Origin of the sequence: Pseudomonas sp. SWI36 (genome assembly GCF_002948105.1) — a bacterium.
Taxonomy (GTDB): domain Bacteria; phylum Pseudomonadota; class Gammaproteobacteria; order Pseudomonadales; family Pseudomonadaceae; genus Aquipseudomonas; species Aquipseudomonas alloputida.
Map to the genome: position 1 here is coordinate 4680157 of NZ_CP026675.1, position 461373 is coordinate 5141529.

General features: G+C 61.3%; 412 protein-coding genes, 1 tRNA gene and 10 pseudogenes (2 of these 423 cut by a window edge). 222 read left to right on the plus strand and 201 right to left on the minus strand.

Annotation, left to right across the window (positions count from 1 at the left end; translation table 11 throughout):
- The 7 genes from rplT to C4Q27_RS22410 form a co-directional block, all read left to right on the plus strand.
- Positions 1–308, plus strand: the 3' portion of a protein-coding gene (rplT, locus tag C4Q27_RS22380) for a 50S ribosomal protein L20 (protein ID WP_003250671.1). Its footprint begins 49 nt before the window's first position; the window shows 308 of its 357 coding nt (coding positions 50–357); its start codon lies beyond the left edge, outside the window; the stop codon is at positions 306–308.
- A 109-nt stretch (positions 309–417) separates the two neighbouring features.
- Complete coding sequence (pheS, locus tag C4Q27_RS22385; protein ID WP_003250674.1) at positions 418–1434, plus strand: phenylalanine--tRNA ligase subunit alpha; 1017 nt, start codon at positions 418–420, stop codon at positions 1432–1434.
- Positions 1435–1465: 31 nt separating this feature from the next.
- Positions 1466–3847, plus strand: coding sequence for a phenylalanine--tRNA ligase subunit beta (gene pheT / locus C4Q27_RS22390; protein ID WP_064491386.1), 2382 nt, complete (start codon positions 1466–1468; stop codon positions 3845–3847).
- Positions 3848–3851: 4 nt separating this feature from the next.
- Complete coding sequence (gene ihfA / locus C4Q27_RS22395) at positions 3852–4154, plus strand: integration host factor subunit alpha (RefSeq protein WP_003250679.1); 303 nt, start codon at positions 3852–3854, stop codon at positions 4152–4154.
- Positions 4135–4491, plus strand: a complete 357-nt coding sequence (locus C4Q27_RS22400) for a MerR family transcriptional regulator (protein WP_003250681.1) — start codon at positions 4135–4137, stop codon at positions 4489–4491. The genes ihfA and C4Q27_RS22400 overlap by 20 nt, the downstream gene beginning before the upstream one ends.
- Positions 4492–4605: 114 nt before the next feature.
- Positions 4606–4682, plus strand: a tRNA-Pro gene (locus C4Q27_RS22405).
- A 1268-nt stretch (positions 4683–5950) separates the two neighbouring features.
- On the plus strand, positions 5951–7027 hold the full coding sequence (locus C4Q27_RS22410) for a putative phage abortive infection protein (RefSeq protein WP_103469204.1): 1077 nt from the start codon (positions 5951–5953) through the stop codon (positions 7025–7027).
- 329 nt (positions 7028–7356) lie between these two features.
- Here C4Q27_RS22410 and C4Q27_RS22415 read toward each other — a convergent pair whose 3' ends face one another.
- From C4Q27_RS22415 to mobH, 3 genes are all read right to left on the minus strand, one after another.
- Positions 7357–8322, minus strand: a complete 966-nt coding sequence (locus C4Q27_RS22415; protein ID WP_103469203.1) for a GTP pyrophosphokinase family protein — start codon at positions 8320–8322, stop codon at positions 7357–7359.
- Positions 8322–9467, minus strand: a complete 1146-nt coding sequence (locus C4Q27_RS22420; protein WP_146050474.1) for a nucleoid-associated protein — start codon at positions 9465–9467, stop codon at positions 8322–8324. Before C4Q27_RS22420 ends, C4Q27_RS22415 begins: the two co-directional genes overlap by 1 nt.
- Positions 9468–9814: 347 nt before the next feature.
- On the minus strand, positions 9815–11530 hold the full coding sequence (gene mobH / locus C4Q27_RS22425) for a MobH family relaxase (protein WP_103469201.1): 1716 nt from the start codon (positions 11528–11530) through the stop codon (positions 9815–9817).
- Between the two features lie 223 nt (positions 11531–11753).
- Between mobH and C4Q27_RS22430 the strand changes: the two genes are divergently transcribed.
- The 3 genes from C4Q27_RS22430 (at position 11754) to ltrA (ending at position 14364) form a co-directional block, all read left to right on the plus strand.
- On the plus strand, positions 11754–11948 hold the full coding sequence (locus C4Q27_RS22430; protein WP_103469200.1) for a hypothetical protein: 195 nt from the start codon (positions 11754–11756) through the stop codon (positions 11946–11948).
- A 124-nt stretch (positions 11949–12072) separates the two neighbouring features.
- Positions 12073–12438 carry a histone-like nucleoid-structuring protein, MvaT/MvaU family gene (locus C4Q27_RS22435; protein WP_103469199.1) on the plus strand — a complete coding sequence of 122 codons (366 nt, stop codon included), beginning with the start codon at positions 12073–12075 and terminating at the stop codon, positions 12436–12438.
- A 504-nt stretch (positions 12439–12942) separates the two neighbouring features.
- Entirely contained in the window at positions 12943–14364 is a 1422-nt protein-coding gene (ltrA, locus tag C4Q27_RS22440; protein ID WP_104887394.1) for a group II intron reverse transcriptase/maturase, read from the plus strand.
- Between the two features lie 81 nt (positions 14365–14445).
- On the opposite strand, the gene C4Q27_RS22445 is transcribed toward ltrA, so the two are convergent.
- From C4Q27_RS22445 to C4Q27_RS22455, 3 genes are all read right to left on the minus strand, one after another.
- Positions 14446–15384 carry an ArdC family protein gene (locus C4Q27_RS22445; RefSeq protein ID WP_103469198.1) on the minus strand — a complete coding sequence of 313 codons (939 nt, stop codon included), beginning with the start codon at positions 15382–15384 and terminating at the stop codon, positions 14446–14448.
- Between the two features lie 86 nt (positions 15385–15470).
- Positions 15471–15794: a hypothetical protein gene (locus C4Q27_RS22450; RefSeq protein WP_232099723.1), complete on the minus strand. Its 324-nt coding sequence runs from the start codon at positions 15792–15794 to the stop codon at positions 15471–15473.
- Between the two features lie 298 nt (positions 15795–16092).
- The gene (locus C4Q27_RS22455) at positions 16093–16458 is read right to left on the minus strand and encodes a DUF3085 domain-containing protein (RefSeq protein WP_019099029.1); all 366 of its coding nucleotides are present in this window, start codon (positions 16456–16458) and stop codon (positions 16093–16095) included.
- A gap of 465 nt (positions 16459–16923) precedes the next feature.
- On the opposite strand from C4Q27_RS22455, the gene C4Q27_RS22460 reads away from it, so the two are divergent.
- Positions 16924–17280, plus strand: coding sequence for a GNAT family N-acetyltransferase (locus C4Q27_RS22460; protein WP_103469197.1), 357 nt, complete (start codon positions 16924–16926; stop codon positions 17278–17280).
- Positions 17281–17284: 4 nt separating this feature from the next.
- Here the strand turns inward: C4Q27_RS22460 and C4Q27_RS22465 are convergent, their stop codons facing one another.
- Genes C4Q27_RS22465 through C4Q27_RS22480 form a run of 4 tightly spaced genes read right to left on the minus strand, consistent with a single transcriptional unit; the run spans position 17285 to position 21467 of the window.
- Positions 17285–18823 carry a conjugal transfer protein TraG N-terminal domain-containing protein gene (locus C4Q27_RS22465; protein ID WP_103469196.1) on the minus strand — a complete coding sequence of 513 codons (1539 nt, stop codon included), beginning with the start codon at positions 18821–18823 and terminating at the stop codon, positions 17285–17287.
- 9 nt (positions 18824–18832) lie between these two features.
- A complete protein-coding gene (locus C4Q27_RS22470; protein ID WP_103469195.1) occupies positions 18833–19138 on the minus strand; it encodes a hypothetical protein in 306 nt (101 codons plus the stop codon).
- Positions 19135–20490: an integrating conjugative element protein gene (locus C4Q27_RS22475; protein ID WP_103469194.1), complete on the minus strand. Its 1356-nt coding sequence runs from the start codon at positions 20488–20490 to the stop codon at positions 19135–19137. The genes C4Q27_RS22470 and C4Q27_RS22475 overlap by 4 nt, the downstream gene beginning before the upstream one ends.
- Complete coding sequence (locus C4Q27_RS22480; RefSeq protein ID WP_103469193.1) at positions 20490–21467, minus strand: TIGR03756 family integrating conjugative element protein; 978 nt, start codon at positions 21465–21467, stop codon at positions 20490–20492. The genes C4Q27_RS22475 and C4Q27_RS22480 overlap by 1 nt, the downstream gene beginning before the upstream one ends.
- Here C4Q27_RS22480 and C4Q27_RS29850 point away from each other — a divergent pair.
- Entirely contained in the window at positions 21466–21594 is a 129-nt protein-coding gene (locus C4Q27_RS29850; RefSeq protein ID WP_256127447.1) for a hypothetical protein, read from the plus strand. The two genes, C4Q27_RS22480 and C4Q27_RS29850, sit on opposite strands and share 2 nt — an antisense overlap.
- 94 nt (positions 21595–21688) lie before the next feature.
- Here C4Q27_RS29850 and C4Q27_RS22485 read toward each other — a convergent pair whose 3' ends face one another.
- From C4Q27_RS22485 to C4Q27_RS22525, 9 genes are read right to left on the minus strand one after another with little or no spacing between them, the layout of a single operon-like run.
- The gene (locus C4Q27_RS22485; protein ID WP_103469192.1) at positions 21689–24430 is read right to left on the minus strand and encodes a conjugative transfer ATPase; all 2742 of its coding nucleotides are present in this window, start codon (positions 24428–24430) and stop codon (positions 21689–21691) included.
- Complete coding sequence (locus C4Q27_RS22490) at positions 24430–24849, minus strand: TIGR03751 family conjugal transfer lipoprotein (protein ID WP_103469191.1); 420 nt, start codon at positions 24847–24849, stop codon at positions 24430–24432. Before C4Q27_RS22490 ends, C4Q27_RS22485 begins: the two co-directional genes overlap by 1 nt.
- Entirely contained in the window at positions 24812–26320 is a 1509-nt protein-coding gene (locus C4Q27_RS22495) for a TIGR03752 family integrating conjugative element protein (RefSeq protein ID WP_103469190.1), read from the minus strand. The genes C4Q27_RS22490 and C4Q27_RS22495 overlap by 38 nt, the downstream gene beginning before the upstream one ends.
- Complete coding sequence (locus C4Q27_RS22500; protein WP_103469189.1) at positions 26310–27116, minus strand: TIGR03749 family integrating conjugative element protein; 807 nt, start codon at positions 27114–27116, stop codon at positions 26310–26312. Before C4Q27_RS22500 ends, C4Q27_RS22495 begins: the two co-directional genes overlap by 11 nt.
- Complete coding sequence (locus C4Q27_RS22505; protein WP_103469188.1) at positions 27113–27754, minus strand: PFL_4703 family integrating conjugative element protein; 642 nt, start codon at positions 27752–27754, stop codon at positions 27113–27115. Before C4Q27_RS22505 ends, C4Q27_RS22500 begins: the two co-directional genes overlap by 4 nt.
- Positions 27751–28152 carry a TIGR03750 family conjugal transfer protein gene (locus tag C4Q27_RS22510; RefSeq protein WP_103469187.1) on the minus strand — a complete coding sequence of 134 codons (402 nt, stop codon included), beginning with the start codon at positions 28150–28152 and terminating at the stop codon, positions 27751–27753. The genes C4Q27_RS22505 and C4Q27_RS22510 overlap by 4 nt, the downstream gene beginning before the upstream one ends.
- Positions 28153–28159: 7 nt before the next feature.
- Entirely contained in the window at positions 28160–28537 is a 378-nt protein-coding gene (locus C4Q27_RS22515) for a TIGR03745 family integrating conjugative element membrane protein (protein ID WP_103469186.1), read from the minus strand.
- Positions 28538–28552: 15 nt separating this feature from the next.
- Positions 28553–28792 (minus strand): TIGR03758 family integrating conjugative element protein, encoded by a 240-nt coding sequence (locus C4Q27_RS22520; protein ID WP_024717928.1) that lies wholly within the window; start codon positions 28790–28792, stop codon positions 28553–28555.
- Entirely contained in the window at positions 28779–29114 is a 336-nt protein-coding gene (locus tag C4Q27_RS22525; protein WP_103469185.1) for an RAQPRD family integrative conjugative element protein, read from the minus strand. The genes C4Q27_RS22520 and C4Q27_RS22525 overlap by 14 nt, the downstream gene beginning before the upstream one ends.
- A 347-nt stretch (positions 29115–29461) precedes the next feature.
- On the opposite strand from C4Q27_RS22525, the gene C4Q27_RS22530 reads away from it, so the two are divergent.
- On the plus strand, positions 29462–29971 hold the full coding sequence (locus tag C4Q27_RS22530) for a TIR domain-containing protein (protein ID WP_103469184.1): 510 nt from the start codon (positions 29462–29464) through the stop codon (positions 29969–29971).
- Between the two features lie 70 nt (positions 29972–30041).
- On the opposite strand, the gene C4Q27_RS22535 is transcribed toward C4Q27_RS22530, so the two are convergent.
- The 15 genes from C4Q27_RS22535 to C4Q27_RS22605 form a co-directional block, all read right to left on the minus strand.
- Positions 30042–30965: a macro domain-containing protein gene (locus C4Q27_RS22535; protein ID WP_247726823.1), complete on the minus strand. Its 924-nt coding sequence runs from the start codon at positions 30963–30965 to the stop codon at positions 30042–30044.
- Positions 30947–32068 (minus strand): DUF3800 domain-containing protein, encoded by a 1122-nt coding sequence (locus C4Q27_RS22540; protein WP_103469182.1) that lies wholly within the window; start codon positions 32066–32068, stop codon positions 30947–30949. Before C4Q27_RS22540 ends, C4Q27_RS22535 begins: the two co-directional genes overlap by 19 nt.
- A gap of 229 nt (positions 32069–32297) precedes the next feature.
- Positions 32298–33026: a TIGR03747 family integrating conjugative element membrane protein gene (locus tag C4Q27_RS22545; protein ID WP_103469181.1), complete on the minus strand. Its 729-nt coding sequence runs from the start codon at positions 33024–33026 to the stop codon at positions 32298–32300.
- A 38-nt stretch (positions 33027–33064) separates the two neighbouring features.
- Complete coding sequence (traD, locus tag C4Q27_RS22550; RefSeq protein WP_103469180.1) at positions 33065–35188, minus strand: type IV conjugative transfer system coupling protein TraD; 2124 nt, start codon at positions 35186–35188, stop codon at positions 33065–33067.
- Positions 35189–35197: 9 nt separating this feature from the next.
- Positions 35198–35617 carry an integrating conjugative element protein gene (locus C4Q27_RS22555; RefSeq protein ID WP_103469179.1) on the minus strand — a complete coding sequence of 140 codons (420 nt, stop codon included), beginning with the start codon at positions 35615–35617 and terminating at the stop codon, positions 35198–35200.
- Positions 35614–36168: a transglycosylase gene (locus tag C4Q27_RS22560; RefSeq protein WP_103469178.1), complete on the minus strand. Its 555-nt coding sequence runs from the start codon at positions 36166–36168 to the stop codon at positions 35614–35616. The genes C4Q27_RS22555 and C4Q27_RS22560 overlap by 4 nt, the downstream gene beginning before the upstream one ends.
- Positions 36150–36869, minus strand: coding sequence for a TIGR03759 family integrating conjugative element protein (locus C4Q27_RS22565; protein WP_103469479.1), 720 nt, complete (start codon positions 36867–36869; stop codon positions 36150–36152). Before C4Q27_RS22565 ends, C4Q27_RS22560 begins: the two co-directional genes overlap by 19 nt.
- A 10-nt stretch (positions 36870–36879) precedes the next feature.
- On the minus strand, positions 36880–37551 hold the full coding sequence (locus tag C4Q27_RS22570; RefSeq protein ID WP_103469177.1) for a hypothetical protein: 672 nt from the start codon (positions 37549–37551) through the stop codon (positions 36880–36882).
- Positions 37548–38057, minus strand: coding sequence for a PilL N-terminal domain-containing protein (locus tag C4Q27_RS22575; protein ID WP_177410016.1), 510 nt, complete (start codon positions 38055–38057; stop codon positions 37548–37550). The genes C4Q27_RS22570 and C4Q27_RS22575 overlap by 4 nt, the downstream gene beginning before the upstream one ends.
- 130 nt (positions 38058–38187) lie before the next feature.
- Complete coding sequence (locus C4Q27_RS22580; RefSeq protein WP_103469176.1) at positions 38188–38904, minus strand: hypothetical protein; 717 nt, start codon at positions 38902–38904, stop codon at positions 38188–38190.
- A 65-nt stretch (positions 38905–38969) separates the two neighbouring features.
- Positions 38970–39464, minus strand: coding sequence for a JAB domain-containing protein (locus tag C4Q27_RS22585; protein ID WP_103469175.1), 495 nt, complete (start codon positions 39462–39464; stop codon positions 38970–38972).
- Positions 39465–39530: 66 nt separating this feature from the next.
- A complete protein-coding gene (locus tag C4Q27_RS22590; RefSeq protein WP_103469477.1) occupies positions 39531–39788 on the minus strand; it encodes a hypothetical protein in 258 nt (85 codons plus the stop codon).
- A 67-nt stretch (positions 39789–39855) separates the two neighbouring features.
- A complete protein-coding gene (locus C4Q27_RS22595; RefSeq protein WP_103469174.1) occupies positions 39856–40395 on the minus strand; it encodes an STY4534 family ICE replication protein in 540 nt (179 codons plus the stop codon).
- A 742-nt stretch (positions 40396–41137) separates the two neighbouring features.
- Entirely contained in the window at positions 41138–43105 is a 1968-nt protein-coding gene (locus C4Q27_RS22600) for a DNA topoisomerase III (protein WP_103469173.1), read from the minus strand.
- Positions 43106–43202: 97 nt separating this feature from the next.
- Positions 43203–43547: a helix-turn-helix domain-containing protein gene (locus C4Q27_RS22605; RefSeq protein WP_102689183.1), complete on the minus strand. Its 345-nt coding sequence runs from the start codon at positions 43545–43547 to the stop codon at positions 43203–43205.
- A 141-nt stretch (positions 43548–43688) separates the two neighbouring features.
- Between C4Q27_RS22605 and C4Q27_RS22610 the strand changes: the two genes are divergently transcribed.
- Positions 43689–43916: a hypothetical protein gene (locus tag C4Q27_RS22610; protein ID WP_103469172.1), complete on the plus strand. Its 228-nt coding sequence runs from the start codon at positions 43689–43691 to the stop codon at positions 43914–43916.
- A 93-nt stretch (positions 43917–44009) separates the two neighbouring features.
- Here C4Q27_RS22610 and C4Q27_RS22615 read toward each other — a convergent pair whose 3' ends face one another.
- The 11 genes from C4Q27_RS22615 to C4Q27_RS22670 form a co-directional block, all read right to left on the minus strand.
- The gene (locus C4Q27_RS22615) at positions 44010–44438 is read right to left on the minus strand and encodes a single-stranded DNA-binding protein (RefSeq protein ID WP_103469171.1); all 429 of its coding nucleotides are present in this window, start codon (positions 44436–44438) and stop codon (positions 44010–44012) included.
- A gap of 5 nt (positions 44439–44443) precedes the next feature.
- Positions 44444–44938 carry a DUF3158 family protein gene (locus C4Q27_RS22620; RefSeq protein WP_103469170.1) on the minus strand — a complete coding sequence of 165 codons (495 nt, stop codon included), beginning with the start codon at positions 44936–44938 and terminating at the stop codon, positions 44444–44446.
- Positions 44935–45690: a PFL_4669 family integrating conjugative element protein gene (locus C4Q27_RS22625; protein ID WP_103469169.1), complete on the minus strand. Its 756-nt coding sequence runs from the start codon at positions 45688–45690 to the stop codon at positions 44935–44937. The genes C4Q27_RS22620 and C4Q27_RS22625 overlap by 4 nt, the downstream gene beginning before the upstream one ends.
- 151 nt (positions 45691–45841) lie before the next feature.
- The gene (locus C4Q27_RS22630) at positions 45842–47059 is read right to left on the minus strand and encodes an STY4528 family pathogenicity island replication protein (protein ID WP_103469168.1); all 1218 of its coding nucleotides are present in this window, start codon (positions 47057–47059) and stop codon (positions 45842–45844) included.
- Complete coding sequence (locus tag C4Q27_RS22635) at positions 47053–47604, minus strand: DUF2857 domain-containing protein (RefSeq protein ID WP_103469167.1); 552 nt, start codon at positions 47602–47604, stop codon at positions 47053–47055. Before C4Q27_RS22635 ends, C4Q27_RS22630 begins: the two co-directional genes overlap by 7 nt.
- 16 nt (positions 47605–47620) lie before the next feature.
- Entirely contained in the window at positions 47621–49159 is a 1539-nt protein-coding gene (locus C4Q27_RS22640; RefSeq protein WP_103469166.1) for a ParB family protein, read from the minus strand.
- A 14-nt stretch (positions 49160–49173) separates the two neighbouring features.
- Positions 49174–50052 carry a ParA family protein gene (locus tag C4Q27_RS22645; protein ID WP_103469165.1) on the minus strand — a complete coding sequence of 293 codons (879 nt, stop codon included), beginning with the start codon at positions 50050–50052 and terminating at the stop codon, positions 49174–49176.
- 2 nt (positions 50053–50054) lie between these two features.
- Positions 50055–50270, minus strand: coding sequence for an AlpA family transcriptional regulator (locus C4Q27_RS22650; protein WP_103469164.1), 216 nt, complete (start codon positions 50268–50270; stop codon positions 50055–50057).
- A gap of 113 nt (positions 50271–50383) precedes the next feature.
- Complete coding sequence (locus C4Q27_RS22655) at positions 50384–51121, minus strand: hypothetical protein (protein ID WP_103469163.1); 738 nt, start codon at positions 51119–51121, stop codon at positions 50384–50386.
- A gap of 815 nt (positions 51122–51936) precedes the next feature.
- A complete protein-coding gene (scpB, locus tag C4Q27_RS22665) occupies positions 51937–52737 on the minus strand; it encodes a methylmalonyl-CoA decarboxylase (protein WP_103469162.1) in 801 nt (266 codons plus the stop codon).
- Between the two features lie 35 nt (positions 52738–52772).
- Positions 52773–53960 carry a CaiB/BaiF CoA-transferase family protein gene (locus C4Q27_RS22670; RefSeq protein ID WP_103469161.1) on the minus strand — a complete coding sequence of 396 codons (1188 nt, stop codon included), beginning with the start codon at positions 53958–53960 and terminating at the stop codon, positions 52773–52775.
- A gap of 267 nt (positions 53961–54227) precedes the next feature.
- On the opposite strand from C4Q27_RS22670, the gene C4Q27_RS22675 reads away from it, so the two are divergent.
- From C4Q27_RS22675 to C4Q27_RS22695, 5 genes and pseudogenes are all read left to right on the plus strand, one after another.
- Complete coding sequence (locus tag C4Q27_RS22675; protein ID WP_103469160.1) at positions 54228–55139, plus strand: LysR family transcriptional regulator; 912 nt, start codon at positions 54228–54230, stop codon at positions 55137–55139.
- Between the two features lie 318 nt (positions 55140–55457).
- Complete coding sequence (locus C4Q27_RS22680) at positions 55458–56528, plus strand: carbon-nitrogen hydrolase family protein (RefSeq protein ID WP_103469159.1); 1071 nt, start codon at positions 55458–55460, stop codon at positions 56526–56528.
- Between the two features lie 80 nt (positions 56529–56608).
- Positions 56609–56899 carry a hypothetical protein gene (locus C4Q27_RS22685; RefSeq protein WP_103469158.1) on the plus strand — a complete coding sequence of 97 codons (291 nt, stop codon included), beginning with the start codon at positions 56609–56611 and terminating at the stop codon, positions 56897–56899.
- Complete coding sequence (locus C4Q27_RS22690; RefSeq protein WP_103469157.1) at positions 56889–58454, plus strand: cation acetate symporter; 1566 nt, start codon at positions 56889–56891, stop codon at positions 58452–58454. The genes C4Q27_RS22685 and C4Q27_RS22690 overlap by 11 nt, the downstream gene beginning before the upstream one ends.
- A gap of 445 nt (positions 58455–58899) precedes the next feature.
- Positions 58900–59184: pseudogene (locus C4Q27_RS22695) on the plus strand (OprD family outer membrane porin); the annotation flags it as partial.
- 64 nt (positions 59185–59248) lie between these two features.
- Here the strand turns inward: C4Q27_RS22695 and C4Q27_RS29855 are convergent.
- Positions 59249–59467: an SMP-30/gluconolactonase/LRE family protein gene (locus C4Q27_RS29855; RefSeq protein WP_256599756.1), complete on the minus strand. Its 219-nt coding sequence runs from the start codon at positions 59465–59467 to the stop codon at positions 59249–59251.
- On the minus strand, positions 59398–60813 hold the full coding sequence (locus C4Q27_RS22700; protein WP_256599758.1) for an IclR family transcriptional regulator C-terminal domain-containing protein: 1416 nt from the start codon (positions 60811–60813) through the stop codon (positions 59398–59400). Before C4Q27_RS22700 ends, C4Q27_RS29855 begins: the two co-directional genes overlap by 70 nt.
- A 175-nt stretch (positions 60814–60988) precedes the next feature.
- On the opposite strand from C4Q27_RS22700, the gene C4Q27_RS22705 reads away from it, so the two are divergent.
- From C4Q27_RS22705 to C4Q27_RS22750, 10 genes are all read left to right on the plus strand, one after another.
- Positions 60989–61798 (plus strand): ribonuclease activity regulator RraA, encoded by an 810-nt coding sequence (locus C4Q27_RS22705; protein ID WP_103469154.1) that lies wholly within the window; start codon positions 60989–60991, stop codon positions 61796–61798.
- A gap of 3 nt (positions 61799–61801) precedes the next feature.
- Positions 61802–62248 (plus strand): nuclear transport factor 2 family protein, encoded by a 447-nt coding sequence (locus C4Q27_RS22710; RefSeq protein ID WP_103469153.1) that lies wholly within the window; start codon positions 61802–61804, stop codon positions 62246–62248.
- 111 nt (positions 62249–62359) lie between these two features.
- Positions 62360–63766 (plus strand): aldehyde dehydrogenase (NADP(+)), encoded by a 1407-nt coding sequence (locus tag C4Q27_RS22715; protein ID WP_103469152.1) that lies wholly within the window; start codon positions 62360–62362, stop codon positions 63764–63766.
- A 13-nt stretch (positions 63767–63779) separates the two neighbouring features.
- Positions 63780–64073, plus strand: coding sequence for a Dabb family protein (locus C4Q27_RS22720; protein WP_103469151.1), 294 nt, complete (start codon positions 63780–63782; stop codon positions 64071–64073).
- Between the two features lie 86 nt (positions 64074–64159).
- On the plus strand, positions 64160–65449 hold the full coding sequence (locus C4Q27_RS22725; protein ID WP_103469150.1) for an MFS transporter: 1290 nt from the start codon (positions 64160–64162) through the stop codon (positions 65447–65449).
- Between the two features lie 34 nt (positions 65450–65483).
- Entirely contained in the window at positions 65484–66293 is an 810-nt protein-coding gene (locus tag C4Q27_RS22730) for an NAD(P)-dependent oxidoreductase (protein WP_103469149.1), read from the plus strand.
- Positions 66290–67378: a mandelate racemase/muconate lactonizing enzyme family protein gene (locus C4Q27_RS22735; RefSeq protein WP_103469148.1), complete on the plus strand. Its 1089-nt coding sequence runs from the start codon at positions 66290–66292 to the stop codon at positions 67376–67378. The genes C4Q27_RS22730 and C4Q27_RS22735 overlap by 4 nt, the downstream gene beginning before the upstream one ends.
- Before the next feature lie 81 nt (positions 67379–67459).
- Positions 67460–68329, plus strand: a complete 870-nt coding sequence (locus C4Q27_RS22740; RefSeq protein ID WP_103469147.1) for an aldose 1-epimerase — start codon at positions 67460–67462, stop codon at positions 68327–68329.
- 39 nt (positions 68330–68368) lie between these two features.
- Positions 68369–69649: an OprD family porin gene (locus C4Q27_RS22745; protein ID WP_103469146.1), complete on the plus strand. Its 1281-nt coding sequence runs from the start codon at positions 68369–68371 to the stop codon at positions 69647–69649.
- Positions 69650–69924: 275 nt separating this feature from the next.
- Complete coding sequence (locus C4Q27_RS22750; RefSeq protein WP_256600119.1) at positions 69925–70593, plus strand: alpha/beta hydrolase fold domain-containing protein; 669 nt, start codon at positions 69925–69927, stop codon at positions 70591–70593.
- A 12-nt stretch (positions 70594–70605) separates the two neighbouring features.
- On the opposite strand, the gene C4Q27_RS22755 is transcribed toward C4Q27_RS22750, so the two are convergent.
- Entirely contained in the window at positions 70606–71643 is a 1038-nt protein-coding gene (locus tag C4Q27_RS22755) for a LacI family DNA-binding transcriptional regulator (RefSeq protein ID WP_103469145.1), read from the minus strand.
- A 281-nt stretch (positions 71644–71924) separates the two neighbouring features.
- Between C4Q27_RS22755 and C4Q27_RS22760 the strand changes: the two genes are divergently transcribed.
- From C4Q27_RS22760 to C4Q27_RS22775, 4 genes are all read left to right on the plus strand, one after another.
- Positions 71925–73310, plus strand: a complete 1386-nt coding sequence (locus C4Q27_RS22760) for an MFS transporter (protein WP_103469144.1) — start codon at positions 71925–71927, stop codon at positions 73308–73310.
- Positions 73311–73326: 16 nt separating this feature from the next.
- Positions 73327–74514 (plus strand): mandelate racemase/muconate lactonizing enzyme family protein, encoded by a 1188-nt coding sequence (locus C4Q27_RS22765; RefSeq protein ID WP_103469143.1) that lies wholly within the window; start codon positions 73327–73329, stop codon positions 74512–74514.
- Positions 74515–74579: 65 nt separating this feature from the next.
- Positions 74580–76112, plus strand: coding sequence for a UxaA family hydrolase (locus tag C4Q27_RS22770; RefSeq protein WP_103469142.1), 1533 nt, complete (start codon positions 74580–74582; stop codon positions 76110–76112).
- Positions 76113–76265: 153 nt separating this feature from the next.
- Positions 76266–77510 (plus strand): OprD family porin, encoded by a 1245-nt coding sequence (locus tag C4Q27_RS22775; RefSeq protein ID WP_103469141.1) that lies wholly within the window; start codon positions 76266–76268, stop codon positions 77508–77510.
- Between the two features lie 88 nt (positions 77511–77598).
- Here the strand turns inward: C4Q27_RS22775 and C4Q27_RS22780 are convergent, their stop codons facing one another.
- The 3 genes from C4Q27_RS22780 to C4Q27_RS22790 all read right to left on the minus strand — a co-directional run bounded on the left by C4Q27_RS22780 (position 77599) and on the right by C4Q27_RS22790 (position 81484).
- Positions 77599–78906, minus strand: coding sequence for a c-type cytochrome (locus C4Q27_RS22780; RefSeq protein WP_103469140.1), 1308 nt, complete (start codon positions 78904–78906; stop codon positions 77599–77601).
- An 11-nt stretch (positions 78907–78917) separates the two neighbouring features.
- Entirely contained in the window at positions 78918–80693 is a 1776-nt protein-coding gene (locus tag C4Q27_RS22785) for a GMC family oxidoreductase (protein WP_103469139.1), read from the minus strand.
- A gap of 86 nt (positions 80694–80779) precedes the next feature.
- Positions 80780–81484, minus strand: a complete 705-nt coding sequence (locus C4Q27_RS22790) for a gluconate 2-dehydrogenase subunit 3 family protein (protein ID WP_103469138.1) — start codon at positions 81482–81484, stop codon at positions 80780–80782.
- A gap of 206 nt (positions 81485–81690) precedes the next feature.
- On the opposite strand from C4Q27_RS22790, the gene C4Q27_RS22795 reads away from it, so the two are divergent.
- The 8 genes from C4Q27_RS22795 to C4Q27_RS22830 all read left to right on the plus strand — a co-directional run bounded on the left by C4Q27_RS22795 (position 81691) and on the right by C4Q27_RS22830 (position 89133).
- Positions 81691–82734, plus strand: a complete 1044-nt coding sequence (locus C4Q27_RS22795; RefSeq protein ID WP_103469137.1) for a LacI family DNA-binding transcriptional regulator — start codon at positions 81691–81693, stop codon at positions 82732–82734.
- Positions 82735–82861: 127 nt separating this feature from the next.
- Entirely contained in the window at positions 82862–84064 is a 1203-nt protein-coding gene (locus tag C4Q27_RS22800; protein ID WP_103469136.1) for a mandelate racemase/muconate lactonizing enzyme family protein, read from the plus strand.
- 61 nt (positions 84065–84125) lie between these two features.
- Entirely contained in the window at positions 84126–85514 is a 1389-nt protein-coding gene (locus C4Q27_RS22805; protein ID WP_103469135.1) for an MFS transporter, read from the plus strand.
- A gap of 26 nt (positions 85515–85540) precedes the next feature.
- On the plus strand, positions 85541–86728 hold the full coding sequence (locus tag C4Q27_RS22810; protein WP_103469134.1) for an L-dopachrome tautomerase-related protein: 1188 nt from the start codon (positions 85541–85543) through the stop codon (positions 86726–86728).
- Between the two features lie 128 nt (positions 86729–86856).
- Positions 86857–87342 carry a heme-binding protein gene (locus tag C4Q27_RS22815; protein ID WP_232099724.1) on the plus strand — a complete coding sequence of 162 codons (486 nt, stop codon included), beginning with the start codon at positions 86857–86859 and terminating at the stop codon, positions 87340–87342.
- A gap of 64 nt (positions 87343–87406) precedes the next feature.
- Entirely contained in the window at positions 87407–87919 is a 513-nt protein-coding gene (locus C4Q27_RS22820; RefSeq protein ID WP_103469132.1) for a heme-binding protein, read from the plus strand.
- Between the two features lie 12 nt (positions 87920–87931).
- Positions 87932–88834 (plus strand): DoxX family protein, encoded by a 903-nt coding sequence (locus tag C4Q27_RS22825; RefSeq protein WP_103469131.1) that lies wholly within the window; start codon positions 87932–87934, stop codon positions 88832–88834.
- Between the two features lie 74 nt (positions 88835–88908).
- Complete coding sequence (locus C4Q27_RS22830; RefSeq protein ID WP_197862837.1) at positions 88909–89133, plus strand: helix-turn-helix domain-containing protein; 225 nt, start codon at positions 88909–88911, stop codon at positions 89131–89133.
- Between the two features lie 142 nt (positions 89134–89275).
- Here the strand turns inward: C4Q27_RS22830 and C4Q27_RS22835 are convergent.
- From C4Q27_RS22835 to C4Q27_RS22850, 4 genes and pseudogenes are all read right to left on the minus strand, one after another.
- Positions 89276–89767 (minus strand): annotated as a pseudogene (locus C4Q27_RS22835) (flavin reductase family protein); the annotation flags it as partial.
- 94 nt (positions 89768–89861) lie between these two features.
- The gene (locus tag C4Q27_RS22840) at positions 89862–90278 is read right to left on the minus strand and encodes an ester cyclase (protein WP_177410017.1); all 417 of its coding nucleotides are present in this window, start codon (positions 90276–90278) and stop codon (positions 89862–89864) included.
- Between the two features lie 23 nt (positions 90279–90301).
- Positions 90302–91183: a phytanoyl-CoA dioxygenase family protein gene (locus C4Q27_RS22845; protein WP_103469129.1), complete on the minus strand. Its 882-nt coding sequence runs from the start codon at positions 91181–91183 to the stop codon at positions 90302–90304.
- Between the two features lie 36 nt (positions 91184–91219).
- The gene (locus tag C4Q27_RS22850; RefSeq protein ID WP_103469128.1) at positions 91220–92647 is read right to left on the minus strand and encodes an APC family permease; all 1428 of its coding nucleotides are present in this window, start codon (positions 92645–92647) and stop codon (positions 91220–91222) included.
- A 292-nt stretch (positions 92648–92939) separates the two neighbouring features.
- Between C4Q27_RS22850 and C4Q27_RS22855 the strand changes: the two genes are divergently transcribed.
- Positions 92940–93995, plus strand: coding sequence for an AraC family transcriptional regulator (locus C4Q27_RS22855; RefSeq protein ID WP_103469127.1), 1056 nt, complete (start codon positions 92940–92942; stop codon positions 93993–93995).
- An 11-nt stretch (positions 93996–94006) separates the two neighbouring features.
- Here C4Q27_RS22855 and C4Q27_RS22860 read toward each other — a convergent pair whose 3' ends face one another.
- Genes C4Q27_RS22860 through C4Q27_RS22870 form a run of 3 tightly spaced genes read right to left on the minus strand, consistent with a single transcriptional unit; the run spans position 94007 to position 96863 of the window.
- Positions 94007–95779 (minus strand): FUSC family protein, encoded by a 1773-nt coding sequence (locus C4Q27_RS22860; RefSeq protein ID WP_103469126.1) that lies wholly within the window; start codon positions 95777–95779, stop codon positions 94007–94009.
- The gene (locus tag C4Q27_RS22865) at positions 95776–96657 is read right to left on the minus strand and encodes an HlyD family secretion protein (RefSeq protein ID WP_103469125.1); all 882 of its coding nucleotides are present in this window, start codon (positions 96655–96657) and stop codon (positions 95776–95778) included. The genes C4Q27_RS22860 and C4Q27_RS22865 overlap by 4 nt, the downstream gene beginning before the upstream one ends.
- Positions 96654–96863, minus strand: a complete 210-nt coding sequence (locus C4Q27_RS22870; RefSeq protein ID WP_103469124.1) for a DUF1656 domain-containing protein — start codon at positions 96861–96863, stop codon at positions 96654–96656. Before C4Q27_RS22870 ends, C4Q27_RS22865 begins: the two co-directional genes overlap by 4 nt.
- A 95-nt stretch (positions 96864–96958) precedes the next feature.
- On the opposite strand from C4Q27_RS22870, the gene C4Q27_RS22875 reads away from it, so the two are divergent.
- Positions 96959–97732: an IclR family transcriptional regulator gene (locus C4Q27_RS22875; protein WP_103469123.1), complete on the plus strand. Its 774-nt coding sequence runs from the start codon at positions 96959–96961 to the stop codon at positions 97730–97732.
- A gap of 109 nt (positions 97733–97841) precedes the next feature.
- Here the strand turns inward: C4Q27_RS22875 and C4Q27_RS22880 are convergent, their stop codons facing one another.
- Positions 97842–98174 carry a heme-binding protein gene (locus C4Q27_RS22880; RefSeq protein WP_103469122.1) on the minus strand — a complete coding sequence of 111 codons (333 nt, stop codon included), beginning with the start codon at positions 98172–98174 and terminating at the stop codon, positions 97842–97844.
- Between the two features lie 102 nt (positions 98175–98276).
- Here C4Q27_RS22880 and C4Q27_RS22885 point away from each other — a divergent pair, with 102 nt between their 5' ends.
- The 5 genes from C4Q27_RS22885 (at position 98277) to C4Q27_RS22905 (ending at position 104818) form a co-directional block, all read left to right on the plus strand.
- On the plus strand, positions 98277–99305 hold the full coding sequence (locus C4Q27_RS22885) for a LacI family DNA-binding transcriptional regulator (protein WP_103469121.1): 1029 nt from the start codon (positions 98277–98279) through the stop codon (positions 99303–99305).
- 241 nt (positions 99306–99546) lie between these two features.
- A complete protein-coding gene (locus C4Q27_RS22890) occupies positions 99547–100269 on the plus strand; it encodes a gluconate 2-dehydrogenase subunit 3 family protein (RefSeq protein ID WP_103469120.1) in 723 nt (240 codons plus the stop codon).
- A 17-nt stretch (positions 100270–100286) separates the two neighbouring features.
- Complete coding sequence (locus C4Q27_RS22895; RefSeq protein WP_103469119.1) at positions 100287–102053, plus strand: GMC family oxidoreductase; 1767 nt, start codon at positions 100287–100289, stop codon at positions 102051–102053.
- Between the two features lie 8 nt (positions 102054–102061).
- Positions 102062–103381 carry a cytochrome c gene (locus C4Q27_RS22900; protein WP_103469118.1) on the plus strand — a complete coding sequence of 440 codons (1320 nt, stop codon included), beginning with the start codon at positions 102062–102064 and terminating at the stop codon, positions 103379–103381.
- 111 nt (positions 103382–103492) lie between these two features.
- Positions 103493–104818, plus strand: coding sequence for a carbohydrate porin (locus tag C4Q27_RS22905; RefSeq protein WP_232099759.1), 1326 nt, complete (start codon positions 103493–103495; stop codon positions 104816–104818).
- A gap of 295 nt (positions 104819–105113) precedes the next feature.
- Here C4Q27_RS22905 and C4Q27_RS22910 read toward each other — a convergent pair.
- The 3 genes and pseudogenes from C4Q27_RS22910 to C4Q27_RS22920 form a co-directional block, all read right to left on the minus strand.
- A pseudogene (locus C4Q27_RS22910) lies at positions 105114–106574 on the minus strand (IS66 family transposase); the annotation flags it as partial.
- A gap of 57 nt (positions 106575–106631) precedes the next feature.
- The gene (gene tnpB / locus C4Q27_RS22915; RefSeq protein ID WP_146050472.1) at positions 106632–106964 is read right to left on the minus strand and encodes an IS66 family insertion sequence element accessory protein TnpB; all 333 of its coding nucleotides are present in this window, start codon (positions 106962–106964) and stop codon (positions 106632–106634) included.
- Positions 106961–107281: a transposase gene (locus tag C4Q27_RS22920; RefSeq protein WP_103469116.1), complete on the minus strand. Its 321-nt coding sequence runs from the start codon at positions 107279–107281 to the stop codon at positions 106961–106963. The genes tnpB and C4Q27_RS22920 overlap by 4 nt, the downstream gene beginning before the upstream one ends.
- A 344-nt stretch (positions 107282–107625) precedes the next feature.
- Between C4Q27_RS22920 and C4Q27_RS22925 the strand changes: the two genes are divergently transcribed.
- From C4Q27_RS22925 to C4Q27_RS22935, 3 genes are all read left to right on the plus strand, one after another.
- The gene (locus C4Q27_RS22925; RefSeq protein ID WP_103469115.1) at positions 107626–108528 is read left to right on the plus strand and encodes a type 1 glutamine amidotransferase; all 903 of its coding nucleotides are present in this window, start codon (positions 107626–107628) and stop codon (positions 108526–108528) included.
- Between the two features lie 94 nt (positions 108529–108622).
- Complete coding sequence (locus tag C4Q27_RS22930; protein ID WP_103469114.1) at positions 108623–110005, plus strand: aldehyde dehydrogenase family protein; 1383 nt, start codon at positions 108623–108625, stop codon at positions 110003–110005.
- A complete protein-coding gene (locus tag C4Q27_RS22935) occupies positions 110002–110778 on the plus strand; it encodes an N-formylglutamate amidohydrolase (protein ID WP_103469113.1) in 777 nt (258 codons plus the stop codon). The genes C4Q27_RS22930 and C4Q27_RS22935 overlap by 4 nt, the downstream gene beginning before the upstream one ends.
- Before the next feature lie 84 nt (positions 110779–110862).
- On the opposite strand, the gene C4Q27_RS22940 is transcribed toward C4Q27_RS22935, so the two are convergent.
- Both C4Q27_RS22940 and C4Q27_RS22945 read right to left on the minus strand, forming a co-directional pair.
- Complete coding sequence (locus C4Q27_RS22940) at positions 110863–111408, minus strand: helix-turn-helix domain-containing protein (RefSeq protein ID WP_104887395.1); 546 nt, start codon at positions 111406–111408, stop codon at positions 110863–110865.
- A 328-nt stretch (positions 111409–111736) separates the two neighbouring features.
- Complete coding sequence (locus C4Q27_RS22945) at positions 111737–112489, minus strand: SDR family NAD(P)-dependent oxidoreductase (protein ID WP_103469473.1); 753 nt, start codon at positions 112487–112489, stop codon at positions 111737–111739.
- A 359-nt stretch (positions 112490–112848) separates the two neighbouring features.
- On the opposite strand from C4Q27_RS22945, the gene C4Q27_RS22950 reads away from it, so the two are divergent.
- The 9 genes from C4Q27_RS22950 to C4Q27_RS22990 all read left to right on the plus strand — a co-directional run bounded on the left by C4Q27_RS22950 (position 112849) and on the right by C4Q27_RS22990 (position 121482).
- Complete coding sequence (locus C4Q27_RS22950) at positions 112849–113832, plus strand: NAD(P)/FAD-dependent oxidoreductase (RefSeq protein WP_103469111.1); 984 nt, start codon at positions 112849–112851, stop codon at positions 113830–113832.
- Positions 113833–114153, plus strand: a complete 321-nt coding sequence (locus tag C4Q27_RS30090; protein WP_103469110.1) for a ferredoxin family protein — start codon at positions 113833–113835, stop codon at positions 114151–114153.
- A 62-nt stretch (positions 114154–114215) separates the two neighbouring features.
- Positions 114216–115595 carry a glutamine synthetase family protein gene (locus C4Q27_RS22960; protein WP_103469109.1) on the plus strand — a complete coding sequence of 460 codons (1380 nt, stop codon included), beginning with the start codon at positions 114216–114218 and terminating at the stop codon, positions 115593–115595.
- Positions 115596–115657: 62 nt separating this feature from the next.
- Positions 115658–116818, plus strand: a complete 1161-nt coding sequence (locus tag C4Q27_RS22965; protein ID WP_103469108.1) for a cytochrome P450 — start codon at positions 115658–115660, stop codon at positions 116816–116818.
- Positions 116819–116831: 13 nt separating this feature from the next.
- A complete protein-coding gene (locus tag C4Q27_RS22970) occupies positions 116832–117026 on the plus strand; it encodes a ferredoxin (protein WP_103469107.1) in 195 nt (64 codons plus the stop codon).
- A gap of 147 nt (positions 117027–117173) precedes the next feature.
- Positions 117174–117911 (plus strand): gamma-glutamyl-gamma-aminobutyrate hydrolase family protein, encoded by a 738-nt coding sequence (locus C4Q27_RS22975; RefSeq protein WP_158664648.1) that lies wholly within the window; start codon positions 117174–117176, stop codon positions 117909–117911.
- 69 nt (positions 117912–117980) lie between these two features.
- The gene (locus C4Q27_RS22980; protein ID WP_103469105.1) at positions 117981–119432 is read left to right on the plus strand and encodes an APC family permease; all 1452 of its coding nucleotides are present in this window, start codon (positions 117981–117983) and stop codon (positions 119430–119432) included.
- Positions 119433–119501: 69 nt separating this feature from the next.
- The gene (locus C4Q27_RS22985) at positions 119502–121016 is read left to right on the plus strand and encodes an aldehyde dehydrogenase (RefSeq protein ID WP_104887397.1); all 1515 of its coding nucleotides are present in this window, start codon (positions 119502–119504) and stop codon (positions 121014–121016) included.
- A gap of 10 nt (positions 121017–121026) precedes the next feature.
- Positions 121027–121482, plus strand: coding sequence for an Lrp/AsnC family transcriptional regulator (locus C4Q27_RS22990; protein WP_103469103.1), 456 nt, complete (start codon positions 121027–121029; stop codon positions 121480–121482).
- Positions 121483–123494: 2012 nt separating this feature from the next.
- Here the strand turns inward: C4Q27_RS22990 and C4Q27_RS23000 are convergent.
- The 3 genes from C4Q27_RS23000 to C4Q27_RS23010 all read right to left on the minus strand — a co-directional run bounded on the left by C4Q27_RS23000 (position 123495) and on the right by C4Q27_RS23010 (position 126950).
- Positions 123495–124730, minus strand: a complete 1236-nt coding sequence (locus tag C4Q27_RS23000) for an OprD family outer membrane porin (RefSeq protein ID WP_232099755.1) — start codon at positions 124728–124730, stop codon at positions 123495–123497.
- Positions 124731–124989: 259 nt separating this feature from the next.
- On the minus strand, positions 124990–125670 hold the full coding sequence (locus C4Q27_RS23005; RefSeq protein ID WP_103469100.1) for a type 1 glutamine amidotransferase: 681 nt from the start codon (positions 125668–125670) through the stop codon (positions 124990–124992).
- Entirely contained in the window at positions 125652–126950 is a 1299-nt protein-coding gene (locus C4Q27_RS23010) for an MFS transporter (RefSeq protein ID WP_103469099.1), read from the minus strand. Before C4Q27_RS23010 ends, C4Q27_RS23005 begins: the two co-directional genes overlap by 19 nt.
- A gap of 76 nt (positions 126951–127026) precedes the next feature.
- Here C4Q27_RS23010 and C4Q27_RS23015 point away from each other — a divergent pair, with 76 nt between their 5' ends.
- The 7 genes from C4Q27_RS23015 (at position 127027) to C4Q27_RS23045 (ending at position 132601) form a co-directional block, all read left to right on the plus strand.
- Positions 127027–128043 carry an IS30 family transposase gene (locus C4Q27_RS23015; RefSeq protein ID WP_008435491.1) on the plus strand — a complete coding sequence of 339 codons (1017 nt, stop codon included), beginning with the start codon at positions 127027–127029 and terminating at the stop codon, positions 128041–128043.
- A gap of 43 nt (positions 128044–128086) precedes the next feature.
- The gene (locus C4Q27_RS30095; protein ID WP_104882137.1) at positions 128087–128212 is read left to right on the plus strand and encodes a Rid family hydrolase; all 126 of its coding nucleotides are present in this window, start codon (positions 128087–128089) and stop codon (positions 128210–128212) included.
- Between the two features lie 55 nt (positions 128213–128267).
- The gene (locus C4Q27_RS23025; protein ID WP_104882138.1) at positions 128268–129563 is read left to right on the plus strand and encodes an FAD-binding oxidoreductase; all 1296 of its coding nucleotides are present in this window, start codon (positions 128268–128270) and stop codon (positions 129561–129563) included.
- Between the two features lie 58 nt (positions 129564–129621).
- The gene (locus C4Q27_RS23030) at positions 129622–130029 is read left to right on the plus strand and encodes a RidA family protein (protein ID WP_218277891.1); all 408 of its coding nucleotides are present in this window, start codon (positions 129622–129624) and stop codon (positions 130027–130029) included.
- An 18-nt stretch (positions 130030–130047) separates the two neighbouring features.
- Positions 130048–130374: a pyridoxal-phosphate dependent enzyme gene (locus C4Q27_RS29860; protein ID WP_256600136.1), complete on the plus strand. Its 327-nt coding sequence runs from the start codon at positions 130048–130050 to the stop codon at positions 130372–130374.
- Complete coding sequence (locus C4Q27_RS23040) at positions 130284–131312, plus strand: IS30 family transposase (protein ID WP_039615380.1); 1029 nt, start codon at positions 130284–130286, stop codon at positions 131310–131312. Before C4Q27_RS29860 ends, C4Q27_RS23040 begins: the two co-directional genes overlap by 91 nt.
- A gap of 389 nt (positions 131313–131701) precedes the next feature.
- Positions 131702–132601, plus strand: coding sequence for a LysR substrate-binding domain-containing protein (locus C4Q27_RS23045; RefSeq protein ID WP_103469098.1), 900 nt, complete (start codon positions 131702–131704; stop codon positions 132599–132601).
- A 520-nt stretch (positions 132602–133121) separates the two neighbouring features.
- Here the strand turns inward: C4Q27_RS23045 and C4Q27_RS29865 are convergent.
- From C4Q27_RS29865 to C4Q27_RS23065, 5 genes and pseudogenes are all read right to left on the minus strand, one after another.
- A complete protein-coding gene (locus C4Q27_RS29865) occupies positions 133122–134084 on the minus strand; it encodes a tyrosine-type recombinase/integrase (RefSeq protein WP_371919377.1) in 963 nt (320 codons plus the stop codon).
- Positions 133988–134317, minus strand: coding sequence for an Arm DNA-binding domain-containing protein (locus C4Q27_RS29870; protein WP_232099756.1), 330 nt, complete (start codon positions 134315–134317; stop codon positions 133988–133990). Before C4Q27_RS29870 ends, C4Q27_RS29865 begins: the two co-directional genes overlap by 97 nt.
- 369 nt (positions 134318–134686) lie before the next feature.
- Positions 134687–134878: pseudogene (locus tag C4Q27_RS29875) on the minus strand (integrase); the annotation flags it as partial.
- A gap of 51 nt (positions 134879–134929) precedes the next feature.
- A complete protein-coding gene (locus C4Q27_RS23060; protein ID WP_103469097.1) occupies positions 134930–136324 on the minus strand; it encodes a site-specific integrase in 1395 nt (464 codons plus the stop codon).
- Positions 136325–136845: 521 nt separating this feature from the next.
- The gene (locus tag C4Q27_RS23065; RefSeq protein WP_104887398.1) at positions 136846–137772 is read right to left on the minus strand and encodes a LysR family transcriptional regulator; all 927 of its coding nucleotides are present in this window, start codon (positions 137770–137772) and stop codon (positions 136846–136848) included.
- A 113-nt stretch (positions 137773–137885) separates the two neighbouring features.
- On the opposite strand from C4Q27_RS23065, the gene C4Q27_RS23070 reads away from it, so the two are divergent.
- Positions 137886–138617, plus strand: coding sequence for an SDR family NAD(P)-dependent oxidoreductase (locus C4Q27_RS23070; RefSeq protein ID WP_014591532.1), 732 nt, complete (start codon positions 137886–137888; stop codon positions 138615–138617).
- Between the two features lie 69 nt (positions 138618–138686).
- Positions 138687–138896, plus strand: a complete 210-nt coding sequence (locus tag C4Q27_RS23075; RefSeq protein ID WP_014753565.1) for a 4-oxalocrotonate tautomerase family protein — start codon at positions 138687–138689, stop codon at positions 138894–138896.
- A gap of 157 nt (positions 138897–139053) precedes the next feature.
- Here C4Q27_RS23075 and C4Q27_RS23080 read toward each other — a convergent pair whose 3' ends face one another.
- Positions 139054–140091, minus strand: coding sequence for a sensor domain-containing diguanylate cyclase (locus C4Q27_RS23080; protein WP_064490814.1), 1038 nt, complete (start codon positions 140089–140091; stop codon positions 139054–139056).
- 371 nt (positions 140092–140462) lie between these two features.
- Here C4Q27_RS23080 and C4Q27_RS23090 point away from each other — a divergent pair, with 371 nt between their 5' ends.
- Both C4Q27_RS23090 and C4Q27_RS23095 read left to right on the plus strand, forming a co-directional pair.
- The gene (locus C4Q27_RS23090; RefSeq protein WP_064490813.1) at positions 140463–140948 is read left to right on the plus strand and encodes a DUF2165 domain-containing protein; all 486 of its coding nucleotides are present in this window, start codon (positions 140463–140465) and stop codon (positions 140946–140948) included.
- Positions 140949–140993: 45 nt separating this feature from the next.
- Positions 140994–141710 (plus strand): SDR family oxidoreductase, encoded by a 717-nt coding sequence (locus tag C4Q27_RS23095; RefSeq protein WP_104887399.1) that lies wholly within the window; start codon positions 140994–140996, stop codon positions 141708–141710.
- 171 nt (positions 141711–141881) lie between these two features.
- Here C4Q27_RS23095 and C4Q27_RS23100 read toward each other — a convergent pair whose 3' ends face one another.
- From C4Q27_RS23100 to C4Q27_RS23110, 3 genes are all read right to left on the minus strand, one after another.
- Positions 141882–142145: a DUF3077 domain-containing protein gene (locus C4Q27_RS23100; protein WP_003250694.1), complete on the minus strand. Its 264-nt coding sequence runs from the start codon at positions 142143–142145 to the stop codon at positions 141882–141884.
- Between the two features lie 151 nt (positions 142146–142296).
- On the minus strand, positions 142297–142539 hold the full coding sequence (locus C4Q27_RS23105) for a hypothetical protein (protein WP_014860884.1): 243 nt from the start codon (positions 142537–142539) through the stop codon (positions 142297–142299).
- 474 nt (positions 142540–143013) lie between these two features.
- A complete protein-coding gene (locus C4Q27_RS23110) occupies positions 143014–143232 on the minus strand; it encodes a hypothetical protein (protein ID WP_014591528.1) in 219 nt (72 codons plus the stop codon).
- Between the two features lie 176 nt (positions 143233–143408).
- Here C4Q27_RS23110 and C4Q27_RS23115 point away from each other — a divergent pair, with 176 nt between their 5' ends.
- The 5 genes from C4Q27_RS23115 (at position 143409) to glsB (ending at position 146866) form a co-directional block, all read left to right on the plus strand.
- Complete coding sequence (locus tag C4Q27_RS23115) at positions 143409–144125, plus strand: hypothetical protein (protein ID WP_014591527.1); 717 nt, start codon at positions 143409–143411, stop codon at positions 144123–144125.
- A 149-nt stretch (positions 144126–144274) separates the two neighbouring features.
- The gene (locus tag C4Q27_RS23120; protein ID WP_081273128.1) at positions 144275–144688 is read left to right on the plus strand and encodes a thiol-disulfide oxidoreductase DCC family protein; all 414 of its coding nucleotides are present in this window, start codon (positions 144275–144277) and stop codon (positions 144686–144688) included.
- On the plus strand, positions 144673–145233 hold the full coding sequence (gene folE / locus C4Q27_RS23125) for a GTP cyclohydrolase I FolE (RefSeq protein WP_003250704.1): 561 nt from the start codon (positions 144673–144675) through the stop codon (positions 145231–145233). Before C4Q27_RS23120 ends, folE begins: the two co-directional genes overlap by 16 nt.
- A gap of 35 nt (positions 145234–145268) precedes the next feature.
- Positions 145269–145727, plus strand: coding sequence for a DUF3429 domain-containing protein (locus C4Q27_RS23130; protein WP_104887400.1), 459 nt, complete (start codon positions 145269–145271; stop codon positions 145725–145727).
- Between the two features lie 230 nt (positions 145728–145957).
- Positions 145958–146866 (plus strand): glutaminase B, encoded by a 909-nt coding sequence (gene glsB / locus C4Q27_RS23135; RefSeq protein ID WP_104887401.1) that lies wholly within the window; start codon positions 145958–145960, stop codon positions 146864–146866.
- A 40-nt stretch (positions 146867–146906) separates the two neighbouring features.
- Here the strand turns inward: glsB and C4Q27_RS23140 are convergent, their stop codons facing one another.
- A complete protein-coding gene (locus tag C4Q27_RS23140; RefSeq protein ID WP_104887402.1) occupies positions 146907–149318 on the minus strand; it encodes a TonB-dependent receptor in 2412 nt (803 codons plus the stop codon).
- A 254-nt stretch (positions 149319–149572) separates the two neighbouring features.
- Here C4Q27_RS23140 and C4Q27_RS23145 point away from each other — a divergent pair, with 254 nt between their 5' ends.
- Positions 149573–150229: an HD domain-containing protein gene (locus tag C4Q27_RS23145; RefSeq protein ID WP_104887403.1), complete on the plus strand. Its 657-nt coding sequence runs from the start codon at positions 149573–149575 to the stop codon at positions 150227–150229.
- A gap of 28 nt (positions 150230–150257) precedes the next feature.
- Here the strand turns inward: C4Q27_RS23145 and C4Q27_RS23150 are convergent, their stop codons facing one another.
- Positions 150258–151421, minus strand: coding sequence for an AAA family ATPase (locus C4Q27_RS23150; RefSeq protein ID WP_104887404.1), 1164 nt, complete (start codon positions 151419–151421; stop codon positions 150258–150260).
- A 146-nt stretch (positions 151422–151567) separates the two neighbouring features.
- On the opposite strand from C4Q27_RS23150, the gene C4Q27_RS23155 reads away from it, so the two are divergent.
- On the plus strand, positions 151568–152041 hold the full coding sequence (locus C4Q27_RS23155) for an anti-virulence regulator CigR family protein (protein WP_029380671.1): 474 nt from the start codon (positions 151568–151570) through the stop codon (positions 152039–152041).
- Positions 152042–152122: 81 nt separating this feature from the next.
- Here the strand turns inward: C4Q27_RS23155 and C4Q27_RS23160 are convergent, their stop codons facing one another.
- From C4Q27_RS23160 to C4Q27_RS23170, 3 genes are all read right to left on the minus strand, one after another.
- Positions 152123–152887: a hypothetical protein gene (locus C4Q27_RS23160; protein ID WP_064490806.1), complete on the minus strand. Its 765-nt coding sequence runs from the start codon at positions 152885–152887 to the stop codon at positions 152123–152125.
- Positions 152888–152951: 64 nt separating this feature from the next.
- Complete coding sequence (locus tag C4Q27_RS23165) at positions 152952–154229, minus strand: bifunctional O-acetylhomoserine aminocarboxypropyltransferase/cysteine synthase (protein ID WP_064490805.1); 1278 nt, start codon at positions 154227–154229, stop codon at positions 152952–152954.
- An 82-nt stretch (positions 154230–154311) separates the two neighbouring features.
- A complete protein-coding gene (locus tag C4Q27_RS23170) occupies positions 154312–155307 on the minus strand; it encodes a 5'-nucleotidase (protein WP_064490804.1) in 996 nt (331 codons plus the stop codon).
- A 142-nt stretch (positions 155308–155449) separates the two neighbouring features.
- Here C4Q27_RS23170 and C4Q27_RS23175 point away from each other — a divergent pair, with 142 nt between their 5' ends.
- Positions 155450–155935 carry a hypothetical protein gene (locus tag C4Q27_RS23175; protein WP_064490803.1) on the plus strand — a complete coding sequence of 162 codons (486 nt, stop codon included), beginning with the start codon at positions 155450–155452 and terminating at the stop codon, positions 155933–155935.
- Positions 155936–155942: 7 nt separating this feature from the next.
- Here the strand turns inward: C4Q27_RS23175 and C4Q27_RS23180 are convergent, their stop codons facing one another.
- Both C4Q27_RS23180 and C4Q27_RS23185 read right to left on the minus strand, forming a co-directional pair.
- Positions 155943–156938, minus strand: a complete 996-nt coding sequence (locus tag C4Q27_RS23180; RefSeq protein ID WP_064490802.1) for a D-2-hydroxyacid dehydrogenase family protein — start codon at positions 156936–156938, stop codon at positions 155943–155945.
- Positions 156939–157098: 160 nt separating this feature from the next.
- Complete coding sequence (locus C4Q27_RS23185; RefSeq protein WP_060489578.1) at positions 157099–157998, minus strand: LysR substrate-binding domain-containing protein; 900 nt, start codon at positions 157996–157998, stop codon at positions 157099–157101.
- A 94-nt stretch (positions 157999–158092) separates the two neighbouring features.
- On the opposite strand from C4Q27_RS23185, the gene C4Q27_RS23190 reads away from it, so the two are divergent.
- Entirely contained in the window at positions 158093–159268 is a 1176-nt protein-coding gene (locus C4Q27_RS23190; protein WP_104887405.1) for an MFS transporter, read from the plus strand.
- Between the two features lie 53 nt (positions 159269–159321).
- Here C4Q27_RS23190 and C4Q27_RS23195 read toward each other — a convergent pair whose 3' ends face one another.
- Positions 159322–159945, minus strand: a complete 624-nt coding sequence (locus tag C4Q27_RS23195; protein ID WP_010953466.1) for a glutathione S-transferase family protein — start codon at positions 159943–159945, stop codon at positions 159322–159324.
- Positions 159946–160143: 198 nt separating this feature from the next.
- On the opposite strand from C4Q27_RS23195, the gene C4Q27_RS23200 reads away from it, so the two are divergent.
- The 4 genes from C4Q27_RS23200 (at position 160144) to C4Q27_RS23215 (ending at position 163245) form a co-directional block, all read left to right on the plus strand.
- Positions 160144–160446: a DUF3077 domain-containing protein gene (locus C4Q27_RS23200; RefSeq protein ID WP_104887406.1), complete on the plus strand. Its 303-nt coding sequence runs from the start codon at positions 160144–160146 to the stop codon at positions 160444–160446.
- Positions 160447–160525: 79 nt separating this feature from the next.
- Entirely contained in the window at positions 160526–161248 is a 723-nt protein-coding gene (locus C4Q27_RS23205; protein ID WP_064490798.1) for a hypothetical protein, read from the plus strand.
- Positions 161249–161374: 126 nt separating this feature from the next.
- Entirely contained in the window at positions 161375–162301 is a 927-nt protein-coding gene (locus C4Q27_RS23210; protein WP_020189917.1) for a LysR family transcriptional regulator, read from the plus strand.
- A 167-nt stretch (positions 162302–162468) separates the two neighbouring features.
- Positions 162469–163245, plus strand: coding sequence for an SDR family oxidoreductase (locus tag C4Q27_RS23215; protein WP_010953470.1), 777 nt, complete (start codon positions 162469–162471; stop codon positions 163243–163245).
- 11 nt (positions 163246–163256) lie between these two features.
- Here C4Q27_RS23215 and C4Q27_RS23220 read toward each other — a convergent pair whose 3' ends face one another.
- Positions 163257–163811, minus strand: a complete 555-nt coding sequence (locus C4Q27_RS23220) for a WYL domain-containing protein (protein WP_041167176.1) — start codon at positions 163809–163811, stop codon at positions 163257–163259.
- Between the two features lie 211 nt (positions 163812–164022).
- Positions 164023–164931, minus strand: coding sequence for a LysR family transcriptional regulator (locus C4Q27_RS23225; protein ID WP_014591500.1), 909 nt, complete (start codon positions 164929–164931; stop codon positions 164023–164025).
- Positions 164932–165204: 273 nt separating this feature from the next.
- On the opposite strand from C4Q27_RS23225, the gene C4Q27_RS23230 reads away from it, so the two are divergent.
- Genes C4Q27_RS23230 through C4Q27_RS23240 form a run of 3 tightly spaced genes read left to right on the plus strand, consistent with a single transcriptional unit; the run spans position 165205 to position 168799 of the window.
- The gene (locus C4Q27_RS23230) at positions 165205–166509 is read left to right on the plus strand and encodes an MFS transporter (protein WP_064490797.1); all 1305 of its coding nucleotides are present in this window, start codon (positions 165205–165207) and stop codon (positions 166507–166509) included.
- A gap of 26 nt (positions 166510–166535) precedes the next feature.
- On the plus strand, positions 166536–167777 hold the full coding sequence (locus tag C4Q27_RS23235) for a Zn-dependent hydrolase (protein WP_064490796.1): 1242 nt from the start codon (positions 166536–166538) through the stop codon (positions 167775–167777).
- Positions 167777–168799, plus strand: coding sequence for a histone deacetylase family protein (locus tag C4Q27_RS23240; RefSeq protein WP_064490795.1), 1023 nt, complete (start codon positions 167777–167779; stop codon positions 168797–168799). The genes C4Q27_RS23235 and C4Q27_RS23240 overlap by 1 nt, the downstream gene beginning before the upstream one ends.
- Positions 168800–168915: 116 nt before the next feature.
- Here the strand turns inward: C4Q27_RS23240 and C4Q27_RS23245 are convergent, their stop codons facing one another.
- Positions 168916–170340: a PLP-dependent aminotransferase family protein gene (locus C4Q27_RS23245; protein ID WP_064490794.1), complete on the minus strand. Its 1425-nt coding sequence runs from the start codon at positions 170338–170340 to the stop codon at positions 168916–168918.
- A 324-nt stretch (positions 170341–170664) separates the two neighbouring features.
- Here C4Q27_RS23245 and C4Q27_RS23250 point away from each other — a divergent pair, with 324 nt between their 5' ends.
- The gene (locus C4Q27_RS23250) at positions 170665–172077 is read left to right on the plus strand and encodes an amino acid permease (RefSeq protein WP_004575400.1); all 1413 of its coding nucleotides are present in this window, start codon (positions 170665–170667) and stop codon (positions 172075–172077) included.
- Between the two features lie 3 nt (positions 172078–172080).
- Here the strand turns inward: C4Q27_RS23250 and C4Q27_RS23255 are convergent, their stop codons facing one another.
- Positions 172081–172260, minus strand: coding sequence for a hypothetical protein (locus C4Q27_RS23255; protein WP_004575401.1), 180 nt, complete (start codon positions 172258–172260; stop codon positions 172081–172083).
- Between the two features lie 114 nt (positions 172261–172374).
- Between C4Q27_RS23255 and tam the strand changes: the two genes are divergently transcribed.
- Positions 172375–173151 (plus strand): trans-aconitate 2-methyltransferase, encoded by a 777-nt coding sequence (tam, locus tag C4Q27_RS23260; protein WP_019438830.1) that lies wholly within the window; start codon positions 172375–172377, stop codon positions 173149–173151.
- On the opposite strand, the gene C4Q27_RS23265 is transcribed toward tam, so the two are convergent.
- Together C4Q27_RS23265 and C4Q27_RS23270 are read right to left on the minus strand one after the other, a co-directional pair.
- Complete coding sequence (locus tag C4Q27_RS23265) at positions 173141–173512, minus strand: DUF2784 domain-containing protein (protein ID WP_064490793.1); 372 nt, start codon at positions 173510–173512, stop codon at positions 173141–173143. The genes tam and C4Q27_RS23265 overlap by 11 nt on opposite strands.
- 157 nt (positions 173513–173669) lie before the next feature.
- A complete protein-coding gene (locus tag C4Q27_RS23270; RefSeq protein WP_064490792.1) occupies positions 173670–174539 on the minus strand; it encodes a LysR substrate-binding domain-containing protein in 870 nt (289 codons plus the stop codon).
- Between the two features lie 243 nt (positions 174540–174782).
- Between C4Q27_RS23270 and C4Q27_RS23275 the strand changes: the two genes are divergently transcribed.
- The 5 genes from C4Q27_RS23275 (at position 174783) to C4Q27_RS23295 (ending at position 180960) form a co-directional block, all read left to right on the plus strand.
- Positions 174783–176099 (plus strand): MFS transporter, encoded by a 1317-nt coding sequence (locus C4Q27_RS23275; RefSeq protein ID WP_064490791.1) that lies wholly within the window; start codon positions 174783–174785, stop codon positions 176097–176099.
- A 14-nt stretch (positions 176100–176113) separates the two neighbouring features.
- Positions 176114–177505: an FAD-dependent oxidoreductase gene (locus tag C4Q27_RS23280; protein WP_104887407.1), complete on the plus strand. Its 1392-nt coding sequence runs from the start codon at positions 176114–176116 to the stop codon at positions 177503–177505.
- A 97-nt stretch (positions 177506–177602) separates the two neighbouring features.
- Entirely contained in the window at positions 177603–178316 is a 714-nt protein-coding gene (locus tag C4Q27_RS23285; RefSeq protein WP_004575404.1) for a YebC/PmpR family DNA-binding transcriptional regulator, read from the plus strand.
- 137 nt (positions 178317–178453) lie between these two features.
- The gene (locus C4Q27_RS23290) at positions 178454–179398 is read left to right on the plus strand and encodes a LysR family transcriptional regulator (protein WP_014860856.1); all 945 of its coding nucleotides are present in this window, start codon (positions 178454–178456) and stop codon (positions 179396–179398) included.
- A 149-nt stretch (positions 179399–179547) separates the two neighbouring features.
- Positions 179548–180960 (plus strand): DOPA decarboxylase, encoded by a 1413-nt coding sequence (locus C4Q27_RS23295; RefSeq protein WP_064490789.1) that lies wholly within the window; start codon positions 179548–179550, stop codon positions 180958–180960.
- A 113-nt stretch (positions 180961–181073) separates the two neighbouring features.
- On the opposite strand, the gene C4Q27_RS23300 is transcribed toward C4Q27_RS23295, so the two are convergent.
- Entirely contained in the window at positions 181074–182447 is a 1374-nt protein-coding gene (locus C4Q27_RS23300) for an MFS transporter (RefSeq protein WP_014860854.1), read from the minus strand.
- 289 nt (positions 182448–182736) lie between these two features.
- On the opposite strand from C4Q27_RS23300, the gene quiC reads away from it, so the two are divergent.
- A complete protein-coding gene (gene quiC / locus C4Q27_RS23305; protein WP_003250790.1) occupies positions 182737–184644 on the plus strand; it encodes a 3-dehydroshikimate dehydratase QuiC in 1908 nt (635 codons plus the stop codon).
- A gap of 68 nt (positions 184645–184712) precedes the next feature.
- Here the strand turns inward: quiC and C4Q27_RS23310 are convergent, their stop codons facing one another.
- Genes C4Q27_RS23310 through C4Q27_RS23320 form a run of 3 tightly spaced genes read right to left on the minus strand, consistent with a single transcriptional unit; the run spans position 184713 to position 187626 of the window.
- Positions 184713–185381, minus strand: a complete 669-nt coding sequence (locus tag C4Q27_RS23310; RefSeq protein ID WP_064490788.1) for a bifunctional 2-polyprenyl-6-hydroxyphenol methylase/3-demethylubiquinol 3-O-methyltransferase UbiG — start codon at positions 185379–185381, stop codon at positions 184713–184715.
- 11 nt (positions 185382–185392) lie between these two features.
- On the minus strand, positions 185393–186745 hold the full coding sequence (chrA, locus tag C4Q27_RS23315; protein WP_064490787.1) for a chromate efflux transporter: 1353 nt from the start codon (positions 186743–186745) through the stop codon (positions 185393–185395).
- A 17-nt stretch (positions 186746–186762) separates the two neighbouring features.
- Positions 186763–187626 carry a sensor domain-containing diguanylate cyclase gene (locus C4Q27_RS23320; RefSeq protein WP_104887408.1) on the minus strand — a complete coding sequence of 288 codons (864 nt, stop codon included), beginning with the start codon at positions 187624–187626 and terminating at the stop codon, positions 186763–186765.
- Here C4Q27_RS23320 and C4Q27_RS23325 point away from each other — a divergent pair.
- Entirely contained in the window at positions 187625–187858 is a 234-nt protein-coding gene (locus tag C4Q27_RS23325; RefSeq protein WP_064490785.1) for a hypothetical protein, read from the plus strand. The genes C4Q27_RS23320 and C4Q27_RS23325 overlap by 2 nt on opposite strands.
- Positions 187859–187922: 64 nt before the next feature.
- On the plus strand, positions 187923–190319 hold the full coding sequence (locus C4Q27_RS23330) for a hypothetical protein (RefSeq protein WP_064490784.1): 2397 nt from the start codon (positions 187923–187925) through the stop codon (positions 190317–190319).
- Positions 190320–190512: 193 nt separating this feature from the next.
- Here the strand turns inward: C4Q27_RS23330 and C4Q27_RS23335 are convergent, their stop codons facing one another.
- From C4Q27_RS23335 to C4Q27_RS23345, 3 genes are read right to left on the minus strand one after another with little or no spacing between them, the layout of a single operon-like run.
- The gene (locus C4Q27_RS23335; protein ID WP_064490783.1) at positions 190513–191841 is read right to left on the minus strand and encodes a TolC family outer membrane protein; all 1329 of its coding nucleotides are present in this window, start codon (positions 191839–191841) and stop codon (positions 190513–190515) included.
- 1 nt (position 191842) lies between these two features.
- Positions 191843–193183, minus strand: a complete 1341-nt coding sequence (locus C4Q27_RS23340; protein WP_010953486.1) for an HlyD family type I secretion periplasmic adaptor subunit — start codon at positions 193181–193183, stop codon at positions 191843–191845.
- A 6-nt stretch (positions 193184–193189) separates the two neighbouring features.
- Complete coding sequence (locus C4Q27_RS23345; protein ID WP_104887409.1) at positions 193190–194926, minus strand: type I secretion system permease/ATPase; 1737 nt, start codon at positions 194924–194926, stop codon at positions 193190–193192.
- A 545-nt stretch (positions 194927–195471) separates the two neighbouring features.
- Between C4Q27_RS23345 and C4Q27_RS23350 the strand changes: the two are divergent.
- Positions 195472–206297: pseudogene (locus C4Q27_RS23350) on the plus strand (peroxidase family protein).
- A 161-nt stretch (positions 206298–206458) separates the two neighbouring features.
- The gene (locus tag C4Q27_RS23355; RefSeq protein ID WP_064490781.1) at positions 206459–206944 is read left to right on the plus strand and encodes an isochorismatase family protein; all 486 of its coding nucleotides are present in this window, start codon (positions 206459–206461) and stop codon (positions 206942–206944) included.
- 26 nt (positions 206945–206970) lie between these two features.
- Here C4Q27_RS23355 and C4Q27_RS23360 read toward each other — a convergent pair whose 3' ends face one another.
- On the minus strand, positions 206971–209742 hold the full coding sequence (locus tag C4Q27_RS23360; protein WP_064490780.1) for an amino acid adenylation domain-containing protein: 2772 nt from the start codon (positions 209740–209742) through the stop codon (positions 206971–206973).
- Positions 209743–209956: 214 nt separating this feature from the next.
- Positions 209957–210655: a pirin family protein gene (locus tag C4Q27_RS23365; protein ID WP_010953491.1), complete on the minus strand. Its 699-nt coding sequence runs from the start codon at positions 210653–210655 to the stop codon at positions 209957–209959.
- A 185-nt stretch (positions 210656–210840) separates the two neighbouring features.
- Here C4Q27_RS23365 and C4Q27_RS23370 point away from each other — a divergent pair, with 185 nt between their 5' ends.
- Complete coding sequence (locus C4Q27_RS23370) at positions 210841–213345, plus strand: UvrD-helicase domain-containing protein (RefSeq protein ID WP_104887410.1); 2505 nt, start codon at positions 210841–210843, stop codon at positions 213343–213345.
- Positions 213346–213351: 6 nt separating this feature from the next.
- Here C4Q27_RS23370 and C4Q27_RS23375 read toward each other — a convergent pair whose 3' ends face one another.
- A complete protein-coding gene (locus C4Q27_RS23375) occupies positions 213352–218241 on the minus strand; it encodes an NEL-type E3 ubiquitin ligase domain-containing protein (RefSeq protein WP_371919360.1) in 4890 nt (1629 codons plus the stop codon).
- A 182-nt stretch (positions 218242–218423) separates the two neighbouring features.
- Here C4Q27_RS23375 and C4Q27_RS23380 point away from each other — a divergent pair, with 182 nt between their 5' ends.
- The 3 genes from C4Q27_RS23380 to C4Q27_RS23390 all read left to right on the plus strand — a co-directional run bounded on the left by C4Q27_RS23380 (position 218424) and on the right by C4Q27_RS23390 (position 221783).
- A complete protein-coding gene (locus tag C4Q27_RS23380) occupies positions 218424–219350 on the plus strand; it encodes an alpha/beta fold hydrolase (RefSeq protein ID WP_010953494.1) in 927 nt (308 codons plus the stop codon).
- Between the two features lie 75 nt (positions 219351–219425).
- Positions 219426–219845, plus strand: a complete 420-nt coding sequence (locus C4Q27_RS23385) for a VOC family protein (RefSeq protein WP_003250810.1) — start codon at positions 219426–219428, stop codon at positions 219843–219845.
- Between the two features lie 261 nt (positions 219846–220106).
- The gene (locus C4Q27_RS23390; RefSeq protein WP_020193582.1) at positions 220107–221783 is read left to right on the plus strand and encodes an MFS transporter; all 1677 of its coding nucleotides are present in this window, start codon (positions 220107–220109) and stop codon (positions 221781–221783) included.
- Positions 221784–222021: 238 nt separating this feature from the next.
- Here the strand turns inward: C4Q27_RS23390 and C4Q27_RS23400 are convergent, their stop codons facing one another.
- Positions 222022–222591: a hypothetical protein gene (locus tag C4Q27_RS23400; RefSeq protein ID WP_104887412.1), complete on the minus strand. Its 570-nt coding sequence runs from the start codon at positions 222589–222591 to the stop codon at positions 222022–222024.
- Positions 222592–222632: 41 nt separating this feature from the next.
- Complete coding sequence (locus C4Q27_RS23405; RefSeq protein ID WP_003250815.1) at positions 222633–223019, minus strand: VOC family protein; 387 nt, start codon at positions 223017–223019, stop codon at positions 222633–222635.
- 277 nt (positions 223020–223296) lie between these two features.
- Here C4Q27_RS23405 and C4Q27_RS23410 point away from each other — a divergent pair, with 277 nt between their 5' ends.
- Entirely contained in the window at positions 223297–224208 is a 912-nt protein-coding gene (locus C4Q27_RS23410) for a LysR family transcriptional regulator (RefSeq protein ID WP_104887413.1), read from the plus strand.
- Positions 224209–224253: 45 nt separating this feature from the next.
- Here the strand turns inward: C4Q27_RS23410 and C4Q27_RS23415 are convergent, their stop codons facing one another.
- A complete protein-coding gene (locus C4Q27_RS23415; RefSeq protein WP_020190925.1) occupies positions 224254–224727 on the minus strand; it encodes a YMGG-like glycine zipper-containing protein in 474 nt (157 codons plus the stop codon).
- Between the two features lie 150 nt (positions 224728–224877).
- Here C4Q27_RS23415 and C4Q27_RS23420 point away from each other — a divergent pair, with 150 nt between their 5' ends.
- The 4 genes from C4Q27_RS23420 to C4Q27_RS23435 are packed head-to-tail and all read left to right on the plus strand — an operon-like array spanning position 224878 to position 228282.
- Positions 224878–225474: a paraquat-inducible protein A gene (locus C4Q27_RS23420; protein WP_064493531.1), complete on the plus strand. Its 597-nt coding sequence runs from the start codon at positions 224878–224880 to the stop codon at positions 225472–225474.
- Positions 225471–226100, plus strand: coding sequence for a paraquat-inducible protein A (locus tag C4Q27_RS23425; protein ID WP_064493530.1), 630 nt, complete (start codon positions 225471–225473; stop codon positions 226098–226100). The genes C4Q27_RS23420 and C4Q27_RS23425 overlap by 4 nt, the downstream gene beginning before the upstream one ends.
- Entirely contained in the window at positions 226100–227740 is a 1641-nt protein-coding gene (locus C4Q27_RS23430) for an intermembrane transport protein PqiB (protein WP_104887414.1), read from the plus strand. Before C4Q27_RS23425 ends, C4Q27_RS23430 begins: the two co-directional genes overlap by 1 nt.
- Before the next feature lie 11 nt (positions 227741–227751).
- Entirely contained in the window at positions 227752–228282 is a 531-nt protein-coding gene (locus tag C4Q27_RS23435) for a membrane integrity-associated transporter subunit PqiC (RefSeq protein ID WP_104887415.1), read from the plus strand.
- Between the two features lie 12 nt (positions 228283–228294).
- Here C4Q27_RS23435 and C4Q27_RS23440 read toward each other — a convergent pair whose 3' ends face one another.
- Positions 228295–230049: a phosphoethanolamine transferase CptA gene (locus tag C4Q27_RS23440; protein ID WP_104887416.1), complete on the minus strand. Its 1755-nt coding sequence runs from the start codon at positions 230047–230049 to the stop codon at positions 228295–228297.
- A 211-nt stretch (positions 230050–230260) separates the two neighbouring features.
- Between C4Q27_RS23440 and C4Q27_RS23445 the strand changes: the two genes are divergently transcribed.
- Positions 230261–230416: a DUF2986 domain-containing protein gene (locus C4Q27_RS23445; RefSeq protein WP_064493526.1), complete on the plus strand. Its 156-nt coding sequence runs from the start codon at positions 230261–230263 to the stop codon at positions 230414–230416.
- A 28-nt stretch (positions 230417–230444) separates the two neighbouring features.
- Here the strand turns inward: C4Q27_RS23445 and C4Q27_RS23450 are convergent, their stop codons facing one another.
- On the minus strand, positions 230445–230819 hold the full coding sequence (locus C4Q27_RS23450) for a hypothetical protein (protein WP_104887417.1): 375 nt from the start codon (positions 230817–230819) through the stop codon (positions 230445–230447).
- A gap of 201 nt (positions 230820–231020) precedes the next feature.
- Entirely contained in the window at positions 231021–231611 is a 591-nt protein-coding gene (locus tag C4Q27_RS23455) for a biliverdin-producing heme oxygenase (RefSeq protein ID WP_104887418.1), read from the minus strand.
- A 162-nt stretch (positions 231612–231773) separates the two neighbouring features.
- Here C4Q27_RS23455 and C4Q27_RS23460 point away from each other — a divergent pair, with 162 nt between their 5' ends.
- The gene (locus tag C4Q27_RS23460; protein ID WP_004575420.1) at positions 231774–232265 is read left to right on the plus strand and encodes a GNAT family N-acetyltransferase; all 492 of its coding nucleotides are present in this window, start codon (positions 231774–231776) and stop codon (positions 232263–232265) included.
- Between the two features lie 113 nt (positions 232266–232378).
- Here C4Q27_RS23460 and C4Q27_RS23465 read toward each other — a convergent pair whose 3' ends face one another.
- From C4Q27_RS23465 to C4Q27_RS23475, 3 genes are all read right to left on the minus strand, one after another.
- Positions 232379–233752 carry an 8-oxoguanine deaminase gene (locus C4Q27_RS23465; protein WP_064493523.1) on the minus strand — a complete coding sequence of 458 codons (1374 nt, stop codon included), beginning with the start codon at positions 233750–233752 and terminating at the stop codon, positions 232379–232381.
- A gap of 160 nt (positions 233753–233912) precedes the next feature.
- Positions 233913–235493, minus strand: a complete 1581-nt coding sequence (locus C4Q27_RS23470) for an aldehyde dehydrogenase (NADP(+)) (RefSeq protein ID WP_104887419.1) — start codon at positions 235491–235493, stop codon at positions 233913–233915.
- Positions 235494–235646: 153 nt separating this feature from the next.
- Positions 235647–237029, minus strand: coding sequence for an APC family permease (locus tag C4Q27_RS23475; RefSeq protein WP_104887420.1), 1383 nt, complete (start codon positions 237027–237029; stop codon positions 235647–235649).
- A gap of 282 nt (positions 237030–237311) precedes the next feature.
- On the opposite strand from C4Q27_RS23475, the gene C4Q27_RS23480 reads away from it, so the two are divergent.
- The 3 genes from C4Q27_RS23480 to C4Q27_RS23490 all read left to right on the plus strand — a co-directional run bounded on the left by C4Q27_RS23480 (position 237312) and on the right by C4Q27_RS23490 (position 241268).
- A complete protein-coding gene (locus tag C4Q27_RS23480; RefSeq protein ID WP_010953510.1) occupies positions 237312–238154 on the plus strand; it encodes a helix-turn-helix transcriptional regulator in 843 nt (280 codons plus the stop codon).
- 42 nt (positions 238155–238196) lie between these two features.
- Complete coding sequence (locus C4Q27_RS23485; protein ID WP_003250846.1) at positions 238197–239579, plus strand: aspartate aminotransferase family protein; 1383 nt, start codon at positions 238197–238199, stop codon at positions 239577–239579.
- A 195-nt stretch (positions 239580–239774) separates the two neighbouring features.
- Positions 239775–241268, plus strand: a complete 1494-nt coding sequence (locus tag C4Q27_RS23490) for an aldehyde dehydrogenase (RefSeq protein ID WP_104887421.1) — start codon at positions 239775–239777, stop codon at positions 241266–241268.
- Positions 241269–241408: 140 nt separating this feature from the next.
- On the opposite strand, the gene C4Q27_RS23495 is transcribed toward C4Q27_RS23490, so the two are convergent.
- The 7 genes from C4Q27_RS23495 to C4Q27_RS23525 form a co-directional block, all read right to left on the minus strand.
- Positions 241409–243646 (minus strand): TonB-dependent siderophore receptor, encoded by a 2238-nt coding sequence (locus C4Q27_RS23495; RefSeq protein ID WP_104887422.1) that lies wholly within the window; start codon positions 243644–243646, stop codon positions 241409–241411.
- Between the two features lie 117 nt (positions 243647–243763).
- Positions 243764–244753 carry a siderophore ABC transporter substrate-binding protein gene (locus C4Q27_RS23500; RefSeq protein ID WP_064491493.1) on the minus strand — a complete coding sequence of 330 codons (990 nt, stop codon included), beginning with the start codon at positions 244751–244753 and terminating at the stop codon, positions 243764–243766.
- Positions 244750–245526: an ABC transporter ATP-binding protein gene (locus tag C4Q27_RS23505; protein WP_064491494.1), complete on the minus strand. Its 777-nt coding sequence runs from the start codon at positions 245524–245526 to the stop codon at positions 244750–244752. Before C4Q27_RS23505 ends, C4Q27_RS23500 begins: the two co-directional genes overlap by 4 nt.
- Positions 245523–246464 carry an iron chelate uptake ABC transporter family permease subunit gene (locus C4Q27_RS23510; RefSeq protein WP_019438991.1) on the minus strand — a complete coding sequence of 314 codons (942 nt, stop codon included), beginning with the start codon at positions 246462–246464 and terminating at the stop codon, positions 245523–245525. The genes C4Q27_RS23505 and C4Q27_RS23510 overlap by 4 nt, the downstream gene beginning before the upstream one ends.
- On the minus strand, positions 246461–247402 hold the full coding sequence (locus tag C4Q27_RS23515; RefSeq protein ID WP_064491495.1) for an ABC transporter permease: 942 nt from the start codon (positions 247400–247402) through the stop codon (positions 246461–246463). The genes C4Q27_RS23510 and C4Q27_RS23515 overlap by 4 nt, the downstream gene beginning before the upstream one ends.
- Positions 247402–249159 carry an ABC transporter ATP-binding protein gene (locus C4Q27_RS23520; protein ID WP_104887423.1) on the minus strand — a complete coding sequence of 586 codons (1758 nt, stop codon included), beginning with the start codon at positions 249157–249159 and terminating at the stop codon, positions 247402–247404. Before C4Q27_RS23520 ends, C4Q27_RS23515 begins: the two co-directional genes overlap by 1 nt.
- Positions 249153–250946 carry an ABC transporter ATP-binding protein gene (locus tag C4Q27_RS23525; protein ID WP_104887424.1) on the minus strand — a complete coding sequence of 598 codons (1794 nt, stop codon included), beginning with the start codon at positions 250944–250946 and terminating at the stop codon, positions 249153–249155. Before C4Q27_RS23525 ends, C4Q27_RS23520 begins: the two co-directional genes overlap by 7 nt.
- A gap of 109 nt (positions 250947–251055) precedes the next feature.
- Between C4Q27_RS23525 and C4Q27_RS23530 the strand changes: the two genes are divergently transcribed.
- Positions 251056–251667, plus strand: coding sequence for a TetR/AcrR family transcriptional regulator (locus tag C4Q27_RS23530; protein ID WP_064491497.1), 612 nt, complete (start codon positions 251056–251058; stop codon positions 251665–251667).
- A gap of 205 nt (positions 251668–251872) precedes the next feature.
- Complete coding sequence (locus C4Q27_RS23535) at positions 251873–254779, plus strand: HD domain-containing phosphohydrolase (RefSeq protein WP_104887425.1); 2907 nt, start codon at positions 251873–251875, stop codon at positions 254777–254779.
- Positions 254780–254887: 108 nt separating this feature from the next.
- Here C4Q27_RS23535 and C4Q27_RS23540 read toward each other — a convergent pair whose 3' ends face one another.
- The gene (locus tag C4Q27_RS23540) at positions 254888–256600 is read right to left on the minus strand and encodes an FAD-dependent oxidoreductase (RefSeq protein ID WP_064491499.1); all 1713 of its coding nucleotides are present in this window, start codon (positions 256598–256600) and stop codon (positions 254888–254890) included.
- Between the two features lie 193 nt (positions 256601–256793).
- On the opposite strand from C4Q27_RS23540, the gene C4Q27_RS23545 reads away from it, so the two are divergent.
- The 3 genes from C4Q27_RS23545 (at position 256794) to C4Q27_RS23555 (ending at position 259606) form a co-directional block, all read left to right on the plus strand.
- Positions 256794–257570, plus strand: a complete 777-nt coding sequence (locus C4Q27_RS23545; protein ID WP_020190769.1) for an IclR family transcriptional regulator — start codon at positions 256794–256796, stop codon at positions 257568–257570.
- A 138-nt stretch (positions 257571–257708) separates the two neighbouring features.
- Positions 257709–258761 (plus strand): Gfo/Idh/MocA family protein, encoded by a 1053-nt coding sequence (locus C4Q27_RS23550; RefSeq protein ID WP_064491500.1) that lies wholly within the window; start codon positions 257709–257711, stop codon positions 258759–258761.
- Between the two features lie 29 nt (positions 258762–258790).
- Positions 258791–259606 (plus strand): sugar phosphate isomerase/epimerase, encoded by an 816-nt coding sequence (locus C4Q27_RS23555; RefSeq protein WP_020190771.1) that lies wholly within the window; start codon positions 258791–258793, stop codon positions 259604–259606.
- Between the two features lie 148 nt (positions 259607–259754).
- Here the strand turns inward: C4Q27_RS23555 and C4Q27_RS23560 are convergent, their stop codons facing one another.
- From C4Q27_RS23560 to C4Q27_RS23580, 5 genes are all read right to left on the minus strand, one after another.
- A complete protein-coding gene (locus C4Q27_RS23560) occupies positions 259755–261080 on the minus strand; it encodes an MFS transporter (RefSeq protein ID WP_012052802.1) in 1326 nt (441 codons plus the stop codon).
- Positions 261081–261321: 241 nt separating this feature from the next.
- Positions 261322–263010, minus strand: a complete 1689-nt coding sequence (locus C4Q27_RS23565; protein WP_104887426.1) for an FAD-dependent oxidoreductase — start codon at positions 263008–263010, stop codon at positions 261322–261324.
- Between the two features lie 41 nt (positions 263011–263051).
- A complete protein-coding gene (locus tag C4Q27_RS23570) occupies positions 263052–263372 on the minus strand; it encodes an NIPSNAP family protein (RefSeq protein WP_003250862.1) in 321 nt (106 codons plus the stop codon).
- Positions 263357–265090, minus strand: coding sequence for an FAD-dependent oxidoreductase (locus tag C4Q27_RS23575; RefSeq protein WP_104887427.1), 1734 nt, complete (start codon positions 265088–265090; stop codon positions 263357–263359). Before C4Q27_RS23575 ends, C4Q27_RS23570 begins: the two co-directional genes overlap by 16 nt.
- A 4-nt stretch (positions 265091–265094) precedes the next feature.
- Positions 265095–265904 (minus strand): shikimate dehydrogenase, encoded by an 810-nt coding sequence (locus C4Q27_RS23580; RefSeq protein ID WP_104887428.1) that lies wholly within the window; start codon positions 265902–265904, stop codon positions 265095–265097.
- Positions 265905–266060: 156 nt separating this feature from the next.
- On the opposite strand from C4Q27_RS23580, the gene C4Q27_RS23585 reads away from it, so the two are divergent.
- Entirely contained in the window at positions 266061–266831 is a 771-nt protein-coding gene (locus tag C4Q27_RS23585; RefSeq protein WP_104887429.1) for an IclR family transcriptional regulator, read from the plus strand.
- 150 nt (positions 266832–266981) lie between these two features.
- Here C4Q27_RS23585 and C4Q27_RS23590 read toward each other — a convergent pair whose 3' ends face one another.
- The 15 genes and pseudogenes from C4Q27_RS23590 to tssB form a co-directional block, all read right to left on the minus strand.
- Complete coding sequence (locus tag C4Q27_RS23590) at positions 266982–267239, minus strand: PAAR domain-containing protein (RefSeq protein ID WP_064491505.1); 258 nt, start codon at positions 267237–267239, stop codon at positions 266982–266984.
- The gene (locus C4Q27_RS23595) at positions 267236–268129 is read right to left on the minus strand and encodes a DUF6708 domain-containing protein (RefSeq protein WP_104887430.1); all 894 of its coding nucleotides are present in this window, start codon (positions 268127–268129) and stop codon (positions 267236–267238) included. The genes C4Q27_RS23590 and C4Q27_RS23595 overlap by 4 nt, the downstream gene beginning before the upstream one ends.
- A pseudogene (locus tag C4Q27_RS23600) lies at positions 268129–271123 on the minus strand (T6SS effector BTH_I2691 family protein). Before C4Q27_RS23600 ends, C4Q27_RS23595 begins: the two are co-directional and overlap by 1 nt.
- Positions 271116–272039: a DUF4123 domain-containing protein gene (locus tag C4Q27_RS23605; RefSeq protein WP_104887431.1), complete on the minus strand. Its 924-nt coding sequence runs from the start codon at positions 272037–272039 to the stop codon at positions 271116–271118. Before C4Q27_RS23605 ends, C4Q27_RS23600 begins: the two are co-directional and overlap by 8 nt.
- Positions 272036–274204 carry a type VI secretion system Vgr family protein gene (locus C4Q27_RS23610; RefSeq protein WP_064491554.1) on the minus strand — a complete coding sequence of 723 codons (2169 nt, stop codon included), beginning with the start codon at positions 274202–274204 and terminating at the stop codon, positions 272036–272038. The genes C4Q27_RS23605 and C4Q27_RS23610 overlap by 4 nt, the downstream gene beginning before the upstream one ends.
- A 74-nt stretch (positions 274205–274278) precedes the next feature.
- On the minus strand, positions 274279–274794 hold the full coding sequence (locus tag C4Q27_RS23615; protein WP_064491555.1) for an Hcp family type VI secretion system effector: 516 nt from the start codon (positions 274792–274794) through the stop codon (positions 274279–274281).
- Between the two features lie 131 nt (positions 274795–274925).
- On the minus strand, positions 274926–275795 hold the full coding sequence (icmH, locus tag C4Q27_RS23620; protein WP_064491556.1) for a type IVB secretion system protein IcmH/DotU: 870 nt from the start codon (positions 275793–275795) through the stop codon (positions 274926–274928).
- Between the two features lies 1 nt (position 275796).
- Positions 275797–277134 (minus strand): type VI secretion system baseplate subunit TssK, encoded by a 1338-nt coding sequence (gene tssK / locus C4Q27_RS23625; RefSeq protein ID WP_020191637.1) that lies wholly within the window; start codon positions 277132–277134, stop codon positions 275797–275799.
- A gap of 55 nt (positions 277135–277189) precedes the next feature.
- Complete coding sequence (gene tssJ, locus C4Q27_RS23630; RefSeq protein ID WP_064491557.1) at positions 277190–277987, minus strand: type VI secretion system lipoprotein TssJ; 798 nt, start codon at positions 277985–277987, stop codon at positions 277190–277192.
- A complete protein-coding gene (locus tag C4Q27_RS23635; protein ID WP_064491558.1) occupies positions 277984–278553 on the minus strand; it encodes an FHA domain-containing protein in 570 nt (189 codons plus the stop codon). Before C4Q27_RS23635 ends, tssJ begins: the two co-directional genes overlap by 4 nt.
- Complete coding sequence (gene tssG, locus C4Q27_RS23640) at positions 278550–279566, minus strand: type VI secretion system baseplate subunit TssG (RefSeq protein ID WP_104887432.1); 1017 nt, start codon at positions 279564–279566, stop codon at positions 278550–278552. Before tssG ends, C4Q27_RS23635 begins: the two co-directional genes overlap by 4 nt.
- Positions 279530–281296 (minus strand): type VI secretion system baseplate subunit TssF, encoded by a 1767-nt coding sequence (gene tssF, locus C4Q27_RS23645; RefSeq protein ID WP_064491560.1) that lies wholly within the window; start codon positions 281294–281296, stop codon positions 279530–279532. The genes tssG and tssF overlap by 37 nt, the downstream gene beginning before the upstream one ends.
- Before the next feature lie 3 nt (positions 281297–281299).
- A complete protein-coding gene (gene tssE / locus C4Q27_RS23650) occupies positions 281300–281710 on the minus strand; it encodes a type VI secretion system baseplate subunit TssE (RefSeq protein ID WP_064491561.1) in 411 nt (136 codons plus the stop codon).
- Positions 281707–283197, minus strand: coding sequence for a type VI secretion system contractile sheath large subunit (gene tssC, locus C4Q27_RS23655; RefSeq protein ID WP_064491562.1), 1491 nt, complete (start codon positions 283195–283197; stop codon positions 281707–281709). The genes tssE and tssC overlap by 4 nt, the downstream gene beginning before the upstream one ends.
- 17 nt (positions 283198–283214) lie before the next feature.
- On the minus strand, positions 283215–283718 hold the full coding sequence (tssB, locus tag C4Q27_RS23660) for a type VI secretion system contractile sheath small subunit (RefSeq protein WP_064491563.1): 504 nt from the start codon (positions 283716–283718) through the stop codon (positions 283215–283217).
- Positions 283719–284044: 326 nt separating this feature from the next.
- Here tssB and vasI point away from each other — a divergent pair, with 326 nt between their 5' ends.
- From vasI to tssM, 3 genes are read left to right on the plus strand one after another with little or no spacing between them, the layout of a single operon-like run.
- A complete protein-coding gene (gene vasI, locus C4Q27_RS23665) occupies positions 284045–284695 on the plus strand; it encodes a type VI secretion system-associated protein VasI (RefSeq protein WP_177410018.1) in 651 nt (216 codons plus the stop codon).
- Positions 284683–286146, plus strand: coding sequence for a type VI secretion system protein TssA (tssA, locus tag C4Q27_RS23670; protein WP_104887433.1), 1464 nt, complete (start codon positions 284683–284685; stop codon positions 286144–286146). Before vasI ends, tssA begins: the two co-directional genes overlap by 13 nt.
- Positions 286143–289763 (plus strand): type VI secretion system membrane subunit TssM, encoded by a 3621-nt coding sequence (tssM, locus tag C4Q27_RS23675; protein WP_064491565.1) that lies wholly within the window; start codon positions 286143–286145, stop codon positions 289761–289763. Before tssA ends, tssM begins: the two co-directional genes overlap by 4 nt.
- Before the next feature lie 76 nt (positions 289764–289839).
- Here tssM and C4Q27_RS23680 read toward each other — a convergent pair whose 3' ends face one another.
- Positions 289840–291693, minus strand: coding sequence for an ABC transporter ATP-binding protein (locus tag C4Q27_RS23680; RefSeq protein ID WP_064491566.1), 1854 nt, complete (start codon positions 291691–291693; stop codon positions 289840–289842).
- Between C4Q27_RS23680 and C4Q27_RS29465 the strand changes: the two genes are divergently transcribed.
- The 11 genes from C4Q27_RS29465 to dapA all read left to right on the plus strand — a co-directional run bounded on the left by C4Q27_RS29465 (position 291692) and on the right by dapA (position 306909).
- Positions 291692–291847, plus strand: a complete 156-nt coding sequence (locus tag C4Q27_RS29465) for a hypothetical protein (RefSeq protein WP_177410019.1) — start codon at positions 291692–291694, stop codon at positions 291845–291847. The two genes, C4Q27_RS23680 and C4Q27_RS29465, sit on opposite strands and share 2 nt — an antisense overlap.
- A gap of 148 nt (positions 291848–291995) precedes the next feature.
- Positions 291996–293486, plus strand: a complete 1491-nt coding sequence (locus C4Q27_RS23685) for a BcsE family c-di-GMP-binding protein (protein ID WP_064491567.1) — start codon at positions 291996–291998, stop codon at positions 293484–293486.
- On the plus strand, positions 293483–293668 hold the full coding sequence (gene bcsF, locus C4Q27_RS23690) for a cellulose biosynthesis protein BcsF (RefSeq protein ID WP_010953551.1): 186 nt from the start codon (positions 293483–293485) through the stop codon (positions 293666–293668). The genes C4Q27_RS23685 and bcsF overlap by 4 nt, the downstream gene beginning before the upstream one ends.
- A complete protein-coding gene (gene bcsG, locus C4Q27_RS23695; RefSeq protein ID WP_104887434.1) occupies positions 293661–295274 on the plus strand; it encodes a cellulose biosynthesis protein BcsG in 1614 nt (537 codons plus the stop codon). Before bcsF ends, bcsG begins: the two co-directional genes overlap by 8 nt.
- Entirely contained in the window at positions 295271–295489 is a 219-nt protein-coding gene (gene bcsR, locus C4Q27_RS23700; RefSeq protein ID WP_020192942.1) for a cellulose biosynthesis protein BcsR, read from the plus strand. The genes bcsG and bcsR overlap by 4 nt, the downstream gene beginning before the upstream one ends.
- Entirely contained in the window at positions 295486–296193 is a 708-nt protein-coding gene (bcsQ, locus tag C4Q27_RS23705) for a cellulose biosynthesis protein BcsQ (protein ID WP_064491569.1), read from the plus strand. Before bcsR ends, bcsQ begins: the two co-directional genes overlap by 4 nt.
- The gene (bcsA, locus tag C4Q27_RS23710) at positions 296190–298799 is read left to right on the plus strand and encodes a UDP-forming cellulose synthase catalytic subunit (protein WP_104887435.1); all 2610 of its coding nucleotides are present in this window, start codon (positions 296190–296192) and stop codon (positions 298797–298799) included. The genes bcsQ and bcsA overlap by 4 nt, the downstream gene beginning before the upstream one ends.
- Complete coding sequence (gene bcsB, locus C4Q27_RS23715; protein WP_104887436.1) at positions 298796–301084, plus strand: cellulose biosynthesis cyclic di-GMP-binding regulatory protein BcsB; 2289 nt, start codon at positions 298796–298798, stop codon at positions 301082–301084. The genes bcsA and bcsB overlap by 4 nt, the downstream gene beginning before the upstream one ends.
- Positions 301084–302199 (plus strand): cellulose synthase complex periplasmic endoglucanase BcsZ, encoded by a 1116-nt coding sequence (gene bcsZ, locus C4Q27_RS23720; RefSeq protein WP_064491572.1) that lies wholly within the window; start codon positions 301084–301086, stop codon positions 302197–302199. The genes bcsB and bcsZ overlap by 1 nt, the downstream gene beginning before the upstream one ends.
- Positions 302187–305705, plus strand: a complete 3519-nt coding sequence (gene bcsC / locus C4Q27_RS23725) for a cellulose synthase complex outer membrane protein BcsC (RefSeq protein WP_104887437.1) — start codon at positions 302187–302189, stop codon at positions 305703–305705. The genes bcsZ and bcsC overlap by 13 nt, the downstream gene beginning before the upstream one ends.
- A gap of 337 nt (positions 305706–306042) precedes the next feature.
- Positions 306043–306909, plus strand: coding sequence for a 4-hydroxy-tetrahydrodipicolinate synthase (gene dapA / locus C4Q27_RS23730; RefSeq protein WP_104887438.1), 867 nt, complete (start codon positions 306043–306045; stop codon positions 306907–306909).
- A 153-nt stretch (positions 306910–307062) separates the two neighbouring features.
- Here dapA and C4Q27_RS23735 read toward each other — a convergent pair whose 3' ends face one another.
- Together C4Q27_RS23735 and C4Q27_RS23740 are read right to left on the minus strand one after the other, a co-directional pair.
- The gene (locus C4Q27_RS23735; protein ID WP_104887439.1) at positions 307063–307521 is read right to left on the minus strand and encodes a GNAT family N-acetyltransferase; all 459 of its coding nucleotides are present in this window, start codon (positions 307519–307521) and stop codon (positions 307063–307065) included.
- A 72-nt stretch (positions 307522–307593) separates the two neighbouring features.
- Entirely contained in the window at positions 307594–309360 is a 1767-nt protein-coding gene (locus C4Q27_RS23740) for an NAD(P)H dependent flavin oxidoreductase family protein (protein WP_064491579.1), read from the minus strand.
- Here C4Q27_RS23740 and C4Q27_RS23745 point away from each other — a divergent pair, their 5' ends adjacent.
- From C4Q27_RS23745 to C4Q27_RS23760, 4 genes are all read left to right on the plus strand, one after another.
- The gene (locus C4Q27_RS23745; RefSeq protein WP_064491580.1) at positions 309361–310851 is read left to right on the plus strand and encodes a PLP-dependent aminotransferase family protein; all 1491 of its coding nucleotides are present in this window, start codon (positions 309361–309363) and stop codon (positions 310849–310851) included. It abuts the gene before it with no gap.
- 248 nt (positions 310852–311099) lie between these two features.
- Entirely contained in the window at positions 311100–312725 is a 1626-nt protein-coding gene (locus C4Q27_RS23750) for a methyl-accepting chemotaxis protein (protein WP_020192192.1), read from the plus strand.
- Positions 312726–313466: 741 nt separating this feature from the next.
- Positions 313467–316181: a magnesium-translocating P-type ATPase gene (gene mgtA / locus C4Q27_RS23755; RefSeq protein ID WP_104887440.1), complete on the plus strand. Its 2715-nt coding sequence runs from the start codon at positions 313467–313469 to the stop codon at positions 316179–316181.
- 21 nt (positions 316182–316202) lie between these two features.
- On the plus strand, positions 316203–316580 hold the full coding sequence (locus C4Q27_RS23760) for a DUF2493 domain-containing protein (protein WP_104887441.1): 378 nt from the start codon (positions 316203–316205) through the stop codon (positions 316578–316580).
- A gap of 106 nt (positions 316581–316686) precedes the next feature.
- On the opposite strand, the gene C4Q27_RS23765 is transcribed toward C4Q27_RS23760, so the two are convergent.
- Both C4Q27_RS23765 and C4Q27_RS23770 read right to left on the minus strand, forming a co-directional pair.
- Positions 316687–317913: an MFS transporter gene (locus tag C4Q27_RS23765; RefSeq protein WP_104887442.1), complete on the minus strand. Its 1227-nt coding sequence runs from the start codon at positions 317911–317913 to the stop codon at positions 316687–316689.
- Between the two features lie 291 nt (positions 317914–318204).
- Positions 318205–318759 carry a GNAT family N-acetyltransferase gene (locus C4Q27_RS23770; RefSeq protein WP_064491583.1) on the minus strand — a complete coding sequence of 185 codons (555 nt, stop codon included), beginning with the start codon at positions 318757–318759 and terminating at the stop codon, positions 318205–318207.
- 151 nt (positions 318760–318910) lie between these two features.
- On the opposite strand from C4Q27_RS23770, the gene C4Q27_RS23775 reads away from it, so the two are divergent.
- Positions 318911–319765: an AraC family transcriptional regulator gene (locus tag C4Q27_RS23775; protein ID WP_064491594.1), complete on the plus strand. Its 855-nt coding sequence runs from the start codon at positions 318911–318913 to the stop codon at positions 319763–319765.
- Between the two features lie 59 nt (positions 319766–319824).
- On the opposite strand, the gene C4Q27_RS23780 is transcribed toward C4Q27_RS23775, so the two are convergent.
- Entirely contained in the window at positions 319825–320700 is an 876-nt protein-coding gene (locus C4Q27_RS23780; RefSeq protein WP_064491595.1) for a universal stress protein, read from the minus strand.
- A 288-nt stretch (positions 320701–320988) separates the two neighbouring features.
- Positions 320989–321930, minus strand: coding sequence for a LysR family transcriptional regulator (locus C4Q27_RS23785; protein WP_010953569.1), 942 nt, complete (start codon positions 321928–321930; stop codon positions 320989–320991).
- 142 nt (positions 321931–322072) lie between these two features.
- On the opposite strand from C4Q27_RS23785, the gene C4Q27_RS23790 reads away from it, so the two are divergent.
- The 3 genes from C4Q27_RS23790 to C4Q27_RS23800 all read left to right on the plus strand — a co-directional run bounded on the left by C4Q27_RS23790 (position 322073) and on the right by C4Q27_RS23800 (position 325527).
- Positions 322073–323215, plus strand: a complete 1143-nt coding sequence (locus C4Q27_RS23790; RefSeq protein ID WP_104887443.1) for an iron-containing alcohol dehydrogenase — start codon at positions 322073–322075, stop codon at positions 323213–323215.
- A gap of 44 nt (positions 323216–323259) precedes the next feature.
- On the plus strand, positions 323260–324603 hold the full coding sequence (locus tag C4Q27_RS23795; RefSeq protein ID WP_019751141.1) for an MFS transporter: 1344 nt from the start codon (positions 323260–323262) through the stop codon (positions 324601–324603).
- A gap of 138 nt (positions 324604–324741) precedes the next feature.
- The gene (locus C4Q27_RS23800) at positions 324742–325527 is read left to right on the plus strand and encodes a 2-keto-4-pentenoate hydratase (RefSeq protein WP_104887444.1); all 786 of its coding nucleotides are present in this window, start codon (positions 324742–324744) and stop codon (positions 325525–325527) included.
- Here C4Q27_RS23800 and C4Q27_RS23805 read toward each other — a convergent pair.
- Positions 325517–326335, minus strand: a complete 819-nt coding sequence (locus C4Q27_RS23805) for a helix-turn-helix domain-containing protein (RefSeq protein WP_104887445.1) — start codon at positions 326333–326335, stop codon at positions 325517–325519. The genes C4Q27_RS23800 and C4Q27_RS23805 overlap by 11 nt on opposite strands.
- 106 nt (positions 326336–326441) lie before the next feature.
- Between C4Q27_RS23805 and C4Q27_RS23810 the strand changes: the two genes are divergently transcribed.
- From C4Q27_RS23810 to C4Q27_RS23870, 12 genes are all read left to right on the plus strand, one after another.
- Positions 326442–326756: a DUF2834 domain-containing protein gene (locus C4Q27_RS23810; protein WP_104887446.1), complete on the plus strand. Its 315-nt coding sequence runs from the start codon at positions 326442–326444 to the stop codon at positions 326754–326756.
- Positions 326753–327178, plus strand: a complete 426-nt coding sequence (locus C4Q27_RS23815) for an MAPEG family protein (protein ID WP_104887447.1) — start codon at positions 326753–326755, stop codon at positions 327176–327178. Before C4Q27_RS23810 ends, C4Q27_RS23815 begins: the two co-directional genes overlap by 4 nt.
- A 71-nt stretch (positions 327179–327249) precedes the next feature.
- On the plus strand, positions 327250–327483 hold the full coding sequence (locus C4Q27_RS23820) for a hypothetical protein (RefSeq protein ID WP_054889537.1): 234 nt from the start codon (positions 327250–327252) through the stop codon (positions 327481–327483).
- Positions 327484–327700: 217 nt separating this feature from the next.
- On the plus strand, positions 327701–328732 hold the full coding sequence (gene pstS / locus C4Q27_RS23825) for a phosphate ABC transporter substrate-binding protein PstS (protein ID WP_014591398.1): 1032 nt from the start codon (positions 327701–327703) through the stop codon (positions 328730–328732).
- A 70-nt stretch (positions 328733–328802) separates the two neighbouring features.
- Complete coding sequence (pstC, locus tag C4Q27_RS23830) at positions 328803–329771, plus strand: phosphate ABC transporter permease subunit PstC (protein ID WP_004574212.1); 969 nt, start codon at positions 328803–328805, stop codon at positions 329769–329771.
- Positions 329768–330661 carry a phosphate ABC transporter permease PstA gene (gene pstA / locus C4Q27_RS23835; RefSeq protein ID WP_104887448.1) on the plus strand — a complete coding sequence of 298 codons (894 nt, stop codon included), beginning with the start codon at positions 329768–329770 and terminating at the stop codon, positions 330659–330661. The genes pstC and pstA overlap by 4 nt, the downstream gene beginning before the upstream one ends.
- A gap of 50 nt (positions 330662–330711) precedes the next feature.
- The gene (gene pstB, locus C4Q27_RS23840; protein ID WP_003254117.1) at positions 330712–331497 is read left to right on the plus strand and encodes a phosphate ABC transporter ATP-binding protein PstB; all 786 of its coding nucleotides are present in this window, start codon (positions 330712–330714) and stop codon (positions 331495–331497) included.
- 94 nt (positions 331498–331591) lie between these two features.
- Positions 331592–332290 (plus strand): hypothetical protein, encoded by a 699-nt coding sequence (locus C4Q27_RS23845; protein ID WP_064491591.1) that lies wholly within the window; start codon positions 331592–331594, stop codon positions 332288–332290.
- Positions 332290–332889, plus strand: coding sequence for a hypothetical protein (locus C4Q27_RS23850; RefSeq protein ID WP_064491592.1), 600 nt, complete (start codon positions 332290–332292; stop codon positions 332887–332889). The genes C4Q27_RS23845 and C4Q27_RS23850 overlap by 1 nt, the downstream gene beginning before the upstream one ends.
- A gap of 345 nt (positions 332890–333234) precedes the next feature.
- Complete coding sequence (locus tag C4Q27_RS23860) at positions 333235–334422, plus strand: porin (protein WP_010953581.1); 1188 nt, start codon at positions 333235–333237, stop codon at positions 334420–334422.
- 140 nt (positions 334423–334562) lie between these two features.
- A complete protein-coding gene (gene nosP, locus C4Q27_RS23865; RefSeq protein WP_014591394.1) occupies positions 334563–335726 on the plus strand; it encodes a nitric oxide-sensing protein NosP in 1164 nt (387 codons plus the stop codon).
- Positions 335695–337593 carry a NahK/ErcS family hybrid sensor histidine kinase/response regulator gene (locus C4Q27_RS23870; RefSeq protein ID WP_014860443.1) on the plus strand — a complete coding sequence of 633 codons (1899 nt, stop codon included), beginning with the start codon at positions 335695–335697 and terminating at the stop codon, positions 337591–337593. Before nosP ends, C4Q27_RS23870 begins: the two co-directional genes overlap by 32 nt.
- A 45-nt stretch (positions 337594–337638) precedes the next feature.
- Here C4Q27_RS23870 and C4Q27_RS23875 read toward each other — a convergent pair whose 3' ends face one another.
- From C4Q27_RS23875 to C4Q27_RS23900, 6 genes are all read right to left on the minus strand, one after another.
- Positions 337639–338304 carry a response regulator transcription factor gene (locus C4Q27_RS23875; RefSeq protein WP_003254108.1) on the minus strand — a complete coding sequence of 222 codons (666 nt, stop codon included), beginning with the start codon at positions 338302–338304 and terminating at the stop codon, positions 337639–337641.
- A 54-nt stretch (positions 338305–338358) separates the two neighbouring features.
- On the minus strand, positions 338359–338919 hold the full coding sequence (locus C4Q27_RS23880; protein WP_064490934.1) for a PQQ-dependent catabolism-associated CXXCW motif protein: 561 nt from the start codon (positions 338917–338919) through the stop codon (positions 338359–338361).
- Positions 338920–339230: 311 nt separating this feature from the next.
- On the minus strand, positions 339231–340022 hold the full coding sequence (locus tag C4Q27_RS23885; protein WP_010953586.1) for an ABC transporter permease: 792 nt from the start codon (positions 340020–340022) through the stop codon (positions 339231–339233).
- Positions 340019–340759: an ABC transporter ATP-binding protein gene (locus C4Q27_RS23890; RefSeq protein ID WP_003254104.1), complete on the minus strand. Its 741-nt coding sequence runs from the start codon at positions 340757–340759 to the stop codon at positions 340019–340021. The genes C4Q27_RS23885 and C4Q27_RS23890 overlap by 4 nt, the downstream gene beginning before the upstream one ends.
- Entirely contained in the window at positions 340756–341664 is a 909-nt protein-coding gene (locus C4Q27_RS23895; protein WP_371919378.1) for a YVTN family beta-propeller repeat protein, read from the minus strand. The genes C4Q27_RS23890 and C4Q27_RS23895 overlap by 4 nt, the downstream gene beginning before the upstream one ends.
- Before the next feature lie 111 nt (positions 341665–341775).
- Positions 341776–342969: an ABC transporter substrate-binding protein gene (locus tag C4Q27_RS23900; protein ID WP_014860446.1), complete on the minus strand. Its 1194-nt coding sequence runs from the start codon at positions 342967–342969 to the stop codon at positions 341776–341778.
- 150 nt (positions 342970–343119) lie between these two features.
- Here C4Q27_RS23900 and C4Q27_RS23905 point away from each other — a divergent pair.
- Positions 343120–344393 (plus strand): annotated as a pseudogene (locus C4Q27_RS23905) (histidine kinase).
- Positions 344393–345031 carry a response regulator transcription factor gene (locus C4Q27_RS23910; protein ID WP_003254098.1) on the plus strand — a complete coding sequence of 213 codons (639 nt, stop codon included), beginning with the start codon at positions 344393–344395 and terminating at the stop codon, positions 345029–345031. The pseudogene C4Q27_RS23905 and the gene C4Q27_RS23910 overlap by 1 nt, the downstream one beginning before the upstream one ends.
- Positions 345032–345389: 358 nt before the next feature.
- On the opposite strand, the gene C4Q27_RS23915 is transcribed toward C4Q27_RS23910, so the two are convergent.
- Both C4Q27_RS23915 and exaA read right to left on the minus strand, forming a co-directional pair.
- Complete coding sequence (locus C4Q27_RS23915) at positions 345390–346049, minus strand: pentapeptide repeat-containing protein (RefSeq protein ID WP_064490938.1); 660 nt, start codon at positions 346047–346049, stop codon at positions 345390–345392.
- Positions 346050–346115: 66 nt separating this feature from the next.
- Positions 346116–348011 carry a quinoprotein ethanol dehydrogenase gene (gene exaA, locus C4Q27_RS23920; RefSeq protein WP_033726729.1) on the minus strand — a complete coding sequence of 632 codons (1896 nt, stop codon included), beginning with the start codon at positions 348009–348011 and terminating at the stop codon, positions 346116–346118.
- A 254-nt stretch (positions 348012–348265) separates the two neighbouring features.
- Between exaA and pedF the strand changes: the two genes are divergently transcribed.
- The 11 genes from pedF (at position 348266) to C4Q27_RS23975 (ending at position 359657) form a co-directional block, all read left to right on the plus strand.
- The gene (gene pedF, locus C4Q27_RS23925) at positions 348266–348727 is read left to right on the plus strand and encodes a cytochrome c-550 PedF (protein ID WP_014860448.1); all 462 of its coding nucleotides are present in this window, start codon (positions 348266–348268) and stop codon (positions 348725–348727) included.
- A gap of 5 nt (positions 348728–348732) precedes the next feature.
- Entirely contained in the window at positions 348733–349608 is an 876-nt protein-coding gene (locus C4Q27_RS23930; RefSeq protein ID WP_012052781.1) for an ABC transporter substrate-binding protein, read from the plus strand.
- A gap of 8 nt (positions 349609–349616) precedes the next feature.
- Complete coding sequence (locus C4Q27_RS23935; protein ID WP_104887450.1) at positions 349617–350378, plus strand: quinoprotein dehydrogenase-associated SoxYZ-like carrier; 762 nt, start codon at positions 349617–349619, stop codon at positions 350376–350378.
- Between the two features lie 38 nt (positions 350379–350416).
- Entirely contained in the window at positions 350417–351340 is a 924-nt protein-coding gene (locus tag C4Q27_RS23940; RefSeq protein WP_104887879.1) for a quinoprotein relay system zinc metallohydrolase 1, read from the plus strand.
- Between the two features lie 171 nt (positions 351341–351511).
- Positions 351512–353299 (plus strand): PQQ-dependent alcohol dehydrogenase PedH, encoded by a 1788-nt coding sequence (gene pedH / locus C4Q27_RS23945; RefSeq protein ID WP_019436699.1) that lies wholly within the window; start codon positions 351512–351514, stop codon positions 353297–353299.
- 163 nt (positions 353300–353462) lie between these two features.
- Positions 353463–354983 carry an aldehyde dehydrogenase family protein gene (locus C4Q27_RS23950; protein WP_003254088.1) on the plus strand — a complete coding sequence of 507 codons (1521 nt, stop codon included), beginning with the start codon at positions 353463–353465 and terminating at the stop codon, positions 354981–354983.
- Positions 354984–355213: 230 nt separating this feature from the next.
- Entirely contained in the window at positions 355214–355285 is a 72-nt protein-coding gene (pqqA, locus tag C4Q27_RS23955) for a pyrroloquinoline quinone precursor peptide PqqA (RefSeq protein ID WP_003243383.1), read from the plus strand.
- A gap of 51 nt (positions 355286–355336) precedes the next feature.
- Entirely contained in the window at positions 355337–355609 is a 273-nt protein-coding gene (gene pqqD, locus C4Q27_RS23960; protein WP_064490943.1) for a pyrroloquinoline quinone biosynthesis peptide chaperone PqqD, read from the plus strand.
- An 89-nt stretch (positions 355610–355698) separates the two neighbouring features.
- Positions 355699–356862 (plus strand): alcohol dehydrogenase-like regulatory protein ErcA, encoded by a 1164-nt coding sequence (gene ercA / locus C4Q27_RS23965; protein ID WP_004576476.1) that lies wholly within the window; start codon positions 355699–355701, stop codon positions 356860–356862.
- Positions 356846–358516 (plus strand): NahK/ErcS family hybrid sensor histidine kinase/response regulator, encoded by a 1671-nt coding sequence (locus C4Q27_RS23970; protein WP_104887451.1) that lies wholly within the window; start codon positions 356846–356848, stop codon positions 358514–358516. The genes ercA and C4Q27_RS23970 overlap by 17 nt, the downstream gene beginning before the upstream one ends.
- 526 nt (positions 358517–359042) lie before the next feature.
- Complete coding sequence (locus C4Q27_RS23975) at positions 359043–359657, plus strand: hypothetical protein (protein WP_104887452.1); 615 nt, start codon at positions 359043–359045, stop codon at positions 359655–359657.
- 43 nt (positions 359658–359700) lie between these two features.
- Here C4Q27_RS23975 and C4Q27_RS23980 read toward each other — a convergent pair whose 3' ends face one another.
- The 11 genes from C4Q27_RS23980 to C4Q27_RS24030 all read right to left on the minus strand — a co-directional run bounded on the left by C4Q27_RS23980 (position 359701) and on the right by C4Q27_RS24030 (position 372533).
- Positions 359701–361050 carry a D-serine ammonia-lyase gene (locus C4Q27_RS23980; protein WP_104887453.1) on the minus strand — a complete coding sequence of 450 codons (1350 nt, stop codon included), beginning with the start codon at positions 361048–361050 and terminating at the stop codon, positions 359701–359703.
- Positions 361051–361298: 248 nt separating this feature from the next.
- On the minus strand, positions 361299–362021 hold the full coding sequence (locus C4Q27_RS23985; RefSeq protein WP_014756324.1) for a proteasome-type protease: 723 nt from the start codon (positions 362019–362021) through the stop codon (positions 361299–361301).
- 73 nt (positions 362022–362094) lie between these two features.
- Entirely contained in the window at positions 362095–362874 is a 780-nt protein-coding gene (locus C4Q27_RS23990; RefSeq protein WP_020189941.1) for a transglutaminase family protein, read from the minus strand.
- Positions 362871–363821: an alpha-E domain-containing protein gene (locus tag C4Q27_RS23995; RefSeq protein ID WP_003254074.1), complete on the minus strand. Its 951-nt coding sequence runs from the start codon at positions 363819–363821 to the stop codon at positions 362871–362873. Before C4Q27_RS23995 ends, C4Q27_RS23990 begins: the two co-directional genes overlap by 4 nt.
- Before the next feature lie 3 nt (positions 363822–363824).
- The gene (locus C4Q27_RS24000) at positions 363825–365234 is read right to left on the minus strand and encodes a circularly permuted type 2 ATP-grasp protein (RefSeq protein WP_064490946.1); all 1410 of its coding nucleotides are present in this window, start codon (positions 365232–365234) and stop codon (positions 363825–363827) included.
- A gap of 432 nt (positions 365235–365666) precedes the next feature.
- Complete coding sequence (locus tag C4Q27_RS24005; RefSeq protein WP_003254071.1) at positions 365667–366038, minus strand: RidA family protein; 372 nt, start codon at positions 366036–366038, stop codon at positions 365667–365669.
- 27 nt (positions 366039–366065) lie between these two features.
- A complete protein-coding gene (locus C4Q27_RS24010; RefSeq protein ID WP_019751161.1) occupies positions 366066–366761 on the minus strand; it encodes a DUF3726 domain-containing protein in 696 nt (231 codons plus the stop codon).
- A gap of 2 nt (positions 366762–366763) precedes the next feature.
- Entirely contained in the window at positions 366764–368458 is a 1695-nt protein-coding gene (locus tag C4Q27_RS24015; protein ID WP_064490948.1) for a hypothetical protein, read from the minus strand.
- Between the two features lie 26 nt (positions 368459–368484).
- Entirely contained in the window at positions 368485–370035 is a 1551-nt protein-coding gene (locus C4Q27_RS24020) for a BCCT family transporter (RefSeq protein ID WP_104887454.1), read from the minus strand.
- Between the two features lie 55 nt (positions 370036–370090).
- Entirely contained in the window at positions 370091–371077 is a 987-nt protein-coding gene (locus C4Q27_RS24025) for a dipeptidase (protein ID WP_003254063.1), read from the minus strand.
- Positions 371078–371090: 13 nt separating this feature from the next.
- Positions 371091–372533: an aldehyde dehydrogenase family protein gene (locus C4Q27_RS24030; protein WP_010953610.1), complete on the minus strand. Its 1443-nt coding sequence runs from the start codon at positions 372531–372533 to the stop codon at positions 371091–371093.
- A gap of 95 nt (positions 372534–372628) precedes the next feature.
- Between C4Q27_RS24030 and C4Q27_RS24035 the strand changes: the two genes are divergently transcribed.
- Entirely contained in the window at positions 372629–373516 is an 888-nt protein-coding gene (locus tag C4Q27_RS24035; protein ID WP_064490950.1) for a LysR family transcriptional regulator, read from the plus strand.
- Between the two features lie 66 nt (positions 373517–373582).
- Here the strand turns inward: C4Q27_RS24035 and C4Q27_RS24040 are convergent, their stop codons facing one another.
- From C4Q27_RS24040 to C4Q27_RS24055, 4 genes are all read right to left on the minus strand, one after another.
- Positions 373583–374512 (minus strand): LysR family transcriptional regulator, encoded by a 930-nt coding sequence (locus C4Q27_RS24040; RefSeq protein WP_020191787.1) that lies wholly within the window; start codon positions 374510–374512, stop codon positions 373583–373585.
- A gap of 98 nt (positions 374513–374610) precedes the next feature.
- The gene (locus C4Q27_RS24045) at positions 374611–375120 is read right to left on the minus strand and encodes a flavin reductase family protein (RefSeq protein ID WP_021782251.1); all 510 of its coding nucleotides are present in this window, start codon (positions 375118–375120) and stop codon (positions 374611–374613) included.
- 25 nt (positions 375121–375145) lie between these two features.
- On the minus strand, positions 375146–376180 hold the full coding sequence (locus C4Q27_RS24050) for a methionine synthase (protein ID WP_064490951.1): 1035 nt from the start codon (positions 376178–376180) through the stop codon (positions 375146–375148).
- A 26-nt stretch (positions 376181–376206) separates the two neighbouring features.
- Complete coding sequence (locus C4Q27_RS24055) at positions 376207–377190, minus strand: DUF1852 domain-containing protein (protein WP_064490952.1); 984 nt, start codon at positions 377188–377190, stop codon at positions 376207–376209.
- Between the two features lie 230 nt (positions 377191–377420).
- Here C4Q27_RS24055 and C4Q27_RS24060 point away from each other — a divergent pair, with 230 nt between their 5' ends.
- Positions 377421–377921: a peroxiredoxin gene (locus C4Q27_RS24060; RefSeq protein ID WP_010953616.1), complete on the plus strand. Its 501-nt coding sequence runs from the start codon at positions 377421–377423 to the stop codon at positions 377919–377921.
- Between the two features lie 86 nt (positions 377922–378007).
- Complete coding sequence (locus C4Q27_RS24065; RefSeq protein WP_010953617.1) at positions 378008–378946, plus strand: LysR family transcriptional regulator; 939 nt, start codon at positions 378008–378010, stop codon at positions 378944–378946.
- On the opposite strand, the gene C4Q27_RS24070 is transcribed toward C4Q27_RS24065, so the two are convergent.
- A complete protein-coding gene (locus C4Q27_RS24070) occupies positions 378923–380053 on the minus strand; it encodes a porin (RefSeq protein ID WP_104887455.1) in 1131 nt (376 codons plus the stop codon). The genes C4Q27_RS24065 and C4Q27_RS24070 overlap by 24 nt on opposite strands.
- A 373-nt stretch (positions 380054–380426) precedes the next feature.
- Between C4Q27_RS24070 and C4Q27_RS24075 the strand changes: the two genes are divergently transcribed.
- Together C4Q27_RS24075 and C4Q27_RS24080 are read left to right on the plus strand one after the other, a co-directional pair.
- Positions 380427–381728: an MFS transporter gene (locus C4Q27_RS24075; protein ID WP_064490954.1), complete on the plus strand. Its 1302-nt coding sequence runs from the start codon at positions 380427–380429 to the stop codon at positions 381726–381728.
- A 1-nt stretch (position 381729) separates the two neighbouring features.
- The gene (locus C4Q27_RS24080) at positions 381730–382914 is read left to right on the plus strand and encodes a M20 aminoacylase family protein (protein ID WP_104887456.1); all 1185 of its coding nucleotides are present in this window, start codon (positions 381730–381732) and stop codon (positions 382912–382914) included.
- Positions 382915–383085: 171 nt separating this feature from the next.
- Here the strand turns inward: C4Q27_RS24080 and C4Q27_RS24090 are convergent, their stop codons facing one another.
- Complete coding sequence (locus tag C4Q27_RS24090) at positions 383086–383637, minus strand: GNAT family N-acetyltransferase (protein ID WP_064490956.1); 552 nt, start codon at positions 383635–383637, stop codon at positions 383086–383088.
- A 102-nt stretch (positions 383638–383739) separates the two neighbouring features.
- Between C4Q27_RS24090 and C4Q27_RS24095 the strand changes: the two genes are divergently transcribed.
- From C4Q27_RS24095 to C4Q27_RS24140, 10 genes are all read left to right on the plus strand, one after another.
- Positions 383740–384075: a hypothetical protein gene (locus tag C4Q27_RS24095; protein ID WP_232968615.1), complete on the plus strand. Its 336-nt coding sequence runs from the start codon at positions 383740–383742 to the stop codon at positions 384073–384075.
- Positions 384076–384141: 66 nt separating this feature from the next.
- Positions 384142–384384: a hypothetical protein gene (locus tag C4Q27_RS24100; RefSeq protein ID WP_003254042.1), complete on the plus strand. Its 243-nt coding sequence runs from the start codon at positions 384142–384144 to the stop codon at positions 384382–384384.
- Positions 384381–385178, plus strand: coding sequence for an exodeoxyribonuclease III (gene xth, locus C4Q27_RS24105; RefSeq protein ID WP_104887459.1), 798 nt, complete (start codon positions 384381–384383; stop codon positions 385176–385178). Before C4Q27_RS24100 ends, xth begins: the two co-directional genes overlap by 4 nt.
- 117 nt (positions 385179–385295) lie before the next feature.
- Positions 385296–385976 carry a thermostable hemolysin gene (locus C4Q27_RS24110; RefSeq protein ID WP_010953624.1) on the plus strand — a complete coding sequence of 227 codons (681 nt, stop codon included), beginning with the start codon at positions 385296–385298 and terminating at the stop codon, positions 385974–385976.
- Entirely contained in the window at positions 385966–387435 is a 1470-nt protein-coding gene (locus C4Q27_RS24115) for an AMP-binding protein (protein ID WP_104887460.1), read from the plus strand. Before C4Q27_RS24110 ends, C4Q27_RS24115 begins: the two co-directional genes overlap by 11 nt.
- An 8-nt stretch (positions 387436–387443) precedes the next feature.
- The gene (locus tag C4Q27_RS24120) at positions 387444–388124 is read left to right on the plus strand and encodes a TenA family transcriptional regulator (RefSeq protein ID WP_104887461.1); all 681 of its coding nucleotides are present in this window, start codon (positions 387444–387446) and stop codon (positions 388122–388124) included.
- Positions 388111–388917, plus strand: coding sequence for an SDR family oxidoreductase (locus tag C4Q27_RS24125; RefSeq protein WP_064493334.1), 807 nt, complete (start codon positions 388111–388113; stop codon positions 388915–388917). Before C4Q27_RS24120 ends, C4Q27_RS24125 begins: the two co-directional genes overlap by 14 nt.
- Positions 388914–389555: a hypothetical protein gene (locus C4Q27_RS24130; protein ID WP_064493333.1), complete on the plus strand. Its 642-nt coding sequence runs from the start codon at positions 388914–388916 to the stop codon at positions 389553–389555. The genes C4Q27_RS24125 and C4Q27_RS24130 overlap by 4 nt, the downstream gene beginning before the upstream one ends.
- A 2-nt stretch (positions 389556–389557) precedes the next feature.
- The gene (locus C4Q27_RS24135; protein WP_010953629.1) at positions 389558–390220 is read left to right on the plus strand and encodes a response regulator; all 663 of its coding nucleotides are present in this window, start codon (positions 389558–389560) and stop codon (positions 390218–390220) included.
- Entirely contained in the window at positions 390217–391581 is a 1365-nt protein-coding gene (locus C4Q27_RS24140) for a HAMP domain-containing sensor histidine kinase (RefSeq protein ID WP_010953630.1), read from the plus strand. The genes C4Q27_RS24135 and C4Q27_RS24140 overlap by 4 nt, the downstream gene beginning before the upstream one ends.
- A 12-nt stretch (positions 391582–391593) precedes the next feature.
- Here the strand turns inward: C4Q27_RS24140 and arsH are convergent, their stop codons facing one another.
- From arsH to C4Q27_RS24160, 4 genes are read right to left on the minus strand one after another with little or no spacing between them, the layout of a single operon-like run.
- Entirely contained in the window at positions 391594–392295 is a 702-nt protein-coding gene (arsH, locus tag C4Q27_RS24145; protein WP_104887462.1) for an arsenical resistance protein ArsH, read from the minus strand.
- Positions 392296–392308: 13 nt separating this feature from the next.
- Positions 392309–392779 carry an arsenate reductase ArsC gene (locus C4Q27_RS24150; protein WP_070383850.1) on the minus strand — a complete coding sequence of 157 codons (471 nt, stop codon included), beginning with the start codon at positions 392777–392779 and terminating at the stop codon, positions 392309–392311.
- 27 nt (positions 392780–392806) lie between these two features.
- A complete protein-coding gene (locus tag C4Q27_RS24155; RefSeq protein WP_064493331.1) occupies positions 392807–394090 on the minus strand; it encodes an arsenic transporter in 1284 nt (427 codons plus the stop codon).
- Between the two features lie 21 nt (positions 394091–394111).
- Positions 394112–394459, minus strand: a complete 348-nt coding sequence (locus C4Q27_RS24160) for a metalloregulator ArsR/SmtB family transcription factor (RefSeq protein ID WP_010953634.1) — start codon at positions 394457–394459, stop codon at positions 394112–394114.
- A gap of 213 nt (positions 394460–394672) precedes the next feature.
- On the opposite strand from C4Q27_RS24160, the gene C4Q27_RS29335 reads away from it, so the two are divergent.
- A complete protein-coding gene (locus tag C4Q27_RS29335; protein WP_017147688.1) occupies positions 394673–394846 on the plus strand; it encodes a hypothetical protein in 174 nt (57 codons plus the stop codon).
- A gap of 119 nt (positions 394847–394965) precedes the next feature.
- On the opposite strand, the gene C4Q27_RS24170 is transcribed toward C4Q27_RS29335, so the two are convergent.
- Together C4Q27_RS24170 and C4Q27_RS24175 are read right to left on the minus strand one after the other, a co-directional pair.
- Entirely contained in the window at positions 394966–395973 is a 1008-nt protein-coding gene (locus C4Q27_RS24170; protein WP_104887463.1) for a zinc-binding alcohol dehydrogenase family protein, read from the minus strand.
- Positions 395974–396124: 151 nt separating this feature from the next.
- Positions 396125–396922 (minus strand): SDR family oxidoreductase, encoded by a 798-nt coding sequence (locus C4Q27_RS24175; protein ID WP_064493329.1) that lies wholly within the window; start codon positions 396920–396922, stop codon positions 396125–396127.
- A 109-nt stretch (positions 396923–397031) separates the two neighbouring features.
- On the opposite strand from C4Q27_RS24175, the gene C4Q27_RS24180 reads away from it, so the two are divergent.
- A complete protein-coding gene (locus tag C4Q27_RS24180; RefSeq protein WP_064493328.1) occupies positions 397032–397973 on the plus strand; it encodes a GlxA family transcriptional regulator in 942 nt (313 codons plus the stop codon).
- A gap of 10 nt (positions 397974–397983) precedes the next feature.
- Here C4Q27_RS24180 and C4Q27_RS30100 read toward each other — a convergent pair.
- The 3 genes and pseudogenes from C4Q27_RS30100 to C4Q27_RS24195 form a co-directional block, all read right to left on the minus strand.
- Positions 397984–398223, minus strand: a pseudogene (locus C4Q27_RS30100) (hypothetical protein); the annotation flags it as partial.
- Positions 398224–398298: 75 nt separating this feature from the next.
- The gene (locus tag C4Q27_RS24190; RefSeq protein WP_010953638.1) at positions 398299–398763 is read right to left on the minus strand and encodes a hemerythrin domain-containing protein; all 465 of its coding nucleotides are present in this window, start codon (positions 398761–398763) and stop codon (positions 398299–398301) included.
- A 168-nt stretch (positions 398764–398931) separates the two neighbouring features.
- The gene (locus C4Q27_RS24195) at positions 398932–399789 is read right to left on the minus strand and encodes a glucose 1-dehydrogenase (protein WP_010953639.1); all 858 of its coding nucleotides are present in this window, start codon (positions 399787–399789) and stop codon (positions 398932–398934) included.
- Between the two features lie 194 nt (positions 399790–399983).
- Between C4Q27_RS24195 and C4Q27_RS24200 the strand changes: the two genes are divergently transcribed.
- Entirely contained in the window at positions 399984–400508 is a 525-nt protein-coding gene (locus C4Q27_RS24200) for a hypothetical protein (RefSeq protein ID WP_010953640.1), read from the plus strand.
- Between the two features lie 56 nt (positions 400509–400564).
- On the opposite strand, the gene C4Q27_RS24205 is transcribed toward C4Q27_RS24200, so the two are convergent.
- The 4 genes from C4Q27_RS24205 to C4Q27_RS24220 form a co-directional block, all read right to left on the minus strand.
- Entirely contained in the window at positions 400565–401104 is a 540-nt protein-coding gene (locus tag C4Q27_RS24205) for a type 1 glutamine amidotransferase domain-containing protein (protein WP_104887464.1), read from the minus strand.
- A 92-nt stretch (positions 401105–401196) separates the two neighbouring features.
- A complete protein-coding gene (locus C4Q27_RS24210; protein ID WP_003254014.1) occupies positions 401197–401889 on the minus strand; it encodes a DUF421 domain-containing protein in 693 nt (230 codons plus the stop codon).
- 95 nt (positions 401890–401984) lie between these two features.
- A complete protein-coding gene (locus C4Q27_RS24215; RefSeq protein WP_064493327.1) occupies positions 401985–402755 on the minus strand; it encodes an SDR family NAD(P)-dependent oxidoreductase in 771 nt (256 codons plus the stop codon).
- A 78-nt stretch (positions 402756–402833) separates the two neighbouring features.
- Positions 402834–403325: a DUF1543 domain-containing protein gene (locus tag C4Q27_RS24220; RefSeq protein WP_104887465.1), complete on the minus strand. Its 492-nt coding sequence runs from the start codon at positions 403323–403325 to the stop codon at positions 402834–402836.
- 160 nt (positions 403326–403485) lie between these two features.
- Between C4Q27_RS24220 and C4Q27_RS24225 the strand changes: the two genes are divergently transcribed.
- The 5 genes from C4Q27_RS24225 to C4Q27_RS24245 are packed head-to-tail and all read left to right on the plus strand — an operon-like array spanning position 403486 to position 406577.
- On the plus strand, positions 403486–404022 hold the full coding sequence (locus C4Q27_RS24225) for a chalcone isomerase family protein (protein WP_003254011.1): 537 nt from the start codon (positions 403486–403488) through the stop codon (positions 404020–404022).
- A 2-nt stretch (positions 404023–404024) separates the two neighbouring features.
- Positions 404025–404561 carry a DUF3833 domain-containing protein gene (locus C4Q27_RS24230; RefSeq protein WP_104887466.1) on the plus strand — a complete coding sequence of 179 codons (537 nt, stop codon included), beginning with the start codon at positions 404025–404027 and terminating at the stop codon, positions 404559–404561.
- Entirely contained in the window at positions 404558–404863 is a 306-nt protein-coding gene (locus C4Q27_RS24235) for a DUF6482 family protein (RefSeq protein ID WP_003254009.1), read from the plus strand. Before C4Q27_RS24230 ends, C4Q27_RS24235 begins: the two co-directional genes overlap by 4 nt.
- Positions 404864–404871: 8 nt before the next feature.
- Positions 404872–406398: a cryptochrome/photolyase family protein gene (locus C4Q27_RS24240; protein WP_104887467.1), complete on the plus strand. Its 1527-nt coding sequence runs from the start codon at positions 404872–404874 to the stop codon at positions 406396–406398.
- The gene (locus C4Q27_RS24245; RefSeq protein WP_080574912.1) at positions 406395–406577 is read left to right on the plus strand and encodes a DUF2256 domain-containing protein; all 183 of its coding nucleotides are present in this window, start codon (positions 406395–406397) and stop codon (positions 406575–406577) included. Before C4Q27_RS24240 ends, C4Q27_RS24245 begins: the two co-directional genes overlap by 4 nt.
- Here the strand turns inward: C4Q27_RS24245 and C4Q27_RS24250 are convergent.
- The 7 genes from C4Q27_RS24250 to C4Q27_RS24280 all read right to left on the minus strand — a co-directional run bounded on the left by C4Q27_RS24250 (position 406515) and on the right by C4Q27_RS24280 (position 412021).
- Complete coding sequence (locus C4Q27_RS24250) at positions 406515–407003, minus strand: DUF2878 domain-containing protein (protein WP_104887468.1); 489 nt, start codon at positions 407001–407003, stop codon at positions 406515–406517. The two genes, C4Q27_RS24245 and C4Q27_RS24250, sit on opposite strands and share 63 nt — an antisense overlap.
- A complete protein-coding gene (locus C4Q27_RS24255; protein WP_104887469.1) occupies positions 407003–408265 on the minus strand; it encodes a cyclopropane-fatty-acyl-phospholipid synthase family protein in 1263 nt (420 codons plus the stop codon). Before C4Q27_RS24255 ends, C4Q27_RS24250 begins: the two co-directional genes overlap by 1 nt.
- Positions 408240–409049 (minus strand): DUF1365 domain-containing protein, encoded by an 810-nt coding sequence (locus tag C4Q27_RS24260; RefSeq protein WP_010953649.1) that lies wholly within the window; start codon positions 409047–409049, stop codon positions 408240–408242. The genes C4Q27_RS24255 and C4Q27_RS24260 overlap by 26 nt, the downstream gene beginning before the upstream one ends.
- Positions 409046–410293, minus strand: a complete 1248-nt coding sequence (locus tag C4Q27_RS24265; RefSeq protein ID WP_104887470.1) for an NAD(P)/FAD-dependent oxidoreductase — start codon at positions 410291–410293, stop codon at positions 409046–409048. The genes C4Q27_RS24260 and C4Q27_RS24265 overlap by 4 nt, the downstream gene beginning before the upstream one ends.
- Before the next feature lie 6 nt (positions 410294–410299).
- Positions 410300–411052, minus strand: coding sequence for an SDR family oxidoreductase (locus tag C4Q27_RS24270; protein ID WP_104887471.1), 753 nt, complete (start codon positions 411050–411052; stop codon positions 410300–410302).
- On the minus strand, positions 411049–411471 hold the full coding sequence (locus C4Q27_RS24275) for a nuclear transport factor 2 family protein (protein ID WP_064493319.1): 423 nt from the start codon (positions 411469–411471) through the stop codon (positions 411049–411051). The genes C4Q27_RS24270 and C4Q27_RS24275 overlap by 4 nt, the downstream gene beginning before the upstream one ends.
- Positions 411472–411574: 103 nt before the next feature.
- Positions 411575–412021, minus strand: a complete 447-nt coding sequence (locus C4Q27_RS24280; RefSeq protein ID WP_064493318.1) for a PAS domain-containing protein — start codon at positions 412019–412021, stop codon at positions 411575–411577.
- Positions 412022–412174: 153 nt separating this feature from the next.
- Between C4Q27_RS24280 and C4Q27_RS24285 the strand changes: the two genes are divergently transcribed.
- The gene (locus C4Q27_RS24285; protein ID WP_104887472.1) at positions 412175–413062 is read left to right on the plus strand and encodes a MerR family transcriptional regulator; all 888 of its coding nucleotides are present in this window, start codon (positions 412175–412177) and stop codon (positions 413060–413062) included.
- 165 nt (positions 413063–413227) lie between these two features.
- On the opposite strand, the gene C4Q27_RS24290 is transcribed toward C4Q27_RS24285, so the two are convergent.
- The 5 genes from C4Q27_RS24290 to C4Q27_RS24310 form a co-directional block, all read right to left on the minus strand.
- The gene (locus C4Q27_RS24290; protein WP_104887473.1) at positions 413228–414865 is read right to left on the minus strand and encodes a mechanosensitive ion channel family protein; all 1638 of its coding nucleotides are present in this window, start codon (positions 414863–414865) and stop codon (positions 413228–413230) included.
- A gap of 67 nt (positions 414866–414932) precedes the next feature.
- A complete protein-coding gene (locus tag C4Q27_RS24295) occupies positions 414933–415292 on the minus strand; it encodes a cupin domain-containing protein (RefSeq protein WP_003253997.1) in 360 nt (119 codons plus the stop codon).
- Positions 415289–415882, minus strand: a complete 594-nt coding sequence (locus C4Q27_RS24300; RefSeq protein ID WP_232968616.1) for a GNAT family N-acetyltransferase — start codon at positions 415880–415882, stop codon at positions 415289–415291. Before C4Q27_RS24300 ends, C4Q27_RS24295 begins: the two co-directional genes overlap by 4 nt.
- A gap of 196 nt (positions 415883–416078) precedes the next feature.
- Complete coding sequence (locus tag C4Q27_RS24305) at positions 416079–417038, minus strand: ribose-phosphate pyrophosphokinase (RefSeq protein ID WP_104887475.1); 960 nt, start codon at positions 417036–417038, stop codon at positions 416079–416081.
- Between the two features lie 95 nt (positions 417039–417133).
- Complete coding sequence (locus C4Q27_RS24310; RefSeq protein WP_064493314.1) at positions 417134–418123, minus strand: universal stress protein; 990 nt, start codon at positions 418121–418123, stop codon at positions 417134–417136.
- A gap of 243 nt (positions 418124–418366) precedes the next feature.
- Here C4Q27_RS24310 and C4Q27_RS24315 point away from each other — a divergent pair, with 243 nt between their 5' ends.
- The 16 genes from C4Q27_RS24315 (at position 418367) to C4Q27_RS24390 (ending at position 436270) form a co-directional block, all read left to right on the plus strand.
- Positions 418367–419776 (plus strand): LLM class flavin-dependent oxidoreductase, encoded by a 1410-nt coding sequence (locus C4Q27_RS24315; RefSeq protein ID WP_064493313.1) that lies wholly within the window; start codon positions 418367–418369, stop codon positions 419774–419776.
- 20 nt (positions 419777–419796) lie between these two features.
- Entirely contained in the window at positions 419797–420768 is a 972-nt protein-coding gene (locus C4Q27_RS24320; protein ID WP_064493312.1) for an AMP-binding protein, read from the plus strand.
- On the plus strand, positions 420765–421535 hold the full coding sequence (locus C4Q27_RS24325) for an ABC transporter ATP-binding protein (RefSeq protein WP_003253991.1): 771 nt from the start codon (positions 420765–420767) through the stop codon (positions 421533–421535). Before C4Q27_RS24320 ends, C4Q27_RS24325 begins: the two co-directional genes overlap by 4 nt.
- Positions 421532–422413, plus strand: a complete 882-nt coding sequence (locus C4Q27_RS24330) for a branched-chain amino acid ABC transporter permease (RefSeq protein ID WP_003253990.1) — start codon at positions 421532–421534, stop codon at positions 422411–422413. Before C4Q27_RS24325 ends, C4Q27_RS24330 begins: the two co-directional genes overlap by 4 nt.
- 4 nt (positions 422414–422417) lie before the next feature.
- Positions 422418–423482, plus strand: a complete 1065-nt coding sequence (locus C4Q27_RS24335; protein WP_003253989.1) for a branched-chain amino acid ABC transporter permease — start codon at positions 422418–422420, stop codon at positions 423480–423482.
- Positions 423483–423560: 78 nt separating this feature from the next.
- Complete coding sequence (locus tag C4Q27_RS24340; protein WP_060538311.1) at positions 423561–424901, plus strand: ABC transporter substrate-binding protein; 1341 nt, start codon at positions 423561–423563, stop codon at positions 424899–424901.
- Between the two features lie 58 nt (positions 424902–424959).
- Positions 424960–426294: an ABC transporter substrate-binding protein gene (locus tag C4Q27_RS24345; RefSeq protein ID WP_104887476.1), complete on the plus strand. Its 1335-nt coding sequence runs from the start codon at positions 424960–424962 to the stop codon at positions 426292–426294.
- Positions 426295–426410: 116 nt separating this feature from the next.
- On the plus strand, positions 426411–427187 hold the full coding sequence (locus C4Q27_RS24350) for an ABC transporter ATP-binding protein (RefSeq protein ID WP_064493309.1): 777 nt from the start codon (positions 426411–426413) through the stop codon (positions 427185–427187).
- A 282-nt stretch (positions 427188–427469) separates the two neighbouring features.
- Positions 427470–428819, plus strand: coding sequence for an OprD family porin (locus C4Q27_RS24355; RefSeq protein ID WP_064493308.1), 1350 nt, complete (start codon positions 427470–427472; stop codon positions 428817–428819).
- A 345-nt stretch (positions 428820–429164) separates the two neighbouring features.
- Entirely contained in the window at positions 429165–430397 is a 1233-nt protein-coding gene (locus C4Q27_RS24360) for an SfnB family sulfur acquisition oxidoreductase (RefSeq protein WP_104887477.1), read from the plus strand.
- Between the two features lie 9 nt (positions 430398–430406).
- Complete coding sequence (locus C4Q27_RS24365) at positions 430407–430793, plus strand: hypothetical protein (RefSeq protein WP_003253982.1); 387 nt, start codon at positions 430407–430409, stop codon at positions 430791–430793.
- The gene (locus tag C4Q27_RS24370) at positions 430790–431761 is read left to right on the plus strand and encodes a sugar ABC transporter substrate-binding protein (RefSeq protein ID WP_003253981.1); all 972 of its coding nucleotides are present in this window, start codon (positions 430790–430792) and stop codon (positions 431759–431761) included. Before C4Q27_RS24365 ends, C4Q27_RS24370 begins: the two co-directional genes overlap by 4 nt.
- Complete coding sequence (locus C4Q27_RS24375) at positions 431758–432786, plus strand: sugar ABC transporter substrate-binding protein (RefSeq protein ID WP_104887478.1); 1029 nt, start codon at positions 431758–431760, stop codon at positions 432784–432786. Before C4Q27_RS24370 ends, C4Q27_RS24375 begins: the two co-directional genes overlap by 4 nt.
- The gene (locus tag C4Q27_RS24380) at positions 432783–434321 is read left to right on the plus strand and encodes a sugar ABC transporter ATP-binding protein (protein WP_003253979.1); all 1539 of its coding nucleotides are present in this window, start codon (positions 432783–432785) and stop codon (positions 434319–434321) included. The genes C4Q27_RS24375 and C4Q27_RS24380 overlap by 4 nt, the downstream gene beginning before the upstream one ends.
- Positions 434305–435282 (plus strand): ABC transporter permease, encoded by a 978-nt coding sequence (locus tag C4Q27_RS24385; RefSeq protein WP_104887479.1) that lies wholly within the window; start codon positions 434305–434307, stop codon positions 435280–435282. Before C4Q27_RS24380 ends, C4Q27_RS24385 begins: the two co-directional genes overlap by 17 nt.
- 1 nt (position 435283) lies before the next feature.
- Entirely contained in the window at positions 435284–436270 is a 987-nt protein-coding gene (locus tag C4Q27_RS24390) for an ABC transporter permease (protein WP_003253977.1), read from the plus strand.
- 66 nt (positions 436271–436336) lie between these two features.
- Here the strand turns inward: C4Q27_RS24390 and C4Q27_RS24395 are convergent, their stop codons facing one another.
- Positions 436337–437575, minus strand: a complete 1239-nt coding sequence (locus tag C4Q27_RS24395) for an acyl-CoA dehydrogenase family protein (RefSeq protein WP_104887480.1) — start codon at positions 437573–437575, stop codon at positions 436337–436339.
- 338 nt (positions 437576–437913) lie between these two features.
- On the opposite strand from C4Q27_RS24395, the gene msuE reads away from it, so the two are divergent.
- From msuE to C4Q27_RS24430, 7 genes are all read left to right on the plus strand, one after another.
- Complete coding sequence (msuE, locus tag C4Q27_RS24400; protein ID WP_004576525.1) at positions 437914–438474, plus strand: FMN reductase; 561 nt, start codon at positions 437914–437916, stop codon at positions 438472–438474.
- Between the two features lie 26 nt (positions 438475–438500).
- The gene (sfnG, locus tag C4Q27_RS24405) at positions 438501–439592 is read left to right on the plus strand and encodes a dimethylsulfone monooxygenase SfnG (protein ID WP_020191470.1); all 1092 of its coding nucleotides are present in this window, start codon (positions 438501–438503) and stop codon (positions 439590–439592) included.
- An 11-nt stretch (positions 439593–439603) separates the two neighbouring features.
- A complete protein-coding gene (locus tag C4Q27_RS24410; RefSeq protein ID WP_104887481.1) occupies positions 439604–440734 on the plus strand; it encodes an AMP-binding protein in 1131 nt (376 codons plus the stop codon).
- Positions 440735–440743: 9 nt separating this feature from the next.
- Positions 440744–441577, plus strand: coding sequence for an ABC transporter ATP-binding protein (locus C4Q27_RS24415; RefSeq protein ID WP_064493304.1), 834 nt, complete (start codon positions 440744–440746; stop codon positions 441575–441577).
- A complete protein-coding gene (locus C4Q27_RS24420; RefSeq protein ID WP_012052698.1) occupies positions 441553–442434 on the plus strand; it encodes a branched-chain amino acid ABC transporter permease in 882 nt (293 codons plus the stop codon). Before C4Q27_RS24415 ends, C4Q27_RS24420 begins: the two co-directional genes overlap by 25 nt.
- Positions 442435–442446: 12 nt before the next feature.
- On the plus strand, positions 442447–443514 hold the full coding sequence (locus tag C4Q27_RS24425; protein ID WP_003253970.1) for a branched-chain amino acid ABC transporter permease: 1068 nt from the start codon (positions 442447–442449) through the stop codon (positions 443512–443514).
- A 67-nt stretch (positions 443515–443581) separates the two neighbouring features.
- Positions 443582–444907: an ABC transporter substrate-binding protein gene (locus tag C4Q27_RS24430; protein ID WP_012052696.1), complete on the plus strand. Its 1326-nt coding sequence runs from the start codon at positions 443582–443584 to the stop codon at positions 444905–444907.
- Positions 444908–445118: 211 nt separating this feature from the next.
- Here C4Q27_RS24430 and C4Q27_RS24435 read toward each other — a convergent pair whose 3' ends face one another.
- The 3 genes from C4Q27_RS24435 to C4Q27_RS29470 are packed head-to-tail and all read right to left on the minus strand — an operon-like array spanning position 445119 to position 447637.
- Positions 445119–446222: a sigma-54-dependent Fis family transcriptional regulator gene (locus tag C4Q27_RS24435; protein WP_003253968.1), complete on the minus strand. Its 1104-nt coding sequence runs from the start codon at positions 446220–446222 to the stop codon at positions 445119–445121.
- 8 nt (positions 446223–446230) lie between these two features.
- Entirely contained in the window at positions 446231–447418 is a 1188-nt protein-coding gene (locus C4Q27_RS24440; protein ID WP_004576530.1) for an acyl-CoA dehydrogenase family protein, read from the minus strand.
- Positions 447419–447463: 45 nt separating this feature from the next.
- Positions 447464–447637, minus strand: a complete 174-nt coding sequence (locus C4Q27_RS29470) for a hypothetical protein (RefSeq protein ID WP_177410020.1) — start codon at positions 447635–447637, stop codon at positions 447464–447466.
- Between the two features lie 450 nt (positions 447638–448087).
- Between C4Q27_RS29470 and C4Q27_RS24445 the strand changes: the two are divergent.
- The 4 genes and pseudogenes from C4Q27_RS24445 (at position 448088) to C4Q27_RS29475 (ending at position 452160) form a co-directional block, all read left to right on the plus strand.
- Positions 448088–450087 (plus strand): annotated as a pseudogene (locus C4Q27_RS24445) (ATP-binding cassette domain-containing protein).
- A gap of 8 nt (positions 450088–450095) precedes the next feature.
- Entirely contained in the window at positions 450096–451142 is a 1047-nt protein-coding gene (locus C4Q27_RS24450) for a glycine betaine ABC transporter substrate-binding protein (protein WP_104887482.1), read from the plus strand.
- On the plus strand, positions 451139–452062 hold the full coding sequence (locus C4Q27_RS24455) for a homocysteine S-methyltransferase family protein (RefSeq protein ID WP_020193690.1): 924 nt from the start codon (positions 451139–451141) through the stop codon (positions 452060–452062). Before C4Q27_RS24450 ends, C4Q27_RS24455 begins: the two co-directional genes overlap by 4 nt.
- On the plus strand, positions 452059–452160 hold the full coding sequence (locus C4Q27_RS29475) for a peptide-methionine (S)-S-oxide reductase (RefSeq protein WP_177410021.1): 102 nt from the start codon (positions 452059–452061) through the stop codon (positions 452158–452160). Before C4Q27_RS24455 ends, C4Q27_RS29475 begins: the two co-directional genes overlap by 4 nt.
- A gap of 247 nt (positions 452161–452407) precedes the next feature.
- Here C4Q27_RS29475 and C4Q27_RS24460 read toward each other — a convergent pair whose 3' ends face one another.
- Entirely contained in the window at positions 452408–453391 is a 984-nt protein-coding gene (locus C4Q27_RS24460; protein ID WP_064493299.1) for an MDR family oxidoreductase, read from the minus strand.
- Between the two features lie 47 nt (positions 453392–453438).
- On the minus strand, positions 453439–453978 hold the full coding sequence (locus C4Q27_RS24465; protein WP_104887483.1) for a TetR/AcrR family transcriptional regulator: 540 nt from the start codon (positions 453976–453978) through the stop codon (positions 453439–453441).
- 173 nt (positions 453979–454151) lie between these two features.
- Between C4Q27_RS24465 and gcvA the strand changes: the two are divergent.
- From gcvA to C4Q27_RS24490, 5 genes and pseudogenes are all read left to right on the plus strand, one after another.
- Positions 454152–455080: pseudogene (gcvA, locus tag C4Q27_RS24470) on the plus strand (transcriptional regulator GcvA).
- A 205-nt stretch (positions 455081–455285) separates the two neighbouring features.
- Complete coding sequence (locus C4Q27_RS24475; RefSeq protein WP_064493296.1) at positions 455286–457784, plus strand: CoA transferase; 2499 nt, start codon at positions 455286–455288, stop codon at positions 457782–457784.
- A 126-nt stretch (positions 457785–457910) separates the two neighbouring features.
- A complete protein-coding gene (locus C4Q27_RS24480) occupies positions 457911–459068 on the plus strand; it encodes an iron-containing alcohol dehydrogenase (protein WP_020191699.1) in 1158 nt (385 codons plus the stop codon).
- A 45-nt stretch (positions 459069–459113) separates the two neighbouring features.
- On the plus strand, positions 459114–460610 hold the full coding sequence (locus C4Q27_RS24485; RefSeq protein ID WP_064493295.1) for a CoA-acylating methylmalonate-semialdehyde dehydrogenase: 1497 nt from the start codon (positions 459114–459116) through the stop codon (positions 460608–460610).
- Positions 460611–460924: 314 nt separating this feature from the next.
- Positions 460925–461373, plus strand: the start of a protein-coding gene (locus C4Q27_RS24490) for a BCCT family transporter (protein WP_064493294.1). The gene runs 1189 nt beyond the window's last position; only the first 449 of its 1638 coding nucleotides appear in the window; the start codon lies at positions 460925–460927; its stop codon lies beyond the right edge, outside the window.

Consider the following 461373-nt stretch of genomic DNA (forward strand, 5'->3'; position numbering starts at 1 on the left):
TTCTGAAACTGGCTAAAGGTTACTACGGTGCACGTTCGCGCGTATTCCGTGTAGCCAAGCAAGCGGTCATCAAGGCAGGCCAATACGCCTACCGCGACCGTCGCCAGAAGAAGCGTCAGTTCCGCGCACTGTGGATCGCTCGTATCAACGCCGGTGCCCGCACCAACGGTCTGTCCTACAGCCGTCTGATTGCTGGCCTGAAAAAGGCTTCGATCGAAATCGACCGTAAGGTTCTGGCTGATCTGGCAGTGAACGAAAAAGCGGCGTTTGCTGCGATTGTCGAGAAAGCTAAAGCCGTTCTGGCTTAAGTACCCGCGACAATCACCCGGCGGTGCTAGCGCTGCCGGGCATTGAACGTCATCGATAGGGGAAGAGCCTTCAAAGCTCTTCCCCTATTTTCGTATCTGGAGTCTGTACATGGAAAACCTGGATGCGCTGGTCTCCCAAGCCCTAGAGGCCGTGGAGCGCGCTGAAGACATCAACGCCCTGGAACAGATCCGGGTTAATTATCTCGGCAAGAAGGGCGAGCTGACCCAGGTGATGAAGACCCTGGGCAACCTGCCAGCCGAAGAGCGGCCGAAAGTCGGCGCGCTGATCAACGACGCCAAAGAGCGCGTCACCGTTGTGCTCAATGCCCGCAAGGCTGCCTTTGAAGAAGCCGAGCTCAGCGCTCGCCTGGCTGCCGAATGCATTGACGTCACCCTGCCAGGCCGCGGCCAGGCCACCGGTGGCCTGCACCCGATCACCCGTACACTCGAGCGCATCGAGCAGTTCTTCACCCACATTGGCTACGGCATTGCCGAAGGCCCAGAAGTGGAAGACGACTACCACAACTTCGAAGCGCTCAACATCCCCGGCCACCACCCGGCGCGGGCGATGCACGATACCTTCTACTTCAATGCCAACATGCTGCTGCGTACCCACACCTCGCCGGTGCAGGTGCGGACCATGGAGTCCACCCAGCCGCCCATCCGCATTGTGTGCCCGGGCCGCGTATACCGCTGCGACTCGGATATCACCCACTCGCCGATGTTCCACCAGGTCGAAGGCCTGCTGATCGATCGCGATATCAACTTCGCCGACCTCAAGGGCACCATCGAAGAATTCCTGCGCGTATTCTTCGAGAAAGAACTGGCGGTCCGTTTCCGCCCATCGTTCTTCCCCTTCACCGAGCCGTCTGCAGAAGTCGACATCCAGTGCGTGATGTGTTCCGGCAACGGCTGCCGCGTGTGCAAGCAAACCGGCTGGCTGGAAGTGATGGGCTGCGGCATGGTGCACCCGAATGTGTTGCGCATGTCCGGCATCGACCCAGAAGAGTTCCAGGGCTTCGCCTTCGGCATGGGTGCCGAGCGCCTGGCCATGCTGCGCTATGGCGTCAACGATTTGCGTCTGTTCTTCGACAACGACCTGCGGTTCCTAGCCCAATTCCGCTAGGCCCAATCGACGCAACTTTCAGGAGAACAGCATGAAATTCAGTGAACAGTGGCTGCGCGGTTGGGTCAACCCGCAAGTCTCCCGTGACGAACTGGTCGCCCGCCTGTCCATGGCCGGCCTCGAAGTTGACAGCGTTACCCCCGCTGCCGGCCAGTTCAGCGGCATCGTCGTGGGCGAAATTCTCGCCACCGAACAACACCCGGACGCCGACAAGCTGCGCGTGTGCCAGGTAAGCAGCGGTCAGGAAACCTTCCAGGTTGTGTGCGGCGCCCCTAACGCCCGCCCAGGCATCAAGATCCCGTTCGCCATGATCGGTGCCGAACTGCCAGGCGACTTCAAGATCAAGAAGGCCAAGCTGCGCGGTGTCGAGTCCTTCGGCATGCTGTGCTCGGCTGCCGAACTGCAGATCAGCGAAGAAAACGACGGCCTGCTGGAACTGGCTGCCGACGCTCCGGTTGGCGAAGACATTCGCACGTACCTGAGCCTGGATGATGCCAGCATCGAAATCGGCCTGACCCCGAACCGCGGCGACTGCCTGTCCATCGCCGGCCTGGCCCGCGACGTCAGCGCCCTGTACGACACCCCGGTCACCCGCCCGGTGGTGCCAGCCGTAGCGGCCACCCATGACGAAGTGCGCCCGGTCGAAGTCAGCGCCCCGGCTGCCTGCCCGCGCTACCTGGGCCGCGTTATCCGTAACGTCGACCTGAGCAAGCCAACCCCACTGTGGATGGTGGAGCGCCTGCGCCGCAGCGACGTTCGCAGCATCGACGCCGCCGTCGACATCACCAACTACGTGATGCTCGAACTCGGCCAGCCGATGCACGCCTTCGACCTGGCAGAAATCAACGGCGGCATCCGCGTGCGCATGGCCGAAGAGGGCGAAAAGCTCGTCCTGCTCGACGGCCAGGAAGTTGCCCTGCGTGCCGACACCCTGGTCATCGCCGACCACACCCGCGCCTTGGCCATCGCCGGCGTCATGGGGGGCGAGCACAGCGGTGTGAACACCGAAAAAACCCGCGACCTGTTCCTGGAAAGCGCCTTCTTCGAGCCGATTTCCGTCGCCGGTAAAGCCCGTTCCTACGGCCTGCACACCGATGCATCGCACCGCTACGAGCGCGGCGTCGACTCGCAACTGGCCCGCGAAGCCATGGAGCGCGCCACCCAGTTGCTGCTGGACATCGTTGGCGGCGAAGCCGGCCCGGTGGTCGAAGCGGTCAGCGAACAGCACCTGCCACAAGTAGCCCCGGTCACCCTGCGCGCCGAACGCATCACCCAGATGCTTGGCATGGAAATGGACCCAGCCCAGGTCGAGCAGTTGCTCAACGCCCTCGAGCTGACCACGACCAAGAGCGGGGAAGGGCAGTGGACCGTCAGCGTACCAAGCCACCGCTTCGACATCAGCCTGGAAGTGGACCTGATCGAAGAGCTGGCCCGCCTGTACGGCTACAACAACCTGCCGGTACGCTACCCGCAAGCCCGCCTGGCCCCACAGGGCAAGCCGGAAACCCGCGGTGACCTGCCGACCCTGCGCCGCCTGCTGGTTGCCCGCGGCTACCAGGAAGCCATCACCTACAGCTTCATCGACCCGAAACTGTTCGAACTGTTCAGCCCGGGCGTAGAGCCGCTGCTGCTGGCCAACCCCATCTCCAGCGACATGGCCGCCATGCGCGCCTCGCTGTGGCCGGGCCTGGTCAAGGCACTGCAGCACAACCTGAACCGCCAGCAAGACCGCGTGCGCCTGTTCGAAAGCGGCCTGCGCTTTGTCGGCCAACTGGGTGACCTGCAGCAGCAGCCAATGATTGCCGGCGTCATCACCGGCAGCCGCCTGCCAGAAGGCTGGGCCAACGGCCGCGACGGCGTCGACTTCTTCGACGTCAAAGCCGACGTGGAAGCCCTGCTGGGTTACTCCGGCGCCCTGAGCGACTTCACCTTCAGCGCCGGCAAACACCCAGCCCTGCACCCAGGCCAGACCGCTGCCATCGAGCGTGACGGCAAGCTGGTCGGCTACCTCGGCGCCATCCACCCGGAGCTGGCCAAAGCCCTGGGCCTGGACCGCCCGGTGTTCCTGTTCGAGCTGGTGCTGGGCGACGTGGTCGAAGGCCGCCTGCCGAAATTCAGCGAACTGTCCAAGTTCCCGGAAACCCGTCGTGACCTGGCTTTGATCGCAGGACGTGATGTAGCTTCTAGCGCGGTGCTTGAATTAATTCGTGACAATGCAGGCGAATGGCTCACAGACCTCAGGCTGTTTGATGTGTACCAAGGTAAAGGCATTGATCCTGATAGAAAAAGCCTTGCCGTCGGCTTGACCTGGCAGCATCCATCGCGCACTCTTAACGACGATGAGGTGAACACTACCCTGCAAAACATCCTCACCTCGCTCGAACAAAGGTTGAACACCACGTTAAGGAAATAACGGCATGGGTGCTCTGACGAAAGCTGAGATGGCCGAAAGGCTGTACGAGGAGCTGGGGCTTAACAAGCGTGAGGCCAAGGAGCTGGTCGAGCTGTTTTTCGAAGAAATTCGGCACGCACTTGAAGAGAACGAGCAGGTCAAGCTGTCCGGTTTCGGCAACTTCGACCTTCGCGACAAACGCCAGCGGCCGGGCCGTAACCCCAAGACAGGGGAAGAGATCCCGATCACCGCACGGCGCGTCGTCACCTTTCGTCCAGGGCAGAAGTTGAAGGCCCGGGTTGAGGCCTATGCTGGAACCAAGCCATAACGACGAACTGCCCCCCATACCGGGCAAACGCTACTTCACCATTGGTGAAGTGAGCGAGTTGTGTGCCGTAAAGCCACACGTGCTGCGGTATTGGGAGCAGGAGTTCGACCAGCTAAACCCTGTGAAGCGGCGAGGGAACCGGCGGTATTACCAGCGGCAGGACGTGCTGATGATCCGCCAGATTCGAGCGCTGCTGTATGACCAGGGGTTCACCATTGGCGGGGCGCGGTTGAGGCTCTCCAGTGATGAGGCTAAAGATGAATCCAGCCAGTACAAGCAGCTGATTCGGCAGATGATTGTTGAGTTGGAGGATGTGTTGGTGGTTTTGAAGAAGTAAGCTGGGTTTCTGATGAGTGGAAAATTTTTTGAGAAAAAGCTTTCATTTATCAGAGGGTTAGGGTACATTTCTCAACGTTCTCGGCAAGATTGAGAACATGCTTCAAAGCCCAGTCGGGGCGTAGCGCAGCCCGGTAGCGCACTTGCATGGGGTGCAAGGGGTCGAGTGTTCGAATCACTCCGTCCCGACCAAATAACTCCAAAAAATCCAGTCACTTAGCGGTGACTGGATTTTTTTATGAGCATCAGAAATTTCACTGATCGGAAAAATACCCCTACTTATCCCCCACCCGAGAAATCGCCTGCGTTTCTCTGCGGAGGTCATTATCGGCCAGTCGAGCAGATAGGCGGACTGATTGTGATAAGTGCCGCGGAAGCGGCTTTTGTATAATTTTTCGGGTGGAGTGTTCCCGGATATGTGGTCGAATCTCTACGCTTCCGCCACTAATCCTCATTAAAGCCCTGATTTTTCAGGGTTTTTTTGTGCCTGGTCGTTTTTGGTCCCCCATTTGGTCCCCCATTTTCAGGTCGGCTTTCTATGGTGCTGTGCGGATAGTGGTGCACATGCTGACCCAAAGCCCCGGCTGGTATGCTGGGCTGTGCTTGAGAGATTTGAGTATTTCTCTTGCTTAGCTTACTAGTCAGTCATGTTTGGTTTCGCAGAAAAATCACGCAGCACTAGAAACCAGAAGAGGATGCGTGAGCGCTGGGCGTTGCTAGCTCGTTCTGAATCGATGCCTCGCTTTCATCAGACTTGAAAGGCATTACCCCGCGTAGGCCACGCCGCATGCGGTTTTGAATGCAGATCCGCCCGAAATGGTTCGGTTCCTGACAGCCAAACACGCATACTCAAAAGGTTGCGCTCACCATCGGTGCTCACGCGGCTATTTTGACCTCGACCGTAGTTATGTGTCGGCCTTCCGCGCCTTGGCGTAGGGCGAGCCGATCAACGGTAAGGCCAAACACCCTGAATTGGATAATCAAAATGCACGACACGCTCAGCGGTCTCGCTGAAGTGGCGCAAACCATGAGTTGCACAGTAAGTCATGATCGAGTGATAAAGCGTGCACCTAGAAGCTTGGGAGCAGGTCACCTGAATTCCGAGATCTGCTGTTTAGTGACACGCAAATTTTCTACAAGAGAGTCTATCGAGTCAAATTGACTTCATTCTTGACTTTCATTCATGCACGAATCCATCGTGCACAACGGCTGCGAGTCTTCGATTAAGTACTGTTGCGCTCGCATCGGTTAACTATAACATGATGGCCACTTGATATCTGTGGCTGGTTCGTCCATGCTCGCTTCCTTGCTTGCGGGTTGCCAAAAAAAGGCTCTGGCTATGTATGGTGCGAAGGTGTCACGGAGATGTTTTTGATTGCTGTTGAGCATGCTCTGCATGGAAGTTATCGGGTCTGAAACGCATTTTATATCTTAATCGCGGCAGTTGGGGCTGTACCAGTATGGGCTTTAACAAAAAAGAAGAACGGAAAGATCTTCATTCGGGGAATCTAGAGGATCTTTGGGAAGTACTTTCAAATTTTGAGCTTCAGCGGATCAAGATGTACTGGCTATCAAAGATAGCTTTGGTGCGGGATAATGGAGTCTATCTGCTTGCGCTGATAGCCGTAGTTCCTATTCTATTCGTGACTGGCGCCGTAATCGTGCACTTTCAGTATGGCATAGATCTTCCTTGGTTTGACGTTAAAAATGCCGGTACTGCAGCGCATTGGGGGCAGATCGGAGATTTTGTTGGTGGAGTGCTCAATCCATTATTAAGTTTTGCAGCGCTAGTAGCGGTTATATATAGCCTAAGAGTTCAAAGTAAAGAATTGGCTCTTGCAAGAGACGATGCTAAGGAAAATCATAGAATCCAAGTTCAGCAAAGCCAGATATTCGAAAGGCAAAATTTTGAGTCGGTTTTCTTCAGGCTGTTGGATGTTCACTCTAGGCTGGTTAATGACTTGCAAGTAAGTGTGAGTGAGTACGGTGTGGATGGCAGGGAGGCAAGCAATATTTATCATGGTGTATTGGCTTTTGATAAGCTTGCGGAAATGTATTTTCCACAGCCATATTCAGGATTGACAGTCGCTCGCTACGAACAGCGGTTTGATACTAATAGTGCGAATATGCAAAAGTACTATAGTAGTAGGCTTGCTCATTATTGCAGAAATCTCTATCAGATAATGAAGCATGTAGATGGTTTTGGGATGGATGCATTGCGAGTTTCAAAGCCAAGCTCTAGGGCAAATTTAAGGGCGTGGATTGATAATTATATCTCTCAAAGGAAATATGCGAACATGCTTCGAGCTCAATTGAGCCCGAGCGAATTGCGAGTGATTTTCTTAAATTGCTTATCTGTCCAGGGTCACGGCCTTAAGTATTATGTAGAGCGCTTTTCTTTACTTAAGCACATGGATCTTGAAGTGTTTGGAGATCACTCGGAGGTTCCTTTTAATCTGTACAATGAAATGGCATATGCAGGCTATGAAAAGATTGATGGCTTTAAGCTCAGGGCGCATTTAAGTACGAAGCGGTAGATGCTGCGTTCGGGCTAATAATTAGAGCTAAGTGGGGCGTGCAGTATATGCTATTGATGCTTGCGTTAAGTTAGGCTGGTCCCTTTTGTTCATGCAGCATTAAGGTCTTCGGCTTTTCTCACGCCTCCCTCGCATCTGTGCTTGTGGACAAGTCTTGAGTTAAATTGAGTGCAAGGCTTGAACCTTTGGGTGGCGTCTTGTTATGTGAAGTGTATTGAATCATTATTTTAGGGTTGTGGTGTTAAATGATGTATTTCTGATTGCTTAGAAGTCGAAACATGACTGCTTTGTGGGTGGTGTTGTCATTTTAGGCCTGATCTGCAAAATCCCTAGTTGTGGTACTTTTTGCCTAGATCGCTATAAATTATCTCGAGAGATTCTTCGGATTCAGCATATGGCCAAAGTTCTTTGAGTGCTAAAGGCTGCTCGACGGCCAAGAGGTAGGCGAGAATTGATACCGGCTGAGACCAAAAAATATTAGAGTCTAAGCGAGATTTTATCCTTTCTGTTATGTATGCTCTATCACCTAGCAAATGGCGGACATTATCCAGTGTGTCCTCGTTGATGACGTCGGATAAATTATCAAGGACCAACATATTGAACTTTTGATCCTTAAATTTTGAAGTGGTTATTGTTGAGTCGTAAATATCCGTTAGCTCTTCGAGAAGGCTACCTCGGATTTTAGATTCTGACTCAAGTATGTTCATGGTTTCACAGAATAAGTGGTCCGCCGTTTCAATCAATGCTGCGCTGCTTGAAACAAATCTTACCGCACGAGTAGGGGCTTTCCAAGAGCTTTTATAAATACTATCATGAACAACTTCTGCATAGGCATGCTGCATCAGTGTTCGGATTTGCAATTCGCAGCAAGTTGTTTTAGATATTTTAGATCCTCCCAGCTCTAAGTCTGTTTTTGGACGAATCTCAAAGTGATGTGATTGATATCCAAATTTGTCTGGCGCCTCTTCATATTCTTTTGAAGTGTCTCTTGATTTTTGAATTTCCCATCCGGATGTTGCGGTTATTGCCTGGCAGAGTATTTCTACATCGGCTGATAATAAGCAGACTGCTCGGACTCCGACTAGGTCGGTCATTTCTTGTAGCGGGTTGGTATAAGACTTTCGCGCAAGTTTCCCTATTGCGGAATCTATATCCTTCACTCGTAGTGATAATATTTGTAACTTTATGTCATGATCTTTTGAGATTCGTTTTATACTTTTTTTAACGAGCTCTCCCCAAGCTTTGAGGCCGGGTTGAGCAGCTGAAAGATGTTCTTTAAACTGCTCAATTTTCATTACTCTTGGCTCTCCACGGCGCCCTTAATTCTGACGTTAGTGTAGCCGTTCTCTTGGCCCAGTGTTTGAACATGATCTCGGAAATCTAAATCTGCGGGTACTTGGATTTTTACTCCTGTACTAAAATCGACACGACGAGGCCGCCGCAGCTTGGACTTGATGTAGGCAAGATCTTTGACCATGGCTGTTTCTGGAAGGCCTTTGGCAGTCATCACCGCGATATACTCGGGTTTTATCTCGACTGGCATATGCTCTGCAGCGAATGTAGAAACAGACATTGTGCCCTTATTGCTTCTGAGCTCAGATCGCAAGGCCTCAATCAACTCAACTCTTTCTGGCTGTGGTAAGGGTAGTGTGTTGATATAGGTCTTGGTTTCTTCATAGAACTTCCGGGTCTGATATTTTGATGATTTCAAAATATTCATGCCTAGGAACGCGTTGTAAAAATAAGCAGCAGCTGCTTTTGTTTCTGTGCTGGTAAGTAAATGGTCAAAAAGGAAAAACTTATAGTTATCTAGTTTGTACAGGCTCCCAATTGGAGGTTCGTAGGATACTTCTACGCTGACACCAATTTTATAGAGGCGCTGAGTCTGTGAAAGTAGCATCTTTTTAATTAGTGTGAGGCTCACTGATCCATTTTTTTCAACAATATTGAAGCCCTTGTCCGTTTCTGCTTTGATTGCTGCGAGGAATGGGTGTTGGTGCTTTCCGACTTTACCAGTGAGCACAATTAATACGCCGCCGGGCCATTTGGGATTTGTCTGTGCCTCTGCGAGGTCGGCTGCGATGACTTTTGAAATCTCTACAAATCTTGCTTCGTTCGCTCGAATTGCTTCAGCCGATTTTTGCATGAACGACGAAGAATCAATTTTATCAGCATTTATCTCAATTCCGTGAGAGTTGCTGCCTAATGCATCAGTGATTCGTACTTGAAGAAGATCTTTGGAGTCGACGTCTAGCTGGATCAGCTCTTCGGAAAGCTGTGGAGGAACGAGTACGCCATCTTTGGTTCTGGCGAAGATTGTATGCGCGATCATCCTTTCTATTGAAAGCGCCTCAAAAATGAATTTTTCCATGATATCCCAAGTGTTGGCTAATTTTTCTTTTGGTCTTGAGCGAAAACTAACTGGGCTCAAGTCGGCCACCCCATCGCCAGTGCTTGGGTGTGGTAACCGGCTATTAATATAGTGTGCTTTCAATCAGGAGGCAATAAGTAAGTCGGTCTCGTTGTCGAAAAGTTTACGCTGCCCATCTTGCGAGCCAAGTCGTGGATAAGGTGCACCGTTGGTAGGGATGTGTTGTTAGGTAATAGTAACGGCTCGTACGTCTGCTGATTTTTGCAACGATTGTGGTTTGGTTTGTGGTTGGGCGTATGTGGCGCGCGCTTGGTGCATTTGGAAATGCATGATTAGTTTTTCTCGTGATTTGTCACTCACTTCTGCGATGCTGAGTTTGGTTTTTGAGGTGTTGTTTTTAATTGGCGTGTTATTTTTTAGGCTGACGATAATATCAAGTGCGGATTATTATTTGGGATTGCACTTGCAATGCTTATGCCGTTCTGAAGCAGATAGCCATTGAGTGATCCGGATTTGCGTCGACCTTTTACCACACAGGTCCAGATGTTTTGGCCGTTCGGCTGTCTTTTATGAACTTCCAACTTCTCAAACTGGCGTTGGACCCAGCGCCAGATATCACTCTCGGTATCTCTACCGACCAATTCTGGATGCTCGGCCGCATATCGTTGGAAAATACCTGGCGAAACCAGAAAAAATGTGTCGTTGACTGTGTGAATCTTGGCCCTGCTGTCGTTGATCACTAAGCGATGACTGTGAACCCCTTGGCGCAGCCACTCAAGAAAGGCCAGCCCCACCGCATTCTCTGGTGGAGCAGTGGCGGATCGCGTCTTTTCAGCGCCTGATCCACTCTCGTGTTCGCCCGGTACTTGCAACATTTCTATTAGATCGTCGAGGTAGTCGAATTTCTGATCTCGCAGCACGGCAACGGGTTGATTAACTTTTGGTGCCGCTGGATGCCGATCCGGAGATAGTTCGTTTGTTTCACCGGTCGTTAGGGAACCGTCGATTAACGGCTCAACCTTGCCGCTGAAGCAGTCTGGCCGGGGCTCATCGGCCCAAATCAGGCCCGGCCGCAGGCGAAGAAAGGTAAAACGATACTGCCAGTCCCCGTCTGTGACTGCGGCGCTCCACACCGCTTTCCCTTCACCTGTCGCATCCACCAATCCATGTGATTGCAGCTCATCGAACAAGGCGATATTGGAGGAGGGAATACCGTCCACCGATTGAGCCAGCAGGTAGGCACGCAGTTTGTCGGTCGCGGTTTTGCTGACCAGCCACAGATGATCCGCGGTGAGCCAGCCGGCAGCCCCAGGCTGGTTGAGCTTGAACTCGTTTTTGACCAGGTGGCGTAGCCCCATCAGCAGGTGATGCTGCAGCGAATGTTTAGGTGCCTGCAGTGCTTTGGTGGGGTTGGCGCCGATGTTCTGTGCCGTGGATACCCGGTCGGCTTGCAGGACCAGCTCTCCGAGGGTGCCGGCGTGCTCGTAGTGGTCGGCCAGCAAGGAGAGCAATTGTTTCCACAGTTCAGGGTAACTGCTGAGCCAGTCAAGTAGCGCGGGCGTCAAGATCTGCGTATACAGCAGCCCGGCGGCGGCACCGTGTAGCTGGTAGTCCCGGTCGGTATTGTAACGGAAGCGGTAAGGCTGGTTCATGGGGCCGTGCCAGGGGTGCCAGCGTTCACCATTCTGGTACTCCACCTGGACATCGACGGCAATTTTACCAACGTCATGCAGCAGGGCGCCGTAGGCAATGGCGGCGCTCCAGGCATCAGCCTGCGCAGCTTGGTCTTCCGGTGCGGCACCACTGGGGAGTAAGTAGGACTGGCGTAACTTCAGGCTGCACGCCACCAGTTCCAAACCGTGGTCGAGCATGCCACCTGGATAGGCATGGTGATGGCTCTCACTGGCCGGTAGTTGCTGTACATAGGTGGCGTAGCGATGAATCGGTTCGAGGTAGAGTTGTTCGAACTGTAGCGGGGAGAGGGCCGTGTATTGCCAGATGCGCTCGAGTAGCCTTTTCCGGTGGCTGGCAGCAAGCAGTGATTCCGCCGTTAGAGGTTGATGAAAGCCCACGACGGCGGGGGTGGTTTCTTCGGGAAGGCCTTTTTGCGGTTTGAACCACCAGCATCTCATCGCAGTACCTGCCTTGCGTTCAAAAGGTCCTTTTGCCTTTTCGGATAAGTCTCTTACCCTTGCGCCCCCTTCCATTGACACCATTACCCTTTACCGCCTTTGCCTTTTTCGCGAGTGCGATAATCCGAAGTGTGGCGCATCGGATTAGCCGGTCGATCGGCATAGCCGACCCTTTCGAGTGGGGGTAGACTGACCGGCATCATTTTTCTGAGCTGGGGCGCTGATGACGCTGAGTGATGCTGTATTGATCGTGTTGCTGGCGGACCGAATTCATGGCACAGATGCTGCCATTCGGTCTGCCGCCAAGCGCTGTGCGAAAAAGTTGCCGCGCAGCCAGCGCGACATCTTGTTCAAGATTGGCAGCAGCGGGGCGCCTCGCGAAGTGGTGGCGCATCTCTGTCAGAACTTGGCTGACTGATCTGTCACAGAGTTTTGCAATTAATGCGCATTAAATGACTCTTAGATTGGGAATTAATACTCGGATATTGAGTGTGTCTCAGTTATTATGCATTCACATGTCTCATACCTAGGAAAGATCTCTCATGTCCAAACTTGCTGAATTCAAAGCACTGGAAGCGCAGCTGGCCGCGCAACTTCAACAGCTGGATGCGATGAAAAACGATTCCGGCCTGAAGCAGGAGATCGAGTTTGAACAGAAGCTGAAAGCCTTGCTGGAAGAGTACGGCATGAGCCTGCGCCAGGTGATCACCATTCTGGACCCGTCCAAGGGCGTGAGCGTGGGTGCCGCAAGCGTGTCGAGCGGAGCTCAGCGCAAGCCGCGTGAAGTTAAGCGCTACAAGAACCCGCACAGTGGCGAGGTCGTGGAAACCAAGGGTGGCAATCACAAGATCCTCAAGCAGTGGAAGCAGGAACACGGCTCGGATACCGTTGAGAGCTGGCTGCAGTAATCGACTGCGCATTTGCAGCGGCCGATCCACGGCGCTGCAGGCAAAACAAAGGCCCCAAATCGGGGCCTTTTTGCTGGGTGCGCCAGGCATGGCGCGTTGCGCGTAGCGCAACCCGCTTGGTTGTGGTGGCCAAAGCGGGTGACTTGGAGGTGAAAGTCCTCTACACACCCGGCAAGGGGAAGTGTTAGCCGGAGGCAAGGGTGTCGTGGGTGACCGCGAATCTGAAGGAAGCCCGAGGCAAACTGCTGGCCTGACGAACAGGAAGCGGATAGAGGCGGCACAGCGGGGTGAGGCGGCCCAAATCGTCAAAGCCCAATACTTGCACGGGGCGCTGTGACGTAAATCCGACAGGCATAAGCAGGAAGGTCGCGCGAATTACCCTGGGAGATCTGCACGTTTGCCGATGTGCTACCGAGCGTCGAGAGGCGACGGGATGAACGTGCAGAAGTCAGCCGAAGCCGTAGTAAGTGGCGGATAACCGCGCCACCAAGGGCCGAACAGGTTATGCCGCTAGTAGGCGTCACTGTCTCGTTGGTAGCCGTAATGCAGAAATTTCCTACAACGGAATCTGTCACTCCGAATCCCGGCCAGAAGCCGAGGGTGATGCCTGACAGTGCAAAGGTGCCGGCGGCGTCAGCGACGTGGACGAACGCGGAGCCGGACACGCTGATGGAGCGGGTGCTTGCACCGGCCAACCTCAGGCGTGCGTATCAACGCGTGGTTAGCAACAAGGGGGCTCCGGGTGCCGATGGCATGACGGTCGCTGACTTGGCGGGCTACGTGAAACAGTATTGGCCAACCCTCAAGGCCAGGTTGCTGGCCGGTGAATACCATCCCCAAGCAGTGCGAGCGGTTGAAATTCCCAAGCCGCAGGGCGGCACACGGCAACTGGGAATCCCCACCGTCGTGGATCGCCTGATCCAGCAAGCATTACAGCAACAACTCACGCTACTCTTCGATCCGCTGTTTTCGGACTACAGCTACGGTTTTCGTCCGGGCAAAAGCGCTCACCAAGCCGTTGAAATGGCCCGCTCCCATGTGGCGGCGGGGCATCGCTGGTGCGTGGAGCTTGATCTGGAAAAGTTCTTTGATCGGGTCAACCACGACATCCTGATGGCCTGCTTGCAGCGTCGCGTCGAAGACAAGCGAGTGCTTAGGCTCATCCGCCGCTACCTTGAAGCTGGGGCCATGTCGGGCGGTATCGTCAGCCAACGGCAAGAGGGGACACCGCAAGGCGGCCCACTCTCGCCGTTGCTGTCGAATATCCTTCTGGATGAGCTCGACCGCGAATTGGAACGGCGGGGTCATCGCTTCGTGCGCTACGCCGATGATGCGAACATTTATGTGCGCAGTCCTCGGGCGGGCGAGCGGGTGTTGGCCAGTATCGAGCGCTTCCTGTGCCATCGTTTGAAACTGACGGTGAACCGGAAGAAGAGCCAAGTAGCAGGGGCTTGGAAGTGTGACTACTTGGGTTACGGGATGAGCAGGCACCAGCAACCAAGGCTGCGCGTGGCAACAATGAGCCTGGGGCGCATACGCGACCGACTCAGAATACTGCTGCGCAGTGTAAGGGCTCGCAAAGTGGCGACCGTCATCGAGCGAATCAATCCTGTCCTGCGAGGCTGGGCTGGCTACTTCAAGCTCAGCCAGAGCAAACGCCCACTTGAGAAATTGGATGGTTGGGTCAGGCATAAACTTCGCTGCGTCATCTGGCGTCAATGGAAACGGCCCTCAACGAGGGCGCGCAACCTGATGCGCCTGGGCCTGAGCGAAGAACGTGCCTGTAAATCGGCCTTTAATGGCCGAGGCCCGTGGTGGAACTCGGGAGCATCTCATGTGAATCAGGCGCTACCGAAGAGGCTATGGGATAGGTTCGGACTGGTCTCGATACTGGATACGATAAACCGGCTTAGCCGTATAACCTGAACCGCCGTGTACGGAACCGTACGCACGGTGGTGTGAGAGGACGGCGGCTGTGAAGCCGCCTCCTACTCGATTTAAGGGAAATTACGCCGTGAGTCGCTGAGTCGCTTCTATGGCGTGGTCGGACTGCAGTGCCAATAGGTATTCCGAGGCCTCACGGGCTTGGCCACTGGCGCGGAAGATCGCGCGCTTGTCTTCCTTGAGGATCTTCAGCCAGGAGGCCAGGTACTCCTCGTGGCGCAATTCTCCCTGGGTGGCGGTCAGTGCGCAGAGAAACGCTGCGCCCATTTCCGCGACCAACTCCTCGAAGGCATAGGCTGCGGAGCCGAACGCGTGCCCGCCGGTGATGCCGTCGCGGTTCAGGCGCGATCGATGACCCGACCAGTGAGTCAGCTCATGCAGGGCCGTCGCGTAGTAGCTGCCGACGTCTTCGAACTGGGCCTTGGTGGGCAGCTGGATGCGATCGCGTAGCGGCTGATAGAACGCGCTATCTCCATAGCAATGCTCGATCTGCGCGCCGCTGGCTAGCAGCAGCTGCTCGGCCGGGGCATGGTCGATGAAGGCGGGCGGCTCGGTGAGCTCATCAAGGACTGGCTGCTCGTCAGGCATGCCTTCGGTCTGCTCGATGTTGAACAGGCAGTGCGTGCGCAAGAGGGCGAACTGCACCATTTTGATATTGCCCTGGTCATCGCGAACGACCTGGCCGTCTTCGTCGTGCGCCTCCTTGCTCATCGGTTTGTACAGCACCGCGAGGGTGGATTGCTCGCCCTTGCGCACATGGCCACCAGCTTTGCGTGCCTGGTTGAAGGTCAGCCAGCGATCCTGGGTGAAACCTCGCAGGCGCGCCTCGGCCCACAGCAGTGGAATGTTGATGCCGGCGTAGGGCCGTCGGGTGATGGCGTTGATGGGAAAAGGGGAGTCAGCACTTGAACCGGTGGTGGTCCAGGGTTTGATCCAGGGGATCACGCCTTGGCTCAAGGCGCTGACGATCTTGTTGGTGACATCCAGGTAGATATCGGACATGGCGTTCTCCGGGCGTGTAGGGGGAACGCTGCCCAGCCGGGAAGGGTTCCCGGTGGGGTAGTGAGGCAGTAGCGGTGTTGACAGGGTCAGAGGGCGGCGATATCGACTACGATTTCGCCGGGCAGCCTGATGAGCAGAAAAACCGGGCCGCAGTGTGGCGTGATGCGAGCCAGTTGAAGCTGCGGCAAGTGAGCAGATACCGAAGTGCCGTTGCGCCGCGAGTAGTCGAGTTGCAGCTCAATGGGGCAGTGTGAGGTACGCGGTACCGAGTTCAGTACTCTGTTGAGCAGGTCTGCCAAGCGCATGGCTGACTGTCCAATCGGTTCCTCGCCTGTGGCAGGTGCAATGAACTGCTGCCAGACACCTGGGCTCAGTACCACCGCATCGGAAAAGCGCTTCATCCTGGACATTGGGACCTCCGCGTAGCTGATCCCGCGACACCTCATGTGAGGTTCGTGCGTGGACTTGCTCAATCTGAACAAGGCATTGAGCAGGGGGCGTCCATCTATTAAACCGCGCTTGGACGTGAGGTCAATCTCCGATCTACACCTCATATGGAGGGCTCTATCCAGGGAGTTCCAGCGAAGACTTCCGTCCTTGGACTCCTGACAAACGGCGATCTTCAACCGACTGAAAAAGGATGCGAGAGGCGCCCAGAGAGGCCGGTTAAGGTGCCGCTCTGGGAACGCGTGGAGCTCGCTTCTGCGTTCAAGACTTGCCTGCGGGGTCAACCTCGGCGGCCAGGTACAGGTGGGTGGACGTGGCCTCCACCACCAGCGATCCTGCGGTACCGCGAAGGCTGGCGAGGACAGGATCATCAATGTCGAAGTACTCGGCAAAATCGTCGCCGCCGAATTCATCGCGGGCGCGATTCCACCAGGTGTCGAAGTCGTCGACGTTGGGGTTGCAGCCAGTGGCATAGGCCACGCGTTTGCGGCCACCGCCATCCGGCTTGCTTTCGCCAATCTCGGACATGAGGTAAACACCGTGGTCCTTGACCAGTATCAATCTGCAACCATTGATACCGGCCTCGGCCAGCACGGCGTGAAGTTCAGTGCCTGTGAAACGCAGCATGATGAGATCCTCCAGAGGGTGCGGAGGAACGCCATCCCGTGTGGGAGAGTTCCCAGCACTGGAATGGATGTGAGTAGGGTGCAACGAAAACGCAGGTTCAGTGAACCCGGGGGAGTAGAAAGCGTTCATCACCGGGGAACGGTGACCATGCGAGCTGCCGAACGCGTATCGCATTTTGGGGTAACCATCACATGTGTGACGTAGCCTCCAAGGTTATGGCTACCTGGGGTGCTGGAAAACCAGCGATTGCACACTTGATTTACCAAGCGAACCGGCACTGCGTCAACGGTGCTTTTCGGCGAAGGCAATGTTCCCTATCCATTGAGCGCCACCGGCGATAATCCGCGTTGTCTAAGTGATCAACGGTCATGGAATTCAGCGACAGAGGAGTAAGCTAAAGCTTGGATCCAAATTAGCGGTAGCGGCTGGACCGCGTGCGCGGTTATAGGTAAGGGAGGCAATCAAATGTCGACTCAAGCATCCTCGGCTTCTGGCAGCACCGGTATCGGCAAGCATCTTATTCGCGCTGCGGTTGGTGCTGGTCGAGTGGTGAACAGATTCGAATCCACGGTTTTGAACTCCCGCGTTTTGGCCGCCGTGCCGTTCAAATATCGCAAAATTGGCTTTCAGGTAGTTAAGTTGATCCTGATGCTCGTCGTTGCTTCAGTTGCGATATCTCTCGCGCTCGGGATGCTTGCTTTATGGACCATTGCCGCGCTGCCAATCAGTACTGAGAGAGAGCCCCGGATCCATGAAATGAGCCACCCTCGACATCATCTTAGATTCCCAGAAATGTACGACGATAACGGGGCCCCCAGGTGATTGGTTACTTGAGTCTGCGGGCACCGGACATGATCTGTGAAGATCCCTTTTCTGCTTGTACCTGAGCACCTTCTGATCCCCGGGTGAGGAGCGTTTGCATACCGCTGCCCACGTTGTATCCCGCCCAACTCATGACGCCGAGGAAAAACATCGGCAGCACTACGAACATTGCACCCATCACGTACTCGATCACCTGCGCGGTAACTGTCCCGTCCATGAGGCCTGCTGTCGGCAATGACAACAGCGCCTGGTCTGTGACCGATACCTGGTTGTACAGAGTTTCCAGCATGCTCGAGTCGATCCAGCGCGCGAGCTCCCACCAGAACGTCAGCATGTGCAGCGTGAACAGTGCGAACGTGATCGTCATGAGCGCCTTGAGCTGGTAAGTGCTGATCAGCAGCACCAGCGGCAGACTGATGATCGTGCCCATGATCAGAAAGGCCTGGACCATCGGCAATGCCGCGCGCAGCGCATTCATCGCCGGGAAATTACTAAATGAGCCGAGGGCCAGGCCGGTGTTGGTGGCCAGGTTGTTCAGCCCTTGCGTCAGCGAACCGCCACGGGCGCTGCTGCCGTAGTCCTGGAACACTTGCCCAGGCGCCATGCTCAAAGACTGCTGCCGTGGACTCACCAGCTCGCGTAAGGTGGCGTCTTCGACTTCTGTAGAAGTGTGCCCCGTCAGCCAGCCCCGCAGCTGCGAGAGCAGCGATGGATCAACCTCGGCCACCAAGCGATCGCGCAGTCCGATTGTGCCGTCGCTCCACCACTGTTTGCAGGTGGGGTAGCCGGCGCCGCTGTCGAGTTTGGGCAGGGAGGTGTCTCGGGTCTCGTCGTACGGCCAATCGGCCCTGGGCATTCGCGAGCGATCAATATCGTAGTAGCCCGGTGTGTTGAGCAGGTAGGTCGAGCCTATCCAGGACGCATCGTAGCTTTGCGACTCGTCCAGCTCGGGCCGATTGGTGAACAGCCGCGAGCGCGAAAAGCCGTAGCAGTCTCGGGTGAAGTCGGCGACTTCCTGCAGCAGTACCTGGTCGTTGATCCGCGAGCTGTCGATCTCCATGCGCATCGCCCGGATGTCGGGTGCGCAGGGAATCGACGCGGTCGCTGCGGCGGTAATGCCTTTGCTCATGGCATGCACGAGGAACCACCACACCGGCACGTTTGCTGACTTCTCGCCGATGGTATTGAAGGTCGTGCCCCAGGCCGTGTCGGCAGGCCTGGCCATGGACACCCCACAGCGCTGGCTCGCGGCATCGTCGAAAGTCACGGATGAAAGGCTCAACGGGAAGAACGGCATACAGCCGAACAGAATGACCACGTAGCTCATCCACAGCCGGTTCTCTACGCGAGGGATCGACAGCAGGCCCTTATTGCCCTCGTCGGCACCCTGTTGGCGAGCTGATAGCCATTCCTGGAGGATGATCGCACCGAAAGGGGCGGCGAACAGCCCGGTGTCCGCCAAGGTGTTCCAGATGCCGTTGTTGATGATCCAGGCCAGCAGCGACAGGTAGTACTCAAGGTAGCTGTTGGTGCTCATGTTCATGGCTGCACCTCACACGCGAGACAGCTCGACCAGGATGATCGAACTGAAGCCGATCAACCCCAGACGCTTTAGCCGTTGCTGGTCCACAGGCGTAGCTCGCATACGCAACGCTGCGGCCCAACCGGTGAATATCAGGGTGTACAGCAGGGCGCGCCACCACGCGAAGTAGGCGGCAGTTGCCCGCGTTGGTGCGAGCCCATCCAGTTGGGCAGCGGGCAGTTGTAGTGCCATCCAGGCAATCAGCAACATGATCAGCATGGTGCCGAGGATCAGCAGCACTTGGGCGATCATGGACCTCACAGAAATCGGCATCATGGCGTGCTCCTTTCCTGGTCAGCCCGACGCAGTCGGTCCGGCTCCGGATCGCGCTGATCAATACTGCGCGAGGCGTCGGCGCCGCCGGCGTGGCGATCAAGGACCAGGCTGGCGGTATTGGTGGCCAGCGACTGGCGTACCTGCAGCTCGGTTTGCAGCAGGCGGATCTCCCGTTCCAGGGTTTCGACGTTGCTGTTGAGGGCGGTGGTGGCGGGCTGCGCCGATGCCACGTTCGGTTCGTGGCTGCCGGCGAACAGCGTGCGCTGTAGCAGCATCGCCTTGTAGATCACGCTGGACAGCGCGGTCTCACTGGCCAGGCGCCGGGCCAGCAAGTTCTGGTCGGGGTCATCGCGCAGCCCCTCGATGACGCCGCGAGAGACCTGCAACAAGGGGCTGGAGACCTTGCTGAGGTTCTCTGGGGTAGGCTGGTCGGCACCCGAGACCATGTGCTGCAGGCCTTCCAGGTGTTTCGTGTAGGTTTCCTGGATCAGCGGCGACAGGCCCGTACCGGCGGTTACACGCAGCGTCTCGCAGTCATCGCAGGTTTCCACCTCGGTTTCACCGAGCACCCGTGTCGCCCATTCCGAGGCCTCCTCGGGGCTCGACCAGGCTTGGCAGATGGCGCCATTCTGGCAGCCCGAACCGACGGCCGAGGTGTCCTCGACGGATCGGTTGTGCAGCAGGTTGTAGCCGGCCTTTACCACATCCGAAGTCACCCGGATGGGTTGCTGTCCGTTACCTCCGGCTTTCTGCCCACCGACCCAGCTGACGCCGTTGTTGCCGTTGTTCGACTCGGTATCCTTTACCGCCATTACGGCATCGCCGCCGGACTGCTCAAGGTTGTGCTGCATCTCCTGGTTCTGGGCCAGCGCACCCCATCCGGCCTGGTCGACCTTGTCGGCCATTTTTGCCGCCATCGCTTGGCAGGTGAGCTTGGAACGATCGAAGTCGATGCGTCCCTGCAGCACGCCATTACTCAGCAGCTCATACAGCCCAGGGTTGGCGCGCTGGATGATCATCGCCGGCAGCGACATCACCGCTTGTGTGGCGTTCTGGATGACGTTGCCCATGATCTGCTGGAAGCCCTGGGTGGTACCATTGAGCTGGTTCTGCAGGGTGTTCGAGAGGTTCATGTTTCCGCACATCATGTTGGCCCGCCAGGACATGCCGACGCCGAGGCCGTTTGGACGGTAAAGCGAGGAGGGCGCTCCTGCCGCGGAGCCGCCGCCGATGGTGTACATCACGCGGTCATCCAGGACCTGGGCTTGGTCACCGAGGTGGTAGCCGTTCTCTGCGGCATGGCCTGCGGCAGACACAAGGAAGCACACCAACCCGAGCGCGAGGTTTTTCATCACTGGCCTCCATCAAAGTCGATGCTGAACAGAAACGTCTGACCCATACGCTGGCAGCAGCGGTAGGGCCGCCACAGCGACCAGGCATAGGCGCCGTCGGCGCTCTGGATCGTTGGGCTGGGGAAGATGACGCAGGTGTTCTGGATCACCGGAACCAGCAACTGCCAGCGGTGGTTGTCGACGTTGTTCTCCATCACCGGCTGCGGCGGCCAATAGCCGGGAGCCGGTATCGGCTGCAGCGGAAGATAAACGTGCGGCTGGCCGACGCGGGTGATGAAGTCGCTGGCGCGCTGGGCCATCACGGCAGCCGCCTTGAAATCATCAGGTTGCACCAGAAAACCGTGGCGCGGATACACGCTGCCCCACATGTCTCCGAGTGCCTGGTTGCCGATCTCGCGCATCCCCGGGACCAGTGCCTGTGGGTAGACGGACTCGGGGATCGCCTGGCGCCACGCCAACGGGTCGAGCGTGCTGAGGTAGTAGGGCGCAAACGGCACGGCTCCGCTTGGGCAGGCATATCCGAATGTATGCGCGAGAGCTGTGAGGGCTGCCCCGCCGGGATGGCCAATGCCGTCGACATTCTTGAACCTGGGCAGGTTATCGCGCTGCGGCGAAGGCGTGATCAGGTTGCCACCCCCTTGCGACGCCGGCGTCGGCATCGACAGCGCGGACATCTCGCTCCAGGGATTGGCGCCCGTGTCGGCATAGCTCGATATCACCAACTCGGGAATGAAGTGACGGATCTTCGGTGAGGTGCGCACCGTGCAGCCGAAGGGTGTGCATAGCAGCCAGTAGCAGATTCCGACGACTCGGTACTCCAGGCACTGCAGCGACCCGACGGAGGCGATGATGGTAGGCGTGGTCAATGCCAGGCACTGCTCGGCGGCGACCAGCAGAGCTGCCGCGGTGAAGGCTCGGCCACGGCGAGCCGTTCTGGGTTTAGGCGCTTTGCTTCGGGTGAAGGCGGTGACGTTCATGGGAAACGCTCGGCAGGTGGCAGCGGTGTGCATCCGTGCGCCAAGTTTCAGCATCCCGGATCCGGTGCTGGAGGAGGGCGGACAAACCGAGTCCGGGGTGATCGGTTTCGTCGGGCGCTCGATTTAGCGGCGCGAGATGAGCAAAATGGCGAAGGAGTACAAATGTGCTCTTTTCTAATTTTTACTAAGCAGAAGGGCTCGGATAGCCCTGACGGTGTCGTTCACGAGATGCCGCGCAGGCGATCAATCTCCGCCGCGACCTGCAGGGCGGCTTCCAGCTCGGACTGCTGGTGCTCTTCCATCAATCGCCAGCGCTGAGCTTTTTCCTCGGGCTCGGTCATGGCCAAGGCGAGGTATAGGCTCGGTGGTACCGCGCGGAACAGCGTCTCTAGGTTCTTCGACAGGACGACGCCCTCGGTGTACTTGCCCGAGGCCTTGCTTGCGGAGAGCAGCAGCGCTTTCTGCGCCGGCGTGAGTTTCTTGAAGCGGGCTATTTCCTCAATTTCCGCTGGCGGCATGTTTAAGCAGATCCACCATTCGATCATGTTGAGCATGGTCTGCGCCGCGTCGGGCAAGTCGGCCATGTTCTGCGTTGCCAGCCAGAACCAGGCACCGAGCTTGCGCCACATCTTCGTGCCCTTGACCACGAAGGGTGCCAGCAGCGGATTCTTGGTAATTATGTGGCCTTCGTCGGTGACCATGATGATCGGTCGTCCCAGGTACTGATCGCGCTCAGCGATGTTGTTTACCGTGTTCATCAGGCTGATGTAGCTGATCGACATCTGCGCCTCGTAACCCTCACGGGCGTACGTGGCGAGGTCGACGATCGTCACGTCGCTCTCCGGCCAAGGTGTGCCGGGCCGGTCGAACAAGGCACCTTCGAAACCCTGGCAGAACAGGTCGATCGACTCGGCCATCTCCTGCGCTCGCTCGCGGCGTTTGTCGGGCAGATGGGTGTCGCTGGCGACCTTACGCAGGGCATCGCGGACATGGCGGGTCAGCACCTGCTGCTCAGTCGTCGCGCAATGTCGGGCGGCGTCGAGGATGCACTCGCGGATCAGACTGCGGTCTGCTCGGGTCAGGCGCGCCTCTTCCTTGGCTTCGCCGCCGGTGATCATCAGCCGCGCGGTAATCTCCAGCTCGCCCAACACATCGCGCTGCTCGTCACTGTCCGGCGCGGCCTCATCCAGATCTTCAGTCGACAGGCTGGCGACCTGGTCTGGATGTTCAATTAGGCGCCGGGCATGGGCGAACGGCGCCAGGCTCACATCGCTGCCCGGTTTGAGCTGAACCTTGTTGATGGACAGCCCGAGGGTGGCGAAATAGTCACCCTGTAGACCAAAGGAGTTGCCCGCCTCGACGATAAACAAACGTGGCCGGTACACGGCCATGACCTGCATGAGGATTGAGACCAAGGTGGCCGACTTGCCGGCGCCGGTCGGGCCGAACAACAGCAGGTGGCCATTCATCGAGCGGTCGAAGCGTGACAGCGGATCGAACGACAGCGGCGCACCGCCACGGTTGAAAAAGGTGATGCCCGGGTTGCCGGTACCGATGCAGCGACCCCAGAGCGGCAGCAGGTTGGCGACGTGCTGGGCAAACAGCAGTCGGGTGTACCAGTTACGTGTGTCCCGCGCCGGGTTGTAGGCCATCGGCAACCAGCGTAGGTAGCTGTTGCACGCGGCCACTTCATCGCCCTCGCGCACCGGCTGCAGGCCGGCACCTAGCAGCACGTTGGCAGCCTGGACCGAACGCTGGCGCAGCTGCTGTTCATTGGCGCCGCGCAAGTACAGCGCCAACGTGCCGCGGTACAGCTTGTGCTGGCGACCAATCAGCGCGCGGGCCTCTTCCACGTCCTGGCGTGTCTGGGTCGAGGCGAGGTTCTCGCCGATGGCTTTGCGCGCCAGACGATTGAGCTGCTCCTCGAGCACATCCTGGGGTGTGATCACCAAGGTCAGGCTCATCACCGCCTGCTCGGGCAACTGATCGAACAAGGCGTTCAACGCTTCGCCCTTGCGTGTTTCACCGGTCAGCTGGCCGATATGCGGTGGCCTGCGTAGCTTGTCGACCACCATCACGGCGTGGGGCTGTTGATCGAAGTACCACAGACCCTGCTCGCTATCGGAGCGCGGCTCTTGAAAGAACAGCCGCTCGGCGAAATCGTGGTCGAACGGCAGCGGCAGCTCCTCGCCGTCATCCCCTTCCGGATAAGGCACACGTCGATAGAACGCGGCAGGCGTTTCTTCGGTGAGGGCAGGGGCCGGGTTGAACCAGGGCAACAACCAGGCGTAGAAGTCGCGCCCGGTCAACCGTCGAGGGCTGACCCCGCAGGCCTGCAGCGAGGCCACCAAGCGGTCGCAGGTGCGGCTCAACAGCTGAACCGGGTTCTGCCCATCCTCGTCAGCCTGCTCCCCGAGCCAGCGATAGACCACCAGGCGAATACGCCGATTGCTGCCGCGCCACGGCAGGTGAGACACCACATGGTCGTCGAACAGCCCGCCCGGTTTGCCGACGGCGTCGAGGTGACGCTGCATCGACGCGAGGAAAGCCTCGGTGAACGGCGTACCTCGCGCGCGCGGCGCGATGTAGCGCTCCAGGCGTTCAAGGTACGGGGCAAAATCACTGTCGTCCTGGCAGAAGAACTGCACCACCCAAGGCGCCTGATCGAGCTCGTCGAAGCTGTCCTGCAGCGCATCTTCCAGGGCGTCGCGTGCCGCCATTAGCCACTCGGGCTCGCGGCCCTCGGTGCCGATTGGTTGCAGCTCGAACACGGCCCCCACGGAACGGTTGTCATCGAGCAAAAAGCACTGCTCATCTTCGAGGTATTCGACCCAGGGCAGGTGGTCGGCGAAGCTGGGGTTGTGCGCGTACTGGGCGGCCTCATCGGCCAGCGTGGCGCGCCGACGCTGCGCCTCGCGCCAAGGCCTCCAGCGTAGCGGGTCGCGACTCGCGTCATCGGCCATCACAGATCGTCCAGGCGCTCGCCGGGCAGCGCGTACTCGACCTTCTCGTACAACGGGAATACGGTCGAGTAGCCAGGCACCGGTGCCTGTTGGGTACCGGCCAGGTGCGGGTAGACGTACATGACCAGGTCTGGGTTAGGCAGACGCGGAAACTGGGCACGGATTTCGTTGGCCGCAGTGCGCGTATAGGCGCTCTGGTCGTTCATCAGGCGCTCGGGATCCAGCACCGGGCGACGCAGTTCGCCCCGCGCCTCCAGCAGCTGTTGCTGAGTACCGACCGAGCCACCGCCGTTCCAGATATCAAGCATGGTGTGATCGCCATGGGGCAGCATTTCCTCTTTGCTGGTGGAGCAACCGGCCAAGTGCAGGCCGAGCAGCAGGCTAATCCAGATCCAGTACCGAAACGGATGGGCTTTCATGGTTCACTCTCCGGCCTTTTGGTTCGTAATCGATGCTGATTTCGTGGTCCAGGTGCAGAGCCACCTTGGCCCCAGGGGGCACGTAGATGGCGGCGAAGGCTTCGCCGTAGAGCTTGTTGATCCACTCACGGATGTCGCCAATGCCACCGCTGATCACCGAGTTCAGCGCGCTGTTGCCGCTGTTCTGGCTCAAACCCAGGCTGCCGCTGGCCGAATTAATGAAGGAGGTGTTGGTTTGCTCGCTGCCCAAGGCCGCGGCGAAGCCGGCGCCGGCCGCAGTGATCAGACTCTGGCTGCCCAGGTACTGCTGGGCGTTGGAGCGGCGCTCACCGGAAATGCAGGGGATGCCGTAGGGGTCGGAAATGTAGCCCAGGCCGCCGCGGATCTTCTCGGTGTCAGAGGTCTGGGTGCTGCTGCGATTGCGGCTGACGACCTTCTGCGGCTGCGGCACCGTGCGAACGGTGCCGTCGCCGAAGACAAAGGTGATCGACTCGACCTGACCACGCACGCAGGACAGCGTCCAGTCACCCGCAGCGGTGCCGCTCATTACCGCGCCGACCACGTCCGGCAGGTCGATGCCGTTGGCAGTGAGGTTGTCTGGCCCCACCAGCACCTTGAACGGATAGGGATCGTTCACTGTGCCGTCCACCGGCACCCGGCCAATCAGCGCGGTCATGGCGATCGAGCCCATCAGCGTCGAATTCTCGGGGATGGTGTAGACGGGGCGGGCACCTTCGGTACGGTCCTGGGCGTTCTCCAGGTCACGTTCGCCTTTGGCGACGGCACGCAAGCGATCCTGGCCACGGTCGATGGCGTTGTCGTCCAGACCGTGCAGATCCTTGAACTTCGAGGTCAACGACGACAGCGGTCCCTCGGCTTTGCCGGTGTTCTCTTGGCCGGCGCGGGAATTCGATGGTTCGATCCACTGCACCGCATCTGCCGGTGCCTGAGGGCCTGCAAACTGCTGCTCGTCGCCTGGCTCAAGACCGAAGCCCGCAGGAACATCCGACTTTACGGCGGGCTTACCGGTGAGCTGATCCTTGAGCCTGGAGAGTAGCCCCTGGGTCTCGCGGTGCTGTTGCTCGGCCTTCTGCCGTGCATCGTTGGCCTGCTGGCGCTGTTCGGTAACCTGTTGGGTGACACTGCTCAGCGTGCTCTGGATGCGCGTATCGATATTGCCTTCGCGCGTGCGCAGCCGGTTGTTCTCGGTCTGCAGGGCATCGTTGCCTTTCTTCAACATCTGCATTTCGCTGCGCATCGCTTTTACCTGGCCGATCAGCGTGGCCACGGTGTCGCGTGGGGTGTCGCCGGCGATGCCCAAGGCTTTGGCCTGTTCCGCGCTGAGCGTGGCATTCTCCGGATCGTGAGTGGGCTGGCCATCCGGCGCGGTCACCCAGGACTTGATGATGATCAGCACGATGCCCAGCAGGACCGCAGGCACAAACCATTTCAGCAGGCCGTTAGCTTTCATGATCGGCAGCCTCCGGTTTTGGCGGGGGCAACAGCAGCGCGTGCTTCAGGTCGCCGCCGCGGGTGACGAGGTATGCCACGGTGGTGTCTTCAGGCGTACCGGTGAGACCTAGGTCCGCATGCTGGAAGGTTGCGGCGTACAGCGTGGCCTGTAGGTGACGCGGGTCCAGCGCGACCTTGCCAGGACCGCGGTTCACGATCTTTACCGCCGTCACCCAGTAGTCGCCCAGCCGCCAGGCCGCGAGTGCCTTGATCGAAACCCGCTCGGTGGGCAGCAACGAACTGAAAGCAACGGCGTCGCTTAGCGGCACCCGTCGCACACCGGGCAGTGGTGCCACGGTACGCAGGGGCGCATAGAGGTTCTGCGCCGCATAGCGGGTGAGCACCACAGGTACCGGCGTAGCTGCCGGTGCCGCCTCCTTCGCAGCTTCCACGCCCGGTACCGAAGCCTGGCCCACGATCCTGACCGGCTCCAGTGCCTCGCTGCCCTCGAGCGCCTCGATGTCGATCAGGATGATGTCACCTGACTTCACCGACTGCAGTTGCAGCCGGGTAGGGGGAAGGGTTTCAGCGGCGCGCAGATAGACCGTGCCGCCGACGGACTGCACGCGCAGCTTGCCAGCGATCGCACTGGGCAGCCCGACACGCACATCCTCATCCAGCATCAAGACCCGCTCCTGGCCCACCGTAAGCGGTACGGCCAGCGGCAGGCGGTCCCAGTATTTGACCTCGATCGCACCGACTGCAGAACACCAACCTGCGGCAACCGCCAGAATCATGATCAAGACACGCATCATCCCGCACCTCCAGGCAGCGTCAGTTTCTGCGGTGTGCCTTCGTAGCAGTCCAGGGCCAGGCCCCACTTGTTGTGCTCGGGGTCGACGTCGAAGCGCACCACACGCAGCGGGTAGCGCACGACGACGCGTTTCACCGGCTCGGCGGCGTAGTACTCGTCGGCATTGAGGTCGAGTTTGACCAGCCAGCTGTGCTTATCCAGCTGCTTCACGCGCAAGTCGGGATCGTCGCTGTAGCCGCGGCCCAGCACCTCGTACACCCCGCGCACCCGGCCGCGCAGTTCGCCGGCGGCCTTGCGGTACTCGAAGTCACCGTCGAAGAAGGTCTTGCACGCCGGTGTCAGGTAGGGCTGCAGAGCAAAGATGGCACGGTGGTAGTCGACCTCACCGTCGGTTGGCCAGCGGTTGAGTTGGCCGAAGATGTACAGAGCGAAGCCGTAGATGTTTTCCGGGGGTACATCCCACCACTTGCGCGTACTGCCGGAGCGCAGATCGGGCGGCACATGAATGGTCAGCTCGGAGGGTGCGGACTGCCAGCCGTACCACAGCCCGCAGCACAGCAGTGCCAGGATCGATACGGCCAGACGCAGGCTGAAGATATGCGCCTGCTGCGCGTCGACTTTGTTGCGGAAGCGGCTCATTCAACAGCCCTCACATGTCGACGTGTACGGCGGACGGTCCAGGGCCCCGAATGCAGGATCAGCTGATGAGTGCCGATGCCCCAGTGCACTGCCAAGTGCCACTGTAGACGCCGGTACAACCAGGTTTCCGGCCGGGCGCGCTTGGCTCGGCGCATCAGCTTGCCGCCGCCCAGCAACACCAAAGCCATGCAAATGAACATGCAGGTGGGGAGGGTAGCGATGGAGGCGGTGGCCACCGCCAGCGGCGCACCGAGAATCACACCTAGCCCTGCGCCGACGATCAGCGCGACCCACATCTCGTCGTTGGTGAGCCCGCGAAGAACGGCCGGGTCATGGTTGAGGCGCTCCGGGAGGAAGGTCAGCGTTCCGTCAGGCAGAGTGGCTGGGGAGTCGGACATGATGACCTCACAGGATCGTCGCAGCTTTGGTGAGGAACCACAGGATCACCACCACTAGCAGCGCGCCGACGCCGACCACCGCGCCGAGATCCTTCCAAGTCTTACGCTGGTTCTGCACGTCGGCGTAGACGGTGAGCGAATGCCAAGCCACGCCGAGGAAGGCGAGAGTGGCTATCAACAGGCCGAGCAGAATGCCGCCGTCGTAGGCGTAGTTCTTGATGGTGTCGATCAGACCCGAACCTTCGCCGCGAGAGGGCGCTTCCATGGTCGGTAGGTCAGCCCAGGCCAGCGTCGAGCTCAGCAGCACTAGGCTACCGAACAGGACTTGCGGACAGGATTTCCGGAACAGAGCGAGCGGGCGATGGCAACGACGGTAGAGGTTCATAGCAAGGACTCCTGATTACGACAACATGAAAAACATCAGCACGATCAGGGCGAGGACCAGGCGCAGCGTGCTGCCACCGAGCGCACCGAAATTGAGGTTGCCGGCTGCCCACCCGCGGTAGCCGGTCCACAGGGCCCAGCTACACCAGAGCAATGCGAGCACGAGCACAGATGAGCGCCACAGCACCGAGCTGAGCTGCGGGGTGAACCCGGCAACGGCAGAGAACGCGTTTAATTGGGCGTCAGTCATGCTCATCGGAAGGACTCGAGTTAGCCGCTTCAGCCCGGTAGTCACCAGTGAACTCGACCAGATCGGCAGGCTGCGCGCGGGAGGGCGACAGGTAGTTGTGGATTCCTTGACGCATACGCTCGAGGTCCGCAGCGAACCTCGGATAATCGAAGCGATAACGGGGCCCTGCAGCATCGACAGATCTGCTGCTTGCGCTCTTGGCCAATAGCTCGATGGCGGTGATCTGCCGCTGCACCAAGCCCAGACTTGAGCGCTCGCGTACGTCTTGAGCCGCAGCAGAGAGCGTTACAAAACACGCAAGGAGCAATGTGTAGGGAATAGGAGTCATGATTAAATCCAGCCGGGTAACTGGCTTTTACCTTGAAGGCGCAGGCGGGTTATTGCATGACCAAAAGGGATTTTCGGTCATTCACATTCGAGGAGCAGGGGTGGATGCAGGGGGGGGGCGGTTTGCCCTTACGCAGGTTGACTACAGCAGCTAAAGCTCCAGGTATGTTGGGTTGCACATGAATCGGTGCTTGCGTTTGTCGGCTGCTCCGACTGTTCGAGTGACCTTGGTCGTTGTGTTCCTCCTCCAGTCACACTGGGTAATAGATTCGGTTTGGAAAGTAAAGCTTTCGTCAGAAAAGTATGATATTAAAATGCCTTTACGTTGCAGATTAACACGGAGGGTTTATGGCGTATCGAAATAAAACTTACGTCGCTTTCGCAAGCGAAGACATTAACTTGTATCGGCTCATGGAAGCATGGCGCGAGAATGATAAGATAGACTTCGATTTTTTTGATGCTCACGATCTATTCATTTCGAGGGATACAAGTCAGCGGGAAACGATTAAGCGAAATCTTCGCCAGCGTATGAAAAATGCAAAGCAGGTTGTCTTGATTGGCAGTCCAGATGCCAAGAGGAAAGGCGGGGATGGATATTCGTTTTTGGCTCACGAGCTTGAGCTAATTGTGGAGTTTGACTTGCCCGTTGTGGTGGCGAATAAAGGCGGCAGTCGCGAAATTCAACGAGCGTTAATACCGACTCCCCTGCTGAATGCGGACTACTATACAATGTCAGTTTCGCTGCAGCCAGCTATAATAAAGTTTGCGCTGGATGAGTATGTCCCAGCGTTCGCCCAGAAGGTGAGAAAAGGTCCGCATTATTATCCGGCGGATATTTATAAGAAGCTTGGTATCTAGCGGGCAGGTGGAAAGTTATCGCTCCGGCAGAGGTTTTAATCTGCCGGATCTTAATTAATCTTGTGTTAGGTTACAAACCGTTCCTGGCGGACTTTATGTCAAGTAAATTAATTTGACTAATTTTGTCTTTGTGAATTATTATGTTGAGCTTTGCTGGGTGCTTGAAGCGCATCTCGCTTATTCTAAAAGTCCAGAGCATGATCTTTAGTAGTTCTTCGTCGCTTATATTTCGATGTTCTTTAATGCGCGTGATGCCCGATCCGAATATTGGTGTTGAAACGCTTTGCTGTGCGTACACTCTATTGACGTTGTCCCAGAATTTTATCAAAAACCCTAGGTACTCAGGCATCGTTAAATAGGCTTGGTTGCGGTCGTTGAATTTTGAGAAGGCTGCAAGAAGAAAATCCTCGTACACACATATAGTGCCTATGTCGTATCTCTGTTTCTTTCCAGTTGCCCTAGTTTCGTTTAACTCTAAGATTTCACACTCGTCGAATCGATAGGCGGTCAGATGATTTTCAAGGTCTACTAATGCTTTTGGTAAGTGCCTGTCTATGAATATTCCGTTTAAAGAGCTGTGAGAGATTATTTCGTCGTCAACTTGTGTATCAAAGTACTCGTTAAAGGCGATCGCTTTAAGGCCGGGTTGCTTGAATATGTCGCCTACTTTTACGATGACTGTTGTGCTTTCTATCTTTAGTTCTACTTCGGTTAGGTTGTTAGATGTCCACCAAAAGTAAATATAAATTAAAATCAAGAATGCCACACAGGCGATCCCCGCTGTGACCTTTCCAGTTTCAGGTATGGTTACGAAAATTAGTAGTAATGACAGCGCTGTGCCGGTCGCGGCGAGCGCGCCCCAGAATCTCTTGATTATCCGCTGATCAAAAAAGCCTATTTGACTCATCCTGATGCTCCTAGCGTCGCAGGCGGTTATTAGTTTATGGGTGAAGTCAGAATGAGATCCAGTCACGATTAGGAAAAGCGAACGCACTCGCTCAAACCCTCTAAGGTTTCACTTCTTGTGTCGACGCCAAATGCTTCAAGAAATTTCCTCGCGAAAATATCCTTGGGGCCTTCTTTTCCCTCCTCTTTATTCATTATTCTAGAGATGGAGCTAACAAATAAGTCGGAAATTTGCATGAGTGGAGATATGCTGGAGTCTTCCGCCTCAACTATGTCAACATACACGTTTCCTTGGAAGATGTTGCTGGCAGCATTTTTCAATTGTAATTCTATTTCCATTAGCGCAAGTTTGTCTTTTGACGCTTCTTCTGCATCCTTTCTAAATTGCAGGTTTCGTGGGAGAATGGCTCGGCCAGATTTGTTTTCTTCGGTAATTCCTTGGATTACCATATGGTAAAATAGCTTATTGAGCGTGTCGTCGACATTGTAAAGGCCGCTACGATTTACTCCGAGGCCTTTGAATGAGATTGAGGAGGAGTTCTGTACGATAGAGCCAAGCAGCGCCTCGTAGGCTTCGAGATTCCCCTTGTTGATTTCTTTAAAATGCATTTCGCCTTTGAATCCTATCTCTGCCTTCTTCCTGTTAATGGCGGCAGTGATCTTCATGGTTTCGTAGCTTCTTAAAATCCAAAGGCTACCGACTAATAGGTACTTTCCGGTTTTTCCGCTCTCATCGGCATAGATGCAATATACTGGGTGCGAAGGTCGGACCTCAAGAGCACGCTGCTTTTCTTCCTCTTCCAGCTTCCCTCTGTATTTTCTAACTTCAGGTGATGCAATGAATAGACCCAGTATGTTTTGTACCACCGCTCTGGCGCGTGCTATAGAGTGCAATCTCTGCAGTTTGGGGTAATTTTCAAATGAAATATCACCCCCGCTATAGAGGTCGGTTTGGAAAGTCTTCCAATAAATGATTTGGCACTTGATGTCAGAGTCTCGGGCCTGAGGATAGTGATTAAGAATCCACGCAACTCTATCGGTCACACGCGTCGGGCTGTTACTGGCGATTGCAGAAAGTACCCGAATTTTTTCGGACTCTTTGTCGCGATTTTTTCTTTCTGACGCAATTAGAAGCGCTTCCTGCTCCGCACCTTCCTCTTCTTCTTGTGAAATGACAGCAATGTCGTTCATGTGAAGTCCCTTTACTAATCGAGCGTTGGCGATATGCCAGCATTGCCCGAGAGTGGTTGTGTAGTCAACTCTCAAGAGGTGGTGCTGGTCGCGCGTAGATAACCTGCGATCAATGATAGGGAGCCGTGGTTGTGCCGTCGGTGTGGCTACTGCTTGTTTTGCCTCAACCGTGTACGTTCTAAGGCGTTGATTTTAAATAACATATTTCGGCATTCGCCGAGGTGGGCAGTCAAAGGTATTTTTTGAATGTAGTAGCAGTGATGGCCACCATGATGCCAAGTAAAATGGCGCATGGCAGCAGCACCCAGATGGGATTCACCGACCAGGGCAAGGATAAGTAGATCACCCAGGGGCTGACCACCAGCGGCAGTAGTGTCCGCTTTGCTCGGTGGTAGACGAAACTGCTTTCGCGGCCTGCTCCGAACTTACGCAGGTCGCGACGCATCAAGCCATCGATCGCGCCGGTGATCACCGCGAGCAAGAACAGTGGGGTGGCCAAAGTGAGTACGGCCAGCCGCACTGCGAAAGTGAAGGTCGTGAACAGGGCTGCGAGCAGGTAGTCCTGCATCACAACGTAGACTTGCGCGAACTGCCCCTGCATTGAAGGTTCCTGACTGAGCAGTTTCAGCTGGGTATCAGATGTCGCCCATCCAGACCGCACTACGATCCAGTCGTTCAGGTGTTCGAGTACCTTGACGGTCGCTTGCGCCGGCTCTTGCACGAGCAATGACTTCTTGAAGTGATCGCTGAGCCAGCCTAGCTCGCTCAGCCACATGGCATGGCTATGGTGCCAGCCCTGCTCGGACCAGAACCACAGCATGCCCACGAATTCCAGCACAATGGAGAAGATCAGCGAAGCGAACAGCAGGCCGAGTAGCCGCAGACACAGTTCGAGCATGCCGAAGATGAGTCCCGGACTTCGTTGTGGAGGCGGTGGGCTGTCTGGGGCAGTCGGCATATGGGCTCCACAGTACTCGGTTGCTCACGGCGCGCAGATTAGGAGTGCCTGCGCCCTTGTGGAGGCATCTCGGGATCAAAATCGACCGTCGGCGCACCGCCAGCGCTGCTCCACCAACTCCCCGCATTGGCGTTGTAGGACTCGCGCATGCGCGCGGCCAGGGCCTGCAGATCCGCCGGCATCGCATCGTCGCTAGCCGACTTCGGTAGCGGCATGCGCACCTTCCACAGCTGTCCTCCCTCCTGGAACGAGAACATCTGGCCCTTGGGCAAGGCGATGATGTGCGCGGGTTCAATCAGTGGTACCGAAGTGGTGGTGACCCGATCCTGCGAGGAGGAGGTGAAGTCGGTGCGGGCGTCCGGATCGGCGGTGTCCGTCGCGCCGGAGACCAGGGTGCGGGTCTGCACGTTGACCTTGGGCAGTTGTTTGGTCAGCAGTTCTGCGGTCGCGGTTTCCCGCACGCGAAGCATCTGCAGGGTGTTGAAGTTGCCGATGACCTGGCCGGCCTTGGCCCGGTTGCCGATCCGTGCCTCGATGTCGCTCAAGGTCTGGGTGTAGGCGGTGACCTGGATACCGGCGCCACCACCCTTGTTGATCAGCGGAATGAACTCGTCGCCCATCAACTCGTTGAACTCGTCGGCATGCAGATTGATCGGCACCTTGTCCGCAGCGCTGGAGGAGCCTGGCAGGCCATGATCGATGCCATGCTTGTAGATGTGGCCAGCTACGGAGACCAGGTCGGCAAACATCGAGTTGCCGACGGCAGCGGCAACTTCAGCATCGGACAGCGCGTCCAGGCCGACGTAGACGATGCCGCGTTTGCGGATGACCTGCAGCCAGTCGAAGATCGGCCTCGGATCGTCGAGGTCGGTGTAGTTGGGGGCGAGCAACTGTGCGGTCTTGCCGCTGGTGAGTTTTTCCAGCAGCGGCAGCAGCGAAGCCACGATCTTGTCGAAGTAGGTGCGGTCGTAGCGCACGGCCGAGCGCAGGCCGTCCATTACAGGATCGAAAATGCGCTTGGCAGTCAGGTATTGCTCGATCGCCACCACGCGCTTTTCCCGGCCAATCATATGCCGTGGGATGTTCTTCTCGTTCAGGCGGCCTTCGATCTGCACGATCGCTTCCCAGGCCTGAGGATCATGGCGGGCGAAGAAATGCTGAGCGTACTCGATGAACAGCGCATCGATGTTCACCACGTGCCGCTGGATCTGCAGGTAGTCAGGGCGGCGGCCGAGCTCGATCAGCGCCCGGGCGATGATGTTGACGAAGCGCCAGGCAAACTCGCGAAACGCCGCCGAGTTGCCTTCACCGCTGAGCTGGCCAGCGATGCGGGTGGCGACTTCCGAAATGCGGCCAAAACGACCGATGGCGTTGTAGCGGGCGGAGATCTCCGGCCAGCCCAGGTGGAACACATAGAACTCACGCTCGCGGCCGGCGCGCCGCGCCTCCACGTACATGCGCTTGAGCAAGTCGGCATCGCCCTTGGGGTCGAAGACGATCACCACCTCCTGGCTGGTTCGATGGATGTCCTGGGTGATGTACACCTCGGCCAGGCGCGTCTTGCCGACCCGGGTGGTGCCAAGTACCAGGGTATGCCCGACGCGTTCGCCCAGCGGTAGGCTGGCTTCTTGCTCCTTCGGCTCGACGCCATGCAGCAGTGGCGAGCCACCCACCGGTGGCAGTGGCCGCACCGGGTTCAATGGGCTGTCCCAGGCGGTCAGGCGGGGCAGCAGCGACAACCCGGGTGGAGCCTTCTCCAGCAAGTGCTCCATCCGCCGTGCCCACTGGTGGGCCGCCGATTGATTGACATAGCGGGCCAGCGCCGGGTCCTGCGCCTCGAGCAGACGCTGGGTGTGCAGGCGGGTCCAGCGAAAGCCGCGGCCCATGAACAGGCGCTTGCCGCTCACCGGAATCTGGCGACTGGTCAGCGAATAGCGCGGCAGGCGGCGGATGTTGCGTCGATAGCGCAGGACGATCCGTGCCTCATTCAGCCGCTTCAGGCCGAATGCAGTGTAGGCCAGTGCCATGCCGGCCCCCACCTCGGGCGACAGGGCTACCGCCCAAGGTGAGTGCAGACATAGGGCGCCAGCACCCGCGCAGATACCCACGGTGTATAGCTCCACCGCAGGACGCAGCAGAGACTCCATCGCATGTTCGCCCATGATGCACCCTCACTGTTCCAGGCCGGTGGGCGTGATCAGCACCGGGTAGTGCTGCAGCTCTAGGCGTTCGGCGATGTCGTCACCACTCACCGGCCAGATGTTCAGTCCCGGGGCTGCCGCCTGGATACGTCGCAGCGCCTGGGCGTCGGTAACTTCAACGGCTAGACCGCTGGCGCCCAGCTTCTGCAGCGTCTGCGCATGCTGGGCCAACCATTCCAGAGAAGCGGCGTCGTGCCCGACCAGGAACAGCGGCGTGAACCCTGGCAGGCTCAATGCCCTTGGCGACACGGCACCGGGTGAAAGGCGTGTACTGTGTATGGGCAGGGTCCAGGTCAACGCGCGGGGATCGGGCAGTTGGCTGGGGGCCGCGAGCGCGCCAACCGTCCACCACAGGCAGGTAAACAGCGTTATCCAGCACCGATGGGTCATGGCTGCGGCCCTCTCGGATAGGACACGACTGCCTGCACACGCTGCCAGTGCTGGCTGAACTGTCGGCGGTAGCGCGCTGCAGGTTTACCGCCGGCAGGGCGGTGATAGCGGCCCGCCGCCACGACCCAGTCACCGCTGTCGGCGTAGTGGGCGCGCAGCAGATCTGCCGTCACGGCCAGGTTGGCGCGTGGATCGAGGGCCTCGCAGGCACTGTGGTAGCGGTCCGGGTGGTAGCCGAGGTTGGTCTGCCCGAGCCCGACATCGATGCGCTTCGGATCGTGACGGACCAGCGCTTGTTTGAGTGCGGCACACGCCTCATCACGGCGGGCGAAGCGCAGCGATGTGCCGGCGACATTCAGGGTCCAAGGCCAGGGCATTAGGTGACCCCGCAGCGGCGTACCGCTCTCTTGCAGGGCGATGGCGAACAGCACGGAGGCGGGGATGCCGGCGCGCGCGGCTGCCAGTTGATACGCAGGCGGCGGCAGCGCTCCCGCTTGAACGGCCGCGGCACCGGTCAAGGCCAGCGCTAGGATCACTCGATACGCTGCCATTTTCCGTCCACCTGCTGGAAGCGCGCCGGCAAGGGGCGGCTGGCACCCAGGGCGAACCAGCGGCCGCGGTCATGGTTGAGGGTGACCTGGCCACTGCTGACCTGGGCGGGGGTAATGCCCGCGCCACGTGCCCACTGGCGCAGACGCCCGTCGTCACCTTGGCTGCCGACCAGGTACACATCGAGGTGCGTACCGCCACGCAGCCATTGCTGGGTGCTGGAGACGCAGGGCGGGCAGCGTTCCTCCACAAACACGGCAAAGCGGCCAGCAGGCGTAGCCGCTGGATCATCGGCCATGCCCTGTACGGGCAGCATCCCAGGTAACAGGCGTGCCCAGGCGGCGGTGTAGGCCTTCTGGTAGGCCAGCTCGCGCTCGGCACGTTTGGCTTCGAGACGGACCTGCAACTCGGCGTAGCGCTGCCTTTCCTGGTCAGAGTCGGCCTCTACGCCGAGGGTGGTGAGCGGATCGAGTTGCGGCGACCAGTAGTGGCGGGGCCCAGCCTGCAGGCGCTCGAACTTGGCCCACTCATCATCGGTTAGCCCCCAGGCCTTGGCCCGAGCCGTATCGGATACCTGCCGATCCAGCAGCGTTTGTTCGCTGAACTGCGGGGCTGAGTCGACCAGTTTTGGCGCGCTCAACGCCAGTTCTGCGAATAGGCAGCCGGGAAGCAGGATGAACGAGAGAATGGAGAGCCGAGTCATACGCACCTCTTCACGGCAGTGGCAGCGTGCGGTCGCCATGCCCAGGAATGTGGAATACCACCTGGTCCGCACGGATCGCACGCAACTGCCAGCTGTTAAAGCTGTCTCCCGGTTGCAGCAGGTGCACGGTTGTCAGCGAATGGGCGCCGACCGGCAGGGCAGCCACGAACCTGACGTCACCTCGGGTCTCGATACCCAGCAAGGTGAAGGGCGGTGTCAGCGCCTTGGCCTTGGCTTTTTCACCGATGGAGGCCTGTGGCTGCGTGCTGGCGGCCGCAGACACAGAAGGGCGGGCCGACAGTCTCTCTAACGTCGCCTCTGCCGCGGCCAGCCGTTGTTCCAGCGCTGTCATATCGGTGCTGCTTGAACCTGGCGGTGCCGCCTGGAGCGTCTTGAGCGAGGCGGCCAGCTCATCCTGCTGCTGGCCGAGGGCGACCTGCGCCGTGGTGTGTCGACTTTGCGCCTCGCCCAGCGCCACGACCTGCGGCTGTAGCGTCGTGAGCTTGTCGGCCAAAGCATCGATATCGCGGCGCAGGGCTGGCGTTGGATCCGCCGGGGCATTGCGGGCCGCAGCTTGAAGCTCGGCCAACTGTTGGTGATGGTTGTACGTTTCGGCGGCGAGCACCGCGGCGCCCAGGCACAGGGCACCGACCACCAGCGCCTGAAAATGGAGGACCTTCATGGCGCAATCTCCAGTGTGGAGAATGGAGGTGCAGGCGACGGCACGCGCAGGGCGTAGCACACGCTCCGCTCGACCGGATCGATCTCGAGTCGCCAGGCCGGGCCGCCGATGATGGTCAGGGCGTCCAGCAGCGAGATCGGTCCGAGCTGATGCTGTACCGCGGGCAGAGGGCGACGGAACAAGCGATCCACCGCTGGGCTGTCGGCACACAGCGCGTAGCCCGAGCGGTGCAGCACGTGACGTAGGGCTTCACCGACGGTGGCATGCAGGGCTGGCGAGATCTGCACGTTGACCAATTGATACAGCGGCTGGCGCTGCTCCACCGTGGGACGCGTGGTGACCAGGGTGTAACGGTCCTGGCGGACCCAGGCCGGAAGCTGGGTTTTCGGCTTGGGCGATGTCGCCGGCAAAGCGGGTGGTGCTGCGGGTGCAGGAGCCGGAGGTGGGGTGCTGCAGCCAGCCAGGGCGATCATCAGACCGAGGGTGGGAAGTAGGGATGTGTGCATGACCGAGTCTCGACAAATGTTGCCGATACCATGGCGAAGGCGCGAGGCGAGTCCCCACTGGAAAACCGAATCTGTCGAGCTAGTTTTTCTGTCAGCCACCACAAAAAAGGCGCCCGGGAGGGCGCCTTGGTCATTCTTCGGTGAATAGCGGTAGCTCCGAGAGCGGTGCCGCGTCAGGGTCAAAGATCAGCAGGCGGATGTCCGCCTGGCCTGCTAGTAGGAGCAGCTTGAGTAACACTGGGGGAACACGGTCAGCGAGCATCCGCCCACTGACCTCGTCGGCGCTGCAGGGGCTGCCCCGGGCTTCAGCTTCTGTTGCCCAAGGCGTCGAATAGAGTTTGCAGCCGACGGCATGGCTGGCGTTGAGTTCGAAGCACTCGAAGAAGCCCGCCGGTGAATTGCACCAAGCGCGCACCTGCAGGTACTCGAAGTCGTCTGCGGGCAGGTGGGCGCTGCTGATTTCCCAACTGCGGCTGTAGTGCCCGGTGGCAAAGGACAGTTGCTCTATCAGGTTACGCGCGGCTTCCACGTTGCCGAGGTCGCCGATATGCATCGAGCGTCCGAGCTGATTGCCCATGATCTGGTAGAGCACTGTGTTCACCAGGCCATCGGCCGGGCAGCGCATGCGCAGAAACTCGGGTACGCACACACCGTCGGTGATCACCGCGACGTCGTCATCGAACAGGCACGGCTGCAGGTTGATGGCTTCATTGGGCAGCTCGTTCTGAGCCGGGTGCAGTGCGCGGTAGCACGGTGGGCAATCGTTGGCATAGCTGATCTGCAGGACACGCTCGTAGCGCAGGTCTTGGAAGCCGCGAAGAAACGGATTGGGCAGGGAAGGGTGCATGGTGGTTCTCCGAAAGCGCCGAGGTCACCCCGAACGGGCGGTGACCTCAAGGGCAAGGTGGGCTGTCAGATCCAGCCGTATTCGGCCAACGAAAGCGGAGTGCCTTCGCCGACGATGATGTGGTCCAGGACGCATACCTCAACCAGGGCCAAAGCCTCAGTCAGGCGGGTGGTGAGCACCCGATCGGCGCCGCTCGGTTCCGAGCAGCCGGAGGGGTGGTTGTGGCTGAAGATCACGGCGGCGGCATTGTGTTCGAGTGCCTTGATCACCACCTGGCGGGGATACACGGAGGCACCGTCTATGCTGCCGGTGAAGAGGATGTCGAAGCTCAGCACACGGTGGCGCGAGTCGAGGCAGAGCAGGGCAAACACTTCGTGGTGGTAAGGGGCGAGTTGCAGTTTCAAGTAGGCTGCGGCATCGGCGGGAGTTATCAGCACCTCGCCGCGCTGGAAGTGACGTTGGTCCAGCAGCTGCAGGGCCTCGGTGATCAGCGCATCCTCACGGGCGCGTTGAGCCAGTACGGGATCGAGCGGCTCGACGAGGTTCAAGGTGGTGTTCATGGGCAATTCCTCGTGGCTGATGGAGCGCCCCCTTGGGGCTTGCCCCAGGCTGGTTTAGGTGTGTGATCAAAGGCGCGTGAAGCGATTCCGAGTGCCGTGCAGGGGGCTTTGGCAGACTTCGCACGGTTGCGTGGAAAAGGCCTCGATACCGGCGCCGGTATGCGGATCGAAATCGGCGCTCAGGGGCAGCAGGGCCTGCAGTTGTAAGCGCAAGTGAGCGATGCGGTGTTCGACTTCAGCCTCGCTGTAGTACAGCGACAGCGCACTGAAGTCGTCGTAGGCGACCGCCTGCAGGCAGTCTTCACAGAGCCAGAAGCTTTCCATGGCGACCTCCGACATGAAGGTACAACAGGCGCTCATAAGAGCGCCTGCTGCGGGCGGCCAACCTGCCTTAGGCAGACTGACGTGCGGCAGTGGATTTACGTGCAACGGGTGGGGTTGGCTGGCCTTGGTCAGCGTCACCCTCGCTGCTCGCTGTTTCCGATTCTGCTGCTTCAGCAGCCTCAGGGGCGGCGGCAGCGTCGGTCCGAGCCGGCGCACGGTAGCTGAACTGACCGTCGACCTTGATCCACTCGATGAAGATCAGTCGGCCTTTGAGGCTGGCGCCGGGTTGCCCCTTGCGTTCGCCTTTCTCGTACATGAACGGATCGACCCAGAGGTCACCGATGCGAAACGCGATAAGGACCTTGCGTTCGGCTTGGACGTCTTCCAGGTGTTCACGGATCAGCCGGTCGGCTTCACCGCTGGCGACCTTGCAGTCGAAGCGTGTGTACTCGACGTCGTCCGAGGCACCGTGCAGGGCAGCGATGTCACAGGCCATGAACGCTTGGCCGCGGCGAACCGGGACTTCGCGGACACGGTTCAGGTAACCGATGCCTTGGGTGTGCAGGTTGAAGTAGGTGGTGGGGGCGTTATTGCTTGCAGTAGTCATGATGAAGCTCCTGTTCAGCAGAAACGCGGACATCCACCGGCCCTGGCGGCTGGTGAGTTCCGCAAGGGGAGGTGCAAACACATGGTCGGTTGAGAAGGCGCTCATCACCGATGGGGCGGTGACCGTGCGAGCTGCCGAGCGCGAGTCGCACTTTTGGGGAGAACCACCCGAAGCGGGCGTAGCCTTGAAGGTCCTGGCTACCTGGGTGCTGTCAACGACAGCGAGGTACAGGTCATCTATAAGACGCTGCAAAAGGCCCGTCAACCGTGGTTTTCAGGCGGTCTGGGCGGGCGGAGTCGGGTGGCTTTCGGTGGATTCTCGGCGACGAAAAAATAGCCCGACGGTCATCAGGCTAGGAGGAGTTGGACCACCCTTGACCCGGCGATGTGGCACCGAAGTCCGTCGCAGAACTCCACTGCCGATCCACCTGGATCAACCGACCCTTGTCGTGGCCTGGGTCGGAATCAACTGGCACGCATCCGCGCACAAAAGGTGCCCAGTGTTTCGCCGGCGGGCACCGGAGCTGAGCATCGTCGCCGAAGCGGATGACCCCTAAGGCTTGGTACAAGCCGCACGGGTCATCCACCTGGGGGACTTGGAACGCTGAGAAGTCATCCGCAGATGTGCTGAAGTGTGGCTCCGAACTCTAGGAGTCTGACCGAGCTGCCCGGAGCGAATCGGTCTAGGTCGCCAAGCGGCGAGGGGCCAGATCACTACACCAGCGCTGTGGTGTGCCGTCAAGTCATGTGTTTTTCGCCCGCTTGGTCTTGGCCAAAGCTTTAGTGCCCTTGCACTCGGGGTAGCGGATGCACGACCAGAAGCTGCCGGTGCGACCTTTGCGCTGGCGCATGGCGCTGCGGCAAACCGGGCAGAACGGCCCCTTGCTGGGGGGCGGGCGCAGGGTGAGCGTGGCGTTACTGCGCACCAGTCGAGTCAGCCATTCTGCCTGCTTGGCGAGAAAGGTCTCGACGCTCAGCTGGCCCGATTCGATGCGGTCCAGCGCCTGCTCCCACAGCGCGGTCATGACCGGGTCGGCTACTTCTGGCGGCACCGCTTCGATCAAGGTATGCGCCGCGGCGGAGGCAGCCAGGCTGCGTTTCTTCTTGGTCAGGTAACCGTGATCGATCAGGCCCTGGATGATGGCCGCGCGGGTGGCCTCGGTACCGAGCCCGCAGCTCTCCTTGAGCTTCTGCTTGAGGCGCGGCTCGGCCACCTGGCTGGCGATAGTTTTCATGGCTTTGATCAGGGTGCCTTCGGTGTAGGCCTTGGGTGGCAGCGTGCGCTGTGCGTTGAGCGTGGCGTCGACCAGCGCCACCGTCGTGGATTCACGCAACGTCGGCAACCGCTGCACCGGTTCGGCCGGCTCGTTGCCGTCGGCCTCGTTGATCATCGCCTTCCAGCCGCGAGCCAGGATCTGCTTGCCGCGCGCCACCAGTTGGTCTGCCTGGCTGTGTAACTGCGCCTGGGTTTTCAGGTACTCGTGCTCGGGCATGAACTGCGCGAGATAGCGGGCGCGAATTAGCGTGTACACCGCCAGCTCGCGCTCGGAGAGCTGCGTTAGGTTGAGGGTGACGGCGGTGGGAATGATGCCATGGTGCGCGGTGACCTTGCTGCTGTTCCAGGCGCGGGAGCGGCGACAAGGGTCGACCTCCTTGAGGACTGCCCCCAGCGAAGGCGCGGCGGCGGCCAAGGCGTGGAGCACGCGCGGCACCTCATCGAGCATGCTCTCCGGCAAGTAGCCGCAGTCGCTACGCGGATAGGTCGTCGCCTTGTGTGTTTCATACAGGGCCTGGGCAGTGGCCAAGGTCTCCTGTGCACCGAGTCCGAGCTTGGCCGAGCAGATTTCCTGCAGTGTGCCCAGGTCAAACGGCAGCGGCGGGCCTTCGCGCACGCGCTCGACTTCGACACTGTCGATCTGCGCGCTGTCGGCTTGAGTGAGGCGCCTGAGCGCCTGCTGCGCAGCGTTTTCGTCGATGCAGCGTCCAACCGCATCGCTGACGGCGGCGGTGGGCTGCCAGCGCGCTTGAAAACGGATGCCGTCCTGCTCCAGGTGTGCATCGACGGTCCAGAACGGTTGCGGCACAAAGCTCGCGATCGCCCGGTCGCGCTCGACCACCAGGCGCAGGGTGGGCGTCTGCACGCGTCCCACCGGCAGCAGACCATCGAAACCGGCGCGGCGGCCGAGCAGGGTGAACAGCCGACTCAGGTTGATGCCGACCAGCCAGTCCGCACGGGAGCGGGCGAGGGCACAGTGGTACAGCGGCAAGGTCTGCTCTCCCGGACGCAATGCGCTCAGGGCTCGGCGGATCGACGACTCATCCAGCGCGGATAGCCATAGGCGCAGAATCGGCCCCTGGTACTGGCAGCGTTCGAGAATCTCCCGGGCGATCATCTCGCCTTCGCGGTCGGCATCGGTCGCGATCACTACTTCGCTGCAGGTGCGCAGCAGCTGGATGATGACTTTGAGCTGGCCAGCAACCTTGGGCTTGGGCACCAGTTGCCAGCGGCTGGGAATAATCGGCAGGTCATCCAGCGACCAGCGCTTGTAGTCGCCGTAGGCTTCAGGCGGCGCGGTTTCCAGCAGATGACCGACGCACCAGGTGACGGTGAGGTTTTGACCCTTCAGGCAACCATCACCGCGGCGGCAGGCCTGCAGCACTCGGGCGATGTCGCGGGCTTGGGATGGTTTCTCGCAGATGAACAGGCGCATACGCGGGCCCTCTCGGTGGGTACCGACAGGGTGAGGGTGTAATCGCGGAGCGCTAGGGTAAATCCGAAGGTGCCGAGCTCATATCGGCGGAGGGGCATTACTTGCGTTGCGCAAGGTGGCTCGCCAGCGCTTTCAGAGACTCCAAGGCGAATTGCTTATCCGCATCATCGAGCTCCTTGATGATCGAGTTGATCTGCACGCCCAGGTCCTGCGGCCGAGGGCTGATCGCGAGCAGCAGCTCATCGGCGGGGCAGCCGTATAAGTCGGCCAACTGCAGCAGCTTGGAAACTGAGAGCTCAACGAAGCCACGCTCCAGGCGCGACACCGCTTCGCCAGAAATCTGCAGATGCTCGCCGACCTGTGTCTGGGTCAAGTGCCGGGCACGACGATACTTCGCCAACTGGCGACCAATGTGATGTGGGCTAGGCTCTTTCACGGGCAATGGGGGCGCTCTCCAATTCGACCCATATGGTCGAACAGCACCCCAAAGATATGAACGGCTCAAAAGGTTGACTAACAACCCTGTGGGGCGTATCACCGAAAAAAGCTGGATGACCCGACCGTCACCACGGAGGCAACAAACTTGCACGGATCCCACCAGAGTGAGGCAGATGCGCTAGCGATCAAGGCCTATGAGCTGTTTATGGCCACCCATCTGGAACCGGACAAGGAGCAGGCTCGCGCCCGGCTGATTGCTTGGCTTCAGGAGAGTCCGCTGCACTGGCGGGCGTTCCTTGCCCTGGACCAGTATTTGGCGGAAGTGAAGCAAATGCTGGAACATGAGCGGCATAGGAGTGCCAGGCGAGAATGAAACATCGGCAGCAGCCGGTGTTGCCCGCTGAGCTGACTGTATGGCTCCAGCGATGTCGCGCTGCGGGCGCCAATTCCACTGAGTGCCACGCACTTATCCGGACTTGCGTGGCGCTTTCTTGCCACCCCCCTTGCGTGAAGTGCTGGCGTTATCGTTGGCTTTCTCGCGCATGGTGACCGAGGCCAGGCGGTGCGGCAGAATACCGATGCGCCGGGCCTCCACCTTGAACGTCACGCGGGCGTTGTCCTCGCTGTCCTCCCATTCCTCCTTGACCGTGCGCCCTTCAACCAAAACGCGCATGCCTTTCTGGTACAGCGTGGCCCAGTGCTCGGCGTCGCGGTTCCAGAGCTCGACGGGCGCCCAGTAGCCGCCGCGATCCTCGTAGCCGCCTTCGCGCGGTACCGGGTTGTCGAAGTAGACATTCAGCCGCAGCAGGCGCCGCGGCTCATCCGGATTGGTGTTGAACTCCTGATACTCCGGCACGCTGCCGATGTTGCCTTCACCAACAAACAAAGTACTCATGCGGGTTACTCCTCGGTGGGGGAACGGGTTAGGGCGAGCTCGGCGGCCTCGAGCTTGCTGGCGCCAGTGATGGCCTGGCGATACAGCGACTGCAGGCTGCTCATCTGCAGGTTCAGCACCACGCGGTTGGTCTCTAGCTGATACAGCGCCTGCCGCAGTTCAGGGTGTAGCCGCGGCTGAACCAGCGTCTCCTGCCACACCTGCACGCCCATGCGCAGAAAATCCGGGCTGCGCCAGCGCAAGAATTCAGTGCCCGTCGCGCTGTGCTGGACGACCAAACGCAGATCCAGAAACGAGAAGGGTGGTTGGGCCATGATCGCCAACATTACCGCCATCAACTCGGCGACTTGGGTGCGCAGGCGCAGGATCGTCTCGGCGAACTGCTGCAGCTCCCCCTTACCCTTAAAAGGCTTTAAAAGGCCTTTTAGGGAGGCACCTTGTGCAAACTCGCGATAGGCATCGGCTGACAAACGCCGGGCAATGGCTTCGGCCAGGGTCATGCCTCACCCCCGTCGTTCGCGGTGTCCGCTGTAGGCTGCTCCTCGGCTTCCGGCGGATTCGGGCCTTCGATTTCGGAATGCGCGTTGTTACGGGCGATCGGTGGGGCGAATTGTGAGCGGCGTGTCCCTTCAAGAATGTCCTGCGGCAGGGTGCCGAACTTGTCGATGGCTTCGCGGGCGCGGGCGTTGTTGGCGGCCATGTCGTCGCGGCTCACCCCGGCCAGGCGGTAGCGCTGCGCCAGGCCGAACAGGCTGCGCAGCAGATGTGCGCCGCCATCGATCCAGGACTCCATGTCGCCCCGGCCGATCAGCGCTGTGTGGTGGGCGAGCAGTACCCGCCGGACCAGGGTGTCGTAGTCGGTGAGCAGGTAGATCGCGAGAAAGCCCAGCTGGCTGCCGATGAACAGCGGCAGGGTGACTGGGTGGATGTTGAGGTTGTCACCGACGTCGACTTGCGTGGGCAGGGCCCGTTCCACGCGGCTCATTTGCTGCGTCAGCGTGGCCATGTCCAACCTGGCCTGCAGCAGCTTTTCCTCCAGCTGCAGCATGAACCAGTCGGCGTATGGATCGCCCTGGCTGCTGGCGTGCTTGAGCAGGTTGGTGACGCTGATGTAACCGGGCATGCCCAGAATCGGGTGTACCCCGTCGCGGCCGCTGCGCCCCTGCCACAGGCGTGCCGCATGGTGGGTGTGCAGGGTGAGGGTGATGCTGCTGCGCAGGGAACCCAGGTTGAGTTGGTAGTGATCGACCATCGCCAGTACCTCGCCGTCGGAATGACGCCGACGATGGACCGATCCTTGGCTGGCGATGCGGATCTACCTGAAGGTGGATTGCTCGCATTTTCCCGAGAGTGGATCCCCCTGGAACCGATGGCATCGACATTAGATCCACCGAGTTCCAGCCCTATGTAGCCGCAGTGATCCCTCGGCAGCGTTGTTTCAGTTCCTCCAGGCAGGAGAGGGCAAGTGGCGACGCGGTGCGCTGACCGCGGCGCTTGGATCGCTCGCGGGGCGGTTGCTCCGACGCAGGCTTGGTTGTGCGTGAGGGAGGGGTCGAGGATTTCTCTTCCTCGGTACGCGCGGCCCACAGGGTGAACTCGCCCTGGCAGGCGCGCTTGATCAAGCCCATCAGGTAGGCGACGGGTTTTCGGATCTCACCGCGGGCGCAGCGCACCGCCGCTTCATTGATCACCGCTTGTTGCTGTTCCGGCTCGAGCTGACGCATCGCCTGGGAGGCCATGCGCCGCTCGTTCGGGTTCAGCGGTAAATCTTCGGGCCATCGCGCACGACCAAACTCCACCTGCCCCAGTACCGTACTTTTTTTGCTTTGGTCTTTCTGTACTGTACGGCCAGCGTCGGTATTCCGAACCACAGGCAAATCCGGTGCATTGCCGCAGGGTTCGGGATCTGTTGCGCCAGCCGGAGAATTCCGAACGAGGTCGAGTGCGCCAGGTTCGGAATCCTTTGCATCTGATTCATCGCTCATCAGCGGCAGTGTTTGCTGGTGGACCGGCGGCAGCGAGCCGAGCCTGTCCTTGTCGAGCTGGGACAGCTGGGGGTCGGCCTGGATCTCGGCGATCACATGCTGCGCCACGTCTCGGACGCCTTTGGTGGCATGGGAGAGGTTCTGTCGTAGCAACGCCGCGTAGCCGCTGTCCAGCTCCAACTGTTCGGCTGCGGTCAACGGATCGCCGTGCAGCACATAGACGCAACCGCGCAGGCAGCCGTTGGCATCGCGTGAGCGTTCCACCAGACTGAGCCAGCGAGTGGTGCGCAAAACGTTGAGTGCGCGGGCGATGGTTTCGCGTGAGGCCTGAGCGCCGCAAGGACTGGTGGCCAGGTAGGGCTGCAGGTCCTGATAGCGTGGCGTCTTGACCTTACGTTCGGTGATCAGCCAGCGCAGGACCTGCCAGGTATTACGTTCCAGTGGCGTCAGCCGGCGGTCCAGCAGCAAGGTCTGCGGCAGCGGGTTGTTGTCGCCGTAGTAGATCGTCCGCACCGCGGGCTCCTCGGTGGGGACAGCCAGTTTGCCGTTCGCCGCGTACCACTCATTTCGGCGCCGAAGGGCGTCGTAGCATTGACGCACCACGTCCTGCCAGTCGACCTCGTAAAAGCTCAGCATGGTGTGCCTCCGTACAGTTCGATCTGTTGCCAGACCAGGGTCAGGCTGATGTGTTGTTCCTCGGCCAGCATCATCATGGTGTCCAGCGGATCGTTGTCCGGATCCTCCGTGCGCAACTGGCTCCAGCGATTCCACACGGCATGCTCCTGCACTTCACTGAGCTGGACTGGCCGACCGCGGTGCGTCTCGATCTTCAGCACACGGCGGCGCAACGCGGTCTCCGAATGGTCCAGTCCGAAGCAGCGGTACATGATGTTTGAGCTCGCGCCCAACTTGAGCGCCCGGTTGATCAACCGCTCGTTCTGTTCGTCGCGTTCGGCCTGGACGATCAGGCGTCGCAACACGGTGATGTCGACCTTCACTTCGACCCAGGCGATTGACGAGTGCGCCAGGTGGGACAAGGTAGTTGGCGGCAGCGACTGCAGCACCTCAATGTCTTCATCGGCCAGACCTAGGGCCTTGCAGCGCTGTAGGCGGCCATGGCGCAGCTCATGCAGCACCTGGTTCAACATGGCATGGTTCAATAGATTGAAAGTCTTGCTCATGAGGTGGCTCCTCACGTTATCGAGTGGACGACAGCGTCAGTTCGATCAACTGTCGGGCGTGGCGGATCAGCGTGAACAGCTGCTCCAGCTGAGCATCAGGAAGTCGTTCAAGGCCCACCGTCAGGGCTGGGCGGTCGGTGAAGGGCAGGTCGTAGACGCCGATCAGCAGCTGACCAAACAGTGCTGCCGGCAACTGCTGACGTTCCTTCCAGGCCACGTCGTCCTGCAGGCGCAGCAGGGCCGAGAGCAGCAGCTGGATACCGGTGTGCCGCGAGCTGAGTCGCTCGCCATGACCCGGTGAAAGGGTGAAGCCCAGGCCGTCCAAGAGGGGGCTGACCATGTCGCCGGCGTCTGCGTAAGCGGCAAGGTCGGCAGCGAGGGCGGCGCATCTCGCGCGCAAGTCGCTGATATCGTCCAGTGGCTCGGGGCGTGAGGGTGCCGTGTCAACCGGGCTCGGAGTATCCTCGAGCTCTTCCAAGGGCTTGTCTTGCAACGGTTCGTCACCCAGCGCCTGGCGTATTTCGGGTAAGCGTGGAGCTTGCCGTGGCAGGAGCGTTCCACCAGCTTGTTTGGGCTCGGGATTGGACACCGCGGTCGACGTATCCGATGGACGTTCTGGTGTCAACGAGGGGACCGGAGGCTCGCCAGCTTGATTTTTTGGAGGGACCTGAGTGCTGTCCGCTGGAGGCAGTGAGGGACGTTGCCCCTGATGTAGTTCTAGTGCCAGCAGACGAGGTGTCTGCTCCAGGCTCACTGCCATCCTGGCAATCAATTCGTCCTGCAGCTCACTCAAATCGAGCTCGGGCTTTTCACCGTCGAATGCTGACAGCGCTTCAAACCACAGCAGCGGGAACTGCTCGGGGCTGCCGAAGTACTGGTTCCAGATCGACTCTGTCCGCCGTCGCAAGCTGATGAGGCGCCCGATGGCAGGTTTGCCCAGGCCCGCATACAGTTTCTGCGGGATGACGGGGAGCAGGTGCTCGAGCGCGTCGAACATGCGACTGATGTGTGACTGCGAGATGGGATAGCCACCCTCACTCAAGCGCGTCGCGAGCTCACGCTGGGTGAGGTGGGTATCGCCGAGCTGAAACATGTCCTGGAGCTTCGCTACCGCGAGAGCCCGCTCGATAAACGTCAACTGGCCGTGCAGGTCACTCTCGGCCAGGTGCCCAAGCAACGTATGCGCTTCCGAATGCCAAGGGCGGAACAGGCAATGGATACGGAAGAAGCGCTCTTGGCGCGTTTCCTGCCAAAGTTCACCGAGAATGCTCAGACGAGTGTTGCCGCCGTTGCGGATGACGAAATGCGACTCATCGGGGCGGCGGGTGATGGCGGGCGGCTGATCCAGGCCGCGCTCGCGAATTGAAGCCTTGATATCGTCATACAGTGGGTTGCGCACCACACGCGGGTTCAGCTCGTAGGGCCGCAGTTGCTCGAGACTGACCACCATCGGTGTATCGCCAACTGGGGCCGCCGCTAGGTCGCGTCCGTGCTTGTGCGGAAAGTGCGCCTGCTGCAGTTGGCGTGTGATGTCTTCGGAGGTCGGCGGCTTCATCACTTATTCTCCGGTCAGCCGCGACGGATCAACTGGTGCTCGGCAGTGGCCGGGCGACCAGATGCAGGCGCGGCAAGAGCACCGAGCTGCTCGGCCCATTGCGGGAACAACTCAATGGCCAAGCCGCGCATGATCTCGGCGGCACAAGGGCTGCGGCTGCCGGGCGGTGGAACTGGCTCTACGCGGTGCACAGGCAGGCCGAGCGAGGCGGCATTGGGATAAGCCACGCGGTCGGGGAGCAGCGAACGGCAGACGCTGACATGGGTATCGTCCTGAAAAGAGGCTTGCAGGCTTTGCATGATCAAGCGCGTATCACGGCGATTGGCGTTGACCTGGTTGAGCAACAGCTTCACCGACGGCAAGGCAACGCCCAAGTAGCGGTAGGGCTCCAGCTCTTCGAATAGGCCCAGCGTTCCGCGACGCAGTTCGCGCGCGGCAAGCATTTCTGGAAGGACCGGGCACAGAGCGCAAGCGGAGGCGAGGATGACCATCTCCACCACTACGCTGCGTGCGCCTTGGGTGTCGATGATCAGCACATCGTAATGATCCTCGAAGGCGGGCAGGAGGTTGCGCAGGCGCAGACGGCCATCGGCCGCGTGCAGCAGCAAGGTGCTGATGTGTCCGGCGCGGTCGTTGGAGACGATCAGGTCTAGGTGCTGAATAACGGTCGTCGAGACTATCTGCTCCGGCGCTGTGAGTTGCTGAGCGATCAGCTCGTAGCTTCCGGCGTCCTTGGCATCGCACAAAGCGTAATAGCTGGACAGCGTCGGTTGGCTGTCCAGATCCAGCAACAGAATGCGAAGGCCAGCATCGGCGAGCACACCGCCCAGGTTGGCGGCGACGGTAGTTTTACCCGCGCCGCCCTTGGTCGAGATCAGCGAGAGGACGTCCATGGTCAGTCTCCCGTGGACAGTCGGTCCTGGACCCATTGTTCGATCTCCATTGAGTCCCAACCGACGGCGCGCATACCGATGCGCCGGCATTGCGGGAACTGGCCGGCCTTCATCAGGTTGTAGATGTGCGAGCGTTTGAAGCCGGTTTTCTGCTCCACTTCATCGCGGCGCATGATGTGGCGGTCGGCTGGCAGAGGGGCAAGGTTGGTCGGTTGCATGATGTCACTCCGTAGCGCCGGGTGGCGCGTGGTGGGAAGTGACAGTCAGTGAAGGTCGGAAGAGGGTAAAAAACATTGTCAGGCAATGCCCGGCATCGCCTGACAATGCGGCGTCAGCCCCGTTTTACCTGGGCTATAAGACGGCGCGCGTCGGCAAATCGCCGATCAATGGTACTTTTGCTAAGGCCATCCACTCCTGGGAATCGCAGCAGAATGGCTTGGACCAACTCTGCCTGGCTGGGGTAGATTGACTGAACCTTGCCGTTTTGGTTTTTCCCGAGCGTGGTCATGAGCATCGCGCCGATCAGCCTGTTCTGCATGGCTTCAGACGTCTCGGACGGGATGCCAAGTGATTCGAGTCGCACTTTTAGCTTGTCGTTGAGCGTGGTGAGCGCCGCCACTTCATCAGCGGTGACAGCATAGGTTTGCTGCAACTGCTGAAGCGTACTCAGGGCAAAGTCGAGCTCGGCTTGTTTCGCCAGATGCGCAGTCAGGCTTACGCATCCTGAGTGATCAACATCTTGGGAAAACAGAAAGGGGGGTTTCTGATCTGGCAGGCTGCGTAGGAACCAGAGCAGGAGATCGGCGCGCCGAACGGAGTAGTACACCCGGTGAATGTGACTATCCGACGTAATCGGCTGCCCCAGGTAGGTTGCGGGCAATTCGCCGCTGAGAATGGCGTCGTAGATGCACTCGAGGTGTTCGAGCAGACCTGGCCACTGTAAAAAATGCTTTCGTAGGCTGCTAGGGTGGGAAAACTCTACCTGCAGGATCTCTTCTTCATACTCTGAAAGGCCACACCACAGAATCGCGGCGTCGATCGGATGGTACGAGCTTCTTATCGAGATCATGGCACACAGCCTCCTGCTGCGTTCGTCCTAGAATCGCTGGCCGGGGCTGCTGTGCTGCGCCTCTGTCGAGCGAGCCAGATTCCGAAGTCGGTTTCGGATCCAATGAAAGTGACATCGCCACTTTCAATTTGTTCTGCACGCATTTTTTCATTGCGACAGGTTTTGACGTTCTGGACGCGAACGTTCCGCCTGCCAAAGCATGAGTGCGCCAGTGTTGAGCGAGGACAGTTGTTAAGTCTTCAAAGGCGCTATCAGGTGTGCACCGTGTCTGCTGAAAAAACGTGTTGCATATTGCATTATCCGCGACATCGGCCACGTACTGCGCGTCAGACAGTACTTGAATTACGGCATGCTCGGAGTCGGCAATCGCCAACGAGATGGCGCCGTTCGGCGATGTCAAGCAAACGGGCCTTGGCCGCGGAGGACCTCGCTACGCCATCGAAGAGTATCTTGAGTTCAAGTACAGGTGCCTCGGTGGCGTTGATCGCTGAGGACTGGCACAGGGGGGCAGGTACTGCCCCCTTTTAGGTCGGTTCGTTTTTTATCGTTTTTGTCCTAGGCGGTGACCACGAGTCGGTGTCTTTGGTGAAGCAGATCACTGATAAGATTCGATTGAACCTGTTTCTCCGTTGATGCTATGGATATAGTTACCGAGTCGCGGTTGGCCATCGCCATCGAGCGTGAAGGCGGTACCATTCACAACAATCTCCCCCTTAGCAGCAGGCGGATAAAGTGGCACTTGTGAAGCGATACGAGGCGGGTGGGGCCTTGCGGTGAAACGCTCATGTATTTCACAAGCAAGGCCCTCGATCGAATCACTGGCCGATGAACTGAGGAGGCCGGCGCTCTGCGAACGCGGTGAGCCCTTCAGTGAAGTCTCTGCCTTCGCAGGCTTGCTTGCGCAGCTCGGCAATGCGCTCCATCACATGAACCGGTACCGGCTGCATGTCCTCAAGCATGCGCAGTTGCTCTTTCACTGATTGCACCGCCAGAGGTGCTTTGGTCGCCACAACTTGGGCAAACTCAACGGCAGTCGACTCCAGGTGTTCTACGTCGACCAACTTGTTCACCACCCCAAATTGGGCCGCCCGAATGGCGTCCAGCTTTGAGGCGGTGAAGAACATTTCTTTGAGCAGGTGGATCGGCAGATTGTTGAAGAAGCGCAGCAAACCGCTGGTGCTGTAGGGGAGGCCGATGTTCGCCGGTGTCATGGAGAAACTGGCGTTCTGATCGGCGATAACCATGTCACAAGTCATCGCGAGATCCACCGCACCTCCCCATGCGGAACCACCGACCATCGCAATGACCACGCCCGGGTAGGTGCGGATGTTCCGGAGCACTCTTTCGAGGGGCTTGTCGTATGCGATCGGGTCGCGGTCGTGGCTGAGCTCCTGGATGTCATGGCCAGCACTCCAAACACTTTGTCCTGGTTCGCTGCCGATGATCACCACGGGGACACGCTCTGCCGCGAGCGCTGCCAGGCTCTCCTCGAAGAGGCTGAGCAGTTTTGCGCTGAGCGCGTTACGTCTGGCGGCGTTGCTAAAGGTGAGTCGAGCAATGCGCTCATCCACCATTTCTACTTTCACGAATTCAGTTGGGGTGTCGGTCGTTGCCATGATCTGACTACTCTCTGGATTTGTTGTAGGGCGGGTCAGCCTTGGAAGGCCGCTTTCGAGGTCAATAGGGAGTCGATGGTTGATGGGTCAATACCGGCCTCACGCAGCACTTCGATCGTGTGCTCACCCAGCAGTGGTGGAGCACGGTGCACCTCGGGTTCTTTGTTGCCAAATACGGGCGTGATCACCTGGCGTACCGGCCCGAGAGAGGGGTGTTCGAGCGTGCGGGTCAGCTTGCAGTGCTGCACCTGTGGGTCTTCGAACACTTCGTCCAGCGTGTTGATTGGGCCTGCCGGCAGACCGGCATTGATAAAGACTTCAGTCCATTCTCGCTTACCCCGGGTTTTCAGGCGCGACTCCAGGATCTGTTTGAGTTCGTCGCGATTGGCGACCCGGTCATCGTTGGACAAGAACCGAGAATCTTTTGGCAGTTCTTGCAAGTCCAGCAGGTCGCACAGGCGCTCCCACATCGCAGTCGTGATAGGAGCCAGGTTCAACGGGCCATCCTGAGTTTGGAAGACGCCATACGGGGCGATGACAGAGTGGGCATTGCCGGTGCGGCGTGGTATGTCACCAACGCTCAGGTACCGCTGGCCGTGGACGCTGAGTAGGCCAACCAGGCTCGACAAGAGTGAGGTGCTGACATGTTGCCCACGACCGGTATGTTCGCGCTCTACCAATGCCGCCAAGACTGCCATGGTGAGCCACATACCGGACGAGAGATCGCCGATCGCTGTCCCAGTCCGAGTCGGGTCACCATCCGGATAGCCGGTGAGGCTCATCAAGCCTGAGTAACCTTGAGCAATCTGATCAAAACCAGGCCAATGGCTCATCGGGCCGTCAGTGCCGAATGCATTGATGCTGCCCATGACAAGGCGTGGATTGCGGGCACTCAGCGTGGCGTAATCGAGGCCCATGGCTTCGGCGGTGCCGGGTTTGAAGTTTTCCAGGAGGACATCGGCGCAGTCGACGAGCTTGTGAATGGCGGCCATGCCTTCTGGGGTGCGGAAGTCCAGGCAGATCCCGCGCTTGTTACGGTTGCAGGAGAGGTAATAGGTGCTGACACCGCGATCGAATGGGCCCCAATCACGGCTCATGTCACCCTTCGGGCCTTGCTCAACTTTGACCACATCAGCCCCGAGATCGGCGAGAGCCATGGCACTGAAGGGCCCAGACAAGGCACGGGTGAGATCTACAACCTTGATCCCTTTTAAAGCTTGCATGTTATTACCCTCATTATTCTTGTGGGATTAGGTGGTTGACCCTGCACAGGCTTCAAATGTGAGCGGAACGAGTAAGGGCTAAGCAGCTTCGAGCGGGTGGCCTGGGTAGCGGCCTAGTAGGGTGGTGACCCTCATGAGGCAACTTGGGGCGCTGCTTGTGGCAGACCTGTGCGGAGGTCGTGATCTCAGTCTATGAGCCGTTTGCCATAGGCTTCAAATATGATATTCCTCTAGAAAGATCATAAAAATGTATGGCAGGGGGTGAGTATGGATCTTCGGCAGCTTCGCTATTTTGTCCGTGTAGTCGAGTGTGGAAACATCACCCGAGCTAGCGAAGGTCTGCATATTGCTCAGCCCGCGATCAGCCAACAGATCAGAAACCTCGAGGAAGAGATGAGCATGAAGCTCCTGGAAAGGAGTGTTCATGGTGTCGAGCCGACTGCAGCAGGACGGACGCTCTACAGGCATGCTATCGAGTTGCTACGGCAGGCTGACGCCACTCGAGAGTTACTCTTGCAGGATGCGGAGTACCCGCAAGGTAGGGTTAGTGTTGGTATGCCCTCCAGCACCGCACGCATGCTCGCTATGCCACTGGCGCGCATGATTCGAAGCAAGTTTCCCGGGATCAAGCTTGAGCTCTTCGACGCTCCCAGTGCTGACATCGAAGGTCTCATCACCACGGGGAGGGTGGCCATGGCAGTCATGGTCGATGCCGTGGAAACCCGGGGCATCGCCACACAACATCTGCTCACTGAGCGTTTGTACTTGATGTCGTGGCCAGAGCTTCAACTTCCTGACACACCCATCTCCATTGAAGCGCTGTCCAGGCTACCTCTGGTGCTCCCGTGCGCGCCCAATGGCATACGGAGCAGAGTCGAATTCGCTCTTCAGGAGGCTGGTCAAGCATGCCAGGTGGAGTTTGAGGTCAACTCAACAGACATGCTGCTGCTGGCGGTGAAAAATGAACTGGGGGTTACTGTTCTGCCATGGGCGGCAGCGCAGGATAACCTGGAACCTGGTCGGATCACGCTAAGGGAAATTGACCATCGGCTCTTCGTGCGTGAGCTGTCCCTTTGCTGGCATGAAGCAGGCGTTCAGAGCAACGCGGTCGACAAAGTGCGGCAAACCATTGTGTCGCTTTTCGCCGGCTTCAAGGAAACGGGTGGGTGGTCGGTGTGATCCAAATGGCCCAATAGCCATACGAAATTCTGATGAATGATCATCGAAAAGCTTTGGGGTTGAGTAATTTTTTTTGCATGCTTAAAGTGCATTTGAGCCTTCTGCGCCCTGGCTTGGGGCGCCATGGCGCTAAGTGAATTAAGGAAGGAAAAGCCCCCTTCAAGGCAGCATTGAGCGTTTAGCTGATTCCATCGTAAAAAGTGATCGCTTCATCATTAAATGCTAGTAGCGCCCCTATAGACCTGGGCTTAGATTGGAGACCGCAAGGTGAAAATAAATCCAATCTAAGCAACCTGGCTGTTCGAGGCTCGACTCAAAATGAAAGCGAATGAAAACTATAAAGTGGCCGCTGCTCATGTCGCTCCTATCTACCACGATACTCAAAAGACCGTAGATAAAGCCTGCTCCATCATTGAGGAGGCTGCGCGAAAAGGCGTGCAGTTGATCGCTTTCCCTGAAACGTTTATCCCTGGTTTTCCTGTGTGGGCTAACGTCGGGGCGCCAATCCACACGCATCGCTACTTTGAAGCACTTACCCAAGGGGCGATCAGGCTGGATGGCCCGGAGATCCAGCAGCTGCGTCGTGCCGCTCGCAAGCACGGCATCATCGTTTCCATGGGCTTCAATGAACTGGCCTCGGCCAGCAGCACCTGCATGTGGAACGCCAATGTCCTGATCAACAATGACGGGGAGATCATCGGACATCGGCGGAAGCTGGTACCTACGTTCTTCGAAAAACTCGTGTGGGCCAATGGCGATGGAGCGGGGCTACGAGTTGCCGATACGGATGTGGGTCGAATCGGCATGCTGATCTGCGGAGAGAACAGTAATCCTCTGGCACGCTACTCCATGATCGCTCAGAACGAGCAACTGCATATCTCTACCTATCCTCCGCTCGCCGTCATGCGGCCTTTGTCTGAGGCCGGTGGTTATGACCTGGAGCAGGCGATTCGCATCCGGGCAGCTGCTCACTCATTCGAAGGCAAAGTTTTCAACATCGTAGCGTCAGGCTACTACGACACGACCATGCGCAAAGAGCTTGAGGGTATGGGGGATGAGGTGCTCGAGCTCTTGGACAAGTCCCCGAAATCCGTATCGATGATCCTGGGGCCGGATGGCAACGTCATCGGCGACACCTTGTGTGATACGGAAGGTCTCTGCATCGCTGAGATCAATTACTCGCCTGTCGCTGAGCTGCGGCGACTGCACGACGTGGCGGGGTACTACAACCGCTTCGATATCTTCCGTTTGGAAGTGAATCGGGTAGCACTTGAGCCGATCCACTTTGTTGAAGGCCAGTCGACTCCGTCAGCAGGGCAAGAGCAGTTTGATTCCCGCCTGAAGTCTATTCAATCGTTCGTCGAGTCGAGTGAGATGGAATCGCTGTAACTCAGCGAAATAGCTTCCTCTCATCTATTCATAATGATATTTTCCTGGCCACGTTGCGTGGCCGAGGAAGAGGAGGAGTCATGTCTGATTCTTTGTACTATCCGTATGGCTTGAATACCCAGGTAGGCCCTAAAAAAAAGGGTGGTATGCATTTGATTATGGCGCTGATCGTAAGTGCCTTTTATTCGGTGTTTGTAATTCTCTGCGTTGCATTTCCAAGAACACTGACGTACGAAGTTTTTCCGGATATTCCATTGAGCCTGGTAATGGGCCCCTCCGTGATCCTCGTTGCGATCTCGGTGGCTGTTTTGAGCCTCAAGACAAAGTCCGATCACACTATGGTCGGCAAGGTGGTACATCATGCAATCTAACCAAGCGGTTTCCATTGCATTCTTCCTGCTCTTTCTCTGTGTGACGGTAGGCATTACCGCCTGGGCCTCCCGACGCAACCGGTCTGCTGGGCAGTACCTTGTGGCATCTGGTGGTATCAAGGCTTGGCAGAATGGCCTGGCCATGTCCGGCGAGTACATGAGTGCGAGTGCTATGCTAGGGATGACCGGGCTTTTGGCGACGATGGGATTCAGCAGCTATGTGTATCCCGTGGCGGCTGTCGTAACCTGGCCGCTCATCCTGCTGTTGCTTGCAGATCCAATACGACGCTTAGGCCAGTTCACGCTCACAGATGTCATCGCGTGGCGTTTGAAGCAAAAACCGATCAGGCTAGCCGCTGTGCTCGTCAGCATACCCATGACCCTGCTCTACCTCGTCGCGCAGCTGGTAGCGGGTGGAATCTTGATCAAGGTTCTGTTCGGAATTCCCTACAGCGCCTCTGTAATCTTTGTTGGTTTGCTGACCATGAGCTACGTCCTGTTCGGGGGCATGCTGGCAACGACCTGGGTGCAAATTATCAAGGCGATACTTCAGCATCTGACGGTGTGCGTGCTGACCATGCTCGTGCTGAGCCATTTCGACTACAGTCCCTTCGAACTCTTTCGGAGGCTTGGGGAAACCGAACAGGCACACATGCTCGTGCCTCGCGATATGGACCCGGTGGGCCGCTGGGAAATGATTTCGCTGGCTATCGCGCTTGTCTGCGGCGCTATCGGGATGCCCCAGATTCTGACGCGCTTCTTCACAGTCCCTGATCCGATGTCGGCCAAGAAGTCTGCTGTCTACGCCACGATGATCGTTGGTTCGTTCCACCTCATGGTGTTGGTCGTAGGGTTCGGCGCTTTGGCTTTGCTTGGGCGCGAGGCCATCTTGGGAGCAGGGGCCAGCGGTAACATGGCAGTGCCAATGCTAGCAAAGTATGTCGGCGGTGACACCTTCTTCGGCATCGTTTGTGGCGTGGCGTTCGCCACTGTTATTGCAGTGGTGGCAGGTTTGACTCTCACGTCTGCGACCACCTTTGCACACGACTTGTGGTCACGCGTAGTGCATGCTGGCAAGCAAGGAGGGGAGGCTTCGTTGTCTGTGGCGCGGATCGGCGCGGTGATTGTTGCCTCTATCGCAACACTGCTTGCATTGATGTTTGAAAGCATCAACGTAGCTTTCCTGATTGGTTTATCCCAAGCGATTATTGCTGCGACAAACTTTCCACTCCTGATGCTCACGTTGTTCTGGAGCCGCCTTACTACGGCTGGAGCTGTTTCTGGGATGGTTGTAGGTTGTGTTTCATCAATGCTGTTGATATTTGTATCACCGGCTGTTCAAGTTGCCCTGATGAAACTTGATCGTTCAGTGCTTGATGGTGTCTGGTGGTTCTATCCTTTGAATAGCCCGGCCATTGTTTGTGTGCCTCTTGCATTCGTGGTAATGATATTGGTTTCACTTCTCAAGCGAGAGCCAAGCTCGGAGAATAAGTTTTCGGAAATGCAGGGTTTGCTAATGGAGCATGAAGGTAAGACCTTTGCGGTCAATCATTAGTGATTGCGTGAAGTGGTGTCTATTGTAATTATTTGGTCGCCCTGTCACTTATCTTGGGTGACCTTTTAGCCCAAGCTCTGCTTGGGTTTTTCTCTTATTTATCTTTCATTGTTGCCTATTTTTTTTGGTGGGCATCTTTGGCCTAGGTCGATGCTCTGCGGGTTACGTCAGTCCTTCTTGAACTGGCAATTTTTTCTAACCGCTTATGCAAAGCCATCACAACCTTCAAAGCAGGAGTTGTCCGTGGCAGCTCGAAAGCCGACAGCTTACTTGAAATGGACAACAAGTTGCTTGGCAAAACTGGTATCAGATCGCCGGGTTACCAGCAGTCGGTCGGCGATACTCCTTTCATCTACCTTAACGCCAGCGACACCTACATTTTCGGTCAGTTGGTGGCAAGCAATTTCGCCCAGCCAGCGAAAAGGTCTGGCACACCCGTTATGACTACGACTTCGCGACATTGGGTATGCCTTGCCTGAGTTTCAGCGTGCACTACAACCTTGGTCATGAGGTTGCCCCACAGATCATCAGCGAGCCCAAGGTGGCGAGTTTGAGGGCCGCTGGCGATGACGGCCATGAATGGGAGCGCGATACTGACCTGATCTACACCGTACAGAGCGGGCCGTTACGTCACCTGTCGCTGCGCTGGCGCAATGCCGTGAGCCGCGCCACATTTACCGATGATGCCGACGAGAATCGGTTGATCGTCAGTTATCAGGTCAAGTTCTGATACGTTTTACTCGGCTATTGCTCTGGTGACATCACGAACGGGTGGAGTTACCGGGCATACCCATTCAAGTCTGCATTTGCATCAGGCATCCCGAGTTCGGCGCACTGGCCAAGGTTTCCAGCTGAAGTGCGTGGCGGGCACTGGTAATGAACAGGGTGGTGCCTTCCTCCCCGCCAAAGCACAGGTCGGTCGGGCTCGGCACCGGCAACCCGATCATACGGTCCAGGTTGCCCTCGGCATCGAAGCGCGCCAGGCTCCAGCCTTCCAGTTGTGTGGTCCACACCCCCCTTTGCCATCCAGCGCGAGCCCGCCCAGGCTGCCGCCACCACGGGGCAGTGAAGCCAGCCGGCGCACGCTGCTGCTGCCCGGTTGCAGCAACAGGATGTCCCCGGCCTCAGGTGCCAAGGCATAAACCGCGCTGCCCTTGGCATCCCAGCGAAAGGCACTGACCGGCTCCGGCAGTGACCAGCCATGGCGCAGCTCGCCCTCGGCGCTGAGTTCGCCGATCAAGCAACCATTGCCACTTTTGGCGCACGCCCACAAATTGCCGGACGGGTGTGTGGCCAATGCCAGCAGGCGGCTGCCGAGCAGGTCCTGGCGGGGATGCTCGTTGCCTTGCCAGTCGATCAATGACCAGCCCCCGGCCTGGGCCACCAGTAGGCCGTCGGGGTGCAGCTCCATGCCGCGTATCGGCAGGTCGAGGCGAGTCAACAAGCGACTGGACTGGCCGTCCCAGCAATGGATGGCCGGCGCCAGGGTGTCGGCCCAGTACAGCACGCGCTGGCCCGCGTGCCAGCGCGGGAACGCGCCGTGAAACGCCCAAGGGCCGGGCAGCACGCTGAGCTCGCCGGCAGCGCGTGGGGTGGCGTCCGGGCGCAGCTGCTCACCGACCCGGCGCGCCGCGTCAGCCAGTTCCGGGCCGAGCAGGGTCAGCCGCTCCAGTGTCAGGCGGTAGGCGGGTCCGGCCACGCTCAGTGCCCCGCGCACCAGGCCCTGCTTGTCGACGATCGGCGCGGCGACGCAGCGGATGCCCAGGCGAATTTCCTCGTCGTCGAGGGCGTAGCCACGCACTTGGGTAATCTGCAATTCGGCCAGCAGACGGCGGCGGTCGGTGATGGTCAGCGGTGTCAGTGGCGTCAGCACCAGGCCCTTGAGGATTTCGTCGCGGGCCGAAGGGGAGAGGGCGGAGAGGATCGCCTTGCCCTGGCCGGTGCAGTACACCGGCTTGCCTTGGCCAAGGCTGGCGGCCGAGCGCTGTGTGTGGGCGCCTTCGCAACGCTCCAGCGACAGCACTTGATTGCCATCGAGCACTGCCAGGTAGGAGGTTTCGCCGGTGAGGTCGCGCAGGGCACGCAGCTCGGCGCTGGCGGCAGCCACCAGGTCCGGTTCCAGGTAGGCGTTACGGACCATCTCCAGGTAGTTGAAGCCCAGGCGATAGACCTTGCGCGTCGGGTCGCGGCGGATCATGCCGCGCTCCACCAGCGTGGCGATGATGCGGTACAGGGTGGTGCGCGGCAGCGGCACCTGCTCGGCCAGCTCGGCCTGGCTGATGCCGGTGGCGGTTGCGCCAATGGCCTGGAGCACGTCCAGGGCCTTTTCCAGTGCGGCGGTGCCTTCACCTGTTTTCATTGTTTGTTTCCCACCTGTTGGAACTCGACTGCCTGAGTACCGATTCTGCCCCTTTTCCTCCCAGTTTTCCGCCATAGAATCGGCCTCAACAGGGCTTGCAGTGAACGCATGTTTCATATGTTGGGAATTTGCCCTGGCCGCCCATCGGATGAACCCGCGAGGAGAACCTACAACAATGTCCGTCATCCACAACTACGCCGATGCCCATGAGAGCGTTTCCGGTAAACAGGTCGTCGTCAGCGACGAAGTACTGGCCAAGCTCGCCACCTGCAGCAGCGGCTCGCTGACCACCCAGCTGTTCAAGCGCGGCTTCCGTCAGCCAGCCCTGGTCGGCCTGCGCGCCATGTGCCCCGATGCCAAGCCATTCGCCGGGCGTGCCTTCACCATGCGCTTCATTCCCGCCCGTGAAGACATCGACACCTATTCGACCATGACCACCAAGCCCAACGATGACAACCTGCAATGGGTGGGTGTGGAGCAGATCCAGCCGGGCGACGTGCTGGTGATCGACAGCCGCAACGACCCGGCTGCCGCGTCGGCAGGCAACATCCTGGTGACCCGCCTGCTGGCCCGTGGCGCCAAGGCCATCGTCACCGACGGCGCACTGCGCGACGGCAGCGAGATCGCCGCCATGCGCCTGCCGGCCTATGCCCGTGAGATCACCGCGACCACGCGTATTTCCTACCACCATGTGGCTGACCTGCAGGTGCCGATCGGTTGCGCCGGCGTTGCCGTGTACCCGGGCGACATCATCGTCGGCGATGCCGATGGCCTGACCGTGGTCCCGGCGCACCTGGCCGAGGAACTGGCCGAAGTGTGCAGCGTGCAGGACGACATCGAAGGCTACCTGGCCATGCGCATTGCCGCCGGCGAAGCGCTGTGGGGCGTGTACCCGCCAAGCCCGGCGTCGGTGTCCGACTACCACGCCTGGGTCGCCGCCGGCCGCCCGGCCATCCCTTCGATCATCGACCGCGAGGAGGGCTGAGTCATGGCCGAGCACAAGCATGCACAACTGATCCGTCGCTACTTCGACGCCTGCAACGAAGGCGACTACGACAAGCTGGTGTCCTGCTTCACCCCGGACGCGGTGCACTACTTCCCCTCGGGATTGCCGGAAATCCCGTGGCGCACTGCCGACACCATCGCCCGCAAGTGGGTCTGGTGCGTGGAGAACTTGGGGTCGCAGTGGACCATCGAGAAGATCCTGGTCAGCCACGACAGCAACGAAGCGGTGATCGAGTGGACCCACTGGAAGAGCAAGCTGGGCACGGCCTTGCGCGGTGACGAGTGGTACGTGTTCGACGAGCAGAGCGGATTGATCAAGGAGATCCGCGCCTATTACGCCTCGCCGGCCGAGAAGGACGTGGTGATCAACGAGCTGGTCGACTTCGACTATGTCGGCCGGGGGTATCACCTGGAGCCGAAGGCGCGTTAAGGCCACTGGCCTCTTCGCGGGGCAAGCCCGCTCCCACAAGGGCCGCGCTGTACCTGTAGGAGCGGGCTTGCCCCGCGAATGGCCGCACCGCAATTTTTGAAGGAGTGCCCCATGACCACCCCGCAAAACCCGAATTTCGCTGCCATCGACGCAGTCGTCGCCCAAGCGGCCGCCGCCGCCGACTTCTGGGTCGATTCCAGTGCCACCCAGCGCGCCACCCTGCTGCGTGGCCTGGCCGATGCCCTGGAACAGCAGCAAGCCGAACTGGTCGTCATCGCCGACCGCGAAAGCGGCCTCGGCGAAGCCCGCCTGAACGGCGAAGTGGCCCGCACCGCCTTCCAGCTGCGTGGCTTCGCCAGCGAAGTGGAAGCCGGTGTGCCGTACCGTCAGGTCGATGATCACGCCATTGCCGGTGCTCCACCTGCCGGCCGTCCACGCCTGACCCGCGTGCAGCGCCCGCTGGGCCCGGTGGCGATGTTCTCGGCCAGCAACTTCCCATTCGCTTTCTCGGTACTGGGCGGCGATACCGCCTCGGCCTTGGCCGCCGGTTGCCCGGTGGTGATCAAGCCGCACTCCGGTCACCCGGAGCTGTCCCGCGCTGTGTTTGCCTTGGCCGCTGGCGTGGTCCGCGCCCAGGGTCTGCCGACAGGCCTGCTGACCCTGGCCGAAGCGCCCAATCGTGCCGCCGGCACCTACCTGGTCCAGCACCCGTCAATCGCTGCCGTGGCCTTCACTGGCTCCTATCAAGGTGGCAAAGCCTTGTGGCAGGCCGCTAATGACCGCGAACGCCCAGTGCCGTTCTTCGGCGAGCTGGGTTCGATCAACCCGCTGGTGGCTTTGCCGGCTGTGCTGGAAAAAGACAGCGAAGCCTTGGCCAAGACCTTGGCTGGCTCGATCACCCTCGGCTGCGGCCAGTTCTGCACCAGCCCCGGCGTGATCGTGCTGCTCGACTCACCCCACAGTCAGCGTTTCGTCGCCCAGCTGGCCGAGGTCATTGCGCCGATTGCCACGCACCGTATGCTCACCCCGGGCATGCAGCAAGGCTTCGAGGCGGCAGCTGCCACGGTAGCTGCTAACGCCGCAGCAGTGTTCGCCCCGCAGGCCGATGGCGCTGGCCCGGCGCCACGGCTGTTCGCCACCGATGCCGCATCGTTCATTGCCAACGCTCACCTGCGTGAAGAAATGTTCGGCCCGGCGGCGCTGATCGTTACTGCGCATTCCGTGGCCCAGGCGGCCGAGGTGCTGGACGCCATCGGCGGCACCCTGACCACTACCCTGTGGGGCCTGGACGCCGACAGCGCCGACAACCGCCAGTTGCTGCGCGCCGCCCAGCGAGTGTCCGGGCGCGTGCTGTTCAGCGGTGTGCCGACCGGCGTTGCCGTGTGCCACGCCCAGCAGCATGGCGGGCCATGGCCGTCGTCCACCGCGCCACAGTCCACTTCGGTCGGTTTTGCCGCCATCGAGCGCTTCCTGCGCCCGGTGGCATTGCAGGACGCACCGGACTGGGCACTGGGCTGAGGAGGGCAGGGCGATGATGCGACATATCGTGCTGTTCCGCCGCCTGCCGGGCGTCGAAGCGCAGCCTGAACGGGAAGCGGTGCTGGTGGCGCGGATGCGCGACCTGACTGCAGAAATCGACTTCATCCGCGACTGGCGCGTCGCGGCCAACGAACTGGATCGGCCGATCTGCTGGGACTACATCCTCGAGTCCAGCTTCGACGACGCCGACGCGGTACAGCGTTACCTGCCACACCCGGCGCACCAGGCCCTGGTCGCCGACCTCAAGCAGTACTTCGAGTGGGTGGCAGTGGACTACAGCGTCTGATTGACCCCAGAGGCACCTGGCCCTCTGCGGGGCCAGGCGTTATAACAAAAAAGATCCGGCATCACAGGTGCCGGGCGGAGTCGTACATGAACAAGAAAAACAACTACCGCTGGACGATCCTGACCATGTTGTTCCTGGCCATGATCATCAATTATGTCGATCGCGCTGCCCTGTCGATCGCCATGCCGTTCATTACCCAGGAGTACCACCTCACGCCCGCCGAGAAGGGCATGATCTTCAGCAGCTTCTTCTTTGGCTATGCGCTGTTCTGTTTCGTCGGTGGTTACCTGGCCGACCGCTTCGGGCCCAAGCGTGTGCTGACCTGGTCGATGAGCTTCTGGTCGCTGCTGTGCGGCTCCACCGCGCTGGCCTTCAACTTCTGGTCGCTGCTGATCGTGCGCGCGCTGTTCGGCGTCGGCGAAGGCCCGGTGTCGACCACCGCCAACAAGACCGTCAACAGCTGGTTCCCGATCAAGGAGCGCGCCCGCGCCATCGGCATCAACCAGGCTGGCGGCCCGCTGGGCGGCGCCCTGGCCGGCCCGATCGTGGGTTTTCTTGCCCTGTGGCTGGGCTGGCGCGTGGCCTTCGTGGTGATCGCGGTGATCGGCGTGCTGTGGGCCATCGCCTGGTACCGCCTGGCGGCCTCGACGCCCAAGGAGCACCCGCAGGTGTCGGCCGAAGAGCTGGCGCTGATCAACGAGGGCCGTGAAGCCCCGGTCACTGCCGTCGCAGACGCCCCGCGCACCCCGGTGCTGCAGATCATCCTGCAGCGCTCGGTACTGGTCACTGGCGTTTCGCTGTTCTGCTACAACTACATCCTGTACTTCTTCATGACCTGGTTCCCCAGCTACCTGATCGAGGCCAAGGGCATCGACCTCAAGGCCATGAGCATCGTCACCGCACTGCCGTGGCTGGTGGGTACCGTCGGCTTCATCTGTGGCGGGCTGCTGATCGACTGGGTGTACAAGCGCACCGGCAAGCAACTGTTTTCGCGCAAGGTGGTGCTGGTCAGCTGCCTGCTGGTGGCTGCGGTATGCATCGGCCTGACCGGCCAGGTACAGAGCGTGACCAGCACCGTGGTGGTGATGACCGTGGCCATCGGCTTCCTGATGCTGACCGCGCCCGCCTACTGGTCGCTGATCCAGGACGCCGTGCCGGACCATCAGGTAGGTACTGCCGGCGGCTTCATGCATGGCCTGGCCAACCTGTCCGGTATCGTTGCGCCGACCGTGACCGGCTTCATCATCCAGTCCACTGGCACCTACAGCAGCGGCTTTGGCCTGGCTGCCGTGCTGGGCATTGTCGGCGCGCTGATCGTGGCCTTGTTCGTCGGCCAGAAACCGGCCCGGCAAGCCAATGTCATCGCAGCCGCTTGAACTGAATGCAACCCACGTTTTACGGGACTACACCATGCCTACGCTTCTAGTCACCGGCGCCGCCGGAATCGTCGGAACCGCCCTGCGGCCGTACCTGCGCGAGCGCTTCAGCCTGCGCCTGCTGGACCGCCGGCCGGTCAGCGAGCTGGCCGCCAATGAAACCGCCCTGGTCGGCGACCTGACCGACCCGGCCTTCGTCCGCCAGGCCTGCGAGGGTGTCGACGCGGTGCTGCACCTGGCCTGTGCCCACGGCACCGATATCCAGTTCCAGGCCACGGTAGAGCCCAACTACCACGCCACCCTGTACCTGCTCGAAGCCGCCCAGCGCGCCGGGGTGCGGCGTTTCGTGTTCGCCAGCAGCCACCATGTGCTGGGGCAGTACCGCACCCAGGCTGGCGAACAGTTCGACGACCACCCGGTGGCGCCGGACAGCTACTACGCGTTGAGCAAGGTGTTCGGTGAAGCGGCCTGCGCGACCTTCTCCCAGCGCAGCGAGCTGGCCACGTTCATCGTGCGCATCGGCAACGCCGACGCCAAGGTCGCCGATGCCCGTCGTCTGCGCCTGTGGACCAGTGCCCGCGACCTGGCCCAGTTGGTGCTGATCGGCCTGGAGCACCCCGAGGTGCGCCACGAGATCGTCTACGGCGTGTCGGAATGCCCCCAGGCGCTGTTCCACAACAACCGTGCCCGCGCCCTGGGCTACCGGCCACAGGACCATGCGGCCGAGCACCTGGCCGACAACTTCCTCGCCTATGACGCCATGGCTCCGGTCGGTTCCGGCCGTGACCATGTAGGTGGCGCCTATGCCGGGGTGGCCCTGGCCAGTGTTCTGGAGCAAGCATGAAGATCGTCCGCATCGATACCCAGATCGTCGAAATCCCCTTCCACGACGGCGGTCGCGGGGTGGGCGGCACGCCTTCGGCCTGGCGCACACTGGAGAACGTGCTGGTGCGCGTCGAAGACGAACTGGGTAACGTTGGCTGGGGCGAGGCGTTCGGCTACTTCGTCGCCGACGCCACCAAGGCCCTGATCGACCGCCTGGTGGCGCCCCAGGTGCTGGGCCGCGAGGTCACCGACATTGCGGCGTTGAACATGGAGCTGCAGCAACGCCTGCACCTATTCGGCCGCTACGGCGTGACGATGTTCGCCATTTCCGGCCTCGACATCGCCCTGTGGGACCTGGCCGCCCGCCGGCAGCGCTTGCCGTTGCACCGCCTACTCGGCCAGGCCTATCGCGAACAGGTACCGGCTTATGCCAGCCTGGTGCGTTACGGCGATGACCAGGTGGCCCCGGCCACCTGCGAAAGGGCGCTGGAACAGGGGTTCAGCGACATCAAGCTGCACGAGGCCACCCTGCATGACATCGGCGCTTGCCGGCGTGCTGTCGGCGATGATGTGCCGCTGTCCACCGACGTCAATTGTTCCTGGACCGTGCAGGGCACCCGCGACTGGCTGCCGGCGCTGGCAGAGCTGAAGCTGGCCTGGCTGGAAGAGCCGATCTTCCCGCCCGAGGACTTCACTGCCCTGGGCAGCCTGCGCGGGCAGGGCGTGGATATTTCTGCCGGGGAAAACTGGTGCACCGCCGTGCAGTTCGAACAGGCCCTGGTGACCGCTGCGGTGGATTCCATACAGCCCAGTGTGACCAAAGTCGGTGGCATTTCCGAATGCCTGCGCATCGACCGCCTGGCCGAGCAGCATGAGGCGGTGATTCTGCCGCACTGCCCATACTTCGGCCCGGGCCTGATCGCCACCCTGCACCTGGCCGCCGTACAGCGTCGGGTGCCGCAGGTGGAGTACCTGTTCGTCGAGCCGGCTGGCTGGTTGTACCCGGTGGAGCAACTGCGCCAGGGTAACCAGCTGCAGATCCCTCAGGGCCCAGGTTTAGGCCTGGACATCGACCTGCAAGTGGCCGAGCGCTTCCGCCGCTAACCCGCCCCGTTAACGCCTCACCGCCGGGCCTCGGCACGGCGGCAGAGGCTGTGCATGCCTGAAAATGGCATTGGAGGTTCTATGCACACCGTGGTTCTGAGCAATGCCACCTGGTCGCTGGGCGTGCTGCCGGCCTGGGGCGGGCGCATCGCCCACCTCAATGCCGAGGGGCTGGACATCCTGCTGCCGATCAACGCCAACCGGTTCAACCCGCTGGACTGGCCACGGGCTGGCGCCTACCCGCTGATGCCGTACTCCAACCGCATCCGCAACGCGCGGTTGCAGTTCACCGGCACCGAGTACGCGTTGCCCGCACATCCGGCGGCACTGCCCCATACCTTGCATGGCGTGAGCCACACCCAGCCTTGGCAGGTAGTGGACAGCGGCAGCGATCGCTTGAGCATCACCTGCGACTACTTAGGCGAGCACTGGCCCTGGGCGTTTCGCGCCGAACAGCACTTCGCACTCGACGGCGCACGCCTGCGCATCACCTTGGTGCTGATAAACCTGGGGCAAACGCCCATGCCTGGCGGCCTCGGGCTGCACCCGTACTTCCAGCGCCACCCCGGCATGCGCGTGCAGTACCGCACCGGGCGCGAGTGGCAGATCGATGGGGAGTACATGGCGACCGGCGCGTACCAGGAGGGCGCCAGGGACTGGTCGATCAATGCGGATGCCGGCGAACCGCTCGCGCATTACCAATCACGCTGGAATGGCCAGATGCAGATCGATTACGCCAATGGCCATGTGCACCTTCAGGCCTCGCCGGTGCTGAACCACTTCGTCGCATTCGCCCCGGTCGGCAGCGCGTACCTGTGCCTGGAGCCGGTATCGCATCTGGCTGACGCGTTCAACCAGCCCCGCGACAGCTGGGCCGAAACCGGCACCCATGAACTCGCCCCGGGCCAGCGCCTGGAGGCCACCCTCGAATTCACCTGGCAACACCGCTAACGCAACACCTCACATACCTATAAGAAGAGCACAACAACAATGAAACACTCCTCGACTGGAGCGGGCTTTGCTCGCGTTGCAAAACCCTTGTCCCTGCTGCTCGGGCTCGGCCCGCTGTATGCTCAGGGAGCATTCCTCGAAGACAGCAAGGCCAACCTGACCTTTCGCAACTTCTACTACAACCACGACCTGCGCGATTCGACCAAACCTGCCCAGTCGAAGCTGGAGGAGTGGGCCCAGGGCTTCATTCTCAAGGGCGAGTCGGGTTATACCGATACGGCTGTCGGGGTGGGCGTGGATGTATACGCAGGCCTCGGCCTGAAGCTCGACTCGTCGCCCTCGCGCAGCGGCACTGCGCTGCTACCCGGGGCCTACAATCGCGCCGGCGGGCCGCGCAATGCCGACCCGCGCTCGGTGGACGAGTTCTCCGAGGCCACGGCGGCGGTCAAGTTCAAGTACTCGAAGAGCGAGCTCAAGGTGGGCGGGCTGTTCCCGAAGATTCCGCTGGTCAGTTCTGGCGACGCACGCCTGCTGCCGCAGTTCTTCGAAGGGGCGATGCTGGATATTCGCGAACTGGACAACGTCGATATCGGCCTGGGCCAAATGCGCAAGGTCAATCAGCGCGAGTTCGCCGGGGCCCGGGATATCCAGGTGGGCAACTACTACAGCGTGTTCAGCGACCGCTTCGATTACCTCGGTGGCACCTGGCGCGCCACGCCGCAAACCTCGTTGGGGGTATGGACCGGCCGCCTGGCGGATGTCTACCAGCAAACCCTGTACACCGGCACCCACACCCTCAAGGCCGGTGACTGGAACCTCTCCGGCACGCTCAACTACCTCGACACCGGCGAATCCGGCAGCGAAAAGGCCGGCCAGCTCGACAGCCGCATGACTTCGGCAATGCTCAGCGCCAACCTGCGTGCCCAGACGTTCCGCCTTGGCTACCAGTACAACGCTGGCGACAGTGCCTTGCCGTTCATCCACGACACCGACTTGCCCGGGGTGGCCAACGCCGTGCAGGTGCTGCGCTTCGACCGCGCCCAAGAGCGCTCCTGGCAGGCCCGCTACGACCTTGACTTCGCTGCCCTTGGTGTACCGGGGCTGACGGCATTCGCCCGCTACGTGAAGGGCGACAACTTCAAGGTGGCCGGCGAGGACGGCAGCGAATGGGAGCGCAATGTGGACATTACCTACGTGATCCAGAGCGGGCCCCTGAAGAACCTGGCGCTGCGCTGGCGCAACGTCCAACTGCAGGGCGATGCCACCGGCCGGCGTGATGAAAACCGGGTGATCATCGCCTACACCTTGCCTTTGCTCTGACCTGGAGGATTGCCCGTGGTATCCCGTCCGCTCGACCCTGCCATGCAGGCCTACATCGACAACAGCCAACGCTTCGCTCCGCATGACGGCAGCCTGGCGGCCCGGCGCGAAGCCTTTCTCGCTGCCTGCCTTGCCTGCACGCCGCCGCGGCCGGCGGGCTGGCAGGTTGCCGATATCGACCTGGAGGGCTTGCGCCTGCGCTGTTACACCCCCCCGGGCGCAGTGCCGCCCGGGGGTGGCCGACGCTGCTGTACCTGCACGGCGGCGGCTGGGACCTGGGCAATCTCGACACCCATGACTGGTTTGCCCATGCCCTGGCGCGGCGGGTGCCACTGGCGATCGTCGCCGTGGAGTACCGGCTGGCGCCGGAGCATGCCTATCCGGCGCCGCTGGAGGACTGCCTGAACGCATGGCTCGGTTTACGGGCCGGGGTTGTCGACCCCCGTCTCAGCACGGCGTGCCTGATGGTGGCGGGGGACAGCGCGGGTGGCACGCTGGCTGCGGGCTTGTGCATGGCATTGCGCCGTGACGGGTTGGAGCAGCCGCGGGGGCAGTTGCTGGTGTATCCGGTGCTGACGGCTCGGCAGCACTTGCCATCGATGCGCGAACAGGCCGAGGCGCCGATGATGACGGTGGCGGGGTTGATGAAGTCATTGGCAGGCTTCGTGCCCGCAGCGCCGCAGCGTAATGACCCCTGCGCCATGCCGCTGGAAGCTGAAGACTTTTCCGGGCTGGCACCGGCGTTGGTGCTGGTGGCGCGAGTCGACCCGCTGTGCGATCACGGGCTGGCCTATGTCGATGCGCTGGCGGCGGCGGGCGTGGCGGCCCGTGCTTGTGTGGGCGAGGGCATGGTGCACTCAAGCCTGCGGGCATTCGGGGTGGCCGAAGTCGAACAGGCCTGGGATCACATGGCGGCGCAGCTGCAGCGCTGGGCTGGCGATTGACGCGCGCAGCCCTCAGGTGCTTTCGCGAACCACCAGGTTGAAGCCCACATCTTCCACCTGTTCCCCACGCCCCAGGCTGCCTTCGATCCGCTGCAGCAGCAACTCTGCCGTACGCAAGCCAATGCGCCCGCCGTCAACATTCACCGTGCTCAAGCGCGGATGGGTGTGTGCGGCGAATTCCAGGTTGCCAAAACCCATCACTGCGAGGTCCTGAGGCACCCGCAGGCCGTTGGCCTGGGCCTCGGCCATGACCCCCTGGGCGAGCAGGTCGATACTGCAGATCACTGCATCCATCGGCACCTTGGCCGCCAGCAGCCGGGCCATGGCTTCACGGCCGTGGCCCATATCCACCGGCACGGCTTCGAGCTCGCAGGCGACCACTTTGACGCCTGCCTTGCGCAGGGTATCGGTACACGCCTGGCGCCGTCGGGTGGCGCGGGCGTCGTCGCTCCAGACCAGGCCGACGCGGCAGTGGCCGCGTTCGATGATGTGCTCGGCCATGGCCTGGCCGACGGCCTCGTGGGAAAAACCGACCACAGTGTCGATCGGGTCCTGCGCCAGCTCCCAGGTTTCCACCACCGGAATGCCACGGGCGATCAGCTTTTCCCGCGCTTCAGGGCTTTGCAGCTGGCGGGTCAGCACGATGCCGTCGGGGCGGCGGGCGAGTATCGCATCGATCAGTTCCGCTTCACTGCTGTTTGCCAGGTCTGACTGGCTCAGCAGCAACTGGTAGCGTGCCGTGGCCAGGCGCTGGCCGAGCTGGGTGATGGTGTCGACGAAGGCACGGTTGGCGATGTTCGGCACCACCACAATGACCAGCCGACTGCGCTGCGAAACCAGGGCGCCCGCGAGCATGTTCGGCACATATCCGGTCTTGCGGATGGCATTGCGCACCTTTTTCTGGGTTTTCTCCGACACCAGTTCCGGCCGGTTGATCACTCGGGAAACGGTGATGGGCGAGACCTTGGCCATCTTCGCCACGTCATCGAGGGTGGCAGGGGCAGCCAGCAGTGGTTTCGGATCAGCGACGGTAGCGGGCGTTTCCAGCATGGGGGCCTCTGGACGGGAGCTTTGAGCATATTGCCGATTCTACCGGAACGGCGCGCGTTTTTTTGCATTTCCTGCTAATTCCCAATGCATGGGAATTCACTGCGAACAGCGATTTGCAAAGCCCGCCAGCTCAGGCCTAGGATTAATGACAGCGCTGTCATTTGATAACGCTGTCATTGGTCGGAATCAGCTCTTCAAAAGGGCTGCGAGCTGCCAGAATCCGAAGCAGGTGCCGGTGCAAGGCCCTGCACGACGCCAATAAAAACAATGAGGCTACCGCGATGCACAACCACGACACCTACGCCGCCGGGCCTGCCCCTGGCGCCGTGGCCGCGTCCACCACGGCTACCCGCTATCGTTATTTGATCCTGGCCCTGATCACCATGGTCTTGGCCCTGAGCAGCGGTGATCGCGCCGCCCTGTCGGTGGCCGGTTCCGACATGAGCAAGGAGCTCGGCATCAGCTCGGTGGAAATGGGCTACCTGTTCTCCATCTTCAGCTGGGCCTACGTGATCTTCCTGATCCCTTCCGGCTGGCTGGCTGACCGCTTCGGCTCGAAGAAAACCATGGCCCTGGCCATCTGCGTGTGGTCGGCATTTACCGTGTGCATGGGTCTGGTGCACTTCGTCGGCATGATCGTGCCGCTGCTGCTGGCTCTGCGCTTTCTGCTGGGTGTGGCCGAGGCGCCAGTGGGGCCGGCCTCGACGCGGGTGATCGCGTCCTGGTTCCCGTCGGCAGAGCGGGGCATGGCCGGGGCCATCTTCAACAGTGCGCAGTACATCTCGCTGGCGTTCTTCACCCCGTTCATGGGCTGGCTGTGCTACGCCTTCGGCTGGGAATACGTGTTCATCGTCATGGGCATCGTCGGCTTCGGCATCGCCGCGATCTGGTGGAAAAACTACTACCTGCCGGTCAGCCACCCAAAGATGAATGGCGAGGAACTCGACTACCTGCGCAAGGGTGAAGCGCTGGTCGACCTCGAAGCCCAGGCCTCGCTGCCCAAGGAAAAGCGCCGCAGCTCGCTGGCGGAAGTCGGCCTGCTGTTCAAGAGCCGCATGCTGATCGGCATGTTCATCAGTCAGTACTGCGTCAGTGCGGTCACCTGGTTCTACGTCACCTGGTTCCCGATCTACCTGGTCAAGGAGCGTGGCTTCGACATCCTCCAGGCTGGCCTTGTCGCTTCGATTCCGGCCCTGTGCGGGCTGATCGGCGCGGTGTCGTCGGGCTTCTTCTCTGACTACCTGCTGCGCCGCACGAAGTCTCTGAGCATTGCCCGTAAAACGCCAATCATCACCGGCGTGCTGCTGAGCTCGACCATGATGCTGTGCAACTACGTCGATGCCCAGTGGCTGGTGATTGCGGTGATGAGCCTGGCGTTCTTCGGCAAGGGCTTTGGCAACCTCGGTTTCAGCGTGGTGGCCGACACCGCGCCGCGGGAAATGATCGGCATGACCGGCGGCGTGTTCAACGCCCTGGGCAACACCGCCGGCATCGTCACTCCGGTGGTGATCGGCTACCTGCTGCACTCCAGCGGCTCGTTCAACAGCGCACTCATCTATGTCGGCGCCCACGGCCTACTGGCGGCGTTCTCCTACCTGGTGATCGTCGGCCGCATCCAGCGTTTGCAGCTCTCCGACCTGACCGGCAAACCGGCCAATGCTCAGTGATTCAGAGGACCACGCCATGATCGAAAGCAACGTCTACATCGACCCGAAGATCGCCGCCCTGCAACCTGGGCCAGCGACCACTGACAGCATCGCCTGGATCAAGCTGTCGTACACCGTGCTGCTGCTCGGCGCGCCAATCAGCGATGCCAAGGTACTGACCGGGCGGCAGAAGCCGCTGACCGAAATCGCGTTCATTTTTGCCGAGATCCGCACCCGCGAAGGCCATGAAGGCATCGGCTTCGGTTACTCCAAGCGCGCCGGTGGCCCAGGCATGTACGCCCACGCCCAGGAAATTGCCCCGACCTTGCTGGGCGAGGACCCCAACGACATCGCCAAGCTCTACAACAAGCTGCTCTGGGCCGGTGCCTCGATGGGCCGCAGCGGCCTGACCACCCAGGCCATCGCGCCGTTCGACATCGCCCTGTGGGACTTGAAAGCCAAGCGCGCCGGCTTGCCATTGGCCAAGCTGCTGGGCGCTCACCGCGACTCGGTGCAGTGCTACAACACCTCCGGCGGCTACCTGTCGACGCCGCTGGAAAAGGTTCTGGAAAACGTACAGACCTCCCGTGGCAATGGTATCGGCGGCATCAAGATCAAGGTCGGCCAGCCGGACACCAGCATCGACTTCAATCGCGTGCAGGCGGTGCGCGAGCAACTGGGCGAAGGCTTCCCGCTGATGGTCGACGCCAACCAGCAATGGGACCGCGTCACCGCCCAGCGTTTCTGCCGCAAGCTCGAACAGTTCGACCTGACCTGGATCGAGGAGCCGCTGGACAGTGCTGACGTCGAGGGCCACGCCGCCCTGGCCGCATCGCTGGACACTGCCATCGCCACCGGCGAGATGCTCACCAGCTTCAACGAGCACGCCCAGCTGATCACCGCAAACGCCTGCGATTTCGTCCAGCCCGATGCGCCGCGGGTCGGCGGTATCACGCCGTTCCTGCAGATCATGAGTCTGGCCAGCTTCAAGGGCCTGAAGCTGGCGCCGCACTTCGCCATGGAAATCCACCTGCATCTGGCCGCGGCGTACCCGGAAGAGCCATGGCTGGAGCATTTCGAATGGCTCGAGCCGATGTTCAACGAGCGCCTGGAGCTGCGTGAAGGCCGCATGTGGGTACCCAATCGCCCGGGCCTGGGCTTCTCCCTCAGCGAACAGGCCCTGGCCTGGACCCAGCACAGCATCGAGTTCGGCAAACGCCCTTGAGCAAGCCATGGCGGTGGCGCTTGTGTCGCCACCGCCATGGGTGACAACACCCACAGGAAAACACCATGAGTCACCGTGAAGTCAGTCCAGTCATTCGCCTCGATGCCGCCGACAATGTCGTGGTCGCGCGTATCGAAATCCCTGCCGGCACCGCCATCACCGGTGAAGGTGTCACCACCCAGCAAGCCGTGCCGCTGGGGCACAAGGTCGCTGCCCGGCTGATCGCCAAGGGCGAGCCGGTGCTCAAGTACAACACGGTGATCGGTTATGCCGCCGAGGACCTGCCGCCTGGCACCTGGATGCACAGCCACAACATCGCCTTCGGCGAAACCGACCGCGACTACCGCTACGGCCTGGACTACATCCCCACCGACCTGCTGCCGGCCGAACAGCGCGCGACCTTCCAAGGCATCGTCCGCGAGGACGGCCGCGTGGCCACGCGCAATTACCTGGGCGTGTTCGTTGTTGGCAACTGCGGCGCCACGGTGGCGCGCAAGATCGCCAACCACTTCGACGAGCGCCGCCTGGCCGGCTTCCCCAACATCGATGCCGTGGTGCCCTATGTGCACGAAATCGGCTGCGGCATGGAAATGACCGGCGAGCCGATGGACCTGCTGCGGCGCACCATCGCTGGCTACATCAAACACCCCAACACCGTGGGCGCGGTGGTAATTGCCCTGGGCTGCGAGCGCAACAACATCCATGGCTTCTTCGAGCAGGAAGGGCTCGTGGAAGGCGATATGCTGAAGAAGCTGGTGATCCAGGACGTTGGCGGGGTCAAGAGCGCCACCGACCAGGGCATCGCGCTGATCGAAGGCATGCTGCCCAAGGCCGACCAGGCGCGGCGCGAGCCGGTGTCCGCCGAGCACTTGATGATCGGCATGCAGTGCGGTGGTTCAGATGGTTTCTCCGGCCTTTCGGCCAACCCGGCGCTGGGGGCGGCGGTGGATATCCTGGTGCGCCATGGCGGCACCGCGATCCTTTCGGAGACTTCGGAAATCTTCGGTGTCGAACACACCCTGACTGCCCGCGCCGCCACCCCGGCGGTGGGCCGAAAGCTGATCGAGCGCATCGAGTGGTGGCTGGAGTACAACCGCGGCCGCGATACCCAGATCAATGGCCGGGTCAGCCCCGGCAACAATGCCGGTGGCCTGGCCAACGTGCTGGAAAAGTCCCTGGGCGGCGCGAAGAAGGGCGGCAACGCGCCGCTGATGGACGTGTACGAGTATGCCCACCCGGTGAAGACCCACGGGCTGGTATTCATGGACACTCCCGGCTACGACCCGGTCTCGGCCACCGGCCAGATCGCCGGCGGTGCCAACCTGATCGCCTTCACCACCGGCCGCGGCTCGTGCTTTGGCTCGGTGCCGGCGCCGACCTTCAAGCTGGCAAGCAACTCGCCCATGTACCAGCGCATGAGCGACGACATGGACATCAACTGCGGGCAGATCATCGACGGCGACAAGACCATCGCCCAGATGGGCCAGGAAATCTTCGAGCGCCTGCTCGCCCATGCCTCGGGGGAGGCAACCAAGAGCGAACTCAACGGCCTGGGCGAGGATGAATTCTGCCCGTGGCAGATAGGCGTGCTCGCCTGACCCGGCCTCTTCGCGGCTAAAGCCGCTCCCACAGGATTCACCTTGATCCCAGGGGCTGCACAGTCCCTGTGGGAGCGGCTTTAGCCGCGAAAGGGCCCTCTCGGAAAATCACAATAACAATGGCCGGTGCGAAACCCGGCCAAGGGACCTGTCATGCATAAAAACAACAAGACGCTGCCCGCTGCCATCCTGCTGTCCGCTACGCTCCCGGCCCACGCCCAAGGTTTCCTTGAAGATAGCCAGGCCTCGCTGAAAGCCCAGAACTTCTACCTCAACCGCGACTTCCGCGAAGACGCGGGCATTTCCAAGCGCGAAGAATGGGCCCAAGGCTTCATCCTCGACTTCCGCTCCGGCTACACCCCCGGCACCCTCGGTTTCGGCGTCGATGCCCTCGGCATGCTCGGCCTGAAGCTCGATTCAGGCCCTGGCCGCAGCGGCACTGGCCTGCTGCCGGTCGGCGACGACGGTCGCGCCCCGGACCAGTACAGCAAGTTCGGCATCACCGCCAAGGCGCGGCTGTCGAAGACCGAACTGAAGATCGGCACCCAGCTGCTCAAGTACCCGACCATCGCCTCCAGCACCGGACGCATCCTGCCGCAGACCTTCCAGGGCGGTGTGCTCACCTCCAAAGAGTTGGATAGCCTGACTTTCACCTACGCGCAGATCGACCGCACCACCAAGCGTGACTATTCCCACACAGAGGCCATGAGCCTGGTCAATAAGAACCGGCGTTTCAGCGGCACGCCCGAGGCTGACGACTTTCGCATGGGCGGTGTGGACTTCGTGGTCAACCCCAACTTGAGCCTCAGCTACCAATACGGTGAGCTCGACGAGATCTACGGCCAACATTATTTCGGCCTGCTCGGCAGCACCGCGCTGGGCCCTGGCAAATTGGCCCTGGATGCGCGCTACTTCATAAGCGACGACAAGGGCGAGGCGCTGGCCGGCCCGGTCGACAACCGCACGCTCAATGTGCTGCTCAGTTACAGCCAAGCCGGGCACACCTTCGGCGTCGCCTACCAGGGCCTGTCCGGCTCCACGGCCATGCCTTACCTAGTCGGCACCGACGCCTACTTGACCAACTACATGATGGCCGCCGACTTCATGGAAACCGGCGAGCGCACCTGGCAGCTGCGCTATGCCTACGACTTCGTCGCCCTGGGTATTCCGGGACTTACGTTCTCGACCCGATATAACCATGCCGATCATGCCAACCCGGCCACCTTCGCCGGGGAAGGGCGCGAGTGGGAGCGCGACACCGACCTGGGTTACACCATCCAGTCCGGGCCACTGAAGAACGTCAACGTGCTGTGGCGCAACGCGGCGCTGCGTTCCAACTATCAACGCGATATCGATGAGAACCGGCTGATCGTGAGTTACACCTTGCCGCTGTTCTGATTGCTCAAGTCATGTACGAGGAGTAGCCGCCGGGTATTGGCGGTGTGGCCGGTAAAGTCTTTTACCGGCCTTTTTTTCAATGGCGGACTCAGAAATGATTTTTCATCGTCGGCTGCAGGCCAAGGTGCTCCCGTGTGCGAGCTACCGCCTGAGCCTCGACCTCGGGGGCGGCGTTGCCCCAGCTATTGCGCACATAGGTCAGCACGGCGGCGATGTCGCTGTCACTGAGCTTCCAATCAAATGAAGGCATGCCGGCCCCGGTGACGTTGCCTTCGGTGACCACCGCCTGGCCGCCCTTGAGCACCGTGCTCACCAGGTTCGCACCACTGGGTGTGCGGATTCCGGGGTTGTCGGCAAAGCCCGTGACCATGCCGGGCAGGCCTTCGCCCCTGACATTATGACAGGCCATGCAATTGAGCTCGTACACCTGCGCACCGCGCTGCATGATCGGTTCGCTGGCGGCAATGGCGGGTGGCGGGGTGGTCTTCGAGCCGTCGACTGATTTGAGATATTCGGCGATCGCAGCCAGGTCCTGGTCGTTCAGGTGCTGAGTGGAAAATTCGACCGCTTCACCCATCGGCCCCGAGGCGATCGCCTGGTGGTTGGCCCCGGTCCTGAGGTAGACCGCTATCTGCTCCGCGCTCCAGCTGCCCAACCCGCGATAACGGTCGCCGGTGATCTCCGGCGCGTAGCTGTCGAGCAGCTCGGCACCCTGCAGGTAACGACCGGTGTCGCCACCGAGCAGGTTCTTCGGCGTATGGCAGGCCGCGCAATGGCCGGCGCCGTCAACCAGGTAGCGCCCGCGGTTCCATTGTGCGGACTGTTCGGGCTGTGGCACGAACGGGGTGTTGTCGAAGAACAGCAGATTCCAGCCCAGCAGGGTCTGGCGAATGTTGAACGGGAAAGCCAGGGTGTTGGGCGTGGGCGCCTGCTGCACCGGTTGCACTGTGCGCATGTACGCCCACAGGTCGTGCAGGTCGGCGTCGCTGATCTTGACGTAGGCGTTGTAGGGCATGGCCGGGTACAACCGTTGCCCGTCCTTGCGCTGGCCATGGCGCACCGCACGGAAGAAGTCGCGCTCGGTCCAGCGGCCGATGCCGGTCTGCGGGTCGGGGCTGATATTGGTCGAGTAGATCACGCCAAAGGGCGTCTGCAACCCGTAGCCGCCCGCGAATGGAGCGCCGCCTGGCGTGGTGTGGCAAGCGGCGCAGTCGGCCTGGGCCGAAACGTACGCGCCGCGGGCGACGGCGGCAGGGTCGACCGCAAGGGTGTCGGCGCCAGTCAGTTGGTCATCGGCGACGTTGTCAGCGGCACTGTCGTTGCTGTGCAGCACGGCGGCGGCGAGGCCGGCCAGCGCCAGCGCGATGCAGCTGGCCAGCAAGGTCTTGGTCTTCATGGCAGCTCCTTTCACGCCTGCACCAGCGGGCCGGGGTTCTTGATGTATTGCTCGATGATCGCCTTGGCCGTCCACAAGGCCAGGGCGCCGATGGTCACGGTGGGGTTGTAGCCGGCGTTGTTGGGGAACGACGAGGCGCCGAGCACGAACACGTTGTGCGCTGCCCAGCACTGTTGGAAGCGGTTCAGGGCACTGGTGCGCGGGTCGGTGCCCATCACCACACCGCCATTGGTGTGTGAGGAGTCGTTGGCGCGGAACGGCGTGTAGTGGTCGGCGGCGAAGTTGTAGGACTCGATGTGCTGGCCGCCGACGGCCTGGGCGATCCGATCGCACTGCTTGCGGATGAACTCGCCCGAGCGCTTGTCGTTGAGGTTGTAGTCGAAGGTCATGCGCATCAGTGGCCGACCGTAGTTGTCCTTGTAGGTCGGGTCGAGGTCGAAGTACATGTCCTCGTGGGCATAGCTGGTGCCCTGGCCCTGGATCATCGCCCAGTTCTGGTAGCTGTGCCGGAAGGCCTGCTTCCAGCCTTTGCCCCAGGTCGGCGCGCCTTTGGGCAGCACGCCGGCCATGCCGATCGGCAGGCCGCTGTTGGACAGCGACTGGATGCCCGCGCCGCCAATGAAGCCCAGGCCGCTGTGGTCGAAGTTGTCGGCGTTGAAGTCGTCGATCTGGATGGCCAGGCAGCCGGTGTTGATGAACGGGTTGAGGTGCTCCTGCTCGAACCACAGGTAGGCGTAGGAGAGTGTCTGGAAGCTGTAGTTGCGCCCGATCACGCCACGGCGGGTGCGCGGGTCATAGGGCTCGCCGATGCCCGAAAGCAGCATCAGGCGCACGTTGTCGAGCTGGTAGGCGGCGACGATGACGATGTCGGCGGGCTGTTCACCCTGCATGCCGTGCTTGTCGATGTAGCTGACCCCGGTGGCGGTCTTGCCGTCGGCGGACTTGTTGATGTGCAGTACTTCGGTTTCGGTCAGCAGTTCGAAGCTCGGGTGGCGCATCAGCGCCGGCACCACGCAGGCGTTGGGGCTGCTCTTGGACCAGTTGCCGCAGCCGAACAGCTGGCAGTAGCCGCAATAGGTGCAGGGGCCCATGCGCACGCCCAGCGGGTTGACGTAGGCCTGGGAGATCGTGCCGGCGGGGACCGGGAAGGGGTGGTAGCCCAGCTCGGTGGTCTTGTGGGTGAAGATGTCATTCCAGTGGCTGGGCACCAGTGGCGGTGTCGGGAATTCACGGCTGCGTGAACCTTCGAAAGGGTTGCCGCCGGGCATCACCTGGCCCTCGATTACCCCGGCCTTGCCGCTGGTGCCGGCGATGCGCTCGAAGCGGTCGTAGAAGGGTTCGAGTTCGGCGTAGGTCACACCCCAGTCCTGCACCTGCAGGCCCGGCACCAGTTGCTGCTTGCCGTAGCGCTCCACGGTCTTGCTGTACGGCTCGAAGTCGAACGGGTTGAAACGCCAGGACGCGGCGGCCCAGTGGGTACCGGCGCCGCCAACGTTGTTGCCGAGGGTCAGGTTGCTCCACTCGCGCACCGGCAGGGCTTGCTGGCCGGCGTGGTTGCGCACGGTGTAGGTCTCCAGGCGCGGCGGCTGGAGGATTTCCTTGCGGGTGGCCCAGCGCAGTTCGTCGGTGTCCACCGAGGGCGGAAAGTCCGTGGCGGTGTCGCGCCAGGCACCACGCTCGATGGCCACCACCTTGAGTCCGGCCCGGGCCAGTTCCTCGGCGATGATCGAGCCGGACCAGCCCAGACCGATCACCACCACGTCCGCTTTGGCTCTTGTCGTTTTCATCTGTATTCCTTGGGGCGCGCGCAGGCGGGGGCCGGCAGGGCCACGGGGCTGCCTCGCGCAAAATTGGGGGGAAGGTCCGGGTGGACTCAGCCTGCCCGGTCGAGCAGGCTCACCGGCTCCAGGTCGAGCGGCAGGCCTTTCCTGTGCAGATACGGGCGATAGTCGTAGCGGGCGCCGGGGAAGCCGATCAGCCGCCAGCCCACCATGTCGCGGTTGCCGCCATACATGGGGTCGGCCAGGTAGCCTTCGCGCACGTTCTGCAGCAGCAGTGCGAAGAAGTCGGCATCCAGGGGCGCAGTACCGGCTTCCATCGCTCGCAGCAGTGCATCCTGCTGTTCACCGGTCAGGCCGCTGAACGGCCGGGCATGCTGCTGCTGGCAGTACTGACCGAGCCGCGCCAGGCCATCGCGGTAGCGCTGCGCAGGCGTCAGCCTGAACTGCGGCCCTTGCTCGGGCGTTCCCTGCACGTAGGGGCCGAGGCGGTAGGTGCTGGCGGCCTGGCCGTAGGGCCCGGCCAGTTGCCGGTCGATAAACACCACGCAGCCGGCCTGGCTGGCGCTCATGCCCAGTTCGTCCTCGGGGATCAGGCGGTCGAAGATGGCCGCCACTTCCCGGGCTTCGTCTGAGGTGAGGTAGGCTAGGGCGCCGGATTTCGGCGGTTGGGGCAGGGCGTCGGCGTGGGTGCCGCTGGCCCGCGGGCGGTCGCTGGCGAGCACGCCGGCACTGGCGCTGCCGATGGCGCCAAGGGCGCTGATTTGAACGAGTGAGATCAGGGCTTCACGTCGATTCATGTCCATCATCCTCAGGACGTGCGTCGGCCAAGGGGCACTGGCGACGCGTGCGTTATTGTTATGGGGCCGGCCTTGTGGCTGGCGGGGCGAGTCTAGGGGCGCAGCGACGGCCCGCGCCATGACTGTTTTGACGGGTTTCCTTCAAGATTGTCGCAGGCTACTCTTGCCCGACTTCAGCAACGGTGCATCCACGGGGTAGGGCGGGTATGGCTTCAGACGGCAAAGGGCAGGTGCGTGCGGCAGTCACCTTGAGCGATGTGGCGCGCTTGGCCGGCGTCGCGCCGATGACGGTGTCGCGCTACCTCAACCAGCCGGACACCGTGCGCGAACCGACCCGCCTCAAGGTGCGCCGGGCCATCGAGCAGACCGGTTACGTGCACAACCGCCTGGCCGGCGCGCTGAAGTCCAGCCGCACGCGGCTGGTGGCGGTGGTGGTGCCGATGGTCACCAACCCGATCTTCTCCGACACCTTCCAGGCCATCAACGAGCGCCTGATCAAGGCTGGCTACCAGGTGCTGCTGGGCGTCTCGGGCTACCAGACCGAGCAGGAGCAGGAGCTGCTGGAGGTGATCCTCAGCCGCCGCCCGGACGGCATCATCCTCACCGGCACCCTGCACACCAGCCTCAGCCGCAACCGCCTGCGCGCGGCTGGCGTGCCGGTGGTGGAAACCTGGGACCTGTCTGCCGAGCCGATCGACATGCTGGTCGGGTTTTCCCACGAACAGGCCGGGCGCGAGGTGGCGCGGCAGCTGGTGGGCCAAGGCTACCGACGCTTCGCCCTGCTGGCCGTTGACGACCCGCGTGGCTTGCGCCGTGCCGACAGTTTCGTCCAGGCCCTGGCCGAGCAGGGCATCACCGACGTCCAGCGCCAGACCTGGCAGGGCCTGCCGTCCCTGGCCCAGGGTCGTGAAGGCCTGAGCGTGCTGCTCGAGCAGTCCGCCGTCGATAGCGAAGGCCCTTGCGCCGTGGTGTGCACCTCCGACACCATTGCCCAGGGCGTGCTGACCGAAGCGGCCGCCCGCGGCATCGCGGTGCCCGGGCAACTGGCGGTAATGGGCTTTGGTGACATGGCCTTCGCTGCGCACACCTTCCCGGCCTTGTCGACGGTACGTATCGACGGCACCCTGATGGGCGACACGGCCGCCAGGATGTTGCTGGAGCGCCTGGGCGGCGATGCGCAATCGCCCGCGACCGTTGATATCGGCTTCAGCCTGGTGCAGCGCGAGAGCACTCAGACGCTGGAAAGTTAACGTTAACATTTTCACGCTTCGGCAAACTTTTTTCTAAATCCTCTTGTCCTGTATTTCTGGATGCGCTAGGTTTTTTAGCGGAAATGGTAACGATACCATTTGCTGGAATGGACTCAGGACAAGAACAATGTCGAAGATCACCTGTGTTAGAACCCTGCGCCTGCCCGAACGCCCCAAGCTGCTCTGGCTGGAGATCGAAACCGATGAAGGCCTGATCGGCCTGGGCGAAACCTTTCGTGGTGCTGCCACCGTCGAGGCGGCCATCCACGAACTCATCGCCCCAGGATTGATCGGCCGCGCCTCACGGCAGATCGAAGCAATCTCCCTGGAACTCACCACGCCCTACGTCGGTTACCACAGCGCCAGCGCCGAAATCCGCGCCGCCAGCGCTGTGGACATCGCCCTGTGGGACCTCAAGGGCCAGCGCCACGGTATCCCCATCCATGAAGCGCTCGGCGGTGCCTGCCGCGAGCGCATCCGGGTGTACAACACCTGCGCCGGCTACGAATTCAACACCCAGCAGGGTGCCCGCCGCGAGATCAGCGCAAGCGACTGCGCCCAGGGCCCTTATGACGATCAGTTGGCCTTCAGCCGCGACGCCGGCGCCCTGGCGATCAGCCTGGTGGAGGAGGGCTACACGGCCATGAAGATCTGGCCGTTCGACCAGTTCGCCCGCCAGCCCGGGGCCAACACCATCAGCCTGGACGAGGTGCAGAAGGGCTGCGAAGCGTTCCGCCAGATTCGCGCGGCGGTGGGCAACCGTATCGAGATCATGTGCGAGCTGCACAGCCTGTGGGACACCACGGCAGCCCTGCGCATCTGCCAGGCGCTGGAAGCCTTTGACGTGTACTGGGTGGAAGACCCGCTGTGCAAGATGGACGACGCCCAGGCCCTGGCCGACCTGCGCAAGCGTACCCGGGTGCCGATCTGCGCCAGCGAAACCCTGGGCGGCAGTACGGCCTACCGTGACCTGCTCAAGGCCGACAGCCTCGATTACCTGATGCTCGACCTGGTGTGGTGCGGCGGTTTCACCGAAGCGCGCAAGATCGCCGCGCTGGCGCAGGCCTACAACAAGCCGCTGGCGCCCCACGACTGCACCGGCCCGGTGGCGTTGTTCGCCGGCTTGCACCTTGGACTGCATGCGCCCACGGCCGTGCTTCAGGAAGTGGTGCGGGCATCGCTGTCGAGCTGGTATGGCGAACTGGTTACCCAGCTTCCGCAGATCGATGGCGGCTTCGCCCTGGCACCGCAACGGCCTGGCCTGGGCACGGCACTGCGGCCTGAAGTGCGCCTGCGTACCGATGCGATCGTGCGTGAAACCCACTGCTGACTGATTGCTGCGCGGCAGCCTCCCAGGTTGCTCGCGCTTGCAAACCGGTATCGAGAATACAATGAAAAAAATACATTCTCTGCGCCGCTTCATCGCCGAACACCGGCGCCATGAAGTCATTGCCCTGCTGTTCGTGATGATGATCATCAACCAGGGCGACCGCGCCACGCTGTCCATCGCCGGCGCCAGCCTGGCCGATGAAATGGGCCTGGGGCATGCCCAGATGGGCTGGCTGTTCTCGGCCTTCGCCTGGGCCTACATGCTCCTGCAACTGCCGGGTGGCCTGGCCATCGACCGCTTCGGCAGCATTCGCGTGCTGGGGCTGGCGATCGTCGCCTGGTCGCTGTTCACCGGGTTGATTGGCACTGTCGCGATGATGCCGGTGGGCCTGGCCTTCGTCGCCGTATTCGCCCTGCGATTTCTGGTCGGCGCTGCCGAGGCACCGTGCTTTCCGGCCAACAGCAAGATCGTCTCGATGTGGTTCCCCACGGCCGAACGTGGCACCGCGACGGCGATCTTCAATTCGTCCCAGTACTTCGCTGCGGTGGTGTTCACACCATTGCTGGCGTGGGTCTCGACCCGCTGGGGCTGGCCGTGGGTGTTCTATGTGATGGGCGTGGCGGGCGTCGCCATGGGCGTGGTGTTCATTCGCCGGATCAAGGCGCCAGTCGAGCACCCGACGCTGACGGCGGTGGAACTCGAGGCCATGCGCCTGGGCGGGGCCAGCCTGCGCGAGCACGCTAGCAGCCGGCCGCCAGGGCAGGGCTGGCGCGACACCTGGACGCGCGCCCGTGGCCTGCTGCGCCAGCGCATGTTCCTCGGCATCTACCTGGCGCAGTTCTGCATCAGCACGCTGACGTTCTTCTTCCTCACCTGGTTCCCGGTGTACCTGGTGCAGCAGCGCGGGCTGTCGTTGCTGGATGCCGGCCTGTTGGCGGCGGTGCCAGCCATCTGCGGATTTGTGGGCGGGATTACCGGCGGCATGGCTTCGGACTGGATGTTGCGCAAGGGGATGTCGCTGACGTTGGCGCGCAAACTGCCGATCTTCATCGGCATGGCGCTGTCGATGAGCATGATCCTGTGCAACTACGTGGAAACCAACCTGCTGATCGTGCTGTTCATGGCCCTGGCGTTCTTCGGCAAGGGCGTGGGCGCGCTGGGCTGGGCGATCATCGCCGATGTCTCGCCCAAGGACAGCATCGGCATGAATGGCGCGATCTTCAACACCTTTGGCAGCCTGGCCGGCATCGTCACCCCGGTGGTGATCGGCTACATGGTGCAGTCGATGCACTCGTTCAATGGTGCCCTGGTGTATGTCGCGCTGAATGCCGTGGGTGCGTTCGTCAGCTACCTGCTCATTGTCGGCCCGCTGCAACGCCCCGACGACAACTCGAACCCGCAAGACCGCGACCGGCCCGCGCCATCGCTCAAGCCTGCTACTGCGCGCTGACTTTATTACTGACAAGGACAATAACAATGAATACATCAGGACGTACCTCCCGCGCATTGCGCATTGCCGGTTTTGCCCTCGGCCTTGCCTGCACCCCGCTGGTACAGGCGCAGGACCTGCCGCCCAGCGGCCAGCCGCTGACCGAGGTCGCTCGCCTGGACTGGCTGTGCAACGCCGTGGCACTGACTTCCGGTGGTCGCCTGTTCGTCGGCCTGCCGCGCTGGCCAGGCTTCGAGAAAACCCCGTCGATCGCCGAGGTGCTGCCCGACGGCAGCCTCAAGCCGTTCCCGGGCGGGCAGTGGAATGCCTGGGCACCGGGCAAGCCGAGTGCTGCGGCGCTGGTAAAGATCAACACCATCCATATCTTCGACGACGACACCCTGTGGGCCATCGACCAGGGCGAGGATGCCGGGCCCAAAGGCATCAACCCCGGGCAGAAGATCCTGCAGTTCGACACCCGCGACGGCAAGTTGCTGCGCAGCATCAGCCTGCCCGCCAGCGTGTTGCCGGCCGGCGCCCACCTCAACGACCTGCGCCTGGACAGCGAGCATGCCTATGTGACCGACTCGGGCCTGGGCGCGATCATCGTTGTCAACCTGAAAACCGGTGAAGCCGTGCGCCGCCTGGCCGGGCATCCGTCGACGCAGATGGCGCCCGAACGCCGGCCGATCGGTGAAAACGGCCAGCCGCTATTGCTGGCTGACGGCAGCGATCACCAGGTGCATTCCGACCCTATCGAGATCAGCCCCGACGGCCAATGGCTGTACTACCAGCCGCTGAGCGGGCCGTTGTGGCGGGTGCCGACCGCAGCGTTGCGCGACACGCGGATCAGCGAAGCGGAGCTGGGCAAGCAGGTCGAGTTCGTGCATGACACCAGCCCGCTGACTGGCACGGCGATGGACAGTGCCGGCAACGTCTACCTGGGCGAGTATGACCGGCCGCGCGTGTCGGTGTACGCGCCGGACGGCACGCTGCGCGTGGTCGCCGAAGACCCGCGGCTGTGGAACCCGGATGCGATGATCATTTCCGACCAGCGCGAGCTTTATATCCCGGTGCCGCAGAGTGCGCGCTTGGCCTCCAACCGTGGTCCTGGCGGCCAGGACGCGATCGTGCGGCCATTCATGATCTACAAGGTGCAACTGCCGGCAGCCCTGGGGGGGCGCGAGAAAGTCCCGGCCGTGGTCGGCAAGCCGCTGACCACCGTCGCCCGCTGATCCACTTACCCCATTAACCCACTTGATGCACTTGCGAGCCCCTGCGGCTCGCGAGCAGGGCGCCCCTGCGCCCGCATTCAGCCAGCCCTGCGCAAACACGCACAGGGCACCAACCAGGAGATGTACCGATGAAAACAACAATGACCATCGCCGCCTTGTCCCTTGCCTTTGCCATGGCGACTTCTGCCCAGGCCGCCAGCCCGGCGCCGACGGTGGTGGCCCAGGAAAACCTGTCCACCGCCGCTGCCCTGCAGTTGACGCAGCAAGCCACCGAGCTGGCCGCCAGCCGGGCCATGAAGATCTGCATCGCGGTCACCGATGCCGACGGCCACCTGCTGGCCTTCACCCGTATGCAGGGTGCATATGCCGGCTGCGTCGAGGCCTCGATTGCCAAGGCCACCTCGGCAGCGCGCTTTGCCATCAACACCATCACGTTCTATGACCTGGCGCGCAAAGAGAACCTGGCCATCGGCACCATCCCCGGCATCCTGCCGGCAGTGGGCGGGGTAGTGGTCAAGCACGGTGGCAATGTGGTCGGCAGCGTTGGCGTAAGCGGTGCCACCGACCTGACCGAGCAGAAACTCGCCGAAGACGTGGCGGCGACCTTCCGCTGATGGCCGTGGCCCTCTGTGCGAATGCGCGGAGGGCCAATCTGGATCGATTGAAAAGGAATTGCAGATGAACGTTTATTTCCGGCGCCTGCTCCTGGCTGGCCTCACTCTGTTTGCTGCGCCATGGGCCCAGGCCAGTGAAGGCACTGCCTTGCGTGGCACCACTCAGCTGTCCCTGGGCGGCGCGGCAGCGCTGCTCGACAGCGCCGTGGCCAAGGCTCGCGCCGAAGGCACTCACCCGTGCATCGCGGTGACCGACACCAATGGTTACCTGCTGGCCTTCAAGCGTATGGACGGCGCCGCCCCAGGCTGCATCGAGGCGGCGATCAAGAAGGCTAACTCGGCGGCGATCAACGACGTCGACACCGTGGTGTTCTACGACCTGGCGCGGCAGAAGAACCTGCAGCTGGGCAGCATTCCCGGGATCCTGCCCGCCGTCGCCGGGGTGGTGATCCGCCAGCAGGGCCAGGCAGTCGGTGCCTTGGGCGTGGCCGGCGGTGCCAGCGATGACCAGGAGCAACGCATGGCCACGGAGCTTGCGCGTGCCTTCGAGAAAACCCTGCCTGTCAGCCACCCTTGATCGAGGTTCGTGATGAACAGTCCTGTACGTTCCCTTGATGTGGTCGAGGGCGCTTATGCCAACGACTACGGTCTGCTCAAGCCGTCGCGCATGCCCAACGCACTCAGCGTGGCCGGGCTGGCGGCGACTCTGGTGGCCGCCCTCTATTGTGGTTGGGGCAACCATACGTTGCCAGATTTCGCCGCCTGGTCGAGCACGCTGTGGATGTGCGTCGCCTTGTTCAGTGCGGCGCTGATCACCCCCAGGGCGTTCGCCCCGGGCTTTCTGCTGTCGTTGCTGCCGTTCCTGATTGCCTGGCGCGTGGCGGCGATGAACGATGCACTTGTCATGGTCTGGGTCGCGAGCATCGCCGCCGTGCCGTTGCTGTTGCAGTTCGCCGACTGCGTGCTCGGCGACCTGCGTCGTGATCGCAAGAAGCCAGGGGCCTGGCTGGGGTTGCTGTTGTGGCAGGCGACGATCGTGCGCATGTACTTCGGCCTGAACGAGCTGTGCCACAGTTCCGAGAAGATCTTCGCCGGGCTGGGCTGGTTCCATCGCTTGGAGACGGGCTTCCAGGGCTTTGGCCTGGGTGAGGTCGCGGCGTACTTCGTGGTGCTGGGCGGGCTCATCGAGTTTGCCAGTGCCGTCAGCGTCGGGCTGGGGTTGTTCGCACGGCTGGGGGCATTTGTGAGCCTGGTGTATTTCCTGGTAGCTACGGTCGGTTTCGGCGGTGAGTGGAGCCGGGGCTATGCCTGGGCTTCGCCGGGCGGGGGCGGCTGGGAGTACGTGATGCTGCTGATGGTGGTGTTTGCCGGGGTGATGGTGACCGGGGCCGGCAAGTTCTCGCTGGATGGTTGGTTGTTGCGTCGGGGCTGGATGCCGCGTCGCTTGATGTGGTTGGCATTCAACGTTAAGGGTGCCAGTCCCCGCGAGTAGAGAAGGCAAGCGGAGTAGGCGAAACTTGCACAGCCATGGCAGACTCCGCACCTTTTGTTAGTGGATGTTTCCAGGTGGACAAGATTGACCGTCGCCAAGGCATGGCGGATGTCGCCCAACTGGCTGGCGTCAGCCTGAGTACCGTCGACCGTGTGTTGAACGAGCGCGGCAGCGTTTCCGACAGCAAGCGTCGCAAGGTGCTGCAGGCAGCCCAGGTGTTGGGGCTCAAACGCCTGCTGCCGTCTGCGCTGCATGGCTTGCTGCGCTTTGCTCTGATTAAGTTGATCGTCATTCGGTGAGATGAAAATTTGCTGGCGAGGCACCATGTTAAAACGGCCGTGTCCCAAAGGCGTGTGGCCGGCGACATACATCGAGGTGTGTTTTTCCAGAGGCCTGAAGACTAAAAGGAATCAACAAATCTCATCCAGATGCTAAGGAAATGTACGCTCCCTTGTGGAACACCAAGGGGGCTCTACCGTGATCGGTGAATGCAACGACTTGTCCAAGGATGACATGGTGGTCGCCTGCATCGATTTGGCCAAAAAGCTCACATTCAAGATGAGCAGAACACCCATAGAACACTGGGGCTCCCCCGGCCCCGCAGGTATGTTCGACTGCGGCGAACTTCTCCTCACCACTTCTGGCGAATCTGTTAGATAAGTCGATTTGTTCGGCGGCCAAGATGTTCACCGCGAAATGAGACGCTTGGCTGAATACCTCATAGCTAGAGGAGCGCTTGTCGATGCTCCACAAGATGAGGGCCGGATTTAACGATACGGAGCTGAAGCTGTTCGCCGTAACGCCCACCTTTCTGCCTGCTAGAACTGCGGTCATGATGGTTACCCCAGTTGGAAAATTACCAAGCGCATTTCTAAATGCGCGGGGATCTATTTGGGGGGGATACTTGAGTTTGGTTACTGGCGAGCTTTGCATCGGCGTGTTCCTTCGCGCTGCTGATATTGTTGGCACAATTTATCCATGGCGGGCCTCCAGGTGCATATCGTGGGATGCGCCTGGAGGCTTTTCGTCACGCCCAGCCCAGTTGCTTACCCGCGTGGCTGTCGTTCCACACCTTCGTCACCTCGGCCACTTTGCCGTCCTTCAACCTCATGACGAAAACGTAGTCCGAAATTACTGGTCTGCCGGTGGCTGGTACAGGTTCATTGATACCAGTGTGAGTCCCGCAGAACCGAGCAAACGCGATAACGGTTTGACGCTTTTCATCAGTCGCAACGTTGACCAGTTCGTAATGTGCGTCCGGCAAAATTTCGAGAAGATGCGGCATCGAGTCGCTATATGCTTCAACTGTTTTCATCGCCTCAAGAGACTCAGCTTGAACGTTGAATACAGCGCCGTCGTGGCAGTAATGGCGGCACTCCTTCCATCCTTTGCCAGACTCACAGACTTCAAAGAATGCCATGGCAGTTTCGGCGATAGTGCTCATGAGGTAGTCCTTCCAGTGAGTGATCAGATGAGAGAGTCTGCATATGCAGCCGAGCTCGAGTTCGCTGTACTACTCAAGGCGTTGAAGCCCGAGGAGCGACGCTCGGTACTGCCCTTGAGGTAAGCGAGCGGGTCTTCAAAATCGCGGACATAGCCCATGGCGAAGCATCCACACTGGTAGCCCATCAGCTTCAGCAAATCGTCAGGGAGAGTACGAGCTACTTCTGGTGGGGTGGCCAGATACTGGTTTTCTTCTTGGCGTACCCAGCCTACCGCGTAGGTGATGTTCAAGGCCTGGCGAACCTTGTCGCTCTTGTTCTCACCAGCGCCGTGGTAGATCTTGCCGGTGTAGAGCAAGACGGAGCCCTTCTTCATTTCCGCTGGAATGCCAGCTGTCGGAGAGTACTTCTGGCCAGGCCCGGCGAACTGGCTGTCTGGAACGATACGAGTAGCACCGTTTTCGGCGGTGTAATCCGTCATCGCCCACAGCGTATTGCACTGAACCTCGTAGTCGTTCGGGAACTGGAAAAAGTCCCAGGCCAGCTGATCCTGATGCAGCACCTGGGCGGGCGAACCCGGATGTACAGAGATCACTTGTGTCAGGTGCAACTGGAAGGTTGAAGCCTTACTCAAGTGTCTAGCAGCCACCCCAACCACCAAAGGATTCATGATCAGATCACGCGAGGTTTCCGAGCGGAGGATCATTGCGCCGGTACGCTGGGTAGAGAACCCTACAAATTTATCCTCTCCGAAAGGCGTGGTGTCGATGTACGGGCCCATCTCAGCGGCGACCTTGTCCATGACATCAGCGCTCACGAGTTCATCGATCACGACGTACCCATGCTCTTTCAAGGAATTACTGACTTCTTCGATGGTGGCGGTATTGGGCAAGCGGTTAATGAGCATTTTGATTTCCTCTTTGAATGCAGTGAAGGGACTGGGTTACGCCAACTGGCGCAGTGCCTCGTAGCGAACGGGATGTCGGGTTCGGAAACGCTCCGCTACCCAGAAGCCAAAGGCGAAGGTGGCCAGGAGAAACGAGACGACAAAGATCGAAACCGTTTTTGCACTATCGCCACCTATGAGATCGGGCAAGTTGGAAACGGCGACCCAAAGGCATCCCAGGATGCCCAGCAGACCTGCTGAAGGCGCGATGAGGGTCTTCCAGACTTGCCCCCGAACCTGCTCCCGCCGGAAGAACACCACCACCGCCGCGCAGGTCAGAGAGAGGATGGCCATATAGCCAAGTGTTCCGGCCATGGCACCCCATGCATAGATCTGGCTTGCCGGGTCAGCACCTATGGCTATCAGTAGGGCAAAGGCGATGACGCTGAAGAGTGACAGTACGATTGACGAAACGTGTGGGGAGCCATGCTCCGGGTGGACGCTGGAAAAACGGTCATTCAGTACACCGAACCTTCCAAGGGTGTACTTGTAGCGCACTACGATGTTGTGTAGTGACAGAGCACAGGCGAACAGGCTGGTGATCAGCAGCACATGCATCACGTCCATGAAGAGGACGCCGAAGTAGTGCTCGGTGACTGCGAGGTACATATCAGCACCGTGTGCCTCAGAGAACGCTGTGATGTTGTCCTTGCCGATAGAGCTGACCGCACACCACATTGAAATCACATAGAATGCTCCAACCAGAAGCACCGCTGTGTAGGTGGCTCGCGGGATTGTACGGTCGGGGTCTTTAGCTTCCTCTCGGTAGATGACGGTGGACTCAAAACCGATGAAACTGAAAATGGCGAACAGAATTCCCAGTCCTGGGGAGCCCGAGATGATGTTGTCGAGATGGAAGGATGCGCTCTCCAGACCGGTAGGGCCTTTATCGAGGATTACTGCGATATCAACCAGGATGACGACGGCGATCTCCAACACCAAGGCGATACCGAGGAACTTAGAGCTCAGTTCAATATCTCGATAACCTAGGCAAGCGATGACGCCAACCGCCATGAGGGAGTAAACCCACCAAGGTACTGATACTCCCAAGAAGTCGTTCACAACGGCGGCGGACGTGTAGCCGATATAGCCCTGCAGCGCGACAAGGATGAGGGCATAGGAAACCACGGCGAGGGTCGCCGAACCCAAGCCTACTGAGCGTCCCAGACCTTTTTGAATAAAGGCATAAAACGCCCCCGCATTGGAGATGTACTTGGACATCGCAACGAAGCCTACCGTGAAGAGAAACATGATCACGGTTGCGATGAATGCATCCACCGGAGCGGCGATGCCGTTACCCAGCGACACCATCAGCGGTGTGTTGGCGACCATCACGGTCAAGGGGGCTGCGGTGGCCACGACCATCATCACGATGGGGGTGACGCCAAGCGACCCCTTTAATTTTTGCTTCTCAACCTCTCCCATGGGAGCCTCCTCAATCTTTAGCTATCAGGTCATGAGTGCATGGACAGAGGCTGGATGCCTGCCACGACGCTGATGTCAGTATCGAGAAATCCCCTCCAGTAAAACTTGTTTTGATATGACAACTCGTTGTCTTCAGTCCACAAGCCAATGAACCGAAATAGCGCATCGAGCACGGGGATGGTGCGCTTTTGTCCCCTCGATATTCCCGGAGCCTTGTCCGGTTGGGCTTACGTGGGGTGGTATACGAGTTGCATAGTCAGGAATGCTTGGCTCTGTAACGATGGAGGTCTGAATGTACCGATCCACTGCTCAAGATTCCTCAAGACCCGCGACCGTGATGGGGGCTGTGGTTTCTGGATTCGCGTCTTTCCTGCGCCTTCAGGGCGCAGAGGCTGAAGACATATTCGAGCGCTCTGCGATAAATCCGGACGTGCTTGGTGACCCTAATCAACCCATTTCGCTGCCGGCCTTTCTCAAGGCTGTTGATACGGCGGCGACGTTAACGGAGAACGATAATTTCGGTCTCTGGCTGGGTAATCAGTACCGTCCCGAGTACCTGGGGTTATGGGGATATGTTGGGCTTTCGTCTGCAACACTCGGTGATGCCTTATTGAACATGAGCCGATTTTTCCCCGAGTTTCAGAGCCGTAGTTTTTTCAAGGTCAATCATTTCCAGGGCAAAGTTCGCCTGGAGTATGGGTTGTTGGACAGCACTATCATCAGTCGCCGCCACGATGCTGAGATGACGCTTGGGAACGTCTTCAATGTGATGCGTAGGGCTTTAGGTGAGCGCTGGGCACCCTTGGAGGTTCACTTCAGTCATGCTAGGCCGGAGTGCTGGCAGGATCACCAGAAGGCTTTTCGGACAGACGTGCGATTCGAACAGTCGTCGAATGCGATCATCCTCAATGCTTCTGATCTCTCCCGAGCGATGCCTGGGGCTGACCCGCAACTGCTTTTGATCGCACAGCAGAGTTTTGGTGTACTGCGGGTCGCAGGCTCAGTTCGGCTAACGACAGCCGAGCGAGTACGCTCTGAGATCATCGATTCGATTCCAGGAGGAGTGCCGCGTATTGAGCAAGTTGCTGACCGATTGGGGATTCCCGTGTGGACGCTGACTCGTCAACTCAAGGATGAAGGGCAAACTTTTTCGGGCTTGTTCGACTCGGTACGCAAGGAGATGGCCTACTACTACCTCGAAAAGACTGCGATCAACATATCGAAGCTCGCCGAGCTTCTTGGATATACAGAGACGTCTAGTTTCACCCATGCGTTTAATCGTTGGACTGGTGAATCGCCGAAACGCTGGAGGGATCAAGCTCGCTACGCCGAATCCTTAGGGGAATAGCAGGTATCAGCTCACTCTTCTTCAGTCCTACGCCTCGAGTGAATGTGGCCTCTTTCCAACAGGGAAAATCCGAGAGCTGTGAGCTCCTGCCCTTGCGATGACGCCGGCTCATAGGCACTGAGATAAGAAAGCCTTTCCCCTGCTCGTCGATTCAGCCAGGAGCGGGATTTACCCATCGACTGCATCACCCTGAGATCCCTTTCCAATGTTTTCACCACTCGCCGTTGTAGCCAAAGCCCCTTTGGCGGGCCTACTAGCGAGAATCCAACAAAAAGTAGTCCCAGGCCAGCTACGATACCTAAGTCGGTAGTTAGGGACTGATCCACCGCGAACGTCATGTAATTACTCGGCTGTATGGTTACCGCAAAGGTAAGGCAGAAGCCAAGACCATAGGGTGTCAGAGCAGGTGAGGTCATTGCCATAAGGCCTAGGAAAAGTGGCCCGGCCAGAACCACCATCAGCGCTAGGAAATGATTCGGGCCCTGGGCAAGCAGTGGCAGCACTATCAAAACGACAATAGGCACCGCTAATGCCACTCCGACGATAAGTCTCCGCACGATCAACGTCGGCGCTGGAGCTGCAGCGAACATTTGCGAAAAGAGCGTTGGAAGAACCATCATCATGATCAGTGTAGCAGGCCCATCCGACGATACCCAAAGCGTCGCCGCTGCCATGAAAACAAGGCTATTCCGAGTCGCTGATCTTGCAGCCGCGTGCCAATCACGATGACGCTTCAAGCGTTTACCTGGATGAGAGCACGGCTCGCCATTGGGAGAGGATTGAGTAGCTTCGAGTATGCTCAGCAGTGCACCGGTGAATGCTTGAAATGCATCGTTTAGACCGGCGTCAAGCCACTCCTCAGCAACAACCTGCATTTTCTCTAGTAGCGTTCTCAGCCCAATAGTTTGGCTGTTGGAATCAAGCTCAGAAACTCTGGTCAGTTCTTTCGCAAATAACTCGGTGATGTCTGTGAAGGCCTGGCTGGTAGCGCCATCCTGCTCACTGAGCAAACGCTGAACTGTGTGGCCACTGGCCGCTAGCGTGAGCGCGTTTTGGCACATCCGCAGTGCCCTTGGTACGCTGTTCGCCAGTTCATACCTGCCTGCGTTTGAATCATCATTTATCTGCGTAACCAAGCTGATTATTTCAGTGCGCTCCTTATGAAGCGTCGCTTGATCTTCAGGGGTATGAACGAGCGTTTGGGCGTACCCTAAGCATGCCAGATGCAGACGACGGGCGTGGCCGGTAAGCAGTGCTTCAACCTTGAAGGGAAAGAAAAAAACACTGGCTAATGTCGCGCAGCTCGCCCCAACAAGTACCTCTGTCAGGCGTGCCCGAACCACCAGAAAAATCGACTCACTGGTCGTGATGGTGGGGTCGGCCATGGCAAACATCACGATAAGGACGGCGGTTACGGATACTAGAGCCGTGCCAAAGATGAAATTTACGTGGCGCTCCGTTGAGGCAACTGCAGATGTGATCGCAACACAAACGGTCAACGCGCCGATCGCAAGGCTGGGATATGGCAATAGGTTGTTCAGGATGAGCACAGCAACACAAGCTCCGAGGGTTGAGCCGATCACTAGGCACATAGCCTTCTCGATCACTAACCCTGTCTCAGGCCGAGCCTGCAACATCATCGACGCAACCATGGCCCAAAACGGCTTGTCGAGATCCAAGCTCATCGACACAGCGAGTGCCAATGTGACTGCTGACAGCCCTTTGGCTGCAAAGAGGACGCTGCGCAGGCTGGGTTGCAAGTAATGAGTCAGGATCGCTTTCATAAGTTCACGACTCGCGAAAGCGATGGCGAAAGCTTCACCGAAGCGTTCATCCCGGCGCTTAATCGTGTCCCATCGGGAACTGAATCGAGTTTGATATCGACAGGAATACGCTGTGCCAGTCTCACCCAGTTAAAGGCCTGCTGCACTTGGGGTAATAGCATCGGATCAGCTTGCGTATTCGAGTTCGCTACCCCTTTTGCGATGCTTATCACGTGCCCCTTAAGCGGCTTACCTTCGCTCATCAACCTCACATCAGCAGCATCCCCCTCGCTGATGCCGGGCAATTTAGTTTCTTCAAAATAGGCGGTGACGTAAAACGAGCCGTCTTTGATTAGAGAAAATGCTGGGCCGCCCTGAGTAACGTAGTTCCCCTCTTGCAGTTTGACGTTTGTGATAGTTCCGTCAGCAGGGGCTGTCACTCGTGTGCGGGCAAGGTTGATCCGAGCTGTCTCCCATTGTGCTTTGCTAATCTCATAGGCGGATTTCGCTATCAAAACTTGTGATCGTGCATTGTCTAGATCCTCCGCACTGATGGCGTTGATCTTAGCGAGAGGGACACGCCGTCGTTCTTGAACTCGAGCAAGTTCCCAAGCATGCTTGGAGTGTTCCATCTTGGCCTTTGCTTCATCCAGGGTGGCTTGATAACGAGCCTCATCGATTTCAAAAAGCACATCGCCTGTCTTCACCATTTGGTTATCTCTCACATGGAGCTTGGTGACCCAACCCGCGACGTCCGGTGCAACGATCACCACATCAGCTCTCACTCTGCCATCGCGTGTCCAAGGTGACTGGCGATAGTGATTCCATACCCACGCCCCCGAAAAAACGGTTGCCGTTGCAATCAATAGCGTCATGGTGACTCGCAATGCGCCGTTCATTTCAGATCCCCGTCCAGGAATGCCACTGTTGCTGCGACGTAGCAGACGAATAGCGAAAGCCCCAGCCATGAACGCCTGAGCGTCCAGTGTTTGAGCAGTGTGTGAGGAACCAGCAACTGGGTGATCACCGTTAACCCGCCCGCGATGAGGGCGCATAACACCATCGGGCTGACCAGGAGGCCGGCAACTGAAAATTCTCGAAGCATGCATCACTCTCAGGGCGTGTACCACAATACGGTAACTGTATCGTCAATTGCCTCGTACCGCAATGTGGTACAGTGCTCGAAAATTGGAGGTGCCGATGGACGTAGTCAATCAACAAGGCGGAAACGAAGAGAAAGGCGGCGGAATTCAGGTCATCGCTCGAGCTGCCAAGATCATGTATTTACTAGGGAAAAAACCTGATGGTCTGAGCCTTGGGGATATTGCTCAGGAGGTAGGGCTACCTCGCTCGACTGTGCAACGGATCGTCGGTGCGCTTGAAGAGGAGGGAATGATTCGAAGTGAGGGTATTGGCGGGATTCGCCTGGGTGCAGGCCTCTTGAGACTCGTTACCTACGCTCACGCAGATCGAATCACTGTCCTTCGACCATGGTTACATCGGCTAAGCGAAGCAGTTGACGAGACCGTTGTGTTATCGAGGCCCAATGGATTGCAGCTGGTGATTGAGCATCGAGTTGTAGCTGACCGAGAGCTGCTAGTGATGCCCCGGTTAGGCCAACTGGATAAGCCGCTTTATGGTACGTCTGCTGGTCGGGCGATTATGGCCTTGTATAGCGACGAAGAGTTAGGTGTCTTGTTTCAAGGCCAGGGCAGCAGGGAACCTGACTCGGGTTCGGTTGCGAAAATCTTCAAGCAAGTGGGCCTAATTCGAGATACTGGCGTGTCATGTGACCACGGCGAGCTAATGGAAGGGATTACCACGACTGCCGTTGCCCTAGACACAGTGTTGGGTCGGTTCGCTATTTCCATGCCTATCCCGACCTTCCGTTTTGAAAAAAATCGGGAAATTTACATCCGGGAATTGCTTCACTGTAAAGCTGGAGTGAGCAAAGAAATCGCCTGCACGGGGTGACCAGCGCTTGCAGTGGCTGAGTCACCCAGTCACTTTAAGTTTTTTTAGAACTCCCGTAACCAGCGGAGCTTGGGTAAGTGTGCTTCCGTTAGGCGTGGTACAGCTCGTTCTAGCCGAAGGCCATCCGCATGATCGTCGTCTGCCACAACAGCGGCCCCAGCCAGGCCCTTGACGCCGAGTTGGCCTTCTTGATCACCGCCTCGATGTAGCCTGGGGCGGCACCGTCCATGCGCTTGAAGGCCGGCCGGTAACCATTGGCGTCGGTCACCGCGATGCACTGGTATGCCTGGGCGTCGCCGGGCGGGGGCAGTTGGGAATACGTGATGTTGCTGATGGTGGTGTTTGCCGGGGTAATGGTGATTGGGGACGGCAAGTTCTCGCTGGATGGCTGGTTGTTGCGTCGGGGCTGGATGTCGCGTCGGTTGATGTGGCTGGCATTCAACGCTAACGGCGCAAGTCTGCGCGGGTAGGAGTGGAAAGCGGAGTAGGCGAAACTTTAGCAGGCATGGCAGACTCCGCACCTTTGGTTACTGGATGTTTCTAGGTGGACAAGATTGACCGTCGCCAAGGCATGGCTGATGTCGCCCAATTGGCCGGCGTCAGCCTGAGTACCGTCGACCGTGTGTTGAACGAGCGTGGCAGCGTTTCCGACAGCAAACGTCGCAAGGTGCTGCAGGCAGCCCAGGCGCTGGGGCTCAAACGCCTGCTGCCTTCTGCGCTGCATGGCTTGCTGCGCTTCGACTTGCTGCTGGTAGACAGCGCCACCGATCATTACCGGCGCCTGGCGGCTGCCTTTGTCAAACAGGCGCAGATGCACCGCTCGCGGCTGGTGCTGCAGCGCCATGTCTGGCAGGAACGCGATCCTCAGCAACTGCTGGATCTCATCAACCAGCCCAGGGTGCCGCGCCAGGGGTTGATCGTGGTTGCCCAGGACACCCCACAGGTGCGTGAAGCCCTTAGTGCGCAGGTCGCTGCCGGCGTGCCGGTGATACTGGTAACCAGCAGCCTGCCCGGGCTGGAAGGGGTGATCTACGCGGGGATCGACAACCATGTCGCCGGCCGCGCTGCCGGGCGGCTGATGAGCCAATGGGTTGCCCCGACCCATGGCCGTGTGCTGCTGGTCACCAACTCATTGCTCTATCGCGCCCATCAGCAGCGTGTACAGGGCTTTCTCGAGGTCATGGCCGAGCGGGCGCCGCAAGTCGAGGTGCTCGGCCCGGTGGAGTGCTTCGACGACAACCAGCTCAATGCCGCAACGATCAGCGAGTATCTGGCTCAGGATGCTGGGGTGGTCGGGCTGTACACCACCGGCAGCGGCTCGACGGGTGTGCACCAGGCGCTGTCCGGCCATGCCGGGCGGCTGGTCTGGATCAGCCATGAGGCGACTGCGCAGCATGCCGACATGCTCCGCGCAGGGCTGCTGTCGCTGGTGCTCGATCAGGACCCTGAAGGGCAGGCCGAAGCCGCCATCCAGCAACTGCTGTACGCCAACGGTGACTTGGACGCACCGCCACAGGTGTGGCCGCAGCTGCGTATGGTGATCGACGAGACCCTCCCGCCTGCCACGTGTTGAAGCTATTTTGACGTAAACACGTCAACGCTTCGATGGCGCGGCGTTATGTCGCGCCATAGACTGGCCCCGCTGTGATCGGCAGGTTGCCAGGTTCACTCCCCAGTACACCGCGTTTTTCGTTCATCCGCCCAGATCCCCATCGCCCCTGACGAGCCTGTCTGTGCTCGCCGTGTGCCTTTGCGCGCCCGAAATTCCGCGACCTGCCGCACGGATCCCCGTGATTGTCGATAAGGAGAACTCCATGAAACGTAGGGACGCCTTGCGTTCAATGGGTGCGTTGTTCGCCGCCGCTGGCCTGGCCAAGGTCGGCGCAGTGGAACTCAAGTCGGTGCCGCCGGAAACCGGTCTGAACCGCGAAATGCTGCCATCGCCGGTGATGAGCGGCGGCCAGGGCAATGTGTTCAAAGGCCAGGCCCGTGCCACCCTGACTGCCGTGTTCGACCGCCTGATTCCCCATGACGAGCTTGGTGCTTCGGCCAGCGAAGCCGGCTGCGTGGATTACCTCGACGCGCAGATGAGCGGCCCCTATGGCGAGTCGAAGGACCTGTATCTGGAGCGCCCGCTGCAGGCCGACGAGTCTGCGCTGATGGGCCTGACCATCAGCCTGCGCAGCCGCCGCGACTACACCCTGGCCGGCCTTGCGTTCATCGACCAGCACGCCCGCCAGCTGCACGGCCGCGCCTTCGCCGAACTCGACGGCGAGCAGATGGACGCTATTTTGCGCCAGCTGGACGAAGGCCGCCTGGACTGGGAAGGCGCCGGCAGCGGCAGCCGCCTGTTCGAATTCCTGCTGCTGAGCGTGCGCGAAGGTTACTTCGCCGACCCGCTCTACGGCGGCAACCGCGGCATGGTCGGCTGGAAGCTGGTGGGCTTCCCCGGCGCTCGCTACGACTACCGCCAGTACATCGATCGTCGCGGGCAGGACCTGGGCCTGACGCCCATCAGCCTGATCCCGGTGAGCTGAGGCCAGAGGAAACCAACATGGCAATTACACGTAAAAAAGCTGACGTAGTCATCGTCGGCCTGGGTTGGGCTGGCTCGCTGATGGCCGAAGAACTGACCCGCGCCGGGCTGGAAGTGGTGGCGATCGACCGCGGCCCGTGGCTCGACACTTCCACCGACACCCCGCCTGCCGTCGACCCCGACGAGCTGCGCTGGACCATCCGCCGCGAGCTGCTGCTGCAGCCGGGCGATTACACCCTGACGTTCCGCAACCACTCCGGCCAGACCGCGGTGCCGACCCGCGAGCTGAAAGCCTTCCAGATGGGCAAGTCGGTGGGCGGTGCGGGCTTCCACTGGGCCGGCATGGCCTGGCGCTTCTCCGAGTGGGACTTCCGTGTGCGCTCGGCCACCCTAGAGCGTTATGGCGCGAGCAAGCTCAAGGGCCTGGAACAGGTACAGGACTGGGGCATCACCTACGCGGATCTTGAGCCGTTCTACGATCGCTTCGAACGCATCGCCGGCATCTCCGGCATTGCCGGCAACCTGAACGGTGAGATCCGCCCCGGCGGCAACCCGTTCGAAGGGCCGCGCAGCCGCGAATTCCCGACGCCTGCGCTGAAGGATTCGCGGCTGATGCAGATGTACCGTGACAGCACCGCGCAGATGGGCCTGCACCCGTTCTACATCCCGGTAGCTCACGTTGGCGCGGCCTACGTCAACCCGCTGGGCGTGAGCATGGCGCCGTGCACCTACTGCGGCTACTGCATGTTCCATGGCTGCGGCAACTACTCCAAGTCTTCGCCCCAGGCCTGCGTGATCCCGGCACTGATGCGGCGCAAGAACTTCACCCTGATCACCCAGGGTTATGTGACGAAAATCCACAAGGCCGAAGACGGCAAGACCGCCACCGGCGTCAGTTACTTCGACGAGCAGGGCCGCGAGGTCATTCAGCCTGCCGATATCGTCGCACTGTGCTCGTTCACCTACGACAACGCCCGCCTGATGCTGCTCAGCGACATCGGCAAGCAGTACGATCCGGTCAGCCAGACCGGCACCATCGGCCGCGCCTACAACTACCAGACTTGCGCAGGCGCCCACGTGTGGTTCGAGGACGAGACTCTCAACCCGTTCATCGGTGCCGGCGGCCTGGGCATCCAGGTGGACGACTACAACGGCGACAACTTCGACCACAGCCAGCTCGACTTCATCGGCGGTGCCGGCTTGCTCACCGTTTCCCGCGAGGGCATGCCGATCGGCCGGGCAGGGCTGTTGCCTCCGGGCAGCCCGCGTTGGGGCAAGGGCTTCAAGCAGACCTACAAAGACAACTACCAGAACTACGGGATCATCTTCGGCCAGGGCACCTCGATGCCGGCCCGCGATGCCTACCTGTCGCTGGACCCCAACTACAAGGATCGCTGGGGCACGCCGCTGCTGCGCATGACCTTCGACTGGAACCAGAACGACCGCAACATGGCCCGCTTCATCGAGCAGCGCGCCGTCGACATCGGCAAGAAGATGGGTGCCAAGCACGTGCACACCTTCAACTCGGCCGCCAAGGCGTGGAGCCCGTACGACGAGAACTCCAACCACACCCAGGGCGGCATGGTCATGGGCGAAGACCCGCGTACCAGTGCGGTCAACACCTACCTGCAGAGCTGGGACGCGCACAACGTGTTCGTGGTCGGCGCTTCGGCGTTCCCCACTAACGCCGGCTACAACCCCACCAGCACCGTGGGCGCCTTGGCCATCCGTACGGCGCGGGCGATCCATGAGAAGTACCAGCACAACCCCGGTTCCCTGGTGTGAGGCCTGTCATGATCAACAAGAAAACCGCCCTGATCGGCGGCGGCGTGGTGGCCCTGGCCGGCGCCGTGATGCTCGGCCTGGTGATCCAGGCCAACTCCACCGCGCGCTCGCAGGTGGCCGATGACAGTGTGCGCCTGAGCGACTTCAAGTCCACTGACGCGGCACTGATCAAGCAGGGCGAGTATGTGATGCGCGGCGCCGACTGCGCGGCCTGTCACACGGCCAAAAGCGGCGACTTTGCCGGTGGCTACGTGATCGGCACGCCGTTCGGTGACATCCAGTCGTCGAACATCACCCCCGATCGTGAAACCGGCATCGGCAATTACACCCAGCGCGACTTCTTCAATGCCGTGCGTCAAGGGCAGGGCCGCCATGGCCTGTTGTTCCCGGCCATGCCGTACACCGACTACACGCGCATGAGCGACGATGACCTGCGCGCATTGTGGGCGTTCTTCAGCACGCTCGAGCCGAAGGCGCACAAGGTCGACGAACTGGTCGGCATGAACTTCCCGTTCAACCAGCGCCTGTTGATGGCGGGCTGGAACTGGATGTTCTTCGACAACAAGTCGTATGTCCTGGACCCGGCGCAAAGCCCCGAGTGGAACCGTGGCCGCTATCTGGTCGATGGCGCTGGCCACTGCGCCGCCTGCCACAGCCCACGCAACGCCCTGGGCGGGCCAATCGCTGCCCAGGCGCTTCAAGGTGACCTCCTCGGCACCTGGTTCGCGCCGAACATCACCAACGACCCGCACCAGGGCTTGGGCGACAGCAGTGTCGAGCAGATCGTCGACTACCTGAAGACCGGCAGCGACGGCGTTGCCGTGGCCAGCGGGCCGATGGCCGAAGCGATCGAGAACTCCACCCAGCACCTGACCGACCAGGACCTGCGCGCCATTGCGGTGTACCTCAAATCGTTGCCCGGCAACCCGCAGCCAGCACCGGCAGCGCTGGCCGGTAATGATGCCCGTATGCAGCGTGGTGGCCAGGGTTACGAGGTGCATTGTTCGGCCTGCCACGGCACGGCGGGCGAGGGTGTGAGCCACATGATCACCGGATTCGCCGGCAACAAGGCGATCCTCGCGGACAACACCGACACGTTGACCAGCGTGGTGCTGGGCGGAGCGCGGGCGGTGCATACCCATACCTACGTCACCGGTGCGGGGATGCCGGCGTTCGACTGGAAGCTCAGCGACGTCGAAATTGCCGACATTCTCACCTTTGCACGCAACAGCTGGGGCAACAGTGCGCCGGCAGTGACGGCGGAGGAGGTGGCGGAGATGCGCAAGCAGCTCGACTTGCCGCAGCAGATGCGCGCCAGCGTTCAGTAAATACCAGGTCCGGCCCTATCGCCGGCAAGCCGGCTCCTCCAGATCTTGTAGGAGCCGGCTTGCCGGCGATAGGGCCCTGACAGGCACCACACCAATAACAAAGAGAACATGATGTTTACTTTCAAATACCGCGTACTGCTGGTCGCCATGGCTTGCGCTCAAACGGCCCACGCCGCCGATCCCTTCGCCAGCGATTCCCCCTGGGCCCTGGGCGACTGGAACGGCACCCGCACCACCCTGGCCGAAAAAGGCATCGACTTCGAATTCGCCTACGTCGGCGAATTCGGCGCCAACCTCGGCGGCGGCTACAACAAGGACCGCAGCGCCAGCTACAGCGACCAGTACTCGCTCGGCGCCAGCTTCGACCTGCAGAAGCTGCTCGGCTGGCACGACGCCCGCTTTCAGCTGACCGTGGCTGACCGCAACGGCGACAACATCTCCAACGACCGCGTCGGTGACCCGCGTGTCGGCACCCTGAGCTCGTCCCAGGAAGTCTGGGGGCGTGGCTCGCACTGGCGCATGACCCAGCTGTACTACCAGCAGGCGTTCTTCGACCGACGCCTGGACATCAAGGCTGGCCGCTTCGGCGAAGGCGAGGACTTCAACAGCTTTGACTGCAACTTCCAGAACCTGACCTTCTGCGGCTCGCAGGTCGGCAACTGGGGTGGCATCTGGTACAACTGGCCGATCACCCAATGGGCGCTGCGGATCAAGTACCAGCTCACCCCCGAGCTGTTCGCGCAAATCGGTGCGTATGAACAGAACCCGTCCAACACCCAGAACGACAACGGCTTCAAACTCAGTGGTAGCGGCACCGAAGGTGCGGTACTGCCGGTGGAACTGGTGTGGCAGCCGCGTATCGGCGGCCTGCCGGGTGAGTACCGCGCCGGCTATTACTACAGCACCTCCGATGCCAAGGATGTGCTCAAAGATAGCAACGGTCAGCCGGCCGTGATCAGTGGCGCGGCTTATCGCAGTGCCTCGAGCAAGCACGGGTTGTGGCTGGGCGCAATGCAGCAGGTTACTCGTGAGGCAAGCGATGCGTCACGCGGATTGAGCCTGTTCGCCATGGCCACGGTGCATGACAAGAAGACCAGCAAGGTCGACCACTATGTGTCGGTAGGCGCGGTGTACAAGGGGTTGTTCGCGGCACGGCCGCAGGATGACATCGGCCTTGCAGTGTCCGAGGTGCATGTGAACCCGGCGTACCGCAAGAATGCGGCGCTGACCAATTCGGCCAATGGTATCGAGGATTACGATGACCCGGCTTACCTGCCGGTCCAGCAAATCGAGTACAACGCCGAGCTCAACTACGGTATTCACCTGGCCGAGTGGCTGACGGTGAGGCCGAACCTGCAATTCGTCCGGCACCCAGGCGGGGTGAGGCAGGTGGACGATGCCTGGGTCGGTGGGTTGAAGGTACAGGCGACATTCTGATTTCCATCATCACGTGCTGAAGGCGCAGGACAGAGGTAAGCTTTGCCCGTCAGCCTTTCTACAACAACTGCTGGGCGCCGGCCGTGGCCTAGGCGCGTAGGCTTGCCAGATCCAGTCCAATCAACTGGCCTGTGCACTTGACGATGCGGCCGTCCGCGATGACGGTATCGACATCGGCAGGGCTTGCCGACTGGACGATGCATGCCAACGAGTCGTTCACCGGAAACATCCGCAGCCTGCGGCTGTCGACAAGCGGCAGGTCGGCTCGCTTGCCTACAGTGATCGAACCCGTTTGTCTGCCACTGTCCAGCCGCGTCAGCACATCCTTGAGATAGGCATACGGATCATGCCCATTCATACGCGCTGTTTGGATCAGGCTCATGATTGCAGCTGCCCATTTAGCACTGCGCAGCGACCCGGCAAACAGCCGGTTCGAGCGTCCAAGTGCCCATGGCAGCATCTGATTCTCGACCTGATTGTTGTCGATGGGCACAGCCCCATCGCCCAGGTAGCGCGTCAGCGCTACCCAGCGTTTCAGACTGTAATCGAAGGCTTTCGCCGTAGCTGATCCGCTGGGCACCAGGTCGCGCTGGGCCAACATCCAGTCATGCAGTTTGTTGATTATCGGTGCCGCCATTTCCTGCCGTATTCGCCAACGGTCATCATCACTCATGTCTCGCGCTTGGAGTTCGATCTCGTACAAACCGCTGATCGAGTGCAGCGCCTGTTCGGCCAACTGGCTTTTGTTCGCCACGTGCAGATCGAAAAACCTGCGACGGGCGTGGGCCATGCAACCGATTTCAGTGATGCCTTGCTCAAAACCAGCTTTGTAGCCTGCGAAGTCATCGCAGACCAACTTACCGTTCCAGTTGCCTAGGAAGTTACGCGCATGTTCGCCAGCACGGCTTGGGCTGAAGTCGTAAACCACCGCTTTTAGCGCCGAAAATGGCGTAGTGCTGTAGGCCCAGACGTAGGCCCGGTGCGTTTTCTTCTCGCCTGGCGCAAGCATTTGCACCGGTGTTTCATCGGCTTGAATCACGCCCTGGTTCAGCATGGCTTCACTCAGTGCATCGACCAGCGGCTGGAGCCGCACGCCGGTTTGCCCAACCCGCTGCGCCAAGGTCGAACGAGCTATTACCAGCCCGGCACGGCCAAAGATTTTCTCCTGCCGGTACAGCGGCAAGTGATCGGCAAACTTGGCCACCATTACGTGGGCCAGCAAGCCTGCGGTCGGGATACCTTTGTCGATAACCTGCGCCAGCACCGGCGCTTGGAGCAGGGCTTCGCACTGGCGGCAAGCCCACTTACCACGCACGTGTTGCTCGACGGTAATCACGCCCGGCGTGTAATCCAGCTTCTCGCTGACGTCTTCGCCAATGCGCTGAAGTTGGCAGCCACAGGCGCACTGAGTGTTTACGGGTTCGTGACGAATCACGGTGCGCGGAAACTGCGGCGGCAATGGCGCACGTTTCAGGGATTGCCGTGGTTCGGCTTGTGGCGAAGCTGGAAGGAGCCGTTTCAGCTCTGCTTCGATAGCTGCAAGGTCTGTGTCGAGCAGATCATCCAGAAAGCTGCCTTGCGCTGGGCTGATCTACTCGCTGCGCTTGGCAAACTTGTGGCGTTTAAGAAGGGCGATTTCGTAAGTGAGTTGCTCGATGATGGTTTCATCGTTCTGGATCCTCCTGCTCATCGCCTCAACTTGGGACTGCAATTGCAACGCCTGTGCCGCCAAGTCACGAAACTGTTCCGGGGGCATCTGGTCGAGGTTGAGCGGGAAGGCCAACGACAAGCAGACAGGTCAAATGGCCGGCGATTAAAGCATGCTGATCACACCACCTAAGCCGACTCGCTGCCACGGCAACCGCAGTACCAGCGCCTGGGGTTGTTCACTGTCGAGTTCGACCTCGCAACCATGGCGAATGCCGGGCCAGTGAAACTTGCCTTGATTCAGTCGCCGCGCGGCAAGCCAGATACCCACGCCATTGTGTACCAGCACTTTCATCCGGTTGGCCCGGCGATTGGCGAAATAAGCGCAGTGCGGCTTCGCCGCACCGAACACCGCGATCACCCGGGCTAATGCGGTTTCGGTGCCAGCGCGCATATCCATCGGCTCGGTGGCCAGCCAGATCGCATCGATGCGGATCATTGGGCCACAGCCCGGATAAATTGCGCGCAGCCCTCAGGATCTGAGACTGGCCATTTCACCGTGATCAATTGCCCGGCGATGGGCAGTTCGATGACCACTGACACTTCGGCTGGCCGTTTAGGGGCGGTCTTCAGCGGGACGAATGCTGGTAGCGAGGTTGTCGCGGGCTGATCTCGATAGAGCGGCATCCATTTGCGGATGACGTTGGCATTGATGCCGTGGCTGATGGCGACACTGGACTCAGTTGCGCCAGGTTGCAGACATTCCTGAACGACCTGGGCCTTGAATGGTTTGGGATAAGAGCTTCGTTGGCGCATGGAAATCCTGGCGATTACGGGTAATCGCGTCCGCTTAAAAATATGCGGACACCATCGCCCTTAACGCAGGAGTTCGGAAGGTGAGTTCGCCGGATGCTTACCAGCTACGGGCTGCATTCCAGCTCCTTCATGTAAACACCGGTTTACAAAAGCCAGCCTTTCAGTGTGGTTGCTTCGTTGCCCGACCGGCAGCTCCTACGGATGTGTTGACTTTTGATCGCGTGTTTCGTATAAGGAAACACGAGGTATTTTTGGATACGCCGGCGACGCGAGAAGTTACAGGTGCCGCTGGCGGTGAAGCTGGATATTGATGAGTGGTGTACGACCACACAGAAGGTATCGGAATGAAAATCCTTGTGGCTGAAGGGAATGTGCAGTTCGCTCGTGAGTGGTACCGATCGATAACGGGAGAGACGCAAGGCGAGCAGTACGCTTCAGTGATCAAATCACTGAGCTCAAATATTCAGGTAGACATCTTGAATCTACCGGATAGCGATCAAAACTCGCTGCTCGACTTTGATAGGTATGAGGGTATCGTACTAACTGGTTCATCATTGAATGTATATAACCAATCTCCCGAAGTGGAACGCCAAATAAAATTTGCGCGTCGTGCCTTTGATTCGCAGGTTCCGTTTTTCGGATCTTGTTGGGGGCTTCAAGTGGCTAACGTGGCTGCTGGCGGCGAAGTAGAACTGAATCATCGCGGGCCAGAAGTAGGAGTCGCTCGCAGAGTATCTCTCACAGATTTAGGCGCTCAACATCCTATGCATAAAGGGCGTAAAACTTCCTTTGATGCTTTAGCAATTCATTCGGATCATGTCACACGCCAGGCCGAAGGCATGAGTGTTACGGCTACTAACGAGATTAGCGAAGTTCAGGCGGCGGAAATTTTATATAAAAATGGCTGCTTTTGGGGTGCGCAGTTTCACCCAGAGTACAGTTTAAATACTCTGGCAGATGTATTGGGTATGTACGATCAAACGCTGATATCAAATAGAAATTTATTTTTGGGTGGGAAAGAATTCAAGGGCTACATTGAGGCGCTGCGAGTTCTGCACAAAGACTCTAGTCGTCAAGATATTGCGTGGCAGTTAGGTTTAGATGGTGACATTCAAGACGATTTTAGTCGAAGCTGTGAAATCAGAAATTGGCTTGAAACCAAGGTGGGGGCCCCAGTAAGGCAAAAAAGTGATAGATCTGTATTATTCAATTACAGCTATCTAGTAACAGCTACATTGCCGTATTGAGTGCTCGCTCGGTGAGAGTCTACGGCCTCGCTAAGCGCGTTGATGGATGTCTACGATTTTCAATGTACAAACAAAAACAAAATGAGGAAATCCTATGTCTAGTTACAAAATCGTTTCGCCTATCGATGGAATGCCTTTTCTGTCAGGTAACACTGCTAATGACACCGAGGTAGCTGCAGCCTTAAATTCGGCAGAGGAAGCATTCCAGTCTTGGCGATTCTCCTCCAAGCGCGAACGAGCAGACCTGGTAATTGCGCTGGCAGATGAGCTGATTCGGCGGTCGGATGAGCTGGCCAAGGCTGTATGTGTATCGATCGGGCGGCCAGCCGGTCAAGCTAACGAAGCGCCTAGATTTAAGAATGTGACTTTGGCGCAGATCGAGGCTCTTGAAGAACTCTTGGACGAGCGATACCCAAGTGACGAGCAAGTGACCCGATTCGTGAGACGGTATGGACAAGGCGTACATCTTTCGATTGCCCCCTGGAACTATCCTGTAGGATTGTTACCTTGGTTGATCGTAACGCCAATCTTGGGTGGCAATACAGTTATCTTGAAGCATGCTGCTCAAACGACTCAAGTAGGGCGTATAGTCAGAGAGGCCTATAAAGCTATTAATGGACCGGCTGGCGTTCTGCAGGTTCTCGAACTTGAACATCGCCAAGTCGATAGCATCATCAAGTCCGGGCGAGCGAAAGGAGTTAACTTTATTGGCTCTGTTAGCGGTGGGCTTTCAGTTCATGCTGCAGCTGCAGGAACACTGACTCATGTCCATCTGGAATTGGGTGGCAAGGATCCGGCTTATGTTCGTAAGGACGCAGATATTGAGCTTGCTGTGGCTGAGCTAGCGGATGGTTGTTTCTCAAATGCAGGCCAGTCATGCTGTTCGGTTGAGCGGATCTATGTGGATAGCAATATTCAAAACGATTTCATCGAGTGTTTCCGCAACGAAATGCTCAAATATCAGATCGGAAACCCAAATGACGCCAGAGCAACTGTCGGACCTGTTGTAAAAGCTTCGGCGGCTGAGTTTATCAAAAATCAGATTAAACAAGCAGTGCAGATGGGCGCTGCATCTTTTGAGAGCCCCATGCTTGACCTGGATGTAGCAGACCAATCTGCTTACGTGCGGCCGACTCTCCTTACGGGTGTCACTTCTCACATGGAAGTAATGCGAGAGGAAACATTTGGTCCAATCGCTTGCGTTCAAGTCGTTGCCAATGATGACGAAGCTATTCGTCTCATGAACGACAGTCAGTTTGGCTTGACGGCTGGAATCTGGACGCGTGATCAGGAAAGTGGATTGCGCATTGCTGATAAAGTTGACGCAGGAACAGTGTTTGTAAACCGTTGCGATCATGCAGACCTTTATTTGCCTTGGGGCGGGCTGAAAAACTCGGGTATCGGACGAGGAAATGGTAAAGAGGGGCTGTTAGGAGTGATGGATGCTAAGTCTTTCCACGTGAGAAAGCTGTCATGAGTATTGATGCTTTAGAGCCCAACATACTCGCGCGCTATGTTGATGCTGCGGTAGAAATAATTCCAGGAGGCGCAAATGCGGAAATTGTCCTGATCTGCGAACACGGTGGTAGCGCGGTACCGTCTGCTTGGAATAACTTAGGTTTGCCTGAGGCTTTATTTGCCACGCATTATGGACAAGATTTAGGTTCGAAAGAACTGACGCTGAGTGTTGCCAGGCGATTAGGCGCGACTGCAGTTGTTGCAAATTATTCACGCTTGTATTTGGATTACAATAGGAAGTTTGATGATCCCGACTGCATTAGGTTAGATGTGGGCGGCATCCCGATTCCGGCTAACATAAATATAACTGAGCGTGATAGAAAGCTTCGTGAAGATATCGCGCGCAGGCCTTTAGAGCGCGCGATTGCAAGTTGGATGGAGGGCACTTTATCAAAGGCTAAAGTAGCCGTTTCCATTCATTCATTCACGCCGGTCTGGTATAATAAATTTCGCTCGTGCGAAGTTGGCGTGATGTGGCGTGATAGTGAAGCATTCCCTGCTAATCTACTCCAAAAAATCGCAGAGCAGGATGTCTATCGTGTCGATGAAAACCAACCATATAGCTTCAAGGACAGTGATTGGTTTACGCTCGATCGGCATGGTTTATCAATCGGGGTCGCAAACGCGTACATTGAGGTGCGCAACGACCTAATTGATACGAAAGCCAAGTTGGAATCGATGTCTGCAGTACTTGCTAAAGCAATTATACGTTCCGCATCAGAGTTTAAGTAAGCTAACGCAATGTTGTCAGAAGCGGGGTCAATTTATTGATTCCGCTTTTTTTATTGTCAAGCACAAAACTCTCAGACGTCTGGATTAAACCATGCTATTGATCATTAGCACGTCCACGGTCCCTTCCGGGGCTACGTACGCATGGGGCTGCTCTGAGTCAAACAGAACGCTCTCACCCTCGTTCAAAATAATTGGGTCGTAATACTCGCTCAGCAGTTGGAGTTTACCTCTAATTACGAAAATGAACTCTTGACCTGGATGCTGACGCCAACCACCAACTTCTTCAAAAGATTTGGCGGTGATTGTGACCTTCCAGTAAAGATTGTGATACTCTTTGAAGTCGGCACAGAGGCTTTCAAGTCGCATGCCTTGAGTGGACTGTACTTCGGCGGAGTTGTTTCGAGTAATAGTACGCCTGCCGGTTGCTTTCGGTTTGCTTGATGATAGAAAATTCGATGCAGGGACTTTGAGAATGTCGGCAATCCGAAGTGCGACGCTTACGGTAAGCTTAGTTTTACCTGTCTCAATTTTGGACATTTGCGAAGCTGAAATACCGAGTTCTCGAGCCAATGAACGAAGGCTCATGCCTCGCAGGTTACGCTGTTCACGGATCTGGTTGACAATAGACACCTTAATGTTCCTACTCAATTATGCCTAGCGAAAATCGCTGAAATGTGAGCTTTATAGCACAGGATTTCCTAAATCTACAAATTATTCCATTTAGGAAACTCGATTGTCGCCCCATGCGTCAAGCATCGAATGCAGCGGGCAAATTGCATCGAAACGGTGCAGGCTAGAGGGGAGGTGTGGATTACTGAACAGTGACCGAGCAGTCATACTCAAATGCTAACGTATTGATAAAAAATAAAATTTTTTAAATTAAAATGTTACAAAAAGACGGGGGCTGCTTCAGCCCCCGCCCAGTCAATCCGCGCCTTGACGGCCGAACAAGTACCTTTTAATACTTGAGCATAAGACCGCCATCGACAATCAAGTCTGTGCCAGTGATGTAAGCCGATGCGTCAGATAGCAAGAACATAGCTGCATTCGCCATGTCGGCGGCTTCACCGACCCTACCCATGGGGACATAGTCAGCTGCGTTCTTGAGCTTCTCAGGTGAATCCCAGCGTGCCTGCATAGGGGTATGGGTGATACCTGGATAAATAGTATTGGAGCGAATCCCTTCAGCGGCTAACTGCATTGCAATTGATTTGGAGATCGCTGGGATACCAGCTTTAGAGGCTGCATATGCGTCTTGAGGAGCGGTGTCGCCACGCAAGCATTGGACAGTGGAGAAGTGCACCATTGAGCCGCCGCCTGATTTCCGCATGTAGGGAACAGTCGCTCGGATCGTATGCACCAGGGTTTTCAAATCGATGTCCATGACCTGATCCCAGACATCCAAATCGATATCAAGCAGCGACACATCCTTACCGAACCACAGTACACCTGCGACGTTGGCCAGGTAATCAATGCGGCCGAATCGATGATAAGCATTTTCAACTGCTTCGTTGACGAAGCGTGGGTCGGTCAAGTCGCCTTTTGCAAACAGGACCTTGTCAAAGCTGGCCAGCTCTTCAGGCATGTCTTTGACGTCAATTGCTAGTACCGAGGCGCCTGCCTCGAGCATTTTTTTTGACAGAGCCAAACCCATACCGCCACCTGCTCCAGTCACAACTGCCACTTTGCCAAAGAAATCGTAGTTAACCATGTCCACTCCCGCTTGATTGTTGTTCTGCATTCACAAGCTCAGATGATCCAGGGATGCCGGAGTTGAGCTATTGGTGTTTCCAGTGTGGAAACATGTTTCTTTTTATAGAACCTGGTGTGTTCTGTCAACACGCGCTTTGCGGAGCAATGGGTCAGTAGAAACGGTCGATACCATGCGCAAATGAGAGGTATTCGCATGGGGATTGCTGTGCTAGAGCTGGCAAAAATACGGCGATGTGGGCTAACTGACTGATTATTGGAGGGAAAAAAAATATGCTACAAAGCCGGCAAAAAAGTCTTGTCGTGAAACATGTTTCCAAATAGGATACACAAAACAACGACAAAAAGGGTGGCCGGATTATGAGCAACTCCAAGGAATTCGATCTAGTGATTGTGGGCGCGGGCCCGATTGGGTTGTATGCCGCCTACTACGCGGGTTTCAGGGGCCTTAAAACGGCCTTGTTCGACGGGTTGCCCCAGGTTGGTGGGCAGGTGGCAACCATGTACCCTGAAAAGCTGATCCATGATGTAGCGGGTTTCCCTGCCATCAAAGGCAGTGATTTCATTTCGAATCTGCTTGAGCAGTCGCGGCGGCAAGAATATGAACTGCATCTCGGTGAACTGGTTGTCGATCTGGTAGCGGAAGGTGATGGCTATGTACTCCAGACCGACCTCGGTGAGACTTACCATACAAAGGCAGTTGTACTTGCCGCCGGACTAGGAAAATGCACGCCGCGCTCTCTACCTGCATTGGAGGGTGTTCACTCTTCAAACGTAATGCATTTCATTTCAGAGCTCTCAGCGTTAGACAACAAACACGTAGTCATCGCGGGCGGTGGTGATAGTGCTGTCGACTGGGCAAATGCGGCGGCAGAAAGAGCTAAGTCAGTCACCGTTATACATCGTCGCGCACGCTTCCGAGCTCACGAGGCGAGTGTCAAGGAGATGTACAAAAAAGGTGTGCGAGTCATCGCCCCAGGCGAGGTTGTCGCTTACCACGAGGAGCAAGGACTCGAGTTCTTGGAAATCACGGGTGCTAACAATGAAAGTAAAGAAATTATTTCTTTTGACAAGTTTATTGTTGCGCTTGGGTTTCATTCGGATCTGGGCCCAATTGCTGAGTGGAAAATCAATATCGATGGTTTCAGGATTCCTGTTAAAGAGGATATGGAAACCAATATGCCACGCATATACGCTGTTGGCGATGTAAGTGAGTATCCAGGCAAGGTTCGGTTGATTGCTGTTGGGTTTGGAGAGGCAGCTATCGCTGTGAACCATGCTGCAGCTGCGATTTCTCCTGAAATGTCGGTTTTACCTGGCCATAGTACAAATGAGGTGAGCTAAATGCCTTATGTAATTACAGATGCTTGTATACAAAGTCGTGATCAAGCTTGCGTCGACGTATGTCCAGTAGATTGCATCTATGAAGCGAACAGCCGGCTATGGATTCAGCCGGACGAATGTACTGAATGCGGGGCTTGCGAGTCCGTATGTCCGGTAGAGGCAATTCACTACGTGGATATGTCGAGTGATAGTTCAGATCTGATTGAAGCTCGACAGTTCTTTGAAGAACCTCTACCTGGTAGAGGGGAAGTGATAGGTAGCCCGAAGGGGTCGCAAAAGATTGGAAAAATCCTGAGTGATCACCCAAGGCATCATGGTTGAGGTAGAAAACTAATAGCTGAGTTGTGCTAGTGCTCAGTCGGAATCTGAACAGGACATGCAAAATGAACAAAGACAACAATAAAGATCTCCTGAAAGTCCGTGAGTTTATTGAACGAAATAACATCGATACGATTCGGGTTGGAGCCGTTGATATTGATGGTGTCTGGCGAGGTAAGCAAGTTGGAGCTGAGTATTTTCTGGAACGAGTCGCCGTTACCGGAACTCAGGCTTCAAACGTATTGTTTGGATGGGATGTAACTGACACGTTGGTTGATGGCCTGTCTTATACAGGGTGGGACTCAGGCTATCCTGATATTTGTTTTATTCCAGACCTCAGTACCCTATCTCTTGTGCCTTGGCAGGCTAGAACTGCTTCAGTGATTTGTGATTTTTATACAACTGCCGGCAAGCCGTTATTTCTCTGCCCGCGGGGCATTTTAAAGCGTTCGATTGCTAAAGCAAAAAACATGGGCTACCAGTGCTTTGCGGCTTATGAGTTTGAGTTTTATCTAATTGAAGGCAGCGCTGATGATATTGCAGATAATAATTGGCAAAATATCGCGCCAGCCCGAAAAAGTGGGCACTGCTATAGTATGCTTCATTACTCGAGTTCTTCCGATGTCATGGGTGAAGTTCGCCAGTTTATGCGCGAAGCGGGCATACAGCTGGAGGCAACAAACAGCGAGCATGGACCAGGACAATACGAAGTCAACATCAAATATGGCGATGCACTCCAAGCAGCCGATGATGCGATTTTCGTGAAAAACGGCATCAAAGAGATTGCAGCTAAGCATGGCTTGGTTGCTACCTTCATGGCAAAGCCAAATGCAGAATGGGCAGGGTCTTCAGGCCATGTACATATGAGCCTGGCAGACGGTAACGGCGAGTCGCTGTTTGCAAACCCAGAAGATCCAGGCCAACTTTCGGCTCTTGGGAAGCATTTCTTGGCAGGCATGGTCAGCCATGCAAGAGAAATGTCCGCCATTTTTCTTCCCACCCTCAATTCTTATAAGCGTACTGCGGGTGCATCTTGGGCGGGCGGAAATGCTTCATGGGGGTTCGATAATCGAACCGTCTCACATCGCGCAATCACTTCTGCAGGTAGTGCAGCACGTGTCGAAAACCGCATTCCAGGAGCTGACACAAATCCGCACCTGGTGGTTGCGGCAATTCTTTTATCGGGTCTGGAAGGCATACAGAAACAGCTAAACCCGAATGAACCGATCCTAGGTAATGCTTATCACGTCAGCGCTGAGAAAGCAGATCCACTTGCGACTTCTCTGGAAGAGGCGGCGCGGCTCTTTAGTCAGAGCGAGACGGCACGTGAGATGTTTACCCCGGAATTTGTTGATCACTATGTACAAATGAAGAAATGGGAGCTCAGGCAGAACGCGGCGTTTATTACTGACTGGGAGCTTAAGCGGTATCTGAGCATTATTTAAGTTAGGAAATATCTGCCGTCGTCGATCTGGGCGGCGGCTAAAGAGTAGCGAGGAATGATGGGATGAGCGACGTAAATAAAATTGCTGAAAATTTTGATTTTCATGGCGAAGCACTAGACAATATTTTTGATACGTACGCAGCGTTGCGTAACGGTTGCCCAGTTGGACGCAGCAAGCACTATGGCGGTTTCTGGTTTTTGACCAAAAGTGACGATATCTTTGCCGCAGAGCAAGATCCTCAGGCATTCTCTGTTGCCCCGTCGATGATGGTCCCTTCCGTATCTGAAGGAATTCAGCTGCCTCCAATCGACATTGATCCGCCAGAACATACAGCCTATCGGCGAATCTTGCTGCCTTTGTTTACTCCACAAGAACTCAAAAAACTAGAGCAACCAATTCGAGATACTGCTCGAAGCTTGGCTGAAGAATTTGCTAAGAAAGGTAGCGGTGCTGACGCCTCGTATCAATATTCTCGACCATTGCCGACTATCATCTTTAGTCGTCTAGCTGGCTATCCAGAAAGTGACTGGCCAAAGTTCGATAAATGGGTCGATGACATTATTTATGAGCGGGTAGAAAAACCTGAAGTTGCTCAGCAAGCATGCAGAGATGTCTTTGCATACTTCGGGGACCTTCTCGATAAATGGGAAGATCCAGGTGAAAATCAGACCCTGATGGACTATCTCTGCAAGGCTAAGTTGGATGGGCGTCCACTGACCCGCGACGAACTTCTTCGCTATTGTTATCTGCTTTTCCTGGCAGGACTCGATACTACGGCATGGTCCATTCGAGCCGGTTTGTGGCACCTCGCAAATAACGTTGAGGATCAGCGCAAACTTCGTGAAAATCCCGAGTTGATCCCCATGGCCTGTGAAGAGTTTCTCCGTACATTGTCTCCAGTTCAAGTGATGGGGCGAACCTGCCTGAAGGACACCGTGATCAGAGGTCAAGAGATCAAGGAAGGTGACCGCGTCATGTTGGTCTTTGGCGCGGGCAATCGTGACGAAGAAATCTTCCCGGATCCAGACAAGATTGATATCGGGCGCCAAGAAAATCGTCATTTGGCTTTTGGCGGTGGTATCCATCGTTGCCTGGGTTCAAACCTGGGCCGTCGTGAGCTCGTTGTAGGGATCGAAGAGTTCCTGCGAGCCGTACCTGAGTTTCGCCCTGCAGACCCTAGTGAAAAATGGCATGGGGTCGGTCCGCTGAAACTCGCTTTTTGATGAGGGGTTAACTATGAAAGTTCAAGTTGATGAAGCTCGCTGCCAAGGTCATGCACGTTGTGTTTATTTTGCTCCGGAAGTATTTGAAATCGATGACGAGGGTTATGCAAAAGTAAAGCCTGGTTTTGAAGATGTCCCGTCAGAGCTACAGGATAGCGTAAAGAAAGCCTGCGCTAACTGTCCCGAATTGGCCATCAAAATTTCCTGACAGTGAGGGGCAGGGTTCGTGGTGATTATCCGAGTTTTGATTTGTGACGGTAATACCAGGGAAGATAGGGCGTCGTTCACTGAGTACACCGGGTGTACCCCAAGCGAGCATATAGCTGGGCTGCTCTTGGCTATGGACAATGACATAGTGATCGAAATCGTATTTCCGGCGGACCCTGATCCTGTGCGAACGCTCCCTTTGCATTTGTACGACGGCATACTCTTCACCGGATCAAATTCACACATTTATGATGGGCAGCCGAGTACTGCCAGGCAGTTGGATTTTGCGCGTAAAGCTTTCGCGTCCGGCGTACCGCTTTTCGGTATTTGTTGGGGGTTACAACTCGCCGCTGCAGCTGCTGGAGGCCGGGTGGGTCCTAACCGGGCAGACTATGGGATATGTGAGACGCCATTCGCTGCTGGTATCCAGCTCACGGATGCCGGAACGAAACACCCAATGCATAAGAGCCGTAACCTGCGATTCGATGAGTTTTCCTTTCATTCCGATGAGGTGATTGAGTTGCCTCAAGGTGCAGTTGTTACGGCTCGAAATGGAAAGTTCATACAAGCTGCTGAAATCAAGTTCGATAAGTCGATATTCTGGGGTGTTCAATACCATCCTGAACTTTTGGGAAGGGACCAAGCTGGATACCTTCGTGAAAGCGCAAAGTCGCTAGTTGCAGATGGGACGTTCGATAGTCTTAAAAATGTTGAGGAAATTGCAGCATTAATTGAAGGCTATAATCATGAATTAGATTCTCCTCGCTTGAATCAGCTTTGCTGCGGAGTTGACATGACACTGTTTGAGTACCGGCCGCTTGAATTAATAAACTGGCTGCAGCACCTTGTGATTCCTCGGGCCGCGAGCGACCGCGCTATTGGGTAAGGATGCCTCAACTCACAATTCCGTAAATGTGTGAAGAATGTTACGTATATCGTTAACGGAGAATAAGAAATGACTTCACCAAATGTTGAGCGCTCTGAAGATCCCGGAAATAAACAGCTGAAAGGGAACTTGGGGCCTATCGGAATCGCAATGATGGTGGTTGCCACTGCAGCACCACTAACGGTAATGGCTGGTATAAGTCCTCTCGTTATTAGTTTTGGTAATGGTATTGCGGCTCCGGTTGATGCCTTAACAGTTGGTTTTGTCATGCTGCTGTTTTCGGTTGGATTCGTTGCGATGTCTAAATACATCGACAATGCAGGAGCTTTTTATGCTTACATTCTGAAAGGAATGGGGCGAGTATTTGGCTTGGGTGCAGCTTCTCTGGCTGTATTTTCATATACACTCGTTTTGATAGCGCTTGAAGCCTATCTGGGGATCGTACTTAGCAATACATTTTCATCGTTGACTGATATGCATGTTCCATGGTGGGTCTTCACTGTAATGGTCATCGGTTTTGTTGGGTTTCTTGGCTATAGGAATGTGGAGCTCAGTGCCAAAGTTCTTGGTGTGGCTTTGGTGTTGGAGATTTTAGTTATTATGTTTGTCGATTTGTCCGTAATTATTAATACGGCACACGGTGGTTTTTCGATCGAGCCATTTTCTGTGTCTGAGGTACTGTCCGGATCACCTGGCCTTGGCTTGCTATTTACAATTTTCGGATTCATTGGGTTTGAGTCAACAGTTGTTTATAGAGAGGAGGCGGTTGATCCAGAGCGCTCTATTCCGAAAGCAACCTATATCGCTGTGGGGTTTATCTCATTGCTCTATTGCGTCTCCTTTTACTGTGTTGTAACGGGTATTGGTCTGGATAAAGTAGTTGATGTGGCGACGCATAATCCTGAAGGCATGTATCTTGATTTGGTGTCCACTTACTTAGGTCATGTCGCAAAGGACGCAGCTCAACTCCTCCTGATTACAAGTCTTTTTGCCGTCGTGATATCAATTCATAACATCGTAGCGCGCTACAAGTACGTGTTGGGCTCTTGTGGTGTTCTTATGGCACAGTTAGCTAGGGTCCATGATGTGCATTGCTCTCCATATGTTGCCTCGGCTGTTCAAACTATCGTGTCAATTATTCTGATTGCAGCGGCAGTTTTACTCGGTCTTGACCCAGCAACCGAAGTCTATGCTACTGGCGCCGCAGCTGGCACGCTCGGTTATATGATGATCGTTGTGTTGGCTTGCTTGTCGGTAATTCTGTATTTCGCACGGCACCAGGGCTTGGGAAGCGCTTGGAAAACAAAATTTGCGCCAGGTCTCGCATTTGTGGCGCTTAGCGGCTTTCTTTATATAGCCCTGATGAACTTGTCAGCCCTCACAGGTTCGGAAGGGAGCTTGGTAAACACACTGATTATTGTAGCCCTGGCAGTTGCGTTTCTTATAGGAAGTCTTGGTGGGATAGTTATGAAAATAAAGGCACCGAAACGGTTTGATGCGATTTTGGATGCTATGCGTTGACTTGTGCCTGCGCCACCGTTAGCCACGGCTTCGGTGGCGTATCCAGCTCCTCTCCATTAAGGGAAAACCATGGACGCACTTGCTAGGCATCCGATTTATGCACAGTATTGGCATGATAAGGCGCGACAGCAGCCGTATGAAGGTCGTTGTTTCATAAATGGTAGGTTTGTTGAAGCCCTTGACGGAGGGGTTTTCGATTGTTACTCACCTATTGATGGGCGGTTTTTGGCCCGTATCGCGTCAGGGAAATCTGCGGACGTAGATCTTGCAGTTGCAAGCGCTAGAACTGCATTTGAAGACAGGCGATGGGCCGGAATGCCTCTCATCATGCGTAAACAGATTTTAAACAAACTGGCGAATCTGGTGCTTGCCCGCAAAGACGAGCTAGCCCTTTTAGAAACCATGGATATGGGAAAACCAATTTCTTCTTCATGGAACGTTGATATCCCCGCCGTCGCGCAGTGCTTCCAATGGTACGCAGAAGCCATAGACAAACTCTACGAGGACATCGCACCTACCTCAGATGGACACTTGGGAATGATTACGAGGGAGCCTCTAGGCGTTGTCGGGGCCATTGTGCCCTGGAATTACCCTTTACTTACGGCTGCTTGGAAAGTCGCTCCAGCATTAGCAATGGGAAATTCGGTAATCCTTAAGCCTGCTGAACAGTCACCACTGACAGCCATTCGATTGGCTCAATTAGCGATTGAAGCCGGGGTTCCTAAAGGGGTCTTGAATGTGGTGCCGGGGTTAGGGCGTACTGCGGGAAAAGCTCTAGCCTTGCATAATGATGTTGACGGAATACTCTTTACAGGATCTACGGCAACTGGCCGTTTGTTGATGGAGTATACCGCCAGAAGTAATCTTAAGAAAGTTAGCTTGGAGTTGGGTGGAAAGAGTCCATCAATTATTCTTTCGTCGTACTCGGATATCGAGAAGGCGGCTTCAATAGTTGCAGAAAGGATGTTCAGCAATCAGGTGCAAACTTGCATCGCACCCTCAAGATTGATCGTGGAGCGTTCTGTACATTCGCGAGTTGTTGATGCAGTGATGAAGGTTGCCGAAATGATGCAGCCAGCGGACCCGCTGTCACCTGCCACTCGTGTAGGAGCAGTGGTTGATGCTCGCCACGCTGATCGAGTGATGGGTTACATAGAACGGGCTGTTACAAGTGGTGCTCAACTTATCACAGGGGGGCAGCGTGCATTTGTGGAAACTGGCGGATCTTATATTGTGCCAACGATTTTTGACAATGTATCGAACGACATGGAGATAGTTAGGGAGGAAGTTTTTGGGCCTGTCTTATCAATAATAACTGTAGACAGTGCCACTGAAGCGGTCGCTGTCGCCAATGATACGTCCTATGGTCTCGGGGCAGGAGTTTGGTGTGATAAGCTTTCTGAAGCTCATCAGATTGCAAAAAAATTGCGGGCTGGAGTTGTATATGTTAACTGCTACAATACATGCGATTTAACGACGCCTTTTGGCGGTATAAAACAGTCAGGGCATGGTCGAGATAAATCTATGCGTGCTTTTGATGAGTGCACTTCAGTTAAGACGACTCTAATGGATATTAAAAATTGAGCAGCTGTCAATGAGTAATTCACCTGCTGCTGTCGACTCCATTGATCGGCTAATCATAAAGGCTCTGTCTGTTGATAGTAATGTTAAGCTCAAAGCGCTTTCCAAAATTGTTGGGTTATCATCACATGCGTGTAAGAATAGAGTAAGTAGGCTTTTGACTAATGGTGTGGTTAGGAGGTTTTCACTGGATGTTTCTATTGCGGCACTGGGGTTCGGTGTTGAAGCCATCTTACGAATCCGTCCAGAAGCAGGTGAGAGGGAAAATGTTTATAATATGCTAGTGCAGATGAAGAATGTTACGCATTTTGATACAGTTGGCGGTGACTATCCGTTCCATTGTCGTGCGTGCGCAGCCAGCTTGGAAGAGTTGGATAATAGACTTGATAGTATTAAAAAATATGCCTACGTAAATGTTGATGTGGTGATTACTTCGCCATTCAGTTCGCGTATCCAAGGGCTTTTATAGTGGTGATTAGTTGCGTAGGCTGGGAATTGTTCTTGGCTCAGTCGCATTCATAGTCGATTTATTTAGACAGCCCTCGTTTGCTACGATGTGGTTCCGATGCTTTTCGATTTTTCTTAATTTGTAAGATCGGTATGGGAATTGATACCGCCAAGAGATATAAATCGAGTCGATTGCGACTGCGGTCGTAATGGCGCTACCAAGAGTTCTCCTCCATCGTAGACAGGTCAGGACTGCTTCATTGAGATCGTGTCGAGTCTTTTCAAACAGGCGATCGAGATCTCGGTCTCCATCTCGTGTTTCAAATAGTTTGCGGAGTTGTTCTGCGTCGTTCAGTTTCCTGGGAGCCCAGCCACCGTACGAACTGTGATTCCGCACATTGAGTTGTCTCAAACTTGGTGCTGCCTTACAGCTATCGACCGATTACTAGGCGATGCCTGACCATGAGCGACAATCTTCCAGAATACATAGTATGCCTATTTTCTGAACTGTCTCCCTTATTTATGCAATCAAAGGTTGGCTGTTTCTGGTGATAATGGCTATTGCTTCACCGGTAAGGGCAATCATGCTTTGTGTAGTTGCAATGGAGGGTATATGGCTTTTAGGGCTGTTGCCCTTCGATATATGGCAAGCCACTGGCCCGCTCTATCCAACGCTTTGGAGAAATCCCAGCCCATCGTTTCAAAGCATTAGTAAAGCTCGAACTCTCTGTATAGCCAAGAATCTCGACGTGTCTTGAGATACTCATTGGGGTTTTCTATGTAGTAACAAGCGAGCTTTTTGCGTACTGAGTCGAATAGGCTGGAGAAGGTATGCCCTTCATCTTTGAGTTGACGGGTCAATGTCCAGATCTTGAGCCCTAAGCGGTTCGTCACCTGCTCGATGCGTGGCACTTCAGTATGGATGAACTCTACGATTTCGAATCGGACTCATACGTCCACGGTAAAGAGCACCGAGTTGGATAGTCGCAACACACTGAAGCTTTGTTCAGCGATGAGAAGGACCTGGGGATCCGAAGCGTTCAAAATCAAGGCGTTGGAGTTCTGTTAAAATCGAACTTCGGTATGAAAAGCTTTCTGATAATCGTGCCCGCACTCTGGTCGGCCATGGTGAAGTGCACATCTAGCGGTGACCAGTGCTCGCCTAAAGCCCTTCGCATGATATTGAACACGTTGCCCAAAGTCATTCGCAGATCGCTGCCACCTTATCGAGAGCGGTACACACATACGCTAACGGCTGGTTTCGGTTGAATGCAACACCTAAGCGACTAAGCCGAGCCTCGGCGATGATCGAGTTGTCCATCGGCGGGGCATCGATCATGGTCAACCTCAGATCCAGCAGCTATGCCCACGTTATCCGGGGTGAGACGCATCGTTGCGTTTTGGCTCGCTACCGCACCGATGGAAGTACGTGCCAGCACCGAGGCAGCATAAGTTCGGCTGATTGCTGCGTTTGTGTGTTCAAATCGCACAGCGTTTCTCCGCTCACTACGTTCTGAGCGAGCCGAATGAAAGTCCTGAGGCGTGAAGGAATGGGTGTTCGGCTTGCGACCCTGCGCGTAAACCAAGGTAAGTTCCATTGACCAGGCATTGGGCATTTGCCGCTACAGAAGCAGAACTGAAGGCGGTTAAACCACCTGTCACGCCAGTTGAGTCTTACCAGCAGCCCGCGTGTGTCTCAATCGCCGCAGCTTCCCCGCACGGTAGCTCGCAACTAACCGAGAATCGCCTAATGCGCTCGCGATAGCCAAGTCCAGCGCATCGGCGAAGACATCTTTGAGAAGCTGAACTAGAAGCTGCATATGGTAACCATCGAGCAACACGAGCGTGGCGATTGGGCCTGCCGTCATTGCGAAACGCTGATCGAGGCACCACTGCGGGCTCGAGTGTTTTAGGTGAGCGCCACGGCAAGTCATGGCCGAACGCTTACGACTCATTAGCCTAAATCATATGCAGCCTTAGAAAAGCAGGTTTGGCCTGGCTTTTTGATGCGGCCCGGCCAAACCTGTAGGGAGGTTAGAAAATCTTGATGGGGATCGTGGTTACTAGGCGGAATTCGTCGTAGCTGCCATCAATCTGTCCCGGGGAGCCACGGTGGTTGTAAACAATCGTCTTGAAATTCCATGCCTGCAATGGCCCTGATTGCACCACGTAAGATAAGAGTAAGCCGTTCTCATCATGGGTGGCGCCGTCAAGGCCTCTGACGTTGTAACCTGTGGCATGTCCATTTCGATCGCCATTGTAATGCGTTCCGTCGATGTCCCAACCCTTAGCATGCCAGAGGGTCAGAGCCAGGCCAGGTACGCCAAACACGGCGAAATCTAAGTCGTATCGAAGCTGCCAAGATTTTTCGTTGGGGCCGTTGTAATCCGAAAACAGGGCGTTAGCGAGGTAGTTGCTGGTCGACTCGAACACGTAATCGAAATATTCGTCGCCCATCACCTGCTGCCAAGCGAGCGTCAGGCTATGGCCAGCATGGCTTCCTGTGACGGCCAAGCTATATGCGTCATTCTTTATGTACCCGAGCCGCATCTCGCCTTGGTCTTGGGTGTGGTAGTAGCTGAAGGCAGTCTTGAGGGAATAACCTTCGTTGGAGACGAGCTTGTGGGTGATGCCGAGATAACCTTGATCCCACATATTCTCAAACCTGGAGCCAAATAAGCTGACGTCAAGGTTCGGGTAAACTCGGGCTGTTGCTCCAAGGTAATTCAGGCGATCACCCTTGATCGCCCTGTTGCCATAATATGAGGCAAGGTCTTCGGATCTGCTGCCCGTACGCAGAATCGCTTTATCGAAGCTGCCTGCCTGTATCTTCAACCAATCCCATTCGTTACTCGAAATAGCAGTGCCTTGAAAGCTGGATGGAAGGGCGCGGTTGTCTTTTGGGCGTAGCATGGGATTGTCGACCATCATCCGGCCCACTTTGATCTCCGTTTTCGAGGCTTTGAATTTTACGTCCGCAACAGCTAGGCGGCTCCACGTCGGAATCGCATCGCCGTCGCTATCCACGAGAACTCGGTCGGCACCGTTAGCAATCGCGCCATGACCCCGCTCGAGGGTTACTGCACTGAACATGCTGGCATCCAAACCAAATCCTATCTTCCCAAGTGTATATCCAGAAGAATAATTCAGCATCGCTGCCTGGACCCAGGTCGTTCGATCACGGGTGGTCTCGGCACCCCACGGTTTCTTTACACTAAGCAGCGTGGTACCCGATGTACGTTGAACTGCGTAAAAATTACGAAGGTTCAACGAGAGTCTTGACCCTTCCAAGAAACCCTCACTGTCAGCACTCGGTGCAGCGAGTGCAACTTGAACAAATGGTGCGCACAGTGAAAATATTGTGAGTAGAGAATATCGAGATGGCATGTTTCAAGCCCTATATCCTGCTTTTTATGATGTTGGGCGAACGTAGGCTAGCTGGTCGTGTAAGATGGTCACCTTACTATTCGCCCAAGGATGGTTTTTGGCAGAGCTGAAGTTGTCGTTACTGGGTATTTAAGAGGGTTGATTAGGCGTTAACGAGATTGTCTAGAACTCTGAACATGAATTGACGAGCGACTATGATTTTCATCAGTTCCTCAGAGTCCTTTTCGGACATTTTATTGTGTTCGCCAGTTGGTAATGCTGTTGACTTATGTTTCCAGAGATATTCCATCGTCTCCGGTAGCATTTCTGGGTGGGCTTGGAATCCCAGAACCTGGTCATTCCACGAGAAAATCTGGTTGCGACATGCCTCTGTTGAACCAAGCAGAATACATGTTTCCGGAAGGATGAAGGTATTCCGGTGAAAAAAATAAAGAGGTGTTTTATTAGCCACGCCTTTCAATAGCCTGCTCTGAGTTCCAGCGTCATTCAGCAAGACGGGCAACCAGCCTGATTCAGAGTGCGTATGAGGAACCAGCTTCCCTCCTAGTGCCTCAGCGAGTAGTTGTGAACCGAGGCAAATACCTAGGACTTTTTTGCCGGCTAGAATGGATTCCTTGATAAATTCGATCTCGTCCTGGAGCCAGGCCTCGCATTCCTCTGGGTTTCCTCCTAATACCACCAATAGGTCAAAGCTAGATAGTTTGGGCCAAATGATTTGTTCGTGCAAGTTTGTGCCAGTTAAAGTGTGGCTTCGCTCACGCGCCCAATACTCGATGTTGCCGATGCCAGCTCTTGGCATATGAGCTAGGAAATGGACTCGCATTTGATGCCTCCCAATCGTTTGTTTTTTTTGAGCGCTAACAGCATGATGGTGCTTGCCACTAGAAAACCACACAAAATGGAAAGCCCAAGTTGGTTGCTGCCGCTTATTTTAGACAAATAACCCATGAGGTATGGGCCGGCGAATCCACCTAGACCACCGCATGAGTTGATAATGGCTATTCCGGCTGCAGAACTTTTTCTCGGTAGTAACTGGCTAGGAATAGACCAGAATGGCCCGTTGAATGCAAAAACTCCAACGATCGCAACGATCAGTGCTCCCAACATGCTTACGGTACTTGTAAGTTGCCCGCTGATCATCGCTGCGTAAGCCAAGATCACTAACAGCAATGGGGCCGCCGCATGTGCGTAGCGCTCACTTTTGCGATCGGAACGTCTCGCCCACGCGTTCATAAATACGCCGCCCACGATGTAGGGTATTGCAGAGATCAAGCCTACCTGAGTTGCCGAAGCTGTACCTGATAGTTGCTTAACTATTTGTGGTAGAAAGTACATCAATCCAAGCGTTCCGCTGATGTAAAAAAAGTACAGGGCCGACAGATACCAGACAGTAGGGTGGGTGAAAGCACTATGATCCTGCTCGTGCATCGTAGCCGATCCACCGGCATTGACTTCCAACAATAATGCCTGCTTTTCGTCTTCAGTCAGCCAGTGCGCCTTCGGCGGGCTATCTGTCAAGTAGAAGTAGGTAATTGGTGCAAGAACGACAGCTGCAGCACCTTCAATGATGAACATCCAGCGCCAGCCTTCCAGGCTAAGGCCCGTAACATTGTCAATCAACCAACCTGAAATTGGGCCGCCGATGATATAAGCCACAGGAATCGCAGACATAAACATAGCCACGTTCTTTGCCATGCTCTTCTTTGGGAACCATGAGGCCATGTAGTAAATCAGACCTGGAAATAATCCTGCTTCAGCGAGTCCCAGCAAAAATCTTAAAATATGAAGCTGAGTTGCATTTTGAACGAAACCAGTCAAAATGACCACAACTCCCCAACTCATTAGAATGCGCGCGATCCATATTTTGGCGCCGAATTTAGCGAGTAAGATGTTGCTGGGTACCTCAAAGATAAAGTATCCGATGAAAAATATGCCCGCTGCGAGTCCGTAAATACTTGCATCAAAACCCAGCGATGCATTCATCTCCAGTGCAGCAAAGCTAATGTTCGCACGATCAATATAGGCAACTACATAAAGTAAAAGTAGATACGGTATCAGTCGTAGCGTAACCTTCTGGAGTGCTGTGTCGACTGTTGACGTCATGGCCTGGATCTCCTTCTAAAACAGGGCGGCGGCAAAAACTGAGTGCAACACCTGACCTTTCCGGTAGGGTGTTGCCATGTCTTATCACGAACTCAGCGTTGAAGAACGCTCCGATATCCAGGTCAGTCTGCTGCGTGGCATGAGCCAGCGCGCCATTGCCCGAATGCTCAACCGCAGCCCCTCAACGATCAGTCGCGAGATCCGTCGCAATCGTGATGCCCGGGGTGAGTACACCACCCAGCATGCCCAACAAGCCATGCGCGATCGTCGATTGCCCTGCCGGCCCCGGCAAAAGCTGGTGCCCGGCAACGAATTGTTCGAGCTGGTCGCCCACCTGCTGCGACAGCGCTTTTCTCCCGAGCAGATTGCCGGCAAGCTGCGAACCATGAAATCCCCAAGCTTCGAAGACGCCTACGTCTGCCGCGAGACGATCTACAACGCGATCTATGCCCTGCCGGTCGGCGAACTGCGCAAGGAGCTGATCATCTGCCTGCGGCAAGGCAAAACCTCCCGCCGTCCGCGTTCTGGCGGCGTAGATCGCCGTGGCCAGATCCCGGACATGGTCAGCATCCATGTGCGTCCGCCGGAGATCGAGGATCGCGTGATGCCGGGACATTGGGAGGGCGACTTGATCAAGGGCAAAGCCAACGCATCGGCCGTGGGTACGCTAGTCGAACGCACCAGCGGCTACCTGATGCTGGTGAAGATGCAAGACGCGACGGCGACCTCGGCCGTGGAAGGCTTCAGTTCGGCGCTGAACCATATGCCGCTGGCGGCCCGCAAGAGCATGACCTACGACCAAGGGCGGGAGATGGCGCGTCACGCGGAAATCACCCAGAAGACCGGGGTGGCAATTTACTTCTGCGACCCGCACAGCCCCTGGCAGCGCGGCAGCAATGAGAACATCAACGGACTGATCCGCCAGTACCTGCCCAAGGGCACGGATCTGTCGGTGTGCAGCCAAGAGCAGTTGGATGCGATTGCCTACGAGTTGAACATCCGACCGCGTAAGCGCTTCGGTTTCAAGTGCCCCATCGAGGTCATGACCGAGCTGATGGCCAAGCATCACGAGGCTCCCGCCTCAATCCAGTAACTGTGTTGCACTCAGCTCCTGCAACCGCCATAATAAAGCCGAAATGAACGAGGTTTGGACGTCTTGGCTCAATGCGGAAACCCTACCGGCTCGAGCTACCATCGGCGTGTCTGATTTGGGTGACAATATTCTCGTTGAAGTCGTTGTAACTGCAGCTAAGTGCCAATAATGAATTCCACCCCATTCTAACTGCAGCGCTTCGCACTGCCGTTGAGAGAGCAATCATGAGTTCGACCGATAAGCATGTTGGAGTCATCGGAGCGGGAGTCGTCGGTGTTTGCACTGCGTTGATGCTTCAGCGTCGTGGTTTCAAAGTCACGATAATTGATCCAGATCCGCCAGGTGAAGGCGCGTCGTTCGGTAACGCTGGCTGCTTCAATGGATCATCTGTTGTTCCCATGTCTATGCCCGGGATGATTAAAAATGTCCCAAGCTGGCTCCTAGATCCGATGGGCCCACTTGCCGTTCGTTTCAACTACTTGCCAAATATAACACCTTGGCTTGTCAGATTTCTGCTCGCGGGTAAGCGCGCTAAAGTTTGGGAACAGTCCCAGGCGCTTAGAAGCCTCATCGGTTCTACCGTTCCTTTGATTAAGTCGTTGGCGAAAGAGGCGGGTGCTGAGCATCTTCTGCGACACGAAGGGCACCTCTATGTGTATCGATCCGAATCGGCCTTTGTCAAAGATCGCGGTGGTTGGGAGCTCAGGAACGCCAACGGAATATCAACTCAGACTTTGAGTGCCGAAGAGCTACGTGAGTTTGATCCAAGCATTTCCAGCGCTTATACCAAAGGCGTCCTTATTGCGGAAAACTCGCACACGACAAATCCACATGAGCTAGTAACTTCAATTTTTCGAAAAGTTCTAGAAAATGGCGGTCAATTTCTGTCCGCTCGTGCGACTGGCTTTGCTCTAAACGGGGAACAGTTAATAGGAATTGAAACCACCTCTGGCGTGGTGTCAGTTGACGCTGCGGTAGTCGCAGCCGGTGCACACTCCAAACCGCTCACTGAAATCCTGGGGGATAACATTCCGCTTGATACTGAGCGCGGTTACCATCTTCTCATTCGTGATCCTCTTGTGGTGCCCAAAATACCTACCACGGACGCCGAGGGAAAATTCATTGCTACACCAATGGATACCGGTTTGCGGATCGGGGGAACTGTGGAGTTTGCAGGGCTGCAGGCCCCACCCAATTGGAAGCGTGCGGACGTGCTGTATATGCATGCGCGAAATCTTTTTCCAGGGCTTTCTTCGACTAGACCGGAAAAAAATATTACCAAGTGGATGGGGTTCCGTCCGAGCATCCCCGATTCATTACCGGTAATCGGTCATTCCCGACGTTGCCAAAATGTCATCTATGCGTTTGGCCATGGGCACTTAGGAATGACGGGAGCGCCGATGACAGCGATGTTGGTTTCTGACCTTGTGGCAGGCGAAAAGACAACAATTGATATCTCACCTTTCTCACCTGCTCGCTTCAATCTGTTTGGAAGGATTCAGTCCCACCAAATGTATTGAGTTCCTCGTCTGCTCCGAGTCGGTGAAAGGTTAACTGTTTACGAAACATGAGGCATTCATGACTGATATTACAATTGTTAATACGAATAGCGCGCCTCAGCCTTTGGGGCATTACAGTCAGGCGGTCAAGGGTGGGGGGTTAATTCATATATCTGGCCAACTCCCCATAAAAGTTGATGCCCAAGGTATCTATGAAGCAGCTCCTTTTGCGGAGCAGGTTGACCAAGTACTGGGCAATCTTCTTGCGATTCTAAATGCGGCAGGTGCTAGCCCAGATAATGTGCTGAAGGTAACGGCTTATATTGTTGGGGTGGATCAGTGGGGTGTTTTCAACGCTGCATTTTCGAGAGCGTTTGGAAGCGCGAAACCTGCCCGCTCTGTAGTGCCCGTTCCAGAATTACACCATGGCTTCCTCATCGAACTGGACGCCGTTGCAATTGATCCGTCAAACCATATTTACAAATAGTCAAAAGCGGTGGAAGAGATGATTATTCCGACGATTCAAGACATGCTTGAAGCACGGGAACGGATCGCCCCGTATGTGCATAAGACTCCAGTTCTCACATCACGCTTTATCAACGATCTGGTAGGCGCAGAGCTGTTTTTTAAGTGCGAGAATTTGCAAAAAGCGGGAGCCTTCAAAGCTCGCGGTGCCTCGAATGCAGGGCGGCCGCGAAAACTGAGTGCAACACCTGACCTTTCCGGTACCGTGCTGCCCCTATGTCCTATTCCGAACTCAGCGTTGAAGAACGCGCCACCATTCAAATCGGCCGTGCCCAAGGGTTCAGCCTACGCAAGATTGCTTGCTTGATCACCCGATCCCCTTCGACCATCAGTCGCGAGCTGCGCCGCAATCGAGATGCCTGTGGCAGCTACTCGGCCCGCGTGGCCCAGCAGCAGATGCAGGCCCGCCGCCAACGCTGTCGACCGAAACGAAAGCTGTTGCCGGGTAGCGAGCGCTTCAAGTTGGTGGCCCACATGCTGCGTAAGCGTTTGTCTCCCGAGCAGATTGCCGGCAAGCTGCGCAGCATGACCATACCCAACCTCAGAGACGCCTACGTCTGTCGTGAGACGATCTATAACGCGATCTATGCCTTGCCGGTCGGCGAGTTGCGCAAGGAGCTGATCGTCTGCCTGCGCCAAGGCAAGACGACGCGCCGGCCGCGCTCTGGTGGCGTGGATCGGCGCGGCCAGATCCCTGAAATGGTCAGCATTCATGTGCGCCCGCCAGAGATCGAAGACCGGCTGATGCCGGGGCATTGGGAGGGCGACCTGATCAAGGGTAAGGCCAACGCCTCGTCGGTAGGCACGTTGGTGGAGCGCACCAGTGGCTACCTGATGCTGGTGAAGATGAACGACGCAACGGCGACCTCGGCGATGGAGGGCTTCAGTGCAGCGCTTAATGGCATGCCGCTGGCGATGCGCAAGAGTATGACCTACGACCAGGGCCGGGAGATGGCGCGACATGCCGAGATCACCCAAAGAACCGGCGTGGCGATCTACTTCTGCGACCCGCACAGCCCCTGGCAGCGCGGCAGCAACGAAAACATCAACGGCCTGATTCGCCAGTACTTGCCCAAGGGGACTGACTTGTCGGTACACAGCCAAGAGCAATTGAATGCCATCGCCTTGGAACTGAATATGCGCCCCCGTAAACGCTTTGATTTCAAGTGCCCGATCGAAGTCATGGGCGAGGTGATGCAGGAAGCCTTGGTTATGCGGCATGATGCTCCAGCTTTAATTCAATAACCGTGTTGCACTCAGCTCCTGCAACCGCCCAGGTATTTCGTGAGTGATGAATGGCAGATATTATTATTGAGCCCACAGTTGAATTCTACAAGTTTGTAGTCAGGCTGCAGTGCGCTTGAACGTTTTCTGGAAGTTTTCCTCGTTACGTATGCCGTTTGTCGCTCAGCGACGGTCCGTTAGCCAAGGCCTCATCTGAGCAGATGGCGCTGCCAGTGCCTCTTGACGTCGACGTGGAAGGGAATAGCCTTATTGTTGCTATAATGCCTAATATGATTAGATCCTCTATGAGAGTTCGTACGCTGGTTTCGAGTATCGTGAACTTGAGTTAATCCGAAAAGCAGAATAAACTTCGCTTAGGTATTAAAAAAACTAACACCGGAGGTCCGGGCTTGAATATTGACCGTCTGCCCCCCCTGAACGCAGTCCGTGCATTTGAGGCCGCCGCTCGCTTGGGCAGTTACGTTGCAGCTTCCCAAGCCCTGCACGTTACGCAGCCTGCCATCGGTAGGCATGTGAAAATTTTGGAGGATTGGCTGGGTGTTCGACTTTTTGATCGAACACCAAGAGGCGTGATCTTGACTGCCGCCGGAGCGGACTATTACCAAGCTGCATCGCAGGCGCTTCAGATCTTGGTAGAGGCGGGAGCCCGTCAATCGCAAAGAGCTGAGGAGCGCTGGCTGCGAATCCTTTGCGCTCCGGCGTTCGCCTCACGTTGGTTGACTCCTCGCATTGGTGAACTACGAGAGTTACGACCGGGGCTGAAAGTCGCTATTGAGCCAAATTCCTCCTTTACCTCAGTGGAGCATCGGCAGGCCGATTTGGGAATTGCTTATGGGTTACCGAGCAACCTTTCAGGCATACGAAAAGTTTTGATTCGTCCAGAGGCATTTGCGGTCTGTTCGCCTGGGTATCTCGCTAACCTGCCTAAACGACCCACGCTTGCTGAGCTGCCAAGCTGTCAGCTGATACACGTTGATGACGGAACGTGCTGGAATGCTTGGTTCGCTGCTCAGGGCCTCAAAATCCGCGTCAAAGCTGACGCTTCGCATATCAGCAACGAGCTGGTACTCCACCAGGCTGAGCGTGGTTACGGTGTCGCATTGGCGACAGAGGTGCTTGTCAGTGACGAGTTAAAGGATGGCACCTTGGTGCAGTGTGTAGAGCAGTCTGCTTTCATGGAGGCGTATTATCTTTTAACTCCATCACAACAGCTGAGCATTGATGCGGAGTGGTTTATGGAGTGGTTGACTAGAGCCCTTAGCGAGGCGTTTCCCAGAGCCGTGGTCTAGTGTCTTCGAAAGCTAATTTGCGGTCATGCTGGATTCTTCCTCCCGCCTTCGGCCGGCTTCTCTCTTGAAATTTAAGTCGTGAAGTCACGTCGGCGGCGAGTGTTGAAGGCTGTCCAACATCTTCGCCTTCACGCTGCGCGCATACGTCGAATGTCTAGGGCCTTGTCCAGGCATGGACTCTATATCATGGTCCTGTTTTTCCCAGCGCCAGGCCGTGAACGATTGTGCTGTCATCAGTTGAGGCCGAGCCAGTAATTGAAATCCTTGGAAAGAAGTCCAGAATCAAGGCTATTCCTTTTTAAGGGAACGTAGAAACCCCTTTATTTCAACGGCCCGCATGCCAGATGCGAGTCATATCATATCCTAGAATCCATCTTGGAGATTACCATTCAATGCTCAGGTTGATATGAAGTCTCACAGTGAAGAACCTGCCCGTGTGTCCTTCAATCCCTATGTCTATTCAGCACGCCGCCTAATCGTAACGCTGCTTCAATTTGTACCGGTCTTGGCTAACGCCCTTTCATTTAGCGTTGTCGAGAAAGTCTGCCCACTGCTGCATTAGCCCTATGCGCTTAGTGAACAAATCACCTCGGCGGTAAGCCGCTTCGACGCGATTTTCTACTGCATGAGCAAGCGCCATCTCGGCGACTTCGCGAGGCGCACTAGTGCATTCGGCGCACCAGTCGCGGAAGCTGGAGCGAAAGCCATGCACGGTAAAATGCCCGAAGCCCATCCGGCGCATCTGCATGAGGCCAATCATGTTTGACACCGGCTGCCCACGCTTGTGGTGCTCGAAAACAAAGGATCGTATTGGGTGTTGCATGGATTTAAGCAATGCAACAGCCTGAGGGGGGAGCGGTACTCGGTGAGCAACGCCGGCTTTCATTCGATCCTCAGGTATGGCCCAGACGCCGGCATCCAGATCGAACTCGTCCCAGCGTGCGTTCAATGCTTCGCTAGTACGCACGGCGGTAAGGATGATGAACTCCAGCACGCGCGGGCCGATTCCGGGCAAAGTGCGCACCTGTTGGACAAATGCGGGCACTTCTGCCCAAGGCATCGCCGGGTGATGGTGATGTTTGCTGAGACTCCTTCCGGATGGCAGCAGTTTCTCCAAATGACCGCGCCAGCGGGCTGGATTCTCGCCGCGGCGCAGCTCTTTGGCCTTGGCGTAGTCGAGGACCAGCTCGAGCCGATTGCGCACCCTGCGAGCAGTTTCAGGCACTCTGGTCCAGATAGGCTTCAACACATTCAAAACACCTTCGACGTCAACGCTGTCGACGGGGGTGTCGCCAATGAATGGGAAAGCGTAAGAGGTCAGGGTGTTGGTCCACTGTTGCGCGTGTTTGGCATTTTTCCAGCCAGCCCGATGGGTTGCAATGAAGTCTAGGGCGCAAGTGCGGAAAGTGTTCTCCAGCCCTTTCTCTTGAGCAACCCGGGCAGCTCTTCGACTTCCTGGTGTGTTTCGGCTTTCCGTACCAATGGATCGATGCCATCGCGGATCAATGCCCTGTGGGTGTCGGCGCGCGAGCGGGCCTCCTTTAATCCATAGCGAGGATAGGGGCCCAAGCCGATTTCCTTACGCTTGCCCGCGAGTTGGTAACGCAAAACCCATGCTTTTCCGGATTTACGGATGACCAGGCGAAGGCCGTCACCATCGTCGTACTTGCCGAAGTCGGTAAGGGTTTCAACCTGTTTCGCGGTGAGCTTGGGCATGGCGGAAGCCTCCAAACTTCAAATCTGGTCCCCCATTTGGTCCCCCACTCACAGCCTGGATGTGGAAGGAACACAGCGGAATAGGACAGAACGTACCAAGCTCTAAAATACGCCCAAGTAGCTGCTCTAGAGCGTCCGCACGTCACTCAGTGGATACCGGTGGTCGGGAGTGGAAAACTGCTGATAATGACTACGCTACATTCGAACTGATTTCCATATAATATTGATTTTTAACCAAAAAATCTTGACACATCGAACTATCCTGTTGAGTTCGAATCCCGGACCCTCCGCCAAACTCGGTTAGCGTGTTACGGGAAAGAAAGAAGGCAGAGACGTAACAGTTGGGGCTTCAAGCCAGGGGGCGCCAGATTAATCTGCAAGCGCTCGCTTAGTGTTGTTCCGAAGCTGATCTAAGCAGTTTGCCCACAGTTGCGCGGCTTTCCGGCCACTCAAGAGCTGAGCGCGTGCGTAAGCTGCTCCCAGCGCACCTCGCTTCCGATGCGATAGCGGCAGCTCCAGCACAATAGGATCGATGCCAAAATGCTCATGAGACATCTGCCTTGACGAGCTGGGCTTCAACGTTCAGTTACCCACCCCCGGCTCATTTCTTTCCTAGGCCAGTATTGTTTCTAGTCTGTCTCCAAGGAGGCGCCATGCTTCAGTTTTTTCCTTGGCATAATCATGGTGGAGGTAGTGCCTGCGTACTTTGGAGCCTGCGAGCAGGTGATTTTGGCAACGATCAATAATCTCTAGAGTGACGCCAAGTTCTTGCATCATGGTCGCCCCGGTACGGCGAAGGTCGTGTGGGGTCCATTCACCCTTTGTGCCGTTGTTCAGCACTAGCGAATCGTCATGGTGACGACCTGACAATGGTTTGCTGCGCTTCTTGAACCGGCACTGCCGATCACCAATCAGTTTACTCACGGTCTTGGTATCAACATGGCATTCACCGTGTTTGCTGGGGAAGCAGAAAGGGCTACTTCCAGTTTCTTCCTGCAAGCGTTTGAACTGTGCCAAAGCAAATTGTGATAGAAATACATGGTGATCCTGGCGCTTGCCTTTACGTCCTTTTGTGGCCTGTGCTGGGATGAACCAAGTGCCTTTCTCCAGGTCCACATTTTTCCATTCAGCTTTGAGTAGCTCACCTATCCGGCAGAGGGTGCTTAGGCAGATCCATACTGCGCACTGCACGCGAGAGTTAACAGGACGGATGCCGGAGTATTTCCGGCCGACGGGTAGGGTGTCATAGTCATGCTCCAGGCGAGCAAAGACGCCTTGTAGTTCATGGATTTCGTCGGGAGAGAGCAGGCGGTCACGTTCTTCTTGATAGTCGTGGTCTAGCAGTGTCCGCACATCGATCAAGTCGATTGGGTTGCCGTCAATCATCAACGATCGCCACGGTTTGCGCTTTTCGGCCCAGCGCAGCATCTGTCCAATGTCGTTGTATAGGATAACCACAGTGCGGTTTAGACCACGCGTACGAACTGCGCGTAAAGAAGCTAACAAGTCTTTCTCTGTCAGGGCACGCAATGGTTTTTTGCCAATGACAGGCAGTACGTCTTTCTTGAAACTGCGCTGCAGCTCCGCGTTGTCATCCTGTCGGGAGACACCGTCGCGCAACCATTCGTCGAACAAGTCTGCAAAAGTCTTGTTTTCCGCTGCATGGCGTTCGGCCTCTGCAATGGTGGCGGAGATGCTTGCTTGGGCTTCAATTTTGGCGGCTTTCTTGGCAGATGTCGGGTCAATACCGTCAGATACTTGTTGACTTGCCCTTCTATGCTCAGATCGAATTTCAGATAGTGTTCTACTCTTGCTGCCATTTTTGGCCCAGGTGCCGCAAGCATAGTCTTTGTGTTTTCCATCCCATTTGAAACGGTAATAGAAGCTCACCGAGACGCCTTTCTGACGAGAGATAACTTTGCCTAGTAGGTTGCCATCGTCTCGGATGGTTTTTCCGTGATCCTCAGCAGTGAGCGATTCGAGCTCTCTGACGGTTATCTTGGCCATTGTCTACCCCTTGCAGGCGGAAGGATGCCCCAAAAAACCCCTACTTATACCCCTACCGTGGCAGTGGCTCTCTGTAGAAATCTCTGGACTGGGTTAGACCAAATATTAGTCTGAAAGCCCCATGGTTGCTAGCTTTCGGTAATTCTTTTGAATGCTACTGATTTCCGCTGAATGCTTATAATTAACTGAATGGGGTGCAAGGGGTCGAGTGTTCGAATCACTCCGTCCCGACCATATATTCAATGACTTAGGCCATTTCCGAAAGGAGTGGCCTTTTTCATGTGCGTGACTTTTGCGTCACTTCTCAGGGTTTTACGCCTGCCGGCACTGTGCTTGCAACAGCTCGACCCGTACCTGGGCGACCTAGCCCTTGCGCGTAGCAGCGTGAGGCCATCCATGCCACCGGCTCGGCCCGGTGCTGGGCCGACATGTGCTAAACCGCACATCGGCCCAAGGCCAACTACAGGCTGGCCCATCGGCGCCGCATCCACCATGGCACTGACACAGAGTGATACGTCCCCTCAGCTGCCAGCGGCCCAGTGGCGCCGCTTGTCCATGATGAAGTCGACGAAGGCTCGCAGGCGCAACGGCATGTGTCGGGCTTGGGGATATAGCAGGGTGAACGGCCGCGAGCGGCCCGCGAAGGGCCGCAGCACCTCGACCAGCGAGCCCTCGGCAAGCTCGCGCTCGACGATGAAGCGGTAGGTCTGGAACAGTCCCGCGCCGTGCTTGGCCAAGGTCACGCCACCGAGCACGTCGTCCGAGCAGACGTAGCCGCCCTCGGTGAGGACTTCCCGCTCGCGGCCCTCCTCGTCGAACAGCCAGGCGATGCGCCGACCGCTGCTGGGCAGTTCGAACTGGATGCAGTCATGCCGCGCCAGTTCTTCAAGGCTCTGCGGCTCGCCCGCGTGTTCCAAGTAATCTGGAGTGGCCACCACCACCAGCCGGGCGTCTTCCAGCGGCCGGGCGATCAGGGTCGAATCCGGCTGTGCACGCACGCGGATGGCCAGGTCGTAGCCCTCGCCGACAAAGTCGATGTTGCGGTTGCCCAGGTGGATGTCGACCTGCACCTTCGGGTAGCGCCGTCGAAACTCGGGCAGCAGCGGCAGGATGCGGTGGTGCCCGTAGGTCGTGGGCAGGCTGATGCGCAGTGTGCCCGAAGGCTCCTGCTGCTGCCCAGTCACCACCCGTTCGGCCTCCACCAGCTGGGTCAGCGCCTGACGACACTGTTCGTAGTAGCCTCGCCCGCCCTCGGTCAGGCGGATGCTGCGGGTGGTACGGACGAACAGTCTGGAGCCCAAGCGCTCTTCCAGGCGGCTGATCGAGCGACTGACCGCTGCCGGCGTCACGCCCGCAGCGAGAGCGGCCGCGGTGAAGCTGCCCAGCTCCGCCGCCAGACAGAACAACTCGATGCTGCCGAGTAGGACGTCGTCGAAATGCCGCTGCATTGATTACACCATGTATCAACTTAAGTTCTCGCTGCCATATTTATCCTTATCTGAAGCAAAAATATAGTCCTCCCAACGGCGCACTTCGGCGCCACCTGATTGGGAGAAACGACATGAGCAACAGCAAAACGGTAGTGATCACCGGCGCCTCCAGCGGCATCGGCTTCGGCCTGGCCAAGGCTTTCCTCGCCAGTGGCTTCAATGTGGTCGGCAATGCCCGCTCCGCCGGACGCCTCGCTGAGGCCAAGGCACAACTGGACAGCCCCGCCTTCATCGGCGTGGCCGGCGACATCGCCAAGCCTGAGACCGCCCGCCGCCTGATTCAGGCCAGCATCGATGCCTTCGGCCAGGTCGACGTGTTGGTCAACAACGCTGGCTTCTTCCTGCCCAAACCCTTCATCGAATACAGCCCGGAAGACATCCAAGGCATGCTGGAGACCAACCTCAAGGGCGTGGTCTACGCCTCCCAGGCCGCCGCCGCGCACATGATCGAGCGGCGCCAGGGTCACATCATCAACATCACCGCTGCCGTGGCGCTGCAACCCAACATCGCCGTGCCCGCCGCCCTGCCGGTGCTGATCAAGGGGGGCCTCAACCAGGTCACCCGCGCCCTGGCGCTGGAGCTGTCGTCGCACAACATCCAGGTTAACGCGGTGGCTCCCGGCATCATCGAGACGCCGATGCACGATCCGGCCAGCTTCGACTTCCTAAACGGCCTGCAACCGGCCGGACACATCGGCCGCGTCAGCGACATTGCCGACGCCGTGCTTTACCTGGCCAACGCCGGGTTCACCACGGGCGTGGTGTTGCCGGTCGACGGCGGTATGAGTGTCGGCAAATGGTAATAGGCTGAACGTAACGGGGAGGCATCCCGCCTCCTTGCCCTGAATTCCCCACCCCATAGGAGTAATACCATGCCCTTCGTCAGCGTCCGCATCACTCGCGACGGCGTCACTCGTGATCAGAAAGCCCAGGTCATCAAGGAAATCACAGAGACCTTGCAGCGAGTGCTCGGAAAGAAACCTGAGCTCACCCATATCGTGATCGAGGAGGTCGACACCGATAACTGGGGCTACGCCGGCATGACCACCACCGAGTACCGCAGCAAAAAAACTCAGGGATGAGCTCCGAACTGCCCCGGCGGCGCGAATCAGCGCCTCCAGGGCGGCCTTGGCTCGACACGCTTGCGAAGGAGAACCCACTTGGAGACCGGGGTGGCCAATACGCTAGCGCATCTCGTATAGGGAGAGTCTCGCCCCATGTTACCGAGACTCAACTTCCTCAGGATAACGCTGGCACATAGACAACCTGGTCACGCCCCCCATGTTTGGCCGCATAGAGACCGCCGTCAGCGCGCTTTATTGCATCATCAATCTGCTCACCCTGGGTGAGCAGGGCGCATCCGATGCTCATGGTCATCTTCCGAGGGCCGCCGGGTAACAGAAACGGCGCGCTGCCGATTGACTGACGCAAGCGCTCCGCAATCTGCGTTAATTCTTGGCTATCTTTAACCCGTAGCAAGGCCACGAATTCCTCTCCTCCTTGGCGTACCAGCAGGTCATCTGGCCGAAGCGTAGCCCGCAGTCGGCGGGCGCACTCGCAGAGCACTTTATCGCCGGCATCGTGGCCATGCTCGTCATTGACCGATTTGAAACGGTCGAGGTCTGCGTATACGGCACCTAGCTGTAAACCTCGCTCCTCAGCCAAACGAAGCTCTCGGTTCTGAAATGCTGCCAATGCCCCGCGGTTCCATAGTTGTGTCAAAGGATCAAGCAAAGCCCTGCGCTGCCCGCGATCCATTTCAACACGCAGAGCGCGATTGACCTGAGCTAGGCTCCGCAGTTGCAAATAACCCTCGGTGAGCGTGGCTAAGTCCCGAAAATTAGCCTGTTGCGCTTCGCTGAGCTTCCGCGGCCGAGGATCGAACATGCACAGGGTGCCAATGGCTTTGCCATTTGAGGCACGTAACGGGTGGCCCGCATAGAACCGGATATAGGGTGGGTTCAGCACGAGGGGATTGTCCTCGAAGCGTGTATCGCACCTGGCGTCGGAAACCATCAAGGTATCTTCACCGAGAATCGCGTAGCCGCAAAAAGACACATTGCGCTTCGTCTCGCTTACCTCGATACCGATTCGAGCCTTGAACCACTGCCGATCCTGATCGATTAGGCTGATCAGAACGGTCTCCACCTGGGCTAGTTCTTGGGTGAGTCGTACCAAGGTATCAAGATAATGCTCGGCCGGCGTATCGACCAAGTCCATGTCATCAAGTGTGCGCTGACGAAGTGCTTCATCAGAGGGTAGGGGACAAGCTGGCATGTCTGTTACTCCACTCCTTGGTTCGTTTTTTCACAAATGCGGATAGAAAACTCTCAAGCATCTTGACCAATGCCGCACACGCTCGGCGCCTTCAGGCCAGGTCAGCCGGAATAGAGAGCATAGCAAACCGGTTGGCTCTATCCCGGATCCTCCAGTGGGTATACCTGCGGCGTTGATCGGCGCGGCTCGGTCGGTCGCCCAAGACCTCGACAAACTTCTCAGACCTACAGACGGCTTGAACGAACGGTTGAGGTTGTCGCCCCAGGCAGCCTTATTGGAAATCCGGTATTGACCTCGAGTTAAGTCAAGGTTTTAGAGTGGCGTCCGGACGCTCTCGCTGCTTTCGGAAACGAACTCACAAAGGACCAGGAATGGACACTCCGACTTCACTGCTGATTTTCCAGATCACCTGCTGCATTGGCTTGAGCCTGTGGCTGAGTATCAGCCTGATCAACAACCTGCAGGCCTTTGCCAGCTCAGCCGGGGCGATCGGGGAGACCATGTCGATGGCGCCGCTGGCCCAACCTCCCGCAATCAGCCTCCCTCTGCTGGTGAGAGCGATGACCTCTCACGCCATCCATCGCTTGGCCTTGTCGATCATAGTGCTGACACAGGCAGCCGCCGCTCTCGCGGCTTGGGTTGGCTGCTATGAACTGCTGCTTGGCGCCGGCTTGGAGGTGGCGCGGCCCTGGTTGAACCTGGCCTTGAGCGCAGCGCTCGGGTTCCTGCTTGCGATGCTGCTGGGCGGGATATGGTTCGGCTACTGGATCCGCCAGGAAGGGTTGCAACTGACCCATCTGCTGTTGATGGTCTGGATCCTGCTGCACTTCGTCGTACTGAATGTTCGGTGGAGTTGAGCGGCCCAGGGAAGCTTGCAGCATTTCAGTTAAAAGGAGCAACAGATGAAGATGATGATCGTAGGCGCCGGAAGAGGGTTGGGCCGGGCTTTGCTCGAAGGGCTCGGCAAGCTAGGGGACACGCTGATCGGCGTATCACGCAAACAGCCGTCAGACTTGGCCCTTGCCCCGGGCATCGACCTGCAGTGGGTCGATGCCGACCTTGCCAAGCCAACGGCGGCTGTAGCACAGATCGCGGATCGGGCACCTGCCGATCTGGATGTCCTGATCTACAACGTTGGCATTTGGGAAGAACACGCCTTCAGCGAGCACTATGCCTTCCTTGACGACAGCGACGAATCGATCACCAGCCTGGTCGAGGTGAATATCACGGCCACGCTGCTTTTGCTCAAGCGCCTGGTGCCCAAGTTGCTTGGTGCGCCCCGGCCGCAGTTGATCCTCACCGGTTCGACCTCAGCTCTTCGCCAGAGTGGGCGCCCCGAGGTAGCGTTCGGCGCCTCAAAGTTCGCCCTCAACGGCATGGCTGATGCGCTGCGCGAAGGTTTCAGGGATGACAACCTGGCGGTGACCGTGCTCCAACTGGGTTATCTCAATACCGACGACTCCCTGAACACGCCATTGGCGCAAGCCGCAGCACGTGGCGAGCGGCGCCAGGTACCGGTGCATGATGTGGTCACTATGGTCGACGCGCTGTTGCGCTTGTCCGGGGCTTCGTTCGTACGGGAGCTGATCTTGCCGGCTATCGGTGATGAGCGCTTCTGAGGCCAAAGCACCGGAGCCTTTGCGTGAGGGTTCGGCTTTGATGTCTCAGTCGATGGAACTGAATCTTGGACCGCGTCCAGCAAGAAAAGAGGCAAGGAGCTAGGTCGTTGGGTCGCCTTCAAAATCGGGAGTCGCATAGGTCTTGAAGGCACCCAGTCAATGATGAGTCATTCAGCGCATCATGCCCAGTTCAGCATCATCCATCAGCGCCTTGGCCAACGCGCAAAGGTAGTGCGAAGCCCAGATCAACTGAGGTTTATCTTCCATCAATCCATCCAGAGTCATGTCCCGTGCATAGCCCATCAGCTCGGACGCCTGTTCACGGGCGCTTTGGCAAGGGATGCCGGCTTCGATGCGGAACAGCGGATGGGTCTGGTTTTCACCTTGGTAGAAGGTGGTTTTGCCGACGGTGAATTTGGTTTCTTCTGTGGACATTGTTCAGTTTCCCCAAGATTGCTTCAGCCTGTACGGGCCTATTCGCGGGTGAACCCGCTCCTACGGGAGCACGGCAGTCTTCAAGGCTGAGGGAGTGCCGGTGAGGGGGTAACCGCGAAGAGGCCGGCCCAGGCAGTACATCAGCGAGACGTCAGTGCGTAGTGCGAGGTTCAGTGGGCATCTGCACCTGGGCTATTGCGGACTCGAGCAAAGCTCTCAAGGTCTCCAGTTCATGCATCGAGGTCATCATCAGAATCGACGCGGGTGACTTGGGCTGCAGCAGCATTGCCTGATGCACGACAGTTGCAGCGCAAAGCGCGTAATCCGTGGCCTGGATCAGGGTGTCTTCAAGGCAGAGGGACCGGTGGGGTGGATCTGGAACGATCTTGAGCATGGCGTAACTCCAACGTCGGAAAGTGGAGCTACCTCAACCTTGCTGTCAAACAAGATGGTGGCAGCTGTACGCGGGTTGACAGACCGAGACGTTGGCACTCGGCGCACCACAGGGTGCCCACACGTACAGCCGCCATGAAAGCGAGCACATGAGGACAACGTCAGCGGTCTGTCAAAACCGGTCGCTGAATTGGCAGCGACAGGCCGAGACTAGGGCTGACTATTTCCATGTGCAACGAAAATCAGGCGCGAGGAGTATCTTTGGGAAATGGCCTACAAGGAAGGGGTAATTTCTGATTTTTCGACCCGCTCCCGTTCCCCAAAACGTCGACAGGAAACATGCGGGCAAAAGAAAGCCCGCCGAGGCGGGCTAAGTACTATCACGTAGGGATAGCTTCATCCTGCCCAAGCCACTGTGAAAATTGGGTGAAAGAAAGGTCCCCATAACGTGATCATCCAGAGGGCCCCGCGCCTTTCAAAGCTCGGCTTTCTGCCGCTGGTGGCGCTGAAAGCGGGTAACCGCGATCTGGACGGCAGCTGCAACGAGGCACAGCAGGCCGACTTTCCAGCTGCCCTCCAGGCCGTAATGCTCGGCGATCTTCCCTGTGATGATGACGCTAACGAAGATGGCGAAAGGCAGGATCAGTTTGTTCATCGGGTCTTCCAGCAGGCTGCAAATGGCTCGGGTGAACATGCAGTTCACCCAGCGGAAAGGCCGCGATCTTAGCAAATCCGGTTGCGGCGTTGTGGTCACTTCCAGAGCGGTTGCAAGGTGTGCTGTCTGTATCGCGATAATGGCAAATGGTCAGCATGGACTTGCGCGACCCAGCCCTCGAAACTGATCCATTCGCATCTGGACCAGGGCCGGTCATGAATAACCTGCAACGCACACTCTCTCTCATGCTGCTGCTGGCAGCCGCTTCATTGACCGCCTGCGTCCCCTGGAAACGCGAACGCGCCGCCTACGCGGACCTTTGCGAATCCGAGTTCCAGTTCAAAGTGCCAGGCCCGCAGGGGGAGACCACCCTCTACCTGGAAACCTACCTCTACGACCACGCCGCCCTATGGGGCGAAAAGCGCTATGAGCAAAGCCTGTACGTGCAGTACCCGGGCGAGAAGTACTCGCGGCAGGAATTCTTTGTGCAAATGATCGCCTACAACAAAGACCGCCAACGCCCGTCGACCGATGCCAAGCGTGGCGAGCCGCCGATACCGGTGCTGTACGACAGCCGTCAGGCTTACATCACCTTTGAAGACGGCTCGCGCCTGAATGCGCGGCCCGAGGTGTACTTGGGCATCAACGAGACCTACGACTTTCCGTTGGTGAATGAGAAGACCGCCCGGCCATCGCCATACGACATCAACAGCGATGAAGTGCACCGGATGATTCCCAGGATGACCAACAACAAGCGCTATGGCTCGGCTTATGTGATCTTTCAGACGGACAAGTTCGAGGCAGATTCCAAGTGGACGATTCATCTGGGGGCACTGGATGTGCAGGGCCGCAAGGTGCAGATTCCGCCGCTGAAGCTCTGCTATCACCCCGTGAAGAAATGGATCGGGATCGAGCCGCTCATGCGGCCTTGAGTGGAAGGTGTCCGCCATGGGAGGTGTGGCGGCGCTCGATCTCACCGGCAACACAAACCCACCGGCGAACACCTCCCAGCCCCCCCATTGCGAATTTCCTGGTTTCAGCTAACTTATACAAAAACCTGTACAAGCATGAGAGGTTGTACATGTATTGTAAGTGGCCCTTCACCCTGTACTTTGACGGCGCCTGCCCGTTGTGCGCTCGGGAGATAGCCTTCCTGCGCAGGCAATCGACTGGGGGAAAGCTCATCCTGGTTGACATCAGTGCTGATGATTTCGATGCAGGGGCGTTGGGCTTGACGGTTGAGCAACTGAGGTCATGCCTGCATGGAAGGTTCGCGAGCGGGCAGTGGGTTACAGGCTTGGACGCCACCTTGTGGAGTTGGCGTGCTGCCGATGTGGGCCTGTGGGTCGCGCCACTGGCTTGGCGTCCGCTACGTCCCCTGTTTTCGGTGCTTTACAGGCTGTTCTGTCGATTGAGGCCACACTTGGCCTGGCTACCACATCCCGATGGCGGGCACCGTTGTAGCGGTGAGGAGTCCAAATGTCACATTCGTTAGCCGAGCACTATCATGAAATCCTGGTCGGTATTGGTGAAAACCCGCAGCGCGAAGGGCTTCTGGACACACCCCAGCGTGCGGCAAAAGCGATGCAGTACTTGTGCAACGGGTATGCCCAGGATCTTCACGAGGTCGTGAACGGTGCTCTGTTCGAGAGTGAAAACGATGAAATGATTGTGGTGCGTGACATTGAACTCTACTCATTGTGCGAACACCACATGTTGCCGTTTATTGGCAAGGCGCATGTCGCGTACCTGCCAACAGGACGCGTGTTAGGGCTTTCCAAGGTTGCACGCGTAGTGGATATGTTCGCCCGTCGTTTACAGATACAGGAAAACCTCACGCGGCAAATTGCGTATGCCGTGCAGGAAGTCACGGATGCCGCAGGGGTAGCGGTCGTGATCGAAGCCCAGCATATGTGCATGATGATGCGCGGGGTAGAGAAGCAGAACTCGGTGATGATTTCATCCGTGATGTTAGGTGCATTTCGCGACGCCCCCTCGACGCGGCACGAATTCCTGAACCTCATTGGACGACACAGTTGACGTCCGGTCCTGAACCGTCGCGAAGGGGCGCCCAGATGAATTCCGATGCTACTGCGTTATCTCCAAGCCGCTTCGCTGTCTTGGGTTACGGCGGTCTGCTGCCGTTTATTGGCTTGACGGCGCTCATCCTTTTTTGGGCTGAGTATCGAGCGTTTTTCTCGATGATGATGGTTGGCTATGGCGCGGTGATATTGAGCTTCGTCGGTGCCCTGCACTGGGGGTTTGCCATGACGTTGCAGGGTTTGCCCGCAAAGCAGCGTCAAGAGCGACTGGTGTGGAGCGTTATACCGGCCCTGATCGGTTGGGTTGGCACGTTGCTGCCTGTGCCGGTGGGGTGTCTGGTGTTGACCTTCGGTTTTGTCGGCCATCTTTGGCAGGATCGCAAACTGGCGCAAGCCGTGCCTGGGTGGTATCTGCCGATGCGCGTGCATTTAACGGCTGTTGCGAGCCTCTGTTTGCTGGTCAGTGCACTTTCGGTATCCGTTCATTTTTGAAACCCCCAGTAACCACCGCCGAACGCTGACGATCACTGCCGGCCGTGCTGACATGGGTTTGTGCAACCGACCCTGCATTACAGCTGCCTTCAAGGCCGTAACGCGCGGCGATCTTCCTGGCGATGACGACGCTGACGGTGATTTGTTTCTGAATGTGTGATCTCTCCCGCTCAGTCTTCGTCAAGAGGAATGCCCCTCGCCGTCGTCTGGGGATTGATACAGGGCCTTCCATGCAAACGCTGTTGAACGAGATTCTCGAAGAAGTACGTCCCTTGATCGGCAAGGGCAAAGTCGCTGACTACATTCCCGCGCTGGCTGACGTGCCGGCGAACCAGCTGGGCATCGCTGTCTATGGCAACGATGGCAGTTACCACTGCGCAGGCGACGCGCAGGTGCCATTCTCGGTGCAGAGCATTTCCAAGGTGTTCAGCCTGGTTCAGGCCATTGGCCATTCGGGAGAAACCATTTGGGAGCGGCTGGGGCATGAGCCTTCGGGGCAGCCGTTCAACTCGCTGGTGCAGCTGGAGTTCGAGCGCGGGCGGCCGCGTAACCCGTTCATCAATGCAGGTGCATTGGTGATCTGCGATATCAATCAGTCGCGCTTCGCGGCCCCCACGTTGTCGATGCGCGATTTTGTCCGACGGCTTTCAGGCAACCCCCACATCTCGATCAATACCCGGGTCGCTGATTCGGAATATCAGTTTCGCGCGCGCAACGCTGCCATGGCGTACCTGATGCAGTCATTTGGCAACTTCCATAACGAGGTCGAGACGGTGCTGCGCAGTTACTTCAGTTACTGCGCACTGCAAATGAACTGCCTGGACCTGGCGCGGGCATTCTGCTTCCTGGCCAATGATGGGTTCTGCAAGCACAGCGGTGAGCAGATCCTGACGCGGCGCCAGACCCAACAAGTGAACTCGATCATGGCCACCAGCGGGCTGTATGACGAGGCGGGGAATTTCGCCTTCAGGGTGGGTTTGCCTGGCAAGAGTGGCGTGGGTGGCGGGATCGTGGCGATCGTACCGGGGCAATTTACCGTATGCGTGTGGTCGCCAGAGCTGAATGCGGCGGGCAACTCCCTGGCCGGGATGGCGGCGCTTGAGCTGCTCAGTTCGCGGATCGGATGGTCGGTGTTCTGATCTGCGAACTCAGGGGGCAATCAGGCGTCGCCTTGGCGGGTCAGAACGCGTACACCAACGTGGCCGTGGCGCTGCGTGGGCTGCCATACCAGCCGCGCGCGCCAATCGCCGTGTAGTAGGTTTTGTCCAACACGTTGTTGAGGTTCAGTGAAACGCTGGTCTGCGGCGTGAAGGCATATTGAGCCATCAGGTCGACCACGCTGTAGGGGTCCTGGGTGAACGTTTCGTTGTTGGGCCCGGCGCTCTTGTAATACTCGGTACCCTGCCAGCGCACACCACCCCCTACCTTCAACTGTGGCAGGGTCGCCAGGCGGTAGCTGGTGAACAGTTTCAAGGTGTCTCGCGGTATTTCAGTGTTCAGGCGGTCGCCATCCGAATCCTTGCTCACCGCATAGGTGTAGCTGGCCGAGACCTGCCAATCAGGCAAAATCTCGCCCGCCATTTCCATCTCGAAACCACGTGTCTTGGTACCCGATTCGGCACGGTAGGCCTGGTTGCCGTCTGGCGCCAGGTTGCTTCCGTCGGCTACCGCCAGGTTGTCCTGGTGCACCTCGAAAACGCTGAAAGCCGCGGTCAGGCGCTGGTCCCAGAACTCACTCTTCAGACCGAGCTCGTAGTTCACGCCTTCCAGCGGGTCCAGGTAGGTACCGTTGATATCCTTGTTGCTCTGCGGCTTGAAAATGGTGGTGTAACTGGCATAGGCCGACCAGTGCTCGTTGAGGTCATACACCAGGCCAAGGTAGGGCGTGACGACCCCGGTTTCGCTACGTGAGGTGCGGCTTGTAGCGCCGGACGACAGGGTGGTAGAGGTTTCGTCGCGTTTCCAGTCGATCAGCCGCGCCCCGGTAACCAGCGACAGGTCATCCGCCAGGCTCCAGCGTACCGAAGCCACCAGGCCGTCCTGGGTTTCATCCAGCGCATCTTCCGAGGACTTGGCATGGATGGCGTCTGGTATCGCCAGCGAACCGTCCCAGGTGTAAATGTTGTCGATGGTCTGGATCGCCCACAGCGGGTAACCGTCGTTGCGGTAGTAGGCGCGGTAGTGACTGGCCCCGAGATAGGCCTGGTGCTCGCGGGACGACAGCGCGAACGGGCCCGACGCCGACAGGTCGAACGAGGTCTGCCGGGGCTCGCCGGCCCAACGCCCCGTCCAGGTGCTGATGCCACTGCCATCGGGATTGACGGTGCCGCTGGCCGCGGTGGCAAAGGCGTCGTCATAGCTGCGACGGCTGTGTTCGGCATTCAGTCTCAACTGCCAGCCGTTGTCCAGTTGATGCTCCAGCGTAGTGAATACCGTCTTGGTGCGACGCTTGTGATAGCTCCAGTCCGAAGCTGAATTGAACGTGCGGGAGGGGCTGAAGTGACTGCCATCTGAATTGAACATCGGGAAGCCGTGGCTGCCTGCCCCGTCGTTGTCCATCTCCTGATATTCCGCACCTGCTGTCAGCATCGTGCTGTCGGTGATGTCCCACTCCAGCACCCCATAGGCCACCTGCCGTTCCAGCGACTGGCGGTCGACGTAGCTCTGGCTGTCGGTATTGGAGGCGACAAAGCGCCCGCGGACATTGCCGCTTTGCGTCAACTTGCCAGAAACGTCCAGTTCGGTGCGGTAGTTGTCCCACGAGCCCGCTTTCAAGGTCAGCTTGCGTTGTGTTTCCAGGGTCGGCTTCTTGCGGATCAGGTTGACGGTGGCGCCCGGGTCGCCAGTGCCGGACATCAGGCCCGTGGCACCGCGCACTACCTCTACCCGGTCATAGGACACCATGTCGGAGAGGTCGTCCCTGAAGCCAAAGGTATCGGGGCGGTTGATGCCGTCCACCTGGATGCTGCCGACCTCGAAGCCGCGCACGTAGATATGGTTGGCGTCGCTTCCGGCGGGCCCCATGCTGTCAACGACCACGCCTGGTGTCTGTTCAAGCACCTGGGCAACATCGTTCAGGTTCTGGTCTTCAATCTGCTGGCGGGTGACCACGCTGACCGATTGGGGTGTCTCGCGTGCAGACAGCCGCAGCCCGGTTGCGGTATTGACCGAGCCGGTGGTGTAGCTGCCGGTGCCTTCGGTGGTGGCACCCAGGGCCATGCTGGAGACGGTGGTTGCCGCAAGCTCCATGGCGCCATCCTGCTCAGCGCTGACCAGCATGAAGTGCTTGTCGCCCGCTGCCTGCACCTGCAAGCCACTGCCTTGCAGCAGTTCTGCCAACGCCTGATGCAGTTCGTAATTGCCGTGCAGCCCTTTGCTGTGTAAGCCAGCGACTTCTTCTTGGCTGAAACTGATGACTGCACCGCTGGCGTCGGCAAACTGGTCGAGTGCGTGAGCCAATGACCCTGCCGGGATGCTGTAACCCACAGGCTCGGCCCAAGCATGTGCAGTGCCCAGCAGCGAGCCCGCGAAGCCGACCGCTAGCGCGGTTTGGCGAATACGGGTGGCGGGGGAGGAAAAGCGAGCGGACATCCATTGACTCCTTGCTGATCGAATACAAGTGCTCCCAGTAACAAACGTGTTGTTGACGGAAATACTTAGTAGCAAGGTGCTGATAGGGCTGAGGATCTACTTTGACAGTAATATCCTCATCGCAGCACAAGGCTGCTCCTGCCAGTGCTGTACAGGCTTTGAAACCGACATGCAGGCTCTCGGTACTTGCCCAGGGCAGCGTACGGACGGCGCCCGTGAACCCGCGCTTTCACCGGAAATGGAACCTACCGAAGATGACCCGCGAAGCGTTTGCTCCTTATCAGTGCCTTGCCACTGACTTGCTGAAGTATCTGCCGTCTGACCAGAATGATGGCTCCCACGACTTGGCCCATATTCAGCGCGTGTGGGTCAATGCGCACCGGATTCAGCGGGTAGAGGGTGGCGACCTTGAAATCTTGCTTGCGGCGACGGTGCTGCACGACTGTGTGGCGGTGGAAAAGCATTCGCCGTTACGTGGGCAGGCCTCGACGTTGTCGGCGAACAAGGCTGCATCAGTCCTTGCTGAGATGGGCTGGCCGAGCGGGCGTGTTGAGCAGGTAGTGCATGCGATCAAAACGCACAGTTACTCGGCGGGGTTCGAACCGCTGACACGTGAGGCCTGCATCCTTCAGGACAGTGACCGGCTTGACGCCATAGGCGCGGTGGGTATTGCCCGGTGTTTTTACGTCGCCGGGCGAATGGGGTCGGCGCTCTATGACGTCGAGAATCCTTTCGCGCAGCAGAGGGCGTACCAGGACGGGGCGTATGCCATCGAGCACTTCCAGACCAAACTGCTCAAGCTCGCCTCGGGCTTTAAGACCCAAGAAGGGGCTCGCCTTGCTGCCGAGCGTCATACCCGGCTTGAAACCTTTCTTACCCAGTTCATGGACGAGATTACCGGGGCCGGTTAGTCATGCCGGGCTTGTGCCGTCCTTGAATTCAGTCAGCCCAGCGCCACAGCGGCTCATCCAGCAACCCAACCCCCCGCAGCTGGGTTTGCCCTTGTATTTTTTCCAGCTCTAGCACATTGCACCCGTCACAGGCTGCCAGCGCGTTGATTAAGGGCGCACTGTGCGATACCACCCAAACCTGGCTACGGCCCGATGCACGAATGATCAGCCGTGCCAAGGCCGGGAGCAGGTCTGCGTGCAGACTGGTTTCCGGTTCGTTCAATACCATCAGCGATGGCGGCCGTGGTGTGAGCAGGGCAGCCATCAGCAGAAGATAACGCAGGGTGCCGTCCGACAATTCAGCACCCTCGAGCGGGCGCAAAAGCCCGTGCTGGTGCAGCCTTACACTGAACAGCCCGCCAGGTGGCGCATTGATCTCCAGACGGCTGCCGGGAAACGCGTCATTCAGCGCTTCCACCAGATCCTCCACATCGCCAATTTCGATAATGGTCTGCAACGCCGAGGCCAGGTTGCGCCCGTCGTGATGCAGTACCGGCGAGCGAGTGCCCAGTTGGGGGTGACGGCAAGGCGCATCACGGTCAATCCGGAAGTGATCGTAAAACCGCCAGCTGTTGATGAACGCGCGCAGGTCACCGATTTCCGGTGCCTGGCGTGGCCGGCCGACGATGTTGAAAAAGCTCTCGCCGCTGTCAGCATGCTGATCGAGCACTGCCCAGCGGTTGCCCTCGCGGGCCCGCACCAGGGCATTCTTGCGCTCGACCAGCAAGGAAGAGGGGCGATAGGCGCCAGCGCCCCAGATGGCCTCGCACTTTATTTCAGGGTCGAGCATGAACGCGCTCGGATACGGCAGGGGAATTGGCAGGCCGAGGGTGATGGCAAACCCGAGGTCCTCGGTGGCAAAGCCCAGGCGCAGGCGCCTGGCTTCGCTCGGATGCTGGCCTTGGATGGGCACTTCGCCGCGCCGCATTCGTGCGCTGGTTTCCGGGCCGGCCCACCAGGTCGAATCCAGCCCGCCCTCACGGGCGAGGGCTTCGACCACGCCGCCCTGTGCGGTTTCGGCCAGCAGGCGCAGCGCCTTGTACAGGTTGGATTTGCCGCTGCCGTTGGCACCGGTCACCAGGTTGAGTTGGCCCAGCGGCAGTACCAGGTGGTTGATCGAGCGGTAGTTGCCGATGGCGAGGGTAGTGAGCATGCAGTGCTTCCCAGCGTGGACCAGGCGACCGATTGTGGCCGAAGCGTGCCTGCCTTGTCAGCCACCCCTGCTGAGGCTGTTGCAAGTGAAGCAGGCGTGCGCACCGTCTATAGTGTGGGGCAACCTCTCGCGCAAAGGATGCTCACATGGCCAGATCAACAATCATGACAGCCATTGTCACCTCATTGGCGGTGGCCTTGGCCTCTGGCCCGGTGCTCGCCGACCCGGGTAATGGCAAAGGCCAGGGCCAAGGTCAGGGGCACGGCAAGGGTCAGGCGCCGCACGCCCAGGGCCAGGGTAATTCGGGCGGCCACAAGCAGAGTGCCGGCGGCAATGACTGGCACGGCGGCCCGTCCATCGACCGTGGCGATGTATTGGGCATCCTCGGAGGTCACCGCAACTACTGGAGCCCGGGCCCGGCATTGCCTCCAGGCATTCAGAAGAACCTGGCCCGCGGCAAGCCCCTACCACCTGGTATCGCCAAGAAACTGGATGGCCGTCTGCTGGGGCAGTTGCCTCACTATGACGGGTATGAGTGGATGCAGGCAGGCGCAGACCTGATACTGGTCGCCGTGGCGACCGGGATCATCTATGAGGTGTTGAACGGGGCGTTCGACTAAGGCCGCAGGTGCGAGCAGTCCGCCCGGTCCCTGCAGGCGCTGGCTTGCCTGCGATGGGCTGCGCAGCAGCCCAACCGCCTATCAACGCCGCCGTAACACTGCGGCCAGCCCAAGGGTCAGCACCACAGCGCACAGCATGGCCAGCCCGATGGTCACGCCAACGCCCCACGTTTCCAGCAGCCCCGCCAAGACCAGATAGAACGCAATCACCCCCACTGCGCCGATCGCATTCCCCCGCACCATCGCCGCCATCCCGGCTCGCCCGCCCTGCACATGGGCGAACACTACCAGCGGCCAGGCAATCACCGGAATCGGCGCCAGCATCCCGCTGGTCGCCGGGCCCAGCCAACTGGCCAGGCTGGTGGTGATCATCAGCAGGGAAGTGGCAGATACCATGCGCAACGGGATTTCCCAGTGCCGGTGCCGGGGGCGGGCCAAGGTATCAGGTTTGGGCTCGCGGCCGCTGGCGCGGATCAGCACGCCGATCAGCACCAACGCCACTGCAATCGACAGGTACAGGTTGCCCCAGTGGGTAAAGGCATAGGCGGCCAGGCCATAGAACAGCAATGCCAGCAGAACGGCCACGGCGATGCCGAGCGTGCGCGTGGCCAGCAGGTAGACGGTGTAGGTGGCCTGCACCGCCGCCAGGCCGCCCAGTGCGCCGGGCAATGCGCCCAGGGCGAAGGCCGTGCCCTGTTCCAGGCACAGGAAGGTCATCACCAGCGCCGAGGTGATCGGCAAGCCGGACAGCAATCCGCCTAGCAGGCCGCCCCAGCGCCGGGAGGCGAGGGAGATGGCCCACATCAGCAGGGGGGTGATGGTGAGTTTCAGGTAAAACAGGGTCATTGCGGGTGCATCCAGGCTTGATGAAGGTGCGCCCGCCTTCGACATTGGGTAGGGCGCGGAGGAATCAGCCGCGGCTGGCCTCCAAGGCCTGGGCCAGGTCGGCGATGATGTCGTCACTGTGTTCGATGCCGATCGACAGGCGCACCATGTCCCGTGGCACGCCGGCCTTCTCCAGTTCCTCGTCGTTGAGCTGACGGTGGGTCGTGGAAGCGGGGTGGCAGGCCAGTGACTTGGCGTCGCCGATGTTCACCAGGCGTACCACCAACTGCAACGCGTCGATGAAGCGCGCGCCAGCCGCCTGGCCACCCTTGATGCCGAACGACAGGATCGATGCCGGCTTGCCGCCGGTGTAGCGCTTGGCCAGTTCATGTTCGGGGTGATCGGGCAGCCCGGCGAACTTCACCCAGGCCACTTGCTCGTGGGCTTGCAGGTAATGGGCGACCTTTAGCGCGTTCTCGGTATGGCGCTCCATGCGCAGGGCCAGGGTTTCCAGGCCTTGCAGGATCAGGAAGGCGTTGAACGGCGACAGCGCGGCGCCGGTGTTGCGCAAGGGCACCACACGGCAGCGGCCGATGAAGGCGGCAGGCCCGAAGGCTTCGGTGTAGGTGACGCCGTGGTAGGACGGGTCGGGGGTGTTGAGCAGGGCGAAGCGTTCCTTGTTTTCGGCCCAGGGGAATTTGCCGGAGTCGATGACGATGCCGCCGATGCTGGTGCCGTGACCGCCGATGTACTTGGTCAGCGAGTGCACGACGATGTCGGCGCCGTGCTCGAACGGCCGGCACAGCACCGGGGTGGCCACGGTATTGTCGACGATCAGCGGCACCCCGTGGCGGTGGGCGGCCTCGGCCAGCGCAGCGATATCAACGATATTGCCGGCGGGATTGCCGATGGACTCGCAGAATACCGCTTTGGTACGCGCATCGATCAGCGCTTCGAGGGCGGCGATATCGTCATGGGCCGCGAAGCGGGTGTGGATACCCATGCGTGGCAGGGTGTGCGCCAGCAGGTTGTAGGTGCCGCCGTACAGCTTGGCCACCGAGACGATATTGTCGCCGGCTTCGGCGACGGTCTGGATGGCGTAGGTGATAGCCGCCATGCCCGAGGCTACGGCCAGCGCGCCAACCCCGCCTTCCAGGGCGGCCATGCGCTGCTCGAGCACGTCGTTGGTGGGGTTCATGATGCGTGAGTAGATGTTGCCGGCAACCTTCAGGTCAAACAGGTCGGCGCCGTGCTGGGTGTCGTCGAAGGCGAAGGAGGTGGTCTGGTAGATCGGTACGGCCACCGCCTTGGTGGTCGGGTCGGGGCTGAAGCCCGCATGGATGGCAAGCGTTTCCAGCTTCATGCAATCGTTCCTTGAGCGTGGGTGGAAGCGTTCGAGCATGCGGCGGCGAGCGCGCATGGGTCAAGGGTGTCGCTCTGGCGGATTACGGTTCGCGTGACAATTCGCTGATCGGCAGTTGATCCTGCTTCACGTCGGGTGCCTGAGGCGAGCGCACTCTGTTCGCCACCCCAAACGGTACATGCACCATCGGCAGGTTTCCCGCTGGCGATTGCAGGTGCGTGCGCTGGTCGTCGAAAAACACATGCGGCTTCAATATCGACAACACCCTGGGCTTATCCATGCCGCCTAGAAAAAAGCACTCATCCGGGGATACGCCCCAATCCTTCAAGGTCGTCACCACCCGCTCATGCGAAGGCGCGTTGCGCGCCGTGACGATGGCAATGCGCAGAATCCGCTGGTACGTCGGGTCCTCGGCCAGCTTGCGGTCCTCCAGCATGCGTATCCGCGAAAGCTTGCGGTAAAGGTCTGCCAGTGGCCCCGGCGAATGCGGGGTGCCCTTGTGCACGCGCTCGTGTTCCTGAAAGTCGTCCAGGTTGTCGTTGCGCTTGTAAACACTCTCTGCCTCGTCGTCGGCAATCACGCCATCGAAGTCGAAGGCCACCCGCAGCTCAGTGTCGATTTCATCATCGTAGATGCGCGTAGGCAGTACACGCCCGGCAGGGTAGTTGGCGTCGATGGCCTTTTGCACATCTTCCTCGTTGGCACTGAGAAACAGCGAGGCATTGAACGCCGGGATGTATTCGTAGGGCGAGCGGCCCGACATGAATGCCGCGCGGGTGATGTCCAGCTGATAGTGGCTGATGGAGCGGAACACCCGCAGGCCGGTTTCCGGCGAGTTGCGCGAGAGCAGCACCACTTCCACCGGCAACTGGTCGGGGAACGCCTTGTTGATGCTCAGGAAGCGGCGAATGAACGGGAGCGCCACACCCCTGGGGAACGGCTCGTCCAGGTTCTGTTCCTGGTGCTGGCGGTAAGCCTCGACACCTTGTGTCTGGTAGATGTCATCGGAAACGGAGAGGTCGAACAGCGCACTCGAGGCAACGCCGATGACCAGTTTTTCTTCAATGGGGTAAGGCATGCAGCGGCTCCTGCGAGTGGCATGAAGGCAAGTGTACGCGCACGTTCTGACGAAAGCCGTCAATTGCGCGACTGATCAGTGGATCCGGTAGTGTCATTTTGATAGCTTCTCGCCCCTTACCGCAGTATCCGGACAGTGATTGATGAACCAGCTACATGAACACGGCACCCTGACTCCGCTTGCCGAGGCGAATGGGAACACGATGCACGAAAGCCACCTTGAGGCAGACGCGTCGGCCCAGCAGGCCACCGAGCACGAAGCACTGCTGGCCAGTATCGAGGGGCTGAACAAAAAGCTCGTGGCAACTACCCTGGCCCGTGTGCAGAAGGAAGGGGCGATCCACAAGCGTCTTGAGCAGTGCCAGCAGCAACTGGCCGCCAGCAATCAGGCTCGGGAAGGGATGTCCATCACGGTGACCACGGCGCTGAAGAAGCTCGCGCTGGCAGCGAGCACCCAGGCAGACCGCGTGGACAGTGTGGAGGCGCGCTTGACCCGCCTGGCTGAGCGCCAATGTGAATGCACGTCGCAGTCAGCAGCCGGTTGGCCCGCGTATCTGGAGCGTCATGCCGTGTCGTTGGTTGCCTTGGCCGTGGCTGTGTTTACGCTGGGGCTGCATTTGCTCGGGTAGTGCAACTTCAAGGCTGCGCCGGGTTCAAGCGTTGAATTGCCAAGGCTTGCGGGTTGGCGACGTTCTTCGGCACCCCGTCGAAAAACGCCAGCACATTGTCGAAGGCGTCACCGAAGTACAGCTCGTAGCCGTTCTTCTCCACATACCCCAGGTGGGGCGTGCTGAGTACCCGTGGGTGGCGCAGCAGTGGATGGGCCGGGTCGAGTAACGGCTCCTCCTCATAAACATCCACCGCCGCGTAGCCCGGCCGCCCGGCATCCAATGCCTGCAGTAATGCGCCTGGTGCAATCAGTTCCGCGCGGCTGACGTTCACCAGCAAGGCGTCGGGCTTCATGTGGGACAGGTCGTCGAAGGTCACCCCATGGCGTGTCTGATCCGAAAGGCGCAGGTTCAGGCTGACAATATCCGCCTCGGCAAAAAACGCCTCGCGCGAGGCGGCAGCAGCGTGGCCATCGGCTTTGGCTGCGGCGCGGCTGTTGTCGCTGCCCCACACCAGCACGGGCATGTCGAAGGCCTGCGCATAACGCGCCAGGCGCTGGCCGATCTTGCCATAGCCCCAGATGCCCAGCGTCTGCCCGGCCAGCGCCTGGCCCAGGTTGACCTGCCATTGGCCTTGGCGGAAGGCATCAATGGCCGGCAGCAGTTGTCGGCGGGCATTGAGGATCAGCGCCCAGGCCAGTTCGGCAGGCGCTACCGGCGATCCGCGCCCCTCGGTCACGGCAATGCCGCGCGCGGTGCAGGCAGCCAGGTCGAGGTGGCTGGACACCTTGCCGGTCTGGCTGATCAGCTTGAGGTTGGGCAGGCGGTCGAGCAAGGCGGCGTCGATGCGTGTGCGTTCGCGGGTGAGTACCAGGGCGTCGGCATCGGCAAAACGTGCTGCAAGTTGTTCCAGCGTGGCAGGCGGGTGCTCATGAAGGACGCTGACAGCATGCCCGCTCAGCTTGCCGAAGCAATCGAGCGTACGGATTACATCTTGGTAGTCGTCGGGAATGACAATGCGCATGGTGGTCTGGCCCGGGCGGTACAGGGAAGCGTCGAAGATAACCTAACGGGGGGAATCGGTGTCAGATCAGGCTGCAGTCGCTGCACATCAGCACCGGCCTCTGCCGCCCAGTGATGCAACCGCCATGCGTTGGCGGCCCTGTCGCGACACGAGGCCGGCTCTACTGGCCACCAGATAGCTGCTCCACCAGAAAATCCACAAACACCCGCACCCGTGCCGGCATCGCCGGGCCGCCGACGAACACCGCATGAATCGGTTCCCGATCACCCGGGTTGTAAGCCTCCAGCAACGGCACCAGTTGCCCGTTGGCCAGGTCATCGGCCACGGTAAAGGTGCCGATACGCGCCACGCCGGCGCCCAGCCTGGCCAGCTGCGCCAGCGCCTCGCCGCTGCTGCATTCGATATTCCCTTTCACCTTCAGTGAGAACGTATGCCCGTCGCGGTGAAACGGCCAGTCAGGCATCGCGCGGCGGAAGTTGAAGCGCAGGCAGTTGTGCCTGGCAAGGTCTTCAGGTTCAAGCGGGGTACCGTAGCGTTGCAGGTATTCTGGCGAGGCCACCACTACCTGGCCGGTCTCGCCAATGGCGCGAGCGCTCAACGAGCTGTCCGGCAGGTGACCGAAGCGCAGCGCCACGTCGGCCTGGCCGCCGAGTATGTCGGCCACCTCGTCGCTGAGGGTCAGGTCAACCAGCACTTGCGGGTAGCGTGCGCTGAAGGCCGCCAGCAGCGGCACTACGGTCAACCGGGCATGGCCCAGCGCAGCGCTGACCCGCAAGCGCCCGCGTGGCACGCCTTGGTCAGTGATGGCTTCTTCCACTTCGAGCATGTCCGCCAGCACCCGCCGTGCGCCGCGCAGGTAGGCCTCTCCCTCGGGGGTGAGGGTGAGCGCCCGGGTCGTGCGCAGCAGCAGGCGGGTACCCAGGCGCTGTTCGGTGCGGGCGAGAATGCGGCTGACCGCCGAGGGCGTCAGGCCTAGCGCTCGGGCGGCAGCAGACAGGCTGCCCGCTTGCGCCACCTTGGCAAAAATCTCCATCTCGCCGGATCTGCCACTGAAGTCCATTTGTGCCTCTAAAGCAAAGGTGGTTCGCAAAAATGCAGTCTAGTGCGCGTTTTAAACGGATCGTAGCATTTGCGGCATAGATAAGGAGCTTGCCATGCGTATCAATCCACCGCTTGTCGCACTCGCCATCGGTGCCTTCGGCATCGGCGTTACAGAGTTCGCCCCCATGGGCATGTTGCCCAGTATCGCTACCGACCTTGGCGTTTCCATTCCTGCTGCCGGGCTGCTGGTCAGTGCCTATGCCCTCGGCGTGCTGATCGGCGCGCCGCTGATGACCCTGGCCACGGTGAAGATCCCGCGCCGTTACTTGTTGATCGGGCTGATGGCCATTTTCACCTTGGGCAACCTGATGTCGGCCCTGGCCAGCGACTACGCCAGCCTGCTGGTGGCCCGCGTGGTCACTTCACTCAACCACGGCGCCTTCTTTGGCATCGGCTCGATCGTCGCGGCCAGTGTGGTGCCGCCCGAGAAGCGCGCCGGGGCCGTGGCTGCAATGTTCATGGGTTTGACCCTGGCCACCATCGGCGGCGTGCCGTTGGCGACCTGGTTGGGTGAAATGCTGGGTTGGCGCATGGCGTTCTGGGGTATTGCCGGGCTTGGCCTGGTGGCGATGACCACACTCTGGTACGCACTGCCCAATGTTGCGTCGCCCAAGGGCGAGGGGGCCATGGCCGAGATCCGTGTGCTGGGCCGCAGGCCGGTACTGGCGGCCTTGTTGCTGACCGTGGTGGGTTCCAGCGCAATGTTCACCGTGTTCACCTACATTGCGCCGATCCTGCAGCATGAAGCGGCGGCGTCCACCCCCTTCGTGACGGCGATGCTGGTGCTGTTCGGTGTCGGCCTGACCTTGGGCAACGTATGGGGCGGCAAGGCGGCGGACCGCTCGATCGATCGCACCCTGATCCTGTCACTGGCTGGGCTGATTGCCGTGCTGCTGGTGTTTCCGCTGGTACTGGACTGGCCGCTGCCGACCGCCCTGGCGATCCTGGTCTGGGGTGCGGCCAGCTTTGCCCTGGTGCCGCCGCTGCAAATGCGGGTCATGGAAGCGGCCAAGGATGCGCCCAACCTGGCCTCGGCGGTGAACATTGGCGCGTTCAACCTGGGCAATGCGATCGGTGCGGCGCTGGGTGGCGCGGTGATCAACGCGGGGCTGGGCTACCCGGCGATTTCCCTGGCGGGGGCTGCGATGGCGACGCTGGGGCTGGTACTGGTGCTGCTGTTTGCCTGGCGTGGGCGAGGGGGGCTAGCCGGGCGGCAGGTTGCGGTGTAACAGGTCGGAACCTTGGGGCGCTTTGCGCCCCTCGATACACTTCCTTGCGGGTACTACGGGGTACCGTTTCGGCCATGCAAGTGATAGGCAGGGCGCTCGCTCAGGCGCTCGTAGTAATCGCGCACCGCGGGCAGGTGTGGGTGCTCGAACGGCGTTTCAAACCAGCGGTTGACCGACAGGCCGATCGGGATGTCGGCCAGGGTGAACTGGCTGCCGGCCACATAGGCACCGGTGCTGGCCAACTGGCGGTCGAGGATGCGCATGTAGCGTGACCACTCGGCACAACCGGCAGCCAGTGCTTGCGGGTCCTGGTGAGCGGGCGAATGCCTGACCAGCGACATGAACGCGTAGCTCCATGAGCGGTTCAGGTCCGAGGCCTGCCAGTCGATCCACTGGTCGATCCGCGCCCGCGCCTGGGCCTCGCCGGGATAGAACGCGGTGGCGCCGTAGCGGCTGGCCAGGTAACGGATGATGCTATTGGATTCCCACAGGGTGAAGTCGCCGTCCTGGATCACCGGAATCATGGCGTTGGGGTTCAGCGCGAGGAACTCGGTGCTGTCAGTGGCCTTGAAGCCAGAACCCCAGTCTTCGCGCTCGAACGCGATCTCGAATTCGGCGCAGGCCCACAGGACTTTTCGCACATTGATGGAAGAGGCTCTTCCCAGTATCCGCAGCATGGTGTTCGTCCTTGTGTGGGGGAGGTTGATCGTCCGCCACTGCGGGGGGCGGGTCAAGGGGGCTGAGCGGTGGCTTGGCGCTCCCTGTACAGGGTTCTTGTAGTCCATTTCCTAAAGTCACCCTTTCCACCCCTTTGTCATTGTAATGGGGTAGGCGGCGGCCTAGCCTCGGCAAGCGCCTAACCTTGAGGAATGGACATGGACAGCGAAACGCCGAAAAACAGCAGCAAGCCCTATGTCGTGCAAGCCGCGAGCCGCTTTGGCAACAGCGATGCCGAACTGGTGCAAATGAAACCGCAACTGCCAATACGCACCGCACTGATGGAAGCTTCGGGCATCATGGGCTGCATCACCGAAATTACCCGCAAGGCCATCGACAGGCCTGAAGACCGCCAGGTGATGATGAAGGCCACGCACTACCTGGCCGGGATGGCCAAGTCACTGATCGACGGCCAGCTGCTGCAGATGCGTCAGGCGCGCGAAGGCGGGGGCGAAGCCTAGCCAGGCTTGCCTGGGGGGCGCGAACTTGGCACCCTTGGGCGGTTTTAATCGTCTGTAACACGACTGAAGGAAGCATGCATTGAGCTGGGACAAGGTGGGGAAGCTACTCGTCGCCGTGCTGATCGGCCTGATGGTCCTGTTGGCCGCCTACGCGTTGCTCAGGGGCAATCCGCGCCTTGAGGCGTCACTGACCTATGCCTACCTCACTTACCCCAGCCAGTTCAGCGAGCGGATCAGCAAGGCCAGCGAGCAGCTCAAGTACGAGCAGTTGCAGGGGCGAATCAACGGTATCGTTCAAGGCCAGCTGGCCCATGATCAGGTCGAGCGGCTCATCGAAATGGCACAGGCCCCTTATGCCCAGCTGTTCGCCAAGCCTTTCGAGGCCGGGCTGGTGGACCACCGTACCGGCCTGCTGATCGAACTGCACAACAGTGGTGATGCGCAGGTCCGGCAGGTGAAAGTCCGCCTGCCAGCCAAGGGCCTGGTGCAGGTGCGCGATGCTGCCGGCAACGACACGCTGCTGGAAACCGCCATCGCCCAGGTTGATATCCCGGTCATCGAGCCAGGTGGCACCTGCAAGGTGTGGGTGTATTTCGATGCCGACTACTCGCAGATCCGCCATGGCGGGGTCAGTATCAGCCACGCCGACGGTGAGGCCCATGTGCAGGTGTACCGCGAGGTCATCGGTTTTCCGGCCATGGTAGCCCGTTACAGCCGTGAGCTGATGATACTGCTTGGCATACTGGCGGCCAGTGTACTGGCCTTGGCCTATGCCTGCCTGGCACGTCGTGCGCCGCGGTAAAACAGCCTGCAGAAAGGTGCGTGCATTCGTTCTGCAATCAAGGGTCATTTGCGCAAAACTCAACACGCCCCCGCAGACGACGCTCTATAGTGCTCGGCATGACGAAACCCCTGCCGAGCCTGCCTGATGATCCCTTCTCTGGACGCCATTTTTTCTCGCCTGCGCCTTCGCCAGTTGCGCTTGCTGATCGAGCTGGACCGCTGTGGCTCGCTGCATAAGGCAGCTGAAGCCATGGCCATTTCCCAGCCCGGTGCCACCAAGGCCCTGCGCGAGGTCGAGGAGGTGCTGGGCGTACCGTTGTTCCAGCGAATGCCCAGCGGCCTGGTTGCCAACGACGTGGGCCGCTGCGTGGTGCGCTACGCGCGGCTGATCCACAGCGACCTGGGGCATCTGCGCGAAGAGGTGTTGGGCATCGTCCAAGGCCAGGGCGGGCGGCTGGCGGTGGGCAGTATCATGGGGGCTATGCCCACACTGGTCAGCGCCCTCGGGCGCTTGCGCCGCAAACAGCCGCAGCTGGCAGTGGAAATCGCCGAGAATACCAGCGCCAACCTGCTCGCCCAGCTGGACGAAGGGCGCCTGGACCTGGCCATCTGCCGGCCAGGGCTGGGCCGTAACGCGGCGGAATATGGCTTTGTCGAACTGGCCCAGGAGCCGTTGGCGGTGGTCGCGCATCCGCAGCATCCGCTGGCCGGGGCGGCGGCACTCAAGATCAGCGACCTTAGCCATTATCGCTGGGTGGTTTATCCGGCCAACATGCCCATGCGCCAAGCGCTGGAACGCGAGTTGAGCGAGGCGGGGGTGGAGGTGTCACGGTATCCACTGGAGACCTTTTCCACCTTCGCCACCTTCATGCTGCTTGAAGATGACCCGACGTTGGTGGCAGTCATTCCCCGTGCGGTGGCGGCCTTTGCCGAGCAGCGCGGGTTGCTGGTGTCGCTTGCGGTGCCGCTACGGGCGCTGAGCGAGCCGTTCGGCATCGTGCACCGGGTCGCGGCGCCGTTATCGCCTGCGGCACGATTGCTGGTGGAGGAACTGACGGCGGGTGAAGTGTGACGGTCCCCATTGATTTCCAGTCCGTTGCCGAAGCGCTGGCAGGGATAAGCGGCGGTTATCGGTGGATCAGTTCTTTTCATTATCGGTGGCCCTGTCCCGTCCTCTAAATTGCCCCGGCAGCGCCTGTCAGTCACCCTGTCACCCTGATTGCATCAAGGAGCAAACCAATGGATCTAGGCATCACCGGCCGCTGGGCCATCGTCTGCGCGGCCAGCCAAGGCCTTGGCAAAGGCTGCGCCGAAGCGCTGGGCAAAGAAGGCGTCAACCTGGTCATCAATGCCCGTACCCAAGCCACCCTGGAGCAGACCGCCAGCGAGTTGCGCAGGGCCTGCCCGGGCATCGAGGTCCATACCGTGGCAGGCGATGTTGCCGATCCCAAGGTGCGCCAGGCGCTGTTGGCGGCCTGCCCGCAGGTCGACATTCTGGTCAACAACGCCGGTGGCCCGCCACCGGGGGACTTCCGTGATTGGGGGCGTGATGACTGGCTGAAGGCGCTGGACGCCAACATGCTCACGCCCATCGAGCTGATCAAGGCGGTGGTAGATGGCATGGCCGAGCGTGGTTTTGGCCGGGTGGTGAACATCACCTCCGGCGCGGTGAAGGCACCGATCGACATGCTGGGTTTATCCAACGGTGCCCGCAGTGGCCTGACCGGATTCATTGCCGGCCTGGCCCGGCAGCAGCGTCTGGCGGGCTGCAATGTGACACTCAACAACCTGTTGCCTGGGGCGTTCGACACGGCGCGCCTGCAAAAGACCTTGAAGGCTGCGGGTGGTGATGTGGAAGTCACTGCCCAGGCGCGGCGCAAAGCCATTCCGGCGTCGCGTTTTGGCGATGCCGCGGAGTTTGGCGCGTATTGCGCATTTCTGTGCAGCGCGCATGCCGGGTACATCACCGGGCAGAACCTGCTGATCGATGGCGGGGCGTATCCGGGAACCTACTGACGCCGTTGGCGCTATTGCTTGCAGCCGCCTTCGCCCTCATGCAGCGCCAGGCTCTGGCGCAATTGTTCAATCATGGCCGCACGCAGCGCCTGCGGCGCCTGGATGCGGATCGACCCCGCCTGGGACAGCAGCCAGCCCATCAGCGCGCGGTTGTCGTCGACGGTGGCCACCAGCGCTGCGCCGCCGCCAGCCTGCGGCGTCAGTTGCATATCGACGGACAGGGGGGATTGCTCCAGGCGGCGGGCCAGCGCGTCATCGACCCAGGCATACAGTACGACGTGTGTCGGTGGGGCAAGTGCGTCGGGTTGCAGCTGCTGCGCTTCGCCCAGGCTCAAGCCCGGTTGCCAGTACCAGCCATAAGGCATGCCTTTACTGTTGCACTGTAGGGGGAACAGTGCGGCGAGCTCGACCAGGTCGCGCTCGACCGTGCGTTTGCTGGTGGTATGGCCCACGGTTGTCAGGGCAGCCTGCAACTGGGTGGAGCTCATTCCCGGGTGGCGGCCGGGCAGCAACTTGAGCAGTTGCCACTGGCGGGCGATGGTGTGGCGGGTCGGGTGGCTGGGCAAAGGCTCGTCCTTGAAGGCAGGCACCGAGCCTGCCTGGGTAGTGGCGTTTAGCTATTGCCTAGCATACCCCGTCACAAGATGGGATCCAAGTTGTGGCGTAAGGCCTCGGTCAAGTGGTCCGCCGCCAAGTCAACGACGAGCGTGTCGTTGTGGTAGTGGTAATCAGTTGGCAAGCGCGAATGCTGAGCGGTCTATCGAGCGGCTCAGCGCGTCAGGTGATGACCCGCTGCAACGCCTCGATAAACATCTCCTCCGCCCGGCTGAATCGCTGCTCTCTGTTCCACAGCAGGTGAATGTCCACATCGGCAATCCCTTCGTGCGGCGACAGCTTCCAAAGCAAGCCCGCGTCAACATCCGGTGCCACCACATGTTCGGGCAGGCAGCCGATGCCAAACCCGGCAATCACCAGTCGGCGCACTTCTTCAAGGCTTGGCGATGACGCCACTATGCGCCCGGCAAACCCTTGTTGGTCGCGGAAAATGGTCAGCGGCGACAACATGCCGCCAATTTGGTCGCTGGTGAAACTGACAAAGTTCTCCCGCTGTAAATCGCCTTCGGCCTGGCCGAACAAGGCATGGTGCTTGCCACAGAAGAATGCATATCGTTGGCGCAGAAACAGCCGCTGCTCCAGCCGTGGCTGTGCACGCCGGTTGAGGCTGAGGCCCGCTGTAGCGGTTTTCTCCTGTAGGGCGGCGACGATATCGGAGCTGCGCATCACGTCGATTTCCAGCTCGACCCTTGGGTGCTGGCGATGGAAGTTGGCCAGGAAGTCATCGAAACGTTCGCTGACGATGCGACTGATCATCAGCAGGCGCACTTTACCCACCAGCTCGTCCGCCGGTTGCTCCAGCAAGCCGCCGATCTGCGACATCTGCCCGTACACCTCGCCAGCCAGCTGGAACAGCTGCTCGCCCATTTCTGTCAATACGAAGCGCGGTCCGCGACGGGCAATGAGCTGGCGGCCAAGCTGCTCTTCAAGGCGTTTGAGCGCCTGACTCACTGCCGGCTGGGTGAGGTGCAGGCGGGCGGCGGCACGGCTGATGGACAGCTCCTGGCCGATGACCCGGAAGGTGCGCAGCAGGTTCCAGTCGAGGCGGTCGTTGAGCAAGCGGTCAGGCATGGCAGGGCTCGATGATAAGCATGGCTAATAGTGCGCATAATAAATAGAAAATTGACTAATCATAGCCTCCGGCCGATAAATCGCAGTCATCGAAACCTGTTGCATCGACGTTGCCCCTCTTCGCGGGTGAATCCCCGCCTGCTGTGATCGCGCAGACGCTGTGGAAGCGGGTTGTCCCGCTGAAAAGGCACCATCGAGTCAACAGGCCAAGCGCCAGCAGAGCGCCCCGTGACCCTTGCAACTCCTGCCAGAACAACAAGCAAAGGAGCCCCCATGAAGCCGACCGCTTCCGCTCAACCGCGTCGTGCCGCCGCCGCCGCATTCATCGGCACCATGATCGAGTGGTACGATTTCTACATCTACGCCACCGCCGCCGCGCTCGTCTTCGGTGCCTTGTTCTTCCCCTCCGACGACAGCCTGTTCAGCACCATGGCCGCGTTCGGTACCTTCGCCGTGGGCTTCTTCGCCCGGCCGCTTGGCGGCATCATCTTCGGTCACGTGGGCGACCGTATCGGTCGCAAGAAGTCGTTGGTCATCACCCTGCTGATGATGGGCATCGTCACTGTCTGCATCGGCCTGCTGCCGACTTACGCACAAATCGGCGCGGCCGCGCCGGTGCTGTTGATCCTGCTGCGCATCGTCCAGGGGATTGCCGTGGGCGGCGAGTGGGGCGGGGCGGTACTGATGGCCGGCGAGCATGCGCCCAAGGGCCGCCGCAACTTCTTCGCGTCGTTCGCCCAGTTGGGTAGCCCGGCGGGCCTTATCCTGTCGCTGCTGGCGTTTGGTGCGGTCACCCGTCTGCCTGAAGAGGCGCTGATGAGCTGGGGCTGGCGCGTGCCGTTCCTGGCCAGCGCACTGCTGCTACTGGTGGGGCTGGCTATTCGCCTGGGCGTGAATGAGTCGCCCGAGTTCATGGCCAGCCGCGAGCAGGCAGAAAAGGCCAGGTGCAAGGAGCAGGCTCCGGCCCTCGAGGTGCTGCGCACCGCCTGGCGCCCGCTGTTGCTGTGTATCGGCGCCAATACCCTGGGCATTGCCGGGGTCTACTTCACCAATACCTTCATGATCAGTTACACCACCCAGCAATTGCACCTGGAGCGCTCGTTGATTCTGGAATGCCTGTTCTTCGTGGCGATCATCCAGTTCTGTGTGCAGCCCCTGGCGGCCTGGCTGTCGGAGAAGATCGGTGCAACTCGCTTCCTGGCCCTGGTCGCCTTGCTGGCGATGGCCTCGCCCTACCCGATGTTTGTGCTGGTGAGCTCGGGCCACGGGCCCCTGATTGTGCTAGGCATCGCCTTGGCCGCTGCCTGCATGGCCTCTTTCTACGCGGTGATCGCCGGCTACGTCAGTGGCATGTTCGAAACCCGCGTGCGCTACACCGCCATTTCCCTGGCTTACCAGATCTGCGGCGCCCTTGCCGGCGGCCTGACCCCGCTGATCGGCACCTGGTTGGCCCACACCTTTAGTGGCCAGTGGTGGCCGATGGCAGTGTTCTACACCTTCATCGCCACCCTTTCGCTGGTCTGCGTGCTTGCCCTGGCGCGCCAGTACGCCCGTAGCCAGCACCTGGAACTGGCCTGATCCGATTGACTCTGGAGTACCCGCACATGTTGAAAAGCAATGGCGAACGCCTGTGGGCGAGCCTGATAGCCATGGCCGAAATCGGCGCCACCGCCCGCGGCGGTAGCTGCCGCCTGGCGCTCAGCGACGAGGACAAGGCGGGCCGTGAACTGTTCAGCCACTGGTGCCGCGAAGCCGGCCTGACGCTGACGGTGGATGCCATAGGCAACCTGTTCGCCCGTCGTCCAGGTAGTGACCCGAATGCCGCACCAGTAATGATGGGCAGCCATCTCGACACTCAGCCCGAAGGCGGTCGTTTCGACGGTGTCTATGGCGTGCTGGCCGGGCTTGAAGTGGTGCGCCGCCTCAACGAGCTGAACATCCACACTCGCAAGCCGCTGGAAATTGCCGTGTGGACGAACGAGGAGGGCGCGCGCTTCACGCCGGCCATGTTTGGCTCGGCAGTGTTCACCGGCAGCCTCGCGCTGGCCGAAGCGCTGGCTATCCGCGATGCCGATGGCCTCAGCGTCGCCGACGAACTGCAGCGAACGGGCTTCGCCGGCCAGCGCCCTTTAGGTGGCCCGGTGGATGCCTATTTCGAAGCGCATATTGAGCAAGGTCCGATCCTTGAAGACAACGCCAAGGCCATTGGTGTCGTCAGCGGCGGGCAAGCGATTCGCTGGCTGGACGTCACGGTCGAAGGCATGGCGGCTCACGCGGGTACGACACCGATGCCCCTGCGCAAGGATGCCCTGTATGGCGCGGCGCGGATGATCCAGGCGGTCGAGCAGTTGGCAGCGGACTTCGCACCCGAAGGGCTGACCACTGTGGGCGAGTTGTCGATTGCCAAGTCCTCGCGCAACACCATTCCTGGCCTGCTGCGCTTTACGGTCGACTTGCGCCACCACTGCGATGAAGCCATCGAAGCCATGGAGCGCGACCTGAGCCTGAAGCTGCAAACCATTGCCAGCCAGCGCGGCCTGCAGGTACGCATCGAACGCCACTGGGTCAGCCCGGCCACGCCGTTCGACCCTGCATGTGTGGCTGCCGTGCAGCAGGCGGTGGACGAACTGGGCTACGCCCAGCAATCAATCGTCAGCGGTGCCGGTCACGATGCCATCCTGCTGGCCCGATACTGCCCGACGGCCATGGTGTTCATCCCCTGCGTCGGCGGCCTGAGCCACAACGAAGCCGAAGACGTATTACCCGACGATGCCCGACAGGGTGCCGATGTGCTGCTGAACGCCGTGTTGGCCCGTGCGGGCCGTGTCGAACAAGGAGAAGGCTGATGCGTTGCTACTTCCACCCCGAACAACTGCTGCACCACCCACGCAGTTACTACTCGCGCGGCGCCATGCGCACCCCGCAGGAAGTCCCCGAGCGCGCCCAGCGCCTGCTGAAGGCGGCCAAAGACCTGGGTTTCGACATCCGCCAGCCCGACGATGCCGGCCTTGAACCGCTAAAGGCCGTGCATGGTGAGGCCTACCTGGCCTTTCTCGAAGAGGCCCATGCACGTTGGAAAGAAGTGCCCGAAGACTGGGGTGACGAGGTCATGTCCAACATTTTCGTGCGTGAGCCCAACGCTCTTCGCGGCATCCTCGCCCAGGCCGGCCGCTACCTGGCAGACGGTAGCTGCCCGGTGGGCGAACACACCTGGCACTCGGCCTATTGGTCGGCGCAAAGCGCGGTTGCAGCGGCCAAGGCCATCCTCGACGGGGAGCCCGCCGCCTATGCCTTGTGCCGACCACCGGGGCACCATGCGCGGTTCGATGCCGCTGGCGGCTTCTGCTACATCAACAACGCCGCCGTGGCCGCCCAGGCCCTGCGCAGCCGCTACAACCGTGTAGCGATCCTCGATACCGACATGCACCATGGACAAGGAATTCAGGAGATCTTCTACGATCGCCGTGATGTGCTGTATGTGTCGACCCATGGCGACCCGACCAACTTCTACCCGGGCGTGGCCGGGTTCGCGGACGAGCGTGGCAGGGGGGAGGGGGAGGGTTACAACCTCAACCTGCCGATGGCGCATGGGGCGAGCGAGGCGGACTTCATGGGGCAGCTGGAGGTTGCGCTGGCTGCAGTGACGGACTTTCGTGCCGAGGTACTGGTGCTGTCGCTGGGGTTCGATATCTACGAACTGGACCCGCAGAGCAAGGTGGCTGTGACCACTGAAGGGTTCGCTGCGTTGGGTGAGCGAATTCGGGCGTTGCGCTTGCCTTGCCTGATTGTCCAGGAGGGGGGCTATCACCTGGAGAGCCTGGAGGTGAATGCGCAGGCGTTCTTTGCTGAACAGGCGGACTGGCGATAAGTGCCAGAGGCCGGCATCGGTGGTTTGGCTGCCGGCCTTTTCGCGTGTGAACCCATTCCCATGGGCGCTTTGCAGCTTTCGAGTTTTTGCCCGCCATCGATAGGGGTCGACACCCCCTACATCCCACCCCGTCGCACGTGCTTCACCAACACCTTCTCCAACAACTCCCACATCGCCGGGTCCGTACTGAACGCCACGTTGAACCGCATCCACCCGGTCGCCTTGGCGTCGACCATGAACAACTGCCCAGGGCCTAGCATGATGCCTTTCTCCAGCGCATCGTCCAGCAGCGCGGCACTGTCGGGAATCGCCGGGTGGCGGGTCCAGATGTACATGCCTTCATCCGATTCGGTGAACAGTTCGAAGCCCAATCGATGCAGATGCCGGCCAACTTCCTGATGCGCCTCGGCCAGGCGCTGGCGCAGGCGCTTGAGGTGCTTGCGCCAGCGCCCGTCGATGATCGCCGCATACACCACGCGCTCCATCACCTGTGAGGTGGTCAGGCCTGAGCGCATCTTCAGGTGCAGCAGTTTTTGCATCAGCTCGGGGTTGGCCAGCATGTAGCCGACCCGCACGTTGGGCGAAATGCTCTTGGAATAGCTGCCCACGTACACCACCTGCTGCAGATGGTCGAGGCTGGCCAGGCATGGCTGCGGCTCGGCGACCATGTCGGCGTACAGGTTGTTCTCCACCAGGCGGAAGCCATGCTGGCTGGCAAGCTGCAGCAGGCGGTGCAACTGCGGCAGCGGGGTGCGCGAGCACGTCGGGCTGTGCAGGTGCGGCTGGGTGAAGAACGCCGTCGGGCGGTGCTGGGTGAGCAGTTGCTCCAGCTGGTTCAGGTCGTAGCCGGCCGGTGTACGTGGCACGCCTACCAGGGTTGCGCCTTGGGTGCGCAGGATGCTCATGAGGTTCGGGTAGCCGGGGTCGTCCACCAGCACCACATCGCCTGGGCGCACCAGTGTGCGTGCGGCCAGGTCCAGCGCCTGGCTGGCGCCGTGGGTGAGCATCAGCTGTGCCGGGTTGGCGACGATCGACAGCTCTTGTTGCAGGTTCTGGGCGGTCAGCGCACGCAGCTCCATCAAGCCCATGGGGTCGCCGTACCCCGACAACTCAAGCGGGCTGCCGGCCACCTGGCGCAGGCCGCGGCGCAGGCCGTCTTCGTACATCCAGTCGTTGGGCAGCCAGCCGCACCCCGGTTTGTACGGCAACTGGCGGATTTCGAAAATCTGCTGCAGGTACCACTCGGAGTTGAACGTTGGTCGACTGGTGTCGGCCTCGGTGTTGTGCTGCTCCAGCAGTTCGCCCGCCGCACGGTTGACGAAGAACCCCGCATTGCCACGGCTCACCAGCAGCCCTTGGGCGACCAGGCGGTCGTAGGCCTCGACCACGGTGAAGGTACTCACCGAATAGCTTGCGGCAAAGGCGCGAATCGACGGGACCTTGGCGCCTGGCTTGAGGGTTTGGTTGTCGATCAGCTCGCGCAGCCCATCGATGATCTGGTTGACCAGCGGGGTTGAGGAGTCTGGATGTAATTCGAACATTCGGGGCCTTCAGGGTGCGTATCGCCTGGCGTCTGCAGGGTGTACTGCATGGGCGACCTATACAGTGCAGTGCGAGATTCATGCCACTGTGCATGGCTCTCTGCGTCGGACATTTTTACATTAGGTGTCGGATATCGCCACATAAAGCATGTTCAGTTCGCCTCAGGCAGTCGCCCTGGGGCGCGTCAGCAGGCCGCCATGGAAGGCCTGCGTGTGTAATTCACACCATCCTGCCCGCATTAGCACTGATGTACAGGTGAAATCGCCAGCCATCGGGGTTTCACAGTTTTCCTTGGATAAAAAGAAGCACGGGGTACACAACTGATGGACGCAACATCCACAACCACCACCGCGAAAAGCGGGCACGAGAGCAAGCTCAGTGCCTCGCTGAAGTCGCGCCACCTGACGATGATGTCGATCGCCGGGGTTATCGGCGGCGCCTTGTTCGTCGGTTCCGGCAGCGTGATCCACAGCGCCGGCCCAGCCGCTGTCCTGGCCTACCTGGCAGGCGGCATCCTGGTGGTGCTGATCATGCGCATGCTGGGTGAAATGGCGACTTCCTCGCCTGACACCGGCTCGTTCTCAACCTACGCCGACCGCGCCATTGGCCGTTGGGCCGGTTTCACCATTGGCTGGCTGTACTGGTGGTACTGGGTCATCCTCATGGCCTGGGAAGCCTATGTGGCGGGCAAGATCCTGCATGGCTTCTTCCCCGACGTCAGCGTCAACGTGTTCGTGCTGGCCACGACCCTGTTGCTGATCACCGTCAACTTCTTCAACGTCAAGCACTACGGTGAGTTCGAGTTCTGGTTCGCCTTGATCAAGGTGATTGCGATCGTCTGCTTCCTGATCGTGTGTACGGCTGCCGTGATGAACATCTGGCAGTTCGGTGAAGTGCGTGGCATCAGCCACCTCACCGCCGAAGGCTTCATGCCCAATGGCATCACCACTGTGATCGGTGCCTTGCTCGGGGTGATGTTCGCCTTCCTCGGCGCCGAAATCGTTACCATCGCGGCCTCCGAAGCCAAGGACCCGGCTGCGCAGATCGTCAAGGCGACCAACTCGGTGGTCTGGCGTGTGTGCCTGTTCTACGTCGGCTCGATCTTCCTGATCGTCTGCCTGGTACCGTGGAACGACCCGCACCTGGGTGTTTCTGGCTATGGCGCTTATCGCCGTACCCTGGAGCTGCTGGGCGTGCCGTATGCCGAGCTGTTGATGAACTTCGTGGTGCTGACTTCCGTGAGCAGCTGCCTGATCTCTGGCCACTACACCGCTTCGCGCATGCTGTTCTCCCTGGCCCAGCGTGGCGACGCGCCTTCGTTCTTCAAGATCACCCGCGCCGGTACCGGTGTACCGGTGTACGCGATCATGGGTTCGTGCGCCGTGGCCGTGGTATGTGCATTGATCAACTTCAGCGAGACCCTGCGCCCGAAAGACGTGCTGGACACCCTGATGAACACCACCGGCATGATCGCCCTGCTGGTGTACCTGGTCATCGCCTTCTCGCAGCTGCGCATGCGCCGCAAGCTGATTGCCGAGGGCAAGGAAGTACGCCTGAAGATGTGGCTGTTCCCGTGGCTGACCTACCTGGTGATCGCGTTCATCGTGGCTGCCCTGGTCACCATGGCCTTCATGCCTGACTACCAGATTCTGGTCATTTCCACCGGTATCGCTGCGGCGGTCGTGGTGGCGATGGGTGTGGTGCACCAGATCCGCTCTGGTAGCAAGCAGCACTAAGCGTCACTCGCGTCTGGAAACGGCCGGCTCCCTTGGGGACCCGGCCGTTTCGCGTTGTTGGGCCTGGGCTTTTTCTGCGGGCATGTGGAAACGCTGGTTCATCCACGGTGAACCGAGCAGGGCGGCCGCAGCGATCAGGGCCAGGATGGCGAGGGCGATGTAGGTCTTCACGGGCGTGCGCATGCAAGGACTGACTTCAAGCATAGGTGATCAGTTCCGGGGTATTCCGTTCGCAACCGTCCCGCCGGGCGACAGATGGCATATGCTAGGCACATAGTCCGCCCAAAGGAGCCGCACATGGCCTGGTCCGCCAACCAGTATTCCCTGTTCGAAGACGAACGCACACGCGCCGTACGCGACCTGATTGCCGCCATCCCGCCACGGCCGGTGCGCCACGCCACCGACCTGGGGTGCGGCCCCGGCAACTCGACCGAAGTGCTGCTGCAACGTTACCCCGATGCCCAGGTGACGGCATTGGACAGCGACCCGGACATGATCGACAAGGCCCGTGAGCGCAAGCGGCTGTGCATCCCGCGTGTGCGCACGGTCATTGCCGACATTGCCGGCTGGACTGCCCCCGAGCCGCAGGACCTGATCCTGGCCAATGCCTCGCTGCAATGGGTACCTGACCACGCCTTGCTGTATCCGCACCTGGTGCGCCAGCTCAGCGAAGGCGCCAGCCTGGCCGTGCAGACCCCGGACAATCTTGACGAACCGGCCCACCGGCAGTTGCGCGAGATCGCAAGCCAAGGCCCCTGGGCGGCGAAGTTCGCCGACTTGCAGCTGCCGCCACGGCACAACGCGGCGTTCTACTACGACTTGCTCAGCCCGCTGTGCGCGCGGGTGGACGTGTGGCGCACCACCTATCATCACCCGTTGGTGGGGGGCGCCGAAGCGGTAGTGGAATGGTTCAAGGGCTCGGCGTTGCGGCCTTATCTGGCCAGGCTTGATGAGCAGGAGCAGGCCGACTTCCTGCAGATGTACCTGCAGGCCATGCAGCGCGATTATCCGCCAGCCTCTGATGGCAAGGTCCTGTTGCCCTTCCCGCGGTTGTTCGTGATCGCTACCCGCTAGGGCGGCGCCAGCGCCAGGCCACGTAGCTGTAGATGCCGAGGTTCAGCGCCAGCACGAAAGTGCCCAGCAGCAGCTGGATCTGCGGGGTCAGGCCGGTGGGGTAGATCAGTGGCCAGACGTAGTGCTCGACGAAGCTGCCCTGGTAACCTGCGTCACCGGCGGCATTGCGCATGCGGTTTTCCCAGATGGTGAGCGGGCAGCCCAGGTGCAGGCACTCCACCGCCAGGCCCCAGGCCAGGACCGGCAGGTGCAGCAACAGGGCAGGGCGCCAGCGCAGCACCAGCAGCCCGCCGAACAGCACCAGCAGGATGAAGGCCAGGTGCAGCAGCACCAGGGTGTCGGCGGCAAGGCGGTAGAGCATGGGTTGGGTGCCCGGGGATTGGAGTTATCCCAGCATAGTCGGGTTGCCTGATCTGGCCCCTTCGCAGGGTCGCCCGCTCCCACGGCATCACCACAGATTCCGGATGCCGCGCAGGACCTGTGGGAGCGGGCGAGCCCGCGAAAAGGCCAGCACAGGCCTAGACTCCTTCCTCGACCATCTGCAGGAAAGTCGCCACCACCCGGCGCGTACGCTGCTCGCTCAGGCACACCAGGGTCTCGGTCAAATGCCGCTGGCAATCGACGATCGGCAATGCACACACCCGCGCATCGGCACCGAACTCCGCCGCCGACACCACGCCCACGCCAATCCCTACCACCACCGCTTCACGCGCCGCCTCCCGGCCTTCCACCTGGATCGCTGCGCGTATCCGCAGGCCGGCACGTTGCATCTCTTCCTCCAGCGTCTGCCGCGTCACCGAGCCGGGCTCGCGCAGCACCAGTGGCGTGTCGTCCAGGTCGGCCAGGCTGATCGAGCCACGGCTGGCCCATGGGTGGTGGTGGGAAACGAACGCCACCATCGGGTCACGACGCAGCGGCAGGCAATGCAGGCGCTCATCGTCGACATCGCGCCCCAGCAGGGCCAGGTCGGCCTGATAGCTGAACAGCCGCGCCAGCGATTCGTCGGTATTGCCGGTTTCGATCTTCACCTGGATGCCTGGATAGCGCTGGCAGAAGCGGGCGATCTGCGGCAGCACGTGCACCGGCGCATCCACTGCCAGCACTAGGCTGCCGGTGTGCAGCGCACGCGAGTCGTGCAGCAGCTCTTGTGCCTCGGCCTCGCAGGCGAACAGGCGCTGGCTGATGCCCAGCAGCCGCTCGCCAAGGTCGGTGAGCTGCACCGAGCGTTTGTTGCGGTGGAACAGCAATACGCCGAAGCGCTCCTCCAGTTTGCGTACCTGATCGGACACCGCAGGCTGGGTAAGAAACAGCTTTTCGGCGGCGCGGGTAAAGCTGCCGTGCACGGCCACCGCGTGGAAAGCCTTGAGTTGAGCGTGGGACACCGACATGACGACCTCAGTAACAAGCTGGGCTTATGTGTGTAATACGATAAATCGATTTTATTTATCTTACAGCAACTGTTTCCATGGATTTCAGCCCGACGCTGGCACCACGAATGCCGCCAGGGCCATGGCGCTCACACGGCGCCACCTGACCCGATGACAGCCTCGTCATCGCTGTGCGTAACACAAGAACAAGACAGGCGTTTCTTCACATTCTGCCGGCACACTTGAGCAAGAGGTCAGACTTACATGAATCAATCCCTAGCCGCGTTCAAACGCTGGCGCATCCAGATTTTCGCCATCACCTGGCTGGCTTACGCCGCCTTCTACTTCACCCGCAAAGCCTTCTCGGTGGCCAAGCTGGGCATCGCCGAAGACCCAGGTTTCATGCTCGACAAGGCCGCCATGGCCAACCTGGACGCCATCTACCTGGCCGCCTATGCCGTGGGCCAATTCACCTGGGGCATGCTTGCCGACCGCTTCGGCCCGCGCGTGGTCGTGCTGGGCGGGTTGCTGATTTCTGCGGCGGCGGCAGTAGTGATGGGCAGTTATGCAACCTTCCCGATCTTCGCCACCTGCATGCTGGTACAGGGCCTGGCGCAATCCACCGGCTGGGCCGGCTTGTGCAAGAACATCGGCAGCTTCTTCCCGGCTTCGCAGCGCGGGCGGGTGCTGGGCCTGTGGAGTTCCTGCTATGCCTTCGGCGGCCTGGTGGCCTCGCCGTTCGCGGGCTGGTGGGCCTACACCCTGGTGGGTACCTGGCATGCGGCGTTCTTCTCCAGCGCGGCAGTGGTGGCGCTGGTGGCGGTGCTGTTCTTCTTCCTGCAGCGCAACAAACCCGAGGACGTCGGCTTGCCGGCGGTTGAGCCCGAGCCGCAAAGCATGGCCCCGGCCGACAACCTGTGCAGCGTGTGGGCGCCACTGCGGGAGATCCTGCGCAACCGAACGGTGTTGACCCTGGGCCTGGCGTACTTCCTGCTGAAGCCTGCGCGCTACGCCATCTTGCTGTGGGGCCCTGTGATCGTCTTCGAGCAGATGCCCTCGGTGGGCAAAGTGGGCGCGGCAATCATCCCGACTGCTTTCGAACTGGCCGGGCTGCTTGGCCCGATCATGATCGGCCTGGCCTCGGACAAACTGTTTGGCGCCCGGCGCATGCCGGCCTGCGTGATCAGCCTGGTGCTGCTGACCGTGACACTGGCGTTGTTCATGGCGGCCATGCACACCGGCAGCGTGCTGCTGGTGGTGGCCTTGCTGTTCGTCATGGGCCTGACCCTGTACGGGCCGGACTCGATGATCAGCGGCGCTGCAGCCATCGACTTCGGCACCGCCAAGGCCGGTGCCACCGCAGCAGGTTTCGTCAACGGCTGTGGCTCGGTGGGCGCGGTGCTGGGTGGGCTGCTGCCGGGTTACTTCGACGGCGTCACGGTGTTCATCGTGTTCGCGGGCTGCGCGCTGTTCTCGGCGCTGGTGTTGCTGCCGCACTGGAACAGCCGCCCGGCCAGCAGCGCGCAAGGCACCGACGTGGCACCGAACACCAGCATGGCAATCAAGCCACTGCGTACTTAAAGGAAAGCGAGCGAATGAGACCCTTCTGGCTGCAACAGGCCCTGGATTCGGCGCAGGAGGCGGTATGTCCGCCGCTGCAAGGCGATACCCGTTGCGATGTGTGCATTGTCGGCGGTGGGTACACCGGCCTGTGGACGGCGCTGATGCTCAAGGAAGCGGTACCGGCCCTGGATGTGGTGCTGATCGAGGCCGACATCTGTGGTGCCGGTGCCAGCGGCCGCAATGGGGGCTGTGCGTTGTCCTGGTCGGCCAAGTACTTCACGCTCGAACGCCTGTTCGGGGCGGCGGAGGCGGTGCGGCTGGTGCGCGAGTCGGAGCGCAGCATCACAGACATCGGGGTGTTCTGCGCGGCCAATGGCATCGACTGCGACTTCCGCCTGGACGGCACGCTGTACACGGCCACCAACGCAGCCCAGGTCGGTGCCACCGACGCGGTGATCGCCGCGCTGGAGCACAAGGGCGTCAACTCGTTCCGCCGCTTGCCGCTGGAGCAGGTGCAGCGCCTGGCCGGTTCGGCACGGCACCTGGAAGGCTGGTTCTCGCCGGCCGCCGCCACCGTGCAGCCGGGCAAACTGGTGCGCGGCCTGCGCCGGGTGGCCTTGCAGCGCGGCGTGCGCCTCTACGAAGGCACCGCCATGACCGGCCTGGAGCACGGCGCCCCGGTGCAGGTACGCACGGCCCACGGCACGCTGCGCGCCGACCGTGTAGTGCTGGGCCTCAATGCCTGGATGGCCCGCGTCTTCCCGCAGTTCGAGCGCAGTGTGGCGATCGTTTCCAGCGACATGGTCATTACCGAACCGTGCCCCGAGCTGCTGCGCCAGATCGGCCTGGACAGCGGGATCAGCGTGCTCGACTCGCGTATTTTCGTGCACTACTACCACAACACCTCCGATGGCCGGCTGATGCTCGGCAAGGGCGGCAACACGTTTGCCTATGGCGGGCGCATGTTGCCGGTATTCGACCAGCCGTCGCCGTATCGGCGGTTGCTGCGCGAAAGCCTTGGCGGCTTTTTCCCGGCCTTGGCCGAGGTGCCACTGGCGGCCAGCTGGAACGGGCCGTCGGATCGCTCGGTGACCGGCCTGCCGTTCTTTGGTCGGTTGGACGGGCAGGGCAACGTGTTCTACGGCTTTGGTTACTCCGGCAGCGGTGTTGGCCCGTGCCACATGGGCGGGCAGATTCTTTCGTCGCTGGCGCTGGGGCTGGACAACCCGTGGACCCGGTCGCCGCTGGTCAAAGGGCCGCTGGGGCTGTTCCCGCCCGAGCCGATCCGCTACCTGGGCTCGCTGATGGTGCGCAATGCCATCCGCCGCAAGGAGCAGGCCGAAGATCGTGGTGTGCGCCCGCGAAGACTGGACGTGCGGTTGGCGCGGTTTGCCGCAGCGGCGGGCAAGGCCGATAAAGGCTGATGAGATTTCTTGTCGATCCCATGCTCGAGGGCGTATAAAATGCACCCACTTTTGGCCGGTCGCTTCCTGAACCGGCCGCTGAAACAAGAGAGTCGACATGGGCGCACAGTGGAAAGCCAAACATAGAGAAACAGCGGCCAATGCCAAAGGCAAGATCATGGGCAAGCTGTCCAAGGAAATCCAGATCGCGGCCAAGTCGGGTGCCGATCCTGATATGAACCCGCGCCTGCGCCTGGCCATCGTGCAAGCCAAGAAGGCTTCGATGACCCGCGAGACCCTGGATCGGGCAATCCGCAAGGGCGCAGGCCTGGACGGTGATGCCGTGCAATACCATGCGGTGAGCTATGAAGGTTTCGCTCCGCACCAGGTGCCGTTGATCGTCGAGTGCCTGACCGACAACATCAACCGCACCGTCGCGCAGATCCGCGTGCTGTTCCGCAAGGGCCAGCTGGGTGCCAGCGGTTCGGTAGCGTGGGACTTCAACCATGTAGGCCTGATCGAAGCCACGCCTGCGAGCGCTGACGCTGATCCGGAAATGGCCGCGATCGAAGCCGGTGCCCAGGACTTCGAGGAAGGTGAAGAAGAGGGCTCAACCCTGTTCATCACCGACACCACCGACCTGGACGCGGTGCAGAAGGCCCTGCCAGAGCATGGTTTCACCGTGACTGCGGCGAAAATCGGTTACACCCCTAAAAACCCGGTAAGCGCGGCCAGCCTGAGTGCTGAAGCGTTGGCCGAGGTCGAAGCGTTCCTCGAGGCGATCGACGAGCACGATGACGTGCAGAACGTCTATGTTGGCCTGACCGAGTAATCGTCGGGGCCGCGTTGCGGCCTGTTCGCGGGCAAGCCCGCTCCCGCAGGTTTTTCACGATGCTGAACCGTGTGAGAACCCTGTGAGAGCGGGCTTGCCCGCGAGAGGGCCCTTGAATTCCACCGCAGGGAGCCTGCATGAACCCCACCTTCGCCTCCCTAAGCCTCGCCCACCTGCGCACCCTCGACCACCTGTTGCAGCTTAAAAACCTCAGCCACGCGGCCGAGCGCCTGGGTGTCAGCCAATCGGCCCTGAGCCGGCAGCTGGCCCACCTGCGTGAAGCTTTCGATGATCCGTTGCTGGTGCGCCAAGGGCGTGGTTATGTGCTTAGCGAACACGCCGAAGCCTTGGTCGAGCCTTTGCGCCAGGTGCTCGAAGAACTGCACGCGCTGCGCCAGCCCGCCATCTTCGACCCGGCGCGTTGCGAGCGGCGGTTCTGCCTGGCCGCTTCGGACTATGTGGCCGAGCACATGCTGCCGCTGCTGGTGGCGGCGCTGGAGCGCGAAGCGCCAGGTGTGTCGCTGGAGTACCGCACCTGGCAGGCCGGCCAGTACGCCTTGCTGGCCAGCGGAGAAATCGACCTGGCGACCACCTTGTTCGACGAGTCGCCGCCCAACCTGCACGGACGGCTGTTGGGTGAGGACCGCGCGGTATGCCTGATGCGCCAGGATCACCCGCTGGCCGCGCAGGCCGCGCTCAGCCAGGCCGACTACCTGGCGTACAAGCATGTGCGCATTTCGGGCGGTGGCGACAAGGACAGCTTCATCGACCGGCACTTGCGTGCACAAGGCCTGCAGCGGCGGGTCAGCCTGGAAGTGCCGTTTTTCTGCGCCACGGTACAAGTGATTGCCAACAGTCAGGCAGTGGCCACGGTCCCCGAGCATATTGCCCGGCAGTTGTGCCGTTTACATCACCTGGCCTGGCGGCCACTGGGCTTCATTGACCACAGCCAGCGGTACTGGGTCGTGTGGCACCAGCGCCTGCAGGCCTCGGCCGAGCACCGCTGGTTGCGTAACCGGGTATTCGAGTTGTGGCGCCAGTCGCAGTTCGGGGTGCAGGGCGGGCATGCGGGTTCGCCATAGCAGCTATGCGGGAAGCGGGGTTATTCGGCTGGGGATAGGTGCCTAGACTGGGGCATTGTGTTGATTGTGCGGTTTCTTCGCGGCTGTAGGCGCGGGTTTACCCGCGAAAGGGCCAGCACAGGCAATGGATAACCCCCAGGAGAGCTAGCGTGACCCCCGAACAATTCCGCCAGTACGGCCACCAACTGATCGACCTGATTGCCGACTACCGCCAGACCGTGGGCGAACGCCCGGTCATGGCCCAGGTCGAACCTGGCTATCTCAAGGCCGCCTTGCCCGCAACTGCCCCTCAACAAGGCGAACCTTTCGCGGCCATTCTCGACGACGTCAATAACCTGGTCATGCCCGGCCTGTCCCATTGGCAGCACCCGGATTTCTATGGCTATTTCCCTTCCAATGGCACCCTGTCCTCGGTGCTGGGGGACTTCCTCAGTACTGGTCTGGGCGTGCTGGGCCTGTCATGGCAATCCAGCCCGGCCCTGAGCGAACTGGAAGAAACCACCCTCGACTGGCTGCGCCAGTTGCTTGGCCTGTCTGCCCAGTGGAGTGGGGTGATCCAGGACACTGCCTCGACCAGCACCCTGGTGGCGCTGATCAGTGCCCGTGAACGCGCCACTGACTACGCCCTGGTACGTGGTGGCCTGCAGGCCGAGCCCAAGCCTTTGATCGTGTATGTCAGCGCCCACGCCCACAGCTCGGTGGACAAGGCTGCACTGCTGGCAGGTTTTGGCCGCGACAATATCCGCCTGATTCCCACCGACGAACGCTATGCCCTGCGCCCAGAGGCACTGCAGGCGGCGATCGAACAGGACCTGGCTGCCGGCAACCAGCCGTGCGCCGTGGTTGCCACCACCGGCACCACGACGACCACTGCCCTCGACCCGCTGCGCGCGGTGGGCGAAATCGCCCAGGCCAATGGGCTGTGGTTGCACGTTGACTCGGCCATGGCCGGTTCGGCGATGATCCTGCCCGAGTGCCGCTGGATGTGGAACGGCATCGAGCTGGCCGACTCGGTGGTGGTCAACGCGCACAAATGGCTGGGTGTGGCCTTCGATTGCTCGATCTACTACGTGCGCGATCCGCAGCACCTGATCCGGGTGATGAGCACCAATCCCAGCTACCTGCAGTCGGCAGTGGATGGCGAGGTGAAGAACCTGCGCGACTGGGGGATACCGCTGGGCCGTCGGTTCCGTGCGTTGAAGCTGTGGTTCATGTTGCGCAGCGAGGGTGTCGACGCATTGCAGGCGCGGCTGCGGCGTGACCTGGATAATGCCCAGTGGCTGGCGGGGCAGGTCGAGGCGGCGGCGGAGTGGGAAGTGCTGGCGCCAGTACCGCTGCAGACCTTGTGCATTCGCCATCGACCGGCGGGGCTTGAAGGGGAGGCGCTGGATGCGCATACCAAGGGCTGGGCCGAGCGGCTGAATGCATCCGGCGATGCTTATGTGACGCCGGCTACACTGGACGGGCGGTGGATGGTGCGGGTTTCGATCGGTGCGCTGCCGACCGAGCGGGAGGATGTGCAGCGGCTGTGGGCACGTCTGCAGGACGTGATCAAAGGCTGAAGCCTTCGCGGGCAAGCCCGCTCTCACAGCATCGCATCAGGGCTGAAGCCTGTACGGTACCTGTGTGAGCGGGCTTGCCCGCGAAGGGGCTGCAAAGCAGCCCCTGCAATCTATCAGTGGCTCACCGCCTGAAAGCTACCTTTACGGCTGGCTTCATAGGCTGCCTTTTCCATCGGCTTGGCGTCCGGGTTGCCCAGGTCGTCCATCGCCAGGCGGTGGGTTTCCGGGGCAATGTAGGCCGCCAGGGCGCACACGCCGGTGATGAAGAAAGCCAGCCCACCGACTACCAGCGGAATGTTGTCCGAGCCGGGTGGGGCAACCATTGCGAACAGCGCAGGCAGCATGGCGGTCAGCATGGTGCCGATGTTCTGCGCGATGGCCATGGCCGTAACGCGGTAGCGGGTGTGGAACAGCTCTGGGTAGAAGCTTGGGAACACCGCGTTGTAACCCTGGTAGACCATGCCCCACATGACGATCGAGGCGGCGAACGCCATTGGCACGTTCTGGATGCTGATCGCATACAGGTAGACGAAGGCCAGCAGGCCAGAGCCCAGGCAGCCGGCGATCATGGTCGGGCGACGGCCGATCTTGTCCGACAGGTTGCCCACGAACGGGATCACCAGCACCGCGACGATGTTGCCGACCACCGGAATCCACAGGTACACGCTCTTGTCGAAGCCGATGCCATACGCCGGCTGAACCGCGTAGGCCGCACCGAAGATGGTGGCCACGACCGGGATCACGTTCATCAGGGCCATGAACATCACCAGCACCATGTGCTTCCAGCTGTGGCGGAAGGCCTCGCTGATGGGCGACTTGGCAACCTTGTCCTGTTTCTCTTCTTGAACGAACGCCGGGGTTTCGTGCACTTCCTTACGGATGATGAAGCCGGCAATCAGCACGATGGCGCTCATCAGGAACGGAATGCGCCAGCCCCATTCGGTAAAGGCTTCGCTGGGCATGAAGTAAGCCAGTGGCAGGAATACCGCCGCCGCCAGGACCTGGCCCGCTTGCACACCTTGCAGGGTGAAACTGGCGTAGTAGCCTCTTCGGCCAAACGGCGCGTGCTCCATGATCATCGAGCTGGCACCGGAAATTTCCCCGGCCACGGCAAAGCCCTGGATCAGGCGCAACACCACCAGCAAGGCCGGTGCGAGGTAGCCGATGTCGTGGTAGGTGGGTAGCAGGCCGACAGCCATGGTCGACAGGCCCATCAGGAACATGCACAGCAGCAGGACGTTCTTGCGACCGCGGGTATCACCCCAGTGGCCCAGTACGAAGGCGCCGATCGGGCGTGCCAGGTAGCCCACGCCATAGGTGGCCAACGAGGCAATGATGGCCATTTTCGGGTCGGTGTTAGGGAAGAAAATCTGCGGGAAAATCAGCGCAGCGGCCTGGGCGTAGATGAAGAAGTCGTAGTACTCGAGTGCCGAGCCTATCCATCCACTGGCGGTCGCTTTCTTTGCTTGCGAGCTGGAGTGAGCCATCGTTGTCTCCGTTGTTATTGTTGTTTGCGCAGGTTCCGCCAGAGGTTATGCCAAGGCAGGAGGCAACGGTCGGTGTGCCTGCGTCTGTGGTCCATGTTGACCACGGGCCCGCGGTCTAGCAATTCGCTAAAACGGGTTTTGTGCGATAATCGAACGCAAAACTAACCATTCCGTACAAAGAGATTGAAGCGACGACTTTACCTGCGAATAATCGATCGTGCCATAAACTGTGACAGGGGTTGTTTGCCCGAATGGCACCGTATTCCTCCAACAACAAGGAACTCCCGCCATGCAGCGTTCGATCGCTACCGTGTCCTTGAGCGGCACTCTGCCGGAAAAGCTCGAAGCCATCGCCGCCGCCGGTTTTGACGGCGTCGAGATCTTCGAGAACGATCTGCTCTATTACGCTGGCAGCCCGCGCCAGGTGCGCCAGATGTGCGCCGACCTGGGCATTGCCATCACCTTGTTCCAGCCTTTCCGCGACTTTGAAGGCTGCCGCCGTGACCGCCTGCAGAAAAACCTCGACCGCGCCGAACGCAAGTTCGACCTGATGCAGGAGCTGGGTACCGACCTGGTGCTGGTGTGCAGCAACGTCCAGGCCGATGCCCTGGGTGACGAGCAACTGTTGGTCGACGACCTGCGCCTGCTGGGCGAACATGCCGGCAAGCGTGGTCTGCGCATTGGTTACGAAGCGCTGGCCTGGGGCCGCCACGTCAACACTTACCAGCAAGTGTGGAACCTGGTGCGCCAGGCCGACCACCCGGCACTCGGGGTGATCCTCGACAGCTTCCACACCTTGTCGCTCAAAGGTGACCCCAGCGCGATCCGCGACATCCCCGGCGACAAGATTTTCTTCGTGCAAATGGCCGATGCGCCGATCCTGGCCATGGATGTGCTGGAGTGGAGCCGCCACTTTCGCTGCTTCCCAGGGCAGGGCGAAATGGACATGGCCGGTTTCCTGGCGCCGATCCTCGCCACGGGTTACCGTGGCCCGCTGTCGCTGGAAATCTTCAACGATGGCTTCCGCGCCGCACCGACCCGGCAGAATGCCGCCGACGGCTTGCGTTCGCTGCTGTACCTCGAAGAGCAGACCCGCTTGCGCCTGGAGCAGGAAAACACGCCGATCGAACCTGGCGTGCTGTTCTCCCCGCCGCCAGCCAGCGCTTATGACGGCGTGGAGTTCCTGGAGTTCGCGGTCGACGAAGCCGTCGGCGCGCGCCTGGGCAACTGGCTGAAGCGCCTGGGCTTTGCCGAAGCCGGCAAGCACCGCAGCAAAGAAGTGCAACTGCTGCGCCAGGGTGATATCAACATTGTGCTGAACGCTGAACCGTATTCCTTTGGCCACAACTTCTTCGAGGCCCATGGCCCATCGCTGTGCGCCACTGCGCTGCGGGTCAAGGACCAGCAAGCGGCCCTGAAGCGTGCCACCGCCTTCCGTGGCCAGCCGTTCCGCGGCCTGGTCGGCCCCAACGAATGCGAAGTGCCGGCGGTGCGTGCGCCCGATGGCAGCCTGCTGTACCTGGTGGAGCAGGGCACTGCCGGCCACACCCTGTACGACACCGACTTCAGCCTGGACAACAACGCAACCGCTACCGGCGGCCTGCGCCGCATTGACCACATGGCCCTGGCCCTGCCGGCCGAGTCGCTGGACAGCTGGGTGCTGTTCTACAAGAGCTTGTTCGACTTCGCCGCCGACGACGAAGTGGTGTTGCCCGACCCGTATGGCCTGGTCAAGAGCCGCGCCCTGCGCAGCCAGTGCGGCACCTTGCGCCTGCCGCTGAACATCTCGGAAAACCGCAACACCGCCATCGCCCATGCGCTGTCAAGCTACCGTGGTTCGGGCGTGCATCACATCGCTTTCGATTGTGACGACATCTTCCGCGAAGTGGCGCGGGCCAAGCTGGCAGGGGTACCGCTGCTGGAAATCCCGCTGAACTACTACGACGACCTGGCGGCGCGTTTCGATTTCGACGACGAGTTCCTCAGTGAGCTGGCGTACTACAACGTGCTGTACGACCGCGACGCTCAAGGTGGCGAACTGTTCCACGTCTATACCGAGCCGTTCGAGGAGCGTTTCTTCTTCGAGATCATTCAGCGCAAGGCGGGGTACGCTGGTTACGGCGCTGCCAACGTTGCGGTGCGCCTGGCAGCCATGGCCAAGGCCCGTAGCGGGGCGGCGCGCAAGCCGGTGCTGTAGTCGCCTGCACCGGTCTGTCTTGTGGGAGTGGGGTGAACCCTGCTTCCACAGGATTATTGCGGCCCGATTCAGTGATGCTCAGCCACCATCAACAACGACTGCGGCACCGCGCTCTGCGGATGCTGCGGTTCCTGCAGACTGACCAGCCTCAACCCCGCCATGTCCAGCGCATTCAGCCAGCTGGCCAGGGTGCGGAAATACCAAGGCATCGGTTGCCAATCCCCGGCGAACCCGGCAAAAGACTCCTCTCGCCAGCCATCCTGATAATCCCCGCCGGCCACGCTCCACGGGTGCAGGGTCTGGATCACCAGCGCACCGCCTGGCACCAGCAAAGTACGCATGGCCGACAACAGTTCAATGATGTCCTGGTGCAACAGCGCGAAGTTGGCGCAGATCAGGTCATAGTCCTTGCCAACAGGCACCTTCGCCTCAGCCAACTGCGCATAGCTGGCCAGGTGCACCTCACCCGCGCCCGCAACTCGCGCTGCATCCACCAGGGTGCTGTCGCCGTCGACGCCCACGGCCTCGATACCCCGGTCGGCCAGCGCGCGCAGCAGCCAGCCCTCACCGCAGCCCAGGTCGAGCACCCGTTCGGGCTGGCGGCCAAGGATGGCCAGCAGGATGGCCTGGTCAGTGACCTGGCGACGGCTCTCGATGGCGCTGTTGCGTACGGCGTCGATCCAGACTTGGGCGTTATGGTGCCAACTGTCGAGCAAGGCGTCTTCAGGGTTGCGCATGATCGGCTCCATCAGCGGAAAAGATGAAGGGCGAGCCCGGCAACGGCGCAGCCGATCAACACGTGTATCACCCCGCGCTTGTAGCGGAACAGCGCCACAGCCGCCGCGAGCGCTATCACAGCCGAGGACCAGTGGAACGCGCCATCGAACCCGTTCGGCCACAGCACGTGGTAGCCGAAGAACAGCGCAAGGTTGAGGATTACCCCCACCACCGCCGCAGTGATCCCGGTCAGTGGGGCGGTGAACTTCAGTTCGTTATGGGTCGACTCCACCAGCGGGCCTCCGGCGAGGATGAACAGGAACGAGGGCAGGAAGGTGAACCAGGTCACCAGGCTCGCTGCCACTGCGCCCGCTAGGAACGCCTGGTGGGCGCCGAACATCGGCTGCAGGTAGCCACCGACGAAACCGACGAAGGCCACCACCATGATCAGCGGCCCGGGCGTGGTCTCGCCCAGCGCCAGGCCATCGATCATCTGCGTGGGCGACAGCCAGCCATAGTGGCCGACAGCCCCTTGATAGACATAGGGCAGCACCGCATAGGCACCGCCGAAAGTCAGCAGCGCCGCCTTGGTGAAGAACCAGCCCATTTGCGTCAGTGTGCCGTGCCAGCCAAAGGTCGCCATCAGCAGGCCCATGGGCAGAAGCCAAAGCGCCGCAACCGTCAGCAGCAAGGTCACCAGGCGGCCCCAGCTGAAGCAGGCGTGCGCGGGTATCGGGGTATTGTCGTCTATCAGCGCCGGGCACTGGCGGGCCCTGACTGCGCTGTGGCCCCCACCGGGCGCGAACTGTGCTGGCCGCAGCCGGCCGCCGACATAACCCAGCAGTGCGGCCGCCAGCACGATCAGCGGGAAGGGGACGTCAAGCGCGAAAATGGCCACGAACGAGGCCGCGGCAATCGCCCATAGCCAGCCGTTCTTCAACGCCCGCGTGCCAATGCGGTGGGCGGCATGCACGACGATGGCGGTCACGGCCGGCTTGATCCCTTCGAAAAGCCCGGCGACCACCGGAACTTCGCGCCAGGTCAGGTACACCCACGACAGGCCGATCAGGATGAACAGCGACGGGAGCACGAACAGAGCGCCGGCAATCACCCCGCCCCAGGTGCGGTGCATCAGCCAGCCGATGTAGGTGGCCAGTTGCTGGGCTTCGGGCCCGGGCAGCAACATGCAGTAGTTGAGGGCATGCAGGAAACGCCGCTCACTGATCCAGCGGCGCCGCTCCACCAGCTCCTGGTGCATGATCGCAATCTGCCCGGCCGGGCCGCCGAAACTGACGAAACCCAGCTTCAGCCAGAACAGCAATGCCTGGCCCAGGCCGACAGAGGCGGGTGTTTGCCCGGCAGTTTCTTGCAGGTGTTCAGCCATGCGGTGTGCCCTTGCTTTCAGCCAGTCGCAGCGCGTTGGCGCTTGATTCGGTACATGTGCCCGTCAGCATGGCGCAGTAACATGTCGGCATCGTTGCCGTCTTCGGGAAAGCGGGCCACGCCAATACTGCAGGACGGTGCATCGATGCCGGCAAACTCGGCGTCGAGCGGTTCGGCCATGACCGCGAGAATGTGCTGTACGTGCGTGGCAATGGCCTCCGGCGACGGGCAGTCGGGCAACAGTACGGTGAATTCGTCGCCGCCCATCCGCGCTACCGTGCCAGCCGCCCCTACGCAGCGTTCCAGGCGGCGGGCCAGCGTGCACAGTACCCGGTCACCCACGCTGTGGCCGTGGTTGTCGTTGATCTGCTTGAAGTCATTGATATCGAGGAACAGCAAGGCCAGCCTGCGGTTGTGACGCCGGGCCGCGGCCAGGGCGGTGTCCAGCCGTTCATTGAACATGGCGCGGTTGGCCAGCCGGGTCAGCGGGTCATGATGGGCGAGGAAGCGCAGTTCGTCTTCGGCCTTGCGCTGGGCGGTAACGTCCCGTGCCACGCCGATACGCGCCTGGGCCTCATCAGACCAGCAGGCCGACCACAGAATGTGCACCACGCTGCCGTCCTTGCGAAGGTAACGGTTGCAAAAGTCGTAGTGCGGCTGGCCGTTCATCACCCGCATGATCGAGGCGCGCGTGGCCGCGAGGTCGTCAGGGTGCATGTAGCGGGTGATCGGCGTACCGATCAGTTCGCAGGCCTCGTAGCCCAGCAGTGTCTTGCAGGCATCACTGACGAACACGATCTGGTTGTCCCTGTCGACCACGAATACCGTATCCAGCATCAGGTGGATCAGCCTGGGATACAACGCTTGCAGGTCTACGGGCATGGCTCAGGGTGTCCGCGGCAGGGTGACCGATCATAGCCTGAAGGAATACGTCGCAGCTACGGCAGCCTTCAGGGTTGGTACCACCTTCCTTGAAACCGTGAACGACCGCATCGAAAAGGGCGGTCTGTACAGCGGTGGTTCGGGCCTAGGCAGGGGCAAAATGAACCAGGTAAATGGCATGGCACCTGACAAAACTGCCAGTTGTAGCGAAATCCGTCTGCACATCAAATGAAGCGCGAGTGTTCTGAACAGCCGCTCAAGTATTTGGCTCCCGCAATGTACAAATGGAGAGTGCCATGGATTATTCAACCGAAGAACTGGTCAAGTGGTTAGGTGAAGAATCACGTCTGTTGGGCTGGGACATGGTTTTCTTCTTTGATGGAGGAAAGATTAATGCGCTATTGAAGCAAACATCCATCCGGCGCTTCAATACAGCGGATCGTTTACCGCCCATTTCCGGATTCATCAGCAACGGGGCTGACTATCGTTTTGCCTTGTCCAATTGTAATCTCACTTTGCCCAGATTGATTTTCGATGTGAACCTTGCCGGTAACAAGGCGCACCTGCTGATGACAATTGCTGAAGCCAATGTGTACTCGCTGATGTACAAGAGTCAACAGTGGCAAGTGCGCCAGTTGGATGTGCTAGGGGGTGTGCAACACGCTGATCTGAGTCTGGACATTGATCTGGAAGCGTCTGGTGGCCACGTGGATGAAACTGACACGATCAGTCTGGATCTCAGTGAAACGGAAAATTTTTCCATGCCGTGCTACACCGGCGAGACCCGCTTGTTGACCGAGTTTTTCAGGCAGAAATTTTCGGCGCTGCCTGATGAACAGCGTCAGTTTCCGATTGGCCATTTGTCAAAGCTCAATGTCGATTTGCATCGCCCCGTCTCGTTTAGCCTGCGTACCCAGGCCAGGGGAAGGGGGCCCACCGATGTGGAGGGTGCAGTCGTGCTGTTTGTCGATATGAAGGATGGAGCGGGAGGGAATTTTCCTGGCGCGGATTACAAGTACGCAATACCCAATGACGGTGACTATTCGGCAACCGTCCTGTTCAACACGGAACGGTTGTTGCTCGCGCAGTTCGTAAGCGCCTTGAGCCGTGTGATCAAGAATGCTGAGTTTGAGTTGCTCCGGCGTGATGGTGATTTACCGAAAGTTGTCTGCAAGGCGGGATATATTACACTGCCGCACCAGTGGGTTGACGAGACGGTAGCGATTCCTGCGTTTGGCACTCATTGGACAGTGACGGGGACTTTTGAGTTTTTGGAAGCCAACATAGACATGGCCGATGCGTTGACCATCAGCAATGTAGATGATCAGTGGAAGATGAGTCTGTCCATGCGTGGCAACCTGACGGTCGGGTTTAGTAATATCGATGACGCCACGGGTGAAATACGAAACAGACTGGTCTTCGAAGACTTTGACCTGGATGACTTCCTGGCGCGTGTGCAAGCAGATTTTCACTATGAAGCAGAGTTGACATACAGCTTTGATCCCGAAGGCGTGACACAACTGGTGTGCGAATCCTATGAATTTTCCGAGCGGGTTGGCTTTCAACCGGTTTTTGGCGACATAAAGCCTCCGCCTGCACGTGATTCTTCCGGCTCCGCGAGCGAGTTTCTCGCGTATTTGGTAAAGCCGGCGATGGGCTTGTTAAGGCAGTCGCTCAGGAAACGTCTTACCAGTTTTGGTACTTCGGGGTTTGTCTCGCTTCAGGATGGTTTGGTGGAAAACCTGAAAACCAATCTGATTTTCGAGTCTCGCACAAGTAAAATAGCGAGCGATGTGCTGAGGTTAAATTTTCAGAGCATTTTTACGGGGACAAAACTCTTGGCCCCGCACGATATAGCTTTTTTCGGCAAGGTAAATCCCGCTGCTGGTTATTTCAACGTCAGTCCGATGGAAACTACCCTGCTCGCAGGTAAAACCACGAAATTCGAGGCCGAGCCTGCCTGGGCGCGGGTACGTTGGTCCGTTGAGGCCGTTTCCGGCATTGCAGAAGGTGTTCCTCTTTCTATCAACGGAGGCTTCTTTACCGCACCCAGTGCCAGCGACATGACAAAGTCATGCGCACACCTGCTGGTAACAGCCACCAATATTTTGATTCCGGCAATTCAAAGCAAGGCCTTGATCACCGTGGTTCGCGAAATGCTGCAAGCCAACCCTGCGGTTGTGGTTGCCCAGGCAGGCAGAAACGTCGATTTCAATGCCTGGACGCTCGGCAATCCTGCGACCTTGCAATGGCGTTATCAGGACGAACCTGTGGGCACGGGGCAGGCAGTGACGGTCACCAGCCCAGCCGACACGGGCACGGTTGCTTATGTCGTCGAAGAAATCCAGGTGACAGACCCTGAAAGCCAACAAACCAGTACCTGTGTACTGATCACCGAGATGGGGCAGTTGACGCCCATGACGCTGAGCGCCACTGTTGACCCGGCTGGTACGAAAGCGGTGTTGGATGTCAGTCAAACCCCGTTCCCGCCGGAGGGCTTCAACTGGGAGGTGCGCTACGGACCCGGTAGCGTTTCGGCAGGAGTTTATACACCGGGTATAGACGAGACAGCCCGCTTCGCATTGATAAGCGCAACCTTCGATAGCGGTGATTACGGTGTTTTCGAAGGGTATGTCCTGCTAGTCCTGCCACTTGCCGAACACCGAAATATCACAAGCGTTCAGGCAGATTGAACAATGGGTAGATGGTATCAACCCCCACTGCGCCAATGAGCGTTGACCAGGCCCTGGCGCCACGCGTAATACTCCGCGCCCACCGGCGCGCTGCTGATCAGCCTTGGGGACCGTTGCCACCGGTCAGGCCTTGCTGGCCTGTTCGCAGTTCAAGGCTGCTCGTGCAGGGACACTGCATGGCTTGAGGTGGCTATCAATTGCTGACTATCAGCTCCGGCCCCAGGTAATCATTGATCTGCTCGATATCATCATCCCCCAGGCTGCCCACCGACGAGGCCAGCCGCAGGCGCGACATCAGGTAGTTGAGCTTGGCCTCGAACAGGTCATGGCGGGCGTCATACAGCAGCTCCTCGGCATTGAGCACATCCGAGTTGGTGCTGGTGCCACCTTCCTTGAAGCCCTTGCGGGTCGAGGTCAGCGAACGTTCGTTGGAGGCCACGGCCTTTTCCAATGCTTGAATGCGCAGGGCGCCACTCTGTACGCCACGGTATTCGCGGGTCGTGTTGGAAATCACCTCCTGGCGAGTGGCGTCCAGCTCATCCAGGGCCTTGGAGCTGTTGGCGCTGGCCTGGCGGGACAGGGCACTGGTGCTGCCACCGCTGTACAGCGGGATGTTCAGCTCCAGCCCGATCGAGCTGTAGTGGTTGCGCTGGTTCAGCTCGGAAATCGACTGGCTGCTGCCCGCGGTGTAGCCCGCCACGAAATCCAAGGTCGGGTAATGCCCGGCGCGGGCGCGGTTGACTTCTTCCTCGGCCAGCGCGTAGCTGTGCCGGCGTGCATGAATCAGCGGGCTGTCAGCCTGGGCCTTGACCAGCCACTCCTGCAGGTTGCCCGGCATCAGCGGCGGGGTGCTGAAGCTCGCCTGCAGGGTGGTCAACGCCTGCGGGGTTTCACCGATGTATTCCTCCAGCTTGCGCCGGGCGTTGACCAGGTTGTCCTGGGCGTCGATCAGATCGGCCTCGGCCAGGTCGCGCCGGGCCACCGACTCGTCGACGTCGGTGATGGTGCCGGCGCCCAGTTCCTTGCGCCGCTTCGCCGATGCCAGCTGTTCCTCGAACGCGTTCAGCTTGGCCTTGGCCAGGGTGATGGTTTCGCTGGCCAGCAGCACGTCGAAGTAAGCATCGGCCAGGCGCACCGCTGCGTCCTGGCTCTTGGCGTCGAACACCGCCACGCTGTAGTCGGCCCGTTGCTGGCCCTGGCGGTACTCGGCCATCTTCTGCTTGTTGAACAACGGCTGGCGCAGGCGCACGTTGGCGCCCTTGGAGTCATAGTCGAGGTCATTGTCCTGGCCATTCTGGCGCTGGCTGCCATTGACCTGGTTGAAGTAGGCCGAGGCGTTGATCTGCGGCAGCAGGCCGGCCTCGCCGATGGCGCGGTTTTCGCCACCGGCTTGTTTTTCATGCACGGCAGCGCGGTAGATCGGGCCCTGGTACTGCAACAGGTCCCAGGCTTGCTTCAGGTCCATGGCACTGGCCTGTACGGCAACTCCCAGCAGGCACACCATCAGGCATGGGCGTTTCATGTCATTGCTCCTTGAACGCGGCGTCCACACGTTCGAGCATTGGTTTGAGCAGGTAGCTGAGCAGGTTGCGCTCGCCGGTCTTGATGGTGACGGTGGCAGGCATGCCGGGGCGGATGTGGTTGCTGCCCAGCAAGCCCATGCCGGCCGGCGTCACTTCGACCTGGGCCAGGTAGAACGGCTGCTTGCTTTCTTCGTCGAGCAGCCGGTCGGCGGAAATGGTTTTTACCCGGCCGGGAATGTTCGGTGTCTGCGCATGGTTGAAGGCCGGGAAAGCGATGTCCACGGCAAGGCCTGGGACCATCTTGTCGATCGCCTGCACCGGGATCATCGCATCGACCTGCAGCGGTTGGTCGAGCGGCACCACTTCCATGATCTTGGCCCCGGGCTGGATGATGCCGCCGACCGTGGCGATGCTCAGGCCTTGGACCATGCCGTCGATCGGCGAGCGGATCACCGTGTGGGTCACTTCATAGTCCAGTGCGCGCAAGCGGTCGGCCAGGGTGGTGTTTTCCTTGGCGGTATCGGTCAGTTGCGACTCCACCTCCTTCAGGTAGTCGTGCTGGCGCTGCAGGATGCGCAGCTTGATCTCGGTGGCCTGGCTGCGCGCCCGGGCAATGTTATTGAGGTTTTCGGCCTGGCCGGCGGACAGGTCGGCATTGCTGCGCTCCAGCTCCAGCAGGCGGTTGCGGGGTACATAACCTTCGGCGGCCAGTACTCGGGTGCCTTGCAGTTCCTGGTTGAGGAAGCCGATCTGCGAGGCGCGGGCGCCGTACACCTGCTGCAGGCCCTTCAGTTGCACTGCCGAGGCAGTGAGGTTTTCTTCAAGGATGCTCAGTTCACCGGCAAGGCCCGCGCGGCGGGTATCGAGCAGGCGCTGTTGCAGGTCCATGGCGGCCAGCAGGCGTGGGTCATTGGCGTAGTGTTCAAGCAGGGCAGGGTCGAACGTGACGGTATCGCGGCCATCGCGCTCGGCTTCCAGGCGGTTTTCCACGGTCTTGCTGACGATGTACTGGGCGCTGAGTGCGCCTTGTTCGGCCACTGCACGCAGGGCATCGAGGCGCACCACTTCCTGGCCTTTCTTCACCACATCGCCTTCGCGCACCATGATCGCTTCAACGGTGCCACCGCTCAGGTGCTGGACCGCCTTTCGGTTGCTGGTGACCTTGACCGTACCGGTGGCGACCACGCCGGCGTCCAGTGGCGCCAGGCAGGACCACAGCAGGAAGCCGCCGAAGCCGGCGATGACCAGCCATACGCCCCAGCGTACCGGGCGGCCCGCGTCCAGGTCGATCAGGTGGCTGCTCTCGGCGGGGATCAGTTCGGCATGTTGAGTCATCTGCATGGTCGGTTACTCCCGTACTTTGACCGAAGCCAGCGGTGCCGCAGCCGTTGCCGGAATCACCGCGGCCTTGCGCAGCGCGGCGAACACTTCGTCGCGGCTGCCAAGCATGTGCACACCACCGTCGCGCAGCATCAGTATCTGGTCGACCGCGCACAGCACATTGGGCCGGTGGGAAATCAGTACCACCGTAGCGCCGCGTGCCTTGAGCTCGGCCAAAGCATCGACCAGGGCTTTTTCACCCACGTCATCGAGGTTGGCGTTGGGTTCGTCCAGCACCACCAGGTTGGGCTCGCCATACAGGGCGCGGGCCAGCGCGATGCGTTGCTTCTGGCCGCCAGACAATGGGCTGCCATCGGCGGCCAGGCGGGTGTCGTAACCCTGCGGGAAGCGCAGGATCATGTCGTGTACACCGCTGCTGCGGGCGGCACGGATCACCGCGTCGCTGTCCACCTCGGCAAAGCGGGCGATGTTTTCGGCGATGGTGCCTTCGAACAGCTCCACGTCCTGCGGCAGGTAGCCCAGCCACGGGCCCAGTTCGGCTTTGTTCCAGGTGAAGATATCGGCGCCGTCCAGGCGCACCTTGCCGGCCTGGGCCGGCCACACGCCTACCAACAGGCGGGCGAGGGTAGACTTGCCCGAGGCTGAAGGGCCGATGACACCCAGGCTGTCACCCGGGGCCAGGCTGAAGCTTACCCCGCGTACGATGCTGGTGTTGCTGCCAGGGGCGCCGGCGATCACGTTCTCCACGGCCAGCATGCCCATTGGCCGCTGCAGCGACATGCTCGGTGGCCGTTGCGGGTAGTCCTGCAGCAGGTCATTGAGCCTGCCCCAGGCCAGGCGGCAGCCCAGCAGTTGCTTCCACGCGGCGATCACCTGTTCCACCGGGCCCAGGGCTCGGCCGGTCAGGATCGAGCAGGCGATCATCATGCCGGGGGTGATCGTGCCCTCGATCGCCAGCAGCGCGCCGGTGCCGAGGATCAGCGATTGCAGGGTGATGCGCACGAAGCGCCCGGTGCTGCTGATCAGCGCCGCGCGGTCGGAGGCCAGGGTCTGCATCTGCAGGATGCGCAAGTGGCCCTGGTACCAGCGCTTGCCGATTGACGGCAGCATGCCCATGGCTTCGATCACTTCGGCGTTGCGCAGGTTGTTGTTGGCGTAGCTGGCCGACGACATGGCTGCCTGGTTGGCTTCGGCCAAGGGTTTTTGCGTGGCCTTTTCAGTGAGGTAGGCCAGGCCGACGAGGATCAGCGAGCCAATCGTGGTGACCAGCCCGAGCCACGGATGGATCAGGTAGCAAACCAGCAGGTAGATCGGTGTCCAGGGGGCGTCGAAGAACGCGAACAGGCCGTTGCCGGTGAGAAACTGCCGAACCTGCGCCAAGTCCTGCAGGGCCTGGGCCGGGTTACCGCCGGCACGGCTCAGGTTGCGTTCGAAGGCAGCGCTGAAGAGGCGCCGGTTCAGGCTCATGTCCAGGCCGTTGCCCACCCTTATCAACACCCGGGTGCGAACCATCTCCAGCGCCGACATCAGCAGGAACAGCCCGACCACCAGCAAGGTGAGCATGCCCAAGGTGGTGACATTGCGGCTGACCAGGGCGCGGTCATACACCTGCAACATATAAATGGCTGGCGTCAACATCATGACGTTTATCACGCCGCTGAAGGCGGCCAGGGCGTAGAAGCTGCGGCGCAAGCGAAACAGCACGTCGGCCAGCTCGGAGCGGGTGCGTGGTGGCTTAGGCATCGGAGGCCTCCCTTTATCACAAAACGGGAAGCCCTTGCGGCGCCCCGTACAACGGCTGTTGTGGCTTCTTGGTCGGCTCGCAGGCGGGTCGCACTGATGGCGATATTGCTCAAAACGCTGCGCTGCTCCCCCAGGTAGCAGCGTAGGTTGCAACGAAACATCCAGTAATATCTTTTTGCTCTATAACTACTTTGAACTTTTTATAAGTCACATAAAAACAGTGAGTTGCATCGCATTATCATCGGCCGAGATTTTTTTGACGAAATATTGACAAGCTTTTGGCCTACGACTTTAGTCTGAAGTATTCGGGCCCTGTGCGAGCTGGGATCGATGCACGTGCGTTACACCTGTTGCGCACGGTTTACAGGGCCCCTCCCGCAACGGGGGTGCCAGCTTGCCAAGAAGAGGCCAGAGGTTTCAGCACACGAGTGCTGGGCTACTGAGCCCGGTACACCCAACCAGATTCTGCGCACGTCAACACTGACTGGGCGCGGGAAGGACCCTGTTGCCCTGTGTCATCTCCGGACAGATCGAGGGCAACTGCAATGGCCAATTTCAGCAAGTCGGACCTTGAATTCATCCTCAAACAGATCTTCATCGCTGAGGCGCACGCCGATGGCGCCAGCCTGAGCGACCTGCTGCCCAACAGCCAGGTACCCTTCGGCCTGCGCACGGTGGACGGCAGCTACAACAACCTGGTCGCCGGGCAGAGCGAGTTCGGCGCAGCCGACAACTCGTTCCTGCGCCTGCTCGAAGCCTCTTACCGCGCCAACTATGTCGGCACCGGCAATGTTGTCGATTCGCAACCGCGCACCATCAGCAACCTGATCGTCGACCAGACAGCCAACAACCCGGCCGCAGTCGAGGCCAACGGCGGTGCCGCGCCGGTGATGAGCCCTGGTATCGATGGCGTGTTTGGCACCGCTGACGACAAGCCTGTGTTCTTCATCCCCAACGTGTCGCCAGACGCCGGGCTGACCGCCGGTTTCAACGCCTGGATGACCTTCTTCGGCCAGTTCTTCGACCACGGCCTGGACCTGGTCAGCAAGAGCAGCACCGACATCGTGTTCATCCCGCTGCGCCCGGACGACCCACTGTTCGTGGCCGGCAGCCCGACCAACTTCATGGTGCTGTCCCGCGCCGTGCGCACCGCCGGCGCCGATGGCGTGGTGGGTACCGCCGACGATAGCCAGCCCAACACCACCTCGCCCTTCGTCGACCAGAGCCAGACCTACAGCTCGCATCCCTCGCACCAGGTGTTCCTGCGCGAATACACGGTCAATGCCGCAGGTGAGCCGGTGGCTACCGGGCGCCTGATCACCAACCGTGATCTGGGCGCCGATGACAAGTTCGGCACCGCCGACGATGGCAACGGCGAAAGCGGTGGCATGGCCACCTGGGCAGTGGTCAAGGCCCAGGCCCGCGACTTGCTGGGTATCAACCTGACCGATGCCGACGTGCATAGCGTGCCGCTGCTGGCCACCGATGCCTACGGCAACTTCCTGCGCGGACCCAACGGCATGCCGCAGGTGGTCATGCGCGTGAACAACGGCGCCGATGGCATTGCTGGCACCGCCGATGACGTCACCCAGCTGGTCGAGGGCGACCGCAATGCGCCGATCAGCCTGGCCAATGCCGTGAGCACCGGGCATGGCTTCCTTGACGACATCGCCCACAATGCCGCGCCCGTGGTGGTTGGGGGTGTGCTGCAGGCTGACGCCGACACCCTGGTGGGCAACGCACAGCCGGTCGGGCAGGGTGGCAACAACCTGACCTACGACAACGAATTGCTCGACGCGCACTACATCGCCGGTGACGGCCGGGTGAACGAGAACATCGGCCTGACTGCCGTGCACCATGTGTTCCACTCCGAGCATAACCGCCTGGTGCAGCAGACCAAGGACACCCTGCTGGCCGCGGGCGACCTGGCGTTCCTCAATGAGTGGTTGATCGACGACGTCACCGCCATCCCCACCACGCCTGCCGGCATCGCCGCGCTGGTGTGGGATGGCGAGCGGCTGTTCCAGGCTGCCAAGTTCGGCACCGAGATGCAGTACCAGCACCTGGTGTTCGAAGAGTTCGCCCGCACCATCCAGCCGCAGATCGATGAGTTCCTCGCCCCCAACGGCTACGACACCTCGATCAACCCGGCCATCCTCGCCGAGTTCGCCCATGTGGTGTACCGCTTCGGCCACTCGATGCTGACCGAAACCGTCGACCGCTACGACCCGGCGTTCAACCCGGTTTCTGCCGACCCGGCCAACCCCGACCAGCAGTTGGGCCTGATTGCCGCGTTCCTCAACCCGCTGGCGTTCGCCGGTAGCGGGGCCACGGCCGATGAAGCGGCGGGCGCAATCATCCGCGGTGTTACCCGCCAGGTGGGCAACGAGATCGACGAGTTCGTCACCGAAGCCCTGCGCAACAACCTGCTCGGCCTGCCACTTGACCTGCCTGCGCTGAACATCGCCCGCGGTCGTGATACCGGCATCCCCAGCCTGAACGAGGCCCGCCGCGAGTTCTATGCCGCCACCGGCGACAGCCAGCTCAAGCCCTACATCAGCTGGGTCGACTTTGCCGACCACCTCAAGCACCCGGCGTCGCTGATCAACTTCATTGCCGCCTACGGCACCCACAGCAGCATTACCGGGGCCACCACCGAGGCCGCCAAGCGCGCCGCCGCCGTGGCACTGGTACTTGGCGGAGACGGCGCCCCCCTTGACCGCCTCGACTTCCTCAACGGCACCGGTGCCTATGCCAACGTGACGCTGGCCGGCGCGGACGGCATCGCCGGCACGGCCGACGACATTGCCGGGGTGACCGTGACCGGGGTCGACGCCATCGACTTCTGGGTCGGCGGCCTGGCCGAGAAGAAAATGCCGTTTGGCGGCATGCTCGGTTCCAGCTTCAACTTTGTCTTCGAAACCCAGCTGGAAGCGCTGCAGAACGGTGACCGCTTCTACTACCTGTCGCGCACGGCGGGCATGAATTTTGGTACGGAGCTGGAAAACAACTCCTTCGCCAAGCTGATCATGGCCAACTCCGACGTCACCCACCTGTCCAACACCGTGTTCCTCACTCCCACGTTTACCCTGGAAGTGAACCAGGCCAACCAGTTCACCGGGCTGGGTGCCGACGGCAAGGCCGACCCCACTGGCGGCATCGAGATCAACGGGGTTGAAATCGTTCCGTTGGTGATCCGCGATAACCCCGATACTGTCGGGCCAGACGGCAACTTCCTGCATTACACCGGTGAAGACCATGTGGTGCTGGGTGGCACCGCTGGCAACGACATCATCATCTCCAGCGAAGGCGACGATACCCTCTATGGCGATGCCGGTGATGACCTGCTCGAAGGCGGTGCCGGCAACGACGCGGTGCTGGGTGGCGCGGGCGACGACATCATCACCGATTCGTTCGGCGACAACCGCCTGGAAGGCAACGCCGGCAACGACGTGATCGTCGCTGGCAGCATGGGGGTTGCCGGTAACCTGATCCTGGGCGGCGATGGCCAGGACTTCATCATCACCACCGAGGACATCAGCACCACCTTCGGCGGCCAGGGCGACGACTTCATCCTCGGCGCCAAGACCAACCTGCCACCTACCGGTAACGAAGGTGACGACTGGATCGAGAAGGGCACCCAGGACGGCGCACCTGGTGACAACTTCGCACCCTTGCTGGGTGACGAAGTCATTGGCAACGACATCTTCGTCGGGGGCGGCGGCTTTGACGAAATGATCGGTGAGGGCGGCGACGATATCTTCGTCGGCAGCGATGCCCAAGACAAAATGGACGGCATGTCCGGTTTCGACTGGGTCACCAACAAGAATGACCGCGTGGGTGTCACCGTGGACCTCAGCCTGGCCGCCTTGGCTCAGCCCCATGGCAACGCGCCTAACCAGAACGCTGGCGTGTTCAACCCGGTGGGCGCTTCGCCGGCATCGATTCTGGATCGGTTCGCCGAGGTCGAAGGGGTGTCCGGTTCGGCCTACGCCGATGTGCTCAAGGGCGACGACGTCGATGCCGTGACCATTCTCAACCATGGCGGCGCCACCGGCAGTGCGCTGACCAACGTGGCGCTGATACGTGGGCTGCAGCAGTTCCTGGCGGATGCCGGCCTGCCCACCACCGGCTTTGCCACCGGCAACATCATGCTCGGCGGCAATGGCAGTGACCTGATCGAAGGCCGGGGTGGCGATGACCTGATCGATGGCGACAAGTGGCTCAACGTGCGCATCGCCGTGTACGCCCCTGGCGACGTCGACCACACCGGCCCGGAAATCGCCAGCTTCGACAGCATGGCCGACATGATTCCGTTCATGCTTGACCGCACCTACAACCCCGGCCAACTCAAGGCCGTGCGCGAAATCCTGCCCGGGACTTCGACCGGCGGGGCCGCCTTCGACACGGCAATATTCTCTGGGCTACAGAGCGAGTACGTGGTGACCCAGAACACCAAGGGCACCGCCGATGTCGCCGATGACGTCTGGACCGTGACCGACACCGTGGCCGGCCGCGATGGCGTCGATACCCTGTTGCACATCGAGCGCCTGCAGTTTGCCGATAGCCAGCGCGTACTGGTGGAGGGGGTGAACGCACAACCCACCGGCAGCCCGACCCTGCTCGACGGCAACGGCGGTGCGATTACCGTGGGTGATATGCTGACGGTGAGCGTGGCCGCCGTGCTCGACGCCGACAACATCAGTGCAGGCAACCCGACGGGCTCGCTCGCCGACCGGTCGGTGTCTTACTACTGGCAGTTCGAGGCCGACCCGGGCAGCGGTGTGTTCCAGGACATCATCCTGCTGCCGGCCGGTGACCTGGCCTTCCAGAGCGCCGATGGCACTTCGTTCAAGGTGTCGCCAGACCTGGCCGGGCTGAGCCTGCGGGTCAAGGCGATCTATCAGGATGCCCATGGCACCACCGAAGTGCTGTACTCGCAGCCTACCACCGTGGTGCAACCTGGCGCGCCCGTGGTGCCGACAGTGGCCACCCCGGTGGTGGATGCCAGTGACGGCGGTGCCGGCCTGCACATGGTGCGCTCCGACCTGAACTTCATCCTCGCGCAAATCAAGATTGCCGAGGCCGATGCCGCCGGGCAGGACATCCTCTCGCTGATCCCCAACGTCCGCGCAGCCATGGGCCTGCGTGCGGTGGATGGCTCGAACAACAACCTGATGAACCTGAACGGCAACAACAACACCCAATACGGTGCCGCCGACAACGTCTTCCCGCGCGTGACCGACCCGGTATTCAACCCGGCCGAAGGTGCGCCAGCCGGTTTCTTCGGCCCAGGTTCCCCGGCGATCCCGGGGTCGTCGTACCAGCAGACCAGCGGGCCGGTGTTCGATTCGCAGCCACGTACCATCAGCAACCTGATTGTCGACCAGACCTCCAACAACCCGGCAGCCTATGCCACCGCGTATGACCCGGGTGCCGATGGCGTGCTCAACTTCGGCGCCGCAGGCAACGACGACGTGCTCAAGGATGGCGTGCGCATCGTCGCAAGCCCAGGCATGGACGGCCAGTTCGGCACCACCGACGACCATGACGTGTACCTGTTCGAGAACACCGCTGCCGATGCCGGGCTGTCTGCGCCGTTCAACGCGTGGATGACCTTCTTCGGGCAGTTCTTCGACCATGGCCTGGACCTGGTCACCAAGGGCGGCTCCGGTACCATCTACATCCCGCTGCAACCGGATGACCCGCTGTACGTGGAGGGTGGCTTCACCAACTTCATGGTGGTAACCCGTGCCACCAACCTGCCTGGGCCGGACGGCATCCTTGGCAACGCCGACGACATCCGCGAACACACCAACACCACCACGCCGTTCGTCGACCAGAACCAGACCTACAGCTCGCATCCCTCGCACCAGGTGTTCCTGCGCGCCTATGTCATGACTGACGACGGCCCGGTCGCCACGGGCCGATTGATCACCAATCGCGACCTGGGCGCTGATGGCAGGTTCGGCACGGCCGACGACACCGAAATTGGCGGCATGGCCACCTGGAAGGTGGTCAAGGCCCAGGCCCGCGACCTGCTCGGCATCAACCTGACCGATGCCGACGTCGACAACGTGCCGCTGCTGGCCACCGACGCCTACGGCAACTTCATCAAAGGCCCCAACGGCTACCCGATGGTGGTGATGAAAGGCCTGGACGGTATTGCCGGCACCGCTGATGACCAGGAGGTCGAAGGCAACCCGCTGGCGCCGCTCGACCTGACCAACGCCGTGCGTACCGGGCACCAGTTCCTTGCCGACATCGCCCACAATGCCGTGCCGGTGTTCAGTGGCGGCGTGCTGGCGCCGGATGCCGACAACGTGGCCGGCAATGCCGTGCCGGTCAACCCGCAGACCGGTGCCAACCTGGCCTACGACAACGAACTGCTGGACGCGCACTACATCGCCGGTGACGGCCGGGTCAACGAGAACATCGGCCTGACCGCCGTGCATGCGATCTTCCACTCCGAGCACAACCGGCTGGTGGCGCAGACCATGGACACCGTGCTCGACTCGGGTGACCTGGCCTTCCTCAACGAATGGCTGCTCAACCCGGTCAGCGCCTTGCCAGTCACCCCGGCCGAGATCGGTGCCCTGGTGTGGAATGGCGAGCGGCTGTTCCAGGCGGCCAAGTTCGGCACCGAAATGCAGTACCAGCACCTGGTGTTCGAGGAGTTCGCCCGCACCGTGCAACCTCGGGTCGACCTGTTCTTTGCCCCGACCCAGGTGTACGACGTCGACCTCGATGCCTCGATCGTGGCCGAGTTCGCCCACACCGTGTACCGCTTCGGCCACTCGATGCTGACCGAGACTGTCGACCGCTTCGACATCGACTTCAACGTCATCCAGGACCCGGCCAGCGCCAACCCCGACCAGCAACTGGGGCTGATAGCGGCCTTCCTCAACCCGCTGGCTTATGCCGCCAGTGGCGTAACCCCCGAGGACGCCACCAGCGCTATCGTGCGCGGGGTCACTCGCCAGGCCGGTAACGAAATCGACGAGTTCGTCACCGAGGCGCTGCGCAACAACCTGCTCGGCCTGCCACTGGACCTGCCAGCGATCAACATCGCCCGTGGCCGCGACGTCGGTATCCCTTCGCTGAACGCTGTGCGCCGCGAAATCTACGGGCAAACCGGCGATACCCAGCTCAAGCCGTACACCAGCTGGGTCGACCTGGTGCAACACCTGAAGCACCCAGAGTCGCTGATCAACTTCATCGCGGCCTACGGCACCCACAGCACCATCACCGCTGCCACCACCCTGCTGGAGAAACGCGCCGCGGCCATGGCCCTGGTGTTCGGCGGCGATGGCGCACCCGCCGACCGCATGGACTTCCTCAACAGCAGCGGCGCCTGGGCCAACGTAACCTTGCCCGGCAAGGACGGTGTACTGGGTACTGCCGATGACCTCAAGGCAGTCACCGTGACTGGTGTCGATGCCATCGACCTGTGGATCGGCGGCCTGGCGGAAGCAAAAGCGCCATTTGGCGGCATGCTCGGCAGCACCTTCAACTTCGTGTTCGAGAACCAGATGGAGAAACTGCAGGACGGCGACCGCTTCTACTATTTGGAGCGCACCGCGGGCCTGTCGATGAATGCCGAGCTGGAAAGCAACTCGTTCGCCAAGCTGATCATGGCCAACAGCTCAGCCACCCACCTGCCAGGCCTGGTGTTCTCCGACCCTGGCTTCTACCTGGAACTGGACCAGACCAAGCAGTACAACGAGGGCCTTGGCAGCGCCGACCCACTGGGCGAAAACGGCGAGCAGGTGGTGTTCCGCGACAGCCCGCTGACGGCTGGCCCGGACACCCACTACATCCGCTATGCCGGTGCCGAGCACATCGTGCTGGGCGGCACCAACGGGGACGATATTCTGGTCTCCAGCGAAGGCGACGACACGGTCTGGGGTGATGCCGGCAACGACCGCATCGAGGGGGGTGACGGCAACGACCAGCTGCGCGGTGGGGCCGGCGACGACATCATCAGCGACATGGGCGGTGACGACAACATCCAGGGCGGTGACGGCAACGATGTGTTGCACGGCGGTAATGGCATCAACCTGATCATCGGCGGTTTCGGCAATGACTTCATCGTCACCGGTGAGGACGCCTCCGAAGCCATAGGCGGCCAAGGCAATGACTTCATCCTCGGCAGCAAGGCCAACGAGCAGGACATGGGCAACGAAGGTGACGACTGGATCGAGAAGGGCACCTCGGACGGCGCGCCTGGCGACAACTTCGACCCGCTCGGCAACGACCCGGTCATCGGCAACGACGTATTTGTCGGCGGCAACGAGAACGACAAGTTCAACGGTGAAGGCGGCGACGACATCATGGTCGGCAGCCTGGGGTTTGGCGACCGTTACATTGGTGGCTCGGGCTACGACTGGGCAACCTTCAAGGACTTGGCCCAGGGCGTGTCCATCGACATGAGCGACCGCTTCTTCGATGTGCCAACGGTACCGGGTTCGGGCGCTTCGACGCTGGTGCGTTTCGACATCATGGAAGGCCTGTCGGGGTCGACGCATGGCGACTTCCTGCGCGGCGACAGCGAAGACGCCACCTCGCTGCCTACTGCAGGTGCTACCGGCAGCGTGCTGACCAACATCAGCCTGATCGACGGCCTGGTCGGCCTGCTGGCGTCCGGGGCGACCTTCTATGACGGCGGCAACATCATCCTCGGCGGCAGCGGCAGCGACTTGCTCGAAGGCCGGGGTGGCGACGATATCCTCGACGGCGACAAGTGGCTGAACGTGCGCATCAGCGTACGCGCCAACCCCGATGGCACCGGCCCGGAAATCGCCAGCTTCAACAGCATGGAGCCGATGCTGCCGTTCATGCTCAATGGCACCTACAACCCTGGCCAGTTGGTGATCGTGCGGGAGATCCTCAGCGGTACCGACCACTACGACACGGCGGTGTTCTCAGGGGTGTCCACCGACTACAGCGTGGTGGTCGATGGCAACTCGGTGACCGTTACCGACCTGGTGGCCGGTCGTGACGGCGTCGACCACCTGACCGGCATCGAGCGCCTGCAGTTCTCTGACAGATCGCAGGCCTCTGGCGTCGGTACGGCAGTCAACGCCGGCCCCACCGGCAACCTGGCGATTCTCGATGCTACCACCGGCCTGCGCGACGATACGCCAGTCAGTGGCCAGCTACTGAGGGTCAGCAACCTCGCCGTGCATGACGCGGACAATGTCAGTGCAAGCAATGCGACCGGTGCGGTGAACGGCCCCGTGGCCTACTACTGGCAAGTCGAGGCGCTGCCGGGTTCCGGGGTTTATGAAGACATCACGGTAGTGGCCGCTGGTGAAGCGACACGGGCCACCGGTACGACCTACCGCGTCACGGACGATGTCGCCGGCCTGAACATCCGCGTGCGTGCGGTGTACCAGGATGCCAAGGGCACGCTGGAAATCGTCGATTCGACGCCGAACAGCGCGCCGAGCGCCGGGCCGACCGTGACCGGGCTGCTGGTGCAGAACCAGACGCTCACCGCCAACCCGGCCACCATCGTCGATGCCGACGGCCTGAGCAACCCTCAGTTCAGCTTCCAGTGGCAGTCCAACCGGGGTGTCGGTTGGGTCAACATCGCTGGCGCCATCAGCAGCACGTTCGTCCTGACCCAGGCGCAAGTGGGGCAGAACATGCGCGTGGTGGTCAGCTACGTGGATGACTTTGGCGTGCAGGAAAGCGTCGCCTCCGACATCCTCGACCCGGTGGCCAACGTCAACGATGCGCCGACCGGTGCGTTGCTGATCAGTGACACCACACCCGACCAGGGCCAGACGCTGACCGCACTCACCGGCGCAATTGCCGACATCGACGGCCTGGGGGCCTTCAGCTTCCAGTGGCAGCAAGGTACCGGCGGCACCTTCGCCGATATCGCCGGGGCTACGGCGGCCACCTTCACCCCTGGCTTCGCCCAGGGTAACCAGCAGCTGCGGGTGATCGTGCGCTACACCGACGGCTTCGGCACCCTGGAGTCGCTGACCTCGGCGGCGACCGCCGCAGTTACCGTGCCACCGGGTGTAGTACTGGTTGGCACCAATGCGGCCAACACTTTGACCGGTACAACAGGCAACGACGTGATTTCGGGCCTGGGCGGCAACGACACGCTCAACGGCCTGGGCGGCAGCGACCAGCTGTTCGGTGGCATTGGCAACGACATCCTCAATGGCGGTGACGACCCCGACTTCCTCAATGGCGAGGATGGCAACGACACCCTCAACGGCGGGCTTGGCGCAGATGCCATGAACGGCGGCGCCGGCAACGATACCTTCCTGGTCGACAATGCCGGGGATACCGTCACCGAGGCACTCAATGGTGGCACGGACCAGGTGCAGACCAGCCTGGCCAGCTACACCCTGGGCGCCAACGTCGAGAACCTGACCTATACCGGCAGCAGCGCCTTTACCGGTACCGGTAACGCGCTGGCCAACACCCTCACGGGGGGGCCGGCAACGACCTGCTCAACGGCGGTGCGGGTGCCGACCGTTTGGTGGGTGGCGTGGGCAACGACACCTATGTGGTGGATGACGCCGGGGATGTAGTGGTCGAGGCGACGGGGGCCGGTACGGACCTTGTACGTACCACGCTGGCCAGCCACACCATGGCCGCCAACGTCGAGAACCTGGCGTATACCGGGTTGGGCAACTTCACCGGCACTGGTAACGGGCTGGCCAACATCATCGACGGTGGGGCAGGTAATGACACGCTCAGCGGCGACGGCGGTAACGATGTGCTCAACGGCAATGCCGGCAACGACATCCTCAACGGCGACGTCGGGAACGACCAGCTGTTCGGCGGCCTGGGTGACGACCAACTGCGCGGTGGAGGGGGGGACGACAGCCTCGATGCCGGTGGCGGCAACGACACGTTGCTGGGGGAGGCCGGTAACGACAACCTGAACGGGGGCGCTGGCGATGACAGCCTGGATGGCGGCAACGGCAATGACACCCTGCAGGGCGGCGATGGTAACGACACATTGTTCGGCGACGTGGGTACCGACACCCTGATCGGGGGGGCCGGCAACGACTTCCTCAACGGTGCGGCAGGTAACGATACGGTGGTGGGTGGGGCCGGTAACGACACCCTGATAGCCACCGATGGCAACGATGTGTTCCAGTTCGCTGCAGGCTTTGGCAACGACCTGATCATCAATTTCGATGCCATTGCGGCGGGTGGCCAGGACCGGCTGGATATCACCGCCCTCAACATCACCGCAGCCACCTTTGGTGCCAGTGTGACCATCGCCGATGTTGGTGCGGACACCTTGGTAAGCATCGGTGCTGCCGACTCCATACGTTTGGTGGGGGTGGCAGATGCAACCACGGTGACCGCCGCAGACTTCATCCTGGCCGGTTGAGGGGGCGCTGGGGTTAGCTGTTACGGGTACAGCAGGGGGCTGCGCAACAGCCCCCTTTTCCCGCGCAAGGGGTCGCCGAATGTTGCCCCGGGCTTGTCCCGCGACCACGGCAGTTGCTTCGCGTTATACTCCGCGCCTTTTGCCCGTGCCGGAATCCGCTCATGCGCCAGGTTTTGCTCATCGTCGATGTTCAGTCCACCTTCAGCCCGCCCGAGTGGCTGGTCGATGGTTTGCGGCGGTTGTCAGCGAACATTCCCACCATAGCCTCGGTCGAGTTGCACGATGAACAGGTCACGCCGTTCGAGCGCCAACTCGGCTGGCACCCGGCGGCCGAGGACGAGAGCCTGGTCGAGGCCGACCAGGTGTTCGTCAAGCATGGCTATGGGCAAAGTGCCGAAGCTATCGACTACATCCGGCAACTGGGTGTAGAGCGGGTGCTGGTGTGTGGGTTGCAGACCGAAACCTGCGTGCTGGCCGCCGGCTTTGCCCTGTTCGATGCAGGGCTGATGCCCACGCTGGTGACAGACATGACAATAGGGTCGTCGCTGGACCGCTCGGGCAAGCTGGGGACTGACCTGTGGAAGCACCACTTCCGCCAGGTCACCACCTCGGCCGAGGTGCTGGCTGAACTGGCCGGACGCGAGTAGTGCATGCGCTGGCGGGTCATCTTCGTTCAGGCAGAGGTGGCGCGTTCAGCTGTATCGGCTCCACGCGCCTGATGCTGCTTGCGCCTGCGGGTAAACAGCAGACGCAACAGGGTGTTCCAGCAATAGCTCACCAGTACCCCTCCAGCGAGTGCCAGGGCTATCTCGAACAGCGGGTGCCTGAAAACATGCTCCGCTACCGACTCGAACTGGAAATGCGTCAGGTAGATATACAAGGTTGACGAAGCGATCACCGCACCTGCCCGTGCAACCAGGGCGGGTACCGGCACCGAGCGGAACCAGACAAGTGCCAGCATCGCTGGCAGGGCGATGTCGACATAGTGTGTAAACGCTTGCCAGCCAACACCGGCAAGCGCCATCAGGTCCAACTCGCCAACCACCAGCACGGCCACTGCACTGACCACCCATTTGCGTGAGGTCGTGTCGGCATGGTGCACGGCCATGCCCAGTACCATCACCGCCAGGAAGTGCTGGGGCACCCGGTTGAGCAGGGCGCTGGCGTCGAATACGAACTGGTTGAGGAGCACATCCAGCGCCACCAGTGCACAGGCAGCGATGATCAGCCAGCGAAACGGGTCGGCAATCAGCACCTGGCGCACGCGCCTGATCGACAGCACCAGGCCAATGATCACGATCATCTGCACCAACACTTCGATGTACCAATAGTTGAACAGGCTGACCTCGCTGGCGGGGAACCAGTTGGAAACCAGCAGCAGCGATTGCCAGTGCAGCCGGGCGAATACCAGCTGGATCAATGCGCTGTACAACAGTGTTGGCACCACGATGGCTGCCAGTGGCCTGAGCAGCGTGCGTGCATCGCCACGCGCTTCGATGGCCTTGAGCTGAAAGCGCGCCAGGGCGATGCCGGAGACCAGGAACAGCACCGAGGTTTCGCCGAGTATCGGCCAGTGGTCGAAATCACCCAGGTGGCCGACCACAATCAGGATGATGGCGAGCATGCGGATGAACACCGGCATTTCCATTACCCGCCACGCGCCTTTGGGCGGCGCACTCAGCTCGGCCAGCTGGCACACCGGCAGGGTTTCCCAACGTTCAGGCAGGTGACCGATAAGCGCCTCCAGCACACGCGAGGCCTGTACGAACGACAGCGAGTCGCCGCCCAGTTCGACAAAGCTCAACCTGGCGTCCAGGCGCGGTACCTGGAGGATGCGGGCCCAGGCTGTACTCAGCTTTTCGGCCAAGGGTGACAACGGTGGGTTGATACTGTCGTCAAATGCCGCAGGCAGCGCGCGTTTGTCGACCTTGCCGTTGGGGGTGAGCGGCAGGGCATCAAGGAACACGAACAGCGCCGGAACCATGTAGTCAGGCAGCTGGCCGCTGAGGGCCTGGCGCAGTTCGTCAGCACGGATGGCCTGCTGCGCGACGCAATAGGCCACCAGACGGGTCGATGCACTGTCGTGGTTGGCCAGGACCACGCATTGCCCTATGTGCGGGTGACGGCAGATGGCGTTCTCGATTTCCGCCAGCTCGATGCGATGCCCCCGGATTTTCACCTGGCTGTCAGCGCGCCCCAGAAAACGGGCGCTGCCATCGGCCAGATAGGTGCCCAGGTCACCCGTGCGGTAACAGCGGTCGGCCGCGTCAGCGGTGAACGGGTTGGCGATGAATTTGGCTTCGGTCAGCCCCGGGTCGTCCCAGTATCCCCGCGACAGGTAGGGGCTGCGGATCAGGATTTCGCCTGTCTCGCCCTCGTTGACCAGCTGGTTGGCCGGGTTGACCACCAGCAACTGTGCATCGGCAATGCCTTTTCCCAAGGGCACCCGGGCATTGTCCATTTCCGGGTCGAGGGTGTGGAAAGCCATGGCCTGAGGGGTTTCGGTGGTACCGTAGAAATTCACATTGACGGCATTCGGTGCGATGGCGCGGACCTGCTGGTACTGCGTCGGGCTGAGTGCATCGCCACCCCAGAACAGGTAGCGCAGGTGGTCGAGAACCTGGCCGTTCAGGTGTACGCCAGTTTCGATCAGCTTGCCCAGCGGCGGGGTGAGGTGGATCACGCTCACACCGTGCTGGTGAAGCCAGCCGGCCAGCCGTGAGGGATCGGTCAGGGTCGACTGGGCCGGGCAGGCAATGGTCGCGCCCAGCGACAGTGGTGTGAACACGTCGCGGTATACCGGGTCGTGGCCCAGGCCAGAAAGCAGCGAGAAGGTGTCGGCCTGGGTAAAACCGTGCTGGCGCACATGCCAGTCGATGAAGTGCACCAGCGGTGCGTGGTGGGTAACGATGCCCTTGGGCTCACCGGTGCTGCCCGAGGTGAAGGTGATGTAGGCCGGCTGCTCAGGGCTGACAGCGGGCAGCGCGACAGGTTGGCCAGGGAAGGCCTGCAGCGCCTCAGCGGGGGCTTCAGGCACCGTGACGACCATGGGCTGGCCGACGTCGACGGTGGCCTCGGCGCAGCGCAGTATCACCGCAGGCTTCAGGGTGCTGACGATTTGCTCGATACGCGCGGCCGGGTAAGCGGCGTCAGCCACGGTGAAGGCCAGGCCGGCACGCAGGCAGCCGAGCATGGCGTATACCAGGGCGGCGCTGCGATGGGTGACGATGACCACACGATCGGTGCCGCTGGCGGCGTTTTTAACCAGAAACGCGGCAATGCCCGCGCTGATCTGCTCCAGTTGGGAGTAGCTGCAGGTTGTGTGCTGGCCAATGATGGCAATGGCCGCCGGGCAGCGGCTGGCCTGTTTGATGAACGCGTGGTGGATGGGCTGTTCGGCACGGTACGCCAGGCACAGCGTCGGGTTCGGGCGCAGGTCCGGCATGATGATCGAGTGCTCCGCAGGAACGTTGGGCTGGCTGGTAGCACAACGCTAGTGCAGGCTGGCTGATGGCGCCAATGCATGATCGCTGCTTGCGATAGCCGGGAGCTCCAGCGCAGCAAGCCAGCCCCCGCAAAACCCTGCTAACCCGACGGGTTAGCGGTTGTTCCAGGGGAGCCGCCTTGCGCTGCGACATGGGTTGTCACAGGCCTGGTTTTCAGGCCACATCCACGAGCACGATCTCGCTGTCCTCGATGGCGGTCACCCGCAGCACCGCTTCCTGCTCGATCGCCACGCCATCGCGCGCCTTGGCCCGCAATCCGTTGATCTCCACCAGCCCCTTGGCCGGCACCAGGTAACCCCGGCGTTCGGCATCGAAGCGGTACTCGGCGGTTTCTCCGGCTCGCAGGGTAGCAGCCACCAGGCGGGCATCGGTACGGATCTGCAGGCTGTCCTCGTCACCCGCGCGGCCGCTGGCCAAGGTCACGAAGCCCTCACCGCGCTCGCCTTTGGGGAACGGCCGGCTACCCCACTGCGGTGCTTCACCGGTGCGCTCCGGCACGATCCAGATCTGGAAAATACGTGTATCTATATCTTCCAGGTTGTACTCGCTGTGCACGATGCCGGTACCGGCGCTCATGACCTGAACATCACCGGCTTCGGTACGGCCCTTGTTGCCCAGGCTGTCCTGGTGGCTGATCGCGCCTTCACGCACATAAGTGATGATTTCCATGTCGCGGTGCGGGTGCGGCGGGAAGCCGCTGCCGGCTGCGATCAGGTCGTCGTTCCAAACCCGCAGGTTACCCCAGTGCATGCGTGCCGGGTCGTAGTACTCGGCAAACGAGAAATGGTGGTGGGCATCGAGCCAGCCATGGTTGGCGTGGCCGAGGCTTTCGAAGGGTCGCAGTTGCAGCATGGTCGTGCTCCTCAAATCAGTGGAATGACGCCATGATGCGCTATCGAAACATCGAAAATAAGCGTAAATATCGGCTTAAAACAATCTATTTTATAGATGTTTTTGCTGCGACGTTTTATTCGCTTCATCGCCTAATCCACTGATCTGCAAGCATTCGCTGGCGATTTTTTGTCGATGCGGCGAACATGCCTGCTGTTTTGAATTTCAACGGAGTGACCGTGGCCCACGAGCAACCCCTGGCCCCCGCCGACCTTACCCCTCCTGCCCAGTTGCCCTGGTTTCGCCGCCTGGCCGCCCGCCTGCTGGGGCGTGGCCTGACCCGCCTGCAAGCCCAGCACCGCGACTCATGGTTCCTCGGCCACGCCACAGGCCAGCGTACTGGCCATGCCGATGGTGTGCGTGAGGGGTTCGAGCGTGGTCGGGTGGAGGGCTATGAAGCGGGGCGCCAGGTGCTGGTGATCCGCGATACGCGCCCCGACAGCGCCGCCGTGCCAGGCCAGGATGACAACTTGTTCGACGACTGGCGCCTGCCGTTGACGGCCGAGTTGAAGAAGCGCTTCAAGGCCGATGTCGCCCAGCGCCTGCCCGCCGAAGCCCAGCCCAGCGCCGCGCAATGGAAGCTGATCTTCAGTGACACCCCGTCTACCTGCGTGGTGGCAGGCGCCGGGGCAGGCAAGTCCACGTCGCTGGTGCTGCGCATCCTGCTGCTGCGTCATTACCTGGGTTACGAGCTGGATGCGATGACCGTGGTCACCTTCACCCGCGAATCGCGCAAGGACTTCATCAAGCGCCTGCTGCAGGTGTTCGCCCTGTGGCAGATCAACCTGCAGCCTGCGCAGGCCCGCGAGCTGGTGCGCACGTTCCATTCGCGCATCCTGCCGCTGGTGCGCAGCCTGCCGGGCTTCGGCCAGGTGCGTGCATTTGAAACACTGGGCCACGAGATGCCTGCGGGGCGTGAGGCCGAGGCCGACAGCAACCCGTTCGACCTGCGCCTGAACGATGCCCAGCGCCAGCAGCTGAACCAGTGCTACAGCAGCTTGCTGGGCGAGAGCCCGCGTTTTGCCGAGCTGGTCGGCCAGTTGCGCAGCGAAGCCTTGCAACTGAAACCGCTGGACCCGAACAACCCCGATGTGCAAAAGCGCGCACAGGTGACCCAATTGGCCGCCCAGCGCGACGAAGAACTGTGCGACGTGATCGAGGACCTGTGGTTTGCCGCCGGCGTCTGGCCGATCAAGGGCATCGAGCCCTGCCGTGAAACGGTCGATATCCGTGGCAGCCGCTTCCATGTGCATGGCCGCCTGGAAGGCCAGGGGCCTTTGGTGGTGCTGGGCTTCGACCCCGCACAAAGCGCGCAATACCAGCGCCCCGGCGCCAAGCTGACCGTGCGTGCCGAGTGGGCGGTCAAGCGCACACTGTTGCAGGCGTTCTGCGACAGGCCGCTGATCTGGCTCGACAACTACGCCATGGCCAGGCGCCTGGCGGCATCGTTGGCGGGCGATGCCGTGGCCGGTCCTGGCTTCGAGTACAAGGTTAAAGGCGAACTGGCCCCGGCGCCGCTGCTGGATGCGTTCGTCAGTGCGGCCAATTTCATCGAAAACCTGGGGTTGGAGGTGAACAAAGCAGTGGCGGCGATGAGCTTCCCGTCCGGCGATAGCGATGCACTGTTCTTCGAGGCCCTGGCGCTGTACTGGAAGGCCCTGGAAGCGCACCTGCTGGACCAGTCGCCGCCGGTGATGAGCTACAACCGCATGTTCGCCCTGTTTGGCGAGAACAACCCGGAAAACCTGCACCTGCTGCCCGATCCGTTGCTGCGGCCGCTGGCGCACCTGATGATCGACGAGTTCCAGGACGTGTCGCCGCAGATCGTCAGCTGGTTGCGTGCCTGCCTCGCTGAAATACGGCGCCGCGGCCCGGCCATGCACACCGGGCGCCATGCCCAGCATTCGTCGTTGCTGTGCGTGGGTGACGACTGGCAATCGATCTACGGCTGGCGTGGCAGTTCGCCCAAGTATTTCATGGAGTTCACCAAGGCGTTCCCGTCGCCGGCCAACACGCGGGTGATGCTGGTCGACAACTACCGCTGCCAGCAACAGGTGATCGATGCGGCCGAGCACCTGGTCAAGGGCACCCCGGCGATTGCCGGCAAGAAAGCCCGCGCCAGTGGCCCGGCGGCCGAGTTGCCCGGCTCGCCGGTCAAGGTGTTCGACCGTGACGAGGCTGCGTTGGGCGAAACGCTTGTCGAGCACTACCAGCGGGGTGAGACGGTCATGATGCTGTACCGCAAGGGCAGTGACCGAGCGTTGATGAACGAGCACCTGCAAAGCGTGCTGCACGCCGAGGCGGCGCTACCGGCCGAACAGCGCCGGCTGCGTCAGCTGACCTATCACAGTGCCAAGGGTTTGCAGGCCGATGCGGTGTTCATGCTGGGTGACTGCCAGTACCTGACCAGCTCACCCTACAAGAACCAGGTATACCGCCAGGCTGGGCTGGGCAAGGCAGGTGATGCCCAACCGTTCGATACGGCACAGAAGGAAGAAGTGCAGCGCTTGGCCTACGTGGCGGTGACCCGTGCAGTACAACACTGCTATTGGCACGTAGAGGCCGCCAATGGTGACGCCGCAGCGGCCCCACGGGCGTCCAGCCAGGTGGACGGCAAGCAGGCCTTCTTCGAAGACCTGCGCGGGCAGTGAGTGGGGTCAGCGGCCGATTGTTTGCGTCTGGCGGGTGAGGCTGGTCAGCAGACCGGTTTCAACCTGCTGCTGCTCGGCAGTCAGCGCGTCAACGCCCTGGCGATACTGCTGCTCGTTGAGCACCACGCGACGCAGCCTGCCGTCAGCATCCACCGGGCTTTCAGGCATGACCCTGGCCAAGGCTCGTCGCACCGAGCTGTCCAGGGATGTCACCGGCTCGGCGGTTTCATCCAGGCAGTAATAGAGGTAATCAAGGCCTGGCCGCCAGAAGTCGGTGATCAGGCTGAACTGGGCTGCATGCTCTCGTTTCAAGTACTCGACCCAGCCCGGCTGCTGGGTCAACCATTGCTCCCGAGCGGTGGCATCCCTGTCCAGGGAAAGGACCTCAGCTTTCACCATTTCGATGATTGTGTCGTTGATTCTGGCCGTATTGCGGTACAGCATGCCTCGGCTCGGCTCAGGGTAGTCCAGCGCACTGGCCAACGACTGGCGCAGGGCCAAACGTACCTCCACATCGTCCACCAGCCCCGTTTGAAGTTCGCTGTCTGGAAAGGCTGAGGGGTCGTCCAGCTCATCGTAGGGGGGGAGGTTTTCATCGAAGGCCCCGTCGAGCAGCGCCTGTTTGCGCAAGGACCTTCTCCAGCTGATACGATCGGCCAGTTGATTGACCTGACTGCGTCGATACAACTTGCCATACAGGCTCAGTAGATCAGCCGGCCGACTGCCGGCGACGGCTGCAGCTTCGTGGGCCAGCACTTCTATCTCCAAGGCACTGAACGCGTCGGCACCCGCGTCGCCACAGGTTGGCGGGAAGTCGTCGGCCACGGTGGCGAGGCGCTCACGCAGCACGGTGTCGTGGGCAGCTTCATCCAGCAGCTTCCAGACGCGTGCTCTCAGGGCCTCGCCATCACGCTGCGCTTCTGCCGACTGGGCAAGACGTTCGAGTACGCCCAGCAGCGCTGCGTTTTCACCTTGGTCGAACAGCTCGCTCCACAGCTGCTCCTCGGCATTGCTCGCCTCGCCACGGAAAACGCCTTGCCACAGTGGCACGTCTTCTGCGTGTTCGAAGACGTTGACGCCGCTGCTGCCCAGGCGTGCACGTGTCTGGGCTTCCAGGGTGTTGTAGTTGAACAGCCAACGGCGCTCCGGCAAGTGCGCGGCGACATCGCGGGCAAAAGGGGTACGCAGCACACCAGGCAAGTCTGGCAGGGTACGAATGCGGTTGGACGACAGGTTCAGATAGCGCAGTTGGTACTGGGGCTGGCTCATCAGGACGGTCAGGCTGTCGGGCCACTGCTGCAGTTCGCAACGCTCAAGCTCCAGGTGGACAAGACGGGCCATGAAGCGCAGGTCGGGTGCCAGTCGCAGTGGGTTGCCTGACAAGTGCAGTAGTACGGGGTGGATCATGTCCTGAAACTGGGCAGCAAGGCTTTCGTCGAGGGTGATTTGATTATGGGCCAGGCCGAGGGCATCCAGGGGTAAGCGCGTCAGGAAGCCCAAACTGGTGGTGTCGAGTTGCAGCCGGTTGCGGCTGAGCCACAGGAGTCGCAAGCCGGGCATTGCCCCGATGGCCTGTTGGGCGGTGGGTGAAAGGGTGGTCAGGCCATTGTCGGTCAGGCCCAGCTCGCGTAGCCGCGGTGCCGACCTGAGCGCCTCGAACAATGTCTCGGCATCGATGTCCGGGTTGCCGACGATTTCCAGGGTTTCCAGGTTAGGGAAGTTTGCCAGGAAGCTGCCCTCCAGGTGCCGCATCTGCAGCCCCTCGAGCCTGAGATTGCGGATATGCAGCATGCGTGCAGTGAAAGCGGGTAGCGCTTCGAGCTGCATACGGTCCAGTACCAGTGTTTCGGCTTGCGCGCCACCTTCACGGCGGGAAGCGCTCATCAGTCGCTCGGTGCATTGCTGGCGATCAAAGCGCTCTTCAAGGGTGCGGGCGGTGCTTACCCAACGGTTGAGATCTCGGTTGAGAGTACGCTGCTCGACCTCCAGCTGGTTGATCGCGCTACCCAGGTCGCCTCCTCGAGCCAGTTCGGCTTGTAGCCCGGTGATTTGCTCGCTGCTGAGTTCGGGGTAGAGCGCCCGGAGTCGACGTGCAGCCGGCAAGGCTCGTCCCTGCAGGCCTCGGCCGCTCAGGGGATAGCCCAGCTGGCCGTTGGCCAATCGCAAAGGGGAGCGGAACCTGGGGTTGATGGGCTGTTGGCCAAGCAGTGAGGCGCAGTGCTGGCGATCACCAAGGGCAAGTTGCAGCAACCGGGCCGGTTCAGCCTGCGGGTGCGCGGCTTGCAGCGCCTGCTTGATGCGTAGACTGTCGTCGTTGGCCAGGCTGGGCCTGAACAGGCCGAGGAGGGCGCGGTCAAGCCGCGCTCGAGCTTGCAGAAGGCGTGCTTCCTCGGCAACGCGAAGCGGCACCCGGCCGTTGGTCAGGCGTTCCCGTTCGGCGTTGCTGATGTTGGCCAGCAATTCTTCAAGCGCGCTGTCCGGTAGCCCGGGAAACTGCCGGGCGAGGGTTTGTGCAGTGGGTGGGTGGGTGGGACGGCGTCGTTGTTGCAGGCTCTCGAACAGCGCCTCGCGATGCTGTTCCAGGTGTTGCGCGAGCTTGTTGTTCAGTGCGGACGATCGGTGCTCGGTTGGTGTGTCACCGAGCAACTGCTCAATGGCTTCTTCATCCATCTGATCCAGCACGGTCTGGCTCAACTGGCCATTGTCCAGGTCGGTACGGGTAATTTCGATTTCTGTCTGGCCCAGCGTGTGAGGGGGGCCGTAGCGCACCGATTCGCCCCAGGGTTCTGGCCCTTGGTAAACCTTCAGCACGTTCCCCTCGGGCCACCCCGGCAGGCGCAGCAACTCAGGCAAGGCAAAGTTCTTGTACGCAGCCAGCGGCAACCCATGGCGTACGCAGTTGATGATCTGTTGGGTCTGATTGTCCAGTTGCAACCGCTGCAGCGCGTCGAGCAACAAAGCGGGTGGACGCAGGCCCGCTGCTTGGGCACGGCGCAGCACGTCTGGATCGGTACCGGTAGTGCGCATGGCATGGTCCAGTTCGCTGTCGTCCAGGCCTGCACTATGGCTGCCGAGGCGGCGCGCGAGCTGTTCACGTTCCCATTCCAGAGGCTGTTCATGGGCCAGTTGCCAGCGGGCGTTACCATGATGCAGCAAGCGTGGGGCATAGGCCTGCGCATCCTCGGGGTGGCGCACGCGCCATTGCTGATCAGCGCCCTGAAACACTTCGTACAGGGTCCCATCCAGCTTCAGGTAGGTCTTTCCGTCGACGTGCACATGGCCGAGCAAATCGGGTTGAGCCCCCTCAGGAATAGCCGCCGTGCTCGCATAGGGTTTCATGTCGGGGTGCCAAAGCACTTCCTTGTCTTCATGCCATACACTTTTCAGTGCATCGACAAAGCCAGACGCCTGGACGATCCTGGTGCCCACTGCAAAGCCGGCAATCACGCCCGCGTTGATGGCCAATGATTCCAGCTGCGCCAGTGCCTGCCGGGTATCACCTTCTTCCCAGGCCTCGAACCCGGTGAAAACAGAGCTCATCAGGTCGTAAGCAAAAACGCCTAGCATGACCGTGTTCAACCCCGGCACGAAGAACGCGGCGACATTCAGCACGTTCATCCCCAGGTCGAACCAGTACTTCAGACGCTCATTGCGGGCGTTGGCGTCGACTTCGGCGGTAGGGACTGCAATGGTTTTTGCGTCGGCCTTCATGCGCGCAAGGTGTGCGTTGTATAGGTTCGTCCAAGGGTCGGTTCGGATTGGCGAGAGCGTGAAAGGGATCACTGGCATGATTCGGGGTTTGCGTATGCCCGCTTCATCCTCTTCGAACAGCGCAATTTCCAGCTTTACGGCAAGTTCTTTTTGCCTGTCCTTGTAGGCGAAATGCACCAAGGTGCGGCGAAACTCGCTTTGCAATAGCCGGCTGCGCAGGTGCTTGCCCGCTTCCTGACGAGAAGCGAACTCCCTTACCGGGTGCTCGCTGTCGCCAGGGACATACACAATGCAGGGGTTCTTGCGGTAAGGGTTGTCTGGCCCGATGAACAGTATTTCGTGGACGGGGATATCGAAAAGGTTGAAGTGCCAGCAATGCAACGCCTCGTTTTCATAGGTGGGGTGAGACTTGCCGTCGCACAGTTGCCCAAGCGCATCGAGCCCGGCCTCGCTCAGCAGGCCTTTGAGCCTGGCGATCAATGCCTGGACCCTCAAGGCCTCACGGTTCGCTGCAATCGACAGGCGCTGGATTTCAGCGCGATTGGCGCCTTCATGGGTTGCAAGCAGATGGTCTTGATAACGTTTGCCAAGGTCCAGCGCCCGACAATGCCTGACGAAGTCCGCCATCGTCAGGCCTGCCGGGGGCGTGTCGCTGCCTGGGGCGTTGGTGAGCCTGCTGTAGGGGCCGACTTCGTCCAGCCCCTCGAAGTTGTGCAGGGCAGCCTCCAGCAAGCTGCGTGTTTGCGGTTGGCCGACCGGGCGAGTAGCCAGCACATCCGCTTCCTCGTCCGGGACCAAAGGCGTTTCCACATCGGGAACGCCCACCCAGATGTTGGCCTCTGACTCAAAGGGCTGGAACACATACTGCGCGCTGTCTACAGGCACATTCAGCTTCAACCGCTCGGTCAACAGCGGGCCGCAGAACGCGATGATGTCCTTGAACTCGCCCAGCGCCTGTTTGACTTGCGCCAGCCGTTTGTTCCGGGTTTGCAATGCGTTGTGCAACTGCTCACGCGTTGGCTCATCGGCAGTGGCATACCACGCGTAAGGGCTGCCATCTTCATCGAGATATTCCTTGTACAGGCTCTGCACCACTTTGCGTGTATGCGTGGGTTGGAGCGCCTTGCTCCATTTCGGTAACGATCGGGTTATCTGGCTTTGGTGCAACGGTGTCGGGGTTGTCATGGTCACCATCTCTTTTGTGGGGGGAGATAGTCCACGCTGATCAAGGCGCCGGAGTGCGGTAGATAGTTGTTGGCCGCGGTCGGTCCTGCGCATGCGCGGGTCGGTGGGGGGCTGGCAGCGAGGGAGGATCTGCGAGAGGGTGAGGCAGGTCATGGTGCAGGCTTCAGCCAAGGAGAATTGCAATGCGTTCGCTGTGCAGTCCGAAAGACCACCTGCTAGACCTCGATGGCGTTGAAATAGCGGTTCGCACCTGGGGGGCAGAAGACGGTATCCCCATATTGGCCTTGCATGGCTGGCTGGATAACGCTGCCTCGTTCGAGCGCCTGGCACCGATGCTGGACGGCTGCTTCGTGGTGGCCCCCGACCTGATCGGCCATGGCCGTTCTGGCCATCGTCGCCACGACAGCGGCTATTACCTGTGGGAGCATGCCGAAGACATGCTGGCGGTGACCGACAGCCTGGGCCTGGCGCAATTTCATGTGCTGGCCCATGGGATGGGCACTGGTATAGCGTCGCTGCTGGCGGCGATGACCAGTGGCATTGCCAGCATGACCTTCCTCGACGGCATGGGCGCACCGTTCACGGTGGCCGAAGATGATCGCGTGCAGCACCTGGCGCGGGCCTACCGGCTCAAGCGCATGGTACAGCGCAGCCAGTTGCCGGGTTTTGCCGAGCCGGATGTTGGTCGCTTCGACGACCTGGACAACGCCCTGGCGCAACGCCGCGAGCGGCTGGACACCGAACTGTCGGAAGGTGCCGCTCGGCTGCTGGCGCTGCGCGACCTGCTACAGCTGGACGATGGCTATTGCTGGCGCCACGACCCGCGGCTGGTATTGCCCGAACCCATGCCACTGACCGAGCGCGAAGCCTGCGACCTGCTCAGCCAGATCCGCTGCCCGTTGTACCTGCTGTTCGGCCGCCAGGGGGCCTTCACCGGCGAGGCCTTTACCCGGCGTCAGGCCGCCTTGCCCAGCCAGGCGAAAGTCTCCTGGCACCCAGGCGGGCACCACTTCCACCTGGATGCGCCGGACCGGGCGCTGGTCGACCAACTGCTGCGTATCCTGACGCGCCATGAAGGGGGCGTACTGCAACGCTTGGTGAACGAGTAGCTGATTCTGGTCACGCCGGGTGAACCTGGGCTATGGTGGCGAACGTATTCGCAAACACGCCACAGGGAGCCCGGCATGCGGCCTTTCACCATCAAGCACATCGACCACCTGGTGTTGCGGGTCAGCGACCTGCCGCGCAGTGTTGCCTTTTACACCGAACTGCTTGGCTGCACCGTCAGCCGCGTGCGCGAAGACCTGGGTATGGTGCACCTGGCCACGGGCACGGCGATGATCGACCTGGTGACCCTGGATGGCCCGCTGGGGCAGCCAGGCGGAGCGGCACCGGGCGTGGAAGGGCGCAACCTGCACCATTTCTGCCTGCGCATCGAGCCGTTCGACGAGGCCGCGTTGACGGCCTATCTGGAAGCCGCCGGGGTAAAGGTGGAGCCTGCCGAGAAGCGGTATGGGGCCGAAGGCGAAGGGCTTTCGCTGTACTGCTACGACCCGGATGGTAATCAGGTCGAGTTGAAGGGGCCGGTAGTGCCTGGCGGGTGAAACCGCCCCCGCCAAAATCGTCAGCCAACCCGCTATCGCCCGGCACCCCGGTGCTGCGTGTCGTCCAGGCCGCCCTCTCGTGCAGGGCCCGGCGGGTGGATATCCAGCCAATCCCGATTATGCTTCATGAACCTTGCTGCGATCCGAGGCGGCCCGCCTCGTCGTGCTTCGCGCAACCAAAGCAAGCGCCAGGGCCTGGGTGCGACGGTGAAGTGGTTGTGAGGTGCTCCGGCCTATATGACAACATGACGGAGGCAACCCATGGCGGTTCTCGACAGCACATCCACGGGCAGCGCGCCCCAACGCGGTATCACCAAGGAGGAGCGCAAGGTCATCTTCGCCTCGTCCCTGGGCACGGTATTCGAGTGGTACGACTTCTACCTGTACGGCTCACTCGCCGCGATTATCGCCAGGCACTTCTTCGCTGGCGTCAATGAAACCACCTCGTTCATCTTTGCCTTGCTGGCCTTTGCCGCCGGCTTTGCCGTCCGACCGTTCGGCGCCATCGTGTTCGGCCGCCTGGGCGACATGATCGGGCGCAAGTACACCTTCCTCATCACCATTGTCATCATGGGCCTGTCCACCGCAGTGGTGGGCCTGCTACCGGGCTACGCCACGATCGGCGTGGCCGCGCCGATCATCCTGATCACCCTGCGCTTGCTGCAGGGGCTGGCGCTGGGCGGTGAGTACGGCGGCGCGGCCACCTACGTGGCCGAGCATGCGCCCAAGGGCCGACGCGGCTTTTTCACTGCCTGGATCCAGACGACTGCCACCCTGGGGCTGTTCCTGTCGCTGCTGGTGATCATGGCCTGTCGCACCGCCATGGGGACGGAAGCGTTCGAGGCCTGGGGCTGGCGGATACCGTTCCTGCTGTCGATTCTGCTGCTGGCGATTTCGGTGTACATCCGCCTGCAGCTGAACGAGTCGCCAGTGTTCATGAAGATGAAGGCCGAGGGCAAGGCATCCAAGGCGCCCCTGACCGAATCGTTCGCCCGCTGGGACAACCTCAAGGTGGTGATCATGTCGCTGCTCGGCGGCACCGCCGGCCAGGCAGTGGTGTGGTACACCGGGCAGTTCTACGCGTTGTTCTTCCTGTTGCAGACGCTCAAGATCGAGCCGCAGACCGCCAACCTGCTGATTGCCGGTTCGCTGTTGATCGGCACACCGTTCTTCATTTTCTTCGGCAGCCTGTCCGACCGGATTGGCCGCAAGAAAATCATCATGGCCGGCTGCATCATCGCCGCGCTGACCTACTTCCCGATCTTCAAGGCACTGACCGAGTATGGCAACCCTGATGTATTCGTTGCCCAGGAGCAGAACCCGGTTGTGGTGGTGGCCGACCCGGGCCAATGTGCATTCCAGTTCGACCCGGTGGGCAAGGCCAAATTCACCAGCTCCTGCGACATTGCCAAGAGCCTGCTGGCCAAGCGCGCCATCCCGTATACCAATGAAGCGGCGGAACCCGGCAGCGTGGCACAGATCCGCATTGGCGAACGTGTATTGCCGAGCTTTGATGGCAGCAGCCTGGCGGCGGCGGACTTCAAGGTGCAAAGCGAAGCGTTTACCGCAACCCTGAGTGGTGCATTGAAAGAGGCGGGCTACCCGGAAAAGGCCGACCCGGCGAAAATCCACTATCCGATGGTGCTGTTGCTGCTGACCATTCTGGTGATCTACGTGACCATGGTCTACGGGCCGATTGCCGCCTGGCTGGTGGAGCTGTTCCCGGCGCGCATCCGCTACACCTCGATGTCGCTGCCTTACCACATCGGGAATGGCTGGTTCGGCGGCTTCCTGCCGACCGTGGCGTTTGCCATGGTGGCAGCGACCGGGGATATCTATTACGGCTTGTGGTACCCGATCGTGATTGCCGTGATGACGGCGGTGCTGGGGATCTTCTTCCTGCCGGAGACCAAGGATCGGGATATCACTCACACCTGAAGGTCGAGTTTGCCTGTGCCGGCCTCTTCGCGGGTGAACCCGCTCCTACAGGTACCGTGTAGGAGCGGGTTCACCCGCGAAGGGCTGCAAAGCAGCCCCAACAATCTCTGCCCCCCTGCGGCCCCCGTAGGAGCGGGTTCACCCGCGAAGGGCTGCAAAGCAGCCCCAACAATCTCTGCCCCCCTGCGGCCCCCGTAGGAGCGGGTTCACCCGCGAAGAGGCCGGCACAGGCGATCAATCAGTCGAAGTAGCCACGAAGCCCGAATGCATACCCGGTATCCACAGCGGTCGCCTCACCCCGGCTCCAGCGCTTCTTCAGCACGAACTCGAACGCTGGCTCGTACAACCCGTCGCGCACCAGTGCCCCCGCCAGCACCTCCACGTCGTACCAGCCATTGTCCAGCTCGATGATCGGCCGCCCAGGCAGCCGGTAACGCGCCATCAGGTCACCCAGGGTCTTGGGCGTGAAGTGCTGCAGGATGCGCCAGGTGTACAGCATCAGCGCACCGTGCTCGATCCGCAGTACATAGCCATTGCGCCGGTGCTTCAGGCGGCTGCCGGCCTCGCGCAGGGCCGGTGTGTGGTTATCGAGGGTGAAGAGGATGCGGTAGGGCAGGTTGTCGACACCGGCCAGCGGCAGCACGATGCCTTCGCGCACAGCCTGGTCGCCGCTGTCACCGTGGGTGAACGCATGGGCCAGGTCGTCGGGCAGTTGCTGGTCTTGCTTGAAGCGTTCGAGCAACTGGATATCGCCAAGCAGAAAGTAGTCGACCAGGTCGTTGAGCACTTCGCTGAATTCGTGGCGCATCTGTTTTCCTTGTGGGTGCGCATTGGGTTAAGGGCAAGCGGCTAGTGCTTCTGGGCAATCTGGATCAGGTTGCCGCACGTGTCATCGAACACCGCCACGGTAACCGGCCCCATTGGGGTTGGTGGCCGGATGAACTGCACACCGGCCGCACATAGCCGGGTGTATTCGGCCTGGATGTCACGTACGCCGAACGAGGTGGCGGGGATGCCATCCTGCTTGAGCGCGGCCTTGTACACCTTGGCCGCCGGGTGCGCGTCGGGTTCCAGCAGCAGTTCGACGCCATTGGGGTCGTTGGGCGAAGTCAGGGTCAACCAGCGGTGCCTGCCCATGGGGATGTCGTGCCTGGGCTCGAAACCGAGTACGTAGTGGTAGAAAGCCAGGGCCTTGGCCTGGTCGTCGACGAGGATGCTGGTGACCACGATCTTCATAAGCACACACCGTTTACCTGGGGCCGATGACTATCAGTAAAGACGTTCGGGCGTTTTTGACCAGTGGCTGCAGTGCCACGGGGGCCCGTTACAGGCGCAAGCGTGGTGCGGCGCCGGTTTGCGCAGGCCTGTGAGCCGATGTACTGGCAGACCCTACAAAAAACCTGCTCAAGGCATAGGTAAATCCTTCAGCGCTCAGCGCCCGCAGAGCGGCAGCCAAGGGTAAAGTGTGAGGCATGATCCCAGCCTGCCCAGACTCGCGTCAGAGAGGTACCCTGTGGCTGCCTATACCTTGCGACAACTGAAGTACTTCGTCACCACCGTGGAAGCGGGCAGTGTGGCCGAAGCGTCACGCCAGCTGTACATCGCCCAGCCGTCCATCTCCACGGCCATCAAGAGCCTGGAGGAAAGTTTCGGTGTGCAGCTGTTCATCCGCCACCACGCCCAGGGTGTGTCATTGACGCCCAGCGGCAAACGCTTCTATGCCAAGACCAAGTCGCTGCTGCAGATGGCCCATGAGTTCGAACAGAACGCCCTGGCCGACAACGATACCGTCGCCGGGCAGATCGACATTGGCTGTTTCGAAACCGTGGCGCCACTGTACCTGCCGCGCCTGATCGCCGGCTTTCGCCAGCGCTACCCGGGTGTGGACATTCGCCTGCGCGACGGTGAGCAGCAGGACCTGATCCAGGGCCTGACCGCCGGAACATTCGACCTGGCATTTCTCTATGACCACGACCTGGATGGCACCATCGAGGCCGAGCCGCTGATGCCGCCGCAGAAGCCCTATGTGCTGCTAGCCGAGAACCACCGCTTTGCCGGCCAGGCCCAGGTCTCGCTGCGCGACCTGTGCCCCGAGCCGATGATCCTGCTGGACGTGGCCCCTAGCCGCACCTACTTCGTCAGCTTGTTCAACGAGATGGGCCTGGCACCGAACATCGTCTTCAGTTCGCCGTCGATAGAGATGGTGCGCGGCATGGTCGGTCAGGGTTTCGGTTTTTCGTTGCTGGTAACCCGTCCGCACTCGGAATACACCTATGACGGCCAGCGCCTGGTGATGCTCGACATTGCCGAGCCGGTGGCGCTGTCGGGGCTGGCTGCGGCGTGGTTGAAGCGAGTCCAGCTGACCAAGCCGGCGCAGTTGTTCGTGGAGTTTTGTCGGGAAGAGCTGGCGAAGTTCCTGAACTGAGCACGCCATGCCACCCCGGCAGGAGGAGCATGGCGTGGCGATTGCTCAGGGGTTGACCTGATAGCCGCGCCCTTGCAGGCAACCGCTGTAGGCACTGGCATGGGCCTGGGTTTTGGCCTCGTCCTGGCCGCGCCGGTCCTGGCGCCGGTCCTGACGCTGGCGCATGCCACCGACCGCGGCCCCGGCGGCGGCCACTTCGCCGGCACGGTTCTGCCGGTATTGCTGCTTGGCATCGTCACCCGCCCGGTCATACAACTCGTCATGCTGGTTGCCGCGCACCTGCGCGCCTACAGCACCGGCGGCGGCACCCGCAGCTGCACCGCGAACCCGGCCACCGACATGTGGGTCGCTGGACGTCGCTGTGCCGTTTGCGGCATTGGTGGCGACGGTATTGCAATCGTTGATATCCAGTTGCATCTGCTGGCTGCTTTGGCCCTTGAGCGGCACCACCGACTGCGCCTGGGCCGCCGATGCTGCGCACAGCAGCATCAACAGGTAACTCCACGTGAACGTACGCATGGCACACCTCCACCGGGCGGAAAGCCCGTCTCACAGAATAGTTCGCCTCTGATGTCGTGATGGAAGTTTTGCCCAGATGGTCTACACCGGATATCAGACGCCGTTCCGATTAGCCTCCTGGCCTGATCCAAGGCTACCCGTGGGCAAACCATGAGCCAGACGCAAGATCTGATCATCTGCGAGTATTGCGACACGGTGTACCACCGTGCACCGCTGCTCAAACATCAACGTGCCCTTTGCCCGTGCTGTGGCGGCGTGCTGTACCGGCACAGGTCACTGACCATCGAGCAGCGGCTGGCACTGAGTGTGACTGGCGGCGTCCTGCTGGTGTTCGCCAACTATTACCCGGTGATGACCATCGGCATGCAGGGGCTGACCCACTCGGCCACATTGTGGGACGCCGTGCAGATTCTCAGTCACGGCAGTATCACCTTCATCGCCCTGGTCATGGCGCTGTCGATCATTTTTGCGCCGCTGCTGCAAATTGCCCTGTTGTGCTGGGTGTTGAGTTTTGCCCTTGCCGGCCAGCGTGCCCCCGGCTTTGCCCTGTGCATGCGTGGCCTGGAAAGCCTGCGGCCCTGGAGCATGCTGGAGGTGTGTCTGCTGGGGGCAATGGTGGCAGTGATCAAACTGGCGGGGCTGCTCGATGTGATCCCCGGTATCGGCCTGCTGGCCCTGGCCGCATTGAGCATGTTGATCATCCACATTGCCGGCAAGGACATCCGCGACTTGTGGGAACAGGTATGACTGCCCCGGTCAAGGCGCACGACCTTGGCTTGTGTCTGTGCCATGGCTGTGGCCAGGCATGCGACACGCGCAGTGGCGCGCACACCTGCAACCGTTGCGGCGCCGTCATTCACCGGCGCAAGGCCAATGCCATCAGCCGTGGCTGGGCGTTTCTGCTGGCCGCACTGATTTTCTACATCCCCGCCAACCTGCTGCCGGTGATGCACACCGAAATGCTCGGCAGTGGTACAGAAAGCACCATTGGCGGTGGCGTGCTGGAGTTCTGGGAAGCCGGGGCCTGGGACATCGCGCTGATCATCTTCATTGCCAGCGTGGGTGTGCCCGCCATCAAGTTCTTCTCCCTTGGCCTGCTGCTGTTCACTGCCCAGCGTGGTTCTTCCTGGGCCTGCCGGCAGCGTTCGCAGTTGTACCGCTTCGTCGAGCTGATCGGCTATTGGTCCATGCTCGATGTGATGGTAGTGGCGCTGGTGGCTGCGCTGGTGCAACTACGCGGGCTGGGCACCATCGAGCCGCGTGTGGGCATTCTGTTCTTTGGCATGGTGGTAGTGCTGACCATGTTCTCTGCGATGAGCTTTGATCCACGCCTGATCTGGGATAGCCATGCCAACGAGGGGAGGCCGCATTGATGGGGCAACAGACTGACAAGCGCGAGGGCCCTGGGCAGGTTGAAGTGCGCACCCGACGTTGGAGTGTGTCGCTGGTATGGATCGTGCCGATCCTGGCGATCCTGATCGGCGCTTCGCTGGTGGTGCGCAACTGGATGCAGCAAGGGCCGGTGATTACCATTTCTTTCCACAGCGGGGAGGGATTGGTGGCGCACAAGACCCAGGTAAAGTACCGCAGTGTGGTGATTGGCGAAGTGACCACGGTGGATTTGGCCGACGACAAGAAGAGCGTGGTGGCCAAGGTTCAGCTCTCCAACGATGCCCGTTCATTCGCTACCCGGGGGGCACGCTTCTGGGTGGTGCGACCGCGCATCGGCGTGGGCGGGGTTTCCGGGGTGGACACGCTGCTTTCGGGCAGTTTCATCGGGGCTGATTCCGGCGAGTCGAAGGTGCCGGAAAAGTCTTTTGTCGGGCTGGAGCTGCCACCGCCGATCACCTATGACGAAAAGGGCAAGCGCTTTGTTCTTGTCGCCAGCGACCTCGGCTCGCTGGATATCGGCTCTTCGATCTACTACCGCAAGATCCCGGTGGGTGAGGTGGTGTCCTTTGCCCTCCAGGACGATGGCAAGGGGGTAGAGATTGGCGTGTTCGTGCAGGCGCCCTACGACACGTTCGTCACTGCTGACACGCGCTTCTGGAATGCCAGTGGCATCGACATGCAGATCGGTGCCAATGGCCTGAAGGTCGATACCGAATCGCTGTCGTCGATTCTGGTGGGCGGGCTGGCCTTCGGCTCGCCCGATTTCGCCGCGCAAGCCGAGCCTGCTGCCGACCAGGCCCGCTTCCAGCTATTCGCCGACCGCGACATGGCGCTGTCGCCTCCGCATGGCCAGGCGCAGTACCTGCAGTTGCGCTTCGACCAGGCCATGCGCGGCCTGTCGGTGGGCGCGCCAGTGGAGTTCAAGGGTGTGGAGTTTGGCCGGGTCACCTCGATCCAGCTCGATTACGATGCTACGCGGCAGAGCTTCCCGGTAGTGGTCGATGCGGTGATCTACCCGCAGCGGCTAGGGCCGGTGCACCGCAAGATGCTGGCGGTGTTCAAGCACACCGAGGGCGACATGCAAGGGGCGCGGAAACTGATTGGCACCTTTGTCGAACATGGGCTTCGGGCCCAGGCGCGTAGCGGCAACCTGATCACCGGGCAGATGTTCATTTCGCTGGACTTTTACCCCGATGCCCCCAAGGTGGCCTTCGACATGGCTGCCGACCCCATCATGATCCCGACGCTGCCCGGCAGCCTTGAGCAGTTGCAGGAACAGCTGCAGCGGGTGATGGAGCGCATTGCCAAGCTGCCGCTGGAAAGCATCGCCGGTAACCTGGACGGCAGCCTGCGTGAACTGCGCGCCAGCCTAAAGCAGTTCAATGGCCAGACGTTGCCGGAGGTGAAAGTGGCGCTGGACGAGGTGCACAAGACCCTGCGCACGGCCAACTCGGCCATTTCCGAAGATTCGCCGCAGCGCGAGCGAATGGGCGAAACACTGGACGAGCTGGAACGCATGTCGCGTTCGCTACGTGACCTTGCCGATTACCTGGGCCGCCACCCCGAGTCGCTGATTCGTGGCCGGCCGAAAGCGGCCGGGTCCGCAGACCTTGAACCCTGAGGAGACAGCCGATGCAACGACTGCGCAATGCATGTGTGGCCAGCCTGCTGGTGTGGCTCGGGGGCTGCAGCAGTACGCCGAACAACTACCACACGTTGGTACCGAGCGACCCGGTACGTGACAGCGGCCAGCGCATCCAGGTGGTCAGGGTGGCTGTGCCGCCCCAGGTCGACCGCCCACAGTTGGTGGTGCGGCAAGGGCAGAGTGGCCTGGCCATTCTGGAGACGGAGTGGTGGGGCGCCAACCTGGTGGATGAATTCCGCAGCGCCCTGCAGGACCAGTTGGGCGGCCCGGCGGGTGGCGGCAAGGCGTCGCTGCGGGTGGATGTGCAACGCTTCGACACGGTACCAGGGCGCTACGCCTCGCTGGAGGCCGTGTGGCGCCTGAAGCAGCAAGGGCAGGTCGAGCTGACCTGCCGTACGTCAGTGCAGACTGCTGCGGACAACAGCATCACCAGCCTGGTGAATGCGCACCAGGCCAACCTGCGCCAGTTGGCCGAGGCGGTGCGGGGGAGTGCCCGGCAGGGTAGCTGCCCTGCATGAACCTTGGCCTCATTACTGCCGGGTGCTGGCTGTTTCCTGTACCCCGTCGGCCTTGTCCAGCGGCAGGTGGTCGAACTCGCGCAAGCCATTCTTGCGGTATGGGTCGCCGATCCAGCGTGGTGCTACCACGAACTGTGGGCTCACCAGGCTCTTGGCCGGTTCATAGCGGTCATAGCTCAACCCGGCCAGGTCTGACAGGGTATGGATCAGGTGCGAACTGCTGTAGGGGCGATCGGCCATTGCCTGCAAGTCACGCGGGTGCTCGGCCTGCCAGCTAGGCGAGGTCCACAGCAGGAACGGGATGGTGTACATCGGCCGGGTCGGTGCGCCTTCGTTGCGCCCCAAGCGGTCGTGGTCACCGGAGCTGTACACGTCTTCACCATGATCGGACAGGTACATCAGGAACCCATTGGGGTTGCCTGCCGCATAACGCTTGATCAGGCTCGATACCACATAGTCGTTGTAGCGCACCGCGTTGTCATAGAAGTTGTAGGTTTTTGCCTGGTCCGCTGTCAGCTTGGCTGGCACACCCTGCCTGTCGTTGAAGTGCGCATAGTCGTCCGGGTAGCGGTAGCGGTAGTCCATGTGCGTGCCCAGCAGGTGCACGATGATGAACTTGTTGGGCGCAGGGTCTTGCAGGGCTTTCTCGAACGGCGCCAGCACCACGTCATCGTACTGGCGGGCATTCTGGTTGCGCTGGTTGTTCAGGTACACCGGCGCGTCTGTTTGCTGCGAGAAGGTGGTGAGCATGGTGTTGCGCTTGGTCAAGGTCTGCTGGTTGGTGATCCAGAAGGTCTTGTAGCCTGCCTGTTTGAGCAGGTTGATCAGCGACGGGTCGGTGAGAAAGCGATCCGGGTTCTGTTCGTCGCCGAACGTGAGGATCTGCTGCATCACTTCGATGGTGTACGGGCGCGGCGATACCACGTCGCGGAACACGGTCAGGCCCGAGTCGCTGGCGGCCAGCGCGTCGAGGTTGGGCGTGGTGTCGCGGTCATAGCCATACAGGTGCATGTGCTCGCGGGTGGTCGACTCGCCGAGCACCAATACCAAGGTGCGTGGCGCAGTGCCACTGCTGTCGCGCAGGTTTTGCAGCGGTGGCAGTGCGGCATTCTGAGCCAGCAGTTTCTGCATGTTGTCCAGTTGCTGGCGGTACTGTCGGTAACCGACCAGCAACTGCCAAGGTACGGCCGGTTCCATTCGCTGCTGCACTTTTTCGAGCGCATCGGCGAAGTTGCGCTCCTGGGTCACCATCTGCTTGTAGAACGGCACGACCAGGTTGGCCACCAGCAATAGCACGACCACCGGCAGGCGACTGCGCAGTGGCAGGCTGACCGGGCGCACGCGCCGCCACAGCATTACCGCAACCAGCGTGTACAGCACCAGTGCCAGGCCCAGCCCCACGCTGAAGTATTGGCTGAAGTACTCACCAGCCTCGGCGGTGTTGGACTCGAACATCACAAAGATGACGCTTTGTGAAAACTCCTGGCGATAGATGCCGAAGTAGCTCAGGCCCACCAGCGAAGCCGCCCACAGCACCAGACCGATGATTGCCGCGGTGGCGCGTGTGAAACGCGGCAGCAACAGGACGGGCGCCAGCCACAGGCTGCTGAGGAACAACGCATCGCGAAAACCGGCGAAGCCGGTCGTCCCGCTGAACAGCAGCAGCGCCTGGGTTACACCGGAGAAATACCAGAAGAACAGCAAGAGCCAGCCGAGGCCGGCCCAGTCCACGCGCTTGTGCGCGGCGGGGGATGTAGTGTGTGACACGTATGCCTCGTTGTACCTTGGCGGCCAGCGGTTGTGCGCGTGGCCGGAAAGGGCGTGACGCTAATCTGCGGACTGTGAAAATAACGTCAACGCGTTGAATCCTGCGACCTGCATGGCCGTAGCAGGCATTCGCTGGGCCGTTCACCGCGTTTTCCCCGCGCCGCCGGGGTATGATGGCGGCAGCGAAAACGTACTGACAGGCCCCTAGACCATGAACCGTCGTAAGAAGATCAAGCAGCTATTGCAGGCGCATGCCAAAAAGGCCAGTGCCAAACTGGCGCCACGCAAGCCCAAGTACATTTGCAAGGCGGACCGCTTGAAGATGGAGGCAGAGGCGGTGAGCGAGAGTTCCCAGCTGGCTGACTGACACCGCCCCTGCACCGATCGCATGGGCTTCAACGGCGGTAGTAATAATGCGCGTCATGATGACGCTGGCGCATGGCGCGCTCATGGCGGCGCTCCCAATCACGGCGCCGTTCCCAGTCGCGCCGCCGCTCCCAGTCCCGGCGGGCTTGTTCACGCCGCCACTGTTCGCGGCGCCAGTCGCTTCGGTGGTCGTGCCAGCGATCGTCATCATGCGCCAGGAGCGTGGCCGGCTGTTCAACGGCCACGCTGGCCACGCTCGACCAAGGGTTGCCGGCTGGCTTCAACGGTGACTGGACGGCCGGTAAAACGGGTTCGGCGGCTTTCATCTGCGTTGCCGATGCCGTGCCCATCGCCGCGAGCGAGAACAGGCCGAGCAGCACCAACCTTGCGACATGTATTTTCATGAGCGTAGCCAACCTCTGATAACGAATGAGCCATCTGGCCAGCAGGTGTGGGGGGCGAACCTTGTCTCGCGTTCCGCTACCTTTCTGTGCCTCACACATAGACAGGGAATCAAGAAAAAGTTCGCTACAGCAACAACTTGTAGAAAATCGCCGTGGCGGTTGGTGCTGTGCAGCGCCCGCTAAAGGTGCCGTTGCACTCGGTCAACTGCCTGCAAATACCTCACGCAGATGCCGCCGATAACTGTCGAACGCTGCAATCGCCCCCGCTACCACCTCTGCTTCCTCCTGCTCCCCCAGCACCAGGCTGTCCAGCCTGGCAACAAATTCGCGCCAATGCAGCGCTCGGCCATCCGGGTGAGGGGCCAGGTGGCGGGCCCCCTTGTCACCCTCCAGCCCAAGACGTTGCGTGTGCTTGTAGAGAAACGCCGCCCCCAGGTTCGAACCTTCACTGCAATACAGCCATCCCAAGGCCTGGGCCGAGCTGACACGGACCGGTTGGGCGGGTGTTGGCAGTGGCAGGCTGAGGTCGCGCAGGTCGGCCTCGACTGCCGCGAACCGTGACAGCGCCTCCAGCCCCGGCAGTTGCTGGTTGAGCTGTTCATCCTGATACAACGCCAACAGGCTGCCATGAAAGCGGTGCTGCACCTGCAGGAAGCGCCCATAACGCTCGCGGTTCTCGAAAGGCCGCGCTGCCATTACCAGTTGATCGACGCTGTCATGATCCCTGCTGCTGGCTGCTTTCAGGCGTTTGCAGCGGCTGGGTTCGGTGAAGGGGAAAGTTACAGCGGTCATCGGCGTATCCGTGGCAATAGAGCAAGGTCCCCATGATGCTTGCCCTCCTTGGCAGGCAGCAAGCGTCACACACTCGACCTGACCGAGTTCGCAATGATGGAGTGCAAGGTCGATGCTCATTTATCATGGCGGCTGCTTTTACCATTGCCAAGGATACCTGCCATGAGCGCCCTTCAGTTCCGCACCCCCGTTCCCGCCGATGCCGAGCGTTGCTACGCCATCGAAATTGGCGCCTATGAAGGGGATGAGGCGGCCACGCTGGAGAAAATCCGCACGCGTATCACGCAGTACCCCCAAGGCTTCCTGGTGCTGGAAAGTGACGGCGAGATCGTGGGTTTCATCAACAGTGGCTGCGCCCACGAGGTCGTGATGTCCGACGAGGCCTTCAAAGAGCTGGTTGGCCATGACCCGGCGGCCGCGAACGTGGTGATCATGTCGGTGGTTGTAGACCCGGCCCACCAGGGCAAAGGCTACGCCAAACTGTTGATGAACGAATTCATCGGGCGCATGCACGCGGCGGGCAAGCAGACCATTCACCTGATGTGCAAGGAGCAGCATGTGGCCCTGTACCAGAAGCTGGGCTACCAATACGTGAAACCGTCGCCGTCGGACCACGGCGGCATGGCCTGGCATGAGATGGTCATGGACCTTTGAGTGCACATGACATCGTAGTGTGCGCTACCCGCAGCTTGTCTAGGTGACAGCGCAGCCCAAAGGGCTGCGCATGCCCTTCATTCAACCCGGCGATGCCGAGCTGATGCCAGGCCTCAAGTGCCACTGACCAGCTGATGGGCCAGCTGGTTGTGGCGTTCCAGTACGCGCGGCAGGTCGACGGTGGCCAGCTGGCCGTCTTTCACTACGACGCGGCCGTTGATCACGCTGGTATGCACCTGGGTCGGGGTGCAGAACACCAGTGCCGCCAATGGGTCATGGTGGCCGCCGGCATACGCCACATGGCCCAGGTCGAAGGCGACGAAATCGGCGACCATGCCCGGGGCCAGGGCGCCAATATCATTGCGGTTGAGCACTTTCGCGCCACCCAGGGTGGCAATCTCCAGTGCTTCGCGTGCGGTCATCGCGTCAGGGCCAAAGCCCACCCGTTGCAGCAGCAGGGCCTGACGCACTTCACCGATCATGCTGGCGCCGTCGTTGGAGGCAGAGCCATCGACCCCCAGGCCCACCGGTACGCCGTGGTCGCGCATCTTGCGTACCGGGGCGATGCCCGAGGCCAGCCGCATGTTCGAGCATGGGCAGTGGGCGACGCCGGTGCCGGTGCGGGCGAACAGCTCGATGCCGTGCTGGTCGAGCTGCACGCAGTGGGCATGCCATACATCATGGCCGACCCAGCCAAGGTCTTCGGCGTACTCGGCAGGGGTCATGCCGAACTTCTCGCGGCTGTAGGCGATGTCGTTGACGTTCTCGGCCAGGTGGGTGTGCAGCGACACCCCATACTGGCGCGCCAGCACGGCAGCTTCGCGCATCAGGTCGCGGCTGACCGAGAACGGCGAGCATGGCGCGACCACGATGCGGCGCATCGACCCGTGGCTGGCATCGTGGTAGTCCTCGATCAGGCGTTGCGATTCCTTGAGGATGTCGGCTTCCTTTTCCACCACCGAGTCAGGTGGCAGGCCGCCTTGGCTCTGGCCCACGCTCATGCTGCCGCGCGCGGCATGGAAGCGCATGCCGATCTCGGCCGCCGCGTGGATGCTGTCGTCGAGCTTGCAGCCGTTGGGGTAGATATACAGGTGGTCGCTGGAGGTGGTGCAGCCGGACAGGATCAGCTCGGCCATGGCGGTCTGGGTCGACACCGCGATCATCTCGGGGGTCAGGCGCGCCCAGATCGGGTACAGGTTGGTCAACCAGTTGAACAGCTCGCCGTCCTGAGCGGCCGGTACCACGCGGGTGAGGCTCTGGTACATGTGATGGTGGGTGTTGACCAGGCCTGGGATGACCACCTTGCCGGCCATGTCCAGAATCACGTCGGCGTGCTGCGGGAGGGTATCGCTGGGGCCGACTTGCTTGATCAGGTTGTCTTCGATGAACAGGCCGCCGTTCTTGATTTCGCGGCGTTCGCCGTCCATGGTGACCAGCAGTGCGGCGTTTTTGACGAGGAGCGTTTTTGCAGGGTTTGTAGATGACATGGTGCAAGCCTGCGCAATACGCATCGGCGATTACCGATGTCATAGGCGCTCGGTATTGTAAGCAAGCTTTTTACTGATTGTATACAGCTCGAAGCGCCAGTGCCGGCCTCTCGGCGGCTAGAGCCGCGAAGGGGCCGGCACAGGTTGCAGCCATGAAAGATCACACCGCCTCGCGGCTGCTTACACCCTCCAGCAACCGGGCAATCCCCAGCGGGTTAGCGTTTTTCAACGCATCCGGCAGCAGTGCGTCCGGGTAGTTCTGGAAGCACACCGGGCGCAGGAAGCGGTCGATGGCCAAGGTGCCCACCGAAGTGCCGCGGGCGTCGGAGGTGGCCGGGTAGGGGCCGCCATGCACCATGGCATCGGAAACCTCCACGCCGGTCGGGTAGCCATTGAGCAGCAAGCGCCCGGCCTTGCGTTCCAGCAACGGCACCAGTGAGGCAAAGGCGCGCAAGTCGTCAGGTTCGGCAATCAGGGTGGCAGTCAGCTGACCTTGCAGGTGACGCAATGCTTCGGCCAATTGCTGGGCATCGGCCACTTCAACCACCACGGTGCTAGGGCCGAACACTTCTTCCTGCAACAGCGGGTCGCCATTGAGCAGCAGGCTCACGTCGGCCTTGAACAACTGCGGCTGAGCCTGTTTACCGGTTTGCGGTTGGCCGGCCAGATGCTGGATACCCGGGTGCGCCAGCAGGTGCTGCACAGCGTTCTGGTAGCTGCGCAGGGTGCCAGCGTTGAGCATGGTCTGCGGGCTCTGGTCGGCCATGCGTGCCACCAGCGTTTGCAGGAAATGCTCGAAGTGCGGCGAGCGGATACCCACCACCAGGCCCGGGTTGGTGCAGAACTGCCCGCAGCCCAGCACCACCGAGGCGGCCAGCTCGGTCGCCACCTGTTCACCGCGAGCCTGCAGAGCCTGCGGCAGCACGATCACCGGGTTGATACTGCTCATTTCGGCGAACACAGGGATCGGCTGCGGGCGCGCTGCGGCCATGTCGCACAGGGCGCGGCCACCGCGCAGCGAGCCGGTAAAGCCGACTGCCTGAATGGCTGGGTGCTTGACCAGTGCTTCGCCCACACCGGCACCGTAGATCATGTTGAAAACGCCTGCCGGCATACCGCTGCTGGTCACTGCACGGTCGATGGCCGCGGCCACATGGGCCGCAGTGAGCATGTGCCCGCTGTGTGCCTTGAACACCACCGGGCAGCCGGCGGCCAGCGCCGAAGCGGTGTCACCGCCAGCGGTGGAGAAGGCCAGTGGGAAGTTGCTGGCGCCGAACACGGCCACCGGGCCCACGCCGATGCGGTACTGGCGCAGGTCCGGGCGCGGCAGCGGGGTGCGCTGGGGCAGGGCGCGGTCGATGCGTGCAGCGTAGAAGTCGCCACGCCGTACCACTTCGGCAAACAGGCGCAGCTGGTTGCTGGTGCGGCTGCGTTCGCCGCGGATGCGTGCTTCAGGCAGTGCGGTTTCGCGCATCACGTCCTGGATGAAGTCATCACCCAACGCGTCCAGTTCGTTGGCGATAGCGTCGAGAAAAGCGGCGCGCTGGTCCGGGCGGGTGCTGCGGTAGCTCGGGTAGGCCACCTCGGCGGCCTGGGCGGTGGCCTCGACTTCATCGCCAGTCGCCTGGTGGAAGGCGTAGGGCAGTGTTTCACCGGTGTGGGCGTCGAGGCTGTGCAGCAGCACGTCACCCTGGCCACTGAGCTGGCCGGCGATGTGGTTCAGGCGGTGTTCGATGGACATTTCGTTTCCCGTTGGCAATGACAATCGTTGGTCAGGACTGTAGGGGGCGAACGGCGGGGTGAATAATGATTAATACGGATCGGGTGATAACGAGCAGTTATCACCCGGGTTCTCGCGATGCCTTGCAGGAGCGGTCATGCAAGGCGTCAGGGCTCACTCGGCCATCTGCAACTCTGGCAGCTTCACGCGCAACGCCCGGGTCAGCCCCAGTAGCACCAACAGGCCCAGGCCCATCCAGCACAGGCCGATGGTGAACGACAGGCTGGTCAGGCTGCTCCATAGCCACAACGTGCTGAGAAAGCCCAGGCCGGGAATGGCGCCGTACAGCAGGTAGTTGCGGCAACCGCGCAGTTTCTGATCAACCAGGTAGTGCTTGACCACCGCCAGGTTCACCGCCGAAAAGGCGAACAGTGCGCCAAAGCTGATCATGTTCGCCACGGTATCCAGGGTGATCACCAGAGCGATCAGCGACAGCAGGCTGACCACCAGGATGGCAGTGGCCGGCACGCGCTTTTTCGTCACCAGCTGGCCGAATGCCCGCGGCAATGCGCCGTCGCGGCCCATGGCGAACAGTACGCGCGACACGCTGGCCTGGGACACCATGGCCGAGGCGAAGCAGCCCGCCACGTAGGTAGCGGTGAAGGCGGTTACCAGCAGCTCGCCGCCCACCCGGCGCATCACGTCCACCGACGCCGAATCCGGGTCGGCGAAGCTGCCCCAGTCGGGAAACACCATCTGCGCGCAATAAGACACCACCAGAAACAGCAGACCGCCGATCAACGACACCGCCAGAATCGCCACGGGAATGCGGTAGGTCGGGTTACTGGTTTCCTCAGCCATGGTCGACACCGCATCGAAGCCGAGGAACGACAGGCACAGCACGGCGGCGCCGGTCATGATCAACGGCACGCTGAAGCCATCGTGGTGCAAGGGGGCCAGCAGCGACACCGGCTCCGCCTGTCCGCTGAGCTTGAGAATGGACAGGGCGACGAAGACGATGATGAACACCAGTTGCACCACCACCAGGATCCAGTTAACCCGGGTGATCGACTCGATGCCAATCAGGTTGAGGAAGGTGACCAGGGCAATGGAACCCGCTACCCACACCCAGGCATGGATGGTCGGGAAGTATTCCGACATGTAGATGCCGATCAGCAGGTAGCTGAGCAGCGGCAGAAAGATGTAGTCGAGCAGCAGTGTCCAACCGGTGATGAAGCCGATATGGCTGCCGAAGGCCTTGCGCGTGTAGGTGTAGACCGAGCCGGAGTAGGGGTGGGCCTGGACCATGCGGCCGTAACTGTAGGCGGTCAGCAGCATGGCGGCGAGCGTGAGCAGGTATGCGGTGGGCAGGTGCCCTTTGGTCATCTGGGTGACCAGTCCGTAGGTGGTGAATACGGCCAGGGGCACCATGTAGGCCAGGCCAAACAGCACCAGGGCGGTCATGCTCATGGACTTGCGGAAGCGGCCGGTGCTGGTGCCGGGTTGCGAGGGTGCATGCGGGGCGGGGCTATGGGCTGTACTTGTTGTTGTATGCATTGCTAACTCCTGAAAAGGGATGCAGGACACCGCGGCAGGCGAGCAGGCTCGCGACCGTCAGGTGTTGTGCAAGGAGGTCGAGCGGAAAGCTCGCAGCGCTGGGGCGGGTTGATGCTCCCACACCCTGCAGGCACCCGGAATCACCCTTTGGGGTGAGCGGACACAGCCCTTGCCCGGCTCACCCCAAAGGGTGATTCCGGTGCCTGCAGCGCCGTGGGAGTATCTGCTCAACGACGCACCGCACTGGCGGCGGTGCCACTGAAAAGAAACGGCAGGCTTACAGTGACCAATCAATTGCTTTCAGAACAATGGTTCGAGCACCAGGCCAAGGTCACCGAGGCGATCGGCCGGCCGGGCTTTGCCGCCAGCCTGTTTGCTGCACTGGGTGTGATCCGGCCGATCCAGGCGACCACGGTGTACCTGTACCCGCACGATGGCATGCCCTGTGCGCTGTTCGAGCAGGATGACAAGGCGCCCTGGCAGCCCGAGGGCAATGTCAGCCGCTACCTGTCGGGCTTCTACCTGCTCGACCCGTTCTACGGTGCTTGTGTGGAACAGGTCGAATCCGGTTGTTACGGCCTGTTCGAAGTGGCACCCGACCACTTCGAGGTCAGCGAGTACTACCAATCGTTCTACCGCCACTCGCACCTGGAGGATGAACTCAACTACATCCTGCAGGTGGCGCCCGGGCAAAGCCTGGCGGTGTCGCTGGCCTTCACCGACAAGCTGGATGGACAAAGCCGTACCCGGTTCGGGCTCATCACGCCTTGGGTGCTGGCGGTACTCGGCAAGCATTTTGCCGGGCTGGACAGCCGCGCAGGGCGCTTCGAGAACATCCTTGAGCAACGTATTCATGCCGCGCTGAACAATTTCGGCAGCTCGCTGCTGACCGAGCGTGAATGCCGTATCGCCCAGCTGATCCTGCGTGGCCACTCGACCAAGTCGCTGGCCGAGCGGTTGGGAGTGTCGGAGGACACCATCAAGTCGCACCGCAAGAACGTCTACGCCAAGCTCGACATCGGCACCCAGTCCGAACTGTTCTCCCTGTTCATCGATGCACTGGCCAATGCCCAGGGCGTGCTGGGCAAGGACCCGCTGGAAAGCTACATGGGCAAGCTGCGCTGAACGCCAGCTGCCCTGCAACCCCACCGCAAAGGAAAACCAACAATGAACGCGCCTTTCGCCCCGCAACGCCAGACCCGTGACTACCAGGCAGCCGATGCCGCCCACCACATTCATGCCTTCCTCGACCAGAAGGCGCTGAACGCCGAAGGGCCGCGGGTGATCGTCGGGGGCGAACGCCTGCACCTGTGGGACAGCGAGGGCAAGCGTTACCTGGATGGCATGTCCGGCCTGTGGTGCACCCAGCTCGGTTATGGCCGTCGTGACCTGACGGCCGCCGCGGCCACGCAAATGGATCAGCTGGCCTACTACAACATGTTCTTCCACACCACCCACCCGGCGGTGATCGAACTGTCCGAACTGCTGTTCAGCCTGCTGCCGGGGCACTACAGCCACGCGATCTACACCAACTCCGGCTCCGAGGCCAACGAGGTACTGATCCGCACCGTGCGCCGCTACTGGCAGGTGGTTGGCCAGCCAGGCAAGAAAATCATGATCGGCCGCTGGAACGGCTACCACGGCTCGACCCTGGCGGCCACGGCGCTGGGCGGGATGAAGTTCATGCACGACATGGGTGGGTTGATTCCGGATGTGGCACACATCGACGAACCCTACTGGTACGCCGAGGGCGGTGAACTGACCCCGGCAGAGTTCGGCCGCCGCTGCGCCCTGCAGCTGGAGGAAAAGATCCTCGAACTGGGTGCCGAGAACGTTGCCGGCTTCATTGCCGAACCCTTCCAGGGGGCAGGCGGCATGATCTTCCCGCCGGAAAGCTACTGGCCGGAAATCCAGCGTATCTGCCGCCAGTACGACGTACTGCTGTGCGCCGATGAGGTGATCGGTGGCTTTGGCCGCACCGGCGAATGGTTCGCCCATGAATACTTCGGCTTCGAGCCCGACACCCTGTCGATCGCCAAGGGCCTGACCAGCGGCTATGTGCCCATGGGTGGCCTGGTGCTGAGCAAGCGCATTGCCGAGGCGTTGGTGGAGCGCGGCGGGGTATTTGCCCACGGCCTGACCTATTCCGGCCACCCGGTGGCGGCGGCAGTGGCCATCGCCAACCTGAAGGCGCTGCGTGACGAAGGCATCGTGCGCCAGGTGAAGGACGACACGGGGCCGTACCTGCAGCGCATCCTGCGGGAAGTGTTTGCCGACCACCCATTGATCGGCCAGGTGCAAGGGGCCGGGCTGGTGGCGGCGCTGCAGTTCGCCGAGCACAAGCCGACGCGCAAGCGCTTTGCCAACGAGAACGACCTGGCCTGGCAGTGCCGCACCTTTGGTTTCGAGGAAGGGGTGATCATTCGCTCGACCCTGGGCCGGATGATCATGGCCCCGGCCTTGATCGCCAACCACAGCGAGCTGGATGAGCTGGTGGAGAAGACCCGGATAGCCGTAGACCGCACGGCGCGGCTGGTCGGCAAGCTCTAAGCCGCTGACAAGGGCAACGCACTTCCCTGTGGGAGCGGGCACGCCCGCGAACACCGGCGAAGCCGGTGCCATCCACCGTGTCGCCTGATTCGCGGGCATGCCCGCTCCCACAGAGGGAGTGCGGCGTGCTTGCGGACTGTGTGGTACCTGTTACTTGCGCAAGAAGGACCGCCACGACGGTCGTCTGGAGTACAAATGTACACTCTCGAATTCTGGCAACAACGCGCCTCGGACCTCTACCTTCCGGCCCATGCACTGATCGACGGCAAACCCGTCAACGCACAGGATGGCGCCACGTTCGCAGCCATCAACCCCGCCACCAACAACGTAATGGCACAGGTTGCCGCCTGCGGCCATGCCGAGGTCGACCTGGCTGTCGCCAGCGCCCGTCGAGCCTTCGAGCAAGGCCCCTGGCCGCGCATGGCGCCGGGCGAGCGCAAGAAAGTGCTGCTGCGCCTGGCCGAGCTGATCATGGCCCATCGTGAAGAACTGGCATTGCTGGACTCGCTGAACATGGGCAAGCCGGTGATGGATGCCTACAACATCGACGTGCCGGGCTCGGCACATGTGTTCGGCTGGTACGGCGAAGCGCTGGACAAGCTGTATGACCAGGTGGCGCCCACTGCTGCCAATGCGCTGGCCACCATCACCCGCGAAGCCCTCGGCGTGGTCGCTGCCGTGGTGCCATGGAACTTCCCGCTCGACATGGCCGCCTGGAAGCTGGCCCCGGCGCTGGCTGCCGGCAACAGCGTGGTACTCAAGCCCGCCGAGCAATCACCGTTCTCGGCCCTGCGCCTGGCCCAACTGGCGCTGGAAGCGGGGTTGCCGGAAGGCGTACTGAACGTGGTGCCGGGCCTGGGCGAGCAGGCCGGGCAGGCGCTGGGCCTGCACCCGGATGTGGACTGCCTGGTATTCACCGGCTCCACCCAGGTGGGCAAGTACTTCATGCAGTACTCGGCGCAGTCCAACCTCAAGCAGGTGTGGCTGGAGTGCGGCGGCAAGAGCCCAAACCTGGTGTTCGACAACTGCCAGGACCTGGACCTGGCGGCGGAAAAGGCCGCCTTCGGCATTTTCTTCAACCAGGGCGAGGTGTGTTCGGCCAACTCGCGGCTGTACGTGCAGCGTGCCATCCACGATGAGTTCATCGAGCGCCTGCAGGCCAAGGCTCGCCAGTGGCTGCCCGGTAACCCGCTGGATCCGGCGAGCCGCGCCGGGGCCATTGTCGATGCCGGGCAGACCGGCCGCATCGAGGCCGCCATCGTGCGTGCCGGGCAAGAGGGCGCGCGATTGGTGTGTGGCGGCCGACGCCTGACCATCGAAGGTTCGGACAACTACATCGAGCCGACCATTTTTGCCGGTGTCGAGGGCCGCATGAGCCTGGCGCGCGAGGAGGTGTTCGGCCCGGTACTGGCGGTCAGCGCTTTCGACACGGAAGAAGAAGCCGTGCGCCTGGCCAACGACAGCATCTATGGCCTGGCAGCCTCGGTGTGGAGCGACGACTTCAACCAGGTGCACCGGGTAGCCCGGGCGTTGAAAGCCGGTACCGTATCGGTGAACACAGTCGATGCGCTGGATGTGACGGTGCCGTTCGGTGGGGGCAAGCAGTCGGGGTTTGGCCGCGATCTGTCACTGCATTCGTTCGACAAGTATTCGCAGCTCAAGACCACCTGGTACCAGTTGCGCGGCTGATGTATTGATCATTGACCGCGTCGTCTGCTTCGCGGGCATGCCCGCTCCCAGGTTTCAGCACAAGTCTGAGGGTTGTGCTGGACCTGTGGGAGCGGGCGCGCCCGCGAAGAGGCCGTATCTGGCGCCGCAGCGGGACCCGGTTAGAAGTCCACGCTAGCCGAAAGCTGATAGGTCCGCGGCGCCCCCAACCCCAGGGTCTGGGTCAGTGGCACACCCCAGTAGTCCTTGTCCCCCAGGTTGGCGATGTTCGCTCGCAAGGTGACCGGCTTGTTGGCGACCTGGGTCACAAAGCGGGCGCCAACGTCGAAGATCGTGTAACCCGGAATCGACAGGCTGTTCTCGGCATTGATGTATTGCTTGGACTGTGAGGTCACGTTGCCGGTCAGGGTCAGCCCATCCAGGCCGGGGATGTCCCACTCCATGCCCAGCTTGCCCTGCACCTTGGGGTAGGCCGTGGCGGTCTTGCCATCGTTGGCACCGCCTGCGGTCTTGGTCAGCTTGGGGTCGACATAAGCCACGCCCCCCATCAGGCGCACGTCGGGCAGAGGGGCACCGAAGAAGCTCCATTCCACGCCCCGATTACGCTGCTCGCCACCGAACGAAAAGATGTTGGTGACCGGGTCGGTATAGCTGCCCGGGCGCTTGATTTCATACAGCGCCAAGGTGTGGCTGAAGGTGCCCAGGTCGAGCTTGAGGCCGATTTCCTTCTGTTTTGATTTGTACGGCGCGAACACGTCGCCATAGTTGGCAGCGGTGATCGGTGCGGCCGCGCCTTTGCTCAGGCCTTCGATGTAGTTGGCGTACAGCGACAGCTCATCGGTCAGCTTGAACAGGATGGCCCCGGCAGGGGTGGTGGCGTGGGTGTCATAGCCTGGTTTGTTGCGGGCACCGGTATTGGTGTTGTAAGTGTCGGTGACCACTTCCTGGCGACGTACGCCGAGGGTTAGTTGCACCCGGTCATCCAGCACCGACAGGGTGTCGGCGATGCCATAACTTTTCAGGTCGTTTTCCGTGTGGGCAATCAGTGGCCAGGCCTCCGATACCTTCGGGCCCCAGACAGGGTTGTAGATATTGGTCGTCCAGTTCGAGCCGGCGGCGCGGCGGCCGAAGTCCTTTTGCGTGTCGCTGTACTGGGTGGCGTTGACCGACCATTGGTGGTTGATGCCGAAGGTGTCGAAATGGCCACGCAGCCCCACCTCGGCAGAAGTCTTGTGGATCTCCATCTGCAACTGGCCCATCGCGGTGGTGAAATCACCGGCGCTGTTGTTCACCGTTGCTGTGAGTGCGCCGCTGTAGCGATAGTCCGTCTTGCTGGTGCCGACCGCGCCATAGGCCAGCAACTGGTCGTTCAGCTCGTACTCACCACGCAGGATGACGCCCTTGTCCTTGGTTTCCACATAAGCCCAGTCGGGGTTGAGCAGTGTGTCGTTTTTTGGCGGTTTGGGGACTGGTACCCCAGCGGCCAGGCCCATGCCGCGGTTCTGGCCGCTGATGTGGTCGTCGGTATCGAACAGGTCGAGCGACAGCTTGCCACGTTCGCCACGCCAGTCCAGGGCCAGAGAAGACAGCACATTGCGCTGGCGTTGATCGTCGATGGCAGTGTCGCCGTCGCGGTACATGCCGTTGAAGCGCACGCCAAACTGGTTGCCCTCACCGAAGCGCCGGCCAACGTCGACATGGCCGCCAAGCTGGGCATCGGAAGCGTAGGTGGCGGTCAGCCGGGTCAGCGGCGTGTCGCCAGCGCGCTTGGGAATCAGGTTGACAATACCGCCCACCGAACCGCCGGGCGGCATGCCGTTAAGCAGCGCCGACGGGCCTTTGAGTACTTCGATGCGTTCGTACATTTCGGGTGAGGCGCGGTAGTAGGGGGCCATGCCGAACAGGCCATCGATAGTCATGTCACTGACGCTGGTCTGGAAGCCGCGGATCGAGTAGTTCTCGCTGTAGGTGCCGGTCAGGCCGTTGCTGAACACTGACGGGTCGGTGGCGGCGATAACGTCGGTGATGTCCCGGGCCTGCAGATCCTGAATGTAGGTGTCGGTGTAGCTGACGGTGCTGAACGGCGTTTCCATGAAGTCTTTGTTGCCCAGCAGGCCCACCCGCCCGCCGGTGGCCACCTGGCCGCCGGCATACACCGGTGGCAGTGGATCGGCAGCGCTGGCTTGGGCGTCGATCAGGGTGGCGGGCAATTCCGGGGCGGCGGTTTTTTCTTCAGCGGCCTCGTGGGGGTTGGCTGCGTCGGCGTGTGCGGCGATTGGCGCCAGTGTGCAGCTACCAAGGGCCAGGCCAATGAATACGGCATGTGCCAGCGGGGTGCGCGGCAGCGCAGGCAATGCCAGGGCAGGGGACGAGAGTGTGTGCAAGGTACGGATGGACACGCGATGGCTCCAGAGGGACAGATGGCGGGTTGTGTTTTTGCATTTAAAAAGCAAAGACGTAAGGCAAATGAGAATCACGTGCTAACGCAGTAGCAGGCATTTGCAAAAAGGCAGTGCCTAGTCCTGATAGCCCCTGATCACGTCATCCGCGATCAAAGCCAGTGAGGTCGGGCTGGCGGCCGTGACGTACCAGGCCTGCGGGTCGACGAACACCACGCGGCCGTGCTTCCAGGCGTTGGTCTGGCGCAGCAGGGGGTTGTCCAAGGTGTCTGCCGTCATCATTGGGCGGTGCTCCATGACGGCGGTGCGATCCACCACATAGAGGATGTCGGGGTTGGCCTGCTGGATGAACTCACTGGAAATCGGCTGGCCATGCAGGCCGGTATCCAGGGTAGTGGTGGCCGGCTTGACGCCCAGGTCATTGAAGATGAAGCCGTAGCGCGACTGCACGCCGAAGGCGCTGAAGGCGCCGTTGTTGTGCAGCACCACCAGGGCCCGCTCCGGGCGGTCGCGGGTGACGCTGCGCACCTGGGCCAGCTTGGCCTCCAGTGCGTCAGCCTTGCGCTGGGCCAAGCCTTGCTTGCCGAACACCTGCCCAAGGCTGAGCAGGTGCTGCCTGACCATGGCGACATGCCCGGTTTCGCTGTCGCGATAGTCCACATCGAAGTGCAGGGTCGGCGCCATTTCGCTCAGTTCGTCATAGTGGTTGGCCTGCAGCGAGGTGATCAGGATCAGGTCAGGCCGCGCCGCATGCACCCGCTCCAGGTTGGGCTGCACGATCGAGCCGACATCTGCCGTTTGCCCGGCATCCTTATAGCGTGCAAGAAAGTTCGGCACGAAGTCCTTGGGCATGCCCGCCACGGGTACGCCCAACTGGTCGAGGAAGTCCACTTCGTTCATGTCCAGAGCCACCGTGCGCTGTGGCAGTTGACTGATCACTGTGGTGCCCAGTTTGTGCTGTACGGTTAACGGCGTGTAGTCGCCATGGTGCGTGGTGTTCGCCGGTGCCGCTGTGGCTGCCGTGGGCTCGTTGCAGCCGTGCAGGGCGAAGGTGGCGGCTAGCAGTAGCGCCAATGGCCAGCCGTTGGCGGGGTGGTTGCGGTTCATTGCTGTTCTCCGGGTGGGTTGAAGTAGTTGCACAGGCGGCCGCGCGCGCTGTGGGTGATGTCGAAATCCAGCCCGTACAGCGCGTGCAGCTGTCGCTCGGTCACAACCTGCTCGACGCTGCCGCTGCAATGCACACGGCCACCCTGCATGGCGACGATGCAGTCGGAGTAGGCGGCGGCAAAGTTGATGTCGTGCACCACCAAAATCACCGTGCGGCCGAACTCGTCGCACAGCCGACGCAGGGCGCGCATGATCTGCACGGCGTGGCGCATGTCGAGGTTGTTCAACGGCTCGTCCAGCAGCAGATAGTCGGTCTGTTGGGCGATGGTCATGGCCAGAAAGGCCATTTGCCGCTGGCCGCCGCTGAGTTCATCGAGGTAGGCCTGGCGCAGCGGCTCCAGGGACAGAAAGGCAATGGCCTGGTCGATGGCCCGACGGTCTGCAGCGGTGAGCGCACCACGGCTGTAGGGGAAGCGGCCGAACGCGACCAGTTCGTCGACGGTCAGGCGCAGGTTGAAGTCGACCGACTGGCGCAGGGTGGCCACGCGCCGGGCATAGTCGCCGATGGCGATGCTGTCGATGCTTTGCCCGTCCAGGCGTATGTCACCGCTGGCAGGCGCCAGCAGCCGGGCCAGCATCATCAGCAAGGTGGACTTGCCGGCGCCATTGGGGCCGATCAGCGAGGTCAGCTGCCCGCGCGGGAAGCTGGCGCTTACCCCGCTCAACACCTCTTTGCTGCCATAGGTTTTGTGCAGGTCGTGGACAGTAATCATGCGGCTCCCCGGTTGCGCACCATCAGGGCGAGGAAGTAGGTGCCACACACCAGGTTCACGAGGATGCCGACGGTGGTCCTGTAGTTGAAGACATGCTCGACCAGCAACTGGGCGGCAATGAACACGGCAATGGCCACGGCGCTGCCGAGGGCCAGGGTGACCCGGTGGCGGAAGGTACCGGCCATCGCATAGGTGATGTTGGCGACGAACACGCCCATGAATGCCGTGGGCCCCAACAGGCTGGTCGACACCGCGACCAACGCTGCGATCAGCGCCAGCAGCAGGCGCACGTTGCGCCGGTAGTCCACGCCCAGTGAAATGGCCTGGTCGCGCCCGAGTGCCAGCACGTCCAGCACCGGTACGGCCCGGGCCAGCAGCACACACACGCCCGCCACCAGCACGGCCGAATACAGCAGCAACTGCGGCGATGCCCGGTTGAACGAAGCCTGGGTGTAGCCCAGCAGCATCGAGAACTCGCCGGGGCTGACTTTCAGCTGGACGAACTGGGTGAACGTGGCCATGACCATGGTCAGCACCAGGCCGACCAGCAGCAGGAAGTACACGTTGTTTTTGCCGTCACGAAACAGCCAGCGGTGCAGGGCCCAGGAGTAGCCGAGCATCAGTAGCATCGAGAGCAGGAAATTGCCGTCACTGCCGAGCACGATCAGCCCCTGCACGCCCATGCCCAGCACCAGCAGCGCCTGCAGCAGCAGGTAAACGGCTTCGTAGCCCATGATCGCCGGGGTGAGGATGCGATTGCCGGAAAGGGTCTGGAAGGCGATGGCGGAGCAGGCCACGCACACGCCACCGATCACCATGGCCGCCAGGCGCACAAGGCGCTTGGGGATGAGGTATGCGAAATCCGCCCCGGCGTTGACGAACACGAACAGCGTGGCCAGAGCGACCACGGCCAGCCACAAGCAGTGTCGGCCTTTCATCGCTGCCTCCAGATGATCAGCCCGAGGAAGATCAGCCCGCCCAGGCCGCCTGCAGTCAGGCCGATGGGCACTTCGAACGGGTAGATCAGCAACCGCCCGAGCAGGTCGCAGACCAGCAGCAAGGCCGCACCGCCCAGCGCCACCAGTGGCAGGGTGCGGCGCAGGTTGTCGCCATGGCGCAGGGCGACCAGGTTGGGCACCACCAGGCCGACGAAGGGGATGGCGCCGACGATGATCACGCTGGCCGACACCGTCACTGCTACCAGCAGCAGGCCCACCGTCACGTTGGTGGTGTAGTTCAGGCCCAGGCTGGTGGCCATGCCTTCGCCCATGCCCAGCACGGTGAAGCGCTGTGCGTACAGGTAGGTGAGCAACACGATCGGTACAATCAGGTAGAGAATTTCGTAGCGGCCCTGCACCACCTTGGAAAAATCACCCAGTAACCAGCCCTGCATGCTTTGCAGCAGGTTGAAGCGGTAGGCGTAGAACTCGGCCAGCGCACTCAGCACGCCGCCGTACATCAGGCCGATGACCGGCACCAGCACCGCGTTGCGGGCGCGTATGCGGCGGATGAGGGCGACAAACAGCAGGCTGGCGGCAAAGCACACGGCCAGTGCCAACAGCATGCGCAGCAGTGCCCCGGCCGCGGGCGCCAGGCCCAGCGACAGCAGGATGCCCAGGCGCGCGGCATCGAGCCCGCCGGTGGTGCCGGGTTCAACGAAACGGTTGCGCACGATCTGCTGCAGGATCACACCGCATACCGCCAGCCCGACACCCACCAGTATCAATGCGGCCAGCCGTGGCAGGCGGCTTGCGGTCAGGGTCAGCCAGGCGTCGCCTTGCAGGGTAAGCAGCTGAGACCAGGCCAGCTCACGAACGCCGACAGCCAATGAGGCCGCGCACAACACCAGGAACAGGATGAGGCATGCAACACGCATCAGTCGTGTTCCACCCTCGGTGCCCCGATGCGCCAGCCGTTGGCGGCGTGGCGCTGTTCGAGCATGCGTGCATAGTGCCCGCCATTGGCGCGCAGTGTGGCCGGTGTGCCTTGCTCGACAACCTGCCCGGCGTCCAGCACCACGATATGGTCGGCCATGGCCACGGTGCTGAGCTGGTGTGCGATGACCACCAAGGTGCAACGCCCATGCAGGCTGTGCAGCGTCTGGGCAATCACGGCCTGGTTCTCGGCATCAAGGGCGGCGGTGGCTTCGTCCACCAGCAGTACTGGTGCTTGCCTGATCAGCGCACGGGCAATGGTCACACGCTGGCGTTCGCCACCGGAAAGCTGCGCACCACCTTCGCCCACGGACGTATCGAGGCCCCCGCGCAGCCGTTCGAGGGTGTGTCCCAAGCCGGCCATGTGTGCCGCTTGCAGTACCTCGGCGTCGCTGGCATCGGGTTTGCCGATACGGATGTTGTCGGCGATGCTGCCCTGGAACAGCCAGGTGTCCTGCAGTACTTGGCTGACTGTGTCGGTCAGGCTGGCGCGGGCCATTTGCCGCACGTCGACGCCGCCAATGCGCACACTGCCTTCGGTGGTATCGAAGAACCGTGCAATCAGGCGCATCAGTGATGTCTTGCCTGAGCCCGAGGCGCCGATGACGGCGGTCATGCTGCCTGCCGGGATGTGCAGGTTCACGTTTTGCAGCACGTCGGGCCCGGTGGGGTTGTAGCGCAAGCTCACCCCTTGCAGGTTGATTGCGCCGCCCGCCGGCCGGTGGGGCGAGACGGGTTCTGGCAACGGCTTGGCTGCCAGGATCCGTTCGATTTCCTGCAGCTGGCCATGGGCCCCGCGCAGGATCTCGACATGGCTGGCCACGTCCTGCAGCGGGTCGATGAAGCGGCACACCAGCACCAGTGCCACGATCACCGCAACTGCGTCCTGCGCTTGGCCACCCGCCTGATCGCCGAACCACAGGCCGGCGGCCACCAACAGCGCGGCAAATGTTGCCTGCACGGCCCAACTGTTGAGCAGTGCTGACAGCGAAGCACGAATGATCAGGCCCATGCCGCTGCTGCGCTGGCGCTCCAGGCTTTGCGCCAGCAACCGTGTGCCCCCACCCTCCCCATTGAAGGCCCGCAGCACCGACTGTGCCTGGGCGAACTCCACCATACGCTGGCTGGCGGCGGCGAAGTGCTGGTGAAAGGCGTGATCGGCCCTGCGCCCCAGGCGTGCGCTGAACAGCAGCACTGCAGCCAGCGCCGGCAGCGCTAGCAGGGCGACAAGCCCCAGCGGCGGGTGCAGGATGAACAGTGCTACCAACAGCACCAGCGGCGTGACGCTGCCACTGATCAAGGGCGTGAGCACATGGGCCGGCAGTTGAGCCACAGCCATCGTGCCCTGGGTGATCACATGCCCGAGCCGCGCGGTGTTGTCAGGGGTGAACCAACCCAGTGGCAGCTGTGCTACTTGGGCGCCAATGTGCTGGCGGCCGCCTTGCAGCACCGCTACCGCCAAGCTTATGCCGGCCTTTTCCACCTGGCGTCGCCAGGCCCAGCACAGCGTCATGCCGGCGGCCAGCACGACCAACCAGGCACTGGCAGCGTGTATTTCGCTGTTCAGCAGATGCAGCATGAGCGGCGCCAGGGTACTGATGGTCAGGCCACTGAATACCCCGTACAGCACGGTCATCAGCAGGTAACGGCGCCAGGCCGGGGCGCATTCGCCCAGCAGTCGAACGAAGGTTTTCAGCATGCTGGCAGCGCCTTTTTCACGGTGTCCTGATAACCACCCTGCGCCCACAGCCGTGCATAAAGGCCTTGGCGGGTGAGCAATTCGCTGTGGCGCCCTTGTTCACACAGGGCGCCTTGGTCCAGCACCAGGATCTGGTCGGCATGCATCACCGTGTCCAGCCGGTGGGCGATGACCAGTAGGGTGCGACCCCGGGCGAAACGCGACAAGGCATCCTGGATCGCCGCCTCGCTCTCGGCGTCGGCGGCTGCGGTGGCCTCGTCCAGTACGAGCACGGGCGGGTCGAGCAGCACGGCGCGAGCAATGCTCAGGCGCTGCTGTTCGCCCCCGGACAATTGCGCGTCTTCGCCCACCACTGAGTCATAGCCACGCGGCAGTTGCAGGATGCGTGTGTGAATGTTGGCCAGGCGCGCAGCCGCTTCGACTTGTTCGCGGGTTGCAGCCGGTTTGCCCAGGGCGATGTTGTCGGCCACGCTTGCATGGATCAGCCGCACCTCCTGCAGCACGAAACCTATGCGTCGGTACAGTTCGCGGCTCTCGATCTGCCGCAGGTCGACGCCACCCAGGGTGATGCGCCCGGCGTCTGGGTCGAAAAACCGTAGCAGCAGGCGCGCCAGGGTCGACTTGCCGGCGCCAGAGGGGCCGACGATGGCGGTCGTGGTGCCGGGGGCCAAGGTGAAGCTGACGTCATCGAGCACGTTGTTGCCGGGGGCGTAGGCATGGCTCAGTTGCTCCACGCGCAGTTCGCTGCCGTTGGGCAGGCTGCCAACCGCAGGGGCCGGCAGCACCGGGGTGTCCAGCAGGGCCTGCACCCGCTGGGCCGCCCCTACCGCGTTGTTGAGGTCGTGGGTGATGTAGTGCAACAACTGTAGCGGCGCGCACAACCCAGGTGCGACCAAGGCAAAGGGCAGTATCTGTAGCGGCTCTATCCAGCCCAGGGCCACGAACGCCATGCCTGCCAGCAGCACCACACCCACTACCGTCACCGGCGCGATCAAGGCATTGGCCCGTGCCATCGCCGCAACCAGTGGGCGGGTGAAACCGGTGAAGGTGTTGGCAAAGGCATCGACCGCGGCACGGTAGCGGTCCTGCGCGTTGCCGCGCCCGCCGAATGCTTTGACCAGCGGCATGCCATTGACGAACTCGACCACCGCGTTGTCGATGCGCGCCATGCCCGCAACCACATCACCCATATGCGCTGCGCTGGCCTTGATGGCACGGTGCAGAAACAGGAAGAACGCCGGGAAGGGCAGCAGCACGACCACGGCAAGGCGCCAGTCCATGGCGAACAGGTAGGCCACGGAAATCAGCACGGCGCCCACGGTGCGGCCCAGTGTGGTGAAAAAGTGCGCGGTCAGGCTGTGCAGTGTGCCGATGTCGTCCTGCATGGCCCGTTTCACTTCGCTTGATGCCCGCTCGCTGAACCAGCCGAGCGGCACTTGCATCAGGCGCTGGCCGATCGCCACGCGCAGGTGATGGGTGATGTGGTTGTCGGCCTGGTGCGCCAGCATTTCGGCTGCGGTGATCAGGGTCATGCCAGTGAACAGGCTGGCGATGCTGGCTGCGATGGCCCGGCCAATGGCGCCCGATGTGGCGGTTTCGCTCAACGCCAGGTGTGCGATGTGCGCAATGCCTGCCAGCGGTACCAAAGCCAGCATCGAACCCGCCGCAGCCAGCACCGCCGACAGCGCCAGCCGCCCGCGAATGGGGGAAAGCACACGGCTGAGCGGGCTGCGGGCTTTGTTTGTTGAAGGGGCGGCATCGTCAAGGGGCGTTGATGAATCGGACATGAAGCGGGCCTGGAAAGCTGCAAATTAATTAGTTGCATGACTATAAACTAATTTGCGAAAACCCGACAAGGCAGCTACAAGACTGTCTTCACAAAGCCTGGAGGAACCGATGCAACCACCACAACGCACCCCCGGACGCGGTCGCCCTCGCACCATCACCCGTGAACGGATTGCCGACGTGAGCATCGCCATCGGCTTGCCCAACCTCACGTTCGTTGGCGTGGCCGCTGCGTTGGGCGTAAGCCACATGGCGCTGTACAAGCATGTGCCGAACATCGAAGCACTCAAGTGCCTGGTGGCCGAGGAGATCTTTCAGCGCTGGCAGATCCCTAGGGCAGACGGGAATTGTGTAGAAGGGTTGCAGTCCTACCTGACGCGCTTTGCCACGTCGGTACAGGCATTCGTCAAGGCCCACCCGGGTCTGACGCCCTATGTGATCCGCAGGCTGGCAGCGACAGAAGCGATGATCGACAAGATCAATGACCACCAGGCGCACATCGCCCAGGCCTACGGCCTGAGCCTGGAACAGGCGCGCTGGTTGTTGTCGACGGTGGCGTTCCATGGCTTTGCCGTGGCCGATACGGTGTACACGGTGTCGGGGCGCGAGCCGCTGCTGGAGGCCGACCGGGCTGGCGAAGAATCGGAGATGGAAGTGGAGTTGCTTGAGGGCATGCAGGCGCTGATTGTCGGGGCGTTGGTCATGCTGGAGCAGCGGGGTTGAGCCTCATGTAACGGCTGTGCGCCTTTTACTGCCCAGGTTAACTTTTTTGCCATCCCGGCAGAAAGCCCACGTACGCTCTACACTGCTGCCAAGATGGACCAGGGCAGCTTGCCAACATTTGGCCCGTCACGCTGCCTGCGAATGGCCCTGGCCTGCATGATCGTTCTGGCTGCTCCTTCAAACTGCCACACATGGAGTACCTGGAATGGGCTGCGTGTCGAATGGCCGTGTTGCCGGTAAAGCCGGGCGTGGCATCTCGCTGCAATGGCTGGTGGCGCTGGCCATCGTGCTGGGCATGCTGCTGCTCGGCGCCGCCCTGGCCTGGCAGGGTTACCGCGGAATTCGCCAAACCCTCGTGGCCGCCGCTGGTGATGCCGCCCAGCAGGTTGCCAAGACGATCGACGAGCGCGCCAGGCGCCTGATCGAGCCGGCGCAAAGCAGCATTCGCCTGCTGGCCCACAACACGACGGTGCACACCCAGGCACAGCGCCTGGATCGGCTGCCACAGCTGGTGGAAATGCTGGACGCCAACCGCATGCTCAGCGCCGCCTATCTGGGTTACCCCAGCGGCGAGTTCCTGTTGGTGCGTCGCCTGCGTGACCCACAGCTGATGCAGCGTTTCGCCGCTCCACCGGGCACGGCTTTTCTGGTGCAGAGCGTCAGCCATGGCGACGGCGCCAAGGTGCAGGGCGAGTGGCGCTTTTATGATCGGGCGCTGAACTTGTTGCAGGCCCAGGCCAAACCTGACTATCGCTACGATCCACGCCTGCGCCCCTGGTTCGCTGAAGCCACGGTACAACCCTCTACTGTGCTGACGCGCCCCTATGTGTTCTTCACCACCCGCGAGGTCGGCTTGACCATGGCCCAACGTAGCGTCGACGGTGGGGCCGTGATCGGCCTGGACGTTTCGGTCAACGACCTGGCCAGCGAGACTCAGGACCTGCGCATGACCCCGGGTACCGAGATCGTGGTGGTCGATGACCAGGGCAACGTTGTGGCCTATCCGGACCCGCAGCGGGCAATCGTGCACGAAGGGCAAGGCGTGCGCCTGTCGCGGGTCGCCGAGCTGGGCGCTCCCAGCCTGGCGCAGCTATACGCTGACCTGCCGAAGGGCAACCAGCCTCAGCCTTATCAGGTGGACGGCCAGACCTGGTATGGCATTCGTGTGCAGCTGACCACCCTGGCCGGGCACGACTTGCACGTGCTGATTGCCGTACCAGGCCAGGAGCTGCTGGTGGGGGCACGCAAAGTCTTGTTCGAGCAGTTGCTCTGGACCGTGGCGCTGATGGCCGTGTTGCTGGTGCTCGGCGGTGTGCTTGGCCGGCGCATTGGCCGCCCGCTGCGGCTGTTGCGCGAGCAGGTTCAAGGTTTGGCCAGTTTTGATTTCAGCCGTGAAGTGGGCGTGCACTCGCGGGTTTCCGAGGTGCGTGAGCTGAGCCGTGTGCTGAGCCGCATGTCCGGTACTATTCGCCACTTTCAGGCGATTACCCTTGCGCTCAGCCGCGAGCGAGACCTCGAGCGCATGCTCGATGGCGTGCTGAGCCATCTGGTAGAAGCTGCCGGGGGCGACGCCGGCGGGGTTTACCTGTACGACGCTGAACAGACTTTGCTGCGCCTGGCCGCCTCGTGCCGCGGTGAACACTACCCAAGCGAGCTGGCAGTGGATGAAGGCGCCCGGCAGCACTTGGCTGCAACAGTGACCCAGGCCCTCGGCCTGCACGAGCGCAGCCTGGCCGTGGTGCTTAATGACCGTAGCCGGGCACTGTTGGGCATCCTGGTCCTGCAAATGGACGAAGAGCAGGCGCAGGAGCGGGTGGGCGAGGCATTTCGGCGCTTTGTCGAGGAGCTGTCCGGTGTGGCTGCGGTGGCTATCGAAACCCGCCAGTTGGTCGAAGCCCAGCAACGCCTGCTGGACGCCATGATCAAGCTGCTGGCAGACGCCATCGATGCCAAGAGCCCCTATACCGGTGGCCACTGCGAGCGAGTGCCTCAGCTGGCGCAGATGCTGCTGGATCAGGCAGTAGCAGCCGACAGCGGTCCGTTCGCCAGCTTCAGCATGACCGAGGCAGAGCGGTACGAGTTCCGTGTGGCAGCGTGGCTGCACGATTGTGGCAAGGTCACCAGTCCCGAGTACGTGGTGGACAAGGCGACCAAGCTGGAGACCCTTTACAACCGCATCCACGAAGTACGCATGCGTTTCGAAGTGCTGTGGCGCGATGCGGAGCTGGCCTACTGGCAAGGCCTGGCCAGTGGCGCCGACCAGCAGGTGCTGAAAGCCGCACTGCAGCGAAGCCAGGCCGAGCTGCAGGACGACTTCGCTTTCGTCGCCCAGGCCAACATCGGCGGCGAGTTCATGCAGGACACCGATATCCAGCGCTTGCAGGTGATCGGCAAGCGCCGCTGGCTGCGCCATTTCGATAACCGCCTGGGCATCTCCCGTGACGAGGCGGAACGCCTTGTTGGCGTGCCGCAGCCTGAACTACCGACAGAGGAGCCATTGCTGGCCGACCGCCCCGAGCACTGCGTGCCCTGGGGTACCCGCACGCCGCCGGTGGTGAAGGGCGACCCGCGTAATATCTGGGGGTTCGACATGCACCTGCCAGGCCACGCCAGCAACTACGGCGAGCTGTACAACCTGTCGATCCGCCGTGGCACGCTGACTGACGAAGAACGCTTCAAGATCAACGAACACATCGTGCAGACCATCATTATGCTCAGTGCACTGCCGCTCCCGCGCCAGCTCAAGCGGGTACCCGACATCGCCGGCAACCACCACGAAAAGATGAACGGCAGCGGCTATCCGCGCCGGTTGGACGGGCAGGACCTGGGCATTGCCGAGCGAGTGATGGCGATTGCCGACATCTTCGAAGCACTGACGGCAGCAGACCGGCCATACAAACCCCCGAAAACGCTGTCCGAATCGGTGAAGATCCTGGTGGCCATGGCCCGTGAGGGGCACGTCGACGGGCAACTGCTACAGCTGTTCCTCAGCAGCGGGGTATACCGCCAATATGCCGAGCGCTTCCTGCGCACCGAGCAGATCGACGAGGTGGATGTGGCCTACTGGCTGGCGCAAATTCAGGAGCGCAGCGCGGCGAGACCTGTGAGCTGAGGGGCGACAGCGCTGAACAATCAGACCGCGTGGCACTCGATTCAAGCGCCACGACCTTTCCCTGCGTCCTCCAGCAGAGCGCCGACCTCCCGGGTATTGTGGGTCAGCTCACTCGTACCCCTGCACCCCGGCAATGTGCCGCCCGGCGACATAGCCAAAGGTCAGCGCCGGCCCCAGGTTGATGCCGCCCGACGGGTACCAGCCACCAAACACGCTGGCCATGTCGGTACCTGCTGCGTACAGGCCTGCGATCGGTTGCCCGGCCTCATCCAGTACACGGGCATTGCCGTCGGTGCGCAGCCCGGCAAAGGTGCCAAAACAGCCGGGCTTTACTTTCACCGCATAGAACGGCCCGTGCTCGATGGGCGCCACGCAAGGGTTAGGGCCCTTGTGCTGAGGGTCACCCTGCTTGCGGTTGAACGGCGTGGAACCACGGCCAAACGCCGGGTCCTGGCCGTTACGGGCATGGCTATTGAAGTCAGTGACCGTGGCCCGCAGCCCGGACGGGTCAATGCCGCAGGCCTGGGCGAGTTGCTCGAGCGTGGCGCCGCGTTTCAGGTAGCCGTTGCGCACATGCGGCCCTACCGGCAGCGGTGCCGGGCGGGCATGCCCCAGGCCATAGCGGCGCAAGAAGCGATGATCGCAAACCAGCCACGAGCACACCTCCTGACCCTGCGGCACTGCAGCGACCATGGCCGACACATAGTCGTAATAGCCATGCGCTTCGTTGACGAAACGCTTGCCGTTGGCCAGCACGCCGATAACGCCCGGTTTGCCGCGCTCGATAATGTGCGGGAAGTGGCCGATGCTGCCGTCGCGATGCGGCACCTGTGAAACCGGTGCCCAAGCCACTGGCGACCTCAGGTCGGTATCAACCACACCGCCGGCGGACTCGCCCAGCCGCAGGCCATCGCCAGAACACCCCTTGGGTGGCAGCGCCAGATTGTCGTGGCCGCTGGCATCGCGCGGGAACAGTTGCTGGCGCCGGGCGTTGTCATTGGGGAAACCACCTGCCGCCAGCACCACGGCCTTGGCGCGTATCAGCTGCTCGCCCTGTGGCGTCGCGACCCACGCCCCGCGCACCTGGCCATCCTCGATCAGCAGGCGTTTGGCCGGCGCCGACGCTTGCAGGTGTACACCCAGGTCCTGTGCCGATTTAGCCAGGCGCGCCACCAGCGCCACACCGTTGACCAGGTGCATGGCCCGACCATGGCGGGCCAGGTGGTACAGGTGGCGGCCAAAGCGCTTGCACACGTGCAGCAGGGCTTTGGGCGAGCGGGTCATGTTGAGGAAGGCGGCAAGGTCGGCACCGGCCATGATCGGCATGCCCATGAACGAGGTTTCGCGCATGGTCTTGCGCAAGCGTGGCAGCAGGGCGCCAACCTCGCGGGCATCGTAGGGCGCGGCGATCACCTGGTGGCCGCCAAGGGCTGCCCCTGGCGTATCGCCATGCATGTCCGGGATGCCGTTGCCGTCGGCAAACTGCAACGCCGTGTACTTCTCGAAAAACGCCACCATGTGCGGGCACGCCTCAAGGAAGGCATCGACGCGCTCGGCATTGTAGTTTGCCCCCAGCTCATGGCGCAGATAAGTCCGCGGCTGTTCGATGTCTTCCTCGATGCCGGCCCTGCGCGCCAGCGGGTTGCGTGGCACCCAGGCCCAGCCGCCGGACCAGGCGGTGGCACCACCAAACACCGGTTCTTTCTCCGCCACGATCACCTTCTGCCCATGCCAGGCAGCCGTGACGGCCGCCGCCAGCCCGGCGGCGCCAGAACCTATGACCAGTACATCGCATTCGGTTTCGAGAGGAGCGGAAGGCATTGCGGGTTTCCTGTGTTTTTATTGGAACTAAGTTCCATATTCTTATCAGCAGGTAGGGGGCTGCAAGGGCGGAATGGCCAAGTCCGGCAAGAACTGGGCGATCATCGGACATTCGAGTTGGCCCGAGCTGCGCTGGGTAGCGACGATGTGGAATCATCTTCTAGAATCCGCAAAAAAATCAGGGACCTGTGACATGGCTGGTAGTCAGATCGAACGCGCCTTCAGTCTTGTAGAAAGCCTTACCGGTGAACCCCAAGGGCTGCCGTTACAAACCCTGGCCGAGCGCCTGGACATTCCCAAAAGCGCCGCCCACCGCATGCTCACAGAGCTGGTGCGGCTGGGCTACGTGCGCCAGAACCGGGAAAGCAGCCGCTATCAGCTGTCGGCCAAGCTGGTAGCGCTGGGCTTTCGTTACCTGGCCAGCAGCGGTGCCGACATCATTCAGCCGATTCTTGACCGCCTGGCCCAGGACAGCGGCGAACTGGTGCGCCTTGGGGTGATCGACGGTGCCCGGCAAACCTGGATCGCCAAGTCCCAAGGGGCCCGCTCCGGGCTGCGCTATGACCCGGATATGGGGCGCGACGCGCCGCTGTTCTATACCGCCTCCGGGCATGCCTGGCTGGCCAGCCTGGACGATGAGCAGGCGCTGCAGATGGTGTTGCGCCAAGGTATTGCCGACCCCGACCAGTTCGGCCCGAACGCGCCACGCTCCACCGACGAGCTGCTCGCCTACCTGCACCGCGCGCGCGAGCGCGGTTATGCCTGGGTCGAGGAAACGTCCGCCATCGGCACATCAGCCCTGGCCGCAGTGGTGCGCCGCCCGCAAAGTGACGAGGTGATCGGCGTGCTGAGCATCGCCGGGCCCAGCGCGCGGCTGGCACAGAGCCGCCTTACAGCGCTGGCACCGCTATTGCTGGCGGCGGCAGAAGAGCTGTCGGCGGCCAGTCCCGCCAGCGAGCTTTTTGCCTGAGGGGATATTCCGGTCGATTACCGCACAGTCTGTTCCGCCTGTTCTTCTGAAAAGCTGAACTTGGTTCTAAATTGTCGAGTGTGAATTGTGGAACCAGGTTTCAGAATTTCATGACAACAATGACAAGAGGACAGGCTGTTGAACGCACCCCTTCGTATTGCCTTGATTGGCGCCGGCATCATGGGCCGGCAGCATTACCAGCATTTGCGCAATGTGCCGCAAGCCCAACTGTGTGCCGTGGCCGACCCCGGCCAGCAGGCCGAGGCCTTCGCTGCCGAGTGCGGCGTGCCCTGCTTTGCCGACCACCGGCAAATGCTGGAGCAGGTGCGCCCTGAGGCAGTGATCGTCGCCAACCCCAACAACCTGCATGTCGCCACCGCCCTGGATTGTGTCGAGGCCGGGGTGCCGGTGCTGGTGGAAAAACCGGTGGGCGTGAACCTGGATGAAGTGCGTGCACTGGTGGAAGCCTCACGCCGCCGAGGTGTACCGGTGCTTGTAGGGCACCATCGCCGACACAATCCGCTGATCGCCAAGGCGCACCAGGTGATCAACGAAGGCAAGCTTGGCCGTCTGATCAATGTCACCGCGCTGTGGCAGCTGCAAAAGCCCGACAGCTATTTCGAAACGCCCTGGCGCCGCGAGCCAGGGGCCGGTTTCTTGCTGACCAACCTGATCCACGACCTTGACCTGTTGCGTTACCTGTGCGGCGAAGTGGTGCAGGTGCAGGCCTTCACCCGCAACGATGTACGCGGTTTTGCCAACGAAGACAGCGCCGCGGTGCTGCTGCAGTTTGCCAACGGTGCCCTGGGCAGCCTGACCGGGTCCGACGCGGTGGCTGCACCGTGGAGCTGGGAGCTGGACGCTGGCGAAAGCCCCGTGTACCCGCGCCAGGATGGCCAGCCGTGCTATCTGCTGGCCGGTACCCAAGGTGCACTGAGCATTCCCCAGCTCAAGCGCTGGCATTACGCCGAGGCAGGCTCGGGCTGGCATACGCCCCTGTTGCAAAGTTCGGAAAGCATCCCTGCCGGCGAGGCATTGACCCTGCAACTGCAGCATTTTGTGCGGGTTGCCCGGGGTGAACAGGCGCCGCTGATCGACGCTGCCGACGGAGGGCGCACACTGGCGCTGATCGAAGCGATAAGGCAGGCAGCCCAGAGCGGTCGGGCTTGCGCGCCCGCGCACATTGGCTGATGCAACCTTACTATTGCTGGTGATGATTAATGACTGATCGAATTTTTTCCCTCGCGGCCCTGACGGTGCTCGAGCTGTCTCCACCGGACATGGTCGAGGCCGCCGCCCGAGCGGGTTACAGCCATGTCGGCCTACGGCTGGTGCCAGCCACCGAACAGGAGCGGCATTTCCCGTTGATCGCCGATGCCGAACTGCGTCGGCAAACCCAGGCGCGCCTGCGCGACACGGGCATCAAGGTGCTCGACCTGGAGATCTTGCGTCTTGAGCCGGCAACCTGTGTGGCCGATTTCGAAGCGATCCTGGCGGTGGGCGCCGAGCTGGGTGGCACTGAATTGCTGGTAGCGGGCAACGACCCCGACGAAGCGCGCCTGACCGAACGCTTTGCCGCATTGTGCGAGCTGGCGTCGCGCTACGGCATTCACCCTCACCTGGAGTTCATGCCCTGGACCGACGTACGTGACCTGCGCCAGGCCATGCGGGTGGTGGCCAACGCCGACCGCGCCAATGGCTGCGTGCTGGTGGATGCCTTCCACTTCAACCGCTCTGGCTCTTCGTTGGACGACCTGGCGCAGCTGAAGCCGCAGCGCATGCGCTATGCCCAACTGTGTGACGTTGCTGGCCCGGTACCGGCCGACATGGACGAGATCCTGCGCCAGGCGCGTAACGAGCGTCGCTTCCCGGGTGATGGAGATGCCGACCTGGTTGGCCTGTTGCGCGCCTTGCCGCCGAGCGTGCCGCTGAGCCTGGAAATCCCCACGCGGCAATTGCTGGAGCAGGGCATCAGCGGCGAACAGCGCGCGCGCATGGCGCTGGAGAAAGCCAAGGCGGTGTTGGCCACCGTCTGATCGAGCGAACGTGGCGCCTGTCACCGACTGCGTCACGTTCGTGAGTGAACCCACACCGAACGCTGCATTGTCGTTGTCCGCTTCTCAAGAAACGCCAAGCCAAAAAAAGGGCCCGCAAGGGCCCCGTAGAGGTAAGTGGCTAGCGCTCTCAGGCGCTCTCGACCTTGCGCGGTGCCATGAAATACATCCACACCAGCGCCAGGAAGTACATGGCGGGGATCATGGTAAACAGCACGGCATAGTTGTTGTTGGTAGCGGTCAGCACGCTGCCGACAATCTGCGTCATGAACATTCCGCCAATTGCCGCACACATGCTGCCGAAGCCGAATACGGTGCTCACCAGATGCTTGGGTGTGTAGTCCATCACCAGGCTCCAGATATTCGCCGTCCACGCCTGGTGCGCGCCTACCGCGATCGAGATGGCCGCCACCGCGACCCACAGTCCACTGGCGTTGGCGGCAAAGATGACGCTGAGCATGGTGCAGGCAAAGATCAGCATGGACACCAAGCGCGCTGTCGTGGCGCGCACGCCCCGGCCGATCAGCCACGACGACAGGATGCCTCCCCCGATACTGCCGAAGTCTGCCGTCAGCCAGATGATGATGAGCGGGATGCCCATCTGGGTCACGTTGATGCCCAGGCTGTATTGCTGGTTCAGGAACGGCGGCAGCCAGTACAGGTAGAACCAGAACACCGGCGCGGTAATCGCATAGGCCACTGCAAAAGCCCAGGTGCCACGCAGGCGCAGGATACGGCTGAACGGCACGCGGGTCGGCTCGGGCTCGTCATCCTGCTGGATGTACTGCACCTCGCTCTGACGCACGCGGGGGTGGTCTTCAGGGTTGTAGTACTTCAGCACCCAAAACACGACCCACACCAGGCCCAGGCTGCCCATGGCGATGAACGCAGCCTGCCAGCCCCACACAGCCAGGATCAGCGGCAACAACGCGGGGGTGACCATGGCGCCAACATTGGTGCCGGCGTTGAACAGCCCCGTTGCAATGGCCCGCTCACCCGCCGGGAACCACAGGCGCACGGTCTTGACGCAGGCCGGGTAGTTGGCGGCCTCGGTCAGGCCGAGGATGAAGCGGCAGACCATGAAACCTGCCGCCGAGGTGGCCAGGCCGTGGGCACCCGTGGCCAGGCTCCACAGCAGTACAGCGAAGAAGAACGCCCGTTTGACCCCGACCTTGTCGATCAGCCGGCCTTGCAGCAGAAAACCGATGGCGTAGCCGACCTGGAACCAGAAATTGATGTTGGCGTAGTCCATCGCCGTCCAGCTCATTTCCTTGGCCAGCACGGGCTGCATGATGCCGAGGGCGGCGCGGTCGATGTAGTTCAGGGTGGTGGCGAAGAACACCAGGGCGAGCATGCCCCAACGGGTCTTGCCGACGCCGAAGGCGCCGCGGAGCTTGTCGCCGATCGAGCCCTGGGACATCCGGGGCGCGGCGGGGGGGATCTTGGAGTGGTTCATAGACTGCTCGTTTCTTGAAATTGTATTCAGCTGCGGTGCTACGGGTACGTGACCGTTTCCCAGGCAGGGGGGCACGCAAGGCCGGTGCATGGTGAGCAGTGAAGACGGCAGCGTCAATTCAAGAGACGGGCTACTGTTCGGTTATCGAACGGTTGCGTTGGCCTGCGGGCGCGGCAGGTATTCACCTCACTGAAGGGTAGAAGGCTTTGGCCCTGGTTGCCTGATGGGCGCAACACCGACATCAATGATGTGCACAGCCCCCGCTCAACGCTCTACCGGCCAGATACCCGAAGGTCATCCCAGGGCCAAGGGTAATGCCGCCGCTCGGGTAGTACCCACCCATCACGCTGTGCATGTCGTTACCCACTGCAAACAACCCGGGTATCGGCTGCCCTGCGTGGTCCAGTACGCGGGCTGAGGCGTCTGTATCCAGGCCGGCGAAGGTGCCAAGGCTGCCTGGCAGCAGTTTCACCGCATGGAACGGCCCCTTCAGCAACGGCCGAAGCGACGGGTTAGGTGCCTGCTGCGGGTCGCCTTGGGCCCGGTTGTAGGCCGACGCGCCACGTAGAAAGGTAGGGTCTTCACCTTGTGCCGCATGATGGTTGAAGCCCTCCACCGTGCGCTGCAACTGCTCGGCGTCGATCCCGCAGCGCTGCGCCAGTTGCGCCAGGGTAGCGCCGCTGTGCAAATAGCCACTGCGCTGATAGAAGCGGGTAGGGAAGGGAAAGGGCTTGGCCCAACCGATGCCATAGCGCCGTTGCGCAGCATGGTCGCAGATCAGCCAGGCCTCCGGCTGCTCAGCCTGCGGCGTGGCGGCGAACAGCGCGTTCATGAAGTCGTGGTAGCAATCGGCTTCGTTGACGAAGCGCCGACCATCGCGGCGCACGGCGATGAAACCGGGCTTGGCACGGTCGATCAGGTGTGGGAAATGGCCGAAATGGCCATTGCGGCGCGGTACCTGCGATACCGGCGCCCAGGCGCCCCCGTGGGCGCCTGCCGCAGACACCCGCCCACCCGCCTGTTCGCCCAGGCGCAAACCATCACCGCTATTCTCCCTGGGCGCAGCGGAGTAATGCTGGTCACCGTCCGGCGCGTGCGGTATCAGTTGCGAGATACGCTGGCGATCATGTGGGAAGCCCCCGCAGGCCAGCACCACACCACGCCGTGCGTAGATCGTTTGGCCATCGGCAAACAGCGCGCCGTTGACCCGTTCTTCGCACAACAACAGACGGCTGGCCGCTTTCTCGGTCAGCAATGTCACGCCACGATCAAGGGCGCTGCGCAGCAGGCGCGCCACCAGCGCGTTGCCATTGACCAGATGCAAGCCGCGACGGTGCAGCAGCAAGTCTCGGCCATGGCGCAACAGGCGCTTGCCAACATGCAGCGCTGCCTTGGGCGAGCGTGTGGCGTTGAAGAAGGCAGCCATGTCGGCGCCCCCGGCAATGCCCATGCCGGCCAGGCTGACGATGTCCAGCGGTGGGCGTAACTTGTGCAGCCAAGGCCCTAGCCGTCGCCCGTCGTAAGGTAATGCACACAGCGAGCGACCGCCGCGTGCACTGCCATCGCCTTCACGCATGTCGGGCATACGGCTACCGCACTGGAACTGCACGGCTGTGTGCTGCTCGAAGAACGCCACCATTTCCGGACCATGGCGCAGGAAGGCGCGTTGACGCGGGTCCAGCTCGCGGGTGTGGGTTTGCGCACGCAGATAGCGCTCCGGGGCATCGTCGGCTTCGACGATGCCTTCGGCGATGGCCAGCGGGTTGCGCGGTATCCACAACCAGCCCCCCGACCAGGCACTGGTGCCGCCCAGCTGGCTGGCTTTTTCCGCGACGACCACTGTCAGGCCATGATGCGCGGCGGTTACGGCGGCAGCCAGGCCAGAGGCGCCGGAGCCGATGATGAGTACGTCACATTCAAGGGGGGGCATGGAAGGGGTCCGCTCGGCTGTTGGAAGAGGTGGCGTGTGGCTTACTGCAGCGGTGAGAAACCGGTCGGGCGCAGCAGCCGCGATTGCAGGCGCAGTACCGCGCCCAGCTCGCGGTTGCGTCGCGAGAATTCCGCCCAGCGTGAGTCTGCCGCCATGGCTGCGCGGCGCGCCATGCGGTCGTCGAGGCTGGCATAGCCCCAGATGTGCACCACTTGGTTGACGTCGCCGAACTCGCTGGTGAAAAAGCCCACCAGGTTGCCCAGGTGTTCGCTCTGCACCTCGAGTGCGTGGCTTTGGTACAGGGCCAGCCAGTCGGCCATTTTCAATGGGTCGAGGGTGTAGGTTCTCAGTTCGTAGTACATGCCGGGTTCTCCGTAGGGGTAGCCGGCGCCTGCAGGCGCGCGGTGATGTGGTTGGCAGCAAGCCAGCCGAAGGTGAGGGCAGGGCCCAGAGTGATGCCGGGGCCGGGGTAGGTGCCCTTCATCAGTGAGTTCATGTCGTTGCCGACCGCATACAGCCCGGGAATCGGCAAGCCGTTGCGGTTCAGCACGTTGGCATCGGCGTTGGTCACCAGGCCACGGGCTGAACCGAGGTCGCCGGTGTGAATGCGGATGGCATAGAACGGCCCCTTGGTCAGGGGTGCCAAGCATGGGTTGGGCGTATGTTGCGGGTCGCCCATGTAGCGGTTGTAACTGTTGCCGCCTTTGCCAAATGCGCGGTCGATGCCATTGCTGGCATCGCTGTTGAACTGTGCAAGTGTTTGCGCAAACACCTGTGGATCGACGCCGATGGCCAGGGCCAGTGCCTGCGATGTGGTGGCCCGATACAGGTAGCCTGCATCGATCAACGCCTGGTTGTTGACGGGCTTGGGCCGCGCCAGGCCAAGCCCGTACCGGTTCATTGCCTCGGCATCGCAGACCAGCCAGCAGCTGGCAATGCCGTTGGCGAACATGGTGTGCACGAAGTGGTGGTAGGAGTCGGACTCGTTGACGAAGCGCCGCCCGGCTTGGTCTACCGCAATCACGCCCGGCTTGGCGCGGTCGGTGACCAGGTGCGGGAAGCGCTCACGTTCACCATCGGCATGACGTAGTTCGGAAACCGGTGCCCAGAAAAAGTTGGCCGCCAGGCTCTCGCCCTCGGCTGCTGCCACGGCCTGGGCAAGGCGCAGGGCGGCTCCGTCGTTGGCCGGTGGTGACAGGGTCAGGTGCGGCGCCTTTTGAGCCGGGCGGTAGTCGGCGGCCATTGCGCCTGCTGCGAATCCGCCCATGGCGCACACCACGCCACCACGGGCCATTACCCGCTCACGTCGGCCTTCGCGCTGTACGACCACGCCCGTGATCACGCCGTGCTCGGCGATCAGCTCCACGGCTTCGCTGCGCAACCACAACTGCGTGCCGTGGGCGAAGGCGCTGGTGGCCAGGCGGGCGATCAATGCGTTGCCGGTGGTAAGCCGGGTGCCGCGTGGGTGCTGCAGGCGGTCGCGCGCGTAACGCGCCATCAACTTCAGGCAATGCCACAGCGACCTGGGTGAGCGACGAATGCTGAGGAAATGCTGGATATCCACCCGGTTGACCATCATGCCGCCGAACAGCAGCATGCCGGGTGGTGGCATCTGCAGGTCCTTGAAGCGTGTGCCCAGGCGCTTGCCGTCGTACTCGACCATTTCCAGCGCCCGGCCGAACTGAGTGGCGCCGGGTGCATCCGGGTAATAGTCGGGCGAGAGTGGGCGCAGGGCATAACGCAGTTCGGTGTTCTGCTCCAGCCAGCGCAGCGCCTGGTGGCCATGCTCGATGAAGGCGTCGCCCAAGGCGGGGTCGTAGCCGTCGCCGATGACCTGCTTGAGGTAGGTGCGCATTGCCTCGGGGGAATCCTTGGCGCCGGCGTCACGGGCTTGGTCGGTGCCGTACAGCCACACCGCGCCGCCAGAAATCGCCGAGGTGCCGCCAAAGCGTTCGGCCTTTTCCACCATCAGCACCTTCAGCCCACGGCGGGCCGCGGTGGCGGCAGCGGCAAAACCACCGGCACCGCTGCCCAGCACAACCAGGTCGAAGCTGTTGTGTGTGTGCTCCAGAGTCGTCATGGCCTCAGATCTCCAACGGCGTGACGCCCATGAAGGCGCCAAGGTGGCCCAGTTGGGCGAAGGCCATTTCCGGGCCAGTCTGGATCCTGCAACCTACTTGCCGCGCGCGGTTCAGCAGCGGGGTGATCTCGGGTGAGGTGACCACGTCGGCAACCAGAGTGTCTGGCAGCAGGGTAGCCAGCAGGGCGGCGGACAACGGCAGCTCTGCGCGGGTGCCCATGCCGACTGGGGACGCGTTGGCCACCAGGTCGAAGTCTTCCAGCCCACTGAACTGTGTGCTGACCGTAAGCCCGGGGAAGCCGTTGCCGAGCAGTTCGCATACAGCACCCATGCGTGCTGTGCTGGGGTCGCTGAGGGTAATACTGGCGGTCCCTGCCTCAGCCAGTGCATAGGCAATGGCACTGCCAACACCGCCGCAACCGATCACCAGTGCCCGTTTGCCCGCCGGCTTGAAGCCATGCTTGTGCGCAGCGCCGAGGAAGCCGGCGCCGTCCACGTTGTCGCCCAGCAGGCGTCCGTCGCGCTCGCGGCGTATCACATTGACCGAACCCAGGGCAGCTGCGCGCACGCTCAGGCCGTCCACGCGGTTGGCCAGCGCCTGCTTGTAAGGCACGGTGACCACGCAACCGCGCAGGTTTTGCCAGCCACGCAGGGTTCCCGCAAAGCTGTCCAGCGCCGCCTCGTGCAGGTCGATGGGCAGCATGGCGAGGTTGCAGTTGTTGTGGTTGAACCAGGTGTTGAAGTTTTGCGGGGACTTCACCTGGGCGATGGGCGAACCGACGATGGCGACCAGTTCAGTGGAACCTCGAATCATGCTTACCTCCTTATTGGCGTTGTTATGGCGCCAAGGGTGAGGCAGAGGGGCGTGAGCAACAATGCGCCAAGCGGCCACTTAATGCGATAATCGCAGTCATGATCCGGTTATCGCAGTAATCGGCTGTTTTTATGCCTCTGGTAGCGAGTCGAATGCATGAACACACCCGTCATCCATCCCCGTGACCTGATCGCAGGCTTGCAGAAAGGCCTGGCGCTGATGCAACTGTTCAGCGCCGAGCAGCCGCGTCTGAGTGTGCCGCAGGCGGCCAGGTTATCTGGCCTTACGCCCAGTGCGGTGCGGCGGTTTCTGCTGACCTTGGTGCATGAGGGCTTTGCCGAAACAGACAGTCGTGAGTACTGGCTGACCCCCAAGGCCTTGCGTATCGGCCAGGCTTATGTGGACTCGGCGCAATTGCCGCGCATGCTGCGGCCGATTGTTGAACAGGTGGCGCGGCAGACCCAGGAGCACGTATCGGTGGGTACCCGCGATGGCGATGAGATCATCCATCTGGTGCGTAGCCGGTATAGCCATGTGGCGTCTTTGTCGATCAGGCCGGGCTCGCGGGTACCCATGTATTGCACGGCCAGCGGGCGAATCTGGCTGGCCTGGCTGGATGAGGGGGAGCGGGACGAATACTTTGCCCGTCACCCGCTGCGGGCGTTGACGCCCTACACACTGACAGACCGGGCGCAGCTGGACGCTGAGCTACAGCGCGTGAAGGGGCTGGGGTTCTGTATCGTTGATCAGGAATATGAAATCGGTATGCGGGTGCTGGGGGTGCCATTGCTGGGGCGGGCCGGCCAGTTGAAAGCCACGCTGACCATAACTACTCATGCATCGCGGTTGAGTATTGATGAGATACGGTTGCGGTATTTACCGACCCTGTATGAGGCGCAGGCGTTGCTTCGGCCAGTGCTGGATTGACGCAGACATGGCGCAGTTTGCGGGCTGGCGCCATGAATGTGAGAACGGGTCACCTGGAAAGGTGGCTTTGCTCGCCTTTTGGGCCGCTGGACGGCCCAAACCTGTTGACTGTCAGGCTTCAGCATCCGGCTCGGTGGCCGGTAGTGGCTTTCAATCAATGAGCCAACCCTGGTCCCCCTCGATCAAGGTCCCTCCATGACTGGTAGTGTCACCCTCCCTTGCTGCGGGCTGGCCCTCGATGATCGTGCAGGCAGCGCCGGTTTCGATAACGGCGCCACAACTGATGCGATCGCCCATACGAGCGACGGCCTTGCCATCCACGAATGTTGCACTTGCGCCGGATTCCACAGTGCCTTCGCCATGGAGCGGGCAGCTATGACGATGGCCTACCAGTACGATGGGTTTCATTTGCGCTTCCTTTTGCCGGGTTGAATGGGGGCTTCCTCAAATGCTTCGGGAGGCGGTGGCGCTGCTCGGACGTTGAACAGGCGGCAGATGCCGTACCAGCAAATGGCGACGCAGAGGTTGTAGGGAAACAGCACGGCCCAGAACGGCAATTGCCAGTTCTTTTTGCCCTGCATTTCACCGGGCTCGCCGGTTCGCCAGGGGGCATAGTGGCGCCAGGCTTCTGCCGGGGTCAGGCAGATGGCGTGCAATGGCTTGTGCCACCAGTTGGGCTCACCGGGCGGGGGGAGTTTGTCCGGGCCGTGGTCCATGAAGTGGCGGAGGTATTCCCATACCTCGGCCACATGCTTGACGCCGGGTTCGGTGGGTTCGTTGCTGTCGACCCAGAGGCAGTCTTTTTTGTGGAGGCTACCATCCTTCCTAGGCGGGGCAAAGGCAAGTGCATAGCTAGTGCTGAAGGATGAACCACCGAACTCTGTGCGCTTAAATACCCCTCCCTTGATATTGGTCCAATCGAATGAGATAAGTTTTTTGTTGCGTTGATATAGGATTTTTCCAGTTGCGCGATTGAGGTAGATGTTTGATAGGTTTTTTATGAAGAATATCCTGTAGGCAATGAATGGTGTAAATATTAGTGGTGCAATAACGTATTGTGCGAGTGAGTGAAGGTCCGCTAGCGCGGACTTTCTAAAATCCGCATATATAATGTCCGGGTAGATATAAGCTGCTAACCCTAATGTCATGGCGGTGTATAATTTTCCCATGAATACGGAGTCGGATACCCATGGGTTCACGAGGGATAAGTGATGTTTGTTTATGGTTGATAGTTGGCTTGAGATGTGTGGAGTGAACTGAGAGCGTGCGGAGGGTGTGAAAATCCATGAAATGGCCATTATCGTCCCTCAAGTTTGAATGTCTGGGAGGAGCCTGCTTGTTCATCTAAACCTAGATTTGGCAGATATTTGATGTTTAGTTTAATGTGGCGGTGGTTTCGAATTTGATTCTTGAAGTGGAGTATCAGTCCACCCCTAATTTCATAGCAGTCTGGTGTGGCTGGTAATATAGATATGCCACTGTTCTCGAGTTGGCTACTAAGGCTGGCTTGCCATTCGCTCTGGCCCAATAGAAATCCCCGTAGGAGGACTGTAAACTCAGCAGTGGGGGGGATGCTAGAAACTTGATTGTGTGTGATGGCAGTCCAGTTCGGAGTAGTCCATGTGTTTAAGTCAGTCCATTTGCTGTCCAGATGCCCTAGGTCAAATAGTTTTGTCTCGTTTTTTGAAAGCAGCGAGGGTGAGTAAAATACCTGGTGCCAAGCGTTGATTTCGTCTTTAATGTTGACGAAAGTTGGAAGTTTCTTGTCGGTATCTAAAATTATGTCTGGTCGGCTTTCGCCATCATTGAGACGGTTCCCAAATATACTTCGACTGGCCCATAGCTCTATAGGGGTGTGAAGGTGTTCGGTGGCTTTCGCATGGAGGTAGATGCCTCCAGCTATGATCGCAGCACCTAATAGGACTACTGCAGCTGCAGCCCATCCTGCAAAAGGGATAAGTGTTGTGGCGCCTGCAATAGCTAATCCACCTTCTAATACCAAGACGGAGCCTATTGCGACCGCGCCCCCCGCCATAGAAAGTTAAATCAGAAGCGGCAGTATTACCGTGCATCTTCTGCCTTTGGGATTTTTTATAGTCAGAGGCGAACCCTAGGAAAATAGCCGGGTAGCCGGCCAACCTTGCGAACAAATTACTTCCTAGGAGCTTGATTAGACCGTTACCAAAGGCCATGCCCGGCGCTGTGGCACTTAATCTCAGCATGACGGCCTTTTGCGTTGCCCGTACGCTGACCAACGTTGCCGCCGCTGCACCAATCACCCCGAAAACAGATGAGGCGAACCCTAGGGTGTATTCCGGTGCATCGCTCTTCTGCAGGCTGTTGTAGGCCGTCTTGAGCGATAAGATGTTGAACCACAGCATCCCCCCGTTTAAACCACCACCACCGCCCGAGGTGAGTAACCCAAGGAAGTTGGGTTTCACGCGCGCAGTGGTGGTCAGCTCGATGGACACCGTGCGGCTTCCTGATATGCGCAACGCTTTCATCTCTTCAACCTGCGCCATGCCGCTCTTCAGATACCTCTGCACTTCCTGGCTAAATGGATTTTCCGTAATGGCCTGCTCGGTGATTCGATAGCGAGCCGCCAGCAACCCCAGTGCTTTCTCGGCATTGGCCTCACGCGCTGCCAGCAACACTTGCTGGCGCAGGCCATGGCTGGCATCCCAACGGGTCTGGCCACGCAGGCGCTTGAGCACCACGGCATTGACCGACTGGGCGGTGAGGTCGGTGATGTCCGCCATGGCCGGGAAGCGCCCCGCCAATCCCTCGATCACGTTGTCGCTGGCGCCGAACAAGGAGCCGATGGCGTCGGCTTTGTCCTTGAACGGGTTGAACGGCGCCAAGGCGGTGTAAAGCGGGCTGTCGTGCTGGTCCAGCCATTGCTCCAGGCGTTTGAAGCGTCGGTCATGATCTTCGGTGCCGGGTGTCGGCTGGCCCATCGGGTGAATCAGCAACGCCAGTGAGATTTCCAGACCGCGGGCGGAGGTGCGTTCGTCGCGGTCATAACAGGCCAAGGCGGCTGCCAGGCTGTAGGGGTTATCGATGTGTTGGGATTCGGCCGTCGCCAGCCAGGCGTCATGATCGTTGCTGGCTTGCAAGGCCAGGTTGCGCAGGGCGGCAATCCGCCGTTCCAGCGCGTCGCGTTCGGCGAGGAAGCGCCGGTATTTGTCGACATCGAGGCGCTGTGCCAGGCGTGCGCCGTTGGGGGAGTAGTCTTCATGGGTGAGGGCCTGGAAATGTGACTCGGCCGGCGACAGGGCGGGCCCCCGGCGTGACGTGCCAAGCCTGAACGCGGCCAGTTCCGGCGAAGGGGCATCCGCCGGGTACAGGCTTTCCAGCGTCTTGTTCAGCAGCATGGCGACCAGGTTGCGATGGTGAAAGTCGCGGCTCTGCGGGCTGAGCTTTTCGGCATCCAGCCGGTAGCATGCCGGCACGCGCTCCTGCTCGGGAGGTTGGGCGGGTTTTGTGTGCTCCAGTTGCTCGGCCGGTATCAGGTCACGCAGTTGATGCTGGTAGGCCGAGACCGACAGGCTCAGGTCCAGGGCCATGCCTTCGGCATCGGCGAGCGCCACCACCACCGGCACTTTCGGTTGGGTCCAGGGGTAGTGGCGGGCGATGGCATTGAGGTTGCCGATGGGCAAGGTTTCGGTGACCGGGTCGCTGCTCCAGGTCAGCGGCATGCGCCGCTCGGTTGGCTTGAAGTCTTCGACCCAGGTTTGCAGGGCACTGACTGGCAACACATGGGGCTGGGTGGACGGCGCCGGGTTGCCGCTGACCAGCTCGGCCATGTCCAGCTGGCGCATGTGCCGTTTGCGCAGGGCTGCCGAACCGGTGATACGGGCGGTGATGGCGTTGGTCCACAGGTGCGGGCTGTAGCCGATCCACACTTCCTTGGCGGTGTCCTGGCAGGTGTCGGCCCACACCCAGCCGGTGCTCTGGCCGGACAGGTAGCGCTCACGGCGGTGGTAGTCCTCCAGCCCTTGGTAGCGCAGCTCCTTGTAGAGGCCCGCGCCGACGTGCTCATGAATGACCAGCTTTTCGCCCTGAGGGCCTTTCATGAACACGTAGACATAGCCCGGGCGCAAAGCGCGGAGGGTGTAGGCCGAGTGCTGCAGCGGGGGGAAGCCTTGTTCCAGGTTGAAGCCTGCATCGGCATAGCGGCAGGCGGGGGCGTCGGCGGTACGGGGCACGATGGCGTAGCGCACTGGCAGGATGGGCACGCGTGCGCTGCAGGTAGGGCCGGAGGTGGCGCTACTGACGGAGGCGTTAGTCATGGGCAGGCTCCTTGCTTTCGACCAGTGCCTGGAGCTCGCGAAGGCGGGCCTGGGGCGACTCTTCGAGGTTGGTGTAGATTTTTCCCGCCTTGTCATTGCTCATCAGCCACATGTGCCCGGCTATCAGCCGAATGAATTGGCCCGCAACTTCCTCGCTCCGGAAATTGAGGGCTGTCAGTTGCGGCAGGAGTGTTTCTATCCATTGGCGTATGTCCGCCAAGGTATGGTTGGCATGGGGCGGCATGGCCAAGACCTCATGCGCCAATGAGAGGACAAAGTGCTCGTGCATGCCTGCTTGCAGCCGATCAAGTTCAAGCTGCTGGAGGGTCAAAGGCAGTTCTGATTTTGAGCGGGCAGCAATCGGCTTGTTTTCGTGTGTTTTCCACTCATGAGCCGGCCCCCAGTTGACTCGCCATGCCAACCGAGACACCGGGCCAAGCCAGGCCTTGCGATGGTCGTCATCAAGCGCATTCAGCCAGGCTGCAAGATGGTCCGGTGTGACATGGTGAGTGGCAACGCTGTGGTCAGGGAGCACGACCTGCACCAGGCTGGTGAAGTGGTCTGCCAGCGCTGCCAGGCCAACCTCGGCATCCAGCGCGATGGCGCCACCGATAGGCATCCAGGTCGTGATTGCATGGGCAAGCAGCTCGTGAGCGTCTGCAACGTCCACCAGCAAAGGCCCAAACTCATGACGGTCATCCAGGGCGCTGTTCTTCCATAACCATGCCTTTTGAGTATTCCGGCTGACAGCGATTATAAGGTCGAGTACCGATGGGGCATAAGCAGGAACCAGTTCACCCTCCTGCGGGATGGGCCGATAGGCCCAGTACTCGATTGCCCTGGTCATGAGCAGCAGAAAGCGGCAGTTATGAGCGAAGTCTTCGCTGCGCGGAGCAGCTGATGACGGTGTAGTCATTGGACTGGCCCTCGGATACAGCGGCAATCGGGCAGGAGGCAGGTACCATCAGGGCGGCGCCCACACAAGCGCTCCAGAGGCTTGCCGGTGTTCGGGGCACTGCTGATGGAAAAGGGGCTTGTCGTCCCATTTGCCGACTTGAGCATCTGGCCGGTGATGCGAATCGTCGGGCTGTCCAGGGTGATGCCTGTTTCGTCGATTCGAATGGAGCCCCCAGGGCCTTGGATGACCACGGCTTCCGATGCTCGAAGTTCATAACGGCGAGTACGTCTGCGGATATCCCCACGGGCTTCCAGCTCGGCATGCCCTTCGACCCGTTGCTCGAAGTTGCCACCGATACGGGAGTGGTGATTGGCGGCGATCTGGTCGTGACGGTGATTGCCGATGTTTTCGACACGGTCCTTGGCGATCCTGATCGTGTGGTTTCTACCGATGTCGAGCGCGGCGTCCTGCCCAATGGTGATGCGCTCGTCATTGCCAACCGTTTCCATACGGTCGTGGCCGATCAGGATCGATTCGTCGTTATCGACCTGCTCTTTGCGGTCATTGCCGACCTGCGTAGTCTCATCGTGCTTGACCACATTGTTCTGGTCCCTCTGGGCATGAATGAACACTTCCTCCTGGCCCAGTTCGTCCTCGAAGCGCAGCTCGTTGAAGCCATCGCCCTTGTGGGTCTGGCTCTTGATGGTCATGCGGGTCTTGTGGCGGGGAAGGTCGTAGGGTGGCAGCTGGTTACCGCAGTAAGTACGGCCGGTGATCATCGGCTGATCGGGGTCGCCGTTGACGTAGTGGATGATCACGTCCTGGCCAATCCGTGGGATGGCCATCGAGCCCCAGCTGCCGCCGGCCCAGCCTTGGGATACGCGTACCCAGCAGGAGCTGAACGCGTTGTCCTGGCTTTCTCTGTCCCAGGGGAAGCTGACCTTGACCCGGCCCCATTCGTCGCAGTAGATCTCTTCACCGGGCGGCCCCACCACGGTGGCCATGTGCGGGCCGTCAACGCGTGGTTTGGGCAACGGAGCTGGGCGCCACTCGGTTCTGCCTGGCACCAGTACCGCCTTTTGCTCGTAACGTGTGCCCTGGTCGGCCCCGGCAGCTTCTTCCTGCAGGCTGGTGAACTGGCTGCCTTCGTGGCGAACCGTGCTGACCCGCCAATGCACATTCAGGTCTTCGCGCGGGTGGCCGGTCAGGGTGAAGCTCAGGCCTGGTTGCAGGCGCACATCGTCGCCTTGCACTTGGGCAATACGCACGTCATGGCGCAAGCCGGTGATGCGGTTTTCGGTGAACGGCTTGCCAACGGCATCGCGTTTGTAACGGCCGGGGTAGTCGAAGCACTCATAGTCCGTGGACTGGTGCTCAAGATAGGGGCCCGAGGCCCTGTGTTCCTGACGATAGGCCGGGTGGGTGAAGGTGTAGTCGCGTTGAACCTGCCGTGCAGTACGCACTTGTTCGCTGTAGCGCAAGCGCCGTAGGCACGCTTGAGGCTGGTCGCCGCCGTGGTTGGAATGGTACAGCACGGTGTCCGGGGCTGACGGTTCACGCTCACGGTAGAAGCCTTCGGCGTCGTCCTCGTGTTTGATGACACCGTGACTTATCAGACCGAGTGACTGCAGTCTGTCGGTGATGATCAGCTTATGGCGTTTTTCGTTGTGCTCGAAGCGGTAGACAAAGCCTTCTTCGGCCGCCAGGCGGGCGATGAAGTCGAGGTCGGTTTCGCCGGCTTGTACGCAGAATTCGCGCACCTGGTGGTCCATGCTGGCGCGCAGTTCGTACTGGTCAATGCCCTGGCGCTTGAGCATCAGCTCGAGAATTTGCGGAACGGTCTTGTGCTGGAAGATGCGCCAGTTCGAGCGCAGGTTGGCCCGTGCCAGTTGGGGCTCGACCAGCGCGTGGTAGTAGGTGCGGTAGAAGCCGCTTTCAGCCTGGCTGAAACGGCTGACAAGGCCGTGCACGTACCGTACCGGGCGTTCGCCCTCCAGGATGGTGAAGAGCACGGGCTTGTCGAGCAAATGGCCGAAGTCGATGTCGTTTTCGAAGCTGATCAGTTTCAGCTCCAGTTCAAAGGGTGCGCTGATGCCCTCTCGGAGTTCGAACGACACCACCTCGAATTCAGCTTTGCCAACGAGTGCCTCAAAGCTGTAGCGCAAATCAGATTGGCTAGGCATAAAAGATCCTTGTCCGCCGTCTGAATCAACACAAAGCCTGGGCGGGCATGGCCTGCCCAGGGCATTTGCACAGGTCAGGCGGCAGGTGCGCGCCAGTCGTCAGAGCCTTCGGTATTGGCTACATCGTGAGCCCACGTGATCTTTCGATACGCCAGCGATACTTCAACCAGTTGGGTGTAGTTTTCATTGTCTTTGTCGAGTGCGTGGGGAAGCACGGTATTGATGCTGACGATGGTGGCGTCTTCGAGCGTGGTCGTGAAAAAATGCTCTTGTTTGCCTTCCGACGAGGTGCGATACCAGCTGACCTCGACCGTTGGCAGCATTTCGCCGTTGGCAAGTGCCTGATACATCAGGGGTGTAGCTTTATTCAGCGAACTGGTGAATATGAAAGGCTTATGCACGCGCTGGCCACTCGGTTGACCGCTCTGGGGGTCAGTGGGCGTAGTCACCTCATGCTTGATTTCCTGAACCAGAATTTGATCTTCATGGCCTTGTTGGAACACGTTGCCGACGGATTCAGCGGTAAATGCATTTTCGGTAATGTTGCCTTGGGTCTGGCCTATGATCTTGATATAAGCGGGTGTTGGCATGGCAGTTTCTCCTACATCCATATGGATAAATCACGCCACCACGTGCGGCGTGGCCATCAGGAACGATGGGCTTGTCAACGAGGCAGGTACCTCGTCAATTCAATGAATCAGCTGCGCCGTGGATCGACGCGCTACTGCTGCAAAATGCCGTTGAGCGACTCCAGCACCTCGGTGGTAATCAGATGCAGGCGATAGCTGTAAATGCTGTAAGCCACCGCCATGGCGATGGCGGAAATCACCAAGGGGCTCCACCAGGGCCATTGCCGGCTCATGCGGAAGTTGCGTGGGGCCACATTGGTGTAGGGGTCGCAGACTTCTTCGGGGGTAGGGCCGCGCAGTTCGCGGATGATCCCGTGCAGTTGGTGAATCAGTGCGTTGAGTGTTTCTTCGCCTTTCGGCGCGAGCGCGTACTTGCCCTTCAGCCCAAGGCACAGGGCGTAGTACATGAACTCAAGTACGTCCTGATAACGCTTGGGCTCCTGCATCAGGCGGGTGATCACCGTGAAGATTTTTTCCCCACCCCAGGTCTCGTCGTGGAAGATGCTGAGCAGCGGCTCCTGACTCCAGCAGCTGCTCTTGCCCCAGGGCCGCTCCATTACGGCCTCGTCTATGAACAGGCACAGACCGTAGGAGTACGCCAGCAACTGAGCGGGTTCGTAACCGTGCTGGCGCATTTCTTCCTGAATGTTGTCGATCTGGCTGCGTACTTGCTGGTGCACGTCCTGGATGTTCGGCAGCTCGTCCAGCGTACGCAGGCGTATGACCAAGCCGAACAACGGTGATGCGGCATCCAGCATCAGGTTGGCGAAGCCGCCCCGCAGCTGAAATTCCGGGTCAGCGGGGTAGCCTTCGGAAACGGGCTCTGGCTCAGGTTTGTCCGTGGATATTTGCGCATTGGTTGCCGCAGCCCGGGGGGCGGGTACTGGCTGTTCAAGGGTTGAATCAAGCGCGTTGACTGCAGCGTTGTTTTCATCGGTGGGCGTATTGTTGTCTTTTCCCATGTCACTCACTCCTGATCGCCCAGAACTGCAGTTCAAGCCCTGGGAAGTCGCCCGCAATGTGGATGCCGAAGCCATTCGCCTTGCTCATGCACGCCCAGGCCGGATCACGTCGGTCCAGCTCGAAGTAGCTGAAGCCCGCATGGAAGGGCAGGTCGCGGGGCGCCACGGGTAATGGCAACAAAGGGATGCCCGGCAATTGCAGCGGCACCAGGTCATTCAATGACTCAAGTGAGGTGATCTTGGCTTTCTGGATGAACATCTGGCGCAACGCCTGTGGTGGCAGGTCGGCGCGCACGGCGAGGATGAAGTCGGCTTCGTCGATCAGCCGGCGGTCTTCCAGCGTGGTCGTCATCACGCCGAATTGTTCGCTCTCCAGCGGCAGTGAAACAGCGCGCGGCCGCAAGACGGTGCTCAGAGACCGGCGCAAGGTGTCTTCCAGCGGTTTGAAGGAGGTGCGCAGTGCGGTGTGGTGATAGGCGGGGTACTCCTGCGGCAGCCTGTTCTGGTCGGTGAAGGTGACGAATTCGCCACAGGCCTGGCTCATGCACAGGTACAGCTGCTCGGGGTGCGTTTGCGCTTGCCTGGCCAGATGCTGGAAGCATGGCCACCAACGGTTCATGGCCTGCAGCAGGTTGAAGTCGCGAATGTCGGCGATCCCGGACTGGCCCGAGGCACCAATCCGCGTGGCGAGGCCGCGCGCCCGCTCGCGCAAGGTATGGGTGATTTCTTCAAGAAACCGCTGCAGCGCTGGCACCGCCCGCACCGAAACGCTGGTGGGGTAGAACGCTTCGTCCAGTTGCAGGCTGCCGTCGGGGCGCCGTTCCAGAATACGTGCCAGGGCCAGGCGGGTGTAGGCGCTGCTGTCTTCGGTCTTGCGTTTGAGCTGCAGGTTGGGCACCGCAAGGTCTACCTGCACCAGGTCACCGTCAGCGGTGTGGGTATCCTTGATTTCCTGTGCCTGGGCGGTATAGCGGAAATTGGCTGCATTGTCGGGCCAGCTCACTTCGCGGCCGCCATCGGTACGCAGCGGCAGGCACAGATACACCTCACTGTCTTGGCACGCGTCGTCGCCGATTTCCAGCGGCGGCGGTGGCGGAAGGTCGGCGGGAATGTCGAACACCGTGCCGTCCGGCATCACACCTCGCGCCCGGGTGATGGCGACTTTGCCCAGGCTCAGGTATTCGTCGTTCAACTGAAGTTCGCTGAAGCCGTAGAAGGCTGCATTGAGGCTGGCGAGGCGCTGGTGCAGGGCTGCTTCGCTGGCCCTTGTCGCCTGCTGGAAATGCTGTGGTTTGACGAACAGGCCTTCGGGCCAGAGAACGGGATTGCGTGAACTCATGGGCGCTCCGTGTCAGCGTGAGTAAGCAGGAAGGGCAAAGGGTGTTGAGGTGCCATCAGTCTTCTTCCTTGAGCACGATGTGCGTGTCGTTGACCAACACCGACAGCATGATCTGGCGGCCACGCGGCGGAATGCGCAGTACTTGCCGCCAACTGGCGTTTTCATGGCCTCGGTAGTCGGCAATCACCGCGACGAAGCGGGTTTCGGCGTGGATGGGTTCGAACGGGATGTACTTGAACTGGCCAGGGCGCAGCAGGTAGTCGTCACTACGGATATAGGTACTGCGCAGCGCCTTGGCCGGGTCCTGCTCCAGTAGCTGGTACACGGTGTTGCGCAGCAGTGAGTCGTCGCGCAGTTGCAGGATCGTGATGGCAATGGGCGTGGCGACCAGCGCTGAGGCAACGCTTGTGGTGCGCGGCAAGGTCAACGCCACCTGAGGGTCGTCGTAGCTGCCGGGGCCGCTTTCTTCCAGGGGCGAGCGAGCCGGGTCGCTTTCGTCTCCTTCGTCCAGCTCGACGGGGGACATGGCCGGGAATTGCGCTTGCAGGTATTCGAACAGAACCCCGATTTTTTCGGTCAACGCATAGGGGTCGCCAGCACTCAGGGTCACAGCGTAGGGGCTGGGCTCCAGGGCGCGATCCTGATCGGCTGCGACGTCAAGGCTGTCCGGATTGCCGTTGAGGGTAGGGCTGGCATTGATGCTGAATGCGACCTCGGTCGGGTGATCCTTGGGCGGCCCGATGGGCAACGAGTGGTCCATGGCCACCTGGCTCATTCTGCTCAAAGAGGTGCAGCCGGCGGGGCCGACCAGCGCAAGCAGCAGGGGGGCGAGCAGAAGTGGATGAGGCTTCATGGGTATGCTCCGGCAATCAGGCGCTGCAGCGGGTTTTCTCGGAGTGCCCCTTCACCGTCTGCTGCGTCCAGCGCTGCCAGAGGGTCGTTCCCCATGGCTGCTTTGAAGACCGAGCAGATCTCGACGGCTGGTTGGGGGGCAGAAGGCTGTGCCGGCCAAGCGGGTGCAGGCGCTTCGGCTATCAGGCGGTCGAGCACCCTCGGGTCCGGGTTGAACAGGTCCTCCAGCGAGCGTGTGCAGGCCTGATCCTGGGAGTACTGAACCTGTAGGCGATAGGCACCAATGAGAAGCTGGTCACCCTCAACCAGGCGCCTGGGTGGAAGCGGCCCCAGGCTGTTGGCACTGCCATTGACGTAGGTGCGGTGGCAGTGGTCGATCACACAGAAGCTGCCCTCGATCCAGCGGATTTCGCAGTGGATGGGCGCAACGGCCTGATCGCGGTCATTGATTCGCCAGTTTGCTCGCCCGCTGCCGATGGTGCCGCCCTTGCAGTCGAACAGGTGCCGAGCAGTAACGCCGTGCTGCAGTTGGTCGAGGTTGGTGATGCTCAAGGTGACTGTGCTCATGAGCGCCCCCGGAAGCGTACAACCGGGCTGATCTGGCCATGCCGGTCGTCGACGAAGCTGGTCCAGCCCAGATAGGCACCCTGGCTGCGGTGCAAGCAGAAGGGTGACAACGCGCTCTGCTTGAGGCGCAGCTCCAGGTCATAGGCCAGCCCGTCACGCAGCAGAAAGTCGATCAGTGCGCGCAAACGGCCGAAGTTGATGCCGCTGGGCAGCAAGTCCCGCAGCTGCTTCTGGTCGAGTTCGCTGATCACGATGGTGAACTTGCTGCTGCGGGTGCGCGTGCGGCTGCCAATCATGAACGTGCTGCCCAGCTGGCCGTTGGTCCGCCCCAGGCTTGCAAGCTGCCTGGACGGCGTGACGACTGATCGCGTCTCGAACTCGCGGATGTGCACCTGCTTGAGGTCGAAGCAGTGCGCAATGATGCCGGCCACAGTGCCCGGCGCACGGCTGCGGCTGGCGATTACGCCGGCAAAACTGAGCAGGCGGCTCCAGGGCAGCGCCGTGTCCCCTCGCAACTGCTTGTCGTTAAGCCCCAGCAGGGCAAACATGTACTGCGAGAACCCGTCACTGGCACCTGGCTGGAAGCGGATGTAATAGCGGTACTTGCGCCAGATACGGTGCAACAGGCTGAGCAGGTAGTGGTTGAAGAAGTCGAAGAAGGCCGGCCGTACACCGATGCCATGCGCATGTTCATACGCCACCTGTTCCAGATAATAGGTGGGCAATGGCGAATCGGTGCCGTGCAACCCCAGGAACGTGGCAACGACGCGGTAGCGCTCGTCCTCAGCGGGCATTCGCTGGGCTTTGTACACGTCCGATACAGGGAAGGTCAGCCGTGGGTCGCAGGCCAGGCGCATGCGCAACCGGGTGGCCTCGTCCGGCCAACGCGGTTCCAGGTTATCGCCATGCAGCCCGTGCAACCGCTCCAGCAACTGGAAGAAGTTGTACTGGTGCGCTTTGCAGAGCAGCTTGTCGGCTAGATCAGCGGTTGCTTGCCGGTCTGTATTGGCCATGTGTAGTGCTCGTTATTGGTGGTGTTGATCACTTCCAGCTGGTGGAAGGAATTGATGCTGGCGTACAGGGCGAAGAAATGAGCGAGCACACAGCTGAACAGGTACAAGTCGCCTTCGCAGAGGAAGGCGGACTGGTCCAGTTTCAGCAGGGTGTGCAGGCCGCGAATGGGTTGCCCCTTGATCAGCCAATCCATGGGCTGCGTATGAATGTCGCGCATACCCTCCAGGCGTTTACGGGTGGTGCGAGCCTGCTGGATGTCGTGCAGGGCCATGAAGTCATAGGCGCGGATCACCGCTTTCAGCGGCTCTACCGAGAGCATGGACAGGTAGTTGAGCGACATGTTGGAGATCAACGCCCACTGCAACTGGCCGTCCAGCACCGGGCGACAGGGGCGGGTGGGGGTACAGAGATTGGTGTAGGTGGCCAGCGGCGGCGTAAGTTCGCTCAGGACGTTGATGTCATCCACGCCTAGCGCCAGCGGTAGGTCCCGATTGGTGCAGGTGAGGTCGATGGACGCGGTTTCCAGCTCGCCTATGTAGCTGTTGGCGTCGGCGCGGACGAAGGCGATTTGATGCATGACGCCATTGCCGTGCAGGCACTCTTCCAGCTGGCAGCGGTAATACAGCGCCGTGCGCCCCTGGACGTGCTCGATTTCATGGGCGAAGGACTCGAAGGGACGGAAGGTCCGAAGGTGCTCACCGGTGTTACCGTCAGTCGTCGTTCGGGTGCTGATCACCTGGTCGACACTGAAGATTTCGTAGCCGTGCGGCGCTGTGCCCTTGGGCTTCAGTGGAACCATGGCGTCCTTGCCGGACAGGTCGATGGGCTCGGCGCTGTGCTGGAACAGGTTGACCGCAGGTGCGCAGAACAGGTTGAAATCTGCTTTGCCGACACGCAGCGAGTCGGGTAGCTGGCGCGTGAAGTGAAATTCAAGGTTTACCTGCTGGCTGTCATGAGCTGGCCAGATCTTTTCCAGGCCGGTAACGCTGAAAAAGTGGAAGCGTTGAGGGAACGCGAAGTACTCCTGCAGGATGCGATAGCCATCAAAGACGTTCTGTGGGTAAGGCAGCAAGGCGTCGTTGGGGCTGAACCCTGGGAATGTGATGCTGTTTGCCGGCAGCCGACGAACCTCGCCATTGATGGTCACGCTGACATCCTTGAGGTATTGAGAAACCCACAGATAAAGCGTGCGCGCGGTTCGAGCATCGCCGCTGAGGTAAAAGTCGAGGCTGGTACAGCCCAGGCTGTTCAACGGCCGCTCGACCAGTGATTGCAGGCTGATGCAGATCACAGAACTATCGGATGTCTGGGTGGCTGCGACCGTGTCGATCTCGAACGGATGAATGTTGACCGCTGTACAGGTGCGGAACTCGCAGGCCACGCCGTCTACCGGTTTCGAGAACAGCCGCGACCCCTTTGGGATGCGCTGTGACTGGCTGAGGGATTGCCTCACCGGGCTGAACTTGATGATCGTCGCGCTGGGCAGCGGCCGCAGGTAGTTCGGCCACAGCAACTGCAGCATGGGATGGGTCAGCTCTGGCAAGTCGTCTTCCAGCTTCAGCCGTAGCTTGGCGGTCAGGAACGCAAAGGCTTCCATCAGGCGTTCGACATCGGGGTCGCTGGCACCTTTGCCAAGCAACCGCGCGAGTTGTGGGTTTTCCTTGGCAAAGTCGTTCCCCAGTTCGTGCAGGTAACGCAGTTCTTCGCTGAAACTGTCTCTCAGTGACATCGGTCACCTCACTCGCGTGTAGCGATTGTGGCCATCGACCAGCAGCTCGAGTTGCAGCTGCTCTGCGTGGTTGTTGACCTGTACCAGGCAATCCAGCCTGAAATGCAGCTCCAGCGGGGCATGGGTATCGGGCACTGCGTTGAGCGTGCGTACCTGTATGCGCGGCTCGAAGCGCTGGAGGCTGCGACGGATATCCGCGCTCACCTGCACAAGCAAGTCGCCGTTGCTCACGTCATGCCCATTGAAGTCGCGCAGGCCCAGCTCAGGGCTGCTCTGGGAGCACCCCTGGCGGGCATTCAGCAGCGTTTCGAGGTGGCGCTTGATGGCGGCGAACTTGTGGGAAGCGCTCTCGCGTCGGGAGGCCTCCCGGCGGGTGCACTGGTCCACCATCAGGCGATCAAAAAGACCACTCATTGCGTATCGAGCCGCCCGACCAGAGAAATCTCGAAGTTCGCGCCCATGTACTTGAAGTGCGGGCGTACGGCGAGCGAAACCTGGTACCAGCCCGGGTCACCCGCAACATCCGAGACCTCAATACGGGCGGCACGCAGCGGCCGGCGGCTGCGAACGTCGGCAGACGGGTTCTCCTGGTCGGCGACGTACTGCTTGATCCATTTGTTCAGCTCGGACTCAAGGTCACGGCGCTCTTTCCAACTGCCGATCTGCTCGCGCTGCAGCACCTTGATGTAGTGGGCGAGCCGGTTGACGATGAACAGGTAGGGCAACTGGGTACCCAGCTTGTAGTTGGTCTGTGCCTGAAGCCCCTCAGGGGTTTTCGGGAAGTGCTTGGGCTTTTGTACCGAGTTGGCGGAGAAGAACGCGGCGTTGTCGCTGTCTTTGCGCATGGTCAGGGCGATGAAGCCCTCTTCGGCCAGTTCGAATTCCTTGCGGTCGGATATCAGCACCTCGGTAGGGATCTTGGCCTGCAACTGGCCCAGGGATTCGTACAGGTGGACCGGCAAGTCTTCGACGGCACCGCCCGATTGGGGGCCGATGATGTTCGGGCACCAGCGGTAGCGGGCGAAGCTGTCGTTGATGCAACTGGCTAACAGAAAAGCAGAATTGCCCCACAGGTAGTTGTCGTGCTGCCCGGCGATGTCTTCGTTGTAGTTGAAGCTCTCGATCGGTTGTTCCTGCGGGTGGTAAGCGGAGCGAAGCATGAAGCGCGGCCCGGTCAGGGCGACGTGGCGGGCGTCTTCGCTTTCACGAAAAGCGCGCCACTTGGCATGCCGAGGGCCGGCGAAGAGGTCTTTTATTTCCTTGAGGTTAGGCAGCTCCTCGAAGCTGTTCAAATTGAAGAATTCGGGGGCAGGTGCAGCAAGAAAAGGGGCATGGGACATGGCGCCAACGGAGGCCATGTAACTTAGCAACTTGATGTCAGGGGAAGAGGGGCCGAAGTTGTAGTTGCCTACCATTGCCGCAACCGGCTCTCCCCCGAATTGGCCATAACCCGCGGTGTATACATGCTTGTAGATACCGCTGCAGGTAATGTCGGCAGCATTTTCGAAGTCGTCGAGCAGGTCCTCTTTAGTGACATGCAAGACTTCAAGCTTGATGTTCTCCCTGAAGTCCGTGCGGTCGACCAGAAGTTTCAGGCTGCGCCACGATGATTCAAGCTGCTGGAACTCAGGCTGATGCAGTATGGCATCCATCTGTTTGCCGAGCATTCGGTCGATTTCGGCAATCATCTGGTCGGCTCGGTGTTTGTTGATCAGTTGATCCGGGTCATTGCTCTTGAGGATTTCGGCGATGAAGGCAGATACGCCCTGCCTGGCAATCTGGTAGCCCTCCTGAGCAGGCACCAGCTTGGTTTCTGCCATGATCTGGTCGAGCAAGGTGGCATTGCTCAATGTGTCGGCCGTTGCGTCTGTGGTGATGGCGGTGCTGCTTGGCTTGGGCATGTGGACGCTCCATTGTCTCAATCTTGTTCTGGCGCCTCGAGCACCAGGTCCAGTTCTTGGGCGAGCTGCTTACGCGCCTGCTCGTTGTTAAGCAGGTGCTGCAATTGCTTGCGGAAGGCCGGGACGTTACCCAGCGGGCCTTTCAGGGCGACCAGTGCTTCGCGCAGCGCCAGCAGCTTGTTCAGCTCGGGCACCTGGCGCGCGATCCGGTCCGGCCCGAAATCGTTGATGGACCTGAACTGCAGGTAGACGGCCAGCTCGGTATCCGGGGCGGTGCCAAGCCTGGACGGTACCGTTACGTCCAGGCTCACGTTGGCGTCGTTCAACACGCTGTTGAATGTATGTTTATCGATGCGCATGACCTGACGGTCCTCAAGCGCACGGTTGTCATCCAGGCCGAAGTCGCCCAGCACCAGCATCTTGTGCGGCAGCTCCACCTCAGCCTGCTCATCGCTGGTAGCGGGGACATACTTGATATTGACGCGTTCTTTCGGCGCAACGGATCCCGTATTGTTAGACATCGGTACGCAACTCCCTGTTGGGCTGTAGGATGTTCAGGTGCTAGTTGTGTTTATTGTTGTCTCGGTCTTGTAGGAAGATTCCCACATATGATTAATGGGTTGGGTTATTTGTCCGTTCCCTATGAAAACGATGCGCGGAAGAGTGGTCTTTGGTCGAGCATTAAGATGTAAATAAATATTTGTTTGTGTGCATTCGGTACTGTGTAATAGGCTTCTGCTGGATTTGTTTTAATTGGTCGCACGGACGCATAGGCATTGCTATCTATTTGTAGGAAAGTTCTTTGCGCAATATAGGCCATTTGTACTATTCAGAGAGTAAATTCAGGATGATTAACCGCTGTGCATATGGCGCCGGTCTCTCGTTGCTGTTTTGTCTGCAGCCGGTGCTGGCAGGCTCCACGCGGGACTGTCCCCGGATCGTGTCCAACGTCGAGCGACTGGCCTGTTTCGATCAGGCTGCTGGCACCCCGGCGTACACGCCAAAGCGGCAGTGGTCTGCACCGGAGCAGCAGGCCCCCACTGTGTTACGGGTGATGGCAAATGAAGCTGAACGGGCACCGGATGACCTGACGTTTCGCATCGGGAGCCAGCCCCAGGACGGGGCAGGCGCACCAGCGCTTGTGATTTCGGCGCCCGCCATCGCATCGGGTGATGAACGTGCCTACATGGCAATCAGTTGCATCCAGGCCATCTCCCGGCTACAGCTGATTGCCAGGCGTCCGATCGAAGCAAGCTGGGTCAAGGTACGCCTGAGCGGGGAGGGCTGGTCTACCCGTGAGACCCCCTGGCAGGTGATGGAGAACGGTCAAGTGCTCGATGCCGGGCGGGGCCTGCCCGCCATAGAGCAGGTCAGGAAGCTGATCGGTGCCCAGCGTATCGAGGTTGTGAGTGATCACGGCGAGGTCGACGGGCTGACCTTCGATGCGCAAGGCCTGGACCCCTTGATCAGCCGGGCGCGGAGCACATGTCGGTGGTAGCGCAGGTATCCGGGGAAGAGGTCGCTCGGTTGCTCGCGCCGATTGATCCGGCAGTTCCGGCTGGCCTGTTCGATGTCGAGGACGAAACCTATCAGGCCATTGATCAGGAGATGGTCAAGCTGGGTGGGCTGCAGGAAGCCTCGATCGACTGGGTCTACATCGAAGACGCGTCCCGTCAGTACCTGAGCCAGCAATGCAAGCACTTGCGAATCGTTGCGCACCTGAGTGCCGCATGGTTGCGTAGCGGCTGCTGGGAGCAGTGGGGATGCACCTTGGCGTTGCTGGCCGGCATGCTCGAGTGCTATTGGGAGGCCGCTCATCCCAAGCCGGGACCGAAAGGCTTCCTGGGCAAGCGCAAGCTGGTTGCCCTGGTGATCGATCGCTTGGCCGAGGCGCTCCCGCGTCTTGATCGTTTTACCTACACCCCGACCCACGCAGCGGCAGCGCAGGCTGCCTTGAAACGTTTGCAACAACAGGAAACGGGGCAGCTGGACACGGCAGCACTGGGCGAACTTGAGCGCCTGCTAGGCAAATACTCGGAACTTGCCAGCGGTGGCGGCGAGGCTGCTGTGCCCAAAGCGCCGGCTGCAACCGAGAAGCCTGCACCGTTGGCCGATGTCATCGCCACACCCGTGTCACGCATGTCGATGGGCAATGAGCGTGAGACACGCCGGGCCGTGCTGTCCATGGCCGAGCTCATCAACCAGCAGGACCCTTACGACGCTACCGGCTACCAGTTACGGCGTTTCGGTTTGTGGGCGCACATTCAGGTTGCTCCCCAAGTCAGGCAGGGCAACCGTACGGAATTGATGGCGGTTCCGCTGGATATCACGCGGGTCTATGAAGAGGCCATAGCCAGTCAGGTGGTTGACCCCGCCTTGCTGCAGCGCATTGAAAAGAGCCTGACGGCTTGCCCCTTCTGGATTCGCGGCAGCTTTCTGGCTGCGACCGTCGCCACACAGCTGGCGATGTGCGAGGTGGCCGAGGCCATCCGTTGTGCCACCGCCCGGTTTGTACAGCGTATGCCTTCGCTGCAGCAGTTGTGCTTCAGCGACGGGCTGGTATTTGTCGACGACCAGTGCCTGGCCTGGCTCAAGGGCACGCAATGGCCGTCAGGCCAAGGTGCAACCCCCCAGGAGTTCAGCGGCCTGCGCGAGGAGCTGGTCAGCCAGCTGGAAACCGGTGGCGTAGAACCGCTGCTCCTTCGGCTGCAAGGGTTGCAAGCGGGCTTTCGTGCTCCCCGTGAGCGTTGCCACACCACGGTGATTGCAGCCGATCTGCTGGCCGCGCGGGGCGTGTCCTGGCTGGCCCAGGACCTGTGCGCCAGCGTTGCCCGAACCATGCAGCAAACCACCGCCAGTGCGTGGGAGCCCGAGGTATTTCAGCGGCTTCAGCAGTACGCCGCATCCCCAGCGCTGGCAGTTCAAGACAAGGATCAGGAGCCTCGATGAATCAAATATGGACGCAACTCAAACGTTGGGGCTTGCCGTGGGTAACGCGCATTGGCCTGGCACTGCCGCTGCTGCTCGGGCTTGGCGCCTTGCTGATGCTGGTCGCTATCTGGTGGCTAGGCCCGCAATGGACGTGGCGTGAGCAGCAGCCGCTGGCAAGTGTGGCTCATCGCAGCGTGGCAAGCCTGGTGCTCGTGCTGGTGCCGCTTCTGTGCTGGCTTGGGGTGCTGCGCACGCGCTTTCGCCGCCTGCAAGCGGAGCGCCGCCAGGCACTGGCCGCCGAACAGGATGTCGCGCTACCGTTCGTGCAGGCGCAAGAGCGGGCCTTGAGCCAGGGGCTTGAGCGGTACCTCGACAATGCCGGTGGGCGACGCGCGTTGTACCGGCTGCCCTGGTACCTGGTGTTGGGCGACGAACAGTCCGGTAAAAGCAGCTTCATCGACCGCACCGATCAGCGCTTTACCCTGACGCGTATCGACCAGGCCCAGGCACGGGGCCGACAGGCTGAAGCACTGGCCTACCCGGTAGGCTGGTGGGTCAGCGACGATGCCGTGATCATCGACCCGCCCGGTGTTTTCATCAGTCAAAAACCGCCGGCGGGCTCGGCGGCCAACGCCCCCTACGAAGCCTCCGCGCCGCCCGGCATCCAGGCCCGGTTGTGGGAGCACCTGTTGGGCTGGCTGCAGCGTAAGCGAAGCCAGCGGGCGCTCAATGGTGTGTTGCTGGTGGTCGACCTGCCGGCGCTGCTGCATGGCAAGCCCGAGCAGCGCGTCGCGCTGGCCCATGGGTTGCGCACACGCCTTTACGAAGTGAGCAGTCAGTTGGGGGCGCGCCTGCCGCTGTACGTGGTACTGACCAAATTCGATCTGCTGGACGGCTTCGACCAGTTCTACAGCCAGCTTCCGGCCGCCAAGCGTGAAAGCCTGTTGGGGTTCACCTTCAAGCTGGATGCGGTTGACGCGTTCGACGCCTGGCTGGATGAGTATGACGAGCACTACGGGCGGCTTCTCACCCAATTGCAGGAGCAGGTCATCGACCGGCTGGATGTACTGGGCAAGACAGCGCCGTGCGGTCGCCTGTTCTCACTGCATGCACAGTTGATCGGGTTGCGCCCCATACTGCAGGCATTCTTGCGCGAAACCTTGGCGAGTGACCGGTTCACCACGCCACCCTTGGTACGTGGTGTGTACTGGTCGTCAGTGGTACAGCAAGGCGACATGCGCAATGCCTTTGTCCGTGAAGCGGCACAGCCCTACACGACGAAGCTGCCCCTGCGTGAAGGTAAAGCACAGGGGAAGGCGTTGGTCTATTTCATCCAGCAAGCATTCAGGCGGGTTATCTATCAGGAAGCCGGGCTGGCGGGTGACAATGTTCGGGTTGCGCGCAGCAAGCGCCACTTGCTGTGGGTGGGCTCTGGTGTAGGCATCCTGGCGTTCAGTATCGCCGTTGCCAGCTGGCAGCGTTACGCCGACATCAATGGCGCCAAGGCTGCCAGTGTGCTCGCCAAAAGCCAGGAGTACAGCGGTCACGAAGTCGATATGCGTCTTGATCCGACCGGGCGCAACCTGCTGGCGCCACTGGACCAGATTCGCGATGCGGTGTCGGTGTTTGGCGACTATCGTGCGGCCTGGCCGGTGGTTGCCGATTTTGGCTTGTATCAAGGGCGCAACATTGGTCCCTTGGTTGATGAGGCGTACCTCAGCTTGTTGTCTAAACGTTTCTTGCCGGCCTTGGCCAGTGGTGTGATCGATGCCATGAATGCAGCACCCCCTGGCAGCGAGCAACAAATGGCCGCGCTCAGGGTTTACCGGATGATCGAGGACCGTAACAGCCGCCGGCCCGAATGGGTCGAGGACTGGATGGCCCGTCAGTGGCAGCGGGCCTTTCCTGGCCAGGGGCAGTTGCAGCGTGACCTCATGCAGCACCTGAAATACGCCTTGGCCTATGCCGATACCGATTTGCCGCAGTACCGCCAGCGGGTCAGCGAAGTGCAGCAGGGGCTGCGCAAATTGCCGTTGCCACAGCGGGTCTATGCAGGGCTGAAACAACAGTCGTACCAGCAGTTGCACGCCGGGCTGGACCTGCGCCACCAGGTAGGGCCTGCGTTCGATGTGGTGTACCAGCCGTCTTCCGGGGCCAGGCAAGGGGATGAGGATGTACGGCTGGCCGCCATGCTCACCGCCAAAGGCTTCAGGGAATACTTCGAGCCGCACAGCCAACGCTTCGCTGAAATGGCGATGGTTGATCAATGGGCATTGGGGGAGCGCAGTCAACTCGACTATTCGGACGTCGACCGCGATGCGCTGACCGAGCGGCTGTATAACCTCTACAGCGCCGATTACATTGACAGCTGGCGGCGCGCCCTGAACGCTTTTACGGTGGCTGACTTCCGTGATCTGGACCATGGTGTCGCGATCCTGGAGCAGTTGACCGGCCCCGCAGCACCGTTGCAACGGCTGCTGGATACGGTCAGGGATAACACCTCGCTTGCGCCTCCAGCAGCTGTTGAAGCATCGGGTGAGCTGAGTACGCTGCGCGTAGCAACCGGAAAACCCGAGCAACAGCAAGCGTTGGCCATCCAGCGGGCGTTTGCAGGCTTGGGCGCCATGCTGCAGGCGACAGGAGAAAAGCCGAGCTACTACGATGAAACCCTTGGCGCTGTTGCGGCCGTGCTGGACTACGCCAAGGCCGTACAAGACAGCCCGGACCGCGGCAAGGCCGCGTTGCAAGCCGTGCATCAGCGCTTTGCGATGACAGGGCAGGACCCGATCGGCACCCTGCAACGTATTGCCACAGGTTTACCGGAGCCTATCAGCCACCAGGTCAGAAAGCTCGCCGACCAGACTGCCCAGGTGCTGAACGTTGAAGCACTGCGCGAACTGGAGCGACGTTGGGATGCTGACGTGTACAGTTTTTTCCAGCAACGCCTGGCAGGCCGCTACCCCTTTGTGGTGAAGGCACCCGATGCTTCTTTGGATGACTTCGAGGCGTTCTTCGGGCCGAAAGGGCGCCTGCAGCAGTTTAATGATCGGTATCTCAAGGTTTTCCTGAAGGACAACCTTGAGGCCTTGCAGTCCGCTCAGCACGGGCAATCCCTGATTCGTGCCGACGTGATCGAGCAGCTCGAGCTGGCGGATCGCATCCGCGAAACCTTCTTCGATCAGCGTGGCAAGCTGAGTGTGCAGTTCAGCATCGAGCCCTTGGGGCTCAGTGCGAACCAGCGTACCAGCCTGCTGGACCTGGATGGCCAGTTGATTGCCTACACCCATGGGCCAAGCCATATCACGGGTATTGTCTGGCCCAATACCTTGGGGCAGCAGGTCCGCAGCAATCTCACCTTGCTAAGGCAAAATGGCAACAGCAGCAGCCTGGAGTACCGTGGCCCGTGGTCGATGTTTCGCTTGCTCAGCCGCGGCGCGCTCAATGGCCGGACGGCGACCAGCGTGGACCTGAGCTTCAGGACCGGAGATGGCGTGATGCGCTATCGGCTTAACGCTGAAAAAGCCTTCAATCCCATTACCCAGCAACCTTTCAAAGGTTTCCGCTTGCCCCGAGGCTTGTTGCAACAGCCAGCCAGTGTGGTGCAGGCGGTGCTACCGGATGGGCAGCGACCATGAGCATCGTCAGGGGCGCAGTTCATTGACTGGGCAGGCTTTCGAAGCCTGGGTATGCGCTGGCTGCCCCGGCCTCTGCTTACTCCACAGCCTCGGCTACGCCCCGATCCTCACCCAGGAACCCGCCACTCTGATGCTGCCACAACCGTGCATAGGTACCCTTTTTCGCCAACAGTTCGGCATGGGTGCCTTGCTCGATGATGCGCCCTTCATCCATCACGATCAGCCGGTCCATGGCGGCGATCGTCGACAACCGGTGGGCGATGGCAATAACGGTCTTGCCTTGCATCATTTCATCCAGGCTCTCCTGAATGGCCACCTCCACCTCCGAGTCCAGCGCGCTGGTGGCTTCGTCAAGCAGGAGGATCGGTGCGTTCTTCAGCATCACCCGGGCAATTGCAATGCGCTGGCGTTGGCCGCCAGACAGCTTGATGCCGCGTTCACCCACCAGGGTGTCGTAACCGCTGTTGCCCTGGCGGTCGCTGAGCTGGCTGATGAAACCATCGGCCTGGGCACTGGCCGCAGCGGCACGGATCTGTGCTTCGGTAGCATCGGGGCGGCCATAGGCAATGTTGTCGCGAATCGAACGGTGCAACAGCGAGGTGTCCTGAGTGACCATGCCGATGGCGCTGCGCAGGCTATCCTGCGTGACCTTGGCGACGTTCTGGCCGTCGATGCGTATTTCCCCCTTGTCCACGTCGTAGAAGCGCAGCAGCAGGTTGATCAAGGTGGACTTGCCGGCGCCGGAGCGGCCGACCAGGCCGACTTTTTCGCCCGGACGGATGTGCAGCGTCAGCTCATTGAGCACCTGGCGCTCGCCGTTGTAGTTGAAGCTGACCTTGTCGAAACTCACCGCGCCACCCGTGGTTACCAGCTCTGCAGCACCCGGCACATCCTGCACCTTGGGGCCGCGGGTGAGGGTGGCCATACCGTCCTGCACGGTGCCGATGTTTTCGAACAGCGAGGTAATTTCCCACATGATCCAGTGCGACATACCGTTGACGCGCAAGGCCATGGCGGTAATCGCTGCCACGGCCCCGGTGCCGACCTGGCCCTGGTGCCACAGCCACAGTGCGTAGCCACCGGCACCAAAGATCAAGCCCACCACCAACGCCTGGTTGACGATTTCGAACTGGCTCACCAGGCGCATCTGGCGAAAACCGGTCTGCTTGAAATCTTCCATGGCTGCGCGCGCAAAGTGCGCTTCGCGGTTGGAGTGCGAAAACAGTTTTACCGTGGTGATGTTGGTGTAAGCGTCAGAAACCCGCCCGGTCATCGACGACCGGGCATTGGCCTGCTCCTGCCCGACCTTGCCCAGCCGGGGGACGAAATACAGCATGGCCAAGCCGAACAGCACGACCCAGGCAATGAAGGGCAGCATCAGTTTCAGGGCAAAGCCGCCGGCCAGGGCAATGATCGCGATGAAATACACGCCAATCCCGGGCAGGATTTCAATGAGTGTAAACAGCACATCGCGTACTGCCAGCGCCGTCTGCATCACCTTGGTAGTGACCCGGCCAGAAAACTCGTCAGAAAAGAACGATAAGCTCTGGCGCAACATCAGGCGGTGAAAATCCCAACGCAGCCGCAGCGGCAGGTTGATCGCCAGCACCTGGTGCTGAACCATGGTGCGCAGCGCCACCAGCCCGATGCTGACCACCAGGACGATGCCGATCCCCCACAGCACACGGCTTTCCTCGGGGCCAACAGTACCGCCTGCCTGCCAGGACGCGAGCAGGTCGACCACCTGGCCCAGGAACGCGAATAGCCAGGCTTCGTATATCGACACCCCGGCACTGAGCAGCGCCAGCGCCAGGATGTAGCCACGGGCGCCGCGGGTACAAGCCCACATGAAGCGCAACAGGCCAACGGGCGGCGGTGGTACCTCGTCGGGTGGGAAGGGGTCGAGCCGACGTTCAAAGATACGCAGCATGCTTGTCTCCGGTAAACGGTTCTCGCTTGGCCAATGCCCTGTCGGCTTGCCTTTGGCGACTTTTGTTTTTAACCCGGAAAAGGTCGGCCTTGGGGTGTTTGTTAACAAACCTTTGCAACTCATTACATTTCAGATTGATTTCATTCTGCCTTGATGCTGTATAATTGACGCAACCTTGTGTCTACCATAATTTTTGTCGTTTTTTTGACATGAGTCATAAAGCGTCAGCAGAGGATGTGACACATTCCGCCTTCAAACCGTTTCAATTTACCTTTTGCAGAGCCAGTGTTTTGACTAATGGAATGCAGTTGTTGGCGATTTCCGGCCTGAGCGTCGAGAGCAGCCAGCTTCATCAACAAGGACTGTACTGGTTAGCCTGTGACGCCGCCGAAGACGCCTCCTTGCTATGCCGCCAGGTAGTCGAAGGCATGCCCGATAATGCCAGGGCAGCCCTGATCGCCGATGCGCAAGCCATGGATGACGTGCTGGGTGCGCTCGACGCGACGCGCGGTCCGGCCGAGCTGGCACTGTATGAGGCCAACTCGCAAGCCACCCGTTATCTGGTTGAAGACCTGCCTCGTCTTGATGCTCGTGGGCGTGTGCTGGTGCTGCTGGCACCGGCACACGCCTGGGCGGATACCGAAGTCGAGCACTGGTGCAATACGCTGCGCCAGGCATTGTTGGCTGAAGCGGCGTTGCTGCTGGTCGTCAGCGGGGGGCAGAGCACTGCCTTGGTCGAGCGCCTGCGCGTTTTCAACCATTGCCTCGACGGCCTGGGGCAGGTGTACCGCGGCAAAGGTGGGGTACGCTACCTGCAGCATTTCTGGAGCAACCCGCTTGGCAAAGCCGCCACCCGGGACATGGAGCTGACTCGGCTGAGCGCGGGCTTTGCCGTTGCTGCTGCGCCTCAGGCACCCAGCGACATCGGTGGTGACGAGTTGCTGTGTCTGGCCCAGCGCCCGGTACTTGAAGGCGCACCAGCCTTCTCCGAACACTGGCAGGTCTGCGAAAGCTTTGAGGAACTGGGGGGCAAAGCCAGCCGGGCGGTGTCTGCCACGGTGATCTTTGCCATGGACGGTGGGCAGCGTCTGGATAGCCTGGCGCGCCAACTGCACCACCTGCGGCAGTCGCGTGGCAACGCCTTGAAGCTGGTCGTGCGCGAAATGGCGCCGACCCTGCGTTATCAAGACGAACAGTTGCTGCTGGCTTGTGGTGCCAGCCAGATCGTGCCGTTCGGTGCCAGCTTGTCACGCTTCCTGACCATGGTGGAGAGCATCCAGGGTTACGTCTGGCGTCGACACCTGCCAACCGACTTCGACGCCTTGCTGGCTCGCCTGCGGCCGCTGGCCATCTGCGGGTTGGTAGCGCCACGGGCGTTCGCCGATGCCGTGCAAAGCATGTGGCACGGGGTGCGCAACGGCGAAATCGTCCACCAGTTGCTGGTGTTGCGTCCGGCGCCTGGCCTGACCCCGCTGCAGGCTTGCTCGCGTACGGTATTCCGCCGTGATGGCGACATTGCCTGCGTGGTTGGCGAGGTGCTGTTCCTGTTCCTGTTCGCCTGCCGCTCCGAAGGGGTCGAGCAAGCGCTTGACCACATCTTCCAGCTGTCATGGAAAGAGCTGTTCATCAGCCAGGAGGTACTTGCCGGCGTCGACAGCCTGGCCACTCCGGCCTTCCTCGACAGCAACCTACCGCAGCCACCCCGCAGCGACACGGCGGCGCAACTGCCTGCACAGGCATGGTCGGCGCTGGCACCGCGCAAGGTCGGCCTGGCCAAGCGGGGTAGTGCATGAACTTCGTGCAACTGCTGCAGGTGGTCGGCATTACCGCACTCGTCACGCTGGGCCTGGCCTTGTTGCTAGTGCGCCTGTGTTCGGCATTACGTGGCGTGTTGCGCCGTCGCCTTCCCCCCCGTTACCTGAAACCGCTGGGCGTACGCCGCCGCGCTGCACGCCAGGAACCCCAGAATGACTAATACCACCATCACCCTCCCGGTACTGGCCCGCTGGCCTGGACTGGGAGGGTGGAACCTCTATTTTTTTGCAAAGTTTCTGCTGGTCGCGCTGGGCATGCTCGACTTCCAGGCGCTGCCGAACCTGTTGTTTGCTGCGTTTCTGCTTATCCCTTTGCCGGGCCAGTGGCTGCGTATTGCCCGGCAACTGCTGGCGGTGCCAATCGGTATCGCGCTTTTCTACCAGGACACCTGGCTGCCACCCTTCAGCCGCTTGCTGGCGCAGCCGGGGGTGCTGGACTTCTCGTGGGACTATCTGCTCGAGCTGCTGGGCCGCTTCATCAACTGGAACCTGCTGGGGGCGCTGGCAATGTTGCTGGTGGGTTACCTGTACCTACGCCATTGGCTGCGCCTGAGCACCCTGAGCCTGCTGGGGTTGGCATGGCTGTCGGTCGGCGGCTTGCCGTTGCTGGGTGCAAGCCAGGCGCCCGGCGTGGCGGCGCGCACCGCAGCGGAACCCGCGCCAGCCACTGCAGTAGCCGACAATGCCACGCTCGACAGCTGGCTTGAGCGCTTCTTCGCCAGTGAGCGCGAGCGGGTGACGGCGTTCCCTGCCGTGAATGCCGATGAGCAACCGTTCGACCTGCTGGTAATCAACATCTGCTCGCTGGCCTGGGAGGATCTGTCTGCCGTGGGGCTGCGGGACAACCCGCTGTTGTCGCGCATGGACGTGATCTTCGACCAGTTCAACTCGGCGACCTCCTACAGCGGCCCGGCCGCCATCCGTGTGCTGCGTGCCAGCTGCGGACAGTCGTCGCACACTGGCCTGTACCAACCGGCTCCGGAGCAGTGCCTGTTGTTCCAGAACCTGGCCCGGCTGGGTTTCCAGAGCAACACCTTGCTCAACCACAGCGGCCGGTTCGACAACTTCATCGGCGACATTACCCAACAGCACATGCCGCAACCCGGCATGCGCAATACCGACTTCCCACGGGCGCTGGTGGGCTTCGACGGCTCGCCGATTGCCAGTGACCTGGATGTCCTGCGCCGTTGGTGGGGGCAACGCAAAGGTACCCCGGACGAGCATGTGTCACTGTTCTACAACAGCATCAGCCTGCATGACGGCAACCGTATCGTCACTGCCGACGGCGGTACCCGCGTGGCCGACTATGCCACCCGCGCCAATCGCCTGTTTGGCGAGCTTGGCACCTTCCTTGACGAACTGGAGCGCAGTGGCCGCCGGGTAGTGGTGGCCATTGTCCCTGAGCATGGGGCCGCGTTGCATGGTGACCGCATGCAGTTGTCTGGCATGCGCGAAATTCCCACGCCGTCGATTACCCATGTGCCGGTCGGCCTGAAGTTCATCGGCATGGGCCAGCCTGCCCGCAACGAGCCGCTGCGGGTCACAGCTGCCACCAGCTACCTGGCGCTGTCCGAGCTGATCTCGCGTGTGTATGCGGGCCTCGGCCAGCAGCAGGTGCTGGATGTGCCCGGCCTGCTGACCGACCTGCCAACCACCGAGCAGGTTGCCGAAACCTCTGGCGCACAGGTGCTGAATTACCAGGGGCGTGCCTACATGCGCCTGCAAGGCCAGCCTGACTGGCAGCCGATCCCCAAGGAGCGCCCATGATCACTGGCAAGTCAGACCCGTCCGACCGTAGCGACGATATTGCCCAGTTGCGCCAGCACCTGGACATGCCAGAGCTGAACTATCAGGACATCTCGATGCTGGTGGGCGTTCAGCAGGCCCTGCAGCGCTGGCCATTGCTGGGTGAAAGCTGCAGGGCCAGCAGCGACGATGCGCTGTACGCGGCTGTCACCCGGCGCGAGAGGGTCGCGCCATGACCAGCCTGGCATTGCATGGGGTACGCGGAGGCCTGGGGCGCAGCGCCTTGCTGGCTGCATTGGGCTACGCGCTGCAGGGCGTGGGCGAACGGGTGCTGCTGATTGACCTGTGCCCCAGCAACTTGCTCGGGCTGCACTTCAACCTGCCGCTGGATACGTCCGAGGGCTGGGCGCTGGCCGAGCGGGAAGGGCGGCCGTTCAGCGATGCCGTGTACGAGGTGCTCGATGGCCTGTGCCTGCTGCCGTACGGCAACCTGCCTGGCGGTGCGCAGCACCGTGTGCCCGATGCGCAGTCATGGCGCGCTCGCCAGGTCGAGCTGGCCGAGCATTTCGACTGGCTGTTGTACGACCTGCCGCAATTGCCGGGCGAAACCACCGGCAATGGCATCGAGACTGATGTACGGGTACTGGTGGCAGAAGCGGAAATGGCCAGCCACCTGCTGCTCGGGCGACGTCCGCTCGAGCACTTCGACATGCTGCTGGTCAACCGCTATGACCCGGCCAGCCGCTTGCAGAGCGACCTGTTGATGGTGTGGCGTGACCTGTTTCGTGATCGCTTGCCGATCCAGGTGGTCCATCGCGACGAAGCCTTCCTCGAAGCGCTGGCGTACAAGGCTCCCCTGGGTCTTTACGCACCGCAGAGCCTGGCCTGCCGGGATGTGCAAAGCCTGGCGGTGCGCTGTCTGACGAGGCGCCAGCCGTGACCCTGAACCCTCTGTCGGCCTATACCTGGTTCACTGTCCGTGGTGCGCGTCTGCCGGTCGCGTGGCTGTTCACCCTCGGCGTGTGGCTGGCCTTCCTGTTCCTGCGCCTGGAATCACCCGCCTGGCAGGCGCTGCTGGCCGAGCGCCAACGCCTGTACCCGCAGCTGGCGGGCAAGCGCCCGACCCTGGGTGACCCGCTGCGTCTGTTGATCCAGAGCCTGTGGTTGTTGCTGCGGCGCCAACCGCAGGCGCGTACAGCAGGGCCTGGCCGCCGCGCATTGGGCGCGGTGCGCATGCACCTGCGGGCGGCAGGCGGGGTGGCGCGCCACTACCGCGGCCTGCTGATCGATGCATTGCAACAGGTACCCGCGCGCTACCGCGCCAGTGCTTTCAAGCACCAGGCCTCGGCACGCCTGCGCGGCCTGAGCGTGTTTGCCCGGCGGGCGTTCTATAGCGTGCTGACGGTATTCGCCCTCAGCCTCGCCCTGCTGTGCGTGACCGAACCGTTCGGCTACCTGGCGCAACTGATGTTCATCTGCCTGCTGCTGGTCATCGCCCTGCTGGTGCGACACATGCCGGGGCGTTTCCCAACCCTGATGCTGATCGTGCTGTCGACCATCATCTCGTGCCGCTATCTGTGGTGGCGCTACACCTCGACCCTGAACTGGAACGACACCACCGACTTGATATTCGGGGTGATCCTGTTGGCGGCAGAAACCTATTCGTGGTTCGTGCTGATCCTGGGTTACATCCAGACCAGCTGGCCATTGCAGCGCAAGCCGGCAAACCTCCCGGCCAACGTCAGGCACTGGCCAACCGTCGATTTGCTGATCCCTACCTACAACGAAGACCTGTCAGTGGTGCGCACCACGGTAATGGCCGCGCTGGGCCTGGACTGGCCACGCGAGTGCCTGCGCATCTATATCCTCGATGATGGCCGCCGCGACGCGTTTCGTGCCTTTGCCGACGAAGTCGGGGTAGGGTATATCGTGCGGCCCGACAGCAAGCATGCCAAGGCCGGCAACCTCAACCATGCGCTGGGCGTCACCGACAGCGAGTTGATCGCCATCTTCGATTGCGACCATGTGCCGGTGCGCTCCTTCCTGCAACTGACCGTGGGCTGGTTCCTCAAGGACGCTAAACTGGCGCTGGTGCAGACACCGCACCATTTCTTCTCGCCTGACCCGTTCGAGCGCAATCTCGGCTCGTTCCGCCGCCGCCCCAACGAAGGGGAGCTGTTCTACGGCCTGATCCAGGACGGCAACGATATGTGGAACGCGGCGTTTTTCTGCGGCTCGTGTGCCGTGCTGCGCCGCACCGCGCTGGAGAGCATCGGTGGTTTTGCCGTCGAGACCGTGACCGAGGATGCCCACACCGCCCTGCGCCTGCATCGCCAAGGGTGGACATCAGCCTACCTTAGCATTCCGCAGGCCGCGGGCCTGGCCACCGAAAGCCTGTCGGCGCACATCGGCCAGCGCATTCGCTGGGCCCGTGGCATGGTGCAGATCTTCCGCACCGACAACCCGCTGTTCGGGCGTGGCCTTAGCCTGTTCCAGCGGGTGTGCTACGCCAACGCGATGCTGCACTTCCTGGCCGGCCTGCCGCGGCTGGTGTTCCTGACGGCGCCACTGGCGTTCCTGTTGCTGCATGCCTACATCATCTACGCACCGGCATTGATGATTCTGCTGTACGTGCTGCCACACATGATCCACGCCAGCCTGACCAACTCGCGGATGCAGGGCAAGTACCGACAAACCTTCTGGGGTGAGGTCTACGAGACCGTACTGGCCTGGTACATCGCCCGCCCGACCACGGTGGCGCTGTTCGCGCCAAAAAAAGGCACGTTCAACGTCACCGCCAAGGGCGGCCTGATGGAGCAGGAACAGTTCGACTGGCGCATCGCCCAACCTTACCTGTGGCTGGCGGCGCTCAACGTGGTGGGTCTGGGCTTTGCGGTGTGGCGCCTGATCACCGGCCCGACGTCAGAAATCGGCACGGTGATCGTCAGCTCGCTGTGGGTGATCTACAACCTGCTGATTATCGGTGCCGCAGTTGCGGTGGCCGCCGAAGTGCGCCAGGTGCGCCGCGCCCATCGGGTGCAGATGCGCTTGCCGGCGGGGCTGATGCTGGCCAGCGGTCATGCCTACCCCTGCACCCTGGTCGACTACTCCGACGGCGGTATCGGCCTGCAGGTACAGCCCGGTCTGGAGCTGAAACCGGGGGAGCAGGTACGCCTGCTGCTCAACCGCGGCCAGCGCGAGTTCGCCTTCCAGGCGTGCGTCACCCGTACCGTCGGGCAACACGTCGGCCTGGTGTTCCGCGACCTCGCCCTGCAGCAGCGTATCGACCTGGTCCACTGCACCTTTGCCCGCGCCGATGCCTGGCTTGGCTGGAACGAGCAGCACGAGGTCGAGCGCCCGCTGCGCAGCCTGATCGATGTGTTGAAGCTGGGTGGCGTCGGTTACGTGCGCCTGGTCGAGCACATGCCGCCATGGCTGCGGGCGTGGTTGCGCCCGTTGCGTTCGCTGGCGTTGTGGCTGGCCAGCTACTGGCCCCGCACACCGCAGGCAATCCCTTCCATGAACCCTGTTGATCGAGACGCATGATGACTGGTTATCCCGCGCGTACCTGGGGCCTGGCGATGGCGCTGTTTACCGCCTTGTCGCAGAGCGCCGCTGCTGCTTCCGTAGCTCCGCTTGCCGAGCCTGCGGTACCCACACCCACGGTACCAAACTGGCAGGTTGCGAAAACCTTCGAGCAGCTTGGGCATGCGTCCGACAGCCTGCTGCTGGGGGTACGCAACAGTGAGCATATCGAGTTTGGCCTGCGTCGCGATCGCCTGGCCACCGATGCCAGCTTGCAACTGGACTACACGCCTTCGCCAGCCTTGCTGCCGAACCTGTCGCACTTGCGCGTCTACCTCAACGACGAGCTGATGGGCGTAGTTCCGGTGGAAAAGGAGCAGTTGGGCCAGCGTGTACGTCGCCAGCTGCCGTTGGACCCGAAACTGCTTGGCGACTTCAACCGGGTACGTCTGGAGTTTGTCGGGCACTATACCGATGTCTGCGAAGACCCGGCCCACAGCGGCCTGTGGCTTAACCTCAACCGCAAGAGCCAGGTACAGTTGCACGAGCAGGCGCTGGTGCTGGAAAACGACCTGGCGCATTTCCCGTTGCCGTTCTTCGATACCCACGACACCGGCAAGGTAGTGCTGCCGGTGGTGTTCAGCGGCGTGCCGAGCCTGGGCGAGCAGCGTGCGGCGGCAATCCTGGCATCCTACTTCGGCAGCCAGGCCGGTTGGCGCAAGGCCAGCTTCCCTGTGTTGTACAACAACCTGCCGGCCCGTGGCGAAAAACCTGCACCGAGCATCGTGTTTGCCAGCAACGACCGTCGCCCGGCGTTCCTCGCCGATCTGCAGCAGTTCCCGCCAGTCGACGGCCCCGTGCTGCAGGTGATCGATCATCCGCACGACCGCTTCAGCAAAGTGCTGCTGGTGCTGGGCCGTAACGACGACGACCTGATCAAGGCCGCCTCGGCGCTGGCGGTCGGCAACAATCTGTTCCGTGGCGCGCGCGTCAAAGTGGAGCAGATGACCGCGTTGCAACCGCGTCAGCCCTACGATGCGCCGAACTGGACGCGCACCGACCGGCCGGTACGATTTGCCGAACTGCTGGATTACCCCGAGCAACTGCAAGTCAGCGGCCTGCAACCGCGGCCGGTGACACTGGAACTGAACCTGCCGCCCGACTTGTTCGTCTGGCGTAACCAGGGTATTCCGCTGCGCACCCTGTACCGCTATACGGCGCCAGCGGTGACCGACGAATCGCGCCTGAGCATCAGCGTCAACGATCAGTACATCACCAGCATGCCGCTGGTGGGCAATGACCGGCGCGGCGGTACCCTTGAGGAAATGCGCCTGGCAGTGCTGTCCGGTGACAACACTGCATTGAGCGAGAACTCGCTGGTGCCGGCGCTGAAGATTGGCGACCGCAACCGCCTGCGCTTCGACTTCAGCTTTGCCAGCACCTTGGGCAGCGCCCAGCGCGATCGCTGCCAGACCTCGCTGCCGGTGGACGTGCGTGCAGCGATCGACGACAACTCCACCATCGACCTTTCCGGTTACCACCATTACATCGCCATGCCCGACCTGCGTGCATTCGCCCGCAGTGGCTTCCCGTTCAGCCGCATGGCCGACCTGTCCGAGACGCTGGTCATCATGCCGGCCAAACCTACGGCGATGCAGGTCGGCACTTTGCTCGACACGGTTGGCGGGTTGGCCGGACAGATCGGTTACCCGGCGCTTGGCCTGCAATTGATCGACGACTGGCAACAGGTCGCAGCGGCAGACGCCGACTTGCTGCTGATCGGCAGCCTGCCCGAGGCCCTGCGCGATGCGCCCAACCTTGGTCTGTTGCTCAGCGCCCAGCGTGACTGGTTACTGCAGGGCCGCAGCGCATCGTTGCCCGGTGGCCAGCGTTTCGATACTGAGCCGGTGGCTGCAAGCAGCCGCGTGGCGGTCAGCGCCCAGGCGCCGATTGCGGCCATCACCGGGCTGAAGTCGCCGTTCCACGAGCAGCGCAGTGTTGTGGCCTTGCTGGCCAACAGCGACAGCGATTACGCATTGCTGCGCGACGTGCTTGGCGATGTGGGCAAGCTCGATGCGGTGGCGGGTTCGGTAACGCTGGTACGCAGCAGTGGCGTGAGCAGCCAGTTCGTCGGCGAGCACTACTTCGTGGGCGCGCTGCCGTGGTGGCTGCTGCTTTGGTTCCACTTGTCCGAGCACCCTGTGTTGCTGGCGGTGATCGCGGCTGTTTGTGTGGTGCTGTTCGCCTTCTTGTTGTGGCGGGCACTGCGCTGGGCAGGCAAGCGCCGCTTGGGTGAGGCGGGGTGATGATGCGCCAGATGCTGGTAGGGCTGGTCGCCTTAGGCCTGCCCGCTTTCGCCAATGCCGGGTCGGTTTGCCCATGGCCTGCCTGGGAGCGGTTCAAGGCCGAGCTGGTGAGTGTGGATGGCCGGGTAATCGACCCGAGTGACGAGCGCCTGATCACCACCTCGGAAGGGCAGAGTTACGCGCTGTTCTTCGCCCTGGTAGGCAACGACCGGCAAACCTTCGCGCAGTTGCTGCGTTGGACCAGCAACAACCTCGCCGAGGGTGACCTGGCCCGGCATCTGCCTGCCTGGCTGTGGGGCCGTGACGGGCAGCAGCAGTGGCAGGTGCTGGACGCCAACAACGCCAGCGATGCCGATCTGTGGATCGCCTACAGCCTGCTGGAAGCAGGGCGGTTGTGGGACCAGCCGGCCTACACGCAACTGGGCCAGCACCTGCTGTGGCGTATCGCCGCGCAGACCGTGCGCAAGCTTCCAGGCCTTGGCGTGATGTTGCTGCCAGGTGACTACGGCTTCGAAGACGCCCAGGGTACCCGCCTGAACCCCAGCTACCTGCCGCTGCAGCTGCTCGACCGCTTCAGCGAGGTGGACCCCTTGTGGGGTGAGCTGGCGGCCAACACGCGGCGTTTGTGGTTGGCATCGTCGCCAAAGGGCTTTGCCCCGGACTGGTTGCTGTGGACGCCGGCCGGAAAGCCAGCGGCAGACACGAAACATGGCAATGCCGGTGATTATGACGCCATTCGTGTGTACCTGTGGGTCGGCATGTTGGCCGAGGGGGCGGCGCAACGCCGCGAACTGGTCGCCCATTATGCGCCGATGGCGGCATTGACCCAGCGCCAGGGGCTACCTCCTGAGCACCTGGATGCACGCAGCGGTGAAGCCCGCGGCCATGGCCCGGCAGGTTTCTCTGCGGCCTTGCTGCCTTTGCTTGCTGCCTCGCCAGAGCACGTGGCCGGCCTGGCGGCCCAGCGCCAGCGCTTGCGCGAACAACCGGTCGAGGCCAAGGCGTATTACAGCCAGGTGCTGGCGCTGTTCGGCCAGGGCTTCGACGAGGCCCGTTACCGTTTTGACCCGCACGGCCGCCTGTTGCCGGCCTGGAGTGCGCCATGCAGCGAATGATCGGCGTGTTGATGCTGGCGGCAATAACCTGCCAGGCAGATGCACAACCCAAGGATATCGATGAACAGCGCCAATGGCTGCTGGACCAGGTACGCCGTGGCGAAGCGCTGCACCGTGACGACCTGGTGCGCGATGCGCTGGGCCGTTTGCAGTTGCTTGAGCCGCGCAACCCGGAGGTATTGCTGGCGGCCTTGAGCCTGGCATTGCGCGAGAAGAACAGCAGTGAAGCCGAGCAGTTGAGTGCGCTGATCAGTGCCGTGGCGCCTGGCAGCCTGCAAGCACGTCAGGCCGCACGCCTGCTTGAACTTCAACAACCGGCGCCTGCGCGGCGCTTGCAGCAGGCGCGTCTGCTGGCGGTTACCGGCCGTAATGAAGAGGCGCTGGCGGTGTACGAACAGTTGTTTGCCGGCGAACCACCCAGCCTTGAATTGGCCCTGGACTACTGGCGCGTGCGCGGCAACCTGCCAGGTCAACGCCCTGAGGCGATCCGCCAGTTGCAGCGGTTGGATCAGCAGTACCCAGGCAGCGCCGGGCTGCGCCAGACCCTGGCCGGTTGGTTGTTCGCCGAAAAGCGTGACCGCGAGGCCTTGGCCCTGCTCGATCAGCTGGCGCGAGACCCCGGTGCACGGGATGCCGCTGCCCAGCGCGAGTTCGACTACCTGTCCGGGCAAGCCGTGAGTGCTACCAGCGCGGCAGCCTGGCAAGCCTTTCTTCAGCGTTACCCGGCTTCGCCGTTGCTGGCACAGGCAAGCGAGACCTTGCAACAGCAGCGCAAGCTGCTGGCCGACCCGGCATGGCAGGCCGGTCAACGGGGTAAGGCATTGCTCGACAAGGGCCGTAATGTCGAAGCCGAAACGCAGCTGCGCCGCGCCCTGCGCCAGTACCCGGGCGATGCCAGCCTGTATGGGGCCCTGGGTTATGCGTTGATGCGCCAGGGCCGCCATGAAGACGCCCATGCGGCGTTCCGCGCGGCGAGCGCCAAGGAGCAGGACACCTACTGGATCAGCCAATGGAAGGACCTGGAGTCGTCCAGCCAGTATTGGGCCCTGCTGAAAAAAGCCGAGCAGGCCCTGGAGGCGAAAGACGTGCGCGGTGCGCGCGCACTTTACCGGCAGGCTCGCCAGCAACGGCCAAAGGATGAATACGCGTTGTTGGGCCTGGCAGATGTCTCGCTGGCCGAGGGCGATGTGGCGGCTGCCGAGCGGCAGTACCTGCAGGTACGGCGTATGGCGCCGGATAACGAAAGTGCCGTGCGTGGCTTGATGCGCGTTTACCAGGCGCAATCGCCAGACAAGGCGCAGGCATACCTGGACAGCCTGCCACCACGGCAGCAGGCGCAGTTCGCCAGCCTGCGACGCAGCCTGGAACTTGCGCGGCTGCGCCAGCAAGGGGACGAAGCCCTGCAGCGCGAGGACTGGTCGACGGCCAGCCACGTGCTGGGCCAGGCTTCGGCCCTGGCCCCCGATGAGCCTTGGCTGGTGTATCAGCTGGCCAACAGTCTGCGTCACCAAGGGCGCAATGGCGAGGCCGACGCGGCGTTTGCCAGGCTGGTGCAGCACCAGCCACGTGATCCGGCAACGCGCTATGCCCACGGCCTGTTCCTGGAGTCCAGCGACCGTGATGCCTTGGCTCTGGACAGTCTGAGGGCGGTACCTCAGGCGATCTGGAGCGCGGACATGCACGCGCTGGAGCAACGTGTTCAACGGCGTATGACCCTGGCCTCTGCGCAGCAGTTGCAGGCACAAGGCCGCAGTGCCGAGGCGACAGCCTTGCTTGAAGCCGGCCTGGCGCGTGGTGAAGGTAGCCCGGACGACTTGATGCTGTTGGCTGACTGGGCAGCAGCGCGTGGTGAACATGGCAAGGCGCGCAGCTATTACCAGCGTGTACTGGTCGTGCAGCCTGCGCGCCCTGATGCACGCCTTGGGGTGATGGAAAGCGCCGTGGCCGAAGGCAACCTGCAGCAGGCCCGGCACATGCTGGGCGTGAAGGTGCCACAATTTGCCGCTGATGACAGCAACGCCCAGCGGCGCCTGGCGGCGGTGTGGACCGCGTTGGGCGAACACGATCAGGCGGCCAGGCTGCTTGACCGGATTGCCGCGCAGCAGACGCGACCCGATCCGTTGTTGCGGCGCGACGCAGCCCGCCTGGTAGCGCAGGATGACCCTCAACGAGCACTGGACCTTTACGCGGCAGCGATGGCCGATGCGCAGTTGCTGGACCGTGCTGCCGTAGCGCCACGGGATGACCGTGCATTGACCCTGGCCAGCCGCGAGCAGGATGGCGACGACTGGCTGGCCCGCAGCCTGCGCAGTGATGTGGATGCCCTGTATCGCCAGCGCAATACCCATGTGACGCTGATGCATGACTACGGCTGGCGCGAGGATGACGGTACGCCCGGTACTTCGGAACTGAGTACCCAGTCGACCTTGTTGCATGTCGACACTCCTTGGCAGGAGGGCACCGCGTTTGCGCGGGTAGAGCGCACTGGCATGGATGCGGGGTCGTTCGAGCCGAACGATCAGGGAAGCTACACCCCCGACTTCGGCAGCTGCCAGTTTGTTGGCCAGACCGCTGACGGCAAAACACTGCCCGCGTGCACGGGGGGATCGCAGACTGCAAACGGCAGCCTGTTGGCGTTGGGTTGGCAGGGCAGCCGCTGGGCGTTCGACCTGGGCACCACCCAGGGCTATGCAATCAACAACTGGCTGGGCGGCGCAACGGTCAACGGTGACCTCGGGCAGGTTGGCTGGTCGCTGACCGCCTCGCGTCGGCCGATGAGTAATTCATTGCTGTCGTTCGCCGGCGCACGCGACCGCCCGACGGGCGTGCGCTGGGGCGGGGTCACTGCCAATGGCGCCACGCTCGGCCTGAGCTGGGACCAAGGTGGCGACAACGGGGTGTGGGCCAGCCTGGGGCACCATTGGCTGTACGGCGAAAACGTGGCCGACAACCAGCGGACCCGGGCCATGGCCGGCTTTTACCACCGCGTGGTGGAAAAGGCCGACGAGCGTGTACGTGTTGGCGTGACGCTGATGCACTGGCGCCATGACAAGGACCTGGGCGGCTACAGCCTGGGGCAGGGCGGTTACTACAGCCCGCAGCGCTACAGTTCGGTGGGCGTGCCGGTCAGTTATGCCTGGCGCAACTACGACTGGTCGCTGCTGCTGGAAGGTTCCGTCAGCTGGTCTCAGGCCCATAGTGGCAAAAGCCGCTTGTACCCGGACGCACACATCAACCGCAAGGTACTGGCGCACTATGGCGTCGATTCCAACATCGATGCGATGACTGAAGCCAGCGACAGCAGCGGGTTGGGCTACCGCCTGCGCGGTCTGTTCGAACGGCGCCTGAGTGACCAGTGGGTACTGGGCGGCGGCTTCGACTGGCAGCACAGCGATGACTATGCGCCTAGCCATGGCATGCTCTACCTGCGCTACCTGTTCGAACCGTGGCGAGGCAACCTGGCCCTGCCGGTGACACCACTGGAGCCTTACGGCGAGTGGCGGTGACGGCAATTGCTGCGTTGCAAGGGGCGCGCCTGCACGGGGCGATGCGGACCAAGGGTTGACACCAGGCACGGCGCCCCACCATTATCCAGCCATACCTACGCAACGGGCTTGCCAGCATGTCCACATCCAACCACGCCATTCTCGCTTCGGGCTTCATCGCCCAGGCAGGCGCGTGCGTTGCCGTTGCCAAGAAATCCAAGAAACAGCCGCTCATCTGACCGAGGCGCGCTGTCTCGTCAGGTGGGCTGACGAGACAGAAGGCGCCAGGTATCCCTGCCACCACTTCCACTCTTCGCCCTGCTGACGCTGACTTTCGGTCAACATCAGGAGTTTTTGCATGTCGAATTTCCGTGGTATCTGGATCGCCCTCGTCACGCCAATGCGCGCCAATGAAATCGACTTCCCAGGCCTGGAAAAGCTGGTGAAGAAGCTGCTCGAAGACGGTGTGGCCGGTTTTGTGGTGTGCGGTACCACGGGTGAGGCGGCGGCGTTGTCCAAGGCCGAGCAACTGGCGCTGCTGGATGCCGTGCTGGCCTGGGTGGAGCCGGGCAGGGTGGTGATGGGCCTGTCAGGTTACAACCTGCGTGAGTTGCTGGCCTTGCAGGCTGAAATCCAGCAGCGTGACATTGGCGGGCTGCTGGTTCCCGCACCTTGCTATATCCGCCCTTCGCAGGCTGGCATCGAAGCCTTCTTCGCCACCGTGGCCGATGCGGCCAGCGTGCCAGTGATCGTCTACGATATTCCCTACCGCACTGGCGTACGCATCGAGCGTGAAACCCTGCGCCGTATCGTGCGCCATCCACGTATTGCGGCGGTGAAAGACTGTGGCGGTGACAACGAGACGACCATGGCCCTGATCGAGGACGGCCACGCCCAGGTGCTGGCCGGTGAAGACCTGCAGATCTTCAATAACCTGTGCCTGGGTGGGGCAGGAGCCATTTCAGCCTCCGCACATGTGCGCGCCGACCTTTACGTACGCATGGTGCAGCAGGTCGACAGCGGTGATTGGGCCGCCGCGCGTGGTACGTTCTACCAGTTGCTGCCCTGGATCAAGGTGGCCTTTGCCGAGCCCAACCCGGCCGTGGTCAAGGCTGCATTGCAGCTGCAAAGCCTGATTGCAGACGAGCTGCGCGAGCCCATGCAGACGTGCACGAACACCACCCGAGACAAGCTGCAAAGCGTGCTGTGTTCACTCGGCGCCTGAAGCGGCAACGGTTGATGGCGGGTTGACAAGCCGCCACACCCTTGGTCGGTTCGGGGTCGGCGGGTGCCTCGCGAGCGGATCTCTGCCAGCTACGCGCTGAGACAGAGTATTGCCAGGGCCGCTTTGCGGCCCTGTCGCGACCCCAGGTTGCTCCTACGCTGGCTGGGTCGGCAGGCGCTTTTCCATCGGCTGATACACCAGCCCGGCAAACTCACCCACGTCGCCTGCCAGGGTGAAGCCGTAGCGTTGGTAGGCGGGTACAGAAGACAATGATGCCTTTACCGTCACCACCTCGGCGCTGGCATGCTCCAGTGCTGCGCTCATCAACCGCTTGCCTATGCCCTGGCGTTGCAGGCCTGGTGCAATGAACAGCATCGCAATGTGACGGCCTTCCTTGAGCTCGATCAGCCCCGCGATAGCGCCTTCGACAAAACAGGCCAGCATGAGGTTGTCACCCTGCATGCGCTCGGCAAACGCCTGGGGTGCTGACACCTGGGTAAAGGTCTCGATACCTTGCGCCGACAGTGTGGGCGCGACCGCCTGCATGAAGGCATCCATGCACAAGGCGCAGGCTTGGGGGAGGTCGTCAGGGGTGAGCGTGCGTACTTGCATGGTAATCGTCCTTGTCGGGTGTCCTTCTGTTGCCCACTTTAACCTGTTACGGGTTCAAGGGCCGATGCGGTATCAAGCAGCCCTGGCAGCGCCCGGCTTGCGTTCGCCAATCAGGATGTCTTCGAAGAATGCCCCGACAGGTTCGGTAGGGTGGCACAGCTGTATCTCCAGCACCCACACCACCTCGCTCGGGACAATCTCCACCTCGGCCAGCTTGTCCTGGCCATACAACACATGCGGGAAGTCGGCGATGCGATGCCCGGCCAGGTTGCGCTCCAGCTGCCAACCTTTGGCCTGGGCACTGCGCTCGGCGAAGTCGTACAGTTCACGCCCGGTCAACCCGCGGCCCCAGGCCTGGCGGGTCTCGTCGAACACTTCATGCAGTGCCTTCACGCAGGCGTGGTGCAGGGCGTGCTGGCCAAACACGAACGTATCGCCATAGTCACCTTCATAGCCATCCCATACCGGGCCAACGTCGACCACGACGATGTCCGTGGCGCGTAGCGCACGTTGAAGGTCAATGCCTTGCCGTGGCGTACGCACGGTATCGTCACCAAAACGGATGTAGGTGGGGTGCCAGGTGTGTGAGGCGCCCATCGCCTGCAGGGTATGCGCGGCCATCTCCAGGGCCTGGGCAGTGGTCATGCCGACCTGCAGTTGGCTGGCAATGGCAGCCACGGCCCGCACCGACTGTTCGCGGGCCGCGAGCATGCCGTCCAGCGAATAACGTGGGCCGACCTTTTCCAGCTCAGGGTGCAGTGTGCTGGCTGCTGAAGCCTGCGTTGTCAGTGCACCACTGGCGACAAAGGCCTCGGCCACAAAACGATGGGGCTGTACCCCTGCCGCAAGGCATTGCTCGCGAGTCTGGCTGATCATATTGGCATTGCCACAGGCGTAGACCTGGGCTTCGCCCCAGCGATGCGTCTGGCTGAGCGCCACCTGCTGTATACGGGCCTGGGCCGAGAGTACCGGTTGCCAGCGGAAGTGCGGGTGCACGCTGCTGGACACATCGAGAAATTCGCGATCATAAAAATCCGCCGGCGAAGAGCCGCCCCAGTACAGCGTGACGTCGGCATCGCCGGCCAAGGCCGTCAGCAGCAGCGGCTTGATGCCGGCGTAACCTGTGCCGGTGGCGAAAAGGATCAGCGGGCGTTGGTCATCGTGCTGCCAGGTACAGGCGCCCAGCGGGCCTTCGAGCTTTACCGTTGCACCTGCTTGCAGGGTGGGCAGCAAACCTTCGGTGAACAGCCCACCGCTGACCTTGCGAATGTGAAACACCAGTTGCCCTTGTTCCCGGGCAGGCAGGTTGGCAATGGAGAAACAGCGGCTGTCGCCGTTGTCCAGCTGGAACCGCATGTACTGGCCCGCCCGCACCTCCAGCGGCTGAGCAGGCTGCAACACCAGCTCGACGATATCTGCGCTCAGCGCGCGCTTGCCAACAACCTGTGCCTGGGTTTCCAGTGCCGGGGCGTCCAGTGACCAGCCGGGTATTTCCAGGCGCATGTCGCTGCAGGCGTGGCTCTGGCACAGCAACATCTCGTCGGCGGCCAAGGGGTAGGAAGGCGGCGGTGTGTCCGCATCCCGCTGCTTGTCCTGATGCTGCCCTGAGACCACCTTGACCTTGCAGGAGCCGCAGGCGCCGCGGCGGCATGAAAAGGGTACCGGCAGGCCGCTGGCGAGCATGGCATCGAGCAGCAGCTCCTGGCTGGCTTCGAAGGTTTTGCCCGAGGGCGACAATTCAATGACGTGGCGGCTTTGCATGAGCACCTCGGGGCAAATGGAGGTTCGATTGTTGCTATAGTCCAGGACCAGCAGAACCCCCAGTTTTGGATATTTCATATGGTCCAGCTTCGTAAATGGCAGCCACTGCTCAGGCTCGATGGGGCACAGGCTTCGTACCGACAGATCGTCGAAGGGCTGGTGGCCGCAATCAGCGAGGGTCGCCTGCGCCCTGGCACGCCGTTGCCGGGCACGCGGGAGATGGCGCAATTGCTGAACGTCAATCGCAAGACCGTGATCCTTGCTTATGAGGAAGCCGAAACCAAAGGCTGGCTGCAAAGCGTGCAACGCCGGGGCACCTTCGTCAGCCAGCAGCTGGCGCCTGGCACAGCGGCCGTTTCCGGTGCCGTGCGGCCTTTTGCCCTGGCGCTGCCAGAGGAACCTGCCGTTGCCTACTTCAAGGCGAACGAACAGGCTGTAGCGCAGCAAGGGCGGCCGGGGGCCTTGTTCTTCGACAACGGCGCCTGTGACCATCGCCTGCTGCCACAGGCTGTACTGCATCGCTATTACCGCAATGCCTTGCGCAGCAGCTTCACCAGCAACAGCGTGCGCCACGGCAGCGAGTGCAGCAGCCGCAATCTGCGCAGCGCCCTGGCCGACATGCTGCGGCACAACCGCAGCCTGAACGTTGGCGCCGAGCATATCTGCCTGACCCAGGGGGTGCAGATGTCACTATCCCTGGTGGCCAGTGTGTTGCTCAAGCCGGGTGACGTTGTGCTGGTCGAGCGCCTGAGTTACCCCCCTGCCTGGGAGATCTTCCGTCAGCTGGGTGCCCGCCTGGTGACCGTGGAGCTGGACCATGAGGGTTGCCGGGTCGACCAGCTCGATGCCCTGTGCCGGCAGCACAAGGTGCGGATGATGTACATAACGCCCCATCACCAGTTCCCGACCACGGTCAGCCTGCCAGCCGGGCGCAGGCAACAGCTGCTGGAGCTGGCGCGCCAGCATGCCTTTTGCGTGGTCGAAGAAGATTACGACTACGAATACCACTTTGCCGGGCGGCCCTATCTGCCTTTGGCCAGCGACCGCCAGCAGCGGCACGTGATTTACATTGGCTCACTGTCCAAGCCTTTGGGCAGCACGTTCCGTTGCAGCTATATCGTGGCACCGGTGGAAGTGACAACCGTGCTGGAACGCAGGGCGATGCTGACCCTGGGGCAGGGCGATGCAGTCATGCAGCAGATGTTGGCGGACCTGATCAATGATGGGGAGCTGAAGAAGCACTTGCGCCGGGTCAACCGCGAGTACCGGCGCCGGCGTGAGACCTTGTTGGGGTGTTTGCGCGATGCGTTCGGTGAGCAGATCAGCGTGCAGGCGCCAGAAGGTGGTCTGGCGCTGTGGGTGAGGTTTGCCGATGGGATCAACGTGGATCAGTTGGTCGACCAAGCGCTGGAACGGGACCTGGTGGTGCGCAGTGGGCGGCAGTTTTCACCGTTTGGCCATGCCGAGAATGCCTTGCGCCTGGGGTTTGCTTCGCTGGATGCGGATGAGATCCGGCAGGCGACCCAACGCCTGGCAGACGCAGCGAAAGCGATTGGCAAGGCGCGGTAGCGGATGGCACGGGCTTCGCCCGTGTTCGCGGGCAAGCCCGCTCCCACAGTGATCGCGCTGGCCTCAGGATTTATGCAAAAGGGTTATGCCCTCAAGGGTTTCGAGGCCTCTGGGTCTCAACGCATTCCGTTCGGTTACCGCACATAACCGCATCGCGGCGCCTCAAGCCTGCGCCAGTACCTCCGATAGCAGCACACCCACCCTCGAATTATCGATCAGAAGTGGTGCCAACAAGGAGTACTGCCCGCATGCTTGCCAACCTGAAAATTCGCACCGGAATGTTCTGGGTGTTGTCGCTGTTCAGCCTGACCTTGCTGTTTTCGACCGCCAGTGCCTGGTGGGCCGCCTTGGGTAGCGACCAGCAGATCACTGAACTGGACCAGACTGCGCACCAGTCGGACCGGTTGAACAATGCGTTGCTGATGGCGATTCGTTCCAGCGCCAACGTGTCTTCGGGTTTTATCGAGCAGTTGGGTGGCCATGACGAGAGTGCAGGCAAACGCATGGCGCTGTCGGTGGAGCTGAACAACAAGAGCCAGGCGCTGGTCGACGAATTTGTCGAAAACGCCCGCGAACCCGCCCTTCGCGGGTTGGCAACCGAGCTGCAGGCTACCTTTGCCGAATACGCCAAGGCGGTGGCTGGGCAGCGTGAAGCGACCCGCCAGCGTTCGCTGGAGCAGTATTTCAAGGTCAACAGCGATGCCGGTAATGCCATGGGGCGGTTGCAAACCCTGCGCCAGCAGCTGGTGACCACACTGAGCGAACGTGGCCAGCAAATCATGCTCGAGTCCGACCGGCGTCTGGCCCGGGCACAATTGCTGAGCCTGTGCCTGCTGGGCGTGACCGTGGTGCTGGCGGTGCTGTGCTGGGCGTTCATTGCCCAGCGTGTGTTGCACCCCCTGCGTGAAGCCGGTGGGCATTTCCGGCGCATTGCCAGTGGCGACCTGAGTGTGCCGGTGCAAGGGCAGGGCAACAACGAGATCGGCCAACTGTTCCATGAGCTGCAGCGCATGCAGCAGAGCCAGCGCGACACCCTTGGGCAGATCAACAACTGTGCCCGGCAGCTGGACGCCGCCGCCACGGCGTTGAACGCGGTCACCGAGGAAAGCGCCAACAACCTGCGTCAGCAGGGGCAGGAGCTGGAGCAGGCCGCGACTGCCGTGACCGAAATGACCACGGCAGTGGAGGAGGTTGCGCGCAACGCGATCACCACCTCGCAAACCACCAGTGAATCCAACCAGCTGGCCGCGCAAAGCCGCCGGCAAGTCAGCGAAAATATCGACGGCACCGAAGCCATGACCCGCGAAATCCAGACCAGCAGTGCGCACCTGCAGCAGTTGGTGGGGCAGGTGCGGGACATCGGCAAGGTGCTGGAAGTGATCCGCTCGGTGTCCGAGCAGACCAACCTGCTGGCGCTCAATGCTGCCATCGAGGCGGCCCGTGCCGGTGAGGCCGGGCGCGGCTTTGCGGTGGTGGCGGATGAGGTGCGCACACTGGCCTACCGCACGCAACAGTCGACCCAGGAAATCGAGCAGATGATCGGCAGCGTGCAGGCGGGGACCGAAGCTGCGGTGGCTTCCATGCAGGCCAGCACCAACCGCGCCCAGTCGACACTGGACGTGACCCTGGCCTCGGGGCAAGTGCTGGAGGGCATCTACAGTGCGATCGGCGAAATCAACGAGCGCAATCTGGTCATTGCCAGTGCGGCCGAAGAGCAGGCTCAGGTGGCGCGGGAAGTAGACCGCAACTTGCTGAACATCCGCGAACTGTCCAACCATTCCGCTGCGGGTGCGCAGCAGACCAGCGAGGCGAGCAAGGCGTTGTCGGGGCTGGTGGGGGAGATGACGGCGTTGGTGGGGCGGTTCAAGGTTTGAGGCGCTGCGCCTGCGTGGAACATTAAGATAAGGTTAAACTTATTTAAAGTTCCCCTTGCGGGTTGACTTCGATACTACGCTTGAATAAAGTTCGACCGCCCCGAGCGCGGGGCCTTTTTTCCCTTCACTGAAGAATTCAATGGACACAGTATCTAGTCGCTGTCTGACCCTTGCCGAATGGCCGGGTCAGGCACTTGAACCGGAACACCGGTCCCGACACCCTGGTCGGGCAAGCCGCGCCAGAGCCTGATGCTCCGCCGTGACTTGCCGCCGCCGGTGTTGGCCGGTTGGAGGCAAGCTCATGAACCTCACTTCATTCGTTTCACCTCGCCAGCCTGCGTGCCCTGCGCCGCAGCAGGCCGGCGCCTGGCCGCGGCGTCTGCACGGCTACCTTGACCACCACCAGGACCCCCCAAGTAGATGCGGGGTGCTGGTGCGTGTTCATGCACGCTTGAGCCCCCGCACTGCTCACTGAATAAAAGATATTGAACGGTATCTTTGTGCTCGAACTTTTTACCTTAAAAGTTCGCGGGATAACTATTGCCCTGTGTTTATTAAAAGGAATCAAACCATGGATTGCGCGAGTAGAAAGTTCGCTGCCGACACAACTTCCGACTCTCGGCAGCGGACAGACAACTGTCGGAAAGAACCAGCATTATTCAGCGACCCGACATGCCTTCGTTCACCGCCTGAGTGAAACGTCTGTGTGTCGTGCCGCCGCAGCGGCAGGAGCACAGCAACATGACTGTCAAACACCGTAACACCTCATCGGCCAAGGCCGAACGCGAAACCCGCCTGTCCACCCGCGCCGCCCGTGAAGCGCGCAATGGCCTGGCGGTCACCCTCGCCAACCTCGATGCCAGCGAACAGGGCTTGACCGAGCACGAAGCCGCCAAGCGCCTGGTGCGCGATGGGGCCAACCAGGTTGCCCACGACCATCAACCCCACGCCCTGGTGCAGCTGTTCAAGGCCCTGCACAACCCGTTCATCTATGTACTGCTGACCCTGGCCGGGATCAGCTTCGTCACCGACTACTGGCTGCCGGTCAGTGCAGGCGAAGCAGACGACGCCGACCTGACCAAGGTCATCATCATCATGACCATGGTCAGCCTCAGCAGCCTGCTGCGCTTCTGGCAGGAGTACCGCTCGAACAAGGCTGCCGACGCGCTCAAGGCAATGGTGCGCACTACGGCCACCGTGTTGCGCCGCGAGCAGACCGGGCAAGCCCCGCGCCTGCGCGAAGTGCCCATGGACGAACTGGTGGCCGGCGACATCGTGCAGCTTTCTGCAGGTGACATGATTCCCGCCGATATCCGCCTGCTCGAAGCGCGAGACCTGTTCATCAGCCAGGCCGTGCTCACCGGCGAAGCGTTGCCGGTCGAAAAGTACGACACCTTGGGTAATGTCGCGCAGAAGTCCGCCGCCGAGCATGGCGCATATCAGGACAACCTGCTCGAGTTGCCGAACATCTGCTTCATGGGGACCAATGTGGTCAGTGGCCGCGCCCGCGCCGTGGTGGTCGCCACCGGCCGACGCACCTATTTTGGCTCGCTGGCCAAGGCCATTGCCGGTTCGCGCAGCCAGACCGCTTTTGACCGCGGCGTGAACAGCGTCAGCAGCCTGCTGATCCGCTTCATGCTGGTGATGGTGCCGGTGGTGTTCATGATCAACGGTGTGGTGAAAGGCGACTGGGGTGATGCCTTCCTCTTCGCGCTTGCCGTGGCAGTGGGCCTGACCCCGGAAATGCTGCCGATGATCGTCAGCGCCAACCTGGCCAAGGGCGCCGTGGCCATGGCCCGGCGCAAGGTGGTGGTCAAACGCCTGAACGCCATCCAGAACCTGGGCTCCATGGATGTACTGTGCACCGACAAGACCGGCACGCTCACCCAGGATCGGATCATCCTTGAGCACCATGTGCGCTTCGACGGCCAAACCGACAAGCACATCCTAGAGCTGGCCTGGCTCAACAGCCATCACCAAAGCGGCATCCGCAAACTGATGGACCAGGCCGTGCTGCATTTCGCCGGCCAGGACCAACAGTTCCAGGCGCCTTACGCCTACGTAAAGGTCGACGAACTGCCGTTCGACTTCATCCGCCGCCGCCTGTCAGTGGTGGTGAAGAATGCCTTGGGCGATCACCTGCTGGTAAGCAAAGGGGCGGTCGAGGAGATGCTCGCCATCGCCACCCATGTGCAGGAAGGCGACAAGGTCGTTGCCCTTGATCCGTGCCGTCGCCAGCAGCTGATGGCCAGGGTCGATGCCTTCAACCAGGACGGCTTCCGCGTGCTGGTGGTTGCCACCCGGCAGATCCCGGCGGCCGAAGGCAAGGCGCAGTATCACACCGAAGATGAACGCGATCTGGTCATCCAGGGCTTGCTGACCTTCCTCGACCCGCCCAAGGAAACGGCCGGCCCGGCCATCGCCGCCTTGCGCGACATGGGCGTGCAGGTAAAGGTACTGACCGGCGACAACCCGGTGGTCACGTCCAAGGTGTGCCGGGAAGTAGGCCTGGCGCCAGGCCAGCCGTTGCTCGGCCAGGACATCGAGGGCATGGACGACACCACCCTGAAGCTTCAGGTGGAGGAGCGCACCGTCTTCGCCAAGCTCACCCCGTTGCAGAAATCGCGCGTGCTCAAGGCCCTGCAAGCCAATGGTCACACCGTGGGCTTTCTTGGCGACGGCATCAACGATGCCGCCGCCCTGCGCGATGCTGACGTCGGTATCTCGGTGGACAGCGGCACCGACATCGCCAAGGAATCGGCCGACATCATTTTGCTGGAAAAGAGCCTGATGGTGCTCGAGGAGGGCGTGCTCAAAGGCCGCGAAACCTTCGGCAACATCATGAAGTACCTGTGCATGACTGCCAGTTCCAATTTCGGCAACGTGTTCTCGGTCCTGGTGGCCAGTGCGTTTATCCCGTTCCTGCCGATGCTGGCGATCCACTTGTTGCTGCAAAACCTGATGTATGACTTTTCCCAGCTGTCGCTGCCCTGGGACCGCATGGACAAGGCGTTCCTCAGCAAGCCACGCAAATGGGATGCCCGCAACATCGGCCGCTTCATGTTGTGGATAGGTCCTACGTCGTCGATCTTCGACATCACCACGTTCGCCCTGATGTGGTACGTGTTCGCCGCCAACAGCGTCGAAATGCAGGCGCTGTTCCAGTCTGGCTGGTTCATCGAGGGCTTGCTGTCACAGACGCTGGTAGTGCACATGCTGCGCACTCGCAAGGTACCGTTCTTCCAGAGCACCGCTGCATTGCCGGTGGTATTGGCAACGGGGCTGGTCATGGCATTGGGTATCTACATCCCGTTCTCCCCGGTGGGCGCGATGGTCGGCCTGGTGCCGCTGCCGTGGGAGTACTTCCCTTGGCTGGCCGCCACCCTGCTGGGCTACTGCGTGGTCGCCCAGGCCATGAAGACCCTCTATATCCGCCGTTTCGGCCAGTGGTTCTGAGCGATGCAAGGAGAGCAGACCATGCGAGTACTGATTTGTGCAGGGCGCAACTACGCCGACACCCGACGCTGCCGCCAGGCCCTGGACGACGTCCAGCGCCAGCGGCCGATCCGGGTATTGATCCACGGTGGCAGCCAGTTTCTTGGTGGGGAAATCGAAAGCTGGGCGCGCGAGCATGGCGCCGATCTGGTGCGTTACCCGCCAAACTGGCAGCTGCACGGCAAGCAGGCCGAACGCTTGCGCAACCTGTTCATGCTCAATGACAGCCGCCCTGACCTGTTGCTTGCCTTGCCCGGTGGCGATGACACCGAGGAGCTGCTGGCCAGGGCCCGTGGCGCCGAGCTTCAGGTGGTGTGCGCCAGGCAACCACGCCAGCCTGAGCGGGACGATTGCAGCTAATGCAAGCGCCTGGAGCCGTACGGTACCTGTAGGAGCGGGCTTGCCCGCGAAGCAGGCGCCTCGGTTTCACGGCCCCACGCTTTGAGCAGCCGCCCTGTGCGGCTGCTCAGCCTGGCTGCGCCGCCAGATCGTTGCTGACGTTGCGCCCCAGCACCAGCACGGTGACAAAGCCACAGCCCACCAGCGCCGTGGCCAGGCTCAGCAGTACCGCCGTGCCCATATGGTCCACGACTTGCCCGCCGAAGAACGAGCCCACGGCAATGATCACCTGGAACATGGCCACGAACAGCGGCATGCCACGTTCGACATCCTTGGGCGCCACGACAAACATCCAGATATTGGCGCAAGCCGGGAACGCACCGAAGGCAAAGCCCCACAGTGCGATCAGCATCGCGGCACCCGTCATGCCGGTGGCGAAGTGCGGGAACAGGGCGGTGCTGACTGCGATCATGAGCGCGACCAGCATCAGGGTATGCCGCACGCTGCGGTTGGCAGCAAAGCCGGCGAAGATGTTGCCCATGAAGCCGGCCACGCCATACAGCAGCAACAATGAACCGATCGTAGGCCCGTCAAAGCCGGCATTCTGTTTGAAGAACGGTGCGACATAGGTGTACGCAGCAAAGTGCGCCAGGCCGATCAGCAACACGGCGATCAAACCGACCCGTGCTTGCGGGTTGATGAACAACGCCGGCAGGTCGCGGATGCGGATGGCCTTTTCCGGCATCAGCCGCGGCAGCAGGAACACCTGTGCCAGCAGCACCGGTACGCCTACCAGTGCAGTGACCAGGAACGTCATGCGCCAGCCCATCAGGCCACTCAGCCAGGTGCCGACAGGCACGCCCACGACCGTCGCCAGGGTTACGCCCGCCATGATGATGGAGTTGGCTTTGGCTACGCCCATCCCGTCAGGTGCCAGGCGGCCGCTGAGGGCGATGGCTGTCGCCCAGAAGCCGCCAATACTGATACCCAGTAGCACACGGCCGACCAACAGCAGGTTGAAGTCACCGGCATAGGCCACGATGGCATTGGCGATGATCATGATCAGCGTCAGGCCGATCAGCAGGTAGCGCCGGTCCAGCGCGCCGACGCCTACGGAAATCAACGGGGCGGCTAACGCGGCCATGATGCCGGGCAGGGTCACCATCAGGCCGGCAAGGCCTGCACTGATGCCCAGGTCGCTGGCCACATCGTTGAGCACCCCCACCGGGAGGAATTCACTGCTGACCAGGGCGAAAGCGCCCACGGCTACCGAGAGGATTGCCAGCCATTGCTGGGTCACGCTTTGTTGGCTGTGTTCGGGAAGGCCGCGAGGGGCCTGGCTGTTGCTTGGCATGGGTTAGGTTCCATGAGGGATCTCGCCTGTAGCAGGCGCAGGAGCGGGGGGATTTGCAGGGGATTGTAGAGGCGGCCGTGCCCGACCGACAGGCAGGCCGCTCGATAGTAATCATCAGTGCAATCGATGAAACGCCTTGTGTAGAGCGCCCTGGCAGCGATTACGCCCTACCGGTGCCGCACCGGTGCAGGCCATGGCGATTTGCAGCCTGCAGCGTCAGCTTCTCTTTCCTGCGTCGTATACCGGGGGGCCAGCGAGTGATCGAACGCACCGTACGGGCTTCGCCGTCGGCTAGGTATGCTGTTGCTCACCCTCCACCCACTGCTGGTAGGTGATGCGGCTGATGTGCTCAGTACGATAGTCGTCGAGGAAGCGGTTGTGCTTGTTTTCTTCGGTGTGATGATGACGGAAGCCACACTTCGCCTGGGCAGCCTGTGACTGGCTGTTGTCAGTGTAGTAGCCACACCACAGTGCCTGCAGTTTCAGGGTTTCGAAGGCGTGGCGCATGACTTCCCGCACAGCCTCCGGAACCAGGCCTTTGCCCCAGTAGGGAACCCCGATCCAGTAGGAAATTTCACCTTCTTGTTCACTGATCTCGAAGTTGCTGTTACTGCCAGTCAGCAGGCCGACACAGCCTACGGCACGTTGATTCTGCTTGAGCTCAAGGGCGTACACTTCGGGGTGGTTGAACACTTCGCGAATGACCTCGCGGCTGTGCTCCACACTGGTGTGCACAGGCCAGCCCGCAACGGGGCCGACGCGCTCGTCCTTGGCATATTCGTACAAATCAGCAGCGTCGCTCTCCAGCCAAGGGCGAAGCAGCAAACGTTCGGTTTCCAATTTCATGTCCTGTACTCGTGTCTGGTCCGTTGGGCCAGCGTATGGCCGACTGGCCACGCGGTAAACGTCACTATCTTGGCATTATCGGTACTTTTCGAAACTGGACGGGTGCTTGATGCTAGGCTGTTGGCTCTATCTGGCGGTGGTACCGAGTGCGATGCATCACATTCCGAAACTTTACGCGGCTGGTGATCCGATCCAGACAGGTGAAAGCACGCTTGCCGATGGGCAGGGGGCGCCACTGTCGTTCGGTCATGCCTATCTGACACTGCTTGTGTGCCTGTCCGGGGCTGCCCGTTTCACGCTGAACTTCAAAGAACATGCTGTCAGGCGCGCAGATGTGCTGGTGCTGGCCGAAGACACCATAGCCTTGCTCAAATGTCGCTCACGATGCTTCAAGGTGTTTTTCTGCCTGATACCACAAGCACTTGCTGCCGAGGTCGCCTACCCACTGCCCAATTCATTGTTCGTCTTTCTGCACGACCATCCGCACTGTGTACTTGCCGAAAGCGAGAGGCCGCTGCTGGAAGGGTGGCTGATGCAGATGCGCGATATTGTGCGGTGCTGTGCCACTTATCAGCACATCATGCTGCGCAACCAGTTACAGAACCTTTTCCTGAAGATTGCCGAGCAGCTTCCCGTGTTACCGACAGCAGGCAGGGCGTTCAGCCGCAAGGAAGCGCTGAGTTGGCGATTCTGGGAGCTGGTAGGCAAACACAGCACCCGGCAGCGCGAGGTTAAGTTCTATGCCGACGCGCTTAACATCACCCCGTTCTATCTGTCGCAACTGACAAAGGTGTATTTCAATTCCAGCCCGAAAGGTTTGATCGATCGGCAGGTGACCCTGGAAATCAAGGCACTGCTTTCCTACAGTAATCACACTGTCGGGCAAATTGCCGATGCGCTCAATTTTGCCGACGCGTCTTACCTGTGCCGCTATTTCAAGCGTCAGACCGGTTTTTCGCTTTCCAGCTACCGCAGGCAAGCGCAGAACGTGCAAGGGCAGGGCTGACGCTTGCACAGCGGCGCCTGCCGAGGGCGCTTATCAGCGTGCTCGGCAGGCACGTTACGCTATGGCGAGACCAGCACATCACACTGCGATTCGTTCAGTACATGCTTGGTGACGCTGCCCACCAGCAGTTCCTCCAGCGCGCTTGCCCCCTGCTTGCCGACAACGATCAGGTCGCACTCCAGCTCCTGTTCCTGCTCGGCAATGCGCCAGCCAGGGTCACCGTGCACCAGGATCTGCCGTGCATCGGCCAGGCCGGCAGCCTCACTCAGCGCCGCGAGCTGTACTTGTGCATCCTTGCGGATGACATTGCGGTAGTGGGTGAGGGTGTCGTGGTCGAGATGGGCGAAGCGCACGCTGGCTTCGAACGGGGCTTCGTACGCATGCAGCAGAATGATCTCTGCTTGCGGGGCAATGGCCTTGGCCAATTCGATCGTGCGCAGTGAAACGGACGAAAAATCGACTGGCACCAGCACGGTGCGGTAGGCATCACGAGGTGCCGGCTTGACCACCAGCAAAGGGCAGGGCATGCGGTTGAGCAGTTTCTGCACAGTTGAACCCAGCAGCAGGCGCCGCGCTACGTTCTGGCCCCTGGCCCCACACACCAGCAGGTCGCTGTGCTTGTCCTGCACCACCCGGTTGATCTCCGTGATCACCGAGCCGCTGGCGACCTGCACGCCAGCGGAGATACCGTAACGCTGGAACAGGAGTGCTGCCAGTGCGTGGGTTTTCTCGCCTGCGCTATCCAGTACGCGTTTCAACAGATCGTCATCAGGCGTCACCAACTGTTTGAGGCGCTCGAAGGGTGCCGGGTTGGCAACGTAGACCAGGTCCAGCGAGGCCTGTTGCGCATCGCTCAGGTAGGCAGCGCGCTCAGCGGCGTTGCGGGCATGTGGGGAAAGGTCGGTGGCAACCAGTATGTGTTTCAGCGGGTTCATGTGGGGCTCCTTGGTCAAGGCGCGCACAGCGATCAAGCGGTAAACCTTGCGCACTGTGCACCTGTCGGTACTTGAGTCATTCCTTGCGTGCAGCCATCGTCGCGCGAACCCGGCGCGAGGGCTTGATTTGGGTCAATGGCGTGCAGGTGTAGCGGCAGGTCATGCCTGCCAACAGCACTGCCGGTGTAGCTGCAAGGCTGATTACCCTGGGCTGGCGGGCTGCCTCATTACTGTCTTGACCCTCAGCCTTTCCGCCCGGATTTCCCAGCGACCTGCCATGAAACCGCATCAACTGTCGCAGCGCTGTCGGCCCTGCAACAGCAGCAGTTCGGTGAGCGTGTCCATGGCCGGTGTTGCCTGGCTGCCTTTACGGGTCACCAGCTCGTAGGGGTCGCTGACCGAGCCCATGCTCAAGGGCAGTATGCTGACCTGCTGATTCATCGCACATTGCCGGGCCACGTCGATCGACACCAGCGCAACGAAGTCAGGACGGTTTTGCAACAGCGACAAGGTCGCCAGGATCGAAGTGGTTTCAACCAGGTGCAGCGGGAAGCGCAGCCCGGCATCGTGAAATTCGCGCTCCAGTTGCACGCGCATGGGCATGTTGGCCCGGTAGACGATCCAGCGGCTCTCGGCCAGGTCGGCAAGGCTCAGGCTTGGCGCATGCTTCAGCGGGTGGTCGATGTTGGCGATGACCGCCAGTGTCTCATCCTGGACAAAGGTGCTGGCGAACAGCTGCGGCGTATTGCTGACACTGGTGCGGCACAGGGCGATGTCCAGGCGGCCGCTCTCGATCTGCGTCAGCAGCGACTGGCTGGTGTCTTCGATGATTTCGAACGACATCTGTGGCTGGATGCTGGCCAGCTGTGACACCGCCTTCATCAGCAACGGCACCGCCCCCATGATCGCCCCCACTGCCAGCCGGCCGCCGACCCCACGCAGGATTGCATCCAGATCGTGCCGCAGGTTGGCGATATCGGTCTGCAACAGGCGTGCGTAGCGGATGGCGCAGTGCCCGGCGGCCGTGGGCTCCAGGCCTCGGTTGGTGCGGTTGAACAGCACGGTGCCGAAGGTGGTTTCGATTTCCTGCAAGGCCTTGCTGGCACCAGGCTGGGTAAGCCCGACGCTGCTTGCTGCACCGAGCAGCGAGCGGTGCTCGTCCAACTCGATCAACAAGCGCAGGTGGCGGGCGTGCAGGCGGGACATGATCGAATTGAGCGATGGGGTCATCTGGTATTCGTCCTGGTTATACCGATATGGATTGTTCTCAATACCATGGCCAGCCGCGCATTCCTATACTGGCGCTGCACAGTGTCGCATCCAGTGCGGCTGAAACGCCCAGAACAATAAAGCCAGGAGCCTGCCAAGCCTTATGTCCCTGATCAACTACATCACCCAGATCCAATTCGATATCGGTGCCATTGCATGCCTGCCTGCCGAATGTGAGCGCATTGGTATAACCAGGCCTTTGATCGTGACCGACCGTGGCGTGCGTGCCGCCGGTATCGTCGATACGGCGTTGAACACCTTCGGCAGCGACACCGCACAACTGCCTATCTACGACGGTACGCCACCCAACCCCAACGAGCATGCCGTGCGTGAGGCCGTGGCCATGTTCAAGGCAAATGGCTGTGATGGCATTATCGCCATTGGCGGTGGCTCGGCGATCGACCTGGCCAAGGGGGTGGCCGTGTGTGCCCGGCACGACGGCCCGTTGAAGAGCTTTGCGGTGATCGAGGGCGGCCTGGCCCGGATCACCCCGGCAACCGCGCCGGTGATTGCGGTGCCGACCACGGCCGGCACGGGGAGCGAGGTCGGGCGCGGCGCCATCCTGATACTCGAGGACGGGCGCAAGGTGGGGGTGATCTCGCCCCATGTGGTGCCCAAGGTGGCCATCTGTGACCCGGCACTGACGCTCGGGCTGCCAGCACAACTCACGGCTGCCACCGGCATGGACGCGATTGCCCACTGCCTGGAAACCTTCATGGCACCTGCGTTCAACCCGCCTGCCGACGGCATTGCCCTGGACGGCCTGTGGCGGGCCTGGCGCTTCATCGAACGAGCCACCCGCGAGCCGGGCAACCTGGACGGGCGCATCAACATGATGAGCGCATCGCTGCAAGGTGCGCTGGCCTTCCAGAAAGGCCTGGGCTGCGTGCACAGCCTTAGCCATGCGTTGGGCGGGATCAACCCGCGCCTGCACCACGGCACCCTCAATGCGATCTTCCTGCCTGCCGTCATCAGCTTCAACCGCACGGCCGAAACGGTGGTGAGTGAACACAAGATGCAACGCATCGCCCAGGCGATGGGGCTGGCCGATGACAGCCAGATCGAAGATGCCATTCGCGACATGACCCGTACGCTGGGCCTGCCGACCGGTCTTGGCGAACTGGATGTCAACCCGGACCTGTTCCCGCGCATCGTCCAGGGCGCGTTGGCCGATCACAGCCACCGCACCAACCCACGTGAGGCATCTGCCGAGGACTACCAGTGGCTGCTTGAAGCGTCGATGTAAGCCGTTACCTGCTGTTCAACCAATAACAACAAAAGTGAACGCCCATGAATACCAAATATGCGCAACCCGGGCTTGCCCGCGAACCTGAAGCGGTCGCCAGCTCGAACCCGTTCAGAAAGTACCAGGTCATCACCGTCAGCCTGTTGCTGGTGATCGGCATCATCAACTACGTCGACCGCAGTGCGCTGTCGATTGCCAATACGTCCATCCAGCGCGACATGGGCATCACGCCGTCACAGATGGGCATTCTGCTGTCGGCATTTTCCCTGGCGTATGCCTTTTCGCAACTGCCCTTGGGCATGATCATTGACCGCCTGGGCAGCAAGATTTCTTTGGGGGCGGCCCTGCTGGGCTGGTCGGTGGCACAGACGGCTTCGGGCCTGATCAACAGTTTTTCTGCATTCATCGGGCTCAGGGTGGTGCTGGGAATTGGCGAGGCGCCGATGTTCCCGTCGGCGGCCAAGGCGCTGGCGGAGTGGTTCGAGGCCGAGAAGCGGGGGACGCCGACCGGCATCGTGCTGTCATCGACCTGCATCGGGCCGTGTCTGGCGCCGCCGTTGCTGACGCTGCTGATGGTCACCTGGGGCTGGCGCGGCATGTTCATCGTCACCGGAGTGTTCGGCATTCTGGTTGCCGCCTGCTGGTTCGCCTTCTACAAAAGCAAGGCGCGGTACCTGGCTGAACTGCCTGCCGAGGCGCGTGAGCAACTGCTGGCGGCCCAGGCGCATAAACAGGCGGTGCCAAGCGCCAGGCCCAGTGTGCAGGCACAACTGGCGGCGTGGGCCGAACTGTTCCGCCACAAGAGCACCTGGGGCGCAGTATTGGGCTTCATGGGGGTGATCTACATGCTGTGGCTGCACCTGACCTGGCTGCCAGGCTACTTCGAGCGCGAGCATGGCTTGAGCCTGTACCAGACAGCCTGGGTGGTTTCACTGGCCTATGTGTTCGGCGCGTTGGGCACCATTGTTGCGGGCCGCATCTGCGACCGCCTGGTGAAGCACGGTGCCAGTGTGCTGGGTAGCCGCAAGCGGGTTGTCGTGACTGCGTTGTTCGCGGCGGCCGCATTCACCGTTCCCCTGTCGTTCGGTAGCGGCTTTCTGCTCAGCGTGGCGCTGCTGTGTTGCGCGCTGTTCAGCGTGAACATGGCCAGCTCTACCGCATGGATGATCGCCAACACCGTGGTCGATAGCCAGCGCGTGGCCTCGTTTGGCTCGATCCAGAACTTCGGCGGCTACCTGGCAGGCTCTGTGGCGCCCATCGTGACCGGGTTCAGCATTCAGCAGACCGGGTCCTTCGCTTCGGCATTCCTGATCAGTGCCGCCGTGGCCGCGGTTGCTGCGATGGCTTATGTGTTGTTGTTGAAGCAGCCGGTTTCCACTGATCGCTGAGCATGCACCTGCAGGCGGGTTTCATCAGGCAGTTCAATAACAATTTGTGATGATTGGCATCATGACAATATATTTATCATTATCAATTTCAGGTCATAGCATCTGTTGCCTGCCATCGCCTATCTCAATGAGGTCTTGATGAACCGTTCGCTTTTCGTACACCAACGCACTGCAGCCTTGCTACTGCAACACTGGCGCAGCGGTGACCTGCTGACGGAACTGCCCGCCAGCCTCAAGCCCGAGACATTGAAACAAGGCTATGACAGCCAGGACCAGTTGTTTGCCGCTGCCGCAGGCCAGCGCGCCGGGTGGAAGCTGGGCGTCGGCAGCCCAGCTGGCATGCGTGCAGGCAAGTTGTCGCGGCCCTTGATTGGCCAACTGGAAGCGGGGCGTTGCCATGCCGATGGCGCACATATCCCGCTGCCAGCGGTTACGCCGGTGACCATCGAATGCGAAATTGCCTTCGTGCTGGACCGGGATATTCCTCCGCAAGCCGGGCGCGTACCGGTGAGTGAGGATATTCGCGCCACGTGCGTCACCTTTGAAGTGGTGCGTTCGCGCTTTGTCGACCGAAAGGCTGTCGGCTGGCCAAGTTTTGTGGCTGACAACGTCGGGTTTGAAGCATTGGTGGTCGGCAATAGCCTGGGCGCCGGTATCAATGTGCCGTTGCTCGCCGACCTGGCCGAAACCACCGAGGTGCATGTGGATGGTCAATGGCGCGCCGGTGGCTTGTCTGGCGATGCGGCCACCGACCCGCTGGTGTCGCTGGCTCACCTGTACGCGCACGCTGCCGAGCGTGGCCAGACCCTGAAGGCCGGGGATGTCGTGACCACCGGGGCCATGTGCCAGCCGTTCGACCTGCATGAAACAGGCCACCAGGTCAGCGCCAGGTTCCTTGGCCAGGCCCTGACGTTTACGCTGTAACGGCCGACCACTGCTCGAACGCTGCCTGCATTCTTTGTCGAGTCTGAGGGTCGGCGGGGATCAGGTGTTCGATGCGCAGTGACTGCACGGTGACATCCTGCGGCATGCCAAAGGTGGTGAACGTGGACAGGAACCGCAGCTCACCATATGGGGTGTTCACGCGGGTCAGCAGCAGAGGGGTGGTTGTCGTCATCTGCCGCGGGCTTGCCGGGGCCGGCAAGTCGCGCAAGCGCGCTGCCAGTGCCGGATTGCCTGCGGCCTCCCTGGATGCACGTTGCCAGGCTGCAGCGCGGATTTCCGGCGCGTTGGCCAGGTGATCACCCAGACCACCCGGGCACAGCAGTGTCTGCAGCAGGTTGAGGCCGGTTGCCGGCTGTGCGCTGACACCGGCCATCGCCAGCAGCAGCCCGGTACTGGCGTTGGCGGCGATGACGTCCCAGTGGCTGTCGATGACGATCGCCGGAGCGGGGTTGTTCACCTGCAGAATATGCTCGATGGCAGTATTCACCAAGGCCAGTTCAGGCGCATCGAGCGGCGTGGCGGCGTAGCGGGGTGCGTATCCTGCAGCAACGAACACTTCGTTGCACCGCTCCAGCGGCGCATCCAGGGCCGAGAGGAGGGCATGCAACGTGCCTGGGCTGGCTTTGGCGCGTCCTGTTTCCACGCAGCTCAGATGACGCTGCGACAGCCCCGTCAGCAGCGCCAGTTCCAGCTGGCTGAGGTTGGCCTGACGGCGCAGTTCGCGAAGATGCTGGCCCGCTGAGATATGCGGGGCAGGGGTGCTGCGATGGAACAGATGCTGATTCATGTGTTGCCCTGATCGTCCTTGAGTGCAATGTCCATGACCTCACGGGTCATTGAGTGCAGGCAACCCTATCACTACTGTGCCGGCAAACCCTATCAAGGAGAGCTATATGGGCTTGCGTATCTGCGCGCTGGCAATACTGGTGCCGTTTTCGCTGTATACCGGCTGGACCATGCTGATTGCCGAGCAATCGCTGCTGGCATTCGGGCTGGCACTGCTGGCGCGGCCGGACACGGCCCAGGTGGTCATCGACCTGTACCTGATGGCCGGGCTGGCCGGTTGCTGGATGGTGAGAGACAACCGCATGCGCGGCAGAGCCGGGATCGCGGTGCTGCCTTACCTGCTGCTGACCGTCGTGTTCGTTTCGCTGGGGCCGTTGCTGTACCTGGTGATCAGAGGCGTTGCCGAGGGGCGCCAGCCATGAGCAGTGCCTTGCAGGTTTATGCGCTGTGTGTGGTGGTGCTGTTCCTCAAGATGTTCCTGGTTTCCTGCTATCAGGGCTATCACCGCTTGCGCTTCGTCGCGTTCACCAATCCGGAGGACGCTGCCGTGTTCAGGCGCATCGCCCAGGCCGCAGAACGCCCGCAGGTGATACGTGCTGCCAAGGTTTGGGCCAACGACCTGGAGAACATTCCCATGTTCTTTGCCCTCGGCGGGCTGGCTGTTGCTCTGGAAGCCGCCACGCTACCGGTGCTGTGGCTGAGTGTGGTGTTCACGGTTGCCAGGGTCTTGCACACGCTGGCCTACCTGCGGGGTTTGCAGCCCTGGAGAACGTTGTTCTATGGCATCGGGGTCATTTGCCTGCTGGGATTCTGCTTAGTCATCACCGCGAGAATAGGCAGCTGAACCAAAATATTGCATGAGTCATCTTGATGCTTTCACATAGCAGTACTAATACTTAAGCACTGCCGAAGGGGATGATCATGCAGACACGCTTCGTTGTGGTTCCCGCAGTGCCACTCAAGAAAGAGGCTTATCCTCGGCGGCTTGGCTTTCCTGCCGCACTGGGGGAGGGTTACGACCTCTACGACACCCAGGACAAGATGCGTCTGAGCCTGAACTTTTCCACCCGTGCCCAGGCTGAGTTCGAATGTGCATGCCGCAACCGCTGTGGGGATGGCGGTGATACAGGTCTCGCCGGCATCGGCTGATCGCCTGCAGTGGCCAGGTTCCTGTTCCTGGTGCTGCGTTGCAGGGTCTATCGACACCTTCAAGCGTTTGCGTCGAAGCCGGAGCCGTTTCAGGATTCCGGCTCGGCGCCTGATGGCACAGTCGATAAGCTCTACCGCGCGGCCTGCCATTCAATAGTCACAAAGTTGTAACACAGCTGATGCAAAGTGTGCCGGCCATCACATGGAGCACATTTTGATGAAACGCCTGATGAAGTCTGCTGCACTCGCCGTTGCCGTTTCCCTTTGCGCCACCTCGGCAGCCTTTGCTGCAGAAAACGTTCGGTTGACCGGTTCGGGCGCCAGCTTCCCTGCACCGATCTACCTGACCTGGTTCAAGGACTTCAGCAAGAACACGGCTGGCGTCACCGTCGATTACCAGTCCAAGGGCAGCGGCGCGGGCGTTCAGGACTTCCTGAACAAGACCGTCGACTTCGCCGCCAGCGACTCGGCCATGAGCGAAGCAGACATTGCCAAGGTTGGCGAAGGCGTGCAGTTGCTGCCAATGACCGCCGGTGAAATCGTCCTGGCTTACAACCTGCCGGGCAACCCTAAAGGTCTGAAGCTGCCGCGCGACGTCTACTCCAATATCTTCCTCGGCAAGATCACCCAGTGGAACGACCCGCAAATCGCGGCGGCCAACCCTGACCTGAAGCTGCCTGCCACCCCGATCACCGTGGTCGTGCGTGCCGACTCCAGCGGCACCACTGCCGTCTTCACCAAGCACCTGTCGGCCATCAACGCTGACTTCAAGCAAGGGCTGGGCGAAGGCAACACCGTCAACTGGCCGGCCACCGACAAGTTCATCAAGTCGCCGAAGAACGACGGCGTAACCGCCACCGTCCGCCAGACCCCGGGCGCCATCGGCTACATCGAGTACGGCTTCGCCAAGCTGGCCAAGGTCGACTTCGCCATGTTGCAGAACAAGGCTGGCCAATACGTCGTGCCGAATGCCGAGAGCGGTGCCGAAGCACTGGCTGCGGTGAAAATGCCGGAAAACCTGGTGGCCTGGCTGCCTGACCCGGACGGTGCCAAGTCCTACCCGATCACTTCCTATACCTGGATGATTTTCCGCAAGGACAACGGCAACCCGGAAAAAGCCAAGGCCATGCGTGAAATGGTCGAGTACAGCCTGACCAAAGGCCAGACCATCGCCGACTCGATGGGTTACATCCCGCTGCCGCCGTCGGTAGTCGACCAGGTGCGTAAAGCGTCCGCCAACATCCAGTAATACCCAGGCGCTCCCGGTATTGGCATGAAGCCATGCCGGGGGTGTTTGTCCCTTGTCCCGGAACTCGCCAATGAACACTCCTTTTGCCATACCGGATAACCCCGACTCCGCGTGCCAGCCACCGTCAGCGAAAGACTTTCTGGTCGATCGCACCTTCCGTGCGCTTGCGCGCATTGGCGTGGTGCTGGTGCTGGCGCTGGTCTTCGCGCTGGTCTACGAAGTCGGCCGCAAGGCACTACCTGGGATTGAAAAGCACGGTTTTGACGTGTTGTTCGGCAGCGTCTGGGACGTTAACCAAGGCAAGTACGGTATTCTGCCAGCGATCTGGGGTACGCTGTACAGCGCCTTGATCGCCTTGTTGATCGCCGGTTTCTTCGGCGTCAGCATGGCCATTTTCCTGACCCAGGATTTCCTTCCGGCCAAGCTTGCCGCGGTGTTTCGCACCATCGTCGAGTTGCTCGCCGCCATCCCCAGCGTGGTGTACGGCCTGTGGGGCATCTATGTGGTCATCCCGGCGATTCGCCCGCTGACCGCCTGGCTGAACAGCGAGCTGGGCTGGATCCCGTTTTTCGGCACCTCCCTCAGTGGCCCAGGCCTGCTGCCTGCGGCGCTGGTACTGGCGATCATGATCCTGCCGACCATCGCTGCAGTTTCCCAGGATGCGCTGACCAGCGTACCGATGAAAACCAAGCAGGCTGCCTACGGCATGGGTACCACCCACTGGGAAGCCATCCTCAAGGTGATGGTGCCCTCGGCGGCTACCGGCATCTTCGGTTCGCTGGTGCTGGGCCTGGGCCGTGCACTCGGTGAAACCATGGCGCTGGCCATGCTGGTCGGCAACGCCAACACCATTTCCCTGTCCTTGTTCGCACCGGCCAACACCCTGGCGGCGCTGCTGGCGCTGAACTTCCCGGAAGCCGGGCCGAACGAGGTCGAAGTGCTGATGTACGCGGCACTGGTACTGATGTTCATCACCCTGCTGGTGAACGTGCTCGGCTCGATGATCATGCTCTACGCCCAGCGTGGTAACAAACAATGACTGACCTGACGACTCCTGTAGCCGCGTTGCCCAGCCTGCAGCGCAAGCTGGAAGGCCGCGCCCTGCGCAGCCTGGTATTGACCACCCTGGCATGGTTCGCGGCACTGGTGGCCAGCGTGCCGCTGATTTCCGTGCTGTACATGCTGATCACTCGCGGCGGGGCACGCCTTAACCTGGAAGTGTTCACCGAACTGCCGCCGACCGGCTTCGAGATGGGCGGTGGTTTCGGTAACGCCATGGCCGGTACCTTCGTCATGGTCGGCATTGCCGCCGCCATCGCTGTGCCGGTCGGTATCCTGGCAGCGGTGTTCCTGGCCGAGCTCGGCCCCGACAGCAAGCTGGCCAACACCGCGCGCTTTGCCGCCAAGATGCTCACTGGCCTGCCATCGATCCTGGCCGGGGTGTTTGCCTACGCCCTGGTAGTGATGACCACCGGTACCTACTCGGCACCGGCAGGCGGCGTGGCCCTGGCGGTGCTGATGCTGCCGATCGTGGTGCTCACCGCTGAAGAGTCGATGAAGATGGTGCCCAAGATCATGAAGGATGCTGCCTACGGCATGGGCTGCACCCGTGCCCAGGTGATCTGGAAGATCGTCCTGCCCACCGGCCTGCCGGCCATCCTTACCGGGGTGATGCTGGCCGTGGCCCGCGCGGCTGGCGAAACCGCGCCACTGCTGTTCACCGCATTGTTCAGCAACTACTGGATCTACCACGACGGCGACCTGGCGGTGATGAACCCCACAGCCTCGCTTGCGGTACTGATCTACAACTTCTCCGGCATGCCGTTCGACAACCAGCTGGAGCTCGCCTGGGCGGCCTCGCTGGTGCTGGTAATGATCGTGCTGGTCATCAACATTTTGAGCCGAGTCTTCGGCAAGCCCAAGTATTGAGAAAGGGAGCATCCAACTTGAACGTATCCACTGCGCAAAGAGCCGCTCCCATGGTCAGCGAAGCCCCCATCGTCATGGACTGCAAGCTCGACAAGATTTTCTACGGTAACTTCATGGCCGTGCGTGACAGCCATGTGCCGATCAGGAAAAACGAGATCACCGGTTTCATCGGCCCTTCGGGCTGCGGCAAGAGTACCGTGCTGCGTAGCTTGAACCGTATGAATGACCTGGTGAAGGGCTTCCGTTTCGAAGGCCATGTGCACTTTCTTGGGCAGGATGTCTACGGCAAAGGCGTCGACCCTGTTGTAGTGCGCCGCTATATCGGCATGGTGTTCCAGCAGCCCAACCCGTTCTCGATGAGCATCTTCGACAATGTGGCCTTCGGCCTGCGCCTGAACCGCTACAAAGGCGACTTGGGCGATCGCGTGAAGCACGCCTTGCAAGGCGCCGCGCTGTGGGACGAAGTGAAGGACAAGCTCAAGGTCAGCGGGCTGTCGCTGTCCGGTGGCCAGCAGCAGCGCCTGTGCATCGCCCGTGCCATCGCCACCGAGCCGGAAGTGCTGTTGCTGGACGAGCCCTGCTCGGCACTCGACCCGATTGCCACCCGCCGCGTGGAGGAGCTGATGGTCGAGCTGAAAAAGGACTACACCATCGCCCTGGTGACCCATAACATGCAGCAGGCGATTCGTGTGGCCGACACCACCGCTTTCTTCTCGGTGGATATTTCCCAGGGCACCCGCACCGGCTACCTGGTCGAGATGGGCCCCACCGCGCAGATTTTCCAGAACCCGCGCGAGCAGCTGACCAGCGACTACATCAGCGGCAAGTTCAGCTAAACCCTGCAAGCTCAAGGTGGGCGGGTGTTGCAGCCAGGAAGGTTGCAACACCCGGCCGCGTTACCTTCCGTTAAAGTGTTACCCGGGATTACCAATGCGAGCGACGCGTCGTCTTGATCTGTCAGCGGTAGAGTGCGCACTGCGCGAGGTGCAGGGCCGTTTTGCCGAACTCAGCCAGCATTTCACCGAACCGCGGGACCCGTTTACCGACGAGGTGCTGCTGAATGTGGTTGAAGGCTATGCGCTGATTGACGACTATGTCGCTCGCGGTATCGACCTGTTCGACCTGCAACAGCTGAACCTGATGCTGGAAATCAATGCCACCGTGCTATGCGGCAGCGATCCGGCCCGTCGCCTGGAATTCGCCCCGCACCTTGCGGCAACCGAAGCGCACTTTTTCAACAACGTGGAAGGTGGCATCAAGGATTTGTACAACTGGTACTGCTCGTACCGCAGCGATTCCATCTGGAAGCGGGCAGCGGGTGTGTATGTACGGATCCTCAGCAAGCCGCAGCTGTTCATCGAAGGCAACAACCGCACGGGTTCGCTTATTGTCAGCTATTTGCTGATGCGTGCCGGGCTGCCGCCATTCGTGCTGTCGCTGGACAACGCCGAGGGTTACTTCAACCCGTCCTCGGTCATACGCAACTCCGCCAAACACGGTGTCAAGGCTTTGTACGAACTCCCCAAGATCAAGAAAAAGTACGCTGCTTTCCTGGAAGCGAAAGCACCTGAGCCCGGCAAGTTCTTCCTGAACGGCGCGCCCGTGCCTGCCTGCGAGGGGAGCCGCTGATGCAAGGTTCATCCCTGTTCGCACGAGGGCGGCAAGCCATCGAACGCAAGCTCAAGCGTGGCCAGGTACGCATTTCGTTCGATATCGACGACACGCTGGCCTGCCTGCCCGAACACGCCGCCGCCGAGGACAGCAAGCTGCCAGGTTTCGTCCATCGCTGGCTGGGTGAGCCCCTGCGCAGCGGTACCCGCGAACTGATCCGCGACCTGCGCCGCCAGGGCTGCAGCATCTGGATCTACACCTCCTCGGGGCGTACCCCGGCTTACATCCGCCGCTGGCTGATGCTTTACGGCATTCATGTCGATGGCGTGGTCAACAGCGGTCGGCACCAGCACATCCTGGCCCAGCGCGGGCTGGAGAACGCTCCCTCCAAGCTGCCTTCGGCTTTTGATATCGATCTGCACGTGGATGATTCCGAAGGTGTGCGCCTGGAAGGTGTCGACCACGGTTTCCGCGTGGTGGTGGTGTGCCCGAAGGATGAGCACTGGGCGCAGAAGGTGAAGGACGCGGTGGTGGATGTGCAGGCACGGCTGGCCTGGCAGCAACCGCACCGCTATGAGATGCCCGCTTGCCAGCGTCCGCAGGCACTGGCTTCCTGAAGCCAGGAGATTCCGCTCAGACAATGTAATGGGGGCTGCTTCGCAGCCCTTCGCGGGCTCGCCCGCTCCCACAGGGGGCGTGGATATCCTGAGATTGTGGGAGCGGGCGAGCCCGCGAAGGGCCGCAAGGCGGCCCCGGTTCATTCAATCGTATTGATACCCGCCTGCCACTCCTACCTGAGCCATAAGTCTCGAACCAGGACCCAAGCTGGTACCGGGACCAAATCACCGGGCCGCACCCTCCCGCCCCAAAGCACTCGCCACCCCACGCCAAAGCAGCGTTCCTGGCAATTTGCCCCCTTCTGATAATCGCCTCCGACATCCCGTCCCCGTTTGGAGCGCGCCATGCACAACAACAATAAGCACCTGCCGCCTCGTTTTCTCGCAGCCGCCATCGCCAGTTTTTCTGCGCTTGGCCTGAGCAGCGTCGCCGAAGCCGAGATCATGCTGTACGACAAGGACCAGACGACGTTTTCCACCGATGGCTATATCAACGCCTTCTACGTCAACAGCGAGGTCGACCGTGAGGGCGAGCAGTTTGACCGCCGCCAGTCGCGGGTGAAGATGGGCTTCTTGCCCAACTACCTCGGCTTCAACATGGGCAAGCAGGTGGATGACCTGAAGCTCGGCGCCCGTGCCTCGTTCTGGGTAACCATCAACGACAGTGAAACCAACGGCACCGACACCGCCATCGACGTGCGCCAGTTCTATGGCACGGTGGCCAACCCCGAGTGGGGCGAGGTGCTGATCGGCAAGGACTTCGGGCTGTTCGCCCGTTCCAACATCCTGCTCGACGAACTGCTGGCCGGCTATGGCCAGGTCAGCGACACCCTGGGGCTGGTGGACGGCGGCGGGGTGTCGTTCGGCAACATTGGCAGCGGTTACCCATACCCGTTCCCTACCTCGCAGATCACCTACCGTACGCCCGTGATGGAGGGCCTGCGGGTGGCGGTGGGCATCATGGACCCGGTCGACACCAACGACAGCAGCCCGACCGGAAAGGCCTACCAGGAAAACCCACGCACCGAGAGCGAGATCACCTACCAGTTCGACCTGGGTGGGGCGCAGATCTACAGCTGGGTCAACGGCAGTTACCAGACCTCGGACAATACTGACTCCACGGTAGAAACGATCACTTCCAAGGGGGTGGGTTACGGGGTGCAGGCAAAGATGGGCGGCTGGTCGCTGACCGGCTCGGGGTTCCAGGCCAAGGGCATCAACCCGTTCTTCACCAACAATGCCGGCGAACCGGTTTTGCGCAACGTCGACAGTGATGGCTACCTGCTGCAGGGCTCGTACAAGTTCGGCAAGAACCGCGTGGCGCTGTCCTATGGCAAGACCAAGGACGATGGCAACGGTGCGGTTGGCAGCGGCGCGGACTACGAGACCCGGGGTGTGGCGCTGTTCCATGACATCAACGACAACCTGAAACTGGTGGCCGAGTACAACCAGTTTTCCATCGACGGGCATGACACCAGTGCGCAGAACGAAGACACCGATACCTTTGCGGTGGGCGCGGTGTTGACCTGGTAAGCGGCCGGGGCCGCAAGGCGGCCCCGAATGACACGGTCTTTTACGCCCATGGAACCGCCCACCCGCTACCCAAGTAGCATTCGTCACCCACCACCTGCTTCTTAAACTGATCACTCAGCCACCCCGTGCCGGAGACCACAATGCAGCAGGCTCATAACGACGGTGTGGTCAGTGCCATGTCTCAGGCTACCGACGCACGGCTGGCCGCTCAGGACCTGGCGCGGCAGTTGTTGCACCCGCACCTGGGTTTCGTGTTGTTCTTCTGCTCCGCCGAATACGACTTGCAGGCTTTGGGCGAAGCATTGGAACAGGACTTTGGCGGCATACGCCTGGTCGGCTGCACCAGCGCCGGTGAAATCACCCCGCTGGGCTACGGCCGCAATTGCGTGACGGCGGTGGGCTTCGATCACCGGCACTTTTCGATCGCCACCGCGTTGATCGATGAAATGGAGCGCTTCAGCCTGATCGACGCGCAGCAGATGGTCGAGCGGCTGGTCGGCACCTGCCGCAGCAATACCCTGGCGCCAATCAAGGGCCACAGCTTTGCACTCACGCTGCTCGATGGCTTGTCCAGCCGCGAGGAGATGGTGCTTGCCGCACTCAGCGCAGCCCTGGGGGATATCCCGCACTTCGGTGGCTCGGCCGGTGACGACAATTACCTGAACCGCACCCATGTGTATTACGGCGGTGCATTCCACAACGGCGCAGCCGTGGTGGTGCTGGTCAACACCTGGCTCGACTTCGAAGTGTTCACCACGCATCACATCCTGCCGCGCCAGGAAAAGCTGGTGGTCACCGGCGCCGACAGCGCCCAGCGCCGGGTTTTCGAACTGAATGCCGAGCCGGCGGCCGAGGAATATGCCCGCCACATCGGTGTGCCAGTGGCTGCGCTCGATCACCGGGTGTTCGCCGCCCACCCCCTGGCCGTGCGCATTCATGATCAGTACTACGTGCGGGCGATTCAGCAAATGCATCCTGACCTCAGTTTGAGCTTCTACTGCGCGGTGGAGAACGGCATCGTGCTCACGGCCATGACCCCGGGCCCGCTGTTGCCGAACCTGCACCAGCTGTTCGATGGCCTGCACCAGCGTCTCGGACCATTGCTGCTGACCATCGGTTGTGATTGTTTCCTGCGGCGGCTGGAACTGGAGGCCCATCACGGCCTGGAGCCGGTCGGCGCGTTCCTGCGCGAGCAACGGGTGATTGGCTTCAACACCTACGGAGAACAGTTCAATGGCATGCACATCAACCAGACCTTCACCGGGGTCGCCATTGCCCGCAACCGGCCTCCTGTCGGTCGCTGAACTGCAGGCCGAGCTGACCCGGCTGCAGCATCAGAACCACAAGCTGCAGCGCATCAATGACGCACTGATCGAGCGCATCGAGTCGGGCGTGACCCGGGGCAACGACCCATACGCCGCGTTCCAGCATTCGGTGGTGCTGGCCGAACAGGTGCGCGAACGCACCGATGCGTTGAACCAGGCCATGGCCGAGCTCAAGGCCGTCAACCGCCTGCTCAGCGAGGCCCGGCAGCGGGCCGAGACGGCCCACCAGCACCAGATTCGCCTGATTACCGACAACGTACCGGCACTGATCGCCTACCTGAACGCCGATCTGGTCTACGAATTCACCAACAAGGTTTACGAAGAATGGTATTGCTGGCCGCATGGCGTGATGCTGGGCCAGAGCCTGCGCGAGGCCCACAGCGAGCAGCACTACCAGCGCCTGGAAGGCTATGTGGCGCGGGCGCTGGCGGGGGAGAGCGTGACGTTCGAGTTCGCCGAGACCAATATCAACGGCCAGGAACGCTACATGCTGCGTTCCTACGTGCCGAACCGCCTGGCCAGTGGCGAAGTGGTGGGTATCTTCGTGCTGATCCGCGACATCACCGAGCGCCGCAACACCGCACAGGCGTTGCACCAGGCGTATCAGCACCTGGAGCAACGGGTGCGCGAGCGCACTGCCGAACTGACCAGCCTCAACGACCAGTTGCTGCGCGAAATCGAAGAGCGCAGCCAGGCCGAGTCGCGTCTGCGCGAGGCCAAGCGCGAGGCCGAGCAGGCCAACCTGTCGAAAACCAAGTTCCTTGCTGCGGTCAGCCATGACTTGCTGCAACCGCTGAACGCGGCGCGGCTGTTCACCAGTGCATTGCTCGAGCGCGACGAGCCGCAAAACGCTGCCCACCTGGTGCGAAATGTCAGCAATTCACTGGAGGATGTGGAAAACCTGTTGGGTACCCTGGTGGATATTTCCAAGCTCGATGCCGGGGTGATCAAGGCCGATGTCGCCCCGTTTGCCCTCCACGAACTGATGGACAACCTGGCTGCCGAATACGCCCAGGTGGCGCGTAGCGAAGGGTTAGAGCTGCATTTTGTGGGGTGTTCTGCCGTCGTGCGCAGTGACATCCAGCTGCTGGCGCGCATCCTGCGCAACCTGCTCAGCAATGCCATCCGCTACACCCGCAGCGGGCGCGTGGTGCTGGGGTGTCGGCGCCAGCGCGGTGGCGTGCGGATTGAAGTGTGGGACAGCGGCATCGGCATTGCCGAAGAACACCTGGAAGACATGTTCCTGGAGTTCAAACGGGGTGATGTGCAGCGCCCGGACCAGGACCGTGGGCTGGGCCTGGGCCTGGCAATCGTGGAGAAGATCGCCGGCATCCTCGGCCACCGGATCCGCGTGCGGTCATGGCTGGGCAAAGGCTCGGTGTTCGCTGTCGAGGTGCCGCTGAGCGCCACTGCACCCAAGGCCCAGCCGAGCCAGGCGATCTGCGAGCCAATGCTCGAACGCCTGCGCGGGGCGCGGGTGTGGGTACTGGATAACGATGCGGCGATTTGCGCGGGCATGCGCACCTTGCTGGAAGGTTGGGGCTGCCGGGTGGTCACTGCGCTGTCGGAAGAAGACCTGGCGCGCCAGGTGGACAACTACCACGCCGAGGCCGACCTGCTGATTGCCGACTACCACCTGGACAATGACTGCAATGGTGTCGACGCCGTAGCGCGGATCAATGCCCGCCGTGCCCAGCCGCTACCGGCGCTGATGATCACTGCCAACTACAGCAACGATCTCAAGCAGCAGATCCGCGAGTTGGGTCACACGCTGATGCACAAGCCCGTACGGCCAATGAAGCTCAAGACGGCGATGAGCCATCTGCTGGCCAGTGGCGTGGCATAGCGGTTGGCCGCTTCGCGGGTTTACCCGCGAAGCGGCCGGAACAGGTCAACGGCGCAGATAATCAGCAAAATCGATATCGCCAGCACTGAGGATGGCTTGTACCCGGTTGTGCACATTGAGTTTGCGCAAGATCGCCGAAACGTGGGCCTTGACTGTGGTTTCGGCGATGTCCAGCGTGTAGGCGATCTGCTTGTTCGATTCGCCTTTGGTCATGCGCTCGAGCACCAGCAGTTGCTTGCGGGTCAGGGCCTGGAGCATTTCCGGCGGGAAGCTCGGGGCATCGTTATGGCGCCGGCTGGTACTGCTTTTTTGCGCGCGGATGATGTCTGGCGGCAGGTAGACGTTGCCATTGAGGATCTGCTCGATCGCTTCGATCATCTGTGAGCGTGGCGACGACTTGGTGATGAAGCCCACGGCACCGTAGGTAATGGCCTGCAGCACGATCTGCTTTTCCTGCTCGGCCGAAACGATGACCACCGGAGTGGTCGGCGCCTCGTTGCGCAGGGTGATCAGGCCGTTGAGGCCGTGCATGCCGGGCATGTTCAGGTCGAGCAGGATCAGGTCGAGGTCGTCATGCGCCTGGGTCAGGGCCAGGGCGCTTTCAAGGTCGGCGGTCTCCATGACCTCGCTGCCCTGGAAACCATCGCTGATGACATTGTGGATGGCTTCGCGAAACAGGGGGTGATCGTCGGCAATCAGAATTTTGTACATGGCCTTTTCACCTTGTTTTTATTGGATGGAGCGGGGCACGCATACGCAGGCATTTCAGGGGAACGGCACCGGTTGTGCCGGCTGCAATGGCAGGTTGGCTTGCTGCCAGGCATCCAGGCCGTCGCGGTACCAATACAGGTTGTTATAGCCCAAGGCTTTCGCGCGTTTTACCGCGTTCCAGCTTAACCAGCAATCGGAGCGGCAGTAAAAGACCAGTGGTTGGTCCGGGTGCCCGGCCGTGGCTTTTTGCAGGTTGCGCACGAAGTAGTCCTGCCAGGCCGGGTTCAGTTCGCCGTCGCCGGTGTTGGCCAGCCACAGGCTGCCGGGGAGGTTGCTGTGCGGTTCGTCTTCGATGAAGCGACCTTGCAGCCATTGACGGCGATAGACGTCGATCAGCACCGGCCGGGGCGTCTGACCCAGCAGGCCTTGCAGTGTGGCGGTGTCGACGACCTGGCCGCCTTCGACCTGTTGCGGGGTCGGGCTGCGATAGTGCGTGGTGCGATAGCCGTCGGCGGAGAACAGCGGCGCCGTGTCAGCCTGGGCGATACCTAGCGTCAGGCTCAGCGAAAGTACCGCCAGCAAGGGGCGTGGCAGCCGGGGCAGGGCACGTGGCATGGAGGTTTTTCCTTTTTGTTATGGACTCATTACATGCCAGTGGCGGTGCTTTGTGAATGCGACGATAGACAGTAAATGCAGTACTAAAGTAGTAGATGGCCGGGCGCCTGAAGGCATGGAGACGCCCTAGGTGGGAGCAACTGTCTTGCTCAATTTCTGAAAGCTGGCGCGATCCGTGTGGGAGCGGCCTTGCGTCGCGAAAGGGCCGCAAAGCGGCCCCCGATTTCAGCTGCACCGCACACATGGCCGGGGCTGCTGCGCAGCCCAATCGCGACACAAGGCCGCTCCCACACGCGTTGCACGCCAGGTGTTCAGCGCGGCTTGCGCAGCGCTGCATGCTGGGGGTTGAAGGTGAGGATCGCCAGCAGGGTGAACAATGCGGTCAAGCCCAGGCACACCGCCAGCGCCAGCAAATTCAGCCGCTCATACAGTGCAAACCGCACCAGCTCTACGGCATGGGTGAACGGGTTCACAGCACACAGCCAGTACAACCACTGGCTGGCCTCGCGCATTTTCCACAGCGGGTACAGCGCCGACGACAGGAAGAACAGCGGGAAGATCACGAAGTTCATCACCCCGGCAAAGTTCTCCAGCTGGCGGATGGCGTTCGACAGCAATAGCCCCAGGGCACTGAGCATGAAGGCCACCAGCAGCAACGCTGGCAGCGCCATCAGCAAGCCCGCTGCCGGTGGTTGTACCCCGTATAACCAGGCGATGGCGAGGAATGCATAGACTTGCAGCAGGGAAATCAATGAAGTTGCCAGCAGTTTGCTGCCCAGCAGGAACGGGCGTGGCAGCGGGCTGGTCAGCAACACGCGCATGCTGCCCATCTCGCGGTCGTAGACCATCGACAGCGAGCCCTGCATGCCGTTGAACAGCAGAATCATGCAGGCCAGGCCGGGGATGATGTACACCTCGTAGGGGATGTAGGTGTCGTAGGGTTCGATGATGGCAATGCCCAGCGCTGCGCGAAACCCGGCAGCGAATACCAGCAACCACAGCAGCGGGCGCACCAGCGCGCTGAGCAGGCGTGTACGCTGCAGCACGAAGCGCAGCCATTCGCGCAGCATGATGCCGTTGAAACATTGCCAGTAAGCGTTCATCGGGCGTTGGCTCCTGAGGGGGCGTTGGTCAGGCGGGCAAAGGCGTGATCGAGGTCACCGCCGTGCTCAAGGCTCAGCGCATCGGCGGTGCCACTGGCCACCAGGCGCCCCTGATGCAGAATCAACAGGTCATCGCTGGGCTGCACTTCGTCCAGCAGGTGAGTGGCCCACAGCACACTGAGCTGCTGCTCGCGGCACAGCCGGCGCAGGTGCTGGTTAAGCGCCAGGCGGCTGGCCGGATCGAGGCCGACGCTGGCTTCGTCCAGCAGCAGCAGGCGCGGTTCATGCAGCAGCGCGCGGGCAATTTCCACCCGCCGCCGATGGCCGATGTTCAGCTCACGCACACGATCGCGCCGGCGTTCGCCAAGGCCTTGGCGTGCGAGTTCGGCCTCGACCCGCAGGTGGCTCTGACGCCGCGACAGGCCATGCAAGGCGGCGTGGTAGCGCAGGTTCTGCTCAACGCTCAGGTCCAGGTCCAGGGTGCTTTGCTGAAACACCACACCCAGCTGGCGCAAGGCCGGGCGTGCAGCGTTGCGTAGCGAGCAGCCGCACACGCGGATGTCGCCATGCTGCAGGTCGTACAGGCGCGTGAGCAGGGCGATCAAGGTCGACTTGCCGGCACCATTGGGGCCCAGCAACGCGGCGAAGCGCCCGGGTGCCAGGCTGAAACCGACCTGCCGGAGTGCCTCGCGCTGGCCATAGGCAAAGCTCACGTCACTGACGTCGAGGGCGTTCATGGTGTCACCACCACGCCCCAGGGGTAGCGCCCGACCTTCACCGACTTGAGCACTTTGAGCTGCTGCGCATCGATGACCGAAACGTCACCGCTGACACCGTTGGTGGCCAGCAACTGGCTCTGGTCCGGGGTGAATGCCAGCTGCCAGACCCGCCGCCCGACCAGCAGGTAGTCGAGCACATCAAAGGTCTTGGCATCGATCACCGCCACGTGGTTGGCCGGGCCCAAGGCGACGAAGGCGTACTTGCCATCGGCGCTGAGCTTGATGCCCACTGGCTGGACTTTGTCCGGGTGCACGCCCTTGATCTGGAAGTTCAGGGTTTTCAGCACCTGGCGCGTGGCCACGTCGAGTATGGTCACCGTGCCGCCGATTTCTGCCGAGGCCCACAGGCGCGAACCGTCTTTGCTGAACTCGACGAAGCGCGGGCGCTGGTCGACCAGCGTGCTGTCGGCCAGGGTCTGGGTGCTGGTGTCGATCCAGTGCAGCATGTTGGTGGTTTCGCTGGTGTTGACCGCCCACTTGCCGTCGGGGCTGACCGCCATGCCTTCGGGTTCGATGCCGACTTCGATCTGGCCGAGCACCTTGTCGGTGACGGTGTCGATCACCGTCACCAGCGCATCGTCCTCGTTTGATACATACAGCCAGCGGTCGTTGGGGTGCAGGGCGAACTGCTCGGGGTCCTTGCCGGAAGGCAGCTCCTTGATGATCTTGCGGGTGGCCACGTCCATCACCTGCACCCGGTCCGAATCGCTGGCGCAGATGTACAGCAGCTTGCTGTCGTGTGACAGCAGCAAGCCACGCGGGCGCTGGCCCACCGGCAGGGTTTCGGTGACTTCCAGCGTTTGCAGGTCGATCAGGCTGAGGCTGTTGTCCTTCTCGTTGGAGACCCAGGCGGTGGCAGCCATGGCGTGACTGCTGGCCAGCGCCAGGGCGCCCGACAGCAGGCTGGGGTAAAGCAGGGCCCGGTGGAAGAGGGGGAGGCGCATGGCGGATTCCTTATTGTTGTGGTTGTCGGGTCAGGGGTAGCTACACGTCACTTCGGGCTTGTCATAGCCCAGGCTGTCCATTTCGTTGAAGGGATGCAGGAAGCCCTCCTGCGGCGAGGTGCTGACCAGGGCGCGGGGCTGAACCAACGGGATCGGCTGGCGCAGTTCGCCGTTCCACGGGCGGTAACTGAGCTTGCGCCCCTTGAAGCCGTCCAGCGGCAACTGCTCGCTGAGCAGCAGTTGCTGCAGCGCGCGAGGTTCGGCCAGGCGCAGCTTGCTGGCCGCACTGGCGACACTGCGCACAGCCATCCAGGCGGCGAAGTCACGGTCATTCATCCAGCGCCCGGCCTGGGCCTCGAAGCGTTTTTGCAACTGCGCCGCCCCGAAGGTTTCCACCGTCTTGTGCCAGCCCGTGGGGGTCAGGCCCTGGGTACCGGCCACCGGGCGTGGATACCACGTCTGGTAGGGCAGGTACTCGCCGAAGTCACCGCGCTCGTCGGCCACCAGTACCACGTCGTATTCGGCAGTCTGGGTGAACAGCGGCATGTCGGCCTGGGCGCTGCGGCGCTGGTCGTTGTCGAACGTCCAGGTTTTTTCCGCGACCAGTTGCACGCCAAAACGCTTCACCGACCGCCGCAGGGCAGCGGCGTACGCCTGATCGTCCGGGGTCTGGCCGACCACCAGCAATGCCCGTTGCCATTTGCGCAGCACCAGAAACTGCGCCAAGGCATCGGCCAGCATGGCCCGGCTCGGCAGGCTGTGCAGGACATTGCCCAGGCACTGGCTGCTGCGCAGGCTGTCGTCGGGGCTGCCGGCGTTGAACAACAGGCTGTCGGGCAGGGCGGCAGACAGCGCGCGCAGGCTGGCGGCCGGGGCATTCACCACGAACAGGCGCAGGCCTTGTTCATGCTGGGCCCTGGCGGCTTGCAGCAGGGCCTCGGGGCTGTCGACATTGGCGCTGGTCAGCTGAAACTGCTGCTTCAGGAAGCGCCCGGTGCTGTTGCTGTCGACAATGGCCAGTTCGGCACCTTGGAGCCCGGCATCGCCGGGTTCGGGGATGACGTTGGACAGCAGCGGGCCAGCGGCGGGGCGATAGCCCAGGTAGCCGATGCGTATGTGCAACGGGGCTGCGGCCTGGCCCTGAGCGGCGGGCGCCTGGGGCGTAGCCAGCGTTGCGGCCAAGGCCAGCAGGCAGGTCAAGGCAAGGTGGGCAGGCTGGCGCATAACACACTCCACGGCAGATGGCGCCAGCATAGGAAGCCCGCCGGGAGGGGGAAATATGCAGAAAGTAGCGCTCGGCCGGTACCAAGGTAGTAATTCAGTGCGGGGGCCGCAGTTTTACGATGGTCCACAACGGCCTGAGGAGAACCGCTTGTGCGCCTTGTCAACTTGTCGGCCCTGTGGCGAGTCAACCTCTGGGTCACGTTGTGCTTCGCCTTGGTGACGCTGGCTTGTGCCGGGGTGCTGTTGCACCAGGCGGTGGCCGACGTCGAGCGTGAGTTGCAGTCAGCCGAAGCCGTGGTGGCATACCTGGGCGACACCGCCGAACGCGACCCGGCAAACCTGCAACCCGGCTTGACCAAGAGCCTGCGCCATGTGCGGGTGCATTGGCTGGCAGCGGGTGAGGTGCCAAGGCTGCCGCAAGAGGCCGGTATCGATGCCTGGCTCGGCCGCCAGTTGTTCGGCGAGCGCTACCAAAGCAGCCGGCTGCTGGACTTGAGTGATGGCCGCCGCGTGTTGATTGCCGTGGATGCGCGGGATGAAATCGATGAAGTCTGGGACTCCCTGCAACAACTGCTTGTCGTTTGTGGCCTGGCGTTGTTGCTGAGCTTGTTGACCATCCGCTGGGCGGTACGGCGGGCCATGGGCCTGCTGGATGAGCTGCTGGGCGCCTTGCATCAGGTTTCAGGCGGGCAATTGACGGCACGCCTGCGCGAAGCCGGCCTGCCGGAAGCGCGCCAGCTGGCCAAACATTTCAACCGCATGGCCGCAGCCCTGGAACAGGCCCAGGCCGACAATACCCAGCTGACCCAGGCCCTGCTGGCAGTGCAGGAGCAGGAGCGTACCCAGCTTGCGCAGACCCTGCACGATGATCTGGGGCAATACCTGGCAGGCATGCGTGCCCAGCTATGCCTGCTGCGTATGGTGGCCGAACAGCCTGAAGTGGTGACGCAGACGGCGCAGGCCCTTGAATTCAATTGCGAGCGCCTGCAGCAAGGTTTTCGCGCGCTGGTGCACAACCTGTATCCGGTGGCGCTGCACTACATGCCGCTGGCCGAGGCCTTCGGGCTGTTGGTGAGCCAGTGGCAGGCCAGCCAGGGCATCGAATGCCGGCTGCGGGTTGGCGAGCACTTGCCGGCGCTGACTGGGCCGAGCAGAACGCATTTGTACCGCTTGCTGCAGGAGGCGTTGACCAACGTCGCCCGGCATGCCGGTGCCAGCCAGGTGCGGGTACGCCTGCAGCGCAGTCGCAAGGGCTTGCGCCTGTTCATTCGCGACAACGGCTGCGGCGCCCACCAGCCCCAGCGCCCAGGGGTAGGCCTGCACTCGATGGCCGAGCGCGCCCGCAGCCTTGGGGGGGAGTTACGCATTTTCAGTCGCCCGGGGGCGGCTGGGCGCTGGCCCTTAACATTCCCCAGGAGGTGTGATGAATATCGTGTTGGTCGATGACCACGCCGTGGTCCGCCAGGGCTACGCCAGCTTGCTGCGGGCGGTGCTGCCATTGGTGCAGGTGCGTGAGGCCGCCAGTGGTGAAGAGGCGCTGGCCAGGGTACAGGAGCAGGTGCCCAACCTGGTGATCATGGATTTTGGCCTGCCCGGTATCAGTGGCCTGGAAACCACCCGGCGCCTGCGCCAGCGCCTGCCGCAGTTGCGGGTGCTGTTTTTCAGCATGCACGACGAGCTGCCGCTGGTGCGCCAGGCGTTGGATGCGGGGGCTTCGGGCTACCTGACCAAAAACTCGGCGCCCGAGGTGCTGATCGAGGCGGTGCAGCGGGTGTTGGCCGGGCATGCCTACATCGAGCAGCCCCTGGCCACCCAGCTGGCTTGCCTGTCACAGCAAAGCACCAGTGACCCCCGGTTGCAGCGCATGACCCAGCGCGAACTGGAGATATTCACGATGCTGGCCAAGGGTACCCCGGCGCGGGTGATTGCCGAGCAGTTGTGTATCAGTGCCAAGACCGTGTCCAACCACCTGACCTTGCTCAAGAGCAAGTTGCAGGTCAGCTCGCATGCCGAGCTGGTGCATCTGGGGATTGACCTGGGGGTGGTGCGGGTGGCGGGGTGAGGTATTTCATTGCACCTGTTGGGGCTGCGTCGCAGCCCTCCGCGCACAACGGAATGTGTCCAGCCCCCGACATGTGTCCACCCCCGAATCAGGCGTAGGAGCGGGTTTACCCGCGAATACGGTGTCGGCAGCAACAGTGAACGGCGGGTGGAAATTGGCCAGCAGGCCCGGCCCTTTCGCGGGTGAACCCGCGCCTACGACGGAATGTGTTCAACCCCCGATGCGTGTCCACCACCGATCCGTGTGTGTAGGAGCGGGTTTACCCGCGAATACGGTAGCGGCAGCAACAGTGAACGGCGGGTGGAAATTGGCCAGCAGGCCCGGCCTTTTCACGGGTGAACCCGCGCCTACAGGCTGCTCATTTGTCCCAGGTTTCAGGGCACCCCTTGCACCCCTCCATGTTGGCCTCCTGAAAATTCCCGTAATGCTGCCGCGCCCCGCGCAAATCGGCGTGTGCCAGATTGCTCTGGCCAAACTTGGCCTCCTGCAGGTTGGCATCGCCCAGGTTGGCCGCTTGCAGGTCGGCCTTGCTCAACCAGGCCATCTCCAGGTCCGCCGCCTGCAAGTTGGCCTGCTGCAGCTTTGCCCCGGACAGCCTGGCGAACTGCAGGTAGGCTGCGCGCAGGTCCGCCTTTTCAAACTGTGCACCCTGGGCGAACAAGCCCCAGCCTTGAATGGCCACCAGCCTGCTGTTGCTCAGGTCAGCCAGGCGCAGATTGCTCTGTTGCAGGCTGGCGCGGGTCAGGTTGGCACCTTGCAGGCGGGCTTTTTCCAGATTTGCCAGGTCCAGCTGAGCATGACGCAGGTCGGCATCGCGCAGGTCGGCACCGGCCAGGTTCATCTTGCGCAGGTCCTGGTTGGCCAGGTTGGCGCCGCGCAGGTTGGCCCCCGGGCACTGGCTGGCTTCGGCAATCACGCAGCCGTTGATGGTCAAGGGGGTATCGTTGCCGGCGTCGTCGGCGTTCACTGCCAGGGCAGGGGATAGCGCCAGCAGCAAGGTCAAGGGCAGGTAATTCATGGCAAAAGCCTCCGGTCAGGAGAAGGGCAGAAACGGGGAGGGGCGCAGGCCGCTCCCCGCTGCAGGTCAACGCTGTGCAGTCTTGTTGTCCCAGCTCGGGATCTTGAACACCCAGAACGAACCACCCTGAGCCACCGGCTTGGTCAGCTCGGCCATGTCGCCGCCCCACAGTGGTACTGCACCGCCGTAGCCCACGGTCACGCCGATGTACTGCTCGCCGTCCTGTTCCCAGGTGATGGGCGGCGAGACGATGCCGCTGCCGGTCTGGAACTTCCACAGCTCTTTGCCCGTTTTGGCGTCGAAGGCCTTGAAGAAGCCGTCGCCGGTACCGGTGAACACCAGGTTGCCCTTGGTTGCCAGCACCCCGGCCCACAGCGGCAGGTGCTCCTTGTGTTCCCACACCAGTTTGCCGGTGGACGGGTCCATGGCGCGCAACGTGCCGACGTGGTCGTCGTACATGCGCTTGATACGGAAGCCCATGCCCAGATAAGCCGAGCCCTTCTTGTAGTTCACTTCCTCGGTCCAGTATTCCTCTTTCCACTGGTTGCCGGGGATGTAGAACAGCCCGGTGTCCTGGCTGTAGGCCATGGGGTTCCAGTTCTTGCCGCCCAGGAACGGTGGCGAGACTTCCACCGGCTTGCCCTTGGTTTCACCCGGCAGCGGCTTGGCCGGGCGTTGGCCGGGGTTTTCCACCGGGCGCCCGGTCTTCAGGTCGATATGGCTGGCCCAGGTGATGTTGTCGACGAAGGGGAAGGCGTTCTGCAGCTTGCCGTTGTTGCGGTCGACCACATAGAAGAAGCCGTTGCGGTCGGCGTGGGCGGTGGCCTTGACCACGTTGCCGTTCTTGTCCTTGTAGTCGAACAGCACCAGCTCGTTGTTGCCGGAGAAGTCCCAGGCATCGTTGGGGGTATGCTGGTAGAACCACTTGACCTCGCCGGTACTCGGGTCGACGCCGACCTGGCCGGAGGTGTACAGGCTGTCGAAGTCATGCGGGTTGCCGTCTTTCGACGTGCGCGCCCAGGTATTCCAAGGGCCGGGGTTGCCAGCGCCGACAATGATGGTGTTGGTTTCGGGGTCGAAGCTCGCGCTTTGCCAAGGGGCTCCGCCGCCGTGGCTCCAGGCTTCGACCTTGCCGGTTTCGGTGGTAGGGTCGTCTGGCCAGGACGGCGCCTTGACGTCACCGGTCGGGGTGCTGTCCTTGCCGTTCAGGCGGCCCATGTGGCCCTCGACGAAGGGCCGCATCCACACTTCTTCACCGGTGTCCGGGTCGCGTGCGAACAGCTGGCCGACCACGCCGAATTCATCGCCGGAGCTGCCGTGGATCAGCAGCACCTTGCCGCTGGTCTTGTCCTTGATCAGCACTGGCGCACCGGTCATGGTGTAGCCGGCGCTGTGGTCGCCGAACTTCTTGTTCCACACCACTTTGCCGGTGCGCTTGTCGAGGGCGATGACACGCGCATCGAGGGTGCCGAAGTAGATCTTGTCACCGTAGATCGCCGCGCCGCGGTTGACCACGTCGCAGCAGGGACGAATGTTGTCGGGCAGGCGGTGGTTGTAGGTCCACAGGCGTTTGCCGGTCTTGGCATCGAGGGCGAATACCCGCGAGTACGAGCCGGTGACGTAGACCACGCCATCGCTGACGATGGCCTGGGATTCCTGGCCGCGCTGCTTCTCGTCGCCGAAGGAGTAGGACCAGGCCGGGGTCAGCTTGAACACGTTCTTGTCATTGACCTGGGCCAGCGGGCTCCAGCGCTGGGCATTGGTGCCCATGCCGTACTGCAGCACGTCCTGGGTGGTCAGGTGGTCATTGGCGATGTCTTCCCAGGTGACGTTCTTGCCGGCAGGTGCAGCGGGTGTGCTGGCCGCTGTTGCCACATTGCCCAGGGCCAGGCTACCGGCTATCAGCAGGACGCGCACGCTCAGGGCCAGCGGGGAAAGGGCGGGTAGCGATCTTATTGTCATGGTTGCAGTTCCCAGTGGAGGTTTTGGCCTGCACAGGGTGGGGCGCAGCGGCCATCGCGGGATACGGAAAAAGTCCCGCCATTGCCGGGAATAGTTCCCGCACGGCACCTCAATTGGCCCTTCGCCACAAGCCCTACTACCAAGGGATTAAGGCCCGGCCACCAAAGCAGCATTCGGCCACCCGCGGGCTGTTTCTAAGATGGCGGCACGGCCTCTGTGGTTGAGGCTTTGTGTGCAATGGTGAGGGCATAACAATGACAACAAAATGCAATGTGTTGCTGGCTGCTGGGTTGCTGGCCGCAGCCGTGCTGACCGGTACAGCCTGGGCCCATGGCAACGTGGTGCCCCAGGCAGTGGAGACCAAGGGCCTGACCCCGATCAAGGACACTGGCGTGAGCCTGGACGGCGACGGCTGGGCCGCGGTCAACCCGTACCGCAGCTCGCCCGAGCACGAAAAGGCCGTGGAAATCGGCGCCTCGGCCTACAACCAGAACTGCGCTGCCTGTCATGGCCTGGAGGCCAAGTCGGGTGGTATCGCCCCTGACTTGCGCATGCTCGATGCGGGTGATGCCGGCGATGAATGGTTCGTCGAGCGGGTACGCCACGGCGCGGTTCGCGACGGCCGCGTGTACATGCCGAAGATGGCCGACTACCTCAGCCAGGAAGCCCTGTGGGCGGTGCGCACCTACCTCGACAGCGTGCACGTCGAGGAGTGACGGCCATGCGTCTGTGGGCGGTGCTGTTGAGTGGCCTGCTGCTGTGTTGCGCGGCGGCCCAGGCGCAGGTGCGCAACTATGACGCGATCATCGCCGCCGGCGAGCTCAAGGTGGCAGTGTACAAGGATTTCGCCCCCTACAGTTTCCAGGACCACGGCCAGCCGCGTGGTGTCGATGTGGAGCTGGCGCAGGCCCTGGCCACGGCCTTGGGGGTACGCCTGCAACTGATCTGGGCGCCACCCGGAGAAAAGCTCGACGATGACCTGCGCGACTACATCTGGCGTGGCAGCCCGCTGCGTCATCAGCAATTGGCCGACCTGATGATGCGGGTGCCTTACGATCGCGCCTACGCGCAGCGGCGCAACGAGCTGGGGGAGCTGGAAAACGCCCAGGTGGTCATGTTCGGCCCCTATCAGCAGGAGCGTTGGCAGGTGGCCTACGATCGCCGTCGCCTGGCCTCGGTGGCCAGTGTCGCGGTATTCCAGCAGCATCCTATCGGGGTCGAGGTGGACAGCGTGCCGTCGTTCTACCTGACATCGGTGTTCAACGGCATGCTCAGCGCCAGGACCCACCATTACCCCAGCGTGCAGCAGGCGTTCGCTGCCATGCAGGCCGGCCAGGTGGACGCAGTGATGGCGATGCGCGGCGAGGTTGACTGGCAGCTGCACCAGGCCGCCGACCCACAACTGGCCTTGGCAGAGAACGCCTACCCGAACCTCGGCAAACAGGCCTGGGAAATCGGCATGGCCGTGCATGAAAGCAACCGGCAGTTGGCCTACGCGGTGGAGGAGGCCATGGAAGCGATGATTCGCGATGGCCGGCTCAAGGCGATGTATGCCGCATACGGCCTGCGTTACGAGGTCCCGGAGATGTATCAATAGGAGTGGCCATGAACTGGCGAGCAACTTTCCTGCTGGCCTGCTGGATGCCCTGGGCCGCCCAGGCTGCGACACAAGGCACCCACACAGACCCGGTGCCTTCCGTGATGTGGGACTTCTACCACAAGCAGTTGCTGGGGCAGGCGGCGTTCGTGTTCGATGACCGTGTGAAGCTTCTGGCGCCGCCCTTTGCCGAGGATGCACGGCAGGTACCGCTGGAGATCGACGCCCGGGCGTTCACGGGCGAGGTGGTGCGGATAATTGCCTGGGCAGAGCTGAACCCTCTGCCGCGCATCGTCGACTTTCAGCCCGGTGAGCGCGTGTTGCCCTGGTTGTCGATCCGCATCCGCATCGAACAGGCCACACCGTTGCGCGCCGCCGTACTGACACGCGATGGCCTGTGGCACGTCGGTTCGACCCTGATCGATGCTGCCGGCGGCGGTTGTACCGCACCCAGCGTGGTGCGCACCCAGCCCGGCTGGGAGGAGCACCTCGGGGAGGTGCTGGGCGGGCGCTACCCGCGTGGCGACAGCAGCCGCCTGCGCCTGCAGGTGGCCCACCCCATGGATAACGGCCTGGTCAGCGGCATTCCTGAGTTCTTTCTCAACCATGCCGAGTTGCAAGGCGCAGATGGCCAGCGCCTGGCCAGCCTGGAGCTGTACCCGGCGGTCAGCGAAAACCCCAACCTGGGCTTTGACATTCAGGGCCCCGGGCCAACACGGCTGCTGTTGCGGGACAACAGCGGCAACCAGTTCGAGGCGGCGCTGCCCTGAGCGCGTTGTCTGATTTCACCCTGACCCGAGGCACCATCATGCGTTGGATCCTGTTGTTGCTGCTGTGCCTGGGGCTGCCGGCCCAGGCTGATCTGGTGTACCGGCTCACACCCCGGCAGATCGCCGAGGGCACCTGGTTGCTGGAAGGCAGCACCGACAATTTCGCCAAGGCCAATGGCGGCAATGTGGTCAACACCGCGTTCATCGTCACCGACAGCGGTGTGGTGGTGATCGACAGCGGGCCGTCGAAGGGCTATGGCGAGGCATTGCGCAAGGTAATTGCCACCCTCACCGACAAGCCGGTAGTGGAGGTGCTGCTGACCCATCATCATCCGGACCATGTGCTGGGCAACCAGGCCTTTGCCGATGTGCCGATCGGTGCCCTGGCCGGCACCCGCGACCTGCTGCGCCAGCAAGGCGATGCCATGGCCGAGAACATGTATCGCCTGGTCGGCGACTGGATGCGTGGTACCGAGGTGGTGCTGCCGACCCGGGTGCTGCAGCCGGGGGTGCATGAGGTGGGCGGGCACCGCCTGAGGTTGCTGGGGCTGGGCGGGCATACGGGTGCCGACCTGGCGATTTTCGATGAAAAGACCGGCGTGCTGTTTGCTGGCGACCTGGTGTTCTACCAACGCGCCCTGACCACGCCCAACAGCCCGGGGCTGGACGTGTGGCTCAAGGACCTGGATACCCTGCAGGCACTGCCCTGGAAACAGCTTGTACCCGGGCATGGCCCGTTGGCCAGTGATGCGCAGCCGTTCGTGCAGATGCGTGACTACCTGGGCTGGCTCGATGGCCTGATGCGCGATGGCGCGGCGCGCGGTGACGACATGGCCGAGATGATCCGCAGCCCCATTCCCGAACGGTTTGCCGGGATAAGCCTGACGCGTTATGAGCTGATCCGCAGTGTCAGCCACCTGTACCCGCGTTACGAGCGCCAGCAGTTGCAGCGCTTGCCATGACATTTTTTGTGCCTGTCAGCCCCCGTGCCGCCCACCCATCGCTCAGGCCGCTACCAAGGAACTAGAAAACTCCGCACTGCGAGCAATTGTTGGCAATCGGGTCGGGACCAAGAATTCCCGACACACCGGGAAATTTTCCCGGGCACAACAAAAAAACCAAAGGTAGCCGTCATGACCCGATCCCCACGTCGCCCCTTGTTCGCCGTGAGCCTGGTGCTCAGCGCCATGCTGCTTGCCGGCGCGGCTCACGCCGCTGTCAGCAATGAAGAAATCCTCCAGGACCCGAAGAACCCGCAGCAGATCGTGACCAATGGCCTGGGCGTGCAGGGCCAGCGCTACAGCCCGCTGGACCTGCTCAACGTCAATAATGTCAAGGAGCTGCGCCCGGTCTGGGCGTTCTCCTTCGGTGGGGAGAAGCAGCGCGGCCAGCAGGCCCAACCGCTGATCAAGGACGGGGTGATGTACCTGACCGGCTCCTACTCGCGGGTGTTCGCCGTGGATGCCCGCACCGGCAAGAAACTGTGGCAATACGATGCACGTCTGCCGGATGACATCCGCCCTTGCTGCGACGTGATCAACCGCGGCGTCGCGCTGTACGGCAACCTGGTGTTCTTCGGCACGCTGGACGCCAAGCTGGTGGCCCTGAACAAGGACACCGGCAAGGTGGTCTGGAGCAAGAAGGTCGCCGACCACAAAGAAGGCTACTCCATCAGCGCCGCGCCGATGATCGTCAATGGCAAGCTGATCACAGGCGTTGCCGGCGGCGAGTTCGGCGTGGTGGGCAAGATCCAGGCCTACAACCCGGAAAACGGCGAGCTGCTGTGGATGCGCCCCACCGTGGAAGGGCACATGGGCTATGTGTACAAGGATGGCAAGGCGATCGAGAACGGTATTTCCGGCGGTGAGGCGGGCAAGACCTGGCCTGGCGACCTGTGGAAGACCGGCGGCGCCGCGCCGTGGCTGGGCGGTTACTACGACCCTGAAACCAACCTGATCCTGTTTGGTACCGGTAACCCGGCGCCGTGGAACTCGCACCTGCGCCCCGGTGACAACCTGTACTCCTCCTCACGCCTGGCACTGAACCCGGACGACGGCACCATCAAGTGGCACTTCCAGAGCACGCCGCATGACGGCTGGGACTTCGACGGCGTCAACGAGCTGATCTCGTTCAACTACAAGGACGGCGGCAAGGAGGTCAAGGCTGCCGCTACGGCCGACCGCAACGGTTTCTTCTACGTGCTCGATCGCACCAACGGCAAGTTCATCCGCGGCTTCCCCTTCGTTGACAAGATCACCTGGGCCACTGGCCTGGACAAGGACGGCCGGCCGATCTACAACGACGCCAGCCGCCCGGGCGCACCCGGCAGCGAGGCCAAGGGCAGCTCGGTGTTCGTCGCGCCGGCCTTCCTCGGCGCCAAGAACTGGATGCCGATGGCCTACAACAAGGACACAGGGCTGTTCTACGTGCCGTCCAACGAGTGGGGCATGGACATCTGGAACGAAGGCATCGCCTACAAGAAAGGTGCGGCGTTCCTCGGTGCCGGCTTCACCATCAAGCCGCTCAATGAAGACTACATCGGCGTGCTGCGTGCCATCGACCCGGTCAGCGGCAAGGAAGTGTGGCGCCACAAGAACTACGCGCCGCTGTGGGGCGGTGTGCTGACCACCAAGGGCAACCTGGTGTTCACGGGCACGCCAGAGGGCTTCCTGCAGGCATTCAACGCCAAGACCGGCGACAAGGTCTGGGAATTCCAGACCGGCTCAGGCGTGCTTGGCTCGCCCGTCACCTGGGAAATGGACGGCGAGCAATACGTTTCGGTGGTCTCCGGCTGGGGCGGCGCGGTGCCGCTGTGGGGCGGCGAAGTGGCCAAACGGGTCAAGGACTTCAACCAGGGCGGCATGCTCTGGACCTTCAAGTTGCCCAAGCAGTTGCAGCAAACGGCAAGCGCCAAGCCATAACGCCTGCCTACTGCCGCTTGCTGCCGCTGATCTGCTGGCAAGCGGCCCTACTACCAAATGACGAGAGCCCCGCTGCCAACGATGCATTCGCCCGGCACGCGGGGCTTCTTACCATCGGTGCATCGCCTGTCGTGGGACAGGCACCGACCCGCAGAGGCTCAGCATGATCTACGCACAACCCGGAACTCCAGGCGCCGTCGTATCCTTCAAACCCCGTTATGGCAACTTCATCGGTGGCGAGTTCGTGCAGCCGTTGGCTGGCCAGTACTTCACCAACAGCTCGCCGGTCAATGGCCAGCCGATTGCCGAATTCCCGCGCTCCACGGCCCAGGACGTCGAGCGCGCCCTGGACGCCGCGCATGCCGCCGCCGAAGCCTGGGGCAAGACCTCGGTGCAAGACCGTGCGCGGGTACTGCTGAAAATTGCCGACCGCATCGAACAGAACCTGGAAGTGCTGGCGGTTACCGAAAGTTGGGACAACGGCAAGGCCATACGCGAAACCTTGAATGCCGACGTGCCGCTGGCAGCGGACCACTTCCGCTATTTTGCCGGTTGCATCCGCGCCCAGGAGGGTGGCGTAGGCGAGATCAACGAAGGCACCGTGGCTTATCACATCCACGAGCCGCTGGGTGTGGTGGGGCAGATCATCCCGTGGAACTTCCCGCTGCTGATGGCCGCCTGGAAGCTTGCCCCGGCCTTGGCCGCTGGCAACTGCGTGGTGCTCAAGCCCGCAGAGCAGACGCCGCTGTCGATTACCGTCTTTGCCGAACTGATCGCCGACCTGTTGCCGGCAGGCGTACTGAACATCGTCCAGGGCTTTGGCCGTGAGGCCGGCGAGGCGCTGGCCACCAGCAAGCGCATTGCCAAGATCGCTTTCACCGGGTCCACCCCGGTGGGCTCGCACATCATGAAGTGCGCGGCCGAGAACATCATCCCGTCCACCGTCGAACTGGGCGGCAAGTCGCCGAACATTTTCTTCGAAGACATCATGCAGGCCGAGCCGGCGTTCATCGAGAAGGCTGCCGAAGGCCTGGTGCTGGCGTTCTTCAACCAGGGCGAGGTGTGCACCTGCCCGTCACGGGCGCTGATCCAGGAGTCGATCTACGAACCGTTCATGGCCGAGGTGATGAAGAAGATCGCCAAGATCACCCGCGGCAACCCGCTGGATACCGAAACCATGGTGGGTGCCCAGGCGTCCGAGCAACAGTACGACAAGATCCTTTCGTACCTGGAGATTGCCCGGGAAGAGGGCGCGCAGCTGCTCACCGGCGGTGGTGCCGAGCGGCTGCAGGGTGACCTGGCCAGCGGTTACTACATTCAGCCAACGCTGCTCAAGGGCAACAACAAGATGCGCGTGTTCCAGGAAGAAATCTTCGGGCCGGTGGTGGGCGTGACCACCTTCAAGGACGAAGCCGAAGCGCTGGCGATCGCCAACGACAGTGAATTCGGCCTGGGCGCCGGCCTGTGGACCCGCGACATCAACCGCGCTTACCGCATGGGCCGCGGGATCAAGGCCGGGCGAGTGTGGACCAACTGCTACCACCTGTACCCGGCGCATGCGGCGTTCGGGGGGTACAAGAAGTCCGGTGTTGGCCGTGAGACCCACAAGATGATGCTTGACCATTATCAGCAGACCAAGAACCTGCTGGTGAGCTACGACATCAATCCGCTGGGCTTCTTCTAGACCGCGTCGCGGCCTTCGCGGGCTCGCCCGCTCCCACAGGTTCACCGTTGGTTCCAGAACCGGTGAAGAACCTGTGGGGGCGGGCGAGCCCGCAAAAGGGCCGGCACATGCATGGCCTACCCGTACCAACGCACCCCGCAAGCTCGTTCCAAAGTAGCATTCGGTCCAGTCCGCCCCCGTGCATTAATGTTTCTACCGGAATCCTCCGGCACAAGAAGAGGACTTGCCCTATGTGGACTAAACCCGCCTATACCGACCTGCGCATTGGCTTCGAAGTGACGATGTATTTCGCCAACCGTTGATGACGGCCCGGCCATCGCCACGGTGGCCGGATCCTCCTGGAGCATGCGCCTGTGAACCTGATTGATCGCCAGCAGGCCCTTGCCTTGGGGCGAGGCTTGCGCCTGGGCTGGGAGCCACAGAAGGCTTGCCACGTGCTGTTGTACGCCGGGGGCATCATCGAGCTCAATGCCAGTGCCGGCTGGGTCCTGGAGCTGCTGGACGGCCACAGTACCGTGGCAACGGTCATCGACCGCCTGGCACAACGCTTCCCCGATGTACCGGGGCTCGAAGAGGACGTACTGGCGTTTCTGGAGGTGGCCCGCGCCAAATCCTGGATAGAATGACCGGTAGCCCCGCTTTGGTCTGGTTGCTTTCGTGGTGGGATGCTTTACGCTGGCGGTTATCTTCCAGAACAATAAGAACAGGCTTACCGATGAGCCAGAGTTTCAGCCCCCTTCGCAAGTTCGTATCGCCTGAAATCATCTTTGGTGCCGGCTGCCGGCACAATGTGGCCAATTACGCCAAAACCTTCGGTGCGCGCAAGGTACTGGTGGTCAGCGACCCTGGCGTGATCGCCGCCGGCTGGGTGGCGGATGTGGAGGCCAGCCTGCAGGCCCAGGGTATCGACTACTGCCTGTACACAGCGGTGTCACCCAACCCGCGGGTCGAGGAGGTGATGCTCGGCGCCGAGATCTATCGGCAGAACCACTGTGACGTGATCGTCGCCGTCGGTGGCGGCAGCCCGATGGATTGCGGCAAGGCCATCGGCATCGTGGTGGCCCATGGGCGCAGCATCCTCGAATTCGAAGGCGTGGACATGATCCGCGTGCCCAGCCCGCCGCTGATCCTGATCCCGACCACCGCCGGCACCTCGGCGGACGTGTCGCAGTTCGTGATCATTTCCAACCAGCAGGAACGCATGAAGTTCTCCATCGTCAGCAAGGCGGTGGTGCCGGACGTGTCGCTGATCGACCCGCAGACCACCCTGAGCATGGACCCGTTCCTGTCGGCCTGCACCGGCATCGATGCGTTGGTGCATGCCATCGAGGCCTTCGTGTCTACCGGCCACGGACCGCTGACCGATCCCCATGCGCTGGAAGCCATGCGCCTGATCAATGGCAACCTGGTGGAGATGATCGCCAACCCTACTGATATTGCGCTGCGCGAGAAGATCATGCTCGGCAGCATGCAGGCGGGTCTGGCGTTCTCCAATGCGATCCTGGGCGCAGTGCACGCCATGTCGCACAGCCTGGGCGGCTTCCTCGACTTGCCCCATGGCTTGTGCAATGCGGTGCTGGTGGAGCACGTGGTGGCGTTCAACTACAGCTCGGCGCCGGAGCGTTTCAAGGTGATCGCCGAGGTGTTCGGTATCGACTGCCGCGGTCTCAATCACCGGCAGATCTGCGGGCGGCTGGTGGAGCACCTGATTGCCCTGAAGCGTGCCATCGGCTTCCATGAAACCCTGGGCCTGCACGGGGTGCGCACGTCCGATATCCCGTTCCTGTCGCAACACGCGATGGACGACCCGTGCATCCTCACCAACCCCCGTGCGTCCAGCCAGCGTGATGTCGAGGTGGTCTATGGCGAGGCCCTCTGACGAGCAGCAGCGGGCGTTGGCCGGGCTACTGGGGCTGGGTGACCACTCGGCGCGCAAAAGCCATTACCCGGAGCTGTCCGCCCGCCTGGACGAGCTGGAAGCCGAACGCAACCGTTACAAATGGCTGTTCGAAAACGCCGTGCACGGTATTTTCCAGGCCAGCCTTCAGGACGGCATGCGCGCCGCAAACCCGGCGCTGGCGCGCATGCTCGGCTATGACGACCCGCAAGCGGTGCTTTTTTCCCTGACTGACCTGGCCGCCAACCTGTTTGATGGCGGTGCCGAGGAGTTGCAGGCCATTACCGCGGTGCTCGCCCGTGAGCACAGCCTGCACGGCTACGAAACCCGTCTGCGGCGCAAGGACGGCAGCCATCTCGATGTACTGATGAACCTGCTGCTCAAACCCGGCCATGAAGGGCTGGTGGAGGGATTCGTCGCCGACATTACCGAACGCAAGCTGGCCCAGCAGCGTCTGCAACAACTCAATGACGAACTGGAGCAACGGGTCGCTGCGCGTACCGATGAATTGCTGGAGGCGCGTGATGCCGCCGAAGCCGCCAACCGCAGCAAGGACAAATACCTCGCCGCCGCAAGCCATGACCTGCTGCAACCGTTGAACGCTGCCCGCTTGCTGATTTCGACCTTGCGCGAGCGGCCGTTGCCAGAGCCCGAGCATGTGCTGGTGGAGCGTACCCACCAGGCTCTGGAGGGCGCGGAAGACCTGCTGACCGACCTGTTGGACATTTCCCGGCTCGACCAGGCGGCGGTAAAGCCGGATGTGGCCGTGTACCGCCTGGACGAACTGTTCGCGCCGCTGGTCTCGGAGTTCAGCCCGGTGGCCGAGGCGGCGGGCCTGAAGCTGCACGCACGCATAGCCGACTACGCCATCAGCACTGACCTGCGGTTGCTCACACGCATCCTGCGCAACTTCCTCAGCAACGCTTGCCGGTATACCGAGGAGGGGCGGATCCTGCTCGGGGCAAGGCGCCGCGGTGGTCATTTGCGGCTGGAGGTGTGGGATACCGGACGGGGCATTGCGCAGGACCGGCTGCAGGACATATTCCTCGAGTTCAATCAGCTGGATGTGGGGCGTGCAGCGGATCGCAAGGGCGTTGGCCTCGGGCTGGCCATCGTCGAGCGGATCGCCAAGATACTCGGTTATCGGATCCAGGTGCGGTCGTGGCCAGGGCGTGGCTCGGTGTTCAGCATCGAGGTACCTCTTGGCAAAGAAGTGCCGCTGGCTGTTCACCAGGCTGTGCCGCTGCCCAGCGTCGGTGATCCGCTGCCGGGCCGCCGCCTGCTGGTACTGGACAACGAAGTGAGCATACTCGAGAGCATGGGCGCGCTGCTTGGGCAGTGGGGCTGCGAAGTGGTGACCGCGACCGACCAGGCAGGTGCCTTGCTGGTCTTGCAGGGGCAGGCCCCGGAACTGATCCTGGCCGACTACCACCTGGACCATGGCGTAGTGGGGTGCGAGGTGGTGAGGTACCTGCGTGAGCATTTTGCGACTGCCATACCGGCAGTGATCATTACCGCAGACCGCAGCGATCAGTGCCGGCGGGGCTTGCAGAAGCTAGGGGCGCCGCTACTGAACAAACCTGTGAAACCCGGGAAACTGCGGGCGGTGTTGAGCCAGTTGCTCCTGGTGCATTGATAGGGTACTCGTTCACCACTCGGCGAAATAGAGCACTTAAATGGCCTGTCGCGAAGTTTGGATCCACTGGCCTTTGAAACTTACCATTCGGTCAACTTGCAAGAAGTTAGTAAACTAACTAATACGGCTTTAAATACCGCTGGTCGGTGCTTTTGCTCAAGAAATGAACGATTTGCCAGTGGGTCGTTCCTATTTGCCAGCGAATGTGTTCTTCAAGAACCACACTTCGCACCTCTCCCCAGAACGTACTGGACGTTCAACTTGATTTGAATCGCAGGGATGCACACGGGGCTTTTTTACCTCTGACAATGGAGTAACGCCATGTCCAACCGAGGCTCAACGGTTGAGCCACTGTGTGCAAGTGAGTAACCCTTCGCTGTTTCAATTAACGATATGAATTTGGTCTTCCCGGTGCGATCAAGTCGTACGCATGCTTGTTGCAAGGCCATCTAGCGCTAATGCATTACGTGGAGAATTCGACGTGGAGTTTAATACAATTATTAGCCTGTTCGGGCAGAAAGAATCCATGGAGCTGGTGCGGTTGTCGGTCATTTATGTTCATTTACTGGCCTGTTGTATCGCCATCGGCCTAGTATTTACCAGTGATGCCGAGATGGTCAGGGACTTGTTGAAGGGGCATCAACAGGCCAGCCATGACGGTAAGCACATGGCGCGATTGCAGGCGTCCGTTGCCAATGCCTTGATATTCCTGTGGCTTACCGGTGCCGCGGTCATTGGTATCGATTACCTTGAAAAAGGCATGAGTTATTTTGCCAATCCCAAACTTCACGCCAAGGTCATTATTGTCTTGCTCCTGACCTTCAATGGCATGTTGTTGCATCGTTATGTATTACCTGCCTTGCTCAAGGCCGGTTCTTTGCTTGACCTGAATATAGGCGTGCGGATGTTTGCGTTGTTTTCTGGTGCACTGTCAGGTGTTTCCTGGTTATATGCAGCGATGCTGGGCGTCGGTCGGCCACTGGCCTGGAAGTATTCGCTGACCGAGTTGCTGTTGGCCTATCCGGTGCTGATCCTGCTTGGCTTTGCCCTGATGGCCGCACTGACCCAGTGGGCGCGAAAACGCAATATGGCCAAAGCGACGCCAGCACCTGTGTGGCCGCGGGTGGGCATTCCTTGCTGATGGCCTGAGGCACTGCAACGGCGCCGCGAAGCGGCGCTCGCGGTTACGCGTTTGCCTGCACGCTGCGCCCTTTTGCCAGATAGGCATTGAACTCATCTTCCGGCACCATGCTGCCCCCCGTTCCCCAGACAAGGTGGGTGGCCTGTTGCAGCCGGGCTGGGGTGAAGCCTTGGCGAGCCAGGTACTCGCCCGCTTGCAGCACCCGTAGCATACCGGGTACGCCGGCCAGGGCAGAAGGTTCCAGTTTGACCTTGTCCTGCTCATGGGCGATGACCATCAAACGGTACAGTTCTTCGTCGGTCACGGTGTAGTAACCATCGATCAGCCGCTGCATGGCTTTGCCGACAAACCCTGATGGGCGCCCGACCGCCAGGCCGTCTGCGGCGGTGATGTTGTCGATGCCGAAGTCCTGCACGCAGGTTTCATCATGCAGGCCGGTGTAGACACCCAGCAGCATGCAGGGGGAGTGGGTGGGCTCGGCAAAGATGCAGTGCACCGCATCGCCGAACACCAGCTTCAGCCCGAATGCGACACCGCCCGGGCCGCCCCCTACGCCGCACGGCAGGTAGACGAACAACGGGTGATCTGCGTTCACCTGGATGCCAGCCTGGTCGAATTGCCGCGCCAACCGTTCGGCGGCGACGGCATAGCCGAGAAACAGCTGTGGGGAGTTTTCGTCGTCGACAAAATAACAATTGGGGTCTGAGGCTGCCTGCTGGCGACCCTGCTCGACCGCTACGCTGTAGTCGCACGCGTGCTCTACCACGGTCACGCCGTTGGCCCGCAGCTTGTCCTTCTTCCATTGCCGGGCGTCTGACGACATGTGCACGCTCACCTTAAAACCCAGCTTGGCGCTCATGATGCCAATCGACAGCCCCAGGTTGCCGGTCGAACCCACGGCGATCGTGTACTGGCTGAAGAATGCGCGGGCCTGGTCGCTAGCCAGTTTGGTGTAGTCATCCGTTGGCGTGATCAATCCGGCCGCCAGGGCCAGGTCTTCGGCGTGCTTGAGCACTTCATGGATACCGCCCCGGGCCTTGATCGAACCGGAGATGGGCAGGTCACTGTCCGCCTTGAGCCACAGGCTGCCTGCGTTCTGCAGTGATCCTTCTTCGACAAGCACCCGGCGCAGCTGTGGCAGCGGGATGACAGGCGACTCGATGACCCCGCCGGCAGCGGCTGTTTCGGGGAACACGGTGGCCAGGTAAGGCGCGAACCGCTGCAGCCGCGCGCTGGCCGCTTGCACGTCGGCAGCCGTCAGGCCCACATCGTGCAGGGCTTCTGCAGCCTTGGCGATACCAGGGTTGAACCAGCTGGTCTGCTTCAGGGCAACCAGCTCGGCGATGATCGGGTGGCTTTGTTGCCAGGCTTCCAGGGTTTTTCCGTGAATCATGATTTCACCTGCAGTGCAGTCTGTGGGCCGCCAGCAGCAGTCTCGTGACAGGGGGAAGGGGCAGGATAACCCACGGAGTCTCGAACATTACACATTGGCTTTACTGAGGTGTTGCCTGTACCGGCCCCTTCGCGGGCTCGCCCGTTCCCACAGGACATCACAGCCTTCAAGGCTTGCACAGTACCTGTGGGAGCGGGCAAGCCCGCGAAGGGGCCGGTACAGGCAAAGGATCTGATCCGTTTGCTTGTTCAGCCATAAGGCGGCGCTGGCAGTTCGGCCAGCAGGGTTTTCAAGCCGTCGCTCCACTGCCTGCGAATCTGTTGGTAATAGGCATCGTCGCTGGTAATGCGCTTGCGCGTCATGCTTTCCAGGCTGTTATTGCGGTACACCAGCAAGTCCAGCGGCATGCCCACCGACAGGTTGCTGCGGATGGTGGAGTCGAACGAAATCAGGCCGCAGCGCAGCGCTTCATCGAGCGGCGTGCGGTAATCCAGGTTGCGGTCGAGTATTGGCCTGCCGTACTTGCTTTCACCCAGTTGCAGAAACGGGGTGTCCGGTGTGGCCTGGAAGAAATTGCCTTGTGCATACACGTTGTAGATGGCCATGGGGCCGCCGGCTATCTGGCCGCCGACAATGAATGAACTGCTAAGGTCGATATCGGCCGTGAGCTTGCTGCGGTCTCTTTTGACCACCTCGCGCAGGGTGTCGGCGACCAGCACCGTTGCATCGTAGAGCGTGGCAACGTTCAGCAGGTGGGGGCCGTTGCCCTGGGTGCGTTGCTGCAGCAGGTTTACCACCGACTGCGAGGTCGCCAGATTGCCGGCGGTCTGCAGCACGATCAGCCGCTCGCCCGGGACGCTGAAGACGAACAACTTGGTGAACGTGGAGATCTGGTCGATGCCGGCATTGGTGCGTGAGTCGCTGATGAAGACAAGCCCGTCCTCCAGGTGCATGGCGACACAGTAAGTCATGCGGTTTCCCTTGTGTTGCGTGTGGAAGGGTCTTGCCGCACTCGCGCGGCAAGACCGGTCTGACGCCAGCCTGTCACTGGCGATGCACGTGGACGCTGGCCTGCATCGATTCGGCGCCGCCGCCGCGGCGTACGCCCCTGACCGGACAGGCATCGAGGTAGTCCAGGCCCACCGCCAGCTTCAGGTGACGCTCTGGCCGGGTCAGGCGATTGGTAATGTCGAAGCTGTACCAGGCATCGTCGACCCAGGCTTCGGCCCAGGCGTGGCTGGCCAGGTGTTGTTCGTCCTCGGTGCACAGGTAGCCGGACACATAGCGTGCCGGTACCCCCAGGCTGCGTGCGCAGGCCAGGAAGGCGTGCGTGTGGTCCTGACACACACCTGCGCCACCGTTGAAGGCTTCGATGGCCGTGGTGCCCACTGACGTGGCCCCCGGGCTGTAGGGCATGTGCTCGGCCAGGCCTTGCATCAGCCCGATCAGTGCTGCCCGGTCGCGGTGACTGCCACATTGCCGGACGGCGAAAGCAGTCAGGGTATTGTCGGCCAGCGTCAGGTGGCTGCCGCGCAGGAACGGCAGGGGCGACTGGCTCTCGGTTTCGTGTTCGCAATCCGGGTCGATCTCGACCTGGCCGTGTGCGGTAAGCGCCAGGTGGCCATGGGGTTTGTCCAGTGTCAGCACATGCAGGATGTTGCCGTAAGGGTCGATCTGGCCCTTGACCTTGCAGGGCAGGTCCAGTTGCCATTGATTGATACGCTGGCGTTCGCTGCTGCGCGGCGTCAGGCGCAGGAACTGGATACTGTTGCACACGTCGCTGGCGTAGCTATAGGTCGTGTCATGGCGAATGGACAGTTTCATACAACCTCCAGGTAGGAGTGATGGACGGCCTGGCCCAGTTGGTTGATGCGGCCGATGAAGTCGCTCAGCCAGGGGTGCAACCCGGCATCAAGGATTTCGTCGATGGCGGTGTAGCGCAGGCGCGCGTTTAGTTCGGCGGCCATGCGCTGGGCGGCACGCCCGGTACTGCCCGGCAGGCCCGCCAGGATCAGGTCCAGTTCCTCGATGCAGGCATGCAGCGAGCGCGGCACGTCCACCCGCAACAGCAACAGCTCGGACACCGGCCGGGCGCTGGGCGCGGCGCGATAGAGCTCGTTGAAGGCCTCGTACGAGGTCAGCGCGCGCAGCAGGGCGCTCCATTGGTAATAGCCGCGGGCAGAGTCGTCGCTGACCTCTTCGGAGGCCTCGCCGAACATTTCATAGCGCGAATCGAGCAGGCGCAGGGTATTGTCCGCCCGCTCCAGGAAGGTCCCCAGGCGAATGAAGCTGTAGGCATCGTTGCGCATGATGGTGCCGGAGGTCGCACCGCGGAACAGGTGCGATCGTTCCTTGACCCAGTCGCAGAACTGGCTGATGCCATAGCGACCCAGGCCATTGCTGGCGATGTTGCGCATTTCGATCCAGGTGGCGTTGATGTTCTCCCACATGTCGGCGGTGATACGGCCGCGCACTGCATGGGCATTGGTCCTGGCGGCCTGCAGGCAGCAATAGATACTGCTGGGGTTGGTGGCGTCGAGGGCGAAGAAGTGCAGCATGCGCTCGGTGTCGAGTTCCTTGTGCCGACGCAGGTAGTCGTCCAGCATGCCCGAGGCCATCAGCGACATTGCCAGTTCGGCATGGCCGTCGCTGCGCCCGGCCTGGGGCATCAGCGATAGCGAGTAGCTGACCTCGAGCATGCGTGCGAGGTTTTCTGCACGCTCCAGGTAGCGGGACATCCAGTACAGGTCGGAAGCGGTTCGCGAAAGCATGGCTCAGTCCTCCACCACCCAGGTGTCCTTGGTACCGCCGCCTTGCGACGAGTTGACCACCAGCGAGCCTTCCTTGAGCGCCACGCGCGTCAGGCCACCGGGCACCAGGCGGGTTTCACTGCCCGACAACACGAACGGGCGCAGGTCGATGTGACGCGGTGCGATGCCGCTGTCGACGAAGGTCGGGCAGGTTGACAGGCACAGCGTCGGTTGAGCGATATAGGCGTGCGGGCGGGCTTTGATGCGCGCGCGGAAGTCCTCGATCTGGGCTTTGGTCGAAGCGGGCCCGACCAACATGCCATAGCCGCCGGAACCTTGGGTTTCCTTGACCACCAGTTCGGGCAGGTGGGCCAGTACATGGGACAGGTCCGCCGGCTTGCGGCACTGCCAGGTCGGCACGTTGTTCAGGATCGGTTCTTCGCTCAGGTAAAAGCGGATCATGTCGTCGACGAAGGGGTAGATGGATTTGTCATCGGCCACGCCAGTGCCGACGGCGTTGGCCAATACCACATTGCCGGCGCGGTAAACCGAGATCAGCCCCGGCACGCCCAGCATGGAGTCAGGGTTGAAGGACAGCGGGTCGAGGTAGTCGTCGTCCAGGCGACGATAGATCACGTCCACCTGTTGGGGGCCGGCAGTGGTGCGCATGTAGACATGCTCATCACGCACGAACAGGTCGGCGCCTTCGACCAGCTCGATGCCCATTTCCCGGGCCAGGAAAGCATGCTCGAAATAGGCGCTGTTGAAACGGCCGGGCGTGAGCAGCACCGCGGTGGGGTTGTCCATTGGGCTGGCGCTCTTGAGCGTGTCCAGCAGCAGGTTGGGGTAGTGATCGATGGGCGCGATGCGCTGGGCGGCAAACAGTTCGGGGAACAGGCGCATCATCATCTTGCGGTCTTCGAGCATGTAGCTGACGCCGCTGGGGGTGCGCAGGTTGTCTTCCAGCACGAAGTAGCTGCCATCGCCGTCACGTACCAGGTCGACACCGGCAATATGCGCATACAGCCCACGGTGAAGGTCCAGGCCCTGCATGGCGATCTGGTAGCCCTCGTTGGCCAGCACTTGCTCTGGTGGGATGATGCCGGCCTTGAGAATGCGCTGGTCGTGGTAGATGTCCTGCAGGAACAGGTTCAGCGCCTGTACCCGTTGAATGCAGCCACGCTCGACCGTGCGCCATTCGCTGGCGCGGATGCTGCGCGGGATGATATCGAAGGGGATCAGGCGCTCGGTATCCTGCTTGTCGCCATACAAGGTGAAGGTGATGCCTGCGCGGTGAAACAGCAGGTCGGCCTCGCGCCGGCGCTGTTCCAGCAACTCCAGCGGGGTGTTGGCCAGCCAGCGGGCGAACTCCTGGTAATGCGGACGGCAGTTGCCGTTCGCTTCGTACATTTCATTGAAAAAAGCCCGGGACATACCCACTCCTTGCCGCCGTTGCCGGCAGCTTCATTGCGGTTCATCTGCGTCTTTCAGGGTGCTGCCTTGCTGGGGTAAGTGGGAGCTGTGTCTCGCGTTAACCTCGGTCTTGGTAGATTGCCTGTGCGTTGAGCACAATCAGTCTGTGCAATAAAAGTGCCGAACACGCCTGGCGGCTCTGGGGGGCGGGAAATGTGAGGGGCACAACCGATGTGAGCTGCCTGGCCGCAAGGGCCGGCGCATCAAAAAAGGGCGCTATTGATCCGGGCGCGGCTTTTGAACCGAAATGGGGCGCAGGCCGGTACCTGGCGGGCGAAAAAGGGAATATTCCGGGTGCATGACGTGGGGCGGAGGGGGCATGCATCGAGCGCCGCGCGGGCGGCACTCGATTGCGCGAACGCTGAATATCGTGAGACGGGCGCCTTCAGGGCGTCAGAGGCAGGCGTAGACCACCAGTTCCACCAACATTTCTTCCCGGGCGAGGCCAGCCACCACTACGGCCGCGCGGTTGGGGTAGGGTGCCTGGAAATACTCGGCGTACACGGCATTTACAGTTGCCAGATAACGGCGGTCGGTCACGTAGATCAGCACCTGGGTCACGGCATCCAGCGAGCTGCCAGCGGCTTCCAGGGTGTGGCGCAGGTTGTCCAGTGTCTGGCGGGCCTGGGCCTCGATGCCGCCGGCAACCACCTGGCCCTGCGTATCGATTGGGATCTGAGCCGTGTACAACGTACCGTTGCCGACGACCGCCCATTCCAGTGGCGCCCTGGAGGCGAACAGCTCGGTCTTTATCGCATGCTTCATGGGTTGTTTCCTCAGTGGCAAGGGTGTTCAGTCGGCGTCGCTGCCGCCGCCTGCACCGTGGCGGCGTGAGGCATCGGTGCTCTCGACAAGGATGTGTTCGGCCAGCTGCCTGAGCCTTTGCCAGGTATGTTCGTCGACTGTAAAACCTTGCTGCAGTGTGCGCTGCGGGTCGGTTATTGCCTGGGCGGTCTGGCCTGCTCGAGTGAACAGCACCGTTACGTCCTGCGCGGCCGCTTCAATGGCCTGGGGCCGGGTTTCACTGCTCAGTTCCGGGCGCGGCATGCCGGCGGTAAAATCGGCCCAGTGGCATTGGCGGGCGTCCTCCCAGCGGGCTTGCACGTGCAGTCCCTGCACCGCTGCCCGGCTCAGGTAGCCCAGCAACAGCAAACGGTTGTGGCAGTGGCGTATGCGCAGTTCGGCCTGACCACAGCGCATGGCCTTGGCTGCCGCCAGTTCCACCACCGTGGCGGCGCAGCGCAACACGCTCTGGCCCTTGGCGTCGATCACCAGCAGGGCGTTATCCTCATGGCACAAGGCGTATGGCCGTGCAGCTTCGCCTTGCAGATAACGCAACGCCTTTTCCAGTGCACCGACGCCATCGAGCCCCTGCAGTTGCAACCAGCCCACGAGTTCGGCGGCATCCTCGCAGTCGCCCGGGGCGAAGCCCATGCCTTCGAATGCCTTGCGGCACATCACCTGTATTTCGTTAAGCGATACGCGCATGGTCAAAGCTCCCTTTGCGGCATGACTGCGAAATTCCAGTCGTCTGCGAACGGCTGACCGATGTCGCTGACCAGCGGCGCGCCCTGGAACAGCGTGATACGCACCCAGCGGCTTGACTTGGGGTCGAATTTCCCCGCGCCGAAAAATGCCAGTTTGCAGCGCAGCAGGTGAATCGGCAGCATGTCCCGGGCCAGCAGGTTGGCACGGATTTCACCGTAGTTTGTTTTTGCCATGCCTTGCAGGCGGCGTACCGCGCCCTTGAACATCGGTTGGGCGATCAGGAAGTGAGCGGTCAGCGCCTGAGGCTGCAGTTGCAGGTGCTCCAGCAGCGCGCTATGGCACTGTTGGATATTGCGGGCGATACCCAGCTGCATTTCTTTTTCGGCCCCTGGCTCCTCTGCGCGAATGCCCAGGCGCGGCTCTTCTTTTTCAGCTGAGCGGTACCAGAAGAAGTGCTCCGCATCGGCAGCACTGAAGTCGTAGCGCAACGCCCAGCCATACTGCTGCTCGATGAGCTGGCGCAGTTGCCCAAGGGGCATCTGGGCGTCCAGCTGCCAGCTTTCGTTGACCCCCATGTGCTCGGCCAGGGGCGTGACCTGCTCGGGGTACAGCTCCAGCAGCAGGCTGACCAGAAGCTCCTGGCAGCCCACCCCCGTGTGTAATTGCGCCCAGGCCAGCAGGCGCGGCCAAAGGCCCGCGCCGTCGGCTTGCGTGCCAAGCCAGGTGGCCAGTAAAGCAAGCTCGGCCAAGGTTTGCAGGTTCTGCTCATGCTGGCGCTGGTCTTCGGTCCGGGACTGGCTCAGGTGCAACTGGGCGCGCGCCAGCAATTGCTGCAGGCGTGCCAATTGGTCGGGCTCCGCCGACTGCGCCAGTACTAGTGCCAGGGCCGTTTCCCGCGTACTGATCCAGTGCTCCACCAGTTGAGGGTGGTTGATCAGAAAAGGGGCCATTCCCAGCCCGGTCGCGTTGCCGACCCCCAGGTAGCGTTGAAGGGCCGGGGCCAGTTGCACTGCCCGCTGCGGGGCGAGTGCCTGGGCCATGTGGTTGATCTGCTCGATGCTGAAGTGACGCAGCAGGTAGACGGTGAACATCTGCGCGCTGAACGGCTGGTTGAAGTCCGGGTTATCTTGCAGGCAACCAAAATCGGCGATGCCGAACTTGCCGTTACCGTAAACAGCTGTAGTGCGATACAAGTAGCCGACTTCAGCCAGTTGCTGTGGATCGGGCTGGCGACCTTCTGCCAGCGCCGCCAGAAACCGGTCGAAATTGCGCAAGCTACGGTTGGCCCGCGACAACACCAGCACGCGTGCATCGAAGCGGCCGGCTTCCTGCAGCGGCACGTTGCGTTGCAGGTCGGCCAGCTGTGCCGAGTCGACATCGCCGGCCACCAGCACGAAGCTGACGTCCCACTGGTCGGCGATGACCCGATCGCTGCGCTTTTCCGGCGGCAGGTAGGCCGAGAAGATCACGCAGTGGTAATGGCCGTTTGGCGTTTCGATGCGGTAGATCGCAGTGCCGAAGCCTTGGCCATCGAGGTCGAAACAGCTGCGCCGGATTTGCCAGCGCTGTTGCATCATCCGCCGCATGCTGCTGCGCACGAAGCTTAGCGGGCTCTGGAAGTGGCTACCCAGCCGGGCCAGGTCCATGACTTGGCTGGCAGGGCGCAACGCGGGTATTGCAGGCACGCTGTTGGGCATTGTTGTTGTACCTGGATGGATCATGTTCAGACGCCTTGTTCACGGGCCATGTGTCGAGCGATGCGCACGGCATCCCACAGGGCTGGCAGGATCACCAGCGACACCGGCACCGCGGTGATGACAATGAAGGATTGCAGGGCCGTCACACCGCCTGCGCCAATGGTGATCAGCACCACCGCCGCCAGGCCCATGCCGATTGCCCAGAAACCGCGCAACCACTTCTTCGGTTTATCGTCGCTGGACATCGCCAGCGCCACGGTGAAGGCCATGGCGTCGCCATTGGTGGCCACCGAGATGAAACTCAGGAACAGGAACAGCGTGCTGACAAGGCCACCCAGTGGCAGGTTCTGCGTCACTCCCAGCAACAGGTCTTCAGGCTTGGCGCCATGGGCGGTGACGCTGCCTGGCGTTTGCAGCTCCAGGCCGATCCCGGTGCCGCCCACCACGGTGAACCAGAACATGGTCACCAGCGGTGCGATGATCGACAGCGTCATGATGATCTCGCGGATGGTGCGGCCCCGCGAGATCCGCGCGACGTACAGTGCCACCATGGGCGCGTAGCCGATGAACCAGCCCCAGTAGAACACCGTCCACCAGTCCAGCCATTTGGGGTCGGCGCGGAACATCGTCAGCGGGATGAAGTGCTCCACGTGCAGGGCAAAGGCCGCCGGGAAACCGCCGAGGATGAACAGCGTCGGTCCGAATACCACCATGAACAGTGCCAGGCCGATCATCAACCAGACGTTGATCTCGCTGACAAAGCGGATGCCTTTGAGGCCCACCAGGCACGAGACAGTGTACATCGCGGTAACCAGGACAATGGTCAGCGACTGGGTGACGATAGTGTTGGGCAACCCCCACACGGCGTGCATGGCGCTGCTGATCTGCAGGCCAAGGAAACCGATCGGACCGATGGTGCCGGCCACTACCGCGATGATCGAGGCAGCGTCGGCCAAGGTGCCGATCGGGCCCTTGAGCGCTCGCTTGCCGAACAGGGGGTAAAGCAGGGTGCGCGGCGCCAGCGGAAGGCCTTTATCGTAATGCAGGTGCATCAGCACGATCGCCAGCAGGCTACCCAGCACGGCCCAGGCCAGGAAACCCCAGTGCACGAACGATTGCGCCAGTGCCGCAGTGGCCGCTGCTTCGCTGTGCGGTTGCAGGCCGGCGAAGAAGGGCGGTGGGCTGGCAAAGTGCATCAAGGGTTCGGCAGCGGCCCAGAAGGCGCCACCACCTGCCAGCAAGGCGCACATGATCACTGCGATCCAGTTGAAGGTGCTGACGTCCGGGCGCTGGGTGACCCCGCCCAGGCGTACACGCCCGCATCTGGAAAACCCGATGAACAGGCTGACGGCGAAGGTTGCCAGCATCAGCACTTGCCAATAGAGGCCAAAGGCCTTTGTCGACCAGGCGAACAGGGTATTGACCAGCGCCGACACGGTGTCGATGTCGATCAGCGCCGCCAGCAGGAAGGCGCCGAGGAATCCGCCGCTGATCAGGAACAACGGCCAGTCGATATCGCGTGCCATAGGCAGGCCCATGGCCTGGCCGTCGGCCTGCAAGGTGGTTGGGTTTTTCATGAAACCTCCGGAACCTGCGATTTTTTTTATTTTTGATGCTGTCCGTGCAAGGGGTTCAGGCCTGTGCCGTGGTGGCGGTCTCCAGCAAGCGCAACCAGTTCAGCCCCATGATGTTGCCCACGTCGTGCTCGGCAAAGCCGCGGGCGCGCAGGCCCTGGGCAATGTTGCGGAAGTCGCGGCTGTCGCGGAACCACTGCAAGGGCGCCGGCCAGTTGGCGTTGTCCCTGGAGCCTTCGCCGTAGTCCTTGTCCTTGCTCCAGCGGCCGTTGCGCATCCATTCCAGCACAGACAAGGGTTGCGCCTGGCACAGGTCGGTGCCGATGCCGATGTGCTCCACACCCATCAGGTCGGCGGTGCGCGCGACCATGTCGCAGAAACTTTCCAGGCTACAGTCCGAGGCACCCTTGAGATGGAACGGGTAGGTGCTGAACCCCAGCAGCCCGCCGGACTCTGCGATCCCGCGTAGCACCGCATCGGACTTGTTGCGCTTGGCGGCGTGGAAGCTGGCAGGGTTGGCGTGGGAGATGATCACCGGTCGGCTCGACAGTTCGATGGCCTCAAGCGTGCTTCGCTCGGCGCTGTGAGACATGTCGATGAGCATGCCGACGCGGTTCATTTCGGCGATCACCTGGCGGCCGAAGCGGCTGATGCCGTTGTCCTCGCGCTCATAGCAGCCGCTGGCCAGCAGGCTTTGGTTGTTGTAGGTCAGCTGCATGACGAACACCCCGAGCTGGCGGAAAACCTCCACCAGGGCAATGTCGTCCTCGATCGGCGAGCAGTTCTGGAAGCCGAAGAAGATGCCCACCCGGCCCTCCTCGTGGGCCAGGCGGATGTCGCTGGCCGTGCGTACCGGGCGGATCAGCTCGGGCCATGTCTCGAAGCGGCGGTTCCACTCGCCCAGGCGCGACAGGGTTTCGCGGGCGTTTTCGTGGTAGGCGATGGTGGCGTGCACCGCGCTCAGGCCACCGGCCTGCATCTGCTGGAATATTTCCTGGCTCCAGTTGGAGTACTGCAGGCCGTCGATCATCAAGAGGTCGTGCATGGCATGTATTCCTTCAGGGCCGCAGGTAGGTGGTCTTGACCACGGTGTAGAAGTCGCGAGCGTATTGCCCCTGTTCCCGAGGGCCGAAACTCGAGGCTTTACGGCCCCCGAATGGCACGTGGTAGTCGGTGCCGGCGGTGGGCAGGTTGACCATCACGCAGCCGGTCTGGGCGCGGCGTTTGAAGTGGCTGGCGTGGCGTAGCGACTGGGTGATGATCCCGGCGGTGAGGCCGTACTCGGTATCATTGAGCGTGGCCAGCGCCTCTTCAAAATCGCGCACGCGGATCACGCAGGCGATGGGGCCGAACACTTCCTCGCGGTTGATGCGCATGTCGTTGCGGCTGTTGATGAACAAGGCAGGGCGCATGTAGTAGCCATCGCAGGCCAGTTGCAGGCGCTCGCCACCTTCGATCAGGGTGGCGCCTTCGGCCTGGGCCAGTTGCAGGTAGGCCAGGTTCTGTTCCAGCTGGCGCGCGTCAGCTACCGGGCCGATCTGTACGCCAGCCTCCAGTGCATGGCCGACCTTGAGCTGGCGCATGCGCAGGCGCAGCGCCTCGACGAAGCGGTCGTGGATGCCGTCGCAGACGATCAGCCGTGACGACGCGGTGCATTTCTGCCCGGTGCCGAAGAAGGCCCCGTTGAGCGCGCATTCCACGGCCAGTTCGAGGTCGGCGTCGTCCATGACCACCAGGGCATTCTTGCTACCCATTTCCAGCTGGCAGCGCACCAGGTTACCGGCGGTGGCCACCGCTACGCGTCGGCCCGTCTGCAGAGAACCGGTGAACGTCAGGGCATCGATCTCGGCGGACTGGATCAGGGCCTCGCCGACGTCGGCACCGCTGCCCATCACCAGGTTGAAAGTGCCGCTGGGCAGGCCCTGACGGCTGATGATCTCGGTGAGCGCCCAGGCACTGGCCGGCACCAGGTTGGCCGGCTTGAACACCACGGCGTTGCCGAAGGCCAGGGCCGGAGCGATTTTCCAGGCGGCGGTGGCCATGGGGAAGTTCCAGGGGGTAATGATGCCCACCACACCCACCGGTTCACGATGCACTTCGATGTCGACCCCAGGGCGCACCGAGGCGGCAGTCTCGCCCATCTGGCGCAGCACTTCGGCGGCGTAGTAATGGAAGAACTGGCCACTGCGGTTGACCTCGCCGATGCCTTCGGCCAAGGGTTTGCCTTCTTCTCGCGACAGCAGTTCGCCGAGCTCTTCCTTGCGGGCGATCAGCTCGTCGCCGATGGCCATCAGCACTTGCTGGCGGCTTTCCAGACCACTGGCGGCCCACAGGGGTTGAGCGGCGCGGGCGGCCTGGATGGCCTGGCGGGCCTGTTCGGCGCTGGCCTGATGGTACTGGCCGATCAGGTCGCCAGTGTCCGAGGGGCTGTAGTTGCCCAAAGTGGCGTGGCCTTCACACCACTGGCCATCGATGTAGTTGTTGTAGGTCTTGTGTGACATGGATGAACGCCTCCGTTTGCATGGCATTCATCATGCGAGCAATATGCAGCAAATAAAAATTAATAAAAAAAATGCTTTGATAAGGAATGCTAACCATGTTGCCCGAGCTGAAAATCGCCCAGTTGCGTTACTTCGTACTGGTCGCCGAACTCAAGAGTTTCCACGCGGCCGCCCGCCAGGCCTTTCGCACCCAGCCTGCGATATCCCTGGCCCTGCGTGAACTGGAGCAGAAGCTGGGGCAGGCACTGGTCGAAAAGGGCGGTGGCCGGGTAGAGCTGACGCCATACGGCGAGCATTGCCTCCCGTTGTTTCGTGGCTTGATCGAGCACCATGACCGTATTGCGCGTGAAGCCATGCTGTTTGCCCGGCATGAAATCGGCCAGGTCAGCATCGCCACCGTGCCTTCTGTCGCCAGCCGAATGCTGCCAGGGCCGCTGGCCCGCTTTGTGGCCGCGCACCCCAATGTGCAGGTCAGCATTCAGGACGGCACGGCCGAACGTGTGCAGCAGTTGCTCGCTCAAGGGCAGGTGGATTTCGGCATCAGCAGCCTGTGGGTGGACGATGATCAGCTCGACTTCGCCCCCATCGTGAATGATCAGGTTGGCGTGGTGTGCCGCAGCGACCACCCGCTGGCGCAGGCGGGGGGGCAGCTGCATTGGGCGCAGTTGCTGGGCGTGCCGATGATCCGCAACGGTACCTCGCAATTGCTGGCGGGTACCGAGGCCGAGGGTTTGCTGGCCGATAGCCGGCTGTTCATTTCCAACATGATTTCGTTGATCGCCATGCTGGAGGAGGGGGTAGGGATCAGTACCTTGCCGTACCTCGCTTTTCCGCAGGAGAACGACAAACTGGCGTTCGTCCCCCTTGAGGAGCCCAGGGTAGAGCGGCATATCGGCATGCTCACCCGCAAAGGGCGCAGCCTGTCACCTGTGGCGGGGGCACTGATGGCGTTTCTGCAAGTGCAGTTGGCGAAGGCTGGCTGATTCGTTGGCGGTAGGGGCATGGCGCGCCATGGCCGGCACTGAGGTTCGCAAACGCACGCCCGGCTTTCAGAGAACCGGGCCTGACGCCACGCTGACCCCTGCCAGCGTGGTGAACGAGATGTCCTTGGCCGTGAGCAGAAAATCACGCACGTACGGCACCTCCAGCATGTCACTGCGCAGCGCAGCATAAAGGTTTGCCTGCAGGCCGTGCTCGCCAAGGCGCTTGGCGGTTACATAGCCGCGCGAACTGTATTCGTGCACGGCCCAGTTGGGCAGGCAGCAGACGCCGCGCCCGGACGCAACCAGTTGCATCATCATCACGGTCAGTTCTGAAGTGCGTACTTGTGCGGGCTCGACGTCGGCGGGGTCGAGGAAGCGGGTGAAGATGTCCAGACGGGTGCGTTCGATCGGATAGGTGATCAGTGTCTGGCTGGCGATATCGGCGGGCTCCAGGTACGGCTTGTGGCGCATGGCGTGGTGGTTGTCGATGGCCAGCAGTGCCTCGTAGCTGAACAACGGCACGTAGCTGATACCCGGCAGTGTCACCGGGTCGGAGGTCACCACCAGGTCCAGGTCGCCGCGCTCCAGGGCTGGCAGCGGCGCGAAGGAAAAACCGGAGGCGAGGTCCAGTTCCACCTCAGGCCAGGCGCCGCGGAACTCATCCACTGAAGGCATCAGCCACTGGTAGCAGCTGTGGCACTCGATGGCGATGTGCAACCGTCCGGCGCAGCCCCCGGCCAGCTTGCCCAGGTCCCGTTCGGTATTGCGGATCTGAGGCAGCACCTGATCGGCCAGCTGCAGCAGCTTCAGCCCGGCGCTGGTGAAGCGCACCGGCCTGGATTTGCGCACGAACAGTGGCATGCCGATGCGCTCTTCCATATCGCGGAACTGGTGCGACAGGGCTGATTGTGTCAGGTGCAGGCGCTCGGCGGCCTCGTGCAGGCTGTCGGTTTCACGCAGCGCGTGGAGGGTTCGCAGGTGGCGTAAATCGATCATGAGTAAAATGGCGGATCAACGCAGTAATGGCGGGTTTTCTTCACTGCTGCGTGATCCTGACAATTCCTTTGATGGGTTTTCCGTGAGTGGGGTGAGGCTCAAGCCGCGTGAGGCGCGGCGAGGTTGCAGTACTGCCCCTTGAAATACAGCAGCGGCTGCGTGGCAGCCGTTGCCTGCAGGTTCAACGCTTTGACTTCGCCAATCACGATCAGGTGGTCCCCGGCGGCATGTTCGGCGTGAATTTCGCAATCAAGCCAGTGCAGGCTGCCGGCAATGATCGGGTTGCCCAACGGCGATGCTTGCCATTCGACGCCGTGCCACTTGTTAGCGCCGCGCCGGGCAAACTGGTTGGAAATGCCGACCTGCTCACCTGACAGGATGTTGACCGTGAAGCGCCCAGCCTGGCGAATTTTCGGGTAGCTGGCCGAGCTGGACATCACACTGAATGACACCAGCGGCGGGCTCATCGATACGCTGTAGAACGACTGGCAGGTGAAGCCGATCGGCTCACCTTCATGGTGCGATGTAATCACCGTGATGCCGGATGCGTAGTGCCCGAGTGCCTGGCGAAAAGTCGACGGCTCGATCGCCGTACCGGAAAGCAACATGGTAGGTCCTGTGGCTGCATTCATTTCAGCGTGCGTTAGCGAGTTCCTGACGGACGATGGCTGCGCCTGCACTCAAGGCCTTGAGCTTGCCGCTGGCTACCTGGCGGGGCAGGGGCGCCATGCCGCAGTTGGTGCAAGGGTAGAGCTTGTCGGCATCGACGAATTGCAGTGCCTTGCGCAGGGTGGCGGCGACCTGTTCGGGTGTTTCAATGACATGGGTGGCCACATCGATGGCGCCGACCATGACTTTCTTGCCGCGAATCAGCTCGAGCAGGTCCATCGGAACATGCGAGTTATGGCATTCCAGCGAAATGATATCGATGCTGGACTGCTGCAGTTTGGGGAAGGCCTGTTCATATTGCCGCCATTCTGAACCGAGGGTTTTTTTCCAGTCGGTGTTGGCCTTGATGCCATAGCCATAGCAAATATGGACGGCCGTTTCGCACTTGAGGCCCTCGATGGCCCTTTCCAGGGTAGCCACGCCCCAGTCATTCACGTCGTCAAAGAAAACATTGAATGCCGGTTCGTCGAACTGAATGATGTCCACGCCCGCGGCTTCCAGTTCTCTGGCTTCCTGGTTGAGAATCTTGGCGAATTCCCAGGCCAGTTTCTCGCGGCTTTTGTAGTGGTTGTCATACAGTGTGTCGATCATGGTCATGGGGCCGGGCAGCGCCCACTTTATCGGCTGTGTGGTGTGCTGGCGCAAGAATTTGGCATCTTCGACAAACACCGGTTTTTGTCGAGCGACAGCACCCACAACCGTCGGTACGCTCGCATCGTAGCGATCACGGATTCTGACGGTTTTCCGTTGTTCGAAATCAACGCCGCTGAGGTGCTCGATAAACGTGGTGACAAAGTGCTGGCGGGTTTGTTCGCCGTCACTGACGATGTCGATACCGGCGTGTTGTTGTTCTTGCAAGGCCAGGCGCAAGGCATCCTGTTTGCCTTCGACCAGTTGCTCGTCTTGCAACTTCCACGGTGACCAGAGTGTTTCGGGTTGAGCAAGCCAGGCGGGTTTAGGCAGGCTGCCGGCCGTGGAGGTGGGTAGCAATTTGTTCATGAACAGTGACCTTGTGCTTTGAATGTTCAACGTGCGTATTGAGCGGACCATTGCGCCAGCGTGGCCTGGTAGGGTTTGACAAATTGCTCCTCGGCAAATTTGCCCTGCTCGATCGCCAGGCGGCTGCGCTCTTCCCGGTCATAGACAATGCGCGTGAGCGAGTAGTCCTGGTTCTTCAGGCTGGGCTGGTAGGCCTTGCCCGCAGGAGAATTGGCGTTGTAGATCTCGGGTCGGTAGATTTTCTGGAAGGTGTCCATGGTGCTGATGGTGCTGATCAGTTCAAGGTCGGTGTAGTCAGCCAGCAAGTCGCCGGCAAAATAAAATGCCAACGGGGCGACGCTGTTCGGCGGCATGAAATAGCGCACCTTCAAGCCCATTTTTTTGAAGTAGTCATCCGTCAGCGAGTACTCATCCTGCTGGTACTCAACACCTAGCACAGGGTGCTGATTTTCGGTGCGCAGGTAAGTCCTGCTGCTCGATACGCTCAGGCAGATAACCGGTGGTTTGCTGAAGTGCTCCTGGTAGGTTGGCGAGTTGACGAAACACTTGAACAGGTTGCCGTGCAGCTCACCGAAATGATCGGGTGTGCTGAAGGTCGACCGATGCTTGTTATGCTCCAGTAACAGTACGCTGAAGTCGTAATCGCGCACGTACGAGGAGAAGTTGTTGCCTACCATGCCTTCGAGGCGAGTATTGTTCTTGCGGTCGATAATATAGGTTTTCAATATTTCGATCAGCGGCAGGGCATTGCCGTGCTGCGCGTTTTCAATGTTCATTTCCACCGATATGATGTCCAGCTCTACGCGGTAGCGATCATGTTCGGGGTTGTCCCAGTGCGCCAGCGCATTGAAACGGTTGTTGATCATCGCCAAGGTATTGCGCAGGTTTTGCTGACGGTTTGCACCCCGTGCCAAATTGGCGAAGTTGGTCGTAATGCGGGTGTTTTCGGCAGGGTGATAATGTTCGTCGAACGCAATGCGCTTGACGGTGAATGTTGGCGCTTTATCCATGGTAACGGCTTCCAGGTGCCTGAGTGTGAGCGATCCAGTGCTGGTCAGTTGCGTAGCTGAGTCGTTCACAGCGTAATCTTGATGTGTTTGATTGAGGCGTATCCTAGGTGGGGCGCTGCATGAATGATATTGAAGTTATTTCACAGGTTTTTTAGCTCTGCTCATGATGCGTTGCCTGGTTGACTGCGGCATCATGGCTGCCTGGCCTTCACCTCACCCAGGAGACAGCGATGATCAAAACCGGCGATCAATTGCCCGACGTTACCCTTTATCAATACAACAACGACGCAGGCGCCTGCGCGATCGGCCCCAAGGCCTTTTCCATTCGCGAGCGTTGCAAGCACAAGAAGGTGCTGATCTTCGCATTGCCGGGCGCGTTCACGCCGACGTGCTCTGAACGTCATGTTCCCGGTTATGTCGCGGCGGCCCCTGCGTTGTTCGCAGCTGGCATTGACGAGATCCTGTGCGTCTCGGTGAACGATGCCTTTGTCATGAACGCCTGGGGCAACAGCTTGCAGGTCGGGGATGCGGTCAAGATGATCGGCGATGGCAATGGCGAATTCAGCGAGGCGCTGGGCCTGACCCAGGACCTTTCGGCACGCGGTTTGGGGCGGCGCTCGCAGCGGTATGCGATGTTGGTCGACGACCAGGTAGTCCAGTACATTGCGGTTGAAAGCCCCGGCAAGTTCGAGGTCAGCGATGCGGCCAGCCTGCTGGCTGTGTTGCGCTAGCCATACCTTTCAGGCCTTGCCGACAACGGCTGTCAGGGCTGCCAGAACACCTTTCGAATCGGCCGCTAACAACAAGGTACAGACGGTTGAAACTTCACCAACTCAGGGCGCTGGTCGCCATTCATAACGCAGGCAGCATCCTCGAAGCCTCCAAGCTCATGCACATTACTCAGCCCGCGCTGAGCCGTTCGATCAAGGAGCTGGAGCGGGAGGTGGGGTTTACCCTGTTGCAGCGGTCGCACAAAGGCATGGCCCTTACCGAGGAAGGCAAGCGTGTCATCCGCCACGCCAACCTCGTGGTAGAGAGCATACGCCGCCTGCAGATCGAAGCGGCGAGCATTCAGGATGCGGCGCTGGGCGCCGTGTCGATCGGGGTGACGTCGTTGACGGCGATGCTCGATGGCGTCGATGAAAGTATCCTGGCCTTTCGGCGCAAGTACCCGCGGGTGAAGATCACCATCACCGACTTGCGCCCCAGCCAGATCCTGCAGCGCTTGCGCGATGGCAGCCTGGACTTTGCCATTACTTCGCAGCAACCGCTGAGTCGGCTGAGCCTGGACTGGGAGGCGCTGGGCAGTATCAAGGGCAGGGTGATTTGCCACGCCTCGAATCGGCAGAAGTTCAGCCAGTCACTGCGCACCTTGCAATACGCCCCCTGGATCAGCCTGGACGAGTTGTCCGACCAGGCTTCGCAGTTTCACCAACTGTTCGAGGCCAACGGCCTTCGGGTGCCACAGAACACCGTTGAATGCACTTCAGTGATGATGGCGCTGAAGCTGTTGAAGAACACGGAATCGTTGATGACCATCAGCGAACTGGCGGTGGACCAAGGGTTTACCTACGGTATCGATTGCGAGTTCGTCGCCATGGCGGTGCAGGAGTTGATTCCGGATTACCCCATCAACCTGGTCTGCATTGACCGCCACAGCCTCACGGCGCCTGCCCAGGAGCTGTTCCACAGCTTGCGCGGGCAGGTGCTCAAGCAGACCCGCCCCGTGGGGTCAGAAGTGGTAGTACATGCCTAGCGAGACGTTGCTTGGGTTATCGCCCGCCTGATCCACCGGGGTGCCGGCGTAGGTGACCGACGAGGCGCGCTGGTTGGCGATCATGCCGAGGCGTCCATAAAGGGCCCAGCGGGGGTTGATGAAATGGTCGTAGCCGATCATCACACCCCACGCGTCCTTGTCGCGGGCGCTGACCTGGCGTTGCATCACAGCCAGGCGCAGCACGTCCAGTTCGCCCACTGGCGCCATCATGCCGAAGGTGTACAGCGTGGTGCTGGGCGTGCCGGCCTGGTCCACATCCTGACGCTGCCAGGTGAGGCTGGTGGCCAGCGGGCCGAAATCGTAGAACGCCGACAGGCTCTTGAAATCGTTGGCGGTCTGGCGTGAAACGCCGCCGTCGTCCCATGGGTCGCTGTAGTAACGGTTGTAGGAGGCCAGCAACATCACCCGGCTGTTGCGGTACTGCAGCCGTGCGCCACCGCCACGCACGGTGCGCCCAGCGCTGGCGGCATCGTCGAAGCCGAAGCTCAGCGCGGTACCGAGGCTGAAGCCGCTGAAGGTCGGGCTGGTGTAGGCCAGGGTGTGCTTGGGGCGCAGGTCAAGGTAAAAGGCGCCCTTGCCGGCGGCAGGCAGGGCCAGGTAGGTGTAGGGCGAGCCATAGGTGGCCAGGAACGGGTCGGCGTAGGTGGGCGTGGCCATGCCGTAGGTCTTGCCGAACTCGAGCTTGCCCAGGGTGCGCGAGCGCAGGGCGACTGTCGCCAGGCGCAGGGTGCCGACGGTATCCCAGGTGCCCTCCAGGGCCTCGCCATTGAGGTTGAAACCCTCCTCGACGTCAAGCTCCACCACGGTATCGGGGTCAAGCGCCTTGCGTGCGTACAGCCCGAGCTTGTTGGTCCAGGCGCCGCCACCGGCCAGCCTGAAACCCGAGTGGTGCTGTGAGTCGTGATAGCTGGCGAATGCATCCACGGTGCCGTACACCTTGAGCGTGTCATCGAAACCGTAATCCAGCCCGTAATAACCAAAACCCGGCGCAATCCGCGCGAGCGTCGGAAAACCCTCTGCCTGTGCCTGCCCAGCAAGGCAAGCCCCTTGGATCATCAACAGCAACGACGTAATGCGAGTGTTCATTCACGACTCCAGGCCAGCACGGTGATGTGGTGGCTTTAGCGTCGGTGAACAGAACGTTGCAGCGTGATTGCTTATTCGGTCAGGTCATGCCGTTTGGTTAATCAGGGGCTGGCGCGGCGTGTGGATTGGCGAGCGCATCCGCGTTAGACAGGCTTCGTACCCGCGCCAACGCTGCGCTACGGATGCTGATCTGTGGGCGTTATTGGGGCCGCGCGCGGAGCGAGGGCGGACTGTGCGCCAGCTCAGGGCAATTTGGCCAACGATCGCGCCGGCAAATTGCTCATTGGTTATCCCTATGCCGAAACTGCAAGTGTATTGGGTGCCCGATTGGCTGATATTCGCTGCACGCCGCGATTTGCCAACGGAGACAACAATGATCAGACCGCTACCCACATCGCCAAGCCTGCAAAAAGGTGCGCATTCAGCCGCGCAGGTATCGTCCTCCCGTAAAACCTTGGTCGCCTGCTCGTTGGGCAATGCGCTGGAAATGTACGACTTCACGATCTACAGCTTCTTCGCTGTACTGATCGGCAAGCACTTCTTCCCCTCTGACTCGGCCATGGCGTCGTTGTTGATGTCGCTGGCCACCTTTGGCGTCGGTTTCCTGATGCGCCCGGTCGGGGCGATGGTCATCGGTCGCTATGCTGACCGGCATGGACGCAAGGCCGCTTTGAGCCTGACCATCGGGCTGATGACCCTGGGCACCGCAATGATTGCCTTCGCGCCCACGTATTCACAGATCGGGATTTTCGCCACCTTGCTACTGGTGACCGGCCGGCTCATCCAGGGCATGTCGGCAGGCGGAGAGGTCGGTACCGCGTCGGTGTTCCTGATGGAATCCAGTGCGGTCGGCAATCGCTGCCAGAGCGTCAGCTGGCAGGCCGCCAGCCAAGGCTATGCCGCCTTGGTGGGGGCCGGCTTTGGCCTGGCCCTCAGCCAGTTGCTCGACCCTGCCGCGCTGGAAAGCTGGGGATGGCGCATACCGTTCATCTTCGGCCTGCTGATCGGGCCAGTCGGTTGGTACATACGCACGCGGTTGCCGGAAACCCATGAGGCCGCACCGGCGCAGAAGGCAGCGCAGGGGCTGGATGCCGAACTGCTCAAACGCATCGCCCAAGGCATCGGCCTGATGGCCAGCTCGACCATTGGCATGTACCTGTTCGTGTTCTACATGCCGACCTACCTGACCACCGCCTTGCATTATCCACCCGGCAGCGCGATGGCGATTGCCTGCATCAGTAGCGGTTGCATGGCCGTCATCTGCCCGTTGGCCGGCAAATTCGCCGACAAGTATCAGCTCAGAAAACGCCTGCTGGTGTGGACGGTCGCCGCGCCGGTGGTGTTGACCCTGCCCGTGTTCTATCTGCTTGGGCAAGTGCAGCACATGGGCCTGGCCATGATGGGCGTGGCGATCCTGATCTTGCCGACCTGTATCGGTGCCGGTGCGTTCTTCGCGCTGATCATGGAGGGCTTCCCGAAGGCCAGGCGCTCGTTCGGCACCTCGGTCAGCTACAGCCTGGGGGTGACCCTGTTCGGTGGTTTTTCGCCGTTGGTGGCCACCTGGCTGATTGCAGCGCTGGGCACGCCGTTGGCGCCAGCCTACTTCCTGCTGGCCGGCGGCGTCGTCAGCCTGGCCTGCCTCAGATACTTCCCTGAAAACAAAGGATGCGAGTGATATGGGTATTTTGCAGAGCAATCAAACACCGGGCTCAGCCGCCGAGCTGGATGAGTTCGTCATGCTGCGCCGGCAGATCCACGCTGCGCCGGAAATTGGCGGCGACACCCCCGATACGGCGGCCCTGGTAGCCGACAAGCTGCAAGCTTTGGGCTATGAAGTGCATCGCAATGTGGGCGGGCATGGTGTGGTCGGCGTGCTGAAAGTGGGGGACAGCCCGCGCAGCATCGGTTTGCGTGCAGACATGGACGCACTGCCCATGGGCGAAAAGAATGCGTTTGCGCATGCCAGCAAGATCCCCGGCCGCATGCATGCCTGTGGCCATGACGGGCATACCGCGATCCTGCTGGCAGCCGCTGCGCAACTGGCGACTACACGCCAGTTCAACGGGACGTTGAATGTGATATTCCAGCCCGACGAGGAGGGCCTGGCAGGGGCCAAGGCGATGATCGACGACGGCCTGTTCGAGCGCTTTCCGTGCGACTCGGTGTATGCGCTGCATAACATGCCCGGCTTGCCGGTGGGCACGTGCGTGGTGCAGGCGGGGCCTACCATGGCGTCTTCCGAACGTGTCAGCATTCGGATTACCGGTAAAGGCGGGCATGGTGCGATGCCGGAACTGTCGGTAGACCCGGTGATGGCGTTGAACAGCCTGATCAGTGGCATCCAGACCATCAAGTCGCGCAACCTGAGCGTCGAGGACTACGCCGTGATCAGCATCGGCATGATCCAGGCCGGCACCGTCTACAACATCATCCCTGACGAGGCCTGCATGTTGCTGAGCGTGCGCACTGACACGGCCCAGACCCAGCAGAAGATCAACAGCCGCATTGACGCCTTGGCCAAGGGGCACGCAGAAAGCTATGGCGTGGAGATCGAGGTGCAATTCACCCAACTGGCGCCCGCCTTGTGCAACAGCGATCACGAAAGCACGTTGCTGCGTGACAGCCTGAGGCCGTTGTTCGCCGACGGCGCGCTGCTGGACAAGATGCCGAAGAAGGTCATGGGCACCGAAGACTTTGCCTACATGTTGCAGGCGCGGCCTGGCTGTTACTTCATGCTGGGCAATGGCACGGGCGAGTTCCATGGGTGCTCGGTGCATAACCCCCACTACGATTTCAATGATGCGTTGGTGAAGATTGGCGCTGATTGTTGGGTGAAGTGGGTTCAGGACTATCTGCGTTGACCCCTTTGTCGGGGCTTGCCGGGGCTTCCACAGCTCCGGCAGGTGCCGCCTTTGCCGCGGAGAATGCCCGGCGGTGCATGGCACCGACTTCGCCGGTGTTCGCGAGCAAGCCCGCGCCCGCAGGCTGGACTGCCTTTTGACCCTGCATCATCTGCGAAGGCCGAGGTAGGGTCAGGTTTGCGTCCTGTCGAGCCAGGCACTGCGTGTCATCTCCCATACCTCTACCCGCATCTGCCCAGCGACAAAATGCCCGTCTCGCGTTGCCACCCTGCGCATGCCCTCATACTCCGAAACCCTGCGTGAAGCATGGTTGGCAACCGCTTTGGGAACCTGCATGACCGGACGCGACAATGTCTCGAACCAGTATGTGTTGATGACCTGACATGCTTCGCGCATATAGCCTTGCCCCCACCACTGCGGTGCAAGCCAGAAGCCTCGGTTGTTTCCAGGCTGTTCATACAGGCTGATGCTGCCAATGGCGTTCTCGGTTGCATCGCGCAGCCGGATCATCCAGTGCCATTCGCGGCCCGCCACCATGGCCGGCAGGGCGATATCGCGCACATAGATCAATGCGCCGTCTTCCGGGTAAGGCCACGGCACACGACGGTCCAGATAACGGACGATCTCCCACTGGGGGAACAGTTTCTGAATGGTTGCTGCATCTCCCAACTGAAGGGGTGTGAGAACAAGACGGTCTGTGAACAGCGTTGGAAGGCAATCCATGGCACTCGCTCCTGAGCTTGCGGATAATGCGTCTGAGACTTGTGAAACCTGGTATCCATGCGTCTGCGCCGAAATAGTCTACGCTCTTAGCCGAAGCGCGTCGTGACAGGCTTCATCCCGTTATCGTCGCTCTGGCGATTCACACCGACGGACCAGGCTCGGTCCAAAGAGGGTGCTGCAATGGCGACTATCGACACCGAGAACCTTGCAAAGGGGCTGCAGCAGGTTGAAGCCTGCTGGCAGGCGTATACCTCGTCACAGCGGCTTGTCGAAGGCCTCAAGGGCAGCGACCTGAGCAGTGCCATTGAAACCGCCAACCGCGATTTCACCAGGTTTCAGAACCAGTGCCAGCTGTTTTATGCCGAAGTGCGCAAGAGGGCAGCGGATGCGAACAAGCTGGAGAGCGACATGGCACGGTATCCCCATTACTTTCAGTGACGTCCTGATTGAACGTCGCGCTGTGCCCGGGTTCTGACAAGCAAAGGGTACAGCGAGGACGCTTTCATGAGCATCGAACGCAACATTCCCGAGCTTGAAGCCTGGTACGCCCAGTACGACGACATCAGTTACCGGCGCGCGTCACCGGATGCCTACCACCATGAACTGCTTCGCACAGCCGAGGCCCTGCGCGACGACGGTGCCATCGACTGGGACGACTGGTTGGCGCTCAAGGCGCTGGCCGATGAGGCGCATATCCGCGCGCTGGAAGATGCCGTGCAGGCCCATGTGAGCGACCCGGACGCATGAAAGCGCTGAAGATTGCTACCTTCAACATCAATGGCATCCGCAGCCGTTTGCCGGCGCTGCTGGCCTGGCTGGAGCGGGAGCAGCCCGACATTGCCTGCCTGCAGGAGCTGAAGGCGGCCGATCAGCAGTTCCCTCGCGCGGAGCTGGAGGCAGCAGGCTATGGCAGCCTTCATCATGGGCAACCGTCATGGAACGGCGTGGCCATTCTGGTGCGGGGCAGGGATCCGCTCGAGGTTCGCCGCGGCTTGCCCGGCCTGGAAGAGGACAGCCAGAGCCGCTATCTGGAAGCTGCGGCACACGGGGTGTTGGTCGCTTGTCTCTACCTGCCGAACGGCAACCCGCAGCCCGGGCCCAAGTTCGATTACAAGCTGCACTGGTTCGAATGCCTGATCCAGCATGCGCGCAGCCTCCAGGAAAGTGGCCACCCCACGCTGCTGGCAGGGGATTTCAATGTCGTGCCCACCGACATGGACATCTATAACCCGCGTTCCTGGCTGAAGGACGCACTGCTGCAGCCTGAGTCGCGAGCGTGTTACCAACGACTGCTTGACCAGGGCTGGCTCGATGCCATACGCCATCTGTACCCGGACGAGCGTGTCTACACCTTCTGGGACTATTTCCGTAACCACTGGGCCCGCAATGCCGGGTTGCGAATCGATCACCTGTTGCTCAATCGCGAGCTTGCGCCTTATCTGAAACGGGCGGGTGTCGATGCATGGGTGCGCAACGAGGCCAAGGCCAGCGACCATGCGCCCGTCTGGATCGAGCTGGGTACGCGTCGTGCTCGGTCATAGTCGGTTCAGCACATGAACGAGCGCCGGGCTGAGGCGCTCCGACAGTAGCCGACTTCAGATTGCATTCAGATTCGGCCCCGATAATTTCCTCCGTCGCACCTAGGCGGGGGAAACTTCATGACTCAGTCTCATCAATGGCACAGTTTGCTTCCGTTACCCATCGGTAGCCATGCCGATCATCAGGCGCACCTTTCTCTTCACCTTAGCGGCGATCATGGGCGAGGCGAGCTGGAGCACTTCATACACGAGCGCTTTGCCAGTGTGCACCAGGCGGATGTGCAGCATTACCTGCCGGAGCTGCTTGCCTTGCAGGGTAGCCACGGTCGCCTGATCGCGGCGGCAGGCATGCGGCCGGCCAGCGAAGGGCCGCTCTTTCTTGAGCGGTATCTGGACGAGCCTCTGGAATCGGCCGTTTCACGGGTAACCGGTGCCTCGCCAGATCGCAACTGCATGGTAGAGGTGGGCAACCTGGCCTCGCTCAGCGCCGGCAGCGCTCGAATAATGATCATCGCCGTGACGTGGTTGCTGGCCATGCGAGGTCTGGAGTGGGTCGCATTCACGGGCGCCGCGACACTGTTCAACAGTTTCCGGCGACTGGGGCTGGTGCCCACCGTTCTGGCCTCAGCGGATCCTGCGCGCTTGCAGGGCCAAGTGGACCAGTGGGGGACCTACTACGACCAGCGACCCCAGGTATTTGCCGGCAACATAGGCGTTGGCTTCGATGCCCTGAAGCAGGCGGGCATGTTCGAGCGGCTTGGGTTTCCCATGTTAGCCCTGGAGACCGGCCATGCGGCATGAACTGACTGCCTTTCAGGCACTGTTGCGCCAGCACGCCGTGGAGCATCCTGACGCCGTGGCCGTTCAGGGCGATGCGCAGCGTTACACCTACCGGCAACTGCTCGACGAAGTCGAATCCCGTGCGGGTTGCCTGCGTAGCCAACCACCGGGAACCTTCGCCGTGGTGCTGGATAACGGGCCCGAAGCGCTATTCTGGGATTTGGCGGCGCTGTTCGCCGAACGCGCCAGTGTGACAGTGCCGCCGTTTTTCAGCGCGACCCAGTTCCAGCACTGCTTGCAGCAAAGCGGAGTCACGGCGGCCGTGTGCGAGGCGCAGTGGGCCGAACAGCTCATTGCGCTTGGTTTTGCCCGGCAGGCGCCAGCTGGCGTCTGGCGGCGTGACAGTGTTGTCGCCCCGGCGCTGCCTGAGGGCACTGCCAAGATCACTTACACCTCCGGTAGCACCGGCACGCCCAAAGGCGTGTGCCTGAGCGCTGAAACCCTGCTGCGTGTGGCGCATGAGCTGGAGGCCGCCAGCCGCCCAACCGCGCCGCAGCGATACCTGGCGGTACTGCCACTGGGTGTTCTGCTGGAAAACCTGGGCGTCTACGCCGCGCTCATGGCTGGCGCTTGTGTGCAGCTCTATCCGCAGCAGCAGTTGGGGATGGGAGGGGCAAGCCAGGTCGATTTCAAGCGCCTGCTGGGCGCAATCGCCCTCAGTGGGGCGCAGAGCCTGATCCTTGTGCCGCAGCTGCTGATGGGGTTGGTGACAGCGATCGAGCGTGGGCTGATGCGGGTCGGCCCACTGCGTTTGGTGGCGGTAGGCGGTGCTCGGGTATCGCCAAGCCTGCTCGCGCGGGCCGAGGCGGTCGGTTTGCCGGTGTTCGAAGGTTACGGCTTGTCCGAGTGCGCCTCGGTAGTGGCGCTCAACCGCACAGGGGCTGTGCGCCCTGGGAGCGTCGGCAAGCCATTGCCGCATGTGCAGGTGCGCATCGCCGAGGATGGCGAAGTCCTGGTGGCCGGCTCGACACTGCTGGGCTACCTGGGAGAGCCGCCTGTAACAGGGCAGTGGTGGGCAACAGGCGATGTAGGCCACCTCGATGAGGAGGGCTACCTCTACCTGAATGGCCGCAAGAAGCATCAGTTCATCACCAGTTTCGGGCGCAACGTCAACCCGGAGTGGGTGGAAGCCGAGCTGAGCCAAAGTGGCGTGATCGCCCAGGCTTTCGTGCATGGCGAGGCCTTGCCACGCAACCTTGCCTTGTTCTGGCCGCTGGATCCCGGCATCAGCGACGAGGCCATCGAACAGGCCGTACAGCAATGCAACGCGCGATTGCCCGATTACGCCAGGGTGCAAGCCTGGCGCCGCTTGCCAATGCCTCTGAGCACGCTTGACGAAACCCTGACTGCCAATGGCCGCCCGCGACGTGAGGCGATCTTGCAGCGTTACCACACCCTGTTGTCCGACATCTCGTTGTGAGGTTCACAATGTCCTTTTTCGACACCCTGCAAGTACAAACCGCCCAAGAGCGTCAGGCGCTGTTCGCCGTACCGGTGATCCGCGAAGCGCTGGCCGGCCAGGTCAGCCTGGACAGCTACGTCGCGTTCCTGACCCAGGCCTATTACCACGTGCGTCATACCGTGCCACTGATGATGGCCTGTGGGGCTCGATTGCCGCTGCGGCTGGAGTGGCTGCGCGGCGCGGTCTGCGAATACATTGAGGAGGAATACGGCCACGAGCAGTGGATCCTCAACGACATCAACGCGTGCGGCGGTGACTGGGAGGCCGTGCGCGATGGCCAGCCGGTGCAATCCATCGAGCTGATGGTCGCCTACCTGTACGACCTGATCGCCCGTGGCAACCCGGTCGGGTTGTTCGGCATGGTCAACGTGCTCGAAGGCACCAGCATCGCCCTTGCCACCCAGGCGGCGGGCGTTATCCAGAGCACATTGGCCCTGCCTGACCAGGCGTTCAGCTACCTCAGCTCGCACGGTGCGCTCGACCAGGAGCACATGGTGACCTACAAACGGTTGATGGACCGCCTCGACGATGCCGGTGACCAGCAGGCCGTCCTCCACGCGGCCAAGGTCGTCTACCGCTTGTACACCGAGATGTTCCAGGGCTTGCCGCGTGCCGGGCAGCAAGAGGTGCACCATGCGTTTGGCTGAGTCCGTGGTAATCCTCACCGGCGCCAGTGGGGGCATAGGCCTGGCGCTGGCTGAACAGCTCTGCGCTGCCGGTGCCCAGGTGTTGGCCGTCAGTCGGCATATGGGCAAGCTGGCTGGCCTGATGAACCGGTACCCTGATCGTCTGCGCTGGCAGGAAGCCGACCTGCGCAGCCCGTCAGGGCGCGAACAGGTCATCGAGCGGGCACGCGAGATGGGGGCTGTGAATGTGCTGATCAACGCTGCTGGCGTGAATCGCTTCGCTCTGCTCGACCAGCTGGATGAGTATGCGCTGGACGAGCTATTGGACATCAACCTGAAGGCTCCCCTGCAACTGACACGCGCCTGCCTGCCGTTGCTGCGCGCTCAACCCAAGGCGTTGGTGGTCAATGTCGGGTCGACCTATGGCTCGATCGGCTACCCCGGCTACGCCACCTACTGCGCCAGCAAGTTTGCGCTGCGTGGTTTTTCGGAAGCGCTGCGCCGCGAGTTGGCCGATACCACGGTGAACGTGCTGTATGCCGCCCCCCGGGCGACCCGCACAACGATGAACAGCAGCGCTGCGACTGCGCTCAATCAAGCGCTGAAAGTTGGTATGGACGACCCGGCGGACGTCGCCCGTGCTGTGCTCCAGGCGGTGCAATCCGAGCGCACCGAGCTTTACCTGGGGTGGCCGGAAAAGCTCTTCGTGCGTATCAACGGCATGTTGCCGGGCATGGTCGACCGCGCACTGCGCAAGCAACTGCCAGTCATTCGCCGCTATATCGGCAGCCACTCCAAGGAGTCGAACAAATGAAGCGTCTGTTCATTGCCAGCTTGCTGGCATTTGCACCCTTCACCTGGGCATTGGACCAGGCAGGCAGCCAGCGCCTGAGTGATCTGCAGCAGCGCTGGGCGCAGATTCAGTACCAAATGCCCAAGGATAAGCGTGCCGACGCCTTCGAAAAGCTGGCAGGCGATGCAGCAACGTTTGTTCGTCAGTATCCCGGCACACCTGAACCCTTGATCTGGGAGGGCATCATCAACAGCAGTTGGGCGGGGGCGACGGGTGGCCTCGGTGCACTGGGCAAGGTCAAGGCGGCGAAAGCCAGCCTGGAGCAGGCCATGACGCTGGACCCAAACGCCCTGCAAGGTTCGGCCTACACCAGCCTGGGCACGCTGTATGACCAGGTGCCCGGCTGGCCTATCGGTTTCGGTGATGCCGAGATGGCCGACAAGATGCTGCGCAAAGCCTTGCAGATCAACCCCGACGGTATCGACAGCAACTATTTCTGGGCCGATCATCTTTATCGGCAGAAGCGCTACCCTGAAGCTACCGCCGCCCTGCAGAAAGCCTTGCAGGCACCGCCCCGGCCGGGGCGTGAGTTGGCTGACCAGGGCCGGCGTGCCGATATCGATGCTTTACTCAAGGCCATCAAGGACAAACAGGACTGAACATGCGGCTGTTGCTGGTTGAGGATGACATCGCACTGGGGGAAGGGATCTGCGACGGCTTGCGCCAGGAGGGTTACACCCTCGACTGGTTGCGCGACGGTGTCAGTGGCTTGCATGCGTTGCAGCACGAGACCTTCGACCTGGTGATCCTGGATCTTGGATTGCCCCGCATGGATGGCCTCGAGCTACTCAGGCGATTACGCGCCGGCGGCGACAGCTTGCCGGTGCTGATCCTCACCGCGCGGGATGCCCTCGATGATCGCATTGCCGGCCTGGATGCCGGCGCCGATGATTACCTGGTCAAGCCTTTCGACCTCAATGAGCTCAAGGCACGCCTGCGCGCCTTGCTGCGGCGCAGCGTCGGGCGCGCCAAGGTGCTGATCGAGCATGCCGGGGTCAGCCTGGACCCGACCACCCAGCAAGTGCAATACAACGGCGTCGAGGTTGTGCTCACCCCCAAAGAGTATGTGCTGTTGCATGAGTTGCTGGCACAGCCCGGCAAGGTATTCACACGTGAGCGCCTGACTCAACTGCTGTATGGCTGGGATGAAGAGCCGGAGAGCAACACGCTGGAGGTGAACATCTACCATTTGCGCAAGAAGCTGTTCAACGGCCTGATTCGCACGGTGCGCGGCATCGGCTATCTGGTCGAGGTCAAGGCATGACCTCGCTTCGCCAGCGCACGCTGTGGCGCGTGATGCTCTTGCTGCTACTCGGTACCGGCTTGCTCGCGCTCTATAACTACCACGACAGCAGCCACGAAATTAACGAGGTGTATGACGCGCACCTGGCCCAGAACGCGCGTTTGCTGCAAGGCGTCATGAGCATGCCGGTACAAGAGGGCTCGCGTGAGGCGCTGTATCAGGCCTTCAACGATGCCTTGGGCAAAGCGGGGCGGCACCAGGTGGGGCACCCTTACGAAAGCAAGCTGGCATTCCAGGTCTGGGGTGAAGGCATGGCGTTGCTGGTGCATACACCCAGTGCGCCACCCATCGACCCACCACCCACTGCTCCGGGGTTCTATGACTTTTCCAGTGGCGGTGAACAATGGCGCGGTTTCGTTTTGCCGGTCCCGGAAAAACACTGGCTTATCTGGGTGGGTGAGCGTGATGATGTGCGCTACGACCTGATCGACCGCATCGTTCGCCACACGCTGTTCCCGTTCCTGCTTGGCAGCCTGGCGTTGGCACTGCTGGTGTGGGCTGCGATCGGCTGGGGGCTGCGGCCACTGCAGAACATGGCCAATGTCATCCGCAGGCGCCATGCAGATTCGCTGGAGCCGCTGCAACTGGTACCGCTTCCCACTGAACTGGAACCCATGCAGGCGGCCATCAATCGCTTGCTGGCGCAGATCGACGATCTGCTGCGGCGTGAGCATCGCTTCATTGCCGATGCTGCCCACGAAATGCGTACGCCTCTGGCCGTATTGCGCCTGCACGCGCAGAACGCGCTGGCCGCCAGCAATGATGCCGAGCGCCAGAAAGCCCTGGGCTTTCTTGTGGGCGGGGTCGATCGGCTGACACGGGTGGTCAACCAGTTGCTGACCTTGGCCCGCGTCGAGCCAAGACTGGGGCAGCGAGCCAGCACCCGGATCGACCTGGCCGAGGTCGTCACCGAAACCCTGGCTGAACTGACCCCATGGATACTGGACCGTGGCCTGGAACCCTCGCTGGACATCGACGAAGGGGACCACCACCTGCAGATCGACGCCGGCGCGCTGGGCATTGCGCTACAGAACCTGGTGTCCAACGCGGTAGAACACTCACCGCCTGGGGGGCGCATCGCCGTGTCACTGCGGCGTCTGGACAGCAGCGTCGAACTGGTCGTCGAGGATGAAGGGACGGGTATCGATGAGGAGAGCCTGTCCCGTGTATTCGAGCGCTTTTACAGCCGAAATAGCCCAAATGGTGCTGGCCTTGGGCTGTCCATCGTCGCGACCATCATCGACCGTATGGGGGGGCAGGTACGCCTTGAAAACAGAGCGGGTGGCGGGCTGGCCGCTACCCTGTCGTTTCCACTATCTTGAATCACGTTTGCGTCAGATGGATCGCTGATTGACCCGCTCAGACAGCTGCTCGGCGCTTTCCTTGCGCTCCGAATAGCGATCCACCAGGAATGCCTGGCGGTCGCGCAGCAGCACGGTGAACTTCACCAGCTCCTCCATGACATCAACCACGCGATCGTAGTACGGCGATGGCTTCATCCGCCCGGTGTCGTCGAACTCCAGATAAGCCTTGGGTACCGAAGACTGGTTCGGGATGGTGAACATCCGCATCCAGCGGCCCAGCACACGCAACTGGTTGACCACGTTGAACGACTGCGATCCGCCGCACACCTGCATCACGGCCAGGGTCTTGCCTTGGGTGGGGCGCAATGCCCCCAGCGCCAAGGGAATCCAGTCGATCTGTGCCTTGAACACCGCCGACATCGCTCCATGGCGCTCTGGCGAGCACCACACCTGGCCTTCTGACCACTGCACCAGTTCACGCAGCTCCTGCACCTTGGGATGCTCTACGGGTACATCGTCAGGCAGCGGCAGGCCCGACGGGTCGAAGGTGCGGGTTTCGGCACCGAAGTGCTCCAGCAGACGCGCGGCTTCTTCTACCAGCAAGCGACTGAAGGAGCGTTCTCGGGTAGACCCGTACAGCAGCAGGATGCGAGGTTTGTGTTCGCAGGTCGGGGTTGCCGAAGGCGGCAGGTCGAACAGCGTGAGGTCGAGGTTAGGCAGTTGCTCGGACATGTTTTCTTCCTGTTCAAAGCGAGCCGATGCGATCCAGCGCGTGCTTGAGCTGCTCGCGGTCGAGGTGATCGAACGGCAGCGCGAAGAAGGCCTGGCAGCGAGATTCGATGCGGGCCAGTGTGGCCCGGAACGCCGCATCGACCGAAGCTTCGTCACCCACGACATCGGACGGGTCTTCCAGCCCCCAATGCGACTTCAGCGCAGGGCCGAAATACACCGGGCAGGCCTCGCCCGCGGCCTTGTCGCAGACGGTGATGACGATGTCAGGCGGGTTGCCCTCGAACGCATCGTTACCTTTGCTGCTCAGGCCCTTGGTCGAGATATTGGCTTGCTGCAACGTGCTCAGGCTGCGTGGCAACACCTGGCCCTTGGGGAAGCTGCCAGAGCTGACTGCCTCGAAACCGGGCGGTGCCAGGTGGTTGAACATTGCTTCGGAAAGGATGCTGCGGCAGCTGTTGGCCGTGCACATGAACAGGACTCGCATGGAGGGCTCCTCCGCTGGGGGCGAACGTCAGAGGCTCAGGCGCAGTGCCAGAGCAGAAAGGGTGATCAGCAAAACCGGTACCGTGAGCAGCAGGCCGACCTTGAAGTAGTAACCCCAGGTGATGCGCACGCCTTTACGCGCCAGCACATGCAGCCAAAGCAGCGTGGCGAGGCTGCCGATCGGGGTGATCTTCGGGCCGAGGTCGCAACCGATGACGTTGGCGTAGATCATCGCCTCACGTACCAGGCCCTCTGCACCGCTGGCCTGGATCGACAATGCGCCGATCAGCACGCTGGGCATGTTGTTCATGACTGAGGACAGCAGGGCGGAAATCAACCCGGTGCCAATGGCCGCGCTCCACAGGCCCTGCTCGGCAAGCGTGTCCAGCAGGTGGGTGAGCATGTCGGTAAGGCCGGCGTTCTTCAGGCCGTACACCACCAGATACATGCCCAGCGAAAATATCACCACCTGCCATGGCGCTTCCCGCAGCACGCGACGGGTTGAGATGCGGTGACCGCGAGCGGCCACGGCAAAGAGGATTGTGGCACAGACGGCGGCCACCGCACTGATCGGTATGCCCAGAGGCTCCAGTGCGAACAGGCCTGCAAGCAGCACCAGCAGCACCCACCCACCGACTTTGAAGGTGGCGTGGTCATGAATTGCCTCGCTCGGCGCCTTCAGCGCATCGAGCGCGTACTGCTTGGGGATATCACGACGGAAGTACAGGAATAGCACCAGCAGGGTGGCCGCCACGCTGGCGATGTTCACCGGCACCATCACCGATGCGTATTCGGCGAAGCCCAGGCCGAAGTAGTCGGTCGAGACGATGTTGACCAGGTTGGAGACCACCAGCGGCAGGCTTGCCGTGTCGGCAATGAAGCCCGCGGCCATGACAAAGGCCAGTGTCGCGGCGGGCGAAAAGCGCAGCGCGAGCAGCATCGACATGACGATGGGGGTGAGGATCAGCGCCGCACCGTCGTTGGCGAACAGCGCCGATACAGCGGCGCCGAGCAGTACGCAGAAGGCGAACAGGCGGTAGCCGCCGCCGTTAGCCCAGCGCGCCACATGCAAAGCGGCCCATTCGAAGAAACCCGCCTCATCCAACAGCAAGCTGATGATGATGACCGCGATGAACGTGGCGGTGGCGTTCCAGACAATGGCCCATACGGCAGGGATGTCATGCAGGGAAACTACGCCTGTAGCCAGGGCGATGATGGCGCCTAGCGCGGCGCTCCAGCCAACACCGAGCCCCTTGGGCTGCCAGATGACCAGTATGAGGGTGAACACGAAGACAGCAATGGCGGGCAGCATGAAAATCTCGCTTGGTGATGATCAGCAGCAGACGGAATCACGCACGGGGCGACCGTCCATGTTCTTCAGCCGAAGGGCATTGTCAGCCAGCCATTGCGAATTGGCTTGCAAGGTGACCTGAAGCATTTCGTGAACCCAGGAAGGCAGCTCCGGATTCAGGCGGTAATACACCCACTGGCCCTGACGGCGGTCCAGCAGCATGCCATTGCTGCGCAGTTGTGCCAGATGGCGACTGATCTTGGGCTGGCTGTCGTTGAGCGCGCACATAAGCTCGCAGACGCACAGTTCGCCCAGGCTGGCGATAAGCAGAGTGGCGCGAGCGCGGGTTTCGTCAGAGAGGCTCTTGAAGACATCGGGCGGTGTGATCATGGGGGGTGCCTGTACATGCGGAAAGCCGAATATACGTATTTCCATATGTACTGGCAAGCCTTCCTGGGCTTGTGCGCTTGCAGCTCACCATCGCCATGCCCTTCGGTCGACAAAAGCAGGGTTTTGGTAGGCTTCAGACGCTGATGGCAATGCAGGGTGTATAGTGCTTGCTCGGGTGACTGTCGTTCAGTGGCTCATAACCGAGATGCCAACATGTCCCAGACGTACCCCAGCGCGGCCCAAAAAGCCCATGTTCGCATCTGCGAGCAGGTCGAGGCCTTCCTTCAGCATGGCGGCCGCATTCAGCAGGTAGCGATCGGTGTCACCGGCTACGCTGAAGGTGTCTCCAGGGCGCAGTGGAAAAAAGGGCGCACTGCAAAACCTTGAGGAGGCCAGCCGCCGCCGGGAAACGTTCCTTTCAGGTGGTGATTCATGGCTTGTGCATTCGCGAAGCGGAGGCCGGGGTGGTCTTGAAAGCTGAGCCCTGGATCAGAACCGGAACGCGATCAGAAACCTTCCAGAACAATCTTGCCGCGTGCTTTCCCGCTCTCGATCAGGGCGTGAGCGCGTTTGAGGTGCTCGGCGTTGATGGTGCCGTAGTGCTCGCCGAGGGTGGTCTTGAGCACCCCATCATCGACCAGCTGTGAAATGCGATCGAGTAGTTGATGCTGCTTGATCATGTCCTCGGTCTGGTACAGCGAACGCGTGAACATGAGCTCCCAGTGCAGGGAGAGGGATTTGCGCTTGAGCGGCATGACATCCAGTTGCGCCGGGTCGTCGATCAGCGCGAGCTTGCCTTGTGGACGAAGCACTTCGACCAGTTGGGGGAGGTAGGTGTCGGTATGGGTCAGGCTGATCACATGGTCGACCTGGCTCAGATTGAGCGCTTCCAGTTGATGCGGGATGGGTTTGGTGTGATCGATGACATGATGCGCCCCCAGTTCCTTGACCCAGGCTTTGGTTTCAGGCCTCGACGCTGTGCCGATGACCACCAGCTGTGTGAGCTTGCTGGCGAGCTGGACCAGGATCGAGCCCACTCCGCCGGCGGCTCCGATCACCAGTAGGCTTTGGCCCTGGCCCCCGTTTTCTTCGACACCCAGGCGGTCGAACAGCAGCTCCCATGCGGTGATGGAAGTTAGGGGCAGGGCTGCGGCACTGGCGTTGTCCAGGCTGCGGGGCTTGTGTCCGACGATACGCTCGTCCACCACATGGCGCTCGCTGTAGCTGCCAGCACGGTCGATGGCACCGGCGTAGTAAACCTCATCGCCAGGTTGGAACAACGTGACCTCTGGCCCAACCTCGCGAACAACGCCAACCGCATCCCAGCCAAGAACCTGTGGTTGCTCACCGCCGCGGCTCGCGCGGATTTTCGTGTCGACCGGGTTGACAGCAATGGCCTTTACCTCGACCAGCAGATCCCGGGCACCCGGTTTGGGTTCGGGCAACTGCGCGTCATACAGCGACTGTGGGTCCTGGATCGGCAAACCGGGTTGGGTGTAAACGACAGCCTTCATGGGCGCAACCTCTTGGGTATTGGAAAAGTGAGCTCAGGCTAGTGGTTTGGATTAAGTCGATAAACTGGCCAAATAGCGCAAGACTTTCTCTCCCTCAGTGAAAATGGTGTGAGGCACTCGTTACCAAGCGTAAGCGCCTCACGCGCATCCGTCAGCTGGCGCTGTAACGCGGTGCAAGCTGGTTGCTGGACAGCTGGCTGAACAAGGCCTGCCGGGCAGCTTCGTATTGGTCGAAGGCTTGCAGATCTTGCATCGACGGCAAGGAGATCAGCACTCCGTTGTCGAAGTCCTGCAGCGCACCGTCCACCAGGTCCTGGGCCGACATCACGATGCCGGGGTCGAGGTTTTCGACCGGTAAGCCACCGATTTGCCAGAAGTCAGTGGCGGTAGCCCCGGGCAGTACCGCCTGCACCTGAACCCCCTTGCCCGCCAGCTCCTTGTTCAGGGACTGGGTGAACGCAGTGACGTACGCCTTGCTGCCGCCGTATACGCCGTTGAGCAGTTCTGGCGCCAGGCTGACGATGGACGAGATATTGATGATCGCCCCCTGCTTGCGCGCTACAAAACCGGGTACAGCCGCATAGGTCAGGCGGGTGAGGGCGGTGACGTTCAGGCTGATCATTTCGGCCATGCGTTCGACATCGCTTTCCAGCAGGCTGGTGTGGGTGCCGATGCCCGCGTTGTTCACCAGCATGCTGATGCTGGCGTCTTCGCGCAGCTTGCGTTCTACCTTGGCAAGGTCATCTGTATTGGCCAGGTCGGCCGGGAACACTTCCACGTTCTGCCGCGTTTCGGTGGTGAGCCGGGCCGCCAATGCGTTGAGGCGTTCCCGGTTGCGGGCCACCAGTACCAGGTCATAGCCGCGGCGTGCCAACTGTTCTGCGTAGAGCGAACCGATGCCGGTGGACGCGCCGGTGACAAGCGCGGTGCCTTTGAATGCCTGTGTCATGGTGATACTCCGTTGCTTTGTGTGGGTGGAGCCATCATGCAGAAGACAGTTTTTGTCTTAAAGGACGTATATGGTAGTTTTTCAGGACATTGCTCAGAGGGGCTCAAGCATGCACCGGGTCGGCTATTTGTTAACCGAAGGCTTTCAGATCATGTGCCTGGCAACGCAAACCGTGTTCGAGTTTGCCAATATCGTCGCCGGCAAAGCGGTTTACAGGCTCGAGAACTTTTCTGTCGGGGGCGGCACGCTACGCTCCTCGCTGGGGATGTCTGTCGAGACGCTGCCGTTGGCTGCCCCTGGCCTGGCCGACACCTGGATGGTGACGGGTACGCTGACGCCGTTGACGCCACCCGGTGACGAGGTGCTGGCCAGCGTACGGGGCTTTGTCGACGCTGCGCGGCGCACTGCGGGCCTATGCACCGGGAGTTTCGTTCTGGCGCAGGCCGGGGTGCTGGATGGGCGGCGTGCTACAACCCACTGGGCCTACGCGAACAAGTTGCGTGAGTTGCACCCGAAGATCGACGTCGAGGAAGACCGGATCTTCATCGTCGATGGGCCGATTTGGACGTCCGCCGGCATGACCGCCGCCCTGGACATGGCCCTGGGCATGGTGGAAAAGGATCTGGGTAACGAGATGGCCAGGTCGGTAGCGCACAAGATGGTCATGCACCAACGCCGTTCTGGCGGGCAGTGCCAGCACTCCGAACTGTTGTCGCTGTCGCCCAGGACGGACCGTATCCAGAGCGCCCTGGATTACGCGCGCAGGCACCTCAGCCGCCCATTGTGCGTGGAAGAGCTGGCCCAGGTGGCGCACCTGAGCCCGCGGCAGTTCACCCGTGTATTCACCGCCGAAACCGGGCAGTCACCCGCCAAGGCCATCGAGGGCCTGCGGCTGGAGGCTGCCCGGCTGATGATCGAGCAGAGCCGGCACAGCCTGGAGGTGGTGGCCAAGGAAACCGGGTTCAGGGACCGCCGGCACCTGCGCGAGGTATTCGTCCGTGTGTTGGGCGTACCTCCTCAGGCGGTGCGAAGGGATGCCCGGCAAGTGTGACCTGCGATTTACTTGAAGCGCTTTTGTTCTTGCGCCACCCCCTCAGGTTCATGAGGCACAACACAAGCTGCAGCACAATCAAAGCCCAGGCCTGGGTATGCCACCCCCAGACTGACCACAGTATGTTGCTGGCGATGAAACAGCAGAAGCCGACCATGCGCCGTCCTGGGCGGTGCGACCCGATGCACCAGGCTGCCACCACTGTGACCACCATGGCCGGCCACTCCAGCAATTCGATCCAGCTCTCCATCGAAGCGAGTCCCAAACATTAATCCCTGGCGTCAGGCCGGGCCGGTCGTGCCCGACCCGGCCTGGCGCCTTTGATTCAAGCGGCCCGTTGCTCACCCTTGAGCAGTTTTTTCTGGGCTTGCATGGCGAGCCCCAGCTCGTCCAGTTGGTCTTTGCCGAGGAGCTTTTTCGCGGTGGGGAAGAGTTCTTCCTCCTCTTCCTCGATGTGATGCTCAAGCAGCTCCTTCATCACCTTGACCCGACCGGCGAACTCAAGCGTGCCTGGCTGCGTATGAAGCAGATCAGGCAGCACCAGGGCGTCGACAGTCCGGTGTTCTTCCTTGGCTTCGTAATACATCTTGGCTTCCTCTTTACCACCGGCTTGCTTGATCGCCGGGTAGAGAATGTCCTCCTCCAGAGCGGTGTGGATTTGCAGTTCCTGCTCAATGCGTTGCAGCAGTTCGGCGCGTTTCTTCACGGCACGCTCTGTGGTCGCACAGAGCTCTTCCAGCAGCTTCTTGACTAATTTATGGTCTTGAACCAGCAGGTCGATAGCATTCATGGTGTCACCTCGTCGCGGGCGAATGAAAAATGGCTTGCATGAGGTTGAGTAGCAGTGGGCGGCAGGGTTCAACGCTGATGACGTCTGGTAGGGCACGCGTCAAGCTCAGGCTCGATACCGCTCTGCCAGAGGCGCCGAGGCCCGCGTCAGCAGGCGCCGGCAGCACGATCACAGAATAGGTTTGCCCCCCGTCACGGCGTAACGCGAACCCGAGATGTAGCTGGCTTCATCGGACCCCAGCAAGACATAGATTGGCGCCACCTCCACAGGTTGACCCGGCCGTCCCATCGGGTAACCGGAACCGAAGTTTCTCACCGCCTCATCAGGCATGGTGGCCGGGATCAGCGGGGTCCAGATCGGGCCGGGTGCGACGCTGTTGACGCGAATGCCCTGCTTGCCAAGCAGTTGCGCAAGGCCTGCGGTGAAATTGGCAATGGCCCCTTTGGTCGCGGCATAGGCCAACAGGCTGGGTGACGGGTCGTCAGAGTTGACCGAGCTGGTGTTGATGATCGAACCGCCCTTTGGCATCGAGGGCAAGGCGCGCTGGCAAATGCGGAAAATGGCGGTGATGTTGGTATCGAAGGTCTTCACCCATTCATCGTCGTCAATGTCGTCCAGGCTTTCATGGGCCATCTGGAACGCGGCGTTGTTGACCAGGATATCGATGCGACCAAACTGCGCCACTGTCTTGTCGACGATGTCGTGGCAGTGCTGTTTCTGTGCCAGGTCGCCGGGCAGCAGCAGGCACTGGCGGCCAGCCGCTTTGACCCAGCGCGCGGTTTCCTGCGCATCGTCGTGTTCATTCAGATAGGCAATGGCAACGTCAGCGCCTTCTCGGGCATAGGCAATCGCCACCGCACGCCCGATGCCACTGTCAGCACCGGTTATCAAGGCGATCTTGCCTGCGAGGCGATTGTTGCCGGTGTAGCTCTGCTCACCGCAGTCCGGATACGGATCCATCTTGCGCTGGGAACCGGGAACGCTTTGCGGTTGGGATGGGAATGGAGGGGTAGGGTAGTCGCTCATGCTGGAAGCTCCTGCAGGGTTGGAACGCTCATTCCCGTTCGAAAGGCGCGCCAGGCCAGTGTTGAAGTGGATCTTCGTGCTGAGCGACGAGCGGTTGATGCACCCATTCCCAGTGAATTTTTACCCTCCGCCTAGCTCTACCGCTGACGGGGCCTGCTGGCATGGGTGAGGCCCACGTTATCAAGGAGTCTGCAGTGCCTCGAATCATCACGCCTTCCACGCCGGAACATGAGATCGATCAGACGAACGAGAGGATGTTCGGTACGCCCAAGGAGCGGCTGGATTTCTATCGACGCGAAATTCAGTATGAGACCACCATCCTGGCCAACCGTACCGACGCTTATCTTGCGGCCCAGTCGTTCCTGGTGATCGCCTACGTGTCATCGATGGGTAACCTGAACCAAAGCTGGGGCGAAATGTTCACCCTGATGGTCCCGGCTTTTCTCGCACTGCTCGGCGTGCTCAGTACACTGAATGCCTGGCCTGGCATCCGCGCGGCCTTCCGGATTATCGAGCACTGGCAGATGAAGCAGAGCCACTTGCTGCGCAGCGAGCCGCTGATGGGGCTGGCCTATGACGAGTCGCCGCTGTTCTGCGAGGCCGAAACCTCTCAGGCGGGGCACCGCAAATCGCTGCTGTTTTCCTTGCGCACGCCCTGGATTTTCCTGTGCTTCTGGGTGTTGCTGGGCAGCTATTCGGTTTTCATCCAGCTGGCGTGATCAGCGCGCGCTGGTCGCCACCATGGGCAACCAGCACGCACTGAACAGAACCAGGGTCAGTCTGCCAGTGCCTTGATCAACTGCTCATTGAAGGCGGGGATGTCGTCCGGCTGGCGGCTGGTGATGAGGTTGCCATCGACCACCACTTGTTCATCCACCCACGTACCGCCCGCATTGCGAATGTCATCTTGCAAGGTCTTGTAGCTGGTCATTCGTTTGCCTTTGGCCAACCCGCTCGATATCAGCAGCCACGCGCCGTGGCAGATAACCGCCACCGGCCTGCCGGCCGCATCATGGCTTTTTAGCAGTTTCTGCGCGCCGGGGATCAAGCGAATGGTGTCGGAGTTCTGCACACCGCCAGGCAGCACCAAAGCGTCGTAGAGGTCAAGCTGCGCACTGTCGAAAGTCGCATCCACGCTGAACGCGTCGGCGGGTTCGTCATGGTTCCAGCCACGTACCGTGCCTTCTTTCTCGCTCAGGATATCGACCACCGCGCCGCTGTTTTCCAAGGCTTCACGCGGGCCGGTCAGTTCCACCTGTTCAAAGCCATCGGTGACCAGAAAGGCCACGCGCTTACCGTTCAATTGGGCACTCATCATTTTCTCCTCATGCTGATAGGCCTTTCATAAGGGCCTGCAAACAGCAAGCAAAGTTCCTGCTCGATGCCTGGCGATATGGGGAGAACCTGCTAACGGTTGCGCACGGTATCCAATGCAGGCGACCAGACCGTATGACCGCAACGTGAACACGCCAGGGTGTCATGAGGCTCATGGTAGGCCGGGAAACCACAGCTCACGCAGCAATGCAACCCGGCGCCGGGCGGCGATGTGTACTCCGGGCGATGCTCGACCGGCAGCACTGACAGGCCTGGGCGTGTGTCTTGCTGATCGTAGAAGTACAAACTGAGATCGCCATCGGTTTCCAGAAGGCCCAGTCGAACCTGACCCAGGTGCTCGACACCTTGCTGGCGTAGCTCCATGAACAGCTCATTCGGTGAAATGTTCATGTGCCGCAGCGAATGGATTTCGTACATGCCATCTTTCACTACCGTGACCGGCAGCCCGTCGATCCAGGCCTCGCAGGTTCTGTTTCGCCTCATGAGGTAGACCGTTCCTCGGTAAAGCATGAACAGCGTGAGGAAAACCAAGGCCACCGGAAGCAGCGGTACGTCCTCGTAAAAGGTCACATCGCCGGCAGCTGAGCCCAGGGTGAGAATGACCACGAGTTCGAACCGGGACAGCTGTCTGATCCCGCGCCGGCCACTGAATTTCAGAAAGAAGAACACGGCCAGGAAGGCCGCTGAAACACGCACAGCAACTTCCAGCAGAAAGGTAAAAGGGAAGTCGCCTATCAGCATCCGTTGCAGATCAAACGAAACCATTCGTTCCACCCTTCCTTCTGCCGTTGTCAGATAAAGGGTTGACCGTTCTCGCTCAGGGCTGGTTCATCGACTTGGCCTGCAACTCTCCGCGCGCGTCACCAGGGAATCGGCGTGCCATCCCACGCCCAGAACGTTCCGCTCTGCGCCGGGCCGTGACGGCTCACAAGTGCCAGGATGCAGGTGGCGGCAAACGCGGGCGAGAACAGTTTGCCCGGCGGCACATTGCCCTGAAAGGGTCGGGAAAGCTGGGTGTCGGTGGTGCCGGGATGCAATGCAAGTACCGTTGACGCGGGGTTCAGTCGCTTCAGCTCGATGCTTGCAGTGCGCAGAAGCTGGTTGAGCGCGGCTTTGCTGGCACGGTAGCTGTACCAGCCCCCCAGGTGATTGTCGCCGATCGACCCGACCCGCGCCGACAAGGCGACGAAGGCCATTGGGTGCCGACGCAGCAGCGGCAGCAAATGCTTGAGCAGCAGGACAGGGGCGAAACAGTTGGTTGTGAAACTGCTCAGCAACCCCGCCATATCAAGCTGGTTGAGCGCTTTTTCAGCCCGTGCCGGGCCTTCTTGCAGCACGCCAAGCGTGCTGAAGACCAGGTTCAGCTGGTCGCAGCAGGCGCCCACCTGTGCTGCCAGAGTGTGCAGTGCCTGCTCGGACCGGGCGTCGCAGTCGAGGCGAACCAACCGTCGCCCGTGCTCTGTGAACAAGGTATCCAGCGCAGGGCTGGTGGTGGCTCGTCGCGAAACGGCGAACACCAGCCCGATGTCATCGCGCGCCAGCAACTGCGTGCACAATGCCAGGCCAATCCCTTGGCTGGCCCCGCAGACCAGCACGTTGGCGGGTGTCTGAAGGTCGTTGATCAGGCTCATCGGAGTGTCCTCTTGGCTGGGCGCTGGCGCCTCGTCCTGTGATGCCTGCCAACGTTCTTGCACCTGGCAGGGGTGAGCTCACAGCAGGATATAGTCGCTGTACTGCCGTAAGCCGTCATGTGGCCCTTCGATCAAGTGCACGTAACGGTCGTTCACCCAGTCGATCGGCAGGCAATCGTCGACGTCCAGTACCGCGTCGGTATGCGGCTTGAGCCAGTCTGCCTGCAGGCGCTGTTTGCCCAGTTGCCTGGCCTCGGCCTTGTCCTTCGCCACCACCAGCAGGTAGCGGTGTGCCTCGCCAAACACTCCGGGCTCGTAACCGCCAAGGTTGATGAAGAACAACCTGGGTTCGTGTGGGCCAGGCGCTACCTGACTGAACGCGACGCGGTAGCGGCCAATACCGTCGACTTCCATCCATGAGTCGATGTGCAGGCCCGTTCGGCTCCCGAACCAGGCTTGGCGCAGATGGGGGTAGGCCTGTTCAAGTGAGTCCGCCTGCGCGAACAACACGTCGTGGACCTCGATATTGGTCCGTGGGTGGCGTCCACCGAGCATGACGACGTACAGCATGAGCAATTCCTTCTATCTCGACTTTCATGGGTGTTCGATAACGGGGGCGCGAGGCTTGCAGAAATGTGCATGCTTGGCATTGAAATCTGTACATGCTCCAGCGAATATGTGTACAAGAGTCTACTATTGTATAATATTTCCCAAAGTGCTCGAGGTCAGAATGGCGCACCCTGCACGTTGGACCTGTCTGTGCCTGCTGCTAGCCGCCATGTCGTCGGCGGCAGACTGGCGAGCGGAGCTGCCTGCGGCGCAACGGCTGGGCGCCGGTGATTTCACCTGGTTTGGCCTGCGGCTGTATACCGCCCGGTTATGGGCAGTTGGCCCGGTTCAGGACTGGAACCAGCCGTTCGCCCTTGAGCTGCTGTATCACCGTTCATTGTCCCGGGACACGCTGGTCAAGGCCAGCCTCGAGGAAATGCAACGCCTGGGTGGCGGCAGCATGACGGCACAGCAACGCGCGGCATGGACCAGGGCGATTGAGCAGGCATTCGTGGACGTGAGCCCTGGCATGCGCATCACGGGCTTGTACCTGCCGGGGCAGGGTTGCCGCTTTTACGTCGACGGCAAATTGAGCCACGCGATCGACGATCCGGTGTTCGCCCGGGCCTTCTTCGCCATCTGGCTTGACCCGCGGGCCAGAGACCCCCAATTGCGTCAGCGGCTGCTTGGGCTGGCTGGCGATGACCGAGGAGCCTGAACATGTACAAAGCGCTGTTTCTGGCTGCCTGCCTGCTTCTGGGCAGTTGTGGCAATGTCGGTATCGAGCACTATGCCCAGGAGCAGCCGAAGCTGGACCTGGCGGCGTTCTTCTCGCGCCCGGTTCAGGCGTGGGGGATGTTCCAGAAGCGTTCCGGGGAGGTGGTCAAGCGCTTCCATGTGCGCATCGACAGCCGCCGCGAAGGTGAACGGCTGATCCTCGACGAGCATTTTCTCTATAGCGATGGCACACGCCAGCAGCGTACCTGGACGCTGGTGCCGGACGGCCCCGGGCGCTGGCGGGGAACAGCGGGGGACGTGATCGGCGAGGCGCGTGGCGAAGTGGCGGGCAACGCGCTGCGATGGCGTTACCAACTGGATCTGCCGGTCGACGGGCGGCACTGGCAGGTAGACCTGGACGACTGGATGTACCTCATGGATGACGACACCCTGATCAACCGCTCGAGCATGAGCAAGCTGGGCGTGGAGATTGGCCAGATCACCTTGTTCTTCCGCCGCCTGCCAGAGGGCACACCATGAACCTGATCGCGCTGACCCAGCTGGTTTCGACCGGCGAAGCCAAGGAACTTGAACTGCTGTCGCTGGAGGGTGGCTTCTACCTCCTGCGCGCCCTGACCGACGCCGGCCCTGTGACATTGAGCGATGCCCAGGGGCAGCCCGTGCGCGTGCGCTCCACGACCGAACTGCGGCAGTTGCTGGCCGACCTGCCGCCGGTGCCGTGCATGCTGGTGCAGCAGGTGGTGCATGATGAGATGTGCGGGCAACGTGACGGCCCCATCGCGCCGCTGCGTGTACCGGTAACGCTCACCAGCCAGTGGTAGCCCGGACGATGCGCCTGGGCCTGGTGCTGGGTGACCAACTGTCGTTCGACCTGGCAAGTCTGACGTCCCTTGACCCTGCTCGCGATGCGGTCCTGATGGCGGAAGTGGAGGGGGAGGCCCGATACGTACCTCATCATCCGCTGAAGATCGTTCTCATCTTCAGCGCCATGCGGCATTTTGCCCAGGCCCTGCGTGAACGGGGTTGGCAGGTGCACTATGTCGAGCTGGACGCCGAGGGTAACAGCGGCAGCATCGTGGGTGAGTTGCGTCGATGGCAACAAGCCTTGGGCGCCACCCACATTCACTTGACCGAGTGCGGTGAGTGGCGCCTGGAGCAGGCCTTGCGTGATGCCGCACTGCCGCTTGTGTGGTTTCGCGACACGCGTTTTCTGTGCTCCCGTGAAGCCTTCGGGCGCTGGGCCACAGAACGTCGCCAGCTGCGTATGGAGCACTTCTACCGTGGCATGCGCAAGCGAACCGGCCTGCTCATGGAGCCTGACGGCAGCCCGGCAGGGGGAGCCTGGAATTTCGATGGCGACAATCGCAAGCCATTGCCACGGCAGCTGCGTGGCCCATTCGCTGCGCATTTTGCGCAAGACGACATCACGGCAGCGGTGGTGGCCTTGGTGCGTCAGCGCTTCAGCGACCACTACGGGGGCGTCGACGGTTTCGATTACCCCGTGACCCATGCCGAGGCACAACAGCTGTGGCAGCATTTTCTGGATTTCGGCCTGGCGGCTTTCGGTGACTACCAGGATGCGATGGCCGAAGGCGAGCCGTACCTGTTTCATGCGCGCATCAGTGCGGCGCTCAACATCGGCCTTCTGGATGTACGTCGTCTGTGCGACGACGTCGACAAAGCCTGGCGTGAGGGGCGGGTGCCGCTCAATGCAGCCGAAGGCTTCATTCGCCAGCTGATCGGCTGGCGTGAGTATGTGCGTGGCATCTATTGGCAGCGCATGCCGGCGTATGCCGGGCTCAATCACCTGAACAACCACCGGGCGCTGCCAGAATTCTACTGGACCGGGCGCACCCGCATGCGCTGCATGGCGCAGGCCATCGGGCAGACCCTGCGGTTGGGCTACGCTCACCATATTCAGCGGTTGATGGTTACCGGCAACTTCGCCTTGCTGGCCGGTATCGTGCCAACCGAGATTTGTGAGTGGTACCTGGCGGTCTACATGGATGCCTTCGAGTGGGTCGAACTGCCCAACACGCTTGGCATGGTGATGCACGCCGACGGCGGCTACCTGGGGTCCAAGCCGTACTGCGCCAGTGGTCGTTATATCCAGCGCATGTCCGACCATTGCAAGGCTTGCAGTTACAGGGTCGACCAGGTGACCGAAGACGATGCCTGCCCGTTCAATGCCTTGTATTGGCATTTTCTTATTCGCCATCGCCCCCAGCTCTCGGCTAACCCGCGCCTGGCCCTGGTCTATCGCAGCCTTGATGGCATGCCCGCTGGCCGTCGCGATGCGGTGTGGCAACGTGGCCAGTCATTGCTGGCGCGGCTCGATGCGGGGCAGGCGTTGTGAAAAAGAGCCTTCTGCCCAGCAAGGTTTGCGTGGTGTGTGGCCGGCCGTTCACCTGGCGCAAGCGCTGGGCACGCTGTTGGGAGCAGGTGCGCTACTGTTCCGAGCGATGTCGGCGGTCAGCGCCGCGCCGCGATGCGCGCCAGCAGGGGCAGGGCCAAAGCCCATATCGGCATCAGTAGCAGGCCGGTTTCCAGCGCGCCCAATGGCAAGGCGACACCTGCCAGCCTGGCGCCGCCTACGTAGGCCAGAGGGCCGCCAATCGCCCCCAGCAGTGCGCCGATTCGCCAGTGCCTGCCGGCCCATGCCAGGCTGTGACGCATCCCGCTGGCCAGCACCAACCACAGCAGCGCTAGCCACAGCGGCAGGGGCCCGGCGTCGAAACCGAACACCCCCAGTGCTCCCAGCACGCTGTCGAGCACGCAGCCGACAAAGGTGACACGCAACAGCGCCTTGAGCTCGGCATTGATGTCCGGGCACAGGCGCAGGTGCACTGCCACGCCCGGAATCACCAGCAGCAACAGCAAAGGCCGCTCGGCGCCCAGCACGCAGACCCACCAGCCGGCTTGCAGCCAGAGGGCATTGCCGATCAGCCAGCGGCTGTGCATCAGGCACCGCCAGGCAAGGGCGCGCGGCGTGCCTGGGGTGCTGCCCAGAGCAGGTGCGCAACACCGATCGCGCGTTCCTCGAAACCGCCCTGGCAATAGCAGAGGTAAAACTCCCACAGGCGCTGGAACATGTCGTCGTAGCCAAGGTCCGTCAGCGCAGTGCGTGCCTGACGCAGGTTTTCGCGCCAGTGTCGCAGGGTGTGGGCGTAGTCCAGGCCAAAATCTTCCATGTGCACAAGGTTCAGGCCAGTGTGCCGGCTGGCGGTGTCGAGCAACACGCTCAGCGAAGGCAGGGCGCCACCGGGGAAGATGTAGCGCTGGATAAAGTCGACCGAGCGCTGCGCCTGGGCATAGCGCTGGTCGCGGATGGTGATCGCCTGCAATAGCATCAGGCCTTCAGGCTTGAGCAGCGAAGCACATTGGCGGAAATACACCGGCAGGTAGCGATGGCCGACCGCTTCGATCATCTCGATCGAAACCAGTTTATCGAACGTGCCTTGAAGGTCGCGGTAGTCTTCGCGGAGCACTTGCACGCGCTGCCCCAGCCCCAAGGCCTTGACGCGCTGCAGGGTATGGCTGTACTGGGCCTCGGAGAGCGTTGTGGTGGTGACCCTGCAGCCATAGCGGGTGGCTGCGTGGATAGCGAGGCTGCCCCAGCCGCTGCCAATTTCCAGCAGGTGATCGTCAGGGCTCAGCTCGAGCTTCTGGCAGATGCGCTCCAGCTTGTGCAGCTGGGCCTGCTCCAATGTTTGCCCAGGGTATTCGAATTGCGCAGCCGAATACATCATGGTGGGGTCCAGCAGCCGCTCGAACAGGGCATTGCCCAGGTCGTAGTGGGCCAGAATGTTGCGCCGGGCACCGCGCTTGTCGTTGCGGTTGAGCCGGTGCAGCAGGCGCAGGGCAGGGCGGCCCAAGCGGGCCAGGCCACCCTCGAGCGCGTCGAGCACTTCAAGGTTGGCGACGAACAGGCGGGTCACCAGCGCCAGGTCGGGGCTGCGCCAATAGCCGTGAATGTAGGCTTCGCCAGCACCGATCGAGCCATTGCCGGCGATCAGGCTCCAGGTGGCGTCATCGAGGATCTCCACCTCGGCCTGCAACGGGCTGTCGGCATCACCGAAACTCCACTGCTGCCCGTGGCTGAGCAGGCGCAGGTGGCCGTGACGCAGCTTGCCCAACTGGGCGAGCACGGTGCTTCGTGCCAGCCCGCCGAGCAGGGGCGCAAGGCCTGCGAACTTGCTAACGCTCAGGGTGGGATTTGACATCATCAAGGTCCTCGCAAGGTTGGCCGAGTGCCAGGTCACCCTGGCAGGTGGTGTGGTCATGCACGGGGGTGCGTTTGAGTAACAGGCGCAGCGCTTGCCAGTAGATGGCCGAGACAGTGCGCAGGCTCATCCATGGGAAGTTCAGGACATACCGACGTAACGCTGCTCCATCCAGTGGCTTGCGGCGCAGGGCGAGGTCGGCCTCGAACACCTTTGTGCCGCCTTGCCAGTTCTGCATCTGAATGCGTACATGGTCCGTGTCCAGGAAAAAGCGCAGGCGATAGTCCATGTCCAACGGCATGAACGGCGACACATGGAAGGCCTTGCCGACGCTGAAGGGCCTGGCAAGGTTGCCTTGCACCGGGAGCACGTAATGAAAGCGTTCACGCCAGGGCGTGTTGCGCACTTCCATCAGGATCGCGGTCAGGCACCCGTCGCGGTCATGGCAGAAATAGAAACTCACCGGGTTGAACGACAGCCCCCAGCACCGCAGTTGCGTGAGCAGCTGTACCCGGCCTTCGGGCAGGTGCCCCGTCGCCTGCCCGACCAGCAAGCGTGCAGCCTGGGCCAGCGATTCGCCTTGGCGGGTCAGGGCGGGCAGGTAGTCGGTCTCGCGCCAGCACAACGGCGCCAGGCGCCAGCGTCCCAGCCAGCGTGACAGGCCCATCAGCCAGGATTGTTCGTCCAGGTCCAGGTAGAACATGCCGATCCGGTAGCGGAACGCGTGGACCCGCGGCGTCAGCCGACGGTGGCTGATCCAGCCCACGCAGAGGCTGCTGTTCACAGTTGCTCTCCGAAGTGCGCGGCCACCTTAAGTGCGCTGACCACCCCGTCTTCATGAAAGCCATTGCCCCAGTAGGCGCCGCAGAAGTAACTGTGCTGTTGCCCTTGCAGTTGCTCCTGGCACGCTTGCGCGGCGGACGCTGCAACGCTGTACTGGGGATGGGCGTACTGGAAGCGGGCGATCACCTGCGCCGGGTCTATCAGTGCGGTCTGGTTGAGGCTCACGCAGAAGGTTGTCGGTGCCTGGATACCTTGCAGAATGTTCATGTTGTAGGTCAGCGCGGCGGGAGCCTGCTCGGTGCCGCCCAGGCGGTAGTTCCAGCTGGCCCAGGCGCGCTGGCGGCGTGGCAGCAGACGGGTATCGGTGTGCAGCACCACGTCGTTGCTGGCGTAATCGATGGCGCCGAGTACGGCGCGCTCCTGGTTGCTGGGGCTTTCCAGCAGCGCCAGGGCCTGATCGCTGTGGCAAGCGAACACCACATTGTCGAAGCGTTCGGTGCCGGCCGCGTTCACGAGGGTCACGCCACCTTCGTCGCGGCTGACCCGGTAAACCTTGCAGTTGAGGCGGATGCGCTCAGCGAACGGTCGGCACAGCGGTGCGACATAGCTGCGCGAGCCGCCTTTGATCACCCGCCACTGTGGACGTTGGTTGACCGACAGCAAGCCGTGGTTGCGGCAGAAGCGCACAAAGAACTCAAGCGGGAAGTGGAGCATGTCTGCGCGAGACATCGACCAGATCGCCGACCCCATCGGCACGATGTAATGATCGATGAAGCGTTGCCCATAGCGGTTCGCTTGAAGGTAGTCGCCCAGCGTGGTGCTGGCATCGATACGCCGGTTGTCCAGGTCGGCCAGTGCCTGACGGTTGAAACGCAGAATGTCCCGGATCATCCCCCAGAACCCTGGGGACACCAGGTTGCTGCGTTGGGCGAACAGGGTGTTCAGGTCGTGGCCGTTATATTCCAGGCCCGTGATCGGGTCATGCACGGAAAAGCTCATCTCGGTCGGCTGTGATGGCACCTGAAGCTGGTCGAGCAAGCGGATGAAGTTCGGGTATGTCCAGTCGTTGAAGACGATGAAACCGGTATCTATTGCATGGCGCTGGCCTTTCCAGACCACATCAAGGGTGTGCGTGTGGCCCCCGACCCATTGCTCGGTCTCGAAAACCGTGACTTCGTGTTTGCGTGACAGCAAATGGGCGCAGGTCAGCCCCGCGATGCCACTGCCGATGATTGCTATACGCATGGATCATCATTCCTGTTCATGACGGGCGAGGCGTTGGCCCAGCGCCAGGCGCAGACGCGCGGGCAGCGCCCCGAGCAGGCGCAACACCAAGGTGAAAAGACCGGGGAAGTTGATTTCCAGGGGGCGGCGGGGCAGGCGCCTGGCGATATGCCGGGCGGCACGCTGCGCGGACCACAACTGTGGCATGGGGAAATCGTTGCGCCGGGTCAGTGGCGTGTCCACGAAGCCTGGGCTTACCAAGGTGACCGCGATGCCTTCGCGGGCCAGGTCGATTCGCTGTGACTCCACCAGATAGCGCACTGCGGCCTTGGACGCGCCATAGGCGCCAGCGCGGGGCAAGGCCAGCCAGGTTACCGAACTGCCCATCACCACCAGGTGGGGGCGTTTGCCTGCGCGAAGCAAGGGCAATGCTGCCGCCAGGCAGTAGCTGACGCCCAGCAGGTTGGTGCGCATGACGCGCTCGACCAACGCCGGATCGAAATGCCCAGGCTCCAGGTATTCGCAGGTGCCGGCATTGAGAATGGCCATGTCCAGGCCTCCCCAGGCCTGCTCGATTTGCGCAGCGATGCCGGCGACCTGCTCCGGGTTGTCAAGATCGCCAATGGCCAGCAATGCCTGCCCGGGAAACCGTTCGGCCAGCGGGGCAAGACGGTCGGCGTTGCGCCCGCCCAAGGCGACTTGGTGGCCTTGCTCCAGGAGGACTTGCGCGAGCGCGGCACCGATACCGCTGCTGGCGCCGGTCAGCCAACAGCGGCTCATGCCAGCCTGCCTTTGAGCCAGCGGATTGCTGTGCCCATGACGGGAAGGTGCTCATAAAGCAGGGCGCCGGCGTCGAAATAGTCCTGGTGAAAATGCACACGGTCGCGCCAATGCAGGCAGCTGCAGCCTTGCAACGTGATCGGCTGGCCGCCGGCCAGGCGCGGGTGGCAAAACTGCAGTGTCCAACGCAGGTAGCCCTGCCCGGGCTTTACCTCGTCGGCGCTGGTGAAGGCGTAGCGGATATCGGTGGCGTTGGCGTACAACTGCTCGAAGTAGGCATGCAGGGCCTGCAGCCCCTGTATCTGGTGCAGGGGATCACGGAAGGTAACATCGTCGCTGTACAGTTTATCCAGCGTGTCGAGGCTCGCCCCATCAAGGCGGGCGAAGCGCTCGGCGAACTGCTGTAGGTACGCTGACATACTGGGCTCCAGGCAATCCTGTACAACATTGAATTGTTGTACAGGTATAACTGAAGCCTAAGCTTTTATCTATACAAGTCAACGTCCTTGTATAGGTTTTTTGTCAGCGCTTGGCCTGGCCCTGCTGCCGGCGCAGTTCCGCCACTTCAGCCTCCAGCTCGCGAACCCTTTCCTCGGCGAATACTTGCGCTGTGACATCGCGCTGGATGCCGATGTAGTAGGTCAGCTGGTCCGCCTCGTTGTGCACCGGTGTGATGGACAACTCGTTCCAGAACAGGCTGCCGTCTTTGCGGTAGTTGCGCAGCACCTGGCAGCAGGGGCGGCCTTCGCGGATCGCTTCGCGGATGGTTGCGATGCCCGGCTGGTCGTGATCCTCGCCCTGAAGAAAACGGCAGTCCTGATAGAGAATATCGTCGGCGCAATAGCCGGTCAGGCGCTCGAAGGCCGGGTTGACGTAGATAAGGATGCTCTCATTGCCTTCCTGCTCGGCGACGACGATGCCATCGTTGGAATGTTCGACCATCAGTTGCAGGAGTTTTGCGTTGATCATGGGGCTCACCTACAGGCATTTCGTATGCGATGTGCGCCAAAGGCTTCCGTGCAGAAGCTTTTGGCGCCGTTTGTTGCATGATGAACCAAGGAGGCTCGCCGCAGAAGGTGCATCTGGGTTTAGAATGTATCACCCTCTGGATGACACCTCGTTATGACCGACGCCACCCCACCCGAATTGCTACCCATGCGCGATGTGGTCAGCCTGACCGGCATCAATCCGGTGACCTTGCGTGCCTGGGAGCGGCGTCATGGGTTGATTCGCCCGCAGCGCACCGAGGGCGGCCATCGCTTGTACACGGCTCAGGATGTGCAGCGAATACGCGACATCTTGCGCTGGACCGCCAACGGCCTGCCCATCAGCAAGGTGGGTGACAGGCTCGCCGGCCAGCCTGAGGCGCCTGTGCAGCAGCCCTCGGCCTTTGACGACTGGCGCGCCGCCGTTGCGCGCGCTTCCAGGGCATTCGATGCGCAGGCGCTGGAAGCGATCCATGGACAGCTGTTCACACTTTTGCCAAAGGCCACGGTGCTGCGGGACGTGCTGATGCCGGTTTGGCATGAGCTGGCTTCAGGCACTGCGCCAGGCCAGCGTAGCCAATGGCTGTTTCTCGATACGTTCTTGCGCGCCCGGCTGCTGCTGCGCCTGCAGATGAACCAGGTCGATGCGCCGCGGGTGCTGCTGGCGGGTACCGAGGGCCAAGCCGAATGCCAGGTGTTGTGCGCCGGGCTGCTGTTGAGCAGCGAGCGACAACGCATCGAAGTGCTCGGCTGCGGGCAGCCGCTGGAAGAGCTCCCGCTGCTGTGTGCAGCGGTGCAGCCTGCGGCACTGGTGATCGCGCTGCAGCCACCGGTGAGCCCTGCCTTGGCCAAGCGCCTGCGCTCGCTGCAGATGGAAATTGATTGTCCGTTGGCCTTGACGGGCGAGGGGCTGGCCGGTGTGCAAGCGGCCTTGCACGGGCTGCCGGTATGCCTGCTGGACGAGCAGGGTGCTGACGTCGCGCGTGTGCTTGATGCCTTGCTCAGGGGGGCGCTGGACGTTTGAGCTTGGTTCTGCGCCGTACTCAAAGTGGTTGGGTGCATAGCGGGTTGGGGATGGGGGCGCTGCTCGGCATGCTTTGGACCCAATCGGCCTCACCGTCTCCAATGTCCTGCTGGCGGTCTGTGGGCCGCTGATCATTGCGCTGACCGGCACGTGAGGCCTCATCGCTCACGCGGTATTTTCAGGTTTGGACGGGGCCGCGTGCCACTGCTCCTTGGGCACCCATTTGGGTTGCTCGGGGTCGCCCAGGTAGTGAGGCGACATGATTTGCACCCCATACTCGTTGAACACGTCCTGGATATTGGCGTGCAACAGGCTCAGTAGTTGCGCGCGGGGCCTGGGCTCTGACGGAATGGCCTGGGCCACTAATCGGTACTCGGGGTAGAAGTCCGACAGCGCCGTCTGGAATACCTGGGGCGTGGGCGTTTGCAGCACGCCGTCGGTGCGCCGAGCCGCTTCCAGCAACATCGCCTCGACCTGACGCCACGGGGTGTCATAGCCGATGGTCACCACGGTATCGACCACATAGCCTGGCCCTTGCACGATACGTGAGTAGTTCTTGGTCACCGAGCCGGTAATCATCGAGTTGGGGAGTGTCAGCACTTCGCCAAGCCCGGTGCGAATGGTCGTGGTGAACATGCCCACCTCGGTCACCGTGCCCTCGTAATCCCCCACACGTACAAATTCACCGGCGCGCAGCGTGCGCGTGTAGGTGAGGATCAGTCCGGCGGCGCCTTGGCCGATGACACTGGTCGCCCCCAGTGAAATCATCAGACCGAGCAACACTGACAACCCCTTGAAGGCATCGGTACCCGAGCCGGGTAGATAGGGGTAGGCCATCACCAGGGCGAAGAGCCAGATCGCCAGCGACGTCAGGCGCATGGTCGGTTGCAAGGTTTCGGCGGTCAGCCATTTCAACGTGCCTGGGCGTGCCATGCGCCTTAGCACACGCTTGGAGAAGGCGCTTATGCCACGGGCGATGAAGAAGATCGACAGTGCAACGGCCAGGCCGGGCATGGCACGCAAAATACCGCTGATCAGGTAGTTGAGCAGCTCCATCAGGTGAATATTGAGGCTTTCCCCCCAAGACCTTGTGTAGGGGAACTGAGACAGCACGAAGCCCAGCCACTGGTAGCAGAACAACAGCACGACCAACCAGTACAGCAGCCAGAGTGAGCGGTCGATCAGGTAGTACAGGTTCTGCAGGTCGAACAGTTGCGTGTGGCCGACCTTGAGGCGCTCGGAGTGTTTGCCCATCAGTTTGGGCAGCAGCCCCAGGAGCTTGCGTCGACAGTAGCCTGCGGCCTTTACCAGCATGAAAAAGACCACGGTTGCCGCAGCGCTGTAGCCTATCGCGGTGAGCAAGAACCGCAGGCTACGCGCCTGACGGGTTTCCTCGACGACAAGGCGCAGGTTCTCGGCGGCCTGCTCGGCGGCTTCGCCTGTTGTAATGTTGTCGGCCGCAGCATCCAGTGGCGTCACGATGAATGCACGGCGCCCGCCCAGCAGCACCAGGTAGCTGCGCAGGATAGGGTCGACGCGAACCTCCAGGTCGTTCGTTTCCTGGAGCGTTTCCTCGATGACCTTCTTGGCGCGCTGGGCGCGCACCTTGGGTGTTTCGCCCAGAAGCGTCGCACGAAAGACCAGCACCGTGCGGTTGATGACGGTCAGCGGGGCGGGTTCGGCAATCACACCCTCTATCTCTGGCCCGACCTGAGGGGTGTCTGCGTGGAGCAGGGGCGAGAACAGCACGTGGATCAGTAGCATCAGCCAAGCAGCCCGTCCCAACCTGCGCTTCATGCCCATTTAACAGCCCCTGTGCCGACGAGTGGATTGCTACCAGCATAGTCGGCTTCAGCAAGCATTCAGTGGCTTAGTTCGCGGGCACGAGGATCACGAAATTCTTCTTCATGTCTTCCACTACGGTCCATTTGCCCTTGGCGCCCGGTTCGATAATGAACGTGTCGCCAGCGGCCAGTGTGACCGGGGCGCAACCCTCAAGCTCGATGACGCAGCACCCACTCAGGACATGGCAGAACTCCCAGACTTTGTAGTCAATGCGCCACGCCCCGGTGCTGGCTTCCCATTCTCCGGAAATGCGACCTTGCTGTTCATCGTGATAGTACTTGGACGTCAGCGTGTGAGGGGTGCCTTCCAATACTTCTTCAAAGAAGGGCAGGTCGCGCAGCGGTTGGATATCCAGTTCGCGGAACACGGTCAGTTTCTGGTTCATGGCTGTTTCTCGAGCACGTTGTGAGTAGGGCGATACATTAAATAGGCTTCACCGGTGACGCCCAGCATCGGGTGCGGAACGATCTGGCAGGTTTTAACAATTTGAAAACCATGACGTTCGTAGAAGCGGCGTGCACCGTGGTTTTCTTCGTAATCGATCAGGCACAGTCCATCGAGGCCTGCGTCGTCAGCGCGCTGCTGGGCGTGGCGAAGAAACTCGGCACCCAGCCCCTGGCTCCGCCAGGCCTCATCCAGTGCCAGGCTGGATATGTACAAGGTATCGGGTATTTCCATGTCGGAATAAGGCGCGAGGACGGGGTCGGTCTCGACTGGCCTGTCAGGCGTTGCGCGCAAGGCATAGCTATGCATCATGCCGATGACGCGCCCTTCAAAAGTGGCCATCAGGCAGTTCTTGTATGAAAAGTCGCCCTGTTCTCTGGCATAGCGAGACGCACCGACACTCAGCAAGGCTTCTCCAGGTGCGGCGAGCTTGCTCCATATGTAATCGGCCATGCCCTCCGATGTCAGTTGAAAGAAGCGCGCAATATCATGCGCGTCCGAGACTCGAGCGGGTCTGAAGTCGATAGGCATGTGCAGTGCTCCCATGGTGCCGGGGTTCAGTTTTCAAGGGCTACGCCTTTGGCTGGGGGCAGGGTAGACGGTTATAGCGGTTCCCATGATGCTCTGCGCGAACACCATCAGCATGGCCTGCGACACTGCCCTCATGGCCAAATGGCCCGACGATTTCAGGAGCAGGGACACTCCGCCGGCGCCGCCTGCACCGGGGTCATGCGCCAGTGCCCGGACGGTTGGCAAGCAACTCGGCGACCAAGGCGCTGGTATCGACGATATCCAGTTGCGCCAGGCATCGCACGGGCAGGCGAAAGGGGGCGATGCTGTCGGCCACCAGTACCCGTTCGAACGCGCCGCTGTCGAACAGCTCGCCACCGGTGGTGAACAGGCCGTGGGTGGCCGCAGCCAGTAGGCGGCTGGCTCCGGCCTGCCGGCAGGCCTGGGCAGCGCGTAGCAGCGTCTGCCCCGTGCTGATCAGGTCATCGAACACGATGACGGTGCTGCCTGCCACGTTACCGACCAGGTGTTCGCCGCTCAGGCCTGCCTGCTGGCGGTGTTTTTCCATCATGGCCACCGAGACCGGGCGCGCCAGCAGGTGCGCCAGGGCCTGGCGAAACTGCTCCGCGCGTTTGACGCCACCGATATCCGGTGACACGACCGTGACCGCCTGCTCACCGAGTAGCGGGGCCAGGCGTTGGGCGAATAGCTGGGTGCATTGCAGGTTCCAGCTCGGGATTCGGTAGGCGTTGTCGAAGGCGCTGGGGTTGTGCACGTCCAGCGCCACAATGCGGTCCACGCCGCAGCTTTCCATCAGCCGAGCCACATGGCGGGTGATGATAGCGTCCTGAAACTCCACCTTGCGGTCCTTGCGACCATAACAGAGGTAAGGCGTGACTGCCGTCACCTGGCGGGCAGCAGCGTCCTTGAGCGCGCCACAGAAGAACAACAACCGGCATAGCTTGTCATGCGCGCTGTGGTGCGCGTCACCATACAGCGAGTGAAAGACGATGACCGATCGACCGTCCACCGATTCGCCAGGCCAGCACTTGTGCTCTCCGTCCTCGTAGTCGCGCTCTTCATGTGCAGACAGTTTCCTGCCCAAGCGTTGCGCCAAGGCATTCCCATAGGCCTGGCTGCCTTGCAAGGCGAACAGCAACGGCGGTGTGTCATTCATGCCCTGCGCTCCAGAGGTCGTTCACAGCGACATGAGCTGCATGGCACTGTGCGGTTTGATGAGTATCCAGTCGAGCATAGCCAGCGGGCGATCGTTCAACCGTGAATCGCCAGAATACTGGAGTGAATCTTGTACAGGGTTTGCTCGGTAGTACTGCCGACGACCTTGCTCACCCCCTCGTGGTAGAGCGTGCCCATCACCACCACATCGAAGCCTTGCTGGTTCGCGTATTCGCTGACCACGTTACGGGCAGCACCCCGCACCAGGTGCAGGTGATCTGGCTTGATGCCATAACGGCCGCCGAACGTCGCCATGCGCTCGCGCGCACGACCGGACATTTCCTCGGCCAGTTTGTCTGTCCAGGCAACGGGTGCGGCGGCATAGGCAACGAAGCTGGCGCTGGGTTCGTAGGCCTGCAGCAGATGCAGTTGCGCCTTGCAGCGTTGTGCCAGTGCCTGTGCCGATTGCAGGATGTGGTCGTTGAGCTTCTCGATCAGCGGGTCGTGCTCGACCAGGTCCACGGCGACGAGTACGCGCGCTGGCAGCGTCGTTTCAGCCTGGGCTACCAGGTGCAGCGGGATCGGGCAGCGGCGTAGCAATTGCCAGTCCAATGGCGTGAGCAGGGCACGGCTCAAGGCGGTTTCGTGCTGGATGTCCTTGATCACCATCCCTATCCGGTGCAGTTGGGCCAGCCGGATCAAGTCCTTGAGCGGGTCTTGATCGTCCAGTGTCTCGGCGTAGGCGGTAATGCCCAGTTCGCCCATCGCCTTCACCTGGTCAGCGAGCCAAGCCTTTCGATGCTCGGCGTCCTGCTTGCGGGCGTTTTTGCGTAGCACCTGGTCCAGGGTTGCCAGGCGCGAGGGCAATTGACTGAGCGCCACCAGGTGCAAGGTAGCACCTGTCGCACTGCTCAGCGCTTGAGCACGCGTCAGGGCAGGCGAAGGGTGCAGGTCTGGATGGCAGATCAGCAGCAGTCTTGAGTAAGTGTTCATGATGGCCTCCACCGCGGTGGCAGCCTCGATGAAGGCCCACCGGTTCAGGCCAAGCGTGACGCAGTGGGGCTCGATGACCTTGATATTTATCAAGATTGGCTGAATGCGGTGTACTCATGACCGGGTCGCAGAGCTCGGCATGTTTCTCGCTGCGCATCAACACTGTTCGCTGTTGTACAGCTGATCAGCAGTGATGTCGTCCTGCAGGCATTAAAGCTGCTTCGAGTAATCTCTATGTCATTGTAAATAAAAAAAATATTTATTGGCATGGATTGTGTTGATGGAGCATTGAGAGGCGCCGAAACAGGGTGCCGAGCCTATCGATCAGGAGCCCCCATGCCACGTGAAATTCGTTTGAACGCCTTCGAGATGAACTGTGTCGGCCATCAGTCGCCCGGACTCTGGAGGCACCCCAAGGATCGCGCCTGGCAATACAAGGATCTGGAATACTGGACGGATCTGGCCAAGTTGCTTGAGCGCGGTAAGTTTGACGGCATCTTCATCGCCGACGTGATCGGCATCTACGACGTGCTGGGCGGCAATGGCGATGCGGCGATCCGCCAGGCGACCCAGGTTCCGGTCAATGATCCGCTGGCGCTGATCACCCCGATGGCGCTGGTTACCGAACACCTCGGTTTTGGCCTCACCGCCTCGCTGACGTTCGAGCACCCGTACCCTTTCGCCCGGCGCCTGTCGACCCTGGATCACCTGACCAAGGGGCGCATCGGCTGGAACATCGTTACCTCGTACCTCGACAGCGGCGCGCGCAACCTCGGGCAGAAGGCGCTGAGCGACCACGATGCGCGCTACGACTACGCCGACGAATATCTTGAAGTGCTCTACAAGCTGTTCGAGGGGAGCTGGGAAGAGGGCGCTGTGCTGCGTGATCGCGAGCGCGGTATTTTCAGCGATCCGAGCAAGGTTCATGCGATCCGCCATCAGGGCAAGCACTTCCAGGTGCCCGGCATCCACCTCTGCGAGCCTTCGCCGCAGCGCACGCCGGTGCTCTATCAGGCGGGGGCGTCGAGCCGTGGCAAGGACTTCGCCGCCGGACACGCCGAGTGCGTGTTCGTCGCCGCACCGTCCAAGGTGATCCTGAAGAAAACCGTGGCCGACATCCGCCGTCGCGCTGCCGAGGCCGGGCGTGATCCACGCAAGGTGCTGATCTTCAACCTGCAGACGGTGATCGTCGACGAGACCGACGCCAAGGCTCAGGCCAAGTGGCAGGAGCTCACGTCATATACCAGCTACGAAGGTGCGCTGGCGCTGATCTCGGGATGGACGGGGATCGACTTCGGCCAGTACCGGCCCGACCAGGTGCTCAAGCATATCCATACCAATGCCATTCAGTCGGCAGTGGAAACCTTTTCCACCGCCGACCCCAATAAGCAATGGACGGTGCAGGAACTGGCCGATTGGGTTGGTATTGGCGGCTTCGGCCCGCTGATCGTCGGCAGTGCGCAGACCGTCGCCGACGAGCTGCAGGCCTGGGTCGAGGAAACCGACGTGGACGGCTTCAACCTGGCTTACGTCCTGGCCCACGAAACCTTCCGCGATGTGGTCGAGCTGCTGGTGCCCGAGTTGCAGAAACGCGGTGTGTACAAGACCGAATATCGTTCCGGAACCCTGCGCGAGAAGCTGTTCGGCGATGGCCCGCGACTGCCCGCCAACCATCCTGGCGCCGGCTATCGCGACCTCAGCCAGCAGCGCGAAAACGTCGATGTCAACCTGGCCGAGCCGGCCTGAATCGGCAGAGGAGTCATCGCATGAGCATTCATGAACGCTATCCGCCGTTGCCCGACGTAGTGGCCGACAGCGCGCTGACGGCGCTGCAGCGTTGGGCCAGAGAACGGCCGACACAAATCGCCCTGCGTCATCGCCGTCTTGGTGCGTGGAAGGCCTGGCGCTGGATCGATGTGCAGCACGAGGTCGAGCGGGTTGCCAACGGCTTGCGCCAGCAGGGGTTCGGCCCCGGGCAGCGCCTGGCATTGAGTGGTGCCTTCGAGCCGAGCCTGCTGATTCTGGCGTTGGCTGCCCACCCGCTTGGCGGCCAGAGTCTGGTGATTGGCCGCGACAGCCGTGGCGATGAGCTGCAACGGCAACTGCGCCAGGGGCGTCCGACGTTCGCCTTCGTCCAACGCCGTGAAGACGTGTCGCACTGGTTGGGTAGCGGCCTTGCCGAGCTGTGGCCACTGCGTTTGTTTTCCGCCCAGGCCAATGTCGTGAGCAACGGCTTGTGGCAGGTGCAGCCGCTGTCGACGCTGTTTGTCGGCGAGGCGCCGGTGGCGCAGCGCCAGGGTTGGGCGCAGGTCGCCGAAGATGACGTGCTGTGGGTCGATGAGGGCACCGAATGGCATGAGGGATTGGGGCATTTGCTGAGCCGTTGGTTGCAACATGGCGAAAGTCTAGCCTTCCCGGAAACTAGCGAGTCTGCTGGTCGCGACCGTCGCGAAATCGCCCCGACCGGGTTGTTGTTGTCCGCTGCGGGGGTCGAGGCGCTGGCGGGCGAAATCGATGCCCGCCTGGCGCCACCAGGCAGTTGGCGACGGCGTTTGTGTGACTGGACGCTGGAGAATCCACACCAGGGCTTGCGTCGCTGGCTGAAGCAGCGGGTGCGGCGTCTGCTCGGCTTCCATCGCTTGCGCCGGATCGAGGTGCCAAGTGCGTCTGCCAGCGTGGCGCTACAAGGCCCGGCACGCTTGTCATGGCTGCACGAATATCTGGAGCGCGCGGCATGAGTGCTTTGCTGGAGGTGCGCAACGTGTCGCTGTCGTTCAAGGGCGTGAAGGCGATTTCCGACTTGTCCTTCAGCGTCAGGCGCGGCGAGATCTGCGCCCTGATCGGGCCGAATGGCGCCGGCAAGAGCTCGCTGCTGAACATCCTCAATGGCGTCTACCGGGCCGATGCCGGCCAGCTGTTCTTCGCCACCGAGCCGTTGCGCCGGCCGCACCCGCTGCAGGCGGCGCGGCTGGGGATCGGCCGTACCTTCCAGAACAATGCGCTGTTCAAGAAGATGAGTGTGCTGGACAACCTGCTTACCGGTCTGTCGCGTTTCCAGCGCAGTTTCTTTCTCGAACAGGCGCTGGGCCTGCCACGTGCCCGGCGCGAGGCCCGGGCTTTCGCCGAGCGCGCCGAGCAGGTGCTGGAGTTCCTCGAGCTGCAGCCCTGGCGCGACGTTGCCGTGGGCAGCCTGGCCTATGGCCTGCAGAAACGCGTGGAGCTGGGGCGTGCCCTGATCGCGCAGCCGACCCTGCTGCTACTCGACGAGCCGATGGCGGGGATGAACGCTGAAGAGAAACAGGACATGAGCCGCTTCATCGCCGATATCAACCGTGATCTCGGCACCACGGTGATTCTCATCGAACACGACATTCAGGTGGTCATGGGGCTGTCCAGCCACGTGGTGGTGCTGGACTACGGGCGCAAGGTCGGCGATGGCACACCGGCCGAAGTGCAGGCCAATCCCGATGTGATCGCCGCCTACCTGGGAGCGCCGCACGGATGAACTTCTTCCTGGAAACCTTAATCGGCGGCTTGCTCGCCGGCACCCTGTATTCGCTGGTGGCCATCGGCTTCGTGCTGATCTACAAGGCCAGCGGCGTGTTCAACTTCGCCCAGGGCGCGATGCTGCTGTTTGCTGCGCTGACCTTCGTTAGCCTGCACGAGCAGGGCCTGCCGTTCGCCCTGGCGTTGGCCCTGACCGTACTGGTGATGATCGTCGGCGCGCTGCTGATCGAGCGCCTGGTGCTGCGGCCCCTGGTCAATCGTTCGCAGATCACCCTGTTCATGGCCACCCTCGGCCTGTCGTTCATCATCGAGGGCCTGGCCCAGGGCTTGATGGGCGCCCAGGTGCGCGCGCTGGATCTGGGCATCGAGGACGTCCCGCTGTTCGTCGGCGAACTGATGATCAGCCAGTTCGACCTGGTCGCCTCCGGCGTTTCCGCCTTGTTGGTGGCGGTGCTGGCGCTGCTGTTCAACAAGACCCGCATCGGTGTGGCCTTGCGTGCGGTGGCCGACGATACCCGCGCGGCGCTGTCGCTGGGCATCAACCTCAACCGCATCTGGCAGATCGTCTGGGCCGTGGCCGGAATGGTCGGGCTGGTGGCCGGGCTGCTCTGGGGGGCGCGCCAGGGCGTGCAGTTCTCGCTCTCGCTGGTCGTGCTCAAGGCGCTGCCGGTGCTGATCATCGGCGGCTTCACCTCGATTGGCGGAGCCATCGTCGGCGGGCTGATCGTCGGTGCCGCCGAGAACCTCGCCGAAGCCTACATAGGCCCGCTGATCGGCGGCGGCATCACGCCCTGGTTCGCTTATTTCCTCGCCCTGATCTTCCTCTACATCCGTCCGGCCGGCCTGTTCGGCGACCGGGCCACCGAACGGGTATGACGCAATGACCGCTACCGTTTCACGCTTGGGCGCCGGCTTCGACGAGGCGCCGCTGACCCTGGTGCGCCGTCGCTGGCCAGTGGGCCTGCCGTTGTTGCTGCTGGTGGCCTTCGTCGGCTTGCCCTGGCTGGGCAACGACTACTGGCTCAACGCGATCCTGATTCCCTTCCTGGTGCTGTCGCTGGCCGGGCTGGGGCTGAACTTGCTGACCGGCTACACCGGGCAGACCTCGGTCGGTGCCGCCGGCTTTATGGCGGTGGGCGCCTTCGCCACCTACGGCCTGCTGCTGCGTGTGCCTGGGCTCCCTTTGCCGCTGGCGCTGATCGGCGGCGGGCTGATTGCCGGCCTGGTCGGCTTGCTGTTCGGCATACCCAGTTCGCGGATCAAGGGTTTCTACCTGATGGTCACCACGCTGGCTGCGCAGTTCTTCCTCGAATGGGTGTTCGCCAAGTTTCCCTGGTTCTACAACCATGCCTCGTCCGGCACCATCAGCGCACCGCGCCTGGAGTTGTTCGGCCACAGCCTGGCCTCGCCGGTAGGTCGCTACCTGCTGACCCTGAGCTGCGTGGTGCTGCTGACCTGGGTCGCGGTCAACCTGGTGCGCAGCCAGGTCGGGCGCAACTGGATGGCGATCCGCGACATGGACACCGCCGCCTCTGTGATCGGCATTCCGGTGGAGCGCTACAAACGCCTGGCCTTTGCCGTCAGCTCATTCTACCTGGGCATCGCCGGGGCGCTCTGGGCCTTCGCCTACCTGGGCACGTCCAGTGCCGGCAGCTTTGATATCAACCGCTCGTTCCAGATCCTCTTCATCATCATCATCGGTGGCATGGGCAGCATCGCCGGCAATTTCATCGGCGCGGCTTTCATCAGCCTCACACCGATTCTGCTCAGCCATGCCGGGCAGTGGCTGTTCGGCGGCAATGTCGATGCCGGGCAATTGCAGAACCTGCAGAAGATCCTCTTTGGCAGCCTGATCATCTGGTTCCTGATCAAGGAGCCGGAAGGCCTGGTACGCCTGCTCGGCGACCTGCGCGAACGCATCAGGGTCTGGCCGCTGCGATTCTGAGCACGACCGCCTCTTTCCATGAACCTTGACCCGACCGCGGGAAAGGAGGCTTTCACCCCAGCACAAGAAGTTCACACCATGCGCAAACCCTTGCATCGTCACCTGCTCGTCAGCCTCTTTGTGCTCGGCGCCCAGGCCCTGTCTCCGGTCGTCACCCAGGCCGCCGACAACCAGCAGTTCATTCCCATGGCCACCTACCGGGTCGGCGCCTATGCCTCCAGCGGGATTCCCTGGTGGGCCGGAGAGATCGACTACTTCCGTTACATCAACGAGGTGGAAGGCGGCATCAACGGCGTCAAGCTGGTCTGGCAGGAGTGCGAGACCGAGTGGAACGTCGACCGTATCGTCGAGTGCTACGAGCGCTACAAAGATGGCAAGGATGGCGCGCCGACGGCGTTCTTCTTCACCCACAGCACTCCGGGCTCCTATGCGCTGATGGAGAAGGGCGCGGCCGACCGCATCCCGCTGATCGATGGTGCCGGCGGGCGCACCGAGTCTACCGACGGCAGCGTGTTCCCCTATGCCTTCCCACTGCTGCTGAACTACTACGGGCAGGCCTCGGTGGGCATCAACTACATCGCCGAGCGCGAGGGCGGCTTCGACAAGCTCAAGGGCAAGAAGATCGTCACCGTCTACCACGACTCGGCGTATGGCCGGGAAACCCAAGCGCCGATGAAGCTGCTGGCGGAAACATACGGCTTCGAGAACATCCAGATCCCGGTGGCCGATCCGGGCAATGAGCAGTCGGCGCAGTGGCGCCAGGTGCGGCAGATCAAGCCAGATTGGGTGTTCCTGCGTACCTGGGGCGTGTCCACTCCGGTTGGCATAAAGACGGCCGCACGCTTCGGCATCCCGGTGGAGCGCATCATCGGCGACGTCTGGGCCGGCTCCGAGGCCGACGTGCTCCCAGCCGGCACGGCGGCCAAGGGCTACCAGGCCCTGGCGCCGTTCCCCGGTGGCGACGGTTTCGAGATTCACCAGCGCCTGCGCCAGCACATCCTCGATGTTGGCAAGAGCGACCTGAAGGATAAGCGCTACTTCGGCAAGGTGTACTACAACATCGGCCTGATCAATGCCGCGATTGCCGTCGAGGCGCTGCGCACCGCCCAGGGCAAGTTTGGCAACCGCCCGCTCAATGGTGAGGAAGCGCGCTGGGGCTTCGAGCACCTGAATATCGACGCCGCGCGCCTCAAGGCCAGTGGCTTCGAAGGGCTGCTGCCACCGCTGCAGCTGTCCTGCTCTGATCACGAGGGCGGTGGTGCGGCCCGCGTTCAGCAGTGGGACGGCGAGAAATGGGTGCTGGTGACCGACTGGATCCAGGCCGACCGCACCACCTTGCGTCCGCTGATCGAGGCCAAGTCCGCCGCCTATGCCCAGGAGAAGGGCATCACCCCGCGTAATTGCGCCAACGAGCAATAACCCCCATGACCTGCGCCCGGCCACCGTCGCGTGGGCTGGGCGCCTGAGGAGAAAGACCATGTATGCAACGCTTAAACGCGGTGTCGCCGCCTTTGGCCTGGCGCTCGCGAGCTACGCCGCGATGCCGTCGGCGGCCCAGGCGGCCAATGAACAATTCTTCCCGCTAGCCACCTACCGAGTCGGTGCCTATGCCTCCAGCGGCATTCCGGTGTGGGCCGGGATGATCGACTACCTGCGCTACATCAACGACGTCGAAGGCGGCATCAATGGCGTCAAGCTGGTCTGGCAGGAGTGTGAGACCGAGTGGACGGCGGAGAAGGGCATCGAGTGCTACGAGCGCTTCAAGAACGGCCTCAATGGCGCTCCGGTAGCGGTCTACCAGCCCAATGGTGCGCCGGCTGCCTATGCCCTGGCGGACAAGGCCGAGGCCGACCGGATCCCGCTGATCACCCTCGGCTATGGTCGTACCGAGGCCACCGATGGCCGCGTCTTTCCCTACAACTTCCCGGTGATGCTGACCTTCTACAGCGAGGCTTCGGCATTCATCAACTACGTGGCCGAGCGCGAGGGTGGGCTGGACAAGCTCAAGGGCAAGAAGATTGCCACCGTCTACCACGACTCCGCCTATGGCCGGGAAACCCAGGGGCCGCTGAAGCTGCTGGCGGAGAAGTACGGCTTCGAGAACATCCAGATTCCCGTCGCCGACCCGGGTAACGAGCAGGCCTCGCAGTGGCGCCAGGTGCGCCAGCTCAAGCCGGACTGGGTATTCCTGCGCACCTGGGGCGTGTCCACCCCGGTGGCGATCAAGACCGCGGCGCGCTTCGGCTTTCCGGTCGATCGCATCATTGGCGACATCTGGGCCAGCTCCAATGAAGATGTGCTGCCGGCCGGCGAGGCGGGCAAGGGTTATCTGGCCCTGACGCCCTATCCGGGCGGTGCCGACTTCGACATCCACCAGCGCATCAAGGAACACATCCTCGACAAGGGCAAGAGCGACCTCAAGGATCCGAAGAGCTTCGGCAGCGTGTACTACAACTCCGGCCTGGTGAATGCCGCCATCGCCGTCGAGGCGATCCGCGCCGCGCAGAAGCACTTCGGACCGCGGCCGCTCAATGGCGAAGAAGGTCGCTGGGGCTTGGAACACCTCGATCTCGACGATGCGCGGCTCAAGGCGATCGGTTTCCTGGGGCTGATGCAGCCGCTGAAGCTGTCGTGCAGCGACCACGAGGGTGGCGGTGCCGTCAAGGTGCAGCAGTGGGATGGCCAGCAGTGGAAGCTGATCACCGATTGGGTGCAGGCCGATCATGTCACCCTGCGCCCCCTGATCGACGCCAAGGCTGCCGAGTACGCGAAAGAGAAAGGCGTGCCCCCCCGTGCGTGTGACGCGCCGTGAGCGCTCGCTTTTCACCTGTGGCAGGGGCTTTAGCCGCGACCGGCACGGGCAACGCATTTCAAGGCTTTGGGGCGGCAGGCGCCGCCCGCTGAACGACGACCAGAGGGCAACAATCCATGACCAGTGCGACTCTTCCAGCCGCCGTCAGCAGCGAGCTGCTGGCAGTGGAGGACATCGAAGTGATCTACGACGGCGCGATCCTCGCCGTGGCCGGTGTATCCCTGCAGGTCGGGCAGGGCGATATCGTCGCCTTGCTAGGCGCCAACGGTGCTGGCAAGAGCACCACACTCAAGGCTATTTCCGGCCTGGTGCAGGCCGACCGGGCGCAGGTCAGCCGTGGCCATATCCGCTTCCAGGGGCAGGACACCGCCGGTGTCGCGGCCAACCTGCTGGCACGCCAGGGTATCGTCCATGTGCTGGAAGGACGGCATGTGTTCGCCCACCTGACCATCGAGGAAAACCTGCGCAGTGGCGGCTTCCTGCGTAACCCGACGCGGCGCCAACTGGAGCAGGATCTGGAGCGCATCTATGCCTGGTTCCCGCGCTTGAAGACCAAGCGCAAGACTCAGGCTGGGCTGACTTCCGGCGGTGAGCAGCAGATGCTCGCCATCGGCCGCGCGCTGATGACCAAACCGCGCCTGGTGCTGCTCGACGAACCCTCGATGGGCTTGGCGCCGATCCTCGTCGAGGAGATCTTCGCCATCGTCGCCCAGCTCAATGCGCAGGAGGGCGTGAGCTTTCTGGTGGCCGAGCAGAACATCAACGTTGCCCTGCGCCATGCTAGCCATGCCTACATCCTGGAGAACGGCCGGGTGGTGGGTGAGGGCAGTGCTGCCGAGCTGGCCGCGCGGGAAGATATTCAGCATTTCTACCTGGGCGGCAAGGCTGACTGAGCGGTGGCGACGGCTGTGGAACGCTGTGGTTATACCGCCTTTTACTGAGTAGGTGATGTTCCATTCAACGCGGCCCAGGCCGCGTTTTTTTTCCTGACGAAAGCGCTGTGGCGCCGGCAACAGCAGTTGTGCAGATTGCTCCGCAGACGGTGCATCATATTGTTGAGTAGATTGTTCAACTGATTGAATAACAATGATTTTTTCTGTTGGCATGGTTGTTGGAACAACTGGATTTGCAGCGCCTGGAAAGGCGCCTACCTCGTCATTCCAAGGATCACTGCCATGCGCTCTACCGCTTGCTACAGAACAGCTCTTTCTCTGGCCATCCTGCTGGCCGGCCCCGCGTTTGCCGACAGCGATGATGAAGGCTTCATCGACGGCACGCAGATCCATGTGCTCAACCGCAACTTCTTCTTCAGCCAGGACTATCGCAACGGCGACTTCACCCTCAACCCCAACAATGGTCAGCGGCAGAGCCTGCATCGTGAATGGGGCCACGGCATCATCGCCAATCTGCAATCCGGTTTCACCCGTGGCACTGTCGGCTTCGGCGTGGATGTGCAGGGGCTGGTCGGGCTCAAGCTCGATGGCGGCAATGGGGCAGTCGGCAATGGTGTCGGCGTGCCTGGCATCGTGTCGCGCTCGGGGAGCAACTTCGATGGCGAGCCCAAGGACAGCTACGGCAAGGTTGGCGCCGCGCTCAAGGTGCGCGCCTTCGACACCGAACTGCGCTATGGCGACGTAAGCCCGACCAGCCCGGTGCTGCACGCCAGCGACATTCGCCTGCTGCCGCAGACACTGCGCGGCTTCATCTTCAACAACAACTCGCTGGATGGCCTGAGCCTGCAGGGCGGCAAGCTGGAGTCGAGCAGTGACCGCAACGCCAGCAACCACCGTGGTGATCTCGGCACCGTCTATGCCGGGCGTATCAAGGGCGCCAACGATGTGGTGTACCTGGGTGGCGATTACTCGTTCAACGATCAGCTCACCTTGCGCCTGCACAGCAGCCGCCTCGACGACGTATGGAACCAGTCGTTCTTCAGCGTCGACCATGTGCAGCCGCTGGGTAGCGAGCTGAGCCTGAAGACCGGCCTCAATTATTACCGCACCCGTGACAGCGGCCAGGCGCTGGCCGGCCAGATCGACAACGACTCATGGAGCGTGCATGCCGGTCTGGCTGCCGGCGCTCATGGCTTCAAGCTGTCCTACACACGCATCGATGGCGACACGCCGTTCGACTACGTGTGGAACACCTATGACCTGCAACTGGATGCCGCCTCGCAGGTTTCCGACTTCAACAACCCCAATGAGCGAGCCTGGGAAGCCCGTTACGACTATGACTTCGCCACGCTTGGCGTGCCAGGGCTGAGCCTGACGGCCCGCTACGTGCGCGGTACCGACATCGACGGTACGCGCGCGGGGGGCGCTTACAGCTACTTCAATGGTACCGAGGACGGCCGCCACTGGGAGCGCAACCTGTGGCTGAAGTACGTGCTGCAGAGTGGGCCGGCCAAGGACCTCTCGTTCAACCTGATGCAGGCCACCCACCGCGTCGGTGGCGATCACGTCGCCGAGTCCAACGTCGACGAACTGCGCCTGATCGTCCAGTACCCGCTGGATATCAGCCTCTGAGAACCTGCTCACGATCTCGCGAGATAACGCCATGTAACACCGATGGCGGCCCCGCAAAAACAGGCGCGGCGCGGTCGGAGTCGCGCTCGACTTCATCCGCTGTAAATGAGCAGTCCGACCACGCTGGCGCTCCAGCCTTTTTTAACGCAGGAGGGCCGACGCGCAGCAGGTCGTGAACAGGTCTGAGGCAAGTGTCCGCCCGGCAACAGCCAATCCACAGTTTGCCGCCACAGGTGCTTTTCCAATTATCTGGATTGCGCATCAAGTCATTGAATATGAAGGATTTTCCAGGTTGGTACGGGCTGTGCAGTAGCCCTGGAGAATCCATCACGCTTGGAGCAACACATGACTCAGTCACAACCCGCCGATCTGCGCGAGCAGTTCAGCTCGGCGCCTCGGCGCCCGGCACAGATCATCCGTAGCGACGCCGAAGCCATCGAGGTGGCGCAGCGCTTGGCCGAGGATTTTGCCCGTGAGGCAGCCTGGCGTGATCGCGAGCGGCGCCTGCCCTGGGAAGAACTGGAGCGCTTTTCCGAAAGCGGTCTGTGGGCAATCAGCGTGCCCAAGGCGCACGGCGGCGCCGGGGTATCTTATGTCACCCTCAGCGAGGTGATCGCGACCATCTCCGCCGCCGATTCATCGCTCGGCCAGTTGCCGCAGAACCACTTTGGTGTGCTCAGCAACCTCGGCCTGACCGGCAGCGAGGCGCAGAAGCGCCGCTACTACGCCAAGGTGCTGCAAGGCTACCGTTTCGGTAACGCCTTTTCCGAAGCGCGCAGCCAGTACGTCACCACCTTCCAGACGCAGATCCGCTTCGACGGCGACAGCGCCGTGCTCGATGGCGAGAAGGCCTACTGCACGGGGGCACTGTTCGCCCACATCGTCCCGGTCGCGGGTGTCGACGAGGAGGGCCGCCCGCACATCGCCTTCGTGCCACGCGATGCAGCTGGCCTGACGGTGATCGACAGTTGGGATGGCTTCGGCCAGCGCATCACAGCCAGCGGCCAGGTGCGTATCGAAGGCGTGCGAGTGCCAGCGAGCGAGGTGATACCGGCCTGGAAGGCCTACGACCAGCCAACCGCTGATGGCCCGATCTCGCAGATCATCCAGGCCGCCGTGGACACCGGCATCGCCCGTGGCGCCTTTGCCGAAACCCTGCGCGTGGCGCGTCAGGCACGCCCGTGGGTCGACAGCGGCTTGCAGCACGGCTGGCAGGATCCACTTGGCCAGGCGCTAATCGGCGAGCTGGCCTGGCGCCTGCAGGCGGCCGAGGCGATCTTGCAGCGCGCTGCCGAGGCGGTCGATCGCGCCGTCGCCGAGCCTGGCGAAGAGCTCGTTGCTGAAGCCTCAGTGGTGGTCGGCCAGGCCAAGGTGCTGTCTACCGAGATTTCCCTTGAGGCGTCCAGTCGCCTGCTGGAGCTGGGCGGCACGCGCAGCGTCTCGGCCAGCCAGGGGCTGGACCGCTTCTGGCGCAATGCGCGCACCCACACGCTGCATGACCCGGTGCGCTGGAAGTACCACCTGGTCGGCAATCAATTGCTCAACGGCATCAAGCCGCAACGTCATTCCTGGAACTGAGGTCACGCCATGTCCAACACCCATTCCCAAGGCCGGGGTGACCTGGCCCACGCTCGTCATGTCGAGGCAGCTCTGCTTGACTACCTGCGCGGGCAGAGTGCTCGCCATGAAGCGCTGGTCATCGCTGCAGTCGGCGAGTTGCGCATCCGTATCGACGCCGCCGACGCGTTGCTGGCACGCGCCGACGCCTCGCAGTCGGCCGCCATCGCTTTTCGTTTGGGCGCCGCCGAGGCCGCGCGCCTGGCCGCGCAGACGCATTTCGAACTGGTGGGCAGTAGTCTGCCGCGTCCGCAGCCGGGCAGCGCCGAACCGGCACTGCCCACTCAACGGCGACTGCTCGGCGACCACTACCTCAACGGCGCCGCCTTGGCAGATCAGCAAAGGGTGCAAGCATGAGTCGAATCCTGACGTTGCTCACCGCCCTGGTTCTTGCATTGGCGGGCGGCCTGACACAAGCCGAGGAGGAGGGCGAGGCCGTGCCGTCGCTGGCCGGCAAGCGCATTGCCGTGAGCATGACTGGCACCAGTCATTACTTCGACATCAAGGCGTTCCAGGCGCAGGTCAATGAGATCAAGCGCCTGGGCGGCACGCCGATCACCCTCGACGCCGGGCGCAACGACCGCAATCTGGTCACACAACTGAACACGGTGGTCACGCAAAAGCCCGATGCGGTGATTCAGACCCTCGGCACCCTGAGCGTGATCGACCCCTGGCTCAAGCGCATCCAGGCAGCAGGTATCCCGCTGTTCACCATTGATGTGCCATCGCAGTACAGCCTCAACAACACCACCTCGGACAACGTCGCGGCCGGCCGCGCGTTGGCCGAACAGCTGGTTCGCGACACCGGCGGCAAGGGCCGCATCCTGGTGTTCAACGGCTTCTACGGGGTGCCGGTCTGTGCGATCCGCTACGACGAGTTGAAGAAGGTACTGGCCGATCATCCGCAATTGCAGATCGTCCAGCCGGAGCTGCGTGACGTGATTCCCAACACCGTGCAGGACGCCCGCAGCCAGATCGCCGCGCTCCTGAACAAGTACCCCAAGGGCGATATCGCCGCCATCTGGTCGGCCTGGGACATCCCTCAGCTCGGCGCCAGCCAGGCGCTGATCGACGCCGGGCGCAGTGAGATCCGCACCTATGGTGTGGACGGCACGCCGGAGGTACTGGAGCTGCTCGCCCCTGACAACTCGCCCATCGGCGCGGTGGTTGCGCAGCAGCCCGACCTGATCGGCCGCACCGCCGTGCGCAACGTTGCCCGCTATCTGGCCGGCCAGCGTGATCTGCCGAAGGAAACCCATGTCGCCGCGCTATTGACGACCCGCGACAACCTGGCTCAGGTCAAGCACCTGCGAGGTGACCAATGAGTGACAACGACTGCTCCGGCATTTCCCGGCGCGGCCTGCTCGGCGCGTCTTCGGCGATGCTCGCTCTCGGGCTTGCCGCACCATTGACCCGCGCCATGGCGGCTGAAGCCGACAGCGGTGCCGGGGCCAGTGCCACAGTGCCTTCGCTCAAGGGCAAGCGCATCGCCATCAGCACCGTGGGCACCAGCATCTACTTCGACAGCCGGGCCTTCAAGGCGCAGGTCGAGGAGGTACAGCGCCTGGGCGGCACGCCGATCACCCTGGATGCCGGGCGCAACGACAAGGCCATGGTGACCCAGTTGCAGAATCTGGTGACGCAGAAGCCCGATGCAGTGATTCACACCCTCGGCACGCTGAGCATCATCGAGCCCTGGTTCAAGCGCATCAGCGCCGCCGGCATCCCGCTGTTCACCATCGAGGTGCCGTCGCAGTACGCGGTCAATACGATTTCCGCAGACAACTGGAGCACGGGTTTGCTGCTGGCCAAGCAGTTGGTGGCCGATCTGCGCGGCAAGGGCAGGGTGCTGCTGTTCAATGGCTTCTATGGCGTGCCGAGCTGCGGCATTCGCTATGACCAGTTGAAGCTGGTGAGCAAGTTCTACCCGCAGATCGAGTTCATCCAGCCGGAGTTGCGCGACGTGATTCCCAACACCGTGCAGGATGCCCGCAGTCAGGTTGCCGCCTTGCTCAACAAGTACCCCAAGGGTGAGCTCGACGCGATCTGGGCGGCCTGGGATCTGCCGCAGCTCGGTGCCAGCCAGGCGCTGATCGAAGCCGGGCGCAATGAAGTGCGCACCTATGGCGTCGACGGTACGCCCGAGGTGCTGGAACTGCTGCGCCAGCCCGGCAGCCCGGTGGCTGCAGTGGTGGCGCAGCAGCCTGCGTTGATTGGCCGGACGGCGGTGCATAACGTCGCCCGCTACCTGGCCGGCGAGCACGATCTGCCGCCCGAAACCTTCGTCGAGACCCTGCTGACCACGGCGGGCAACGTCGATGACGTCAAACGCATCCGAGGCGACGCATGAGTACGCCGGTGCTGGAGCTGCGTGGCATCGTCAAGACCTTCGGTGCCACCCGGGCGCTCGACGGCGCCAGCCTGCGGGTGGCGGCGGGCAGCGTGCACGGTCTGGTGGGCGAGAACGGCGCCGGCAAGTCTACGCTGATCAAGGTGCTGGCCGGCATCCACCGCCCGGACGCCGGCAGCCTGCTGCTCGACGGCCAGCCGCACGGGCATTTCAGCCCGCGCCAGGTGGAGCGCCTGGGCATTGGCTTCATCCACCAGGAACGCTTGTTGCCGGCCCGTTTCACCGTGGGTGAAGCCTTGTTCTTCGGCCACGAACGGCGATTCGGGCCCTTGCTCGATCGCCGCTCCCAGCAGCGCGAGGCCGCGCGTCTGCTGGACGACTACTTCGGCCTGCGACTGCCGGCGAATGCGCTGATCGGTGAACTGAGCAGCGCCGAGCAACAGATGGTGCAGATCGTCCGCGCGCTGCTGATCAAACCGCGTGTGCTGGTGTTCGACGAACCCAGCGTGGCCCTGGTGCAGCGTGAGGTGGAGCGTTTGCTGCGGATCGTCCAGCGCCTGCGTGACGATGGCCTGGCGATCGTCTACATCTCCCATTACCTGCAGGAAATCGAGGCCCTGTGCGACCGCGTGACGGTACTGCGCAACGGTCGCGATGTCGCTGAAGTCTCCCCGCGCAACACGTCGCTGGAGCAGATCACCCGCCTGATGGTCAACCGCGAAGTCGGCGAGCTGTACCCCAAGGTAGCGGTGCCTGCCGGTGCGCTGTTGCTCGACGTACGCGGGCTGGGTCGGGCACGGGCCTACCAGGGCATCGACCTGCAGGTGCGCCGTGGCGAGATCGTCGGCCTCACCGGGCTGGTGGGCTCGGGCGCCAAGGAGTTGCTACGCAGCCTGTTCGGCCTGGCGCCACCGGACAGCGGCGAGGTGCGCCTGGACGGGCAACCGTTGTCCTTGCGCAGCCCGCGCGAGGCTGTCGCCCAGGGCGTCGCGCTGATGCCCGAGGAGCGCCGTCGGCAAGGCGTGGCGCTCGACCTGAGCGTGCAGGAGAACACCACCCTGGCGGCACTGTCGCGCTTCGTCCGCCTGGGGCTGCTGTCGCCGGCGCGCGAGCGGCATACCACCCTGGAGCTGATCGAGCGCCTGAGGATCAAGGCCCCTGGCGCGCATGCCAAGGTGCGTCAGCTCAGCGGTGGCAATCAGCAGAAGGTGGCGCTGGCCAAGTGGTTCGCGCGGTGTTCCAGCCTGTACCTGCTGGACGAGCCCAGCGTTGGCATCGATGTTGGCGCCAAGGTGGAGATCTATCGGCTGATCGGTGAACTGGTGAAGGAGGGCGCCGGGGTGTTGATCCTCTCGTCCGACCTGCCGGAGTTGATCGGCCTCTGCGACCGCATTCATGTCATGCACCGCGGCGCCATCGCCGCACGTTTCGCCGCTGGCGAGGCGAACAGTGACCGCCTGCTGGCGGTGGCTACCGGCGCGCAACGCGCGCAGAACGAGGAACGACCTTTCTATGCCTATGCCATTGCTATCTGATGCCTTCCACCCGCGATTCGCGCAGTGGCTGCTGCGCCGTGGCGCGCTGCTGGCCTTCGCCGCGATCCTGCTGGCCTTCGCCCTCAGTGCGCCGAACTTCCTCACCCCGAGCAACCTGGTCAATGTGCTGGCCCAGTCGGCGATCCTCGGCAGCCTTGCCTTCGGCCTGACCACGGTGATCATCGGCGGCGGCTCGAACGTGGTGTCCGGTGGGCTTGATCTGTCGCTGGCGGCCAACCTCGGGTTGTCCGCTGCGGTCTATGCCAGCCTGAACAACGCCGGTTTCGGCGATGTTGTCAGCATCGCCGCGACGCTTGGCACTGGCCTGGCCATCGGCACGCTGAATGCGCTGGTGGTGGTCGGTTTCCGTTTGCCGCCGCTGCTGGCAACCCTGGCCACGATGAACCTGGTGGCCGGGCTGGAACTGGTGCTGACCGAAAACACCGTGCTGCCTAGCTCTTCGCCGTTGCTGGAAGGGCTGGCCTTCGGTAGTTGGCTCGGCGTGCCAGCCCTGGCCTGGGTGCTGCTGGCGGTCGGTGGCGTGCTGATCGTGTTGATGCAGTACACGCCATTCGGCTTGCGTCTGTACGCCATCGGCGAATACCCGGAGGCGGCTAATGCCGCTGGCCTGTCGGTGCGTGGCTACGTGTTCGCCAGCTACCTGATCAGCGGCCTGTGCGGCAGCCTGGCCGCGTTTTGTTCAGCGGCCTGGTTCAGCGGCAGCACCACCGGCTCCGGCGAGATGCTGCTGTCGGTGGTGGCCATCGCTTTTCTTGGGGTGATCTTCTCCCAGCGTCTGCAGCCGAGCATCGGCGGCACGCTGCTGGCAACGATGCTGGTCGGGGTGCTGATCAACGGCTTCCAGCTTCTGAATATTTCCAGCTTCTGGGTCGACGGCGTGCAGGGTGTCCTGATCCTGCTGGTGGTGGCCCTGTCCGGTTTGCGCAACAAGGAGGCCTGAGATGTCCGATTCGTTATCCGCCCCGCAGCCTGCCGGTCTGACCGGGCTCTCTGGCCGGGCGTTGCTGCGCCTGGTCATGCCGACGCTGTTCGCCGCCGTTCTACTGTTCTTCGCGTTGAAGGCACCCGGCTTTCTCACCGTCGGCAACCTGTCCAGCCTGTTATTGAACAATTTCGTGCTGCTGGCCATCGTCGCCATCGGCATGACCTACGCCATCGCCGCGGGTGGCATTGACCTGTCAGTCGGCACTGCGCTGGACTTCTCGGCGCTGACCTTCGTCCTGCTGCTCAATGCCGGCTTCGGGCTCTATGTCGCGATTCCCGGTGGGCTGCTGGCTGGCAGCCTGGCCGGGTTGTTCAATGCCGGGCTGATCGCCGGGCTGCGTATTTCCCCTTTTCTGGCCACCCTTGGCACACTGTTCATTGGCAGCAGCGTGCAAAAGCTGCTTTCCGATGGCGGACAACCGATCTACCTGGAGGCGCAGGTGCGCAGCGGCTTGGCCAGTGAGCGCTTGCTCGGCGTGCCGCTACCCTTGCTGCTGGTGGCACTGTTGGCGCTGGTGTATGGCGTGGTATTGGCGCGTGGCCGCTTAGGCCGGGAGATCATCGTCCTTGGCAGCCAGCCACTGGTGGCGCGTTATTCGGGCCTGGCGCAGCGACGTATCGCTGCCCTGGTGTTCATCGCCAGTGCCTTTGCCAGCGCGCTGGCGGGCATCCTGCTGCCGGCCACGGTGAACGCCTACGCGCCGATGTCCGGCAATGCCTTCCTGATGAATGCCATCGGTGCGGTCTTCATCGGTGCCACGCTGAGCCTGCACAACCGGGTCAACGTACCCGGTACACTGCTCGGTGTGCTATTTCTCAACGTCACGGCCAACGGTCTGCTGCTGATCGGCTGGAATTTCTTCTGGCAGCAGGTGGCCACCGGCGTTCTGATTCTCTCGGTTCTGCTGTTCAGTTTTGCCAGTCGGCGGCTCGGCGCTGGCTAGTTCTGGCGTTTCGGGCGAAACGCCAGTGCCGTGACGAGGCCTGGGGGTGTGCCCCAGGCCATGCTTTCAGGACTGCTTGGCACCGCCACCGATCTGCCAGACATAGGGCGGTTCGCTGCCATTGACGTGCCAGTCGCCGATGATGCGTTCCTTGTAGATCACCGGGTTGTGCGAGGCGGCAGTACGGGCGTTGCGCCAGTGGCGATCGAGCTGTTTGGTGGTGCTGGTACCGGAGGCGCCGAGGGTGTTGAACAGGTCGCTGGTGGCACGCAGCACCCATTCGATGGCCGCCACCTGGGCCTGGGCCGATTCCAGTTCGGCGGCGATGTTGGCCTTGCGCTCGGCGTTCTCGTCATTGCCGAAACGCGCCAGGTAGGCTTGCTGCGCGGCCTCGCTGGCGCGCAGGGTGCCTGCCTCGGCGGCGTAGATCAGGGCGGAGGCCTTGCCGATAACCTGCAATACCTGCGGATCCTCGCTTACCGCTGCGCCATTGCCATGGCTGAACACGCGCGTGCGCTTGCTGGTTTCCTGGCTGAAGTCACGCACGGCGGCGCGGCCGGAACCGACGATGACGGCGAGCAGCACCAGTTGGTAGAAGGCCGTCTGATATTTGAAGCGGGTGGCGAAGTCGATGATGTTCTCTTCCTCGACCACCGCGTTCTCGAACACCGAGGTGCCGCTGCCGGTGGTGCGCTGGCCAAAACCATCCCAGTCGTCGCTCTGGGTGATGCCGGGTTGGCGGGTACGGATCGCTGCGATCACGTCGCCACCGGTGTCGTCTCGGCGGGCGAACAGGTCGATCCAGTCGGAGAAGAGGCTGCCGGTGCTGTAGTACTTGGTGCCATTGACCACCCACTGATCACCCTGGCGCGACACCCGGGTGCTGACGTCGCCGATCTTCACTGCGCCCACCTCCGTCCAGGCGCAGCCCACCAGATCGCCGTCGACGAAGCGTTTGAACCAGACGTCCTGTGGTGTGCTGGCATGGGCGTTGAGGCGGTCCTCGACAAAAGCAAAATGCCCGCGCAGTGCCTGCGGCACATTGGAGTCGGCTTCGGCCAGTTCGATCAGCAGCTGGAACAACTGTGGCAGGGAAGCGCCGGCACCGCCCTGTTCGACGGGTACACGCACGGCGCCGAAGCCGGCTTCCTTGAGCCACTGGATGGGCTCATGGGGCAGGGTGCGGTTGCGCTCGCGTGCCACGCTGGATTCGGCGATGCGGGCAAAGATGGGGCGGAAGCGGGCGGCAAGGGATTCGTAGTGGGTACCGGTAGACAGGTGGGGCAGTGGGGCTTGGGCGGTCATCGCAGTTCTCCTCGATTGATGCGATTGCTGACGGTGACGCTCTCGCAAACTTCGTGCCTTGCAGTGAATGCCTTTTAAATCAACGGGTTGTGATCATTCTGGTGGGGCGGGCTGTTCGCTCGCCGACAGCTTGCTGAATGACTGTTGGTGGGCGGTCAATTGCGTTTTCCGGGGCAACTGTTGGCCGAGGGTCAGTGGTTCAACAGCTTGTTGGCCAAAAGACAGTTCAGGCTGCTAGCGCTAGCGTTCAAGTACTTGAATTTAAATGTTTTTATTGGTTGGCACGGTTGCTGCTGAAGCTCCCTCAGGTAATGCCCGCTGGGCAAGGAGGGATGAGCATGAACGCACGTGTTATCAGGGTCGTGGTGGTGTCCGGCAGCCTGCGGGCCCCATCACGCACCCATGGTCTGCTGCAGGCCCTGGTGGAGCGGCTGCCGGCCGTGTTGCCGAAGCTGGAGGTGCACTGGGTGCGCATCGCCGAACTGTCCGCCAGCCTGGCCGGTTCGCTGGAGCGCGATAGCGCCTCGGCTGACCTGCAACCGCATTTGCAGGCCATCGAGCAAGCCGACCTGCTACTGGTCGGCAGCCCGGTGTATCGCGCGTCCTACACCGGTTTGTTCAAGCACCTGTTCGACCTGGTCGATCACCAGTCGCTCAAGGGCGTGCCCGTGGTGCTTGCCGCCACCGGTGGTAGCGAACGACATGCCTTGATGATCGATCACCAGTTGCGCCCGCTATTCGCTTTCTTCCAGGCCCACACCCTGCCGTACGGGCTGTACGCCAGTGTCGAGTCTTTCGACGATCAGCGCCTGGCTGACCCTGCGCAGTTCGAACGGATCGAGCGGGTACTCGACACCGTCGGCGCCTTCTTTCATATCCCGGTCGCCCGCGCGGCCTGACTTTCCGAGTTACAGGAGACATCGCCATGAGCCAACCGATCAAATTCGCCTACTGGGTTCCTAACGTCAGCGGTGGCCTCGTTGTCAGCAAGATCGAACAACGCACCAGTTGGGACATCGATTACAACCGCAAGCTGGCGCAGATTGCCGAGCGTTCCGGGTTCGAGTACGCGCTTTCGCAGATCCGCTTCACCGCCGGCTATGGCGCTGACAACCAGCACGAGTCGGTAACCATCAGCCACGCGCTGCTGGCCGCCACCGAAAAACTCAAGGTGATCGCCGCGATCCTGCCCGGACCCTGGACGCCGGTATTGGCAGCCAAGCAATTGGCAAGCATCGACCAGTTCACCGCGGGCCGCATCGCCATCAACGTGGTGTCCGGCTGGTTCAAGGGCGAGTTCCGCGCCATCGGCGAGCCATGGCTGGACCATGATGAGCGCTATCGCCGATCCGAGGAGTTCATTCGTGCCCTGAAGGGCATCTGGACCCAGGACAATTTCAGCTTCCACGGCGATTTCTACCGTTTCAACGACTACACCCTCAAGCCCAAGCCGCTGCAGCAACCGCACCCGGAAATCTTCCAGGGCGGGAGCTCACGGGCCGCGCGCGACATGGCCTCGAGGGTCTCCGACTGGTACTTCACCAATGGCAACAGTGTCGAGGGCATCAAGACCCAGGTCGACGATATCCGCACCAAGGCAGCGGCCAACGGGCATTCGGTGAAGGTCGGGGTAAACGCTTTCATCATCGCCCGCGACACCGAGGAAGAGGCCCGCGCGGTGCTGGCAGAGATCATCGCCAAGGCCGACCCGGAGGCGGTCAACGGCTTTGGCAGTGAAGTGAAGAACGCCGGTGCGGCCAGCCCGGAAGGCGAGGGCAACTGGGCCAAGTCGACCTTCGAAGACCTGGTGCAGTACAACGACGGCTTCAAGACCAACCTGATCGGTACGCCACGGCAGATCGCCGAACGCATCGTCGCGCTCAAGGCGGTCGGCGTCGACCTGATCCTCTCCGGCTTCCTGCACTTCCAGGAAGAGGTCGAGTACTTCGGCAAGCATGTGTTGCCGCTGGTGCGCGAACTGGAGCAGGAGAAGCATGCCTCCCTCGCTGTGGCCTGAGGTGCGTGGCCATGCATGAGGCGCTCGCGGACAACCTGCCGGCCAGCTTGCTGGCCCGGGCACATCAACGTGGGGCGAACGTTGCGTTGCGCCACAAGCGTCTAGGCCTGTGGCAGGCGCGCAGCTGGGTGCAACTGCTGGCCGAGGTGCAGAGCCTGGCCACCGGGCTGCGCGAGGCCGGCTTCGCGGCCGGCGACAGTCTGCTGATCGTCAGCCGGCCGCGCCCTGAGGCGCTGCTCGCAAGCCTGGCGGCGCAGTGGCTGGGCGGCGTCGCGGCACTGCTCGATCCGCTGATGCCCGACGCGGAGCAACTGACGCTGTTGCGTGAACTGCAGGCCGGTTTCGTCTTTGCCGAAGGTCAGGAGGAGGTCGAGCGGGTGCTGGCGAGCGGTCATGTACCGGCATTGCTGTTCTACGCCGATGGCCGTGGCCTGGCGGATTCCGGGTTGCCGAATTACGCTCGCCTGGCCGCGCAGCTGCCCGATCCTGCCTTGGCGGTGCAGGCGCAGAGCGAGCGCCCAGCGTTCAGCTTTCACCGGCTGGATGCCGATGGCCAACTTCAGCAGCACGGGCTCAGCCATGCCGAGGTGCTGGGCGAGGGGCGTCGGCTGGTCGAACAGGAGCGCCTGACGGCGGCCGAGGAAGCCTTGGCCTCCCGCAACTTCGCCACCAGCGGCCAGGCCCGCTACCTGCTGGCGCCTTGGCTGCTGGCAGGCTTTCGGATGAATTTTCCGGAGAGCCTGGCGACCCGCGACACCGACCGCCGTGAACTCGGCCCGACCCTGGTACTCGGCACCCACGACAGCTACGGCCGCCTGTATGCACTGGCGCAGCAGCGTCTACCGCTGCCGGGCAGCCTGCTGCGGCGCGGGCTGGACTGGGCGCTTTACGCGCGCGGTGGGTTGCTGCGCAACGGCCTTGGCCACGTGTTGCTGCGTCGGCCGCTGCGCGATGTGCTGGGCCTGAGCCGCACCCGGGTGCCGCTGCTGGTCGGTGAGGCCCTGCCGGGCGAGGTGCAGGCGTTCTTCGCCGCCCTTGGGGTGGCGCCGCGTATCTGGCGGGAGGCGCCCCGCTGGCAGGCCGTGCGTAGCCCCCGTTCATCCCTCGCTGCTCGGTCGCAAAGCCGGGTTCAGCCCGTCTGAGGAGTGTTCATGTCGAATTCCCCGTTGCTGGAACTGGAGGGCATCAGCCTGTCGTTCAAGGGTGTGAAGGCCATTAGCGACATTGGCTTCAGTGTCGCCGAAGGCGAGATCTGTGCGCTGATCGGGCCCAATGGCGCGGGCAAGAGCTCACTGCTGAACATCATCAATGGCGTCTACCGGGCGCAGCAGGGGCGCATTCGTTTCGCCGGGCAGCAGCGTCGGGTGATGCACCCACATGCAGCGGCACGCGGCGGCATCGCTCGCACCTTCCAGAACATCGCGCTGTTCAAGGGCATGAGCGTGCTCGACAACGTGCTCACCGGGCGCAACCTCAAGCGCCGCAGTTCCTGGCTGGAGCAGGCGTTGCGCATCGGCCGCGCGCCGGGCGAGGACGATCGCCAACGCGCCGCCGCCGAGCGGGTAATCGAGTTTCTGCGCATCCAGCCGTGGCGTGACGAAATCGTTGGCACCTTGCCCTATGGCCTGCAGAAGCGGGTCGAGCTGGCCCGTGCGCTGGCCGCCGAGCCCCGCCTGCTGCTGCTCGACGAGCCGATGGCCGGGATGAATGCCGAGGAGAAGCGCGAGATGAGCCGCTTCATCGTTGAGATCAACCGCGAGTTCGGCATGACGGTGGTGCTGATCGAGCACGACATCGGCGTGGTCATGGGCATTTCCCACCATGTGGTGGTGCTCGATTACGGCCGCAAGATCGGCGACGGCTCCCCCGAGCAGGTTCGCCGCAACCCCGACGTGATCGCGGCCTATCTGGGTGTCCGCCCGGCGGCAGCTTCGGGGCTGTCCCCACACAGGAGCGCGACATGGCATTCTTTTTCGAAGTGCTGATCGGTGGCCTGCTGGCCGGGGTGATGTACTCCCTGGTGGCCATCGGTTTCGTGCTGATCTACAAAGCCAGCGGTGTGTTCAACTTCGCCCAGGGGGCGATGGTACTGTTCGCCGCGCTGACCTTCGTCAGCCTGCTGGAGCGCGGCGTGCCGTTCTGGCTGTCCTTTCTCGTCACCCTGGCGACGATGATCGCCCTGGCGCTGCTGATCGAACGGGCGGTACTGCGGCCATTGGTCGGGCGTTCGCCGATTACCCTGTTCATGGCCACGCTCGGCCTGGCCTACATCATCGAGGGCGCCGCCCAGGCCCTGTGGGGCGCTCAGGTTCACGGCCTGGAGCTGGCCATCAGCGACGCGCCGCTGGAGCTGGGTGGCCTGCTGCTGTCGCAGTTCGACCTGTTCGCCGCCGCAACGGCGGCGGCCCTGGTGGTGCTACTGTCCTTGCTGTTCAACCGCACGCGCATCGGCCTGGCGCTGCGTGCGGTGGCCGACGATCCCCGCGCGGCGATGAGCGTCGGTATCCGCCTGCCGAGGGTGTGGGCGGTGGTCTGGGCGGTGGCCGGGTTCGTCGGGCTGGTCGCCGGGCTGCTGTGGGGCGCGCGCCTGGGGGTGCAGTTCTCGCTCTCGCTGGTGGTGCTCAAGGCCCTGCCGGTGCTGATCATCGGCGGCTTCACCTCGATCAGCGGGGCGATCGTCGGCGGCCTGATCATCGGCGCTTCGGAGAAGCTCGCCGAGGTGTACCTCGGGCCGCTCATCGGCGGCGGCATCGAAAACTGGTTTCCCTATGTGCTGGCCCTGCTGTTCCTGCTGGTGCGTCCGGCTGGGCTGTTCGGCGAGCGCGCCATCGAGCGAGTCTGAGGAGCGTCGATCATGCTGTATCGAGAAGCGGGCCAGTTCAGCGTGCGTTACGCCGACGACCGACGATTCTTCCGCCTGCGCCAGGATCGGCTGGGCCTGGCGGCCTTGGTCCTGTTCGCCTTCATCGGCGTGCCGTTGCTGGGCAACGATTACTGGTTCAGTGCCATCCTGATCCCATTTCTACTGCTGTCGCTGGCCGGCCTAGGGCTGAACCTGCTGACCGGTTATGCCGGGCAACTGTCCTTGGGTTCGGCGGCGTTCATGGCAGTAGGTGCCTTCGCGGCCTATAATTTCGAGCTGCGCGTGGCGTGGCTGCCGCTGCTGGCCAGCCTGCTGCTCGGCGGCCTGGTGGCGGCGCTGGTGGCCGTGGTGTTCGGCCTGCCAAGCCTGCGCATCAAGGGCTTCTATCTGCTGGTGTCGACACTGGCGGCGCAGTTCTTCGTGCCATGGGCGCTGACCCGCTTCAGTTGGTTCAGCAACGACAGTGCCTCGGGGGTGATCAGCGCGCCGCCGCTGCTGATGGCCGGGTATGACTTTTCGTCGCCGGCCGGGCGCTACCTGCTGACCCTGGCGGTGGTCAGCGCGCTGTTCTGGCTGGGCGCCAACCTGGTGCGCAGCGAGCTGGGGCGCAACTGGATGGCGGTGCGCGACATGGACACCGCCGCCGCAGTGATCGGCATCCCCCTGTTGAAGACCAAACTGCTGGCTTTTGCCATCAGCGGCTTCTACCTCGGCGTGGCCGGTTCGCTCTGGGCCTTCACCTACCTGGGCACGGTGGAGCCACACGGCTTCGACCTGAACCGCTCGTTCCAGATCCTGTTCATCATCATTATCGGCGGCCTGGGCAGCATCCTCGGGAACTTCCTCGGCGCCGCCTTCATCGTGCTGTTCCCGGTGCTGCTGTCGAACCTGGCCGGGTTGCTGCCGACCGGGCTGATCGATGCCGGACAGATAGAGAACCTGCAGAAGATGGCCTTCGGCACGCTGATCATCATCTTCCTGATCAAGGAACCGGAGGGCCTGGCGCGCCTCTGGCAACGCTTTCGCGAGCGCACTCGGCGTTGGCCGTTGCGCCACTGAGCGAACCTTCGCACCGGGCTTCGCCCGCCTTATGTCACTGCCCACTGATTTGTAAAGGATAACCACGATGTCGACCCGATCCGTCCTCGGCCGCCTGGCGCTGGCCGTGAGCCTGGCGGCCGGTGCACTCAACGTGCACGCGGCCAACGAACAGTATTTCCCCCTGCAGAGCTACCGCGTTGGCCCCTATGCCGCAGGTGGCACCGGTTTCTTCGGTGGTTTTATCGATTACCTCAAGTACGTCAACGCCCAAGGCGGCGTGAATGGTGTCAAGCTGACCTGGAGCGAGTGCGAGACTGAATACGTCGTGGAGAAGGGGGTGGAGTGCTACGAGCGCCTCAAGGGTGGGCTCAACGGCGCACCGGCTGCCGCCACCAATCCGCTGTCGGTGGGTATCGCGTATGCCACCCTGGAACGCTCCACGGCCGACAAGCTGCCGCTGATCACCATCAACCATGGGCGTACCGATTCCACCGATGGCAGCGTGTTCCCTTACGTCTTCCCGCTGCAGCTCAATCCCTATTCCGAGGTATCGGCCATCGTCAACTGGATCGCACAGCAGGCAGGCGGCGAGCAGGGCCTCAAGGGCAAGAAGATCGTCACGCTCTTTCACGGTTCGCCCTATGGCAAGGAAACCAACGAGGTGCTGCAGGCCCTGGCGGACAAGTACGGGTTCGAGTTGACCCTGCTGGAGGTGCCGCACCCCGGCAACGAGCAACAATCGCAGTGGCTGAACATCCGCCGCCTGAAGCCGGACTGGGTCATCCTGCGCGGCTGGGGCGTGATGAACCCGGTGGCGCTGAAGACTGCGCAGAAGGTCGGTTTCCCTGCCGACCGTATCATCGGCAATATCTGGAGCAACTCCGAGGAAGACGCGGCGCCTGCCGGTGCCGCGGCCAAGGGCTTCATCGCCATCACCACGCATCCGTCCGGTACCGACTTCCCGGTGCTGCAGGGCATCGAACAGGCGGTGGTGGACAAGGGCCAAGGCGACCTGGCCGATCCGAAGCGCTTCGGCACCGTGTACTACAACCTCGGCGTGGTCAACGGCATCCTCAACGTCGAGGCATTGCGTCTGGCTCAGGAGAAGTTCGGCAGGCAACCGCTGAGTGGCGAGCAGGTGCGTTGGGGCTTCGAACACCTGAACCTGGACGATACCCGCCTGCAGGCACTCGGTGCCAAGGGGCTGGTGCAGCCGCTTAAACTGTCCTGCTCCGACCATGAAGGCGGTGGTGCGGTGCGCTTCCAGCAGTGGGACGGGCAGAAGTGGAAACTGATCAGCGACTGGGTACAGGCCGACCGCGCGTTTTTGCGGCCGATCATCGAGGCCTCGTCGCATCAATATGCCAAAGAGAAGGGTATCACCCCGCGTGATTGCAGCCAGGAAGGCTGATCGCGCCGGCAGGGCCGGTGGCGTCCCCCGGCCTGTCTTCAGCCCAGCGCAGTCCGGGTGCCGCCGCGCACCAGGCCCACACCGGCTCAAAGGTTGGGGACCGCTTCCAGTCTGTTGCGATTGCCGCCATTGGGCGCGGCCGTGCGCTTCTGTCCTCCGCAACCCTCTTCACGTAGTTGGCAGGGGGGTGGCAATCGTGCGTGGCGGCCTCTCAGATTGATAGTTGTATCGCCCGCTCAGGGCGCATCTGGGGCTCTGGCCGGCGCCGATTGACCACCAGTTCGCCGATGGCGATCAGTCGGGCGCGGGTGATATTGCGGCTCAGACCCAGCAGACTGGCCGTGTGCACCTGGTTGCAGTGGCAGAAACGATAGGCACTGCGTAGCAGGGTGTCCTCGACCTTCTCGTGCAGGCTGCCGGCCTGCTCCTCGAACAGGCGCTGAAAGGCACGCAGCAACTGCTCTTCGGCGCTTTCGGCGGTGCTCACCGGCGACTTGTCCTGGCGCTCGATACGCAGGTGCGACAGGCGCAGGTCGTCGTCCTGCACCAGGCCATTGCGGCACACCAGCAGGGTGTGGTGGATGACGTTTTCCAGCTCGCGGATGTTGCCGGGCCAGTCGTAGCTCACCAGCTTGCGTTCGGCCTCGGGGGACAGGCGCACTTCGCCGTAACCCAGGCGGTTGCAGTAGGTCTTGATGAAGTGTCGGGTCAGCGGCAGGATGTCGCCCGGGCGTTCTCGCAGCGGGTAGAGTTGCAGGCTGACCACGTTTAGGCGGTAGTACAGGTCTTCGCGGAAGTTGCCGGCAGCGATGGCCTTGTCCAGTTGCACGTTGGTGGCGGCGACCACGCGCACGTCGATGGGGATGCTCTTGCGCGAGCCCAGGCGCACCACTTCACGCTCTTGCAGCACGCGCAACAGCTTGACCTGGATGGCCATGGGCAGGTCGCCGATTTCGTCGAGGAACAGTGTGCCGCCGTTGCCCTCCTCGAACCAGCCGGCCTTGGCCGCCAGGGCGCCGGTGAAGGCGCCTTTCTCGTGGCCGAACAGCTCGGCTTCCACCAGCGACTCCGAAAAGGCGCCACAGTTCACCGCGACGAAGGGGCCGTTGCGCCGTCCGCTGAGGTTGTGTATGTGGCGTGCGACCAGCTCCTTGCCCGTGCCGGTCTCGCCGATGATCAGGACGCTGGCCTCGCTGGGGGCGACCTGTTGCAGGTGGGCGAGCAGCGCCTGCGATCTAGCGTCTTCGAAGACCTGTGCGGTCGCCCGGATCGAGGTGGCCAGTGACGGCGAAGGGGGGAGGGTCAGCAACTGCATGGCGATTCCTATGAGTAGAAAGATGGGGTGGGTCGCGTCTGGCTCAGTGCCCACTCACCCAGCTCGTGGAGTTTGTAGTCCAGCGGGTCGTGCAGGCTCTGGGTACGCAGGTTGCGCCAGTAGCGATCGAGGCGTAGCGAGGCGTGGGTCGCGCGTGCGCCAGTGACCTCGAACAGGCGGTTGCAGATGTCCAGGCCAGTGCGTGCCGCCGCCACCTTGGCCGTGGCGATGGCCAGCGCCAGTTGCGCACGCTCTTCGGCGCCGAGCGCGTGCTCCTTGTGCCAGGCCGCGTCGAGTTGCGTAGCGGCGCGCTCCACCAGCAGGCGCACGCCTTCCAGACCGACCCAGAACTCGCCGTAGTGGCGCAGGATGTAAGGGTCTTCGCTGACATGTCGGGCTTTGGAGCGGAACCACGGGCGGCCTTCCTTCAACGTGTAATGGCGAGCCTCTTCCAGAGCGCCTTCGGTGATACCAAGGAATACGTTGGCGAAATGCAACTGGGCGATCAGCGGGCGCAGGCTGGCGAAGGGTGTGCTCAGCGGGCCGGGGTCGAGAAGCATCTCGTTCTCTTCGACGCGCACGCGCTCGAAAGTAGCGCTGCCGCTGTCGGTCTGGCGCTGGCCCATGTTGTTCCAGTCATCATGCAGTGTGATACCGGTGCGGCCGCTGGGGATGGCAGCGATCAGCAGCTTGCCGCCAGCACTTTCATCTACTGCCGAGGCAATCAGCATTTCCGAGTCGCTGGCGCCTGAGCAGAAACTCTTCTTGCCGGAAAACTCGTACCAACCGTCGAAGCGTGTGAGCACGGTGCGGCTGTCCAGAGGGTTGAGCGCATTGCCCCAGAACCAGTTCTTGCGCGCGGTCTGCTCGAACCAGGGTTGCCACTGATCGCGACGGGAGAACAGGCGCACGGTAGCCAGCATCAAGTGCTGAAAGCCGAAGACGTGGGCGATGGAACTGTCGACCCGGGCGAATTCGCGCACCACCTCCAGGGTTTCGCTCCAGCTAGCGCCGAGGCCGCCGAACTGGGTGGGTATGCTCAGCGCCAACAAGCCGCTCTGGCGGATAGCGTCGCGCTGGGCCTTGGGTGTGCCGCCGGCCTCGTCGCGCTCGACGGCGGTTTCGGCGAACGCCGTCGCTAGGCGACGTGCAGTCTGCAAGGGGCTAAGCACGGCAGGTCGTAGAGGGGTTGTCACTCGGCATTCCTCGCTGGCTGGTGGGATGGCGGATAGGGGGGCATTTCATAGCGGCGCCTCAGACAATTTGCTCAGCACATGCGCTTGGCGATGGAAGAGGGCTGCGGTGCGTTCTGCGGCTAGCGGGATGCGGGCCTGCAGAGGCTGGAAGAAACTGAACAGCGGGTGCAGCTGCAACAGCACCTGGGATTGGCCGGAGGTAGGCAATGACGTTGGCATCAGAAACTTCAACTCTCCAACACGGTTACCCCGATCCATCGCGGGTCTGATGAAAGTATAAAAGTCGATTCATATCTCTAAAAATAATAATAAATAATATTTATATTCCCGTATGGAATATTTATTTATTGCAAATGCAATGGCCTCACAAGGCTGCCAATGCTTTCGTTCAACTAAGACCGCAGGCGTGTTCCTCGCTGTTTCCCACACAACAGCAGCCATGCAATGTTGCTGCCTCTTCAACACCGTGCCGTCATGACAAAAACCCATCTCGCGCTTGAGTACGCGGGGTTTGGCCGATTGGCATGGAGTCTGCTTCGTCGCCCTGGAATCCATTGAATCCCAGGGGGCGACGTGATCGCTGATAAATATCCACTGATTGCCAACGACCCTTTGGAAACCCCTGCGCGGGTCAGCGCAGACTCCCTTGGCTCTGCATCGATTCATGCTATCGCGCTGGAATTTCGCGCGGTCACCAAACGTTACGAGGGGAGCCGGTCAGGCTCCAGCAACGCGGTTGAGCAAGTGAACCTCGCGGTGCGGCGTGGCGAAGTGCTTTGTTTGATGGGTACATCCGGCAGCGGCAAGTCGACTTTGCTGCGCCACGTCAATCGGTTGATAGAACCGAGCAGCGGCGAGGTGCTCATCGACGGTGAGGTTCTGAGCGACTTGACGCAGCCTGCGCTGCGCCAACTGCGGTCGCAGCGCATCGGCATGGTGTTCCAGCATTTCGGCTTGCTGCCGCATCGAAGCGTGCTCGACAACGTGGCCTTGCCCCTGGAATTGCGCGGTGAGCCGGAGAGTACGCGGCGCGCAGCGGCACAACGGCAGTTGCAGGCGGTGGGGCTGAAAGAGTGGGGCGAGCGTTTGCCCCACGAGTTGTCTGGTGGCATGCAGCAACGTGTCGGGCTTGCGCGAGCACTGGTCACCGAGCCTGACATTCTGCTGATGGACGAACCCTTCAGTGCACTGGACCCCACCATCCGCCGTGATTTGCAGGGGCGCTTCCTGCAACTGGTGCGCGAACGGGGAATCACGACGCTGCTGGTGACCCACGATCCGGGTGAGGCGTTACGTCTGGCAGATCGTATCGCCGTCTTGCGCGGTGGTCGGCTGATTCAGGTCGGCACCCCTGGTGAATTGCTTGAACAGCCGGCGGACGAGGGGGTGGCGGATTTCTTCGACGATCGGCCGCATATCGGCCCGAGCATTCCCTCGCCTAGTGACGAGGTGCTCAGCGAGCCACCGTCGGTCGAAGTGCAAGCGCGCTCGACAAACCATTGGATTCGCCAAAGCGTGTTGGGCCCGGCAGCGCTCGCTGACGCCGGACGAGGTGGCCTGTTCTGGCTGGCGCTGCTGCTGGAGTTGACGGCCCTGGCCGTGCTTGCTGGCGCGTGGCGCGAGGGGCGGGGTGGCTATCGGCCGCAGCACTGGCAGTGCTGCTGGTCAATCGCTTGGGTTGTGCTTGGGTGAGCCTGCACGGCCACGGCCGTGACTCCCTGGGCGTCGCTTTACCCTTGGCGCTGCTGCTGGTGAGTCAGGTACTGACCGTATGGCGCGCCCTGACGCCGGATGCTGCCGGGGCACTGGTGCAGTTTCCCGCCGATCGCGACAGTATGCTGGCAGTTGCTGGTGCCATCGACACGTTGATTGGCTGGTCTCAGGTCACGTTCGAGAGCGTATTCGTCGGGGTGATCGTGGCGGTGCGCACCGTCATTGATGGCGTTGAAGGTGCGCTGGGCTGGATTCCGTGGCCGGTACCGGCGCTTGCATTGGTCTACCTGGCCTGGCGCTCTGCCGGCGCGATCCTGGCCCTGACGACTGCGTTAGCCCTGGGTTATATCGGCCTGTTCGGTTTCTGGGAGCGTACGATTTCCACCATCGCCCTGGTCGGCGCTTCGGTGCTGCTGTCGCTGCTGATCGGCATTCCCACCGGCATTCTCCTGGCCAAGCGGGCGCTGGCTCGGCGCTTGGTCACGCCGCTGTTGGATGTCATGCAGACCTTGCCGACCTTCGTCTACCTGATTCCGGCAGTGGCCTTCTTCTCGGTCGGTAAGACGCCGGCGGTGATCGCCACGGTGATTTTCGCCCTGGCGCCGATGATCCGTCTCACCGCCCTGGGTATTCAGGAGGTGCCCAAGGCCGCGGTGGAGGCTGCGGTCGCCCATGGCGCAACGCCCTGGCAGACGCTCACCCGGGTCGAGTTGCCATTGGCCTCCGGCTCTCTGTTGCTGGGGGTGAACCAGACCATCGTGATGAGTCTGTCCATGGTGGTCGTGGCAGCACTGATTGGTGCCGGAGGCCTTGGCTACGACGTCATGACCGCCTTGCGCAACATCAAGGGTGGTGAGGGCGTCCTGGCCGGTATTGCCATTGTTTTTTGTGCCCTGGTGCCCGACCGGATCATTCAGGCATCCCTTCGCAAACGTCATCATTCTACTCAGGAGTAACAGGTTCCATGACCCGATTCCTTTCCCGCGGGCTTGCCGGGTTCGCTCTGCTGGCCGCACTGGTACCAGCGACAGCAAGCTTTGCCAAGGACAAGATCGTTATTGGCGAGCAGAACTGGACCGGCGCCATCGCCATCCAGCACATCCTCGGCGACATCATTTCCAATCGCCTTGACGGCGATGTTTCCTACCTGGCCGGTGATCTGCCGGTACTGTTCGCCGCCGCTGCCAAGGGTGACGGCTCGGTGGACGTGCTGACCGACATCTGGCTGCCGAACCAATCAGCAGCCTTCGCCAAGTACGTGACCGGCGGTACCCGTTCGCTGATCCCCAACAAGCAACCCTATGTCGGTGTGCAGGGTTTCTACATTCCGGGCTACATCCAGGATCGGTACAACGTGAAGTCGGTATATGACCTGAAGAAGCCAGAGATCGCCAGGTTGTTCGCTCCGCTGGGAGGTGGCAAGTCCCAGCTATTGGTCGGGCCGGCAGGCTGGGAGTCGACCTACATCGGTCAGATCAAAGCCAAGGATTACGGTTTCGACGGCAACTTCGAGTCGGTCTCCACGGAGGCCTCGGTGACTTACGCCAAGCTTGATGCTGCCTACAAAGCCGAGCGTGGTGTGATTTTCTACGCCTACACACCGGACTGGATCTTCTCCGCCTATGACCTGCGCCGTCTTGATGAACCGCAATTCGATGGCTATGCCCAGGACAACAAGAAGGGCGACCCGCTGTACAAGGCTGACGGCTGCTGGAAATTCATCAGCCCGACCGTGGATGCCGACTGGCTCAACAAGAGCAGCATCACCTGCGCGTATCCCGATGCGAAGGTGCACATCCTCGCGTCTTCGGCGCTACGCCAGCGTGCACCGCGGATTTCCGCCTTTCTGGAAAACGTGAGTATCGATCCGGCATCCCTCAACGACCTGATCCTCAAGATCGAGCGTGAGAAGCAGCCGGCGGATGCGGCGGCCAAAGCCTGGGTCGCCGCCAATCAGGCGACCGTCGATCGTTGGTTGAGTGCCACTGGCACCCAGGTGGCTGCCCAATGACTCGACGTGCCTGGACGCTGCTCGATGGTGGGATGGGACGAGAACTCAAGCGGATCGGCGCACCCTTCCGGCAGCCGGAATGGTCGGCACTGGCGCTGTTCGAAGCGCCCGAATACGTGACGCAGGTCCACCGAGCGTTCATTGCCGCCGGGGCCAGGGTGATCACCACCAACAGCTATGCAGTGGTGCCGTTTCACATTGGCGAGGAACGCTTTGCCCGCTCCGGGCGGGCGCTGGCTGAACTGTCCGGGCGGCTTGCCCGTGGCGCTGCCGAGGAGGCGGGGGCTTTGGTGCAGGTCGCCGGTTCGCTGCCGCCGGCGTTGGGGTCGTATCGCCCGGACCTGTTTGATCCAGTCCGTTCCCAGGCCATCCACCGTGAATTGATCCGCGGCCTGGCGCCCCATGTGGATTTCTGGTTGGCGGAAACCCAGAGCTCCCTGGCCGAAGCGCGCGCCGTGCACGCGGCCCTGGACGGCGATGGCAAGCCGCTCTGGCTGTCCTTCACGTTACTCGATCCCGACACAGAGCACGCGGTGCCTTTGTTGCGCTCGGGCGAAAGCGTGCAGCAGGCAGTTCTGCTGGCCCTTGAACTGGGGGCCAGCGCCTTGCTATTCAATTGCAGCCAACCGCAGAGCATGGGCGCAGCGCTGCGCAGTGCCAGACAGGTGTTGAAGCAGGAAGCTCGCGAGTTAGCACTGGGTGTCTATGCCAATGCCTTTGCGCCAGTACGTGAAGATGCCCAGGCCAACGAGACGCTGCTCGATATTCGTGGCGACCTAGGGCCTGAGGCGTACCTGCAGTGGGCGCAGCAGTGGGTCGAGGAGGGGGCTGGTATTGTGGGCGGCTGCTGCGGCATCGGTCCGGAGCACATCGCCCGACTTGACGAGCATCTGCAAGCCTGCAAGCAGGGGATGGAATGAGCGAAACAGAGGAGGCCGCGCTTGGCGAAGGCTGTTTCTGGCGGCTGGAGCGGGCGTTGCGCGAGCTTGGCGGTGTGATCGACAGCCGCGTCGGGTGAGGCAGACGGGCAGCGAAGTGCGCCTCGCCGTGAGCAGGCAGGCGAGCACCTCGCGATGCTCGCCTGTCTCGAGCCAAGTGATCGTCTTGCGGCCGCTGACCCTATGCGTAAGCACCTGGAACAAGCTCGCCGTCGTAAACTCGCAGCGGCGTTCTTCGAGGCGGTTGAGCTGCCTGTCAGGGTGTTTGTCCTGGCGGCCCTCGATAAGCATTGACCAGGGCTGCTACCCAAGTATCAAACAACCCTATCAGCTGTTTACGTCTACAATCATTCGACCCCGGTTTTTACCATCCATCAGATCATTAGCAGCGGCAATTGCGCCCTCAAGGCTAATTTCTCTGGTCATCAACGACAGTGTGTCGAGATTCAGCTGATCGGACAGCCTTTCCCAAGCCTCGACGCGCCGCTCGAAGGGCTGAGTGACGCTGTTGATGCCGAGCAGGCTCACCCCTCGAAGGATGAAAGGAGCAACGGTTGCCGGGAAATCCATTCCCTGGGCCAATCCACATGCAGCTACCAAGCCTTCAGACATTGTGCTTGCGCATGCATTGGCCAGGGTATGGCTGCCGACCGAGTCGATAACGGCTGCCCATTTTTCTTTCGCCAATGGACGCCCTGGGGCTGAAAGCTCGGCCCGATCGATGATGGTCGTTGCTCCCAGGCTTTTCAGATAAGCCTCTTCGCTGGCTTTACCTGTGGCTGCAGTGACGGTATACCCGGCACCGGCGAGAAGGCTAATGGCAAAGCTACCGACGCCGCCGGTGGCGCCTGTGACCAGCACCGGCCCATCGGAGGGTTTCAGCCCATGGCGTTCCAAAGCCATCAAGCACAGCATGGCGGTGTATCCAGCGGTGCCGATGGCCATGGCTTGGCGTTCGTTCAAGCGCTCAGGGTGGGGAATCAGCCAGTCGCCGTTCAACCTCGCCTTTTGAGCAAGTCCGCCCCAATGGCTTTCACCCACCCCCCAGCCATTGAGCAATACGCGATCGCCAGGTTTGTATCGAGGATCGTCACTCGCTTCGACAGTGCCCGCGAGGTCGATACCCGGCACCATCGGAAACTGCCGAACGACCGGCCCCCTGCCGGTGATTGCGAGCGCATCCTTGTAGTTCAAGGTGCTGTAGGCCACCTGCACCGTCACGTTTCCGCTGGGTAGCTGATCATCCTGCAGCTCGGTGAGTCGGGCCGAGTACTTGTCTTGCAGCTTCTCAATCAGAATGGCTTTGAACATGCTTTATCCTTATTTAGACCGACTGTCTTTAAATTGCCCGAAAGGAATCAACGAGTGATTCCCGTCAGAAAACCTTGGAAAAAAATGTCCAGGGGGCGGACATGCTGCGTCAGTCGTGCCCGAAGCACGGCACCCTCCCAGCCAACCCAGAAATAGGCCGCGAGGGCTTTGCAGTCATGTTCGCAAGACACCTCGCCCTGCTTGACCGCCTCCTCCAGGCAGGTTGACAAGCGCGCCTCCCAGTCCTGAAGCGTCAGTTCCAGTTGTTCACGGAAGCTGGCGGGCAGCACCAACACCTCCTGGCCAAGGTTGCCGACCAGGCAGCCTCTGCGGAACTGGTACTTGGCCATCCCGACCTTCGCTTCTTCAACGAAGTTGGAAAGCCTTCGCAGCGGTGACACGCTCATGTCGCTGAAGCAGCGATCGAGTTTTCGAGCGAAGTAATCGGCATAGCGCTGCAGTACCGCTTGGCCGAATGCTTCTTTGCTGTCGAAGTAGTGATAGAACGAGCCCTTGGGCACCTGGATACGTTTGAGCACGGTGTCGATGCCGGTGGCAGCGAAGCCTTGCTCGGTGAGGATTTCCATGCCGCAGCGCAACAAGAGCTCGAGCGTTTCGCCATGCTCACGCGCGATTTTGGGCGGTCGGCCCCTTCGAGGGACAGGTTTGGCGCTATTCATGCGTTGTAATTTAGACTGTTCGTCTCTAATGTCAACCGCAGAGCGATTCGATTCCCGATGAGCCTAGTGTTGGATGCGTTATGAAAAAGCGTTTGCCGCCCCTGAACTGGCTTCGAGCTTTTGAGGTTTCTGCCCGGCTATTGAATTTCACCCATGCTGCTGAGGAACTCAATCTCACGCAAGCCGCGATCAGTCAGCAGGTCAAAGCTTTGGAGTCGCAGTTAGGCCAAGCGCTTTTCAAGCGTCTTCCGCGGGGACTTGAGCTGACGGAGGCAGGCAAGTCCTACTTCCCGGTGGTCAGAGAGTCGGTTGAGCGCCTCGCTGCATCGACGGATGAGATCTTTGGGCTGGGGCATCGAAGCGTGCTCAGCATCCGCAGCAGTCTGGTGTTCTTCACACATTGGATAGCCCCCCGATTACCCCGATTTGGAGCAAGACATCCGGATGTGAGCATTCGAGTTGCAAGTAACATCTGGGTAGATGAAACAGAGTTCGATGCCGATCTGGAAATCAGGTACGGGCAAGGGCGCTGGCCTGGCATGAAGGCTGAGCGACTGACGTGGGACACGCTTGTGCCCGTGTGTTCACCTGCATTGATCACTGAGGAACGCCCGTTGCAACGCCCTCAGGATCTTGCGCTGCACCCCTTGCTGCATGTGCTGGGCTACGAGGAAGGCTGGGGTTATTGGCTCAAGAAGAATAATGCAGAGAGCGTTGATTCGTCTCAGGGGATGCAGTTCGATACCCTTATTTCGGCATTGACGATCGCTGAGCTTGGCCAAGGCGTCGCTTTGGCGCGGTCTTCACTGGTCAAGCATCTCCTGGACGAGGGCCGCCTTGTCGCCCCCTTGGACGGCATGTACCGACCAAAGAAGCGTTCTACCTGGTTTATTCAGCTCACAGCATGGTCAATCCCGATGCGGCGGCTTTTGCCCAGTGGCTGTGCGAAGAGGCCCAGTCTTTCAAGGAGGCGTCCAGTGCTGAAGAGGACGGACATCCCCAGCAATAAGCAAAGCACCCGTGCAATAAAAAAAATGGCCCCTTAGGGCCATTTTTTATTGCTTTCGCGTTGCCTGCGAATTTCTGAAAGTAGCAAGCACATCGCAAGCCCTTGGAGGGTGCAGTCGTCCAGGGTCCGGTCAGTACGAGGTCTCAATAACAACAATAACCGCGCCGGCGAATATCGGCGGCCCGGGCTACCTAGGGTTATCCTCATGCAGCAAACCAACCAATTGCCTTTGCAAGGCGTCAATGTCATCGATTTCGGGCAGTACATCGCAGGCCCTGCGGTCGCGATGATCCTCGCTGATCTTGGGGCCACAGTCGTCCATATCGACCCCCCGGATGGGCCCCTATGGGACAGCCCGGCAAATGCCACGCTCAACCGCAACAAGCTGTGCATGCGCCTGGATCTGAAGGCGCCAGAGGGGCTGCAGCAAGCTCGCGAACTCATCTCCCGTGCCGATATCGTGATCGAAAATTTCCGGCCGGGGGTCATGTCCAGATTGGGCCTCGATTTCGCAGAGCTGCGACGTACTCGCCCTGAGTTGATCACCTTGTCGATTCCAGGGTTTGCCAGCGATGACGAGTTGCGCGCGCAATGGCGTGCTACCGAGTCGGTGATCGCTTCGGCCTCTGGTGTATTCACCGATATGGGCCAAAACCGCGTGCTGATGGGCATCAACCCTAGTTTCTCGCCACTTCCCCTGGCGTCAGCGTACGGCACCATGCTGGCTGTGTCGTCTGTGGTACTTGCTTTGCAGGCGCGTGAAAAGAACGGTGTTGGCGATCAGATCGAAGTGCCCTTGGCATCTGCGGTGATGGAAGGCCTGTCGTACAACTCGATCAAGATCGATGGTTACCCGCTGCGCTACAAGACCCTGCGTGAGAAGGAGAGCGAGCGTCGTCGGGCAGAGAACCTGCCGATGAACCTGAGCTACCAGGATTTGCAGGAGTACCTCGACCCGTTCTACCGGACCTATGAATGTGCCGATGGCCGTAAATTCTACGCCGTTTGCCCATCGCATCGGGAGCATGCCAAGCGCTGTTTGCAGGCTATGGGCATCTACGAAGAAATGGTTGCCGCCGGCTTGCCGAAGGTTGATGACCCCTACCTGCCGATTGATCAATGGGAAGGGAATGCATCCCTGGGCGTTTATCCTTTGCCTGCCGATTGGGCTGCACGTATCTCGGCTCGGATGAAGGACGTGTTCTTGACTAAAACCGCGGCCGAGTGGGAAGTCATCTTCGGTGAAGGGCGTTTCCCCGGCGCGCCGCACAGGTCTACCCAGGAGTGGCTCCATGACGAGCACTCGAATACTGCTGGTTTGATTGTCGAGGTCAATGATCGCGAGTTCGGCGTCATGAAGCAGCCTGGCCCAATTGCCTGGTTGGAAGGTTGTTCAGAACCCATGCTGAAGCCTGTTTCGCGTCGCGATGTGCGCTTCGAGGAAGCGATGGCAACGCTGTCTGAACGCCCTGTACGTGCATTGCCGCCTGCCAAGCTCGACAAGCCTGCCGGTTGGCTGGAAGGTGTCAAGATCCTCGACCTGACGAACGTGATCGCAGGGCCGCACTCGACATCGTTCCTGGGCCGCTTCGGGGCAGACGTCATCAAGCTCGACCCTGTCGTGCCCAATTATGATCCGTGGAATACCGTGGTCTTCGGCATGTCGTCGGCACGTGGCAAGGAAAGTGTTCTGGTTGATCTGAACAAGCCCGAAGGGCGGGACGTTTTCAATCGTCTGGTGCGGGAGGTCGACGTGATCGTCATGAACGCGCCTGATCGCCAACTGGCACCGCTGGGCCTGGATGAGGCGAGCCTGCAGGCGGTGAACCCTGGTGTGATCTTCTGTCAGCTTGACTGTTTCGGCGGCCCACGTCGCGGCCCTCGTACAGATTATCTGGGGTATGACGACCTGATCCAGGCCACCACCGGCATCATGCTGCGCTTTGGTGGCGGCATGGAAACGCCGGAAGAACATGCTCACGTTGGCACGATCGATGTGATGTGCGGGTTTGCTGCTGCGCTGGGCGTGGCAACAGCGCTTTATCGCAAGCATCACTCCGGGCAAGCTTACCGTGCTCGCACTTCACTGGCATCACTGGGCAATCTGGTACAGATCCCGTTCTGCTACGACTATTCAGGCCGGGCGCCCTTCAATGAGCCGTCCGGGCGGGACGTGGTTGGCTACAGCGACCTTTCCCGGTTCTACAAGACGGCGGATGGCTGGATCTACCTGGATGCCTGCGAACAGGAGTTGCACAAGTTCGCGGCAATCGATGAGCTCAGCGGGCTGGCGGCGGCCACTGATCGTGTTGCCTACCTGAAATCCGTCATCGGCCGCATGAGCAGTTCGGGTCTTCAAGCGCGTTTGCAGGCTGCCAACATAGCTGCTGCGGTACCGGACAACATCGATCACCTGCGCAGCCAGTACAGCCGTACCGCTGATGGCCTGCCGGGTACTGAGAATGGCAGCTACTCCTTCAGCATCTACAGCGACCATCCGAGCGGTCATCGGGTTACGCAGCTGGATCCTTATGCCATTCGCCCGCGGGTAGCGCGAATTCGAGCGCTGCCACCCGCTGAAAAGTTTGGCGCTTCGACTCGCAAGGTATTGGGCCGCTACGGCTATACCGAGGCGCAGATTCAGTCGCTCCTGGACGCCGGCGCAATCGGTGATTCCTGGAGTGAGGAATATCTGCCCAGCTGACTCCTGAAGGCTGGTCAAGGGGTGCGCCTTCGAGAGGTCCCCCTGGCTTGTCGACTTACCGTGCAAGCGAACACGAGCCAAAGGCTGCTCGCGGGCGCGTTCATGCCCAAGAAATGAGATAGAGCCATGACTTACAACAGCATCCTCCCACGTATCCTGCAAACCGGTGCCGGTGCCAGCCAGCAAATCCACCAGGTCCTGGCCAGCCTCGGCTGCCATAAGCCACTCATCATCACTGACCGAATGATGGTTGAGTTAGGTTATGCCGGTCGTATCAGCGCCGTTCTGGCAGAGCACGCAATAGACGTCGACGTGTTCTCCGACACGGTCCCCGAGCCTACTGTCGCTTCGATTCAAGCCGGCGTAGCAACCGCCAGGGAGGGAGGCTATGACAGCATCATCGCACTGGGCGGCGGAAGCCCGATCGACAGCGCCAAAGCGATTGGCATCCTGGCCAAGTTCGGCGGGGTCATGCGCGATTACAAGTTCCCGCGCAATGTCACCGAAATGGGTTTGCCGATCATTGCCATTCCAACGACTGCCGGCACTGGCTCCGAAGTCACCCGTTTCACCATCATCACCGATGAGTCGACTGACGAAAAAATGCTGTGCGTCGGCGCCGGCTTCATGCCTGTCGCAGCACTGGTCGACTATGAGCTCACGCTCTCGTTGCCGCCTCGCGTGACGGCGGACACCGGTATCGATGCGCTGACGCATGCCATCGAGGCTTACGTCAGCAAAAAAGCGAATCTGTTCAGCGATGCCCAGGCACTGGCCGCCATGCGCCTGATCGGGCCAAACCTTCGCAAGGTCTACCACGACGGGGCCGACCGTGTTGCGCGAGAGGCGGTCATGCTGGGGTCGACCCTTGCAGGTCTTGCTTTCTCGTCTGCGTCGGTTGCTTTGGTGCATGGCATGAGTCGTCCCATCGGTGCCGCATTCCATGTGCCTCATGGCTTGTCGAACGCCATGCTGCTCCCCGAGGTGACGGCCTTTTCAATCCCCGCTGCACGTGACCGGTACGCGGATTGCGCGCGTGCAATGGGCGTCGCTACTGAAAGCGATACGGATCAATCCGCAGTTGAAAAACTGCTGGAAGAGTTGGTGGCTATCAACGACGAGCTGAATGTTCCCACCCCGGCACAATTCGGAATTGATCGCGAAAAGTTCTTTGAACTGATGCCAACCATGGCCGCTCAGGCGCTGGCTTCCGGTTCACCTGGCAATAACCCGCGTGTGCCTACCGAGGCTGAGATGGTCGAGCTTTACCGCAGCCTTTGGTAGTCGAACAGCAACGCAATACTTGAATAACAAAAAGTGGAGTTTCACATGAATACTGTCGGTCATCTGATCAACGGCGAAGCCGTTCTCGAATCCAAGCGCACCCAGGATGTTTTCAACCCCGCCACCGGCCAAGTGGCTCGCCAGGTTGCGTTGGCATCAAGCCACACGGTAGAGCACGCCATCGCTACTGCCGAAGCCGCTTTTCCAGCCTGGCGCGACACGCCCCCTATCAAGCGGGCCCGCATCATGTTCCGCTTCAAAGAGCTCCTGGAACAGAACGCTGATGAGATCTGCAAGCTGATTGGTGAAGAGCACGGAAAAATTTCTCATGATGCGGCGGGCGAACTGCAGCGAGGGATTGAGAACGTCGAGTACGCCTGCGGGATCGCCGAACTTCTGAAAGGCGAACACAGCAAGAATGTCGGCCCGAACATCGATGCCTGGAGCGAGTTCCAGCCGCTGGGCGTGGTAGCAGGCATCACGCCGTTCAACTTCCCCGTGATGGTACCCCTGTGGATGATTCCAGTGGCTATTGCGGCGGGGAACTGCTTCATTCTCAAGCCTTCTGAGCGCGACCCAAGCTCTACGTTGTTCATTGCCCAATTGCTGCAGGAAGCAGGTTTGCCCAAGGGTGTGCTGAATGTGGTGAACGGCGACAAGGAAGCGGTCGACATCCTGCTGCGCGACGCGCGCATTCAGGCAGTCAGCTTCGTGGGGTCGACGCCGGTTGCCGAGTATATCTACGCCACCGCCACGGCCCACGGCAAGCGTTGCCAGGCACTGGGTGGGGCCAAGAACCACGCGATCATCATGCCAGATGCCGATATCGACAATGCGGTTAACCAGCTCCTGGGCGCTGCATTTGGCTCGTCCGGTGAGCGCTGCATGGCGCTGTCAGTCGCCGTTGCCGTGGGTGACGCGGCAGCTGATGCGTTGATCGCCAAAATGAAAGAAGCCATGAAAAACCTGAAGGTGGGCGCTTACACCGACAGCAAGAATGATTTCGGCCCGGTGATCACCCGGCAGCACCAGCAAAAAGTGGTCGGCTACATCAACAGTGCTGAAGAGCAGGGTGCCACGGTGGTTGTCGATGGACGTGAGCCAAGGGTCGCAGGCTACGAGGAAGGCTTCTTCGTCGGTGGCACGTTAATCGATCACGTTACCCCAGACATGCAAAGCTACAAGGAGGAGATCTTCGGCCCGGTTCTGCAGGTCATGCGTGTCAACAGCATGAAGGAAGCCATGGCGCTGATCGACACACACGAGTACGGCAATGGAACGTGCATCTTCACCCGAGACGGCGAAGCAGCTCGCTACTTCTCCGACAACATCAAGGTGGGCATGGTCGGCATCAACGTTCCTCTGCCTGTGCCCGTCGCTTACCACAGCTTCGGCGGTTGGAAGCGCTCGTTGTTCGGTGACTTGCATGCCTACGGGCCGGATGGCGTCCGGTTCTACACCCGACGCAAGACCGTCACCCAGCGCTGGCCGTCGTCAGGTGTTCGGGAGGGCGTTGAGTTCTCCATGCCGACGATGAAGTAAAGGCGGGACAAGATGTGTGCCTGACTGCCGTCGGGCACACATCTTTGTGTGGTGTTAAGGCTCACGCGTAGTCGTGCTGCCAGGGTTGTCATGTGCGGTTTTAGGTTTGTTTGGCTGTGCCGCTGAAATAATAATTAAATAAAATTAGAGGCGAATATGAATAATAAGCACAATATATGTTCGGGAAAGGCTGGCGGCCTTTCATTTCTCCAAGGGACTCGATCCGTTCGGGCAGGGGTTGCAATTCGTGCTTGACGTATTGGTATTCAACAGATGCTTGTTGTTGAGTCGAACGTTCTGAGGAGATATGCCAAATGAGTAAGTTAAAAGAGGGTGCCTCATTGGATGGTCGTGTATTTTGGCCATCGATTGCAGTGATACTCGGCGTCACGATTCCACTTATCGCATTTCCTGAGGCTGGGAATGCGGTGATAAATCAGATGTTTGCGTTTGCGACCGGGAAGTTTGGCTGGCTCTACCTGGTTTCCGGTTTGATGACTGTCGTCTTCCTGTTGTGGATGGCGTTCGGGCGCTACGGAAATATACGGCTTGGGCGAAAGAGTGATGCGCCAGAGTTTTCCTACTTTAGCTGGGTCGCGATGATTTTTTGTGGCGGTATCGGCATAGCCATTGTCAACTGGGCCTGGGTTGAGCCGATTTATTACTTTAATGGGCCTCCTTTGAATGTGGCTGCACACAGTCGTGAAGCGGCAGAGTGGGCGTTGACGTATGGGCAGTTCCACTGGGGGTTGACCCCGTGGGC

Coding starts and splice junctions, on each gene's coding strand:
- pheS (WP_003250674.1), top strand. CDS start 418: ATGGAAAACCTGGATGCGCTGGTCTCCCAAGCCCTAGAGGCCGTGGAG.
- pheT (WP_064491386.1), top strand. CDS start 1,466: ATGAAATTCAGTGAACAGTGGCTGCGCGGTTGGGTCAACCCGCAAGTC.
- ihfA (WP_003250679.1), top strand. CDS start 3,852: ATGGGTGCTCTGACGAAAGCTGAGATGGCCGAAAGGCTGTACGAGGAG.
- C4Q27_RS22400 (WP_003250681.1), top strand. CDS start 4,135: ATGCTGGAACCAAGCCATAACGACGAACTGCCCCCCATACCGGGCAAA.
- C4Q27_RS22410 (WP_103469204.1), top strand. CDS start 5,951: ATGGGCTTTAACAAAAAAGAAGAACGGAAAGATCTTCATTCGGGGAAT.
- C4Q27_RS22415 (WP_103469203.1), bottom strand. CDS start 8,322: ATGAAAATTGAGCAGTTTAAAGAACATCTTTCAGCTGCTCAACCCGGC.
- mobH (WP_103469201.1), bottom strand. CDS start 11,530: ATGAGATGCTGGTGGTTCAAACCGCAAAAAGGCCTTCCCGAAGAAACC.
- C4Q27_RS22430 (WP_103469200.1), top strand. CDS start 11,754: ATGACGCTGAGTGATGCTGTATTGATCGTGTTGCTGGCGGACCGAATT.
- C4Q27_RS22435 (WP_103469199.1), top strand. CDS start 12,073: ATGTCCAAACTTGCTGAATTCAAAGCACTGGAAGCGCAGCTGGCCGCG.
- ltrA (WP_104887394.1), top strand. CDS start 12,943: ATGCCGCTAGTAGGCGTCACTGTCTCGTTGGTAGCCGTAATGCAGAAA.
- C4Q27_RS22445 (WP_103469198.1), bottom strand. CDS start 15,384: ATGTCCGATATCTACCTGGATGTCACCAACAAGATCGTCAGCGCCTTG.
- C4Q27_RS22450 (WP_232099723.1), bottom strand. CDS start 15,794: ATGTCCAGGATGAAGCGCTTTTCCGATGCGGTGGTACTGAGCCCAGGT.
- C4Q27_RS22455 (WP_019099029.1), bottom strand. CDS start 16,458: ATGCTGCGTTTCACAGGCACTGAACTTCACGCCGTGCTGGCCGAGGCC.
- C4Q27_RS22460 (WP_103469197.1), top strand. CDS start 16,924: ATGTCGACTCAAGCATCCTCGGCTTCTGGCAGCACCGGTATCGGCAAG.
- C4Q27_RS22465 (WP_103469196.1), bottom strand. CDS start 18,823: ATGAACATGAGCACCAACAGCTACCTTGAGTACTACCTGTCGCTGCTG.
- C4Q27_RS22470 (WP_103469195.1), bottom strand. CDS start 19,138: ATGATGCCGATTTCTGTGAGGTCCATGATCGCCCAAGTGCTGCTGATC.
- C4Q27_RS22475 (WP_103469194.1), bottom strand. CDS start 20,490: ATGAAAAACCTCGCGCTCGGGTTGGTGTGCTTCCTTGTGTCTGCCGCA.
- C4Q27_RS29850 (WP_256127447.1), top strand. CDS start 21,466: ATGGGAAACGCTCGGCAGGTGGCAGCGGTGTGCATCCGTGCGCCAAGT.
- C4Q27_RS22480 (WP_103469193.1), bottom strand. CDS start 21,467: ATGAACGTCACCGCCTTCACCCGAAGCAAAGCGCCTAAACCCAGAACG.
- C4Q27_RS22485 (WP_103469192.1), bottom strand. CDS start 24,430: ATGGCCGATGACGCGAGTCGCGACCCGCTACGCTGGAGGCCTTGGCGC.
- C4Q27_RS22490 (WP_103469191.1), bottom strand. CDS start 24,849: ATGAAAGCCCATCCGTTTCGGTACTGGATCTGGATTAGCCTGCTGCTC.
- C4Q27_RS22495 (WP_103469190.1), bottom strand. CDS start 26,320: ATGAAAGCTAACGGCCTGCTGAAATGGTTTGTGCCTGCGGTCCTGCTG.
- C4Q27_RS22500 (WP_103469189.1), bottom strand. CDS start 27,116: ATGATGCGTGTCTTGATCATGATTCTGGCGGTTGCCGCAGGTTGGTGT.
- C4Q27_RS22505 (WP_103469188.1), bottom strand. CDS start 27,754: ATGAGCCGCTTCCGCAACAAAGTCGACGCGCAGCAGGCGCATATCTTC.
- C4Q27_RS22510 (WP_103469187.1), bottom strand. CDS start 28,152: ATGTCCGACTCCCCAGCCACTCTGCCTGACGGAACGCTGACCTTCCTC.
- C4Q27_RS22515 (WP_103469186.1), bottom strand. CDS start 28,537: ATGAACCTCTACCGTCGTTGCCATCGCCCGCTCGCTCTGTTCCGGAAA.
- C4Q27_RS22520 (WP_024717928.1), bottom strand. CDS start 28,792: ATGAGCATGACTGACGCCCAATTAAACGCGTTCTCTGCCGTTGCCGGG.
- C4Q27_RS22525 (WP_103469185.1), bottom strand. CDS start 29,114: ATGACTCCTATTCCCTACACATTGCTCCTTGCGTGTTTTGTAACGCTC.
- C4Q27_RS22530 (WP_103469184.1), top strand. CDS start 29,462: ATGGCGTATCGAAATAAAACTTACGTCGCTTTCGCAAGCGAAGACATT.
- C4Q27_RS22540 (WP_103469182.1), bottom strand. CDS start 32,068: ATGAACGACATTGCTGTCATTTCACAAGAAGAAGAGGAAGGTGCGGAG.
- C4Q27_RS22545 (WP_103469181.1), bottom strand. CDS start 33,026: ATGCCGACTGCCCCAGACAGCCCACCGCCTCCACAACGAAGTCCGGGA.
- traD (WP_103469180.1), bottom strand. CDS start 35,188: ATGGGCGAACATGCGATGGAGTCTCTGCTGCGTCCTGCGGTGGAGCTA.
- C4Q27_RS22555 (WP_103469179.1), bottom strand. CDS start 35,617: ATGACCCATCGGTGCTGGATAACGCTGTTTACCTGCCTGTGGTGGACG.
- C4Q27_RS22560 (WP_103469178.1), bottom strand. CDS start 36,168: ATGGCAGCGTATCGAGTGATCCTAGCGCTGGCCTTGACCGGTGCCGCG.
- C4Q27_RS22565 (WP_103469479.1), bottom strand. CDS start 36,869: ATGACTCGGCTCTCCATTCTCTCGTTCATCCTGCTTCCCGGCTGCCTA.
- C4Q27_RS22570 (WP_103469177.1), bottom strand. CDS start 37,551: ATGAAGGTCCTCCATTTTCAGGCGCTGGTGGTCGGTGCCCTGTGCCTG.
- C4Q27_RS22575 (WP_177410016.1), bottom strand. CDS start 38,057: ATGCACACATCCCTACTTCCCACCCTCGGTCTGATGATCGCCCTGGCT.
- C4Q27_RS22580 (WP_103469176.1), bottom strand. CDS start 38,904: ATGCACCCTTCCCTGCCCAATCCGTTTCTTCGCGGCTTCCAAGACCTG.
- C4Q27_RS22585 (WP_103469175.1), bottom strand. CDS start 39,464: ATGAACACCACCTTGAACCTCGTCGAGCCGCTCGATCCCGTACTGGCT.
- C4Q27_RS22590 (WP_103469477.1), bottom strand. CDS start 39,788: ATGGAAAGCTTCTGGCTCTGTGAAGACTGCCTGCAGGCGGTCGCCTAC.
- C4Q27_RS22595 (WP_103469174.1), bottom strand. CDS start 40,395: ATGACTACTGCAAGCAATAACGCCCCCACCACCTACTTCAACCTGCAC.
- C4Q27_RS22600 (WP_103469173.1), bottom strand. CDS start 43,105: ATGCGCCTGTTCATCTGCGAGAAACCATCCCAAGCCCGCGACATCGCC.
- C4Q27_RS22615 (WP_103469171.1), bottom strand. CDS start 44,438: ATGAGTACTTTGTTTGTTGGTGAAGGCAACATCGGCAGCGTGCCGGAG.
- C4Q27_RS22620 (WP_103469170.1), bottom strand. CDS start 44,938: ATGACCCTGGCCGAAGCCATTGCCCGGCGTTTGTCAGCCGATGCCTAT.
- C4Q27_RS22625 (WP_103469169.1), bottom strand. CDS start 45,690: ATGGTCGATCACTACCAACTCAACCTGGGTTCCCTGCGCAGCAGCATC.
- C4Q27_RS22630 (WP_103469168.1), bottom strand. CDS start 47,059: ATGCTGAGCTTTTACGAGGTCGACTGGCAGGACGTGGTGCGTCAATGC.
- C4Q27_RS22635 (WP_103469167.1), bottom strand. CDS start 47,604: ATGAGCAAGACTTTCAATCTATTGAACCATGCCATGTTGAACCAGGTG.
- C4Q27_RS22640 (WP_103469166.1), bottom strand. CDS start 49,159: ATGAAGCCGCCGACCTCCGAAGACATCACACGCCAACTGCAGCAGGCG.
- C4Q27_RS22645 (WP_103469165.1), bottom strand. CDS start 50,052: ATGGACGTCCTCTCGCTGATCTCGACCAAGGGCGGCGCGGGTAAAACT.
- C4Q27_RS22650 (WP_103469164.1), bottom strand. CDS start 50,270: ATGCAACCGACCAACCTTGCCCCTCTGCCAGCCGACCGCCACATCATG.
- C4Q27_RS22655 (WP_103469163.1), bottom strand. CDS start 51,121: ATGATCTCGATAAGAAGCTCGTACCATCCGATCGACGCCGCGATTCTG.
- scpB (WP_103469162.1), bottom strand. CDS start 52,737: ATGGCAACGACCGACACCCCAACTGAATTCGTGAAAGTAGAAATGGTG.
- C4Q27_RS22670 (WP_103469161.1), bottom strand. CDS start 53,960: ATGCAAGCTTTAAAAGGGATCAAGGTTGTAGATCTCACCCGTGCCTTG.
- C4Q27_RS22675 (WP_103469160.1), top strand. CDS start 54,228: ATGGATCTTCGGCAGCTTCGCTATTTTGTCCGTGTAGTCGAGTGTGGA.
- C4Q27_RS22680 (WP_103469159.1), top strand. CDS start 55,458: ATGAAAGCGAATGAAAACTATAAAGTGGCCGCTGCTCATGTCGCTCCT.
- C4Q27_RS22685 (WP_103469158.1), top strand. CDS start 56,609: ATGTCTGATTCTTTGTACTATCCGTATGGCTTGAATACCCAGGTAGGC.
- C4Q27_RS22690 (WP_103469157.1), top strand. CDS start 56,889: ATGCAATCTAACCAAGCGGTTTCCATTGCATTCTTCCTGCTCTTTCTC.
- C4Q27_RS22700 (WP_256599758.1), bottom strand. CDS start 60,813: ATGAAAACAGGTGAAGGCACCGCCGCACTGGAAAAGGCCCTGGACGTG.
- C4Q27_RS22705 (WP_103469154.1), top strand. CDS start 60,989: ATGTCCGTCATCCACAACTACGCCGATGCCCATGAGAGCGTTTCCGGT.
- C4Q27_RS22710 (WP_103469153.1), top strand. CDS start 61,802: ATGGCCGAGCACAAGCATGCACAACTGATCCGTCGCTACTTCGACGCC.
- C4Q27_RS22715 (WP_103469152.1), top strand. CDS start 62,360: ATGACCACCCCGCAAAACCCGAATTTCGCTGCCATCGACGCAGTCGTC.
- C4Q27_RS22720 (WP_103469151.1), top strand. CDS start 63,780: ATGATGCGACATATCGTGCTGTTCCGCCGCCTGCCGGGCGTCGAAGCG.
- C4Q27_RS22725 (WP_103469150.1), top strand. CDS start 64,160: ATGAACAAGAAAAACAACTACCGCTGGACGATCCTGACCATGTTGTTC.
- C4Q27_RS22730 (WP_103469149.1), top strand. CDS start 65,484: ATGCCTACGCTTCTAGTCACCGGCGCCGCCGGAATCGTCGGAACCGCC.
- C4Q27_RS22735 (WP_103469148.1), top strand. CDS start 66,290: ATGAAGATCGTCCGCATCGATACCCAGATCGTCGAAATCCCCTTCCAC.
- C4Q27_RS22740 (WP_103469147.1), top strand. CDS start 67,460: ATGCACACCGTGGTTCTGAGCAATGCCACCTGGTCGCTGGGCGTGCTG.
- C4Q27_RS22745 (WP_103469146.1), top strand. CDS start 68,369: ATGAAACACTCCTCGACTGGAGCGGGCTTTGCTCGCGTTGCAAAACCC.
- C4Q27_RS22755 (WP_103469145.1), bottom strand. CDS start 71,643: ATGCTGGAAACGCCCGCTACCGTCGCTGATCCGAAACCACTGCTGGCT.
- C4Q27_RS22760 (WP_103469144.1), top strand. CDS start 71,925: ATGCACAACCACGACACCTACGCCGCCGGGCCTGCCCCTGGCGCCGTG.
- C4Q27_RS22765 (WP_103469143.1), top strand. CDS start 73,327: ATGATCGAAAGCAACGTCTACATCGACCCGAAGATCGCCGCCCTGCAA.
- C4Q27_RS22770 (WP_103469142.1), top strand. CDS start 74,580: ATGAGTCACCGTGAAGTCAGTCCAGTCATTCGCCTCGATGCCGCCGAC.
- C4Q27_RS22775 (WP_103469141.1), top strand. CDS start 76,266: ATGCATAAAAACAACAAGACGCTGCCCGCTGCCATCCTGCTGTCCGCT.
- C4Q27_RS22780 (WP_103469140.1), bottom strand. CDS start 78,906: ATGAAGACCAAGACCTTGCTGGCCAGCTGCATCGCGCTGGCGCTGGCC.
- C4Q27_RS22785 (WP_103469139.1), bottom strand. CDS start 80,693: ATGAAAACGACAAGAGCCAAAGCGGACGTGGTGGTGATCGGTCTGGGC.
- C4Q27_RS22790 (WP_103469138.1), bottom strand. CDS start 81,484: ATGAATCGACGTGAAGCCCTGATCTCACTCGTTCAAATCAGCGCCCTT.
- C4Q27_RS22795 (WP_103469137.1), top strand. CDS start 81,691: ATGGCTTCAGACGGCAAAGGGCAGGTGCGTGCGGCAGTCACCTTGAGC.
- C4Q27_RS22800 (WP_103469136.1), top strand. CDS start 82,862: ATGTCGAAGATCACCTGTGTTAGAACCCTGCGCCTGCCCGAACGCCCC.
- C4Q27_RS22805 (WP_103469135.1), top strand. CDS start 84,126: ATGAAAAAAATACATTCTCTGCGCCGCTTCATCGCCGAACACCGGCGC.
- C4Q27_RS22810 (WP_103469134.1), top strand. CDS start 85,541: ATGAATACATCAGGACGTACCTCCCGCGCATTGCGCATTGCCGGTTTT.
- C4Q27_RS22815 (WP_232099724.1), top strand. CDS start 86,857: ATGAAAACAACAATGACCATCGCCGCCTTGTCCCTTGCCTTTGCCATG.
- C4Q27_RS22820 (WP_103469132.1), top strand. CDS start 87,407: ATGAACGTTTATTTCCGGCGCCTGCTCCTGGCTGGCCTCACTCTGTTT.
- C4Q27_RS22825 (WP_103469131.1), top strand. CDS start 87,932: ATGAACAGTCCTGTACGTTCCCTTGATGTGGTCGAGGGCGCTTATGCC.
- C4Q27_RS22840 (WP_177410017.1), bottom strand. CDS start 90,278: ATGAGCACTATCGCCGAAACTGCCATGGCATTCTTTGAAGTCTGTGAG.
- C4Q27_RS22845 (WP_103469129.1), bottom strand. CDS start 91,183: ATGCTCATTAACCGCTTGCCCAATACCGCCACCATCGAAGAAGTCAGT.
- C4Q27_RS22850 (WP_103469128.1), bottom strand. CDS start 92,647: ATGGGAGAGGTTGAGAAGCAAAAATTAAAGGGGTCGCTTGGCGTCACC.
- C4Q27_RS22855 (WP_103469127.1), top strand. CDS start 92,940: ATGTACCGATCCACTGCTCAAGATTCCTCAAGACCCGCGACCGTGATG.
- C4Q27_RS22860 (WP_103469126.1), bottom strand. CDS start 95,779: ATGAAAGCGATCCTGACTCATTACTTGCAACCCAGCCTGCGCAGCGTC.
- C4Q27_RS22865 (WP_103469125.1), bottom strand. CDS start 96,657: ATGAACGGCGCATTGCGAGTCACCATGACGCTATTGATTGCAACGGCA.
- C4Q27_RS22870 (WP_103469124.1), bottom strand. CDS start 96,863: ATGCTTCGAGAATTTTCAGTTGCCGGCCTCCTGGTCAGCCCGATGGTG.
- C4Q27_RS22875 (WP_103469123.1), top strand. CDS start 96,959: ATGGACGTAGTCAATCAACAAGGCGGAAACGAAGAGAAAGGCGGCGGA.
- C4Q27_RS22890 (WP_103469120.1), top strand. CDS start 99,547: ATGAAACGTAGGGACGCCTTGCGTTCAATGGGTGCGTTGTTCGCCGCC.
- C4Q27_RS22895 (WP_103469119.1), top strand. CDS start 100,287: ATGGCAATTACACGTAAAAAAGCTGACGTAGTCATCGTCGGCCTGGGT.
- C4Q27_RS22900 (WP_103469118.1), top strand. CDS start 102,062: ATGATCAACAAGAAAACCGCCCTGATCGGCGGCGGCGTGGTGGCCCTG.
- C4Q27_RS22905 (WP_232099759.1), top strand. CDS start 103,493: ATGTTTACTTTCAAATACCGCGTACTGCTGGTCGCCATGGCTTGCGCT.
- tnpB (WP_146050472.1), bottom strand. CDS start 106,964: ATGATCCGCATCGATGCGATCTGGCTGGCCACCGAGCCGATGGATATG.
- C4Q27_RS22920 (WP_103469116.1), bottom strand. CDS start 107,281: ATGCGCCAACGAAGCTCTTATCCCAAACCATTCAAGGCCCAGGTCGTT.
- C4Q27_RS22925 (WP_103469115.1), top strand. CDS start 107,626: ATGAAAATCCTTGTGGCTGAAGGGAATGTGCAGTTCGCTCGTGAGTGG.
- C4Q27_RS22930 (WP_103469114.1), top strand. CDS start 108,623: ATGTCTAGTTACAAAATCGTTTCGCCTATCGATGGAATGCCTTTTCTG.
- C4Q27_RS22935 (WP_103469113.1), top strand. CDS start 110,002: ATGAGTATTGATGCTTTAGAGCCCAACATACTCGCGCGCTATGTTGAT.
- C4Q27_RS22945 (WP_103469473.1), bottom strand. CDS start 112,489: ATGGTTAACTACGATTTCTTTGGCAAAGTGGCAGTTGTGACTGGAGCA.
- C4Q27_RS22950 (WP_103469111.1), top strand. CDS start 112,849: ATGAGCAACTCCAAGGAATTCGATCTAGTGATTGTGGGCGCGGGCCCG.
- C4Q27_RS30090 (WP_103469110.1), top strand. CDS start 113,833: ATGCCTTATGTAATTACAGATGCTTGTATACAAAGTCGTGATCAAGCT.
- C4Q27_RS22960 (WP_103469109.1), top strand. CDS start 114,216: ATGAACAAAGACAACAATAAAGATCTCCTGAAAGTCCGTGAGTTTATT.
- C4Q27_RS22965 (WP_103469108.1), top strand. CDS start 115,658: ATGAGCGACGTAAATAAAATTGCTGAAAATTTTGATTTTCATGGCGAA.
- C4Q27_RS22970 (WP_103469107.1), top strand. CDS start 116,832: ATGAAAGTTCAAGTTGATGAAGCTCGCTGCCAAGGTCATGCACGTTGT.
- C4Q27_RS22980 (WP_103469105.1), top strand. CDS start 117,981: ATGACTTCACCAAATGTTGAGCGCTCTGAAGATCCCGGAAATAAACAG.
- C4Q27_RS22985 (WP_104887397.1), top strand. CDS start 119,502: ATGGACGCACTTGCTAGGCATCCGATTTATGCACAGTATTGGCATGAT.
- C4Q27_RS22990 (WP_103469103.1), top strand. CDS start 121,027: ATGAGTAATTCACCTGCTGCTGTCGACTCCATTGATCGGCTAATCATA.
- C4Q27_RS23005 (WP_103469100.1), bottom strand. CDS start 125,670: ATGCGAGTCCATTTCCTAGCTCATATGCCAAGAGCTGGCATCGGCAAC.
- C4Q27_RS23010 (WP_103469099.1), bottom strand. CDS start 126,950: ATGACGTCAACAGTCGACACAGCACTCCAGAAGGTTACGCTACGACTG.
- C4Q27_RS23015 (WP_008435491.1), top strand. CDS start 127,027: ATGTCTTATCACGAACTCAGCGTTGAAGAACGCTCCGATATCCAGGTC.
- C4Q27_RS30095 (WP_104882137.1), top strand. CDS start 128,087: ATGAACGAGGTTTGGACGTCTTGGCTCAATGCGGAAACCCTACCGGCT.
- C4Q27_RS23025 (WP_104882138.1), top strand. CDS start 128,268: ATGAGTTCGACCGATAAGCATGTTGGAGTCATCGGAGCGGGAGTCGTC.
- C4Q27_RS23030 (WP_218277891.1), top strand. CDS start 129,622: ATGACTGATATTACAATTGTTAATACGAATAGCGCGCCTCAGCCTTTG.
- C4Q27_RS29860 (WP_256600136.1), top strand. CDS start 130,048: ATGATTATTCCGACGATTCAAGACATGCTTGAAGCACGGGAACGGATC.
- C4Q27_RS23040 (WP_039615380.1), top strand. CDS start 130,284: ATGTCCTATTCCGAACTCAGCGTTGAAGAACGCGCCACCATTCAAATC.
- C4Q27_RS29870 (WP_232099756.1), bottom strand. CDS start 134,317: ATGCCCAAGCTCACCGCGAAACAGGTTGAAACCCTTACCGACTTCGGC.
- C4Q27_RS23060 (WP_103469097.1), bottom strand. CDS start 136,324: ATGGCCAAGATAACCGTCAGAGAGCTCGAATCGCTCACTGCTGAGGAT.
- C4Q27_RS23065 (WP_104887398.1), bottom strand. CDS start 137,772: ATGCAGCGGCATTTCGACGACGTCCTACTCGGCAGCATCGAGTTGTTC.
- C4Q27_RS23070 (WP_014591532.1), top strand. CDS start 137,886: ATGAGCAACAGCAAAACGGTAGTGATCACCGGCGCCTCCAGCGGCATC.
- C4Q27_RS23075 (WP_014753565.1), top strand. CDS start 138,687: ATGCCCTTCGTCAGCGTCCGCATCACTCGCGACGGCGTCACTCGTGAT.
- C4Q27_RS23080 (WP_064490814.1), bottom strand. CDS start 140,091: ATGCCAGCTTGTCCCCTACCCTCTGATGAAGCACTTCGTCAGCGCACA.
- C4Q27_RS23090 (WP_064490813.1), top strand. CDS start 140,463: ATGGACACTCCGACTTCACTGCTGATTTTCCAGATCACCTGCTGCATT.
- C4Q27_RS23095 (WP_104887399.1), top strand. CDS start 140,994: ATGAAGATGATGATCGTAGGCGCCGGAAGAGGGTTGGGCCGGGCTTTG.
- C4Q27_RS23100 (WP_003250694.1), bottom strand. CDS start 142,145: ATGTCCACAGAAGAAACCAAATTCACCGTCGGCAAAACCACCTTCTAC.
- C4Q27_RS23105 (WP_014860884.1), bottom strand. CDS start 142,539: ATGCTCAAGATCGTTCCAGATCCACCCCACCGGTCCCTCTGCCTTGAA.
- C4Q27_RS23110 (WP_014591528.1), bottom strand. CDS start 143,232: ATGTTCACCCGAGCCATTTGCAGCCTGCTGGAAGACCCGATGAACAAA.
- C4Q27_RS23115 (WP_014591527.1), top strand. CDS start 143,409: ATGAATAACCTGCAACGCACACTCTCTCTCATGCTGCTGCTGGCAGCC.
- C4Q27_RS23120 (WP_081273128.1), top strand. CDS start 144,275: ATGTATTGTAAGTGGCCCTTCACCCTGTACTTTGACGGCGCCTGCCCG.
- folE (WP_003250704.1), top strand. CDS start 144,673: ATGTCACATTCGTTAGCCGAGCACTATCATGAAATCCTGGTCGGTATT.
- C4Q27_RS23130 (WP_104887400.1), top strand. CDS start 145,269: ATGAATTCCGATGCTACTGCGTTATCTCCAAGCCGCTTCGCTGTCTTG.
- glsB (WP_104887401.1), top strand. CDS start 145,958: ATGCAAACGCTGTTGAACGAGATTCTCGAAGAAGTACGTCCCTTGATC.
- C4Q27_RS23140 (WP_104887402.1), bottom strand. CDS start 149,318: ATGTCCGCTCGCTTTTCCTCCCCCGCCACCCGTATTCGCCAAACCGCG.
- C4Q27_RS23145 (WP_104887403.1), top strand. CDS start 149,573: ATGACCCGCGAAGCGTTTGCTCCTTATCAGTGCCTTGCCACTGACTTG.
- C4Q27_RS23150 (WP_104887404.1), bottom strand. CDS start 151,421: ATGCTCACTACCCTCGCCATCGGCAACTACCGCTCGATCAACCACCTG.
- C4Q27_RS23155 (WP_029380671.1), top strand. CDS start 151,568: ATGGCCAGATCAACAATCATGACAGCCATTGTCACCTCATTGGCGGTG.
- C4Q27_RS23160 (WP_064490806.1), bottom strand. CDS start 152,887: ATGACCCTGTTTTACCTGAAACTCACCATCACCCCCCTGCTGATGTGG.
- C4Q27_RS23165 (WP_064490805.1), bottom strand. CDS start 154,229: ATGAAGCTGGAAACGCTTGCCATCCATGCGGGCTTCAGCCCCGACCCG.
- C4Q27_RS23170 (WP_064490804.1), bottom strand. CDS start 155,307: ATGCCTTACCCCATTGAAGAAAAACTGGTCATCGGCGTTGCCTCGAGT.
- C4Q27_RS23175 (WP_064490803.1), top strand. CDS start 155,450: ATGAACCAGCTACATGAACACGGCACCCTGACTCCGCTTGCCGAGGCG.
- C4Q27_RS23180 (WP_064490802.1), bottom strand. CDS start 156,938: ATGCGCATTGTCATTCCCGACGACTACCAAGATGTAATCCGTACGCTC.
- C4Q27_RS23185 (WP_060489578.1), bottom strand. CDS start 157,998: ATGGACTTCAGTGGCAGATCCGGCGAGATGGAGATTTTTGCCAAGGTG.
- C4Q27_RS23190 (WP_104887405.1), top strand. CDS start 158,093: ATGCGTATCAATCCACCGCTTGTCGCACTCGCCATCGGTGCCTTCGGC.
- C4Q27_RS23195 (WP_010953466.1), bottom strand. CDS start 159,945: ATGCTGCGGATACTGGGAAGAGCCTCTTCCATCAATGTGCGAAAAGTC.
- C4Q27_RS23200 (WP_104887406.1), top strand. CDS start 160,144: ATGGACAGCGAAACGCCGAAAAACAGCAGCAAGCCCTATGTCGTGCAA.
- C4Q27_RS23210 (WP_020189917.1), top strand. CDS start 161,375: ATGATCCCTTCTCTGGACGCCATTTTTTCTCGCCTGCGCCTTCGCCAG.
- C4Q27_RS23215 (WP_010953470.1), top strand. CDS start 162,469: ATGGATCTAGGCATCACCGGCCGCTGGGCCATCGTCTGCGCGGCCAGC.
- C4Q27_RS23225 (WP_014591500.1), bottom strand. CDS start 164,931: ATGCCTGACCGCTTGCTCAACGACCGCCTCGACTGGAACCTGCTGCGC.
- C4Q27_RS23230 (WP_064490797.1), top strand. CDS start 165,205: ATGAAGCCGACCGCTTCCGCTCAACCGCGTCGTGCCGCCGCCGCCGCA.
- C4Q27_RS23235 (WP_064490796.1), top strand. CDS start 166,536: ATGTTGAAAAGCAATGGCGAACGCCTGTGGGCGAGCCTGATAGCCATG.
- C4Q27_RS23240 (WP_064490795.1), top strand. CDS start 167,777: ATGCGTTGCTACTTCCACCCCGAACAACTGCTGCACCACCCACGCAGT.
- C4Q27_RS23245 (WP_064490794.1), bottom strand. CDS start 170,340: ATGTTCGAATTACATCCAGACTCCTCAACCCCGCTGGTCAACCAGATC.
- C4Q27_RS23250 (WP_004575400.1), top strand. CDS start 170,665: ATGGACGCAACATCCACAACCACCACCGCGAAAAGCGGGCACGAGAGC.
- C4Q27_RS23255 (WP_004575401.1), bottom strand. CDS start 172,260: ATGCGCACGCCCGTGAAGACCTACATCGCCCTCGCCATCCTGGCCCTG.
- tam (WP_019438830.1), top strand. CDS start 172,375: ATGGCCTGGTCCGCCAACCAGTATTCCCTGTTCGAAGACGAACGCACA.
- C4Q27_RS23265 (WP_064490793.1), bottom strand. CDS start 173,512: ATGCTCTACCGCCTTGCCGCCGACACCCTGGTGCTGCTGCACCTGGCC.
- C4Q27_RS23270 (WP_064490792.1), bottom strand. CDS start 174,539: ATGTCGGTGTCCCACGCTCAACTCAAGGCTTTCCACGCGGTGGCCGTG.
- C4Q27_RS23275 (WP_064490791.1), top strand. CDS start 174,783: ATGAATCAATCCCTAGCCGCGTTCAAACGCTGGCGCATCCAGATTTTC.
- C4Q27_RS23280 (WP_104887407.1), top strand. CDS start 176,114: ATGAGACCCTTCTGGCTGCAACAGGCCCTGGATTCGGCGCAGGAGGCG.
- C4Q27_RS23285 (WP_004575404.1), top strand. CDS start 177,603: ATGGGCGCACAGTGGAAAGCCAAACATAGAGAAACAGCGGCCAATGCC.
- C4Q27_RS23290 (WP_014860856.1), top strand. CDS start 178,454: ATGAACCCCACCTTCGCCTCCCTAAGCCTCGCCCACCTGCGCACCCTC.
- C4Q27_RS23300 (WP_014860854.1), bottom strand. CDS start 182,447: ATGGCTCACTCCAGCTCGCAAGCAAAGAAAGCGACCGCCAGTGGATGG.
- quiC (WP_003250790.1), top strand. CDS start 182,737: ATGCAGCGTTCGATCGCTACCGTGTCCTTGAGCGGCACTCTGCCGGAA.
- C4Q27_RS23310 (WP_064490788.1), bottom strand. CDS start 185,381: ATGCGCAACCCTGAAGACGCCTTGCTCGACAGTTGGCACCATAACGCC.
- chrA (WP_064490787.1), bottom strand. CDS start 186,745: ATGGCTGAACACCTGCAAGAAACTGCCGGGCAAACACCCGCCTCTGTC.
- C4Q27_RS23325 (WP_064490785.1), top strand. CDS start 187,625: ATGGCTCAGGGTGTCCGCGGCAGGGTGACCGATCATAGCCTGAAGGAA.
- C4Q27_RS23320 (WP_104887408.1), bottom strand. CDS start 187,626: ATGCCCGTAGACCTGCAAGCGTTGTATCCCAGGCTGATCCACCTGATG.
- C4Q27_RS23330 (WP_064490784.1), top strand. CDS start 187,923: ATGGATTATTCAACCGAAGAACTGGTCAAGTGGTTAGGTGAAGAATCA.
- C4Q27_RS23335 (WP_064490783.1), bottom strand. CDS start 191,841: ATGAAACGCCCATGCCTGATGGTGTGCCTGCTGGGAGTTGCCGTACAG.
- C4Q27_RS23340 (WP_010953486.1), bottom strand. CDS start 193,183: ATGCAGATGACTCAACATGCCGAACTGATCCCCGCCGAGAGCAGCCAC.
- C4Q27_RS23345 (WP_104887409.1), bottom strand. CDS start 194,926: ATGCCTAAGCCACCACGCACCCGCTCCGAGCTGGCCGACGTGCTGTTT.
- C4Q27_RS23355 (WP_064490781.1), top strand. CDS start 206,459: ATGCGCCAGGTTTTGCTCATCGTCGATGTTCAGTCCACCTTCAGCCCG.
- C4Q27_RS23360 (WP_064490780.1), bottom strand. CDS start 209,742: ATGCCGGACCTGCGCCCGAACCCGACGCTGTGCCTGGCGTACCGTGCC.
- C4Q27_RS23365 (WP_010953491.1), bottom strand. CDS start 210,655: ATGCTGCAACTGCGACCCTTCGAAAGCCTCGGCCACGCCAACCATGGC.
- C4Q27_RS23370 (WP_104887410.1), top strand. CDS start 210,841: ATGCCTGCTGTTTTGAATTTCAACGGAGTGACCGTGGCCCACGAGCAA.
- C4Q27_RS23375 (WP_371919360.1), bottom strand. CDS start 218,241: ATGACAACCCCGACACCGTTGCACCAAAGCCAGATAACCCGATCGTTA.
- C4Q27_RS23380 (WP_010953494.1), top strand. CDS start 218,424: ATGCGTTCGCTGTGCAGTCCGAAAGACCACCTGCTAGACCTCGATGGC.
- C4Q27_RS23385 (WP_003250810.1), top strand. CDS start 219,426: ATGCGGCCTTTCACCATCAAGCACATCGACCACCTGGTGTTGCGGGTC.
- C4Q27_RS23390 (WP_020193582.1), top strand. CDS start 220,107: ATGGCGGTTCTCGACAGCACATCCACGGGCAGCGCGCCCCAACGCGGT.
- C4Q27_RS23400 (WP_104887412.1), bottom strand. CDS start 222,591: ATGCGCCACGAATTCAGCGAAGTGCTCAACGACCTGGTCGACTACTTT.
- C4Q27_RS23405 (WP_003250815.1), bottom strand. CDS start 223,019: ATGAAGATCGTGGTCACCAGCATCCTCGTCGACGACCAGGCCAAGGCC.
- C4Q27_RS23415 (WP_020190925.1), bottom strand. CDS start 224,727: ATGCGTACGTTCACGTGGAGTTACCTGTTGATGCTGCTGTGCGCAGCA.
- C4Q27_RS23420 (WP_064493531.1), top strand. CDS start 224,878: ATGAGCCAGACGCAAGATCTGATCATCTGCGAGTATTGCGACACGGTG.
- C4Q27_RS23425 (WP_064493530.1), top strand. CDS start 225,471: ATGACTGCCCCGGTCAAGGCGCACGACCTTGGCTTGTGTCTGTGCCAT.
- C4Q27_RS23430 (WP_104887414.1), top strand. CDS start 226,100: ATGGGGCAACAGACTGACAAGCGCGAGGGCCCTGGGCAGGTTGAAGTG.
- C4Q27_RS23435 (WP_104887415.1), top strand. CDS start 227,752: ATGCAACGACTGCGCAATGCATGTGTGGCCAGCCTGCTGGTGTGGCTC.
- C4Q27_RS23445 (WP_064493526.1), top strand. CDS start 230,261: ATGAACCGTCGTAAGAAGATCAAGCAGCTATTGCAGGCGCATGCCAAA.
- C4Q27_RS23450 (WP_104887417.1), bottom strand. CDS start 230,819: ATGAAAATACATGTCGCAAGGTTGGTGCTGCTCGGCCTGTTCTCGCTC.
- C4Q27_RS23455 (WP_104887418.1), bottom strand. CDS start 231,611: ATGACCGCTGTAACTTTCCCCTTCACCGAACCCAGCCGCTGCAAACGC.
- C4Q27_RS23460 (WP_004575420.1), top strand. CDS start 231,774: ATGAGCGCCCTTCAGTTCCGCACCCCCGTTCCCGCCGATGCCGAGCGT.
- C4Q27_RS23465 (WP_064493523.1), bottom strand. CDS start 233,752: ATGTCATCTACAAACCCTGCAAAAACGCTCCTCGTCAAAAACGCCGCA.
- C4Q27_RS23470 (WP_104887419.1), bottom strand. CDS start 235,493: ATGTCCATCGAACACCGCCTGAACCACATCGCCGGCCAGCTCAGTGGC.
- C4Q27_RS23475 (WP_104887420.1), bottom strand. CDS start 237,029: ATGCATACAACAACAAGTACAGCCCATAGCCCCGCCCCGCATGCACCC.
- C4Q27_RS23485 (WP_003250846.1), top strand. CDS start 238,197: ATGAACGCGCCTTTCGCCCCGCAACGCCAGACCCGTGACTACCAGGCA.
- C4Q27_RS23490 (WP_104887421.1), top strand. CDS start 239,775: ATGTACACTCTCGAATTCTGGCAACAACGCGCCTCGGACCTCTACCTT.
- C4Q27_RS23500 (WP_064491493.1), bottom strand. CDS start 244,753: ATGAACCGCAACCACCCCGCCAACGGCTGGCCATTGGCGCTACTGCTA.
- C4Q27_RS23505 (WP_064491494.1), bottom strand. CDS start 245,526: ATGATTACTGTCCACGACCTGCACAAAACCTATGGCAGCAAAGAGGTG.
- C4Q27_RS23510 (WP_019438991.1), bottom strand. CDS start 246,464: ATGAAAGGCCGACACTGCTTGTGGCTGGCCGTGGTCGCTCTGGCCACG.
- C4Q27_RS23515 (WP_064491495.1), bottom strand. CDS start 247,402: ATGCGTGTTGCATGCCTCATCCTGTTCCTGGTGTTGTGCGCGGCCTCA.
- C4Q27_RS23520 (WP_104887423.1), bottom strand. CDS start 249,159: ATGCTGAAAACCTTCGTTCGACTGCTGGGCGAATGCGCCCCGGCCTGG.
- C4Q27_RS23525 (WP_104887424.1), bottom strand. CDS start 250,946: ATGTCCGATTCATCAACGCCCCTTGACGATGCCGCCCCTTCAACAAAC.
- C4Q27_RS23530 (WP_064491497.1), top strand. CDS start 251,056: ATGCAACCACCACAACGCACCCCCGGACGCGGTCGCCCTCGCACCATC.
- C4Q27_RS23535 (WP_104887425.1), top strand. CDS start 251,873: ATGGGCTGCGTGTCGAATGGCCGTGTTGCCGGTAAAGCCGGGCGTGGC.
- C4Q27_RS23540 (WP_064491499.1), bottom strand. CDS start 256,600: ATGCCTTCCGCTCCTCTCGAAACCGAATGCGATGTACTGGTCATAGGT.
- C4Q27_RS23545 (WP_020190769.1), top strand. CDS start 256,794: ATGGCTGGTAGTCAGATCGAACGCGCCTTCAGTCTTGTAGAAAGCCTT.
- C4Q27_RS23555 (WP_020190771.1), top strand. CDS start 258,791: ATGACTGATCGAATTTTTTCCCTCGCGGCCCTGACGGTGCTCGAGCTG.
- C4Q27_RS23560 (WP_012052802.1), bottom strand. CDS start 261,080: ATGAACCACTCCAAGATCCCCCCCGCCGCGCCCCGGATGTCCCAGGGC.
- C4Q27_RS23565 (WP_104887426.1), bottom strand. CDS start 263,010: ATGCCCCCCCTTGAATGTGACGTACTCATCATCGGCTCCGGCGCCTCT.
- C4Q27_RS23570 (WP_003250862.1), bottom strand. CDS start 263,372: ATGTACTACGAACTGAGAACCTACACCCTCGACCCATTGAAAATGGCC.
- C4Q27_RS23575 (WP_104887427.1), bottom strand. CDS start 265,090: ATGACGACTCTGGAGCACACACACAACAGCTTCGACCTGGTTGTGCTG.
- C4Q27_RS23580 (WP_104887428.1), bottom strand. CDS start 265,904: ATGATTCGAGGTTCCACTGAACTGGTCGCCATCGTCGGTTCGCCCATC.
- C4Q27_RS23585 (WP_104887429.1), top strand. CDS start 266,061: ATGAACACACCCGTCATCCATCCCCGTGACCTGATCGCAGGCTTGCAG.
- C4Q27_RS23590 (WP_064491505.1), bottom strand. CDS start 267,239: ATGAAACCCATCGTACTGGTAGGCCATCGTCATAGCTGCCCGCTCCAT.
- C4Q27_RS23595 (WP_104887430.1), bottom strand. CDS start 268,129: ATGGCCATTTCATGGATTTTCACACCCTCCGCACGCTCTCAGTTCACT.
- C4Q27_RS23605 (WP_104887431.1), bottom strand. CDS start 272,039: ATGACTACACCGTCATCAGCTGCTCCGCGCAGCGAAGACTTCGCTCAT.
- C4Q27_RS23610 (WP_064491554.1), bottom strand. CDS start 274,204: ATGCCTAGCCAATCTGATTTGCGCTACAGCTTTGAGGCACTCGTTGGC.
- C4Q27_RS23615 (WP_064491555.1), bottom strand. CDS start 274,794: ATGCCAACACCCGCTTATATCAAGATCATAGGCCAGACCCAAGGCAAC.
- icmH (WP_064491556.1), bottom strand. CDS start 275,795: ATGGGAAAAGACAACAATACGCCCACCGATGAAAACAACGCTGCAGTC.
- tssK (WP_020191637.1), bottom strand. CDS start 277,134: ATGAGTTCACGCAATCCCGTTCTCTGGCCCGAAGGCCTGTTCGTCAAA.
- tssJ (WP_064491557.1), bottom strand. CDS start 277,987: ATGAAGCCTCATCCACTTCTGCTCGCCCCCCTGCTGCTTGCGCTGGTC.
- C4Q27_RS23635 (WP_064491558.1), bottom strand. CDS start 278,553: ATGAGCACAGTCACCTTGAGCATCACCAACCTCGACCAACTGCAGCAC.
- tssG (WP_104887432.1), bottom strand. CDS start 279,566: ATGGCCAATACAGACCGGCAAGCAACCGCTGATCTAGCCGACAAGCTG.
- tssF (WP_064491560.1), bottom strand. CDS start 281,296: ATGTCACTGAGAGACAGTTTCAGCGAAGAACTGCGTTACCTGCACGAA.
- tssE (WP_064491561.1), bottom strand. CDS start 281,710: ATGAGTGGTCTTTTTGATCGCCTGATGGTGGACCAGTGCACCCGCCGG.
- tssC (WP_064491562.1), bottom strand. CDS start 283,197: ATGCCCAAGCCAAGCAGCACCGCCATCACCACAGACGCAACGGCCGAC.
- tssB (WP_064491563.1), bottom strand. CDS start 283,718: ATGTCTAACAATACGGGATCCGTTGCGCCGAAAGAACGCGTCAATATC.
- vasI (WP_177410018.1), top strand. CDS start 284,045: ATGATTAACCGCTGTGCATATGGCGCCGGTCTCTCGTTGCTGTTTTGT.
- tssA (WP_104887433.1), top strand. CDS start 284,683: ATGTCGGTGGTAGCGCAGGTATCCGGGGAAGAGGTCGCTCGGTTGCTC.
- tssM (WP_064491565.1), top strand. CDS start 286,143: ATGAATCAAATATGGACGCAACTCAAACGTTGGGGCTTGCCGTGGGTA.
- C4Q27_RS29465 (WP_177410019.1), top strand. CDS start 291,692: ATGCTTGTCTCCGGTAAACGGTTCTCGCTTGGCCAATGCCCTGTCGGC.
- C4Q27_RS23680 (WP_064491566.1), bottom strand. CDS start 291,693: ATGCTGCGTATCTTTGAACGTCGGCTCGACCCCTTCCCACCCGACGAG.
- C4Q27_RS23685 (WP_064491567.1), top strand. CDS start 291,996: ATGCAGTTGTTGGCGATTTCCGGCCTGAGCGTCGAGAGCAGCCAGCTT.
- bcsF (WP_010953551.1), top strand. CDS start 293,483: ATGAACTTCGTGCAACTGCTGCAGGTGGTCGGCATTACCGCACTCGTC.
- bcsG (WP_104887434.1), top strand. CDS start 293,661: ATGACTAATACCACCATCACCCTCCCGGTACTGGCCCGCTGGCCTGGA.
- bcsR (WP_020192942.1), top strand. CDS start 295,271: ATGATCACTGGCAAGTCAGACCCGTCCGACCGTAGCGACGATATTGCC.
- bcsQ (WP_064491569.1), top strand. CDS start 295,486: ATGACCAGCCTGGCATTGCATGGGGTACGCGGAGGCCTGGGGCGCAGC.
- bcsB (WP_104887436.1), top strand. CDS start 298,796: ATGATGACTGGTTATCCCGCGCGTACCTGGGGCCTGGCGATGGCGCTG.
- bcsZ (WP_064491572.1), top strand. CDS start 301,084: ATGATGCGCCAGATGCTGGTAGGGCTGGTCGCCTTAGGCCTGCCCGCT.
- bcsC (WP_104887437.1), top strand. CDS start 302,187: ATGCAGCGAATGATCGGCGTGTTGATGCTGGCGGCAATAACCTGCCAG.
- dapA (WP_104887438.1), top strand. CDS start 306,043: ATGTCGAATTTCCGTGGTATCTGGATCGCCCTCGTCACGCCAATGCGC.
- C4Q27_RS23735 (WP_104887439.1), bottom strand. CDS start 307,521: ATGCAAGTACGCACGCTCACCCCTGACGACCTCCCCCAAGCCTGCGCC.
- C4Q27_RS23740 (WP_064491579.1), bottom strand. CDS start 309,360: ATGAAATATCCAAAACTGGGGGTTCTGCTGGTCCTGGACTATAGCAAC.
- C4Q27_RS23745 (WP_064491580.1), top strand. CDS start 309,361: ATGGTCCAGCTTCGTAAATGGCAGCCACTGCTCAGGCTCGATGGGGCA.
- C4Q27_RS23750 (WP_020192192.1), top strand. CDS start 311,100: ATGCTTGCCAACCTGAAAATTCGCACCGGAATGTTCTGGGTGTTGTCG.
- mgtA (WP_104887440.1), top strand. CDS start 313,467: ATGACTGTCAAACACCGTAACACCTCATCGGCCAAGGCCGAACGCGAA.
- C4Q27_RS23760 (WP_104887441.1), top strand. CDS start 316,203: ATGCGAGTACTGATTTGTGCAGGGCGCAACTACGCCGACACCCGACGC.
- C4Q27_RS23765 (WP_104887442.1), bottom strand. CDS start 317,913: ATGCCAAGCAACAGCCAGGCCCCTCGCGGCCTTCCCGAACACAGCCAA.
- C4Q27_RS23770 (WP_064491583.1), bottom strand. CDS start 318,759: ATGAAATTGGAAACCGAACGTTTGCTGCTTCGCCCTTGGCTGGAGAGC.
- C4Q27_RS23775 (WP_064491594.1), top strand. CDS start 318,911: ATGCATCACATTCCGAAACTTTACGCGGCTGGTGATCCGATCCAGACA.
- C4Q27_RS23780 (WP_064491595.1), bottom strand. CDS start 320,700: ATGAACCCGCTGAAACACATACTGGTTGCCACCGACCTTTCCCCACAT.
- C4Q27_RS23785 (WP_010953569.1), bottom strand. CDS start 321,930: ATGACCCCATCGCTCAATTCGATCATGTCCCGCCTGCACGCCCGCCAC.
- C4Q27_RS23790 (WP_104887443.1), top strand. CDS start 322,073: ATGTCCCTGATCAACTACATCACCCAGATCCAATTCGATATCGGTGCC.
- C4Q27_RS23795 (WP_019751141.1), top strand. CDS start 323,260: ATGAATACCAAATATGCGCAACCCGGGCTTGCCCGCGAACCTGAAGCG.
- C4Q27_RS23800 (WP_104887444.1), top strand. CDS start 324,742: ATGAACCGTTCGCTTTTCGTACACCAACGCACTGCAGCCTTGCTACTG.
- C4Q27_RS23805 (WP_104887445.1), bottom strand. CDS start 326,335: ATGAATCAGCATCTGTTCCATCGCAGCACCCCTGCCCCGCATATCTCA.
- C4Q27_RS23810 (WP_104887446.1), top strand. CDS start 326,442: ATGGGCTTGCGTATCTGCGCGCTGGCAATACTGGTGCCGTTTTCGCTG.
- C4Q27_RS23815 (WP_104887447.1), top strand. CDS start 326,753: ATGAGCAGTGCCTTGCAGGTTTATGCGCTGTGTGTGGTGGTGCTGTTC.
- C4Q27_RS23820 (WP_054889537.1), top strand. CDS start 327,250: ATGATCATGCAGACACGCTTCGTTGTGGTTCCCGCAGTGCCACTCAAG.
- pstS (WP_014591398.1), top strand. CDS start 327,701: ATGAAACGCCTGATGAAGTCTGCTGCACTCGCCGTTGCCGTTTCCCTT.
- pstC (WP_004574212.1), top strand. CDS start 328,803: ATGAACACTCCTTTTGCCATACCGGATAACCCCGACTCCGCGTGCCAG.
- pstA (WP_104887448.1), top strand. CDS start 329,768: ATGACTGACCTGACGACTCCTGTAGCCGCGTTGCCCAGCCTGCAGCGC.
- pstB (WP_003254117.1), top strand. CDS start 330,712: ATGGTCAGCGAAGCCCCCATCGTCATGGACTGCAAGCTCGACAAGATT.
- C4Q27_RS23845 (WP_064491591.1), top strand. CDS start 331,592: ATGCGAGCGACGCGTCGTCTTGATCTGTCAGCGGTAGAGTGCGCACTG.
- C4Q27_RS23850 (WP_064491592.1), top strand. CDS start 332,290: ATGCAAGGTTCATCCCTGTTCGCACGAGGGCGGCAAGCCATCGAACGC.
- C4Q27_RS23860 (WP_010953581.1), top strand. CDS start 333,235: ATGCACAACAACAATAAGCACCTGCCGCCTCGTTTTCTCGCAGCCGCC.
- nosP (WP_014591394.1), top strand. CDS start 334,563: ATGCAGCAGGCTCATAACGACGGTGTGGTCAGTGCCATGTCTCAGGCT.
- C4Q27_RS23875 (WP_003254108.1), bottom strand. CDS start 338,304: ATGTACAAAATTCTGATTGCCGACGATCACCCCCTGTTTCGCGAAGCC.
- C4Q27_RS23880 (WP_064490934.1), bottom strand. CDS start 338,919: ATGCCACGTGCCCTGCCCCGGCTGCCACGCCCCTTGCTGGCGGTACTT.
- C4Q27_RS23885 (WP_010953586.1), bottom strand. CDS start 340,022: ATGAACGCTTACTGGCAATGTTTCAACGGCATCATGCTGCGCGAATGG.
- C4Q27_RS23890 (WP_003254104.1), bottom strand. CDS start 340,759: ATGAACGCCCTCGACGTCAGTGACGTGAGCTTTGCCTATGGCCAGCGC.
- C4Q27_RS23895 (WP_371919378.1), bottom strand. CDS start 341,664: ATGGCTGCCACCGCCTGGGTCTCCAACGAGAAGGACAACAGCCTCAGC.
- C4Q27_RS23900 (WP_014860446.1), bottom strand. CDS start 342,969: ATGCGCCAGCCTGCCCACCTTGCCTTGACCTGCCTGCTGGCCTTGGCC.
- C4Q27_RS23910 (WP_003254098.1), top strand. CDS start 344,393: ATGAATATCGTGTTGGTCGATGACCACGCCGTGGTCCGCCAGGGCTAC.
- C4Q27_RS23915 (WP_064490938.1), bottom strand. CDS start 346,049: ATGAATTACCTGCCCTTGACCTTGCTGCTGGCGCTATCCCCTGCCCTG.
- exaA (WP_033726729.1), bottom strand. CDS start 348,011: ATGACAATAAGATCGCTACCCGCCCTTTCCCCGCTGGCCCTGAGCGTG.
- pedF (WP_014860448.1), top strand. CDS start 348,266: ATGACAACAAAATGCAATGTGTTGCTGGCTGCTGGGTTGCTGGCCGCA.
- C4Q27_RS23930 (WP_012052781.1), top strand. CDS start 348,733: ATGCGTCTGTGGGCGGTGCTGTTGAGTGGCCTGCTGCTGTGTTGCGCG.
- C4Q27_RS23935 (WP_104887450.1), top strand. CDS start 349,617: ATGAACTGGCGAGCAACTTTCCTGCTGGCCTGCTGGATGCCCTGGGCC.
- C4Q27_RS23940 (WP_104887879.1), top strand. CDS start 350,417: ATGCGTTGGATCCTGTTGTTGCTGCTGTGCCTGGGGCTGCCGGCCCAG.
- pedH (WP_019436699.1), top strand. CDS start 351,512: ATGACCCGATCCCCACGTCGCCCCTTGTTCGCCGTGAGCCTGGTGCTC.
- C4Q27_RS23950 (WP_003254088.1), top strand. CDS start 353,463: ATGATCTACGCACAACCCGGAACTCCAGGCGCCGTCGTATCCTTCAAA.
- ercA (WP_004576476.1), top strand. CDS start 355,699: ATGAGCCAGAGTTTCAGCCCCCTTCGCAAGTTCGTATCGCCTGAAATC.
- C4Q27_RS23970 (WP_104887451.1), top strand. CDS start 356,846: ATGGCGAGGCCCTCTGACGAGCAGCAGCGGGCGTTGGCCGGGCTACTG.
- C4Q27_RS23975 (WP_104887452.1), top strand. CDS start 359,043: ATGGAGCTGGTGCGGTTGTCGGTCATTTATGTTCATTTACTGGCCTGT.
- C4Q27_RS23980 (WP_104887453.1), bottom strand. CDS start 361,050: ATGATTCACGGAAAAACCCTGGAAGCCTGGCAACAAAGCCACCCGATC.
- C4Q27_RS23985 (WP_014756324.1), bottom strand. CDS start 362,021: ATGACTTACTGTGTCGCCATGCACCTGGAGGACGGGCTTGTCTTCATC.
- C4Q27_RS23990 (WP_020189941.1), bottom strand. CDS start 362,874: ATGAAACTGTCCATTCGCCATGACACGACCTATAGCTACGCCAGCGAC.
- C4Q27_RS23995 (WP_003254074.1), bottom strand. CDS start 363,821: ATGCTTTCGCGAACCGCTTCCGACCTGTACTGGATGTCCCGCTACCTG.
- C4Q27_RS24000 (WP_064490946.1), bottom strand. CDS start 365,234: ATGTCCCGGGCTTTTTTCAATGAAATGTACGAAGCGAACGGCAACTGC.
- C4Q27_RS24005 (WP_003254071.1), bottom strand. CDS start 366,038: ATGAAGCATGCGATAAAGACCGAGCTGTTCGCCTCCAGGGCGCCACTG.
- C4Q27_RS24010 (WP_019751161.1), bottom strand. CDS start 366,761: ATGCGCGTATCGCTTAACGAAATACAGGTGATGTGCCGCAAGGCATTC.
- C4Q27_RS24015 (WP_064490948.1), bottom strand. CDS start 368,458: ATGCCCAACAGCGTGCCTGCAATACCCGCGTTGCGCCCTGCCAGCCAA.
- C4Q27_RS24020 (WP_104887454.1), bottom strand. CDS start 370,035: ATGAAAAACCCAACCACCTTGCAGGCCGACGGCCAGGCCATGGGCCTG.
- C4Q27_RS24025 (WP_003254063.1), bottom strand. CDS start 371,077: ATGCACGACCTCTTGATGATCGACGGCCTGCAGTACTCCAACTGGAGC.
- C4Q27_RS24030 (WP_010953610.1), bottom strand. CDS start 372,533: ATGTCACACAAGACCTACAACAACTACATCGATGGCCAGTGGTGTGAA.
- C4Q27_RS24035 (WP_064490950.1), top strand. CDS start 372,629: ATGTTGCCCGAGCTGAAAATCGCCCAGTTGCGTTACTTCGTACTGGTC.
- C4Q27_RS24040 (WP_020191787.1), bottom strand. CDS start 374,512: ATGATCGATTTACGCCACCTGCGAACCCTCCACGCGCTGCGTGAAACC.
- C4Q27_RS24045 (WP_021782251.1), bottom strand. CDS start 375,120: ATGTTGCTTTCCGGTACGGCGATCGAGCCGTCGACTTTTCGCCAGGCA.
- C4Q27_RS24050 (WP_064490951.1), bottom strand. CDS start 376,180: ATGAACAAATTGCTACCCACCTCCACGGCCGGCAGCCTGCCTAAACCC.
- C4Q27_RS24055 (WP_064490952.1), bottom strand. CDS start 377,190: ATGGATAAAGCGCCAACATTCACCGTCAAGCGCATTGCGTTCGACGAA.
- C4Q27_RS24060 (WP_010953616.1), top strand. CDS start 377,421: ATGATCAAAACCGGCGATCAATTGCCCGACGTTACCCTTTATCAATAC.
- C4Q27_RS24070 (WP_104887455.1), bottom strand. CDS start 380,053: ATGAACACTCGCATTACGTCGTTGCTGTTGATGATCCAAGGGGCTTGC.
- C4Q27_RS24075 (WP_064490954.1), top strand. CDS start 380,427: ATGATCAGACCGCTACCCACATCGCCAAGCCTGCAAAAAGGTGCGCAT.
- C4Q27_RS24080 (WP_104887456.1), top strand. CDS start 381,730: ATGGGTATTTTGCAGAGCAATCAAACACCGGGCTCAGCCGCCGAGCTG.
- C4Q27_RS24090 (WP_064490956.1), bottom strand. CDS start 383,637: ATGGATTGCCTTCCAACGCTGTTCACAGACCGTCTTGTTCTCACACCC.
- C4Q27_RS24100 (WP_003254042.1), top strand. CDS start 384,142: ATGAGCATCGAACGCAACATTCCCGAGCTTGAAGCCTGGTACGCCCAG.
- xth (WP_104887459.1), top strand. CDS start 384,381: ATGAAAGCGCTGAAGATTGCTACCTTCAACATCAATGGCATCCGCAGC.
- C4Q27_RS24110 (WP_010953624.1), top strand. CDS start 385,296: ATGACTCAGTCTCATCAATGGCACAGTTTGCTTCCGTTACCCATCGGT.
- C4Q27_RS24115 (WP_104887460.1), top strand. CDS start 385,966: ATGCGGCATGAACTGACTGCCTTTCAGGCACTGTTGCGCCAGCACGCC.
- C4Q27_RS24120 (WP_104887461.1), top strand. CDS start 387,444: ATGTCCTTTTTCGACACCCTGCAAGTACAAACCGCCCAAGAGCGTCAG.
- C4Q27_RS24125 (WP_064493334.1), top strand. CDS start 388,111: ATGCGTTTGGCTGAGTCCGTGGTAATCCTCACCGGCGCCAGTGGGGGC.
- C4Q27_RS24130 (WP_064493333.1), top strand. CDS start 388,914: ATGAAGCGTCTGTTCATTGCCAGCTTGCTGGCATTTGCACCCTTCACC.
- C4Q27_RS24135 (WP_010953629.1), top strand. CDS start 389,558: ATGCGGCTGTTGCTGGTTGAGGATGACATCGCACTGGGGGAAGGGATC.
- C4Q27_RS24140 (WP_010953630.1), top strand. CDS start 390,217: ATGACCTCGCTTCGCCAGCGCACGCTGTGGCGCGTGATGCTCTTGCTG.
- arsH (WP_104887462.1), bottom strand. CDS start 392,295: ATGTCCGAGCAACTGCCTAACCTCGACCTCACGCTGTTCGACCTGCCG.
- C4Q27_RS24150 (WP_070383850.1), bottom strand. CDS start 392,779: ATGCGAGTCCTGTTCATGTGCACGGCCAACAGCTGCCGCAGCATCCTT.
- C4Q27_RS24155 (WP_064493331.1), bottom strand. CDS start 394,090: ATGCTGCCCGCCATTGCTGTCTTCGTGTTCACCCTCATACTGGTCATC.
- C4Q27_RS24160 (WP_010953634.1), bottom strand. CDS start 394,459: ATGATCACACCGCCCGATGTCTTCAAGAGCCTCTCTGACGAAACCCGC.
- C4Q27_RS29335 (WP_017147688.1), top strand. CDS start 394,673: ATGTCCCAGACGTACCCCAGCGCGGCCCAAAAAGCCCATGTTCGCATC.
- C4Q27_RS24170 (WP_104887463.1), bottom strand. CDS start 395,973: ATGAAGGCTGTCGTTTACACCCAACCCGGTTTGCCGATCCAGGACCCA.
- C4Q27_RS24175 (WP_064493329.1), bottom strand. CDS start 396,922: ATGACACAGGCATTCAAAGGCACCGCGCTTGTCACCGGCGCGTCCACC.
- C4Q27_RS24180 (WP_064493328.1), top strand. CDS start 397,032: ATGCACCGGGTCGGCTATTTGTTAACCGAAGGCTTTCAGATCATGTGC.
- C4Q27_RS24190 (WP_010953638.1), bottom strand. CDS start 398,763: ATGAATGCTATCGACCTGCTGGTTCAAGACCATAAATTAGTCAAGAAG.
- C4Q27_RS24195 (WP_010953639.1), bottom strand. CDS start 399,789: ATGAGCGACTACCCTACCCCTCCATTCCCATCCCAACCGCAAAGCGTT.
- C4Q27_RS24205 (WP_104887464.1), bottom strand. CDS start 401,104: ATGAGTGCCCAATTGAACGGTAAGCGCGTGGCCTTTCTGGTCACCGAT.
- C4Q27_RS24210 (WP_003254014.1), bottom strand. CDS start 401,889: ATGGTTTCGTTTGATCTGCAACGGATGCTGATAGGCGACTTCCCTTTT.
- C4Q27_RS24215 (WP_064493327.1), bottom strand. CDS start 402,755: ATGAGCCTGATCAACGACCTTCAGACACCCGCCAACGTGCTGGTCTGC.
- C4Q27_RS24220 (WP_104887465.1), bottom strand. CDS start 403,325: ATGCTGTACGTCGTCATGCTCGGTGGACGCCACCCACGGACCAATATC.
- C4Q27_RS24225 (WP_003254011.1), top strand. CDS start 403,486: ATGGCGCACCCTGCACGTTGGACCTGTCTGTGCCTGCTGCTAGCCGCC.
- C4Q27_RS24230 (WP_104887466.1), top strand. CDS start 404,025: ATGTACAAAGCGCTGTTTCTGGCTGCCTGCCTGCTTCTGGGCAGTTGT.
- C4Q27_RS24235 (WP_003254009.1), top strand. CDS start 404,558: ATGAACCTGATCGCGCTGACCCAGCTGGTTTCGACCGGCGAAGCCAAG.
- C4Q27_RS24240 (WP_104887467.1), top strand. CDS start 404,872: ATGCGCCTGGGCCTGGTGCTGGGTGACCAACTGTCGTTCGACCTGGCA.
- C4Q27_RS24250 (WP_104887468.1), bottom strand. CDS start 407,003: ATGCACAGCCGCTGGCTGATCGGCAATGCCCTCTGGCTGCAAGCCGGC.
- C4Q27_RS24255 (WP_104887469.1), bottom strand. CDS start 408,265: ATGTCAAATCCCACCCTGAGCGTTAGCAAGTTCGCAGGCCTTGCGCCC.
- C4Q27_RS24265 (WP_104887470.1), bottom strand. CDS start 410,293: ATGCGTATAGCAATCATCGGCAGTGGCATCGCGGGGCTGACCTGCGCC.
- C4Q27_RS24270 (WP_104887471.1), bottom strand. CDS start 411,052: ATGAGCCGCTGTTGGCTGACCGGCGCCAGCAGCGGTATCGGTGCCGCG.
- C4Q27_RS24275 (WP_064493319.1), bottom strand. CDS start 411,471: ATGTCAGCGTACCTACAGCAGTTCGCCGAGCGCTTCGCCCGCCTTGAT.
- C4Q27_RS24280 (WP_064493318.1), bottom strand. CDS start 412,021: ATGATCAACGCAAAACTCCTGCAACTGATGGTCGAACATTCCAACGAT.
- C4Q27_RS24285 (WP_104887472.1), top strand. CDS start 412,175: ATGACCGACGCCACCCCACCCGAATTGCTACCCATGCGCGATGTGGTC.
- C4Q27_RS24290 (WP_104887473.1), bottom strand. CDS start 414,865: ATGGGCATGAAGCGCAGGTTGGGACGGGCTGCTTGGCTGATGCTACTG.
- C4Q27_RS24295 (WP_003253997.1), bottom strand. CDS start 415,292: ATGAACCAGAAACTGACCGTGTTCCGCGAACTGGATATCCAACCGCTG.
- C4Q27_RS24300 (WP_232968616.1), bottom strand. CDS start 415,882: ATGCCTATCGACTTCAGACCCGCTCGAGTCTCGGACGCGCATGATATT.
- C4Q27_RS24305 (WP_104887475.1), bottom strand. CDS start 417,038: ATGAATGACACACCGCCGTTGCTGTTCGCCTTGCAAGGCAGCCAGGCC.
- C4Q27_RS24315 (WP_064493313.1), top strand. CDS start 418,367: ATGCCACGTGAAATTCGTTTGAACGCCTTCGAGATGAACTGTGTCGGC.
- C4Q27_RS24320 (WP_064493312.1), top strand. CDS start 419,797: ATGAGCATTCATGAACGCTATCCGCCGTTGCCCGACGTAGTGGCCGAC.
- C4Q27_RS24325 (WP_003253991.1), top strand. CDS start 420,765: ATGAGTGCTTTGCTGGAGGTGCGCAACGTGTCGCTGTCGTTCAAGGGC.
- C4Q27_RS24330 (WP_003253990.1), top strand. CDS start 421,532: ATGAACTTCTTCCTGGAAACCTTAATCGGCGGCTTGCTCGCCGGCACC.
- C4Q27_RS24335 (WP_003253989.1), top strand. CDS start 422,418: ATGACCGCTACCGTTTCACGCTTGGGCGCCGGCTTCGACGAGGCGCCG.
- C4Q27_RS24340 (WP_060538311.1), top strand. CDS start 423,561: ATGCGCAAACCCTTGCATCGTCACCTGCTCGTCAGCCTCTTTGTGCTC.
- C4Q27_RS24345 (WP_104887476.1), top strand. CDS start 424,960: ATGTATGCAACGCTTAAACGCGGTGTCGCCGCCTTTGGCCTGGCGCTC.
- C4Q27_RS24350 (WP_064493309.1), top strand. CDS start 426,411: ATGACCAGTGCGACTCTTCCAGCCGCCGTCAGCAGCGAGCTGCTGGCA.
- C4Q27_RS24355 (WP_064493308.1), top strand. CDS start 427,470: ATGCGCTCTACCGCTTGCTACAGAACAGCTCTTTCTCTGGCCATCCTG.
- C4Q27_RS24360 (WP_104887477.1), top strand. CDS start 429,165: ATGACTCAGTCACAACCCGCCGATCTGCGCGAGCAGTTCAGCTCGGCG.
- C4Q27_RS24365 (WP_003253982.1), top strand. CDS start 430,407: ATGTCCAACACCCATTCCCAAGGCCGGGGTGACCTGGCCCACGCTCGT.
- C4Q27_RS24370 (WP_003253981.1), top strand. CDS start 430,790: ATGAGTCGAATCCTGACGTTGCTCACCGCCCTGGTTCTTGCATTGGCG.
- C4Q27_RS24375 (WP_104887478.1), top strand. CDS start 431,758: ATGAGTGACAACGACTGCTCCGGCATTTCCCGGCGCGGCCTGCTCGGC.
- C4Q27_RS24380 (WP_003253979.1), top strand. CDS start 432,783: ATGAGTACGCCGGTGCTGGAGCTGCGTGGCATCGTCAAGACCTTCGGT.
- C4Q27_RS24385 (WP_104887479.1), top strand. CDS start 434,305: ATGCCATTGCTATCTGATGCCTTCCACCCGCGATTCGCGCAGTGGCTG.
- C4Q27_RS24390 (WP_003253977.1), top strand. CDS start 435,284: ATGTCCGATTCGTTATCCGCCCCGCAGCCTGCCGGTCTGACCGGGCTC.
- C4Q27_RS24395 (WP_104887480.1), bottom strand. CDS start 437,575: ATGACCGCCCAAGCCCCACTGCCCCACCTGTCTACCGGTACCCACTAC.
- msuE (WP_004576525.1), top strand. CDS start 437,914: ATGAACGCACGTGTTATCAGGGTCGTGGTGGTGTCCGGCAGCCTGCGG.
- sfnG (WP_020191470.1), top strand. CDS start 438,501: ATGAGCCAACCGATCAAATTCGCCTACTGGGTTCCTAACGTCAGCGGT.
- C4Q27_RS24410 (WP_104887481.1), top strand. CDS start 439,604: ATGCATGAGGCGCTCGCGGACAACCTGCCGGCCAGCTTGCTGGCCCGG.
- C4Q27_RS24415 (WP_064493304.1), top strand. CDS start 440,744: ATGTCGAATTCCCCGTTGCTGGAACTGGAGGGCATCAGCCTGTCGTTC.
- C4Q27_RS24420 (WP_012052698.1), top strand. CDS start 441,553: ATGGCATTCTTTTTCGAAGTGCTGATCGGTGGCCTGCTGGCCGGGGTG.
- C4Q27_RS24425 (WP_003253970.1), top strand. CDS start 442,447: ATGCTGTATCGAGAAGCGGGCCAGTTCAGCGTGCGTTACGCCGACGAC.
- C4Q27_RS24430 (WP_012052696.1), top strand. CDS start 443,582: ATGTCGACCCGATCCGTCCTCGGCCGCCTGGCGCTGGCCGTGAGCCTG.
- C4Q27_RS24435 (WP_003253968.1), bottom strand. CDS start 446,222: ATGCAGTTGCTGACCCTCCCCCCTTCGCCGTCACTGGCCACCTCGATC.
- C4Q27_RS29470 (WP_177410020.1), bottom strand. CDS start 447,637: ATGCCAACGTCATTGCCTACCTCCGGCCAATCCCAGGTGCTGTTGCAG.
- C4Q27_RS24450 (WP_104887482.1), top strand. CDS start 450,096: ATGACCCGATTCCTTTCCCGCGGGCTTGCCGGGTTCGCTCTGCTGGCC.
- C4Q27_RS24455 (WP_020193690.1), top strand. CDS start 451,139: ATGACTCGACGTGCCTGGACGCTGCTCGATGGTGGGATGGGACGAGAA.
- C4Q27_RS29475 (WP_177410021.1), top strand. CDS start 452,059: ATGAGCGAAACAGAGGAGGCCGCGCTTGGCGAAGGCTGTTTCTGGCGG.
- C4Q27_RS24460 (WP_064493299.1), bottom strand. CDS start 453,391: ATGTTCAAAGCCATTCTGATTGAGAAGCTGCAAGACAAGTACTCGGCC.
- C4Q27_RS24465 (WP_104887483.1), bottom strand. CDS start 453,978: ATGGAAATCCTCACCGAGCAAGGCTTCGCTGCCACCGGCATCGACACC.
- C4Q27_RS24475 (WP_064493296.1), top strand. CDS start 455,286: ATGCAGCAAACCAACCAATTGCCTTTGCAAGGCGTCAATGTCATCGAT.
- C4Q27_RS24480 (WP_020191699.1), top strand. CDS start 457,911: ATGACTTACAACAGCATCCTCCCACGTATCCTGCAAACCGGTGCCGGT.
- C4Q27_RS24485 (WP_064493295.1), top strand. CDS start 459,114: ATGAATACTGTCGGTCATCTGATCAACGGCGAAGCCGTTCTCGAATCC.